Origin of the sequence: Serratia proteamaculans, assembly GCF_949794035.1 — a bacterium.
Taxonomy (GTDB): Bacteria; Pseudomonadota; Gammaproteobacteria; order Enterobacterales; family Enterobacteriaceae; genus Serratia; species Serratia proteamaculans.
Map to the genome: position 1 here is coordinate 2975811 of NZ_OX461105.1, position 461373 is coordinate 3437183.

The 461373-nt window shown below is 55.2% G+C and carries 433 protein-coding genes, 2 tRNA genes, 1 other RNA gene, 3 pseudogenes and 1 riboswitch (1 of these 440 cut by a window edge); of the genes and pseudogenes, 211 read left to right on the forward strand and 228 right to left on the reverse strand.

Features of this window, described 5'->3' with window-relative positions:
- Nucleotides 1-81: 81 nt before the first annotated feature.
- Entirely contained in the window at nt 82-405 is a 324-nt protein-coding gene (locus tag QOT07_RS13860; RefSeq protein ID WP_004945300.1) for an HI1450 family dsDNA-mimic protein, read from the forward strand.
- Between the two features lie 64 nt (nt 406-469).
- Here QOT07_RS13860 and QOT07_RS13865 read toward each other — a convergent pair whose 3' ends face one another.
- On the reverse strand, nt 470-1234 hold the full coding sequence (locus tag QOT07_RS13865) for a DeoR/GlpR family DNA-binding transcription regulator (RefSeq protein ID WP_283603357.1): 765 nt from the start codon (nt 1232-1234) through the stop codon (nt 470-472).
- Between the two features lie 300 nt (nt 1235-1534).
- Between QOT07_RS13865 and QOT07_RS13870 the strand changes: the two genes are divergently transcribed.
- From QOT07_RS13870 to QOT07_RS13880, 3 genes are all read left to right on the forward strand, one after another.
- Nucleotides 1535-2977: a glycerol kinase gene (locus tag QOT07_RS13870; RefSeq protein WP_283603358.1), complete on the forward strand. Its 1443-nt coding sequence runs from the start codon at nt 1535-1537 to the stop codon at nt 2975-2977.
- Nucleotides 2978-3000: 23 nt separating this feature from the next.
- Nucleotides 3001-4248, forward strand: coding sequence for an ethanolamine utilization protein EutH (gene eutH / locus QOT07_RS13875; protein ID WP_283603359.1), 1248 nt, complete (start codon nt 3001-3003; stop codon nt 4246-4248).
- Nucleotides 4249-4315: 67 nt separating this feature from the next.
- The gene (locus QOT07_RS13880; protein WP_283603360.1) at nt 4316-4672 is read left to right on the forward strand and encodes a DUF1937 family protein; all 357 of its coding nucleotides are present in this window, start codon (nt 4316-4318) and stop codon (nt 4670-4672) included.
- Nucleotides 4673-4742: 70 nt separating this feature from the next.
- Here the strand turns inward: QOT07_RS13880 and QOT07_RS13885 are convergent, their stop codons facing one another.
- From QOT07_RS13885 to QOT07_RS13925, 9 genes are all read right to left on the reverse strand, one after another.
- Entirely contained in the window at nt 4743-5960 is a 1218-nt protein-coding gene (locus QOT07_RS13885) for an FAD-dependent oxidoreductase (RefSeq protein ID WP_283603361.1), read from the reverse strand.
- Entirely contained in the window at nt 5957-7354 is a 1398-nt protein-coding gene (locus QOT07_RS13890; RefSeq protein ID WP_283604362.1) for an NAD(P)/FAD-dependent oxidoreductase, read from the reverse strand. Before QOT07_RS13890 ends, QOT07_RS13885 begins: the two co-directional genes overlap by 4 nt.
- Before the next feature lie 288 nt (nt 7355-7642).
- The gene (gene oppF, locus QOT07_RS13895; protein WP_099062841.1) at nt 7643-8644 is read right to left on the reverse strand and encodes a murein tripeptide/oligopeptide ABC transporter ATP binding protein OppF; all 1002 of its coding nucleotides are present in this window, start codon (nt 8642-8644) and stop codon (nt 7643-7645) included.
- On the reverse strand, nt 8641-9657 hold the full coding sequence (oppD, locus tag QOT07_RS13900; RefSeq protein ID WP_099062840.1) for an ABC transporter ATP-binding protein: 1017 nt from the start codon (nt 9655-9657) through the stop codon (nt 8641-8643). The genes oppF and oppD overlap by 4 nt, the downstream gene beginning before the upstream one ends.
- An 11-nt stretch (nt 9658-9668) precedes the next feature.
- Nucleotides 9669-10577, reverse strand: a complete 909-nt coding sequence (gene oppC / locus QOT07_RS13905; protein ID WP_099062839.1) for an oligopeptide ABC transporter permease OppC — start codon at nt 10575-10577, stop codon at nt 9669-9671.
- Nucleotides 10578-10591: 14 nt separating this feature from the next.
- Nucleotides 10592-11512, reverse strand: a complete 921-nt coding sequence (oppB, locus tag QOT07_RS13910; protein WP_112348479.1) for an oligopeptide ABC transporter permease OppB — start codon at nt 11510-11512, stop codon at nt 10592-10594.
- Between the two features lie 83 nt (nt 11513-11595).
- Complete coding sequence (gene oppA / locus QOT07_RS13915) at nt 11596-13233, reverse strand: oligopeptide ABC transporter substrate-binding protein OppA (RefSeq protein ID WP_283603362.1); 1638 nt, start codon at nt 13231-13233, stop codon at nt 11596-11598.
- 150 nt (nt 13234-13383) lie between these two features.
- Nucleotides 13384-15021: an ABC transporter substrate-binding protein gene (locus QOT07_RS13920; RefSeq protein ID WP_219016413.1), complete on the reverse strand. Its 1638-nt coding sequence runs from the start codon at nt 15019-15021 to the stop codon at nt 13384-13386.
- A 691-nt stretch (nt 15022-15712) separates the two neighbouring features.
- Nucleotides 15713-16357 (reverse strand): YchE family NAAT transporter, encoded by a 645-nt coding sequence (locus QOT07_RS13925; protein WP_085117083.1) that lies wholly within the window; start codon nt 16355-16357, stop codon nt 15713-15715.
- 524 nt (nt 16358-16881) lie between these two features.
- On the opposite strand from QOT07_RS13925, the gene adhE reads away from it, so the two are divergent.
- Nucleotides 16882-19554 (forward strand): bifunctional acetaldehyde-CoA/alcohol dehydrogenase, encoded by a 2673-nt coding sequence (gene adhE, locus QOT07_RS13930; RefSeq protein ID WP_099062835.1) that lies wholly within the window; start codon nt 16882-16884, stop codon nt 19552-19554.
- Between the two features lie 126 nt (nt 19555-19680).
- Here adhE and QOT07_RS13935 read toward each other — a convergent pair whose 3' ends face one another.
- Nucleotides 19681-20265, reverse strand: a complete 585-nt coding sequence (locus QOT07_RS13935) for a thymidine kinase (protein ID WP_085117085.1) — start codon at nt 20263-20265, stop codon at nt 19681-19683.
- 696 nt (nt 20266-20961) lie between these two features.
- On the opposite strand from QOT07_RS13935, the gene hns reads away from it, so the two are divergent.
- A complete protein-coding gene (hns, locus tag QOT07_RS13940) occupies nt 20962-21369 on the forward strand; it encodes a histone-like nucleoid-structuring protein H-NS (RefSeq protein ID WP_006321188.1) in 408 nt (135 codons plus the stop codon).
- Between the two features lie 217 nt (nt 21370-21586).
- On the opposite strand, the gene QOT07_RS13945 is transcribed toward hns, so the two are convergent.
- The 5 genes from QOT07_RS13945 to rssA all read right to left on the reverse strand — a co-directional run bounded on the left by QOT07_RS13945 (nt 21587) and on the right by rssA (nt 27137).
- Entirely contained in the window at nt 21587-22597 is a 1011-nt protein-coding gene (locus tag QOT07_RS13945) for an NAD-dependent epimerase (RefSeq protein WP_261426456.1), read from the reverse strand.
- 10 nt (nt 22598-22607) lie between these two features.
- Nucleotides 22608-23951 carry a UDP-glucose dehydrogenase family protein gene (locus tag QOT07_RS13950; RefSeq protein ID WP_099064215.1) on the reverse strand — a complete coding sequence of 448 codons (1344 nt, stop codon included), beginning with the start codon at nt 23949-23951 and terminating at the stop codon, nt 22608-22610.
- Nucleotides 23952-23994: 43 nt separating this feature from the next.
- Nucleotides 23995-24912 carry a UTP--glucose-1-phosphate uridylyltransferase GalU gene (gene galU, locus QOT07_RS13955; RefSeq protein WP_099064216.1) on the reverse strand — a complete coding sequence of 306 codons (918 nt, stop codon included), beginning with the start codon at nt 24910-24912 and terminating at the stop codon, nt 23995-23997.
- 200 nt (nt 24913-25112) lie between these two features.
- Nucleotides 25113-26126 (reverse strand): two-component system response regulator RssB, encoded by a 1014-nt coding sequence (rssB, locus tag QOT07_RS13960; protein WP_099064398.1) that lies wholly within the window; start codon nt 26124-26126, stop codon nt 25113-25115.
- 105 nt (nt 26127-26231) lie between these two features.
- Nucleotides 26232-27137, reverse strand: a complete 906-nt coding sequence (rssA, locus tag QOT07_RS13965) for a patatin-like phospholipase RssA (RefSeq protein WP_261417489.1) — start codon at nt 27135-27137, stop codon at nt 26232-26234.
- Between the two features lie 141 nt (nt 27138-27278).
- Between rssA and QOT07_RS13970 the strand changes: the two genes are divergently transcribed.
- From QOT07_RS13970 to QOT07_RS14005, 8 genes are all read left to right on the forward strand, one after another.
- Entirely contained in the window at nt 27279-27743 is a 465-nt protein-coding gene (locus QOT07_RS13970) for a YchJ family protein (protein WP_099064218.1), read from the forward strand.
- A gap of 122 nt (nt 27744-27865) precedes the next feature.
- Nucleotides 27866-28714 carry a formyltetrahydrofolate deformylase gene (gene purU, locus QOT07_RS13975; RefSeq protein ID WP_085117091.1) on the forward strand — a complete coding sequence of 283 codons (849 nt, stop codon included), beginning with the start codon at nt 27866-27868 and terminating at the stop codon, nt 28712-28714.
- A 158-nt stretch (nt 28715-28872) separates the two neighbouring features.
- Nucleotides 28873-28957: transfer RNA gene (locus QOT07_RS13980), tRNA-Tyr, on the forward strand.
- Nucleotides 28958-29151: 194 nt separating this feature from the next.
- Nucleotides 29152-29236 (forward strand) — tRNA-Tyr (locus QOT07_RS13985).
- Nucleotides 29237-29279: 43 nt separating this feature from the next.
- Nucleotides 29280-29406: non-coding RNA, RtT sRNA (locus QOT07_RS13990), on the forward strand.
- Between the two features lie 162 nt (nt 29407-29568).
- Nucleotides 29569-30141 (forward strand): LOG family protein, encoded by a 573-nt coding sequence (locus QOT07_RS13995; protein WP_085117092.1) that lies wholly within the window; start codon nt 29569-29571, stop codon nt 30139-30141.
- A 102-nt stretch (nt 30142-30243) separates the two neighbouring features.
- Nucleotides 30244-31050, forward strand: a complete 807-nt coding sequence (gene xthA / locus QOT07_RS14000) for an exodeoxyribonuclease III (protein ID WP_085117093.1) — start codon at nt 30244-30246, stop codon at nt 31048-31050.
- Nucleotides 31051-31095: 45 nt separating this feature from the next.
- Nucleotides 31096-31497, forward strand: coding sequence for a pyrimidine (deoxy)nucleoside triphosphate diphosphatase (locus QOT07_RS14005; RefSeq protein WP_099064219.1), 402 nt, complete (start codon nt 31096-31098; stop codon nt 31495-31497).
- Nucleotides 31498-31506: 9 nt separating this feature from the next.
- Here QOT07_RS14005 and QOT07_RS14010 read toward each other — a convergent pair whose 3' ends face one another.
- From QOT07_RS14010 to QOT07_RS14030, 5 genes are all read right to left on the reverse strand, one after another.
- Nucleotides 31507-31800 (reverse strand): DUF1496 domain-containing protein, encoded by a 294-nt coding sequence (locus QOT07_RS14010; RefSeq protein WP_283603363.1) that lies wholly within the window; start codon nt 31798-31800, stop codon nt 31507-31509.
- Complete coding sequence (locus QOT07_RS14015) at nt 31797-33722, reverse strand: DNA topoisomerase III (protein ID WP_261417493.1); 1926 nt, start codon at nt 33720-33722, stop codon at nt 31797-31799. Before QOT07_RS14015 ends, QOT07_RS14010 begins: the two co-directional genes overlap by 4 nt.
- A complete protein-coding gene (gene mnmH, locus QOT07_RS14020; RefSeq protein WP_283603364.1) occupies nt 33722-34840 on the reverse strand; it encodes a tRNA 2-selenouridine(34) synthase MnmH in 1119 nt (372 codons plus the stop codon). The genes QOT07_RS14015 and mnmH overlap by 1 nt, the downstream gene beginning before the upstream one ends.
- Nucleotides 34840-35883, reverse strand: a complete 1044-nt coding sequence (gene selD / locus QOT07_RS14025; protein WP_099064223.1) for a selenide, water dikinase SelD — start codon at nt 35881-35883, stop codon at nt 34840-34842. The genes mnmH and selD overlap by 1 nt, the downstream gene beginning before the upstream one ends.
- 154 nt (nt 35884-36037) lie before the next feature.
- Nucleotides 36038-36589 (reverse strand): NAD(P)H nitroreductase, encoded by a 552-nt coding sequence (locus QOT07_RS14030; RefSeq protein ID WP_085117099.1) that lies wholly within the window; start codon nt 36587-36589, stop codon nt 36038-36040.
- A gap of 160 nt (nt 36590-36749) precedes the next feature.
- On the opposite strand from QOT07_RS14030, the gene sppA reads away from it, so the two are divergent.
- The 4 genes from sppA (at nt 36750) to chiD (ending at nt 41887) form a co-directional block, all read left to right on the forward strand.
- On the forward strand, nt 36750-38606 hold the full coding sequence (sppA, locus tag QOT07_RS14035) for a signal peptide peptidase SppA (protein WP_012145447.1): 1857 nt from the start codon (nt 36750-36752) through the stop codon (nt 38604-38606).
- A 93-nt stretch (nt 38607-38699) separates the two neighbouring features.
- A complete protein-coding gene (gene ansA / locus QOT07_RS14040) occupies nt 38700-39716 on the forward strand; it encodes an asparaginase (protein ID WP_037419689.1) in 1017 nt (338 codons plus the stop codon).
- A 25-nt stretch (nt 39717-39741) separates the two neighbouring features.
- Nucleotides 39742-40374, forward strand: coding sequence for a bifunctional nicotinamidase/pyrazinamidase (gene pncA / locus QOT07_RS14045; RefSeq protein WP_283603365.1), 633 nt, complete (start codon nt 39742-39744; stop codon nt 40372-40374).
- A 232-nt stretch (nt 40375-40606) separates the two neighbouring features.
- Entirely contained in the window at nt 40607-41887 is a 1281-nt protein-coding gene (chiD, locus tag QOT07_RS14050) for a chitinase ChiD (protein WP_283603366.1), read from the forward strand.
- Between the two features lie 37 nt (nt 41888-41924).
- On the opposite strand, the gene QOT07_RS14055 is transcribed toward chiD, so the two are convergent.
- Both QOT07_RS14055 and msrB read right to left on the reverse strand, forming a co-directional pair.
- Entirely contained in the window at nt 41925-42197 is a 273-nt protein-coding gene (locus QOT07_RS14055) for a YeaC family protein (RefSeq protein WP_012145451.1), read from the reverse strand.
- 64 nt (nt 42198-42261) lie between these two features.
- Nucleotides 42262-42675, reverse strand: a complete 414-nt coding sequence (gene msrB, locus QOT07_RS14060) for a peptide-methionine (R)-S-oxide reductase MsrB (RefSeq protein WP_099064226.1) — start codon at nt 42673-42675, stop codon at nt 42262-42264.
- A 348-nt stretch (nt 42676-43023) separates the two neighbouring features.
- Between msrB and gapA the strand changes: the two genes are divergently transcribed.
- Complete coding sequence (gapA, locus tag QOT07_RS14065) at nt 43024-44019, forward strand: glyceraldehyde-3-phosphate dehydrogenase (protein WP_085117105.1); 996 nt, start codon at nt 43024-43026, stop codon at nt 44017-44019.
- A gap of 80 nt (nt 44020-44099) precedes the next feature.
- Nucleotides 44100-44975, forward strand: coding sequence for a D-hexose-6-phosphate mutarotase (locus QOT07_RS14070; protein ID WP_207979155.1), 876 nt, complete (start codon nt 44100-44102; stop codon nt 44973-44975).
- A 113-nt stretch (nt 44976-45088) separates the two neighbouring features.
- Here the strand turns inward: QOT07_RS14070 and QOT07_RS14075 are convergent, their stop codons facing one another.
- Nucleotides 45089-45853 carry a MipA/OmpV family protein gene (locus QOT07_RS14075; protein WP_275880970.1) on the reverse strand — a complete coding sequence of 255 codons (765 nt, stop codon included), beginning with the start codon at nt 45851-45853 and terminating at the stop codon, nt 45089-45091.
- Nucleotides 45854-46281: 428 nt separating this feature from the next.
- On the opposite strand from QOT07_RS14075, the gene yeaG reads away from it, so the two are divergent.
- From yeaG to QOT07_RS14090, 3 genes are all read left to right on the forward strand, one after another.
- A complete protein-coding gene (gene yeaG / locus QOT07_RS14080; protein ID WP_099064230.1) occupies nt 46282-48216 on the forward strand; it encodes a protein kinase YeaG in 1935 nt (644 codons plus the stop codon).
- A gap of 64 nt (nt 48217-48280) precedes the next feature.
- Complete coding sequence (locus tag QOT07_RS14085) at nt 48281-49549, forward strand: YeaH/YhbH family protein (protein ID WP_283603367.1); 1269 nt, start codon at nt 48281-48283, stop codon at nt 49547-49549.
- A gap of 850 nt (nt 49550-50399) precedes the next feature.
- Complete coding sequence (locus QOT07_RS14090; RefSeq protein WP_283603368.1) at nt 50400-50972, forward strand: type 1 glutamine amidotransferase family protein; 573 nt, start codon at nt 50400-50402, stop codon at nt 50970-50972.
- Between the two features lie 11 nt (nt 50973-50983).
- Here QOT07_RS14090 and QOT07_RS14095 read toward each other — a convergent pair whose 3' ends face one another.
- From QOT07_RS14095 to QOT07_RS14115, 5 genes are all read right to left on the reverse strand, one after another.
- Complete coding sequence (locus QOT07_RS14095; RefSeq protein WP_207979154.1) at nt 50984-51646, reverse strand: anti-sigma factor; 663 nt, start codon at nt 51644-51646, stop codon at nt 50984-50986.
- Nucleotides 51643-52197: an RNA polymerase sigma factor gene (locus tag QOT07_RS14100; RefSeq protein ID WP_207979153.1), complete on the reverse strand. Its 555-nt coding sequence runs from the start codon at nt 52195-52197 to the stop codon at nt 51643-51645. Before QOT07_RS14100 ends, QOT07_RS14095 begins: the two co-directional genes overlap by 4 nt.
- A 66-nt stretch (nt 52198-52263) precedes the next feature.
- Nucleotides 52264-52824, reverse strand: a complete 561-nt coding sequence (locus tag QOT07_RS14105; protein ID WP_099064235.1) for a fasciclin domain-containing protein — start codon at nt 52822-52824, stop codon at nt 52264-52266.
- A gap of 157 nt (nt 52825-52981) precedes the next feature.
- Nucleotides 52982-53671, reverse strand: a complete 690-nt coding sequence (locus QOT07_RS14110; protein WP_099064236.1) for an alpha/beta hydrolase — start codon at nt 53669-53671, stop codon at nt 52982-52984.
- A gap of 530 nt (nt 53672-54201) precedes the next feature.
- Nucleotides 54202-54360: a YqaE/Pmp3 family membrane protein gene (locus QOT07_RS14115; RefSeq protein ID WP_006322621.1), complete on the reverse strand. Its 159-nt coding sequence runs from the start codon at nt 54358-54360 to the stop codon at nt 54202-54204.
- Nucleotides 54361-54582: 222 nt separating this feature from the next.
- Between QOT07_RS14115 and QOT07_RS14120 the strand changes: the two genes are divergently transcribed.
- Nucleotides 54583-54759 (forward strand): GhoT/OrtT family toxin, encoded by a 177-nt coding sequence (locus QOT07_RS14120; protein ID WP_012145459.1) that lies wholly within the window; start codon nt 54583-54585, stop codon nt 54757-54759.
- A gap of 51 nt (nt 54760-54810) precedes the next feature.
- On the opposite strand, the gene QOT07_RS14125 is transcribed toward QOT07_RS14120, so the two are convergent.
- Nucleotides 54811-56928 carry a TonB-dependent siderophore receptor gene (locus QOT07_RS14125; RefSeq protein WP_283603369.1) on the reverse strand — a complete coding sequence of 706 codons (2118 nt, stop codon included), beginning with the start codon at nt 56926-56928 and terminating at the stop codon, nt 54811-54813.
- A 430-nt stretch (nt 56929-57358) separates the two neighbouring features.
- A complete protein-coding gene (locus tag QOT07_RS14130; RefSeq protein WP_283603370.1) occupies nt 57359-57652 on the reverse strand; it encodes a hypothetical protein in 294 nt (97 codons plus the stop codon).
- 171 nt (nt 57653-57823) lie between these two features.
- Here QOT07_RS14130 and QOT07_RS14135 point away from each other — a divergent pair, with 171 nt between their 5' ends.
- From QOT07_RS14135 to QOT07_RS14165, 7 genes are all read left to right on the forward strand, one after another.
- The gene (locus tag QOT07_RS14135; RefSeq protein ID WP_099064239.1) at nt 57824-58306 is read left to right on the forward strand and encodes a hypothetical protein; all 483 of its coding nucleotides are present in this window, start codon (nt 57824-57826) and stop codon (nt 58304-58306) included.
- Between the two features lie 317 nt (nt 58307-58623).
- Nucleotides 58624-59433 (forward strand): ATP-binding cassette domain-containing protein, encoded by an 810-nt coding sequence (locus QOT07_RS14140; protein WP_283603371.1) that lies wholly within the window; start codon nt 58624-58626, stop codon nt 59431-59433.
- 13 nt (nt 59434-59446) lie between these two features.
- Entirely contained in the window at nt 59447-60229 is a 783-nt protein-coding gene (locus tag QOT07_RS14145) for an ABC transporter ATP-binding protein (protein WP_430523277.1), read from the forward strand.
- Between the two features lie 18 nt (nt 60230-60247).
- Nucleotides 60248-61756, forward strand: coding sequence for an ABC transporter substrate-binding protein (locus QOT07_RS14150; protein WP_283603373.1), 1509 nt, complete (start codon nt 60248-60250; stop codon nt 61754-61756).
- Nucleotides 61756-63474 (forward strand): ABC transporter permease subunit, encoded by a 1719-nt coding sequence (locus QOT07_RS14155; RefSeq protein ID WP_283603374.1) that lies wholly within the window; start codon nt 61756-61758, stop codon nt 63472-63474. The genes QOT07_RS14150 and QOT07_RS14155 overlap by 1 nt, the downstream gene beginning before the upstream one ends.
- A 62-nt stretch (nt 63475-63536) precedes the next feature.
- On the forward strand, nt 63537-64097 hold the full coding sequence (locus tag QOT07_RS14160; protein WP_099064244.1) for a 3'-5' exonuclease: 561 nt from the start codon (nt 63537-63539) through the stop codon (nt 64095-64097).
- A 109-nt stretch (nt 64098-64206) separates the two neighbouring features.
- Nucleotides 64207-65400: a multidrug effflux MFS transporter gene (locus QOT07_RS14165; protein ID WP_099064245.1), complete on the forward strand. Its 1194-nt coding sequence runs from the start codon at nt 64207-64209 to the stop codon at nt 65398-65400.
- A gap of 3 nt (nt 65401-65403) precedes the next feature.
- On the opposite strand, the gene dadX is transcribed toward QOT07_RS14165, so the two are convergent.
- The 13 genes and pseudogenes from dadX to QOT07_RS14230 form a co-directional block, all read right to left on the reverse strand.
- Nucleotides 65404-66477, reverse strand: a complete 1074-nt coding sequence (dadX, locus tag QOT07_RS14170; RefSeq protein ID WP_283603375.1) for a catabolic alanine racemase DadX — start codon at nt 66475-66477, stop codon at nt 65404-65406.
- 72 nt (nt 66478-66549) lie between these two features.
- Complete coding sequence (locus QOT07_RS14175) at nt 66550-67854, reverse strand: D-amino acid dehydrogenase (protein ID WP_283603376.1); 1305 nt, start codon at nt 67852-67854, stop codon at nt 66550-66552.
- A 684-nt stretch (nt 67855-68538) separates the two neighbouring features.
- Nucleotides 68539-69945: a phage head spike fiber domain-containing protein gene (locus QOT07_RS14180; RefSeq protein WP_283603377.1), complete on the reverse strand. Its 1407-nt coding sequence runs from the start codon at nt 69943-69945 to the stop codon at nt 68539-68541.
- A gap of 2 nt (nt 69946-69947) precedes the next feature.
- Nucleotides 69948-72008, reverse strand: a complete 2061-nt coding sequence (locus QOT07_RS14185; RefSeq protein ID WP_283603378.1) for a right-handed parallel beta-helix repeat-containing protein — start codon at nt 72006-72008, stop codon at nt 69948-69950.
- 189 nt (nt 72009-72197) lie between these two features.
- Nucleotides 72198-72851, reverse strand: coding sequence for a tail fiber protein (locus tag QOT07_RS14190; RefSeq protein ID WP_283603379.1), 654 nt, complete (start codon nt 72849-72851; stop codon nt 72198-72200).
- Nucleotides 72844-73515 carry a DUF2612 domain-containing protein gene (locus QOT07_RS14195; protein WP_283603380.1) on the reverse strand — a complete coding sequence of 224 codons (672 nt, stop codon included), beginning with the start codon at nt 73513-73515 and terminating at the stop codon, nt 72844-72846. The genes QOT07_RS14190 and QOT07_RS14195 overlap by 8 nt, the downstream gene beginning before the upstream one ends.
- Nucleotides 73512-74705, reverse strand: coding sequence for a baseplate J/gp47 family protein (locus QOT07_RS14200; RefSeq protein WP_283604363.1), 1194 nt, complete (start codon nt 74703-74705; stop codon nt 73512-73514). The genes QOT07_RS14195 and QOT07_RS14200 overlap by 4 nt, the downstream gene beginning before the upstream one ends.
- Nucleotides 74702-75055 carry a contractile injection system sheath initiator gene (locus QOT07_RS14205; protein ID WP_283603381.1) on the reverse strand — a complete coding sequence of 118 codons (354 nt, stop codon included), beginning with the start codon at nt 75053-75055 and terminating at the stop codon, nt 74702-74704. The genes QOT07_RS14200 and QOT07_RS14205 overlap by 4 nt, the downstream gene beginning before the upstream one ends.
- On the reverse strand, nt 75055-75807 hold the full coding sequence (locus QOT07_RS14210) for a Gp138 family membrane-puncturing spike protein (RefSeq protein WP_430523278.1): 753 nt from the start codon (nt 75805-75807) through the stop codon (nt 75055-75057). The genes QOT07_RS14205 and QOT07_RS14210 overlap by 1 nt, the downstream gene beginning before the upstream one ends.
- Nucleotides 75808-75812: 5 nt before the next feature.
- Nucleotides 75813-75881, reverse strand: a pseudogene (locus QOT07_RS14215) (helix-turn-helix domain-containing protein); the annotation flags it as partial.
- A gap of 2 nt (nt 75882-75883) precedes the next feature.
- The gene (locus QOT07_RS14220; protein ID WP_283603382.1) at nt 75884-76102 is read right to left on the reverse strand and encodes a hypothetical protein; all 219 of its coding nucleotides are present in this window, start codon (nt 76100-76102) and stop codon (nt 75884-75886) included.
- A 26-nt stretch (nt 76103-76128) separates the two neighbouring features.
- Nucleotides 76129-76581: a toxin YdaT family protein gene (locus QOT07_RS14225; RefSeq protein WP_283603383.1), complete on the reverse strand. Its 453-nt coding sequence runs from the start codon at nt 76579-76581 to the stop codon at nt 76129-76131.
- 61 nt (nt 76582-76642) lie between these two features.
- The gene (locus tag QOT07_RS14230) at nt 76643-76876 is read right to left on the reverse strand and encodes a transcriptional regulator (protein ID WP_149573071.1); all 234 of its coding nucleotides are present in this window, start codon (nt 76874-76876) and stop codon (nt 76643-76645) included.
- 107 nt (nt 76877-76983) lie between these two features.
- Between QOT07_RS14230 and QOT07_RS14235 the strand changes: the two genes are divergently transcribed.
- The 10 genes from QOT07_RS14235 (at nt 76984) to QOT07_RS14280 (ending at nt 84561) form a co-directional block, all read left to right on the forward strand.
- Nucleotides 76984-77439, forward strand: coding sequence for a helix-turn-helix domain-containing protein (locus QOT07_RS14235; protein ID WP_283603384.1), 456 nt, complete (start codon nt 76984-76986; stop codon nt 77437-77439).
- Between the two features lie 477 nt (nt 77440-77916).
- Complete coding sequence (locus QOT07_RS14240; protein ID WP_283603385.1) at nt 77917-78231, forward strand: hypothetical protein; 315 nt, start codon at nt 77917-77919, stop codon at nt 78229-78231.
- A gap of 10 nt (nt 78232-78241) precedes the next feature.
- Entirely contained in the window at nt 78242-78520 is a 279-nt protein-coding gene (locus QOT07_RS14245; protein WP_283603386.1) for a hypothetical protein, read from the forward strand.
- Nucleotides 78521-78570: 50 nt separating this feature from the next.
- The gene (locus tag QOT07_RS14250) at nt 78571-80694 is read left to right on the forward strand and encodes a hypothetical protein (RefSeq protein ID WP_283603387.1); all 2124 of its coding nucleotides are present in this window, start codon (nt 78571-78573) and stop codon (nt 80692-80694) included.
- Complete coding sequence (locus QOT07_RS14255; protein ID WP_198642479.1) at nt 80691-81191, forward strand: siphovirus Gp157 family protein; 501 nt, start codon at nt 80691-80693, stop codon at nt 81189-81191. Before QOT07_RS14250 ends, QOT07_RS14255 begins: the two co-directional genes overlap by 4 nt.
- 41 nt (nt 81192-81232) lie before the next feature.
- Nucleotides 81233-81409: a hypothetical protein gene (locus QOT07_RS14260; RefSeq protein ID WP_283603388.1), complete on the forward strand. Its 177-nt coding sequence runs from the start codon at nt 81233-81235 to the stop codon at nt 81407-81409.
- Between the two features lie 49 nt (nt 81410-81458).
- A complete protein-coding gene (locus QOT07_RS14265) occupies nt 81459-81659 on the forward strand; it encodes a hypothetical protein (RefSeq protein ID WP_283603389.1) in 201 nt (66 codons plus the stop codon).
- Nucleotides 81625-81891 (forward strand): excisionase, encoded by a 267-nt coding sequence (locus tag QOT07_RS14270; protein WP_283603390.1) that lies wholly within the window; start codon nt 81625-81627, stop codon nt 81889-81891. The genes QOT07_RS14265 and QOT07_RS14270 overlap by 35 nt, the downstream gene beginning before the upstream one ends.
- Nucleotides 81833-82888, forward strand: a complete 1056-nt coding sequence (locus tag QOT07_RS14275) for a tyrosine-type recombinase/integrase (RefSeq protein ID WP_013813304.1) — start codon at nt 81833-81835, stop codon at nt 82886-82888. Before QOT07_RS14270 ends, QOT07_RS14275 begins: the two co-directional genes overlap by 59 nt.
- A 137-nt stretch (nt 82889-83025) precedes the next feature.
- The gene (locus QOT07_RS14280) at nt 83026-84561 is read left to right on the forward strand and encodes a SpoVR family protein (RefSeq protein WP_099064252.1); all 1536 of its coding nucleotides are present in this window, start codon (nt 83026-83028) and stop codon (nt 84559-84561) included.
- 60 nt (nt 84562-84621) lie between these two features.
- On the opposite strand, the gene fadR is transcribed toward QOT07_RS14280, so the two are convergent.
- Complete coding sequence (gene fadR, locus QOT07_RS14285) at nt 84622-85341, reverse strand: fatty acid metabolism transcriptional regulator FadR (RefSeq protein WP_099064253.1); 720 nt, start codon at nt 85339-85341, stop codon at nt 84622-84624.
- 242 nt (nt 85342-85583) lie between these two features.
- Between fadR and nhaB the strand changes: the two genes are divergently transcribed.
- Complete coding sequence (nhaB, locus tag QOT07_RS14290) at nt 85584-87155, forward strand: sodium/proton antiporter NhaB (RefSeq protein WP_283603391.1); 1572 nt, start codon at nt 85584-85586, stop codon at nt 87153-87155.
- 124 nt (nt 87156-87279) lie between these two features.
- Nucleotides 87280-87810, forward strand: coding sequence for a disulfide bond formation protein DsbB (dsbB, locus tag QOT07_RS14295; protein ID WP_085117123.1), 531 nt, complete (start codon nt 87280-87282; stop codon nt 87808-87810).
- A 506-nt stretch (nt 87811-88316) separates the two neighbouring features.
- Here dsbB and ycgN read toward each other — a convergent pair.
- A complete protein-coding gene (ycgN, locus tag QOT07_RS14300) occupies nt 88317-88763 on the reverse strand; it encodes a cysteine cluster protein YcgN (protein WP_012145475.1) in 447 nt (148 codons plus the stop codon).
- A 409-nt stretch (nt 88764-89172) separates the two neighbouring features.
- Between ycgN and QOT07_RS14305 the strand changes: the two genes are divergently transcribed.
- Nucleotides 89173-89421, forward strand: coding sequence for a CsbD family protein (locus tag QOT07_RS14305; protein WP_012145476.1), 249 nt, complete (start codon nt 89173-89175; stop codon nt 89419-89421).
- A 73-nt stretch (nt 89422-89494) separates the two neighbouring features.
- On the opposite strand, the gene QOT07_RS14310 is transcribed toward QOT07_RS14305, so the two are convergent.
- The 3 genes from QOT07_RS14310 to QOT07_RS14320 all read right to left on the reverse strand — a co-directional run bounded on the left by QOT07_RS14310 (nt 89495) and on the right by QOT07_RS14320 (nt 91611).
- On the reverse strand, nt 89495-90151 hold the full coding sequence (locus tag QOT07_RS14310; RefSeq protein ID WP_012145477.1) for a fumarylacetoacetate hydrolase family protein: 657 nt from the start codon (nt 90149-90151) through the stop codon (nt 89495-89497).
- An 83-nt stretch (nt 90152-90234) separates the two neighbouring features.
- Nucleotides 90235-91212 (reverse strand): lytic murein transglycosylase, encoded by a 978-nt coding sequence (locus QOT07_RS14315; RefSeq protein ID WP_369804764.1) that lies wholly within the window; start codon nt 91210-91212, stop codon nt 90235-90237.
- Between the two features lie 126 nt (nt 91213-91338).
- Nucleotides 91339-91611, reverse strand: a complete 273-nt coding sequence (locus QOT07_RS14320; RefSeq protein WP_099064256.1) for a YcgL domain-containing protein — start codon at nt 91609-91611, stop codon at nt 91339-91341.
- Nucleotides 91612-91747: 136 nt separating this feature from the next.
- Between QOT07_RS14320 and minC the strand changes: the two genes are divergently transcribed.
- Genes minC through minE form a run of 3 tightly spaced genes read left to right on the forward strand, consistent with a single transcriptional unit; the run spans nt 91748 to nt 93560 of the window.
- Nucleotides 91748-92449, forward strand: a complete 702-nt coding sequence (gene minC, locus QOT07_RS14325) for a septum site-determining protein MinC (RefSeq protein WP_099064257.1) — start codon at nt 91748-91750, stop codon at nt 92447-92449.
- Between the two features lie 25 nt (nt 92450-92474).
- The gene (minD, locus tag QOT07_RS14330; RefSeq protein ID WP_012145481.1) at nt 92475-93287 is read left to right on the forward strand and encodes a septum site-determining protein MinD; all 813 of its coding nucleotides are present in this window, start codon (nt 92475-92477) and stop codon (nt 93285-93287) included.
- A gap of 3 nt (nt 93288-93290) precedes the next feature.
- Nucleotides 93291-93560, forward strand: coding sequence for a cell division topological specificity factor MinE (gene minE / locus QOT07_RS14335; RefSeq protein ID WP_012145482.1), 270 nt, complete (start codon nt 93291-93293; stop codon nt 93558-93560).
- Nucleotides 93561-93797: 237 nt separating this feature from the next.
- Here minE and rnd read toward each other — a convergent pair whose 3' ends face one another.
- The 5 genes from rnd to yoaA form a co-directional block, all read right to left on the reverse strand.
- Nucleotides 93798-94919: a ribonuclease D gene (gene rnd, locus QOT07_RS14340; RefSeq protein ID WP_099064399.1), complete on the reverse strand. Its 1122-nt coding sequence runs from the start codon at nt 94917-94919 to the stop codon at nt 93798-93800.
- Between the two features lie 89 nt (nt 94920-95008).
- Nucleotides 95009-96697 carry a long-chain-fatty-acid--CoA ligase FadD gene (fadD, locus tag QOT07_RS14345; RefSeq protein ID WP_099064258.1) on the reverse strand — a complete coding sequence of 563 codons (1689 nt, stop codon included), beginning with the start codon at nt 96695-96697 and terminating at the stop codon, nt 95009-95011.
- A 207-nt stretch (nt 96698-96904) separates the two neighbouring features.
- Nucleotides 96905-97495: a Slp family lipoprotein gene (locus QOT07_RS14350; RefSeq protein WP_099064259.1), complete on the reverse strand. Its 591-nt coding sequence runs from the start codon at nt 97493-97495 to the stop codon at nt 96905-96907.
- A gap of 100 nt (nt 97496-97595) precedes the next feature.
- Nucleotides 97596-98297, reverse strand: a complete 702-nt coding sequence (gene tsaB / locus QOT07_RS14355; RefSeq protein ID WP_283603392.1) for a tRNA (adenosine(37)-N6)-threonylcarbamoyltransferase complex dimerization subunit type 1 TsaB — start codon at nt 98295-98297, stop codon at nt 97596-97598.
- A gap of 80 nt (nt 98298-98377) precedes the next feature.
- Nucleotides 98378-100282 carry a DNA repair helicase YoaA gene (gene yoaA / locus QOT07_RS14360; RefSeq protein WP_085117141.1) on the reverse strand — a complete coding sequence of 635 codons (1905 nt, stop codon included), beginning with the start codon at nt 100280-100282 and terminating at the stop codon, nt 98378-98380.
- A gap of 133 nt (nt 100283-100415) precedes the next feature.
- Between yoaA and QOT07_RS14365 the strand changes: the two genes are divergently transcribed.
- A complete protein-coding gene (locus QOT07_RS14365; protein WP_044551823.1) occupies nt 100416-100760 on the forward strand; it encodes a RidA family protein in 345 nt (114 codons plus the stop codon).
- Nucleotides 100761-100818: 58 nt separating this feature from the next.
- Here QOT07_RS14365 and mdtI read toward each other — a convergent pair whose 3' ends face one another.
- The 4 genes from mdtI to zwf all read right to left on the reverse strand — a co-directional run bounded on the left by mdtI (nt 100819) and on the right by zwf (nt 104338).
- On the reverse strand, nt 100819-101148 hold the full coding sequence (gene mdtI, locus QOT07_RS14370; protein ID WP_012145489.1) for a multidrug/spermidine efflux SMR transporter subunit MdtI: 330 nt from the start codon (nt 101146-101148) through the stop codon (nt 100819-100821).
- Nucleotides 101135-101503: a multidrug/spermidine efflux SMR transporter subunit MdtJ gene (mdtJ, locus tag QOT07_RS14375; protein ID WP_176979420.1), complete on the reverse strand. Its 369-nt coding sequence runs from the start codon at nt 101501-101503 to the stop codon at nt 101135-101137. Before mdtJ ends, mdtI begins: the two co-directional genes overlap by 14 nt.
- A gap of 565 nt (nt 101504-102068) precedes the next feature.
- Nucleotides 102069-102710 carry a bifunctional 4-hydroxy-2-oxoglutarate aldolase/2-dehydro-3-deoxy-phosphogluconate aldolase gene (locus tag QOT07_RS14380; protein WP_283603393.1) on the reverse strand — a complete coding sequence of 214 codons (642 nt, stop codon included), beginning with the start codon at nt 102708-102710 and terminating at the stop codon, nt 102069-102071.
- Nucleotides 102711-102862: 152 nt separating this feature from the next.
- Complete coding sequence (gene zwf / locus QOT07_RS14385; RefSeq protein ID WP_085117144.1) at nt 102863-104338, reverse strand: glucose-6-phosphate dehydrogenase; 1476 nt, start codon at nt 104336-104338, stop codon at nt 102863-102865.
- Between the two features lie 352 nt (nt 104339-104690).
- Here zwf and QOT07_RS14390 point away from each other — a divergent pair, with 352 nt between their 5' ends.
- The 3 genes from QOT07_RS14390 (at nt 104691) to QOT07_RS14400 (ending at nt 108184) form a co-directional block, all read left to right on the forward strand.
- Nucleotides 104691-105563, forward strand: a complete 873-nt coding sequence (locus tag QOT07_RS14390; RefSeq protein ID WP_099064402.1) for a MurR/RpiR family transcriptional regulator — start codon at nt 104691-104693, stop codon at nt 105561-105563.
- A gap of 188 nt (nt 105564-105751) precedes the next feature.
- Entirely contained in the window at nt 105752-107194 is a 1443-nt protein-coding gene (gene pyk / locus QOT07_RS14395; protein WP_085117145.1) for a pyruvate kinase, read from the forward strand.
- A 105-nt stretch (nt 107195-107299) separates the two neighbouring features.
- Nucleotides 107300-108184 carry a leucine-rich repeat domain-containing protein gene (locus QOT07_RS14400; RefSeq protein WP_283603394.1) on the forward strand — a complete coding sequence of 295 codons (885 nt, stop codon included), beginning with the start codon at nt 107300-107302 and terminating at the stop codon, nt 108182-108184.
- Nucleotides 108185-108250: 66 nt separating this feature from the next.
- Here QOT07_RS14400 and lpxM read toward each other — a convergent pair whose 3' ends face one another.
- The 3 genes from lpxM to znuA form a co-directional block, all read right to left on the reverse strand.
- A complete protein-coding gene (gene lpxM, locus QOT07_RS14405) occupies nt 108251-109219 on the reverse strand; it encodes a lauroyl-Kdo(2)-lipid IV(A) myristoyltransferase (RefSeq protein ID WP_012145495.1) in 969 nt (322 codons plus the stop codon).
- 149 nt (nt 109220-109368) lie between these two features.
- On the reverse strand, nt 109369-110691 hold the full coding sequence (gene mepM, locus QOT07_RS14410; RefSeq protein ID WP_099064263.1) for a murein DD-endopeptidase MepM: 1323 nt from the start codon (nt 110689-110691) through the stop codon (nt 109369-109371).
- A gap of 21 nt (nt 110692-110712) precedes the next feature.
- Nucleotides 110713-111678 carry a zinc ABC transporter substrate-binding protein ZnuA gene (znuA, locus tag QOT07_RS14415; protein WP_283603395.1) on the reverse strand — a complete coding sequence of 322 codons (966 nt, stop codon included), beginning with the start codon at nt 111676-111678 and terminating at the stop codon, nt 110713-110715.
- A 78-nt stretch (nt 111679-111756) separates the two neighbouring features.
- Here znuA and znuC point away from each other — a divergent pair, with 78 nt between their 5' ends.
- Both znuC and znuB read left to right on the forward strand, forming a co-directional pair.
- Nucleotides 111757-112515 (forward strand): zinc ABC transporter ATP-binding protein ZnuC, encoded by a 759-nt coding sequence (gene znuC / locus QOT07_RS14420; RefSeq protein WP_112348397.1) that lies wholly within the window; start codon nt 111757-111759, stop codon nt 112513-112515.
- Nucleotides 112512-113297: a zinc ABC transporter permease subunit ZnuB gene (znuB, locus tag QOT07_RS14425; RefSeq protein ID WP_099064266.1), complete on the forward strand. Its 786-nt coding sequence runs from the start codon at nt 112512-112514 to the stop codon at nt 113295-113297. Before znuC ends, znuB begins: the two co-directional genes overlap by 4 nt.
- A gap of 70 nt (nt 113298-113367) precedes the next feature.
- Here the strand turns inward: znuB and ruvB are convergent, their stop codons facing one another.
- The 7 genes from ruvB to QOT07_RS14460 form a co-directional block, all read right to left on the reverse strand.
- Nucleotides 113368-114372: a Holliday junction branch migration DNA helicase RuvB gene (gene ruvB / locus QOT07_RS14430; RefSeq protein WP_099064267.1), complete on the reverse strand. Its 1005-nt coding sequence runs from the start codon at nt 114370-114372 to the stop codon at nt 113368-113370.
- 20 nt (nt 114373-114392) lie between these two features.
- Nucleotides 114393-115004: a Holliday junction branch migration protein RuvA gene (ruvA, locus tag QOT07_RS14435; protein WP_099064268.1), complete on the reverse strand. Its 612-nt coding sequence runs from the start codon at nt 115002-115004 to the stop codon at nt 114393-114395.
- 112 nt (nt 115005-115116) lie between these two features.
- Nucleotides 115117-115638: a crossover junction endodeoxyribonuclease RuvC gene (ruvC, locus tag QOT07_RS14440; RefSeq protein WP_085117154.1), complete on the reverse strand. Its 522-nt coding sequence runs from the start codon at nt 115636-115638 to the stop codon at nt 115117-115119.
- A gap of 73 nt (nt 115639-115711) precedes the next feature.
- On the reverse strand, nt 115712-116455 hold the full coding sequence (locus QOT07_RS14445) for a YebC/PmpR family DNA-binding transcriptional regulator (RefSeq protein ID WP_283603396.1): 744 nt from the start codon (nt 116453-116455) through the stop codon (nt 115712-115714).
- Between the two features lie 19 nt (nt 116456-116474).
- Nucleotides 116475-116921: a dihydroneopterin triphosphate diphosphatase gene (gene nudB / locus QOT07_RS14450; protein ID WP_099064270.1), complete on the reverse strand. Its 447-nt coding sequence runs from the start codon at nt 116919-116921 to the stop codon at nt 116475-116477.
- Nucleotides 116921-118702 (reverse strand): aspartate--tRNA ligase, encoded by a 1782-nt coding sequence (gene aspS / locus QOT07_RS14455; protein ID WP_283603397.1) that lies wholly within the window; start codon nt 118700-118702, stop codon nt 116921-116923. The genes nudB and aspS overlap by 1 nt, the downstream gene beginning before the upstream one ends.
- Nucleotides 118703-118776: 74 nt before the next feature.
- A complete protein-coding gene (locus QOT07_RS14460) occupies nt 118777-119007 on the reverse strand; it encodes an FmdB family zinc ribbon protein (protein WP_332871787.1) in 231 nt (76 codons plus the stop codon).
- A gap of 202 nt (nt 119008-119209) precedes the next feature.
- Between QOT07_RS14460 and QOT07_RS14465 the strand changes: the two genes are divergently transcribed.
- The 6 genes from QOT07_RS14465 to QOT07_RS14490 all read left to right on the forward strand — a co-directional run bounded on the left by QOT07_RS14465 (nt 119210) and on the right by QOT07_RS14490 (nt 124555).
- Nucleotides 119210-119782 carry a hydrolase gene (locus QOT07_RS14465; protein WP_283603398.1) on the forward strand — a complete coding sequence of 191 codons (573 nt, stop codon included), beginning with the start codon at nt 119210-119212 and terminating at the stop codon, nt 119780-119782.
- Nucleotides 119783-119856: 74 nt separating this feature from the next.
- Entirely contained in the window at nt 119857-120672 is an 816-nt protein-coding gene (locus tag QOT07_RS14470; RefSeq protein WP_099064273.1) for a DUF72 domain-containing protein, read from the forward strand.
- 102 nt (nt 120673-120774) lie between these two features.
- Entirely contained in the window at nt 120775-121170 is a 396-nt protein-coding gene (locus tag QOT07_RS14475) for an MAPEG family protein (protein ID WP_099064274.1), read from the forward strand.
- A gap of 102 nt (nt 121171-121272) precedes the next feature.
- Nucleotides 121273-122016, forward strand: coding sequence for a carboxy-S-adenosyl-L-methionine synthase CmoA (gene cmoA / locus QOT07_RS14480; protein ID WP_099064275.1), 744 nt, complete (start codon nt 121273-121275; stop codon nt 122014-122016).
- Nucleotides 122013-122984 carry a tRNA 5-methoxyuridine(34)/uridine 5-oxyacetic acid(34) synthase CmoB gene (cmoB, locus tag QOT07_RS14485; protein WP_283603399.1) on the forward strand — a complete coding sequence of 324 codons (972 nt, stop codon included), beginning with the start codon at nt 122013-122015 and terminating at the stop codon, nt 122982-122984. The genes cmoA and cmoB overlap by 4 nt, the downstream gene beginning before the upstream one ends.
- Before the next feature lie 476 nt (nt 122985-123460).
- Nucleotides 123461-124555, forward strand: a complete 1095-nt coding sequence (locus tag QOT07_RS14490) for an acyltransferase family protein (protein ID WP_283603400.1) — start codon at nt 123461-123463, stop codon at nt 124553-124555.
- Nucleotides 124556-124731: 176 nt separating this feature from the next.
- Here the strand turns inward: QOT07_RS14490 and cutC are convergent, their stop codons facing one another.
- On the reverse strand, nt 124732-125490 hold the full coding sequence (gene cutC / locus QOT07_RS14495) for a copper homeostasis protein CutC (RefSeq protein WP_283603401.1): 759 nt from the start codon (nt 125488-125490) through the stop codon (nt 124732-124734).
- 101 nt (nt 125491-125591) lie between these two features.
- On the opposite strand from cutC, the pseudogene QOT07_RS14500 reads away from it, so the two are divergent.
- A pseudogene (locus QOT07_RS14500) lies at nt 125592-126747 on the forward strand (MalY/PatB family protein).
- Here QOT07_RS14500 and QOT07_RS14505 read toward each other — a convergent pair.
- The gene (locus tag QOT07_RS14505; RefSeq protein WP_283603402.1) at nt 126744-127307 is read right to left on the reverse strand and encodes a VOC family protein; all 564 of its coding nucleotides are present in this window, start codon (nt 127305-127307) and stop codon (nt 126744-126746) included. The pseudogene QOT07_RS14500 and the gene QOT07_RS14505 overlap by 4 nt on opposite strands.
- Before the next feature lie 898 nt (nt 127308-128205).
- On the opposite strand from QOT07_RS14505, the gene argS reads away from it, so the two are divergent.
- Nucleotides 128206-129936, forward strand: a complete 1731-nt coding sequence (gene argS / locus QOT07_RS14510; RefSeq protein WP_261426429.1) for an arginine--tRNA ligase — start codon at nt 128206-128208, stop codon at nt 129934-129936.
- 75 nt (nt 129937-130011) lie between these two features.
- Here the strand turns inward: argS and murJ are convergent, their stop codons facing one another.
- The 4 genes from murJ to rimJ form a co-directional block, all read right to left on the reverse strand.
- Entirely contained in the window at nt 130012-131547 is a 1536-nt protein-coding gene (gene murJ, locus QOT07_RS14515) for a murein biosynthesis integral membrane protein MurJ (RefSeq protein WP_261417553.1), read from the reverse strand.
- A 122-nt stretch (nt 131548-131669) separates the two neighbouring features.
- Complete coding sequence (locus QOT07_RS14520; RefSeq protein WP_283603403.1) at nt 131670-132590, reverse strand: Gfo/Idh/MocA family protein; 921 nt, start codon at nt 132588-132590, stop codon at nt 131670-131672.
- Nucleotides 132583-133227, reverse strand: a complete 645-nt coding sequence (locus QOT07_RS14525) for a YceH family protein (RefSeq protein ID WP_099064283.1) — start codon at nt 133225-133227, stop codon at nt 132583-132585. Before QOT07_RS14525 ends, QOT07_RS14520 begins: the two co-directional genes overlap by 8 nt.
- 9 nt (nt 133228-133236) lie before the next feature.
- A complete protein-coding gene (gene rimJ, locus QOT07_RS14530; RefSeq protein ID WP_085117187.1) occupies nt 133237-133821 on the reverse strand; it encodes a ribosomal protein S5-alanine N-acetyltransferase in 585 nt (194 codons plus the stop codon).
- A gap of 345 nt (nt 133822-134166) precedes the next feature.
- Between rimJ and mdtH the strand changes: the two genes are divergently transcribed.
- The 5 genes from mdtH to QOT07_RS14555 all read left to right on the forward strand — a co-directional run bounded on the left by mdtH (nt 134167) and on the right by QOT07_RS14555 (nt 138864).
- Nucleotides 134167-135372, forward strand: a complete 1206-nt coding sequence (mdtH, locus tag QOT07_RS14535) for a multidrug efflux MFS transporter MdtH (RefSeq protein WP_099064284.1) — start codon at nt 134167-134169, stop codon at nt 135370-135372.
- An 86-nt stretch (nt 135373-135458) separates the two neighbouring features.
- The gene (locus tag QOT07_RS14540; protein ID WP_085117173.1) at nt 135459-135707 is read left to right on the forward strand and encodes a hypothetical protein; all 249 of its coding nucleotides are present in this window, start codon (nt 135459-135461) and stop codon (nt 135705-135707) included.
- Nucleotides 135708-135836: 129 nt separating this feature from the next.
- A complete protein-coding gene (gene grxB / locus QOT07_RS14545; RefSeq protein ID WP_099064285.1) occupies nt 135837-136484 on the forward strand; it encodes a glutaredoxin 2 in 648 nt (215 codons plus the stop codon).
- Between the two features lie 29 nt (nt 136485-136513).
- Entirely contained in the window at nt 136514-138154 is a 1641-nt protein-coding gene (locus QOT07_RS14550; RefSeq protein ID WP_099064286.1) for an ABC1 kinase family protein, read from the forward strand.
- Nucleotides 138155-138300: 146 nt separating this feature from the next.
- Entirely contained in the window at nt 138301-138864 is a 564-nt protein-coding gene (locus QOT07_RS14555; RefSeq protein WP_099064287.1) for a lipoprotein, read from the forward strand.
- Nucleotides 138865-138958: 94 nt separating this feature from the next.
- On the opposite strand, the gene yebF is transcribed toward QOT07_RS14555, so the two are convergent.
- From yebF to dbpA, 4 genes are all read right to left on the reverse strand, one after another.
- A complete protein-coding gene (gene yebF, locus QOT07_RS14560) occupies nt 138959-139318 on the reverse strand; it encodes a protein YebF (RefSeq protein WP_099064288.1) in 360 nt (119 codons plus the stop codon).
- A 70-nt stretch (nt 139319-139388) separates the two neighbouring features.
- Nucleotides 139389-139697, reverse strand: coding sequence for a N(4)-acetylcytidine aminohydrolase (yqfB, locus tag QOT07_RS14565; protein WP_085117177.1), 309 nt, complete (start codon nt 139695-139697; stop codon nt 139389-139391).
- A gap of 39 nt (nt 139698-139736) precedes the next feature.
- Nucleotides 139737-140060 (reverse strand): YebG family protein, encoded by a 324-nt coding sequence (locus tag QOT07_RS14570; RefSeq protein ID WP_283603404.1) that lies wholly within the window; start codon nt 140058-140060, stop codon nt 139737-139739.
- An 88-nt stretch (nt 140061-140148) separates the two neighbouring features.
- On the reverse strand, nt 140149-141531 hold the full coding sequence (gene dbpA / locus QOT07_RS14575; protein WP_099064291.1) for an ATP-dependent RNA helicase DbpA: 1383 nt from the start codon (nt 141529-141531) through the stop codon (nt 140149-140151).
- A 242-nt stretch (nt 141532-141773) separates the two neighbouring features.
- On the opposite strand from dbpA, the gene purT reads away from it, so the two are divergent.
- Nucleotides 141774-142952: a formate-dependent phosphoribosylglycinamide formyltransferase gene (gene purT, locus QOT07_RS14580; RefSeq protein ID WP_099064292.1), complete on the forward strand. Its 1179-nt coding sequence runs from the start codon at nt 141774-141776 to the stop codon at nt 142950-142952.
- 33 nt (nt 142953-142985) lie between these two features.
- Here purT and QOT07_RS14585 read toward each other — a convergent pair whose 3' ends face one another.
- Together QOT07_RS14585 and QOT07_RS14590 are read right to left on the reverse strand one after the other, a co-directional pair.
- Entirely contained in the window at nt 142986-143231 is a 246-nt protein-coding gene (locus tag QOT07_RS14585; protein ID WP_085117181.1) for a YoaH family protein, read from the reverse strand.
- Between the two features lie 63 nt (nt 143232-143294).
- Nucleotides 143295-144302: a glycosyltransferase gene (locus QOT07_RS14590; RefSeq protein ID WP_283603405.1), complete on the reverse strand. Its 1008-nt coding sequence runs from the start codon at nt 144300-144302 to the stop codon at nt 143295-143297.
- Nucleotides 144303-144744: 442 nt separating this feature from the next.
- Between QOT07_RS14590 and pabB the strand changes: the two genes are divergently transcribed.
- The 4 genes from pabB to QOT07_RS14610 all read left to right on the forward strand — a co-directional run bounded on the left by pabB (nt 144745) and on the right by QOT07_RS14610 (nt 150400).
- The gene (gene pabB / locus QOT07_RS14595; protein ID WP_283603406.1) at nt 144745-146118 is read left to right on the forward strand and encodes an aminodeoxychorismate synthase component 1; all 1374 of its coding nucleotides are present in this window, start codon (nt 144745-144747) and stop codon (nt 146116-146118) included.
- Nucleotides 146115-146693, forward strand: a complete 579-nt coding sequence (locus QOT07_RS14600) for a CoA pyrophosphatase (protein ID WP_099064295.1) — start codon at nt 146115-146117, stop codon at nt 146691-146693. The genes pabB and QOT07_RS14600 overlap by 4 nt, the downstream gene beginning before the upstream one ends.
- Before the next feature lie 445 nt (nt 146694-147138).
- Nucleotides 147139-148503: an L-serine ammonia-lyase gene (gene sdaA / locus QOT07_RS14605; RefSeq protein WP_207979084.1), complete on the forward strand. Its 1365-nt coding sequence runs from the start codon at nt 147139-147141 to the stop codon at nt 148501-148503.
- A 280-nt stretch (nt 148504-148783) separates the two neighbouring features.
- The gene (locus tag QOT07_RS14610) at nt 148784-150400 is read left to right on the forward strand and encodes an EAL domain-containing protein (protein WP_283603407.1); all 1617 of its coding nucleotides are present in this window, start codon (nt 148784-148786) and stop codon (nt 150398-150400) included.
- A 17-nt stretch (nt 150401-150417) separates the two neighbouring features.
- On the opposite strand, the gene QOT07_RS14615 is transcribed toward QOT07_RS14610, so the two are convergent.
- Nucleotides 150418-151962, reverse strand: a complete 1545-nt coding sequence (locus tag QOT07_RS14615) for a TerC family protein (protein WP_112349727.1) — start codon at nt 151960-151962, stop codon at nt 150418-150420.
- Between the two features lie 575 nt (nt 151963-152537).
- Here QOT07_RS14615 and manX point away from each other — a divergent pair.
- From manX to mntP, 5 genes are all read left to right on the forward strand, one after another.
- Complete coding sequence (gene manX, locus QOT07_RS14620; RefSeq protein ID WP_283603408.1) at nt 152538-153509, forward strand: PTS mannose transporter subunit IIAB; 972 nt, start codon at nt 152538-152540, stop codon at nt 153507-153509.
- Between the two features lie 55 nt (nt 153510-153564).
- Entirely contained in the window at nt 153565-154365 is an 801-nt protein-coding gene (locus QOT07_RS14625) for a PTS mannose/fructose/sorbose transporter subunit IIC (RefSeq protein ID WP_085117191.1), read from the forward strand.
- A gap of 15 nt (nt 154366-154380) precedes the next feature.
- Nucleotides 154381-155223, forward strand: a complete 843-nt coding sequence (locus QOT07_RS14630) for a PTS mannose transporter subunit IID (protein WP_085117192.1) — start codon at nt 154381-154383, stop codon at nt 155221-155223.
- A 195-nt stretch (nt 155224-155418) separates the two neighbouring features.
- Nucleotides 155419-155877, forward strand: a complete 459-nt coding sequence (locus tag QOT07_RS14635) for a DUF986 family protein (RefSeq protein WP_085117193.1) — start codon at nt 155419-155421, stop codon at nt 155875-155877.
- Between the two features lie 221 nt (nt 155878-156098).
- A riboswitch (yybP-ykoY riboswitch) is annotated at nt 156099-156282 on the forward strand.
- An 11-nt stretch (nt 156283-156293) separates the two neighbouring features.
- Nucleotides 156294-156863, forward strand: a complete 570-nt coding sequence (gene mntP, locus QOT07_RS14640; RefSeq protein WP_085117194.1) for a manganese efflux pump MntP — start codon at nt 156294-156296, stop codon at nt 156861-156863.
- 66 nt (nt 156864-156929) lie between these two features.
- Here mntP and rlmA read toward each other — a convergent pair whose 3' ends face one another.
- Entirely contained in the window at nt 156930-157751 is an 822-nt protein-coding gene (gene rlmA, locus QOT07_RS14645) for a 23S rRNA (guanine(745)-N(1))-methyltransferase (protein ID WP_283603409.1), read from the reverse strand.
- Nucleotides 157752-157895: 144 nt separating this feature from the next.
- Here rlmA and pgeF point away from each other — a divergent pair, with 144 nt between their 5' ends.
- The gene (gene pgeF, locus QOT07_RS14650) at nt 157896-158612 is read left to right on the forward strand and encodes a peptidoglycan editing factor PgeF (RefSeq protein WP_219016443.1); all 717 of its coding nucleotides are present in this window, start codon (nt 157896-157898) and stop codon (nt 158610-158612) included.
- Between the two features lie 52 nt (nt 158613-158664).
- On the opposite strand, the gene cspE (QOT07_RS14655) is transcribed toward pgeF, so the two are convergent.
- The 3 genes from cspE (QOT07_RS14655) to QOT07_RS14665 all read right to left on the reverse strand — a co-directional run bounded on the left by cspE (QOT07_RS14655) (nt 158665) and on the right by QOT07_RS14665 (nt 160906).
- Entirely contained in the window at nt 158665-158874 is a 210-nt protein-coding gene (gene cspE, locus QOT07_RS14655) for a transcription antiterminator/RNA stability regulator CspE (protein ID WP_002221949.1), read from the reverse strand.
- A gap of 41 nt (nt 158875-158915) precedes the next feature.
- A complete protein-coding gene (locus QOT07_RS14660; protein WP_071593021.1) occupies nt 158916-159032 on the reverse strand; it encodes a DUF2627 domain-containing protein in 117 nt (38 codons plus the stop codon).
- 875 nt (nt 159033-159907) lie between these two features.
- Nucleotides 159908-160906: an MBL fold metallo-hydrolase gene (locus QOT07_RS14665; RefSeq protein WP_283603410.1), complete on the reverse strand. Its 999-nt coding sequence runs from the start codon at nt 160904-160906 to the stop codon at nt 159908-159910.
- 222 nt (nt 160907-161128) lie between these two features.
- Here QOT07_RS14665 and QOT07_RS14670 point away from each other — a divergent pair, with 222 nt between their 5' ends.
- Nucleotides 161129-161419, forward strand: coding sequence for a hypothetical protein (locus tag QOT07_RS14670; RefSeq protein ID WP_207979074.1), 291 nt, complete (start codon nt 161129-161131; stop codon nt 161417-161419).
- Nucleotides 161420-161458: 39 nt separating this feature from the next.
- Here QOT07_RS14670 and QOT07_RS14675 read toward each other — a convergent pair whose 3' ends face one another.
- From QOT07_RS14675 to mgrB, 5 genes are all read right to left on the reverse strand, one after another.
- Nucleotides 161459-162826, reverse strand: a complete 1368-nt coding sequence (locus tag QOT07_RS14675) for an amino acid permease (RefSeq protein WP_099064303.1) — start codon at nt 162824-162826, stop codon at nt 161459-161461.
- A 176-nt stretch (nt 162827-163002) separates the two neighbouring features.
- Nucleotides 163003-163239: a DUF4060 family protein gene (locus QOT07_RS14680; protein WP_012145549.1), complete on the reverse strand. Its 237-nt coding sequence runs from the start codon at nt 163237-163239 to the stop codon at nt 163003-163005.
- Nucleotides 163240-163306: 67 nt separating this feature from the next.
- Nucleotides 163307-163621, reverse strand: coding sequence for a phage protein NinX family protein (locus QOT07_RS14685; RefSeq protein ID WP_099064304.1), 315 nt, complete (start codon nt 163619-163621; stop codon nt 163307-163309).
- A 145-nt stretch (nt 163622-163766) separates the two neighbouring features.
- Nucleotides 163767-164039, reverse strand: a complete 273-nt coding sequence (locus tag QOT07_RS14690) for a YebO family protein (RefSeq protein ID WP_099064305.1) — start codon at nt 164037-164039, stop codon at nt 163767-163769.
- A gap of 99 nt (nt 164040-164138) precedes the next feature.
- A complete protein-coding gene (mgrB, locus tag QOT07_RS14695) occupies nt 164139-164282 on the reverse strand; it encodes a PhoP/PhoQ regulatory lipoprotein MgrB (RefSeq protein ID WP_099064404.1) in 144 nt (47 codons plus the stop codon).
- A gap of 178 nt (nt 164283-164460) precedes the next feature.
- Here mgrB and QOT07_RS14700 point away from each other — a divergent pair, with 178 nt between their 5' ends.
- Nucleotides 164461-164694, forward strand: a complete 234-nt coding sequence (locus QOT07_RS14700; protein ID WP_099064306.1) for a YobH family protein — start codon at nt 164461-164463, stop codon at nt 164692-164694.
- Between the two features lie 41 nt (nt 164695-164735).
- On the opposite strand, the gene QOT07_RS14705 is transcribed toward QOT07_RS14700, so the two are convergent.
- The gene (locus tag QOT07_RS14705; RefSeq protein ID WP_085117202.1) at nt 164736-164975 is read right to left on the reverse strand and encodes a DUF2766 family protein; all 240 of its coding nucleotides are present in this window, start codon (nt 164973-164975) and stop codon (nt 164736-164738) included.
- A 201-nt stretch (nt 164976-165176) separates the two neighbouring features.
- On the opposite strand from QOT07_RS14705, the gene QOT07_RS14710 reads away from it, so the two are divergent.
- Nucleotides 165177-165389, forward strand: coding sequence for a YccJ family protein (locus QOT07_RS14710; protein WP_012145555.1), 213 nt, complete (start codon nt 165177-165179; stop codon nt 165387-165389).
- A 457-nt stretch (nt 165390-165846) separates the two neighbouring features.
- Complete coding sequence (locus tag QOT07_RS14715) at nt 165847-166233, forward strand: helix-turn-helix domain-containing protein (protein WP_012145556.1); 387 nt, start codon at nt 165847-165849, stop codon at nt 166231-166233.
- A 28-nt stretch (nt 166234-166261) separates the two neighbouring features.
- On the opposite strand, the gene QOT07_RS14720 is transcribed toward QOT07_RS14715, so the two are convergent.
- The 5 genes from QOT07_RS14720 to lysM form a co-directional block, all read right to left on the reverse strand.
- Nucleotides 166262-166615 carry a DUF1304 domain-containing protein gene (locus tag QOT07_RS14720; RefSeq protein ID WP_099064307.1) on the reverse strand — a complete coding sequence of 118 codons (354 nt, stop codon included), beginning with the start codon at nt 166613-166615 and terminating at the stop codon, nt 166262-166264.
- Nucleotides 166616-167042: 427 nt separating this feature from the next.
- Nucleotides 167043-167984, reverse strand: a complete 942-nt coding sequence (locus QOT07_RS14725; RefSeq protein ID WP_283603411.1) for a pirin family protein — start codon at nt 167982-167984, stop codon at nt 167043-167045.
- Between the two features lie 97 nt (nt 167985-168081).
- Nucleotides 168082-168246, reverse strand: a complete 165-nt coding sequence (locus QOT07_RS14730; protein ID WP_020827317.1) for a hypothetical protein — start codon at nt 168244-168246, stop codon at nt 168082-168084.
- 23 nt (nt 168247-168269) lie between these two features.
- Nucleotides 168270-168410 carry a hypothetical protein gene (locus QOT07_RS14735; protein WP_165366775.1) on the reverse strand — a complete coding sequence of 47 codons (141 nt, stop codon included), beginning with the start codon at nt 168408-168410 and terminating at the stop codon, nt 168270-168272.
- A 287-nt stretch (nt 168411-168697) separates the two neighbouring features.
- Nucleotides 168698-169144 (reverse strand): peptidoglycan-binding protein LysM, encoded by a 447-nt coding sequence (gene lysM / locus QOT07_RS14740; RefSeq protein ID WP_112349719.1) that lies wholly within the window; start codon nt 169142-169144, stop codon nt 168698-168700.
- A gap of 226 nt (nt 169145-169370) precedes the next feature.
- On the opposite strand from lysM, the gene QOT07_RS14745 reads away from it, so the two are divergent.
- Complete coding sequence (locus tag QOT07_RS14745; protein WP_012145560.1) at nt 169371-169562, forward strand: YdfD/YebW family protein; 192 nt, start codon at nt 169371-169373, stop codon at nt 169560-169562.
- Between the two features lie 130 nt (nt 169563-169692).
- A complete protein-coding gene (locus QOT07_RS14750; protein WP_099064310.1) occupies nt 169693-169917 on the forward strand; it encodes a biofilm development regulator YmgB/AriR family protein in 225 nt (74 codons plus the stop codon).
- Between the two features lie 88 nt (nt 169918-170005).
- Here the strand turns inward: QOT07_RS14750 and QOT07_RS14755 are convergent, their stop codons facing one another.
- The 6 genes from QOT07_RS14755 to QOT07_RS14780 form a co-directional block, all read right to left on the reverse strand.
- Nucleotides 170006-171088 carry a porin gene (locus QOT07_RS14755; RefSeq protein WP_099064311.1) on the reverse strand — a complete coding sequence of 361 codons (1083 nt, stop codon included), beginning with the start codon at nt 171086-171088 and terminating at the stop codon, nt 170006-170008.
- Nucleotides 171089-171740: 652 nt separating this feature from the next.
- The gene (gene astE / locus QOT07_RS14760; RefSeq protein WP_207979068.1) at nt 171741-172724 is read right to left on the reverse strand and encodes a succinylglutamate desuccinylase; all 984 of its coding nucleotides are present in this window, start codon (nt 172722-172724) and stop codon (nt 171741-171743) included.
- 11 nt (nt 172725-172735) lie between these two features.
- Entirely contained in the window at nt 172736-174076 is a 1341-nt protein-coding gene (astB, locus tag QOT07_RS14765; protein WP_207979066.1) for an N-succinylarginine dihydrolase, read from the reverse strand.
- An 83-nt stretch (nt 174077-174159) separates the two neighbouring features.
- Complete coding sequence (gene astD / locus QOT07_RS14770) at nt 174160-175632, reverse strand: succinylglutamate-semialdehyde dehydrogenase (protein WP_099064314.1); 1473 nt, start codon at nt 175630-175632, stop codon at nt 174160-174162.
- Nucleotides 175632-176666, reverse strand: a complete 1035-nt coding sequence (astA, locus tag QOT07_RS14775) for an arginine N-succinyltransferase (RefSeq protein ID WP_099064315.1) — start codon at nt 176664-176666, stop codon at nt 175632-175634. The genes astD and astA overlap by 1 nt, the downstream gene beginning before the upstream one ends.
- 52 nt (nt 176667-176718) lie before the next feature.
- Entirely contained in the window at nt 176719-177933 is a 1215-nt protein-coding gene (locus QOT07_RS14780) for an aspartate aminotransferase family protein (RefSeq protein ID WP_085117212.1), read from the reverse strand.
- A gap of 692 nt (nt 177934-178625) precedes the next feature.
- Between QOT07_RS14780 and QOT07_RS14785 the strand changes: the two genes are divergently transcribed.
- The 6 genes from QOT07_RS14785 to QOT07_RS14810 all read left to right on the forward strand — a co-directional run bounded on the left by QOT07_RS14785 (nt 178626) and on the right by QOT07_RS14810 (nt 185373).
- Nucleotides 178626-179948, forward strand: coding sequence for an ABC transporter substrate-binding protein (locus QOT07_RS14785; protein ID WP_283603412.1), 1323 nt, complete (start codon nt 178626-178628; stop codon nt 179946-179948).
- Between the two features lie 60 nt (nt 179949-180008).
- A complete protein-coding gene (locus QOT07_RS14790; protein ID WP_099064317.1) occupies nt 180009-180950 on the forward strand; it encodes a carbohydrate ABC transporter permease in 942 nt (313 codons plus the stop codon).
- Nucleotides 180940-181773: a carbohydrate ABC transporter permease gene (locus QOT07_RS14795; RefSeq protein WP_099064318.1), complete on the forward strand. Its 834-nt coding sequence runs from the start codon at nt 180940-180942 to the stop codon at nt 181771-181773. Before QOT07_RS14790 ends, QOT07_RS14795 begins: the two co-directional genes overlap by 11 nt.
- Before the next feature lie 3 nt (nt 181774-181776).
- On the forward strand, nt 181777-183186 hold the full coding sequence (locus tag QOT07_RS14800) for a leucyl aminopeptidase family protein (protein ID WP_283603413.1): 1410 nt from the start codon (nt 181777-181779) through the stop codon (nt 183184-183186).
- Nucleotides 183186-184319 (forward strand): ABC transporter ATP-binding protein, encoded by a 1134-nt coding sequence (locus QOT07_RS14805; RefSeq protein ID WP_261426411.1) that lies wholly within the window; start codon nt 183186-183188, stop codon nt 184317-184319. Before QOT07_RS14800 ends, QOT07_RS14805 begins: the two co-directional genes overlap by 1 nt.
- Before the next feature lie 61 nt (nt 184320-184380).
- Nucleotides 184381-185373: a LacI family DNA-binding transcriptional regulator gene (locus QOT07_RS14810; RefSeq protein WP_232519111.1), complete on the forward strand. Its 993-nt coding sequence runs from the start codon at nt 184381-184383 to the stop codon at nt 185371-185373.
- Between the two features lie 9 nt (nt 185374-185382).
- Here QOT07_RS14810 and QOT07_RS14815 read toward each other — a convergent pair whose 3' ends face one another.
- On the reverse strand, nt 185383-186309 hold the full coding sequence (locus QOT07_RS14815; RefSeq protein WP_283603415.1) for a glycosylasparaginase: 927 nt from the start codon (nt 186307-186309) through the stop codon (nt 185383-185385).
- Between the two features lie 243 nt (nt 186310-186552).
- Between QOT07_RS14815 and QOT07_RS14820 the strand changes: the two are divergent.
- Nucleotides 186553-187527: pseudogene (locus QOT07_RS14820) on the forward strand (alpha/beta hydrolase).
- 1 nt (nt 187528) lies between these two features.
- Here the strand turns inward: QOT07_RS14820 and QOT07_RS14825 are convergent.
- The 6 genes from QOT07_RS14825 to QOT07_RS14850 form a co-directional block, all read right to left on the reverse strand.
- Nucleotides 187529-188497 carry an ABC transporter ATP-binding protein gene (locus QOT07_RS14825; RefSeq protein WP_283603416.1) on the reverse strand — a complete coding sequence of 323 codons (969 nt, stop codon included), beginning with the start codon at nt 188495-188497 and terminating at the stop codon, nt 187529-187531.
- Nucleotides 188487-189473, reverse strand: coding sequence for an ABC transporter ATP-binding protein (locus QOT07_RS14830; protein WP_099064324.1), 987 nt, complete (start codon nt 189471-189473; stop codon nt 188487-188489). The genes QOT07_RS14825 and QOT07_RS14830 overlap by 11 nt, the downstream gene beginning before the upstream one ends.
- On the reverse strand, nt 189470-190420 hold the full coding sequence (gene opp4C, locus QOT07_RS14835; RefSeq protein WP_283603417.1) for an oligopeptide ABC transporter permease: 951 nt from the start codon (nt 190418-190420) through the stop codon (nt 189470-189472). Before opp4C ends, QOT07_RS14830 begins: the two co-directional genes overlap by 4 nt.
- A 2-nt stretch (nt 190421-190422) precedes the next feature.
- Nucleotides 190423-191379, reverse strand: coding sequence for an ABC transporter permease (locus QOT07_RS14840; protein WP_283603418.1), 957 nt, complete (start codon nt 191377-191379; stop codon nt 190423-190425).
- Between the two features lie 48 nt (nt 191380-191427).
- Nucleotides 191428-193116, reverse strand: coding sequence for an ABC transporter substrate-binding protein (locus tag QOT07_RS14845; protein ID WP_283603419.1), 1689 nt, complete (start codon nt 193114-193116; stop codon nt 191428-191430).
- A 154-nt stretch (nt 193117-193270) separates the two neighbouring features.
- Nucleotides 193271-194689 carry an aminotransferase-like domain-containing protein gene (locus QOT07_RS14850; protein ID WP_219016457.1) on the reverse strand — a complete coding sequence of 473 codons (1419 nt, stop codon included), beginning with the start codon at nt 194687-194689 and terminating at the stop codon, nt 193271-193273.
- Between the two features lie 144 nt (nt 194690-194833).
- Between QOT07_RS14850 and QOT07_RS14855 the strand changes: the two genes are divergently transcribed.
- The 3 genes from QOT07_RS14855 to QOT07_RS14865 are packed head-to-tail and all read left to right on the forward strand — an operon-like array spanning nt 194834 to nt 197408.
- Nucleotides 194834-196234 (forward strand): cytochrome ubiquinol oxidase subunit I, encoded by a 1401-nt coding sequence (locus QOT07_RS14855; RefSeq protein WP_085117220.1) that lies wholly within the window; start codon nt 194834-194836, stop codon nt 196232-196234.
- Nucleotides 196235-196236: 2 nt separating this feature from the next.
- Nucleotides 196237-197244 carry a cytochrome d ubiquinol oxidase subunit II gene (cydB, locus tag QOT07_RS14860; protein ID WP_129934341.1) on the forward strand — a complete coding sequence of 336 codons (1008 nt, stop codon included), beginning with the start codon at nt 196237-196239 and terminating at the stop codon, nt 197242-197244.
- 14 nt (nt 197245-197258) lie between these two features.
- Nucleotides 197259-197408 carry a DUF2474 domain-containing protein gene (locus QOT07_RS14865; RefSeq protein ID WP_085117222.1) on the forward strand — a complete coding sequence of 50 codons (150 nt, stop codon included), beginning with the start codon at nt 197259-197261 and terminating at the stop codon, nt 197406-197408.
- A gap of 63 nt (nt 197409-197471) precedes the next feature.
- Here QOT07_RS14865 and QOT07_RS14870 read toward each other — a convergent pair whose 3' ends face one another.
- From QOT07_RS14870 to QOT07_RS14910, 9 genes are all read right to left on the reverse strand, one after another.
- Nucleotides 197472-198557, reverse strand: coding sequence for a fatty acid desaturase family protein (locus QOT07_RS14870; RefSeq protein WP_283603421.1), 1086 nt, complete (start codon nt 198555-198557; stop codon nt 197472-197474).
- Nucleotides 198554-199636 carry a fatty acid desaturase family protein gene (locus tag QOT07_RS14875; protein ID WP_283603422.1) on the reverse strand — a complete coding sequence of 361 codons (1083 nt, stop codon included), beginning with the start codon at nt 199634-199636 and terminating at the stop codon, nt 198554-198556. The genes QOT07_RS14870 and QOT07_RS14875 overlap by 4 nt, the downstream gene beginning before the upstream one ends.
- Nucleotides 199629-200762, reverse strand: coding sequence for a sterol desaturase family protein (locus QOT07_RS14880; protein WP_283603423.1), 1134 nt, complete (start codon nt 200760-200762; stop codon nt 199629-199631). Before QOT07_RS14880 ends, QOT07_RS14875 begins: the two co-directional genes overlap by 8 nt.
- Nucleotides 200759-201376, reverse strand: a complete 618-nt coding sequence (locus QOT07_RS14885) for a phosphatase PAP2 family protein (protein WP_283604368.1) — start codon at nt 201374-201376, stop codon at nt 200759-200761. The genes QOT07_RS14880 and QOT07_RS14885 overlap by 4 nt, the downstream gene beginning before the upstream one ends.
- Nucleotides 201376-202659 (reverse strand): F390 synthetase-related protein, encoded by a 1284-nt coding sequence (locus QOT07_RS14890; protein ID WP_283603424.1) that lies wholly within the window; start codon nt 202657-202659, stop codon nt 201376-201378. Before QOT07_RS14890 ends, QOT07_RS14885 begins: the two co-directional genes overlap by 1 nt.
- On the reverse strand, nt 202656-203462 hold the full coding sequence (locus QOT07_RS14895; RefSeq protein ID WP_283603425.1) for an MBL fold metallo-hydrolase: 807 nt from the start codon (nt 203460-203462) through the stop codon (nt 202656-202658). Before QOT07_RS14895 ends, QOT07_RS14890 begins: the two co-directional genes overlap by 4 nt.
- Nucleotides 203455-204471 carry an NAD-dependent epimerase/dehydratase family protein gene (locus tag QOT07_RS14900; RefSeq protein WP_283603426.1) on the reverse strand — a complete coding sequence of 339 codons (1017 nt, stop codon included), beginning with the start codon at nt 204469-204471 and terminating at the stop codon, nt 203455-203457. The genes QOT07_RS14895 and QOT07_RS14900 overlap by 8 nt, the downstream gene beginning before the upstream one ends.
- Nucleotides 204468-205475, reverse strand: coding sequence for a 3-oxoacyl-[acyl-carrier-protein] synthase III C-terminal domain-containing protein (locus QOT07_RS14905; RefSeq protein WP_261416503.1), 1008 nt, complete (start codon nt 205473-205475; stop codon nt 204468-204470). Before QOT07_RS14905 ends, QOT07_RS14900 begins: the two co-directional genes overlap by 4 nt.
- 252 nt (nt 205476-205727) lie before the next feature.
- On the reverse strand, nt 205728-205952 hold the full coding sequence (locus QOT07_RS14910) for a ribbon-helix-helix domain-containing protein (protein WP_099064339.1): 225 nt from the start codon (nt 205950-205952) through the stop codon (nt 205728-205730).
- A gap of 309 nt (nt 205953-206261) precedes the next feature.
- On the opposite strand from QOT07_RS14910, the gene QOT07_RS14915 reads away from it, so the two are divergent.
- The 7 genes from QOT07_RS14915 (at nt 206262) to QOT07_RS14945 (ending at nt 213529) form a co-directional block, all read left to right on the forward strand.
- On the forward strand, nt 206262-206858 hold the full coding sequence (locus QOT07_RS14915; protein WP_283603427.1) for a tyrosine-type DNA invertase: 597 nt from the start codon (nt 206262-206264) through the stop codon (nt 206856-206858).
- A 420-nt stretch (nt 206859-207278) separates the two neighbouring features.
- Nucleotides 207279-207827 (forward strand): fimbrial protein, encoded by a 549-nt coding sequence (locus tag QOT07_RS14920; RefSeq protein ID WP_283603428.1) that lies wholly within the window; start codon nt 207279-207281, stop codon nt 207825-207827.
- A 47-nt stretch (nt 207828-207874) separates the two neighbouring features.
- Nucleotides 207875-208549 carry a fimbrial biogenesis chaperone gene (locus QOT07_RS14925; protein WP_283603429.1) on the forward strand — a complete coding sequence of 225 codons (675 nt, stop codon included), beginning with the start codon at nt 207875-207877 and terminating at the stop codon, nt 208547-208549.
- 60 nt (nt 208550-208609) lie between these two features.
- Nucleotides 208610-211132 (forward strand): fimbria/pilus outer membrane usher protein, encoded by a 2523-nt coding sequence (locus tag QOT07_RS14930; RefSeq protein WP_283603430.1) that lies wholly within the window; start codon nt 208610-208612, stop codon nt 211130-211132.
- Nucleotides 211129-212115 (forward strand): fimbrial protein, encoded by a 987-nt coding sequence (locus QOT07_RS14935; protein WP_283603431.1) that lies wholly within the window; start codon nt 211129-211131, stop codon nt 212113-212115. The genes QOT07_RS14930 and QOT07_RS14935 overlap by 4 nt, the downstream gene beginning before the upstream one ends.
- A 13-nt stretch (nt 212116-212128) precedes the next feature.
- A complete protein-coding gene (locus QOT07_RS14940; protein WP_283603432.1) occupies nt 212129-212662 on the forward strand; it encodes a fimbrial protein in 534 nt (177 codons plus the stop codon).
- Nucleotides 212663-213010: 348 nt separating this feature from the next.
- Nucleotides 213011-213529, forward strand: a complete 519-nt coding sequence (locus QOT07_RS14945) for a LuxR C-terminal-related transcriptional regulator (protein ID WP_283603433.1) — start codon at nt 213011-213013, stop codon at nt 213527-213529.
- Between the two features lie 488 nt (nt 213530-214017).
- Here the strand turns inward: QOT07_RS14945 and narI are convergent, their stop codons facing one another.
- From narI to QOT07_RS15040, 19 genes are all read right to left on the reverse strand, one after another.
- Nucleotides 214018-214695 (reverse strand): respiratory nitrate reductase subunit gamma, encoded by a 678-nt coding sequence (gene narI / locus QOT07_RS14950; protein WP_207979018.1) that lies wholly within the window; start codon nt 214693-214695, stop codon nt 214018-214020.
- Between the two features lie 2 nt (nt 214696-214697).
- Nucleotides 214698-215420 carry a nitrate reductase molybdenum cofactor assembly chaperone gene (gene narJ, locus QOT07_RS14955; protein ID WP_099064347.1) on the reverse strand — a complete coding sequence of 241 codons (723 nt, stop codon included), beginning with the start codon at nt 215418-215420 and terminating at the stop codon, nt 214698-214700.
- The gene (gene narH, locus QOT07_RS14960) at nt 215417-216961 is read right to left on the reverse strand and encodes a nitrate reductase subunit beta (RefSeq protein ID WP_207979016.1); all 1545 of its coding nucleotides are present in this window, start codon (nt 216959-216961) and stop codon (nt 215417-215419) included. Before narH ends, narJ begins: the two co-directional genes overlap by 4 nt.
- Nucleotides 216958-220734, reverse strand: a complete 3777-nt coding sequence (locus QOT07_RS14965) for a nitrate reductase subunit alpha (protein ID WP_207979015.1) — start codon at nt 220732-220734, stop codon at nt 216958-216960. The genes narH and QOT07_RS14965 overlap by 4 nt, the downstream gene beginning before the upstream one ends.
- Nucleotides 220735-221049: 315 nt before the next feature.
- Entirely contained in the window at nt 221050-222303 is a 1254-nt protein-coding gene (locus QOT07_RS14970; RefSeq protein ID WP_261416513.1) for an EpsG family protein, read from the reverse strand.
- 47 nt (nt 222304-222350) lie between these two features.
- On the reverse strand, nt 222351-223253 hold the full coding sequence (locus QOT07_RS14975) for a glycosyltransferase family 2 protein (protein ID WP_283603435.1): 903 nt from the start codon (nt 223251-223253) through the stop codon (nt 222351-222353).
- Nucleotides 223254-223287: 34 nt separating this feature from the next.
- Complete coding sequence (locus QOT07_RS14980; RefSeq protein WP_283603436.1) at nt 223288-224274, reverse strand: glycosyltransferase family 2 protein; 987 nt, start codon at nt 224272-224274, stop codon at nt 223288-223290.
- A gap of 6 nt (nt 224275-224280) precedes the next feature.
- Complete coding sequence (locus QOT07_RS14985; protein ID WP_283603437.1) at nt 224281-226158, reverse strand: carbohydrate binding domain-containing protein; 1878 nt, start codon at nt 226156-226158, stop codon at nt 224281-224283.
- Nucleotides 226155-226898 carry a glycosyltransferase family 2 protein gene (locus QOT07_RS14990; RefSeq protein WP_099064353.1) on the reverse strand — a complete coding sequence of 248 codons (744 nt, stop codon included), beginning with the start codon at nt 226896-226898 and terminating at the stop codon, nt 226155-226157. Before QOT07_RS14990 ends, QOT07_RS14985 begins: the two co-directional genes overlap by 4 nt.
- 1 nt (nt 226899) lies before the next feature.
- Nucleotides 226900-227961 (reverse strand): glycosyltransferase family 4 protein, encoded by a 1062-nt coding sequence (locus tag QOT07_RS14995; RefSeq protein WP_283603438.1) that lies wholly within the window; start codon nt 227959-227961, stop codon nt 226900-226902.
- 1 nt (nt 227962) lies between these two features.
- A complete protein-coding gene (locus QOT07_RS15000) occupies nt 227963-228868 on the reverse strand; it encodes a glycosyltransferase family 2 protein (protein ID WP_099064355.1) in 906 nt (301 codons plus the stop codon).
- Nucleotides 228869-229009: 141 nt separating this feature from the next.
- Entirely contained in the window at nt 229010-229858 is an 849-nt protein-coding gene (locus QOT07_RS15005) for an ATP-grasp fold amidoligase family protein (RefSeq protein WP_099064356.1), read from the reverse strand.
- Entirely contained in the window at nt 229848-231137 is a 1290-nt protein-coding gene (locus tag QOT07_RS15010) for a flippase (RefSeq protein WP_283603439.1), read from the reverse strand. Before QOT07_RS15010 ends, QOT07_RS15005 begins: the two co-directional genes overlap by 11 nt.
- A gap of 4 nt (nt 231138-231141) precedes the next feature.
- Entirely contained in the window at nt 231142-233325 is a 2184-nt protein-coding gene (locus tag QOT07_RS15015) for a polysaccharide biosynthesis tyrosine autokinase (RefSeq protein WP_283603440.1), read from the reverse strand.
- 28 nt (nt 233326-233353) lie between these two features.
- Complete coding sequence (locus QOT07_RS15020) at nt 233354-234487, reverse strand: polysaccharide export protein (protein WP_099064359.1); 1134 nt, start codon at nt 234485-234487, stop codon at nt 233354-233356.
- Nucleotides 234488-234533: 46 nt separating this feature from the next.
- Nucleotides 234534-235583: a UDP-N-acetylglucosamine--undecaprenyl-phosphate N-acetylglucosaminephosphotransferase gene (gene wecA / locus QOT07_RS15025; protein WP_283603441.1), complete on the reverse strand. Its 1050-nt coding sequence runs from the start codon at nt 235581-235583 to the stop codon at nt 234534-234536.
- Nucleotides 235584-235763: 180 nt separating this feature from the next.
- The gene (locus QOT07_RS15030) at nt 235764-236720 is read right to left on the reverse strand and encodes an NAD-dependent epimerase/dehydratase family protein (RefSeq protein WP_099064361.1); all 957 of its coding nucleotides are present in this window, start codon (nt 236718-236720) and stop codon (nt 235764-235766) included.
- A 182-nt stretch (nt 236721-236902) separates the two neighbouring features.
- Nucleotides 236903-237802 (reverse strand): transcriptional regulator, encoded by a 900-nt coding sequence (locus QOT07_RS15035; protein WP_283603442.1) that lies wholly within the window; start codon nt 237800-237802, stop codon nt 236903-236905.
- A 777-nt stretch (nt 237803-238579) separates the two neighbouring features.
- On the reverse strand, nt 238580-239971 hold the full coding sequence (locus QOT07_RS15040; protein WP_219016490.1) for a NarK family nitrate/nitrite MFS transporter: 1392 nt from the start codon (nt 239969-239971) through the stop codon (nt 238580-238582).
- A gap of 362 nt (nt 239972-240333) precedes the next feature.
- Here QOT07_RS15040 and narX point away from each other — a divergent pair, with 362 nt between their 5' ends.
- Entirely contained in the window at nt 240334-242118 is a 1785-nt protein-coding gene (narX, locus tag QOT07_RS15045) for a nitrate/nitrite two-component system sensor histidine kinase NarX (protein WP_283603443.1), read from the forward strand.
- Between the two features lie 11 nt (nt 242119-242129).
- The gene (gene narL / locus QOT07_RS15050; RefSeq protein WP_112349676.1) at nt 242130-242780 is read left to right on the forward strand and encodes a two-component system response regulator NarL; all 651 of its coding nucleotides are present in this window, start codon (nt 242130-242132) and stop codon (nt 242778-242780) included.
- Here narL and QOT07_RS15055 read toward each other — a convergent pair.
- Nucleotides 242777-244279, reverse strand: a complete 1503-nt coding sequence (locus QOT07_RS15055) for a YchO/YchP family invasin (RefSeq protein WP_283603444.1) — start codon at nt 244277-244279, stop codon at nt 242777-242779. The two genes, narL and QOT07_RS15055, sit on opposite strands and share 4 nt — an antisense overlap.
- 526 nt (nt 244280-244805) lie before the next feature.
- Here QOT07_RS15055 and QOT07_RS15060 point away from each other — a divergent pair.
- On the forward strand, nt 244806-245507 hold the full coding sequence (locus QOT07_RS15060) for a prepilin peptidase (protein ID WP_283603445.1): 702 nt from the start codon (nt 244806-244808) through the stop codon (nt 245505-245507).
- Nucleotides 245508-245610: 103 nt separating this feature from the next.
- Nucleotides 245611-246177: a YbhB/YbcL family Raf kinase inhibitor-like protein gene (locus QOT07_RS15065; RefSeq protein WP_112349673.1), complete on the forward strand. Its 567-nt coding sequence runs from the start codon at nt 245611-245613 to the stop codon at nt 246175-246177.
- Between the two features lie 4 nt (nt 246178-246181).
- Here the strand turns inward: QOT07_RS15065 and cobA are convergent, their stop codons facing one another.
- From cobA to QOT07_RS15130, 13 genes are all read right to left on the reverse strand, one after another.
- Nucleotides 246182-246997 (reverse strand): uroporphyrinogen-III C-methyltransferase, encoded by an 816-nt coding sequence (gene cobA, locus QOT07_RS15070; protein WP_283603446.1) that lies wholly within the window; start codon nt 246995-246997, stop codon nt 246182-246184.
- Nucleotides 246998-247010: 13 nt separating this feature from the next.
- A complete protein-coding gene (locus QOT07_RS15075; RefSeq protein WP_283603447.1) occupies nt 247011-249662 on the reverse strand; it encodes a nitrate reductase in 2652 nt (883 codons plus the stop codon).
- Nucleotides 249659-253804 carry a nitrite reductase large subunit NirB gene (gene nirB / locus QOT07_RS15080; protein ID WP_430523292.1) on the reverse strand — a complete coding sequence of 1382 codons (4146 nt, stop codon included), beginning with the start codon at nt 253802-253804 and terminating at the stop codon, nt 249659-249661. The genes QOT07_RS15075 and nirB overlap by 4 nt, the downstream gene beginning before the upstream one ends.
- 10 nt (nt 253805-253814) lie before the next feature.
- Nucleotides 253815-254603: an ABC transporter ATP-binding protein gene (locus QOT07_RS15085; RefSeq protein WP_085117310.1), complete on the reverse strand. Its 789-nt coding sequence runs from the start codon at nt 254601-254603 to the stop codon at nt 253815-253817.
- A gap of 10 nt (nt 254604-254613) precedes the next feature.
- Nucleotides 254614-255510 carry a nitrate ABC transporter permease gene (gene ntrB / locus QOT07_RS15090; RefSeq protein ID WP_283603449.1) on the reverse strand — a complete coding sequence of 299 codons (897 nt, stop codon included), beginning with the start codon at nt 255508-255510 and terminating at the stop codon, nt 254614-254616.
- Nucleotides 255511-255518: 8 nt separating this feature from the next.
- Nucleotides 255519-256778, reverse strand: coding sequence for a CmpA/NrtA family ABC transporter substrate-binding protein (locus tag QOT07_RS15095; RefSeq protein ID WP_261426373.1), 1260 nt, complete (start codon nt 256776-256778; stop codon nt 255519-255521).
- Between the two features lie 291 nt (nt 256779-257069).
- The gene (locus QOT07_RS15100; RefSeq protein WP_283603450.1) at nt 257070-258350 is read right to left on the reverse strand and encodes a nitrate regulatory protein; all 1281 of its coding nucleotides are present in this window, start codon (nt 258348-258350) and stop codon (nt 257070-257072) included.
- Between the two features lie 57 nt (nt 258351-258407).
- Nucleotides 258408-259982: an ABC transporter substrate-binding protein gene (locus tag QOT07_RS15105; protein WP_283603451.1), complete on the reverse strand. Its 1575-nt coding sequence runs from the start codon at nt 259980-259982 to the stop codon at nt 258408-258410.
- Nucleotides 259983-260116: 134 nt separating this feature from the next.
- Complete coding sequence (locus tag QOT07_RS15110) at nt 260117-260788, reverse strand: ABC transporter ATP-binding protein (protein ID WP_099064374.1); 672 nt, start codon at nt 260786-260788, stop codon at nt 260117-260119.
- On the reverse strand, nt 260785-261621 hold the full coding sequence (locus QOT07_RS15115) for an ABC transporter ATP-binding protein (protein WP_283603452.1): 837 nt from the start codon (nt 261619-261621) through the stop codon (nt 260785-260787). Before QOT07_RS15115 ends, QOT07_RS15110 begins: the two co-directional genes overlap by 4 nt.
- Nucleotides 261611-262480 (reverse strand): ABC transporter permease, encoded by an 870-nt coding sequence (locus QOT07_RS15120; protein WP_219016502.1) that lies wholly within the window; start codon nt 262478-262480, stop codon nt 261611-261613. Before QOT07_RS15120 ends, QOT07_RS15115 begins: the two co-directional genes overlap by 11 nt.
- On the reverse strand, nt 262477-263529 hold the full coding sequence (locus QOT07_RS15125) for an ABC transporter permease (RefSeq protein WP_283603453.1): 1053 nt from the start codon (nt 263527-263529) through the stop codon (nt 262477-262479). Before QOT07_RS15125 ends, QOT07_RS15120 begins: the two co-directional genes overlap by 4 nt.
- Nucleotides 263529-265097 (reverse strand): ABC transporter substrate-binding protein, encoded by a 1569-nt coding sequence (locus QOT07_RS15130; RefSeq protein ID WP_283603454.1) that lies wholly within the window; start codon nt 265095-265097, stop codon nt 263529-263531. The genes QOT07_RS15125 and QOT07_RS15130 overlap by 1 nt, the downstream gene beginning before the upstream one ends.
- A gap of 284 nt (nt 265098-265381) precedes the next feature.
- Here QOT07_RS15130 and QOT07_RS15135 point away from each other — a divergent pair, with 284 nt between their 5' ends.
- Both QOT07_RS15135 and QOT07_RS15140 read left to right on the forward strand, forming a co-directional pair.
- Entirely contained in the window at nt 265382-265984 is a 603-nt protein-coding gene (locus QOT07_RS15135) for a hypothetical protein (RefSeq protein ID WP_283603455.1), read from the forward strand.
- 50 nt (nt 265985-266034) lie between these two features.
- Nucleotides 266035-266235 (forward strand): hypothetical protein, encoded by a 201-nt coding sequence (locus QOT07_RS15140; RefSeq protein ID WP_099064380.1) that lies wholly within the window; start codon nt 266035-266037, stop codon nt 266233-266235.
- Between the two features lie 56 nt (nt 266236-266291).
- On the opposite strand, the gene cbl is transcribed toward QOT07_RS15140, so the two are convergent.
- Complete coding sequence (gene cbl, locus QOT07_RS15145) at nt 266292-267245, reverse strand: HTH-type transcriptional regulator Cbl (RefSeq protein WP_012145640.1); 954 nt, start codon at nt 267243-267245, stop codon at nt 266292-266294.
- Nucleotides 267246-267543: 298 nt separating this feature from the next.
- Nucleotides 267544-268239, reverse strand: a complete 696-nt coding sequence (locus tag QOT07_RS15150) for a gamma-glutamylcyclotransferase (protein ID WP_207978984.1) — start codon at nt 268237-268239, stop codon at nt 267544-267546.
- 338 nt (nt 268240-268577) lie between these two features.
- On the opposite strand from QOT07_RS15150, the gene QOT07_RS15155 reads away from it, so the two are divergent.
- On the forward strand, nt 268578-269396 hold the full coding sequence (locus QOT07_RS15155; RefSeq protein ID WP_207978982.1) for a siderophore-interacting protein: 819 nt from the start codon (nt 268578-268580) through the stop codon (nt 269394-269396).
- Between the two features lie 314 nt (nt 269397-269710).
- Complete coding sequence (gene chaA, locus QOT07_RS15160; protein WP_099064384.1) at nt 269711-270811, forward strand: sodium-potassium/proton antiporter ChaA; 1101 nt, start codon at nt 269711-269713, stop codon at nt 270809-270811.
- 53 nt (nt 270812-270864) lie between these two features.
- Here chaA and lpxO read toward each other — a convergent pair whose 3' ends face one another.
- Nucleotides 270865-271767: a lipid A hydroxylase LpxO gene (gene lpxO / locus QOT07_RS15165; RefSeq protein WP_085117324.1), complete on the reverse strand. Its 903-nt coding sequence runs from the start codon at nt 271765-271767 to the stop codon at nt 270865-270867.
- A gap of 409 nt (nt 271768-272176) precedes the next feature.
- Between lpxO and QOT07_RS15170 the strand changes: the two genes are divergently transcribed.
- The 3 genes from QOT07_RS15170 to QOT07_RS15180 are packed head-to-tail and all read left to right on the forward strand — an operon-like array spanning nt 272177 to nt 275942.
- Nucleotides 272177-274510, forward strand: coding sequence for a molybdopterin-containing oxidoreductase family protein (locus QOT07_RS15170; protein ID WP_283603457.1), 2334 nt, complete (start codon nt 272177-272179; stop codon nt 274508-274510).
- Nucleotides 274511-274512: 2 nt separating this feature from the next.
- On the forward strand, nt 274513-275067 hold the full coding sequence (locus QOT07_RS15175; protein ID WP_207978980.1) for a 4Fe-4S dicluster domain-containing protein: 555 nt from the start codon (nt 274513-274515) through the stop codon (nt 275065-275067).
- Between the two features lie 5 nt (nt 275068-275072).
- Complete coding sequence (locus QOT07_RS15180; protein WP_283603460.1) at nt 275073-275942, forward strand: dimethyl sulfoxide reductase anchor subunit family protein; 870 nt, start codon at nt 275073-275075, stop codon at nt 275940-275942.
- Nucleotides 275943-276014: 72 nt separating this feature from the next.
- On the opposite strand, the gene phoH is transcribed toward QOT07_RS15180, so the two are convergent.
- From phoH to putP, 6 genes are all read right to left on the reverse strand, one after another.
- Nucleotides 276015-276800, reverse strand: coding sequence for a phosphate starvation-inducible protein PhoH (phoH, locus tag QOT07_RS15185; protein WP_085117328.1), 786 nt, complete (start codon nt 276798-276800; stop codon nt 276015-276017).
- A gap of 685 nt (nt 276801-277485) precedes the next feature.
- Entirely contained in the window at nt 277486-279633 is a 2148-nt protein-coding gene (pqqU, locus tag QOT07_RS15190) for a TonB-dependent receptor PqqU (protein ID WP_283603461.1), read from the reverse strand.
- Nucleotides 279634-279843: 210 nt separating this feature from the next.
- Nucleotides 279844-281142, reverse strand: a complete 1299-nt coding sequence (gene efeB / locus QOT07_RS15195) for an iron uptake transporter deferrochelatase/peroxidase subunit (RefSeq protein WP_261284870.1) — start codon at nt 281140-281142, stop codon at nt 279844-279846.
- Nucleotides 281143-281152: 10 nt separating this feature from the next.
- Nucleotides 281153-282289, reverse strand: a complete 1137-nt coding sequence (gene efeO, locus QOT07_RS15200) for an iron uptake system protein EfeO (RefSeq protein WP_099064394.1) — start codon at nt 282287-282289, stop codon at nt 281153-281155.
- A gap of 19 nt (nt 282290-282308) precedes the next feature.
- A complete protein-coding gene (gene efeU, locus QOT07_RS15205) occupies nt 282309-283154 on the reverse strand; it encodes an iron uptake transporter permease EfeU (RefSeq protein WP_283603462.1) in 846 nt (281 codons plus the stop codon).
- Nucleotides 283155-283619: 465 nt separating this feature from the next.
- Nucleotides 283620-285104 (reverse strand): sodium/proline symporter PutP, encoded by a 1485-nt coding sequence (gene putP, locus QOT07_RS15210; RefSeq protein WP_099064396.1) that lies wholly within the window; start codon nt 285102-285104, stop codon nt 283620-283622.
- Between the two features lie 545 nt (nt 285105-285649).
- Here putP and putA point away from each other — a divergent pair.
- Nucleotides 285650-289621, forward strand: coding sequence for a trifunctional transcriptional regulator/proline dehydrogenase/L-glutamate gamma-semialdehyde dehydrogenase (gene putA, locus QOT07_RS15215; protein ID WP_283603463.1), 3972 nt, complete (start codon nt 285650-285652; stop codon nt 289619-289621).
- Nucleotides 289622-289717: 96 nt separating this feature from the next.
- Here putA and tcyN read toward each other — a convergent pair whose 3' ends face one another.
- From tcyN to QOT07_RS15250, 7 genes are all read right to left on the reverse strand, one after another.
- Nucleotides 289718-290470, reverse strand: a complete 753-nt coding sequence (gene tcyN, locus QOT07_RS15220; protein ID WP_099064617.1) for an L-cystine ABC transporter ATP-binding protein TcyN — start codon at nt 290468-290470, stop codon at nt 289718-289720.
- Nucleotides 290471-290473: 3 nt separating this feature from the next.
- Nucleotides 290474-291136, reverse strand: coding sequence for a cystine ABC transporter permease (gene tcyL / locus QOT07_RS15225; RefSeq protein ID WP_037419074.1), 663 nt, complete (start codon nt 291134-291136; stop codon nt 290474-290476).
- Nucleotides 291136-291936 (reverse strand): cystine ABC transporter substrate-binding protein, encoded by an 801-nt coding sequence (gene tcyJ / locus QOT07_RS15230; RefSeq protein WP_099064618.1) that lies wholly within the window; start codon nt 291934-291936, stop codon nt 291136-291138. The genes tcyL and tcyJ overlap by 1 nt, the downstream gene beginning before the upstream one ends.
- Before the next feature lie 114 nt (nt 291937-292050).
- The gene (locus tag QOT07_RS15235; protein ID WP_283603466.1) at nt 292051-293043 is read right to left on the reverse strand and encodes a D-cysteine desulfhydrase; all 993 of its coding nucleotides are present in this window, start codon (nt 293041-293043) and stop codon (nt 292051-292053) included.
- A 127-nt stretch (nt 293044-293170) separates the two neighbouring features.
- Nucleotides 293171-293680, reverse strand: coding sequence for a flagella biosynthesis regulatory protein FliZ (gene fliZ / locus QOT07_RS15240; protein ID WP_099064620.1), 510 nt, complete (start codon nt 293678-293680; stop codon nt 293171-293173).
- A gap of 57 nt (nt 293681-293737) precedes the next feature.
- Nucleotides 293738-294460 (reverse strand): RNA polymerase sigma factor FliA, encoded by a 723-nt coding sequence (locus tag QOT07_RS15245; protein WP_219016513.1) that lies wholly within the window; start codon nt 294458-294460, stop codon nt 293738-293740.
- Nucleotides 294461-294793: 333 nt separating this feature from the next.
- Nucleotides 294794-296041: a FliC/FljB family flagellin gene (locus QOT07_RS15250; protein ID WP_283603467.1), complete on the reverse strand. Its 1248-nt coding sequence runs from the start codon at nt 296039-296041 to the stop codon at nt 294794-294796.
- A 281-nt stretch (nt 296042-296322) separates the two neighbouring features.
- Between QOT07_RS15250 and fliD the strand changes: the two genes are divergently transcribed.
- From fliD to QOT07_RS15275, 5 genes are all read left to right on the forward strand, one after another.
- On the forward strand, nt 296323-297720 hold the full coding sequence (fliD, locus tag QOT07_RS15255; RefSeq protein ID WP_283603468.1) for a flagellar filament capping protein FliD: 1398 nt from the start codon (nt 296323-296325) through the stop codon (nt 297718-297720).
- A gap of 26 nt (nt 297721-297746) precedes the next feature.
- Nucleotides 297747-298157 carry a flagellar export chaperone FliS gene (gene fliS, locus QOT07_RS15260; protein ID WP_085117266.1) on the forward strand — a complete coding sequence of 137 codons (411 nt, stop codon included), beginning with the start codon at nt 297747-297749 and terminating at the stop codon, nt 298155-298157.
- Nucleotides 298157-298525, forward strand: coding sequence for a flagella biosynthesis regulatory protein FliT (gene fliT / locus QOT07_RS15265; RefSeq protein ID WP_099064624.1), 369 nt, complete (start codon nt 298157-298159; stop codon nt 298523-298525). The genes fliS and fliT overlap by 1 nt, the downstream gene beginning before the upstream one ends.
- A gap of 345 nt (nt 298526-298870) precedes the next feature.
- Nucleotides 298871-299737 carry a helix-turn-helix transcriptional regulator gene (locus QOT07_RS15270; RefSeq protein ID WP_207978470.1) on the forward strand — a complete coding sequence of 289 codons (867 nt, stop codon included), beginning with the start codon at nt 298871-298873 and terminating at the stop codon, nt 299735-299737.
- Nucleotides 299738-300431: 694 nt separating this feature from the next.
- The gene (locus QOT07_RS15275) at nt 300432-300884 is read left to right on the forward strand and encodes a PaaI family thioesterase (protein ID WP_207978468.1); all 453 of its coding nucleotides are present in this window, start codon (nt 300432-300434) and stop codon (nt 300882-300884) included.
- 111 nt (nt 300885-300995) lie between these two features.
- Here QOT07_RS15275 and fliE read toward each other — a convergent pair whose 3' ends face one another.
- Nucleotides 300996-301310 (reverse strand): flagellar hook-basal body complex protein FliE, encoded by a 315-nt coding sequence (gene fliE, locus QOT07_RS15280; protein ID WP_129936672.1) that lies wholly within the window; start codon nt 301308-301310, stop codon nt 300996-300998.
- A gap of 314 nt (nt 301311-301624) precedes the next feature.
- On the opposite strand from fliE, the gene fliF reads away from it, so the two are divergent.
- From fliF to sra, 14 genes are all read left to right on the forward strand, one after another.
- Nucleotides 301625-303313: a flagellar basal-body MS-ring/collar protein FliF gene (gene fliF / locus QOT07_RS15285; RefSeq protein ID WP_261426353.1), complete on the forward strand. Its 1689-nt coding sequence runs from the start codon at nt 301625-301627 to the stop codon at nt 303311-303313.
- Nucleotides 303310-304302 carry a flagellar motor switch protein FliG gene (gene fliG, locus QOT07_RS15290; RefSeq protein ID WP_099064630.1) on the forward strand — a complete coding sequence of 331 codons (993 nt, stop codon included), beginning with the start codon at nt 303310-303312 and terminating at the stop codon, nt 304300-304302. The genes fliF and fliG overlap by 4 nt, the downstream gene beginning before the upstream one ends.
- Nucleotides 304295-304975 (forward strand): flagellar assembly protein FliH, encoded by a 681-nt coding sequence (gene fliH, locus QOT07_RS15295; RefSeq protein ID WP_283603469.1) that lies wholly within the window; start codon nt 304295-304297, stop codon nt 304973-304975. The genes fliG and fliH overlap by 8 nt, the downstream gene beginning before the upstream one ends.
- Nucleotides 304975-306336, forward strand: a complete 1362-nt coding sequence (fliI, locus tag QOT07_RS15300; protein ID WP_099064632.1) for a flagellar protein export ATPase FliI — start codon at nt 304975-304977, stop codon at nt 306334-306336. The genes fliH and fliI overlap by 1 nt, the downstream gene beginning before the upstream one ends.
- Nucleotides 306337-306358: 22 nt before the next feature.
- Nucleotides 306359-306805 carry a flagellar export protein FliJ gene (gene fliJ / locus QOT07_RS15305; RefSeq protein ID WP_099064633.1) on the forward strand — a complete coding sequence of 149 codons (447 nt, stop codon included), beginning with the start codon at nt 306359-306361 and terminating at the stop codon, nt 306803-306805.
- Nucleotides 306802-308028 (forward strand): flagellar hook-length control protein FliK, encoded by a 1227-nt coding sequence (locus QOT07_RS15310; protein ID WP_283603470.1) that lies wholly within the window; start codon nt 306802-306804, stop codon nt 308026-308028. The genes fliJ and QOT07_RS15310 overlap by 4 nt, the downstream gene beginning before the upstream one ends.
- Before the next feature lie 182 nt (nt 308029-308210).
- Nucleotides 308211-308693, forward strand: coding sequence for a flagellar basal body-associated protein FliL (gene fliL, locus QOT07_RS15315; protein ID WP_283603471.1), 483 nt, complete (start codon nt 308211-308213; stop codon nt 308691-308693).
- Between the two features lie 5 nt (nt 308694-308698).
- Nucleotides 308699-309700 (forward strand): flagellar motor switch protein FliM, encoded by a 1002-nt coding sequence (fliM, locus tag QOT07_RS15320; RefSeq protein ID WP_085117279.1) that lies wholly within the window; start codon nt 308699-308701, stop codon nt 309698-309700.
- Nucleotides 309697-310110, forward strand: a complete 414-nt coding sequence (gene fliN, locus QOT07_RS15325) for a flagellar motor switch protein FliN (protein WP_085117280.1) — start codon at nt 309697-309699, stop codon at nt 310108-310110. Before fliM ends, fliN begins: the two co-directional genes overlap by 4 nt.
- Nucleotides 310110-310514 (forward strand): flagellar biosynthetic protein FliO, encoded by a 405-nt coding sequence (gene fliO, locus QOT07_RS15330; RefSeq protein ID WP_099064636.1) that lies wholly within the window; start codon nt 310110-310112, stop codon nt 310512-310514. Before fliN ends, fliO begins: the two co-directional genes overlap by 1 nt.
- Entirely contained in the window at nt 310511-311347 is an 837-nt protein-coding gene (fliP, locus tag QOT07_RS15335) for a flagellar type III secretion system pore protein FliP (protein WP_232519121.1), read from the forward strand. The genes fliO and fliP overlap by 4 nt, the downstream gene beginning before the upstream one ends.
- 48 nt (nt 311348-311395) lie before the next feature.
- Nucleotides 311396-311665, forward strand: a complete 270-nt coding sequence (gene fliQ, locus QOT07_RS15340; RefSeq protein ID WP_037419012.1) for a flagellar biosynthesis protein FliQ — start codon at nt 311396-311398, stop codon at nt 311663-311665.
- A 2-nt stretch (nt 311666-311667) separates the two neighbouring features.
- On the forward strand, nt 311668-312450 hold the full coding sequence (gene fliR / locus QOT07_RS15345; protein WP_099064637.1) for a flagellar biosynthetic protein FliR: 783 nt from the start codon (nt 311668-311670) through the stop codon (nt 312448-312450).
- Between the two features lie 373 nt (nt 312451-312823).
- The gene (gene sra, locus QOT07_RS15350) at nt 312824-312955 is read left to right on the forward strand and encodes a stationary-phase-induced ribosome-associated protein (protein ID WP_099064638.1); all 132 of its coding nucleotides are present in this window, start codon (nt 312824-312826) and stop codon (nt 312953-312955) included.
- A gap of 544 nt (nt 312956-313499) precedes the next feature.
- On the opposite strand, the gene flgL is transcribed toward sra, so the two are convergent.
- The 11 genes from flgL to flgB form a co-directional block, all read right to left on the reverse strand.
- A complete protein-coding gene (gene flgL / locus QOT07_RS15355) occupies nt 313500-314459 on the reverse strand; it encodes a flagellar hook-associated protein FlgL (protein ID WP_112349631.1) in 960 nt (319 codons plus the stop codon).
- Nucleotides 314460-314517: 58 nt separating this feature from the next.
- Entirely contained in the window at nt 314518-316164 is a 1647-nt protein-coding gene (gene flgK / locus QOT07_RS15360) for a flagellar hook-associated protein FlgK (protein WP_283603474.1), read from the reverse strand.
- Between the two features lie 189 nt (nt 316165-316353).
- Nucleotides 316354-317295: a flagellar assembly peptidoglycan hydrolase FlgJ gene (flgJ, locus tag QOT07_RS15365; RefSeq protein WP_283603476.1), complete on the reverse strand. Its 942-nt coding sequence runs from the start codon at nt 317293-317295 to the stop codon at nt 316354-316356.
- Nucleotides 317295-318395, reverse strand: coding sequence for a flagellar basal body P-ring protein FlgI (locus QOT07_RS15370; protein ID WP_207978463.1), 1101 nt, complete (start codon nt 318393-318395; stop codon nt 317295-317297). Before QOT07_RS15370 ends, flgJ begins: the two co-directional genes overlap by 1 nt.
- 10 nt (nt 318396-318405) lie before the next feature.
- Nucleotides 318406-319107 carry a flagellar basal body L-ring protein FlgH gene (gene flgH, locus QOT07_RS15375; RefSeq protein ID WP_099064643.1) on the reverse strand — a complete coding sequence of 234 codons (702 nt, stop codon included), beginning with the start codon at nt 319105-319107 and terminating at the stop codon, nt 318406-318408.
- Between the two features lie 72 nt (nt 319108-319179).
- Complete coding sequence (flgG, locus tag QOT07_RS15380; RefSeq protein ID WP_020827517.1) at nt 319180-319962, reverse strand: flagellar basal-body rod protein FlgG; 783 nt, start codon at nt 319960-319962, stop codon at nt 319180-319182.
- Between the two features lie 18 nt (nt 319963-319980).
- Nucleotides 319981-320736 carry a flagellar basal body rod protein FlgF gene (locus QOT07_RS15385; RefSeq protein ID WP_207978462.1) on the reverse strand — a complete coding sequence of 252 codons (756 nt, stop codon included), beginning with the start codon at nt 320734-320736 and terminating at the stop codon, nt 319981-319983.
- Nucleotides 320737-320748: 12 nt separating this feature from the next.
- Complete coding sequence (flgE, locus tag QOT07_RS15390) at nt 320749-321972, reverse strand: flagellar hook protein FlgE (RefSeq protein ID WP_099064645.1); 1224 nt, start codon at nt 321970-321972, stop codon at nt 320749-320751.
- A 70-nt stretch (nt 321973-322042) separates the two neighbouring features.
- Nucleotides 322043-322720, reverse strand: a complete 678-nt coding sequence (gene flgD, locus QOT07_RS15395) for a flagellar hook assembly protein FlgD (protein WP_099064646.1) — start codon at nt 322718-322720, stop codon at nt 322043-322045.
- 12 nt (nt 322721-322732) lie between these two features.
- A complete protein-coding gene (gene flgC, locus QOT07_RS15400; protein ID WP_020827521.1) occupies nt 322733-323137 on the reverse strand; it encodes a flagellar basal body rod protein FlgC in 405 nt (134 codons plus the stop codon).
- 5 nt (nt 323138-323142) lie between these two features.
- Nucleotides 323143-323556, reverse strand: a complete 414-nt coding sequence (gene flgB, locus QOT07_RS15405) for a flagellar basal body rod protein FlgB (protein ID WP_261416553.1) — start codon at nt 323554-323556, stop codon at nt 323143-323145.
- A 160-nt stretch (nt 323557-323716) separates the two neighbouring features.
- Here flgB and flgA point away from each other — a divergent pair, with 160 nt between their 5' ends.
- The 5 genes from flgA to QOT07_RS15430 all read left to right on the forward strand — a co-directional run bounded on the left by flgA (nt 323717) and on the right by QOT07_RS15430 (nt 326449).
- The gene (gene flgA, locus QOT07_RS15410) at nt 323717-324379 is read left to right on the forward strand and encodes a flagellar basal body P-ring formation chaperone FlgA (protein ID WP_099064647.1); all 663 of its coding nucleotides are present in this window, start codon (nt 323717-323719) and stop codon (nt 324377-324379) included.
- A 359-nt stretch (nt 324380-324738) separates the two neighbouring features.
- Nucleotides 324739-325065, forward strand: coding sequence for a flagellar biosynthesis anti-sigma factor FlgM (gene flgM, locus QOT07_RS15415; protein WP_099064648.1), 327 nt, complete (start codon nt 324739-324741; stop codon nt 325063-325065).
- 47 nt (nt 325066-325112) lie between these two features.
- The gene (locus QOT07_RS15420; protein ID WP_099064649.1) at nt 325113-325547 is read left to right on the forward strand and encodes a flagella synthesis protein FlgN; all 435 of its coding nucleotides are present in this window, start codon (nt 325113-325115) and stop codon (nt 325545-325547) included.
- Nucleotides 325548-325779: 232 nt separating this feature from the next.
- Nucleotides 325780-326166 carry a type II toxin-antitoxin system RelE/ParE family toxin gene (locus tag QOT07_RS15425; RefSeq protein WP_283603477.1) on the forward strand — a complete coding sequence of 129 codons (387 nt, stop codon included), beginning with the start codon at nt 325780-325782 and terminating at the stop codon, nt 326164-326166.
- Nucleotides 326147-326449 carry a helix-turn-helix domain-containing protein gene (locus QOT07_RS15430; RefSeq protein WP_006321467.1) on the forward strand — a complete coding sequence of 101 codons (303 nt, stop codon included), beginning with the start codon at nt 326147-326149 and terminating at the stop codon, nt 326447-326449. The genes QOT07_RS15425 and QOT07_RS15430 overlap by 20 nt, the downstream gene beginning before the upstream one ends.
- Before the next feature lie 3 nt (nt 326450-326452).
- Here QOT07_RS15430 and QOT07_RS15435 read toward each other — a convergent pair whose 3' ends face one another.
- From QOT07_RS15435 to flhB, 3 genes are read right to left on the reverse strand one after another with little or no spacing between them, the layout of a single operon-like run.
- Entirely contained in the window at nt 326453-326857 is a 405-nt protein-coding gene (locus tag QOT07_RS15435) for a flagellar protein FlhE (RefSeq protein WP_099064651.1), read from the reverse strand.
- Nucleotides 326857-328935, reverse strand: a complete 2079-nt coding sequence (flhA, locus tag QOT07_RS15440) for a flagellar biosynthesis protein FlhA (protein ID WP_207978453.1) — start codon at nt 328933-328935, stop codon at nt 326857-326859. The genes QOT07_RS15435 and flhA overlap by 1 nt, the downstream gene beginning before the upstream one ends.
- Nucleotides 328928-330079 (reverse strand): flagellar biosynthesis protein FlhB, encoded by a 1152-nt coding sequence (flhB, locus tag QOT07_RS15445; RefSeq protein WP_283603478.1) that lies wholly within the window; start codon nt 330077-330079, stop codon nt 328928-328930. Before flhB ends, flhA begins: the two co-directional genes overlap by 8 nt.
- A gap of 417 nt (nt 330080-330496) precedes the next feature.
- Here flhB and QOT07_RS15450 point away from each other — a divergent pair, with 417 nt between their 5' ends.
- From QOT07_RS15450 to QOT07_RS15460, 3 genes are read left to right on the forward strand one after another with little or no spacing between them, the layout of a single operon-like run.
- Nucleotides 330497-332872 (forward strand): xanthine dehydrogenase family protein molybdopterin-binding subunit, encoded by a 2376-nt coding sequence (locus QOT07_RS15450; protein WP_283603479.1) that lies wholly within the window; start codon nt 330497-330499, stop codon nt 332870-332872.
- Nucleotides 332853-333680: an FAD binding domain-containing protein gene (locus tag QOT07_RS15455; protein WP_283603480.1), complete on the forward strand. Its 828-nt coding sequence runs from the start codon at nt 332853-332855 to the stop codon at nt 333678-333680. Before QOT07_RS15450 ends, QOT07_RS15455 begins: the two co-directional genes overlap by 20 nt.
- A complete protein-coding gene (locus QOT07_RS15460; protein ID WP_283603481.1) occupies nt 333677-334822 on the forward strand; it encodes a xanthine dehydrogenase family Fe-S subunit in 1146 nt (381 codons plus the stop codon). The genes QOT07_RS15455 and QOT07_RS15460 overlap by 4 nt, the downstream gene beginning before the upstream one ends.
- Nucleotides 334823-334871: 49 nt before the next feature.
- On the opposite strand, the gene cheZ is transcribed toward QOT07_RS15460, so the two are convergent.
- The 12 genes from cheZ to flhD all read right to left on the reverse strand — a co-directional run bounded on the left by cheZ (nt 334872) and on the right by flhD (nt 347052).
- Complete coding sequence (cheZ, locus tag QOT07_RS15465; protein ID WP_099064655.1) at nt 334872-335516, reverse strand: protein phosphatase CheZ; 645 nt, start codon at nt 335514-335516, stop codon at nt 334872-334874.
- Nucleotides 335517-335526: 10 nt separating this feature from the next.
- The gene (gene cheY / locus QOT07_RS15470) at nt 335527-335916 is read right to left on the reverse strand and encodes a chemotaxis response regulator CheY (RefSeq protein WP_099064656.1); all 390 of its coding nucleotides are present in this window, start codon (nt 335914-335916) and stop codon (nt 335527-335529) included.
- Between the two features lie 65 nt (nt 335917-335981).
- On the reverse strand, nt 335982-337031 hold the full coding sequence (locus QOT07_RS15475) for a protein-glutamate methylesterase/protein-glutamine glutaminase (RefSeq protein WP_099064657.1): 1050 nt from the start codon (nt 337029-337031) through the stop codon (nt 335982-335984).
- Nucleotides 337031-337903 (reverse strand): protein-glutamate O-methyltransferase CheR, encoded by an 873-nt coding sequence (gene cheR / locus QOT07_RS15480; RefSeq protein WP_026142427.1) that lies wholly within the window; start codon nt 337901-337903, stop codon nt 337031-337033. The genes QOT07_RS15475 and cheR overlap by 1 nt, the downstream gene beginning before the upstream one ends.
- 28 nt (nt 337904-337931) lie before the next feature.
- Nucleotides 337932-339557 carry a methyl-accepting chemotaxis protein gene (locus tag QOT07_RS15485; protein WP_219016534.1) on the reverse strand — a complete coding sequence of 542 codons (1626 nt, stop codon included), beginning with the start codon at nt 339555-339557 and terminating at the stop codon, nt 337932-337934.
- Nucleotides 339558-339641: 84 nt separating this feature from the next.
- Nucleotides 339642-341312 (reverse strand): methyl-accepting chemotaxis protein, encoded by a 1671-nt coding sequence (locus tag QOT07_RS15490; RefSeq protein WP_099064659.1) that lies wholly within the window; start codon nt 341310-341312, stop codon nt 339642-339644.
- A gap of 283 nt (nt 341313-341595) precedes the next feature.
- Nucleotides 341596-342096, reverse strand: coding sequence for a chemotaxis protein CheW (cheW, locus tag QOT07_RS15495; RefSeq protein ID WP_012145706.1), 501 nt, complete (start codon nt 342094-342096; stop codon nt 341596-341598).
- A gap of 32 nt (nt 342097-342128) precedes the next feature.
- The gene (cheA, locus tag QOT07_RS15500; RefSeq protein WP_207978442.1) at nt 342129-344102 is read right to left on the reverse strand and encodes a chemotaxis protein CheA; all 1974 of its coding nucleotides are present in this window, start codon (nt 344100-344102) and stop codon (nt 342129-342131) included.
- 4 nt (nt 344103-344106) lie between these two features.
- Nucleotides 344107-345072, reverse strand: coding sequence for a flagellar motor protein MotB (gene motB / locus QOT07_RS15505; protein WP_219016536.1), 966 nt, complete (start codon nt 345070-345072; stop codon nt 344107-344109).
- Nucleotides 345069-345959: a flagellar motor stator protein MotA gene (gene motA / locus QOT07_RS15510; protein ID WP_037418923.1), complete on the reverse strand. Its 891-nt coding sequence runs from the start codon at nt 345957-345959 to the stop codon at nt 345069-345071. The genes motB and motA overlap by 4 nt, the downstream gene beginning before the upstream one ends.
- 158 nt (nt 345960-346117) lie before the next feature.
- Nucleotides 346118-346702, reverse strand: coding sequence for a flagellar transcriptional regulator FlhC (flhC, locus tag QOT07_RS15515; RefSeq protein ID WP_157765463.1), 585 nt, complete (start codon nt 346700-346702; stop codon nt 346118-346120).
- Complete coding sequence (gene flhD, locus QOT07_RS15520; protein ID WP_017893242.1) at nt 346702-347052, reverse strand: flagellar transcriptional regulator FlhD; 351 nt, start codon at nt 347050-347052, stop codon at nt 346702-346704. Before flhD ends, flhC begins: the two co-directional genes overlap by 1 nt.
- Nucleotides 347053-348459: 1407 nt before the next feature.
- Between flhD and ydgT the strand changes: the two genes are divergently transcribed.
- The 3 genes from ydgT (at nt 348460) to QOT07_RS15535 (ending at nt 350355) form a co-directional block, all read left to right on the forward strand.
- Nucleotides 348460-348675 (forward strand): transcription modulator YdgT, encoded by a 216-nt coding sequence (gene ydgT, locus QOT07_RS15525; protein ID WP_012145712.1) that lies wholly within the window; start codon nt 348460-348462, stop codon nt 348673-348675.
- Between the two features lie 148 nt (nt 348676-348823).
- Complete coding sequence (gene uspC / locus QOT07_RS15530) at nt 348824-349243, forward strand: universal stress protein UspC (RefSeq protein WP_099064662.1); 420 nt, start codon at nt 348824-348826, stop codon at nt 349241-349243.
- A gap of 77 nt (nt 349244-349320) precedes the next feature.
- A complete protein-coding gene (locus tag QOT07_RS15535) occupies nt 349321-350355 on the forward strand; it encodes an NADP-dependent oxidoreductase (RefSeq protein WP_099064663.1) in 1035 nt (344 codons plus the stop codon).
- Between the two features lie 43 nt (nt 350356-350398).
- Here QOT07_RS15535 and pcp read toward each other — a convergent pair whose 3' ends face one another.
- A complete protein-coding gene (gene pcp / locus QOT07_RS15540) occupies nt 350399-351046 on the reverse strand; it encodes a pyroglutamyl-peptidase I (RefSeq protein WP_099064664.1) in 648 nt (215 codons plus the stop codon).
- A gap of 1489 nt (nt 351047-352535) precedes the next feature.
- Here pcp and tagV point away from each other — a divergent pair.
- From tagV to QOT07_RS15680, 28 genes are all read left to right on the forward strand, one after another.
- Nucleotides 352536-353036 (forward strand): type VI secretion system accessory protein TagV, encoded by a 501-nt coding sequence (tagV, locus tag QOT07_RS15545; RefSeq protein ID WP_099064811.1) that lies wholly within the window; start codon nt 352536-352538, stop codon nt 353034-353036.
- 26 nt (nt 353037-353062) lie between these two features.
- Nucleotides 353063-353593, forward strand: coding sequence for a type VI secretion system lipoprotein TssJ (tssJ, locus tag QOT07_RS15550; RefSeq protein WP_099064665.1), 531 nt, complete (start codon nt 353063-353065; stop codon nt 353591-353593).
- A 40-nt stretch (nt 353594-353633) separates the two neighbouring features.
- Nucleotides 353634-354980: a type VI secretion system baseplate subunit TssK gene (gene tssK / locus QOT07_RS15555; protein ID WP_099064666.1), complete on the forward strand. Its 1347-nt coding sequence runs from the start codon at nt 353634-353636 to the stop codon at nt 354978-354980.
- Nucleotides 354981-355001: 21 nt separating this feature from the next.
- The gene (locus QOT07_RS15560; RefSeq protein ID WP_283604369.1) at nt 355002-356204 is read left to right on the forward strand and encodes a DotU family type VI secretion system protein; all 1203 of its coding nucleotides are present in this window, start codon (nt 355002-355004) and stop codon (nt 356202-356204) included.
- Nucleotides 356204-359842, forward strand: coding sequence for a type VI secretion system membrane subunit TssM (tssM, locus tag QOT07_RS15565; protein ID WP_283603483.1), 3639 nt, complete (start codon nt 356204-356206; stop codon nt 359840-359842). The genes QOT07_RS15560 and tssM overlap by 1 nt, the downstream gene beginning before the upstream one ends.
- Before the next feature lie 18 nt (nt 359843-359860).
- Nucleotides 359861-360580: a type VI secretion system-associated protein TagF gene (gene tagF, locus QOT07_RS15570; protein WP_112349606.1), complete on the forward strand. Its 720-nt coding sequence runs from the start codon at nt 359861-359863 to the stop codon at nt 360578-360580.
- Nucleotides 360581-360603: 23 nt separating this feature from the next.
- A complete protein-coding gene (tssA, locus tag QOT07_RS15575) occupies nt 360604-361629 on the forward strand; it encodes a type VI secretion system protein TssA (RefSeq protein WP_219016541.1) in 1026 nt (341 codons plus the stop codon).
- 104 nt (nt 361630-361733) lie between these two features.
- Nucleotides 361734-362270, forward strand: coding sequence for a type VI secretion system contractile sheath small subunit (tssB, locus tag QOT07_RS15580; RefSeq protein ID WP_099064671.1), 537 nt, complete (start codon nt 361734-361736; stop codon nt 362268-362270).
- A 3-nt stretch (nt 362271-362273) separates the two neighbouring features.
- The gene (tssC, locus tag QOT07_RS15585) at nt 362274-363779 is read left to right on the forward strand and encodes a type VI secretion system contractile sheath large subunit (RefSeq protein WP_085117362.1); all 1506 of its coding nucleotides are present in this window, start codon (nt 362274-362276) and stop codon (nt 363777-363779) included.
- 139 nt (nt 363780-363918) lie between these two features.
- Nucleotides 363919-364359 carry a T6SS amidase immunity protein Tai4 family protein gene (locus QOT07_RS15590; RefSeq protein ID WP_283604370.1) on the forward strand — a complete coding sequence of 147 codons (441 nt, stop codon included), beginning with the start codon at nt 363919-363921 and terminating at the stop codon, nt 364357-364359.
- Nucleotides 364360-364555: 196 nt separating this feature from the next.
- Nucleotides 364556-365038 carry an Hcp family type VI secretion system effector gene (locus QOT07_RS15595; protein WP_012145727.1) on the forward strand — a complete coding sequence of 161 codons (483 nt, stop codon included), beginning with the start codon at nt 364556-364558 and terminating at the stop codon, nt 365036-365038.
- Between the two features lie 52 nt (nt 365039-365090).
- Complete coding sequence (locus tag QOT07_RS15600) at nt 365091-365570, forward strand: type VI secretion system amidase effector protein Tae4 (protein WP_135317060.1); 480 nt, start codon at nt 365091-365093, stop codon at nt 365568-365570.
- Nucleotides 365555-365929, forward strand: coding sequence for a T6SS amidase immunity protein Tai4 family protein (locus QOT07_RS15605; RefSeq protein WP_283603484.1), 375 nt, complete (start codon nt 365555-365557; stop codon nt 365927-365929). Before QOT07_RS15600 ends, QOT07_RS15605 begins: the two co-directional genes overlap by 16 nt.
- 277 nt (nt 365930-366206) lie before the next feature.
- Nucleotides 366207-367937 carry a type VI secretion system-associated FHA domain protein TagH gene (gene tagH, locus QOT07_RS15610; RefSeq protein WP_283603485.1) on the forward strand — a complete coding sequence of 577 codons (1731 nt, stop codon included), beginning with the start codon at nt 366207-366209 and terminating at the stop codon, nt 367935-367937.
- Nucleotides 367937-368710 (forward strand): PP2C family protein-serine/threonine phosphatase, encoded by a 774-nt coding sequence (locus tag QOT07_RS15615; RefSeq protein ID WP_099064677.1) that lies wholly within the window; start codon nt 367937-367939, stop codon nt 368708-368710. The genes tagH and QOT07_RS15615 overlap by 1 nt, the downstream gene beginning before the upstream one ends.
- Before the next feature lie 30 nt (nt 368711-368740).
- Nucleotides 368741-369727 (forward strand): type VI secretion system-associated protein, encoded by a 987-nt coding sequence (locus tag QOT07_RS15620; protein ID WP_283603486.1) that lies wholly within the window; start codon nt 368741-368743, stop codon nt 369725-369727.
- A 17-nt stretch (nt 369728-369744) separates the two neighbouring features.
- Nucleotides 369745-370560 (forward strand): type VI secretion system accessory protein TagJ, encoded by an 816-nt coding sequence (locus tag QOT07_RS15625; protein WP_283603487.1) that lies wholly within the window; start codon nt 369745-369747, stop codon nt 370558-370560.
- 2 nt (nt 370561-370562) lie between these two features.
- A complete protein-coding gene (locus QOT07_RS15630) occupies nt 370563-371138 on the forward strand; it encodes a type VI secretion system baseplate subunit TssE (protein WP_283603488.1) in 576 nt (191 codons plus the stop codon).
- A gap of 4 nt (nt 371139-371142) precedes the next feature.
- Complete coding sequence (gene tssF, locus QOT07_RS15635; protein WP_283603489.1) at nt 371143-373029, forward strand: type VI secretion system baseplate subunit TssF; 1887 nt, start codon at nt 371143-371145, stop codon at nt 373027-373029.
- Nucleotides 373026-374099, forward strand: coding sequence for a type VI secretion system baseplate subunit TssG (gene tssG / locus QOT07_RS15640; protein ID WP_283603490.1), 1074 nt, complete (start codon nt 373026-373028; stop codon nt 374097-374099). Before tssF ends, tssG begins: the two co-directional genes overlap by 4 nt.
- 56 nt (nt 374100-374155) lie before the next feature.
- Entirely contained in the window at nt 374156-376822 is a 2667-nt protein-coding gene (gene tssH, locus QOT07_RS15645) for a type VI secretion system ATPase TssH (protein WP_283603491.1), read from the forward strand.
- Nucleotides 376823-376870: 48 nt separating this feature from the next.
- Nucleotides 376871-378328 (forward strand): serine/threonine protein kinase, encoded by a 1458-nt coding sequence (locus QOT07_RS15650; RefSeq protein ID WP_283603492.1) that lies wholly within the window; start codon nt 376871-376873, stop codon nt 378326-378328.
- 210 nt (nt 378329-378538) lie between these two features.
- Nucleotides 378539-380467: a type VI secretion system Vgr family protein gene (locus QOT07_RS15655; RefSeq protein WP_099064685.1), complete on the forward strand. Its 1929-nt coding sequence runs from the start codon at nt 378539-378541 to the stop codon at nt 380465-380467.
- 41 nt (nt 380468-380508) lie between these two features.
- Nucleotides 380509-380949, forward strand: coding sequence for a DcrB-related protein (locus QOT07_RS15660; RefSeq protein ID WP_219016554.1), 441 nt, complete (start codon nt 380509-380511; stop codon nt 380947-380949).
- A gap of 2 nt (nt 380950-380951) precedes the next feature.
- Nucleotides 380952-385376, forward strand: a complete 4425-nt coding sequence (locus QOT07_RS15665) for an RHS repeat-associated core domain-containing protein (protein ID WP_283603493.1) — start codon at nt 380952-380954, stop codon at nt 385374-385376.
- 1 nt (nt 385377) lies between these two features.
- On the forward strand, nt 385378-385866 hold the full coding sequence (locus tag QOT07_RS15670; RefSeq protein WP_157765464.1) for a hypothetical protein: 489 nt from the start codon (nt 385378-385380) through the stop codon (nt 385864-385866).
- Nucleotides 385867-386371: 505 nt separating this feature from the next.
- Nucleotides 386372-386854 carry an Hcp family type VI secretion system effector gene (locus QOT07_RS15675; RefSeq protein WP_012145741.1) on the forward strand — a complete coding sequence of 161 codons (483 nt, stop codon included), beginning with the start codon at nt 386372-386374 and terminating at the stop codon, nt 386852-386854.
- A gap of 14 nt (nt 386855-386868) precedes the next feature.
- Nucleotides 386869-387780, forward strand: coding sequence for a hypothetical protein (locus QOT07_RS15680; RefSeq protein WP_207978386.1), 912 nt, complete (start codon nt 386869-386871; stop codon nt 387778-387780).
- Nucleotides 387781-387877: 97 nt separating this feature from the next.
- Here QOT07_RS15680 and sbmC read toward each other — a convergent pair whose 3' ends face one another.
- From sbmC to QOT07_RS15730, 10 genes are all read right to left on the reverse strand, one after another.
- Nucleotides 387878-388348: a DNA gyrase inhibitor SbmC gene (gene sbmC / locus QOT07_RS15685; protein ID WP_283603494.1), complete on the reverse strand. Its 471-nt coding sequence runs from the start codon at nt 388346-388348 to the stop codon at nt 387878-387880.
- Nucleotides 388349-388380: 32 nt separating this feature from the next.
- A complete protein-coding gene (kynA, locus tag QOT07_RS15690; protein WP_099064691.1) occupies nt 388381-389223 on the reverse strand; it encodes a tryptophan 2,3-dioxygenase in 843 nt (280 codons plus the stop codon).
- 199 nt (nt 389224-389422) lie between these two features.
- Nucleotides 389423-389938 (reverse strand): MaoC family dehydratase, encoded by a 516-nt coding sequence (locus QOT07_RS15695; RefSeq protein WP_283603495.1) that lies wholly within the window; start codon nt 389936-389938, stop codon nt 389423-389425.
- The gene (locus QOT07_RS15700; RefSeq protein WP_283603496.1) at nt 389932-390882 is read right to left on the reverse strand and encodes an ornithine cyclodeaminase family protein; all 951 of its coding nucleotides are present in this window, start codon (nt 390880-390882) and stop codon (nt 389932-389934) included. Before QOT07_RS15700 ends, QOT07_RS15695 begins: the two co-directional genes overlap by 7 nt.
- 2 nt (nt 390883-390884) lie before the next feature.
- On the reverse strand, nt 390885-391886 hold the full coding sequence (gene dmpG / locus QOT07_RS15705; RefSeq protein WP_283603497.1) for a 4-hydroxy-2-oxovalerate aldolase: 1002 nt from the start codon (nt 391884-391886) through the stop codon (nt 390885-390887).
- Entirely contained in the window at nt 391870-392757 is an 888-nt protein-coding gene (locus tag QOT07_RS15710) for an acetaldehyde dehydrogenase (acetylating) (protein ID WP_283603498.1), read from the reverse strand. The genes dmpG and QOT07_RS15710 overlap by 17 nt, the downstream gene beginning before the upstream one ends.
- On the reverse strand, nt 392754-393617 hold the full coding sequence (locus QOT07_RS15715; RefSeq protein WP_261416565.1) for an HpcH/HpaI aldolase/citrate lyase family protein: 864 nt from the start codon (nt 393615-393617) through the stop codon (nt 392754-392756). Before QOT07_RS15715 ends, QOT07_RS15710 begins: the two co-directional genes overlap by 4 nt.
- Nucleotides 393614-394837 carry an 8-amino-7-oxononanoate synthase family protein gene (locus QOT07_RS15720; protein ID WP_207978372.1) on the reverse strand — a complete coding sequence of 408 codons (1224 nt, stop codon included), beginning with the start codon at nt 394835-394837 and terminating at the stop codon, nt 393614-393616. The genes QOT07_RS15715 and QOT07_RS15720 overlap by 4 nt, the downstream gene beginning before the upstream one ends.
- Nucleotides 394837-395691 carry a cupin-like domain-containing protein gene (locus QOT07_RS15725; protein ID WP_198404485.1) on the reverse strand — a complete coding sequence of 285 codons (855 nt, stop codon included), beginning with the start codon at nt 395689-395691 and terminating at the stop codon, nt 394837-394839. Before QOT07_RS15725 ends, QOT07_RS15720 begins: the two co-directional genes overlap by 1 nt.
- 44 nt (nt 395692-395735) lie before the next feature.
- A complete protein-coding gene (locus QOT07_RS15730) occupies nt 395736-396962 on the reverse strand; it encodes an MFS transporter (protein ID WP_207978369.1) in 1227 nt (408 codons plus the stop codon).
- 607 nt (nt 396963-397569) lie between these two features.
- Here QOT07_RS15730 and QOT07_RS15735 point away from each other — a divergent pair.
- The 3 genes from QOT07_RS15735 to QOT07_RS15745 all read left to right on the forward strand — a co-directional run bounded on the left by QOT07_RS15735 (nt 397570) and on the right by QOT07_RS15745 (nt 399850).
- The gene (locus QOT07_RS15735; RefSeq protein WP_219016569.1) at nt 397570-398796 is read left to right on the forward strand and encodes a M24 family metallopeptidase; all 1227 of its coding nucleotides are present in this window, start codon (nt 397570-397572) and stop codon (nt 398794-398796) included.
- 224 nt (nt 398797-399020) lie between these two features.
- Nucleotides 399021-399386, forward strand: a complete 366-nt coding sequence (locus tag QOT07_RS15740; protein ID WP_283603500.1) for a hypothetical protein — start codon at nt 399021-399023, stop codon at nt 399384-399386.
- A gap of 263 nt (nt 399387-399649) precedes the next feature.
- Entirely contained in the window at nt 399650-399850 is a 201-nt protein-coding gene (locus QOT07_RS15745) for a hypothetical protein (protein ID WP_283603501.1), read from the forward strand.
- Between the two features lie 89 nt (nt 399851-399939).
- On the opposite strand, the gene norR is transcribed toward QOT07_RS15745, so the two are convergent.
- Entirely contained in the window at nt 399940-401463 is a 1524-nt protein-coding gene (gene norR / locus QOT07_RS15750) for a nitric oxide reductase transcriptional regulator NorR (protein WP_283603502.1), read from the reverse strand.
- Nucleotides 401464-401624: 161 nt separating this feature from the next.
- Here norR and norV point away from each other — a divergent pair, with 161 nt between their 5' ends.
- From norV to QOT07_RS15765, 3 genes are all read left to right on the forward strand, one after another.
- Nucleotides 401625-403154 (forward strand): anaerobic nitric oxide reductase flavorubredoxin, encoded by a 1530-nt coding sequence (norV, locus tag QOT07_RS15755; protein WP_283603504.1) that lies wholly within the window; start codon nt 401625-401627, stop codon nt 403152-403154.
- Nucleotides 403151-404299, forward strand: a complete 1149-nt coding sequence (norW, locus tag QOT07_RS15760; RefSeq protein ID WP_283603505.1) for an NADH:flavorubredoxin reductase NorW — start codon at nt 403151-403153, stop codon at nt 404297-404299. Before norV ends, norW begins: the two co-directional genes overlap by 4 nt.
- A gap of 122 nt (nt 404300-404421) precedes the next feature.
- On the forward strand, nt 404422-405372 hold the full coding sequence (locus QOT07_RS15765; protein ID WP_262260235.1) for a Dyp-type peroxidase: 951 nt from the start codon (nt 404422-404424) through the stop codon (nt 405370-405372).
- A 41-nt stretch (nt 405373-405413) separates the two neighbouring features.
- Here the strand turns inward: QOT07_RS15765 and QOT07_RS15770 are convergent, their stop codons facing one another.
- Nucleotides 405414-406247, reverse strand: a complete 834-nt coding sequence (locus QOT07_RS15770; protein WP_099064707.1) for an IclR family transcriptional regulator domain-containing protein — start codon at nt 406245-406247, stop codon at nt 405414-405416.
- A gap of 180 nt (nt 406248-406427) precedes the next feature.
- Between QOT07_RS15770 and QOT07_RS15775 the strand changes: the two genes are divergently transcribed.
- From QOT07_RS15775 to pcaD, 4 genes are read left to right on the forward strand one after another with little or no spacing between them, the layout of a single operon-like run.
- The gene (locus QOT07_RS15775) at nt 406428-407114 is read left to right on the forward strand and encodes a 3-oxoacid CoA-transferase subunit A (protein WP_283603506.1); all 687 of its coding nucleotides are present in this window, start codon (nt 406428-406430) and stop codon (nt 407112-407114) included.
- An 11-nt stretch (nt 407115-407125) separates the two neighbouring features.
- The gene (locus QOT07_RS15780; protein WP_085117387.1) at nt 407126-407806 is read left to right on the forward strand and encodes a 3-oxoacid CoA-transferase subunit B; all 681 of its coding nucleotides are present in this window, start codon (nt 407126-407128) and stop codon (nt 407804-407806) included.
- Entirely contained in the window at nt 407784-408986 is a 1203-nt protein-coding gene (gene pcaF / locus QOT07_RS15785) for a 3-oxoadipyl-CoA thiolase (RefSeq protein WP_283603507.1), read from the forward strand. The genes QOT07_RS15780 and pcaF (QOT07_RS15785) overlap by 23 nt, the downstream gene beginning before the upstream one ends.
- A gap of 14 nt (nt 408987-409000) precedes the next feature.
- A complete protein-coding gene (gene pcaD / locus QOT07_RS15790) occupies nt 409001-409771 on the forward strand; it encodes a 3-oxoadipate enol-lactonase (protein WP_283603508.1) in 771 nt (256 codons plus the stop codon).
- Here pcaD and arsC read toward each other — a convergent pair.
- The 3 genes from arsC to QOT07_RS15805 all read right to left on the reverse strand — a co-directional run bounded on the left by arsC (nt 409768) and on the right by QOT07_RS15805 (nt 411911).
- The gene (gene arsC, locus QOT07_RS15795; RefSeq protein ID WP_283603509.1) at nt 409768-410199 is read right to left on the reverse strand and encodes a glutaredoxin-dependent arsenate reductase; all 432 of its coding nucleotides are present in this window, start codon (nt 410197-410199) and stop codon (nt 409768-409770) included. The two genes, pcaD and arsC, sit on opposite strands and share 4 nt — an antisense overlap.
- 23 nt (nt 410200-410222) lie before the next feature.
- Nucleotides 410223-411506 carry an arsenic transporter gene (locus tag QOT07_RS15800; protein WP_099064713.1) on the reverse strand — a complete coding sequence of 428 codons (1284 nt, stop codon included), beginning with the start codon at nt 411504-411506 and terminating at the stop codon, nt 410223-410225.
- 69 nt (nt 411507-411575) lie between these two features.
- The gene (locus QOT07_RS15805) at nt 411576-411911 is read right to left on the reverse strand and encodes a metalloregulator ArsR/SmtB family transcription factor (protein WP_283603510.1); all 336 of its coding nucleotides are present in this window, start codon (nt 411909-411911) and stop codon (nt 411576-411578) included.
- Between the two features lie 152 nt (nt 411912-412063).
- On the opposite strand from QOT07_RS15805, the gene QOT07_RS15810 reads away from it, so the two are divergent.
- On the forward strand, nt 412064-413173 hold the full coding sequence (locus QOT07_RS15810; RefSeq protein ID WP_099064715.1) for a YbdK family carboxylate-amine ligase: 1110 nt from the start codon (nt 412064-412066) through the stop codon (nt 413171-413173).
- A gap of 96 nt (nt 413174-413269) precedes the next feature.
- Nucleotides 413270-413449 (forward strand): hypothetical protein, encoded by a 180-nt coding sequence (locus tag QOT07_RS15815; RefSeq protein ID WP_012145763.1) that lies wholly within the window; start codon nt 413270-413272, stop codon nt 413447-413449.
- 77 nt (nt 413450-413526) lie between these two features.
- Here the strand turns inward: QOT07_RS15815 and QOT07_RS15820 are convergent, their stop codons facing one another.
- Nucleotides 413527-414444, reverse strand: a complete 918-nt coding sequence (locus tag QOT07_RS15820; RefSeq protein ID WP_099064716.1) for a LysR family transcriptional regulator — start codon at nt 414442-414444, stop codon at nt 413527-413529.
- Nucleotides 414445-414550: 106 nt separating this feature from the next.
- On the opposite strand from QOT07_RS15820, the gene QOT07_RS15825 reads away from it, so the two are divergent.
- The 4 genes from QOT07_RS15825 (at nt 414551) to QOT07_RS15840 (ending at nt 416963) form a co-directional block, all read left to right on the forward strand.
- A complete protein-coding gene (locus QOT07_RS15825) occupies nt 414551-415006 on the forward strand; it encodes a DMT family transporter (protein ID WP_219016581.1) in 456 nt (151 codons plus the stop codon).
- Nucleotides 415007-415011: 5 nt separating this feature from the next.
- Nucleotides 415012-415476: a DMT family transporter gene (locus QOT07_RS15830; RefSeq protein WP_261416578.1), complete on the forward strand. Its 465-nt coding sequence runs from the start codon at nt 415012-415014 to the stop codon at nt 415474-415476.
- Nucleotides 415477-415591: 115 nt separating this feature from the next.
- On the forward strand, nt 415592-416188 hold the full coding sequence (locus QOT07_RS15835; protein ID WP_219016582.1) for a SatD family protein: 597 nt from the start codon (nt 415592-415594) through the stop codon (nt 416186-416188).
- A 1-nt stretch (nt 416189) separates the two neighbouring features.
- Entirely contained in the window at nt 416190-416963 is a 774-nt protein-coding gene (locus QOT07_RS15840; RefSeq protein ID WP_283603511.1) for a DUF3307 domain-containing protein, read from the forward strand.
- A gap of 31 nt (nt 416964-416994) precedes the next feature.
- Here the strand turns inward: QOT07_RS15840 and mgtA are convergent, their stop codons facing one another.
- Both mgtA and QOT07_RS15850 read right to left on the reverse strand, forming a co-directional pair.
- Nucleotides 416995-419694, reverse strand: a complete 2700-nt coding sequence (mgtA, locus tag QOT07_RS15845; RefSeq protein WP_283603512.1) for a magnesium-translocating P-type ATPase — start codon at nt 419692-419694, stop codon at nt 416995-416997.
- A gap of 198 nt (nt 419695-419892) precedes the next feature.
- On the reverse strand, nt 419893-420591 hold the full coding sequence (locus tag QOT07_RS15850; RefSeq protein WP_283603513.1) for an MgtC family protein: 699 nt from the start codon (nt 420589-420591) through the stop codon (nt 419893-419895).
- A gap of 515 nt (nt 420592-421106) precedes the next feature.
- On the opposite strand from QOT07_RS15850, the gene QOT07_RS15855 reads away from it, so the two are divergent.
- A complete protein-coding gene (locus QOT07_RS15855) occupies nt 421107-423290 on the forward strand; it encodes a glycoside hydrolase (RefSeq protein ID WP_283603514.1) in 2184 nt (727 codons plus the stop codon).
- A 63-nt stretch (nt 423291-423353) separates the two neighbouring features.
- Nucleotides 423354-424739, forward strand: coding sequence for a CoA transferase (locus tag QOT07_RS15860; RefSeq protein ID WP_283603515.1), 1386 nt, complete (start codon nt 423354-423356; stop codon nt 424737-424739).
- Nucleotides 424740-424741: 2 nt separating this feature from the next.
- Here the strand turns inward: QOT07_RS15860 and QOT07_RS15865 are convergent, their stop codons facing one another.
- The gene (locus tag QOT07_RS15865; protein ID WP_219016587.1) at nt 424742-425614 is read right to left on the reverse strand and encodes a LysR substrate-binding domain-containing protein; all 873 of its coding nucleotides are present in this window, start codon (nt 425612-425614) and stop codon (nt 424742-424744) included.
- A gap of 101 nt (nt 425615-425715) precedes the next feature.
- On the opposite strand from QOT07_RS15865, the gene QOT07_RS15870 reads away from it, so the two are divergent.
- Nucleotides 425716-427131, forward strand: coding sequence for a pyridoxal phosphate-dependent decarboxylase family protein (locus tag QOT07_RS15870; protein ID WP_283603516.1), 1416 nt, complete (start codon nt 425716-425718; stop codon nt 427129-427131).
- Between the two features lie 736 nt (nt 427132-427867).
- Nucleotides 427868-428497 (forward strand): transcriptional regulator RcsA, encoded by a 630-nt coding sequence (gene rcsA, locus QOT07_RS15875; protein WP_099064726.1) that lies wholly within the window; start codon nt 427868-427870, stop codon nt 428495-428497.
- A 237-nt stretch (nt 428498-428734) separates the two neighbouring features.
- Here rcsA and dsrB read toward each other — a convergent pair whose 3' ends face one another.
- The 3 genes from dsrB to QOT07_RS15890 all read right to left on the reverse strand — a co-directional run bounded on the left by dsrB (nt 428735) and on the right by QOT07_RS15890 (nt 430643).
- Nucleotides 428735-428935, reverse strand: coding sequence for a protein DsrB (dsrB, locus tag QOT07_RS15880; RefSeq protein ID WP_085117402.1), 201 nt, complete (start codon nt 428933-428935; stop codon nt 428735-428737).
- A 345-nt stretch (nt 428936-429280) separates the two neighbouring features.
- Nucleotides 429281-429493: a transcription antiterminator/RNA stability regulator CspE gene (cspE, locus tag QOT07_RS15885; RefSeq protein WP_004946278.1), complete on the reverse strand. Its 213-nt coding sequence runs from the start codon at nt 429491-429493 to the stop codon at nt 429281-429283.
- Nucleotides 429494-429776: 283 nt separating this feature from the next.
- Nucleotides 429777-430643: an ion transporter gene (locus tag QOT07_RS15890; RefSeq protein WP_283603517.1), complete on the reverse strand. Its 867-nt coding sequence runs from the start codon at nt 430641-430643 to the stop codon at nt 429777-429779.
- A gap of 153 nt (nt 430644-430796) precedes the next feature.
- Here QOT07_RS15890 and QOT07_RS15895 point away from each other — a divergent pair, with 153 nt between their 5' ends.
- The 3 genes from QOT07_RS15895 to QOT07_RS15905 all read left to right on the forward strand — a co-directional run bounded on the left by QOT07_RS15895 (nt 430797) and on the right by QOT07_RS15905 (nt 433068).
- Complete coding sequence (locus tag QOT07_RS15895) at nt 430797-431180, forward strand: hypothetical protein (protein WP_129938308.1); 384 nt, start codon at nt 430797-430799, stop codon at nt 431178-431180.
- 511 nt (nt 431181-431691) lie between these two features.
- Entirely contained in the window at nt 431692-431901 is a 210-nt protein-coding gene (locus tag QOT07_RS15900; RefSeq protein ID WP_012145776.1) for a hypothetical protein, read from the forward strand.
- Nucleotides 431902-432060: 159 nt separating this feature from the next.
- Nucleotides 432061-433068: an NAD(P)H-quinone oxidoreductase gene (locus tag QOT07_RS15905; protein WP_112349552.1), complete on the forward strand. Its 1008-nt coding sequence runs from the start codon at nt 432061-432063 to the stop codon at nt 433066-433068.
- A 39-nt stretch (nt 433069-433107) separates the two neighbouring features.
- Here the strand turns inward: QOT07_RS15905 and QOT07_RS15910 are convergent, their stop codons facing one another.
- Nucleotides 433108-434187 carry an endonuclease/exonuclease/phosphatase family protein gene (locus QOT07_RS15910; RefSeq protein ID WP_207978342.1) on the reverse strand — a complete coding sequence of 360 codons (1080 nt, stop codon included), beginning with the start codon at nt 434185-434187 and terminating at the stop codon, nt 433108-433110.
- 109 nt (nt 434188-434296) lie between these two features.
- Nucleotides 434297-435349: an SDR family oxidoreductase gene (locus tag QOT07_RS15915; protein WP_283603519.1), complete on the reverse strand. Its 1053-nt coding sequence runs from the start codon at nt 435347-435349 to the stop codon at nt 434297-434299.
- 115 nt (nt 435350-435464) lie between these two features.
- Between QOT07_RS15915 and QOT07_RS15920 the strand changes: the two genes are divergently transcribed.
- A complete protein-coding gene (locus tag QOT07_RS15920; protein ID WP_283603520.1) occupies nt 435465-436397 on the forward strand; it encodes a LysR family transcriptional regulator in 933 nt (310 codons plus the stop codon).
- 3 nt (nt 436398-436400) lie between these two features.
- Here QOT07_RS15920 and QOT07_RS15925 read toward each other — a convergent pair whose 3' ends face one another.
- The 4 genes from QOT07_RS15925 to QOT07_RS15940 form a co-directional block, all read right to left on the reverse strand.
- Nucleotides 436401-436787: a YidB family protein gene (locus QOT07_RS15925; protein ID WP_099064733.1), complete on the reverse strand. Its 387-nt coding sequence runs from the start codon at nt 436785-436787 to the stop codon at nt 436401-436403.
- 94 nt (nt 436788-436881) lie between these two features.
- The gene (locus tag QOT07_RS15930; RefSeq protein ID WP_099064734.1) at nt 436882-437130 is read right to left on the reverse strand and encodes a GlsB/YeaQ/YmgE family stress response membrane protein; all 249 of its coding nucleotides are present in this window, start codon (nt 437128-437130) and stop codon (nt 436882-436884) included.
- 516 nt (nt 437131-437646) lie between these two features.
- Entirely contained in the window at nt 437647-438549 is a 903-nt protein-coding gene (locus QOT07_RS15935) for a LysR family transcriptional regulator (protein WP_283603521.1), read from the reverse strand.
- Between the two features lie 53 nt (nt 438550-438602).
- Nucleotides 438603-439376, reverse strand: coding sequence for an SDR family oxidoreductase (locus QOT07_RS15940; protein ID WP_099064736.1), 774 nt, complete (start codon nt 439374-439376; stop codon nt 438603-438605).
- 269 nt (nt 439377-439645) lie between these two features.
- Here QOT07_RS15940 and QOT07_RS15945 point away from each other — a divergent pair, with 269 nt between their 5' ends.
- Nucleotides 439646-440062, forward strand: coding sequence for a VOC family protein (locus tag QOT07_RS15945; protein ID WP_099064737.1), 417 nt, complete (start codon nt 439646-439648; stop codon nt 440060-440062).
- 55 nt (nt 440063-440117) lie between these two features.
- On the opposite strand, the gene QOT07_RS15950 is transcribed toward QOT07_RS15945, so the two are convergent.
- Complete coding sequence (locus QOT07_RS15950; RefSeq protein ID WP_099064738.1) at nt 440118-440312, reverse strand: hypothetical protein; 195 nt, start codon at nt 440310-440312, stop codon at nt 440118-440120.
- Nucleotides 440313-440497: 185 nt separating this feature from the next.
- Between QOT07_RS15950 and QOT07_RS15955 the strand changes: the two genes are divergently transcribed.
- The gene (locus QOT07_RS15955; RefSeq protein ID WP_283603522.1) at nt 440498-442048 is read left to right on the forward strand and encodes a sensor domain-containing diguanylate cyclase; all 1551 of its coding nucleotides are present in this window, start codon (nt 440498-440500) and stop codon (nt 442046-442048) included.
- A 336-nt stretch (nt 442049-442384) separates the two neighbouring features.
- Nucleotides 442385-443287 (forward strand): Kdo hydroxylase KdoO, encoded by a 903-nt coding sequence (gene kdoO, locus QOT07_RS15960; RefSeq protein ID WP_207978328.1) that lies wholly within the window; start codon nt 442385-442387, stop codon nt 443285-443287.
- A gap of 40 nt (nt 443288-443327) precedes the next feature.
- On the opposite strand, the gene paaZ is transcribed toward kdoO, so the two are convergent.
- Nucleotides 443328-445400 (reverse strand): phenylacetic acid degradation bifunctional protein PaaZ, encoded by a 2073-nt coding sequence (paaZ, locus tag QOT07_RS15965; RefSeq protein ID WP_283603523.1) that lies wholly within the window; start codon nt 445398-445400, stop codon nt 443328-443330.
- Between the two features lie 317 nt (nt 445401-445717).
- Here paaZ and paaA point away from each other — a divergent pair, with 317 nt between their 5' ends.
- The 14 genes from paaA (at nt 445718) to pdxR (ending at nt 458820) form a co-directional block, all read left to right on the forward strand.
- On the forward strand, nt 445718-446656 hold the full coding sequence (paaA, locus tag QOT07_RS15970; RefSeq protein WP_232519124.1) for a 1,2-phenylacetyl-CoA epoxidase subunit PaaA: 939 nt from the start codon (nt 445718-445720) through the stop codon (nt 446654-446656).
- 12 nt (nt 446657-446668) lie between these two features.
- Nucleotides 446669-446956, forward strand: a complete 288-nt coding sequence (gene paaB, locus QOT07_RS15975; RefSeq protein WP_017893307.1) for a 1,2-phenylacetyl-CoA epoxidase subunit PaaB — start codon at nt 446669-446671, stop codon at nt 446954-446956.
- An 8-nt stretch (nt 446957-446964) separates the two neighbouring features.
- Complete coding sequence (gene paaC / locus QOT07_RS15980) at nt 446965-447723, forward strand: 1,2-phenylacetyl-CoA epoxidase subunit PaaC (RefSeq protein WP_283603524.1); 759 nt, start codon at nt 446965-446967, stop codon at nt 447721-447723.
- A 9-nt stretch (nt 447724-447732) separates the two neighbouring features.
- Nucleotides 447733-448230: a 1,2-phenylacetyl-CoA epoxidase subunit PaaD gene (gene paaD / locus QOT07_RS15985; RefSeq protein ID WP_283603525.1), complete on the forward strand. Its 498-nt coding sequence runs from the start codon at nt 447733-447735 to the stop codon at nt 448228-448230.
- Nucleotides 448231-448238: 8 nt separating this feature from the next.
- On the forward strand, nt 448239-449297 hold the full coding sequence (gene paaE / locus QOT07_RS15990) for a 1,2-phenylacetyl-CoA epoxidase subunit PaaE (RefSeq protein WP_283603526.1): 1059 nt from the start codon (nt 448239-448241) through the stop codon (nt 449295-449297).
- Nucleotides 449298-449306: 9 nt separating this feature from the next.
- On the forward strand, nt 449307-450080 hold the full coding sequence (gene paaF, locus QOT07_RS15995) for a 2,3-dehydroadipyl-CoA hydratase PaaF (protein WP_261256171.1): 774 nt from the start codon (nt 449307-449309) through the stop codon (nt 450078-450080).
- A 3-nt stretch (nt 450081-450083) separates the two neighbouring features.
- Nucleotides 450084-450875: a 2-(1,2-epoxy-1,2-dihydrophenyl)acetyl-CoA isomerase PaaG gene (gene paaG, locus QOT07_RS16000; protein WP_099064746.1), complete on the forward strand. Its 792-nt coding sequence runs from the start codon at nt 450084-450086 to the stop codon at nt 450873-450875.
- A gap of 2 nt (nt 450876-450877) precedes the next feature.
- The gene (locus QOT07_RS16005) at nt 450878-452398 is read left to right on the forward strand and encodes a 3-hydroxyacyl-CoA dehydrogenase (protein WP_283603527.1); all 1521 of its coding nucleotides are present in this window, start codon (nt 450878-450880) and stop codon (nt 452396-452398) included.
- Nucleotides 452395-452835: a hydroxyphenylacetyl-CoA thioesterase PaaI gene (gene paaI / locus QOT07_RS16010; RefSeq protein ID WP_085117423.1), complete on the forward strand. Its 441-nt coding sequence runs from the start codon at nt 452395-452397 to the stop codon at nt 452833-452835. Before QOT07_RS16005 ends, paaI begins: the two co-directional genes overlap by 4 nt.
- A complete protein-coding gene (gene pcaF / locus QOT07_RS16015) occupies nt 452832-454037 on the forward strand; it encodes a 3-oxoadipyl-CoA thiolase (RefSeq protein WP_283603528.1) in 1206 nt (401 codons plus the stop codon). Before paaI ends, pcaF (QOT07_RS16015) begins: the two co-directional genes overlap by 4 nt.
- Before the next feature lie 15 nt (nt 454038-454052).
- Nucleotides 454053-455360 carry a phenylacetate--CoA ligase PaaK gene (gene paaK / locus QOT07_RS16020; protein WP_112349539.1) on the forward strand — a complete coding sequence of 436 codons (1308 nt, stop codon included), beginning with the start codon at nt 454053-454055 and terminating at the stop codon, nt 455358-455360.
- 78 nt (nt 455361-455438) lie between these two features.
- Nucleotides 455439-456377 carry a phenylacetic acid degradation operon negative regulatory protein PaaX gene (gene paaX / locus QOT07_RS16025; RefSeq protein WP_129936802.1) on the forward strand — a complete coding sequence of 313 codons (939 nt, stop codon included), beginning with the start codon at nt 455439-455441 and terminating at the stop codon, nt 456375-456377.
- Between the two features lie 279 nt (nt 456378-456656).
- Nucleotides 456657-457253, forward strand: a complete 597-nt coding sequence (gene paaY / locus QOT07_RS16030) for a phenylacetic acid degradation protein PaaY (protein WP_283603529.1) — start codon at nt 456657-456659, stop codon at nt 457251-457253.
- A gap of 82 nt (nt 457254-457335) precedes the next feature.
- Nucleotides 457336-458820: a MocR-like pyridoxine biosynthesis transcription factor PdxR gene (gene pdxR, locus QOT07_RS16035; RefSeq protein ID WP_283603530.1), complete on the forward strand. Its 1485-nt coding sequence runs from the start codon at nt 457336-457338 to the stop codon at nt 458818-458820.
- Between the two features lie 122 nt (nt 458821-458942).
- On the opposite strand, the gene QOT07_RS16040 is transcribed toward pdxR, so the two are convergent.
- The 3 genes from QOT07_RS16040 to QOT07_RS16050 form a co-directional block, all read right to left on the reverse strand.
- Nucleotides 458943-459845 (reverse strand): DMT family transporter, encoded by a 903-nt coding sequence (locus QOT07_RS16040; RefSeq protein ID WP_283603531.1) that lies wholly within the window; start codon nt 459843-459845, stop codon nt 458943-458945.
- Nucleotides 459846-459939: 94 nt separating this feature from the next.
- Nucleotides 459940-461340, reverse strand: coding sequence for an amino acid permease (locus QOT07_RS16045; protein ID WP_283603532.1), 1401 nt, complete (start codon nt 461338-461340; stop codon nt 459940-459942).
- A gap of 16 nt (nt 461341-461356) precedes the next feature.
- Nucleotides 461357-461373, reverse strand: the 3' portion of a protein-coding gene (locus QOT07_RS16050) for an amino acid aminotransferase (RefSeq protein ID WP_099064755.1). It continues 1171 nt past the right edge of the window; only the last 17 of its 1188 coding nucleotides appear in the window; its start codon lies off the right edge, out of view — the gene reads right to left on this strand; it ends in the stop codon at nt 461357-461359.

The window sequence follows — 461373 nt, forward strand, 5'->3', positions numbered from 1 at the left end:
AGGATGAATGATCTGGTCGCCTAGCTACAACTTGAAATTCATAGGGTATAATGAGGAATCATTTGTTATCGGGATTTAATTATGGATTTGAATAACCGCCTTACTGAAGACGAAACGCTGGAACAGGCTTACGACATCTTTTTGGAGTTGGCCGGCGACAATCTGGATCCGGCGGATATTCTGCTGTTCAACCTGCAGTTTGAAGAACGCGGTGGCGCCGAACTGTATGACCCGGCGGAAGACTGGTCGGAGCATGTGGATTTTGACCTGAACCCGGACTTCTTCGCCGAAGTGGTGATTGGCCTGGCGGACAGCGATGGCGAACCGATCAATGACGTGTTTGCCCGCGTGCTGCTGTGCCGAGAGAAAGACCACAAGCTTTGCCACATTCTGTGGAAAGAGTAACAGCGCAAGCATCAATATAAACCATGCCTGTCATCGTGACTGGCATGGTTTTATACCCTTCCCGTCAGGCTACAATCACCTGGAGATTTGCCGGGAAAACCAGGTTCTTCAATTTTTTCTCCGGGTCGCTGGTCACCAGCCACGAGATCTCTTTTAACTCTGCCACCAGCCCTGTCGCATGGTTATTCAGTTTATGCCCATCGGCGAGGACAATGGTTTTGTTGCTATTTTTGATCATCTGACGGGCAATCGCCGCTTCGTTCAAATCTTGATCCATCACCCCCGCTTTCGGGCTCACCGCCCCCGCGCCGATAACAGCATAATCCGCATAGAAAGCACTGATTCCCTGCAATGCCACCGGCCCAATACATTCCATTTTTGACAGGCCAAATTGCCCGCCGATCAAAATCAGGTTGATCGTCGTATTGTCATGAAACAGGTTGGCAATAACGGGCGAATTGGTGATGACGGTAAGCTGGTTAATGTTAGTAATCTGCTTGGCAAACTCCAGCGTCGTGGTACCAAAGTCGATGAACATTGAGTCACCAGGCTTGATCAATTCGGCTGCTTTCACGGCGATGGCCTTTTTATCATCCTCAGCCAATCTGGCTCGCTGATTAAACTCCAGCTCAAACCCAAACTGAGCGATGACTGCCCCACCATGGATTTTCTTGATGTGTTTGAGTTCTTCAAGCTTATTGAGATCTCTGCGAATGGTCTCCTGCGAAACATTAAAGTCATCAGCCAGTTCATTAACAAACACTTGCCCGTTAGTTTTCAACTTTTCGAGAATGATATTTCTGCGTTCTAGTGCGTTTGAATAATCCATCTTCTGACCCATTTCGTTGCATTTAACATGATAAAAACTGTGGATTTAAGGGTTTTCATTGCTTAGTTGGCAATTGTTCACCAACTCAAACCATGAAGCAACAGCCTATTGAACTTTCACACACAAAAACACAGCAACAACCACATCATAACCACACTGTCATAAGTAAAAAACACGATATTGGTCACAATTAAATCGAATGTTGTGATTTTAATGTTGATTTAATGTGTTTTAATGATAATAAGTAATATAAACGGGCACAATGACAACATCTAAACCACAAGTAGACCTGAGGGCTTTATGCTGAACCAACGCTATGCAGCCATTGACCAAGGAACAACCGGAACACGCGTCGTGGTGTTCGGCGAGGATGGAAAACACTTTTCCCCCGCCGCCATTGCACATAAACAATTAACGCCCAATCCAGGTTGGGTTGAACACGATCCTATAGAGATCTTGCGTAATATCCGCTCCTGCCTTAGCCAATGCGGTGTGGTAGATGCGATTGGTTTGGCACATCAGGGTGAGAGCGTCGTCGCATGGGATGCACAAAGCGGCTTACCACTGTATAACGCCATTATTTGGCAAGACCAGCGTACTGAATCCACCCTCCGTCGTCTGCGCATTGACGGTGTGGAAGAAACCGTTCGGGCAAAAACCGGCTTGCCACTGGATACCTATTTCTCGGCCAGTAAACTGGGTTGGATCATGCGTAATGTGCCCGGCGCCCGCGAGCTTTCACGCCGCGGATATTTACGACTTGGCACTATGGACAGTTTTTTCATGTTCCATCTGTGCGGTACTCACGCCACGGATTACAACTCAGCTTCGCGAACTTCGCTGTTCAATATTCATACCCTGCAATGGGATGAAGAACTGTGCCGGATCTTTGGCGTCCCCATCAGCGCCTTGCCCGAAATTAGGGATAATATCGGCCATTTTGGAGACGTGACTTATTCCGGCAATACCACCCCACTGACCGCCTGCATCGTCGATCAGTTCGCCGGTACCTATGGCCATGGCTGCCTGCAACCCGGCCAGATGAAAATCACTTTCGGTACCGGCGCATTTTTGCAGTCAATTACCGGCACCGAGGTACCCGATGCGCAGAGTTCGGGCCTGTTACCCACGCTATGTTGGAAACTGCCGGGCGAACCTCCGCTCTATGGCCTGGATGGCGGCGTCTATAACGCAGCATCAGCCATCAATTGGGCCAAAAAGATCGGCTTGTACAGTGATATCGAGGAGTTCTCCGATTTCCCGGATGAACCCGCTATTGCTCGCGGATTGGCATTTGTCCCTGCGCTCTCCGGGTTGGGCTGCCCTTATTGGGATCGCTCCGCTGCAGGACTCTGGGCCGGACTGTCGCTGGAAACCGAACGTAAAGATATGCTGCAGTCCATTCTTGAAGGGATTGCCATGCGCTCGGCCGAAGTGATTTACGCCATGGACCAAATTCGCCCTATTGGCGACACCATCTCCGTGGACGGCGGCTTATCGGCAAACCTCTACTTTAAGCAGTTTCTTGCCAACCTGATCCAAAAACGCATCGTCACCCCGTCTAACCGAGAAATTACCGCTCAGGGCGTCGCTTTGCTGGCGCGTAAGGGTTTAGGTAATGCCCATCCGATGAACGTCAGAACACAACACATCACTACTGAACCCGCTGCGCGCGATCTGTCTCCTTATTTTGAGAAATATAAGGACATTATTTCCCGATCCCGCAACCTGCGTAGCGAATAAATAATAAGAAAATGGAGGCAATTATGTCTGAGATTGGCAACATCATCATCTATATCATTATGGCCGGAACCCTGCTCGGTGCCATGGCATCGGTGATCAAACCTGAAAGCGGTTTAGGCAAAGAATTCGTCAATGGCATTCACTCCATTGGCCCCGTGTTTCTGGCACAAGCCGGTATTATGGCGGCGATCCCGATCCTTTCTTACGCCATTACCTACACCGTCGGTCCCCTGTTCCAATCAATGGGCTCGGATGCATCCATTGCCGCCCTTTCCATTATCGCCGTTGATATAGGTGGCTATCAGTTGGCGGACGCCATCGCTGCTAACCGGGATCAATGGATTACCGCAATGTTGATTGGTTACACCTCTGGTGCCAGCATAGTTTATTTGATCCCGGTCGGTCTGGTGATGTTACAACAGAAAGACCACAAGTATCTGGCCCTGGGCGCCATGGCAGGCTTAATCAGCATCCCGTTTGGGGTCTTGATTTCATTGACGATCATCACATTCAATAATATTCCTGTAAGGGATATCATCTCAACGTCTTCACCCGCCAACCATTACTTGAGCATCGATTTTTTCAATGCCCTACAACTGCTTTCCCCCCTGTTTGTCTTTTGCATTCTGCTGGCCTTGGGACTGAAGTACCGAACCCTTTTGATGGTTAAATGCTTCCTGTTCTTTGGCAAAATTATGGATGCCTTTATTAAGATGGTGCTGGCCGCCTGCATTATTCAGCACTTCACAGGCGTCTTCAGCAAACTCTTTGGCGGCTGGGTATTTGATCCTCTCTTCGCCGACGAAAAAGAACTTTATCGGGCCATTGAGATTGCCGGCTATATTGGCATCATGTTGGCGGGCACCTTTCCGATTTGCTATCTGTTCCAAAAATATTGTCAGCGCCCAATGAAGTTTATTGGCCGTCAACTTCGGCTAACAGACGCCGGGGCCCTTGGCATGGTGATGGTGCTGGCCAATATCATCGCCGTTTATCACCTGTTCAAAGATATGCGCGCCCGTGACAAGGTACTATGCGTCGCCTTTGGTATCTGCGCTCAAGCCACGTTAGGCGACCATTTGGCCTTCACCGCTAACTTCCAGCCAACCCTTGTCCTTCCCATTATGGCCGGCAAATTCCTTGCCGGTGCCATTGCTGTTGCCATTGCGATCTTCATTTCCGTGCCGGAAGCTCAGCGTATGGAACAACGTGACATGGTCGAAGAGGAGGCTGCGCAAAACGATCTACCGGCAGTCCCCCAACCCCTTTAATCCCCTAATTGACTCCCTTGCTGTGCCTGTACAGGGCACAGCTTTCTTTTAAATCCATGAGGTCACCATGCGTAAGATATTCCTTGCCTGCCCCTACAGTCATGCCGACGAGAACGTGATACAGGAACGATTCCTTGCCTGCAATCGAGTTGCTGCCCACATTATCGAGGCTGGCCATGCGGCATTCAGTCAGGTGACAATGTCACACCCAATTAATCTACAGTTGCAGCACACCGATAAAGCAGGGATAGGCAAAATGTGGGCACCCGTTGACGCCCTGTTTTTAGATATGATGGAAGAATTGATTATTTTGGATCTTGCTGGCTGGGATAAGAGTGCAGGCATTAAGCGAGAGATTGAGTTCTACCAATCGCGTAATCAACGCGTAAGCCTGTGGTCAGAGGTTGAGCACGAATTTAAATAACCCATTGGAATCTTAAAAAATAAGCCTGCAAATTTGCAGGCTTATTCATTGGTACCGGAGGTAAGAACCGCTATCGAGCGATAACGGTTATTTGACTGCCTGGGACAACAGCTGAAATATCGATGTTCTTCAAAAGAATACGGCGTTCAGGTAAGCAACGGTGTTTCGCCCGATAAAGCTCATTTTGACCATCGCGTACGATAATCTCGCCGTTATGGTAACGGTTAACGCGCACGTTCAGCGTGACGTGCTCTGCAGCTTGTGGCGAGACAGAAAGTACGTTGGGTGCAGAAATACGGAATACGTCGTCCAGTTGAATGAAAATATTAAAACGTTGTGTGTCATCTTGGCATAATGCTTGTGCCACCTGCCGCCCTACGCGCAAGCCCTCCTGATAGCACTGATCCCCCATATCTGCCGGATGGGTCATATTGCCCACCACATAATAATCTCGATCAGAACAGCGGCCATGCTGATCAAACCACGGACGGCCACTATCAGGTTCATAAGCCAGGTGACTATTACGAATCAACGTATACTCACCGGTAAAACGCCCGGTAAAGATAATGCTGTCACAAGCCAGTTGCTGCGAGCTGCCGTCTGCGCCGGTAAATTCAATGCTTTCTACCCGTTCGCTACCGTTGATCTGCGTAATATGAGCCCCCAGGTGGAGCTTCACGCCCATAACGCGGGCATATAATGCCGCGAGACGAAAGGTCGTTGGTCGGGTGTTTTCATCAATCAGCGCCACTGCCTTGATACCCGCATTGCGTAGCGTCCAGATAGTGGAAAAACTGACTAATTCGGACCCTATGATCACCGGCTTAATGCCTGGTAGGAGTTTTTTCAGATAGATAAACTGTTGCAATGCCCCCGCGGTCAGTACCCCCTGAGGCCTGACGCCACTAACCAGCCTGGCATGGCGTGGCGTTTCGCGCACGCCTGTGGCAATAATCACACGTTTCGCCCGTAAGGTTTCAAGACCCCGATCGGATGAAATAGTCACTTTGCCACCCGGCTCGATACTCACCACCGTAGTGCTGGTCCTGATTTCACAATTTTTCTGCACCATACTCACTATTCGTGCAGCCCAAACGTGCCCTTTCATCGGTCGGTGGAAGGTCTGTATACCAAATGTCGGATGCCGGCAGTGACGCGGAACGCCTCCCGCCTCTTTTTCTCTTTCTAACAACAGGATGCGGCTTACTCCCTCATCCCATAGAGCCCGGGCGGCGGCCAAACCGGCCGGCCCTGCGCCAATAATAATGACGTCGTATACCTGACTCATTTTATCCTCCCGACGACCAGAGTATTATCCAGACGATCACCTACGATTTCAGCGACCTGATTACTACAGAAAAAACCGTTACAACGCCCCATCATGACGCGTGTACGGCGGCGCAACCCGCCGATACACTCCGGCGGTACAGCGGAATGGAAAGCGGCCTCCAATTCGCGCCGCGTGACTAATTCGCAATGACAAACGATGCCACCATTGCCCGAACAGGCATAATCACGCGGTTGGTACTCCGACAGCATCGGCATCACCGGCCACTGCACATCGGCAGGCGGTTGGATTGGAAACAGATCGCTGAAATGGTTGTGGTAAAGATCTTCCACATGAGCGGCAATGCCCAGCGCAGCAGTCAGCCCGGTTGATCGTATGCCACCTACGCTGATCCAATGTTCCTGAGGGTAGTGATAAATTCGATACTCTTTTTTTTCCGTTGCTGGACGAAGCCCGGCATAAGTAGCAGTGACAGTATACTGAGTCAGTGTCGGCAACATTTTGCTGCCTTTTTCAATCAACCCTTTGAGTACAGCTTCATCAACGTCGGCACGCTCACGGTCGGTTTGCTCTTCAGCCGTCGGACCTAAAATCATATTGCCGAAGATCGTCCGACACAGCAGAACACCTTTGGTGGTGGGTGTGGGAACCGGCAATATGATGGCATTGATATCCGCAGCGGCCGCTTTGTCGTACACCAAAAACTGCCCTTTACGTGGGCGGATCTCATAGTCTGGTGTTCGCCACAGGCCGTCGATTAAGTCGCCATGATTGCCTGCGCAGTTAATTACCAGCCTGGTACGTACCTTGCCAAGGCTTGTCTGCAATGACCATCCTTGAGCGTCCTGAGCTGCATCAGTAACTTCACAGTTGAAATGATAAGCGCCGCCGTGCATCACGGCCTGCGTGACATAGGCGAGTGGTGCGCTCCAGGGATCAATCACATATTCGCCGGGGACAAACACGCCACCCAGCGCACCCGCAGCCAATTTTGGCTCGCGCTGGTAAACTTCAGCCGCAGAAATTTGCACCACATCCATCACCCCATTTTCATGGGCTTGTTTTACGATCCCTGGGAGAGCGTCCAATTGTTCTTCACTCCAGGCCACCACAATAGCCGTGGTCTGCAACAGCGGGAGATTCATCTGTTCTTTGATCGCCAAATACTCTTTGTAACCTGCCTGCATGCATTGCAATTCGAGGCTTCCCGTTGGCGCATCAAAACCGGTATGCAAAATGGCACTGTTAGCCTTACTGGCGCCAGACAATATGTCGCCCCCCCGCTCCAGCAATAGCGTTTTCGCCCCCATAAGAGTGAAACGACGGAAAACGGCGCATCCCACCACACCGCCCCCAATAACTACCACATCAACATTTTCATTTAGCTGTGTCATATGCGTTATCTCACCACGAAACATGTGATAATAAAACCACACAAACCACACAATAACAACATCAATACCACACATTAAAAATCTAAAAAACAAATCACAACCTAGGGGTATAAATAATAAAATTTATAATTATCAACAACAAAAATTTAATTTTAGAGATGTCGACCTCGATTGTGAAAACGAGAAAAAATTGTGGCTTTTGTTGGTTTTAGCTTGTGTAGAGATGAAAAAAGGGTTCATGATAAACATGAACCTTTAATAGGCGACACAACGGCTCGAAACTGTCGGTTACAGCGGATCGACCTTCAGACAAGAAACCGCATGACGGAAGCTGCCTTCCAGCAACGGTCGGGTCTTGGCGCATTCCGGCCCGGCGATGGGACAGCGAGTACGGAACACACAGCCAGATGGCGGGTTGATCGGTGAAGGCAGTTCCCCTTCCAGCAACTGGATCTTTTTATCCTTCTCCTTGTCCGGATCCGGAACCGGCACCGCCGACATCAGAGCTTTGGTATAAGGATGCTGCGGGTTGTGATACACCTCGTCATAGGTGCCCAGTTCCACCGCATGGCCCAGATACATCACCAGCACGCGGTCAGAGATGTGTTTTACTACCGCCAGGTCATGAGCGATAAAGATCAGCGACAGCCCCATTTCACGCTGCAGTTGCTGCAGCAGGTTCACCACCTGTGCCTGGATCGACACATCCAGCGCCGAGACCGGTTCATCACAAATCACCAGTTTTGGCTCCAGGATCAGGGCGCGGGCGATACCGATACGCTGACACTGACCACCGGAAAACTCATGCGGATAGCGGTTGATCAGGTTTGGCAACAGGCCAACCTTCAGCATCATCGCTTTAACCTTGTCTTTCACTTCCTGACGCGGCATTTTTGGGTAATAGGTGCGCAGTGGTTCGGCGATGATTTCCCCGATGGTCATGCGTGGGTTCAGTGAGGCCAGCGGATCCTGGAAGATCATCTGAATATCGCTGCGGGTTTTGCGCCAGTCAACGTCGCTCATACCGAGCAAGTCTTTACCCAGCCAGGCAACGCGCCCGCTGGTCGCTTTCACCAGACCGATAATGGCGCGGGCAAAGGTCGATTTACCACAGCCCGACTCGCCCACCACGCCCAGAGTTTCCCCTTCGAACAGGCGCAACGTCACACCGTCAACGGCCTTCAGGGTTTTCGGCGGCTGCCAGAACCACTGTTTGTCATCATGAATGTCGAAGTGCACTTTCAAATCAGCCACTTCGAGCAGGACTTTCTTGTCGGTTACCGTACTCATACCAACGCCTCCACCGGTTTAAAGCAGGCACGTAGACGCCCTTCGCCAAACTGCTCCAACGGCGGAGCGCTTGCACATTGCGGCATCGCGTAAGAACAACGCGGCTGGAACGGGCAGCCTTTCGGCAGGCGTAGCAGATTCGGTGGGTTGCCAGGAATAGTCATCAGCGCCTCACCTTCGGCGTCCAAACGGGGTACCGCATTCAGCAAACCAATCGAGTAAGGGTGGCTAGGACGATAGAACACATCGCGTGCACTGCCATATTCCATGGTGCGTCCGGCGTACATCACCAGTACCTTGTTACAGATGCCGGCCACCACGCCCAGGTCGTGGGTGATCATAATGATGGCGGTGTTGAACTCGCGCTTAAGCTCGTTCAGTAGCGTCATGATCTGCGCCTGAACCGTCACATCCAGTGCGGTGGTAGGTTCATCGGCGATCAACAGCTTCGGCCGGCACAGCAACGCCATGGCAATCATCACGCGCTGGCGCATACCGCCGGAAAACTCATGCGGATACATGCGCATGCGCTTACGCGCTTCAGGCATTTTAACCGCATCAAGCATGCGCACCGATTCTTCAAAGGCTGCACTTTTACCCATGTTCTTGTGCTGCATCAGCACTTCCATCAACTGCTCACCAACGCGCATATAGGGGTTGAGTGAAGTCATCGGGTCCTGGAAAATCATCGAAATCTCTTCCGCCCGCAGCTTGTTGAGCTGTTTTTCCGGCAGGTTGAGGATTTCACGGCCGTTAAATTTAGCCGAGCCGCCAATGCGACCGTTGCTGGCTAACAGCCCCATCAGCGCAAAGGCGGTCTGGGATTTACCAGAACCTGATTCCCCCACGATACCCAGCGTTTCGCCGGCGCGCAGGTCAAAGTTCAGATCGTTCACTGCCGTCACGTCACCGTCCGGGGTGCCGAAGGTCACGCGCAGGTCTTTTACATCCAGCAACAGCGGCGATTTAGCGGCGGTGCTGGTTTGCAACTGCGGATTTTCAATGGTGCTCATGATTGCACTCCTTAACGATCTTTCGGGTCGAGGGCGTCACGCAGGCCATCGCCGATAAAGTTGAAACAAAACAGAGTGACAACCAGGAAACCCGCCGGGAACAGCAGCAACCACGGTGAAACTTCCATCGAGTTGGCGCCATCGCTCAGCAATGCACCCCAGCTGCTTAACGGTTCCTGAGTACCCAGCCCCAGGAAGCTGAGGAAGGATTCGAACAGGATCATGCTCGGCACCAGCAATGAAGCGTATACCACCACCACACCGAGCACGTTCGGCACGATATGGCGCAGCACGATATTGCGGCTCGACACCCCGCACACCAACGCCGCTTCGATAAATTCCTTACGCTTCAGGCTCAGGGTTTGTCCGCGCACAATACGCGCCATATCCAGCCAGGACACCATGCCGATCGCCACAAAGATCAACAGGATGTTTTGCCCGAAGAAGGTGACCAGCAAGATAACGAAGAACATGAACGGGAAGGAGTTGAGGATTTCCAACAGGCGCATCATTACCGAGTCGGTTTTACCGCCCAGGTAACCGGACATCGCGCCATACAGCGTCCCGACAATCACCGCCACCAGCGCGGCTGATACGCCAACCATCAGCGAGATACGTCCGCCAATCGCCACGCGCACCAGCAAGTCACGACCGGAGGAGTCGGTGCCAAAGTAATGGCCCGCGTCAAGGCTCGGCGCGGCCGACATCATCGCCCAATCGGTATCGTCATAGGCAAACTGTGACAGCCAGGGTGCCACAATCACAAACAGGGTAATCAGCACCAGCACAAACAGACTGCTGACTGCCGCACGGTTATGCACAAAGCGGCGACGGGCATCCTGCCACAGGCTGCGCCCTTCCACTTCGAGCTTTTCGCTGAAGTTCTCCAGAGCCTCGCTGTTCTTTTTCGTCAACATCATTTGCGTGCTCCAGCTTAATAACGAATTTTTGGATCGATAACGGCGTACAGCACGTCGACGATCGCGTTAAACAAAATAGTCAGGCCACCCACCAGAATGGTCAGGCTCAATACCAAGGAATAGTCACGGTTCAGCGCGCCGTTAACAAACAGCTGGCCGATACCCGGCAGACCATAAATGGTTTCGATCACCATGGAACCAGTGATAATGCCGACAAACGCCGGGCCCATATAAGAAAGCACCGGTAATAACGCAGGCTTGAGCGCATGGCGGAAAATAATGCGCCGCATCGGTAAGCCTTTGGCGCGGGCTGTGCGGATAAAGTTTGAGTGCAGCACTTCAATCATCGATCCACGCGTGATACGGGCGATACTGGCAATATAGGCCAGTGATAACGCCACCATCGGCAGGATGATGTATTTCGGCGCCCCTCCGTTCCAACCGCCACCCGGCAACCATTTCAGCGTGATGGCGAAAATCAACACCAGTAACGGCGCCACCACGAAACTGGGGATCACCACCCCGGTCATGGCAAAGCCCATCACCGTATAATCCCATTTGGTATTTTGATTCAGCGCAGCAACCACCCCGGCGCTAACCCCCAGGACGACCGCCAACAAAAATGCGGCAAGGCCAAGTTTGGCGGAGACCGGGAATGAAGAGGCCACCAGATCGTTTACCGAGTAATCTTTGTATTTGAATGACGGGCCGAAATCACCTTTCGACAGTTGCACCAGATAATGGCCGTACTGCTTCCAGATCGGATCGTTCAAATGGTATTTGGCCTCGATGTTGGCCATCACTTCCGGCGGCAATGCACGCTCGCCGGTAAATGGGCTGCCAGGAGCCAAACGCATCATAAAGAATGAGATGGTAATAAGGATAAATAGTGTCGGGATCGCTTCTAACAAGCGACGAAATATAAATTTAAGCATTGCCCTAACCCTGTGCTGCAGCCTGATAACGGCTTATTATTCTCAACATGGGCCGGCGGTTCACACCGCCGGCACTTACCTTATCAATGCTTGATGATGTACAGGTTTTTGTCGTACACGTTATCAAGTGGGTCTTTACCGGTGTAACCCCCAACATAAGGTTTCACCAGACGGGCATTCACATAGTAATAAACCGGAACGATGGCAGAGTCTTTATCCAGCTGCACTTCGGCTTTCTGATACAGCTCTGCACGTTCTTCTTTGGTTTTCGCCGTCAGCACATTCGCCATCAACTTATCGAACTCCGCACTCTTATAATGCGGGGTGTTACTGCTGCTGTCAGACAGCATCATGTTCAGGAACGAGCTTGGTTCGTTATAGTCGGCACACCAGCCGGCGCGCGCTACGTCATAGGTCCCCTGATGGCGGGTGTCCAGGAAGGTTTTCCACTCCTGATTCACCAGCTTCACGTCCACACCCAGATTTTTCTTCCAGATGGAGGCCGCAGCGATAGCCAGTTTTTTGTGCAGGTCGGAAGTGTTGTACAACAGTGAGAATGTCAGTGGTTTGCCTGGGCCATAACCCGCGTCAGCCAGCAGTTTTTTCGCTACTTCGTTGCGCTTTTCCTGCGTCCAGCCGAACCACTCTGGTGGCGTCAGTTTGGCGCCATCGGTGTAAGGAGGTGTGAAGCTGTAGGCTGGCAGATCACCCTGGTTTTTCACTTTATTGGTGATGATGTCGCGATCCAGACCCAGCTTCAGCGCTTCACGTACGCGCTGATCGGTAAATGGCGCTTTCTGGTTGTTGATCTCGTAGTAATAGGTACACAGGTAAGGATCAACATGAACTTCTTTCGGGATCTCTTTTTTCAATTTCTGGAACAGTTCAATCGGCATGTTGTTATAGGTCATGTCGATTTCGCCGGTGCGGTAGCGGTTTACGTCGGTCACTTCCGACGCAATTGGCAGGAACGTCACTTTATTAATGATGGTTTTTGCGTTATCCCAATATTCCGGGTTACGTTCCAGCACGATACGTTCGTTAACCACCCAGTCTTTCAGCTTGTAAGCACCGTTGCTGACGTAGTTCGCCGGCAGGGTCCACTTCTCGCCAAACTTCTCGACCGCATCTTTAAACACTGGTTTCATCGCGTAGTGCGGCGTCATTTCAACCAGATAAGGCACCGGCTCGGTCAGGGTAATCTGGAAGGTGTGATCGTCGATTGCTTTCACGCCCAGGGTGGATTTGTCTTTCTTGCCAGCGATAACGTCATCGACGTTTTCTACATGAGCGTATTGCAGATAGCTGGCGTAAGGGGATGCCGTTTTTGGATCCACCACGCGCTGCCAGCTATAAACGAAATCTTGCGCCGTTACCGGCTTGCCATTCGACCATTTTGCGTCTTTACGCAGATGGAAGGTCCACACTTTAAAATCTTTGTTATCCCAGCTTTCCGCCACGCCCGGAACGATAGCCCCATCCGGACCATTGTTGGCCAGGCCTTCCATCAGATCGCGGGTAACGTTATTTTCCGGCACACCTTCGATCTTGTGCGGATCCAGGGACTGCACTTCCGAACCGTTGTTTTTAACGATTTCTTGCTTGTCCGCCAGTTGCACGCCCGCCGGCACGTCAGCCGCAAAAGCACTTCCGGTTGCTGTGATGCCCAGCGCGGCAATGATGCCGGCCGCAAGGATGGTTTTTTTCGTGATGTTGGTCATGTGTATACTCCAGTTTTTATTATCACAGGCTCGTCGTGGAGCCTGCGTTGCCCGTGAGCGGACCTTGTTATACCGGCTACCGATGAACGAATACGGCAGGCGGTCTTCCCTGTATTACTCACCGTTGTTGGCGTGACGTAATACCCCTCGTTACTGCTTGATGATGTATAGATTTTTCACATCGGTGTAATCCAGCGGATCTTTACCGGTAAAGCCGCCCACTGACGGTCTGATCAGACGCGCGCTAATGCGGTAATACACCGGGACCAACGCTGAGTCTTTGTCCAACTGCGTCTCCGCCTGCTGATAAAGAGCAGCGCGGGCAGCTTCATCCGGCGCCTTCAGCGTGCTGGCCATCAGGGCGTCAAACGCCGGGCTCTTGTAAAAAATGGTGTTGATGCTGCTATTGGAGATCAGCAGGTTCAGGAAGGCACTTGGCTCATTATAATCACCACACCAGGTGGCCCGAGCCACGTCGTACTGCCCCTGATGGCGGCTTTCAAGTGAGGTTTTCCACTCCTGATTGCGCAGCGTGACATCCGCACCGAGGTTTTTCTTCCACATTGACGCCGCTGCGATCGCCTGCTGTTTATTTTGATCGGAGGTGTTGTACAGCAGCGTGAATTTAAGCGGTTTAGCCGCGCTGAAACCTGCCTCGGCCAACAATTTCTTCGCCTCGGTATTGCGCTGTTCCTGGCTCCATCCTGCCCATTCCGGCGCCGTGAACTTGGCACCTTCAGTAAAGGTCGGGGTAAAGCTGTAGGCCGGAATCTGTCCCTGGCCCATGATCTTGTTGGCGATAATGTCGCGGTCCAACGTCAGTTTTACTGCAGCGCGCACCCGGGCATCGGTAAATGGTGCACGCTGGTTGTTGATCTCGTAATAAAAAGTGCACAGATAAGGGTTAACGTGCAATTGCTCAGGGATTTCGCTCTTCATCTTCGCGAACAGGTTCGGCGGGATGGCGCTGTTAGTGATATCAATTTCACCGCTGCGGAAGCGGTTGACGTCACTGACCTCTGAAGAAATCGGCAAGAACGTTGCCTGATCGATTACCGTTTTCTTGTTATTCCAGTAGGTTGGGCTGCGTTCAAGCACAATACGCTCATTCACCACCCAATCTTTCAAGCGATAGGCCCCATTGCCGACATAGTTCGCAGGCAGCGTCCATTTGTCGCCAAACTTCTCAACCACCGAACGTTTTACCGGTTTCAGCGAGGTGTGGCTCAGCATGCTGATAAAATACGGCACTGGCTCGCTCAGGGAGACCTGCAGCGTTTTATCATCAATGGCTTTAACGCCGAGGGTCTGCGGACTTTGCTTGCCGGTCAGGATCGCGTCGGTATTTTCAATTTTGGCGTACTGCAGATAGCTGGCGTAAGGTGAGCCGATTTTCGGATCGGCCAGGCGCTGCCAACTGTAGACAAAATCCTGTGCGGTGACCGGTGAGCCATCACTCCATACCGCGTCGGGCCGCAGGTGGAAAGTCCAGGTCTTAAAATTCTGATTTTCCCAATTGGTCGCCGCGGCCGGCACCACATGCCCATTAGCGTCGGTACTGACCAACCCCTCCAGCAGGTTCAGAATGATATTGCTTTCCGGTATGCCTTCGACCTTATGCGGATCCAATGAAGCCACTTCCGAACCGTTGTTAATGACAATCTTCTGCTGTTGGGCTAATTGCACCCCGGCCGGAACATCAGCCGCCTGAGCAGAATAAACGGTGCTGAGACTCAGCAAACCGGCAATGAACATGGCCAATGGAGTGCGCTTTAAGGTTTGCTGCATGGTCGAGGCTCCTTTTCACCAACAAGCAATGCTTATCGATATTCGTGAAGTATTTATAAGAATTCTAAATAAACAGACACCAGCAAAAATCATTCCCACTTTGGCGACGCGATACCGTTAATTACGCGTAGAAAGTTGCTCGGAAATTAGCAGAAGGCAATTTCCATAGCCAATAATTTTTACAGAAATGTTAAGCAATTCTCTTTTATTGCTCCAAGAAGGTTCTGACCCACTGGTGAAGGGGGTACATGAAAATAACTTAAATCACTGATTTTAATGATTAAAATTAAAAAAATAACCGTCAGAGCCGTACGCAGCGAACCCACACACCAGATAAAGAAACATTCAGTTAACAAAGGCGCAGTTCAAAGAACAAACACCTGCTTATGTGCGGTTAATCACTAATAACACCTGGATGAAAGCGAGACAAGCCCTACAGAATGATGTGATTAAATTAACAGCGAATTTGATGTTCAGAAGGTAATAAAGGGCAATAACCGAGGGGGATAAGGGGTAAAAATAACGCTTAGAGCTTTTATTGAGCAACAGATTAAGATTTATGCCACATTATGGTGCAAGTGAATAAAATTCATTCACATTAAGCACTATATTAATGCGAGCCAATAATAGTTTTTATTTTTTAAAATTAATTTGAGCCGCGAATCATCCTATTCGCGACTCATTCGCCGGATTACAGCAAGCCGGGGAATATGGCCTTTATACCCGTCACGATAAACTCGATACCCAATGCCATCAGCAACAACCCCATGATACGGGTGATGACGTTAATGCCGGTTTGCCCCAATAGACGCACCAGCAGAGGCGCAGCACGGAACAACAACCAACAACAAAAGGCAAACAACGCGATGGCCAGGGTAAACCCCAACAGGTTCTGCCAGCTGTGGTAGCGAGAACTCCAGACTATGGTGGAACTGATGGCGCCCGGTCCAGCCATCAGCGGCAATGCCAACGGCACCACGCCGATGCTCTCACGGATCGCGCTCTCTGATTTTTCCTGTTTGTTCTGTTTGTCCTCGCCCAGCTTGCCGCTGATCATCGACATGGCAATACTGACCACCAGGATGCCGCCGGCAATACGGAACGAGTCAATAGAGATGCCGAACATGCGCAAAATCCCCTCCCCCAAAAACAGCGAGGTCCACAGGATAATGGCGACCGACAGGTTGGCGGTCAGGTTAGTTTTATTGCGCCCGGCCGCCGCCTGGTAGCTGGTCATGCTGATAAACACCGGCAAAATACCCACCGGGTTCACCAGTGCAAACAGGCCGACAAAAAATTTAATGAAGCCGGAAAAATCCAACAGAGATGGGCCCACAAATGACTCCGCTTTAGTAAAGCTAAAAGTGACAATGCCTTCGCGCGCTAATGTAATAGAATTGCCACGGGTAATCCATTGGTCATGGGCGGGATTTATATCTATTTATGCCCATACCGATAAGATAATTCTCCATTGTTAAAGCAATGTACGGTTTATGATTTTTTATGTTGAGAAAAGTGTCTGACATGGCAGTTATCAAGAATTATTCTCAACAACCATAGCTGAATGGTGTCAGCTTGCGGTTTTTATGATTTAAATCACAAAATCACTAACCAAGAGTAGTTAAGCTCTTAGTCGTAGTCAGGGAGTAGAACAGGTTAAGGAAAAAGTGGCATCTCTGTTCGGCCCGCTGTCTTCTCCTGCTGAAGCATCGGGTAAAGCTCTTTAAGCAAATCAGCGACATGTGACAAAAAATGGCGGAAAGCCCTTGTTTTTAAAGCAGCATTTTCCCCCGATCTGTCTATACTACTTGCTCGCACGGCTGATTTACTGAAAGAGTTTAACATTATCAGGAGAGCATTATGGCTGTAACAAATGTCGCTGAACTGAACGAGCTAGTTGCACGTGTCAAAAAAGCCCAGCGCGAATATGCCAACTTCACTCAAGAGCAAGTTGATAAAATTTTCCGCGCTGCTGCCCTCGCCGCTGCCGATGCCCGTATTCCTCTGGCCAAATTGGCCGTTGAAGAATCCGGGATGGGTATCGTTGAAGATAAAGTGATCAAGAACCACTTCGCATCAGAGTTTATCTACAACGCCTATAAAGATGAAAAAACCTGCGGCATTCTGGCCGAAGACCATACTTTCGGTACCATCACCATTGCAGAGCCTATTGGCCTGATTTGCGGTATCGTACCTACCACCAACCCGACTTCCACGGCCATTTTCAAAGCCTTAATCAGCCTGAAAACCCGTAACGGCATTATCTTCTCTCCGCACCCTCGTGCGAAAAACGCCACCAACAAGGCAGCGGATATCGTACTGCAAGCCGCGATTGCCGCCGGTGCGCCAAAAGACATCGTCGGCTGGATCGACCAACCTACCGTTGAGCTGTCTAACCAACTGATGCACCACCCTGACATCAACCTGATCCTCGCGACCGGCGGTCCAGGCATGGTGAAAGCCGCCTACAGCTCCGGCAAACCGGCTATCGGCGTTGGTGCAGGTAACACCCCTGTGGTGGTTGACGAAACCGCAGACATCAAACGCGTTGTCGCTTCAATCTTGATGTCCAAAACCTTCGACAACGGCGTAATTTGTGCCTCTGAACAGTCGGTCATCGTGGTTGATTCAATCTATGATGCAGTACGCGAACGTTTCGCTACCCATGGCGGCTACATGCTGCAGGGGAAAGAGCTGAAAGCCGTTCAGGACATTATCCTGAAAAACGGCGGCCTGAATGCGGCTATCGTTGGCCAGTCTGCACCGAAAATCGCCGAGATGGCTGGCATCAAAGTGCCGGCAAGCACCAAAGTGCTGATCGGTGAAGTGAAACTGGTTGATGAAACTGAACCTTTCGCTCACGAAAAACTGTCGCCTACGCTGGCTATGTATCGCGCCAAAGACTTTGCCGACGCCGTCAGCAAAGCGGAAAAACTGGTCGCCATGGGCGGTATCGGTCACACCTCTTGTCTGTACACCGACCAGGATAACCAGCCGGAACGCGTTGCCTTCTTCGGCGACAAGATGAAAACCGCGCGTATCCTGATCAACACCCCGGCTTCTCAGGGGGGCATCGGTGACCTTTACAACTTTAAACTCGCTCCGTCACTGACGCTGGGCTGCGGTTCCTGGGGTGGTAACTCCATCTCTGAAAACGTCGGTCCAAAACACCTGATCAACAAGAAAACTGTAGCGAAGCGAGCAGAAAACATGTTGTGGCATAAACTTCCGAAATCAATCTACTTCCGCCGTGGCTCACTGCCTATCGCGCTGGAAGAAGTAGCGACCGACGGGGCAAAACGCGCCTTCATTGTGACCGACCGCTACCTGTTCAATAACGGTTATGCAGACCAGATCACCTCCGTTCTGAAGTCTCACGGCATTGAAACAGAAGTCTTCTTTGAAGTTGAAGCGGACCCAACGCTGTCCATCGTGCGTAAAGGCGCTGAGCAGATGAACTCCTTCAAACCAGACGTGATCATCGCGCTGGGTGGGGGTTCACCGATGGATGCTGCGAAGATCATGTGGGTGCTGTACGAACATCCTGAAACTCATTTCGAAGACCTGGCGCTGCGCTTTATGGATATCCGTAAACGTATCTACAAGTTCCCGAAAATGGGCGTCAAAGCAAAAATGATTGCCGTGACCACCACCTCTGGTACTGGTTCAGAAGTAACACCGTTTGCGGTAGTGACCGACGACGTAACCGGCCAGAAATACCCACTGGCGGATTATGCGCTGACACCGGATATGGCGATCGTTGACGCCAACCTGGTGATGAACATGCCAAAATCCCTGTGCGCCTTCGGCGGCCTGGATGCGGTGACTCATGCGCTGGAAGCTTACGTTTCAGTACTGGCGAACGAATACTCTGATGGTCAGGCGCTGCAAGCGCTGAAACTGCTGAAAGAGTATCTGCCAGCCAGCTACAAAGAAGGTGCCAAGAACCCGGTAGCCCGTGAGCGCGTGCACAATGCCGCCACCATCGCCGGTATCGCATTCGCCAACGCCTTCCTGGGGGTTTGCCACTCAATGGCCCACAAACTGGGCTCTGAGTTCCACATCCCACACGGTCTGGCCAACGCCATGCTGATCTCCAACGTTATTCGCTATAACGCGAACGACAACCCAACCAAGCAAACGGCATTCAGTCAGTACGACCGCCCGCAGGCTCGTCGTCGGTATGCTGAAATCGCTGACCACCTCGGTTTGGGCGCTCCGGGCGACCGTACCGCTCAGAAAATCGAGAAGTTGCTGACCTGGCTGGACGAGATCAAAGCCGAACTGGGCATCCCGGCATCAATCCGTGAAGCCGGTGTGACGGAAGCCGATTTCCTGGCGAAAGTTGACAAGCTGTCTGAAGACGCCTTTGACGACCAATGTACCGGCGCCAACCCGCGTTATCCGCTGATTGCAGAACTGAAGCAAATTATGCTGGATACCTTCTACGGCCGTAAGTTTAGTGAAGCAGAAGATGAAGAAGTTTTGGTAGCCCCTGTTGCGGCCAAAACAGAAAAAAAGACCAAAAAGTAACGGTTCATTGAGCCAATAAAAAAACCGCCGAAAGGCGGTTTTTTTTATGCGGAAGGTTCAGCTCAATCTACCAGGTTGCACAATAGCGTTTAAACGCGCCACAGGGCTCGCTGTCGTGTTTAAACCTTACTCCAGTGCCTGTATGGCTTCCTTGTAATGCTTGCGACAAACGGAGACATAGCTCTCGTTACCGCCAATCACTACCTGCTCACCGGCATGCATCGCCTGCCCGCTCTCATCCAGCCGTAACACCATATTGGCCTTACGTCCGCAATGGCAGATAGTTTTCAACTCTACCAGTTTGTCCGCCCAGGCCAGCAAGTATTGGCTGCCAATGAACAGTTCACCCAGGAAGTCGGTACGCAAGCCATAACACAAAACCGGAATATCCAGTTGGTCGACGACATCGCATAATTGCTCAACCTGCTGCTTCGTCAGGAACTGGCTTTCATCCAACAACACGCAGTGTATCGGTTGCTGTTGATGTTCCTGTGCAATCATCGCGTAGAGCATCGACTCATTATTATAGAGCTGTGCCTGAGATGACAGGCCAATCCGCGAGCTCACCTTGCCCACGCCAAAACGGTGATCTATTTCGGCGGTAAACACCAGTGTACGCATACCACGTTCTTGATAGTTATATGAAGATTGCAACAACGCGGTAGATTTCCCTGCGTTCATTGCAGAGTAATAAAAATAAAGTTGAGCCATGGGCCCGCAACTCCAATGGTATAAGAAATATTCAAACGTTGATTCAGGCGTAAAGTGTACCATAACCTGTCGGCCTGCTCACGCCTCCGGGTTAATCAACATCCCGACAAAACGAATACCAAACTTTCAAGTGAAACATTCCGTTCTGTACGTGCCATGCCTTTACATCTATTTACAGGATAATTGTCGTCTGTCATCACATTTAATTACTGCTAATGATTAGCATCAGGCATTAATGGTTATAGCAACACAGGTCTGCCCCGTCCCCCGAGACACAGAGAAATTGAATCTATTAACGCCTGCCAGTGCGACACCAGAGTATTTAATGACATAAAACAGCTAAGGGTACAGTTCTTGACGTTATCTTTACTCGTATACCCCCATTGTTTACAGTGTTGGCATACTTAGGCGCGTGATTTAACCCACAGAATTCAGCGTAATATTGATATAAAACACAATTATAACTTAGCCATGAATGCCTTTCAGGCATAGTAAACATACCCTACTGTTGAAAATTTGACTTAAAAATGGAGGTTGTAATACTTATCGCCCCCACCTATATTACCCGTAGTGTTCCGGTTAGGTGTTTTAAAAGGTAAATTTGAGCGTTCCTTTCAATTTGTCTATTGCAGAAAAGAAAAGAGCACTCTATTATTATCCAGACGCCCCCCACCAATATAATTTGAGACTAGGACAATGAGCGAAGCATTAAAGATTTTGAACAACATCCGTACTCTACGCGCACAGGCAAGAGAATGTAGCCTGGAAACGCTGGAAGAAATGCTTGAAAAACTGGAAGTTGTTGTGAACGAACGTCGCGAAGAAGACAGCCAGGCTCAAGCAGAAGTTGAAGAACGCACCCGTAAACTGCAGCAATATCGTGAAATGCTGATTGCTGACGGTATTGATCCTAACGAACTGCTGCAAACTATGGCTGCTACTAAAGCCGCTGGTAAAGCTAAACGTGCAGCACGTCCGGCTAAATACCAATATAAAGATGAAAACGGCGAACTGAAAACCTGGACTGGCCAGGGCCGTACTCCAGCAGTGATTAAGAAAGCTATCGAAGAGCAAGGTAAATCTCTGGACGATTTCCTGCTGTAATAGCATTTCGATGCACGTTAAAAAGGCTCCCTTGGGAGCCTTTTTGTTATGCTTATTTCCTGGCTGGTTAGAACATAAGTTAAGCTTTAGGTAATTATCCTATGGCAGCCCCCCTCTCCCCATTGGTTTTTGTCTCCTGACTTACCGAACTGACCTGACTTTGTCTAAGCATAAAAAAAGGGGCCAAGGCCCCTTATAGCATTTACGTACTGCTCAATTACTGAGCTTTATAAAATGACTTATACCATTCAACAAAGCGTTTCACGCCTTCTTCAACGCTGGTTTCAGGCTTGAAGCCAATAACACGATAAAGCTCCACAGTATCAGCACTGGTATCTAACACGTCACCAGGCTGCATCGGCAGCATATTCTTACGAGCCTCAATCCCCAAGGCCTGTTCCAGTGCACTGATATATTCCATCAGCTTCACCGGACTGCTGTTGCCGATATTATAGACATGGTATGGCGCAGAACTGGTTGCTGGCGATCCCTGCTCAACTGTCCAGGCAGCATTGGCCTGAGGAATAACTGCTTGCAACCGCACAATAGACTCAGCAATATCGTCGATGTAGGTAAAGTCACGGCGCATCTCACCGTGGTTATATACATCGATGTTCTCGCCCGCCAAAATGGCCTTGGTAAATTTAAACAGTGCCATATCCGGGCGTCCCCATGGGCCATATACAGTAAAGAAACGCAGGCCGGTGGTGGGAATACCATATAAGTGGGAGTAGCTGTGCGACATCAGCTCATTGGCTTTCTTGGTTGCCGCATACAATGATACCGGGTGATCAACAGAATCTTCAGTCGCAAAGGGCAGTTTACGGTTCAGACCATATACCGAGCTGGAAGAAGCATATAACAAATGCTCAACCTTATTGTGTCGGCACCCTTCAAGCACGTTTAAATGCCCGATAAGATTCGAGTCAGCATACGCCAGCGGGTTGTCCAATGAATAACGCACCCCGGCTTGAGCCCCCAAATGAATGACCCGTTGGAACTGATGCTCGGCAAACAGCTGCGCCATACCCTCGCGATCGGCCAAATCCAGCTTAATAAACTGGAAGTCGGGTTTATCCGCCAGCAGATCAAGGCGAGCCATTTTCAGACCCACATCGTAGTAATCATTCAGGTTGTCGATACCAACAACCTGATGTCCAGCAGCCAGCAGACGCTCGGCAACGTGAAAACCGATAAAACCTGCGGCGCCCGTAACGAGGAATTTCATATATGTCCCCTTAAATAACCGGCTGAATGGACGCACCGCGACCAATGGCATAATAGGTAAAGCCGCGGCTTTCCAGACGCTCAGGGTCAAACAAGTTGCGGCCATCAAAGATCACCGGCTGCTTTAACGAGCCTTTAATCACGTCGAAATCAGGCGCGCGGAAATTCTGCCATTCGGTACAGATAACCAACGCGTCAGCCCCCTGCAGGGCCGCTTCTTTGGTACCCACCAGCTTCAGATCGTCGCGCTGGCCATAGATGCGCTGCACTTCGTTCATCGCTTCAGGGTCGTACGCCTGCACGGTAGCACCCGCTTCCCACAGCTGCTCCATCAGCACACGGCTGGAGGCTTCACGCATGTCGTCGGTATTAGGTTTGAAGGCCAGTCCCCACAACGCAAAGGTTTTGCCCTTCAGATCTTCACCAAAGTGATGCTTGATAAATTTGGTCAGCTTATATTTCTGCTGATAGTTAACCTGCTCTACCGCCTGCAACAGTTTTGGCTGGTAGCCAATATGCTCCGCGGTGCGGATCAGGGCCTGAACGTCTTTCGGGAAGCAGGAGCCGCCATAGCCGCAGCCTGGATAGATAAAGTGATAGCCGATACGGGAATCAGAACCGATACCCTGACGCACTTTCTCAATGTCTGCGCCAAGCATTTCGGCCAGATTAGACATTTCATTCATAAAGCTGATTTTGGTCGCCAGCATGCAGTTGGCAGCATACTTGGTCAGTTCAGCACTACGAATATCCATCATGATCATACGATCGTGGTTGCGGTTGAACGGCTCATACAGCTCGCGAATAGGCTCGATCACATCTTTGTTATCGGTACCGATGACGATGCGCTCAGGACGCATGCAGTCTGCTACCGCAGCGCCTTCTTTCAGGAATTCCGGGTTGGAAACCACATCGAAGGCAACCTTGCTACCGCGTTTCTGCAGCGTTTCTTCCATAACCTGACGGACTTTATCTGCGGTGCCGACCGGTACGGTAGATTTATCAATCACCACTTTGCGATCGGTCATATGTTCTGCGATGGTACGAGCCACGGCAGTCACATATTTCAAATCGGCAGAGCCATCTTCGTCCGGTGGTGTGCCCACGGCGATGAATTGAATGGTGCCATGCGCGACCCCGGCTTTTGCATCGGTGGTGAAATGCAGACGACCGGCTTCATAGTTTTGTTGCACCAACGGCGTCAGACCAGGCTCAAAAATAGGGATGTTCCCTTTCTTCAGGTTTTCGACTTTATGCTCGTCTATATCGATACACATAACGTCGTGACCGACTTCAGCCAGAACCGCAGCCTGCACCAGGCCAACATAGCCAATACCAAAAACTGTTACTTTCATGGGAAAATCCTAGTTTTTCAAATTAAGACGAAAGATAAATAAATTATTTCTTATCAGCGGCCAGTAACTGTTTCAACCACTGAGTAAACTCTTGGCCCAGCCCGGCATGTCGCATGCCATATTCGACAAACGCCTGCATATAACCGAGCTTATTGCCGCAGTCATGGCTGATCCCTTTCAGGTGATAAGCCTCTACTGTCTCTTGCTGCATCAGCATTTCAATGCTGTCGGTAAGCTGGATTTCACCACCGGCACCCGGAGGGGTTTTCGACAGCAGCGGCCAGATATCGGCGGAGAGCACATAGCGGCCAACAATGGCCAGATTAGATGGCGCTTCATCCGGCGAAGGTTTCTCGACTACGCTGACCATCGGGGCACTTTCGCCCGGCTGCAGATCATACCCTTTGCAATCGGCCACGCCGTAGTTGCCAACATCTTTATGTGGCACGGGCTCGACCATAATCTGGCTGATACCGGTTTGTTCATAGCGCTGCAGCATTTCGTGCAAATTATCTTTTTTCAGATCGGAGCTGTACTCATCGAGGATCACATCCGGCAAAATCACGGCCACCGGCTCATCACCCACCAGCGGGTAAGCACACATAATCGCGTGTCCCAACCCTTTAGCTACCCCTTGACGTACCTGCATCACGGTAACGCCCTTTGGACAGATAGACTGAACTTCATCCAGCAACTGACGCTTAACACGTTTTTCCAGCATCGCTTCCAGTTCAAAACTGGTATCGAAATGGTTTTCGATCGAATTCTTGGAGGAATGGGTTACCAACACAATCTCGTTAATCCCTGCTGCAATACATTCATTGACAACGTATTGGATCAAGGGCTTGTCAACCAGCGGCAGCATTTCTTTTGGAATGGCTTTTGTCGCCGGTAACATCCGTGTTCCCAAGCCTGCAACCGGGATCACAGCCTTTCTGACTTTACGATTTACAGCAGGCATTATTTCCTCTCTTAATAGCGCTCGGTTTATGAGCTTCATCCGCCATACAAAAAACCTCCGGAGTATACCAGTTTATGACTGACTGGCATTAGCCGCAGCACAAATAGAAAAACTTTAGGACAATTACCCAATGGGTTAACTGAGGTAAAAATAAGCACGTCAAATATCTAAATTTTACATGCTGTTTTAATCACGGTGGTTTATTCGGCGCTGAGCATCAAGCGCAGCCGGCCGCCAGAGCCCCAAACCTGGCACTGCCAGGCGGCACAGTGCTGGCTGATTTGATTCATGTAGGTCGCACCCAGCGTCCCAAGCGGCACGCCGTTGCTCAGTTGAATTTGATTATCGCCGGTATTTACATTGGCATGCAGGCCTGCGGAGACCAAAATCAGGTTTTTATATTCGGCGTGATAATAACCGACCAACAACGGGAATTGCCCTTCCAGTTTGCCCTGACGTAATAATTGATTAACTTGCTTTAACAATGCGGTCATTTGCGGCAACCGATGGCGCTGATTAGCTAAATGATCCTGCAGTAATCCATTAAATAAAGCCCGCAGTAGTAATGCCGCCAATACGCCATTATCCCCTGCGCGGGTCACATCCAGACAATAGAACGCCAGATCCTTATCCGATAACGCTGCAATATCCAGCACCAACCCCGGGTTCTCGCCGGTGGTTAATTGCCGGTAATTAATCCGGCAATGAGCGATGGTCTGCTGCACCGGAGGCTGTAACTGTTTGAGTAACTTCACCGCTTCGGAGGGATTTTTACTCAGTGCATCCCAGTCCTGGAACAGTTCCACTTCTTCGATAGCCGGTGAGGTAAACATATTGGGGTACAGACAGCCCAGCACCGCTTCACGCAGGCGATTGAGATCGGTCACCGGTTTTAACAACACGTCCTGGACGCCTAACCGCAACATTTTGGCGATATCCGCCATTTTGTCGGTCGCCGAGATCACCAATACCGGGGTTTGTACGCCTTGCAGGCGCAGATGTTCGACAAACTCGATCCCATCCATTTCCGGCATCGCCAGATCGCACAGGATTAAATCGGGATGAACATCATCCACCAAACTCAATGCCTGCAAACCGTTGGCCGCTTCACTGGTTTCCGCCCCCAACGATTTCAAATAGCCAACAAGCACGGAACGAAAAACCAGTTCGTCCTCAACGACCAAAATGCGCTTGTGAGTCAGTGGTAATGCCATCAGCCGAGCCTCTTCCCTTTCCATAGTGTAATAGTGGCTCAAAAAGACCGTTTATGCCTGCCTGAAATTTTCACCAGCGCAGAGCATGCCGTTAAGAACCGTAAATTATTTGTTTTTTATCAATGGCAATAGCATATCCAGCTGTTTTTCAACCGCCAGTCTACCCGCTTCTATCGCCTCGTCGGCACGATGGAAGTCTAACGTCGAGATCTGTGGACAATAGGGTTGGATCAGCACATCCGGCGGATCGCCGGCCATGCGATTGCGTTTCAGCCGATTTTCCAGCACCTGGATCGAGGTCCCCATGATCTCCATCGCCGTCGGCGTGAAATTCGGCTTTCTGGTGGTCATTTTGCTGATACGTTCCCTCAGTCGCCCTCGCCAGTTTCGGGCAGGGAGATCTTTTGGTGTCTCCATATCAGGAGTGCGTACCGAGAACAGATCCTGCTGCATCAGATGGGCATCATGTTGCAAGTCAACGGCAATAACGATGTCTGCCCCCAAAGCCCGGGTCAATGAGATAGGCACCGGATTCACCACCGCACCATCCACCAGCCAATAGCCGTCAAACCATACCGGCGCCAACAGACCAGGCATACTGCACGACGCACGCACCGCCTGATGAATATCCCCTTCCGTTAACCACAGTTCCCGTCCGGTGCTCAGATTAGTCGCCACCGCGCCAAACTTCAGTGAACATTCAGCGATATCATCAATTTTTAACAACTGCCCTACCGCATTGAACACCCGTTCCCCACGCAACAGTCCGCCGCGTTGCCAGGACAGGTCCATCAGACGGATCACATCCCAATAGCTGAATGAACGCACCCAGGTTTCCATCGCTGGCAGACGGTGGCTGGCAAAGGCAGCCCCCACCAAGGCACCCACCGAGCAGCCGGCTACTATATCGACGTCAACACCCAATTTCTTTAGCGCGTTAATCACCCCGATATGTGCCCACCCTTTGGCCGAACCAGCGCCCAATGCCAATCCGATCTTAATTTTCCGCATCGTTTCCGTCCTTTTTCGGTGAATGTTACGCCCCAGCTGTCAGCCTAGATTGTCACAGCCGAATATTGTTAGGTAACATATGCTCTAAATTTGTTTCGGCATCGGCCCGTTCATTTCGTTCCGGCCATTTTAGGAGTCACCTTGCCCGAATTATGCCCCTGCGGCAGCGGCCTGGAGTATAGCGCATGCTGCGAGCCCTACATCAACGGCACCCAAACGCCGTCGACCCCCGGTAAATTAATGCGTTCGCGTTTTAGCGCTTACGTAAAACACAATGTGGATTATCTGGTAGCCACCTGGCATCCGGACTGTCATGCCGCTGAATGGCGCAATGGGATCGTCGACAGCTTCAAGAATACCGAGTGGATCGGCCTGACGGTGGTGGAAGAAAAACAGGGATATGAAGCCGGAGAAGGTTTTGTCGAGTTCATCGCCCGCTTCGTCGACGGCAGTACCGGCGAGCACAAAGCGATGCACGAGCGTTCGCGCTTCCTTCTGCTTGACCAACGCTGGTATTATATTGACGGAACCAAACCCCAGCCTGGCAGAAACGCCATTTGCCCCTGCGGATCAGGGAAAAAATATAAAAAGTGCTGTGGGCGTTAGCCGACAGTCACAGGCACCATAGATTTCAGGCGTGGCCAATCGGGCACACTTGAAAACAAAGATGATAAAAACTCTCGCCTGCGAAGACAGGACGTTCAGTATCAGACAGGATCCTCACTCCCATGCCACACCAAAATGTACAAAGAAAAGTTTTGCGCACCATTTGTCCGGATGCAAAAGGTCTGATCGCCAAGATCACCAATATTTGTTACAAGCATGAACTCAACATTATTCAAAACAACGAGTTCGTTGATCACCGCACCGGCCGTTTCTTTATGCGTACCGAACTGGAAGGCATTTTCAACGACACCACACTACTGGCAGATCTCGACAGCGCGCTGCCGGTGGGTTCGGTTCGCGAACTGCATAACTCTGGCCGTCGTCGTATTGTCGTCCTGGTTACTAAAGAAGCACACTGCCTGGGCGACCTGTTGATGAAAAGCGCCTACGGTGGTCTGGATGTAGAAATCGCTGCGGTTATCGGTAACCACGACACCTTGCAAACGCTGGTAGAGCGTTTCGATATTCCGTTCCACCTGGTCAGCCATGAAGGCCTGACGCGCGACCAGCACGATCAGAAAATGATGGCCCAGATTGATCAGTATCAGCCGGACTATGTGGTGCTGGCCAAATATATGCGGGTGTTGACGCCAGCATTCGTCCAGCACTACCCGAATCAGGTGATCAACATCCATCACTCGTTCCTGCCGGCGTTTATCGGTGCCCGACCTTATCATCAGGCTTACGAACGCGGCGTGAAAATCATCGGCGCTACCGCCCACTACGTTAACGACAATTTGGATGAAGGCCCAATCATCATGCAGGACGTGATCCATGTCGATCACACCTATTCTGCTGACGATATGATGCGTGCCGGACGTGACGTTGAAAAGAATGCACTCAGCCGCGCGCTGTACCATGTGCTGGCGCAGCGGGTATTTGTTTACGGCAACCGGACGGTTATTCTGTAATTGCTCAATAAAGCGGTGCCTTTCGTTCAGGGATGCACCGCCACGAGTAAAAAACCGGCAAACGATTCATTTTCTGCATTTCAATACTTTACACGCCCGTTTCATTTGATATGATGCGCCCCGCTTACCGAGACAGATGTTTCGCAAGCAAGGCCAGTGGTGGGGTTCCCGAGCGGCCAAAGGGAGCAGACTGTAAATCTGCCGTCACAGACTTCGAAGGTTCGAATCCTTCCCCCACCACCATCTTCTCTCTGTTGATGAGAGCACAGCGAAAGCTGAAGCTGCATAAAACACGGAGGGGGAGGATGAGAAGCTTCGACAAGGCTCGAGCCGAGCGCAGCGAGACAACGCGCTTCAGCGCGGTAATCCTTCAGACGAAGCGCCACAGGAATCTAGCCGATCTCCTGTTAAATAATAAGTAAAACCATGAATACCATGGTGGGGTTCCCGAGCGGCCAAAGGGAGCAGACTGTAAATCTGCCGTCACAGACTTCGAAGGTTCGAATCCTTCCCCCACCACCATCCTTGTATATCCCCCAGTATTAAATCAAACCTGAAAGTACCACATCACTCCTTACCGGGAGGGACGAGAAGCTTCGACAAGGTTCGAGTCTCATGCAATGAGACAACGCGCTTCAGCGCGGCCCGAAGGGTGAGTCGCATAGCGACGAATAATCCTTCCCCCACCACCATCCTTGTACGCCCCCAATAACCCAATCAAACACCAAATCCTCTTTATCTCTCAGATCTCCCATTTATCAATTCCCCTAACCTTTTAGCGCATCCTCAACTTGAACTCCGGCCAACAATTCGCTATACCACTGACTTCTTTAATGCAGTAAGGAAGAAAGTGCATGCGTAACAATATCTGCGTTTTTTGTGGCGCCAGCGAAGGCGTTAATCCTGCTTATGCCGAGAATGCGCGGCAATTGGGTCAGACGCTGGCCACTCAGGGCCGACGCCTCATCTATGGCGGCGGTAAAAAAGGGTTAATGGGCATTGTGGCGGATGCAGTCCTTGCCGCCGGTGGTGAGGCCGTGGGCATCATTCCCGAGCGCCTGGTCGAAGCAGAAACCGCACACCGAGGTCTGACGGAGCTGGAAGTGGTCCCGGACATGCACACCCGTAAGGCGCGCATGGCGGCTCTGGCAGACGGTTTTATTGCTCTGCCTGGCGGTATAGGCACCCTAGAGGAACTGTTTGAAATCTGGACCTGGGGCCAGATCGGCTATCACAGCAAACCGGTGGGCCTGTTGGACGTAAACGGTTTTTATCGCCCGTTAAACAGTTTCCTGCAGCACGTGGCCGATCAGGGCTTTATGCGCCATGACTACCTCGGCACCATGCATATCAGCGATTCAGCGCAAACCTTGCTGCAACAATTCGACGACTATCAACCGAAGAATTACGACCGCTGGGCAAAATAATTTGGCTTGCCGCCGGCGGCCGTTGCCGCTGGCCTGCGTTACATTTCTGGCCAAACTCTGCTACTATCTCAACACATTTTTCTTGTGAAAACGGCACCGCTCATGAAGTTTGTCTCTTTTAATATCAATGGACTGCGTGCGCGTCCGCACCAACTGGCCGCCATCATCGAACAGCACCAGCCCGACGTCATCGGCCTGCAGGAAACGAAAGTTCACGATGACATGTTCCCACTGGAAGAAGTCAGCCAGCACGGTTATCACGTGTTCTACCATGGCCAAAAAGGCCACTATGGCGTGGCGCTGCTGACCAAAGAGAAGCCACTTGCCGTGCGCCGTGGTTTCCCGACCGATGATGAAGACGCGCAGCGCCGCATCATCATGGCCGATCTGGCGACACCACAAGGCACGCTGACGGTGATCAACGGCTACTTCCCGCAGGGTGAAAGCCGTGACCATCCGATCAAATTCCCAGCCAAGACGCGCTTCTACCAGGATTTGCAAAACTACCTGGAGCAGCAAATGTCGGTGGACTCACCGGTACTGGTGATGGGTGACGTAAATATCAGCCCAAGCGATTACGACATCGGTATCGGTGAAGAAAGCCGCAAGCGCTGGCTGCGTACCGGTAAGTGCTCCTTCCTGCCGGAAGAGCGCGAATGGATGGACCGCCTGATGAACTGGGGCCTGGTGGATACCTATCGCCATGCGAACCCGGAACGTAACGATGAATTCTCGTGGTTCGACTACCGTTCACGTGGGTTCGATGAAAACCGGGGCCTGCGTATCGACCTGTTGTTAGCCAGCACGCCATTGGCCGCACGCTGCACCGCGACTGGCATCGATTATCAGATCCGCGGGATGGAAAAACCTTCGGATCACGCCCCGGTCTGGGCAGAGTTCTCACTATAATTTATCCAACCCCGGCCACCGCCGGGGTTTTGCTATGTGGTACGCATGAAAATTATCGATGTCGTCGCCGCCATCATTGAAAAAAATGGCAAAATTCTTCTGGCACAACGTGATGCCGGCAGCGATCAGGCTGGGCTGTGGGAGTTTCCCGGCGGTAAGGTCGAGGCAGGCGAGAGCCAACCTCAGGCGCTGGCGCGTGAACTGGACGAAGAGTTAGGAATTGTCGCCAGTGTGGGGAGTTATGTCGCCAGCAATCAGTGGCAGCAAAGCGAACGCATTATTCGCTTGCATGCCTGGCGGGTGACAACCTTCAGCGGTGAATTACAAAACCGCTGCCATTCGGACTTTGTTTGGTTAGCGCCGGAGCAGGCGTTTGACTATCCCCTGGCCCCGGCGGACGTACCACTATTAACTGCCTATATCGCCACACAGCGGGCGAAGGTCTAAGTTACAGCGTCACTTCTTCAGACGCACCCAGATCAACGGGTTAGTCCCCACCACGTTGGGGTCGCGTATGCACTGCAACACTTCCCCTTCCACCTTGAGCACCGCCCCTTCAGAATAGTTTTGATCCTGATAGATACAGCAGCGAACGCAAGGTTGTGCCGTTGGCTGAGTGGCAGCATTTTTTGCCGTACCCCAGATTTCCGGCGACACTGGCACCACCACATCCACGTCACCACGATTGGCCATCGCCGTGGAACAAAACAGCAATGCGCCGCTGGCCAGCATCAGTAAGCCATAATTCATTCGCTCTTCTCCCGCGCCTTACCGGCGCTTTTCTTGCGTTTTTTCGCCCCGGTAGAAGGTGACGGCGGCAACCCGCGAAACGCCATACTCGCCCGGCTCTGCTTGGCCTGATAAATCAGCTCCTGCAAAGTGCCTACCAGAGGTTGCATAAAGTCCTGATAGCGACAGGATTTTTCACTGATTTGCGTCAGCGTGGCTTCCCAGTTGGCGGTCATATCAGGACGGGCGGCAATATCCGGTAGCGAATGGATCAACGCCCGACCGGTTTCACTGGAGTGAATGTAACGCCCTTTTTTATACAAAAACGCCCGCTTGAACAGCAATTCTATGATCCCTGCGCGCGTAGCCTCGGTCCCTAAACCATCGGTCGCTCGCAGGATTTTCTTTAGCGCTTTATCCTGAACAAAACGCGCAATCCCGGTCATGGCGGAAAGCAGGCTGGCATCGGTGAACGGCCGCGGCGGTTGTGTCTGACGCTCAACCACCTCTCCGCGCTCACACAATAGCTCGTCATCTTTTGCCACCACCGGCAACGGAGAACCTTCGTTTTCCTCATCCCGCTCTTTACTGCCCAACAGCGTTCGCCACCCGGCTTCCGCCAGAAAACGCGCCTTGGCAATAAACTTGCCTCCGGCGATATCCAGCTCAATCACGCACTTGCGGAACATGGCATCCGGGCAGAATTGCATCAGGTATTGTCGCGCAACCAAGCCGTAAACGTTCAGTTCGTCCTGGCTGAGGCTGACCTTACTGGCGCGGGCGGTCGGGATAATGGCGTGGTGGGCATCGACCTTTTTGTCGTCCCAGCAGCGGTTACGACGATCGCTGTCGATCACCGACTGCGGATAAAGATCCGGCTGATGAACACTGATGGCGTTCAACACCGAATGACGCCCGGCAAAGTGCTCTTCCGGCAGGTAACGACAGTCAGAACGCGGATAGGTAATCAATTTATGGGTTTCATACAGCCGCTGGCAGACGTCCAGTACCTGCTGCGCGCTCAGGTTAAAGCGTTTGGAAGCCTCAATCTGCAAAGTCGACAGTGAAAACGGCAAGGGGGCGGTATCTGATTCCCGTTTATCATTATAAGACGTGACCAGCGCCGGCTGGCCCTCGATACGTTTGAGCACGTGTTCTGCCAACGACCGGTGCAGCAGGCGCCCTTCTTCATCCTGATAAGGCTCACAGGAGTCACTGGGTTGCCACAGAGCGACAAAGCGCTCGTCTTTGGGCGTCACGATGTGTGCTTTAACTTCGAAGAAGTCCTTCGAGATGAAGTTTTCAATATCCTCGTCACGCCGTACCACCAACCCCAGCACCGGCGTCTGTACCCGCCCCACCGACAACACACCGTCATACCCGGCATTGCGTCCCAAAATGGTGTAAGCGCGGGTCATGTTGATGCCATACAACCAGTCTGCGCGCGAGCGCGCCAGAGCAGAGACACACAAGGGGATAAAGTCGCGATTATCACGCAGCCGTTCAATGGCGCGTTCTACCGCCTGCGGGTTGAGATCGTTGATCAGACAACGGCGGACGCTGTGGCGTTTTTCCGGCGACAACGCCAGGTAATCCAACACCTCGTCCACCAGCAATTGGCCTTCGCGATCCGGGTCACCGGCATGCACCACTTCATCGGCCTCGTGCAGCAGCTTTTTGATGGCATTAAGCTGCTTGCTGACCGACGGACGCGGCTGCAACTGCCACTTTTCAGGGATGATCGGCAGATCCGCCAGCGACCAGCGCGCATAACGGCTGTCGTAGGCATCCGGCTGCGCCTGTTCTAATAAGTGGCCCACACACCAGGTCACCACATCATTGTTACCGCAGGCGATAAATCCGTCGCCGCGACGATGCGGCTTGGGAAGGACGTCGGCAATGGCGCGCGCCAAACTCGGTTTTTCGGCAATAAACAGTCGCATTATTCACCGTTATTCTGGCTGTACGTCATCAGGAATTCTCTTACTTCAGCATAATACCCGCGGAACACAATCCGCTGGGATTTTTTTTCCAATTGGTAGTGATACATCGGATCGTAGTAGTGCTGCAACAACGGCACCAGCCACTCCTGATGCTCGTCACTATTTCCACTGGCCTGCTGGCACTGCAGTGCCCATTCCAGGCGTTGCGTCAGCTGTTGGAAACGTTCAAGCCCCAGGCGGCGGCGAATGGCAAACAGGCCGTGATGCAGATACTCATCGTACTTCTGCCAGCCAAGCTGCGCGCCATAAGCCTGTTCAAACTCAATACGCATCCGATCGATATATTCTTGCTGTAGCCGGGCCAGACGCACCTCAAAGGGATCGTCTATCACCGCTACCGGTGCCAACTGCATGCGGTTGAAGATCGCTAACGGCAGGTTGTTGCTGCCGATAATGCGCCCTTCGTCTTCCAGCACCCAACGGCGGCAGCCACCATGCTGTTTTTTCAGCAATAACACAGCCAGACGATTCTCAAAATCTATCTGAGCGCTTTGATCCACCAGCGTTCGGCCAAAAGATGAACCGCGGTGGTGTGCAGCACCTTCCAGATCGATGCCATCGGCCAGTTCATTGACCAGCAGAGTTTTACCACTGCCAGTATTGCCGCCGATCAACACCATCGGCAGTTCGGCGCTCTGCTCCAGCGTAGTGAGCAGGAAATTACGCAGTGCCTTGTAGCCGCCGGTGATGCGCGGGTAGGTCACGCCAGCCTCACGCAGCCACTGCTGCACCAGCTGTGAACGCAAACCGCCACGGAAACAATAAATATAGCCTTGCGGCCATTGGGCACATTGCGCCAGCCAGGCCGCCGTACGTTGCTCGCGCAGCCTGCCATTAACCAGGCTATGACCCAGCGCAATCGCCGCCTGCTGCCCCTGCTGTTTGTAACAGGTGCCGACGGCCTGCCGTTCATCGTCATTCATTAGCGGCAGATTCAGCGCATTGGCGAACGCACCCTGCTGAAACTCAACCGGTGCGCGCACATCAATCAGCGGGATATCCTGCAAAAAAATACGGCGGTAGTCCTGGGTGTCTTCCCGTTCCCTCGAGGCTGACACTAGACAACCTCGATCAGGGGTTTGGACGGCACGGCCGCATGCAGTTCACCGATAGCCTGGAGTTGAATGCCGTGGCGCTCGGCAATCGCCTGCACCTGCTGCTCCGCTTCAGGCAGTACTGCCAGCAGCAAGCCGCCGGAGGTCTGCGGATCGCACAGCAATTGGCGCTGCAGGTCGGTCATTTCACCAACCAGATGGCCGTAACTTTCAAAGTTGCGCCCGGTACCGCCGGGTACGCAGCCCTCGGCAATATAACGCTCGATGTCAGGCAGTTTAGGGACCTGATCAAACCATACCGTCGCCTGTAGCCCTGAGCCCTGGCAAACCTCGCTCAGGTGGCCCAGCAGGCCGAAACCGGTGACATCGGTCATCGCCGTCACGCCTTCGACTTCGGCAAAATCCGTGCCCGGTTTATTCAGTTGGCACATCACTTCGGTCGCCAGGCCTTCATGCTCTGGCAACAGTTTGCTTTTCTTTTCGGCGGTAGTTAATACGCCAATGCCCAACGGCTTGGTCAGGTACAATTTGGATCCGGCCTGCGCCGCGCTGTTTTTCTTCACCCGCTCGGTATTGACGATGCCAGTCACCGCCAGGCCAAAAATAGGCTCTGGCGCATCGATAGAATGGCCTCCCGCCAGGGCGATACCTGCCTGCTGGCAGGCATAGCGCCCGCCGTCGATCACCTGTTGCGCCACTTCCGGTGCCAGCTTGGCAATTGGCCAGCCGAGGATCGCAATCGCCATGATCGGTTTACCGCCCATGGCATAGACGTCGCTGATGGCGTTGGTGGCGGCGATGCGGCCGAAATCGAATGGGTTATCAACAATCGGCATAAAGAAGTCGGTGGTGCTGATGATGCCAACGCCGTTGCCGATGTCATACACCGCCGCATCGTCACGGGTTTCATTGCCCACCAGCAAGCGGGGATCGACAAACTTCTCCCGCTCGCTGTGCAGAATAGTTTCGAGAACTTTCGGTGAGATTTTACAACCGCAGCCGGCGCCATGGCTGTACTGGGTTAAACGGATCGCTGGCGATGTCATATACCACTCCCTTCGGTTAACGGCATTCAAGATAGCATAGGGTAGCGCTTGCCGAGGGGAATGGTAAGAGCGGGCTGTCGATAACCGAACAGCCTGCTCAGAAACAACACAGAATGGCGGGATTTAGCGCATTTTTCCGTCGCCGCGACAGGGATCAGAAATAGCTGACGAAAGGCGTGCTGTCTGGGGCGATCACTTTAGTAGACGCTTTTAGCTGCGGGGTGCCCAAATACAGGAAACCGACAATTTCGTCCTGCTCGCGGCAGCCAAAGGCTTCACGAACCAGAGGATGCTCGGTCCAGGCACCGGTGCGCCAGATGCCATTGAAGCCCTGCGCCAATGCGGCCATCTGCATCGCCTGTACCGCACAGCCGGCAGAAACCACCTGCTCCCAGCGAGGGACCTTGGTTTCTTCAGTGCAGTGTGCCACCACGGTGATGATCAACGGCGCACGGAATGGCGCTTTTGTCGCCTTTTCAATCGCTGCTTCGTCCATCTCGTCCTGCTTTGCAGCAGCTTGTAACAATTGGCTAAAACGCTCCAGACCCTGGTTTTCAATCATCACAAAACGCCATGGCTGCAACGCGCCATGATCGGGCGCTCGCAGGCCCGCATTGATGATATTCTGACGCGCCTCATCCGTAGGCGCAGGGGCCGCAAGGCGTGACGCAGAGCGGCGATTCAGTAAAAGATCCAGTGCATCCATCGTAAACTCCTGATAACAATTTTCATTACGATCACGTTAACATAGCTAAACGGTGAGTGACAGCCTCGGCATTAGCCTCTGTGACCCACGATTTAAAGCTGACATTTCCTCAGCCGCTCATTAGGATAGCGGAACATTCTCGACTCTTGCTGGAGAGCACATGCGCACATTGTGGCAAATCATTGCCGGCGTTTTCAGGTGGACATGGCGTCTGCTGAACTTTATCAGGGAACTGATCCTTAATTTGTTCCTGGTGTTGCTGATCCTGGTTGGGGTCGGTATTTATCTTTCATTCCAGAGTGCCACCACCCCTGCCGTCCCTACCCGCGGCGCGTTGCTGGTGGATCTGAGCGGCGTGGTAGTTGACCAGCCGTCGATGAACAACAAGGTACGCCAATGGGGCCGTGAACTGCTGGGCGCTTCCAGCAATCGCCTGCAGGAAAACTCCCTGTTTGACGTGGTTGACAGCATCCGCAAGGCCAAAGACGACAAAAACATTACCGGCATGGTATTGCAGTTAAATGACTTCGCCGGTGCCGACCAGCCTTCACTGCAATACATCGGTAAAGCGCTGCGTGAATTCCGTGACAGCGGCAAGCCGATCTTTGCCATCGGCGACAGCTATAACCAGACGCAATATTATCTGGCCAGCTACGCCAACAAGGTTTACCTGTCACCGCAGGGCGCGGTCGATCTGCACGGTTTTGCCACCAACAACCTTTACTACAAGTCGCTGTTGGAAAAACTCAAGGTCACCACCAACATCTTCCGCGTCGGGACATATAAATCCGCAGTGGAACCTTTGATCCGTGACGATATGTCACCGGCCGCCCGTGAAGCCGACAGCCGCTGGATTGGCGGGCTGTGGCAGAACTATCTGGATACCGTGGCGGCTAACCGTCAGATCACCGCACAGCAACTGTTCCCGGGTGCTGCAGGGGTGCTTAGCGGTATGCAGGCAGCCGGTGGTGATACCGCGAAGTATGCGCTGGATAACAAACTGGTCGATGAACTGGCGTCGCGCACCGTGATCGAGAACCAACTGATCAAGACTTTCGGTTGGGACAAGCAGGCGAATGATTTCAACGCGACCAGCATCTACGACTACCAGCCGAAACCGACGCCGGATCAGGGCGGCAAAATCGCCGTGATCTTCGCTAACGGCGCGATCATGGACGGTCCGCAAACGCCAGGCACCGTGGGTGGCGATACCACCGCGGCAGAACTGCGTCAGGCGCGACTGGATCCGGCCATCAAGGCGGTGATTTTCCGGGTCAACAGCCCAGGGGGCAGCGTCAGTGCCTCTGAAGTGATCCGCTCCGAGTTGGCTGCGGTACGTGCCGCCGGCAAACCTGTGGTGGTATCCATGGGCGGCATGGCTGCCTCGGGGGGCTATTGGGTCTCTACGCCGGCGGACTACATTATCGCCAGCCCGAGCACCCTCACCGGCTCCATCGGCATCTTCGGGGTGATCAATACCTACGAGCAGACGCTGGACAGCATTGGCGTGCATACCGACGGTGTGGCAACCTCACCGCTGGCGGATCTGGCCGTCACCAAGGCGCTGCCGCCAGAGTTCTCGCAGATGATGCAGTTGAACATCGAAAAAGGTTACCAGAACTTTATCGACCTGGTCGCCAAGTCGCGCAAAATGACACCGCAGCAGGTTGATCAGATTGCTCAGGGCCACGTGTGGTTGGGCAGCGATGCCAAGACCAATGGGTTGGTCGACCAGTTGGGTGACTTCGACGACGCAGTGAAGAAAGCCGCTGAGCTGGCGCAGTTGAAACAGTGGCAGCTTAACTGGTTTGTTGATACCCCAAGCCTGACCGACATGGTGCTCAGCCAGTTTGGTGTGTCAATTCACGCCATGCTACCTGCAGCCATCCAGTCCATGCTGCCTGCGCCGCTGGCGTCGGTGGCCATGGCGGTCAAAGAGCAGCCGGGTTTGTTCAATAACCTGAACGATCCGCAAAACCGCTACGCCATTTGTTTGACCTGCGGAGAAGTCCGCTAACAAATTAATCCTCAGCCCGGCACCCGCCGGGCTTTTTTTCTGCGCTTATCCCCCTATAATTCAGCCCATCTTATTTCTGTTAAAACAATCACTATGCAAAAGAAATCGATTTACGTCGCCTACACCGGCGGGACCATCGGCATGCAGCGCTCTGAGCACGGCTACATTCCGGTCTCCGGTCACCTGCAGCGTCAACTGGCCTTGATGCCTGAATTCCACCGGCCGGAAATGCCGGACTTCACCATTCATGAATATGCGCCGTTGATCGACTCCTCCGACATGACGCCGGAAGACTGGCAGCATATCGCCGACGATATCAAACTGAATTACGACCGCTATGACGGCTTTGTGATCCTGCACGGTACCGACACCATGGCGTTCACCGCCTCGGCGCTGTCATTCATGCTGGAAAACCTGGCCAAACCGGTGATTGTCACCGGTTCGCAAATTCCGCTGGCGGAACTGCGCTCCGATGGCCAGACCAACCTGCTGAACGCGCTTTATCTGGCGGCCAACCATCCGGTAAATGAGGTCAGCCTGTTCTTCAACAACAAGCTGTTCCGTGGCAACCGCACCACCAAGGCGCATGCTGACGGTTTTGACGCCTTTGCTTCCCCTAATCTGCCGCCGTTGCTGGAAGCCGGGATTCATATTCGCCGCCAGAACGGTATCGACAGCCCGGCCTGCAACGGCGAACTCAAAGTGCATGACATTACGCCACAACCGATCGGTGTAGTGACGATTTATCCAGGGATTTCTGGCGCGGTCGTGCGCAACTTCCTGCTGCAGCCGGTGAAAGCCTTGATCCTGCGCTCTTACGGTGTGGGCAACGCGCCACAAAAAGCGGAGCTGGTGGATGAATTGCGTGATGCCTCTGAACGCGGCATTGTGGTGGTCAACCTGACGCAGTGCATCTCCGGGCGGGTCAATATGGAAGGTTATGCCACCGGGAATGCGCTGGCCCATGCCGGCGTCATCAGCGGGTTTGATATGACGGTCGAAGCCGCATTGACCAAGCTGCATTACCTGCTGAGCCAACCGCTGACACCGGAACAAATCCGTAGCCAGATGCAGCAAGATCTGCGCGGTGAGCTGAGTATCAGCGGTTAACCCTGTTCCACACCACGGAGTGACGATGAAAACTGCCCTGTTGCTTATCGATTTGCAAAACGACTTTTGCCCCGGCGGCGCACTGGCGGTAACCGGCGGTGATGCCGTGATTACCGCAGCCAATCAGGCGATAGCGGCCTGCACCGCGCGCGGTGAGCCGGTGGTCGCTTGCCAGGATTGGCACCCCGCCAATCACCGTAGCTTTGCGGTAAACGCCAACGCGCAGGTCGGTACCCTGGGTGAACTCGAAGGCTTACCTCAGGTGTGGTGGCCGGTGCACTGCGTACAGGAAAGCCAGGGCGCTGAGTTTCATCCACAATTGCACCAGCGGGACATTATCGCGGTGTTCCGTAAAGGGCAAAATACGGATATCGACAGCTACAGCGCCTTCTTCGACAACGGTCACCGCTCACAAACCGAATTGGACACCTGGCTGAAAGCGCAGCAGGTTAGCCATCTGGCGATTATGGGGTTGGCGACCGACTACTGCGTAAAGTTCAGCGTGCTGGATGCGCTGGCGCTGGGGTACAAAACTACGGTGATTACCGACGGCTGCCGCGGCGTTAATTTACAACCTGACGACAGCCAGGAAGCCTTCCAGGCTATGCAACAGGCCGGGGCACAACTCGTTACCCTGTCACAATTTATCGCACGCTGATATCCCTGGGCGCGGGTTGCGCCCATTTCCCTTCCCTCGGTCCAAACCTCGACATCGCTCACATTCCAACCATTCTCCTGTGATTACATCTTGTTCGTCTGCGTCGCTTTTGCTGTTATGACCGCTGATGCATTGGCATCAGTAAGTTATACGCATCCGGGGCCCATTGAGCCCGGCTTTAGATTACCGCCTCAGGCGGTTTCGGTCGGCCTTGTCGACCAAAGGAGATTACATGGTATTAACCCGTAAACTGCTGCCTTTACTGGTAGCGGTGCAGCTTGGTATGGCCGGTGCCGGCATGGCCCACGCCGCTTCTTACCTGTCCGTCGGTTATTTCAACGGCGGCGGTGACGTTACCGCCGGCCCTGGCGGCGATATCAACAAGCTGGACGTCACTCAGATTACCCATCTCAATTACTCTTTCGGCCTGATTTACAACGACGAGAAACAGGAAACCAACCCGGCGCTAAAAGATCCGGTTCGCCTGCACCAAATCTATCTGTCGCCCAAGGTCATGGCTGACCTGCAACTGTTGCCGGTATTACGTAAACAGAACCCAGAACTGAAAGTGCTGCTGTCCGTCGGCGGCTGGGGCGCACGCGGGTTCTCCGGCGCGGCCGCCACACCGGAAAGCCGGGCGGTGTTTATCCGTTCGGTGCAGCAGGTAATTAAGCAATATCATCTGGACGGCATTGATCTCGACTGGGAATACCCGGTTAACGGCGCCTGGGGACTGGTCGAAAGCCAACCGGCGGATCGCGCCAACTTCACGCTGTTGCTGGCAGAGCTGCATAAAGCCCTGGATAAAGGCAAGTTGCTGACTATCGCCGTCGGCGCCAATGTGAAAAGCCCGCAGGAATGGGTCGATGTTAAAGGCATTGCGCCCTACCTCGATTACATCAACCTGATGACCTACGACATGGCGTACGGCACCCAATACTTCAACTCCAACCTGTATGACTCCAAACAGTGGCCGACCGTCGCCGCCGCCGATCGTTACAGCGCCAATTTTGTGGTGGAAAACTATCTGGCGGCCGGGTTGAAGCCGGCCCAGTTGAATCTGGGCATTGGTTTCTATGGCCGGGTGCCAAAACGGGCAACCGAAGCGGGCGTTGACTGGGATAAACCGGACGCGGCCAAAAACCCGGTCACCCAGCCCTACTTCACCGCACGCGAAACCGCCGTGTTCAAGGAGATGGGGCTGGATCTGACCAAGGACAGCTACTTCAAATACAACGATATCGTCAGCAAACTGCTGAACGATCCGCAACGGCGCTTCACCGCCCATTGGGACAGTGACGCACAAGTCCCCTACCTGACGATGAAATCCGCTGAGGGCAAGCCGCTGTTTGCCATTTCATATGAGAACCCGCGTTCGGTGGAACTCAAGGCTGACTACATCAAAAGCAAAGGGTTGGGCGGTGCGATGTTCTGGGAATATGGCGCAGACGACAATAACCGCTTGGCACATCAACTGGCGGAGTCACTGGGAATTAATGGCGGGAAACGATAAATCAGCGGGCGATGCGAGCATCGCCCTGCTGTCAGATTTACTGCGGCTTTAACTTGACCAGCGGTTCAGCAATGAACTGCTGTTTCAGCTCCTGCTTGCTCTTCATCACAATCTGGCCGTCGGTGCCGATACTCATATGCTGCGGGTCAGCATTGTGCAATGACTGCCACAACATCACCGCCTGCAGGCTATTTTCTTTCTGTTCCGGCGTTAGCGCTACACCGTCCGGCCACTTGCCCAACTCAACGGCCAGCACCAGTCGCTGATAGATTTCCGGCGTCATGGCGGCAATCAGATCTTTTACGTCCATCAGAGCATGTCCTCACTCGTGGAAGAATAATTAGCTGAATCGATTTTTCTCACTGAATAATCCGTCAGCCGGCCGTTTTGTCACCGTTCTCACCGTCGGTAAAGCTCAGCGACGCCGAGTTAACGCAAAAACGCTCGCCGGTTGGCTGCGGGCCATCGGGGAAAACATGCCCCAAGTGTGCGTCGCAATGGCCACAGCGGATCTCAACGCGATGCATATTATGCGTATTATCATCAAGATAACGAATAGCATCGTCGGAGACCGGCTGATAGAAGCTCGGCCAGCCGCAGCCGGAGTCATACTTGCTGTCGGAGTAGAACAGCGGATGGTTGCAGCACAGGCAATGGTACACGCCCTCGCGTTTGTTGTGCAGCAGTTTGCCGGAATACGGCGCCTCGGTACCACGTTCCTGAGTGACATAACGTTGGATTTCATTCAGTTCCGTGGCCGGATGGTCAGGGGTTGTCTCTTTAGCCATTTGTGCGTTTCTCTGAATGTGGATAATGTCAACGAAAACAATGAGTAATAATAACAAAAAATTAACAACACTGCAGCGCTTTTTGGCCTAAACTGTAGCCCATAAAGGTCACGCCATGACAATATGTGACACCGATCACATATCTTAAACAGGCTGACTTTATACTTAGCGGTTTGACCCCATATAACGGATGAGGCCGAACGCAAACGGAATGTGCAATAAGCACTCAAACCCGGCTTCCAGGTTTGATTTGCAGCAAGAATTGACACGATTCCGCTTGACGCTTGGTAAGGTTTTTGTAATTTTACAGGCAACCTTTTATTCACTAACAAATAGCTGGTGGAATATATGACTATCAAAGTAGGTATCAACGGTTTTGGCCGTATCGGTCGCATTGTTTTTCGTGCTGCTCAAGAACGTTCTGACATCGAGATCGTTGCAATCAACGACCTGTTAGACGCAGAGTACATGGCTTACATGCTGAAATATGACTCTACTCACGGCCGCTTCAACGGCACAGTAGAAGTTAAAGACGGCCACCTGGTTGTTAACGGCAAAACCATCCGTTGTACCTCAGAAAGAGATCCGGCTAACCTGAAGTGGAACGAAGTCAACGTTGACGTCGTTGCTGAAGCAACTGGCCTGTTCCTGACTGACGAAACTGCACGTAAACACATCGCTGCAGGCGCTAAGAAAGTTGTTCTGACTGGCCCATCCAAAGATGACACCCCTATGTTCGTTATGGGCGTGAACCACAAATCTTACGCTGGTCAGGAAATCGTTTCTAACGCTTCTTGTACCACCAACTGCTTGGCACCACTGGCTAAAGTTATCAACGACAACTTCGGTATCGTTGAAGCGCTGATGACCACTGTGCATGCAACTACCGCTACTCAGAAAACTGTTGATGGCCCGTCTCACAAAGACTGGCGCGGCGGCCGCGGCGCATCCCAGAACATCATCCCTTCTTCTACCGGCGCTGCTAAAGCAGTAGGTAAAGTTATCCCAGAACTGAACGGCAAACTGACCGGTATGGCGTTCCGCGTTCCAACTCCGAACGTGTCTGTGGTTGACCTGACTGCTCGTCTGGCAAAACCAGCTTCTTACAAAGAAATCTGTGCTGCTATCAAAGCCGCTTCTGAAGGCGAGCTGAAAGGCGTGCTGGGCTACACCGAAGACGAAGTGGTTTCTACCGATTTCAACGGCGAAACTCTGACTTCCGTATTCGATGCCAAAGCCGGTATCGCACTGAGCGACAGCTTCGTGAAACTGGTTGCCTGGTACGACAACGAAACTGGTTATTCCAACAAGGTTCTGGATCTGATCGCTCACATCTCCAAATAATGGATTGATGTTAAGCTGATGATGAGGGCGACATTTTTGTCGCCCTTTTTTTGTTTTTACGGCGAACAAAAGGCAACCCGATGAACGAAAAAATTTTCACCCTACCCGTTACCGAACAAATTACACCTTATATCAGTCAACGCCAGCTTGATGAGCTGCCGGTGGTAGTGGTTTCCCATCCTAAAGTACGTGCGGCCATCTCGCTGCAAGGCGCACACCTGTTGGCCTGGCAACCTGCCGGTGAAAAACCGGTTATTTGGCTGAGCAACAACACCCCATTTAAAACAGGCAATGCCATCCGTGGTGGCGTGCCGATTTGCTGGCCCTGGTTTGGCCCAGTGGCAAAACCTTCGCACGGTTTTGCCCGCAACCAAGCCTGGAGCCTGACGGCGCATGATGAAGACGATAACGGCGTTATTCTGACCTTTACACTGAAAGACAATGAGCAAACCCGCAGCCTGTGGCCACATGCCTTTACGCTGATTGCCCGTTTCAAACTGGGTGAAGAATGTGAAATAGAGCTGGAGTCTCACGGCGACTATCAGGCGACTGCCGCCCTGCACACCTACTTCCAGATTGGTGATATTGAGCAGGTCAAAGTGGCCGGCCTCGGCGAGCCTTACATTGATAAAGTGGCTGCGGGTGCACAAGCCAGCCAGGTGGGTGACGTGACCTTCGTCGGCCAGACTGACCGGGTTTATACCCAACCGGACGCATTCAGCCTGATCAAGGATGCATCGCTACAACGCACCATTGAGGTTCATCACCATCACATGAGTGATGTGATTGCCTGGAACCCGGGCGTAGAGCTGTCTTGCAGCATGGCGGATATGCCCAACGACGGTTATAAAACCATGGTTTGTGTAGAAACCGGTCGCATCAGTAAACCGCTGGTTGCTGCAGGTGAACAACCGGCTCGGTTGGCCGTGACCTTCCGGGTCCGTAACAACGCCTGAGCCCGTTATGGGAGGTGAAGCCTGCCACCCAACTACTGCACCACAGATGTGCAAAAGGGGCGCTAACGCCCCTTTATGATGCATGCATTGCACAATAATTGTGCGAGCCTCGATTAGAAGCTGTATTTCACACCCGTCATCAACAGCCCGGTGTAAGATTTATCCACCATAGGACTGTCTTTCACTTCGCTGGACAAACTGATGTAGCGCCCAACAAAGAAGGCATCCCAGTCCTTGTTGATCTTATAGTTGGCACTCAGCTCAGCGTACGGCGCCCAGCTATCACCTGGCGTGTAGCTGTCCAGGCCGCTGCGGCGAGATTCATTTTCACTCACGCCAAAGTAGTATTTGTTCTGGTTTTTGCTGCTCCACGAGACGCCTGCCCCCGGAACCAGTGTGAAATCGCCCAGCTCAAATTTATACAGGTAGGCAAAGTCCGCCACCATACCGTTACTGTAGTTCAGTGTATCGCCGGTAAAGGTGGTGCGCAGAATGCCCCACTCGGCAAAATGCGAATAGGCCAGACCGGCCATCAGGGTGCCACGACGCTTGTCCAACTGCTTCATGCGGTCGTCGTCACTGTCACCTGGGCGATAGCCCAACGGGGAGAAGTAGCCCATCAGGCTCAATTGATTTTGCTGATCTTTCCACAGGTAATAACCGGCGGTCAGCGTACGGAAGTAGAAGTCGTCACCTTCATAGTTAATGACGGGTACCGGATATACGCGGTCTTGATAGCCACGATACGGATCCGGGCTAACCAGCGCTGAAGCACCGAGTGACCAAGTTCCTGCCTGAGCACTTTGCGCACAAACCATTGCGGAAGCGATAATTGCTAGCGTTTTAAGTTTAAAAATCTTCACTGGTTCTTTTTCCATAAATAACAGAGTTAATAGCGTGCTTAGTTTATGTGAGAATTCCGTTGCGCGCTGAATCTTTACAATAGAAAACGACCAAGATCGAATAACTTAGATCGGAAATATGAATTAATCATGGCAGAACCATGACGTTTTTTGCCGCAAGCCGCGCCAGACAAGGCATTTGGCTATCCCTGTAATAACTGAGTCATTGATATGACTTAAAAAAAGCCTTTTACCAAGCAGGAAATTTTCTGGTATGCAAACTAAGCTTAAATCAGAAGGTGAATAAATCCTGAGCCAGTGGCAATACAGCGCAACTCGCGATAATAAGCGCACCAAGTTGGCATACGGGTTGCTGTACTCAGGGATAACTTCTTCTTTCGGGAGCCAAAAGACCAGCACCAGCTCCCTTTACCTGTGCTAATAACGAAAGGACGGGCATCGCCATGAACATATTTGACCACTATCGCCAGCGCTACGAAGCTGCCAAGGACGAAGAGTTCACACTGCAGGACTTTCTTACCATTTGCCGGCAAGATCGCAGTGCTTATGCCAATGCGGCCGAACGTCTGCTGATGGCTATCGGTGAACCAGTAATGGTCGACACTGCGCTCGAATCGCGCATGTCTCGCCTGTTCTCCAACCGCGTGATCGCACGCTATCCGGCATTCGAAGAGTTCTACGGCATGGAGGAAGCTATCGAGCAGATAGTCTCTTACCTGAAACACGCCGCTCAGGGGCTCGAAGAGAAAAAACAAATCCTTTATCTGTTGGGCCCGGTGGGCGGCGGTAAATCATCGCTGGCGGAACGCCTGAAAGCGCTGATGCAACTGGTGCCGATTTACACCCTGAGCGCCAACGGTGAACGCAGCCCGGTTAATGACCACCCGCTGTGCCTGTTCAACCCGCAGGAGGATGCCAATATTCTGGAGAAAGAATATAACATCCCGAATCGCTACCTCGGCACCATCATGTCGCCGTGGGCAGCCAAACGCCTGCATGAGTTTGGCGGCGACATCACCAAATTCAAAGTGGTAAAAGTGCGCCCTTCCATTCTGGAACAGATTGCCATCGCCAAAACCGAACCGGGCGATGAGAACAATCAGGATATCTCGGCGCTGGTCGGTAAGGTCGATATCCGTAAGCTGGAGAATCACGCGCAGAACGATCCGGATGCCTACGGCTATTCTGGTGCCCTGTGCCGCGCCAACCAGGGGATCATGGAGTTCGTGGAGATGTTCAAAGCGCCGATCAAGGTGCTGCATCCTCTGCTGACCGCCACCCAGGAAGGTAACTACAACGGGACCGAAGGGATCTCCGCCCTGCCGTTCAGCGGTATTATTCTGGCTCACTCCAACGAATCCGAATGGGTGACCTTCCGTAACAACAAAAACAACGAGGCTTTCCTCGACCGTGTTTACATCGTCAAGGTGCCTTACTGCCTGCGGGTGTCGGAAGAGATCAAAATCTACGACAAACTGCTGGATCACAGTGAACTGACCCATGCGCCATGTGCCCCGGGTACGCTGGAAACGCTGGCACGCTTTACCGTACTCTCTCGCATGAAAGAACCGGAAAACTCGAGCATTTACTCGAAAATGCGCGTCTATGACGGTGAAAGCCTGAAGGACACCGATCCTAAAGCCAAGTCGTATCAGGAATACCGCGACTATGCCGGGGTCGATGAAGGCATGAACGGCCTGTCCACCCGTTTCGCGTTTAAAATTTTGTCGCGGGTGTTTAACTTCGATCACGCAGAGGTTGCCGCTAACCCGGTACACCTGTTCTACGTGCTGGAACAGCAGATCGAACGCGAGCAATTCCCACAGGATCAGGCAGAGAAATACCTGGAACACCTGAAAGGCTACCTGATCCCGAAATACGCCGAGTTTATTGGCAAAGAGATCCAAACGGCTTACCTGGAGTCTTACTCGGAATACGGTCAGAACATTTTTGACCGCTACGTGACCTATGCAGATTTCTGGATCCAGGATCAAGAGTACCGTGATCCGGATACCGGTCAGCTGTTCGATCGCGAGGCCCTGAACGCCGAACTGGAGAAAATCGAGAAGCCTGCCGGCATCAGCAATCCGAAAGATTTCCGTAACGAAATAGTCAACTTCGTGCTGCGTGCCCGCGCTAATAATAGTGGCCGCAACCCTAACTGGACCAGCTATGAAAAGCTGCGTACCGTGATCGAGAAGAAAATGTTCTCGAACACCGAAGAGTTACTGCCGGTGATTTCGTTTAACGCTAAAACCTCAACGGATGAGCAGAAGAAACACGACGACTTCGTCGACCGCATGATGGAGAAAGGCTATACCCGCAAACAGGTTCGCCTGCTGTGTGAATGGTATCTGCGGGTCAGAAAGTCTTCATAACGTCTAATGAGAATTAGCGTCATGGAGATGGCGTAGAAAGTTGGCAACGTCGTTTGGGGGAAGTATGGCGTATTTTATTGACCGACGGCTTAATGGCAAAAACAAGAGCATGGTGAACCGCCAGCGCTTCTTGCGTCGTTACAAGTCGCAAATCAAACAGTCGATTGCCGAAGCCATCAACAAGCGTTCGGTCACCGACGTAGACAGCGGGGAGTCAGTCTCGATCCCCTCTGGCGATATCAACGAACCGATGTTTCATCAGGGTCGCGGTGGCACACGCCACCGCGTTCATCCAGGTAATGACCATTTTGTCCAGAATGACCGCGTCGAACGCCCACAGGGTGGCGGCGGCGGTGGCAGCGGCCAGGGTAACGCCAGTCAGGATGGTGAAGGCGAGGACGAGTTTGTCTTCCAGATCTCCAAGGACGAGTATCTTGACCTATTGTTTGAAGATTTGGCGCTGCCAAACCTGAAAAAGAACCAGTATAAGCAACTCACCGAGTACAAAACCCATAGGGCCGGCTACACCGCCAACGGCGTGCCGGCCAATATCAGCGTGGTACGTTCGTTGCAGAATTCACTGGCGCGACGTACCGCCATGACCGCCGGGAAACGGCGCGCCTTACATGAGTTGGAAGATGAACTCACCCAGATGGAAAACACCGAACCGGTGCAACTGCTGGAAGAGGAGCGGCTGCGTAAGGAAATTGCCGAGTTGCGCAAAAAAATCGAAAGAGTGCCCTTTATCGACACCTTTGATTTACGTTACAAGAACTATGAGCGTCGGCCCGAACCTTCCAGCCAGGCGGTGATGTTCTGCCTGATGGACGTTTCCGGCTCGATGGATCAGGCGACCAAAGACATGGCTAAACGTTTCTATATTCTGCTCTACCTGTTCCTGAGCAGAACCTATAAAAACGTCGATGTGGTGTACATCCGTCACCATACCCAGGCGAAGGAAGTGGATGAACAGGAGTTCTTCTACTCGCAGGAGACTGGCGGCACCATTGTTTCCAGCGCGCTGAAGCTGATGAATGAAGTGGTTGAAGAGCGTTATGACCCGGCACAGTGGAATATCTATGCCGCACAGGCGTCGGATGGCGACAACTGGGCCGATGACTCCCCGCTGTGTCACGAACTGCTGGCGAAGAAGCTGCTGCCGATGGTGCGTTATTACAGCTACATTGAGATCACTCGCCGCGCCCACCAAACGTTGTGGCGTGAGTACGAAGATTTACAGGCAAAATTCGAAAACTTTGCCATGCAGCATATCCGCGAACCGGACGATATCTACCCGGTATTCCGCGAGCTTTTTCATAAGCAAACAGCATAACTCGTACTATTAATCACGGCCGGTTAATCAGATTAATCGGCCGTTTTCTTTTAGAAGAATAATGAAAAACTCCACTGGAGAGATTTACTTCAGGTTTTATATAATCCCCCTCATTACAAACTCAACATCCTCCCCGTTTTACCCCTGAGATATAAAGCTAAGTTGTTGTTCATTTCATGGTTTTTTCAACCAGTCCGGTGATACCGTCGATAGCTAAGGTAATTCCTAATTACCTATCACGGACCCAATGCCCATTGCGCAAGTTAGGAAAAATCCTATTTAATGGGGGGCCAAATTGCCATCTCAGGTGAGTGCCATGGAATTACTGACCATCGCCATCATCGTCGTTTTGATTGCAGTTGTTGTATTTTCCTTTGTCATGTATTTGCGACAAAGAAGGGGAACTACTTTCAACACCAAGCGGAACCGACGATAGGACGCCTCCCCACAAGGAAGTGGTTCAATAACCTTTATCACATGACCACTTCATCCAGCTGGCTCCAACACCAGCCAGAATTAACCTCTGAGCAAAGACTTCTGATTTTTTATGAGGATATTCTGATACATGCGGCATTATAGATTATCGTCTTGTCGCTGAAATTCAGGTGCGCTACTGTCGTCATATGGATGGCACACAACACCGTAGAATCACAACAGCATCCAGCTTTCGATATCATCCCTTAATCCCGCCGCTGTGCGGGATTTTTTTGGTCTCAACCTTTTCACTGAACAGAATGCTAAATCGCGAACCCTACTGACAGAAACTGGCAGTGGTCGCCGTTAGACTGGGTATTCCTGCGGGAGAAAACCTCCACGCGCCATGAGCAAATGCACAGGGAAATACGCGCCAATGACACGAGTTATCACCATTCTTACCGAGAATTTCTCCGACTGGGAAACCGCGCTGATCAACTCCACCTGCCGTGGCTATTATGGCTTCGATACCCGTTTTGCCTCACCCAAGGGGAACCCTGTCATCTCCTCCGGCGGCATGCTGGTGACACCGCAGTTAGCGATCGAGGCCATCCAACTGGATGAAATCGACCTGTTGATCGTTTGTGGCGGCACCGCATGGCAGACAGAACAGGCCCCCAATATCACCGGGCTGGTTGCACAGGCCTATGAGAAGAACATCGTTCTCGCTGGCATTTGCGATGGAACCCGCGTATTGGCGCAAGCGGGTGTGCTGGATAACCTCCGTCATACCTCCAATTCGGCGGAAAACCTGTCGCAACTCAATTATCGTGGGGCTGCGTACTATCAGGATGTGCCTTACGCCGTAGCCGATCGGCGCGTGATCACCGCCCCCGGTAGCGCTCCGGTCAGCTTTATGGCCGAGATTTTAGCAACCTTAGGGGTGAGCGACGAGAATCTCAAAACTTATCTGGCAATGCATGCGGCCGAACATCGCAGGCCGGTTTAACACCATTGCCATTACAATGAGGCGAGCAGCCCGCTGTACAGTACCGGCCCCGTCGGTTGCCCGGTTGGCGAGCCGCCGGCCGGTTCCAGGCTAATGGCGATGGTCATCCCCCTGGACAACTGAACCGGATCCAGTGCGAGTCGCGTCACCCGTTGTGCCGCCACGATGCCCAGCGAAATCGGTTTTTCCCCGGCAGGGATCGCCCACAGTTGCAGGCTGTTAGCTACGGCGATAGGCGGCGCATTGACCGGTGTTAACTGCAGATGTCGTGTCTTTTTATCCAGCCCCACAATCCACTGTCCGCTGCCGGTCTGGCTGCCATTCAGCACCACGGCAGGAATAAACTCCGACGGAGGTTCGATAAAACGTGGTACCAACACCACAGCGGCTAAACCGGCGGCGAGAGCCCAGGCGAGATAATCCCAGCGCCACCGACGTTGGCCCACTACCGGTGGCAGGCTAAGTTGAATTTTCTTCCACACTCGCTCCGGTGGCATTATGGGTATCAACCCATCGTCGAGTGGAGCCAATAATCGCTGCCACTGTGCCACCAGGGCGGCCAGCTCCGGTTCGTGACGGATCCGCTGCTCCAGTCTGAATCTCGCCGGGCCACGCAGCGTACCTAGTGCATACTCCGCGGCCAGGGCTGAGTCATACTCCCCCCGGTTTTTCATAATCCCACGCAGTCTTTTAGATGATCGAGTGCTCGGCGGATCCAGCTTTTAACTGTGCCAAGCGGCTGTTGAAGATAGACAGAAACCTCACCGTGCGACATACCCTGATAGTAAGCCAGCACAATGCTTTGCCGTTGATCGATGGGCAAATGTTCTAAACACGCCGTCAGCTTTTGCCCCTCCTGCGAACGCTGCAGCTCCTCGACGGGCTCGGTGAGACTGGCGCCGTCAATATCTTCGAACTCCTCCTCACGTTCTGCCGCCCTGCCACCCGTACCGCGTAACCAGTCGATGGCACGATTGCGCACAATGTGCGTCAGCCAGGTCAGAGGGGAACTGAGCTGCGAGTCATAGCTGGCAGCCCGATTCCACACGCTGATAAAGCTCTCATGCAACACTTCTTCAGCCCAGGATTGTCGTCGTAGTATGCGCAAAGCAACGGCATACAAACGCGGTGACATCTGACGATACAGCTGTTCAAAGGCCTGACGGTCGCCACGGCCTATAGCCTTCATCATCGCCACATCATGTTCCGGTAAAGGTGTTGTCATGTCCCATCCTGATTCGGGTTGCGGATGACCGTTATTCAGGCCATCCGCACCAAGTATAGCCCTAATTTATTTAGGCATCAGGACGGTATCAATAACATCAATCACCCCATTTTTTTGGAACACATCATAGGTGCTTATATTAGCAATATTGCCCTTTCCATCTTTAAGCTGAATATTGTGTGGCCCGTTGCTCATGATCCACAGAGGTTGTCCGTTCACCGTTTTCAATTCAGCAGCCCCTTTACCCTCGTGGATTTTCTTTTCCAATTGCTTCATATCATATCTGCCCGCCACGACGTGATAAGTCAGCACACTGGTCAACAACGCCTTATTTTCCGGTTTCAATAAATTATCGACGGTGCCCGCGGGCAATTTGGCGAAGGCCGCATTAGTTGGTGCAAAAACGGTAAAGGGTCCCTTGCCTTGTAGGGTATCTACCAACCCTGCAGCCTTGACTGCTGCCACCAGAGTAGAGTGATCTTTGGAGTTAACAGCGTTCTCGACGATATTTTTACTTGGATACATGGCTGCCCCGCCGACCATGACTTGATCAGACATCATGGCAGCGGCTGACGCGCCGCTAAACAGGACCGATGCACATAAAACGCCAGTAATGAGCTTTTTCATGACCAATTCCTCGAAAGTAAGATAGGTGAAGTTTTGCCTCACATTCGGATATACGTACGAGGAGATGCTTTTGGATGCAGCGCAGGAAAAATAATTTTAGCCGCCCATCTCAGGGCATAAAAAAACCCCGCAGTTGCGGGGTCTGAACGATGGGCGTTTACGAGGCGTTAGCCGCATCATCAATAAAAGTGGCTATTTCCTGTGGGTGTGAAGCGAGCGAGGCATGGCTGGCATTCAGAGTGATCACTTTCTTAGCCTTCAATCGCGCCGACATATGCTGTTGATTTTCAGGCGCAATCATCCGGTCATTGCTGGAAATTTGATACCAGGAAGGTTTGTGCTTCCACGCAGGTTCAGTGATCTCATTACCGAAGGTGCTGGCCAGCGGTGCCTTCTGCGTTACCGCCATCACCAGTGCCGCATCGGCGGGAAGATCCTGACAGAAGCTTTCGTGAAATTTATCGGCTTTAATCCATAAATAGCCATCGCTGTCCGGCGCCAGGTTCGCCGCTGCGATCGGTGGATGTTGCTGAGTGATAGCACCAGGGCTTTCGCCGGCATCCGGCGCAAAGGCGGCGATAAACACCAGCCCGACCACATTGGGTTGATTGCCCATTTCGCTGATCACCGCGCCGCCATAAGAATGGCCGACCAGAAGAACAGGCCCTTCCTGCTGTGCCACCATCTTGCGCGTGCGCTCTGCGTCATCGGCCAACGATGTCAGCGGCATCTCTACGGCATGAATCGAGTGATATCCTTTATGTGACAGCTCGGTAATGACTTTACTCCAGTGCGCTGCACCGCCCCAAAATCCATGGACCAGGACTACAGTAGGTTTTACCTTCATGACAGATTCCCTCTTTTACCACGTGGAGGCGTTACGCCAGACCCGTTCACACAGCACTGCTATCCTTCCAGCGCCATCTGCATCAAGCCCAAAACGCCTTATATGCCCTGTTGTATATAGTTCACATCCGTGGTTTTCAGCAATAGCTATGAATAGTTAACCCGCGACCACATCCCTTCTGGCGTTCCATTCGGCCCGAGTGATTTCCCAGATCTCCGTCGGCATGCGGTCACGAATCAGCCACGCCATCACATTAAGACTAGGATTTATACCTATTACGATCTAAAATTCCATGAAAAAACAATGAGAAGTCATTCAAACAAAATCAAAAGGGAATTTTACGTGAAGGAAATGATCTCTATTCTTTTTATCGCAGGCCTGTTGGCGATGCTTTTTTCATGGCTGTTTGTCTATGGCCTCAATATTCATTAGGCCCTTCAGAGATTAAAAAACCCCGGCATGTCTCCACGCCAGGGTCGGCAGCATTGAGTTGAGGGAAAACCAGCAAGCTGGTGATATCACCCTATGCGCTACTGTTTGGTCTGGATCCAGAACGCATGGATCAGGCCGGGGAAGTAACCCAGCAAGGTCAGAATAATGTTGAGGATGAACGCGCCGCCAATCCCTTTATCCAGCAGTACACCCAAAGGGGGCAGGATGATGGTAAAAACGATTCTCCAAAAGCTCATAATAACGCCTCATTTTGCTTTATAAGCCTCCAATATATTACATACCCTTAACATTTTCAAATGACGCTCTCATCGAAAATTCTTATAGAACCTTTTAAGCCGGATATATCTACAGATACTGTGGTTTTACAGAGCGAATAAAAGAAAGAATTAATAAGCATTGATTATGTGGAATTGAGCCCTTAAAATTTACAGCTTAAAAATACAACTGGGATTGGTTTCATGTCGTCGCTGTGGGTTGCAACACAATACTTTTATTTAATTGGCCTGTTGGTTTCTATGATTTTTACCTACCTGGTCAGCCGGGATACCATCAAAATTCGTTTTATCAGTGCGTTAACGATTGGTCTGACCTGGCCTTTGAGCCTGCCGGTAGTGTTGATGTTCTCTTTGTTCTAACGCTGTAGAAACCGCCCCGCCAAAGAACGACGGGGCAGTCGTCAGCCTTCCTTAGAAATCGTACCCCACCGTCGCCACCACGGAGCGTTCCGCCCCCCAATAGCAATAACCGGTACCATAACAGGCCGCGACATATTTCCGGTCGGTCAGGTTGTTCACGTTTAACTGCACATAAGCACCTTTCAACGACGGATTAACGCTGTCCAGAGTCATCCGTACCGAAGCATCCAGCAGCGTCACGGAAGGAATGCGTAACGTATTTTCATTATCCGCCCATTGCTTGCCGATATAACGTACCCCAGCGCCAACATCTACGCCGTAGGCAGCGGCATATTTACCCCACAGTGTGGCCATTTGGTCCGGGGCCAGATACGGCGTATTACCGTTGTTGCCGTCAATCGCATCTTTGAACTTCACCTTGTTGTAGGTATAGCCTGCAATCAGATCGAAACGTTCGGTGATCTTGCTGCGAGCCTCAAGTTCAATTCCCTGAGAATGTACCTTGCCGGCGGGCAGATAATAACTTTGCTGCACCACACGGTTGGCTACATCATTCTGTGTCAGGTCATACAGCGCCACGCTGTAGATTGATGAACTGCCCGGTGGCTGGTATTTCAAGCCCACTTCGTATTGCTCACTGGTACTCGGCTTGAGCATATGACCGTTCTGATCGGACAGCGCCTCTGGCGTCACTGCCGTGCTGTAACTGGCGTAAGGTGAGAAACCGCTGTCAAAGCGGTACAGCAACGAGGCGCGGCCGCTAAAGTTATCGTCGCGGCGTTCATCGCTGGTGCCGGTATTAAGCACCGTATTTTTTGACTCTATACGGTCAAAGCGGCCAGACAGATTCAGATACCAGTTCTGCAGGCTGATTTCGTCCTGCAGATACACGCCGGTCTGCTGATAGTGACGTCTGGAGTCGGTATGCGTCAGATTGGTCAACCCCGCACCACCGGACACGCCGGTATAAGGATTCAGCTCAGAAGCTCCGGCAGACTCGTCCCACAGGTTATTACGAAAGCGCTGGTAATCCAGACCCAGCATCACCTGGTGCTCCAGCGGCCCGGTGGCAAAGTCAGCTTCCAGTTGGTTGTCGACGGCGAAAGCATCCAGTGAGGTCGCCGAGCCGCTGTAATAGCGGTTCAGCAACTGATGGTCCTGATCCCAGCCAATCTGATACACCTGCTGCAATTCAACGTTGGAATGGGTATAGCTGGCATTTTGTCGGAATGACCAAACGTCATTGAAGCTGTGCGAGAAGGCGTAGCTGTAGATCTGCTCCCAGCGTTTGAACACGTTACGGCTACTCTCGCCGTCAAAGAACCCGCGCCCCAGCTTGTCGCCTGAGCTGGAATAGAGGCTGCCATCTGCCGGAACTGCACTGTGATAACCGCCGGACGGATCCTTTTGCAAATAAGCTTTCAGCAACAGTGAGGTATTTTCATCCGGCTGCCACAGCAATGACGGCGAAATGGCATAGCGCTCTTCGCGCTGATGGTCATACATGGTGTCGCTGCTGCGCGTCATCCCGGTCAAACGATAAGCCCACTGGTCCGACAGTGGGCCGGTCACATCAAAAGCCGCGCCTTTGGTGTCGTTATTGCCCGCCGAGAGGTTAACCTGCCCTTGCGTGGCAAACTGCGGCCGCCTGGAGGTCAAGGCCACCAGCCCACCCGGAATGCTTTGCCCATACATCACCGAAGACGGCCCCTTGATGACGTCGATACGCTCCAGGAACCAGGGATCAACCTGCAAGGCATTATAGGTGCCGCCATCGCTTAACAGACGCAAGCCATCTAGGAAGGTGTTATTAACATCTCCGCCGTGGAAACCGCGCAATGCAATGGTGTCATAGCGCGTCGCACCGCCGGAGAAATTGGTGAAAACACCCGGGGTATATTTCAGTGCATCATTCACCGTCTGGGTGTTCTGATCGGTCATCTGTTGGCGTGTAACCACCGAAACGGACTGCGCCGTCAGGATCAGCGGCTGGTCGGTTTTAGTGGCTCCCTGACTGGTCGTGGCCTGATAACCCTGGGTCGCAGCCTCAGCCGTATCGGCGGGTTTGGCGGTGACCACCAGGGTATCTTCAGCTAACGAGGTCAGTGGCAGAAACATCGCGAACGCGCATAAAACACGCGACCGTTTGACAGAAAAAAACATTAGCATGCCGGTAATCCCTGGTAAGTATCATTAAACCGCACCCGACAGGGGCCCCGTCAGCAACGCTGGCTGACGAAGGGGCGAAGGAACTATCGGTATTGCGCATGTAAAGAAAAGGAAATATTAATGATAATTATTATCTTTATCGATAAGGAATTTCAAGTATGAGCAAACTTTTTATGAGCGGGCAAAGTAACTTGCCGCAGGGAAAGGACCGGGCTGAATGTGAAGTATTGATCTGAAAATCAATAACAAAAAAATGCCAGCGCTAGGCTGGCATACAAACTGGAAGCAATGTGAGCAATTTATTGCCAGTACAGGCAGCGCATAAGGAGACAACCCTTTAACCTTTACTGGTGCTTAAAAATGATAACGACTATCATTATCCTTCATAAGGCGCTTTCCATCTACCCCTTTCGGCAGTAGCCGGTGGTGTTCACCGAGACTTTCTGACGAACCAGGTGTAGAGACGCCCCGCTCCCAGCAGAATGAGCGCCAGCAGAATATTCGCTATAACCCACAAACTTAATGTGTATATAAAAGTTTGATAGAGAGGAATACCACGGGCAGCGCCGAACGGATTAAAATGCCAAAAGCGAATAATGCTAAAAGGGTTTAGATTTAACCAGTTGAAAACGATAGCCACCAGCACCGGCGGTAGGAAAAAATAGAGTCCCAGGGTGAGTATCAGCAGATACACTGCGGCGCGATCGTTTTTATAATCTTTCATATCAGTGAATTACCATCACAAATCAATTTAAAAACACCCTTAACATTGCGGTTTAAACAGACCTGACAAGTGCTGATTAGTTCCAGGTTTAGGGTAAAATAAAGCCTGTTTGGCGTTTAAATTTCATTTAGATTTTGGATGTTATAACGCTAGTCAGCTCAGGAGGCTCCAATGATACCGGACTATTGCCCAACCCCGCCCACGCCCAAAAAACTCAAAATCACCTATGGCTGGTATATATATACCATCTATGCACAGTTGATCTTTAATATCTATTTGGCGGTGTATAACGGTTGTGTCAGACGCCCGATTGAAGCGCCACTGATCTCCGTGTGCCACAGCGTTTTCATCGCGTTTATCCTTTATCATGTGCTGAAAAAACGCACGCATTTCGCCTGGCTGATGCTGGCCTATTACATTTTGATGAGGTTGTATTACGCCAATGTACTGCATATCGAGTTCAATGCGTGGAGTCGTGGGCTGGTATTTATTTTTCTGACACTGTTGCTTACCGGTACGGTGGCCGTAGGCCAACTGGCTACCCCACCGCTGCGCCAGGATTGGTTGGCGCGCTTAGGATGGCGACAGTGGACAACCCTGGCCGCGTTGTCCGGCTTACTGACACCTTTGATCACCACCGATTATCTGGGCTGACGGCCGGCATTTACTTTGGGATATGCGGCTCCGAGATATCGACCAGACGGCACACCTTGGTGTAGTTATTGGATTTCTCACAGATCTTATCAGTGACAAAAATACCAAGGTAGCCTAGTACCACCAGATACCCAGCCATGCACAAAATGAAGATAAGCGTTCTCACCGATTAGACCAACCTGACAACAGAACCCTGAGCATCATACCTTGCTTACCCCGTTTTAAACTATTTCTAAGTATTTCATAAATCCGCTGGTCATCTCAGTTACGTGAATGTTATGTTATTACATATCAAAACATTTTACATAGATGCATCAATGGAAAGCCAAACCCCACCGTTACTCGCCGTAGAACACCTGACGCTGTCGCTTGACGGTGAGGTCAAAATCCACAACCTGAATTTCACTCTGTATCCAGGCGAACGAGTGTGTCTGCTTGGCGCATCGGGCTCGGGCAAATCCCTAACTGCCGCGGCCATTTTGGGAACACTGCCCAACAACGCACAAGTCAGTGGCTCAATCCGAGTTCAGGGTCAAGAAATCAGCGGTCAACGTTTGCAACTGCGCAAACGACCTGCGTTGGCGGCTATTTTCCAGGATCCCTTCAGCAGTCTCAATCCCCTGACCCGCGTGGGCCAGCAGTTAATCCTGGCGTTACGCGGCCAGAGCAAGATGAAAACACAACAGGCGCAATGCTGTGCCGCCGAGCTGCTGGCCGCATTAGGCTTGCCGCCAGAGATCATCATGGCCCGCTATCCCGGCCAACTGTCAGGAGGCCAGTGTCAGCGGGTCTGCGCGGCACTGGCATTGGTGGGTGAGAAAAGCCTGCTGATCGCAGATGAACCCACCACCGCACTGGATATGGTCAGTCAACATCAACTGATCGCTATCCTGAAGCGTTACACCGAACGCCCCCACGCCCCGGCATTGCTGTTTATTACCCACGATCTCACCGTCGCCGCCAACCTGTGTCAGCGAGCCATTGTCCTGGTGGCGGGCGAAATTGCCGAGCAGGGGACGTTCGAACAGTTACTGCATCACCCTGTTCATCCCTATACCCAGCAGTTGGTTGCCACGGCACAGTGCCCAACCTTCGACCAGGCATCACCGTTAAGTCTGGCAGGTTAACGGGATGAATGGCATGTCAGTCAGCAGGACGCTGCCCTTTATCAGTCTGCAACAAGTCTGTCGGCAGTATTCAGCGCAGTCCGGCGGGCTGAAACCCACCGACCTGAATCTGTACGCGGAGGATCGCGTCGGGTTGGTGGGCTGCTCGGGTGCCGGTAAATCCACCCTGCTTAAACTGTTGCTGGCTCTCGAGGCAGCGGACGCCGGTCATATTCATTGCCAGGGTGCCGCAGTCCGCCCAGCCCCAGCGCACCGCTTGCGTTGGTACCGGCGATGGGTGCAGTACGTGCCGCAAGATGCCCATGCTTCACTCAACCCTCGTCACACGGTGGCCGAACTGATTATCGCCCCTCTGCGGCAACTTGCTCCTTCTCAGGATTTGGGTATCACCGCCGAACGGGCATTGCGGCAGGTTGAGCTGGAGGAGCGTCTGCTTTACCTGCGCCCAGGGCAGCTTTCCGGCGGGCAGGCACAACGGGTGGCGCTTGCGCGGGCTATTGCGCTGCAACCCCGTTTTTTAATCGCCGATGAACCAGTCAGCGGTTTGGACCTGCCGCTGCGTCAGCAGATCATCAGCCTGCTCGATCGGATTGCTCGTCAGCAAAATATGGGCATGCTGCTTGTCTCCCATGATATTTCGCTGGTCGCCGCTTTATGCCAACGCACATTGGTGATGGAGTGCGGTGCCATCGTGGAAGATCGCCCAACCGCTGAGCTGCTGAACAGTCCACGGCATGCCGCTACCCGCGATCTGATCGCCGCAATCCCATCGCTGCCCACCCTTTTCCAGCCCTGATATTCTGAGGAATACTTCATGTTGAACCCACGCTTTATTGGCCCCACCGGCTGCCTGCTTGCCGGCAGTTTGCTGCTTGGTGGCTGCTTTGACCCTGCACAACCGAAAGAAAGCACCAATGAAGAACGGCGCATCCGACTGGCCATGCTACAGCCGCCTCGTTCCGGGCTCACGCCGCTGAGCGATGACGCGTTTAAACTTTCTCGCTGGAGCAATGCTGAAACGTTAGTCGTGCTGAACGCCAACGGCGATGCTGAACCGGCATTGGCCACCGAATGGCAGCAAATCGATCAACACCGCTGGCGCTTTGTGTTGCGCCCGGGAGTCAGCTTCCATGACGGTAGCGTTATGACGGCGCAGAGTGTCGTACGTTCACTTTCGGCGGCAATGAACGCCGCACCAAAACCTCGCATCCTTGACGGCGTTGAATTATCCGTCAGCACAGAAGGTGATCACACCCTGCTTATCTCTACTGCGGTGCCCGATCCTTTGCTGCCGCAACGGCTGTCCAGCCCACAATTGGCCATCCTCGCCGAGCGGGCTTACGCTGCCAACGGCGTGGTTAATCCCTTGCAGGCCGGGACCGGTGCCTTTGTGCTGACAGAAATCAACGGAACCAGCAGCGTACGGCTAAACCGTTTTGACGGCTACTGGGGCGAAAAAGCCGCAGCGCCAGGCATCGACGTCAGCTTTGTGCCGGACAGCGCCGCCCGCGCTGCCGCGCTACGCACCGGCAGTGCCGATTTGGTTGAAGCGCTGCCCGTATCACAGCTGCCCTTGATTGCAGCAGAACTGATCCATGAAGTGCCGATGCCACGCACCAACACGCTGTATCTGAACACCCGGGTCGGGGTCTTCCGCGATCCGGCGGCGCGTGCTGCGGCAGCGGCGGCCATTCAGCGCCAACCCCTGGTGGATAACGTCTACGAGGGCCGTGCCGATGTCGCCAGCGGGCTACTGGGTCCGGCGCTGCCCTGGGCCGCCCCCTTGCAACAGCCACAACCCTTGTTGCCAGCCACTGCGGTAACAGGAAAAACCATCACCCTGGCCACCTTCAGCGATCGCGCCGAGTTACCGGAGGTCGCGGTTTATCTGGCGCAACAGCTCAGCGCCGCCGGTTTTGTGGTGAAACAGGAAGTGCGGGAATATGCACATATTGAAGCCGATGCGCTGGCGGGCAAATTCGACGCGTTTATTCTGTCACGCGCCACGGTGCTGGACTCCGGCGATCCGCTGGCCTACATGTACAGCGATTTCGCCTGCCAGGGTTCGTTCAATATCGCCCAACTGTGCGACCCGCAGGTGGACGAAGCCCTGACCTACGCCGCCGCGATCCCGGCCGGTGCCTCCCGGCGTCAGGCGATCATCGCAGCAGAAAATCGTATTCTGGCGACCCATGCAGCGATCCCCTTATTGCATGAGCGAGTGATCCAGGGGGAGGCCGCAGCCATGAAGAACGCCGAACGCGACCCGCGTGAACGCCTGCTGGTGACACCACGCAGCCGGATCGCCAGCGGACAGCCCTGATGACACTGGCACAGCGGCTATTACCATTGGCCTCACGCCTGTTTGCGCTGCTGGCAATGATCGCGCTGGTCGGTCTGATGCCCTGGCTGTCCGGTCGCGATCCGGCGCTCAGCCTGCTGCGGGCCCGTTCGGCTGAACAGGAGGCCACGCCAGAAGCCCTGAACGCCATTCGGCAGCGCTTTGGTCTGGACGACGGGCCATTGATATTGCTTGGCCGCTGGTTTAATCGGCTGTTGCACGGCGATGCCGGGAACTCCTGGATCTCCGGCCGTCCGGTGCTGGAGGGGATGTTACAGGCGACCGGGGTCTCTCTGACATTGATGGGCTACGCGTTGGCAATAGCGTTGCTGGTGGCATTGATGCTGGCGCTGCCCACCCTGTGGCGCGGCATACAGGGTGACCCTCGCCGTCCTGCCGGGGTTGTGGCGGTGGCACTGACTGCCCTGCCCGAGTTTTTGCTGGCGGCGCTGTTGCTGATTGTCGGTGCCGTCTGGCTAAAATGGTTCCCTCCCTACGGCTGGCAAAGCCTGAGACATGTCGTGCTGCCAGCCCTGGCGTTAGGCTTGCCGGCCGGGGGCCTGCTGGGTCTGTTATTCAGTGACGGCCTGGCCGCCACCTTCAGCGAACGCTGGCTGATCACCTGGAGCCTGGCCGGCATCTCCCGGCGGCAGCGTCTGCTGGCGGTGTTACGTCGCACACTCCCCGCCCTGTTGCCGCAAATCGGGTTGGTACTGGTGGGGCTTACCGGCGGAGCCATCGCCGTCGAGAAAGTGTTCGCCATTCCCGGCCTGGGCAGAGCAACATTGGGTGCCGCCATTGCGCAGGACCTGCCGGCACTGCAGTGCGGCATTCTGATCCTGTTATTGATTGCCTTCAGCGCCGGATTTCTGGCACAGGGTGCGCATTATCTGTTGCTGGGCCGGATAGCGGCAAGCTTGCCCAATTCGGCACCGCCGCAGCACAGCACTAAAATCAGTTACCTTTTCGCCGCCAGCGCCGCACTGTTGTTATGTCTGCTGGTGCTGAGCGGTATCATCCGCGATCCGCTCTCGTCACTGCATATCCGCCTGCAACCGCCCAGCCTGGATCTGCCCTTCGGCGCGGACGCCACCGGCCGCGATATTCTGGCACGCGTCGCTTACGGTGCGCTGAATACCAGCCTGCTGGCGCTGGCGGTCAGCTTCGCGTCGCTGTTCCTCGGGATCGTGTTCGGGCTGATGCCACGTCTGATGTGCGGGGTGATTGAACTGGCCAACGCTACACCGCCAATCGTCGCAGGCCTGTTAGTGGTCGCCATTAGCGGCCCTTCAGCCTACGGTGCCGCCTGCGCGGTAATATTGGTCAGTTGGGCTCCGCTAGCCGCCCATTGTGCTTCGTTGTTGGCGGAAGCCCGCACGCAGCCCTATATCCGCATGTTGCCGGTATTGGGCATCGGCCGATGGCGCACGCTGACCCACTACCTGCTGCCGGCGCTCTCGGCTCCCCTGCTGCGCCACGCCATGCTGCGTCTGCCGGGCATTGCATTGGCGTTGGCGGCACTGGGTTTTCTTGGTCTTGGGCCGCAGCCACCCAGTGCAGAATGGGGGCTGGTGCTGGCGGAAGGCATGCCTTATCTCGAACGGGCGCCCTGGGGAGTCCTGGCACCGGCGATCGCACTGATATTACTGGCAGTGCTCGCAGTAACGCTGGCAAATACTGCCGGTAACCGTCGGGGCTGACGGCGCATCCTCGCCCGGTTTGTAGTAACATTAGGCGATACTTCAACCTGCCGGGAGACCCCATGCACCACCTGATGTTAGATATTGAAACGCTGGATATAAAACCCAGCGCGGTGATCCTGGTGGTCGCTGCCGTGTTTTTCGATCCCAAAACCGGCCAGCTCGGGGCGGAGTTTGAAAATGCCGTCAGCAGCCAAAAAGATCAGCCCGGCAGAACCATCAGCCTGGACACCGTTGCCTGGTGGGCGAAACAATCAGACGAAGCGCGCAAACTGGCTTTCGGTGGCACAGAGAGTCTTAAACGCACGCTGACCAACCTGAGTCGGTTTATTCATATGAACAGTACCGACAAGGTCAAAGTCTGGGGTAACGGCAAGGAGTTCGATTGTACAATCCTCGAGCATGCCTTCCAGCAGCTTGACATGCCGTGTCCGTGGAAATTTTGGGATACGCAGGATGTGCGCACGGTGATCACCCTGGCCGAAATGCTGGGCTTTAACCCGAAGAAGGAACGGGCATTCGAAGGAACGCCTCATCGGGCATTGGATGACGCCAAACATCAGGCACGCTATGTGGCGGACACGGTATCGGCACTTTACTATCGCAAAGCCTCTGCACCCTGAATCGAACAAGACTGGCATCCCCCTGGCAGGCTTATGCTTTGCCTCTTTCCATTTAGCGCCAGAATCTCTACTCTAGCCCTCTTTGTCACTTGGATGTGCTGTTTTTGTTATGCAAAAATTTCTGTTTCTGCTTCTTAGCCTGGTGCTGCTCGGCCCGCTGGGTATCGATCTCTATCTGCCGACCATCCCCGCTATCGCTCTTGGCCTTAACAGCAGTGAAGCGCTGATCCAGTCCACCATTTCCCTGTTCATCCTGGTGCTGGGCCTTGGGCAGGTTATCGCCGGCCCGCTGGTGGATAACTACGGCCGTAAGCCGGTGGCTCTGGCCGGTATTGTGATCTACATGATTGGTGCAGCCATGGCGGCGCTGGCCACCACGCCAACCATGTTTGTGGCCTCTCGCCTGCTGCAGGGCGTGGCGGTCTGTTGCACTGCCGTAGTGGCATTCAGCGGCGTGCGCGATCGGATGAACGGCGACGATGCGGCCCGTGCCTTTGGTTTTCTCAACGGCACCTTGAATATTATTCCTGCACTGGCACCGCTGCTTGGCGGACTGCTGGCAGAAGCCTTTGGCTGGCGTGCGCCGTTCTGGTTCCTGGTGTGTTATGCCCTGGCCGTACTGGTACTGATCGCCCTGCGCCTGCCGGAAACCCGCCCGGCAGATACGGTGCGCGTCAAAGGATTGCCGGTGCGACAATATGCCCGCATCGCCCGCGATCGCCGCTTCCTGTCCTTTGCCGTGGTCAACTCCGGCGCCATGGGCATGGCGTTAACCTACGTCTCACTGGCGCCCAATGTGTTAATGGGCACCGCCGGGCTGACGCCGTTGCAATTCTCACTGGTGTTTGGTGCCAACGGCTTTTGGATCATGCTGGTGAGCTTTTTCGCCAACCGTATTATTCACAAGGTCGGACGTCCGGTCTGCCTGGCGACCGGCGGAATTTTGATGGGTGTCGGTTGTATCGGATTGCTGCTGGGCGTGTCCTTGCTGTCCGGCGCGGCACAAACCCATTGGCTGGCTTATATGTTGCCGGTGGCCTGCGCCTGCGCCGGGCTGGCCTTTGTGATGGGCCCGGCGACCAGCTACGCGCTGGAGCCGTATTCCAATGAGGCCGGGGTGGCCTCTGCGTTGGTCGGTTTTGTGCAGATGGCCGGCGGTGCAGGCCTGGGCTTATTGGCGATGGCACTGCCGTTGCAACCCAAGCTGTCGTTGGCGCTGGTGATGCTGGTGGGTTGCCTGCTGGCACTGCACGCACGGCAGCGCAGCAAGCAAATAAAAGGTCAGTTGAAGAAAATTGCCTGAGGCTTATGCCTCGGTGATGACCGGCACTCTGGCGGCCAGGGCCGTCAGTAATTCATAACCCAGCGTGCCTGCCGCGGCGGCAACATCGTCAACCGGCAGGCGTCGCCCCCACAGCTCCACTTCCGCCCCAATACCCACGTCTGGGCAAGGTGTCAGATCAACCACCAGCATATCCATCGAAACCGTGCCTAGCGTTCTCGTCAGCACCCCCTCCACCCAGACTGGCGTACCGGTCTGGGCATGGCGAGGATAACCGTCGGCATAACCACAGGCCACCACACCGATACGCTGCGCACCCTCGGCGCGGTAACGCCAGCCATAACCAACCTGGTCGCCGGGCTTCAGTGTTTGAATACCAATAATTTCGCTACTCAGCGTCATGGTCGGCTGCAGACCGCTACCGGCAATATCGCGCGATTGGCCGCTCGGTGAAGCCCCGTAAAGCACGATACCCGGCCGTACCCAACTACCATGAGTTTCTGGGTGCCACAGCGTGGCGGCCGAGTTGGCCAGACAGCGTGGCAAAGTGATGCCCGCTGCAGCCTGTTCAATGGTGGCCATTTGCGCCTCAACGCCCTGTGGGCCGTCAGCGGTGGCGAAATGACTCATCAGCGTCAGGCTGGCGATATTGCCGATCGTCTGAGCTTTTAACCACACAGCGTGCAAACGTTCCGGCGAAAACCCCAGACGGTTCATCCCGCTGTTCACTTTCAGGTAAACATTCAGCGGTGCAGAGAGTTTAGCTTCGGCGATCGCCGCCAGTTGCCAGTCACTGTGTACCGACGTAGTTAAACTATAGTGATCCAGCAGGGCAATATCCTGCGGTTTGAAAAATCCTTCCAACAGCAAAATCGGCCCTTGCCAGCCGGACTCGCGCAGCAAAATGGCTTCGGCGAGATCCAGCAAGGCAAAACCGTCAGTCTGCGCCAGACTGCGCCAGACGTGTTTAATACCGTGGCCATACGCGTTGGCCTTGACCACCGACCAGACTTTGGCGTTAGGGGCAAAACGACGAACCACCTGCAGGTTATTTTCAAAGGCGCCAAGGTGCAACGTGGCGGAAATCGGGCGAGGCATGGGCACTCCTACGGGCCGGCGAATACAGTCACGGGCCAACGCCCGTGACAATAACATGATAAATCAGGATGTTTAACGCGCGGGATGCACATCGTTCAAGGGGCCGGTGTAGAGGCTACGAAATCCGGCGCTGTAGCGCGCCACCCCCAGGTCGTCTGAAGGAATGGCCGGGGTGACACCGGAAATCAAATCGGATAGCAGTTGTCCAGAGCCACAAGCCATGGTCCAGCCCAAAGTGCCGTGTCCGGTATTCAGGAACAGATTTTTCAGCGAGGTCTTGCCGACAATCGGCGTACCGTCCGGCGTCATCGGGCGTAAACCGGTCCAGAAGGTCGCATCTTCCACCCGTCCACCGTTAGGGTAAAGATCGCGTACTACCATCTCCAGTGTCTCTCGCCGCTTTTGCTCCAGCTGAGTATTAAAACCAACAATTTCCGCCATGCCGCCGACGCGAATACGTTGATCGAACCGGGTAATGGCAATTTTATAAGTTTCATCCAGCACGGTTGAAAACGGTGCCGCAGACTCATCGGTGATTGGAATGGTTAACGAGTAGCCTTTCAACGGATAGACAGGGATCGACACCAGATCGCGCAACAGCGCGGTGGAATAAGAGCCAAAGGCCACCACGTAGCTGTCAGCTTTGAAGATTTCCCCGCCGCATTGTACGCCACTGATCTTGTCCCCTTCCACCAGCAGGCGATCAACGCTGCAGTTATACAGGAAAGTAACGCCCGCCTGCTGTGCCAGTTTGGCCAGTTGCTGGGTAAAGAGCTGGCAATCGCCAGTTTCGTCGTTAGGCAGTTGCAGCCCGCCAGTCAGCTTATGCGCCACCTGCGCCAGCGCAGGTTCAACGCTAGCCAACTGACTGGCTTCCAGCAGTTTGTAGGGCACACCGGCATCTTCCAATACCGCGATATCTTTGGCCGCACTTTCAAACTGTTGCTGGGTACGGAACAGTTGCAGCGTACCGCCCTGTCGGCCTTCGTACTGAATACCGGTTTCCTGACGCAACGCCTTGATACAGTCGCGGCTGTATTCCGCCAACCGCACCATCCGCCCTTTATTGGTCATGTAGTGTTCGGTATTGCAGTTTTTCAACATCTGCCACATCCAGCTCAACTGGAAGCTGCTGCCATCCAGACGAACCGCCAGCGGCGCATGGCGTTGGAACATCCATTTAACCGCCTTCAGCGGGACGCCAGGCGCAGCCCAGGGAGCCGCATAACCCGGAGAGATCTGTCCGGCATTCGCCGCGCTGGTTTCCATCGCCGGACCGGGTTGACGATCGATCACCGTCACCTCATGGCCCGCTTTCGCCAAATACCAGGCACTGGCAACCCCTACCACCCCACTACCTAAAATTACCACTCGCATCGCTGACTCCAGCTCAAGGCATCACAAAGCATAATCTTCTGCTCACAGGAAATTAACTCAGTGGAAAAATCCGTCCAACATCTTCGTCATTAAACGTGACAACATTCACAATTAATTTATCGTTCATGGCCGGGTCTTTTGCAATAGCTACCTATAAATAGCGATAAGATGTTGTGAAAGGCCAGTTTTAGAGCGAAACAGCGGCTAATATGATGTCAATGATAGCATTGCTATCGACAAGAAAAGCCACGGTACGCAACAAGGATTTAACAGAATATAAAAATGAAACAGCGCCATCAATGCAGAATATAAAACTACAAAAATCGCATTTATCTAAGATAACGTTTCGCAGACATAAGAACCTGCTTCAGCAGAAAAAACTCGCTGTAAATTCGGCCTGGCAACGCAATGGGAAGATCCTTGAGGCAGATCGTTGAATTTTTAAGCTTTATATCATTATTACCTCTGCGCAGATTGAGCTACGATTGATATAGCATCATAAAAATCATAAATTTGCTTTAAATTCAAATATATACAACAATATCGGTTCAAAAAAAATACTACAAAGCAAGACAAAACACAACATTACGCGCCATATTATTCAATGACTTGTAGAAGATAGTGACCTGCTTTTCATGCATTAAACACTCAAGTTAAATAACCGGGATCCATCCCGGCACTCAGTTATGCAAGATAAGAAATAGCACGCTCCATCTCTGCAGTGCTCAGCGCTGTAGGCCAGTAGACAACCCTCTTGGTATGACCGTTAAACCAGTTGTTTGGACCTATATATGATCTGCCAACACAAAGGCGATTAAGCGCATCAGGCATTGACGTAACAACGCGTGAGTACCAGTTGTACCCATCAAACAGTTTTAGCGTCATTGTTGATTTATCGTATGAAAAAATTGCGGCCTGCTCACTATCTCGGATCGGAGACAGACTATAAATTTCCAACGATTGTGAAACGCCAGCGGCATCTGACGTTGCCCACTGCGCCTGTCCATTATTATTAGTGGTCTCACGGTATGCTAGTCGTAAATGTGCTCCCGCCACAGAGTTATCCAACACGACTGCGCACGCTAATGAGTTATATTGCCCACTAATAGACTGAATGCTATGCGGATGAACGCATGTCATCAACACCGTTCCTGAGTTCGCAGAAATGAAATTTGCATTGGTCGGTGTAGTGCAAATCTCATCGGAACGCAGGGATTCAGCGCCATTTGTCGGAATGTATGATGATGCACCATCCCGGCGCTCGGCTTGAGCTCCCCAAATCCAGACTGATCCGACTGTTACAGGCACATAGGATGGCAACGCATTGGCGCTGCTATCGCTGTTTGTTAGCGCCAGCGTGAAGGCTGGGGATGCTGCTGATGTCGGTGTGATTGTTATTGCACATCGATACCAGCCGTTAGCATAGGGCTCCATTGTGGCTTGCAAAACCTGTGGCGAACCTTTACCTACTTTCCCATTATTCAGGTCGAAGTTAACAAACTGTGTTGTTGCAACGGCCCCCTGTGCAGCCAGCTGCAGCACGCTTCCGGTGTTCGCTTTCGCCCACACACTAAACGTATAGGGCTGGGAAACAACCGCCGCCGACGTAGTAATAGCAAGCAGCGTATGTGGTGACGCCGAACCGCTTGCAGCCTCGATCAGCTTTGTCGCCGTGGTATTACCATCGGGAGCTGCTACATCATTTGCGACCAGTGAAATCCCAGACTGAGTCCAGCTTGCTGCTTGTGTGAAATCTTGACTGTACGCCAGGCGATTATTAACCCCCGTCTCGGTGCGAATACCCAGGCACTTATGTGTAATCGGGTCATAGTCAATCGCTGGTTCATTCTCAGCCAGATATTCGATTAAACCACCCTCACCCACACGCGTGGCCGTACTCAGGCGAGTGAATGACAGTACATCAGTCAGCGTTGATGAGCGAAGCACCTGGCCGGATGCAAATTGCATTACGTGCCGTGAGCCGGAGAAATCAGCAAACAGGGCCGCGCCAGGTGGTAACGGCGCATTTGAACTGGGCAATGCGCTCTGAGAACCTTTAAAAGTCCCGTTACTTTTTAGTATCGTTGCCATGATTAAATTCCCGCATTGAAATTAGTGGTCACTCTTGTTTGCGTGCCAGTCAAGTTAAGTGAGTTCTGCGCATTGCCTACACAATGGTTAAAGGAAATATCAACGTCAGTCATCGTTTTTGTTGCATAAACAGGGTATTGTTGGGTTGGCGCTGGTTGCCCCTCGCTATTAAACTGCAAAACATCACGAAGTTTATTACCAGTTATAGTACACGCCTGCATCGGAACCTTGATATTTATGGCATCCCCCGCCGTAATTTTACCATTGGCCCATATTCTGTTGTTGGTAACATCAGTGTTAATAATAATATTTCCCGCTTCAAAGTGAATGCCATGACGGCCATTTTCATAGATATCATTACTGGTTATCAGAACACTACTCACTTTTACTTGAGAGTATGTGTAGCGGTGATTAATTCCGTCCTCACCATTACCTCTTATTTTATTTCCAATAAACTGATATTCCCCCAACAGTGGATCGGTTTTCTGACTGTATGAATAGATACCGTGTGACGCGTTATCGCAAATCATGTTGTTTGTCACCAATGCTCTGCGCCCCGGTTTGCCACCGTTATTTGTTCCAGGATACAACAGGTAACCATACTTATTGCTGACCATGTTATTAGAGGAAACAATTAGCCCCTCAATTCCACAATCGGAGATACCAGCAAAATTTCCTGAACAGAAATTATCTGTTGCCACACCGCCTTTAGCGGATCCCGATAATTGTGGCTCAAAGAAAATGCCAAAATTTTTGTTTGCGATACATTTATTCTTTGATACGAAAATAGGCTCAAACTCTTTCGCGCCAGTACCCAGGCCGATACCAGACGCGCCTAGAGGGCGAGACGTGATATCAGAATTCCAATCTCCCGTCCCTAATCGACCGCAATTATTGACAAGGCATCGTGTGATGGAGCAGTTGTCAGGAAAATCAAGCCCGATTCCAGACGCGCCAATGTTAGTCACTTCAAGTTTATCGAGGACTGCATTAGAGTAATACTGGAAAAACATCCCCTTTATATCTGGGATATAACCAGATATCGGGCTTAAAACCTGATTCTCACCGTCAATCGTGAAATCAGAGAAGAAAACATCATCCAAATATGCATTGGCATTACCGATATAGCGCATGGCAGCATTTGATTTGTAAGGTAGGAGTATTGTTCTTCCTAATCCCGCACCAATTATTGAAACATTTGATTTCGGCGTAATATGGCTTGATAAAGGGTAATTACCTTCTGGAAGATATACAACCCCTCCCCCCTGCCAGCTCATCCAGTTTACGGCTCTCTGAATTGAATTGAGCGCATTCTCTCCCGTTTTCGCATTAAATCCACAATGCCGAACGTCAAGAACCCGTCGGCTTTTTATGATGCTATCAATCTTTAACTTGTGCGAGTTGAGCATATCCTGAATAGAGGCTTGCATATCAGGTAAATGGAGGTGCCCATACTCATCGATGGATCCATATGCGGCATTATCAGCATCCGACAGAAGGTTAAGATAGGGGCCTTTGTTTTTATCAAGAGACTCCATTTTTTCCTGAACGCTACCATGTACACCAATAATATGAGTTCCTCCAAACTCATCACTCACAGTAATAGTGTTACCTACAGCATCAGAAGATAACTCAATACTATCATTTGTATCATGGCTGACATAGACAGCTAAATCATTAGCACCAAGTGATCCGGCAACTTCAAGTGCTACGCCATCTTTATTGACGTAAGTTTTGAAGCCATTCCCTACGCCTTGCCCCACACGGAAGCTTTTACCATTAGGTGTTCCAGCCAAACCGGCAATCGTGCCATCTGGGTCTTCTGGGGTTACATAGTATGTGTTAGCGTCAGCGATGTTCTGGACGTTTTTCGCCGCTTCTTTGGCATCTGCAGATGCGGCCTTAGCCTCGCGACTATATTTAAACGCAGCATCGGCCGATTGCGCAGCGCTATCAGCCGACAAGCTGCCTCTTGCTTCGTCTGTTGCCTGCTGAGTGCTGCGAGTACCTAGCACAATGTCGGTTCCGACGATGCCATCAACTGGCAGTCCTTCTGATGACATATATAATTCTCCGGTAAGTAATTTATATCAATAATAATAATGACTCTTGTTTTACCCAATGATGTTCATTAATTGGTTTAAACCCCATCGATTAATCTTTACCGTTTTTAAAAACAAGAAAACATCCAATCAGGATTCATGGTGTAGCCTACATAATTTAGTGAATTAAAGAAGTGCGAAAAATTAGAATTAAGCCGCCCTCACGATGTAGTTAAATGCAATATTACGGGGTCGAGTTTCACCACCTCCGGTAGATGAAACATTATAAGTACCTGAGTTGCCTCCTCGACCAAATATATTTACACCCGCACTACTGTTATCAGGAACCACGATATAGTCGTGCGTGTGCGCCTTAAATTCATCTGACTGACTTGATAATACCACTCGACCGGGATCCACACTTCTCCCACCGTCCCATCCTCTGATAAATTCTCCGCGTAAATCTGGTAATAACCCTGTTGGGTATGCGAGGGCAAGTCGAGGGTATTTTACTTTATCAAACGTAGAACCATTACATATCAGCCATCCAGTTGGCGGTGTTGAAGTAGGCCACGGCTGGGGAATGCCGACAGGCATAATATTCATCAACGCTTCTTGCAAATTTTCCTGCAGAGTTGTCAGGTCCCCATCATCAAGAACATCCCGTCCTGTTTTATCTGCAATAAACTGTCCAAGAACAGCGGCCATCGTAGAACCTTGGCGCCACACAGTGTTCAGCTGCTCAGACTTGGCAACGCCAGAAGAAAAGCCCGCCGTGCGCGCCGGCAATGCCTGATAGTCAGCATTAGGTACAACGTTGGCATTTGCTGCGGTACCGAAAGGTAAAAATTCGTTCTTAGCCATTTGATGTTCCTAATAGTGTTCCCCAGGCGCCCTTATCAAAGCCGGAGATAAATTCGTTATCGATATCGAAGCCGAACAGCGGCCCCGATTCGGTGGTGATGGTGTAATTCTTGATGCGGACGGTGGACGGTTTAATGTCCAAATAACCTAGTTCGATCACAGCTTTCATAACCGGCGTTATACGGTCACCGGTGATATAAACCGACATCGTCATATCAAAATTATCGACGGCGAAAATCTTGGTTTTTCCGTCTGGAAAAATTATCTGATAGACATCGCTAAGCGTCTCAGTAGTGCCGTCCCAGTGGTTGGCCGCAATTTTCGCGCGAATGATGGTTCGATAGGTGTCGTCGTCTAATTCAGTAAAACCACCAGCATCGTACCGACCCCGCCATACACCAGCATCAAAGCCCAGCTCGGCATCATCCAGAGAGAAGTAAACTCCGGTGATCGGCGTGGCTATCTTCCGCCCTATTCCCACCCACAGCCCGACAGCGTCCAGTTGCACACCGATGGCCGTGTCCAAGTCGAAATCACCTATCAGTTTTGTTGTGGCGTTCTGCACGTCGATCAGCGGCTGGGTGATGAGGGAGATATGGTCGTAATATTTGGGTTTGTGCTTGTGATAGGACGTGATGAGTTTTTGGTATTTCGTTTCACTCATGGGATCACCACCACTTCGATGTTTTCCGGCGCACAGGCGGCCACGGCGTTAAAATCGATAATGAGGTTTGTCGGCGCCAGGCTACCCGCTGAAATGCCGATCTGCAGGTCCGTGATATCAAACGTTGCACTGTCGGCCACACCGTTCAGGTTGGCAGGCAAGTACAAGCGAGTGAGATATACCGGATCGCCAATCTCGATTTCATTGATGTAGGCTGCTACGGCCGTTTTGATTTCCTCACCTACGCCGGAGGTGTAGCCCTGCAGTGCCTTAATTTCTACACGGGCAAAAATGTTAACGCTCGTAGGACGGTAGAAATGGATCGGATGAACGATGCCGTATTTGTCGGTAACGTCGATCGAAGTTGTGCCGTAAGTGCCACCGCCGGGGGTTTTCTTCGTCGCGATAGTTTTCGCGATTGCCGCAGCATCTCCACCGGCGACCACCAGCGAAATGCTATGCGGAGGCAACCCATTGGCATCTTCTACGCTGGTGTCGTTCTCATACCCCCGATACCGCTCAACGCCGCCCAGCGTCGCAACAGCGCCCATGATGCCATCGAGCACGGTCAGGGACGGAATAGCCACAGATTTAGCCTGCCGCTGACGCAACTCCGCATCGGTTTCCACTTTGCGCCCTGCGGTGGCCGCTGCCAGGTTGGTTACCGACTGCCAACCCCGCGTCGGCGTGCCGATCTCCGTGATAGTTCCCGCTGGCGCCACTACAGCACCGTCAATCTGGCAGGTTGCTGTCACGGTCACCGTGCCATCGATACCGATAACCACACTGGCCGGCAGTGACCAGGTGATACCGTTGCTGTCACGAACGGTACCATTGGTTATCGACACGCCGACCTGCCCAATAATGAGCACATCAGCCATTGAGCGTGACGCAGGTGTCACAGCAATGCCATTAATTTTGACGTTTGATGCCAGTCCGCGCCCCTGGGCAGTTGCCGGACTGAATGAGTTATAGACGGCGATCGCCATGTTATTGGCATCGTGAATACCCAGGGCATAGATAGCCAACATCTGGCCGTCTTTGCTGTCCGGATCCAGATAGACGTCATCACCATAAATCTGCTGAAAATAGCCGGTCAGCGTGTTGAGTATCGTCTGGTAATCAGGCGCGCTGATGCCGCTCGCAGTCACGGTGGCCGCAAGCCCTAATGTATCGAGATTTAGCATTATGCCTCGCTGGTTACAGTCGCTTCGCCGTACAGCGTGTTGATGGTCGCGGTGAATATCACGCGTCGCGTGTCTGGGTTATATTCGGTGGTAAAAGTTAGTATTTCGCTCACACCCTGGGTGCCGAGAATCCGCTCGCGAACCGCCATGTTATAGGCGGCTGATTTGTGCTTGCCGAGAATGGCCTCGCGGTACGGCGTCCCCTCTGTCACATCGAGAAACCACTCGCCCGCCCACAGTTCGAAACGTGTTTTGACAGCCTGTGCGACAGCCTCCGGGGTGTTGGTAAGAAAGGTGTTATCACCCTGGCCGAAAGTGTAATCGTCGCTGTCGCCCTCTTTTCGATATCGCATCAGCTCACCTCATCAGTATCGTCGTTGCCATGCTGAACCCCGCCGTGTTTGTGCTTGTCATCGATCTGTTTACCATTGGCGAATACCTTGCCGATAAACTCGACAGTGCCGGTTATCTTGGCTGCGGTTCCGCTAGCGATACTGCCGACCATGCCACCCATCCACGTTAGCAATCCCTTGACGGTGACAGCTTCAGAGAAGTCAGCCTGAGGGGTAATTACCTCAAGGCCACCCGGGGCAACGATTTTCATTTTTTTGGTGGTTGGATTGATTTCAAGATAGGTTGAACCGTCATCGCTACGGAACTGTGCTGAAGTGGTGCTGATATTTTTAATTCTGTTTGGCTGGGATATTTTGCCCACATAACATGTTGCGTCAGACAGGCTGTGCATACGATCGGATACGGGTTCCTGCACCCCGCCATTTTGCCAGAAAAAATCAATGCAACGGTCATGAAACCTGATTTCACACTCATCACCAAGATTAACCGGAAACGTAATAGTCACACCACCAGCGCTGGGAAACACCACAGGCACATCTACCAGCAGCGGTAAATTTGAGGAATTAGCCGTACCATCGCTGGTCGGTATATAGCCTTTCACCACAGGTTGAACGACACAGGTAACCGCGTCTGAGTCGAAAGATTGAATAATACCGGGGATTGATACGCGCATTCCTGCGCTGACAGCGTCCATCAGCGCCTGGTCAGATTGCGGCTTATCACCTATTAGAGATGAGAGAGATACTGGCATGAATACAACACCAATTTACGCAGTGGGTTGCCGACTTTCATTTTCATCGCCCGCACCATCAATTCCATGCTCATGATTAGCTCCCCAGCCCATCTGCAAGCTGGCGGCACGCGTCCTGGTACTGCTCCGGCGATAAGTTTTCATCACGCAGCGCGGCCTTGCCCTGCTCGTATTGTTCCCAGACTGCATGTGCAGCGGCCTGGCGATCTTCGAAAATCGGTCTGATATCTGCGGCGTCAGCAGGCATGCCATTCAGGCGCCAGCCGTTCCGATATGTGATGTGATCGGTTTGCATATTGGTCTTTCCTCGATACAGCGTTTTTACGCGGCGCTGGTCAGGCGCTGAGTTTCCTGCAGGGCGCTTAATGCGCCGGCTATTCGTTGTGGTGTGTCATAGGCACCAAGCAAAATTGCGATAATTGCCGCGGCAAATTCTCGAATGGCCACTGACAGTAGATACTGCGGCGTTGGGCCATCCAATCGTGCGCGCCGTTCTGCTGGCATGGCCGCGATCATCGCGTCGGCCAGTTCCTGCACCTTTGCCCGGGCGGCTTTCGAGTCGCTGCGCATATGACGAAATATCGCCTGCCTGTTGGTGTTAATCGCACGCCAATCAGCGGTACCGGCAGAATCTTCAATCGGGTAAAGCCGCACGCGGCCGCCGTCAGCTCCGATCTGGAACCACGCGCGGCTGATCTCGATGGCCACATGTTCCTGACCACTCTCAGCCGCCCAGGCCGTAATTTCATTTTTCAGTTTTTCGATGTGTTCCACTTCGCGTCTCCTGTCGCTCGAAAACCAATTTCACTTAATCAGATTTCGGTGGGGTTGGTTGTTAAGCTGCAGTCTGTTCGGGCAGACCGTCGCGAGCATTTGGATAAAGATCAGGCCGCAATTCATGCGGCGTAACTTTGAAACCTGTGGCTGCTGCCCATTTGATCACTACTTCACTACCAAGCTTGCAAGAACCAGCAACAACTCGGCTTACATAACCCTGTGATTTTTCAACAGCCTGAGCAAACTCTTGCTGCTTGATGCCGGTTTCATTGAGATAACTTTTTAAGTCCATCACCCTTCCTCGTGTTGATGTGATGAATCAATATTACCGCTACGAATATTAAAAGATCAAGCGTGGCGGTGATTGGATGATATTAATTCTGCGAATAAAATGGCTTTATGAAGAAAAAACCGCTCGATATCAAAGACCAAGAGACTGCAGAACGTCTGCGGAAAATTTGGGATGAGAAGAAGGTCACATTACGTCTTACGCAAGAAAAGGCGGCAGACGCGCTTGGTTTCGAAACGCAATCAACAATCAGCCAATACCTGACTGGGAAAAACCCTCTGGGTACCGATGCGATTCTAAAGTTTGCAGCCCTTCTTGGAGTTAAGCCGGAAGATATAAAACCAGAACTCAAAGAGATGATGAATTATGTTCGCAAGTCGGGTGAACATAGCGAAGACATTGCAGCGCCAGGCTGGCAAATACTTAAACCAGAGCAAGCAGAGCTAATAAGCTTGTACGAGAGATTGCCAGAGAGTGAAAAAACAAGACATATTAATGACTTAAAAGAAAAAGTATCTGGCTTCGATAAGTTATTCAAAGAGCTGTTAGCCGCAAGAAAACAATAAGTCCTCCTACCCTCAAGCCCGCATTACGCGGGTTTTTTATTTTTTATCACCCCAAAAATCAACAACATATTACCTTTGCGCATAATAATATTACCGCCACGCTTGACCAATTGTTATTCGCAGCGGTAATATTGAACATATCAACAGCGCACTAACCCTGCAGCAGTTGTTCAGAATGTTCCGCCAGCCGGGCGATACGCGGCAAAGAATTGAATGACCATTGCTGTGTGAGATTTGGCCCCGAACCTTGGGGCAATTTTTTACAGAGCAAATCGAGGAAAGACCAACGGCATGACCAGCCTGACAGCCGGGAAAGACCGGCAACCGCCAGACGTAAAAAAACCCACCGAAGTGGGTTCTTTTACCCCGGATGCCGACCAAAGCAACCGGGAATGATACAGGGGACCAACCCTGTATCGAGGAAAGACCAACAACCCAATGAGCTGTCGATCAGCTCCGATTATATCAGGAGTCGCTATGAAAGCACTACAGATACCCGTCACGCTATTTATCCATGCAAACACCTTCCCAAATGGCGAAGGCTTCACAGTCACTACCGCTGATATGTCGTCTTTCCGTGGTTACGTGCTGCTGGAAACTCGCCAAATCCATATCGATGTTAACCAGCCAGAACCGATCGACATCATCGGCAAGCAGGTTGAAGCGCTGCAGGTGGAAAAAGCCCGACTGGCTGACGCCACCTATAAGCGTATCGCCGAGATCGATGATCAGGCACAGCAGTTGCTCTGCATTGAGCACTGCCCTATCGACGCCCACGAAATCCCATTCTGAGGGCGCGATCATGGATATCGAAACTCACAACCTGAGCGCTGAGCTAGCGCTGTGGCAACGCCATGACGCAGCCGAACAACGTGACCAATTCGAAGCCGCTGCGACGCACGGTTACTCCGACGAGGCGATCGAGGTGTTCACCCATATCGACGTCACTGCCGCCGACACCCGCGACCGCCTGCTGATGGCCATAATGATGGCGACGCCTGACACTCTACGCCTGCGCCAGAATGAGCTGTACAGCTGGTATTGCGACAACGTGAAAACCGTCGCGAACGAGATATTTTAACCCACCCCGGCGCCTGACCAGCGCCGATTTTTACAGAGGAAAGACCAATAATGACCATTTATATTTCACTTTTTGAGCCGAAGAAAAAGGCTCAGGTAAACGGCGCTGTGGCGCTGGTTATCGCACTGGAGGCTCCAAGCAAACGAGCAGCCGAAAGCATCGCCTTAGGGAAGCTGTTCGAAGCCTATCCGGAAGGTGGTGACAACTTCTTCAACCCGAAGACCGTTGAAGATCAAACAGGCAACCCACGTCCGGCCGTTGGCCAGTTCGATGAACAGTTCGCTGCAGAGAACGTTTTCGACGGCAGCAAGTGGGCACCGAAAGAGCCTGAGCCAGAACTCCCGGCCGGGCCGGTAGATTTAATGTCACAGCCTGCCAACGTCCGTATCACCGCGGTGGTGATGTATGGCGACGGTGAGATCGATAACAGTCAGTTGTCGATGGCGGTCGATTTCATCAACGATGAAGAAACCCCCGACGATACCGGCATGCGTGCTGTGATCGATGGACTTATATCTGTAACGCAGGTCGGCGCTATGTATCCAAGTGCCGTTTATAGGTTGGTGTCTGCGCTGTTCCAACAAGCTGGCGATAAAATGCCGACGCAAAATGATGTTGCGACGTTTGCCCAGGCATGGGTAAGCAATCCCAATGAGCGTGACAAGGTCAAGCTGACCAGCACCAGCACCAGCACCAGCACCAGCACCAGCACCAGCACCAGCACCAGCACCGAAAATACCGGGGGCGTGCCGGATTACAACACCCTCAGCATGCATACAGCTTTATCGATCATGGGTGTTAATCCTGCTACAGCCAAGGCGACGGACGTGAAGAATGCAAAAGAGATCATCGCGTCACGTGATTATGCATGGCGTGCATGGGATAAGTCGCTACGGGTTATCGTCGGTATTCTGGGGGTTGATACCGACACACGCCACGCAATCATTTCCGAGGGGCTTAAAAATCTCGGGTTGGTAAAAAGTGACAGCGACGAAAAGCGTCTGCACTTTGTAAAAAGCCGTCTTGCCGGTCACCCAGCATGCACCGAGCTGGCGAACTATGGTCAGCAGACTGAGAAAAGCGTCGAAGTCGCAAACCTTGGCGGCGGCTGCTTCTCAGTCGAAGGTCTGATCGGCGACGAAACTCAGCAGGAACAGGTTACCGACGCAGCAGCTCAGCAGGCTAAACAACAACTAGATCAAATGGGGTACGGCGTATATGCCGAAGAGCCAGAGCAAAAATCTGAAATGCGCCAGCGTGCGGAAGAACTTGCAGTTGAAGCCACCGAGCTGGCGAAGCGGATAAAGGCCGACGATTTCCAGCAACGCGCAGCCCAAGTTGAGCAGACGATTGCTGAACAGCCAGCAGAAGATCGCGACAACCTGGGTATTTGGAACCGCGTTTATAAAACCGATGCCAAATTTACCAAGGCTTTCAGCAATAACGGTGGCGGTACCTCAATCAACGGTACCTACATGGTGATGCAGGCCACAAAGGTATTCGGGCCGCAGGGCATTAATTGGGGCGTTGAAATCATCGAGGAGCGTTTCGATAACGGCGCTCCGATCATGCAGTCCGTTAAACAAGAAGATGGCAATTTTGCCAAAGCAGTTATTCCTAACGGATCTGGCGGGTACCTGTGTGAAGTGAACCATGTGGCAAAAATCCGCCTTTGGTACAAGCACGACGGCAAGACTGGCGAGGTGTTAGCGTATGGCTGCACACCGTACATTTACCAGAGCAAACACGGTGCAATGAGTGACGGTGAAGCACCGAAGAAATCCCTCACTGATGCAACCAAAAAAGCCCTCTCACAACTTGGCTTCTCCGCCGATGTGTTCCTCGGCTTGTACGACGATCTGGCCTATCGCCAAGAGAACGAGGCAGAGTTCGCACTCAAAAACGCTGGCGAAAAAGCCGAGGGTGTTACCCGCCTACGCGAAGAGTTGGACGAGCATATGACCAAAGTTGCGGAAACCCTCAAAGGTGCGGTAACGGTCAATGAAGCAAACAAGGTTCACGCCTCAGTCGTCCGTGAAATTGAAGCATACCGTAAGGCTGCCGACGCCAAGGGTGATAAAGAACACGCCCAGTATCTGGCTGGCCGCCTGCGTCGCCTGACCGCACTGAAAGATGAGCGTATCGCCGCCCTGTCTGAGGAGAAAGCATCATGAGTACTACCGCCATTGCATTAGCCGCTGATTACGCCAAGTTTCAGGAACTGATTGAAACCTCCGATGACCTAACGCCGGAGATGATCGCCGACACGCTTGAGGGGATTGAGGGCGCGCTGGGAGATAAATTGGACGGGGCATTCACTTACGTGCGCAATTTGGAAGGCCTGGCAAAAACCGTTGATGAAGAGGTTAAGCGCCTGACAGAGCGCAAGCGATCCTTCGAAAATCGCGCAAAATCGATCCGAAAATACGTGCTGGCTTGCCTACTGGCCAGTGGGCAGGACTCGCTAAAAACCACAACCAACACTTTCACTGCGCGTAAAGGCGTGGCCAGTGTGGTGATCGACAATGCCGATCTGCTGCCGGATGAACTGGTGACCGTGCAAACACTGGTGGCACCGGACAAAAAGGCTATCAAGGAAGCAATTGAGAACGGTGTGGACGTCAAAGGTGCACACATCGAGATCGGCGAACGTTCGCTGCAGGTGCGGTAATCAACCGGCCCCGGCAACGGGGCTAATACTGAGGATTCACCATGCTGAGAATGTATCTGGCCAAAGGCGACGCCATTCACGTGACATTCCCGGATGGAACAGCCGGGATCATTGAGGCTGAAAGCCGTGGCGAATTGGCTTTTCACTTTCCGCAGAGTGTGCGGCTAACGCGAGAAAAGGAAGCGTTTAAAAAACCAATTCCGCCTAATCGGAAATAATACCCCGCCATCGTTAGCATTGCTGGAAACCACACAACGGGAAACAGCAATGCAACGATGGCAACCAGGCGCCCGCCTACTCTCTGATTTCGATATCAAGATCGGCCGGCTATCCGCCAGCGTCAGGAAAAAGACGCTCAGCGATGACGATATAATCCGGGCTTGTCGTGTGACCGACGACGCTATAGCCCAACTGATGAAACCGAGGAAAGACCATGCCCAACAAATTGACCCTGGGGGAGTGGAATAACCGGCTCCCGCGTCCGCGTAGCCATGAAACTGTGCGCCGATGGATACGGGCCGGGAAAATATACCCCGCCCCCGAACTGGATGGCCGCGAATACCTTTTTGATGAACGGGCGGTCAAAATTGACCCGCAGAATCAGCGTGCCCCGATCAACACGTTACTGTCGAGAATTACCAATGGCCCGGAACCGAAACCACGCAAGGCGAGACCTGCCACCAAACCTGTACGCTCGTAACGGCGGCTATTACTGCTACCGCGACCCACGAACGGGAAAAGAGTACGGGTTAGGCCGGATAAAGCGCGACGCGATAAACCAGGCGATTGAAGCCAACCTGCAACTGATGGACTCAGCATCTCGTTTGGTGGATAGGATCAACGGAAAGGCGTGTGTGACGTTCCATGATTGGCTGGCTCGTTATGATGAAATTATCACGGCTCGCGGTTTAAAAGAAAAAACCCTCGAAGACTACCGTAACAGGATCCGAGCCATAACCAACGGTTTCGCTAACGTTGAAATCAACGTCATCACCACAAAAGATATTGCGGAATTTATCAACGCATACGTTAAGCAAGGGAAAAACATGAGAGCTAAAGCATTACGCGCATCACTCGTAGATATTTTTAAGGAGGCCATCGCCGACGGGCATATTCAAACAAACCCTGTAGATGCCACGCGTAACCCAAAAGCAGAGGTGCAACGCGAACGCCTTAAGTTGGATGAGTATTTTAAGATCCGCGAAGCAGCCAACAAACAAGCACCATGGGTTGGTTTAAGCATGGACTTGGCATTGATCACTGGCCAACGCGTCAGCGATATCAGCAGCATGAAATGGTCAGATGTTCATGACGGAAAATTGTGGGTTGTTCAACAAAAAACAGCCTCAAGGCTGGCGATCCCAGTCAGCCTCGAACTTGAAGCCGCAGACTTAAAACTTGAGGACGTTCTGGCGTGCTGTAAAGCAGCATATGGGGATTGCGAAAACGTGCTGGCCAGCCACCTGCGCAGTGCCCTATCCCCCAGCACGATCTCGATGGGGTTCACTAAATCTCGCAAAGATTCAGGCCTGGACTGGGAACAACCACCATCATTTCATGAGTTGCGCAGCCTTTCGGCAAGACTATACTCGAAAGAGAAAGAGGGGAATTTTGCTCAGCGTTTGCTCGGCCATAAGTCCGCAGAAATGACGGCAAAATATCAAGATGATCGCGGTAATCACTGGGTTGATGTATAACTGATTTTGACTGAATTTCGACTTATTGTGACCTGTCGTTTTTATTTCACTGATTTAAAACGGTTTATTATTACATGAACTATGATTGATACAGGGTCTGCCGTTCGAGCAAGGTCCGTAATAACGAGGGTGCGCTGATGACTACTTCAACACATGATAAGGTCAAGGAAGATAAACGTCTGAGCGATGGACCGGACTGGACGTTCGAGTTGCTGCAGGTGTATCTGGAGCACATCGATCGCGTAGCCAAACATTACAGGCTCGACACCTACCCGCATCAGATCGAGGTCATTACCTCAGAGCAGATGATGGACGCTTATTCCAGCGTCGGCATGCCGATTAACTACACCCACTGGTCATTCGGTAAAAAATTCATTGAGACCGAGCAGCGCTATAAACATGGGCAGCAAGGCCTGGCCTATGAGATCGTGATCAACTCCAATCCCTGCATCGCCTACCTGATGGAAGAAAACACCATCACCATGCAGGCCTTGGTGATGGCGCATGCCTGCTACGGGCACAACTCCTTCTTCAAAAATAACTACCTGTTCCGCAGTTGGACCGACGCCAGTTCGATCGTCGATTACCTGCTGTTCGCCCGCCACTACATCAGCCAGTGCGAAGAGCGCTACGGCGTTGAAGAAGTGGAGAAGCTGCTCGACTCTTGTCATGCGTTGATGAACTACGGCGTAGATCGCTACAAACGACCACAGAAAATTTCACTGGTCGAAGAAAAAGCCCGCCAGAAAAGCCGTGAGGAGTACCTGCAAAGCCAGGTGAACACGCTGTGGAAGACCCTGCCACGGGTTGAACGTGAAGAAGCACCAGAACAGGCGCGCCGCTATCCAAGCGAACCGCAGGAAAACATCCTCTACTTTATGGAAAAGAATGCGCCGCTGCTGGAGCCCTGGCAGCGTGAAGTTTTGCGTATTGTGCGCAAAGTGAGCCAGTATTTTTATCCGCAAAAACAAACGCAGGTGATGAACGAAGGCTGGGCCACATTCTGGCACTACACCATCCTTAATCATCTGTACGACGAGGGCCGGGTAACCGAACGTTTTATGCTGGAGTTTTTGCACAGCCATACCAACGTGGTGTATCAACCGCCTTATAACAGCCCTTATTACAACGGCATTAATCCGTACGCTCTGGGCTTTGCCATGTTCCAGGACATCAAGCGTATCTGTCAGTCGCCAACCGAAGAAGATCGTTACTGGTTCCCGGATATTGCCGGTAAAGACTGGCTGGAAACACTGCACTTCGCCATGCGCGACTTCAAGGATGAAAGCTTTATCAGCCAGTTCCTGTCACCGAAAATCATGCGTGATTTCCGGCTATTCACCGTACTGGATGACGATCGCAATAATTACCTGGAAATTGCAGCGATCCATGATGAAGCCGGTTATCGGGCGATCCGTGAAGAGCTGTCGGCGCAATATAACCTGAGTGACCATGAGCCGAATATTCAGATCTGGAATGTGGACTTACGCGGGGATCGCTCGTTGACGTTGCGCTATATCCCGCAGGACCGTGCACCGCTGGACAAGAGCCGGCGTGAAGTGATGAAACACCTGCACCGCCTGTGGGGTTTCGACATTATTCTGGAGCAACTGAACGAAGATGGCAGCGTTGAGCTGCTGGAACGTTGCCCACCGCGACCGGCACCGCTGTAAGATCAGACCATAACAAAGGGGCGCCATTGGCGCCCCTTTTGCTTAATGCGGGTGATAGTGTTAGCGGCGGGCTTCGGTCAGATCGCTTGGCATAGTGCCTTGCATGCTCTGCCAGATGGCACCGCTATCTTTACCGTAGTTACGCACGCAATCCATTACCTGATCGTACGACTTCTCATGGCACAGCGTTGACAGCTTGCTATAGAAAGTCAGCGCCAGCTTGCGGGATTCAGGGTTTGAGAAGTAGTAGCGGCCAACGCGGGTATACAAGCCTTTCAGACCGTTGAAGATCAGACCGTAAATCGGGTTGCCGGAGGCAAACGCCAGACCACGGAAAATTTCGTAGTCCAACAGGTTGAAGGCGTCCGTCTGATCTTCCACCTGGGTGGCTTTCGCCAACACTTCCAGAGCGGCTTCAGGATGGTTACGCACCGCTGCGCGAATAAAGATCGCCGCAATATTGGTACGAACCGACAACAGGTTGTCGATCAATTGTGGGACGCTCTGATGATCGAGGCGTGCCACCGTCTCAAGGATATTGAGGCCGGAAGTTTCCCAGAAATTATTTACTTTGGTCGGTTTGCCATGCTGAATGGTTAGCCAGCCATCACGGGCCAGGCGTTGTAAAACCTCACGTAACGTGGTGCGCGTAACACCAATCAGTTCTGAAAGCTCACGCTCCGCGGGCAAAATAGTGCCAGGAGGGAAGCGATTATTCCAGATACTCTCGATAATGTATTCTTCCGCGAAACCGGCAGGACTCTGCGCCTTTATGACCATGTGTTTGACGTTCCGTAGCGACGATAATCAGTAATAGTAGTCGGCTGATCATACCAGATCGCTATTGCATGACCTAGCGTGAGCGAAAAACATTGAACGAAACTGTGCATAAAGTGGCAAAAAACCTGCAAAAACACCGCATAGAGAAATTTCTCGTCGTAAAGCAAGCCCGTATTGCATCTGCCCCGGCGGCATTGTTAGGCTAGTATGAGACAACTTATTTTCAGGACGTGTAATTCATAATGGAAACAACCTTACGCAGTGCCTTGGTAAAAAACTTCCTCGGGCAATCACCTGACTGGTACAAACTGGCCATTCTCATTTTCCTGGTGATCAATCCACTGGTTTTCTTCCTGGTCGATCCGTTCATTGCCGGTTGGCTGTTTGTGGTCGAATTTATCTTTACCCTGGCGATGGCGCTGAAATGCTACCCCCTGCTGCCGGGTGGCCTGCTGGCCATTGAGTCGGTACTGATTGGCATGACCAGCCCCGATCGGGTGGGCGAAGAAATTGCCCATAATCTGGAAGTGCTGCTGTTGCTGATCTTTATGGTAGCCGGCATCTACTTTATGAAGCAGTTGCTGCTGTTCGTGTTCACCAAGCTACTGCTCAACATTCGCTCAAAAATGCTGCTTTCTTTGGCATTCTGCTTTGCCGCGGCGCTGTTGTCAGCTTTCCTTGATGCGCTGACGGTGGTTGCAGTGGTGATCAGCGTCGCAACCGGATTTTATTCGATCTACCACAACGTGGCTTCAAACCGTTCTGACGGCAATACTGACGTCGGTGACGACAGCACACTGGTCAGTGACGATCACAAACAGACGCTCGAACAGTTCCGCGCCTTCCTGCGCAGCCTGTTGATGCACGCCGGGGTCGGTACCGCACTGGGCGGCGTAATGACCATGGTGGGCGAACCGCAGAACCTGATTATCGCCAAAAGTGCCGACTGGGGATTTGTCGACTTCTTCCTGCGTATGGCACCGGTTACCCTGCCGGTGTTTGTCTGCGGCCTGTTGGTTTGCCTGCTGCTTGAACGCTTCGGTATCTTTGGCTACGGGGCAAAACTGCCGGAACGTGTCCGTGAGGTGCTGACCGAGTTTGACCGTCAGGCCACCGCAGGACGCAGTAAACAAGAACAGGTCAGATTGGTGATTCAGGCGCTGATCGGCATTTGGTTAGTGGTAGCGCTGGCCTTTCATCTGGCGGAAGTAGGCCTGATTGGCCTGTCGGTGATCATCCTGGCCACTTCTTTGTGTGGCGTAACCGATGAGCACGCCATCGGCAAGGCATTCCAGGAAGCGCTGCCCTTTACTGCCCTGCTGACGGTATTTTTCACCGTGGTGGCGGTAATTATTGAGCAACACCTGTTCACGCCGATTATCCGGTTTGTTCTGCAGGCAGAACCCTCTTCACAACTGGCGCTGTTTTATCTGTTTAACGGCCTGCTGTCTTCGGTATCTGACAACGTGTTTGTCGGCACGGTCTATATCAATGAGGCACGTGCCGCATTTGAAAACGGTGCAATCTCCCTGAAGCAGTTCGAAATGCTGGCGGTCGCCATTAACACCGGGACCAATCTGCCGTCAGTTGCTACCCCGAATGGTCAGGCAGCCTTCTTGTTCCTGCTGACCTCCGCGCTGGCACCGCTGGTGCGTTTGTCTTACGGGCGAATGGTGTGGATGGCTTTACCCTATACTGTGGTATTAACGCTGGTCGGTCTGCTGTGCGTACAGTTTACTCTGGCACCGATGACTAACCTGTTAACGGAGTGGCATTGGCTGACACTACCAGCGATTGAAGCCGTTGCACATTAACCCGGTTAACCCGCCCCGCTGCCAGCGACTATTTTTGTGCTGAATCAGGCTCAGGTAGCTGGCAGCAGAGTTGAATTGGTTTACACTGCCAGTTCAATTGCTTACTGCATGGAAGAATAAATATATGTTGCAATTCTTTAACCGCTGCTCGCAGGGGCGCGGTGCTTGGCTGTTGATGGCCCTGACTGCGCTGGTGCTGGAATTAGTTGCTCTCTACTTTCAGCACGTAATGCTGCTGCAACCCTGTGTAATGTGCATTTATGAACGCTGCGCGCTGTTTGGCATTCTGGGCGCCTCGTTGCTCGGTGCCATCGCGCCGAAAACGCCACTGCGCTATGTCGCGATTCTGCTGTGGATTTACAGCGCCTGGGAAGGCCTGCAGCTGGCATGGAAACACACCATGATCCAACTGCATCCTTCGCCATTCAATACCTGCGATTTCTTCGTCAGCTTCCCGTCCTGGCTGCCGCTGGATAAATGGCTGCCGGCGGTGTTCCACGCATCCGGTGACTGTTCCGTGCGCCAATGGGAATTCCTGACGCTGGAAATGCCGCAGTGGTTGGTGGGTATCTTCACGGCTTATTTGATGTTCGCCATCATCGTGTTGATCGCACAATTTGTCCGACCGCGCCGCCGCGACCTGTTTGGTCGTTAAGTCTGAGCGAATAAAAAACGGCGCCTCAGGGCGCCGTTTTTTATTGAATTGCGGATACTATGCAGAGATATAGCGACATTAAGTGTGTGTAAGGTAATAAACGAGCACTATCAGCGCCCCAGCCACGGCAAACAGACGTATCATTTTCATTATTGTACTCTCGGAACTTAGCGTGAGAGCGGTCAAACTACCTAACCTTCTGTATAAAAAGAAGCATTCGGATGGGATTTGGTGCGTAATTTACATAACATTAAGTTGGAGGGGTAAAAAGCCTTATTCGCAGGAGTACAACCTCACTTTATCGACCGTAAATCGTAATACAGTGGAACGACTCATTTCCTCCTCACTCGCTTCATACAAAAAAACTCATCATAGTGATGCATTATTGCATCAATATTTTGATGAAGTTATGCCAAAAAATCCTTATAGTATCCGCAAGTTAATAGTAACGATTTCCCTGGTGTTGTTGTGTGTCTTGCCCCTCTTCTTTGCAGGGGCTTTTTTCTTTATCTCGCCCAGCTTGGTTTGTTCATTATGTGATCCTGCCAGTCCACCACTTCGCTTTCGCGTACCGCAATGTGGCGCACAGTAATACGTTCACCGTGCATCGCCGCCTTGGAGCCACTAACCAATGGGTGCCAGGAGAACAGGGGTTTGCCTTCGCCAATCAGGCGATATGCACAGGTCGGGGGCAACCAGTCAAACGTCGTGAGGTTCTCGCGCGTCAACTTGATACAATCTTCTTCCAACTCAAAGCGACGTTCATAGTTGCGGCACTGGCACGATTTAATATTCAGCTGGTCACAGGCTACGTTGGTGAAATAAATCTCGTCGGTATCTTCGTCGATCAGCTTATTCAGACAGCATTGCCCACAACCGTCGCACAGCGATTCCCACTCTTGTTCTGACATTTCAGCCAGCGTTTTTTGTTGCCAAAAAGGGGTTTGTGACATGTTCGCGTCCGGTATAGGTAAATGAATAGATAACCTGCGTACAGGTTTTGAGGGTGCACTATATAGATATCCCAGCCAAATGGAAAGACTGAAAACACAATATAATCATAGTGATAACAAAACAATCGCTTAAAAAAAATGCTATTTAAAACAACATCATTCAACATTCCGCGCCGTGACTATCCACCGCTTGTGCTTTGCTTCTTGCGGGGAGAAATAACGCGTTTATCGCTTAATTATACGTACAAATCACAGGTCTATCACCTTTTCGTTTTATCCCCAGATTATCGCCAACCGATACTTCAATTCACCGGTAAGATTCATCTTATAACGCACGATTTGCCGCCAGGCGCGGCATAATCCTGCTATGTTTAATGTTCGCCTTTAGAACCGAGATAAGGAGCCAAGTATGTTTGGAAAAGCAGAAGACAAGGTTAATGAAGCTGCCGGCGCCGTTGAGGAAGCCTTTGGTAAAGCAACGGACTCGCCGGATCACCAGGTTAAAGGCGCAGCCCGCAAGTATGCCTCTCAGGCCAGCTATGCAGCTCGCGATGCGGCTGATACGGTGCGGACCCAGGTTGAATCCAACCCGCTTGCCGGCGTGGCTATCGCGGCAGCGGTCGGGATCGTTTTCGGTTTCTTGTTGGGCCGTAAATAAGCCTATTACCCGATGACTACCGAAAAAGACAAAAGGCCCCTGCGGGCCTTTTTTTATGCGTCAAACCCAGGCTTTAAATCACGCGGGTGGTTAACGATTTACCATTGAGGGTAATTTTCAGCATGTCGCCGGAACTCATCGGGCCAACACCTTGTGGGGTCCCGGTAAGAATAATGTCGCCTGCACGCAGCGTGAAGAAACGGCTCATATAGCTGATCAACGGCAGGATCGGAGTGATCATATCGCGAGTATTGCCCTGCTGACGTACCTGGTCATTTACCGTCAGGGACAGCTCGGCATTTTGCGGATCGCCAAACTCTGCCACTGGAATAAAACCGGATATTGGGCAGGATCCGTCGAAACCCTTGGCTTTCTCCCAAGGCTGCCCCGCCTTCTTAAAGCCCGCCTGCAGTTCACGCAGCGTCAGATCAAGCGCAACACCGTATCCGGCGATGGCACGCGCCACGCGATCTTCATTCGCTTGTTTTAACGGCGTGCCGATCAGCACCGCCAGTTCCACTTCATGATGAACCGACCCGAACTCTTTTGGGATCGCCACCGGCTGACGGATATCGCACAGCGCCGTTTCAGGCTTGATAAATACGACCGGCTCTGCCGAGGTTGCACTGCCCATTTCCTTAATATGGTCGGCGTAGTTACTGCCGACGCAGACCACCTTATTCACCGGAAAATCAAGTAATGAACCCTGCCAGTCTCTATGTTGATACATACCGCTTCTCCCTACAATCATGTAGGGGCTTAGCATGCTAAGCCCGTTATCCCACGCATTGGTGGAGGTACCGTGACCCTATTTTATTGCCCGATACCGTCAGCCATCATACCCACAGCGATGGCAAAATAGTAAGAGCGATTCCAGTGCATGATAGTGCGAAAATTGTCATAAACCATGAACGCACGCCCCTGCATATCATCCGGCGTAATAACCCAACTGCGCAGGGTAGAATGCGGTAAGGCTGAACCATCCGCACGACGTATGCCACGCTTTTGCCATTCATTGACGCTGTGCGCCTGGCGATCTTTCAGTCCCAGACTCTCGCTGCTGAAACCGGCGGGCAGTTTAACTTCCCTGCCCCAGCCAACCCCCGGTTGCCAGCCTTCACTCGACAGATAATGGGCTGCGGAGGCAAACACATCGTCAACGTTATTCCAGATATCAATACGGCCATCACCGTCACCATCCGCCGCGTAGCTCAGGAACGACGTCGGCATAAACTGGCACTGGCCCATTGCCCCGGCCCAGGAGCCTTTTAGCTGTTCGCGGCTGACATGCCCTTGTTCGAGGATACGCAGCGCTGCCATCAATTGTTGACTGAAAAAAGCCTCACGACGCCCTTCAAACGCCAGGGTAGCAAGCGCAGATATGACATCTTCGCGGCCCTGGATCTTGCCGAAGGCGCTTTCCATCCCCCACAGCGCTACCACATAGCGTCCTGGAACACCGTAGCGAGCAGTAATACGCGTCAACTGCGGCTGATATTGTCGATAGAGGGAACGGCCCTGCGCGATCTTGGCCGCTGGCAATACGCGTTTAAGGTAATCATCCAGCGTGATTTTCTTTTCCGGCTGATTGCGGTCCGCCTTGATCACCCGATCAACAAAATGCACGTTGGCAAAAGCACTGTCGACGATAGCCGGGCTAATACCCTGCGCCAACGCCTGACGTTTCAGTTGCTCAACATAGGCCGGGAACTGCGCGGGATCGCGGCCGGTTTCAGCCAACGTACTCTGCACCGGCGCAGCAGTGGCACCCGGTGAAACAGTCTGCGCCATCACCTGCGGACCGGCACTCAGCATCAGCAGAACCACTGTCGTTGTCTTCGCTGATCCTCTCATCACGCAGCTCCTTTGTCGGTTTGGGGTTACTGATCCAGCGTAGCCCCTGCACGCCAACGACGGTTATTTTTTGTCGTCAGACAGGTGCTGGTTTAATAAATTTTCCAACGGCGGTGGTACCTGCAGATAAAACCCTTCGTCCTTCAGGGCCTCTTTCACTTTCTCAATATCTGCCGAGGCTAATTTTTCCCTTCCTTCAAGAGAAAGCACCATCGCCAATTGTGGCAAACCGAAACTTTTCATCAGATCTTCCGGCACTCGGGAGAAATCGTCTTTTTTTTCGACATAAAGATAAGTTTGATCGCGTTTAGGGCTTCTATAGATCACACAAAGCATGTTTTTAACTCTATTTAATTGGGGCAGCGTCTTGCCTGGATATAACTCTGACTATAACATGCTTATAGTACTTCGGAATATCGCACCCCGATTGGTATTCCGGGGATTTAAAGTTGCTGAGACTGAGTCAGGATAGATGTCACAATCGCCAATTGAGCTAAAAGGCAGCAGTTTTACCCTATCGGTTGTTCATTTGTATAATTCGGAACCCGAGGTAATACGTCAGGCGTTACTGGAAAAAGTCGAGCAAGCGCCCGCTTTTTTGAAAAACGCCCCTGTTGTTATCAACGTTGCAACGCTGAACGGCGATGCAAACTGGAAAGAACTTCAACAGGCTGTCGCGGCAGCAGGGCTGCGCGTTGTGGGTATCAGCGGTTGCAGAGATGAGCGGCAAAAACGCGCGATAGCCCGTGCCGGGTTACCGTTGCTGAACGAAGGTAAAGGCCAAAAGATGGCCGCCCCGGAAGCGGCGCCCGCGCCAGCCCCGGTGGTGGATCCCAACGCCCCCGCCAAGACGCGCATCATTAGTGCCCCTGTCCGTTCCGGCCAACAAATTTATGCCCGCAACAGCGATCTGATAGTGACCAGCAGTGTCAGCGCCGGCGCCGAATTAATTGCCGATGGCAATATTCACGTTTACGGCATGATGCGCGGTCGTGCGCTGGCCGGTGCTTCAGGTGATACGCAGTGCCAGATTTTTTGCACGCACCTGGGTGCTGAGCTAGTCTCTATCGCAGGGCAGTACTGGTTGAGCGACCAAATCCCGTCCGACTATGTCGGGCAGGCAGTACGACTCAGCCTGTTGGATAACGCTTTAACCATACAACCTTTAAATTAAGCCCTTTTGACAAGGAATCCATTTCATGGCACGCATTATTGTTGTTACATCGGGTAAAGGGGGCGTTGGCAAGACCACTTCAAGCGCGGCCATCGCTACCGGCTTAGCCCAAAAAGGTAAGAAAACCGTAGTAATCGATTTCGATATCGGTCTGCGTAATCTTGACCTGATCATGGGCTGTGAACGCCGGGTTGTTTACGATTTCGTTAACGTTATTCAGGGTGATGCCACGCTGAATCAGGCGTTAATCAAAGACAAGCGTACCGATAACCTGTTTATCTTGCCTGCTTCGCAAACGCGCGATAAAGATGCGCTGACCCGCGAAGGCGTTGAAAAGATCCTCAACGATTTGGGTGAGATGAATTTTGACTTTGTGGTCTGTGACTCTCCCGCAGGTATCGAAACCGGCGCGCTGATGGCCCTGTACTTCGCTGATGAAGCCATCATCACCACCAACCCGGAAGTCTCCTCAGTACGTGACTCTGACCGTATCCTGGGCATTTTGTCGTCCAAATCCCGTCGTGCTGAGCGAGGCGAATCGGCGATCAAGGAACACCTGCTGCTGACTCGCTATAACCCGGGTCGCGTTAGCCGTGGCGACATGCTGAGTATGGAAGACGTGCTGGAAATTCTGCGCATTCCACTGGTCGGCGTTATCCCGGAAGACCAGTCCGTGCTGCGGGCCTCCAACCAGGGTGAACCCGTGATCCTTGATGCTGAATCCGATGCCGGCAAGGCCTATGACGATACCGTTAGCCGCTTGTTAGGGGAAGAACGCCCCTTCCGCTTCATTGAAGAAGAGAAGAAGGGTTTCCTGAAACGCCTTTTTGGGGGATAAACCATGGCATTACTAGACTTCTTTCTGTCCCGCAAAAAGCAGACAGCCAATATAGCCAAGGAACGGCTGCAGATTATCGTCGCGGAGCGTCGTCGGGGGGACAGTGAACCCCCGTATCTGCCTGATTTGAAACGTGATATTCTGGCGGTAATTTGCAAATACATTCAAATCGACCCTGAAATGCTGCACGTGCAGTTTGAGCAGAAAGGGGATGATATTTCGGTACTTGAACTCAACGTGACATTACCGGAATCGGAAGAAGTAACTAAATGAGCGTGACGCATTAATTACCCCCTGTATATTTTCTACAGGGGGTAACTGTATGCATAACCAGTTATTGAGATAAAAAAGACCCACTAATCATTTTTACCCTTTGGGAATAATCTCAATTAATCTTGCGTCACGGTTGTTTAAAGTAAATGCTGGCGGTAAGTGTGTTTACTTAAATTATTTTTAATCAATATTCAGAGCAGTGTTTCCTTACCCTGCCCCGACTTTCTCGCAACCCGATTAATAATCCTTCAAAATATCCTGAAGCGGCGTCGCTAATAAATCACCGCGCCAACCGCTGACTAATTCTGGCAAGTTATCGCCCGCTTTCAATTTCCAATGCCAATTCAGCAACTGATTAATCTGCCGACGCGAGGCCAGCAATTCGCTGCTTAAGCCGCTTTGCTCGCTGACAATGACGATCGCCGCTTTGATTTCCTTGAACACTTTCTTATAACCCGGCTGGTCGATCAGGTTCGGTAACGGCTCCGGCAATGCCGATTCATCCAGCTCACTGGCTTCTGCCACCAGCGCCACCAACGTTTTGCCGTGATAACGGATTTCCGGGCCGCTCAACCCCAGCGAGTCCAACTCTCCCAGCGAGGTCGGCATATGACGCGCTACCTGCCAGAGATTCTCTTCACGCACCACAAAGTTCACCGCCAGGTCACGCTCACGCGCCTGGCGCAGTCGCCATTCCGCCAGCTTCTGCAAGCAGCCCAACTGGCGCGGACGCAGTTGCCAGGCGTTGGTGATTTCACGGTAGGCCAATTCCGGCGCCAGCGTCTCGCTACGGCGTTGGCACAACAGCAGGCATTCATTGCTGGCGGCCGCGGTCCAACCGGCCTCTTCCGTCTCCTGCACCAGCCGTTTGGCCATTGGCAGCAGATAGAACACGTCGGCAGCGGCGTAGACACACTGTTTTTCCGTTAATGGACGCGCCAACCAGTCGGTACGGGCTTCGCTTTTATCCAGCTCCACCTGCATATACTCCGCGACCAGGGTGGCAAAGCCACAGGACATAGGTCGACCGGTAAAGGCCGCCAGGATTTGGGTATCGACCAGTGGCGTCGGCAGGGTTTTGAAGGCATTGAGGAACACTTCCAGATCCTCACTGCCGGCGTGCAGGAACTTCACTATCTGTGTGTTGCTCAGCAACTCAATAAACGGTTGCCACTGCTTGATTGGCAAGGGGTCAATCAGGGAGAGTTGTTCACCGTCGTATAACTGAATCAGGCCTAACTGCGGATAGTAAGTGCGCGTTCTGACAAATTCGGTGTCCAGCGCAATCTGGGCATGCTTTTTCGCCTGCTCGCAGACCTGCTGCAATCCGGCATCGGTAGTGATCAACTGATAGTTCAAAACGTCATTCTCTTGGTCGCTTTCATGATTCAAACACAACAACGCCGGCATTCACCGGCGTTGTTGATCTGTAAGGCGTGGATGATAGCCTAGGCGGCATCGGCCGCCACAGGTTTTTTCTGCTCATCACGCAGTTCTCGTCGCAAAATTTTACCGACGTTAGACTTCGGCAATTCATCGCGAAACTCAACAATTTTAGGCACTTTATACCCGGTGAGCTGCCGACGGCAATGGGTCAACAGCTCTTCTTTGGTCAGCGAGGCGTCTTTCTTCACCACGCAGATCTTCACCGCTTCACCGGATACGTCACTCGGTACGCCGATCGCCGCACATTCCAGCACTTTCGGATGTTGACTGACCACGTCTTCGATCTCGTTCGGGTATACGTTAAACCCGGAAACCAGAATCATATCTTTCTTACGATCAACGACGCGAACAAAGCCCATCTCGTCCACTGTAACGATATCGCCGGTCGCGAGCCAGCCATCTTTCATTACTTCATCGGTGGCATCCGGCCGCTGCCAGTAGCCTAACATAACTTGCGGTCCTTTAACCCACAGTTCCCCCGGTTCGCCGACCGGCACATCATTGCCGTTATCATCCACCAGTCGTATGTCAGTGGATGAAACCGGCAGACCGATACTGCCGCTGTAGTGCGTCAAGTCGTGCGGGTTGCAGGTGACCAAGGGTGCGCATTCGGTCAGTCCATAGCCTTCCAAAAGGTGCTTTCCGGTGGTTTGCTCCCACTTGTCCGCCACCGCTTTCTGCACCGACATACCGCCACCGACCGAGAAACGCAGCGTCGAGAAGTCGAGTTGATGGAAGTCGGCATTATTCAGCAACGCATTAAACAAGGTATTCACCCCACTTATCGCGGTGAACGGATAGCGCCCCAGCTCTTTCACCAGCCCTGGAATATCACGCGGGTTGGTGATCAACAGATTACGGCCGCCTAATTCAATAAACAGCAGGCAGTTCACCGTTAATGCAAAGATGTGGTAGAGCGGCAATGCGGTGACAATCAGCTCCTGACCATCGCGGAACAGCGGCTCGTAGGCGGCTTTGGCCTGCGCCACGTTGGCCTGCATGTTACGGTGCGTCAGCATCGCGCCTTTGGCCACGCCGGTGGTGCCACCGGTATATTGCAGGAACGCCAGGTCGGAATTGATGATGTCGGGTTTAACGTACTGCTGCCGACGTCCGCGCTGCAGTGCACTGCGGAAAGAAATCGCTGCCGGCAGATGGTATTTCGGCACCAGCCGCTTAATGTATTTCACCACAAAGTTAACCAAGGTGCCTTTGGCGGCGGAGAGCTGATCGCCCATGCGCGTCAGGATCACGTGTTTTACCTGGGTGTTGAACACCACTTTTTCCAGCGTGTGGGCAAAGTTGGAGACAATCACGATAGCGCTGGCACCGCTGTCGTTCAGTTGGTGCTCCAGCTCTCGCGGCGTATACAGCGGATTAACGTTAACCACCACCATACCGGCTCGCAAAATGCCAAACAGTGCGATCGGATACTGCAACAGATTCGGCATCATCAGCGCAACACGATCGCCCTTCTGCAGGCCCAGCTCGTTTTGCAGGTAAGCGGCAAAAGCCCGACTGCGCTCTTCCAACTTGCGGTAAGTCATCACTTCGCCCATGTTCATGAAAGCCGGTTGATCCGCATAACGCTGAACCGCATTTTCAAACATTTCGACCAAAGATGAATAACGATCGGCGTCGATCTCTGCCGGAACATCCGCCGGGTAACGTTTTAACCAGACCTTATCCAAGGTATTACTCCTGAAATCATTATTCATTGTCATCGCAGCCCCTAAATATGCAGCCAAACCATAACAATATTTTAACTCAGCAGACCAGTTTGAGTTTTAAACAATATTCAGGTTGCGATGTACGTCACTAATTGGCGCCGTTTCCCTGCGCCAAAAGAAAAAGGCGGCCGGAGCCGCCCTAATAAAATAGTGAATGCCTAACTAACACTACTCGGTAACGATGGTTTGCACCTGTGCCGGGCCTGGATTGTACCAGCCATAACCCACGCCCCAACCTGGGCCCCAGGTACCGCCACGCCAACCCCATGGCCCCATCGGGGCCGGCGGCATCATCACCTGTTGGGTAAGGTGCCAGCGTTTATAGCCGGTAGCATTCATGGTGACAAACTTGTACGGCGTCATGCCAATCTTGCCGTCTCTCACGCCGGTGATCGGACCGACCACGGTAACCAACTGACCTTTGAAATCCACCGGCTCCAGGAAACCGTTAACCGAGGCTAACAAACGCCCCCGCGACGGTTCGCCCAAAATAGGCCGGGCGCCGGAGTCGAGCGGCACAGCGGCGATTTCCAACACCGTGCGCCCCTGCTCATTGGCAACATTCACCACGGTGCCACCAAAACGGGCCTCGGCCCCAACAAACAGGTTCGGCGCATTCTGCACCGAGGATAACTGCTGCACCGGTGTTTCCGTGCTGCCTTTAATGGCGTCAGGTACGGTTACGCAGCCCGACAGCACCAGCGCGCCACCGGCAATGGCCAGCAGCGACATTTTTTTATTTACAGTGCGGGTTAACATCGTCGCAATCTCCTGAAATAGCTGTAACTTTGACATCAATTCACAGAGCAAGTTGCAGTTCATTCATATCCCGATTGCTACCAAAGCACAATAGGTTGCGCTATTCACGCCCCGGCAATTTTTTCCAGGTGACTTCATTACGCAGGTAGGTTGGTTCGGCATTTTCAACCGCGACCGCCAGCCCCTGTTGCCAGGCATGCAACGCCAACGGCAGCATATCTTCCGCCTGCGGCAGCAGCATTTGACCATCACCCAGGCTTAACGAGGAACCGGTGACCAGATCCGGGTAGGTTTGCCAACCGGTACCCACATGCGCCCAATGCCCTTGCAGGCCTTGCGCACGTTCCAACGCTTGCGGTGGTGAAAGTACCGCTTCGCCTTCGCTTGCCAGCCAATGGCCGTCTTGCTGACGCTCAAACTGGCCCCAGTAAACCTCACCCATGCGCGCATCTATCGCCGCCAGCACCCGATCGGCCCCGGTGACGCGCCAGGCGCCTTGCGCCATAGTCTGCAACGTAGAGATACCCAGCAACGGCAAGCCGGCACCCAGCGCCAGCCCCTGCGCGATACCAATACCAATGCGCACGCCGGTAAAGCTGCCGGGCCCACGGCCGAAGGCCAGAGCATCGAGCTGATTAAGGGTGATACCGGATTCCGCCAGCACTTGCTGCACCATCGGTAAAATGCGTTGCGTATGCTCACGTGGGCACAGTTCAAACAGGGCGTGGATTTCGCCTTGATTCCAGATAGCAACGGAACAGGCTTCCGTCGCTGTATCGATCGCTAAAATTCGCGTGGACATGCCAACCTCAGGCGGGAAAAAAACAGGGTTTTTCATACAGGGCGCGCATTGTAGCACAGCCCTGAGGTCACGCCTATCCGCTAGCGCTCTGCCTGCAAGAAGGCAATCGCCTGGGCGATATCACGGGTGCGTGGCGTCGGCGGCAGGCTGTTGAGGAACACTTCGCCATACGGCCGCATCACCAAGCGGTTATCGCAGATCACCAGTACGCCGCGATCGTCGGTATCGCGGATCAGACGCCCAACGCCCTGTTTCAGGGTGATGACCGCATCCGGCAGTTGCACGTCGTTAAACGGATCGCCGCCGCGTAACCGACAATCTTCAATCCTCGCTTTCAACAGCGGATCTTCAGGCGAGGTAAACGGCAGTTTGTCGATGATCACGCACGACAAAGCATCGCCGCGCACGTCTACCCCTTCCCAGAAGCTGCTGGTCGCCACCAGCAACGCGTTACCGGACTCAACGAACTGCGCCAACAGTTGGCCCTTACTGGTTTCCCCCTGCAGCAGGACCGGCAAGGTCATGGTCGCACGGAACTCTTCCGCCAGTTCGCGCATCATCTGGTGTGAGGTACAGAGGAAGAAACAGCGGCCGTTATTGGCCTCAATCAGCGGGCGCAGCATACGCGCCAGTTGCCGAGCACCACCCGGCTGATTCGGTGACGGCAAAAAGCGCGGTACACACAGCAATGCCTGTTTGGCGTAGTCGAACGGGCTGGCCAGCAGCAAGGTTTTCGCCTTGTTCAGGCCAAGGCGCTCGGTAAAGTGCCCCATTTGTTCATTAACCGACAGGGTTGCCGAGGTGAAGATCCAACTGCCCGGTTTCTCGTCCAACAGTTCACGGAAACGATCGGCTACCGTCAGAGGTGTCAGCGCCAGGACAAAATGTCGTGAGTTGCACTCATACCAGTAGCTAAAGCCCGGTTCATTGACTTCTTTCAAACGTTTGAGACGCGCGCGATACAGCGTGGCACGCTCGAAGGCGGCGTCCAGCAGGGCCGAACGGCCCAGAGACAGTTTGACCACGTCGTAGCACAGCTCCAACGCGTCATCGAGCAGCAGTAAGGCACGTTGCACATTGGGTTGGCTTAGTACCTCGCGCAGGTTGCCACGAAACCCCGGCTCCCCCAGCATCAGGCGGAAGTCCTGCGTGCTTTGGCTGAGGCGGTCAGCGCTTTTTTGTAACTGAGCCGCGTCACGCACTTCGGTACGGTAGGCAATAGAAATGTCTTTGGCCAGATCCAGCAGTTGGCGGCTGGTCAGCTGTTTGCCGAAATACTGGCTGGCGATATCCGGGATCTGATGCGCTTCATCGAAGATCATCACATCGGCCTCGGGGATCAGTTCGGCAAAACCGCCCTCTTTCACCACCATGTCTGCCAGGAACAAATGGTGGTTTACCACCACCACGTCGGCATCCATGGCCCGGCGACGCGCCTTGACCACAAAGCAATCTTTATACAGAGGACAGTCGCTGCCCAGACAGTTATCGTTGGTGCTGGTCACCAGCGGCCAGACGAAGCTGTCTTCCGCCACGTCGCTGCAGCTACTGATGTCACCCTCTTTGGTCATTGATGACCACTTGCGCAGATGGACCAGATCGATCAGCGCCTGTCCTGCCAGCTCACCACCGGCCATCGACTGCTGTTCAAGACGTTCCAGACACAGATAGTTGGATCGCCCCTTCAACAACGCCATCTTGCCTTTGTACTTCAGCGCTTTGGCGACGGTGGGCAGATCGCGTGCATAAAGCTGATCCTGCAGCGCTTTTGAACCGGTGGAGATAATCACTTTGCGATCGGCCCGCAGTGCCGGTGCCAGGTAGGCGAAGGTTTTACCGGTGCCGGTGCCCGCTTCGACCACCAACTCCTGCTTGAAGTTAATGGCTTCGGTAACCGCCTCTGCCATCTGCCGCTGCGCTTCACGCGGTTTGAAACCCTTGATTGCCTGCGCCAGGGCGCCGTCTGTTGCGAAATCGTCTGTCACGCTATCTCTCTGCCGGTGTAATTCAGCGTTGATTATGCCAATCCTGCCGCGCGGCTACCACCGACTTTATCATCAAGCATTTCTACCGGGGGCTGTGATACCCTTAAGGTGATGATGATATGGAGATAACTGAATGAATATCGAACGAATTGATCCGGACCAGCGTTGGTCAGAAGCCGTGGTTCACAACGACACGGTTTATTACACCAGCGTGCCGGAAAATCTGGATGATGACGCCACTGCGCAGACCGCTAACGCGCTGGCGGCGATTGATGTGATCCTGGCCCGAGTGGGCTCCGATAAAAGCCGGGTGCTGGACGCCACTATTTTTCTGGCCGACGGTGCCGACTTTGCTGCAATGAATGCGGCCTGGGATGCCTGGGTGGTTGCCGGTAGCGCCCCAGTACGTTGCACTGTGCAAGCCAAACTGATGAACCCGAAGTACAAGGTTGAAATCAAAATTATTGCCGCGCTGTAAAGTAAAAAAACCGCAGACGATAACGCCTGCGGTTTTATTGGGTGTCATCGGCTGCTGATTAAGCCAGTTTGATGATCACCATTCCCGCCAGTAACAGCACCAGACCGATCCAGCCTTTGGCATTCAGCCGTTGACCGAACAGGATCCAGCCGGCTGCGATGGTCGCGGCAATACCGAAACCGCCCCACAATGCATAGGCAACCGACAGATCAATCCCCTTCACTGCCTGCGCCAGCGCACTGAACGCCCCCAGCACCGACAACAAAGACAACAGACCCAACCAAACCTTGCGGAAGCCGTCCGACATTTTCAGGAAAATGTTGGCAATAATCTCCAGCACGATCGCCAGCCCCAGAAACGCGATGTGGTACAACTCAAGCTGTTGCATGGTTGTCACCTCGCGGAGTGGCCTGTTTGCGTGGCTTGCGGGTACCAGATTTGACCAGCATGATACCGGCAATCAGGGTGACCAGACCCAACACTTTCAACGCCGAGATCGGCTCATCAAACCACATCACGCTGAACAGGGTAATAAACAGGATACCGATACCTTCCCACAGGGCATAAGCGACCCCCAGAGCAACGCGTTTAACTGCCAACGACAGCATCACATACGAGGCGGTGATCATCACATACATCACAATATGGCCGGTCATGCCGCCGCTGACGCTGGCGTATTTCATTGACAGGGTACCGATAATTTCGGTCACAATGGCCAAACCTAAAAAGATCCAATAAATCATGATTTCTCTCCCAAACGGCGAATAACGCACGCTAAGGCATATTTATCCCGATTTATCTCGTCAGACAGGCGCAACGAGGCGCTGACGACGCAGAGATCCCTGGGGATAAACTGACCCAAACGTAATAAAAATGTTTGCCCGGCTACGCGGAATGACGGAGGACTGAGCCTGTCACCAGCACCGGTTAAGGGAGAAAGACGCTATAGCTCGCTGCACCAGTGATGCTCACTGGCAAGGATGGCAGACAGGAAAAGCTGGCAAGTAGAGGTTCTGAGGGTAATTCCATTAGTTGTCATCATAAGTATTCTCTATTCTCAGCCGCACATAATCTTGTTACACGGAGTGCGATTTGCCCAATATCCTCATCAAGTAAAATTTTTAACTGAGATAGTTGTACCATAGCAATAATTATAAAGCAAACCGCTGTTTTCGCAAAAACGATAAAAAAACAGTTTAAAAATAAGAAAGTTAACTAATTTAAAAATAAAAAAAGACCCAACAAGTCGTTGAGCCTTCGTTTAAGTTGGACCGACCCAATAATCGGCGATCCCAGGCCCGGCGCGGGTTACGCCGTGGCGCCGTTAACTGCGGTTCGCGCCAGTTCAGTGATGCGGGCGTAGTCACCATTTTCCAGCGCATCGGCTGGCACCAACCAGGATCCACCGATACACAGCACGCTTTTCAGCGCCAGGTAATCACGGTAATTGTTCGGCGTAATACCGCCGGTCGGGCAGAAACGCACCTGCGGGAATGGGCCGCCGATCGCCTGTAGTGCCTTCACACCGCCGTTGGCTTCCGCCGGGAAGAACTTGAACTCCCGCAGGCCATGATCCATCCCCAGCATCAGCTCTGAAACGGTGCTGATGCCCGGAATCAATGGAATGGTACCTGCGGTAGCCGCTTTCAGCAGCGACGCTGTCAGGCCTGGGCTGATGGCGAATTGCGCACCGGCTTCGGTCACCGCCTGCAACTGCTGCGGGTTAAGCACCGTACCGGCACCGATAATCGCCTCCGGCACCTCAGTGGCGATAGCGCGGATCGCGTCTATGGCACAGGCGGTGCGCAAAGTGACTTCCAATACGCGCACGCCACCGGCTACCAGCGCCCTGGCCAACGGCACCGCATGTTCCAGCTTGTTAATCACAATCACCGGAACTACCGGGCCTGCGGTCAGGATCTGTTCTGCGCTGGTTTTCCAGTTTTTCATCGTTACTTCTCCATTACTTACGGGTTATCAATGGCACGCCCCTGCCACAGGGCTCCGCATCTAAACGCGGGCGTCCGGCCGTACCCCAAGTGATGTGGTGCCCCGGCACTGCAGGCAAAAAAATGCCGGCAGATAATCTGCCGGCCGGGTCATTATTCGAACTCGTTCCAGGAACGGCCATCGCGGGTGATCATCGCCACCGAGGCAACCGGGCCCCAGGTGCCGGACTGATACGGCTTCGGCGCTTCGTTATCCGCTTTCCACGCGTCCATGATGGAGTCCACCCACTTCCAGGCTTCTTCCACTTCATCCCGGCGCACAAACAATGCCTGGATGCCACGCATGGTCTCCAGCAACAGGCGCTCGTAGGCATCAGCCACGTGCTCCTGGTTGAAGGTCTCTGAGAAACTCAGATCCAGCTTGGTGGTTTGCAGACGGTGCTTGTGATCCAGCCCCGGGACCTTGTTCAACACCTGGATCTCGATGCCTTCATCCGGCTGCAGACGAATGGTCAATTTGTTCTGCGGCAACTGCTGGTAAGAATCGCTGAACAGGTTCAACGGCGGGTTCTTGAAGTAGACCACCACTTCAGAACATTTGGTCGGCAAACGCTTACCGGTACGCAGGTAGAACGGCACGCCGGCCCACTGCCAGTTGTCGATATCGACACGGATGGAGACGAAGGTTTCGGTATTGCTGCTTTTGTTCGCCCCTTCCTCTTCCAGGTAGCCCGGTACCTTTTTGCCCTGTACGAAGCCGGCGGTGTACTGGCCACGCACCGTGGTTTCACGCACATTGGTCTGATTGATGCGACGCAGTGAGCGCAGAACCTTCACTTTCTCATCACGAATGCGGTCAGTGCTCAAGTCCGCCGGGGGTGACATGGCGATCATGGTCAGAATCTGCAACAGGTGGTTCTGGATCATGTCGCGCATCTGGCCGGCCTGGTCAAAGTAGCCCCAGCGCCCTTCAATCCCCACCTCTTCCGCCACGGTGATCTGCACGGAGTCGATGGTGCGGTTGTCCCAGTTGGAGGCGAACAGTGAGTTGGCAAAACGCAGTGCCAACAGGTTCAACACCGTCTCTTTACCAAGATAGTGGTCAATACGGTAAACCTGGGTCTCGTTGAAGTATTCCGCAACCTGATCGTTAATCACGCGGGAAGACGCCAGATCGGTACCGAGCGGTTTTTCCATCACTACGCGCGCCGGATCGTGGTTCAGCTTGGCTTCACCCAAGCCTTTGCAGATCGCGCCGAAGGTGCTTGGCGGCATGGCAAAGTAGTTAATGGTGGTGCGATGTTTCTGGTCCAGCATTTTGCCCAGTTTGGCAAAGTTCTTGCTGTCGTTCACATCCAGGTTGCAGAAATCCAGGCGCGCGCTCAGCGTGGCCCAAAGTTCGTCATCCAGCTTTTCTTTCATAAAGGTGCCAAGCGCTTCCTTGACTACCTTGGTGTAGGCTTCTTTATCCCACTCGGCACGGCCGACGCCGATAATACGGGTATCCGGGTGGATATGACCGGCTTTCTCTAACTGGTACAGGGAAGGCAACAGCTTACGACGCGCCAAATCGCCTTTCGCGCCGAAAATAACCAGGTCACACGCCTGGGCTGTAGAGGTTACCGCCATGTTCATCTCCTCGTTGCAGGATATTTGTAATTTTCTTACATTACTAATGTACTCTCTTTAACTACGGCCAGTAAACCCGGATCAAAAGCAGAAAAAAAGCCCCAGAAATTGCAGTGTTAAGCGCTATCGGTGGTATATGCCGCGGACCAAACTAAAAACTGTAATTTTCTGTCTTTTTTGACGCCCTTTTACCATTATGAAAGTTAGACACAGGTCATGTTCTGATGAAAAAACTCTGCATACCCTCTGTCGACACTGCCAACGGTTACCAGCACGTAGTATATTTTCACTAAACCGGCATTGATTTCTCCTTTGATTGAAATCGACAAAACCCATGAGTGACTCTCGTTATATGAATACGCTGGAAAAAATCCAGAGCCATCTGGAGCTGTTGAGCAAATCTGAACGGAAAGTCGCTGAGGTGATCCTGGCCTCCCCGCAGACCGCCATTCACTCCAGTATCGCGACGCTGGCCCGCATGGCGGACGTGAGCGAGCCCACCGTCAACCGCTTTTGTCGCCGCCTCGATACCAAGGGTTTTCCCGATTTTAAACTGCATCTTGCCCAAAGCCTGGCCAACGGCACCCCGTACGTAAATCGTAACGTGGAGGAAGATGACAGCGTTGCTTCCTATACCGGTAAAATTTTCGAATCTGTAATGGCCAGTCTCGATACAGTAAAGGCAAATTTGGATATTGCAGCAATCAATCGTGCGGTTGACCTGCTCACCCAGGCAAAAAAAATCTCTTTCTTCGGTTTAGGCGCCTCGGCGGCCGTCGCCCACGACGCCATGAACAAATTTTTCCGCTTTAATATCCCGGTGGTCTATTTCGATGACATCGTCATGCAACGCATGGGATGCATGAACTCCAGCGAGGGAGATGTAGTGGTGTTAATCTCCCACACCGGCCGCACCAAAAACCTGGTGGAAATGGCACAGCTGGCGCGTGAAAACGACGCCACAGTCATTGCCATCACCTCACGTGATACCCCTCTGGCGCAAGAGGCAACCCTGGCATTGTTGCTCGATGTACCGGAAGATACCGACGTTTATATGCCGATGGTGTCACGAATTGCGCAATTAACGCTCATCGATGTTCTGGCCACCGGATTTACCTTGCGCAGAGGGGCCAAATTCAGAGATAACTTGAAGCGGGTCAAGGAAGCGTTGAAAGAATCGCGCTTTGATAAGGGGGTAGTCATCCCCAACAATTTCGACTCGTAACCGATGTGAAAAAACCTGTCGTTCAAAATAGTCTGAACGGCGGCATTAGAGGCAGTACCCTGTTAAAACGCTCATGCGGGTAACCCGAGTGAAATATCAGTGTAGTAAAATTACATTTCACTCCTGGTTTCGTTATCCGACGTTATCGCAACACCAATAATTTGCTTCACCAGTCAACGGAGTAATACATGTCCAGACGGCTCAGAAGAACCAAAATTGTTACCACCCTGGGTCCGGCTACTGACCGCGACAATAATCTGGAAAAGATCATTGCCGCCGGCGCTAACGTAGTTCGGCTCAACTTTTCCCACGGCACCGCAGAAGACCACCAGATCCGCGCTGACAAAGTGCGTGAAATTGCTGCCAAGTTGGGACGTCACGTCGCTATTCTGGGTGACCTGCAAGGGCCGAAAATTCGCGTTTCCACCTTTAAGGAAGGCAAAATCTTCCTTAACATCGGCGATAAATTCCTGCTTGATGCCAACATGTCCAAGGGCGAAGGCGATAAAGAAAAAGTCGGTATCGACTATAAAGGCCTGCCTGCCGACGTGGTGCCAGGCGACGTACTGCTGCTGGATGACGGCCGCGTACAGCTGAAGGTGCTCGAAGTTCAGGGCATGAAAGTGTTTACCGAAGTGACCGTTGGCGGCCCGCTGTCCAACAACAAAGGCATCAACAAGCTGGGTGGCGGCCTGTCCGCTGAAGCCCTGACCGAGAAAGACAAGGCCGATATTGTCACTGCGGCAAAAATCGGCGTCGACTACCTGGCAGTTTCCTTCCCGCGTACCGGCGAGGACCTGAACTACGCCCGCCGTCTGGCCCGCGATGCAGGCTGTAACGCCAAGATCGTGTCCAAGGTGGAACGTGCCGAAGCCGTTTGCAGCGACGAAGCTATGGATGACATCATCCTGGCCTCCGACGTAGTGATGGTAGCCCGTGGCGATTTGGGCGTCGAAATCGGCGATCCGGAGCTGGTCGGCATCCAGAAAAAACTGATCCGTCGCGCCCGTACGCTGAACCGCGCCGTGATTACCGCGACCCAGATGATGGAGTCGATGATCACCAACCCAATGCCGACCCGCGCCGAAGTTATGGACGTGGCGAACGCCGTGCTGGATGGGACTGACGCCGTGATGCTGTCTGCTGAAACTGCGGCAGGCCAATACCCGGCAGAAACCGTGGCGGCGATGGCACGCGTTTGTCTGGGTGCTGAGAAGATCCCAAGCATCAACGTCTCCAAACACCGTCTGGACGTGCAGTTCGACAACATTGAAGAAGCTATCGCCATGTCTTCAATGTACGCGGCTAACCATCTGAAAGGGGTTACCGCCCTGATCGCCATGACCGAATCCGGTCGCACTGCGCTGATGATGTCACGTATCAGCTCCGGCCTGCCGATCTTCGCCATGTCACGTCATGAGCACACGCTGAACCTGACCGCGCTGTACCGTGGCGTTACGCCGGTGTACTTCGACAGCCACGAAGACGGCGTCATCGCAGCCAATGACGCGGTTAACCGCCTGCGCGACAAGGGCTTCCTGGTGTCCGGCGATCTGGTGATCGTCACCCAGGGCGACGTGATGGAAACCGTAGGGACCACCAACACCAGCCGTATCCTGCGCGTCGAGTAACCCAGACTGCTGCCGGCCGTACCTCGGCCGGCATTTTTTCCCGCTCCGCCCTTCCCCCTGTTAAACTCATCTCCAGTCGCCACTACGGCAAATGGAGAGCCATCGATGCTTCATCAACACCCACAGCAAAACCACACTGAACAAGCGCTGGATCTCGACGGCCTGGGAATGGAGAATTTGGCAGAGGGAAGCCTGCGGGGTAACTCGCTGCTGAAAATCAGTCTGTACGACAATCGACTTCGCCAGTTCCCAATGCAAATCCTGCAGCATACCGATCTGCAGGTATTGAATATCTCCTGCAACCAGCTTAGTGAACTTCCGGTCGAAATAGGCCAACTGCGAGGGCTGGTAATGCTGGATTGCGGCCACAATAAGGCCAGCAGCGTACCGGCAAGCATCGGTGAACTACGTGAGCTGACCTATCTTTATCTGAGCGACAATACCTTTTGTGACCTGCCTGTCGAGCTGGGCCGGTTACACAAGCTGCGCTATCTGAACGTGACGGATAATCAGCTCAGTGAACTGCCAGCGGCCATTGTTCAACTCGGTGCCCTGCAGGAATTGCGGTTGTACAATAATCAACTTGTCAGTTTGCCAACCACTGTCGGGCAGTTGACCGCACTGCGGGAACTGCACCTGATGAAAAACCGCCTGACCACGCTACCGGATGAAATTGCCCTGTTGGCTGAGCTGGCCGTGCTGGATCTGGAAAATAATGCCATCAACCGGCTACCGGCTGCATTTTGCCACTTGCCCAGCCTGACTCACCTCAACCTGCGAACTAATCAGCTACAGCAGTTACCGGAGGATTTTGGCCAGCTAACGGCCCTGAGCACGCTTGACCTGCGCGCTAACCACCTGAGCAACCTACCGGACAGCATGACGGCATTGACGAACCTGCGACGGTTGGACCTGCGCTGGAACAACTTTGCCCAGATACCCGCCGTACTGGAGCCGCTGATGGCTCAGGGTTGCATGGTACATATCTAAGCGCAGCTAAAACAAAGGGCCAGACACCCTGAGATGACTGGCCCTTAACCCCAAGCAAAACCTCGCTTAGCGGTATAAATCATCACGTGAATAAGGCTCGATCTCGCCTTCTTTACGCGTTTTCAACAGCTTGAGGATCCAGGTGTACTGCTCCGGGTTCGGCCCCACCAGATTCTCCACCTCTTCATTCATCCGACGTGCAATAGTGTGGTCATCGGCCGTAGCCAAATCATCCATCGGCGGACGAATATAAACATCCAGCATGCTGGTCTTGCCATCATACACCGGGAACAATGGCACAATGGCCGCGCGGCAAACTTTCATCAGGCGTCCAACCGCCGGCAGCGTCGCCTTATAGGTGGCGAAGAAATCGACGAATTCACTGTGTTCAGCACCGTGATCCTGGTCGGGCAGATAATAACCCCAGTAACCCTGACGCACCGAACTGATAAACGGTTTGATGCCGTCATTGCGCGCATGCATCCGGCCACCAAATTTACGGCGCACCGTATTCCACAAATAATCGACTAACGGATTGCTCTGGTTGTGGAACATCGCCGCCATCGGCTGACCGCGAGCCGCCATCAGCATCGCCGGAACATCCACCGCCCAACCATGCGGCACCAGGAAAATCACGTTACGGCCTTCTTCACGGATTTTATCCAGCACCTCTTCACCATGCCAGCGAACGCGCTTGAGCACTTTCTCCGGTTTGGTGCAGGCCAGTTCGGCCATCAGGATCATCGATTGCGGCGCGGTGGCGAACATCTCATCAATGATGTGCTCACGCTCGTTTTCCGGCACTTCCGGCAGGCAGTACAGCAGATTGATACGCGCGCGGCGTCGGGCACCTTTGGCCACTTTGCCGGCCAGCTTGCCAACCGCACCAAGCACCGGATCGCGCAGGCGAGCAGGCACCAATGAAATGCCGGCCATCAGCCCGGTTCCCAGCCAAACGCCCCAGTAGCGTGGGTGGTAAAAGGCTTTTTGAAATTGTGGAATGAACTCTGAGTTCGATTTTTTTTCGTTTTGCATGCACAAGCTCTTAACTTAGCGGTTCGGCTAATCATAATTGCAAAGGTCGATTTTGCAATTAACCACGGCGAAGCACCAATATAAAACAACATCGGCCCGAAATCAGGCCGATGGAATCACTGGCGCAGTAACGCGCCCGAACAAAGGGATTAATCCAGTTGCAGTTGCGGAGTGACTTCCTTCACCTGCGCCAGATAATCACTGCGATCTTTACCGCTCAGCCCTTCAGAGCGTGGCAGTTTCGCCGTCAACGGGTTCACCGCCTGTTGGTTGGTCCACATTTCAAAGTGCAGATGCGGGCCGGTTGAGCGGCCGGTGTTGCCGGACAACGCGATACGGTCCCCACGTTTCACCTTCTGCCCTGGCTTAACCAGCAGCTTTTTCAGGTGCATATAACGCGTGGTGTATTGGCGGCCATGACGGATCGCCACATAGTTACCGGCAGCGCCGCTACGCTTGGCGATCAACACTTCACCGTCACCCACGGCCAACACCGGAGTACCGACCGGCATCGCAAAATCGACACCTTTGTGCGGCGCAATGCGCCCGGTGACCGGATTAACCCGACGCGGGTTGAAGTTGGAAGAAATGCGGAACTGCTTCATGGTTGGGAAACGCATAAAGCCTTTCGCCAGACCGGAACCCTGGCGATCGTAGAATTTACCGTCCTCGGCACGGATAGCATAGTAATCCTTGCCGCCGGTACGCATGCGCACACCCAGTAACTGGCTCTGAGCACTCTTGCCGTCAAAGTGTTCGCGGGACATTAATACCGAGAATTGATCGCCCTTGCGCAGTTTGCGGAAATCCAACTGCCACTGCAGCGCTTTGATCACCGAATTGATTTCTGCTCGGCTCAGGCCGGCACTGCTGGCGCTGCTGACAAAGCTGCCGTTCAAACGGCCGCTGATCACGTTGTTGCGCCATTCGCCCTGTTGAGATTCCTGGGTTTCTTTGAAGTTGTTGCCAGTACGATCGTAGGTGCGGGTCTCACGCCGGGAGACTTCCCAGGTCAAACGCTGCAGATCGCCGGCATCATTCACTGTCCATGACAGCTGCTGGCCGATTTTCAGATTACGCAGATCGCGGTTTTGCGATGCCAGCAGCGTGACGTCCGACATATCGATACCATATTGGGTCAGGATACTGCCCAGGGTATCGCCAGTGGAAACCACATATTCATGCACTCCATCCTCACCGGCGACCTTCTGGTCCAGCTCATCCTGTGGGATGTCATCATCGGGGGTGGCTTGGTCGAGATCGATCGGCTCACTGGCTTCGGGCAGCAAGGACCGTAACTGACTGGATTCTAATTCAATACTCTTAACGATGGGGTTATGTTCTGGGTGATAAACAAAAGGCCGCCAGACGGCAACGGCCAATGTAACCACTGTCAGCGACCCCAGCATGACGCGATGGGGCCGTGGCAGGTTGTTATACGCCAGAGCGATAGTTTTGACTATCTGCTGCACTCGATTTTATCCTCATAATCTTTACTTCAGGCAGCTCACGTACTGGTTTGACAGCTGAGTCAGGAAGTTCCCGTAGCTGTCTTTCCCCAGTGCGATGCCGGTGCCCAGCGGGTCCAGCGTTCCAGAACGCACTTTGGTCCCCTTGGCAACCGCATTGATTACGGCTGGCCTGAATTGTGGCTCAGCAAAAACGCAGACTGCTTTCTGCTCAACCAACTGTGTTCGAATTTGGTGTAAGCGCTGTGCTCCAGGCTGGATTTCGGGATTAACGGTGAAATGGCCCAATGGGCTCAACCCGAAATGTTTCTCAAAATAGCCGTAAGCATCATGAAAAACAAAATATCCCCTACCTTGCACAGGCTTAAGCATGTTACCAACATTTTTGTCAGTTTGCGTCAGCAGATTCTCGAACTGGCGCAGGTTTGCGTCTAATTTGTCCTTATTTTGTGGCATAAGTTCCAATAACCTGTCGTGAATCGCGATCGCGGTCACTTTTGCCACCTCCGGAGACAACCAAACGTGCATGTTATACTCGCCGTGATGGTGTCCATCGTCCCCGGCATGATCGGCATGATTATGCGCATCGGCTGCATGATCATGGTCGTGCTCATGGTCGTGTTCGTCGTCTTCACCCTTCATCAGCAGAGGTTTCACCCCACTCAATTCGCTGATGGCAAGTTGACGGTTAGCCGACACTGAGGTTAAGGGTTTGGTCAGAAAAGCCTCCATATCCGGCCCCACCCACACCACCAGATCGGCGGCGCGCAGACGCTGGATATCGGAAGGCCGCAGCGCGAAATCGTGTGGTGATGCACCCGCCGGCAACAGCACCTCGGTCGGCGTCACGCCGTCGGCTATTGCCGCAGCGATAAAACCGACCGGGCGAATCGAGGTCACCACCGCCGCAGAGGCGCTGCTCAGGGGCCCGGCCATCATCAATGCGGTTGCCAGCAGCGTGCGCTGCAGCCATTTATTTTTCTGTGCCATTCTCAGTTATCCCGTCGTTTTCATCAGCGAGGCGTGATATTATAACATTCGGTTAGTTCTGCAAAATGTAATCATGAGATGTCCACACTGACAACGCTAAAAAATATCTCCGTCTCCTTTGGTAGCCGCAAGGTGCTGTCGAATATTTCGCTCAGCCTTCAGCCGGGCCGTATTCTGACGCTGCTCGGCCCCAATGGCGCGGGCAAATCTACGCTGGTGCGAGTGGTGCTGGGCCTGGTTGCGCCCACCGAAGGAACACTGGTGCGTGAGCCTGGCCTGCGCATTGGTTACGTGCCGCAAAAACTGCACCTCGACGCCACTCTGCCGCTTACCGTCAGCCGCTTTATGCGCCTGAAGCCCGGCGTCAAAAAGGCCGATATTCTGCCTGCGTTGAAACGCGTGCAAGCGGCCCACCTGCTCGATCAACCCATGCAAAAACTCTCCGGCGGTGAAAACCAGCGCGTATTGCTGGCCCGTGCGCTGCTGAACAAGCCACAACTGCTGGTGCTGGATGAGCCCACCCAGGGGGTAGACGTCAACGGCCAACTGGCGCTGTACGATCTGATCGACCAACTGCGTAAAGAGTTGGGCTGTGCAGTATTGATGGTGTCCCATGACCTGCACCTGGTGATGGCGAAAACCGATGAAGTGCTGTGCCTCAACCAACACATCTGCTGTTCCGGCGCACCGGAAGTGGTCTCGATGCATCCTGAATTTATCGCCATGTTCGGTAACCGCGGTGCGGAACAGCTGGCGGTCTATCGTCACCACCATAATCACCGTCACGACCTGCAAGGACGAATTGTGTTGAAGAATACCGGGGGCCGTGAGGCATGATCGAACTGTTATTACCCGGCTGGCTGGCCGGCGTGTTGTTGGCCTGTGCCGCCGGTCCGCTCGGCTCATTTGTGGTCTGGCGTCGTATGTCCTATTTCGGCGATACCCTGGCGCACGCTTCATTGTTAGGCGTGGCGTTCGGCCTGCTACTGGACGTGAACCCCTTCTATGCGGTGATTGCCGTAACGCTGGTCCTGGCGCTGGTGTTGGTGTGGCTGGAGCGTCGCCCGCAGCTTTCCGTTGATACTTTGCTCGGCATTATGGCGCACAGCGCACTTTCATTGGGGCTGGTCGTAGTCGCACTGATGTCCAACGTGCGGGTCGATCTGATGGCCTATCTGTTTGGCGATTTGCTGTCAGTCACCCTCACCGATATCTGGATGATTGGCATTGGGGTCACAGCCGTGCTGCTGATCCTGTGGTGGCAGTGGCGTAATCTGCTGTCGATGACCGTCAGCCCTGAGCTGGCACACGTTGACGGCGTTAATCTGGTGCGCGCGCGTACCGTGTTGATGCTGGTGACCGCCCTGACCATTGGCCTGGCGATGAAATTCGTCGGTGCGCTGATCATCACTTCACTGTTGATTATTCCTGCGGCGACTGCACGTCGCTTCGCCCGTACGCCGGAACAAATGGCGGGATATGCGGTGTTGGTGGGCGTGCTGGCCGTAACCGGCGGGTTAACCTTCTCGGCCTTCTACGATACCCCGGCGGGCCCATCAGTAGTCTTAAGCGCCGCAGTGCTGTTTGTTTTGAGCTTATCCAAAAAGCAGCAGGCCTGATTTCAGGCTGCTACAGATGTACAAAGGGCCGCAACGCGGCCCTTTTTTGATGCTGACGGCTATCCAATACTTACTCTTCGCGCACCATGCCAAAGTGTTTATAGGCATGATTGGTAGCCATGCGTCCGCGCGGCGTGCGTTGGATAAAGCCTTGCTGGATCAGGAAGGGTTCGATAACGTCCTCGATAGTTTCCCGCTCCTCGCCTATCGCGGCGGCCAGGTTATCCAGACCCACCGGCCCGCCAGTGAACTTGTCGATAATCGCCAGTAGCAGCTTGCGGTCCATGTAGTCGAAACCTTCGGCATCAACGTTCAGCATATCCAGCGCCTGCATCGCCACTTCACCATTGATCACCCCATTGGCACGGACTTCGGCAAAGTCACGCACCCGACGCAGTAAGCGGTTGGCAATACGCGGAGTCCCACGTGCGCGGCGAGCCACTTGGTGGGCCCCCTCTTCCGACAGATCCAGTCCCAGGCAATTGGCGCTGCGTGAAACGATATGCTGCAAATCGGCGACCTGATAAAACTCCAGACGCTGCACAATGCCAAAGCGGTCACGCAGTGGCGAGGTCAGTGAGCCGGCGCGGGTGGTTGCGCCCACCAGCGTGAACGGCGGCAAATCGAGTTTGATCGAGCGTGCGGCCGGGCCTTCGCCGATCATGATATCCAGCTGATAATCTTCCATCGCCGGGTACAGCACTTCTTCTACTACCGGAGAGAGACGGTGGATTTCATCGATAAACAAAACGTCGTGAGGTTCGAGGTTGGTCAGCATCGCGGCCAGATCGCCCGCCTTTTCCAATACCGGCCCGGAAGTGGTGCGCAGGTTAACGCCCATTTCATTGGCGACGATGTTGGCCAGCGTGGTTTTACCCAACCCTGGTGGACCGAAGATCAGTAAATGGTCCAGCGCGTCGCCACGCTGCTTGGCCGCCTGAATAAAGATTTCCATCTGCTCGCGGACATGCGGCTGACCAACGTATTCTGTCAGCAGCTTCGGCCGAATGGCGCGATCAAGAAATTCTTCTTCATTGATCGGTTCGGCAGAAATCAGGCGATCGGCTTCAATCATTATCTACCCCTTATTGACGCTTACAGCGCGGCGCGTAACGCGTCACGGATCAGGGTTTCGCAATCGGCGCCCGGTTTGGCGATTTTGCTGACCATGCGGCTGGCTTCTTGCGGTTTGTAGCCCAGGGCCACCAGCGCAGAGGCCGCTTCGGCTTCCGCATCCATTTCGGCAGCTTGTGCTGCGGTGGGGAGAGTGATTTCACTGCTGTTGTTGAACAGATCGCCATTAAGCCCTTTGAAGCGGTCTTTCATTTCCACCACCAGACGCTCAGCGGTTTTCTTGCCAACCCCAGGCAATTTCACCAGCGTGGTGATCTCTTCACGCTCTACCGCACTGACAAACTGTTGCGCTGACATGCCGGACAAAATAGCCAGCGCCAGCTTTGGCCCTACGCCGTTGACTTTGATCAACTCGCGGAACAACGCACGCTCTTGTTTATCATTAAAGCCGTACAGCAGTTGTGCATCTTCGCGCACCACAAATTGGGTAAACACGATAGCCTCTTGCCCCAGTTCCGGCAGCTCATAAAAGCAGGTCATCGGCATATGCACTTCATAGCCCACGCCGTTTGCCTCCAGTAATACCAGTGGTGGCTGCTTTTCCAGAATATTTCCTCTGAGACGACCTATCATTTACCCTCCTGCAGAATTCATGAGCATGACCTGCTGCCATGCCGTGCTGGTAAAGCTTATAACATAAAAAAGGCTGGATGAATATCCAGCCCAAGTGATCACTGATTAAACCCTACTTTAAACGTCCCCGCGCCAGGCTCAATCGCCCTTCGCTCATCCGCAGCACGTTTTGGCTGAGATGGCAGTGGGTAATGGCGATGGCCAACGCATCGGCGGCGTCAGCCTGGGGATTGGCCGACAGTTTAAGCAAGGAGCGCACCATATGCTGCACCTGCGCTTTTTCCGCCGCGCCGGTACCGACCACCGTTTGCTTCACCTGGCGGGCCGCATATTCAAACACTTCCAGATCCTGGTTCACGGCAGCGACAATCGCCACGCCGCGTGCCTGCCCAAGTTTGAGCGCCGAATCCGGGTTCTTCGCCATAAACACCTGTTCGATGGCGAAAAAGTCCGGTTTAAACTGGGTGATGATTTCGCTAACGCCCGCATAAATCAGCTTCAAACGCGTCGGCATATCATCCACCACGGTGCGGATACAGCCGCTGGCAATATAGGTCAACTGGCGGCCCTGCTGGCGAATAAGGCCATAACCGGTGACGCGCGATCCGGGATCGATACCGAGAATGATCGTCATCCCTACACCCACCTTGCGTTAAGCATTAACTTCGCCAGGCGCTGCCACAAAGCAGCGCCGTACTTCAACCCGATTACAGCGTCGCTGCAACTTCGTCGGAGATCTCACCGTTGTGGTAAACCTCCTGCACATCGTCACAGTCTTCCAGCATGTCGATCAGGCGCAACAGCTTAGGCGCGGTTTCCTCATCCATATCGGCCTTGGTCGATGGGATCATGGAAACTTCTGCCGAGTCGGCGGTAAAACCGGCTGTGGTCAGCGCGTCTTTCACTTCGCCGAGGTTTTCCCAGGCGGTGAATACGTCGATCACACCGTCGTCGTAGCTGACGATATCTTCAGCACCGGCTTCCAGTGCCGCTTCCATCACCACGTCTTCATCCAGGCCCGGTGCGTAAGTGATTACGCCCTTCTTGGTGAACAGGTAAGCCACGGAGCCGTCGGTGCCGAGGTTACCGCCGCACTTGGTGAAGGCATGACGCACTTCGGCCACGGTACGGTTACGGTTGTCACTCAGGCATTCGATCATCACGGCAGTGCCGCCTGGACCGTAGCCTTCATAGATGATGGTTTCCATGTTGGAATCATCATCGCCACCCACGCCGCGCGCAATGGCACGGTTCAGGGTGTCACGCGTCATGTTGTTGGACAGCGCTTTGTCGATCGCCGCACGCAGACGCGGGTTAGCCCCCGGGTCGCCACCGCCCAGTTTCGCGGCAGTCACCAGCTCGCGAATAATTTTGGTGAAAATTTTACCGCGCTTGGAATCCTGCGCTGCTTTACGGTGCTTTGTGTTGGCCCACTTACTATGACCTGCCATAAAAAATCTCCGAAAAAAATTACTGGACTGAATTAATCACAAACTCTTCAATCGCCTGCTGATTGCTCCAGGACTTGGTCAACTTCACGGCTTGTGCCGCCTCAAGCCACTGGTAGGCGTGATGCTCGGTAATCACCGGATCGCGCTCTTCAGGCAAAGCCAGACAGAACCAGTGCTCTTTATTGCGCGTGGTTCCCGGGGCATAGCGATGTCGCAAATGGACAAAGAGTTCAAACTCCACACAGCGCTGGCAATCGAACAACGGCAGATTCTCTGCTTCGATATCGATGCCGACTTCTTCCATGACCTCACGCCGTGCGGCATGCGGCGGCGACTCATCCTCCTCCAGGCTGCCGGTCACCGACTGCCAGAATTCGGTATCATCGCGCCGCTGTAACATCAGCACCCGGCCACTGGAGATGGCATAAATCACTACCAGAATTGACTCGGGTCGCTTGTAGTTCATCACTCGCTCTCTTGTTCAGAGGCTTTCTTCACCACACAAATCCCCAACTCCTGCAACGACGCCGGGTTGGCGAAGCTCGGCGCTTCGGTCATCAGACAGGCCGCAGCGGTGGTTTTCGGGAAGGCGATGACGTCACGAATGTTGTCGGTACCGGTCAGCAGCATCACCAGACGGTCCAGGCCGAAAGCCAGGCCGGCGTGTGGTGGGGTACCGTACTTCAAGGCGTCCAACAGGAAGCCAAACTTCTCGCGCTGTTCGTGTTCGTTAATCCCAAGGATGCTGAACACCGTTTGCTGCATTTCGCTGCGGTGAATACGCACCGAACCGCCACCCACTTCGTAACCGTTGATGACCATGTCATAAGCGTTGGCAATGGCGGTGGTTGGCGCAGTTTTCAGCTCTTCCGGGCTCATGTCGCGCGGTGCGGTAAACGGATGGTGCATCGCCGCCAGACCGCCTTCGCCGTCTTCTTCGAACATCGGGAAGTCGATCACCCACAGCGGTGCCCAGCTGTCGAGTTTGGTCAGTTGCAAGTCACGACCCAGCTTCAGACGCAGCGCGCCCATCGCATCGGTCACAATCTTGAAGCTGTCGGCACCGAAGAACAGAATGTCGCCAGACTGCGCGTTGGTGCGCGCCAGGATCGCTTCCAGCACTTCCGCGCTGAGGAATTTGGCGATCGGGCTCTGTACGCCTTCCATGCCGGCGGCGCGGTCATTGACCTTCAGCCATGCCAGGCCTTTAGCGCCATAGATATTAACGAAAGCACCGTACTCGTCGATCAGCTTACGGGTCAGCTGTGCGCCGCCCGGAACGCAGATCGCGGCAACGCGGCCTTTGGCATCGTTAGCCGGGCCGGAGAACACTTTAAACTCTACGTCTTTCACCAGATCGGCAACGTCCACCAGTTCCAGCGGGTTACGCAGGTCGGGTTTGTCGGAGCCGTAACGGCGCATGGCTTCTTCGAAGGTCATGATCGGGAAATCGCCCAGCTCCACCTTCTTCACGTCCAGCCACAGTTCACGCGCCAGTTTCTCCATCACTTCACGCACCTGTTCGGCAGTCATGAAGGAGGTTTCCACGTCGATCTGGGTAAATTCAGGCTGACGGTCGGCACGCAAATCTTCGTCGCGGAAGCATTTGACGACCTGGTAGTAACGATCAAAACCGGACATCATCAGCAACTGCTTGAACAGCTGCGGTGACTGCGGCAACGCGTAGAATTTGCCTTTATGTACGCGGCTCGGTACCAGGTAGTCACGAGCGCCTTCAGGCGTGGCTTTGGTCAGCATCGGCGTTTCGATGTCGAGGAAGCCATGGCTATCCATAAAGCGGCGCACGAAGCTGGTGATCTTGGCGCGGGTTTTCAGACGGTCGGCCATTTCAGGGCGACGCAGATCCAGGTAGCGATATTTCAGGCGCGCTTCTTCGCTGTTGACCTGGTTGGAGTCCAGCGGCAATGGCTCGGAGCGGTTGATGATCTCCAGAGCATGGGCGAACACTTCCACTTCGCCGGTCGCCATATCTTTATTGATCTGGCTGTCCGGACGGGCACGCACGGTGCCGACGATCTGGATGCAGAATTCATTGCGCAGGTCGTATGCCTTATCGAACGCAACCTTTTGGTCCGGATCGAAGAACACCTGCACGATGCCTTCGCGGTCGCGCATATCAATAAAGATCAGGCCGCCCAGATCGCGACGACGGTTGACCCAACCACACAAAGTGACTTCCTGGCCCACGTGAGACAGATTCAACTGCCCGCAATATTCAGTACGCATACGCTATCCTTTTGGCTTAAGCCGATGCCGCGCGGGCTTTTGGCACCTGCCACACGGCTGTTTTCTGATGAACTCTATTTATTACCCGGTTTGGCGTCTGATGCATACCAACCGGTGCCCTTTAACTGGAAACCGGTGGAAGAAATCAGCTTGGTTAACGCGGGCTGCCCACACGCCGGACAATCTGTCAGCGGCGCATCGGAAAATTTTTGCAGTTTCTCTAATCGAAGGCTGCAAGCACCACATGCATATTCATAAATCGGCATAGGTCGTTGGAGTAAAGTGTGTTGAAAAAAGGCGATCATTATAAAGGAAATTCATGCGCCAGATAAGTGCGAACACAGCTTTGTTGCAGCACTAAATGACCTGTTTTTGTCCGAAATAACACATTGCTTAACAAATTTCTCATTAACCCGTGACGCTTTTTTCACGTAGCCTGAATCCACGCTTGTTTGGCGCGTCACTTCAGTTGCGCGTATTTCATCCACCCCGTAACGAGATCTTCCCATGTTAAAACTTGATGCTCAAACCACAGCTTTGGTATTGATTGATTTGCAAAAGGGTATTCTGCCTTACGCCGGCGGGCCTCACAGCGCCGAGAGCGTGGTGGCCAACGGAGCGCAACTGGCGGCACACTTTCGCTCACTGGGCGCACCGGTGATCCTGGTGCGCGTCGGTTGGTCAGAAACCTTTGCCGAAGCGCTGAAACAACCGGTGGATCAACCTTCCCCAGCCGGTGAGTTGCCTGCCAACTGGTGGGAATTCCCTGAATCGCTGGCGGTTAACGACGGCGACATTCTGGTGACCAAACGCCAATGGGGCGCATTTTACGGTACCGACCTTGATCTGCAACTGCGTCGTCGCGGCATTAAATCCGTCGTGCTGGGGGGGATTGCCACCAACATTGGCGTGGAATCAACCGCCCGCGCTGCCTGGGAGCACGGCTACGAGTTGCTGATCGCCGAAGACCTGTGCAGCGCACCTAACGCTGAAATGCACCAGTTCGCTTTCGACAACATCTTCCCGCGTCTGGCGCGCGTTCGCAGCACCCGCGAAATTCTTGCCGCCCTCAGCAAGTAACGTTAAGTTGTAAGGGCGCGGCATACTGCGCCCGCGTTTGACTGACAGGGAAAATTAAGGAAGATGCCAGCTTGATGTATATCGGACTCCCACAGTGGCAACACCCGGCCTGGAACCGTATCGGGCTGCGCGATCTGGCGGATTACAGCCGCTACTTTAACTGCGTGGAAGGCAATACCACCTTCTACGCGTTACCTAAACTGGAGATCGTTCAGCGCTGGCGCGACATGACCACTGATGATTTTCGCTTCTGTTTCAAATTCCCCGCCACCATCAGCCATAAGGCCGCACTACGCAACTGTGATGCCGATCTACAGGCGTTCTACCACTGTCTGAGCCCGGTGCATCAGCGCATCGGCCAGCTTTGGCTGCAACTGCCTGCCGCGTTTGGCCCGGCGGAATTACCGGCGATGTGGCAATTCTTTGATGCCTTGCCGAAAGAGTTCACCTACGGGGTGGAAGTTCGTCACCCGTCGTTTTTCGCCAAAGGTGAAGAGGAACGGCTGTTAAATCAGGGGTTGCATCAGCGCGGCATCAATCGGGTGATCCTCGACAGTCGCCCGGTGCATCACGCCGTCCCCAACAGTGCAGCGGTTCGTGATGCTCAGCAGAAAAAACCCAAACTGCCGGTGCATGCGCTGGTCACCGCCAACAATCCGCTGGTGCGTTTTATCGGTGGCGATGTGTTGCAAGATAACCTGCGCTGGTTTGATGCCTGGCAACAAAAACTGCCTGCCTGGCAATCACAGCATCAGCCTTTCCTGTTTATCCATACGCCAGATAACGGCGATTCCCCCCAGCAGGCACAGAAAATTTGGCAGCAACTGCGTCAGGCTATTCCGAATTTACCGCCCCCGCCAGACTGGCCCGAGCAGGATGCACTGTTTTGACCTATTAATCTGACCAATAACATCAGATTTTTCCTCGCGACAGTGAATGCAATGGCGGCTATGATGCTGGCTGCCAGTTTTGGTTAGGGAATGGAGTTAAAAATGGTAAGCGCGCTTTATGTCGTGCTCGGCGCACTGTTGTTGATCAAACTATCTTATGACGTGGTTAGGCTAAGGATGCAATACCGTGTCGCTTACGGAGACGGCGGCTTTTACGAGCTACAAACCGCCATCCGCGTTCACGGCAATGCCGTAGAATACATCCCTATCGCCGCCGTTTTGCTGGTGATCATGGAGATGAACGGCGCTGAAGTGTGGATGATCCATATTTGTGGCCTGATGTTGATGGCCGGCCGTCTGGTGCATTATTACGGTTTACGCAATCGTGAAGTCCGCTGGCGTCGTTCCGGCATGACTGCCACCTACCTTTCGTTGGTGTTAATGGTGCTGGCCAATATTTTCTATCTACCGTGGGATATTATTTTCAGCCTTCATTGATCCCCGCACGACCTCAGGCGGTTACGCCGCCTGCTTCCGCTGCTCTTTCTTGCCATTTTCTGTTAGCATATGCGCCTTCGAATTCTGAACTGATTTGCCGCCATGCCAAACCGCGATACTCTTTTTTCTGCCCCAATCGCCAAACTGGGCGACTGGACCTTCGACGAACGCGTCGCTGAAGTGTTCCCTGACATGATCCAGCGTTCCGTTCCCGGCTATTCCAATATCATTTCGATGATTGGCATGCTGGCCGAACGTTTCGTTCAGCCCGACAGCCAGGTCTATGACCTCGGATGTTCACTGGGCGCAGCAACGCTGTCGATGCGAAGGAATATCAAGGTGGCCGGGTGCAACATCATTGCCGTAGACAATTCCCCGGCGATGGTGGAACGCTGCCGCCGCCATATTGACGCCTTCCGCGCCGACACCCCGGTAGAAGTGATCGAGGCCGATATCCTCGATATCAACATCGAAAACGCCTCCATGGTGGTGCTTAACTTCACCCTGCAATTCCTCGAGCCGGCCGATCGCCTGCGCCTGCTGGAACAGGTTTACCGCGGGCTGCGTCCGGGTGGCGCGCTGGTGTTGTCGGAGAAATTCAGCTTTGAAGATACCGATGTCGGTGAGTTGCTGTTCAACATGCATCACGATTTCAAACGCGCCAACGGCTACAGCGAACTGGAAATCAGCCAAAAGCGCAGCATGCTGGAAAACGTCATGCTGACCGACTCCGTTGCCGCCCACAAGACCCGTCTGAAACAGGCCGGTTTTGAACATGCGGAAGTTTGGTTCCAGTGTTTTAACTTCGGTTCACTGATCGCCCTGAAATCAGGAGCTGCAGCATGATTGAGTTCGGTGATTTTTATCAGCGCATCGCGAAAAGCAACCTCAGCCACTGGCTGGATACTCTGCCCGCGCAGCTCAGCGCCTGGCAGCGAGAATCGCTGCACGGCAAGTTCAAACAGTGGTTTAACTCGGTTGAACACCTGCCGGCGCTGACGCCGACCCGCCTCGACCTGTTGGACGGCGTGCGTGCCGAAATGGACCCACCGCTGTCACCGGGCCAGTTGGAAGGTATCGAAAAAATGCTGCGCACCATGATGCCGTGGCGTAAAGGGCCGTTCTCTTTGTATGGCATCGATATCGACACTGAATGGCATTCCGACTGGAAATGGGATCGCGTTTTACCCCACATTTCACCGCTGGCCGGCCGTACTATTCTCGATGTCGGCTGCGGCAGTGGCTATCACCTGTGGCGCATGCTTGGCGCGGGTGCGCAGTTGGCGGTGGGCATCGACCCGATGCAGCTGTTCCTGTGTCAGTTCGAAGCGGTGCGTAAACTGCTGGGCGGCGATCAGCGCGCTCACCTGTTGCCACTCGGCATTGAACAACTGCCTGAACTGGCTGCCTTCGATACGGTATTTTCGATGGGCGTGCTGTATCACCGTCGCTCGCCGCTGGATCATCTGTACCAGTTGAAAAACCAGTTGGTTAACGAAGGCGAGTTGGTATTGGAAACCCTGGTGATAGAAGGCGACCGTAATCAGGTCCTGGTGCCAGGCGACCGCTATGCGCAAATGCGTAACGTCTACTTTATTCCGTCAGCCGAAGCGCTGAAATGCTGGCTGGAGAAGTGCGGGTTCGTCGACGTGAAGATTGCCGACATGTGTGTGACCAGCACCGAAGAACAGCGCCGCACCGACTGGATGACCAGTGAGTCACTGGCCGAGTTCCTCAACCCTAACGACCCTGGCAAAACCATCGAAGGTTACCCCGCCCCGCTGCGTGCCGTGCTGGTGGCCCGGAAGCCTTAAACGGATTCCTCGGGGTTTGGCATGCCAGACCCTGAGTCTCCCCTTCACGCAGTATGTTCCCCCCATCCCATGAATAATCCCCATCAAGTTCAAGCATAAACATCAATGTATTAAACAAAAATCCACCCTTATGTATTCCCCTCTATTACCATAGTAACCCTCCGGGTATTTTTGGCCAAATTCCGATTTTACTCATTACTTTATATTTTTATTGACGAAACCAAGAACCAAAACATAGTAACCAATTAAGAATTTTCCCAACACATTTTTGTTTAAAATGGATAATAATGCAGCACAAACTAACTCATTGATTGTGAATATTTTTAATTTAAATTTGAAAAAAAACGAATCCTGAACAATGCTATGTTGCATGGTTCATTTGACATAAGCGGTATAGACTTATTTTTATAATCAAAATTTATTTTTTACAATGCAAAAACAGTCAATTAAAAATATAGACTACAGGAATGAATGATATGAAAAGGCTCGAGCTACTAGATTATGGACGCCTGTTTGCCGCTTTAATGGTTGTCTTTTATCATTATACGTTTAACGGCATAAATAATGGGAAGGTTTATTCTATAGACTTAATTACAAACTTAGCTGATATAACAAAGTATGGGTATTTGGGTGTGGAGCTATTTTTCATGATCAGTGGCTATGTTATATTTCACTCAGCTAAAAATAGAACTGCCGCAAAGTTCGCGCTATCTCGGGTAACACGACTCTACCCAGCCTATTGGTTCGCTATTTTATTCACATCTCTCTTTGCTTATTTTCTTGGCGGAGATTCAATGTCCGTTAAGGTTAGTCAAATTCTTGTCAACTTCACTATGTTGCAATCATTATTTGGTGTTGAGAATGTTGATGGTGTTTATTGGACACTAATATTTGAACTTAAATTTTATCTTCTGATATTTGCAATGCTTTTACTTGGGCTAAATAAATATTTAGAAAAAATAATTATCGCATGGGGCGTTGTCATTGCTGCATCTTATTTTATTGGTATGGAGAATCGTGTATACCTCGGTGGATATTATGGTTTCTTTGTCTCTGGTGCGTTATTTGCTATGTTAAGAGAACGTTTTACAGTGCTCAGGTTCTTGGTGATTACATCCCTGTATGTAATAAGTACAATTTATATTATGAATCGAGTTGAAATACCAGGCCTAATTTCCAGCCCTGGTCACTCACCCTATATTATCACTATGGTGATCACCATTTTTTATCTCTTCTTCTTCTTCCAAAACACAATGTTATCTGAGCGATTGAAATTAAAGGGTTCTAAACTGGCAGGAGCATTAACATATCCAGTTTACTTAATTCATGCGCATTTCGGGTATATGATGATAAATAAGTTCGCAACAAATGATAACAAGATAATTGCCTACATAGCAATTATAACCACTGTTTTTATTATTGCTGCATTGATGCATTTTATTATAGAGAAAAAATTGTCATTTTTATGGAAGGCTCTATTCTCCACAACCATAGAAAAACCAGTAGCTCAAATTCAAATTTATGTTAATACATTCTTGGCAACTCTGAGTAGAAAAAGTAAAGTGGCTTGAAAATTTAAATAAACAGTTAAACTCATCGACCTTTTTTTGGTCGATGAGTTTTCATATTTACAGGTTAAATTTCCAGATCTGATGTATCCAGATGGTCGTCAAGAGTAAAAGGGACTACGCATTTTCAGCCTAATACTCCTTTATCTTTATCTTTATCTTGCGCAGTTCGCTATCTGTTAGGCGCTTTGCGCCAGCGGATCAACCAGCGCCAGCGAGTTTTTCATCGCCTCAACCATTTCACCATCCACGCAATAATGACTAAACTCATCAAACTCACTGTCTGAACACATGGTCACACCGGCTTTACGATAGCGCATGGTCGAAGGCACCGCATGACCGGATGAGCTGTGCAGTTCCTGAATGCCGATATCAACAAACTTATGCAGATTGCTCAGCCGCACACCGGCACCCGCCATAATCATCGGCCCCTCACTGGCCTGCAGCAGGTCACGTAGCAAGGGTAAACCCAACTCTGCGTTTTGCTGTTGGCCGGAGGTCAGTATCCGCACGACACCCAACTGAGTCAGTTGATCGAGCGCGACCATCGGGTTCTGGCACATGTCAAAAGCACGATGAAAAGTCACCGCCATATTGCCACTTAACCGCATCACTTCGCGCATGCGCGGCAGATCGATATGCCCTTCTTCATCCAGCATGCCAACCACCACACCGGCAAAACCCATGTCGCGGATCTGTGCAATATCATGCTTGATTACGTCGAAATCCACCGCACCGTAGCAAAAATCTCCGCCACGTGGGCGAATGATAGGATGCACCGGCACGCTGACTCTGTCGCGCGCCAGGCGTAATGAGCCGTAGCTGGGTGTCAAACCGCCCTCACTCGGGCTGGCACACAATTCTATGCGATCGGCACCTGCCCGCTCAGCCGTCAGCGCGCAATCGACGCTATAGCAGCAAACTTCCAGTTTAATCATTGTCACCCCCAGATGACGGCTAACCTGCGACGGCAATTGTTAATTTTTCCATTTATCTCGTAGGCTGATACAAAGGTATAAACCTATACAGGGTAGTAACTATGGCATTCAATTTTGATCAATGGGTAGACCGTAGTCACAGTGACAGCGTTAAGTGGGATAAATATCGTGACCGCGACATCATTCCACTCTGGGTCGCCGATACCGATTTCCCGTCACCGCCGGCTATCATCGACGCATTACAGCAGCGCGTAGCGCATGCAGTATTCGGCTACAGTCATCCCTCCCCTGAACTCATCGAGGTTTTTACCCGCCGCATGCTAGAGCGCTACGGCTGGCGTATCAACCCCGAATGGCTGATTTTCCTGCCTGGAATGGTTTGCGGTCTTAATTTATGCGTGCGCGCTTTTACCGCCGAAGGTGAAGGCACCCTGGCTCCGTCACCGATTTACCCCCCGTTTCGCAAGGCGGCAAAATTCGCCGGGCGCTCGCAGATGTCGGTGCCCTTAGCCCTGCATGCACCACCGTCGCTGGCTGTTGGACTTCAATGCCATCGCCGGTCAGCTCAATGGCAAAGAGAAATTACTGTTGTTGTGCAATCCGCAAAACCCGGGTGGAACCGTCTACCGCAAACAGGAGCTATTGCAGCAGCTAGCGTTTGCCCAGGCCCATGGGTTGATGGTCTGTTCGGATGAAATTCATTGCGACCTGTTGCTTGAACCTGGCTGCGAACACATCCCCTTTGCTACCTTGAATGAAGACGCTGCCCAGCGCAGCATCACGCTGATGTCGCCGTCGAAAACCTTCAACATTGCCGGGCTGGGCGCCTCGATGGCGATTATTCCCAACCCAGAGTTACGGCAAAAGCTGGTTCGTGCGCGCAGTGGCATCGTGCCGGAGGTCGACGTGCTGGCACTGGTTGCCGCACAGGCCGCCTACCAGCATGGACAAGCCTGGCTTGACGCGCTGTTGATATATCTGCGCGCCAACCGTGATTTGGTGACCGAACGTATTAATGCCATGCCCGGTCTGTTGCTACAGCCCATCGAAGCGACCTATCTGGCCTGGATCGACTGCAGCCAACTGGCGGTCGATAACCCACACGCCTTCTTTGAGCAGGCCGGAGTCGGTTTAAGTCCGGGGCTGGATTTTGGCAACCGACGCTTTGTCCGCTTAAATTTCGGTTGTCGGCGCGAGTTGTTGCTCCAGGCGCTGGATCGCATGACGCTGGCAACCCAGGCGCTGATGCCAAATTAGGCTTGTTCGCTGGCGACAATGTCCCGGATCGAATAAGGATGAAATTTAATGGTCACCGTACCGTCGGTGATCGCCAGGGTTGGGTTCGGCAAACGTTCGCCCTCGCCCTGCGGAGAGCTCTGTTTCAATTTAATCCCGGGTGCCAGCAGCGCCTCATCAGGCAAATGACTCAATGCCCGCGCATACAAGGTGGCCGGTTCGCCGCTCAACACCAGCTCCACATGTTCCCAGCCCTCGTGCGGATAACGTTTATCGCCGGGATAAGGCAGCTCCACGCAGTCGATCAGCCAGGGTCCAACCTCGAGTGGCTGCCGGAGATCAAACAAACAAATCGGCCGACCATTAATCATCGACTCTGACAACAGTGAGCCACACTGCTGCAACCCCTGCCGCCAGCGATCGGCCGTGGTGTTTTGGTGACAACGTACCGAAATATGATCGGCCGTAAACTGGGACAAATCCAAGTGTAGTTTTTCGGCAAACCGGCTCAACGCCAGTTCAAAGCGTGGCAGGTCCAGCGCTAAGTCATTCAGTTCGGCAATCGCCGGGAAGGTGGTCATAGGATCCTCGCAACTACAGAAAGCGGTTTTCAGGGGGGGTAATTTACACGCCTGAGGCGTAGCTATCCACTCGGCTGATGGGGAAAGTGGCCATTTCCTGGTTCAAATTTCCACGCCAGATTAAATCTGCCATTCATTTGTCATAAAAAGCACAAAAGAATAATTTCCTCGGCTTTTATTACACTTTGGCTTAGCCTTTCCTGGTTTTTAATTCATGAAAATAGTTGCAGCATAAGTTTATAGCTTTTTCTTATGACTGGCATGTTGAAGGTATTACTAACTTATTAAGTAAGTCAATTCACGCCATCCGTTACTTACAAAAGCTTAAGAAATAGTTAACCTCCTAACGAGAAAAATGGAGCCAGACTCAAACAAAAATACCAACAGACTGTTTTTACATCACTTTATTAATCACCACACCTGAGAATCTTCCTAAACAGAAGCGACGTAATTGCTTGAAAATATCAATTGAGCTACTTTAGTGAAAATTGAGTTAGAGATAATCACTTATGTTCCTTTTAATAGTTTCTTTGCTATTGGTAGTCATTGCTGCCTATGCGATATATCGCCACTTTAAATCGCGTCGCAATAACACGCTGGATGCTGGCCGTCGAAAGAAAAAACACTAACCTCGCTGATTCCATTTTATCCCATTCATGTCTTTTCTCGTATGCACCCCACATTGCCATCTGCATTTTTCACTCATAGCCGGCGGGCATTTATGAACCCCGACTTTCACCTAATCCTCCCGCGTCAACTGCTGACGTAACCCATCAGATCGGTTACAATTACAGGCTGTTTTGTGGTGGGCCGCCGTCTTGACGCGCAGCCAGAAAACCACCTTTGAATCCCGCAGGGGCATGGCACACGGCCCCTCGTTCGTCATTAAGGTAACCCGGTGAATATTCAGGTTCTTCTTTCAGATAAAGTCAGCCAGGCGCTGATTGCCGCAGGCGCACCCGCCGATTGCGAAGCCCAGGTCCGTCAGTCCGCAAAAGCGCAGTTTGGCGACTATCAGGCCAATGGCGTGATGTCCGTTGCCAAGAAACTTGGCATGCCACCGCGCCAGTTGGCGGAAAAAGTGGTGCAACTGCTTGATCTCGGCGACGTCGCCAGCAAAGTAGAAATCGCCGGTCCCGGCTTTATCAATATCTTCCTGAACAGTTCATGGGTCGCGCAGCAAGCCGATCGCGTGCTGAGCGCACCCAAACTGGATATTGCCCCGGTTAAACAACAAACCATCGTTATTGACTACTCTGCCCCTAACGTGGCGAAAGAAATGCACGTCGGCCACCTGCGTTCCACCATCATCGGTGACGCCGCCGCACGTACCCAGGAGTTCCTGGGCCATAAAGTGATCCGCGCCAACCACGTCGGCGACTGGGGTACCCAGTTCGGCATGTTGATCGCCTATCTGGAAAAAATGCAGAATGAAAACGCCAGCAATATGGACTTGTCCGATCTGGAACAGTTCTATCGTGAAGCGAAGAAGCACTACGATGAAGACGCCGATTTTGCCGAACGCGCTCGCGCCTATGTGGTGAAGCTGCAAGGCGGCGATCAATACTGCCTGAAGATGTGGCGCAAGCTGGTCGACATCACCATGGCGCAAAATCAGCTGACCTATAACCGTCTGAACGTCACCCTGACCGAAGACGACGTGATGGGTGAAAGCCTGTACAACGCGATGCTGCCAGGCATCGTTGCCGATCTCAAGGCTAAAGGCCTGGCGGTGGAAAGCGAAGGCGCTACCGTGGTCTTCCTCGACGAATACAAGAACAAAGACGGCGATCCAATGGGCGTCATCATCCAGAAAAAGGATGGCGGCTACCTGTACACCACCACCGATATCGCCTGTGCTAAATACCGTTATGAAACGCTGGGCGCCGATCGCGTGCTGTATTACATCGATTCGCGTCAGCACCAACACCTGATGCAGGCCTGGACCATCGTGCGCAAAGCCGGCTACATCCCGGACAGCCTGTCGCTGGAACACCACATGTTCGGCATGATGCTGGGTAAAGACGGCAAGCCGTTCAAAACCCGCTCAGGCGGTACGGTGAAACTGTCCGATCTACTGGACGAAGCCGTGGATCGCGCCGGTAAACTGATCGCCGAGAAAAACCCGGACATGCCGGTGGAAGAAATGCAAAGCCTGGCCAATGCCGTGGGTATCGGTGCGGTTAAATACGCCGACCTGTCAAAAAGCCGTACTACCGATTACATCTTCGATTGGGACAACATGCTGGCGTTTGAGGGCAATACCGCACCTTATATGCAGTATGCCTATACCCGTGTGGCCTCCGTATTTAAGCGCGCAGGGATTGACGAAAGCAATCTGACCCTGCCGTTGGTAATGACCGAAGAGCGTGAAATCACTCTGGCGACCCGTCTGCTGCAGTTTGAAGAAGTGATCACCACCGTGGCGCGCGAAGGCACTCCGCACGTAATGTGTAGCTACCTGTACGACCTCGCGGGTCTGTTCTCCGGCTTCTACGAACACTGCCAGATCCTGAATGCGGACAGTGAAGAAGCACGTCAGAGCCGCCTGAAGCTGGCGCTGCTGACCGCCAAAACGCTGAAAGCCGGTCTGGATACGCTGGGTATCGAAACCGTCGAACGTATGTAAGCCATCAAGGCTGAATACGAAAAAGGGTCGCCGAGAGGCGACCCTTTTTACTGTATTGGTGACAGGGATATCCGTTTATGCCACCCGACGGGCAAAGTCGCGAGGGCGGAAGCCCAAACCGCCCAGCACGCCAAAATAAGCCACCACGCCGGTGACCACCACCAGCGCCAGACGCAGCAAACGCTCCAGCATATTGCCCTGATCCCAGGCCGGCATCAGCCACATTATACCGACCAGTACCACCGACATCACGATCACTGCGATCACCAGCTTGGTCAGGAACATCGCCCAACCCGGTTGTGGGTGGAAAATCTTCTGCTTACGCAACTGCCAGTACAGCAGCGAGGCGTTAATACAGGCCCCGAGACCGATCGACAGCGAAAGCCCGGCATGTTTCAACGGCCCGATAAACATCAGGTTCATCACCTGAGTCAAAATCAACGTGATAATGGCAATTTTAACCGGCGTTTTAATGTCCTGGCGCGAATAGAACCCGGGTGCCAACACCTTGACCACGATCAGCCCCATCAGCCCGACCGAATAGGCCACCAGCGCGCGCTGAGTCATGGCAGCGTCAAAGGCGCTGAATTTGCCATACTGGAACAGCGAAACGGTCAACGGTTTGGCCAAAATACCCAGGGCAATCGCACTCGGCAGCGCCAACAGGAAGCACAGGCGCAGGCCCCAATCCATCAGGCGTGAATACTCGTCGTGGTTACCACTGGAGAAACTTTTCGCCAGTGACGGCAGCAGGATAGTGCCCAGAGCTACGCCCAGCACGCCGGAAGGGAACTCCATCAGACGGTCGGCATAGTACATCCAGGAAACCGAACCTGAAACCAGGAACGAGGCGAAAATGGTGTTGATAATCAGTGAAATCTGGCTAACCGAAACGCCAAAAATCGCCGGTCCCATCTGACGCATCACGCGCCATACGCCGGCATCGCCAAGCTTGATGCGCGGCAGCACCAACATGCCGATCTTCTTCAGGTGCGGAAGCTGGTAACCCAGTTGCAGTACCCCACCCACCACCACCGCCCAGGCCAGCGCCATCACCGGTGGATTGAAGTAAGGGGCGGCAAACAGCGCAAAACCGATCATGCTGACGTTCAACAACGTCGGCGCAAACGCCGGGATCGAAAAACGGTTCCAGGTATTGAGGATCGAGCCGACCAGCGAGGCCAGCGATATCAACAAAATATAGGGAAAGGTGACGCGCAACAGCGACGACGTCAGGGCAAACTTGTCCGGCGAATCGGCAAAGCCCGGAGCCGTAATGTAGATAACCCAGGGCGCGGCCAACATGCCCAACACCGTCACCAGCGCCAGTATCAGCGTCAACAGCCCGGATACATAGGAGATAAAGGTCCGCGTCGCCTCTTCACCCTGCTGGTTTTTATATTCAGCCAGGATCGGCACAAACGCCTGCGAAAATGCCCCCTCGGCAAAAATACGCCGCAGCAGATTGGGCAGTTTGAACGCCACGAAGAAGGCATCTGTTGCCATACCGGCGCCAAATACCCGCGCCACGATCGCGTCACGGGCAAAGCCCAGCACCCGCGAAAACATCGTCATAGAGCTGACGGCGGCCAATGATTTTAGTAGGTTCATGTGGTTTTTCTGATGTGCCCTGTAAATGTCGACGCCTGCATCAGCAGGCGTCAGTAAAACTATCGGCTAAGTTTACCCGTCCACGGCAGAATAGCTACTGCCATATGTTACATGGGGTTACCTTATAAACCGGCATCACGCAGCAGTTTTTCAATCACCCTTTGGGCGGAAATTGCCTGCTCGCCGGCGGTTTCCGGCACCGTCTGATTGCTGACAGCAGCAATGAAATGGCGGATCGCGCCGTCAAAGCCGCGCTGTGCCAACGTGGTTTGCCAGCCTGGCGCCGGTTGCTCCAGTACGCCTTGTGAGTCTTCCCGCAACCACTGGCGCATATCGTTCAACTGATAGACTGCACCATCGGTTACCGCCTGCACGCTTTCACGCTGACTGCCGGCCCGGCGATGCATACTGGTGGTGACCAGCGTTTCACCGCACGCAAAATGATGCTCGGCATAGATCAACTCACCGGCATCCGTAGCACGCAGGCTACCGCTGAGCAATGTCCCCGCATCGCCACCCAGCCACAGCGCGGTATCCACCACGTGCAGATAATCGTCCAGCAGGGTAAAACGCAGGCCGTTTGGCCCGACGCTGTCGGCGCGATGTTTGTCCATGCGAATCGACGCCGGTTGCTGCATCTGTTGCTTTAACTGACGATACAGTGGCGCAAAACGACGGTTAAACCCCACCATCAGCGTTTTGCCCTGTTTTTCCGCCAGCGCGATCAACTGTTCACCCTGCTCTACCGTCTCCGCCAGCGGCTTGTCGACATAAACGTGGACGCCCAGACGTAGCAACTCCTCGATCACCTGAAAATGACTGGCGGTGCTGCTGTGCACGAATACCGCATCACACTGCTGTGCCAGGCTGTCCAGCCGCGAAAAACAGGTCATGCGATAGCTGTCACAAACCGGCTGCGCCTTTTGCTGATTAGGCGAAAATCCGCCGACCAGCGTCCAGTCCACTGCCTGGCTGAGGATCGGCAAATAGGCTTTTTGCGCAATACCACCCAGCCCAACCACACCAATGCGTAATTTACTCATCCGTCCCCCGGGCCAATAGCGCCTGCAGTTGTTGCTTGAGCTGCGCCACTTCGTTTTCCAGTGCGCTCACTCGCTCGTTCAATTCGGCGTCATTGGCCGGGAGTGCTTCTGCCGGTGCCTCGTCAATTTGGCCACTGAACAGATGCATAAATCGGCTTTCGCGCTTACCCGGTTCCCGCGCCAACCGCACCACAAAGGGCCCATCCTCACGAGCACTCAGGTTCGCCAGCACCTGCTCCACTTCGGTAACGTCATTAAATTCATGCATGCGATTGGTACGGGTGCGCAGTTCACCGGGCGTTTGCGCGCCACGCAGCAGCAAGGTGGCAATCACTGCCAACTCGGCAGCAGACAGCTTTAGCTGACCAAACTCCGAATTGCAGAAGCGGTGCTCATACTTGACCACCCGATTGCCGAAGCCGCTCAAGGTGCGCAGAAAATGTTTCTTCAGCAGCAGGTCGAGAATTTGCTGAACTTCGCTTTCCGTCAGTTCCATCACCGGCTCGCGGTTGGTTTTCTGGTTGCAGGCAAGCTGAATGCCATTGAGGGAAAGGGGATACTGGTCCGGCGTGGTGACCTGCTTTTCCAACAGGCAGCCAATCACCCTGGCTTCTTTAGCGTTTAATTCATATTTCATTATTTGGCCTTAGCGTGGCGGTAGCCATTCTTTATTGGTTAATGCCGTCAGTACGTGATCCTGCCACTGCCCGTCGATCAGCAGATAGTCCTTGGCATAACCTTCACGTTCAAATCCCAGGCGGGTCAGCAACGCTCCGCTGCGCTGATTGTGCGGCATATAGTTGGCCATAATGCGGTGCATTCGCTGCTGACGCACCATATAACGGATAGCGGACTGCAGCGCTTCATACATCAGCCCTTGCCCCTGCCATTTTTCGGCCAGCGAATAGCCGAGGAAACAGGCATGGAACGAACCGCGCAGCACGTTGCTGAAGTTGGCCACGCCCTGCACTTCATGTTCTTCCGGATCGAGCAGGATAAAGTAGTAGGCGCTGCCCTGCTTTTGCATTTCGGTGATCATCCCCAGCCGCGCCTGCCAGCCGGAAGGATAACAATGGCTTTCATCCCGTACCGGCTCCCAGGGTTTGAGGAAGGCTCGGTTTTCGGCATAGTATTCGGCCAGCCGGTAGGCATCGCGTTCATGGACTAAACGGACAACCAGTCGGTCGGTGGTGAGGCGTACTTTTGGTGATGCAGAGCGATAGCCAAACATCATTTCCCCCGCGGTCAGAACGGTTCGATAAGAAGTATTTATTGGGCGCACGTCCGGATATTCATCCTGCGACGAACCTATCCTGAGCCATTATTTCTCAAACACCGGCGCAGAACCGCACTTACCCTCATTTAATATAACCGCAGCCTGCCCCGCAGGTAAAACTCCGGCCGCTCAGTAAATAAGCGATTAGTCATTTTACGGCTATTTTCGTGCTGTTTTGCTGTTCAGCCAACATATTGACGATAAAAAAATATTATCTACCTCGCCCCTATCGGCAACCCGGGATTGGGTACAAACTAGAGCGGTCGCACTCCTCCCCCCTTTAATTGCTCGTGGTGAAGCATGTCTCTGGTATCGCAAGCTCGGAGCTTGGGTAAATATTTTTTATTACTCGATAACCTGTTAGTGGTTTTAGGCTTTTTTGTGGTTTTCCCGCTCATTTCGATTCGCTTTGTCGATCAGCTTGGCTGGGCGGCAGTGGTGGTCGGTGCCGCACTGGGTTTGCGACAATTGATCCAGCAAGGATTGGGCATCTTCGGCGGGGCGATAGCCGATCGATTCGGCGCTAAACCGATGATTGTCACCGGTATGCTGATGCGTGCCGCCGGTTTCGCCACCATGGCAATGGCCGATCAACCCTGGCTACTGTGGTTCTCCTGTGCCCTTTCTGCCCTCGGCGGCACGCTGTTTGACCCACCTCGCACCGCCCTGGTGATTAAGCTCACCCGTCCACACGAGCGCGGCCGTTTCTATTCTCTGTTGATGATGCAGGACAGTGCCGGCGCGGTGATTGGCGCTCTGATCGGCAGTTGGCTGCTGCAATATGATTTCCACTTTGTCTGTTGGGTCGGTGCGGGTATTTTCGTGCTGGCGGCGGGCTGGAACGCGTGGCTGCTGCCGGCCTACCGTATTTCTACCGTTCGTACCCCAATGAAAGAAGGCATGATGCGCGTCTTGCGCGATCGGCGTTTCCTGACCTATGTATTGACCCTTACCGGCTACTACATGCTGTCGGTACAGGTGATGCTGATGCTGCCGATCGTGGTTAATGAAATCGCCGGTTCACCCGCGGCGGTAAAATGGATGTATGCCATTGAGGCCGCGCTGTCGCTGTCATTGCTCTACCCGTTGGCACGCTGGAGCGAAAAACGTTTCCGGCTGGAACAGCGGTTAATGGCAGGCCTGCTGCTGATGACCCTCAGCCTGATGCCGGTCGGGCTGGCGACCAGCCTGCAGAGCGTCTTCACCCTGATTTGCTGTTTCTATCTCGGCTCGATCATCGCCGAACCGGCGCGTGAAACCCTCAGCGCCTCGCTGGCCGATCCACGCGCACGCGGCAGTTATATGGGATTCAGCCGCCTGGGGCTGGCATTGGGCGGCGCATTGGGTTATACCGGCGGCGGTTGGATGTACGACACCGGCCATGCGATGAACATGCCGGAACTGCCGTGGATCCTGCTCGGTATCGTGGGCTTTATTACCCTGTTCGCACTTTATTGGCAGTTCAATCCGCGCAGTAGCGCACCGGCAATTGCTCCCGGGGGCTAAGGTTTTTCTCTAAGTTGCCAGAAAATCAGTCGAATTTCCCATAGCTGCTATCCTGATAGTAAAAACATAAACAGGAGAAGTTGGCGATGACTGATGAATCAAAATTACCGCAGCTGCTGGAACACATGGTACTGAACCTGCGGATGCTCTACGCACGCTCAACGTTGGTAGAAAAAGCGCTGGCCCATATCATCGCAGGGAATGCCGACCTGAAGAGTGACATCATCAAACAGTTGCAGATCGTTAACGCCACCAACGAGCGGGATAAAATCGATCTGGAAGAGGCGCGTATGCACCTGATAGAAGTGATCAATTCCGTACCAACCAAAAAATAACCCCTGCTTTAGTCCCGCGCAGATGCGCGGGTAATACAACGATAACGCACCTTCCAGCAAGAACTCTTCGCGACAGCCTCAGTATGCTGTGATAACTATTGCTGTTAAAACCTGACAACCGGAGCAAGCATGAAACTGTTTATCTACGATCATTGCCCATTCTGCGTTAAAGCCCGCATGATTTTTGGCCTGAAAAACCTGCCCGTCCGCCTGGTCACCCTGCTCAACGATGATGAGGCGACACCGGTCAGCATGATTGGCAAGAAAATGGCGCCCATTTTGCAAAAAGACGACGGCAGCTATCTGCCGGAAAGCATGGATATCGTGCATTACATCGATAACCTCGACGGCAAGCCGCTGCTGACCGGTAAAACCAACCCGGCAATCGCCGACTGGCTGCAACACGTTGGGAGCTACAGCCTCAATTTACTGCTGCCGCGCTTCGCCAACGCCGACTTTGAAGAGTTCGCCACCGACAGCGCCCGTCAGTATTTTACCGACAAGAAACAAGCCTCGATCGGTGACTTTTCCACGCACCTGGCCGACAGCGCCGATCTGATTGCCCAACTGGAGGCCGATCTTCAAACGCTTTCCGGGCTGATTGTTTCCCCTGAAGCCGTCAATGGCAGCCTGTCGGAGGACGATATTCACCTGTTCCCCCTGCTGCGTTCGCTGTCGATTGTTGCCGGACTGACACTGCCGGATAACGTTGAAGCCTATCGTAACCGTATGGCGCAGCGCAGTGATATTCCGCTGCTGTTCGATATGGAACAGTGATCTTCTCGCAATAAGGATATAGCGCGCAAATGTTGAAAATGGTGCTGGTCACCGCCCGCGATCGGGCACGGCTGAAAGAAATCTCCGCAGTGCTAATCCGCTACGGATTGCAGGACGTGATCCGCCTGCTGGGCCTGGGTACCTTGCTAAGTGGCGGTGAAGGCGGCAGTGAGTCGCAAGATAGCCAAACCTTGCCGCAACGCCTGCGCGCCGCGCTGGAAGCGCTGGGGCCAACCTTTGTCAAATTCGGCCAGATCCTGGCTACCCGCTCCGACCTGCTGGATCCCAGCTGGACCGACGAACTGGATCGCCTGCACAGCCAGGCGTCTACCCTGTCCTGGAGCGAATTGGCGCCGCAGATCACCGCAGATTTAGGTGCCTCGCCACACAGCCTGTTTGCCGAGTTTGACGAAACACCCCTGGCCGCCGCCTCGATGGCACAGATATACCGTGCCCGACTGCACAGCGGTGAAGCGGTGGTGATCAAAGTATTACGCCCCGGTCTGGCGAAAACCATTCACGCCGATTTGCGCCTGCTGGCCTATCTGGCGGAAACCGTGGAGCAGCAAAGTCCGGCGCTGGCCCGCTATCGCCCACGGCAGATGGTACGAGCGCTGGCGACGGCGCTTAATCACGAGCTGGACCTGACGCACGAAGGCAATAACTGTGAACGGGTAGCCCAGCAATTTGCCCAACAGCCCGACGTAGTGATACCGAAAATCTACTGGCAATGGTCGTCAAAACGTCTGCTGGTGCAGGAGTTTCTGCCCGGTATCGCGCCGGAAAACCCACAGCAATTGGCCACCGCCGGCTTTGATGGCCCGCTTCTCGCCCAGCGCGGCGCCCAGGCCTTTATGAAAATGGTGCTGGAACACCGTCTTTATCACGCCGACCCACACCCAGGTAACGTGATGGCGTTGGCCGATAATCGCGTCGGCTTTATCGATTTCGGCATGGTGGGCCAGCTTTCCGAACGGCGGCGTAATCAGTTGCTGCTGTTGCTGCAGTCCATCGCTGAACGAGAATCCGGCGGCATCGTCAATACCCTGATCGCCTGGTCGGACAGCGATCCTTTGGATCTGCTGGATCTGGAATTGGCGGCACAAAACTTTCTCGACAAGCAGGCCTCCGCTACCTTGACACTGGGCAAGGCGCTGACCGATCTTCTGGTGATGGCGCGTGAACATCAGCTAGCGCTGCCGCCGGATCTGGTCTTGCTATTCAAGGCGTTAATCACCGCAGATGGCGTATTGCACCGACTGGATCCCAACTTCGATATCATCGCTACCCTGAAACCGATGCTGCAACAGGTCATGCTACAGCGTTACACCCCTGAAGCGGTGCGTCGGCGTATGTTGGCGCTGGGCGGTGAAGCACTGGACGCAGGTGAAGAACTTCCGCAAACCCTGCGCCTGCTCATGCGCCGCCTTAAGCGCGGGCAAATCAGCGCCGATATCAACCTCAAGAACCTCGATCAGTTAAGCAAAGCGTTGGAACGGGCTGCCGTCACGCTGGCCATTGCCATTGTCACCGCCGCCTTCACGCTCGGCCTGGCCCCCTACCTGATGCAATCTTCGCTGCGGTTATGGGGCATTCCGCTGTTTCCGGCGCTGGGTGCGCTGGCTTGTCTGGGTGGCGTATTACTGTTGGTACTGCGGTTACGCCGCTAAACAGTTTCAGCGTTATCCGATAGGTCATGGCAGGTTTCACGCGCACTATCTGTGTTATCCGCCGATGAGCAGGATTTCTTTAGCCGTCGGTTACCCTTTATAATGAAAAATCAATTAGCTACACAGTTAGTATTTATGAGGCAAAAATGAAGAAGATTCTGATGGGTGTGGCAGCCCTGGCATTTGTTGGCGCAATGGTCGGTTGTAACCAACTGACCCAGTACACACTCAGCGAGCAGGAGGTCAACGACTACCTGCAAAAGCATAACGATTACCAGAAGCAGATCGGCGTGCCGGGATTGCTGGACGCCAATATCGTGCTGACGCAATTGCAGAGCCAAATTGGCCGCAGTGAACCGGGCAAGGTCACCCTTTCCGGCGATGCGAAAGTGAATATCACCTCGATCCTCGGCCCACAGACCGCGGACCTGAAGCTGACGCTGAAGGCACAGCCGGTCTATGACCGTGAGCAAGGCGCGGTATTCCTGAAGGACATGGAATTGACCGACTATAGCGTGCAGCCGGAGAAGATGCAGACGGTGATGAAAGCGCTAACGCCTTACCTGAATCAGTCGCTGAAATCCTACTTCGACCAAAAACCGGCCTACGTGCTGAACCCGGATAACAGTAAAACCGAAGCGATGGCGAAGAAACTGGCTAAAGGTCTGGAAGTGAAACCGGGTGAGTTGGTGATCCCGTTTACCGACTAAGAGCCGCAGTTTAAAACAAAAAGCCCGCTGATAAGGCGGGCTGAGTCTTTTCAATTGGGCAAGCTATGCGCAGCACCGCCTGAAAATCATGTGATTACTGTGGTTCGCTGTAGGTAATCTTACCGGCGTTACAGTCCAGGATCACGTTATAGGTTTTATCCTGTTTGGTACCGCGGACCGTCAAGGGAACTTGCCAAACAGCGTCCTTACCGGTAATGGCTTCCGGGCTAATCCAGGCTATCGGGGTGGCCGTGCCAAGCAGTTTTTTATCTGATTCCCAACGCGTGATACGGTTTTGCAGAAAATCGCGTTTCACCTGAGCGGCAACATCAGCCGGTTGCAACCCCTGGCATTGCGCCACTTTGGCGCTGCGTTGCTCCTGCGCCTGCACCGTGGTGGTTAAACCCGCCATAGCCAACAGCGCTACGGCCAAACTCAGTCCCGTTGTTTTCATATTCCCTCCAGTTGTGATTAACGCTATCCGCAGGCATTGGCCCTTGGCTCACAACTGGCCTGGCGACAGATCAGCGTTTGGCGAAGGTGATGACAAACAGCTCATCCAGCCCCGGATAGATTTCCTTGATCACCTGCTTCAGTTCGCTGAGTGACATGTTCTCCTGCCGGGCATGCAGTTCGGTTAACGCCTCCAGGCGCACCGGTGTGACTGACAGCACTTCAATCTGGCAGAAAAATACGTCGTCTTCATTGCGGCTAACGCGTAAAACCTCACCGGGTTGAAAGTGGGATTCACTGGCATCCCGAATGGTAATGGTTTTGCGCCCGGCCAAAATATCTTGCTCAAAGCGGCTGAAGAAAGTTATTTCACGGCTCATTCTAGATCCTTTTTCATCACATTGCCGCAACATAAGTCATTATGCTGCCTGCTTTTCTGACGCAGCTCCCTCTTTAGTGGTAGCGACAGGTTTTTCCGTTTTCACTTTGGCGGGTTTCTTCGGTGCTTCCGCCGGTGCAGCGCCGCGCAGAATTTGCCCCAGCACGTCTTTATTCTCCGCCAGGAAGAAGCTCAGCCCTTCACGCTGCTCATCATCCAGGGTCAGAGGTGACTGCTGCAGCCATTCACCGAGGCTATCCGCCAGATCCAGCATTTTGTCGTAAGCGTCGGCTTCTTTCTTGGTTGCGAAAGTCATCTTTTCCTCACCGTTTCTCACCACCACATATTTAACTTCAACTGCCATGTGTGCATTCCTCAAAGGTTAGAATACTGTATTTTTATACAGTATAAGGTGATATTACGCAGGGATGCAAGCGCACCCCTGACGCGACTTATTTCAACAACCGCACCTTGCAGTTCTTACCCTTGATTTTGCCCTGCTGAAGCTGTTGCAGTGCCTTGCGCGCGCTTTCCTTGCGGATCGCTACGTAGGCATGTACCGGGAACATGTCGATCTTGCCGACTTCTGCCGCCGTCAGCCCGGCATCGCCGGTCAATGCGCCAAGAATGTCGCCTGGACGGATTTTGGCCTTACGCCCACCGTCGATGCACAGGGTGACCATTTCGGCTTCCAGCGTGGTATTACCCGCGCCGCTCAGCTCAGATACCGGTGCCCACTTAACCTTGATCTGCAAATATTCTTCAATCGCATGCGCACGCGTCATTTCTTGCGGCGTACACAGACTGATCGCCTTGCCACTCAAGCCAGCACGGCCGGTACGACCGATACGGTGCACGTGGATTTCCGGATCAAATGCCAGCTCATAGTTGACGACCAGTTCCAGCTCTTTGATATCCAGACCGCGCGCAGCGACGTCGGTCGCCACCAACACCCGGCAACTGCGGTTGGCAAAGCGCACCAGCACCTGGTCACGATCGCGCTGTTCCAGATCGCCATGCAGCGCCAGCACGTTAATGCCGCGAGCTTCCAGCGCTTCATACACGCTCTGACAGTCACGCTTGGTGTTACAGAACACCACGCAGGAAGAAGGCTGGTAATGACGGATTGCCGACACCAGCACCGCAGGACGCTGATCGCGGGTGGTTTCATAGAAGCGTTGTTCGATGGTGGTTTGTTCTTCACCGTCGTCCACTTCCACATTTAACGGGCTACGCTGCACACGGGCGCTGATGCGTTCAATCCCGCTCGGATAGGTTGCCGAGAACAACAGCGTTTGACGCTGTGGCGGCGTATAGCTGATCACGTCATCGATGTCATCGGCGAACCCCATGTCCAACATGCGGTCGGCTTCGTCCAGCACCAGCACTTTCAGTTCATCCAGTACCAGCGTTTTCTTGCGCAGGTGTTCCTGAATGCGCCCCGGCGTCCCCACCACGATATGGGGGGCATGCACCAACGAATCGAGCTGTGGCCCCATAGGCTGGCCGCCGCACAGGGTCAAAATCTTGATGTTCTGGGTGAAGCGTGCCAGACGGCGCAGTTCTTTGCTCACCTGGTCAGCCAGCTCACGCGTCGGACACAGGATCAGCGCTTGCGCGGCCACCTGGGCGACGTTAATTTTGTCCAGCAAACCGATGCCGAACGCCGCCGTTTTACCGCTGCCGGTTTTTGCTTTGGCACGTACGTCCTGCCCATTCAGGATGGCGGGCAGTGCGGCGGCCTGCACCGGTGTCATTTCGGCATACCCCAGTTCGTTGAGGTTGGCCAACTGTTCGGCTGGCAGCGGCAGGGAAGAAAAAGATACTGTGCTCACGGCGATAACTCTTATATGGCAAATGGAATGGCGGCGCGCCCACGGCAGCACCGAATCAGCCGCAGATGATAACAGAGATAGGCTGGATTACGGATTTCACGCATAAAAAAAGCCGCTCCCAGCGCCTTTTCCCCCTCTCACCGACAGCACAATAGCCCCCGGCTGCACACGCAAACGTTTTCGTATATACTGCGAGGCCATTATCAGACCGCGTTACACGCCACAGATCCAGGTACCAGACTATGTTAACTATTGGAACCGCCCTGCGCCCGTCCGCCACCCGCGTTATGTTGCTCGGCTCCGGCGAGCTGGGTAAAGAAGTTGCTATCGAATGCCAGCGTTTGGGGCTCGAAGTGATTGCCGTCGATCGCTACGCCGACGCCCCCGCCATGCACGTGGCACATCGCAGTCACGTGATTAACATGCTGGACGGCAACGCGCTGAAAGCCGTGATTGAGCAGGAACGTCCTGACTACATCGTTCCGGAGATCGAGGCTATCGCCACCAGCATGCTGGTCGAGTTGGAACAGCAAGGACACCACGTAGTCCCCTGTGCCGAAGCAACCCGTCTGACCATGAACCGCGAAGGCATCCGTCGTCTGGCCGCAGAAACCCTCGGCTTGCCGACCTCCAGTTACCGCTTTGCCGACGGCGAACCTGCGTTTCGGCAGGCAGTCGATGAAATCGGCTACCCGTGCATTATCAAGCCGGTGATGAGCTCCTCCGGCAAAGGCCAAAGCCTGATCCGCAACCCGGAACAGCTGCAAGCCGCCTGGGATTATGCCCAACAGGGAGGGCGCGCCGGCGGTGGCCGGGTGATTGTCGAAGGCCTGGTGAAGTTCGATTTTGAAATCACCCTGTTGACCATCAGTGCGGTCGACGGTGTGCATTTCTGCGCACCGATCGGCCATCGTCAGGAAGATGGCGATTACCGCGAGTCATGGCAGCCACAGCAGATGAGCGAACTGGCGCTGAGCCGCGCGCAGGCGATTGCAGAAAATGTGGTGAAGGCGCTGGGGGGTTTTGGCCTGTTTGGCGTTGAGCTGTTTGTCTGTGGCGATGAGGTGATCTTCAGCGAAGTTTCACCGCGTCCACATGATACCGGCATGGTGACTCTGATTTCACAAGACCTGTCAGAATTCGCGCTGCACGTTCGCGCTTTCCTCGGTCTGCCGATTGGTGCCATTCGCCAGTTCGGCCCTTCAGCCTCTGCGGTGATCCTGCCACAGCTGACCAGCAGTGATCTGCGTTTCAGCGGTCTGGATCGCGCGTTGGTCGGCCACAATCAACTGCGTCTGTTCGGCAAGCCGGAAATTAACGGTCAACGTCGGATGGGCGTCGCGCTGGCTACGGCAGAAAATGTAGAGCTGGCGGTGGAGTCGGCCAAATTGGCCGCGGCGGCGGTGGTAATTGAAGGTTAACGCTTTGGGGCCGGCTTGCCGGCCCCAGCAACATCAATAGTTTTCGTCTTCTTCCGAGTCATCGTCAGCCTGATCGTCCGGCCGTTCCTGATACTCTTCTTCGTCGTCTTCATCATCAAACATGACGCTAACCTGGTCACCCTGATGTTTTTCGCGGATTTCCTGCGCGACGCGCGCGATGGCTTCACCACTGCTCATGCCTTGTTCCATCAACAGATGGATACGGTCCGCAGCTTCCTGCTGCTCTAGATGGCTCAGTGACGGCATACCTGCAAGCATGTGTTTCTCTCCGGCAAAATGGAGGCTGAGTATACGCCTTTAACCGGCAGAACCCTACGCCTGTTATTCAGTAGCCTGCAGTGAACGTGAGTCGCCGTGCCGCCACTGCTTCAGACGGTGCAGCCAGAGAATGACGTGCCAATCCTGTTTGAGCCCGCGTGCGTTGTCAACCATCGCCCGATCGATGCCATTTTGATAGAACTCATCGGTGATCTGGCACTGCGCCGCCAGTTCAGGTTCACGGCGAATGCTGTGGCAAATGCCCAATGCCTCGCGGGTGATCTGCCAGTGGAAAGCCGGGCGAATGTCGATTTTGTCGGCATAGCGCTGGTTAAGCGCCACCAGCATGGCCACGATTTTCATGTAATGACGCTGATACTCTACGTTTGCCTTACCCGTGCGGCGGCGATTACTGATCGATTGATCGTGCACCCGCTGGCGATACAGCGCTTTGCTGAGGTATTTCACCCGCTGCGCATTAAACATCACCTCTGTCGTCCAGGGAATATCCTGATGATGCAAACCCGGTTCGAAATACAACCGGCGCTGCTTAATAAAATCAAGGCGATACACCGCCAGCCAGACCACATGAATAAACTTTCTTGATTTTAGTGCACGTTCCAGCCATTGGACGCCGCTAATAACGCCGGTATCGCCCAATCGTTTTAGCGGAATAATCGGCTGCAGTTCATCTGCGTCGGTGAAATAACGCTCACCGTTACACTGCATAACATCCAATTGATTTTCCTCGGCCAATTCTACCAGCGTTGAATACATTTCAGGCGCCAATAAATCATCAGCATCGGGGAACGCCACATATTTACCCCTGGCGATCGCTAACCCGGCATTACGCGCATTGGACACGCCGGCATTAAACTGGTCGATGACGGTAATATGTGGGTGTTGCTTTGCATAGCGGTGAGCGATATCTCCAGAGCCGTCGGTAGAACCATCATTAACAATGATCACCTCCAGCCGCTGCTCATCTTGTGCCAGCAGCGATGCCAGAAACGGCTCAAACAATTTACCCACGTTGTGCAACGGGACAATGACACTCAGCATTAGGGGCATAGGCAGCTCTTCGCAAAGGTAACGAATGAATATTTCTATTTTTAAAAAATATCAGGGTGCAATTAAATTAAATAAGGCACAGGCCAACCGACAAAGTCGCAGGCACAAATGCGTCTTGTTACCATTTATATTTTAAGCTCTGTGCTCTCACAGATGACTGATAACAAGCAAAAACAATAACCGAAAGAAACTAATAGTGAATTTTAGTGTTTGAAATTCAAATCATCGAAATCAAGAATTATCTTAGCCATTCATTGATGTAGTTTTTAACATATTGGATTATAGCCAAAGTCGCAAAAAATGCTTCATTTGCAAAATTGTTTACTCGCGGTTTATATGAAGTGTGCTGTGTAGCGTGCAGCCAGAGCATGCGCCAACCGGTTGAATATGGCAGAATAGCCTGCAGAAACAGCCGCCCCGTCAGTCAGGTTTATTGAGGCCCATGAGCGCAACCGCACCGAATATCAAGTCTTTGCCCTACACCCGCACCGCCCTGCTGGAGCTGTTTGCCCCGCTGGCTTCACAGCCTTGGGCGATGTTGCTGCATTCCGGTTTTGCCGAACACTCGCATAACCGGTTTGATATTCTGGTCGCGGCGCCCTGTGCCACTCTGACCACGCGCGGCCCCTCAACCGAGATCCGCCGTGGTGAAGCCTGCTGGCAGTCGCCGGAAGATCCTTTCAGCCTGTTACAACAGCAGTTGGAACAACAGAACCTGCAGCCGGAGGCGGATACCAACCTACCGTTCCAGGGCGGGGCCCTCGGGCTGTTCGGTTACGATTTAGGCCGCCGGGTAGAGAAACTGCCGCAGCGGGCACTGGCGGATATCGCCTTGCCGGACATGGCAGTCGGCATTTATGACTGGGCGTTGATAGCCGATCACCACCAACAAAGGCTAACCCTGCTCAGCCATGCTGATGTAGAGCAGCGCTGGCAGTGGCTCCACAGTCAACAGCCCGCGCCCCGGTCAGCATTTTCCTTGACCAGCCCCTGGCAGGCCAACATGACGCGGCAGCAGTATGGTGATAAATTCCAGCGTATTCAGCATTACCTGCGCAGCGGGGATTGTTATCAAATCAATCTGGCGCAACGTTTTTCTGCCGACTATCAGGGCGATGAATGGCAAGCCTTTCAGCAATTGAGCGCCAGCAACCGCGCACCCTTCTCCGCCTTCCTGCGCCTGCCGGACAACGCCGTGCTCAGCGTTTCACCCGAGCGTTTTCTGTGGCTGGAGAATCAACAGATCCAAACCCGGCCCATCAAAGGCACCCTGCCGCGGTTGGCCGATGCTGAACAGGATGCACAGCAGGCGCAACGGTTGGCGAATTCCGCCAAAGACCGTGCGGAGAATCTGATGATTGTCGACCTGCTGCGCAATGATATCGGCCGCGTCGCCGAACCGGGCAGCGTGCAGGTTCCCGAACTGTTCGTGGTCGAACCTTTCCCGGCGGTACATCATCTGGTCAGCACCATTACCGCCACCCTGCCGCAGCACACTCCGGCGACCGAGCTGCTGCGCGCCTGTTTCCCTGGGGGGTCCATCACCGGTGCGCCCAAGGTGCGAGCGATGGAAATTATTGAAGAACTGGAACCCCAGCGACGTAATGCCTACTGCGGCAGCATCGGGTATATCAGCGCCTGCGGCACCATGGACACCAACATCACTATCCGCACCCTGATCACCGAAAACGGCCGTATTTATTGTTCCGCCGGTGGCGGCATCGTTGCCGACAGCCAGGAACAGGCGGAATACCAGGAAACCTTTGATAAAGTCGGCCGCATCCTGCCGCAACTGGGGGAGTTTATCGCCTCGTGAATCCACCGACTTATCCGGCCTCGCTGGCAGCCTTTATCAGCCGCTTTCAACTGCAACTGCCACAGGCAGCGCAGATCTCACATAACATTCGCCCGGCCGCGGTGCTGATCCCGATTATCTGTCGCCCCGAACCCACACTGTTACTGACGCGCCGTGCCGATTCGCTGCGCAAACACCCGGGCCAGGTGGCGTTTCCGGGCGGTAAAACCGACGCTGAAGACGGCTCGGCGATTATCACCGCCCTGCGCGAAGCTCAGGAGGAAGTGGCTATCCCCCCGCAGGCAGTGACCATTCTGGGTCAACTGGCCCCGCTCGACAGCAGCACCGGTTTTCAGGTGACCCCGGTGGTCGGTTTGATCTCACCCGATGTGCAATTTTTCGCCAATGAAGACGAAGTGGCCGACGTGTTTGAAATGCCGCTGCACGAAGCGCTGACACTTTCGCGCTATTACCCGCTGGATATTCAGCGTGCCGGCCATTCGCACCGCATTTATTTGTCCTGGTATCAGAGCCAATTTGTCTGGGGTTTGACTGCCGCCATCATTCGAAGACTGGCGCAGCAGGTCAGCATTTAGCGCCAATAATGTGACCCCCATCACAAGCCAAACGGTTACCTGCACCACAGGCGTGGGTAAAGCGATCGTCATCACTTCATTGGTTTGTTTTTTCAACTACCTTCCTGTCTATCAGAGTTTTAAAAAAACTGTAAACCCTCTCTTCAACCTTACGAAATACCTGTAAAATACCGTCGTCCGGAATAAACCACTATTTAAGCAAGGTTTAAGCCGGCCGCGTTCAGCAGTGGAAGCTGGCGCGATTGCCATTAACCGAGTTTAGGCAACGGAGGTTCCACGGCCGGCCGAATGCCTGAGGCAATCAGCAACAAAACTAACACCAAGGATTATTTTATTTCATGCGAAAAAGGCAGCCAAACCTGCGTGGCCCTTTTACAATATCGCTGTTCCCTGCTCGGTTTTTAACCGCCGCAGCCATAACAATATGCCTCTAAGGAGTTTTAGCGTGATTAGCGTTTTCGACATGTTTAAGATCGGCATCGGCCCGTCCAGCTCTCATACGGTTGGACCGATGAAAGCCGGCAAACAGTTTGTCGACGATCTGGTAAATCAAGGCCTGATGCCTTCTATCACGCGTGTTGCCGTAGATGTTTACGGCTCACTCTCATTGACCGGTAAAGGTCACCATACCGATATCGCTATCATCCTCGGCCTGGCGGGCAATATGCCAGATACCGTTGATATCGATAGCATCCCGGGTTTTATTCGCGATGTAGAACAACGTCAACGCCTGATGCTGGCCAACGGCCTGCAAGAGGTTGATTTCCCACGTGATGGCGGCATGGTTTTCCGCAGCGACAATTTGCCGCTGCACGAGAACGGCATGCAGATCCACGCCTTCGCCGGGGATAAACAAGTTTACAGCAAGACCTACTACTCACTCGGCGGCGGTTTTATCGTCGACGAAGAGAACTTCGGCAAGGCCGACGCGCACGAGTTGAGCGTTCCTTATCCGTTCAGTTTTGCTCGTGATATTCTCGCCCACTGCCGTGATACCGGGCTGTCCTTTTCCGGCCTGGTGATGCAGAACGAACTGGCGCTGCACAGCAAGCAGGATATCGAGACCTACTTCGGTAATATCTGGCAGACCATGCGCGCCTGTATCGATCGTGGCCTGAATACCGAAGGTGTGCTGCCGGGGCCACTGCGTGTACCACGCCGTGCTTCTGCGCTGCGTCGCCTGCTGGTGTCTTCCGACAAGCTGTCCAGCGACCCAATGAACGTGATTGACTGGGTCAATATGTTCGCGCTGGCGGTCAACGAAGAGAACGCCGCCGGTGGCCGTGTGGTTACCGCACCGACCAACGGCGCCTGCGGTATCGTTCCGGCCGTGTTGGCTTACTACGACCACTTTATCGAATCCGTCAGCCCGGATATCTACATCCGTTACTTTATGGCGGCGGGCGCAGTCGGTGCGTTGTACAAGATGAATGCCTCTATCTCCGGCGCCGAAGTGGGCTGTCAGGGGGAAGTGGGTGTAGCTTGCTCAATGGCGGCAGCCGGCCTGGCCGAACTGCTGGGCGGGAGTCCGGAGCAAGTTTGCATCGCGGCAGAGATCGGCATGGAGCACAACCTGGGGCTGACCTGTGACCCGGTTGCCGGCCAGGTTCAGGTGCCTTGTATCGAACGTAATGCCATTGCTTCCGTGAAAGCGATCAACTCGGCGCGTATGGCCTTGCGTCGCACCAGTGAGCCACGCGTGTCTCTGGATAAGGTGATCGAAACCATGTACGAAACCGGCAAAGACATGAACGCCAAATATCGCGAAACCTCTCGCGGTGGATTGGCGATCAAAGTGCAATGTGACTGACCCTCTAACCCCGCCTTAATGGCGGGGTTTTTCTTGCTATGACTCTGATTAATCAAATCATTAACGTCACTTTAGTGACAACGTCATACCACACCCACGAAGAATATTCCGTCTATCCTGCGGTTAACCTGCAATTTAGCCCTCTGTTTCACTAAATTTAAATAATTTACTGGGTTACCATCACTCTTGTATAACGACAGGCTAGAATTAGCCGAGGATCATGCAGGGCTGTTTGGCCTGACGGTGGTTCTGGGCTGGCTTACCGAACAAGGATTGAGCGATGTTGATGACCCAACTTGCCGTGACCAAATACCGCTATTACCGTTGGCTACTGGCCGGGGCGGTCGGGTTGGCTATTCTGCTGCTGTCACTGTATACCCGCTATTATCAGGAGCTTGGCTCCATTGAACAAAGCCGACAGGTGCTTGCCACCCGCACCGTCGCCAAGATTAATGATTTGCTGACGCCAGCCAAGCTGCAAGCCAAACGCAGTATGCCGATGTTGAGTCAATCCTGTGAAATCGCGATGCCGACGTTACGTTTTCGCGCCGCACAAAATCAGGCTTTACGGGCCATGCTATTGGTCAAAGACGGCATTATTTACTGTTCCAGCCTGTTTGGTGCCCGTACCTATGTTTTAGCCGCTATTTTGCCCGCAATAGCAAACGATGGCGCGACGTTGGCGCTGCGCCCTTCACTCTCGGTCGCCAAAGGCGTGCCAACCCTGATCATGTGGACCCCGGCCGAAGCGGATAACCGCAGCAACGGCGTGTTACACGTCTTCAATATTGAGTTATTGGCGAACTTCCTGCTGGAACCCCAGGAACCCTACGCACAACGGGTGGTGCTGAACGTCGGCGACTTCAGCCTGGAATATGGCCGCCGGGAAATTTTGCGTAGCGATACCCTGACAACCAACCTGCGCTTTACCGCAAAATCCACTCAGTATCCGTTCTCTATTTCGCTGTTCGGCCCTCAGGCCAGCATGCTGGCGTTGGCAGCGCTGCCACGCCATATCCCATTGTCGTTGTTGATCAGCCTGCTGGCGGCCTATGTGGTGTATCTGCTAACGGCAAACCGCATGAGCCTGTCGTACCATATTGGTCACGCCATTTCCCATCGCGAATTCCGCGTTTACTGTCAGCCAATCATCAATGCTGAAACCGGCCGCTGCGTCGGGGTTGAGATGCTGCTGCGCTGGAAGAACAAACGCCAGGGCTGGATCTCCCCCGACGTTTTTATTCCGCTGGCGGAGCAGCATGGCTTAATCATCGCCCTGACCCGTTACCTGATGACCACCGTGGTGGAAAACCTGCAGTTATTCCCGCCACGCCCGTCTTTTTATATCAGCATTAACGTCGCGGCTGAGCATTTCAACGGGGTGACCATTATCGATGACATCCGCCGCCTGTGGCTGCCGGCCCACCCCATGCCTTCGCTGATGCTGGAGTTGACCGAGCGCACCGCCCTGTCGGAAATTCAGTATGAGCAAATCAAAACGCTGAAGGAAATGGGTATCATGTTGGCGATCGACGATTTTGGCACCGGACACAGTTCACTCAGCTATCTGAAGAAACTCAGCCCAGACGTATTGAAGATCGACCGTGGCTTTACCGCGGCTATCGGCACCGATGCGATTAACGCTACCGTCACCGATACCATTATCACGCTGGCGCAACGCCTGAAATTAAGGCTGGTGGCCGAGGGCGTGGAAACCGCCGAGCAGGCGGATTATCTTCGCTCACGCGAGGTGAACGCGCTGCAGGGCTTCTATTTTGCCAAGCCGATGCCGATCAATGTATTCCCGCTGTGGTTACAGCAGTACGAATCAAGATTGCGGACGGTGAATCAGCGGGAGGAACGGCAGAAGGAGCAAGAAAGCAAGCCGGAGGCGTGATGCCCCCGGCCCCGGTGTTACTGGTGTTCCTCGTCGAGAGGTTCCACCTTGGTAATACGCACCAACTCAATGCGGTACTCGGACACGGCAACGACTTCGAAACGCAGTCGGTTAAGTTCTACCGTTTCGCCCACCGCCGGCATCTGACCGTAGTGGGACAGCAGGAACCCCGCCAGGGTGGCGAAATCCGCCGTCGGACTGACCAGATCCTCGCAGTTCAGCGCCTGTTCCAGTGAGTGCAGATCGGCTCCGCCCTTCACCAGCCAGCCGGCATCTTCCACCACGATATCGGGCGTTTCATCCTCGTCCGGGAATTCACCGGCAATCGCCTCCAGCACGTCCAGTGGCGTGACCAGCCCCTGCACTACGCCAAACTCGTTGGTCACCACCACCAGACGCCCCTTGGCACGGCGCAATACCGCCAGCAGGTTAATCACGTCCATGGTGTCCGGCACTACAATCGGTGGCGTGCGTGCGGCAAACTCGGCAATATCATCACCCCGTTCTACCGCCACCAGCAGATCCTTGGCACGAACCACACCGATAATTTCATCCAGCGAGTCACGGCAAACCGGGAACAGGCTGTGCGGCGTATCCAGCAGTTGCTCACGCACCTCTTCACGGGAACGATCGCAATCCACCCATGAAATCTCGGTGCGTGGCGTCATCACGCTACGCAGTGAACGTGAGGCCAGCGTTAACACGCCGCTGATCATATAACGTTCTTCTTCGGCGAAGGTTTCATCCACCGGCTGCGGTGCCGTTTCGTCCGTCTGCTGTGCCCGCTGTTGCCCCATCAGGCGCATGATCGCCTCTGCGGTGCGTTCACGCATCGGGCGATGAGCCTGATGCTTGATAAAGTTGCGGCGGGCGATTTGGTTAAACAGCTCAATCAGGATTGAGAAACCAATCGCGGCGTACAGGTAACCTTTAGGAATATGCAAGCCAAAACCTTCGGCGATCAGGCTCAGGCCGATCATCAGCAGGAAGCTCAGACACAGCACCACAATAGTAGGATGCGCATTCACGAAGTTAGTCAGCGGTTTTGAAGCCACCAGCATCACCACCATGGCGATGACAACGGCGGTCATCATGACCGGCAGGTCGTTCACCATGCCCACAGCGGTGATCACCGCGTCGAGTGAGAACACGGCGTCAAGGATCACAATCTGCACCACCACCGCCCAGAACTTGGCATAGCCGCGGTTGGCGCCATCCTGGTGCGTTTGCCCTTCCAACCGTTCGTGCAGCTCCATGGTGGCCTTGAACAACAGGAACACCCCGCCGAACAGCAGGATCAGGTCGCGACCGGAGAAGCTGAACTCCCCAACGCTAAACAGCGGTGTGGTCAGCGTCACCATCCAGGAAATAACCGACAACAGGCCCAGACGCATAAACAGCGCCAGCGACAGGCCAAGGATGCGCGCTTTATCACGCTGCTTCGGCGGCAACTTATCGGCCAGAATGGCGATAAACACCAGGTTGTCGATACCCAGTACAATTTCCAATACCACCAGTGTCAGTAACCCAGCCCAAATTGAGGGGTCCATTAAAAATTCCATATCAGACTCCGAAAAAAAGACGGGATGGCCGAGCGGTGCTCAGACGTGACAATGCCGACGCAGCAAGGGCGCGGACAGAAACAGCAAGATATCGGGATTGCAGTACCGGGGGATGGCCGAACGGCCGTGTGACTTGTACAACGCCAGCAGGTGGCGGGTGGAACCTTGAAAAACAGTAACTTCGGTGACAGTCCATAGGGTGGGCTGAGGCCCTTCACTCCTGAATATGAAAGAAGAAATACTCTAGCAGGAATTTTTTTGCCGGCAAAGAAGCTTTTTTACCTTCTGCATCGTCTTGTAACAGCTCTGGTGTTTAATTCCGCAAACACCGGGTTAGGACTTATCCGAGCGTTCAATAACAGAGCAACGTCACAAAATTTATTTTTTCACTCACTAAAATAAATGGCGCTGATGGGGTTCATTGCGCACAGGCGTTTGAAACTGCGCGGGAAATGTTAACGGCGGGTTTCCAAATTTCTACCATAATGTATCTGAACCACGCAGGTGACTGCCAGCAAGGAAATGAACTAAACAACGACACAATCCGTGCATGAAGTTCAATGAGGAGGTAGCGAGTGGCAATAGCTATTATCATCGGCACACACGGGACCGCAGCAGAACAATTGCTGAAAACGACGGAAATGCTATTGGGCGAACAGGACAACGTCGCTTTTATAGATTTCGTCCCCGGTGAAAATGCCGAAACGTTAATCGAGAAATACAACGGAAAAATCAGTGGACTCGACACCAGCGGTGGCGTCCTGTTCCTGGTCGATACCTGGGGCGGCAGCCCGTTCAATGCGGCCAGCCGCATTGCCGTCGATAAAGAAAACTATGAGGTCGTCACCGGGGTTAACATTCCGATGTTGGTGGAAACGTTCATGGCACGAGATGACAACCCTGGCTTCGACGATCTGGTCGCACTGGCGTTGGAAACCGGCCGTGAGGGCGTGAAAGCGCTGAAAAAACCAGCCGAAGAGAGTGTTAAGCCCGCGGCACCACAGAGTGCTCCTGCCGCAAAACCCGCTGCGTCTCAGGCACCGCTGGGCCCTAATGACCATATGAAAATCGGCCTGGCCCGCATCGATGACCGTTTGATTCACGGTCAGGTTGCGACCCGCTGGACCAAGGAAACCGACGTCACTCGCATCATCGTGATCAGTGACGAAGTTGCCGCCGATCACGTTCGCAAGACCTTACTGACTCAGGTTGCCCCGCCGGGCGTCACCGCACATGTGGTTGACGTGGCGAAAGCCATCCGCGTCTGGAACAACCCGAAATACGCCGGCGATCGCGTGATGTTTCTGTTCACCAACCCGACCGACGTCTGGCGTTTGGTGGAAGCTGGTGTGGATATCAAATCGGTGAATATCGGTGGCATGGCGTTCCGTCAGGGCAAAACCCAGGTGAACAACGCCGTTTCGGTTGATGAAAAAGATATCGAAGCGTTTAAGAAATTAAACGAGCGCGGTATTGAATTGGAAGTTCGTAAAGTCTCGTCCGACAGTCGGTTAAAAATGATGGACCTGATTAACAAACTCAATTAATGGCGACAGCCAATAATTACTTTACTCAGAGATCTTTGGTCATAGGAGAAGTGCAATGGAGATTACCACTCTTCAGATTGTACTGATATTTATCGTTGCCTGTATCGCCGGGATGGGTTCTGTCCTCGACGAGTTTCAGTTTCACCGTCCGCTGGTCGCCTGTACCCTGATCGGTTTTATTCTCGGTGACATGAAAAGCGGTATCATCATCGGCGGTACGCTGGAGATGATCGCACTGGGCTGGATGAACATCGGTGCGGCGGTAGCGCCAGATGCGGCGTTGGCGTCAATCATTTCCACCATTCTGGTTATTGCCGGTGGGCAAAGCGTCGGGGCCGGTATCGCCCTGGCCATACCGCTGGCAGCTGCTGGGCAAGTGCTGACCATCATCGTGCGTACCCTGACCGTGGCCTTCCAGCATGCGGCAGACAGCGCGGCGGAGCGCGGCAGTTTACGCGCCATTACCTGGTTGCATATCTCCGCCCTGCTGCTGCAGGCAATGCGTATCGCCATCCCGGCGGTTATCGTTGCGGTTTCGGTGGGCACCTCAGGCGTTCACGCGCTGCTTAACTCGATCCCGGAAGTCGTCACCAGCGGCCTTAACATCGCCGGTGGGATGATCGTGGTGGTTGGTTACGCCATGGTGATCAACATGATGCGTGCCGGCTACCTGATGCCATTCTTCTACCTCGGTTTCGTTACCGCTGCCTTCACCAACTTTAACCTGGTCGCCCTCGGCGTGATCGGCGTGGTGATGGCCGTGCTTTATATCCAGCTCAGCCCGAAATACAACAAGTCTCAGGTAGTCCAGGCTGGTCCGGCTAATGCCAACGACCTCGATAACGAACTCGACTAGGAATAGGTGAGAGAAATGGTTGATACAACAGCTCAAAAGAAACTCACGCCAGCCGATATTCGCGGTGTGTTTATGCGCTCGAATCTGTTCCAGGGTTCATGGAACTTTGAACGTATGCAGGCGCTGGGTTTTTGCTTCTCAATGGTGCCGGTGATCCGTCGCCTGTACCCGGAAAATAACGACGACCGCAAACAGGCGATCAAACGCCATCTGGAGTTCTTTAACACCCACCCTTACGTGGCGGCGCCGGTACTTGGCGTTACCATGGCGATGGAAGAACAGCGCGCTAACGGGGCACCGATCGACGATGCGGCTATCAACGGCATCAAGGTCGGTTTGATGGGGCCACTGGCCGGCGTCGGCGACCCGATTTTCTGGGGTACCGTACGGCCGGTATTCGCCGCACTCGGCGCCGGTATTGCCATGAGTGGCAGCCTGCTGGGTCCGCTCTTGTTCTTCGTTCTGTTCAACCTGGTGCGCCTGATGACCCGCTATTACGGCGTGGCCTACGGTTACCGCAAAGGGGTGGATATCGTTAATGATATGGGCGGCGGCTTCCTGCAAAAACTGACGGAAGGAGCGTCCATTCTCGGCCTGTTTGTCATGGGGGCACTGGTTAACAAGTGGACGCACGTGAATATCCCGCTGGTGGTGTCGAAGATCACCGACCAGACCGGGCATACCACAGTGACCACGGTGCAAACCATCCTCGACCAGTTGATGCCGGGTCTGGTGCCACTGCTGCTGACCTTCGGCTGTATGTGGCTACTGCGCAGAAAAGTGAATGCGCTGTGGATCATCATTGGCTTCTTTGCCATCGGTATCTTCGGTTACTGGATAGGTCTGCTGGGTCTGTAAGCGTTTTAATCGCCGGGGGGAAACCCCCGGTTTGAGTTTGATGTTTAGCCCAAGATACCCGGGCCTAGCGCACCGAGGGGCGCTCCGGCAACTAAAGTTGCTACGACCCCTTCGGCACGCTCTCCCTAATAACTGGCTCTACCAGCCGTCTGCCCGGGGGGAACCCCCCGGTTTTTTTATTTCTGGAGTTGAAAGATGTCGCTGACCGATGGCGTATTACTGATTTTCACCGCGCTGATGCTGGTGTATGCGATTTACGACGAGTTCGGTATGAACCTGCTGAAAGGCAAAACCTTGCTCAAGGTGCAGTTAAAACGCCGTAATCGGATTGATGGCCTGATTTTTATCGGCCTGATCGCCATTCTGCTCTATCGAAATGTCACCACTCAGGGTGCGTTAATAACCACCTATCTGCTTATTTCTTTAGCACTGATCGCCATTTATATTTCTTATATCCGCTGGCCCAAGATGTTGTTTAAAGCCCAGGGTTTCTTTTATGCCAACGCCTTTATTGAATATAACCGGATTAAAGCCATGAATTTATCCGAGGATGGCATCTTGGTGATAGATCTGGAGCAGCGTCGCTTGCTGATCCAGGTCACTCAATTAGACGATTTGGAAAAAATTTATCACTTTTTTGTAGAAAATCAGTGAGTAAGCAATAGCCTTAACTCTCCCATCGCCTCGCCCCGCGCTGTATGTGGATAATTATTCGCCAGCGCACGAGGCTACCTGATGATTATTTACGCAATATTGTTGCACTCGCCTACATTATATTCCTTTCTGTACATCCCATTAATGAAAACAATTATCAACGCCAAACAAATTTCCATCGGGAATAAGGGTTGTTGGTAACGGAATTAATATGGTATGGTTGCGCCGTCATTGGGGAGTAGCCGGTTTCTGGACAATAAAACGCCAGAAACGCCCGTATCAACATACTCGTTTTATACATTAAAACGTGGTGCGGGCAGCCAGGTAAGGTTGGCGAGACCATAGACACGTAACTCCGTCGTATGGTTGGGGGTGGGTTACGTGTATATGGAGCCGCCCGGCCGAGGTTACTTAACATGAACTTGTCAGCTACACTCATTCTCGCTTTTGGCATGTCTATGGATGCGTTCGCCGCATCGATCGGCAAAGGTGCCAGCCTGCATCAACCTCGTTTTCGTGAAGCGCTACGCACCGGACTTATCTTCGGGGTCGTTGAAGCCATTACGCCGATTATCGGTTGGGGCATCGGCTTGTTCGCCAGCCAATACATTATGGAATGGGATCACTGGGTCGCCTTCTCACTGTTGTTTATCCTCGGCATGCGCATGATCGTCGAAGGCGTCAGAAACCGGCCGGATGAAGTGGAAAAAGTGAAGCGTCACGGGTTCTGGCTGTTGGTCGCCACCGCCATTGCTACCAGCCTCGACGCTATGGCCATCGGTGTCGGTCTGGCCTTCCTGCAGGTGAATATCGTGCACACTGCCATGGCTATCGGCTGTGCCACCATGATTATGGCCACCCTGGGCATGATGATTGGCCGCTTTATCGGGCCATTGCTAGGCAAACGTGCGGAGATCCTCGGCGGCGTGGTGCTGATCGGTATCGGCTTCAATATCCTGCTGGAGCATTTGGGTTATCTCGCCTGATCCAGCTGAACGCAAAGAAAAACCTGCCAATGGCAGGTTTTTTTATTTGTGGCCCGTGATTCAGGCTTAATCAGGCTGACGGCGGTACAGCGCGATGACAAAATCGGTTTCGCAGGCGAAGGCCTCGCAGCCAATCAGGTGCTGCTGCACCTCTGGAGAGGCCCGCCAGGCAAACGGCGTCATCTGCAGCAGGTTGGCCGCCTGCTCACCCGGTAATGTCATCGGGTAGGCTAACGACTCAACGCGTTCACAGTCAAAACCGGCTAACTGCTCATCCTGTTCGACATGCAGTTGCACCTGCTGATAGACCTGTTCTTTCAATTGGTACAGGTGACGTGGGCCGGGCGATACCGTGACCACTACACCACCGGGTTTCACCACCCGAGCCAGCTCTTCAGCTTTGCAAGGCGCATAAATACGCAGTATCGCGTCCAGAGAGCCGTCGGCAAACGGCAGGCGGTGGCTCGACGCCACACAGAATGACACTGCCGGATAACGCTTGGCGGCATAGCGAATTGCCACCTTGGCAACATCCAGGCCATACACCGTAATATTCCGCTGCTGCGCCAATCGGGCCGCCACCTCTGCCGTGTAGTAGCCTTCACCACAGCCAATATCCAGTAATGCCAGTGCATCGGTCGCCAACGCCTGATCCAACAGCTCAGCCACCCGCTGTTGCAAGGGCTGATAGAAACCCGCATCCAGGAAAGCGCGCCGCGCCTGCATCATTTCCACACTATCTCCGGGCTGCTTTGAACGCTTGTGCTGTACCGGCAGCAGATTGACATAGCCTTCTTTGGCGCAGTCAAACTGATGGTTGGCGTCGCAACGCCATTGCAGATGAGATAAATGAAGCGGTTGATGACACAGAGGGCACTGATAAGACATGGCTTGGATTCCAGAGAGATACGGCGCGGCTAGTCTAAAGAAGGCGCTGGTGTGATGCAAGGTACATCCCGCCAGGGCCTAGCCAAGCGGGAAAAAAACTGGCTACACTGACGTTAAGTTTTCTGACGCAGGCAAAAACCTTATATGACCGATTATTCCCTACTGCTCAACGCCATACCGGCCATTCAGCACGGTTTCGGCAACAAAAGTGCGCTGCTGCCCGGCCACCTGCTGCCCTACCGCGTCACCCTGCCGGAGAAGAAACAGGTGCATGGCACTCGTATTGTTGACGTAACGCAGACGACGCAACGGTGCGGTGAAGCCGATGGCTTCTATACCACCCAGCCTGGTATTTTGCTCAGCGTGTTAACGGCAGACTGTCTGCCGGTGATTTTCAGCCGTAACGACGGTTCTGCCATTGCTGCCGTGCATGCCGGCTGGCGGGGCCTGCTGGACGGCATTCTGGAGCAACTGGCGGCGCGTATCAGCCGTGATGACTCAACCGCAAATTGGGTGGCTTCCATTGGCCCTGCGGCCGGCCCCTGCTGTTACGAGGTCAACGAGGAACTGGTCGCAAGGTTCAAGCAACAGTTACCCCTGCCCGCGGCCTTAATCAGTCCCCATTATCGCCACCTGGATCTAGCCGCCATCGCCGAATCCAAACTCCGCGAACTGGGGTTTTCCGCCGTTGACCATGCCGGAAGCTGCACCATCTGCACCCCCAATACCGACCCGCACCAGCCACAGCGTTTTAAATACACCAGCTACCGTCGCAACAGTCACCGGCGCGAGCAAGATCCTATGCATCCGGGTATTACCGGGCGAAATCAGTATGCGGGGATTATTATTACCGGTAGATAACAGAAACGAAAAAACCCGCACTAAGGCGGGTTTTTTGTACAGCTGACGCTGATTAGATTGCAGTAACGTTTACTGCAGATGGGCCTTTCTGGCCATCTTGGATTTCGAACTCAACGTTCTGGCCTTCAGCCAGGGTTTTGAAGCCGTTACCCTGGATTGCAGAGAAGTGTACGAACACGTCTTTGCTGCCATCAGCTGGAGTGATGAAACCGAAACCTTTAGATTCGTTGAACCACTTAACTTGACCTTTAATCTTTGCCATCTTGAGTATTTCCTTTGGATTGTTTAAACCGCCCGGAGGCGTTACATAGACAAACTAGAGTCGTTACTGCTTGAGGCACTAAGATAAGGATCGGCAGAGAAGCGGTATTCAACGCTAACGTTTTTACTCAGAACTTCTTTACTGAAAATGCCACACATATACAGAACTGTACCTCGTTTTACCCAGATGCGTTATCACATACTCTGTATTCGATGGCAAGCCATTTTTAATCACTGGTGGAGCTGTCGCACATATTTGAAACGGTCGAGAGCAACATAAGCTTAAATAGACTAAAAGATGTTGAAGCCTTAGCTATTTTCTGCTTAACAGTGATACCTCGCTACACTCCGCACCCTGACTGAATTTTAACAATTCTTTCATCCGATTGACCAATGTATGTTGCAACATATAACCCCAGGCAGACGCTTAGAACGTTAAAAAATTTGAATCTTTATGGAATTTCTTATACAACTTTTGAATATCGATGAACGGGCACATTTGATATCGGATGATCCGACCATCGGGTTGCCATCTGGATGGCCCGACGCTGGCACCGCCTTCCGTCCGCGACTTCCCTGCCCCCGGCAACGAAATAATACCCAGGCTCATTATTGCTCTCAATCAGGGTGGCCACAATTTGTGCAACCGGGATCTCATAACAAAAATCAAATAGCGTGCCACTTTAGGGTGCATAAGCATGCAAAATCAGAATTTACGCACTCTTGTCGTGCAGCAGCAGTGAAATACATTACTTATTACGGGGGTTAAATAACGGCAATAACCTTGAAGAGTGTGGGAATCTATAGCTAAATTAAATCTTAAAAAACGCGCAGGTATTTACTCGGTCAATAAGAATGTCTACCGGGCGTATTTATTTTCTCTTTTTCTCCACGTGGTATCCATTCAGGCCAACGCGTAACCTCAGGCATGGGATAACCGGGCCCCGCACTACGGAATGGCCACAGCCCGCATCGGCGCTGGCCTGCAGGCGGTGGCAACCTTCGCGACCGTCCTGCAGGCCCTGGATTAACGCTTAAGAGTTAGCCTCAAGCGCGATGCGCTCACCAATTTTGATTGGCCGAAACCGGTGCTGCTCTATTCCCGCAGCACTCAGAGCAAGATTTAATTGCTGCGGCGGTTCATCCAACGACTCGTCGGCCAACTCAAAAACCCCCCAATGGATCGGAATCACCCGCGGCGCATTTAATTGTTGATACAGCGTCACCGACTGCTGCGGATCCATATGCTGTTCCTGCATGAACCAGCGTGGTGCATAAGCGCCAATCGGCAACGCCGCCACGTCAAACGGCCCTAAACGGGTGCCAATGTCTGCCAGACTATCCGAATAGCCGCTGTCTCCGGAAAAATAGAAGCGTAGCGCCGGATGATGGATCACCCAACCGCACCAGAGAGAGCGATTGCGGTCCCACAGGGTGCGCATGCTCCAGTGACGCGCCGGCGTGCAATGGAATGTCAAATCGCCCACCTGCAGGCTATCCCACCAGTCCAGCTCTTCTACCCGCTGCAGGCGGTAACGTCGGAACCAATTCTTCAGCCCCAGCGGCACAATAAAGGTCGCCTGCGGGAATCGCCGCGCCAGTTGCCGAACGGTGCGTCGATCGAGATGGTCATAATGATTGTGTGAAATTAATACTATGTCCACCGTCGGCAACTGTTGAACCGTCAACGGCGGCGGTGTCTTGCGCTTCGGGCCATAAAAACTGAACGGCGATGCGCGTTCCGACAGTACCGGGTCAATCAGGACATAACGGCCATCGAGACGCAGCAGCATCGAGGCATGCCCCAGCCACCAGATACTGTTATCGCTGCCGCTGAGGTCGGCACGTTGCCACCAGCGCTGGGTAAACTGTGGATAGCCCATCTGCGGCGGTTTGGGCAACCCCAGCTGTTTGCGCTCATCCTGCCAGCGTTTTAAATCCCCCGCCTGACGTTGCGAAGGCTCCGGATTGCGAAACCCCTGCGGGGTATGGTGCGCTTTGCCGGCATCATAGTAACGATTGGTTATCTTCAAGTTGCTCTCCCGACCATTGCGGACATCCTGCACGGGCAGGTTCGACAGCATAACAAGATACGCGATCCGCACGCTTTGTGAACCGTGCTCACCTCAGGGGGACCTTTTCGGGTATTGTGTTGTCACAGTTCCTGTAAGAATGCCAGGGCCGACTAGAGCCTGTTAAGCATCTCTTAAGATCCTTGTGATTTACTTATTAGGACATTCAGAAAAGGAGAAGTTATGAGCCGTTCTACATCACGCAAATCACGTGTTCGACTGGGCCGTATCCGTAGCGCGATGCTGGCACAGATGCAGTATTGGAAAATGTATGCCGCGATGAAACTGCGTCGGGTGCGCGTACCGGCACCGCTGGTGCTGTTGGTTGGCGCGCTGGTGAGTTTCTTCATGCTGGGCATGCTGATGCTGAGCGTGGTCGCTATCGATGTCATCACCACCCTGTTCCTGCTGTGCAGGAAGCTGTTGGGATTAGGCCGCGCCGCCCCAGGCAATGCCTTTATGCCTCGCAGCTAAAGGATGAACCGGAGGCGCAGACAGCGCCTCCGTTATAGATTACCGCCGAACTTTAGCGCCTTTGCGGCGCGTCAGCATAAAGCCTGTCCACAACAGCAAGATCCACACCGGCATCAGCAATACCGAGATACGGATCCCCTCGCTGAAATACATGATCACCAGAATCAGGCTGAGGAACACCAGGCACAGGTAGTTGCCAAACGGGTACCACAACGCCTTGAAGATTGGGATCACACCCTGACGGTTTTTCGCCGCGCGGAACCGCAGATGCGCCAGACAAATCATCACCCAGTTAATCACCAGGGTAGAGACCACCAACGCCATCAGCAACTCAAAGGCCTTCCCCGGCATCACATAGTTGATCAGCACGCCGACCGAGGTCACCAGCGCCGACAGCGCGATCGACAATACCGGGACACCGCGCTTGTTCACCCGGGTCAACGCCTTGGGCGCATTCCCCTGCGTCGCCAGCCCGAACAGCATACGGCTGTTGGCATAGACCCCACTGTTGTAGACCGACAGCGCCGCAGTGAGCACCACCACATTGAGCAGGGTTGCCACCAGATTGCTGTTCAGCGCATGGAAAATCATCACGAACGGGCTGCCGCCTTCGACCACTTTGTCCCACGGATAGAGCGAAAGCAGTACCGTCAGCGAGCCGATGTAAAAAATCAGAATGCGGTACACCACCTGGTTGGTGGCCTTGGGGATACTACGGCGCGGATCGGCCGCTTCAGCGGCCGTAATGCCCACCATCTCCAGCCCACCGAATGAGAACATGATCACCGCCATCGCCATCACCAGCCCTTCAATGCCGTGTGGCATAAAGCCGCCCTGCTCCCACAGGTTGCCGATACTGGCTTGCGGACCGCCGTTGCCGCTGGCTAACAGCCAGGCACCGAAAACGATCATGCCGACAATCGCTACCACCTTGATGATGGCAAACCAGAACTCGGTTTCGCCGTACAGCCGCACGTTAACCAGGTTGATCAGATTGATCAGGACAAAGAATACTGCGGCGGAAACCCAGGTCGGGATGTCCGGCCACCAATACTGAATATAAATACCGACCGCAGTCAATTCGGCCATGCCGACCAAAATGAACATCGCCCAGTAGTTCCAGCCGGAAAGAAAACCGGCGAAATCACCCCAGTATTTATAGGCGAAGTGGCTGAACGACCCGGCGACCGGTTCTTCAACTACCATCTCCCCCAACTGACGCATGATCAGAAAAGCGATAAAACCGCCAATGGCATAACCCAGCAGCACCGAGGGGCCGGCCATTTTAATGGTCTGCGCAATGCCGAGAAACAGGCCGGTACCGATGGCGCCGCCCAGGGCGATGAGTTGTATGTGTCTGTTTTTTAAACCGCGTTTTAGCGGGGTATCCTGCTGCTGACCGCCCATCTTATCCTCATATGGCGTGGGATCCTGCCGCTTTTGCGCAAGATTTCGCCAATCAATAAATGTATCTGCGGGCGGCTTTTTAACACTTAACCCCGTGAGCATCAAGGAGTAGCGCCCCGGCAACGATGGCCAGGGCGCTATTTTATACTGGGAATAACCGTAGAAGGGGTGAGTTTTTAACCGGACAGGCCGCACAACTTGGTCAGATTGCGCGCGCCAATCATCAGCGTTGCGACGTAGGACTGGCGACGTGTTACCACCTCTACCGCCACGCGATCGTTTTGATATTTTATCAGATAGGTTGACGGCCAGCCCTGTCGGCGCTGACCAAAGCTTTCGGCGTGACGATCGATTGCCGCATGGGCAACCACCAGATGAGACAAGTTTTTATCACCTTTAATAATGCGCTTCATAAACAGGCTCCGCCAGAGACAAGTTCTGTTGTCATAAAAAGGGAAAGTCATCAGTAATTCTGGTGTTTCAACGGACCATTTCGTTAGTTTGCTGGCTCAGCAGGAAACAGATCATCGCGGCGCGCAGCGGGCTGCTGCAGTCCGCCTGCCACTCGCCAAGCTGAGTGCTCATGCGCGCTTGCCACTGCGTACTGTCGCTTTGAGCATCGGCATTCAGACTGATTTTATTGGCGCAGATAATCGGCCAGGCATCGGAGGGATTCTTGCAATAATCTTTACCTTTCACGCCGCCGTAAGGATACCATTTATCCGGGTTTTCTCCGGTGATCAACGCAATGCTGCGGTTCACCTCGGCGTCGCTTTCTTCATACCATTTAATCATCGGCTTTATCCATCTTTCGTAGAGTTGGCGCTACATTACGATGCTAATACGACAGATTTATGACAATGGGATGGGTTTTTATATTATCTACACTAATGTTTTTCGGCGCGATGCGGGTGGCAACGCCACCCGACAGGCATCTTGATTAACGCTCGGGGATAAAACCTTTGAAATCCAGCGTCGGGCTGAGATCGTCATCGTCCGTCACGCTATCGCCGCGCGCGCTATGCGCCAGGCTTTTCAATAATGCAGTTTGCTGACGCTGCTGCTCGGCAATTTCCTGCAGCAGGCGGATCTGCTCATTGGCACGCACACTGGCGCGATTCACCAGGAACCAGATCCACAATCCCACCAGCAGTGCCAGCACGGCGACAACCAGCGACACCAGGCTATTCGGACCAAAACCTAAATCGTACATGGACAACCCTATCTACTGCTAAAAACAGGCGGACATCTTAGCACTCCAGGCCCCGGCACGAACATCTTGATAGAAAATTGTTACGCACTGCCTCGCATCTCACCAGGGAATCAAGCGGGTAACGGAACAAACTCCCAACGCGAATGTGCCCCCCTCATCGCAATAGCTATCCAGCGCCAGCAGATAAAAGAACAGGCAGGCAGCGAGGAACGCCATTATCACGAGGATTTTTTTCCGTAACAAATTTAGCAGCCTCATTGTTATCTTGATAATTTGTTGGGCATGCTATCACAGCCAACTTAAACGAAGTTTAACCTGTCGTTTAGAAACCGGCTTGAGGGCTACTTTTCAGATTGTTACCATTGCCCCCTTCTCCGGAGCGTGGCTATATCGCAACGACGATAAATAACAAGGAGTCACAATGGGTAAGTTGGTGAAATGGGCAGTGCTGCTGGCAGTAGTGTATGGGGTGTTTTTGTTCTCGGGCTATGGCGTGTTGGTCGGCAGCAATAAAAACGTCGGTGGGCTGGGATTGCAGTGTAAGTACATGACGGCACGCAACCTGGTGATCGCCCAGTATCTGCATGGTGATAACGGCGTGATTGGCGTGGCCGATTGCCCGTTGTTCAAGAAAGTCGAAACGGTGGTGGATTAATCACCACCGCTCAGAACCGTCGCTCAGCGGCGGTTTCCCCATTAGCTGCGGGTAAACTTCATCTCAATCAATGCAATCGCTTTTTCAATCGCCCGCCGGGTCACGGGATCGGCACCGGCTGGGTGAGTGGTAAAATCGATGCTCTTCAACTGGCTTGCCATCTTGTCCCGCACCTCGGTGGGGGCGATAACGTCGATAACGTCCAGGATTTGTTTGATCACCAATTGGCAGGCCACCAGGTCGGAAGCCAATTCCTGATCGTTGCTCAGCATGTCGGACATAATTCCTTTCCTTCTTAATTCAGACGCCGCACAGAATAGCATGCCGCCTGAGGCTTTACCGCCTCCTGGTCGTTTGCCGCTGAATTTTCAACGATGTTGCGCATTGGCTGCCAAAACGCCCGGTTGAATTGACCTATACTTGAGCCTTGAGCGGCACGCTTTTCGGCGCAACCCTCAGCCACAACCCAACAGGAGAAAGTTATGGCAAACCACAATGTGAAATCCTGGGCTACCGTGCGTGAAACTTCGGTGGAGATCGCCGAGGCTATTTTTGAACTGGCAAAAAACGATGAGGTTCTGGCACAAAAAATCTGGGAAGAAGGCAGTGACGAAGCGTTGCAAATGGCCTTTGCCAAAACCAGCGCCGACCAACTGTACTGGGGTGAAGAAACCGTGGAACGGAAAAACGTTTAATCGGCTAATGCTCAGCAATAAAAAGCCCGGGTCACTCTGTGCCCAGGCTTTTTCGGTAGTCTGTCAAACCCCATTGGGGGTCATATTCTGCCCTGATATCACGGCTCTTCACCTCCCACACCTTCCGCATTATTCATTCTCATCACCGGTGTCACCATAAAAGCGGCTACACCTACAATTACAACCAGAGTAATAATCACTGTCATTAACATGCGATCACCCCATCAACGCTGAATTGTCACGGCTGGATCTGCTTGGGTTGTTATGTGTTGCGATCTGACCCACTTTACTATCGGCAGTAGCGGCCAATCTCAGATTAGCCGTTTTCCCTTCCGGCTGACAAGCCACCTGACGATGGTTTTTCCGAATAATTTCGCCTCGGTGTCGGTGGCTTTTTTGTCCGTGGCGGCAAGTTGTGTATACTTCAGCGCTATGTAGATCTCACACAGACGCACTGATGATACAAGAACATCACCTCTCATTAGTCTGCGCCCTCAGTAAATGGGTCGAAACTCACCTTGGAAGAGTGATCCATCTCGAAGAGCTGGCCGAATACTCCGGCTACTCTCTGTGGCACATGCAGAAGCTGTTCAAAGAAGCGACCGGGATTTCGCTGGGCAAATACATCCGTGAGCGCAGACTGGCCGGCGCGGTTTACCAGTTGCGTAGCAGTGACGCTTCTATTTTCGACATCGCCCTCGATTTTGGTTTTGGCTCACAGTCACATTTCACTTATATGTTCAGAAAGCGGTTCGATATCACGCCTTATGATTTTCGCCAGGATTTAAGCGTGGATTTGCACATCGCCCCGCCGCTGCACGTCATTCATCAGAAGACCGCCTGACCGCTTTCCCGCCGCCGTCATCGGCGGGCTAATGCGCCCAAAGGACCACCACCAGCCCCACTAACGCGGGCAGCGCCTGCACCCTGAGGATTTTACGGCTGGCCGTCAGCCCGCCAAACACGCCCGCCACCAGCACACAGCCGAGGAAGAACAGCTGCACCGTCGGATCGTTGCGCCAGACACCCCAGGCCAGTCCTGCCGCCAGAAAGCCGTTATACAGTCCCTGATTGGCTGCCAGCACCCGGGTTGCCGCAGCAAATTCTGCGGTGGTAGCAAACACTCGCCTGCCAGTAGGTTTCTGCCAAAGGAACATTTCCAGGATCAGGATATACAAATGGATCGCGGCAATTAACAACACGATTATATTAGAAAGAATTATCATTTTATTTTACGGGGTTAATCTGGGATTAGGTTTAACCAGTATAACCGCACTCAGAATATTGCGAATAATCCGGCATAAAAAAACCCGCCGTAGCGGGTTTATTGCATAATCATTCAGAGTTAGTTTAGTGCGACAACCAACATGGCTGCGATGGTGATCCAAAACGCCGCCGTTGCAATAACAACATGGGATAATCTTGCACGATAGAGTACTTGGCTCATAATGACCTCACAGGCTTCTGACTAGCGGTGGACAACATCACTTCTTGAGATTTATCTTAATCCACTGCTCCGACCTTTTATTTGCGCCAGATCACTATTTACCAGATAAACTATATTTACGCCCAAACATGGAATTTCGATCACATTAATTTAACGTTAATAGAGCGAAATGAATAAAACCATTAGTTTGTTATAGCCTGATGATATCAAACATCGCTCCAGGGCAGGCGTGGCGCGGTCATACGTTGACCATAATAGCCGCTAACTTCGGGAAAACGTGTATTCCCCTGTTCCCAGTCACGTTGCGCCTGAGTAATCTCCTGCTTGTTGTGACCGACAAAGTTCCACCAAATGAGAATCTCTTCGTTTAAAGGGAGTCCGCCGATTAATAATGCACGGCTGCCCTTCCTGGCATGTAACTCGATACGGTTAAGATTTTTACCTAAATAGGCAAACTCATCAGGTGAAAAATTTTCATCATTAACCTCAAATGCACCAATAAGGGGCAAGAAGCCTATTTCAAAGTCCTCTCGCAGAGGTAATTGCAAATAGCCATCGGCCTGCCATTCCAAATCAATGGCGATTAAAGGCGAAAGAGTGAACACCGGGGAACGATATTGTTCAAACTCGCCCACCAACAAAGTGTGCCTGACCCCGTCGCGTTGCCAGCACGGCAAATCAGGATAATGATCGAAGCGTGGTGCCATATTGGCATGTTCGGCAGGTAACGCGATCCACAATTGCGCGGCGTGTAAACGCCGCTGTTCGCCCGTTGACTGCTCGGTATGCGCGATACCCTGCCCTGCAGTCATCAGATTGACCTGCCCGGGACGAATCACCTGTTCACTGCCCAGGCTGTCACGGTGTAGCACTTCACCTTCAATCATCCAGGTAAAGGTTTGCAGGCCAATATGCGGATGCGGCCCGACGTCCATCCCCTGCGAGGAGCCACTGAATACCGACGGACCGGCATGGTCGAGAAAGCACCAGGCCCCCACGGTACGGCGTTCGCGGGTAGGCAAGGCACGATTGATCTCAATGCCGCCGACTTCGGCGTTGCGTACGGCAATGCGTTGGATCTGACGGATGCCGTCAACCACAGGACAATCACGGGAAGATGAAGAATGAGTTGGGCGGGAATTGCTCATGATAAAACGCCTCCAGAACGTCACACAGGTAAGTGAGTAACCGGACGCCAGCTTACCATGAGCCGGCGGCCAGAACGTAACCTGGGTGGTCTGAGCGCTAAGATGCCTTGATATAGCAGCCTTTGATATCGACTTCATCGCGAGCATGCTTCAGATCGGAGAAGTAAGTCACACCAAAGAGTATTGATACCACTAACAACACGGAAACCAGTAAGCCGATAACAGCCAGCAGCTTGGTTTCATCGTGGAGATTGTGCTCCATTTTATCCCCTGCATTGAAAGACGTCATGTCAGCCACAGCGTGACTGACAGCGTAAAGATGATCAGGGAGCAGGACGCTATCGCCAGCACAATGACAGCAAATTGCGCGTCTCCCAAAGTTTCACGGTAGTTTTTATCTTGTGAGGTATTACGTTGTTGTTTCACAGAATCTATCTTAACTCATCACGCGTTAACGTTTTTGTGAGGGGTGATTGATAAAAAGCCCGCCATTGCAGGTTTGTCAGATTCCGCGCCCAATGCCGCTCAGACCTCAAGAGTGGCAAGACGCTATCAACTTTCCTCGCCAGGGTCAATATTCTCCCCTGACTGATGCGGCGAAGAACAGGAAGCATTCTCAACTCTTATTAAAACGATAAAATAATTAGACCAACTTATAGCAAATGGCATAAAAAAGCCCGACCAGAGATCCGGCCAGGCAGAATGTGTCGCGGTTACTGTGGAATACGCAGTACCTGCCCCGGGTAGATTTTGTCCGGGCTGGACAACATTGGCTTGTTCGCTTCGAAAATCTTGTTGTACAGATTGGCATTACCATACACTTCTTTCGAAACGGCGCTCAGGGTATCGCCCTTCTTCACGGTATAGAAACGACTTTCTGCGGCGGCTTGTTCAACCGTCACCTTGTCTTCCACACCGCTGATGCCGGCGACGTTCCCTACGGCCACCAGGATCTTCTCTTTCAGTTCCTGGCTGACTGCGTCACCGGTCACCACGGCTTTACCGTCAACCACCTGCACATCAACCTTATCAATACCCGGCAGACCGGTCTTATTGAGGTGGTCCTTCAGTTTGGCGCTTTGATCTTCGGCAGTCGCATTGCCGGTCACTGTGTCCCACAGCTTTTCGCCCGCTTCTTTGACGAAGTTAAACAAACCCATATTCACTCCTTTCGATGGTTACAATGTTGCGTTGACTTAAGGCTTGTTAAGCTTAGCACTGCAAGAGGGATATTCAATTGGCCCTGCGGTTTTAAGCGGTTAGAGTAATCCGAAAGTGCCACATTTAGTTGCCAAACTGTCCAGTTGCACCTGCCCGGCATGAAACAATCGCCGACTTTACCTACAATAGGGGTATGGAAGGATTGGGTGAAGGACATGAGACGCAATGTACGCCTTGGTGATGTTTGTCTGTTATCTGGATGGCGGCTGTGCCGATATCGTGGTTGACGTACTGCGCGATGAACGCCAGTGTCTGATCAGCATGAAGGAACAGAACCTGCGCCATGCCGGTTGTTTTCCGTTTGAGGATTTTATCGACGGCTTCTGGTTGCCAGCCAACGAATATGCGCCGATGTAAACTATCGAACAAGTTTTCCGCTACTTTCCTCTGAGGAATTTCTGAATTCACCGGAAAACAGGTCTGCCTACAATGCTTTATGCCGCCAGTTTGCTAAATTGCTTCACCCGAACGATATGGAGACGGCGTGATGCCCGTATCTACCCTCTCAAACGAACATTATGAAACCCTGTTACGCGACGTCAGCCTGGTGGTCGGCGGCGCAGTGATCCAACTGATCAATCTCAATAAAAAAATTTCTGGCAATAATATTTTGGCCCATTTGGTTAACGAGATTGAGCATGAGACCAATCAGCAGCGCTTTGCCACCTTGCGCTCGGCGATTGAGGTGATGGGGCAAGCCCCGAAAGGATAGCGGCCCCAATAATAGAAAAGGCAGAGCTCGCGCTCTGCCTGATTACCTTTTGGTTCCCGACACAGGAAGAAGGTAATAGCGTTGAAACTTAGAAACGGTAGGTCAAGTTCACTGCCACGATATCGTCGGTGCTCAGTTTCAACTTGTTATCGTCGTTCAACTGGTTGATTTTGTAGTCAACATAGGTGTACATGTTTTTGTTGAAGTAGTAAGTCGCACCCACTTCCACGTATTTCACCAGATCGACATCACCAATCCCTTCGATATCCTTGCCTTTGGACTGCACGTAGGCCAGAGAAGGACGCAGACCGTTCTCAAACTGGTACTGAGCCACCATTTCGAAGTTCTGCGTTTTGTTGGCGAAGCCAGACACGCCATTGCCGCTGATTGGCGTCATGTTACGTGTATCGGCATACATGGCTGCCAGGTAAACCTGGTTGGCGTCATACTTGATTGCCGTGGTCCAGGCTGTTGCGCTGTCGCCTTTGCCGTAAGCCAATTCTTTTTGTGCACTGGTGCGGTTGGAGTCAGAGAACGCCGCCGCTACACCAATACCAGAACCACCGATGTCCTGATAATCCAGGGACATACCGTAACCGTCACCGTTTTGTTTGGTCACGCCACGGCCATCACCGTCGTTTTTACCCTGGTACTGCAACGCAACACTCAGACCTTCAACCAGGCCAAAGAAATCACGGTTACGGTAAGTTGCCAGGCCGTTGGAACGTGCGGTCATGTAGTTGTCGGTGTAGCTATAGGAGTCACCGCCGAATTCCGGCAGCATGTCGGTATAGGATTCCGGGTCGTACACAACGCCGTAGTTACGGCCGTAATCGAATGAACCGTAGTCAGCGAATTTCAGGCCGGCAAAGCCCAGACGGGTTTTAGTGCCCGCGGTACCCTGCGCTTCGTCGTGGTTGGCCTGAACGTTGTATTCCCACTGGCCATAACCGGTCAGTTGGTCATTGATTTGCGTTTCGCCTTTAAAACCGAAACGGACATAAGTCTTGTCGCCGTCTTCGGATTTATCATCGCTGAAAACATGTTTGGCCGCTACACGACCATACAGGTCGAGTTTATTGCCATCTTTATTATAAATTTCAGCCGCGTTGGCAAAGGAGGTCATTGCCCCGAGGGCAATAGCTAAGGCTAATACACTGCGTTTCATCATTTATTTTCCTAGATATTATAATTTTTAATTCCTGCCCATCACGCCCAATTTATGGTTTGGGCTGTGATCTTTATCATTTAGCGTTTTATGAGCGCCCCTAATAAAGGAGCCATGTGACATTAGCATCATGAATCGTAACTTCAAATAAAAAAGTTCATAAAACACCGTGGATAAAGCATGTTTATTTGTAACCAAATATTACAGAACCACAACCAATCAAACCATTGATTTTAATTATATTTTGGCACATAAGTTATAACCATATTGGTGCAATGCACTAACTTGGTGCAATTTAGTTTCTTTTTGTATGCTTTCCATTCGTTTCATAAATATCATGAAACTTAGCATGGTTATTAATAACGTTACTTATTTCACATTTTTATCTGAGTAAAGTCGCGCTGGTCATTTAGGACATTTACCCGTGTTTTAAGCCAAGCTTTTACCGCTTCGAATAATTAATCGAAGTCAAACCATCAAAAAGAGGTGTGGCGAAGATGAAAGGTAAAAAATAAAAAACATTGAACAGCGGAATATAAAGAAGGGGAAATAAGCGGAAGGGATAGCATGATATACCGCCGTTATTTAAGGTTGCAGCCAACATCACTACAACCTCAAACACGGCAAGTATAAAAACGTATTTAGGAAGAACGGTTCAATACAGCGTGCTGCGTGGCGCTTCGATCAGTACCATACCGGCACGCAACCCAAGTGCAACGCCAGGGTTAGGGAACAATATCCACTCACTGGCATGCTGTACCCGGTACTCTTCTCCCGGTTGCTCACACAACAGCGTGCCCTGCTTCAGCTCGGTAAAGTTGGCAGTATCATCACTGAGATGCAGCCTGAAGTCTTCACTACGCTTGATCAGCGAGCGCTCAACGCGGAATAGCCGCAAGGTATCCGCCGCTCGTTGCGGTAAAGGCTCATCACTCACCGCCGTCTGTAACGCACGGTTAATGGCGGCAAACTGCTGCAGATCGTTGCTGCCAAACGGCCTCGCCTTGCCCAGTTCCAGCGTGCAGCTGGCAGCGCCGGCATGCTCACTGGAGAAATGGCTGAAAGTGCCACCCGGCGCGCTGTGGATCACCAGGGCATCCAGATCGGCGGCATCCAGCAAGGCCAGCATCTCGGCACTGTAAGGCCGCGTCTGGAAAGGCAAAATACCAAAGCGCGGCAGGCGTGAATCACGGATCGCCGTATGCAGATCATAATGGAAACGGGCAGCGTCCTCATCGGCGAAAAACTCCGCGATCGCCTGCTCCAGTTGCTGTGCCCGCGCGGTTTCACCACTGTGGTCAAAATCACGATAACGGCCGCCAAACATCCGGTTCATATCACTGTGCAAATAACGCTTACCGGCACGCATCGCCGCCGGGTTGCCCAGCACCACCAGCAGCCTAACCGCTAAGGTTCGGCTACCGCTGAGCAGATCATTGACCAACTGATTCAGCAGCTCAATGGGGGCAGTTTCATTACCGTGGATACCCGCTGACAGCACTACCGCCTGGCGGTAATCCTGCCGTGGGGTGATCTCCAGCAGGCCTTCCCCCAGCCAGTGCCAGTGCAAATTCGCGTTCTCGCCCTGTTGCTCAACCGGGACCTGTCCCGCCAGCGTCAGGGCCAACAAATCAAACATGGTGGCTCCGCCTATTGTTGGAAAGGATAAACCGAGCCCAGCCCGAGGATGGTCGTCAGGGCATCCAGCGCATCACGCCCTTCGCGCAGCAGTTGTGGATCCGCCAAATCATTTTGCGTCAGACGATCGCGGTAATAGCGATCGACCCATTCATTCAGCGTGACGAACAGGCTATCGTTCATCATCACGCGCGGATTAACCGCCCGCAGCTCTTGCTCATTCAACGCCACACGCAGCCGCAAACAGGCCGGCCCGCCGCCATTACGCATGCTTTCACGCAGGTCAAATACTTTGATTTCATCGATTGGCCCGCCACCGGACACCATCTCACTCAGATAGCTCCAGACGCCGCTGTGTTGACGCGACTCTTCCGGCACCACGATCATCATCTTGCCATTAGGCTTGGTCAGGATCTGGCTGTTGAACAGATAGGTTGCCACCGCATCCGCTACGGACACCCGCGTCGTCGGCACTTCAATCGCCACCAGTTCGGTGTCCAGCGTCGCCATCTTGCGGCGCACTTCATCCAACGCCTGCTGCTGGCGATAAAAAGCCTGCTGATGATGGAACAGCACGTTCTGGTTGCTGACGGCAATCACGTCGTTATGGAACACGCCCTGATCGATCACCTCCGGGTTCTGCTGCACAAACACCGTATGCTGCTCGTCCAACTGATGCAGACGGGCAATCGCCTCCCCGGCCTCACGCGTCTGACGGGCCGGATAACGCGTTGGGGCAATTTCACCCCCAAACTCCTGACGGCCGTAGACAAACATCTGCACGCTGCGTTTACCGTAATCGCCGCCCAGTCGGTTGTGATTAGCCGCACCTTCGTCACCGAACAGCGCCACCTGCGGCAAGGCCTCATGATGGGCGAAATGGCGGGGATCGTTAAACATCGCTCGCAGTACGCCGGAAGTCGTCTCGGCCTCAATCGCGCGATGGAATTTATTGTTCAGATTGGCGGCGGTGAAATGCACCTTGCCATCAGCGCTGTCCGCCGAAGGTGACACCGTGGCCGCATTGGCGGTCCACATGCAAGAGGCCGAGCTGAGCGCAGACAGCAGACGTGGCGACTGCTGCATCGCCTGTGCCAAAACACTTTCATCGCTGCCGCTGAAACCCAATTTGCGCAGCATCGGCACGTGCGGGCGTTCTTGCGGCGGCAATACTCCCTGCTGGAAGCCGAGGTCAGCCAGCGCCTTCATCTTCAGCAGCCCCTGCTTGGCCGCCAGTTTCGGGTTCGATACGCTATTCTGGTGCTGGGTCGAGGCCTCATTCCCAAATGACAATCCGGCATAGTGATGCGTCAGGCCCACCAGACCATCGAAATTGACTTCATATCCTGACATGCTGTTCTCCTGATATTGTAGGGGCGCTGCATGCTGCGCCCCTACAGTAATAACGCTGCGGCTTGAAAGGCGACGGGTAAAACTTAATTAAATGACAGTCCCGGCGACAGACTGGCCGGCAGCGTCAGGCTTTCGCTCTCCAACGATGCCATTGGCCAGGCGCAGTAATCCGCTGCGTAGTAGGCACTTGGGCGATGGTTGCCAGAGGCCCCCACACCGCCGAACGGTGCCGCACTGGAAGCCCCGGTCAAAGGTTTGTTCCAGTTGACGATACCGGCACGCGCCTCCAACAGCAGGTGATCAAAACGCTCACGCTGCGGCGAAACCAGCCCGACCGACAGGCCATAGCGCGTCTGGTTGGCGATACGCACCGCTTCATCAAAATCGTTATAGCGAATGATGGTGGTCAGCGGGCCAAAGTATTCCTCGTCCGGCACATTCTGCACGCCGGTCACGTCAATAATGCCCGGGCTCAGCAACGCGCTGCCGCTCTCCAGACGTTGCATGGTCAGCAAGGCTTTGCCGCCCAGAGACAGCAGGTGATGTTGCGCCGCCAGCATTTTTTCTGCCGCCGCCGAAGAGATCACCCCGCCCATAAATGGCTGAGGTTCGGCGTCCCAGCGGCCAATGCGCAAGGCGCTCGCCACCTGCACCAAACGCTCAATAAAGGCATCGCCCTCGCTGCCGCGTTTCACCAGAATACGGCGCGAACAGGTACAGCGCTGACCGGCGGAAATAAAGGCCGACTGGATCGCCAGGTTGACCACCGCATCGCAGTCTTCAATCTGATCGACAATCAGCGCGTTATTGCCACCCATTTCCAGCGCCAGGATCTTCTCAGGCTGCCCCGCCAACTGACGATGCAGGTGATAACCGGTGCCGGCACTGCCGGTAAACAGCAGGCCGTCGATATCGGTACTGGCGGCCAGCGCCTCGCCGGTTTCACGTCCGCCCTGCACCATATTGATCACCCCGGCAGGCAAACCGGCCTGCTGCCACAGCTTCAGGGTTTCCTCGGCGGTTTGCGGCGTCAGCTCACTCGGCTTAAACACCACCGTGTTACCCGCCAACAGCGCCGGTACGATGTGCCCATTAGGCAAATGACCGGGGAAGTTATAAGGCCCAAACACCGCCAGTACGCCGTGCGGCCGGTGACGCAGCACCGAAGCGCCATCCGCCATCGCGGTCTGGCTTACGCCGGTACGCGCCTGATAAGCCTGCAGGGAAATCGCCACTTTGCCGATCATCGCCTGAACTTCGGTCAGCGTCTCCCAACGGGGTTTGCTGGTTTCACGGCTGATGGTCGCCGCCAAATGCGCCTTGTGCTCTTCCAACAGCGCGGCAAAACGCTTCACCAGTTGCTCACGTTGTTCAAACGGCGTGCGCGCCCAGGCCGGAAAAGCAGCACGAGCCGCTTCACAGGCGGCGGCGACATCACTGCCGTCGGCGGCGTTAGCCTGCCACAGCGGCTGATTGTCGACCGGATCGGTTTTGCTGAATTCAGCGCCATGGCCCTGCTGCCAGGTGCCATTAATAAACAGTGCAGGATGGGACATTACGCTTTCTCCTGTGCAATAAGGGGGATAACCCGCACCGGGCTGCCTTGCTCAACGCCCAGCGCCGCAGCGGTGGCCGCATTGATATGCAGACGGTCGTCATACAGATCGGCATTGACCAGCAGTGCGCGGTAATTTTGATAATGATCGTTAGCCACCAGATGAACCGGCGCATCGGCGCGCATCGGCGTTTCATCCAGTACCACTTTCACCAGGCGGCTTTGTTTGACCGCACGGATCTGGTCGATTTCCGCTTCCAGCGTCGGGCCACCGTCGAAGATATCGACATAGCCCTGATAACGCAGACCTTCCGACTCCAGTACCCGGCGCGCCGGTACCGTCTGCGGATGCACTTCGCCAATCACTTTTTGCGCGTCTTCGGCCAGGAAATCGACATACAGCGGGTGTTTCGGCATCAGTTCAGCGATAAACGCCTTCTGGCCGGTGCCGCTCAGGTAGTCCGCCTTGGCGAACTCGATGGAGAAGAAATGGTTGCCTACGCTCTCCCAGAACGGCGAACGGCCGTTCTCATCGGAGAAACCGCGCATTTCGGCAATCAGCCGGGCGGAGAAACGCTCACGGAAAGCGGCGATAAACAGGAAACGCACCTTCGACAGCAGCTTGCCGTTTTCGCCGTGGCGGTAGTCCGGATCGAGGAACAGCGTACAGAGTTCGGAATGGCCGGTGTGATCGTTGCTGAGGAACAGCGTCGGCACCGATTTATACACATTCAGCTGTTTGGACGCATGCACCTGGGTGCCAACGCGGAAGCTGTACCAGGGTTCCGTGAGCCCCACGGCCACTTCAATGGCACACACCCCGACCACCTGCTGGCGCTCGCTGTCTTCCAGAACAAACAGATAACACTGGTCACTTTGCGGAAGTTCGCCTTGCCAGGTTTTTAACGCCCGCTCAATGCGTGCCGACAAGGTATCTTCATCTTGCGGCAGGGAAGTGAGACCGATGCCGGACTTACCGGCCAGCGTCAATAAATCAGCCAAATCGCGACGCTCTATAGGGCGAATAATCATCATAATGCGAACCTCTTCTTAATCAGGCTGCGCCGGTGAAGGCGCAGCCCCTGTGTTAGCTGCAAATCCGCGCCACGGCTCGCGCGAATCGCGCCAGCCCCTCTTTCACATCCTGCTCAGGAATAATCAGTGAAGGGGTGAAGCGCACCACATCCGGCCCGGCGATCAGGGCAATCACGCCCTCTTCATTGGCCAGTTGGGTGATCTGTTTTGCCTTGCCGGCATAATCCTGGGTCAGTTGGCAGCCAATCAACAGGCCGCCACCGCGGATCTCAGAGAAAATCGGGTACTGCTGGTTAATCTTGTTCAAACCGTCGAGGAACCACTGGTGACGCTGTTTAACCCCTTCCAGCACTTCCGGCGTGTTGATGATCGAGAACACCGCACCTGCCACCGCCGTCGCCAGCGGGTTACCGCCGTAGGTGGTGCCGTGAGTGCCGACGCCCAGGGTTTTAGCCAGTTCGTCCGTGGTCAGCATGGCGCCGATGGGGAAGCCGCAACCCAGCGCTTTCGCGGTGGTCAGCACGTCCGGGACTACGCCGTATTGCGTATAGGCATACAGCTCGCCGGTACGGCCCATGCCGGTTTGTACTTCATCGAAAATCAGCACCGCATCGTGACGATCGCACAGCTCACGCAGACCCTGCAGGAAAGCGGGATCGGCCGGCAATACACCACCTTCGCCCTGAATCGGCTCGACGATCACCGCACAGGTGTGGTCGTTGATCACTTCGGCGGCGGCCGCCAGATCGTTGAACGGCGTGTGGGTGATGCCGCCCGGCAGCGGGGCAAAATCTTTGGAATACTTCGGCTGGCCGCCGGCAGAAACGGTAAACAGCGTGCGACCGTGGAAGGCGTTGTTGAACGCCACAATCTGGTTCTTGCTGCTGTTGCCCTTGTCCAGCGCGCGTTTGCGTGCCAGCTTCAGTGCCGCTTCGTTGGCTTCCGCCCCGGAGTTACAGAAAAACACTTTGTCGGCAAAGGTGGCGTCAATCAGCTGCTTTGCCAAACGCAGTACCGGCTCATTGGTGTAGCCATTGCCCAGATGCCACAATTTGCCCGCCTGTTCCACCAGCGCCGCCGTCACCACCGGGTGAGCGTGGCCCAGCGCGTTGACCGCGATACCGCCGGCGAAATCGATGTACGACTTACCCTGTTGATCCCAGACCTGCGAGCCTTCTCCCCGTACCAGAATAAAATCAGCGGGGGCGTAAACCGGGACCATCCAGTCGTCGAAAGACTGGCGGGTAACTGCGATTGGCTGTTCCATAATGACCTCATAACTTCAGCAAAGACTGAATTTTGACTGTAAGGGCCGCTCCTGCCCGGATGTTCCACCACAAAGCAACAAAAACCACGCCGTCGCTGCCACTTTTCGACCGGTGATAACTCTGCCTTTCACCGTCTATTCAGAAACAAATCTGTTACATCAAACGCGTTTTTCGCTATTTATGCCGGGTATCGGGTCCTGGAACGGGGAATAAATGTTAACGAGCAGTTAAAATACATGCCGTTTGATAAAGAGTGTAGAGCAGCTATCGTGCCAAACTGGGATTTTCGGCGATTTTTGCGTTTTTTTACGCTAAAACAACGGCTTACAATGCATACTTATTCAATAAATATGCATTGGTAATGAATAATTGAAAAAATAAGGCTAAAAATCATCGTTGGCTGCGAAATCCTATTCAATTACAAAAAACTTCAATAATTCTGATCGCGCTCGCAAAAATAATTTGGCCTGATTTGCGTCCGATCACACTTTTGCCCCACATCGGTGCAGAGAATGCACCACATACGGGCAAAGCCGCGTCAATTCAGGCTCTGCGCGACAAACAGCCGCCCCGAATCGGGCGCCTCCGTGGGCAACCTCCGCGCCAGATCTCATATTTGTTAACTTACCGAACAAATTGTTGACAGTCTGAGGACGCGATAATAGGTTAATTTCAATGGAACACGTGTTCCATGATGAAAAAACACACACCACATCGACTGCACAGCATCGGGGTTATCATGGCTCATTTCTGCTTGCGTACTAACCAGAGGATTACCGGGGCCGCACTGGCCGTGCTGTTGGGCCTGCCGGTTTCTGCCAGCGCCAACACCCGCATCACCTTCGCCAACTATTTGCCGAATGATTACATCAACAAGGTGATTAAAGACTTTGAGGCGGCGCATCCGGACATCCAGGTGCAGTCGATCAAATGCGGCTTCGCCGACTGCCACCAAAAGCTGACCACCGCACTGGCCGTTGGCCAGGGAGCCGCCGATATTTTCAGCGTCAGCACCATCAAGCTGGGTAGCTTTGCCAACTCCGGCGGGCTGAACAACCTGAGCGCCCCACCGTTCAGTATCGATAGCCAGGGTTGGCAGTTTGATCCCTCGATGATCAGCCTGGCGAAGGGCAACGACGGCAATATCTATGGCGTGCCTTACGACACTGGCCCGGTGATCATGATCTACCGTAACGACATGGTGCAGAAGGCAGGCGTGAAGATTGAAGACATCACCAAAAGCTGGGACAGCTTTATTGCCTTTGGGGAAAAACTGAAAAAAGAGCAAGGCGCTTACCTGCTCCCGGCCGCCACCAGCCTGATCAACCCGTTGGTGGTGGGCATGAACAGTGAACCGGGCAAGCCGGTGTACACCAAAGACGGCAAACCCAATCTCGACTCCCCGCAAATCAAACAGCTGATGACGGTGATCAAAACGCTGTATGACAAAGGGCTGGCTGCCTCGCTCGACGGCTCAACCAACTCGCAGGAATACATCAAGCTGTACCGTCAGGGGAAACTGTTCGCGGATATCGACGGCCCGTGGGACGAAGGCCGGATTGAGCAGGAGCTGGATCCGGACGGTGCCAAAGCCGGGCTGTGGCGCGTCACTGGCGTACCGGGCAATATCAAGGTCAATGCCGGCGGCACCACGCTGGTGATCCCGAAGCAGAGCAAAAACGCTCCGGCAGCCTGGCAGTTCATTCAGTACTTTATGCAGCGTGACGTGGTGATCGACGCCGCGAAAACCGCCGGTACCCTGCCAGCCCGTCTCGACGTGTATAACGCGCCCTACTTTGACACCCCGAGCAGTATTCTCGGCGGTCAGCATTCGATGCGCTACTACGCCAGCCTGGTGCCGGATCTGAAACCGGTCGCCTCATCGCCGGAGGACAACATCGCCAACGAAATCCTTAACGAAGCGGCGAAGAAAATCCTGGTGCAGCATCAGGACATCGACAGCACCCTGCGCGATGCCAACAAGCTGCTGGAACGTCGGATGCGTGCTTTGTAATCATCAGATACGGCGGTCAGTCGGCCGCCGACTTTATATTTCCGTCGGTTCGGGGAGTCTATGCGTAAGCGATTTTTCAAAGGGCTGCTGCACGATCACCGCACCGCCTACCTGCTGCTGCTGCCGTTTATGCTGCTGTTCGCGGTGTTCAACGCCTTCCCGATCTTCTTCTCGGCGTTTCTGTCATTTCAGTCGTGGAACCCGGTAAAAGGCCTCAGTTCGATGAAGTTTGTCGGGCTGGATAACTTTTACTATGCCTTCACCGACGATGCCTTCTGGGTGTCGCTGGTCAACACCATCAAAATTACGCTGGTGTCCGGTCTGTGCCAGCACCTGTTCGCCATCACTCTGGCCTACTCGCTGCTGCACATCATCGTGCGGGGCCGACGCTTTTTGAAGGCGGCGATCTTCCTGCCCTACATCACCTCTTCCGTCGCCGTCAGCCTGATAGTGTTCAACCTGTTCTCCCCGGTCGGCATGGTCAACGAACTGCTCAGCGGGCTGGCGACCCGGCTGCACCTTGGCGCGCTGGCGGCCGCCTTGCCGATCAACTTCTTTGACAGTGACTGGATCCGCTTCACCATCGCCAATCAGGTGACCTGGAAGTTTACCGGTATCAATACGGTGATCTACATGACTGGCCTGGCGTCGATCTCACCGGACCTGTACGAAGCGATTGAACTGGACGGTGCCGGCCGCTGGCAGAAATTCCGCTATATCGCCCTGCCGCTGTTGGCCCCCTTTATCTTCTTCGCCACGCTGATGACGTTGATCGGCAATATGCAGCTGTTCAATGAACCGATGATCCTGACGCAAGGGACCGGCGGCGTCGACAACAGCGGCCTGACGGTGTCGATGTACGTGTATAAAACCGGCTGGTCCTATCTGGATATGGGCACCGCTTCGGCAATCTCCTGGATCCTGTTCCTGTTGATAGCCGTGGTCAGCGCACTGGTATTTTGGGGCTTTGGCAACCGCGGGGGATTAAAAGATGAACGCTAACGGACGCCGTTTTGACACCGGCAAGCTGGTGATCTACCTGCTGGTCTCGCTGTTTGCTTCGCTGTCACTGTTCCCGTTCTACTGGTCGGCCTTGCTGGCAACGCAGGACACCCGCAGCATCATGGGCATGTCGCTGCGCTTTGGCAGCCACCTGCTGGAAAACTACCGAGGGCTGGAACAACAGGTCCCCTTCACCCGCTCGCTGATCAATACCCTGTATGTCACCGCCATGGCCACCCTGACCAGCGTGCTGGTGTCCGCCGCCGCGGGCTACGCCTTCAGCGTTTATCAGTTCAAGGGCAAGAAGGTGCTGTTCACCACCCTGATGCTGACCATGATGGTGCCCAGCGTGGTCAACCTGGTGCCCTATTTCTTCGTGATCAAAAGCGTCGGCCTGCTGGATCAGTTCGCCGCCGTCTGGCTACCGGCCGGGGTCAACATCTTCGGTATTTTCCTGGTACGCCAGTACGTCAGTTCCTCGCTGCCCAGCGAAATCCTCGACAGCGCGCGTATGGATGGCCTGAACGAACTGCAGATCTTCCTGCGTATCGGCCTGCCGCTGATGCGCCCGGCACTGCTGACGGTGGCGATCGTGGTGGTGGTCGATACCTGGAACAACTTTATGCTGCCGCTGGTGGCGTTACAGTCACCGGACAAACAAATTCTACAGTTGGTGCTGCGTAGCCTGAGCGGTGCCACCGCCACGCCGTGGAACCTGGTGATGACCGGCAGCTTCCTGGCGATCGTGCCGCTGCTGATCGCCTTTATCTTCTCTTCCAAACAAATGATGGAGAGCCTCACCCGTGGGGCGGTCAAAGGGTAACTTATGCAATCAATCGATATTTACCGCGATCACAGCACCGCTGAGCGCCAGCAAGTGATCCTGTTTGCCACCGCAGAGGACGCACTGCCTGCCACCTTGCAAAATGCCGGTCTGCAACGGGCAGTGGTCGGCACGCTTTATCCGCTCGGCGACAGTCGTTTTGCTCTCAATATCGGCACGCCGCTGACGCCCGCCGCGTTGCAGGACGCCGGGGCCATTATCGCAGCCGGGCAAAAAGATTTCGGCTTGCAGCAGCTACGCCTGACGCTAACGCCAGAGCTGCCGGCAGAGGCCGAGAGCTGGCGCTGGCTGCTGTTCGGCCTGCGCCTGGGGGCTTATCGTTATCAGCATCACGACAGTGCGAAGCTCACCGACCCCACCCTGCCGCTGAACAGCCAGGATGCGACCACCCAGGCGCTGTGCGACTGGGCCAATCTGCATGCCGAAGGGGTGATCATTGGCCGCGAGCTGATGAACAAACCGGCCAATATTCTCTACCCGGAAAGCTTTGTGGAAGCGGTAGCCCAACTGCCGTTCAGCCACCTGCGCCAGGAAGTGCTGGGGGATGAACAAATGGCAGCACTGGGCTTTGGCGGCCTGCTCGGGGTGGGCCAGGGCAGCGCCCGTGCATCGCAGTTGCTGATCCTCGATCACCATCCGGCCAACGCCCGCCACACGCTGGCGCTGGTCGGCAAAGGCGTCACCTTCGACAGCGGCGGCATCAGCATTAAAGGCGCGGCTCGCATGAGCACCATGAAGTTCGATATGGGCGGCGCGGCGGCGGCGGTGGGCGCGATGCGAATCATCGACGCGTTGCAATTACCAATCCGCGTCATTGGCCTGTGCGGGCTGGTGGAAAATATGCCCTCCTCACGCGCCCAGCGCCCCGGTGACGTCGTCACCATGCACAACGGCAAATCGGTAGAGATCATTTCGACCGACGCCGAAGGTCGCATGGTGCTGGCCGACGCGATCAGTTATGCCCAGCAACGCTTCCAGCCGGATTATCTGCTGGATATCGCCACCCTGACCGGCGGTGCAGGCGTAGCGCTGGGCAAGGAATATGCCGCCATGATGGGCAATGACGAGGCTTTTCTGGCGCAGGTCAGCCAGGCGGGCAAAGTCAGCGCAGAACCGGTCTGGCCGATGCCGCACGGCGGTTGGTATCGCGGCGTGCTGAAGTCTGAATTTGCCGACTACCGCCACGGTGGCGAAGATCCGCACGGCAGCCCGTGCGTGGCGGCGACCTTTATCAGCGAGTTCGTGCAACCGGGCCAACGCTGGGCACACCTGGACATCGCCGCCATGTCGACCGATATGCCGCACCGCAAGCTGTACGCCAACGGCGCATCCTCATTCGGCGTGCTGTTACTGGCACGGCTGAGTTCCCTGCTTGCCGAAACGGAGCACTGATGGCCTACGTAGAACTGCTTGATATCAACAAACGCTATGACAACGGCTATCAGGCCGCCAGCAACGTGAATCTGCAGGTGGAGAAAGGCGAGTTTGTGGTGCTGCTCGGCCCATCGGGCTGCGGTAAATCCACCACCCTGCGCATGATCGCCGGGCTGGAAACCCTGTCCTCCGGCGAATTGCGGATTGACGGCGAACGCATGAACGAGGTGCTGCCCAAATACCGTGATATCGCCATGGTGTTCCAGAGCTATGCACTGTACCCGCACATGACGGTGTACGAGAACATGGCGCTGTCGCTAAAAATCAAAGGGATGGCCAAGGCGGAGATCGCCAACCAGATTGCCGCGGTCGCCGAAATGCTGCACCTGAGCGAGTTCCTGCAGGTTAAACCCGGTCAGTTGTCCGGTGGCCAACGCCAGCGGGTGGCGCTCGGTCGGGCGATTGTCCGGCGACCCAAGGTGTTCCTGTTCGATGAGCCGCTGTCCAACCTCGATGCCAAACTGCGCAACCGCATGCGCCAGGAGCTGTCGGCGTTGCACAAGGCGATCGGCGCCACCATCATCTACGTCACCCACGATCAGGTGGAGGCGATGACCATGGCGGACAAAGTAGTGATCATGAACCAGGGCAAAGTGCAGCAAATCGGCACGCCGCTGGATCTTTATCACCGGCCGGTTAATCGTTTTGTCGCCGAGTTTATCGGCTCACCGCAGATGAACCTGTTTGAGGTCCAGGTCCAGGTTCAGGGCGAGCAGATTGTGCTGCAGGGCGATTCGGGATTGGTGTTGCCGCTGGCGGCGGCCGACTTCCCGGCGCTGAGCCCTCTGCACGGTGCCTGGCTGACGCTGGGCTGCCGTCCGGAGGCCTGTAGCATCAGCGCGCCACTGGCGGAGCCGCATCTCAGCGGAACGCTGGTATACAGCGAAAATCTGGGGGCAGAGAGCAATCTGTTCGTACAGGGTGACAACGGCGCGCAGTACATCGTGAAACAGCATACTCAATTGCAGCACTCGCAAGGGCAACCACTGGCGGTGACGCTGGATACCACCGCGTTGCACTTTTTTGATCCGCAAACGGGCGAACGGTTGGCGGCATGCGGGGAAACGGTGTTACCGACCGGCGTTCTGTGAGACCCTATCACCGCTGCGCGACCCTACCGCAGCGCCCTGTTTTCCGTTGAGTATTCGCCCCATGCCGATTAAAAAAGTCACCTCTCACGATGTCGCCCGCGTTGCCGGTGTGTCACGCACCGTGGTTTCCCGCGCCTTTTCCAATCAGGGCCGGGTGTCGCAGAAGAACCGTGAACTGGTGATGCGTGTCGCCAGCCAACTGGGCTACGCGCCGGACGCCATCGCCCAGAGCCTGCACACCGGAAAAACCGGCTTTGTCGCGGTGGTGGTTAACCACTTTCACGACCTGTCTGACCTTGAGTTTTTCGACCGTTTGGTGGAGCAGTTGCAAAACAGCAACCGACAGGCGGTGATGATCCGGCTGGAAGGTATCGCAGATCCGGCCGGCTACCTGAAGCAAACCATTTCCTATCACGTCGATTCTGCCGTGGTGTTCGCCGACAACATCAGCGCCCGCGCCGCGAAGGATCTGTTCCGCATTGCCACACCGATTATGCTCAACGGCCTGGCGGGTGACGCCCTGTGCGATGCGCTCAACGCCGACGAGGCCCCCAGCCTGCAACAACTGGCGGCGCTGATGGCGCAAAAGGGTCAGCGGCGGGTGGCGGTGCTTGGCGGGCGCAGCAGCGCCAAAGGGGAACAGCTACGCCAGCAGACCTTTTTAGCCCAGGCGGCACAGCAACAGTTGCAGATCGTGGCCCAGCTCAGCGGGGATTACAGCTACCAGAGTGGTTTCACGCTGGCACCGCAGCTGCTGGCGGCACAGCCGGCCCCGCAGGCGATCTTCTGCACCGCAGATTCCATGGCAATGGGGGTGATGGATTATATTCGTTTACATACGTCGTTGCGGATCCCGCAGGACGTCGCGGTCTACGGCTTTGACGATATCCCGATGGCCGCCTGGCCGAGCTATCAACTGACCTCGGTGCGGCGGGATATCAGCGCGATGATCGCCGCCATTGTGCAACTGATAGAATTACGCAGCAGCAGCCCGCAGGCCGCGCCGCAGCAGGTGACCATCCCCACCGAACTGGTGGTTCGCGCCTCCTGTTAACCCTGCTTTTCAGCGGGTGCTAATGATCTCGGCATCGCGTAATTCCGGTGCCGCCATGCCGCTTTGCCACAGCCAGTATTGGATCGGACCGGGGCAGTTGAGGCTCACCACCTTGTGGTTGCCGTGTTTATCGACGGCATGGATAGTCACCCCCTCGGTGTAACCGTCCTTCAGGTAGTTCAAATCATCTATCGCTTCATACACCGCCTGATCCAGCGTCATGCCCATCTTCATGTACAACACCACGGCACGGCTGGTACCGCAACGGATGGTCATTTCCCCGGTGTGGGTACAGGCGCAGGCCCCATAGCGGCTGTCGGCATAAGAGCCGCTGCCGATGATTGGACTGTCCCCCAAACGGCCCGGGTATTTCCATGCCCAACCCGAGGTAGAGGTGGCCGCACTCAGGGTACCCCCGCCATCCTGCGCCAAGAACACCGTGGTATCGCGCACTCGCTCGGGATCGGTGGCGTTGTTCGACAAGCCGGCCAGCGGAATATTCGGCCAGTCGCGGCGCTGTTCCGCACTCATCGCCTGCTCCAGCTTTTCCCACCACACGCGTTTGGAGTCGGCAATCAGGTTGTCGCCCGCCAGTGCGCCAATTTCGGCAGCAAAACGTGCCGCCCCGGCACCGACCAGGATCTCGTGGTTAAGATCTTCCATCACCCGGTAAGCCACCTCCACCGGATGCAGGAACCCTTGCAATGCCCCTACCGCACCGGTGCGCAAGCTGTCGCCGTCCATCACCGAGGCATCCAGCTCCATCTCGCCCAGGACGTTGGGCCAGCCGCCATAACCCACAGTGCGCACGCTCGGATCCAGCTCCACCAGCTTGATGCCGTCAACGATGGCGCGCAGGCCATTGTGCCCCTGCTGCAGCCGTTCGGCCGACAGACCGATCCCCGGATGTCCTTCAGAGTTTGCAATCACAATCATAGGATTTTGTTTCCCGCACGGCGTTGAGCGCCCAAAGAGAGGCACCGGTATTTCCGGTGTTCAGTGCCAATGGAACACGTGTTCCATTGGTGTTTAAAAAGTATCTTCGCCTCGCTGAAAAGTCAAACTCAGGCGGCAAAAAGCGTGGCTTGGCACGCCTTTTCTCAACGTGCTACCGGGCCAGCAAACGTGCGCCATTCAACTACACTGTGATCTCGACCGAAAAGCGCATGAGGAGCCATGATGTCCAAGAAAACTGTAGACCCAACCCAACCCGCCGCTCAGCACGATATCCGTACTTTTCTGGATGCGTTGAATGCCGGGGGCGGCAAGCCGATGGAACAGATGAAACCGAAAGAGGCGCGTAAGGTGCTGGAAGGCGCGCAACGTAGCGTCGAAGTGCCGCTGCACGAGGTCGAAATCAGCGAGAAAACCATTCATGTCGAGGGGCAGGACATCCTGCTGCACATCGTGCGACCGGCCAAGGTCAAGGAAGCACTGCCGGTATTTATGTTCTTCCACGGCGGCGGTTGGGTGCTGGGAGATTTCCCTACCCATGAACGGCTGGTGCGCGATCTGGTTTACAGTTCCGGAGCGGCGGCGGTGTTCGTTAACTAGACCCCGTCACCGGAAGCTCATTACCCCACCGCCATCAATCAGGCCTATGCCGCCACCGAGTGGGTGGCGGAATACGGCGAGAAAATCAACGTCGACGGCTCCCGGCTGGCGGTAGTCGGCAACAGCGTCGGCGGCAATATGGCGGCGGTGGTCAGCCTGATGGCCAAAGAGAAAGGCACCCCGGCACTGCGCACGCAGATCCTGCTGTGGCCGGTAACACACGCCAGCTTTGATACCGACTCTTACCACCAGTTCGCCGAAGGCCACTTCCTGACCCGCAACATGATGAAGTGGTTCTGGGACAACTACACCACCGATAAAGCCCAACGCAAAGAGATCTACGCCTCACCGCTCAATGCCACGCTGGAACAGTTAAAAGGCCTGCCACCGGCCCTGGTGCAGACCGCCGAGCTGGACGTGCTGCGCGACGAAGGCGAGGCCTATGCCCGGTTGCTGAATGCCGCCGGGGTAGAGGTCACTTCCACCCGCTATAACGGCCTGATCCACGATTATGGCCTGCTGAACCCCATTGCCCATGTGCCGGCGGTGCATTCCGCCATCCACCAGGCCGGACGGGCGCTCAAGCATTATCTGGCCTAGGTTAATCGGCATAATGGCAGGCCACCCGATGCCCCGCAGCCACTGTACGTAACACCGGAGCCTGCTCCCGGCACTGTGCGGTGACCTGCGGACAACGGGGATGAAAACGACAACCCTGCGGCGGTTGCGCCGGGTTTGGTAGTTCACCCCGCGCCATCGTCTGCGGTTGGCGTTGCGGATCCAGACTGGGCACCGCTGCCAGCAACGCCTGGGTATAAGGATGGCGCGGTTGGCGAAACAGGCTGTCGCGGTCTGCGCTCTCGACAATCTGGCCGAGATACATCACCGCCACGTCCTGACACAGGTGCTCCACCACCCCGAGATCGTGCGAAATAAACAGGAAGGTCACCCCCTGCTGCTCCTGAAGATCGGAAAACAGGTTGATGATCTGCGCCTGAATCGAGACGTCGAGCGCCGAAATCGGCTCGTCGGCGACGATAAATTCCGGCTGCAGGATCAGCGCGCGCGCAATTCCGATACGCTGGCGCTGGCCACCAGAAAACTCATGCGGAAAACGCCCATAATGCTGGGCCGACAGTCCGCAGATCTCCATGGTGTCGATCACCCGGTCACGCAATTCGCTTTTCTGCGCCAGCCCGTGTTGTAACAGGGCTTCACCAATCGCATCGCCAATACGCATCCTCGGGTTCAGCGAGCTGTAGGGATCCTGAAACACCAATTGCATCTTCGGGCGCATCTCACGCAGCCGACGCGGGCTGAGCGCATCCAGCGCCTGGCCGTTGAACAACACCTCACCGGCGGTTTTATCATGCAGCCCCAGCAGCGTGCGACCAACGGTGGTTTTCCCACTGCCGGACTCGCCCACCAGGCCGAAAATCGTGCCTTTTCGAATACCGAAACTGACATCATCTACCGCCCGCAATTGCCCGGTGGTCCGGCCGAACAGGCCTTCCCGCAGCGGAAAATGCTTCTTCAAGCCTTTGACTTCCACCAGCCACTCAGCCGACATGAATACGCCCTCCCGCATTCAGAAAACAGGCCGACTGACGCTGCAATGTGCCATACAACGGCGGAATGCCGTCGCGGCAGCGCGCACTGGCCTGAGCACAACGATCGGCAAACGCACAATGGTCCGGCAGCTTGGCCAGATCCGGCACCTGACCGGGGATCGAATACAGCCTGCGCCGCCGCTGCCCGGCCACCGGCCGCGAAGCCATCAGCCCCTGAGTGTAAGGGTGCTGGGGGTTAGCCAGTACCTCATGCGTCCCCCCCTGCTCGACTATCCGCCCGGCGTACATCACCACCAGTCGGTCGGCCATCTGAGCAATCACGCCAAGGTCGTGGGTAATCAACATCATCGCCATGTTATTTTTGCGGGTCTGCTCACGCAGCAGTGCCAGGATCTGCGCCTGCACGGTGACGTCCAGCGCGGTGGTCGGCTCATCGGCTATCAACAGCGCCGGGCGACAGCTGATGGCCATGGCAATCATAATGCGCTGTAACATGCCGCCGGAAAGCTGGTGCGGGTAGCTGGTCATCAACTGTTCCGCCCGCGCCAACCCAACCTCGGTAATCAGCGCCGTCGCCTCACGCCAGGCGACCTTCGGCGAAGTCCCACGATGGCGGATCAGCGGTTCCACCAACTGTTCGCCGATGGTCAGCACCGGGTTCAGCGCGCTCATCGGTTCCTGAAAAATCATCGCCAGCCGGTTGCCACGCAGATCGGCCATCTGCTGCGGCCGCAGCTTCAATAAATCCTGACCGTCGAAGTGGATTTCGCCGCCGTCAATTTGCGCCAGCGGCTGCGGCAATAGCCCCATCAGCGCCATGGCGGTGACGCTTTTACCGCAGCCGGACTCACCGACCACTCCCAGCGTCTGTCCGGCATGCAGTTCAAAACTCAGTTGCTGCACCGCCTGCACCCGACCCTGCTCACCATTGAAGGCCACCGACAGTTGATTAAAAGCCAGCAGGGGTCGGCTCATGGTTTTACTCCGTTCATTTTCGGATCGAGCGCGTCCCGCAGACCGTCACCCAGAATATTGATCGCCACCACGGTGATAAAAATCGCCAGGCCCGGCGGCATCCACAGCCAGGGACGACGCTGAAAGTCGATCAGGCTGTTGGCGGCATCCATCATGTTGCCCCACGACGGCGTAGGCGGCACCACACCCAGCCCCAGATAGCTGAGTGCCGACTCACTGAGAATGGCATTGGCAACGCCCATGGTGGCCACCACCACCAGGATCGGAATGGTGTTCGGCAGCAGATGGCCGAACAGGCGCCGCCGGGTGGACAGCCCCAGCACTTCGGTTGCCAGCATGAAGTCACGCTCACGCAGCGACAGGATCTGCCCCCGCACCAGCCGCGCCAGCGACGGCCAGCCCAGCAGGCTGAGCATAATCATCACCATATAGATGCGGTAATCCGGCGAGACGTCCAGCTCGGACAGCATCGCCCCCATAATGATCAGCAGCGGCAGACTGGGGATGGTCATCAACAGATCGGCAAAGCGCATGATCAGCTTGTCCACCATGCCGCCCAAATAGCCGGACAGCGCCCCCAGCAGGTAACCGAGCGTGACGGACAGCAGCATCGACACCAGGCCGATGGTCAGCGAGATGCGCCCCGCCAGCAACAGGCGGGTGTAAATATCGCGGCCAAGAAAATCCGTGCCGAGCCAGTGCGCCGCATTGGGGGCCTGATTGATGTTCAACGCATCCCCGGCATCGTCCTGCCAGGGCGACAGCATCGGCCCAAAGAGGCACAGCACCGCCAATATCAGCAGCAACAGCAGCGAGAGCATCGCCAACCGGTGACTCCGCAGCCGTTGCCAGGCCTGAGCGGTCGGGGGCGGCGACAGTTGCGCCAGCGCCGGAAGCTGCGCCTGCCGCCAGCGGCGACGGCGACCAAAAAACAGCGTTGCCAGCATGTTCACCTCAAACGAATTCGTGGGTCGGCATAGGCGTACAGAATGTCCGCCAGCAGATTGCCCAAAATGGTCAGCACCGCCAGAAACAGCGTGAAGCCCATCAGCACCGGATAGTCACGTGCGGCCAGCGAGTCAATGTGGATGTGCCCCGCCCCAGGCCAGTTGAAGATTTTTTCGGTGATCAGCGCGCCGGAAAACAGTGCCGGTAATTCAAAGCCCAGCAGCGTGATAATCGGCAACAGCGCATTGCGCAGCGCGTGTTTGACGACCACCGTTTTTTCTTTCAGGCCTTTGGCGCGTGCGGTGCGGATATAGTCCATGCGGATCACGTCCAGCATGCTGGCGCGGAAATAGCGTGTCAGGGTGCCGGCCTGCAGCATCACCAGCGCCAGCACCGGCAACAGCAGGTGTGCCGCCACTTCCGCTACCCAGGCCAGCCCGGTCGCTTCGCTGCCGGTACGCAACATGCCGCCCGCGGGCAGCCAGTGCAGGTCGACGGCGAACCATTTGATCAGCAGCAGGCAAAGGAAAAAGGTCGGAAATGACATGGCGCCGAACACCGCCACGGTGACCAGATGATCGAACAGCGAATAGGGTTTCATCGCCGAAGCCACGCCCACCGCCAGAGCAATGCCCCAGTACAACACCAGGGCGACCGAAGCCAGCAGGAACGAGTTCCAAATATACTGATTCAACAAGGTGCTGACCGGGATTTGGTACTGCAGCGAAAAACCGAGGTTGCCTTGCAGCAACTGGCCGAGCCAGTGCCAATAGCGGATCAGCAGCGGCTGGTCCAGCCCATACAGCGCCCGCAGCTCGGCGGCACGTTGCGGCGTCAGGTTGATGTTGCCGTCAATAAAGTCGCCGGGGGTCAGCGCGAAGATAAAGAAAATCAGCAGTGACGCCAGCAACAGCATTGGCAGGGTTTGCAGCAGGCGGCGCAGGATAAAGTTTCTCATGGTGTTTTCCATCACCGCCGCACGGGGGAGCGCGGCGGTGCCTTGCCGTTACTGGGCCAGTTTGACGTCCGGCAGGCTGCCGGTCAGGCCATTGTAGACATCCGGTTTAAAGCCGGTGACGCGGGCACTGCTGGCACTGAGCACTTTACGGTTGCCCAGCAGGATCACCGGCGGATCTTCGGCCAGCACCTGATACAGCTGGTGGTACAGAGGCTTGCGCTGCCCGATATCCAGCGTGGCGTTAGCCTGGCTAATCAGCTTGTCCGCCTGCTGATTGTTATAGCCGGTCTCACTCACCTGGCTGATGAAATCGCGCACCCCGTCATGCGGGTCATTCAGCCCGCTGGTGCTGAGCGACGCCAGGTCATAATTCCCTGCCTTGCGCTGTGCCAGCAACGCGTTGAAATCCAACACCTGTGGCTTTAACAGCACGCCAATCTGCTGGTAGTTGTCTTTGGCGATCGGCACCAGGGCGTCATTCAGCAGCTTTTTTGTCACCAGCAGCGTCAGTTCCAGTTTTTTACCGTCTTTTTGGCGAATGCCGTCGGCACCCGGTTTCCAGCCGGCCTGATCGAGCAATTGCTTCGCCTTGTTGACGTCATAAGCGTAAGGATTGATGCCTTGCGGATCATAGGCCCAGGAAACGGGAGAGATGGGCTGATTCGCCACCGTGCCGTATCCCTGATACACCACGGTGATCAATTTTTGGCGATCCAGCCCGTAGATCAACGCCTGACGTACGCGCGCATCCTGCAATGCCGGGCGCTTAAAGTTGAAATCCACCCGGCTGTAGTCGCTGGAGCTGTACAGGTTGATATTGGCGAAGCCCAACAGCTTCAACTGCTCGATATCGTCCGGCTTGGAGGTAAAGGCGTCGTAATCGGTTTCACCGGTCTGAAACAGCTGGAAGTTGGTGGTCGGGTTGGTCACGCGGTAAATAAAGCGGGCCACCGCCGGCGGGCCGAGGTAGAAGTTCGGGTTGGCGTGAAAACGGATCTCCTGCCCCGGTATGTATTTGTCGTAAATATAAGGGCCGTTGCCCAACGGCTTGCCGTTCAGCGCCCGCACGCTCTCCAGCTTGCCGCGTTGGTAATCCTTGCCGTAATAGGCCTTCGACAGCACCGGCCCGCCAATCAATAACAGGGTGGTGGCGCCCGGTTGGGTGGTGGTGATCTGAAGGGTGCGATCGTCAATCACCTTCAGCCCGCTGATAGCGGGGGCGGTGCCGTTTTTGTATTCCGCCCCACCCTGAATATGCGCTGGGGCAATGTCGGTGTCACCGTCATAGGCGGGGTCATGCAGCAGCGTCAGAGTAAAGGCGATGTCTTCCGCCTTGATAGGCGAACCGTCGCTGTAGACCAGATTAGGACGCAGCTTGATGGTATAAACCAGATTATCCGCGCTGACCTGCCAGGACTCCGCCAGGCGCGCTACCGGTTTGCCTTCACTGTCCAGGCCAATCAACCGGGTAAAGATCACGTCGGTGACGTTTTCGTCCCAACCGTTGGTAAACAGATAAGGGTTAAAATTGCCCTGCGGCTCGAGGATACCGGCCACTACGGTGTCTTTGCGCAGCTTGGCTGCCGCCGGCACCAAACTGGCATCGCTCGCCGGAGTGATCCCTTCCGCCAGCGTTTCCGCCTGAACACTGAATGAAAGGCCTATCGCACTGGCCAGCGCCAACGGCACCAGTCGTTTTTGCAACAGTCTGTTTATATTATTTTTTATTTTGCTCACCCACTGCCCCTTGTCTACCCGTTGATAAAATGTGACAAAATTTATCGAAGAGTAATGGGCAGCCGGAGGGCTGTCTAACAACGAAACCGGCATTCCATTGCCGAAAAAAGCATTATGAATTTTTCTATTGCGATACCCGGCCAAGCCGCATGACTCAGCCTGTCGGTTCGAGCTGCCGGATAAGTTTGGCTAAGGTTTTGATTGCCGCCTCGTGCTTGTCGCTCCAGTCAAAAGAGGCGTTCAGGCGGAAGCAGTGGTTGAAATGGTTGCCGGTGGTGAACATCCGGCCCGGCGCGATACTCACGCCCAATGCCAGCGCACGCTGATACAGTTCCATCGACGACAGCGCGGGATCCAGCTCCAGCCACAGGAAATAGCCGCCGTCGGGCTGGCTGACTTTAACGGTAGGCGGAAAATGGTGGGCGATCGCCTGACGCATCATGCTTTGGCGCTGCGCCAGCAAGCGACGCAAACGCCGCAGGTGGGTGTCGTAGCCGCCATGCAGCAGGTAGTCGGCAATCGCCAACTGGGTGGGTACGCTGGTCGATACGGTGCTCATCAGCTGCAACCGCTGGATCTGCTGCGCGTAGCGCCCCGCCGCCACCCAACCGACACGGAAGCCCGGTGCCAGGCATTTGGAGAATGACGAACAGTGCAGGATCTGCCCTTCGCTGTCCCACGCCTTGGCCGGCTGCGGCCGCTCGGCGCTGAAATACAACTCGCCGTAAACGTCGTCCTCAATCAAGGAAATCTGCCGCTCACGCAGTAAGTTCACCAGCCGCTGCTTGTTGTCGTCCGACAGGCTGGCCCCCAGCGGGTTCTGGAAGTGGGTCATCAGCCAACAGGCTTTGATCGGGTATTGCTCCAGCGCCTGCTCCAGTGCGCCCAGATCGATACCGTCCTGCGGATGCGTGGCAATCGCCACCGCCTTCAAGCGCAGCCGCTCCAGTGCCTGCAATGCGCCATAAAACGCCGGTGACTCGATCGCCACGTAGTCCCCCGGCTGGGTCACCGCCTGCAGGCTGAGGCTCAGAGACTCCATCGCCCCGGCGGTAATCACGATTTCGTCCGGCGCCACCTGCATGCCGCTCAGGGCATAACGCTGGGCAATATGGCGGCGCAGCGCTTCATTGCCGGGCGGCAGGTTGGCCAGTGAGCTGTGCGGCGTAAACTTGCGTGCCACGCTGCTCAGCGCCCGCGCCAGCTTCGGTTGGGCAAACAAGGTGGCGTCGGGAAACGCCGAACCAAAAGGCACAATCTCCGGATCCTGGCATGCCTGCAGCACATCAAAAATAAAGGTGTTGATATCCACCTGCTCGCTCAGTAACAGCTTCTCGCCGTGTACCGGCTGCGGCAACGGCTGCGGGCGCGCCGCCACGTAATAACCGGACTGCGGCCGCGCGACGATCCAGCCCTGACTCTCCAGCAATTGATACGACTGCACCACCGTCATCAGGCTCAGCCCGGCGCGTTTGCCACTTTCACGCAGCGACGGCAACTTGTCCCCCGCCCGCCATACCCGGTTCTGGATCTGTTCACGAATCTGTTGTGCAAGCTGCTCGTATCTGGTCATAGGCCCTAACTGTTATATGAAAAAGTGAAATAACTGTCACTATTATAGTTAATGTACTCCGTGCTTAACTTGGCGCCAAGCTTTCGAGAGAAAAATTACCGCTATACTGAAGAGGCCATTTTATGTACAACCCAAGGAGGCGCCATGCTGGGTCTTGATGCACTGGAACTTGCCAGAATACAGTTCGCCTTCACCGTTTCTTTCCATATCATTTTTCCGGCGATAACCATCGGCCTGGCCAGTTACCTGGCGGTGCTGGAAGGGTTGTGGCTGAAAACCCGTAACGAAACTTACCGCGATCTCTATCATTTCTGGTCAAAAATTTTCGCCGTCAACTTCGGCATGGGCGTGGTTTCCGGCCTGGTGATGGCCTATCAGTTCGGCACCAACTGGAGCTTCTTCTCCGAGTTTGCCGGCAGTATCACCGGCCCTTTACTGACCTATGAAGTGCTGACCGCCTTCTTCCTGGAAGCCGGTTTCTTGGGGGTGATGCTGTTCGGCTGGAACCGCGTCGGCCCTGGCCTGCACTTCTTCGCTACCTGCATGGTGGCGCTGGGTACGCTGATTTCCACCTTCTGGATCCTGGCGTCCAACAGCTGGATGCAAACGCCGCAGGGTCACGAAATCATTAACGGCCAGGTGGTGCCGGTCGACTGGCTGAAAGTGATTTTCAATCCGTCATTCCCGTACCGGCTGTTGCATATGTCCACTGCCGCCTTCCTGTCTTCGGCGTTCTTTGTCAGTGCCTCCGCCGCCTGGCACCTGTTGCGCGGGCGCGATACTCCGGCGATGCGCAAAATGCTGTCGATGGCGATGTGGATGGCGCTGATTGTCGCGCCGATACAGGCGATGATCGGCGATGCCCACGGCCTGAATACGCTGAAATATCAGCCGGCAAAAATTGCCGCCATCGAAGGTCACTGGGAAAATGCACCGGGTGAAGCCACCCCGCTGATCCTGTTCGGCTGGCCGGATATGCAACGCGAGGAAACTCGCTTCAAGCTGGAGGTGCCCTACCTGGGCAGCCTGATCCTGACCCACAGCCTGACCGAGCAGGTACCGGCGCTGAAATCCTTCCCGCCTGAGGACCGCCCTAACTCCACCGTGGTGTTCTGGTCGTTCCGCATTATGGTGGCACTGGGTATGTTGATGATCCTCGCCGGGGTCTGGAGCCTGTGGCTGCGTTGGCGCGGCGGCCTCTATCAGTCCCGCCCCTTCCTTTACTTCATCCTGTGGATGGGCCCTTCCGGGCTGCTGGCCCTGCTGGCGGGCTGGTTCACTACCGAAATTGGCCGCCAGCCGTGGGTGGTGTATGGCCTGCTGCGCACCAAGGATGCGGTCTCCGCACACGGTGACCTGCACATGAGCATCAGCCTGCTGGCGTTTATCATCGTCTACTGTTCGGTGTTCGGCGTGGGCTATTCCTACATGATGCGGTTGATCCGCAAAGGGCCGCAGCAACATGAAGGCCACGAAGATGACACCGAAGGCCGACCGGCGCGTCCGCTGTCTGCGGTGAAAGAAACTCTGGATGACAGGAGCTGAGCATGGGCATTGATCTTCCGCTGATTTGGTTTGTGATCATCGTCTTCAGCACCATGATGTACGTGGTAATGGACGGCTTTGATTTGGGTATCGGCATCCTGTTCCCCTGGGTTAAGGACAGCGGTGACCGTGATGTGATGATGAACACCGTCGCCCCGGTCTGGGACGGCAATGAAACCTGGCTGGTGCTGGGCGGTGCGGCGCTGTTTGGCGCCTTCCCGCTGGCTTACGCGGTGATCCTCGACGCGCTGGCTATTCCGTTGACGCTGATGCTGTTTGGGTTGATCTTCCGCGGCGTGGCCTTTGAGTTCCGCTTTAAGGCCACGGCGGAAAAACGCCACATTTGGGACAAGGCGTTTATCTGGGGCTCTCTCTTCGCCACCTTCAGCCAGGGCGTGGTGGTGGGTGCCATCATCAAGGGTTTCCCGGTCAACGGCCGCACCTATGCCGGTGGCGCCCTCGACTGGCTGACGCCGTTTGCGCTGTTTTGCGGGCTGGGGCTGGTGGTGACCTATGCGTTACTCGGCTGCACCTGGCTGGTGATGAAAACCGCCGGTGACCTGCAGGCCCGCATGTACCGGCTGGCAACGCCACTGTTGGCTACCCTGCTGCTGGTGTTGGCGGTGGTCAGTATCTGGACGCCGATTGCCCACCCGGAGATCGCCACCCGCTGGTTCTCGCTGCCGAATCTGTTTGTGCTGTTACCGGTGCCGATCCTGGTGCTGCTCAGCGCCTGGGGCATTCAGCATGGGGTGAAAAATGCGGCGCACTACTCACCGTTCCTGCTCACCCTGCTGCTGGTATTCCTCGGCCTGAGTGGGTTGGGCATCAGCATCTGGCCACTGCTGATCCCACCGTCTATCACCCTGTGGCAAGCCGCCGCGCCGCCGCAAAGCCTCGGCTTTATGCTGGTGGGCGCGCTGTTTATCATTCCGATAATTTTGGTTTATACCTTCTGGAGCTACTACGTGTTCCGCGGCAAGGTCAGCCATGAACATGGCTATCACTGATGAGGGAGCAAACTATGCAGGATAAAACCGCACCCGCACCGGCGCCCTGGTGGAAACGCGTCGGCTGGCTGGTGGTGATCTGGAGTGCCAGCGTGCTGGGGCTGTTCGCCGTCGCCTCGCTGTTCCGTCTGCTGATGAACGCCGCGGGCATGAGGTCGCATTAACCCAGGCGTTGTCTGGCAAAGAGAACATTAGCGTGGGCGGTATCATGCCCACGCTAATAATAACTACAAAGGTTTACGCCCCATCGCGCTGAGAAAGCGCTGTTGCAGACGCAGCAACTCCCCCAGTTCCAGCACCCGATAGTCGATACCAAAGCGCGGTGCCACTTCAGCAATAATACGGCTCAACGCCGGGTAATGCCGGTGACTCCAGTGCGGGAATAAATGGTGCGTCAGGTGCAGATTAGCGCCACCCAACCAATAGCCCAGCCAACGCGGCCGGGGGAACCAGTCAAAGGTAGTGGCGAACACATGGTGATACCAGCCGTGCGCTAACGGCCCCTGTTCCGGTGCCTGATAAAATTGCGCCTTGGCCCAGTGAGTGCCGATAATCAACATCACAAACAACAGTGAAGACAGCATCTGGCTCAGCAGGTAAACCAGCAGGATTTGCCCCACGCCAATCGCCGGAGGCAACAGATAGCACGGGATCGCCAGCGCCAGGATCAGGTGTGCCGCTTTGCCCGCCAGAAAAACACTCCAGCCACGCACACCCTGCTGCGCCATCCTCGCCCTGACCCGGGTCCGCCCCGCCCGATCCAACCAGTCGAACAGCCAGATGTAATACGGAAAGGTCATCGCCGCCACCAGCGGCCAATAAAAGCGCTGCGCGCGCATAAAGGGCCGCCAACGCTGAAACGGCGTTTGCCGCAGCACGCCATTGGCGTCGATATCGGGATCGTAATGCTCAATGTTGTTGTGCGCGTGGTGAAAAATAACGTGCCGTACCCGCCAGCAATCGGGATCTAATCCTAGCGGAATACTCACCAGGCAATTCAGCCAGCGATTGGCCCAGGGCTGCCTGAAAAATGCGTTGTGCGACGCGTCGTGCACCACATTCACCGTAAGAAACATACCGATAAAAATGAAACCGAAGTAGCAGGTAAAGAATGCCAAAAAACTCTGTTGTTGCAGACTCAGTCCGTAACAGAACGCACACAGCGCCAGCAAGAGCAGCACCTTCGCCAGCATGCCGCCGTCGGCAAAACGATGGTCGCGATTGTCGGCCAGATAGCCCTGTGCGGCCTGCATCAACGCACGATGCAGCCCGCTGTCATCCGGCTTGAAGGCCAATGGGCGCAATGGCTTCATGGCTGGCCCATCCGGCGTAAGAATTGCTGTTGCTGTGCCAGCAGCTCGCGGTAGCCGATACAGCGGTATTCCATGCCGTGCTGCGCCGCCAACTGCGCCACTATGGCGGCCAACGCCGGATAATGGCGATGATTCCAGCCGGGAAACAGATGGTGAGTCAGGTGATAATTCAACCCGCCGGTCAGGTGCTGTAACCCGCGTGGGGAGGTCTGCCAGTCACAGGCGGTCGCGAAATTATGCCGATACCAACCGTGTGGCATACTCCCGCCTTCCGGCACAGCGTAAAACTCGGCCTGCGCCCAATGGGTGCCCAGCAGCAAGAACACCACCAACAACGAGGCGCACATCTGGCTGACGGTGTAGGCCAGCAGCACCCACTGCCAGCCGATACCGTTCTGCTGGCACAGTACCAGCGGCAGAGCAAGTACCAGCACCAAATGACCGATTTTGCACAGGATAAACATCGCCCAACCGCGACGACCCGGTAAAATATTCTTTTCATGCAGCGGGGTTTTACCCAAACGATCCGACCAGTCAAATATCCAGGCGATGTAGGGCAAGGAGAGTGCAGCGATCAACGGCCAGTACAGGTGCTGATAGCGCATATGTTTACGCCAGCGCTGAAACGGCGTTTGGCGGAAGAAACCGTTCTCTTCGGTATCCAGATCGTAGTGCTCGACGTTGGCATAAACGTGGTGATATTCCACATGCCGCACCCGCCAATAATCCGGATCCACCCCCAACGGCAGCGTCACCAGCCGCCCCGCCAAGCGGTTGGCCCAGGGGGCGCGCAGAAAAGCATTATGCGAGGCATCGTGATTCACATTCACGTTGAGCAGCATACCCATCATAACAAACAGGAAATAGCAGCCGAAAAACGCCCACGGCTGATGCTGCATCAGGCCCAGCACATAAAAACCCACGCACAGTATCAGCAGCAGCGCCGCCTTGGCTAACCGCCAGCCGTCGGCATAACGATGATCCTCGGCCAAATAGGCATGAGCCGCCCGCTTGAGATCGCGATGAAATACCTGTTCGCCGTCGGCGGGAAACGTCAGTGGAGCCAGTGAGTCAGCCATAGGGTTCCTCCACCGATGCAGCCGCGCTCGTCCGGCCCCAGCCCAATGCCGCACAAACGCCGTGCAAGGCGGTTATGCCCATCGCAACCTGCCAGTAAGGCTGCGACCAGCCCAGATAAGCGATAAACAACAGCGGGAGACTCAGCGTCATCAACAACCAGACGACAATCGCCCAACGATGCCCTTCGGTCATGCCGCCCAGCGCCATCGACCCCAGCGCCAGCAACACCAGCAGCGCCATTTGCGGCCAGCTGATATCGCTGTAGCCATAGCCGTACTGGTAAACATAGCCAATCACCAGGGTAAACAGCAGCATCGCACCGCTGAACACGCTAAGCGCCGAGTAGCGAAAACCCCCACTGCTCGCCCTGGGCCGCCAGCGCAGACGGAAATAGCGCAGGAATGGCAGATTGCTGGCCCAAAACGGATTGGCGGACGGCTTATCGCCGCTGACGCCATACACAAATGGCGTTTGTGGCAGGCTCGGGCAAAAAGTACCGAACAGCTTGTCCCAAAAAATAAAGCTGCCGCCGAAGTTCTTGTTCGAATAGGCCATGTCTTTAACGTGATGCACCCGGTGATGCGCCGGCGTCACCAGAATCTGTTCCAGCCAGCCGAGTTTGGGGGTCAACGCATTATGGTTAAACAATTGGATGCTGTAATGCAGGATCGAGACCGTGACAAACACCGACAGCGGCACGCCCAGCAGTGCCAACAGAAGAAAGAACGGGATCGAGGTCAGCGACGAGTACCAGGAATTGCGCACCCCCAGCGATAAATTGAAATGCTCGCCCTGATGATGCACCACATGCACCGCCCACAGCACGCGCAGATAGTGGTGCAAGCGATGCAGCCAATAAAAGCCGAAGTCCCACGCCAGCAGGGCAAACAGCCACATCAGCACCGGCGGCCAGTCGCTCAGCAAATCCAGGCTGAGATGCGCCGCCACATAGCCGTAGCAGGTGATCTCCAGCCCGCGGAACAGCCACAGCATGATATGGCCAGAGTTCAGATTGAACACCAGATCGTGCCAGTTGACCAGTCGCCGCTGCGCATACTGCAGCACCAGCGCCTCACCAATGACGACAAACAGCATGAACACGATGGGCATCGCCAGTTCGCTCATCCTATCTCTCCTGTGACGGTGTCACGCCGCCAATTTTCTATGCGCTGCGCCAGCCAGCCGGCCAAAAACGCCAGCAATGCCCCACTGGCCAGATCGACCAGCAGATGGCGGCGCAGTTGCAAAATGGAAAAGGCAATCGCCAGCGCCCACAGCATCAACAGCGCGGTTCTCACTTTACGCTGTCGATCGCTCAGTGCCCACACCGCCAGCACCGTCAACGCCATATGTAGCGACGGCAGGCAGTTTTGCAACGAATCCACCTGGGTCAGCGCCGCCAGCAGTTTTGAACTCACACCGACCCCGCTGTCTTGCGGATAAGCCATAGTGGTCGGCCACCACAGATAGACCGCCCCGGCACCCAGCGCCGTCAGTTGCATCGCGGTACGCAACCATTTCACCCGTGGCATCGGTGCCAGCAGATAACCGAGCGGGATAATGATAAAGAAAGACAGGTACAGCCAAATGGCCGTCGGACTGAACGGGATCCAACGGTCAATCGCCGAAGGGGGGAGCAGCGTGCCCACGCCCTGCAGGCGATCGCTGCTGCTATAAATCACCCCAACGAATCCCCAGCCCAACAGCATTTGCCACAGCCGGTACGCCAGCGTTTTCATCATGGCGCCACCTGCCGAATAATCCGCCTTCTCTTGCGATCAAACTGCGGCATCACCGCCTGCACCCGCAGTTGCCACTCCAGGCCAGCGCTGGCAATACCCTGACGTTCAAACAAGGCTGACAGCTGCGCCTGACAATGAGCCAGTTCGGCTTCACTGCAATCGGCCATCAGTTGCAACTGCCGTTCCCCGGACTGCACCAGGCGGTAGTCGCTGGTCAGCGGCAGCGCATTGGCGATCGCCCGGCTACACAGATCGGCAAACACCACCTGCGGCTGGCCAAAGGCATCCGGCAACATCAGTTGGTCGTCGCGCCTTCCTTCTATGCGCGCAATCGCCATCGACGGCTGCCCACAAGGGCAAGGCTCCGTCTGCCTGACCAGCACGTCGTCCAGTCGGTAGCGGACGATCGGCTGGGTGCTGCGGGTAAAGTCGGTGATCAATGGCGTGAAGCGCTGCTCATCAATCCACTGAGGTTCAATATGCAAAAACTCTTCGTTCAGGTGCAGGGTGCCGTGCGCACAGGTGGCGGCCAGGAACCCTTCGGTAGCCTGATACACCTCACCCACCGTCGAAAACACCTGCGCCAGCAGTTGCCGGTCTTGCTCTTCCAATACCTCGGCCACTGAAATCACTTTTTTGACCTCGAGCCGAATCTGCTGAGCCAACACCGCCAGCGCCAATGCACGCAGCACCTGCGCCGGTGCGACGATAATCGTCGGTGCCTGTTGTTCCAGCCGCGAGAGCTGTTCGGCAAAGGGGGCAAAGAGATCGTAAAACTCCAGGCTCAGCCAGCGGTTGTTGACGCTGTGATACAGGTTGTTGTCCGCCCGTAGAAACAGCGCCACGCGTTCACCGGCAAACAGCCCCTCCGGCAACATTTTCGCCAGCATGCCACCGGCCCAAACGCTTTGCTCATGCGGACTGACGACAAAAATACCGCGCTGGCCGGAAGTGCCCGATGACAGACCCACACTGTATTTACCGATTTTCGGGCTGAAATCCCGCTGTTGCTCACTGCGTCGCGCGCAGGCCAGTAATTGATCGCGCTGCAACCCGGCGGTGTTCATTTGGTCGAATTGTTCCATCATCAGCGCCTTGTCCATCTGTGGCCAGGTGGCGATGGCTTGACGGTTGAAACGGCTGAAATAAGGGCTTTTGGTCAGCACACGACGAGCAAAACGCTTTAACCTTTTGGCCTGGTAAGCCTCCAGCGACTGACGATCGTCAAAGGTTAAGCGCCGGGCACGGAAGTAATGCCACAGCGTCATCAGCGGGATCATAAATCCCCCTCATGACACAGCAGAATATTCGCATTACCGCTCTCCCATAGCTGATTCAACCGTTCCAGCGTGTGGTAATAGGCGTTGGCATCGTCCATCACCAGATTGGCCAACCGTGAAGGGCCGCGCAACTGCTGATAACTGAGCGGCGACCAGGCCGCGTCGCTGGCCAATAGCGTCCAACCGTCATCGGTAAGAATAAAGGCGCCAATATGACCGGCAGCATGCCCCGGAAGATCGACCAGCAGGATCTGCCCTTCACTGCCCGGCAGCGCATAGCCACGTTCGAAAGGTGCCAGCAACGCGGGCAAGCTTACTTCTGGGAAACCTTCGATAAACTGCAGGCCACTCTCAAAATCTTCAGGGATCAGTCCGGGGATAAAAGCGCGCTTTAATGCCGCAAAGCCACGCAATGGCCGGGTTTGCCGCCAGCCTTCGCCGGAGCAGATAAAATCGAGATGTTTGAAATCGCGCAGCCCGGCAATATGGTCGGCGTGAAAGTGCGAAACAATCAGCGCCTGTATGTCATTAGCGGCGTAACCGGCGGCACGTAACTGTTGATTCAGCGACTCTCGGGGATCGAAATACACCGGCGTCATTTGCCGGTAAATGCGGAAAATGCCGGACTGTGTCTGCTGCTGGAAATACTGCGCATAGCCGGTATCCCACAGCCAACGGCGGTCCCCCACTTCCAGTAAATAGGCCCGAGCCGGGAATTTGCACACCCGGAAACCTGCGCCCCGTAGCGCCATGCAACCGATATGGGTGCAGTATCCCACTTCGAAAGCGGTAACTTTAGCCATGGGGCACATCTCCCTGTCGTTTAAGCCACTCTCCAGTAATGCGGATCCCCTCTTCCATCGAATAACGCGGCCGGTAGCCCAGTTGCTCCACGGCTCGGGTTTGGCTCAAGGTCATATCGAAATACACCGCTGCCACGCTGTAGCGCGTCAGCAGGGGTTCTTTGCCGGTGAAATGAGCCAGCAGCTCCAGCCCCCCGGCCAGCACCTGCAATAAGGGGTATGGCACGGCCTGCAGCCGGTAGCGCAGCCCCAACTGCCGGTGCAGCAGTGCATCCAGCATATCCGCCAGCCGCTGTGGTTGATGATTGGTGATGTTGTAAGCCGCACCGGAAGGCAGTGGCTGCTGACGGCTGGCCAGGTCCATCGCATGTACCACGTTCAGCACGAAGGTCAGATCCAGCAGCGCTTTACCACCGCCGGGCAGCCGTAGCACCCCGCTATCGCGATCCAGCTGTTGCAGCAGCCGCGGCACAATCACCCGGTCGTGCGGACCGAACAACCCTCTGGGGCGCAGAATAATATAGGTCGTTTGCGGGTAGCGCGGCACCAGCGCCTGCAGCCGTTGCTCCGCGGCATATTTGCTGGCGGCGTAATGATTGGCGAAACGCCGGGCGCGATACTCTTCATCGATATTCTGGTGCGGCTGAAAATCAAAATAGATCGCCGGCGTGGAGATATGAATAAAACGCCGGATGCCACAGTGCCCCGCCGCCTGCGCCAGCTTTTCTGTCGCGGCCACGTTGACCTGATAAAACTCGCGCTTGCTGCCCCAGGGTGAAGATTTTGCCGCACAGTGCCAGACCCAATCGCAACCGGCCATCAATTGACGACACTGTTCCTCCGTCGCCTGAGTCAGGTCTAACTGGGTGAACTCAGCCCCCAATCGACGCAGTTCCTGCCCGGCCCGGCTGTCACGCCCGGTGGCATGAACCTGATGGCCCGCCTCCAGCAGCCACTGCGCCGCGTTACGCCCCAGCCCACTGGTGGCTCCGGTGACCAGCACCCTCATGGCAGCAGCACCATACCGGCCAGCGACAGTCCGGCGGCGGTGCCGATCAGCATCACCGGTTTGCCGGGATTAAAACGCCCGCTAGTGACCGCAGCGTGCAGTGCCGTGGGGATAGAGGCCGCCACCTGATTGCCGTGATAACGATAGATATCCACCAAAACCTCGGCAGAAACGTGCAGCCGCTTGCGCATATGTTCGAGTGACAGGTGGCTCGCCTGATGCGGCACCACCGTGGCGATCTGCGCTAGCGTCAGGCCGCTGGCCGCCAACAGACGGGCCAGATAATCTTCGATCAACGCCGACGCCTGACGGAACAATTTTTTGCCCTGCATATGGAACAGAAAATCGCTGTTATTCATACCGGCGCGCGGGTTGCGCCGCGTACCACCGGCGCGGATCTCGCACAGCTCACTGCCTTCAGGGTAGGTTTCTACCAAACTCGCCAAAATACCGCTGGTGCCGTCGCCACGCTCGACGATGGCACAGGCCGCACCGTCGCCAAAAATCAGCGAGGACTCTTCGTGATCCCAGTCAATCCCGCGTGAAGCCAAATCGGCAGAGACAATGGCAATACGCCGGTAGGTACCGGCATTCAACAGCCCGGCGGCCACCTGCATGGCAGAGATAAAGCTGACGCAGCTGCTGTTGATGTCAAAACCGGCGGTGCCCGGTGCCAGACCGGCCACTTTAAGAATGTGTGCAGCGGTGCAAGGCAGCGCCTGCACTGAGATCGCTGACGCGGAAATCAGCAGATCGATTGATTGTGCCTCGAGGCGGCCACGGGTTATAGCATCCTGCAGTGCGGCGACCGCCAGTTCGGCCTGGCTGGCATCATCCGCAGCGTGAAAACGGTAACTGATGCCGGAACGTTTTTCGACGTAGCCAGGCGGCTTGCGCAGCAGGCTGTCCAGTGTGGAGGAGTCGACACGGTTAGGTGGCAACGCGGCCCCCGTAGCGATGACTTTCAGAGGCAGTAACGCGGGAGAACAAGATTGTGTTGTCATTATTATTGTGAACTAACCTGAATATCCATAAAGCGATCTCCCGGCGCACCCCAGCAGGCAGCGGCGAGTCATCCCCGGTTTTAAATCCCAAAGTGCCCGCAAACAGGGGCTATTGATTGTTTTTATGCACTGCAAACTGCCGGCAGCCGCCGACGAATAAATGTAACCCTACTGAGATAGCAAGTTTACGGCAAGGAAGCAAGAATGGGCAAATCGGCGGGAGTTATTTGGCGTGGCTATTGTTTTGGATGCTCATGGGAAAACCCCCACCACCTGACCTACCGCCTCCAGCACCTCACCGTTCTCCCGTACGATGCCAAGAGAAGAGCCGTCTTGTTTCACCCATTGCCTGTCGGCAATGCTAATTAACGCAAAAGCCAAGCGGATCACATCCGTTTTCTTCATTCCATGCCGCTTGGCAATATCGTTCAGATTATCATCAATTTCATTTGATAAACGAATCGGTAAACTACGCATATCCCACCTCCTGTGGCTGTCTGTTAGTGGGGTAAAGCTTACTTTAGCGGTAAGGATTGTTCAATTAGCGAACTGCGTAACGCTTCGCAAATTCAGCAGGTTGCGCGAATTAAATTCGCTGTTGCTGCTGCCGGGCATGAAAAGTAAAGGTATCGCAGACAACCGCTACAGGAGATCAGATTATCCTGCCCACAGACTGCCGCTCTTCTTCACCAAACCTGCACTATACTCCCTGTGCATCGTCAATGATTGACGGACTGCGCCCATGGTCGGCTTGTTGCCGGCCATTGTCTTTTTTGAGGATAAGCAATGCAAAAATCCCACTCTCACCGCAAGCACCTGACCCGCAACGAAGTCACCCGCCTGCTACAACAGGCCGCTGCCGGCCGCGCCCCCGAGCGCGACTGCTGCCTGATCTGGATGGGCTTTATCCACGGTTGCCGCGTCAGTGAACTTAACGGCCTGCGTCTGGCCGATCTGGATATGGAAAGCGGTTGTGTTTACATGAACCGGCTGAAAAATGGCCTTTCCACTATTCATCCGCTGGAAACAACCGAAAAGCAGCTCCTGACCCGTTGGCTGGAAAAACGTCAGTCGTGTCGCAATCTGGAGGATGAAGAGTGGTTGTTTCTGTCGCAAAAGGGCTACCGACTGTCGCGCCAGCGCATCTATCGCATGTTGCAGGCCTACGGCAAACAGGCCGGGCTGGCGGTGGCTGCACACCCACATATGCTGCGCCATGCCTGTGGCTATGCCCTGGCCGATAACGGGGCCGATACGCGCGTGATTCAGGACTATTTGGGGCACCGCAATATTCAGCATACCGTGCTGTATACCGCAGCTAATTCAGGACGATTTAAACATCTGTGGAAGGAGGAAAAAGCAGAAGAAAATGTTACCTTTTGAGTCAAACTGACACATAACTTAAGAATGTCCTGAAAAAAAGTCAACACTTGCGTGATGGTTATTTTGCATGGTGAAATAACTTATTAAATATCAGTAAATTGTGAGATCGTCTTTTTTCGCCAGACTCGTTTTCTGTATGAGCCTGTAGCCCTAATATTCTCGTATAATGACTTTTTCACTCTGAATTAAAAATAAACCCCAGTCATTATCTCCGTAAAAACACCATCCATGGTGTTTTACACCATTAAAAACACTTTTTTACCCAGCTAACAACACGACTCACTTAATGTGACATTTTGACTCAAAATGTTGCCTTTCTCGCCAAGTGAAACATGACGATCAAATTAAAAAAAAGGAAACCCTATCAATGGGTTAATGGAGATCTGTGCGTAGAATCGCACTAACCAAGGAACTGTTATCATGAAAAAAACTCTGTTCGCGGCCGCTCTGGCCACCACCGCGGCATTCTCGTTCTCTTCCGCCTTTGCTGCTGATGGCACCGTCAATTTTACTGGTTCCGTCACAGACACCGCCTGCGTCGTCGACATGGGGGGTTCAAACGTGTTGGCAGTACAAATGGGTAAAATCAGCAAAAATTCATTCACCGTTGCCGGTACCGTCGCAGCCGCCACTAAGTTTACTCTTCAGTTAAAATCTTGCCCTACGGCTACCAAGGCTACCGTTAAGTTCGATGGCATCGCAGCAAACGGTGATGACAAAGTTCTGGCGCTGACTACCGGCACCGGTGTGGCAACGGGCCTCGGCATACAGCTTAGCGACAAAACCGGTACGGCGCTGCCCCTGGCCACCAATTCCACCAGCTACACCCTGCTAAAAAGTGATCCAAACGCCACCCCACCTACCGACGTCAATGATCTTGTCTTCACCGCTCGATATATCTCCACCGCAGCGGCAGTGACGGCCGGTACCGCAAACTCTACGGCTACCTTCAGCATCAACTACAACTAACTTCCCTGCCAGGACGGCATTTGCCGTCCTTTTTTTGGAGACGACTCATGAAATATGGGCTTGCCGCCCTGTGCGGCGGTGTGATGATGCTCAGCAGTCTGGCACAGGCCGGCGTGGTGGTCGGAGCCACCCGTCTGGTGTATGACGGCGACAAGAAAGAATCCTCACTAAGCGTCAATAACCCAGACGGCCTGCCATATCTGATCCAGTCCTGGGTAGAACCGCAGGAGGGCAGCAGTGAGAAGGCCCCCCTCATCCTGACTCCACCGCTGTTCCGCCTCGACGCCGGCCGACAAAATGTACTGCGCGTAGTACGGGTCGGCGGTGCGCTGCCGGAGGATCGGGAGACGCTGTACTGGTTGAACGTTAAGTCCATTCCGTCGGCAGAAAGACGTGACAATACCCTACAAATTGCGATCAAAACCCGCCTTAAACTGATTTTCAGACCGACCGGCCTGAAAGGACTGCCCGAAGATGCCACAGGAAAACTGACATGGCACCGCAAGAGAGCACAACTGGAAGTCAAAAACCCCACCCCTTTCTATATGAATTTCCAGAGTGTGACGGTCAATGGCCGGGAAGTGAAAGACGCCACCTACGTAGCGCCACAGAGCACTGCCAGTTTTACCCTGCCAGCCTCGGCGGGCAATGCAATAACCTGGCGGATAATTAATGACTTTGGCGGCCCTGGTGTACTGCAGCGGGGCACTTTGCAGGAGTGAAGATAGTAGCCAATCTCGTTTTCCGGGTGGTTTACCGACCGACAACAAGGATGTAACGTAATGAAACAACTTCCACGGATGGGCCTCTCACCCACCCGGCTGGCGATCCTGATAGCTTTGCAACTGCTGGCTCAGAACGTGCAGGCACGGGACTATTTCAACCCGGCGCTGCTGGAGCTGGACGGGCCACAACAGGGCGTCACCAACCTGTCGACCTTCGAAGAGAATGGCAGCCAGTTACCCGGCGATTACCGGGTCGATGTGCTGATTAACGATCAGCAGGTCGATACCCGCACGGTCACCTTTGCCGCCGGGGCCGACGGTCAGGGCCTGCAACCCTGTATCAGCGTCGCTGAACTCGCCGCTTACGGTGTGCGCGTCGCCCAGTTCCCGGCCCTTGGCGCTCCCGATGCCGCCTGCGCTAACCTCGCCGCCATTCCCCAGGCCTCCGCCCGCCTGCTGTTCGACCGCCAGCAGCTTGCCCTCAGCATTCCCCAGGCCGCGCTGGCCCGCCAGCCGCGTGGCTATGTGTCGCCCGCACAGTGGGACGAGGGCATCACCGCCCTGCTGCTCAACTACAGCCTCAGCGGGGCCAATAACACCGCGCGCGGCGGCAACGGCAGTAACAGCAACAGCCAGTACGCCAACCTGCGCCCCGGCTTCAATGCCGGCCCCTGGCGGCTGCGCAACTACACCACCTGGAGCCGCAGCAGCGACGGCCAGGACCAATGGGATACCGTGTACACCTACGCCCAGCGCAACCTGATTGCCCTGCAAAGCCAACTGACCCTCGGCGACAGCAATGCCCCGGCCGAAGTGTTTGACGCCGTGCCCTTTCGTGGCGTGCAGATTGCCTCCGACGACGAGATGCTGCCCGACAGCCTGCGCGGCTACGCTCCGGTGGTGCGCGGTATCGCCCGTACCAATGCCCAGGTGGTGGTGCGTCAGAACGGTTATGAGATTTACCGGGCCTACGTCGCCCCCGGCGCCTTCGTGATTAACGACATGTACCCCACCGGCGGCAGCGGTGACCTGCAGGTCACCATCAAGGAGGCCGACGGCAGCGAACAGCATATCGTGGTGCCCTTTGCCTCTCTGCCGGTATTGCAGCGCGAAGGCCGGCTCAAGTACAGCCTGACCGGCGGCCAGTACCGCAGCTATGACCGCAACGTCGACAAAAGCACCCTGCTGCAGGGCACCGCCATTTACGGCCTGCCGTGGAACACCACGCTGTATGGCGGCATGCAGGCCGCTCAGCATTACCAGTCGGCGGCCCTCGGCGTCGGTAACAACCTCGGCGACTGGGGCGCCTTCTCCCTCGACGTGACCCAGTCGCGCGCCCAGCCCAAAAACAAGGCGCGCGCCACCGGCCAGTCCTGGCGGGTGCGCTACAGCAAGAACCTGGTGCAGACCGGCACCAACTTCGCCATCGCCGGGTATCGCTATTCCACCGCCGGGTTTTATTCCCTGTCCGAAGTGCTGGACGGCTGGCGCAGCGGCAGCGCCCCGCTGTGGATGAGCGAACGCCGCCGCAACCGCGCCGAACTGAGCATGAACCAGCAACTGTGGCAAGACGGCGGCAGCCTGTCGCTCAGTGCGGTGCGCGAAGATTACTGGAACAGCGACCGCAGCCTGGCTTCCTTCGGGCTGGGTTACAGCAACAGCTGGCGCGGCATCAGCTACGGCATCAACTGGGGCCACAACCGCAATACCCAGGGCACCACCCGCACCAACGACCAGCAAATCGCCTTTAACCTCAACGTGCCACTCAACCTGTGGGACAACAACAATGCCTGGGTCAACTACAGCCTCAACAACACCAAAGGCGGGACCACCAGCCATAACCTGGGGCTGAGCGGCGTGGCACTGAGTGACAACAGCCTGAGTTGGGGCCTGCAGCAAACCTACGGCACCCGCGGTCAGGGTTACAGCGGCAACGCCAACCTCGACTACCGCGGCACCTACGGCGAAGCCACCGCCGGCTACAGCTATGACAAAAATACCCAGCGGGTGAACTACGGGCTGAACGGCAGCGTTGTGGCGCACCAAAACGGCGTCACCCTCGGCCAGCCGCTGGGCGAGACCGCCGCGCTGGTTGCCGCACCGGGGGCAGACGGGGCCAGCATCAGCAACCAAACCGGGGTGCGTACCGACTTCAGGGGCTACGCGCTGGTGCCTTACCTGACGCCGTACCGGCGCACTGAAGTGGCACTGGGCCCGGACACCCTGCCGGACGATGTCGATCTGCCGCAAAGCAGCCTACGGGTCACTCCAACGCGCGGCGCGCTGGTGCGGGCCGACTTTACGCCAAGAGTGGGTGCACGGGTGCTGATGACACTGAAGCAGGTCAGCGGCCAACCGGTGCCGTTCGGGGCTACGGTAACCGATACCGACCCAGAGGCAACCCCCGGTGGCAGCATCGTCGGCGACGGCGGTCAGGTGTATCTGAGTGGCGTCTCGCCGCAGGGCAGCCTGCTGGTGAAATGGGGCAACGGCTCCGGCGAACAGTGCCGGGTCAATTATCAACTGCCACAAACGGCACAGTCAGGCGGGATCGGTCAGATGGACGGAGTATGTCGATGAAAGGAATTACAATGAAATCCAATACAACAATAAAAGCAAGGACATGTAGTTTATTACAAGGCGTATTAACACTATCTCTCCTTACCTATTCTCTTGGTAGTTCGGCCTCATGCACCCCAGTACCGGAAGGCAACGTCAATATAACATTGCCTGCGACAATAACAATCCAACGTGATGCAACTCCGGGTTCGACTCTTTGGGACAGCGGTTGGATAAAAGCAACAGGGAGCGACAGGCAACAATGCACTGGTTCTTACCTCATGGAATTAAAGCCTGCAGATCCTAACTTGCCACTGGCGCCAGGTTATTCCAATGTTTACACGACCAATGTTTCCGGTATCGGGGTTAAAATTTATGCGGGATATTACATTGCACCACAAACCGCTTCTTTCACCGTACCTTCTGGAACCGCATGGGCGTTTTACCCCACTGAAAATTATGCAATCATTTTCATTTATTTAGGTGGTTCCGTCTCAGGTTCAGTTTCGCTGAATTCACCACTGGCCAGTTTAATAAGAGACGGAACCACACTCGGAAAGATCAATATTACGGGCAACAGTAATTTCACAAAAGTCGCCTGCTCTCTCAACAGCACCAGCATCAACGTCCCGTTGGGTGACGTCTTTGCCACCAAATTCACCGGCATCGCCAGTACCGCCGGTGACAAAAGCTTCGATCTGGGCCTGAACTGCGATAAAGACGCCAGAATCAACGTTTCTTTAGCCGCTACGCAAAACAGCGACACCAGTGAAACCAGCGTGCTGGCCCTGACCAGCGCCGGGCAAACCGGCACCGCCAGCGGCGTCGGCGTGCAACTGCTGTATGGCGGCACTCCCCTGAAAATTAATAACAATATCTTGCTAAAAACCTCTGCTGGCGGTCAGGAGACCCTGCCGTTCACCGCCCGCTATTACCAGACATTGACCGATGTCGGCGTCGGGCTGGCCAACAGCAGCGCCACACTGAACATTACCTATCAGTAACCGGGAGTATCTGATGCCAATATTTAATTCAATCACTCACCGGGGGTTGCTACCGCTATTACTGCTGGTCAGCAGCGGTGCCCTGGCCGACAGTGCCACGGTGAACATCACCGGACGTATTCTGTCTTCCGCCTGCGAACCGGAGGTTAATCCACTGACCGTGCCGCTGGGCAATATTTCCCGTACCGCGCTGGGTGCGAAAGGGGCTACCGCCTCGGCCACTGCCTTTCAACTGCGTTTGAAAAACTGTCCGGCGGAAATCAGTCAGATAAAAGTGCAGTTTGACGGCACGCCAGCCAGTGGTGACAGCAATGCGCTGGCGCTGACCACTGCGCCAGGCGTCGCGACCGGCGTGGCAGTGCAGTTGCAGGATGCCAGCGGTACCCTACTGCCGCCGGGGCAGCCCTCCGCCCTGATGGCGATCAAAGGCGGCAGCGGCACGGTCAACAGCCTGGCGTTCAGTGCTCGTTACATCGCCACCTCCGACAGCGTGACGGCCGGCAGCGCCAATGCCAGCGCCACCTTTACTCTCTGGTACAGCAACTGACGATGCGCACGTTCTGCACGCAGCTACGCCACTTAGCCCGCTCCCTCAGGCTGCATCATTTTTCCTGGTGCCTGATGGGGCTCTGGCTATGGGGGCCGGTTCCCGCTGTCTGTCATCATCGCCCCCCTTGTCGGTTGTTTGTCGGACGTAATATTGATGGGGCTGGCGTCGTCGCCATCAACCGCTGCCTGTCACTATCCACACTTGAGCTCCCCAGCCTACGCACGCTTAAACGCTGCCTGCGCAAACAAGGCGTAACCCTGTCCGTTCGCCCTTCGCGACCTGCTCGTACTGACGCATTGTCGGGTCTGGAGACCCGTGAATCACAACGCACACAGGAGAAATACCATGTTACCTTACCAAATCCCCCATGCTTACTCCCCTTATCCCTCCCAGCCTGAACACGCAATCGCCTGTTCGTTACCTGCGCCATTGGCCGCTTGCCTGACTCCCAGAGAAACACAGATCCTGCAGGCTCTGATAGATGGCATGGATCTGTCGGCTATTGCCTGGAAACTGAGTCGCAATATCCGCACCGTCAGCAGCCACAAGCAGCGAGCAATGCGCAAACTAAGATTAAACAGTAATGCCGAATTGCATGCACTAGGGTCCCTGCTTAACCCACCGTTGCCGGAGAAGATCGCCGCCCGGCTGCGGCTATTGCCACCCCGAGAGGAGCAGGTACTGGACGCGATCCTCAATGGTTACAGCGTGACGGACATTGCACACCAACAGGGCAGAAGCGTGAAAACGATCAGTTATCAGAAGCGCCAATTGATGCAGAAGCTCGGGATCACCAATGAGGTAGAGTTGTTTGCACTGGCACCAGAGCGCGCACGGGCGTTATTGGCGAACCGAACAAAGTAATCGACATAGACTGACAATGTAAAAAACGGCAATCCTGGTCCAGCGTACGGCGGCGTAACCTGCCGCCAGATGCGCTTTAATCCGAGAAAAAAATGTAACGGTTTGGGCTTAATTGACACATAAATCTGAAAATGCCCCGCAACAGACACATATCCATAAAAACATGATGGGTATCATCCGTTAATATCTGCATTATCATTAACTTGAAATAAACCATGTCTTTTGTATAGTCCCACGGCTGTACTTCCTGGCACTCAGAATAGACTATTGACGTGTTGCTAAGCGCATGAGTAGCAAATGAAAACTGGTGCATTGCCCTGTAGAGCAAGGCTGCTCGCGGCGATTTTCGCTATAAAACGCAGCTTATTGATCAGCAAGCAGTATTATTCATTTAAAGTGACAGTTAGGCTCAATAGGACACTTTTTATCAGCCCATTCGGCGGGGTTAATTTTCACCGAATGGGCTTTAAAGCGAGATAGAAATACCCTCAGCGGCGGTTACGCACCAGTTGGTAGCGGCGGGTCAGGTATTCCACCGGCACACTCCAGATATGCACCAGGCGGCAGAATGGGAACAGCACGAACAACGTCATGCCCAACACCATATGCAGTTTAAAGATCGGCGCAACCCCCACCAGATGTTCTGACGCACCGGCATGGAAGGTCACCACCGCCTGTGCCCAACCCACCAGCTTCATCATCTCGCTGCCGTCCATATGTTGGGCGGAGAACGGAATGGTCAGCAGACCGAGGCACACCTGCACCACCAGCAAGGTCAGGATCATGATATCGGCAAAGCTGCTGGTCGCCCGCACCCGAGGGTTGGTCAGACGGCGTTTCAGCAACAGCGCACCGCCGATCAAGGTCATTACGCCGCAGGCCCCCCCGGCGATCATCGCCAGCTTCTGTTTCACATCAACCGGCAGGAAGGATTCATACATCCAGTGCGGCGTCAGCATGCCGAGGAAGTGCCCGGCAAAGATACCCAGAATGCCGATATGGAACAGGTTGGAGGCCAGGCGCATGCCCTTTTTATCCAGCATCTGGCTGGATCCGGCGCGCCAGGTATATTGCCCGTAATCGTAGCGCAGCCAACTGCCGATCAGGAAAATCGCGCCCGCCAGATAGGGGTAGATATCGAAAAAGAACTGATTTAAAAATTGCATGATTAGCGTCCTTTGGTTCCGGTTAGCGCATCCGTCAGGTCCAGGTATTGCGGTGCCACCGCGCCGGCAAAGCGCCGTTGGTGCGCCGCCTGCTGCGCCGAAGCGCAGCCCTGCTCGCCCAAAAACTTAACCTGTTCCTCTTCCCATACCGCGTCCAGCGCCTGCGGCGTGTCATCGCGGGCTTCTTTTGCTACCTGGGACTCCAGCGCCTGTGCCTGAACTTCGCTACCGGACAGCGCCAGCAGCAGATCAAACAGCACCGCATACGGGCTTTCCCGCTGCTGTAGCCGTGCACCCAGCAGTGCCAGGATCGGCGCGATATCCTGCAGCCCTCCGGCGGCCTGTTCCTTGCTGCGGCTGGCGAGATACTCCAGGTACAACGGCAGGAAGTCCGGCAGTTCGCGGCTGTCGATCTCCAGCCCGGCTTCGCGGTATTGCGCCATCAGATCGACCATCGCCTGGCCGCGATCGCGTGATTCACCGTGCACATGTTCAAACAGCAACAGCGAGGTGGCGCGGCCACGATCGAACAACTCGCAGTATTCAGCCTGCACATCCAGCAACGGGCGGGCGCAAAAACGGCGAATAAACAGGATCAGCTGCGCGCTGTGGTGCAAATCCAGTTCACTGGCCGGTTCCAGCGCTTCCACCAACGCCTGCTGATGGTCAAACAATGCCTGCTCCGGGTAGTCCAGCAGGCGGGCAATCACTTTCAGGCTGATCATGAGGCGTCCTCCTGACGAGGCGTTTTTTTCGTCACATCAATGGCGTCAATGCGGCGGCTGTTGAACAGGTTGAATTTACCGTCGCTGCCGTGGCAACCATCCCCGAAGCTGAAGCCGCAGCCTTTGCTTTCCGGGAAGGCCTCACGCGCCAGTTCACGGTGGCTGGACGGGATCACAAAGCGGTCTTCATAGTTGGCGATCGCCAAATAACGATACATCTCCTGCGCCTGTGCTTCGCTCAGCCCCACCTGTTCCAGTGCGCTGGTGTCCAGCACGCCGTCAACGGTTTCTGCCCGCTTGTAGTGGCGCATCGCCAGCATGCGCTTGAGCGCCAACAGCACCGGGGCGGTATCACCGGCGGTCAACAGGTTGGCCAGGTATTGCACCGGAATACGCAGGCTCTCCACGTCCGGCAGTACGCCGCTGTGCGCCAGCTCACCGGCATCGGCGGCGGATTGAATCGGTGACAGCGGCGGCACATACCACACCATCGGCAGCGTGCGGTATTCCGGGTGCAGCGGCAGTGCCAGCTTCCAGTCCATCGCCATTTTGTATACCGGCGACTGCTGGGCAGATTCGATCACCCCTTGTGGGATGCCATCCGCCAACGCCTGGGCAATCACCGCCGGATCATGCGGGTCGAGGAAAATATCCAGTTGACTCTGGTACAGATCTTTGTCGTTTTCGACCGCTGCCGCCTGCTCGATACGGTCGGCGTCATACAGCAGCACGCCAAGATAGCGGATACGGCCGACGCAGGTTTCCGAACACACCGTTGGCTGGCCGGATTCGATGCGCGGGTAGCAGAAGATGCATTTCTCGGACTTGCCGCTCTTCCAGTTGAAATAGATTTTCTTGTACGGGCAGCCGGTCAGGCACATGCGCCAGCCGCGGCATTTATCCTGATCGATCAGCACAATGCCGTCTTCGCCACGCTTGTAGATAGCCCCGCTCGGGCAGGTTGCGACGCAGGCCGGGTTGAGGCAGTGTTCGCACAGGCGCGGCAGGTACATCATGAAGGTGTTTTCGAACTGGCCGTACATCTCCTTTTGCATATTGTCGAAGTTTTTATCCTTCGAGCGCTTGGAGAATTCACCGCCGAGGATCTCTTCCCAGTTCGGACCATTTTCAATCTTCTTCATGCGCTGGCCGGTGATCAGCGAGCGCGGTCGGGCGATCGGCTGATGCTTGCCCTGCGGCGCGGTATGCAGGTTCTGATAGTCGTAGTCGAACGGCTCGTAGTAGTCGTCCAGCGCCGGGACGTCCGGGTTGGCGAAAATCTTCGACAGCAGGCCGACACGGCCGCCCATGCGCGGCTCCAGCTTGCCGTTGATTTTACGGATCCAGCCGCCCTTCCACTTTTCCTGATCTTCCCAGGCCTGCGGATAACCGACGCCGGGCTTGCTTTCCACGTTGTTGAACCAGGCGTACTCCATGCCTTCGCGGCTGGTCCAGACGTTCTTGCAGGTCACCGAACAGGTGTGGCAACCGATACATTTGTCCAGGTTCAGCACCATGCCGACTTGTGAACGAATTTTCATTTTGCTTTCTCCTGCTGGCTGCCCTGCGAGTCGTCGTTACCTTCACCGTCTAACCAGTCGATGCGGTTCATCTTGCGCACCACCACAAACTCGTCGCGGTTGGAGCCGACAGTGCCGTAATAGTTGAAACCATAAGCCAGTTGGGCGTAACCGCCGATCATATGGGTCGGTTTCGGGCAGACGCGGGTCACCGAGTTATGGATGCCGCCGCGCTGGCTGGTGATTTCCGAGCCGGGAATATTCACGATGCGTTCCTGCGCGTGGTACATCATGGTCATGCCGGCCGGAATACGCTGGCTAACCACCGCCCGCGCAGTGAGCGCGCCGTTGGCGTTAAAGGCTTCGATCCAGTCGTTGTCCTCAATCCCTAAGTCTTTGGCGTCGTCCTCACTCATCCAGACGATCGGCCCGCCGCGCGACAGGGTCAGCATCAGCAGGTTGTCACTGTAGGTGGAGTGAATACCCCACTTCTGGTGCGGCGTCAGGAAGTTCAGTGCCTTCTCTTTATTGCCGTTCGGCTTCTGGTTCAGCAACGGCTGCGCGGCCCGGGTGTCGATCGGTGGACGGTACACCAGCAGGCTCTCGCCAAAGGCACGCATCCACTCATGATCCTGATACAGCTGCTGGCGGCCGCTGATGGTGCGCCATGGGATCAGCTCATGGACGTTGGTATAGCAGGCGTTATACGACACATGTTCGTCTTCCAACCCTGACCAGGTTGGGCTGGAAATGATTTTGCGCGGCTGGGCCTGAATATCACGGAAGCGGATTTTTTCGTCTTCCTTGTTCAGCGCCAGATGGCGGTGATCGCGACCGGTCATCTTGCCCAGCGCGTCCCATGCCTTGACCGCAACCTGTCCGTTGGTTTCCGGTGCCAGCGCCAGGATCACCTCGGCGGCATCGATGGCGGTTTCAATCTTCGGTCGACCGGCGGCCGGGCCTTCCGTCTTGACGTAGTTGAGTTTTTTCAGGAAGTCGACTTCGGTCTGGGTGTTCCAGCTGATGCCTTTGCCGCCGTTGCCCAGCTTATCCAGCAGCGGCCCCAGCGAAGTGAAACGCTCATAGGTGGCTGGATAATCACGTTCTACCACCATGATGTGCGGCGCGGTTTTACCGGGGATCAGATCGCACTCGCCTTTTTTCCAGTCTTTGACGCCGTAAGGCTGTGCCAGCTCGGCGGCCGAATCATGCTGGATCGGCAGCGTCACCACGTCGGTCTCCTGGCCCAGATGCCCGACGCAAACTTCGGAGAAGGCTTTGGCGATGCCCTTGTAGATCTCCCAGTCGCTTTTCGAGTCCCAGGCCGGATCAACCGCCGCCGACAGCGGGTGAATAAACGGATGCATATCCGAGGTATTCATGTCGTCTTTTTCGTACCAGGTGGCGGTCGGCAGCACGATGTCGGAATAAAGACAGGTGCTGGACATGCGGAAATCAAGCGTCACCACCAGATCCAGCTTGCCTTCACCGCCGTTATCCAGCCATTCCACTTCCTCAGGTTTGGCACCGCCCTGTTGGCCCAGATCCTTGCCCTGAATGCCGTTTTCGGTACCCAGCAGGTATTTGAGCATGTACTCGTGGCCCTTGCCGGATGACCCCAGCAGGTTGGAGCGCCAGACGAACAGATTGCGCGGGAAGTTCTGCGGGTTGTCCGGCTGTTCGGCGGCGAAGTTCAGGGTGCCTTTTTTCAGCCCTTCAACGGTGAAGTCCAGCGGCGACTGACCGGCGGCTTTCGCCTGTGCCGCCAAATGCAGCGGGTTGGTACCCAACTGGGGAGCTGACGGCAGCCAGCCCATGCGCTCGGCGCGCACATTCAGGTCAATCAGGCTACCGCCAAAGCGGGTCTTGTCCGCCAATGGCGACAGCAGCTCTTCGGTGCCGACGGTTTCATAGCGCCACTGGCTGGAGTGGTTGTAGAAGAACGAGGTGCTGTTCATATGGCGCGGCGGACGCTGCCAGTCGAGGCCAAACGCCAGCGGCAACCAACCGGTCTGCGGGCGCAGCTTTTCCTGGCCGACGTAGTGCGCCCAGCCGCCACCGCTCTGGCCGACGCATCCGCAGAAGATCAGCATATTGATCAGGCCGCGGTAGGTCATGTCCATGTGATACCAGTGGTTGACACCGGCACCGACGATAATCATCGAACGGCCATGGGTTTTCTCGGCATTGTCGGCAAACTCACGGGCAATGCGGATAATGTTGTGGCGCGACACGCCGGTGATCTGCTCGGCCCAGGCCGGAGTATAGGCTTTGACGTCGTCGTAATCGGTGGCGCAGTTGACGTCATCCAGACCACGTTCGAGGCCGTAGTTAGCCAGGGTCAAATCGTAAACGCTGGTCACCAGCGCTTCGCTGCCGTCCGCCAGACGCAGGCGTTTTACCGGCAGCTTGTGCAGCAGGATCTCGTCCAGCGCCACGCTGTTGAAGTGTTCGCTCTCGGCACCGCCGCTTTTGATGCCGCCAAAGTAAGGGAAGCCCACTTCGGCCACCTCGTCGTGTGCGCCCAGCAGGCTGAGTTGCAACTCGACTTCCTGCTGATCTTCACCGGCGCGTTGTTCCAGGTTCCATTTGCCCTGCTCGCCCCAACGGAAACCGATCGACCCCTGTGGGGCCACCAGTTCGCCGCTGCGTTGATCAATGGCGACGGTTTTCCACTCGGGGTTATTTTCCTGCCCCAGGCCATCGACCAGATCGGCGGCACGCAGCAGGCGTCCGGCGGCGTAATGCCCCTCTTCGCGCGGCTCCAGCAGCACCAGCATTGGCATATCGGTGTAACGACGCACGTAGTCGCGGAAGTACCCCACCTCACGATCCAGGTGGAACTCTTTGAGCATCACGTGGCCCATCGCCAACGCCATGGCGCTGTCGGTGCCCTGTTTTGGGTTCAGCCATTGGTCACAGAGTTTGGCGACTTCGGCGTAGTCCGGCGTTACCGCCACGGTTTTGGTGCCTTTGTAGCGGACTTCGGTGAAGAAGTGGGCGTCCGGGGTACGCGTCTGCGGCACGTTGGAGCCCCAGGCGATAATGTAGGAAGAGTTGTACCAGTCGGCCGATTCCGGCACGTCTGTCTGCTCGCCCCAGGTCATTGGCGAGGCCGGTGGCAAGTCGCAATACCAGTCGTAGAAGCTCAGGCAGGTGCCGCCAATCAGCGACAGATAGCGAGCTCCGGCGGCGTAGGACACCATCGACATCGCCGGGATCGGTGAGAAGCCGATGATGCGATCGGGGCCGAAGGTTTTGGCGGTATAGACGTTAGAAGCGGCGATCAGTTCGTTCACTTCCTGCCAGCTGGAGCGGACAAAACCACCGCGTCCTCGTGCGACCTTGTAACTTTTGGATTTTTCCGCATCGCTGACGATCGAGCCCCAGGCATCGACCGGATCGCTGTGCAGCGCTTTGGCCTCGCGCCATAGTTTGATCAGGCGTTTGCGCATCAGCGGGTATTTCAGGCGGTTGGCGCTGTACAGATACCAGGAGTAGCTGGCGCCACGTGGACAGCCGCGCGGTTCATGGTTGGGTAGGTCTGGGCGGGTACGCGGGTAGTCGGTTTGCTGGGTTTCCCAGGTCACCAGGCCGTTTTTCACATAAATCTTCCAGCTACAGGAGCCGGTGCAGTTCACCCCATGGGTGGATCGCACAATCTTGTCGTGCTGCCAACGGCTGCGGTAGCCGTCTTCCCAGTCGCGGTTGGTGTTCAGCGTCTGGCCATGTTCGCCAGAAAAGGGTTCCGCCAACTGCTTAAAATAGCGGAATCGGTCTAGAAACTTGCTCATCCGGAATTCTCCTGAAGGCTTTCATTGTTATATGAAGTGACATTGCTCAATCTGCCGCCAGCCTACTGAGGCCAGAACTGTGGCAAATTGATTGCGATCAAGAGAACGGAGGGAGAAGAACGGCGGCAGCGGCGTGGCTACCCCTAAAGTATCATGGCAAGTATTGGGTTTAATGAATTGAAAATATTATAGAAATGATGAGTCAGATGTTCGAGGGGATATGCTGCGGGGTCAGTCGGGGTATTTGGGGGTAGGATACGGGCGGGTGCCCGCATCCTTGACGGCAATGTTGCTGTTATTGGTGGGAAAGACGCATTAGCCGAGATCCATCTCATGGCCGATCCACTCGCCGCTGTCGCGATTAATCACACGCAGATACTGCTCATATTCCTGTTCGCCGTAGAACAGGTTCAGCAACGGCGTTTTATAAAATGACTGCCACATTTGCCCCAGCATAATCGGTCGGCGCGGGACATAAATGTTCTCGATCAGGTTATAGCCGGTGGCCATCAGCATGAAGCACAGGAAGAAGTAGTTAAACCTGCCGCGGATAAACGAGCTCTGATGAGCAACGTAATAAAACAGCAGAAAAACCGACGCCACGCTGGCATAGCGGCTGGCCGCCTGTAACGAGCTGGAACACAGGAAAACAAACACCACCAGCCAGGCCGCGGTATTTTTGATGTCCCCCGTCTGGTTGCGCATTGGGTGAGCCAGCATGAAAACGCCGAGAAACAGCGCCGGGAACAGCACAATCAGGAAGTTAATCATCCCGTTGGCATTGCCGGAGGTCAGGTAATCACTGGCATACATGCCGGAGGTATAGACGTCGGAATAACTGTTGATGCCGGAAATCGTAATATGGGAAACGATAAACGGCAGCGCGAACTTGGCGGTCAGCAACGCAATGGCGCTAAACACCACCGTCAGCAGGCGGTTCAGGCGCATCACCCGGCTGCACAGAAATACCCCGACCAGCAACATGCTGGAAAAGTGGGTCAGCATGGCAAACAGCATCAGACCGGCGGCGAGCGGCCGATTTTGCTTATGGCAAAACAGCACTATCGCCAGCGTCATCACCGCCATCGAGAAACCAAAACGCAAGCCCATGCCGATGATAAACGGGTTGATCAAAAACAGCACCGCCAGATGCAACAACACAAACTGCCGGGCTGAAAACACCTTGCCGGAGTGCAGCATGACAATATTCAACGCGCTCAGGTAACAGTAAACCGACAGCGCGACGTACAGCCCCGGGATGACGAAGAACGGGATACCCAGCGTTTTGAAAATATAAAAGTTGGCGTACAGCACCACGTCCACCTTGCCCTGAATGACATCACCCAGGCTGGTGGCCGAGTTAATGGCATCGTAATTGGCAAAGTGACGATAGAGATCCGCCAGCGGCGGGATCTTGATAAAGAAGAAGAAAAAACACAGCGCAATCAGCAGATAGGCCACCGTGTTTTTCTTTCCCGCCCGCAGCGTGGCAATACTGTGCAGCAAGGCGAACAGCGGTACCGTCAGCAGCAGCACGCTGCCGATCAGCGTAGAACGTTCAAAGCGCATAATCATCCTCTGGAAAGGGTTGTTCTCTTATCTGTATTGCTGAAACGTCAGAACGGCACGCCACGGAAGAACACATTGCGGATGATATTTTTCATGTATACGCCGGCCATCAGGCCACTATTGACATAAACAATGCCCTTCAGCCCGTACACCACCCCGGCCAGGCGGTTCTTGCCGTCGGTAATGATGCGCGAGTTAATGCAGGTATGGCGCAGGCGCATGATGTTGCGCGCCCGGCCTGAGATCTGCGGCATCAGTCGCTGCTCGAACTGCATTTTATTGCGATAGCCAATCACACCTTTCGGGCTGGAAGTGATGCGTTCACCGTCGTGGTCGTTGTGCACCGCCAGCCGTTCATGCAGCGTGCCAATCTTCGCCCCAGCCGCCAACAGCCGGTACAGGAAGATATGGTCCTGGTAGCGTGGGGTATTGAAGAAACCACGCACCGCTATCGCCATGCTGCGTCGCAGCATAATCATCGGCGTGTAGGCCACACCGGCCAGCATAAAGTCTTCCAGCCCCTCGCAACGCGCCCGGTAATAATGCTCGGCGCTGATCTGGCCGTCCTTCAGGATATCCATATCGCACAGGCTGACGTCGTAATCCCCCTGCTGCATAAACGCCAACTGGCGGGCGATTTTCTGCGGATGGTAGTAGTCGTCATCATCCAGAAAAGCAATGTACTCGCCACGTGAACGCAGGATCCCGCTGTTACGCGCCTGCGCGCCACCGCCGTTATGCCGACGCGGATAATAGATAACCTGCCCCCGTTCGATATAGCCGGCCAGGCGTTGGCGGGTCGCCAGGCGTTGTGCATCGCCCTGCGGGTTGTCATCCACCACGATAATCTCCAGCGGGCGATGGGTTTGCGCCAGCACGCTGTCGATGGCGCGTGCCAGCAGTTCACTGCGGCCATAGGTGGGTATGATGACGCTGACGGTAATACTCATATATAGATTTGCCCCAATTAACATAGGTGCGCCGCTATCCGCGCAGGTTATACAGCCGGGCCATCAGGTAATAAGCCAGCGGGCTGCGGTAGAACAGTCGGTTCTTGCGGCTCAGCATTTTACGCTCTTCCGCCCGCAGGCCGGAGTAGCGGCGTTTCAGTTCACGGGTTTCGCGCAGCGCGTCACGCAGCCCGAAAAAGTCCAGTCCCACCAGCAAACGTGCCTTCAGCGTGGTGACGAACAGCACCGAGTAAAGCCCATGCCCCATCCCCTGGCGGCGTCCACTGTCGGCACCGTCGAGCGCATAATCCAGATCATCCAGATCGCGTCGTTTGGGTGCACGCGTGATGCCATTCGGGTTGGCGCGGTAGCCCACCAGCGGCGTGTCGCAAACCACGATACGTTGCGCTTTCAGATAGAGTTGCGGAATCAGCTGAATGTCTTCGAAATTGCGTCCCGCCGGGAAGCGTGCCTGATCGAACAGCGTTTTGCGGTAAATACGCGCCCAGGCGAACCACATGCTGCGGTTGAAGCTGTCCGCCAGCAGCGCCATATGAGCATCACGCTGCTGCGGCGCGGCATTGCCGGGCACGATAGCCATAGTGCCGTCCGACTGGATCTTGCCGTTGTTGATCGTCGAGAAGCGCTGGGCATTGAACGCCACTATGTCTGCCTGCGGGTTATCTGCCAGCAGGCGGCCTAAAATGCTGAAATACCCTGCCAGCAGCACGTCATCGGAATCGAGAAAACCGATATAGCGCCCTTCCGCATGGACAATGCCACTGTTACGCGCTTCGCTCAGCCCCTGGTTTTTCTGCCGCAGAATACTGACCCGCCGTTTGTGTTGCGGGTAACGACACAGCACCTCTTCGGCAAGTGCAATGGCACCATCCGGGCTGCCGTCATCCACGATGATCACTTCCGCCCAGTCCGGCAGCTGCTGCAGCACTGAGCACAGGCAGGCCTCAATATAAGCCTCGACCTTATACACCGGAATAATCAGGCTCAGAGTGGTATTCATGATCGGTTATCCTTGGTTTTCTTTTTGAAGTTGCACCCTGACCGCCCGGCTGCCCATCGACGGCAATTCAGCCTCGATCTGCCGCTGGCCTTGCGCCTGCCAGCCCGCCGGCAAGTCAAAGCGCGCCGACATGGGCCGGTAGTAAGGGTTGGCGATCAGCACCAGGCCCTGCTCGCCATTGATAAACAGCCTGGCCGGGATGGCGGTATTGTTGCCCTGTAACAAGGTGCTTTCGCCGGAAAGCAGGTAAGGGCTAAAGCTGACAATCTGCTGCGCCACGCTGGCCACCCCCTGCCAGATAGCATCGAACTCCTGCTGGCTAAAACCACCGCGTTGGCGCTTGTAGAACAAGTCGGTATAGGAATAAAACAGAATGCCTTTGGCCCCGCCAATCAGCCCCAGCCAGGCCTGATTGCGGATCTCCGCCTCCGTCGGTTGGCGTGGCTTGCGACCCGGCGCATAAGCGGCGTGATCCATAATCTGCATCACCAACCAGGCCCCTTTGACCTGCCGCGCCACCTGACTGGTGATGCGGCTGTACTCCAGGGTGCGCGTCAGGTCGGCGTCTCGGCCAACCGGGTAAGGATCGCTGGCCAGCACGTCCGAACTGTTGAAATAGGCGTTGAGCGTGCCGGTCTTGTCCAGCACCTGGAACGTCAGGTGATCCGGATCCAGGCGTTTTACCTGCAAATGCTTTTGCTCGATCTGCGGCACGTATTCCGGCCCCAGTTCGTCGTTGATATACCAGGCCAGCAGGTTCGGCTGGTGTTTGAACCTTTCCACATAGCTCGCCGTCAGTTGCGGATAGCTCATTTTGGTTTCCGGCGCGAACCGGGTACCGGCATACATGTCCTTGAGCGAGAAAATCACCTGCAAACCGTACTGCTGGGTTTTGCGGAAATAGTTATCGGGATCGCGGCCGGTGCCGTAGTTGTAATTGAGCAGCGTGTTAAAACCGGCATCGCGGATGCGCGCCAGATGCTCATCCGTCGCCATTTCACCGTACATGTAAATACCCAGCGGGAAGAAGCGTTTGCCCTGTTTCAGGGTATAGCCCTGGGCATCCAGCGCCACTTTAGGCTGCGCACGACCGACGCTGATCGGCATTTCGCTTCGCTGGCTGCGCTGTGAGGCAACATCCGTCACCTGCTGCTGCAGGCGATACTCCCCGGCAGCCAAATCGGCCGGCAACGGGAACTCCACCTGCTGTTTGCCACTAATACGGTAACGGCGGCTGTCGTGCTTCACGGCGGTGTTTTTGTCGTCGACCAGCGTGCTGTCCACCTGCACCTGTTGCGGATCCACCACTTCGATCAGGCTCGATGCCGCGCCGTTGGCACTGCGCATCTGGTATAACTCCGGCGCTACCGGCTGCTGACAGGCGTAGACGTCATCAAACCAGGCGCTGCCGGTGGTGCCCTGGCGCAGATAAACACCCAGCACCACCTTCACCGCCCGTGGCGGTACCCGAAAATCCCCGGTGACCGGCTGCCAGCCGCTGGTGCCCAGCAGGCCTTGCGGATAGCTACCGGCCAAAAAACGCCCCTGATCGTCATAGCTTTCGATAAATACCCCGGCGCCCTGATTATCCCCCTTGCCCTTCAGGTTCTCACCGCGCACCCAGCTGCCAAAAGCCAGTTGCTGACCGGGTTTAACCGCCAGCGTCTGCAGCATGTTGTGGTAGTTGGCGGGGTTGTGATTTTGATAGAACAGGCTGCTCTGGCCGCCATGACCACCGGCCACCACCTGCGCGGAAGCCAGTGACCAGCCCGCGCCGCCCTGCTCGAAACCGGGATCCTGCAGCAGGTTATTGCTGCAGGGGGCGGCATTGGCCAGCCCGGAGCCCACCAGCAGGCAGGCCGTGCTTAGCTTGCTGATTTTCATTGGCGTTTCATCACCGCGTTGTACAGGTAAGAGAAGAACAGATAGCAAGACTTCTGGTAGGAGAGCCCGAGATGGCGGCGATAAATCTGCCATTGCCAGTCGGCCGCCTGGATTTTATTGCCGGATAACGACTGCGCAGAAAGGCGGTAGAAGGCCAGCGGTTCGGGAATGCAATACGCCAGGTGGTTACGCGCTTTTTCCAGCACCGACAGCCACATCACGTAGTCCTCGTGCCCGACCTTGCTTTGGTACACCTTGCCGATCTGGCGCTGGTTGTACATGCCGGTCAGGTTGCCGATCCAGTTACTTTTCAGCATGTCCTGGTATGCGATGATCTCGCCGGAACCCCGGTAGTTTTTCACCCGCGCCGGGTCATCTTCGAAGGTGTAATAATGGGAGCACACCACGTCATAACGGGAAGTTTTCAGGATGCCAACCTGGCGCGCCAGCTTGTTCGGGTGCCAGACATCATCGCTGTCGCAGAACGCAATATAATCGCCGCGTGCCGCTTCAATCGCGATATTGCGGGTTTCGGCCACGCCCTGGTTGGTGTTGTTGCGAATGTAGGTCAGGCGATCGTGAATAAAAGGCTTCACCACCTCGGCGGTCTGATCGGTGGAAGCGTCGTCGATCACGTACAGGTGATAATCCTGATAGGTCTGGTTCAGCACCCCGAGGATCGACTGTTTGATAAAGCCCGCGGCGTTGTAAGCCGGCATGATAACTGAAACTTTTTCCATCTTAACCTCCAGCGATAAGCTGTTGCCATTGGGGATAAATACGCTCAGGGATGAACTGCTGTGCCCGTTCCAGCGAGTGCAGAGAGAAGCGCTGACGCAACTCGCCGTCCTCGATCAGCGCCAGCGTGCGTCGGCTGAAGGCCTCGATATCGCCCTCCGCCACCAGATAGCCATTACCCGCGTCATCGATCAATTCAGCGGGCCCGGTCTGACAGTCGAACGCCACCAGCGGCAGGCCGAAGCTCATGGCTTCAATCAATACCATCGGCAGCCCTTCGTAACGCGAAGTCATCAACAGCATCGCTGCCTGACGGTAGTGGCTGGCAATGTCTGCCGTTGCCGGCAGCAACTTCACCTGTTCACCCAGCCCGGCGGCGTCAATCTGCTGCTGTAACGTCGCGCGGTCCGGGCCGTCACCGACGATATGCAGTTGCCAGCCCGTCGTTTGCTGCGCCACCCGTTGCCAGGCGGCAATCAGACGATCAAAACCTTTCTGATGACACAGCCGACCGACCGCCAGCGCCACCGGCTGTTGCAACGTCGGCTGCGGTGCTTGCACCGGGAACGGGGAAACGTTCTCGATCACCCGACATTTACGTTCCGGTACCCAGCGGCTGATGGTGGCCAGATCTTTCCTGGTCAGCAGCACCGTACGGTCCCCCAACCGATAAACCAGCACCTTCAGCCATTTCATCGGCCAGGCGTATTGATGGAAGCTGACGTGTTCACTCAGCAACAGGCGGCTGCGCGGACAGAGTAAACGCAGGTACGGCACCATCAGCGACGAGAGTTTTCCCATCGAAACGGTGACGATCACGTCATAGCGACCACGCCGCAGAAACCACGCCAGGCGCCAGGGCCACAGCAGCGTTCTGCCGGGCATAAAGCGCAGGGTCACCGCGGGATCCAGCGGGTAAAACGCCCGGTCACCGCTGATCGACACCAGATCCACCTGATGGCCCAGACGCGTGGACAGCGCATTGGCCAGGCTGCTGGCGACCCGCTCGGTACCGCCCTTTTCGGCGATGTTCTCAATCACAATCGCTACTTTTCGTTGCTGCATGTCATCTCCGAAATCCCTCACGGGCGGTGCGCAACAGACGCCCCCCCAATGGAAACAGCCCCAGTCTGGCCAGGCAGTCGCCGTACAGTTTGATCGCCCTGAACTTGCTGCTCAGGGCATGGTGTTCGGTGCGCGACGAGTAATAGTTGAAGGCCTGCAGGTTCTCGCTGTACAGCGAGGCCAGCAGGTGTTTGCAGGCAAATCCGCTGATATAGCGGCCGCTGGTGTGCAGGTAGGCATCAATAAACTGTTCGCTGGCGTCGATGTTCATCCGGCAGCGATCCGTGTCAGCATCACCGCAGCGAATGAATACCCCGTGCCCTTCGTCAAAGGCCACCCTGGCCCCCAGATTGGTGGCATTGACTAAAAACCCCCAGTCCTGGTACTTGTAGAGGAATTCCGGGAATAAAAACCGTCGGTCCTCTTTTTTACGCAGGCTGATGGTGGAGGTGCGAATATCGCCCATATCGAGGAATAAAAAGTCGGCCCCTGCCGCCCCTTCCTTATAATCGAATCGGTAACTGCGAATGTTTTTGTCACTCACCGTGGCGTAATTACCAAAAATAATGTCCAGCCGGGTATCCTGATGGCGTTTCAGACGGCGGATAATATAGTTGGTACTGAAGGAGTCTTCCGGTTCAAGAAAGAAAACCACTTCCGCACGCGCCAGCCGAAAACCGGTATTACAGGAAACCGCAGTATTAGTACGTATTTTATTTTCATGCAGGCGCGCCCGACGATTGGCGGCCAATAAGCTGCGCATATTATCCAGCTCTGGTTTATCGGAAGCATTATCAACCACGATAATTTCATAATCAAAGCCGGAGCAGGCATTGGTCATCCGGACTAGCGTGGCGGCCAAACTGGCTGAGTTATTAAAAACGGGCATGACAATCGATAAGTCCATTTATTACCTCAACAATATATTATCATTTGGCATAACAACGTTATTGCCAACGGAATAGTTTGTTATCCCAGAATTTCCTTGTCCGGTTATTACCCCCCGTCCTGACGCGGTTAAAATTCGCGCAGCCTACCGGTTATTCAACTACTCCTGGAAATAACCTCCCCACTCCTGTTCAATGGTTTCTGGCATCAACCTTTGCAGGCCGGCCCCCGGGGTGAATGTCAGCTCGCCAAAATAGATACGTTGCTGCACCTGATAAAAATCGACACGAACATAGGAAAATTGCTCCGCAACCTGATGCGACAGCGCCAGCATTTGCTCCAACCGGCAGGGTTTGTCCATCGGCACTTCGCTGTTGGGCACCCCCAGGCGGATCTCGGTGCGGTTCCAGTCGGCATCAAAAAAGTCACGACGGTGATCGATAAAGCGCTGGTAATCGATCTGGATGAAAAACCGCACTTCACCACCGCGGTTAAAACAGTGGATCTTGATATCATTGGGTGTTTTGCCATCTTCCAGCAGCATTTTTTCCACCATCACACAGGGTGGAATATCCTTATAATGACGCTCGCGGTAGACCTGATAAAAATTCTGTCGCAGCCAGCTGTTGGTCAGCACTCTCAATTCATTGAAGCTGGTCTGGCTTTTATCAAACACCAGTTTGTTATAACCGCTGCCGTGATTGGCCTTAATAACAAATGCATCAGGCAGTGCCTCATACATCTCCTCAGTTAATTCATTACCCTGGGCATAAAGTTCAATCAGGTACTCTTCCCCCCACAAATTCTTGATGTACTCTCTAACCTGATATTTATCGGATAACTGAGTGTACATTGCCAGAGGATAGACTTTTCTGCGCATCAGTTTTTCGCTATACCCCACCGGCTTGGCCAGGTGCGGCACCTTGTGAAAAAACAAGGCGTATTTTAACTGATGATATAATGCGTCGGGTATATTACGGTAAAAACCCTTCACCAGATTATTTAGCATAAAGTTCTCGCACCTTCCCTATTAATTGAGGTAAACAACGGTAACAGGTGACCTGCAACCGGGTAATTTGTCCTCTCCTGAAGAAACCATTAAGTACAAAGAATGAAATAAACTCGGTGATCAGGGTGGAAATCGCAGCGCCCGCGATGCCGTAACGCGGTATCAACAGCAGATTCATCAGAACGTTGGCCAGGGCGGCCAGCGGCATTTTTATCGCGATAAACCGATAACCGCCAAACAGCACAATCGCCCGATAGGACACGGTACCCATCACCGAAAACAAAGAAGTCACCGAACACAGCGCCAGAATAGTGGCGGTTTCACGGTAGCTGTCACCAAACATCAGCGCCACTATCGGCCCGGGGAACAACGACAGCAGCAAAATGACCGGCATCGAAAGCAGCAGCACCACCAGATACAACAACTGAATGCGCCCTTCCTGCTCGACCTGGGTGCGGGCATTTGCCACCCCCGGCATCATCGAGGTAATCAGCGCGATCGGCACAAAGATCCACCCCTGACTCAGGGTGATGGCGGCGCTGTACAGCCCAACGCTGTGCTCGCCCAGATAGTTGCCGATCATGATCTGATCGATACGGGTATAGATGACAATCGACAGTCCGGAGACCGCCAACGGCAGCCCTACCTTTAGCAGGTAACGCCCGTAGCGTCGTTGATGTCGCCCGCTGATCGGCCGCAGCCCACTGCGCTCTCGGCGAAACAGCACCCAACGCACCGCGTAGGGGATCAGGCTGCTCAACACATAAGGCACGGCAAACCACTCCAGCGGCAACCTGGCATGCACCAGCGCCAGCCGAACCACGATCGACAATAACAGCGCCAGATTGTTGATCAGCGTGTTCAACTTCGATTTCAGCAGGGCGTCGTAATAGATTTTATAAACGTCCTGCACCGAGAAATAAGCGCTGATCAGCATCAACGCCATCATGATCTGGCTGGTGCGATCCTGCGTCAGCAGCGCCCAGGCCATCAGCGGTACGGCGATCAGCGCAAACAACTGTCGGCGCAGGCGCATTGAGGCCAGCATCAGCCGGATACCGCTGTGCCGTCGCCGGGCGACGCGGTTAAACAACACCGCATCGGCCCCCAATTGCACCAGCGGGACGGCAATGGCGATCACCGACAGCAGGTAGTTAATCAGCCCGTATTGCGCCGGTCCCAGGTAACGCGCCACGTACACCGAAACGAAAATGCCTGACAGGCTCAGCGATACCCGTTCCAACATCAACCACAGGGAGTTCATCAGCATCGCTTTCATGCGGCTACTGGACCTTTTCCTGATGGCTGGGGTAAGCAAAGGCGTAGTACCCGGCATCGGTGGCGGTTTTCTTCACCATGCCGTTGAGGATCACCCCTTTAATGGTCACCCCGTTCTGCTCGAAGCGGCGGATACTGGTCTCAATCTGCCTGACGGTATTGACCTCAAAGCGCACCACCATCAGTGCGGTCCCGGCATGATGGCCCACGATGGCGGCGTCGGTCACCGCCAGCACCGGCGGCGTGTCGATCAGCACCAGATCATAGTTCTGCCCCGCCCAACGCAGGAAGTCGGCAAAGCGCTGGTGCATCAGCAGTTCAGACGGATTCGGTGGTACCTGACCGCGTGGCACGAAGTCCAGATTGGCGATATCAGTTTTCTTCACCGCCTGGTCTGGGGCGATCAACCCCGACAGCATGTCTGAAAGACCGCCCTTGGCGCTGTTGTTCAACCAGCGGTGCAAAAAGCCTTTGCGCATGTCGGCGTCGATCAACAACACCCGCTGACCGGCCTGGGCGATCACCACCGCCAGGTTGGTGCTGGTAAAGCTTTTACCGCTGGCGGGACTGGCGCCGGAGACCATCAGAATGTTGTTTTTGGCCTCCATCATGGCGAAGTGCAAACTGGTGCGCAGACTGCGGATCGCCTCAACCGACAAGTCCTCCGGTTCCTCTTGCGCCAGGATCGGCAGTTTGCCGCTGCTGCTTTTGGTCAACAATTGCTGCTGAGTACGATTACGCTTTTGCTGCCAGGGGGATAACGGCACCGTGGCATACACGCTGATGCCGCGCTTTTCCAGCGTATCGGTGTCACTGATGCCACGGTGAAGCGCGGCACGCAACACCACCACCGAGGCTGACAGCACACCGCCCATCAACAGAGCGAAGAAAACGATCATCATTTTTTGCGGCTGAACGGGGCGCAGACCGGTTTCCGCCTCATCGATAATACGGATGTTGCCCACCGTGCCGGCCTTGCTGATGCTTAATTCCTGCTGCTTGTTCATCAGTTGCATGTAGACCTGCTGATCCACCTGCACGTCCCGGGTCAAACGCAGAATTTCCTGCTGGGTTTTTGGCAAGCTCTGTACCTGCTTGCCCAACCGCGCCTTTTCCGCTTCCAGCGTGGCGCGCTTTTCCAACAGTGCCCGGTAGGCCGGATGTACGCGGGTATAAAGCTTGGAGATTTCCGCCTCTTTGAAGGTCAGCTCATTCAACTGGCCTTCCAACTGCACCTGAGTGTCCAGCACCGATTTGGCTTCCAGTGACAAATCCACCGAATCGTTCTGCTGACGGAACTGGTTAAGCTGATTCTCGGCGTTATTAAGCGAACTCTGGGTACGCGGCAACTGTTCGTGCAGGAAAGCCAGCATGCGCTGTGCTTCCTCGGTTTTGCGATCCACGTTTTGCTGCAGGTAGTTATCGGTGATGCTCTTAAGCACCGCCTCCGCACGCTGCGGATCCTCCCCCGCCAGGCTGAAGGTCATGATGCCGCTTTCCTTGCCACCGGGGGCGACATCCAGCATGTTGCGCAGATCGTCCACCGCTTTCTGACGTGGCACGTTAACCACGCTGAAGGTGGTCCCCGGCAAGGCTTCGAGCGCGGTCACATTGATTGCCCAGCCGCCCTGCTGCACGACCTGCCCAACGCTGCCACTGAACAGGGTTTTACCATCATGGCTCAGGCTATAGCGCTGTTGATCTTCCGCCGTCAGGGTCAATTCCTGGCCCTGCATGACGGCCGGGACCTTCATGCCGGAGATGTTCAGTACCGGGGGCGTTTCGCCGCTCAGGCGAGCAATGCCCTTGCCAAACAGCGGGAAGTAATCCGGGCTGATACGCACCGTCAGGCCAAGATCGTCGACGGTTTTGCCAATCACGTAGCGCGATTTTGCCAGCGAAACCTCGTCCTGGGTCGCCGAGTTTTGCCCGATGGATCCGCCAATCGAACTGTCCAGCGTTTCACGCAGCAACGAGTCACCCGAAAGCTGTTTTTCCACCTGCACCAGTGCGGTAGCCTGATAGATTGGCGTTGCCATCAACGCATAAGCGCAGCCGAGAATGCCGGCCACGCCGGTCACCAGCAGAATGCGCCAGCGGTTGTCCCACAGCGGGCCAATCAGTCGCTCCCACTCCAGTTTGTCGTCCTGCTCAGCCATCACAATCGGCAATGCATTGTTCTTCATCATCGGTTTTCCTTTAGTCACCGTTACGGGTTTACCAGTTACGTACCCGCAACGTGGCCTCGCTGAGGTCGTTAAAGCTGGAAATGGTCGGTGCCAACTGGCTGATCAAACGGTTCCAGCGCGCGATCGGCGCCGCAGTGACGTACACCACATCGTAAGGTTCCAACTGGAATTCGGTGCCCATCGCCAACGCGGAGGCATCAGACAGGTCGAACTGATAGAGCGACGCCAGCCGCTGTGGCTGTTTGCCGCCGTTCGGGCGGATCACGAACACGCCGGTCGCGTCGGCGACCGTTTGGCTGATCCCTTCGGAGCTGCCCAACGCCTCGGTCAATGTCATCCCGCTGCGATCCATTTTCAGCGTCGACTGCTTGCCGACCTCACCCATAACGAACACTTTCAGTTCGTCGTTGCGCGGCACATACAGGATGTCGCCCGGCTCCAGCAGGTGGTTTTGGCTGATATCGCCACGTTGCATCAGTGCCTGCAGGGAAATCGGCTGCTCTTTGCCCTGATGCGTCAACACCACGTTGCGCCAGTCGGCGTTGTCCGTCAGACCGCCGGCGGCATTGACCGCATCAAGAATGGTCAGCGGCACGTTGGTCACGGCCTGCTGCCCTGAAGTTTTCACTTCACCGGTCACATAGACTTTTTGCGAGCGGAAGGCGGCGATGCTGACATCCACCTGCGGGCTTTCCACATAGGTGGCCAGTCGACCGGCAATCTGGTTACGCACTTCGCTGACGGTTTTTCCCACCACCTTCACCCGACCGATATACGGATAGAAGATTGAGCCGTCGGCATGTACCCAGTTGCCGGTGTCGCTGGCGCTGCGGTATTGTCCGGCCGGCGTGGTCAGTTCGGGATGATCCCAGACGGTGACGTTAAGCACATCGCCAACACCGATACGGTACTGATAGCTTTGCAGACGCTGGTCCAGTGCCAGGTTTGGTCGCGCTACCGGCTCAACCCGACGCATTTTTTGCAGCAGCATCGGCGTAACGCGGTACACCTGGACCTGTTTATTCAAATCAAAGTCTTCGTCCGGTTGAGTCACTGTCTCTTTGCCATGGGTCGGCAGGTGTGAACCCGGAAAGGCAGTGCAACCACTAAGCAAAACGCTGGACAGCACCAGTGGCATCAAATGAGGCAAATGAAGGTTCATAACGGTACCGTGAGAAAACGGGCCGCCGTTGCGGCCCGTTGGAGGATTAACGATCGGCGGTAGGGTTATCGGTAAAGATCCTTGCCTGACGAGGTTCGTGCAGCAGGGCAAAATAACCGAAGAAGCAAAATACGAAAGCCAACAGCATCAGGTGGTCCGGCAGCTGCAACACTTCGCTACAGATGCCCACACAGGCCAAAGTGACCGCCAACATGCAGCTCATGGCCAGCGCCTGGCGTGCATTGAGGCCACGACGCATCAGAATGTGATGCAGGTGATCGCGCCCGGCCTTGAACGGGCTCTGGCGACGCAACAAACGCCGTACCATCACTGTCACCATATCCATCAGCGGGATGGCGATTAACCACAGTGCGGTCACCGGTCGTATTATTGCGTCCTCTCCCTGAGTAGCGACAATCAACAACCACAGCACGCTGAAGCCAATAACCATGCTGCCTGCATCACCCATGAAAATCTTGTTACGCGCACCGAACACGCTGAGGTTAAACAACAGATACGCCGCCAGAGCCGCTATCAGGCTCAGACACCACAACGCCTGCGCGTCATGCCCGGCCAGACCGAACAGGATGGCCAATGCCAGAAAGGTGACACAGGACAGCGCGCCGAGCTGGCCGTCGATGCCGTCAACCATGTTATAGGCGTTGATCGCCCCCCATACCGCCAGCGGCGTAATCAGCAAGGCGGCATAACCCAGCAGTAACTCCTGGTGACCCCACAGATGCCCGAAGGAAGTAAGTTGCATCCCTGCTGCCAGCATCATCGCCAGCGCAATCCCTCCCTGCACAATGACGCGCGGCGCCACCGGCAGATCAAAACGGTCATCCAGCACTCCCAGCATCACCAACGCAGTGACGCACAACAAATAGGTAGTGCTGTGCGGCAGCCAGTCCGGTTGCCAGAAGGTCACCAGCGTCATGATCAGGTAAATGGCAATGCCGCCGACCAGCGGAACGTGTCCCTGATGACGCTTACGCGCATTGGGTTTATCCACTAATCCCACCGCTAACGCAGCACGCCGGGCAATAACCACCAGCATCAGCGCCAAAATAAATATCACACTCAGTTGATATAACATGATCCCTCCAGCGAATAAGCACGCTACCGCCCTTGAGTTACAGCTCCCAATGCGCTATTAACAGAAATAAAATTGACAGTGCCAGGATATAAGTCAGCATGAGTTAATCCTGTTAAATACAGATTTATCCGCTTGTCAGCGGTGAAAAATAAACAAACCTGATCTTAGAGAAAGTTATCTCTAGGAAAACTCGTGTTTAATTGTTCTTTCGATTGCCGAATCAAGTTCAACCGGCGCCACGAAATCACTTTGTACATTGCTTTTAAATTGTGTTCTGGCGCAGAATTTTTGCACCCGTATGCGGCTAATAGGGAATTTACGGCGACTTATTTTACTCACCAAATCCAATGCCGTTGCGCCACAGAGACCAAATAAATAGGGAATGCGAATAGTCTTATTACTTTTTCCTAATGAAGAAGAAATAACATCGACCAGTTGATTCATGGTGAAGTCAGGTTTATCAACATAATTACTGACCTGATAAGTTGCCTGCTGATCCAGCGCGTGCTCCAGTCTGGCGGCAATATTTTCCACGTAAGCCATGGACTTCATATTATTGCCGCTGCCAATCATCACAAAACGACCGCTGGCGATTTGCCGGAACAGGTTATAGACGTTGCCACGATTATTTTCACCAAACACTACCGTCGGGCGGATGATGGTTAATTTGTTGCTGCCCTCGGCTTTGCGCCAGGCTTCGTAGACATACTCGGCCTCCAGCTTGGATTTGCCGTAATGGTTAAAGGGTTCGAAAAGCCCTTCTTCACCGGTTTCCTGGGTCACGAAACCGTAGACCGCCACCGATGAGGTAAAGATGATTTGCTTGATATTCAATGCCGAGGCCGTCATGCAAACATTGCGCGCGCCTTCAACATTAACCTGATAATACAGTGAGACAGGATCGACATTATCCTGATGCTCGGCCGCAAGATTAATCACGGCGTCACAATCCGCCAGTGACTGCCGCAGGGTCTCGGGCTGGGTTACATCGCCAAATTGATAAAGCTCAGGAAAATGCTCACTTGGCTTTTTATCCACGATGGTCAACACCAGGTCGTTACGCGCACTCAGACGTTTAACCAAACGCGTCCCGATAAAGCCGGAACCCCCGATGATAGCTACTTTACGCTTATCCATAATTTGTCACTCAACCCGGTTACCCATTATTCCCTACCGCACCATTGAGGCAGGACGCTAATTGGCGTTAGAACATGGAAACCAGACTGGACAAAACAGACCGAGCTTTCAAATAACAAATAATGAAATAAAAATATTGGCCGAATGTAAAATTATCGATAAAGGTGAAATATTATCTTGTGCTAATTTTTAACATCGTAAGCAACCTGATATTCCATGGTTTTATTCGGCAGTATAAGATTAATCTTACCCGTTCCCTGCGCATCTGAAGTTTCGTATTTCACTGGCTGTTTCAACTTTCCCTGTTTGGGATCGACACACTCTATGGTCGCTTGGTCCAGGCTTTCACCCTGATACAGACAAAGCAAGGTTTGTGGCCCGTTGCTCCGGGAGTTGTTCAGCGTCAGGGTAAGTACCACGCGGGTATTGTTTTGAATATCATTGATAATGGGTGGGCGCGTTTGATTCCCCAGCACATATGAGAAATGTGAAATTATCAGCAAAGACACGAATACCGACAGATATTTTACAACTCTGACGGCAGGAACTGAGAAAAAACCTGCCGGCATCGGAATTTTTTTTCTTATTGACGTATTTTTAAGCGTTCCTGACGTGACAGACGGAGTAACTGGAGCCATATCCCTCTCGGGTTGCTCTATTTCTTCAGTAAGAATTTCATCATCTTTATTGTCATTTTCAGAAAGTTCCGCTTGAATATCTTTATTAGCATCCTCTTCAGCATTCCATATTTCGTCAGCGACGTATTCATCTTCTTCAGAAATAAAGTGAAAAACAGCCTTATTCTCAACCTTATAACCCAGGCGAGGAATAGTTCTGATAAGTGTATGCTCTGTATCACCGATTTTTTGGCGAATTGATTTAATTGTTTGATTTATCGTTGAATCTGAACAATAAGTTCCTTTCCATATGTTTTCTATAATTTCCGTACGACTAACCGGTTCAGGTGATCTGGCGACAAGAAGTGAAAGTATCTGATACTCCTTCCAACGTAGACGAAACTTTTCCCTGGACGGTGTCAGAACATCTAGATTCCTAATCTTTATTCTTTTATCAAGATTCACTTTTAATTTCCTTAGCGTGCCTGTCCTGCACACTTTGTATAGAAATATGAAAAAATGTTCAAGAAATTAAATGTAAACTCAACAGGTTGCATTCAATAGATATTAACTTTTATAAAAATTCGCTGATTTCATTTTTTACATTACCTCTCAAATGGAGGTTCTGATTCTTTGAATGTCTCTATTTCCCTGTTGGCATCATGGTTTCTTATCATGTTTACCGGCAATAAAATACAGCCAACTCGCTGTTTTAAAACACAAAATACAAATATGTTATAATATTGTTATTTAAGTGAAATTGTGAAATTTCATACTCACTGCCAAGGACACCCTCTGTTTTTCCGTCTAATCCGATTGCCAGATAGCCTACAAAAAGCCTGCAAAAACAGAATGAGAGTTATCTGATTTAATCCTTCGCAGAACATCAGGTTGAAATATAGCACCAAATACAAAGGCCTATTGTCGTCCTGATGAGATGAATCCCTAATAACAAAAAAAACCAAAAATTCATTACCGCACTATGCGCCATACACAGTGCTTTATTTTCGTAAGGAATTCGACTGGATAATGAAAAAATAACGCACAGAAAAAAATTTAGTCATCAACAGTGAAAACTCACGGTTTGAGAGAGATACCTATAAACAAAGGGAAAAACAGTACGCGATAATAAGAATATTACCTAAAGAGGTGGGAATTTCACTGAGGGATTAAAATTTCATCGGGGACAAAGAGAAATGAGTCCCTCCCCTGTTGGGGAGGAACCGGTGCTACTCGAAGGTTTTACTGTTTCTTGCGGCCATAAACTACCCAGGTGACCACCACACACAGCACGTAGAACACCAGGAAGATTTTCATCGCTCCCGCCGGTGAGCCGGTCAAGGCCAGAGAGGTGCCAAAGGCTTTCGGAATAAAGAAGCCGCCGGCAGCACCAATTGCCGAGATAAAGCCCAGGGCTGCCGCAGAGTCGGTCACCGCTTCGCGCTGAGCGCTTTCGTCACTGCCCCCGCTGGCCTTAACCCGGTCAACGGTGATTTTACGAAAGATCACGGCAATCATCTGGAAGGTAGAACCGCTGCCTAACCCGGCAGTGAGGAACAGCAGCATAAAGACGCTATAAAACGCAACAAACGACCCTGTATGCCCCGCCCCCGGTAAAGTCAGGAACAGCAAGGCAGCGAACACCGCCATCAGCACAAAGTTAATCAGCGTGACGCGAATGCCGCCGAAGCGATCGGACAGTGCGCCGCCGACCGGCCGTGCCAGAGCGCCAAGGAACGGGCCGAAGAAGGCATAATGCAGGATCACCACGTCCGGGAACTGGGTTTTAGACAACATGGCGAAACCGGCGGAAAAACCGATAAAGGAACCAAAGGTGGCGAGATACAGCAGGCTTAGCACCCACAGGTGACCGCGTTTGAGTACCGGCAGTTGCTGACGCAGCGACGCTTTGGAGGCCGCCAGATCGTTCATGCCAAACCAGGCCGCAAACGTACCGATCAACAGGAACGGCACCCAGATCCATGCGGCATTCTCCAGCCACAGTGAGCTGCCATCCGCCTGTGTCTGAGCGGTGCCACCAAAGGCACCAAAGATAGCGACAGAGATGGCCAGCGGAGCCACCAACTGCATCACGCTAACCCCCAGGTTGCCCAAACCGCCATTCAAACCCAGCGCGCCGCCCTGCCTGGCCTTCGGAAAGAAGAAGCTGATATTGGCCATACTGGAAGCAAAGTTGGCACCGGCGAAGCCACACAGCAGGGAGATAATCACAAACACGCTATAAGGGGTAGTGGCGTCTTGTACCGCAAACCCCAACCACAGACAGGGTACCAACAGAAAGCAGGTACTGATGGCAGTCCAGCGACGGCCACCGAACAGCGGGATCACAAAGGAATAAGGCACGCGCAGGATAGCGCCAGAAACGGAAGGTAATGCAGTGAGCAGGAACAGCTGATCGGTGGTGAAATTGAAGCCAACCTTATTCAAATTGACCGCGACCGCGCTAAATAACATCCAGACGCAGAAAGCCAATAACAGACAAGGAATGGAAATCCACAGGTTGCGGTTGGCAATGCGTTGGCCACGCTGTTGCCAGAATGCGGCATCCTCAGGTTGCCAGTCCTGAATAACCGCGCCTGTTTGTTTTGATAATGACGTTGCAGATTGCGACATAAAAACCTCAGACACAGGATGATAACTCCGCCCACCCTAGGCGGCGCACCCCATGGCAAAGTTGATGTAAATCAACCCGGATGCAGGTAGCCAACGGCCTAAAAAGGCTCGCCATCCCTTTGTGAGTAACCCGAGGCTTCTTATAAAAGCAAAATAAATCAATCGATTGAAAAATACGCCATGCCTCAGCAACTCGCCAACATCGCGGCGTGGAAACTAGGGGGTACTTCGTTAGAGGTATGGGGTTATGCCCCGGTATGATAAAAAATGGCGCTGAATTGTTGCCACACCGGCTGGTGCCACCTGCTTTTGTCCTCTGGTTACCCGCCGTTGTCTTGCTCTGCGCCGGGGATCCCAAATTTATGAAACGCCTGTTGGCTCCGCTTTCCATCGTTAATCAGGTGGCCGTATTGATGTTGCTGTTGGGCATTCTTGGCGTGGCCGGCATGAGTATTTCCGCCTGGATGTCACAAAGTATTCAAGGTAACGCGCATGCCATCAACAAAGCCGGGTCGCTGCGGATGCAAAGTTACCGCCTGCTGGCGCAGGTGCCGTTGGATGTCCACAGCGAAGAATTGGTCCGCGAGTTGGATCAGGATGCCAACAGCCCTGATCTGCAACACTCGGTGACGCAAGAGCAACTGACCGAACAATTTCAGGCACTGTGCCGCTACTGGCAATCGACTTTGTTGCCAAGGTTGCGCGAAGCCCAGCAACCGGCTGACGCCGCGCCGCAGGTGGCACATTTCGTTTCCCAGTTGGATACCCTGGTCTCCGATATCGACCACCATACCGAACGCCGACTGCTGACGGTAACACTGGTGCAGGGGGTGTTTATCGCACTGACGCTGCTGCTGTTGGTGGGCACCATTTGTTATCTGCGCCGGCGCCTGCTGCATCCCTGGCGGCAATTGGTGGCGATGGCACTGTCGGCGGGCCGCGGCGATTTCAGTCGCCGTTTTGCCCAGCGTGGGCATCAGGATGAAATGGCCTCGCTCGGCGGCGCATTAAACACCATGTCCGACGAACTTGCCGCCATGTACAGCGGGCTGGAGCAACGGGTGGCGGAAAAAACCGCCGACCTGCAGCAAAAGAATCAGGTGCTGAGCTTTTTATATCGCGCCAGTCGTCAGTTGCATGCCAATGAACCTTTGTGCAGCCGCCTGACGCCAATACTCAATCAGTTGCAAACCCTGACGCCGCTGCGTGCCATCCAGGTGCGCCTGTACGAAAACAACAGTCAGGAGCAGTTTGTGCAACTGAGCGGCAACCAGCCGCTGCGGCCGGAGTATTGCAATAATCCGGTGTGCAGCGCCTGCCTGAACGACGAGGGCCAACAACAGGCCGATCACCCTTCTTTGAGCTGGAGTCTGAGCGACAAGCTGGGTGATTACGGGGTGATCGTCGCGCAACATGCGCCACAGCAGCCGCTGAATGACGATCATCAACAACTGATGAGTACCCTGGTCGAACAGTTGACCAGCGTGCTGGCGATTGAACGCCAGGTCGATCATCAACAACAGTTGATGTTGATGGAGGAACGGGCAGCAATAGCGCGCGAGCTGCATGACTCCATCGCTCAGTCACTGTCGTGCCTGAAAATGCAAACCAGTTGCCTGCAAATGCAGGGTGCCGAGCTGTCGCCCGCCAACCTGGCGCTGGTGCAACAGATGCGTGAAGAGCTGAACATTGCCTACCGTCAACTGCGGGAGCTGTTGACCACCTTCCGCCTGCGGTTGACGGAGCCGGGGCTACTGGCGGCGCTACAATCGACGGTGCAGGAGTTTAGCCAACGGCTCGGGATCACCATCAACCTAGACTACCAGTTAACGCCGCGTACGGTCCCCGCTTATCAGGCCATCCACCTGTTGCAGATCGCCCGTGAGGCGTTAAGCAACATCAACAAACATGCTCAGGCCAGTCAGGTGAGCATTCAGGTGGTCAATCAACGTGGCGAGGTCACCCTGAGCGTCTGCGATAACGGCTGCGGGTTGCCGGAAGAGACCGATCGTCCCGATCACTACGGCCTGATCATTATGCGCGATCGCGCCAAAAGCCTGCACGGCCGCTGCGAAATTTTGCCCCGCAGCGGCGGCGGCACTGAAGTCCGGGTGGTATTTAAACCGGACAACCACGCCATCGACTAATGGGAGAAACCATGACCACCGAAACTGCCGCCACTATTTTACTGATTGACGACCACCCGATGCTGCGCAATGGCGTAAAGCAGCTTATCGGCATGGACCCACGCCTGCAGGTGATTGCTGAAGCCGGTAACGGCGAACAGGGGGTCGCGTTGGCCGAAGAACACGATCCGGATCTGATCCTGCTCGATCTGAACATGCCTGGCATCAACGGGCTGGAGACACTGGATCGCCTGCGCCAGACCGCCCTTTCCGGACGTATCGTGGTGTTTAGCGTGTCGAACCATGAAGATGATGTCGTCAGCGCGCTAAAACGCGGTGCCGATGGTTATCTGCTGAAAGATATGGAGCCCGAGGAGCTGCTGAAGGCACTGCATCAGGCAGCGGCCGGGCAGATGGTGTTAAGCGAGGCCCTGACGCCGATCCTGGCCGCCAGCCTGCGTGAGAACCGCCCCAGCGCCGAACGCGATATCCAACAGCTCACACCGCGTGAGCGCGATATTCTCAAGCTGATCGCTCAAGGCCTGCCCAACAAGATGATCGCCCGCAAGCTGACCATCACCGAAAGCACCGTCAAGGTGCACGTCAAACACCTGTTGAAAAAAATGAAGCTGAAATCCCGCGTTGAGGCCGCCGTCTGGGTGCTGCAAGGGAAGAACGGTTAATCCGCCCCGTTCAACGGCCCGGTTTCAGCCGGGATGGGCGGTGTTTGCAGTGTTTTTGCCGGTGGCAACCCAGGATCAATGCTGGAAGACGCGGTCAGCGGCGGCGTCACCTGCAGCTGGATCCAGTTAGAGGTCACCAGTTGCTGCTTGTCATCCTCCAGCGTCACCGACAGACGGTAGCTGTTGGCAGCGTCCGGCGAGTTATCCCACTGCGGCACAATCAGGCTCCAGCCGTGTGGATCGTTGCTGTTTTGCGACGGCGTCAGGCTCAGCGCCTGGGTATCGCCCTGCCAACTGACACGGGTGATTTTGTTGGTGGTTTTAATCTCCAGCACCAACGGCAAGGTTTCCCCGGGTTGCAGGCGCCAGGGTTGCGTGGCCAGGAACACTTGCAGCGTTTTACGCTGTTTGAACGCCATCACCGGCACATTTTTCCGTTCGATGTTGTCATAGCGGCTGCCGCGCAGCGACTTGGCCTGAGCGACATACTCCGGCGATATCTGCTTCACCAGCGGCACGCCAAGTCGATAACTTAACGCCAGCTCGACCTGATCCTGACTGACTCCGCCTTCCCCCATCTTGTGCAGCGCTTTCACCGTCACTAGCGGGACCGGGGTATAATTCACCCCCAGTTGCATGGCACGCGGATCATTTTGCTTTTTGCCGGAGCCAAACAGATCGACGTTTTCTCCCCAGTACTGTTCATAGCTGAGCGAGCCGCCAATCTGACGGTAAAACGGCAGGTAGCCCTGAGTGGTGATGTCATAGCCGCTCGCCGGACGGCTGAGGAATTGAGCGTTATCGGCCTGTTGTGCCAAAGCCGATAACGGATAGTAGTAGTTGGCGGAAAAACGCAGGAAATCCCCCCAGGCTTCGGCCCCCAGACTGGCGCGCTGGTGATGGCGTTCAAAGTCGCTGTCGAGCACGGTGTTATATCCCAGCAGCCAATCACCGGCGACCCAGCGTTGGCCGAGGCCAACGTTGCCCAACGAGCCGTCCGTTTGTTGCAATAGCCCGAGTTGGCTGTAGGTCAGCAAACCGTTAACGTCATGCAGCGGGCTGAATAACTGGCCGCTGCTGCCGCTAAAATCCCCTTGGTCGGACATCACCAGCGACAGTTTGGCGTTACCCAGTGGCGAAAGCAGCTCCTGCGCCTGCTGTTGCAACACGTTGCCGGCTTGCCCCACCGCATAGCTCTCGGCCCGGGTGCGCACCTGCTGACCCGAGACGTTATTCAGGTTGCGTTCACCTAACTGTTTAGCCATGGTGGCCCACTCTTTCTCACGCTCGGCATCGTTCGACGCGCTGCCGCCCAGTTCGGGCAGCGTGTCGCCCGGTTGATGAGCCACAGATTCGGGTGCGGGTGGAGATTCGGCATAGGCGGGCAACGCGCCAACCAGCCACGCCAACCCCATCGCCGGTAAACAGGCGGCGGGTGAGAAGAACAAATCAACGACCTTTTTCAATCGGTAACGCGCTTTATCGATAACGTCTGTCATTACACCGTCGCCGCCCCTTCATCCAGAGGGTTGGCAAATAAACCTTTTTTGCTGCCATCACTCCAGACGGCAGACAACCCAAACTTTGCACAGTCTGCTACCCGGTATTTCACCCTAACGGGCGCCCGACGGCCAAACTGCATCATGAACCCTAAAGTCTAGTGGGTTCCTCATCAGAAACAATCAGATAAACCTCATTTGAGCAGGTGACAACGTCACATAAGCCCCAATTATTTCAGTCGATGATGTGGCGACCAAGAGCACGCTGAAATCCCCGCCCCTGAATAGCAAAAATTCACTTAATTTCATCGAAAATTTTGCCAAAAAAAACCGCACATTAGCATTTATAAGAAAACTAATTAATTGATTACTCGTAGCAATTCGCAATTTCAGTGTATTTCATCTGGCATGAAACAACGCTTTGCGGCCCCCTGCGCAATATCGATAATCGGTGAGTCATGGGTTCCCCATGAAACCCGTTTTGCCGCTATTTTGAACGCTAATTTCAGCTCGGCAAGGACGCAATGTGTTCGATAACCTCCCACTCGATCTCTGGTATCGCGGCCTGTTTATCCCGGCCATGTTACTGCCGGCAGCGATCGCCCTGCGGCTGATGAATTCCCTGCCGCAAAGTCTGTCACAACACCCGCCGCCGGGGGCACGTACAGTCATGTTGATTGCCGTTGGTGCCGGATTGGCGGCCCTGCCTTTCACTATCCCACTGCTACAACGGTTGCTGTTGCTGCCAGTGGCGGCGATATTGTTGGCGCTGGCGCTCATCGACCGGCAACACCGGTTATTGCCGGATCGCCTGACGCAGCCGCTGCTCTGGGCCGGGCTATGGGTCAATCAGCAGGGTTGTTTTACTTCACTGACCGACGCCGTGACCGGGGCCAGCGTCGGTTATCTGTCGCTTTGGTTACTCAATGCGGCCTATCGCTATAAACGGAAAACGGACGGTATAGGTCAGGGCGACTTTAAGCTATTGGCGGCACTGGGTGCCTGGACCGGTTGGGCCGCTCTGCCCGTGTTGGTCACCGGTGCCGCGGCAGTCGGACTGTGCACAACGGCAATCGCCTGTTTACTGCGCAAGCCCGGCAGGCAGGATACGCTGCCGTTTGGCCTTTATCTGGCGCTTTCCGGCTGGCTGGTTCTGTTGATGGCGGCCGATATTGGCATTTCACCCTTCAGCGAAGAAATCACGCTATTTCATCTAATTTCACCCTGACAGCCAGCCGTTTTCCGCTGTTATAGCCGGCTGTTGGCATAGCTGTTATGGCGAGCCGCCCCCGGCGCTACTATGATGGGTTTTATCAAACACAGGAGGTTGTATGGTCGGTCGTGGTTTATCTGCACTCGCGCTTAGCGCGGCTTTGGCTACCGGTTCGCTGTCTTTCGCGGCACAGGCCGCCGGCACCTTTACCCTCAGCTCATCGGCATTTCAGGATGGCGGCACGCTGGCACAGAAATATGCCGGAGCCACACCGGGCAACGCCAGTTGCACCGGCAATAACGTTTCGCCACCGCTAAGCTGGGCCAACCCACCGGCAGACACCAAAAGCTTCGCCCTGCTGCTGTCCGATCCCGAAGGCCGCGCAGGTCTGGGAGTCAGTCATCTGGTGGCCTATGGCATTCCTGCCAGCGCCAGCGGCTTCGCCGAGGGCGATCTCACCCAAGGCAAAGGCTTTATCGGTGGAAAAAACTCACCGGGTACCGCGGTTTATCATGGCCCCTGCCCACCGGCGGGTTCAGGGCAGCACCACTATACCTTTGTGTTGATCGCCACCGATCTGCCGCCGCATGCGCTCGGCCCGGGGCTCACCCGTGAACAGCTATTGGAGAAATTACAGGGCCATGCCAAGGGCGGTGCGGGCATTATCGGTCGCTTCGGCCAATAGCGACTCAGGCGGTCAACGCCTCTGTCGGCATCTCGGCGACAATAGCCGGCGCGCGGTACAGGCTGACCACCTCACCAATCACCAGCAGGCTGGGTGAAACCGGCCGCTGACGGGCAATTAACGTCGGTAATTCTGACAGGGTACCGGTCAATACCCGCTGCTGAGGCAATGTACCGCGTTCAATAATGGCCAACGGCGTCTGTGCCGCCATGCCATGGCGCATCAGTTGCGCGGCGATGGTTTCACTTAATGTCAGTCCCATATAAAACACCAGTGTCTGACCCGCAGTGACCAGGCCGTGCCAGTCCAGACTCACCTCACCGTTACGGCAATGGCCGGTGACAAAACGCACCGATTGAGCGTAATCGCGGTGGGTCAGCGGGATACCACTCGCCGCCGCACAACCGCTGGCGGCAGTGATCCCCGGAACCACATGACAGACCACGCCATGGCGCTGCAATTCAACCATCTCCTCCCCGCCGCGACCAAAAATAAACGGATCTCCCCCCTTCAGGCGTACCACTCGATTACCGGACAGGGCTAATTCGACCAGCAGGTGATCGATCTGCTTTTGCGACAGCGTGTGGCAGCCCATGGACTTACCTACGTCGATGCGCAGCGCCTCCTGCGGCAGCAAGGCCATTACCGCCGGGGAAACCAGACGATCGAACACCACCACCTCCGCCTGGCGGATCACCCGTAATGCCTTTAACGTCAGCAACTCCGCATCCCCCGGCCCGGCGCCCACCAGCCACACTTCACCGTTGCGTACCGGCTGGCGATGATCGCCGGCCAACATCAGTTTCTCAATCGCGCTCATCTCACCACCTCTGCTAGGCCACCCGTTGGGATGCATGCTGTTGAATCAGTTTTTTTAGTTCCGGCAGGCAGGAACCGCAGTTGGTGCCGCATTGCAGACGGGCACCCAATGCCTCTGCGCTGTGGCAACCCTGCTGGATGGCCGCAATGATGCGGTTCTCGCCCACGCCGAAACAACTGCAAATCGTGGTGCCTGCCGCTAACTGCCCCGGCGCACCGCGCCCTGCCAGCAGCGCCAGCCGTTGTGGCCCACCGCTGGGGGCCAGCTCAAAGGCACTGAGGATCGCCGGACGATCCAACTGCGGGGCCTGCTGGCGAACATAAAACGCCAGTTGCACCTCGCCCTGTCGCCAGCCAATCAGGTGCAGACCGCGCTGGGCCAACTGTGCCGTTTGCAGCGTCATGCCATCCAGCGAGAAATGCCGCTGTAGCCAGGCCTGCCAGTCTTCAACCGGCCGCTGCCCGGCCATAATGTAGTGAGTCAGCCCGTCCTGCGCGACCCGGCTCCAGTAAATTCCCCTGGGGGCGGCGACGTCGGCACGGATAAAAATCTCCGCCTGCCAGCTCACCGGCCAATGGCTGACCCGTACCGGCGCATGTTTGCTTTCCGGCTGGCCGGAGTCGGCATCCACCACCGGCGGGATCAGGCTGTCTACCCGGCCCTGAGCGGTAAATTGACCGTTCCAGTGCATCGGTACGAACACACTGCCGCGCCGCTGTCCCGGGTTGCACTGCGCCCGTGCCAGCATCCAGCCGTGGGGCGAACTGAGTCGTACCAGACTGCTGTCGGCGATCCCCAGTTCGGCAGCATCCTGCGGGTGTATTTCGCAAAAAGGTTCGCTCAAATGACGCATCAACCGTGCCGCTTTGCCGGTGCGCGTCATGGTGTGCCACTGATCGCGGATACGACCGGTGTTCAGCACCAGTGGATAACGTGGCGAAACCGCACTCTGCGGCAGGCGTGGCGTCACCGGCAGTAGTCGCGCCTTGCCATCAGGATGGAAAAAACGCCCATCGGCAAACATGCGCCGACACCCCGCAGGATGCCGCGCATTCACCGGCCACTGCACCGGGGCCATCTGCAACCATTGCTGTCTATTCAGACCCGCCAGTTGGCCGATGTCGAACCCGCGCGTTCCGTTATTTTCAAATTCGGACAGGGCCGCGTGTTCGCTGAAAATTTCCGAAGGATGTTGGTAACTAAACGCCGCACCATGACCCATTCGTTGCGCAACCTGACTGAGGATCCACCAGTCGGCCCGGGCTTGCCCAGGTGCCGGCAGAAAGGCACGCTGGCGCGAAATGCAGCGCTCGGAGTTGGTCACGCTGCCCTGCTTCTCCCCCCAGGCCAGCGCCGGCAGACGAATATGCGCCAGTTCGGCGGTATCGGTCATGGCCATCACTTCGGACACCACCACCAACGGACACTGTTTTAGCGCCTGGCGCACCGTATCGGCATCCGGCAGCGAGACCACCGGGTTAGTGCCCATAATCCACACCGCTTTTACCTGCCCGGCGGCGATCGCCTGGAACAGATCCACCGCATTCAGCCCTGGTTGCCGGGCGATGCGGGGCGATTGCCAAAAACGCTGAACCCGGTCGATATCCTCGGGGTTGAACCCCATATGCGCCGCCAGTTGATTGGCTAGCCCACCGACCTCCCGCCCGCCCATGGCATTGGGTTGGCCGGTAATCGAAAACGGGCCGCTGCCTGCCCGACCAATACGTCCCCCCGCCAGGTGCAGATTGATAATCGCATTGCATTTATCCGCACCGCTGGCCGACTGGTTAATGCCCATCGAATAGAGCGTGACCCAGTTGTGGGACGCGGTCAGCAACTGGAAAAACGTCAGCACCGCACTCAGCGGCAGCCCGCAAAACTCCGCCACCCGCTGCGGCGTCCACTCTGCCGCCGCGGCCAACGTGGCCTCTGCGCCACTGGCATGCTGTTGCAAAAAGGCGGTATCCAGCCCTTGCTGTTCGGCCAGCCAGTGCAGCCCACCGGTAAACAACGCCGCGTCACTGCCGGGCCGCAGCGGCAGATGCAAATCGGCAATATCGCAGGTTGCCGTCTCACGCGGGTCGATCACTACCACCCGCATCTGCGGACGCTGCTGACGGGCTTTCACCAGCCGTTGATAGACCACCGGATGCGCCCAGGCGGTGTTGGACCCGGTAAGTATCACCAGATCCGCCTGTTCGATATCTTCATAACAGCAAGGCACCACATCGCCGCCGAATGCCCGCTTGTAGCCAACCACCGCCGACGCCATACACAGCCGCGAGTTGGTGTCGATATTGGCCGCACCGATAAATCCCTTCATCAGTTTGTTAGCCACATAATAGTCTTCGGTCAGCAGTTGGCCGGAGGCATAAAACGCCACTGCCTGCGGGCCATGTTGTTCAATAATCTGATTAAAACGCTGCGCCACCTGGCCGAGTGCCTGATCCCAGGCGACCGGCTGGCCATCGACCTGCGGCTGCAATAAGCGGCCAGTCAGATCCAGTGTTTCACCCAGTGCGCTGCCTTTGACGCACAGTCGCCCCTGGTTGGCCGGGTGCGCTACATCGCCGCTGACCGTCAGTTCACCATTGCTCTGCTGCTCAATGGCTACGCCACAGCCCACGCCGCAATACGGGCAGGTGGTGCAATGCGTGGCGGTCATGACGTCACTTCCGCCGTTTCCGGCAGTTCAGCCTGCACCGCCAGCGGTGTACTGCGCACCCACACGCGGCCCTCCTCGACCCGCACCGGCCAGACGGTGACAGCACGCTCTGCATTATCCACACAGATACCGTCACTCAGGCGGAAACGCTGCTTGTACAACGGGGAAATCACCACCGGTTCGCCCGCTACGTCCCCCAGCAACCCACGCGCCAGCACGTTGGCGTCGCTGTCCGGTTCCTGGTTAGCCAACGCATAAACGCCGCTGTCCGGCAGATGGAACAGCGCAATTTGCCGCTGCCCCAGCCGGGCAGCCATGCCGACATTGGCCGGGATCTCCGCCAGCGCACAGACATCCAGCCACTGTTCCCCGACAGCCTTCGCCGGTTGTACCTCGATCACCTGGCCCCGCTCCACACCCATCGCCGGGCGGCGTTGTCCGCGTTCCGCCTGCCAGACGATCGCCTCATCCGGCTGTTCGCTGTTAACAAACGGACGGAACAGTTTCAGGCGATCCGGACTGGCGAGCGTGGTCTGCCATTCACATTGGTAGTGGCTGACTACCCTTGCCATCTCTGCGTCCAATTCGACGCCGATGCCCAGACTGTCTTGCAAAACCACTTCACGCAGGTAGTCCAGCCCACCTTCCAGGTTGTCCATCCAGGTGCTGGTGCGCTGTAGGCGATCGGCGGTGCGGATGTAGAACATCAGGAAGCGATCGACCGTGCGGATCAACGTGGCGGTATCGAGGTCACTGGCAAACAGGTCCGCATGGCGCGGTTTCATGCCGCCGTTACCGCACAGGTACAGGTTCCAGCCTTTCTCGGTGGCGATCACCCCAACGTCTTTGCTCTGCGCTTCTGCGCACTCTCGCGTGCAGCCGGAGACCGCCATCTTGATTTTGTGCGGTGAACGCAGCCCCTTGTAACGGTGCTCCAGTTCGATAGCCAACGAGGTAGAATCCTGCACGCCATAGCGGCACCAGCTGGAGCCAACGCAAGATTTCACCGTGCGCAGCGACTTGCCGTAGGCATGCCCGGTTTCAAATCCGGCGTCGACCAATTGCTGCCAAATCTCCGGCAATTGCTCCAGCCGGGCGCCAAACAGGTCAATCCGCTGACCACCGGTAATCTTGGTGTAGAGCTGATAGCGCTGGGCAATTTGGCCGATGGCGATCAGCCCCGCCGGGGTGATTTCACCGGCCGGTACCCGTGGGACCACCGAATAGGTTCCGTCTTTCTGGATATTGGCGAAAAAACGATCGTTAGTGTCCTGCAGCGGCAGGTGCTGCGGTTTGAGCAGATATTCGTTCCAGCACGAAGCCAGGATCGACCCCACCAGCGGTTTGCACACCTCACAACCACGCCCATGACCGTGTCGAGATAGCAGTTCGTCAAAGGTGCGGATGTTGCCGACGCGTACCAGGTGATACAGCTCCTGACGTGAATAGGCGAAATGCTCGCAAACGTCTTTTTTCACTACCACACCGCGTTGCTGCAGTTCGTGCTCCATCAGCTGTTTGACCAATGCCGCGCAGCCGCCACAGCCGGTGCCCGCTTTGGTGCAGGCCTTGACCGCCGCCAAATCGCCGCAGCCTTGTTCCACCGCGGCGCTGATATCACCTTTGCTGACGTTATGACAGGAGCAGATCTGCGCCGTGGCCGGCAAGGCCGAGACCCCCAAGGCTTTCGGTGCTGATCCGGCCGTCGCAGGTAAAATCAGACTCTCCGGCATCGCGGGCAGCGGCATATCGTTGAGCATCATCTGCTGCAGCGTGCTGTATTCAGCACTGTCACCCACCAGTACCGCGCCCAATAACCGCTTGCCTTCGGCGTCGATCACCAGCTTTTTATACACCTGTGCCGGGCCGTCGACCCAGCTGTAACTTTGGCTGTCGGGAGTATGGCCATGAGCATCACCGAGCGACGCCACTTCCACGCCCAACAGTTTGAGTTTGGTGCTCATATCTGCACCACAAAACACCGTTTCCTGCCCGGCCAGTCGATCGGCTAGGGTACGCGCCATCTGGTAGCCGGGAGCCACCAGCCCGAAGATTTGTCCGTTCCACAAGGCGCACTCGCCAATGGCATAAATCGCCTCATCGTTGGTGCGACACTGGCTGTCGATCACGATGCCGCCGCGTGCCCCCACCTCCAGTCCGGCCTCGCGGGCAAGCTGGTCTCGTGGGCGAATACCGGCAGAAAACAGAATTAAATCAGCTTCTAAGCGCTCACCATCGGCAAAGTTCATACAGTGACGGTGTAACGAACCCTCGGTAATCGCCTGAGTTTGCTTACCGGTATGCACGCTGACACCGAGCGCCTCGATTTTTTTGCGCAGCATGGTCGCGCCACCGTCGTCCAGTTGCACCCCCATCAGCCGTGGCGCAAACTCCACGACATGGGTGTTCAGCCCAAGCTGGCGCAAGGCATTGGCGGCCTCCAGCCCCAGCAGGCCGCCACCGACCACCACCCCGACGCGGGCGGTTTTGGCGCAATCGGCTATCGCGGCCAGATCGTCGAGCGTGCGGTAAACCAGACAGCCCGGGCGATCGTTACCCGGGATCGGCGGTACAAACGGATAAGAGCCGGTCGCCAGCACCAATTGGTCATAGGCCGTTTCTCGCCCCTCGGCATCGATCACACATTTGCGCTGGCGATCGATAGCGCACACCGCCTGCCCTAACCGCAGCTCTATGCCGCTACGGTCGAAAAAGCCCGCCTCTACCATCGACAGCGAATCCGCACTGCGGCCGGAGAAAAACTCGGACAGATGCACCCGGTCGTAGGCCGCCACCGGCTCTTCGCCAAACACCACAATGTGATACTGCAAGTGCAGTTCGCGAGCGACCAGTTGTTCCAACAAGTGATGACCGACCATGCCGTGACCGGCGACCAACAAAACGGGCTTGTGCATATCAGAATTCCTCTCATCAGACGCCGCTGGCGTCCCGGGTTCGCTACTGCCAAACAGCAAGGTATCCGGCTGTGAAACCGGCAGGCCAAGCTGCTGCAGATAAAAAGGGCTGTCCTGAGCGTCGCCATACAGCACCACGCCCTGTAATTTGCCGTCGCGCACCAGCAGGCGGCGGTAGTGCTGTGCCTGAGGATCTTCGGCGTGATGGATCTCGGTTTGTCCGTCGGCAACCATTTCGCCGGCGCTGAATACTTCAACGCCACTGACCTTCAGGCGGGTATGCAACGGCGCTGGCCGGTAACCCGCCACCGGCTCCCCGCTCAGCCGCTGCGCCAACAGTCCGGCCTGTTGCCAGCAGGGTGCCACCAGGCCAAAAGTGGTTTCACCAAACTGGGCACACTCACCAATGGCAAACACTGCCGGATCGTCCGTTTGCATCCGGTCGTCGATCATAATGCCGCGCTCGCAGACCAGTCCGGCGGCCTGCGCCAGGCTAATTTCGGGCCGCACTCCGATGGCGATCACTGCCAGTTCGCAGGCCAATAACTCGCCGTGACTCAGGGTGACCGTGCTGATCCGTTCGGTTCCCTGAAAGCGGCTGACTTCGCAGTTCAACCGGCATTCAATACCGCGCTGCAACAGGTTATGTTGCAACATCCGCCCAGCTCGAGCGTCCAACTGCCGTTCCATCAAATGCTCGCCCCGGTGCACCACGGTGACGTTCATACCGCGCTGCGCCAGTGCCGCCGCCGCCTCAATCCCCAGGACACCACCGCCCACCACCAGCGCCGGTTGGGCTGGCCGGCAGCGGCCGAGCATCGCTTCAACATCGTCCAGGGTGCGAAAGCCATAAATGCCGTCCAATCCCCCACCCGGCAGTACGGGTCGCAGCGGGCGCGAACCGGTGGCAAATACCAGCAGGTCATAAGGCAGTTGATGCCGCGCGGTGATCACCCGCTTTTGTTGCCGGTCCACCGCCAGCGCCGGTTCCCCGGCCAGCAGCTGCACCCCTTGCTGTCGATACCAGTCATAGTCGTGCAGCAAGGTATCGCTGAACGCTTTGTCCCCCGCCAGTACCGGCGACAGCAGAATACGGTTGTAGTTGCCGCGCGGCTCTTCGCCAATCACCGTGATGGCATAGCGCTCTGGCGCCAGCCGACACAGGGTTTCCACCAGCCGCATACCGGCCATGCCGTTACCAATCACCACCAGTTTGGGTTTGTCCATCATCCGGCTCTCATGCCGCTTTCGCGTGCTTCTCATACAGGAACTTCAGCACCTGCCGACGGTAATGGTGATATTCCGGGTCATCCGCCAGCGCCACCCGTGAACGCGGACGCGGCAGCGCCACCGGCAGAATTTCACCGACGGTGGCCGACGGGCCGTTGGTCATCATCAGCACCCGATCGGACAGCAGCACCGCTTCGTCGACGTCGTGGGTAATCAGCACTATGGTGGTGTGCAGCCGCTGCTGGATTTCCATCACCGCATCCTGCAGATGTGCGCGGGTCAGCGCGTCCAGAGCGCCGAAGGGTTCATCCATCAGTAGAACTTTGGGTTTCATCGCCAATGCGCGAGCGATACCAACCCGTTGTTTCATGCCGCCAGAAATTTCATGTGGCCGTTTGTCGAGCGCATGGCTCATGTGCACCAGCGCCAGGTTGTGTTCGATCCAGTCGCGCATTTCGCTGCGCGTCATCTCGTGGCGGAAAACCTGATGCACCGCCAGCGCCACATTCTCGTAAGTGGTCAGCCACGGCAGCAGTGAATGGTTCTGGAACACCACGCCGCGCTCCGGGCCCGGCCCGGTGATTTGCCGGTTGTCGCACAGCAACACACCGTCGCTGGGCAGCGTGAGCCCGGCGATCAAATTCAGCAGCGTTGATTTGCCGCAGCCGGAGTGGCCGATCAGGCTGAGGGTTTCCCCGGCCTGAATATCAAAGCTCACCCGATCCAGCGCGATAAACTCCCCCTGCGGGGTGGCAAAGCGCTGGCTGACGTTCTGGACCTGAATAATCGGTTTCATGGCGCGCTCCTTAGCGGTTCTGATAGCTAAAACGTTTTGCCAGTAACATCAGTCCCTGCTCGAGCAGCAGCCCGACCACGCCGATCACGATGATGGCGATAATGATGTTTTCGACGTTGAGGTTGTTCCACTCATTCCAGATCCAAAAACCGATGCCGACGCCGCCGGTCAGCATTTCCGCCGCGACGATCACCAGCCAGGCGATGCCGATCGACAGGCGCACGCCGGTCAGTACGTAGGGCAGCACCGCCGGAAACAGGATCTTGCGCATCACTGTCCACTCCGACAGCTTGAGCACCCGCGCCACGTTGAGGTAATCCTGCGGAATACGCGTGACGCCCTCGGCGGTGTTAAGGATCATCGGCCAGATTGAACAGATGAAAATGGTCCAGGTTGACGCCGGTTCCGCACGCTGGAACAGCAGCAGGCCAATCGGCAGCCAGGCCAGCGGGCTGACCGGGCGCAGCAAAGAAATGATCGGGTTGAGCATGTTGGCCAGAAACGCAAAGCGCCCCAGCAGGAAACCGGCCGGGATGCCGACCAGCGCCGCCAGGCCAAAACCGGTCGCCACGCGCTGCAGCGAGGCCAGTACGTTCCAGCCAATGCCCTGATCGTTCGGCCCGGCCGAATAAAACGGGTCGGCAAACAGCACCAGCGCCGCCTGCCAGGTCGCCCATGGCGTTGGGAACCCCTTGCTGTTAAGCGCCGCTATCTGCCAGACCACCAGGGTCAGCACCAGCCCCAGCACCGCGGGCACGCCCCGGCGGAAGGCCTGTTGCAGCAGCAAGCCCCAACGAGGTTTGCGCTGCGGCTGCGGCTTGTGCGGGCGTTTTAGCGGCACGATTTCCGCACTGACTTCTACACCGGGTGACGCAGGAATATCGATCCGTTCAGCGAGATTTTTCATCGGTTACCTCAGCGCTTTAAAGAGAAACTGTTGGCGTATTCCGCCGGATTACTGCCGTCCCAGCGTTTGCCGTCCAACAGCGTGCTGGTGCGCATATCGCCGGTAGGCAAATCCACTCCGCCTACCGCGCTGGCCGCCTGCTTATAGATTTCGGTTCGGTTGATTTTCTTCGCGACGGCCAGGTAGTCCGGTTCGGCGTTCAACAGGCCCCAGCGGCGATGCTGGGTCAGGAACCACATGCCATCGGACAGGTAGGGGTAGCTCACTTCGCCATCGTGGAAAAAGCGCATCGCATGCGCGTCCTGCCATGACTTGCCCAGACCGTCCTGGTACTGGCCGAGCATGCGGCCGGTGATGATCTCTGGTTTGGTATTGATATAGGCGCGCCCCGCCACCACCTGGGCGGTTTCCTGGCGGTTGGCGTCCGAACTGTCGATCCAGCGCGCGGCGTCCAGTACCGCCGCGGTCAGCGCACGGGCGCTGTTGGGGTTGGCCGCGACCCAGTTGCCGGTGGTGCCCAGCACCTTTTCCGGGTGATCGGGCCAAATTTCCTGGCTGGTGACGGCGGTAAAACCAATGTCCTCGGCAATCGCACGTTGGTTCCACGGCTCACCCACGCAAAATCCGCTCATGTTGCCGATTTTCATGTTCATCACCATCTGCGGCGGCGGCACCACTACGTTGCGCACGTCATCAAACGGGTGAATACCGGCGTTGGCCAGCCAGTAGTACAGCCACATGGCGTGGGTACCGGTCGGGAAGGTTTGGGCGAAGGTGTAAGTGCCCTTGGCGCTGGCATCGACGGTTTTTTTCAAGCTGGCCGCATCGGTGACACCGGCCTGTTTTAACTGGTTGGAGAGTGTGATCGCCTGTCCGTTGTTGTTGAGCGTCATCAACACCGCCATATCCTGCTGCGGCCCGGCAACACCCAGCTGCAGGCCATACACCATGCCGTACAGCACATGGGCCGCATCCAGTTCCCCGGACAACAGCTTGTCGCGCACCGCCGCCCAACTGGCCTCCTTGCTGGGGATAATTTTGATGCCGTACTTCTGATCGAACTGTTTCACCGCCGCCATTACCACCGAAGCGCAGTCGGTAAGTGGAATAAAGCCCACGCGGATCTCTTTTTTCTCCGGTGCGTCAGAGCCTGCCGCCCAGGCGGCGTTCATCAGGCCGGGCAACATCATGCTGCCGCCCAGCGCCGCGCTACCGGCCAAAAAGCGGCGGCGCGTCAGGCTAAGCCCGGGGAGTTTGGTGTGCGTCATCGGCAAGTCCTTCAATCAGGCGATAAAATAAAAAAGGCGTCCCATCAGCACATTCCACCGTTGGGGTGAACATGCTGAAAGGACGCCTTTATCCAAAATCTTGTTGGCAACCGACCGCCATTGGCCAGGTTACGTTTTAGTAATGCAACCTACGTGCCAGCTCTGCATACCCGTCATACTTGAAGCTGCCTCTGTGTTGGCCGCACGCGCCCGCATGATTCAGGGCAAATGTATTCGTCCCTTTTGCACGATCGCAAAGCAGTAACTGCACTGACTGTGTGCATATACCCCTTAGGGAGTATTGCCGGTGGATGGCAGAATATCCGCGACCGCCAGCATGGCGTTGGCGATATCAATAAGCCGCTGGTTCTGGTTCATCGCCATCTTCAGCAGCAAACGATGGGCCGCCTCCTCGCTCAAGCCGCGATGCTGGATCAGCAGGCCTTTGGCGCGTTCAATCTGTTTGCGTTCATTCAGCGTTGCCCGCGCCGTCGCCAGTTCCTCCGATAACACCTGTAGCCGTTGCGACTGCTGCTGAATCAATTCCAGCATCGAGCGGCCCAACCGCGGATGGATACCGTCCCCCGCCAGCGCCGATGCATCCCCCAAGGGTGCCGCCACGAAAACCGCGTAACTTTCTTGCATCGGCTGCGGCGCGTAATCGGCGCAGTCCACCGCCAGCGCGCGCTGGGCCTGCGCCAGACTGTGGCGGCAACTGGTCATCAGTGCCTCCTCCAGCCGGTCTTCAATATGTTTCATCAGATCGATACGCGCACTGGTGATCTCGAACCAGCGCAGGCTGGTGTCGGCTTTATCATTCAGTTGCAATTGGGTACAGGCAATACGCCGCAGGCGTTCAAACTCGCGGTCATCCTGCTGCTGCATGTGCCGCCACTGGGCCAGAGAAGCTTCATCGGCAAACTCGCTGAAGGTAGCAAAGCAACGCTCCTGCCCTTCGATCAGCATCAGTAACTGTTGGTGTGCCGGTTCGCCAAAACGCATGGCGGCAAAACCGGCCGAACCGATTGCCCGTTCCTGCCCGGCCAGCTCCTTGCCCTGCATAAAGCTGAACATGGCGATCAACGCACGTGCCGTGATGGGTTCTGCACAGGCATCCGCCGCTTCAAATACCAGCGCCAGCAGGCTGTGAATGATGTCATTAAAGGTGCCCATGGCCGCAGGCTGCAGAACTTGCCTTTGCTGCACCTGGCGGCGCAATTCAGGCAAGGCGGTAAGATGATGCAGCGCGCCGGCAATGCGGCTGAACAGACGACTGGCGCTGGCCAGGGGCGCAGTGCTGTCATCCAACTGCATCAACTGCCGCTGCACCGCCAGCTCAGCCTGCTCCACTTCCTGCGCCCGCCCGGCCAACCGCTCGCCAAACAACGCTCCCTGTGAACACAGGTAAATATTGACGGTACCGCGTTCCCGCTGGAGCACGTGGATCAGTTGGCTGACCCGGCCAACCAACTGCCCCATCTGCAACAGTTGTTGCAATACGGTGATTTCACAACGTTTGGAGGCCAGCAAAAAATCGCCGGCACTGGGCGGGAAAGTGTGGTTACGGCTCATGACAGGATCCCCGGTGGGCTAAATAAACCGATCCTGCAAAAGCCGTGCCGTGCTGGGTTACTTACTCACGCGATCCAGATACAGCATGCTGTTGGCGATATCCACCTTGGCGTCTTTAACGTTGTCACGCAGTGCCACCAGCGTTTGTCCCTGCAATGCCACGACGTAAGGAGAGCTGGTCTGCAATTCACGCTGTAAGCTGGCGTAGTGCGCGGCGCGCTTTGCCCCGTCACCTTCCGCCGCCGCTGCGCGGGTTTCCGCACTCAGCGCCGGGATAGTCCACTGGGTGCGCCAGGCCAGGGTTTTCGGCCCGTCGGGCACATTGTAGGCAAAGGCGCTGGCGTTGGTGTTCGGATCCAGATAGTCCGCTCCCCAATAGGTGAAAATGGCCTGGAAATCGCGGCTGCGCATCTTGCCCCACAGGTCGCTTTCTACCACCGGATGAATATCCAGTTGCAAACCGGCCTTGGCAAAGCTGGCCTGCAGCGCCTGGGCGATATCGGTATACGGCGGCTGGTTGATGACGATCAGATCAATGCGCGTGCCTTCGGCAATACCGGCGTCATGCAAAATCTGTTTGGCCTTGGCCACGTCGAGCTTGAACGGTTGGTTGTCGATCGCCCCGTCCAGCCCCAGCGGCAGAAACGCCTGATGGACGCGGTACTGGCCCTTGAGCAGGTTGTCGGCAATGGATTGGTAGTCCACCAGCCAGCGCGCCGCCTGCCACAATGCCGGGTTACTCAACGCAGGGACCTGCTTGCTCCCGGTGTTGAAACCGAGGTAATAGACTTTGGACGAGTCCTGCTGCTCTATCCTGACACCCGGCTCTTTACGCAGCGAATTGAACTGATCAGCACCCAAATCGTAAGCCACGTCGGCGTCCCCTTTCAGCAGTAACAGGCGGCGGGTTCCGGCATCGCTGACGTTCTTCAGCAGCACCGTTTTCAACTTCGCCTGCGGTTGGGCATAGTCGTTACGACTGAACAGCAGCGCCTCATGCGGGACATAGTTGCTGACGCGATAAGGCCCGGCACCGGCGGAATTCGAACGCAGCCAGGCGTTACCGAAATCCCCCTGTTGACTGTGCTCAGTCAGCAGTTTTTCATCGACGATCGAGGCGACCGGCGCGGTCAACAGCCGCAATGCCAGCCCACTGCCGATATTGGCCGACCAGCTTAACTGCACCTGATTATCGCCCAGCTTCTTCAATTGGCCCTCGACGTTTTCCGGCGTCCAGCCGAACTCACCAAGAATAAACGACGGCGCCTTGTTCAGTTTCACCGCCCGCACCAGCGAGAAGATCACATCTTCCGGCCGTACCGGATTGCCGGAAGCAAAGCGCTGGTCAGCCTTCAGGGTAAAAATCAGGCTGCGACCATCCGCCCCCGCCTGCCAGCCGCTGGCCAGCTCCGGGGCCAGTTTTTCCGGCGTGCTGCGATCCGGCGTCAGTAACCGCTGATACAGGTTGACCAGGTTGGCCGAGCTGACGGTTTCAAAGCTTTCGGCCGGATCCAGACTGATGATGCCTTCCAGCGAACTGACCACCACCAGCGTGTCTTTCGGGGTGGCCGCCTGCGTGCCAAAGCTCGTCGCCAGGGCGCTGAACAATAAGGTGGGGATTAGCCGTTTCATCGATGCACTCTCCAGGATCACGCGGATGCGTTATTTTTTGAGTGTAGAGGCAGCGGCTTAGCAGAAGAACGACTAAAAATTGCTTTATTTATTACGCAGATGAATATACCCACCGGGTTAGCGGCGGGCAATTTTCAGTTCACCAAACGGCCGTGCGCCATCGCCACCGAGCGATCGCACATGTGGTCGATCACATCAGCGTCGTGGCTGACCAGGATCATTGTCAGGTCACCCGCCTGTTTCAGCTCGTTGAGCAGGTTGAGGATCTCCGCCTGCACCGACATGTCCAGCGCCGAGGTGGGTTCGTCCAGCAACAGCAGTTTGGGTTTTAACAGCAGTGCTCGTACTATCGCCACTCGCTGACGCTGGCCACCGGAAAGCTGGTGCGGGTAACGATCCAACAGCCGCGGATCCAACCCCACCTGACGAAAACCGGCGCTGATTTTTTGCTCGATGCCGCTCTCTTTCAGTAATTTCAGCGGCTCCGCCAGGGTGCGCAACAACCGGTGTTTGGGGTGCAGCGAGGCATAGGGATCCTGAAATACCATCTGCACCTCACGTCGCAGCGTGCCGGTGAACGGACGCCCCGGCTGCAGATCGCGGCCCAGCAGGTTGAAACCGCCGCTCCAGCTTTCATTCAGCCCGGCCAACACCCACAGCAGCGAGGATTTACCGCAGCCGGAAGGGCCGACCAGCCCGAAACATTCACCCGGTTCGATATGCAGATTAACCTCATGCACTACGGTGCGCACGTCATAGCCCTGCCGATGGCTGACGCTGAGATTGTCCAGAGTAATCAGGCTCATTTCAGTGACTCCAGCAGCGCACGATCCAACACCGGCAAGGGTTTACCCCGGGTCTCTCGGCTTGGCCGACACGACCACAGCGTGCGGGTGTAAGGATGGGTGGCAGAGGCCAGGCGATCGGCGGGCAACTGATCCAGCAGTTCGCCTTTGTACATCACCAGCACCCGCTCACAATAGTGCGCCACCTGCTGCAGATCGTGGCTGATCAAAATCAGGCCCATATTGCGTTGTTCAACCAGAGTTTCGATCAGTTGCAGGACCTGATCGCGCATCTGGTGATCCAGCGCGGACGTGGGTTCGTCGGCAATCAACAATTGCGGGTCGTTAATCAGCGCAATCGCCAGCATCACCCGTTGCCCCATGCCGCCAGACAACTGGTGCGGGTAACGTTGACGCAGCGATTGCGGATCGGGCAGCCCTACCGCCGCCAGCATATCCAGCACCTTCTCCCGCCGTTCTGCCCGGCCCAGGCGGGTGTGCAGCAACAGCGGCTCTTCCACCTGACGGCCAATCGGCTGGGTCGGGTTCAGCGCATGCTTGGGATCCTGCATCACCATAGCCACTTTGTTGCCGCGCAGGCGGTTCCACTGGCGTTCATTCAGCCGTGCCAGATCATCGTCACCCAGCGTTAAACGCTGCGCCTGCAACTGTAACGGCGGTGGCAGCAACCCCATCAAGGCACGCGCGGTCAAGGATTTACCGGAGCCGGATTCCCCCACCAGCGCCAACCGTTCCTGCCCCATGCTGAAGGAAATGTCTTTGACCAGCGGCTGGGAACCCGGCAATGCCACCGACAGCCGTTCGACGGTCAATAAATTGTTATCAATGCCCATGACGAGGATCCATTTTATCGCGCAGGCCATCGCCCAGCAGGTTAAAGGCCAGGCTGGCGAACAGGATCGCCCCACCCGGTACTGCGGCGACCCACCACTGGTCAAATATCACTTTGCTGCCTTCGGCCACCATGGAGCCCCATTCGGCGGTCGGTGGTGCCACGCCCATGCCGAGAAAGCCCAAACCGGCGGCGGACAGGATGATGCCACCGAGGCTCAGCGCGGCACGCACCACGGCACTCGGCAGGCACAGCGGCAAAATATGCCCGGCCATCAGCCGCAGGCCACCAATGCCTTGCATGCGCGCTGCGGCCAGATAGTCACTGCGGCGCAACGCCAGGGTTTCTGCCCGCGCCTGTCGGGCAAAAGAAGGCCAACTGGTTAACGCCAGCGCCAACGCGCCGTTCATCAACCCCGGCCCCAGCACCGCAACAAACGCCAGTGCGATCACCAGGCTGGGCAACGACAGAAAAATATCGGTCACGCGCATCAGAATACGCTCGACCCAGCCACCGAGATAACCGGCGCTAATGCCCACCAGCAGGCCAATCGGGATGGTCAGCAGCAAGATCAATGACACCAGGATCAGCGTTGGGCGAGCGCCGTAAATCACCCGTGACAGCAGATCGCGGCCAAAGCCGTCGGTGCCCAGCCAATGGCCGGAAGCAGGCGGCAGCAGGCGCAACTCGATATGCTGCAGATTGGGATCGAAAGGTGCCAGCCACGGGGCCAGCAGTGCCGTCAGGATCAGGATCGCCACCAGCGTCGCGCCAATCGTCAGCGTGGTCAGCCTGCCGCGTGGGCGATAAGCGGCTGCCGGTTCGCCCTGGGGTTCATGTTCAGAAAGATATTGGCTCATCGGGTTCGCGGGTCCACTAAATAGGTCAGCGCATCGGCCAGCGCGTTAAGCACCACAAAACAGGTGCCAATCAGCAAGGTGGCGCCGAGAATGGCCGGCGTATCGGCGGCAAACAGTGCGGTGGTCAGATAACGTCCCACCCCCGGCCAGGCGAATACCGTTTCAGTCAGCACCGCGCCCTCCAGCAGGCTGGCGTAGGACAGCGACAGTACGGTGATCAACGTGCCCAACACGTTGGGGAATACGTGACGCACCAGAATACGCGTGCGGCTGGCCCCTTTGGAACGCGCCAGGGTAACGTACTCTTTATTGCACTCTTCCAGCATCGCCGCACGCAGCAAGCGGGTGATACCCGCCATCGACAGCAGCGCCAGTGCCACCACCGGCAACCACAGGTGGCTGATGGCGTTGTAGAACATCTCACGATCGCCGGACAGCCAACTGTCGATCAGGATAAATCCGCTGCGCGGTTCCATGCTGTACAGATAGATATCATCCAGCCGCCCCGGCCCCGCCGACCAATGCAGCGTGGCGTAAAACAGCAGCAGCCCCAATAGGCTGAGCCAGAAGATCGGTACCGAATAGCCGATCAGCGACAGCAGACGCGCCGCATTATCCAACCAGCCACCCGGTTTGATCACCGCCAGAAACGCCAGGGTAATGCCGCCGACCGCTCCGAGGATAATCGCGCAGGTCGCCAGCTCCACCGTGGCCGGGAAGGTGCGCAGCAGATCGCTCAGCACCGGCTGCGAGGTAATCCGCGAGATGCCCATATCCCCTTGCGCCAGATGCACCAGATAACGCCAGAACTGCACCGGCAAGGGCTGATCCAACCCCAGATCGTGGCGCACCTGGGCATAGGTGGCTTCGCTGGCGTGATCGCCGGCTATCTGCAGCGTGGGATCGATCGGTGCCAGATGCGAGAGCATAAAGGTGAATAACAGCAGCCCAAGCAGCGTCAGCGCCAATGACAGCAGGCCGTTAAACAGCCTGCGGCCCCAGCGCCAACTGCGCCGGGCTAACCCGGCGGAAGAAGTACGACTGATCATTACTTGCTGACCTTGCTGTAGAACACCATGTCAGGGTTGATGCCCTGCTCGTAGCCTTTCAGGTTGTCGCGTACCGCAATCAGGCTGCGCGCCTGTAGACCAATCACAAACGGCGAGCTTTTCTGGACGGCTTGCTGCAACTGTTGGTAATCCGCGACCCGTTTGGCGGTGTCATTTTCCGCCGTGGCCGCCAGCGTCAGTTTGTTCAATGCCGGTATCTGCCAGTTGGCACGCCAGGCCAGCGTTTTACTGCCGTCTTCCGGGTTATAGGCGAAGGCAGCGGCGTTGGTGTTCGGGTCAAAATAGTCCGGCCCCCAGGAGGTCAGGACCGCATCATAGTTGAGAGATTTGACCTTGGTGGAGACCTGCGCACTGAGGCCCGGCACCAGATCCACCTTCACCCCGCCCTGAGCAAAGCTGGCCTGCAATGCCTGTGCGATGTCCAGGTATGGCGGCTGGTTGTTGACCTCCAGCTTAAAGCTGACGTCTTTCAGACCGGCCTTGGCCAAAATTTCTTTAGCCTTGGCCGGGTTAAAGCTGTAAGGCTTGTCCTTCAACGCCCCCAGGTAACCCTCTGGCAGGAATGCCTGATGGTTCTGGAACTGGCCTTTCAGCAGGTCATCGGCAATACCTTTATAGTCGAACAGCCAGCGCGCCGCTTCCCAGAAGGCCGGGTTACCCAGCGCCGGGGACGCCTTGGCGTTGAACTGCAGGAAATAGAGTGAGGCGTACGGAATGGCCAGCGGCTTGACGCCCGGCTTGCCTTTCAGCGCGGCCATCTGGTCTGCCCCAAGGTTGCGCGCAATGTCGGCGTCGCCCTGCTCGATCAGCAGACGGCGGGCGGCCGGATCCGGCACGTTTTTGATCAGGATGGTTTTCAGCGTTGGCGCCCCCTCTGGCGAACCGGGGTTGGCGTCAAGCACCACCACTTCATGCGGCACATAGGTGCGGATTTTATACGGGCCGCTACCGGCGGAATGGCTGTTCAGCCACTGGTGGCCAAAGTCATCACCCTGCTGATGCGCCAACGCTTCTTTGGCATCGACAATGGAGGACACCGGTGCCGAAAGCAGGCTAAGTACGAACGCCGGGCTGACGTTTTCGCTCCAGCTGATTTTGACCCGCTGGTCATCCACCTTACTCAGGTATTGGTCGACATTTTTTGCGTTCCAGCCCAGTTGGGTGAGGATAAACGACGGCTCAAGATTCAGCTTCACCACCCGCGACAACGAGAAGATCACGTCTTCCGGGCGCAGTGGATTGCCGCTGGAGAATTTGGCGTCTGGCCGCAGAGTAAAAGTCAGGCTGCGGTTATCACTGCCCGCCTGCCATTCACTGGCCAACGTGGGTTTAAGTTCGATCGGATTTTTTGGATCTGACTGGATCAGGCGTTGGTACAGGCTGTTGAATGACTGCACCGTGGTTAATTCAAAGCCCTGGGCCGGATCAAAGCTGACCACGTCATCGATGGATTGGGCAATCACCAAAGTATTGGCCGGAGTTACCGCCTGCGCGTTGAAACTGGCCGCCACGGCCAAAAATGCCAAAGAGGGAACGAACGCTTTCATCAAAAACTCTCCAAGCGGATGGAATTTATAGTAATTTCGCGAGTGTATGTGAGAGCCATCGGCAGGCGAAGGTACTTAAATAACTATAGATATTCTTTTTATGTCTATAGCTGAGATTTTGATTATTAAGCAGGCGGACTTTTGCGAGTGGGTGCGCAGTTGCTGGGGTAACCCTGAGCACCAATGACATCTTTTGCGTGGCGCTGCGCAATGGAGAAAACAACGTTTTGTGCAGTTCCTTACCAGCAATTAGTGTGCGGCTAATTGCTACAGGGAGCTATCAAATGGAAGCAAACTCGCCAACGGAGGGCGTTAAAAATGCATATCAACGGGTGGTACAACAGACGCTTGAAGATATGAACAGCGTATTGGTTGAATCGGGTCTTTTCATCAGCCAACTGGCCGAACAAGATCGTCGCTGGCAAAAAGGCAGAAAAAACGGCCATACGCTTAACTGGCGTTCACTGTTGAAATTTTATGACAGTACTGCGCTCAAGACAGCGAGCTTTGTTTTTGTTTTCAGATGGATTGCGGCCCCACTGACTCGTGCAGGCTTTTGCCTGTGTCACTACCACAGAGTGGATAACATCATCGAATTGATCGCATTAGAGAGCTTTACAGACCGCGCGGCTAAACATCCACTAAACGGCAAAATGCTGGAATATTGTCTTCGCACCCTCTATTTCTATGGTGTGAATTTACGCACGCAAGGGCTGATATCTACATCGCTCCCCGACATACTGATCAGCAACGTCCTCAACAATCGACTGCTCAAGCTTTATACCAGTCAGGCATCATTCACCGTTATACCCGGCACTATGAACTGCACAACGGAATTCATCTCATTGAGAAAATACCTAAGCCGCTTTAAAAAAATTCAGCGTTAAGTCCTTGCGTGATATGGTGTGTACAAATAACGTTCAAAAAGGAGAGCAACATGAAGGACAGGGACCTGAACGACCCAACGCTAACTATTCAAGAAGAAAAAGAAATCATGATCGAAATTTTGCAGCAACATCTTCGCTGGCAAATGGCGAATCCACCGCCTCCTGAAGAAGTCCCCATATTAGAACTCATAGGCCCAGTGCAAAAAAGCAAACGCCGTATGGTCAGAAAACTGTTGAGAAAACAGCTTTAACTTTCTCTATCGCCGGGCACCATGCCCGGCCTGCTTGCCAGCCACCTTCCCTCCGATTAAATCTGGTAATCGATCACCGTATCCAGCTGTGAGGAGAACACTTTGTCTTTGATTTCGGTCAGCGACAGCGTTGGGTTACAGAGCTGGATAAATCGCCATGCATAGTTACGTTGTAACTGACTGCGTTTCAAACCTAACCACACGGTATTGGGTTCGAACAGGTGTTCGGCGTTAAGGCTAACCAACCCGTGGTCGCGTTCCTTCTCGTAGGACATATCCGCCAGCACGCCCACCCCCAACCCCAGCTCAACATAGGTTTTAATCACGTCAGAATCCTGCGCACTTAAGGCAATATCCGGCGTTAACCCGGCAGCTTTGAAAGCGCTATCCAGCCGTGACCGGCCGGTAATGCCCTGCCGGTAGGTAATCAGGGGCAAAGTACTGAGCATTTCCAGCGTTACCTGTGGCTGACGGGTCAACTCATGCCCTTCCGGCACCAGTATGGTGTGGTGCCAACGGTAATAAGGAAACGCCGCCAGAGACTCGTCGCTCATCAACCGCTCACTGGCAATGCCGATATCGGCCTCACCGGAAGCCAGCATGCCGACGATTTCTTCGGGGCTGCCCTGATTCAGTACCACCCTCACCCGCGGATACAGCGCGCGAAACTCTTTAATCACCCCTGGCAGGCTGTAGCGTGCCTGGGTATGGGTAGTGGCGATATGCAACTGACCGGCGTCGTTGCTGCTGAATACGTCCGCCAGGCGGCGGATATTATTGGCATCATTCAGGATGCGTTCCGCCACCACCAGTAGCTCTTTGCCCGGCTCGGTCATGCCTAATAAACGCTTGCCGCGGCGGATAAATATCTCAATGCCCAGCTCTTCTTCCAGTTCCCGAATATGACGACTGACACCCGACTGCGAGGTAAATAAAGTGTTGGCCACCTCGGTCAGGTTGTAGTTGCAGCGCGCAGATTCCCGAATAATTTTTAATTGTTGAAAGTTCATCCACTCCCCCCGGTCGAACAATATTGTTAACACAGTGATACGGAGTCTGGCGTGAGGGGACAAATAAGAAATAACCTTTAGTTATGCATTTTCATGCTAAGTGAATTTTTCACCGCTGTGAATTAACTGTTTCTTAGCCTTAAAATAACCAATTCCTTTAATATTAATGAGATAAATAACCACTTGTAAATTGTGGATTAAATACTCAGGCAGAATAAAGTTATTAAATATAGGTATTAGATATATGAAACGAAAAAAGGCTCAGCATGCTGAGCCTCATTAAAACGCAGTGCGGGGATCAGGCCGTTGCCTCTCCACCGACAGGACCGGAGGTATTCTGCTGCAACCACTGCTGCACATAGCACACCAAATCGCCAATGCAGTCGTCCTTCATACCCTGGTTTCTCAGCTCGGTATCCAGTGAGAACAGGTACTGAGCGTTGGTACCCAGTGGCCCACTGGCACTGGCGATCAAGGGTGCGATCACCTGGTGGCTGGTATCTTCTTCAAACAGCGGATGCTGCGGGTTCATCACAAACACCAACGCGGTCACCACTTGGCCATCGGCCAAGGTGAGATCGCACCAGGTCGGCAAATAACAGCCGGTCAGCATCTCACGTTTCCACAGCAGTTCCAGCTCTTCACGCAGCTTGGCTTCCGGCAGGCGGAACGCCAGCCCGGTGGTACTTCCGCCCTCTTTCAGCGCTAACATACGCCCAGGCTGATGCAAGGTGCCGCGCCCGGCGGTCAGCCGCAAACAGAAAGCGCGGTGCCAGCCCTGCAACGTGGCCGGTCTCACCTCTTCGGATTCAAATACCGGGTTCCACATCAGTGACCCGTAGCCGAAAACCCACACCGGGCTGTTATCCGGCCGACGGGATAAAGTACAATCCAGTGAGGCCGCACGCTGCTCTGATGTCAGTAACAGCGACTCCTCAATGGTGCCGAATGCTGTTTTGCAATCCGCATTTTGCAGAAAATCTCGCGTTAACACCTTAACAACCTCCCGGGAATAAGATCGCTCCTACTCCCTAGCCACTGTTCAACTTTATTATTGAGTACGGAATTTTATTAATTCTATAACCCTTTCCGCGATAATAATGACCTTATTCTTTTCTCGGGGAGCAATCAAGTTTCATACGATGTTTAAAGTGAAAAAGTATTTGTACTCAGCAGCAATAATATCGAAGGGTAAAATATCTCAGTTAAGCATTAAGCGATCGCCATCCTGCTTCGTCGCGGTGACCGGGCCCGTCTGCCACGATCAGCAAACAATTCTCATTATCAAATGGCGTGATATACTCAGCGCCAAACGAACATAAGGAGAACCCCGTGACTACCGAAGCCCCACGCTCACGCGCACCCTACCTGATTGCAGTCAGTGCCATTCGCGATATTACCCCGCACCTGCGTCGTATCACCTTCACCGCGCCGGACCTGCGCTATTACCCGGCAAATGCTGCTGCCGCGCACATCAAGGTTTTCCTGCCGCTGGCAGGCCAGACACAGCCGGATCTGCCGACGCTGACCGAAAATGGCCCACGCTGGGCAGCCGATGCGGTACGCCCCATTGTTCGCACCTACTCCATCCGTGCGGTACGTCCGGAACTGGCGGAAGTCGACATTGAATTCGCCATTCATGACCACAGCGGCCCGGCGGTTGACTTTGCCCGCGCGGCGAAAGCCGGCGATAAAATTGGCATCAGCAATCCCGGTGGCCCGAAACCTATGCTGCCAGAGGCTGACTTCTACTGCCTGGCCGGCGATCCTTCTTCTTTACCCGCTTTGGCGGCGTTGCTGGAAACACTACCGGCACGCAGCGAAGGTCATGCCTTTATCCGGGTTGATAGCGCAGCCGATGTGATCGACCTGAAAAAACCTGCGGGTTTTGAACTGAGCTGGATTATTGGCGGCACCGAGAAAACGGCAGAGCTGGTCACGCAGTTTTGTGCATTGCCGCAGCCGCAGGCCGAGACCCAGTACTGGCTGGCCGGTGAAGATCGTCTGGTGGTAGAACTGCGCCGCTACCTGCGCCGCGATCGTCAATGTGAGCGTAATCGCCTTTATGCCGTGCCTTACTGGCGTGAGGGGCTAAATGAAGAGGGTTACCATAATAAGCGGCATGAAATCATGGATAATATTGATGACTGATAGGAATTTTTCCCTTTATTAACCAAGGAATAGATTCGCAAACTGCAATTTATATGCCGTTAATGAAGAAAACAAATCTCACTGCGTAAAAGTAAGTAAAGAAAACCGCATCCAGTGCGGTTTTTTTGTTAACCTAGTCACATATTGCAAGCATTTGCTTTTGCAAGTAAAACAACATCACATCATTCCCCGGCACGCGCCACTGGGTGTATCCTATTATTATTAAATAAAAATGCATTCTGGATGCGCAGAGTTGCCTTTAACGGCAGTCAGCGAAGACGGGACCACGCTGTTTGAGAAGGAGTACCATCGAAATGAAGTCGCAAAACGATCCTGGCCGATCCAAATCCCGCCACACCGAGTATTCCCTGCTGCTGCCCATTGCCGCCCTGGTGGTGCTGAATTTGTGGGGCAATACCAGCAACTTTCCGTTGATCGTCGGTATTAACATCGTTGCCCTGATCGGTATTCTCAGCAGTGCATTCAGCGTAGTACGCCACGCCGACGTCTTGGCTCACCGCCTGGGTGAACCCTATGGCTCGCTGATCCTCAGCCTGTCGGTGGTGATCCTGGAAGTCAGCCTGATCTCCGCATTGATGGCCACCGGTGATGCCGCTCCGGCGTTGATGCGCGATACCCTTTACTCGATCATTATGATTGTCAGCGCCGGGTTGGTGGGTGTTGCACTGCTGCTTGGCGGACGTAAATTCGCCACCCAGTACGTTAACCTCGGCGGTATAAAACAGTATCTGATGGCGATTTTCCCGCTGGCGGTGATTGTGTTGGTGTTCCCGAGTGCGCTGCCGGGCGGTAACTTCACTACCGGTCAGGCGCTGCTGGTTTCGGTGATTTCTGCCGCCATGTACGGCGTGTTCCTGGTGATCCAGACCAAAACCCACCAGAGCCTGTTCGTCTATGAGCACGAAGATGACGATGGTGACCCGCACCATGGCAAGCCTTCCTCGCACAGCAGTGCCTGGCATGCCGGTTGGTTGGTGGTACATCTGATTGCAGTGATCGCGGTGACCAAGTTCAACGCCAATCCGCTGGAAGGTTTGTTGACCAAGGTGAATGCCCCGGCGCAATTTACCGGTTTCCTGGTCGCCCTGCTGATCCTGTCGCCTGAAGGTCTGGGGGCACTGCGAGCGGTATTGAATAATCAGGTACAGCGCGCCATGAACCTGTTTTTCGGTTCGGTGCTGGCGACCATTTCCCTGACGGTACCGGCGGTCACCGTCATCGCCACGCTGACCGGTCAGACGTTGATCTTCGGTTTGCAGACGCCGCATATCGTGGTGATGCTGACGGTGTTGTTGCTGTGCCAGCTTTCGTTCTCCACCGGCAGGACCAACGTGCTGAACGGTACGGCGCACCTGGCGCTGTTCGCCGCCTATATGATGACCATCTTTGCCTGATTACCCGAAGGGCGCCCCGTGGCGCCCTTCGTCTTTATACATAGCGCAAAAGCTTATACCGCGAAAAAAATGCCCGCCGCGATACCGCCAAACAAAATCCATTTAATGATGTAATACCCGGTACGGTTCCACGCCTTCAGCCGTTTCCCCACTTTGCGCACCGCATAAATATACTTGAACAGCTTGTTAACCCCCCCGGTACGATCGCCCTCTTCATTGGGTGCAGTGGCCGCACTCATCAAATTGCGTCCCAGCCAGTGGTTGATACCCTGTGCCCAGCGGAAACGCATCGGCCGTTCAATGTCACAGAACAGAATCAGCCGGTTCTGCCCGCTCTGGTTCTCGGCAAAATGCAGATAGGTCTCATCAAACATTACCCCTTCGCCATCGCGCCAACTGTAGCGCTCGCCGTCCACTTCAATAAAACAGCGGTCGTCATTCGGGGTAATCAGCCCCAGGTGATAACGCAGCGAACCGGCGTAAGGATCGCGGTGGCGTGGCAGGCGGCTGCCGTCCGGCAGTTCGGCAAACATCGCCGCCTTGACTGAAGGCAGGCTGCGCAACAGCGCGGTAGTCTGCGGACACAGACTCATCGCCGACGGGTGGCTGTCTTCATACCATTTTAAATAAAAACGTTTCCAGCCGGTTTTGAAGAACGAATTGAACCCGGCATCGTTAAACTGATCCGAGGCTTTAATTTGCTGGATCGCCATCAACTGCTGCCCTTCATCACGGATAGTTTGCCAATTATCCCGCAGTACCTTCAACTCGGGGAATTGCTCCGGTTGCAAATAAGGCGTGGTCGGCACGCGTGAGAACAGATACATAAAAACGTTCAGTGGCGCGGTAAAGGTCGAGTGATCAGAAAGCTGCCGCCAGAAGGTGTAACGCACCCTGCCACGGTAATGGACATACACAACGCACAAAATAAATAGCAATAAAATAATGTATTTCATGATTGAACCGCTTTGAAGATCCCAATGCCCAGTACGCCACTCCGGCATACTCCCCAGATATTCCCTTTTGGCGGATGCACCGCTACGCCCTGCTGGAACCCCACTAATCATTAACGCTAACTCAACGAAAATCTATACAAAAAACCACAATAGTTTACACAAAAGCTAAACGAGCGAGGATTGGACTCCGACCAGTCGAGGCTGAGCAACCCGCTAAAAGCAATAATCGACAATTACTTTTTGGTTTCTTCTATTAACGGCACGAGTAAGTTACGGTAAAACAATAAATTAATAATTTGATTTCGATCAGTACGCCATAATTCACCCATGATTAACTCATGGTGTTATTTAAATTAAATGGCAACAACGCGAACAATAATAAAAACAAATAATACGTGCGGGAAATATCATGAAAAATATATCAGAAATCAGAATGAATCGCAGAACCTTGTTAAAAGGGCTGGGGGTCATAGGATTGGCCAGCATCTCACCCTGCGTTTTTTCCATGGCGCTGGACAAGGGTAAACCCTTGTCCCGAGTGCGGCTTAAACTAACCGACTATCAAACCTTTAGATCAACCTGTGCCATGGAGTGTTTACACTGCAATTTAACGGCTTATGTCTATCAGGGTGAGCTGAAGAAAATAGAAGCCAGCAAAGATTTTAACGTCAAGTGCTGCCTGCGCGGAATAAGTCGGACCAAATGGGTGTATCACCCACTGCGGGTTAAAACACCCTTGCTTCGGGTCGGAGAAAAAGGCGAAGGGAAATTCAAACCGATATCCTGGGATGAGGCGCTGGATCTGATTGAGCTAAATATCCGCAACACCCTTGCCAGCCACGGAAATAAAGGCCTGTTGATTTCGACCCATGCCGGCAACATGGATTCTATTAAAAATGATATGGCCAAGAGCTTCTTTGATTACCTCGGCGGCGCCACCAAACGCACCGGCTCCTTGTGTTGCTCTGCCGTGACCGCCGCCATGATCCCGATGCTTGGCCTGCGCTACGCGGATATGCGCGACACGCTTGCCGACAGCCGATACATCCTGTGCTGGGGCAATAATCCAGCCGTGACCATGCAAGCCTATTTTAAAGAATATATTAAGGCGCAAAAACAGGGGGCGCGCCTGGTGGTGATCGACCCGAGATTTAACGAAACGGCGGCCAAAGCCGATGAATGGATCCCGATTATTCCTGGCACCGACACCGCGTTGGCACTGGGGATGATAAAAATCATTATGGATGAGCAGCGCTATGATGCTGACTTCCTGCGCCAACACACCGGGGCGGTTTATCTGGTGGATGCCGAGCAACAACAGCTTAGGGAAGATCCGCAGGATAAAGAAAGCTATCTGGTCTACGACAACCTAAGCCAAAAGCTGGTTCGCCATGATACACCCGCCATTGTTGCGGCACTGACACAGGCAGAACTGCCTGCAGATGCCGGTTATACCACGGTGTTTGAACTGATCCGCCAGGAGGCCGCCCCCTGGAACACGGAGAAAGTAGCGGCAGAAACCGATGTTCCGGCAGCCACCCTGCTGCGGTTGGCGCGAGAGTATGCCAGCAACAAACCTTCGATGATCGTACAGAATATGTCCGGCGCTCAGCGTACCGAGTTTGGCACCTATGTGGCCGCCAGTCAGTTCTATCTGGCGCTGTTGACCGGCAATATGGGCAAAGCCGGTGGGGGTGTCTGCGATGCGGGCGGCGCAAAACAGATGATGAAGTTCAATCCGCCGGTACCACCCGCACCTAACGTGCAAAAAATCCCACCGATACCCGTTTCTAAAACCGGAGAATGGATCGTCAACGATCGCCCTCACCCGATTAACTTCTGGTGGATTATGACTCTGGGCGCCCTGACCCAACTGCCTAACACCAATATGGTGAAAAAGGCCCTGAAGAAAGTGCCGTTTGTGGTGGTGGCCGATAATCTGATGAGTTCCACCGCCCTGTATGCAGACCTGGTGTTGCCGGTGACCACCATTTTTGAAGATCTCAGCCTGATGGCCGGCGTCCGCAGCCACTATGTCCAACTGATGGAAAAAGCGGTGGAGCCAGTCGGTGAGGCCAAACCGGATTACTGGATTTTTGCCCGGCTAGCCGAACGTTTCGGCTTTGGCGAAGTGTTTAATCAACCGATTGAACACTATATCGAAAACTGTCTGGCCGGTACCGGCATCACCATTGAACAACTGCGCCACGGGCCGATCAAACCGGCGGAGGTGCCGTGGATCCCGTTCAGGGACGGTATCTTCCGCACACCCACTAAAAAAGCCCACTTCTTTATTGAAGCCTGGCAGAAGAAAGACTTCCCACCGATTGTGACCTATATGCAGGTTAAAGAGTCGCCGAAAGGGTCGCCGGAGCTGGCAAGAAAATACCCATTAATGGCCGTGCAGCGCAAGCTGGCCCGGAGTATTCACTCCAGCCACGGGATGAATGAATGGATCCTCGAAGTTCAGCGTAATCAGCCTAATATCATGATCCATCCGGAAGATGCCGCCAGTCGCAATATCCACAATGGCGCATGGGCCATTGCTTTCAATCATCGGGGAGAGCACCGGGCATTGGCGGTAGTGACCCGTCAAATCAAACGCGGCGTGGTGTGCCTGGACAATGGCTGGTGGGAACAGCAAGGGGGCAGCAGCAGCCACGTGACTAACGATCATGCCGAAGTCCTGGGCTCCGGCCATTGTTGTAACAGCACCCTGGTTGACGTTAGGGCGGAGGCATAATCATGGTCAGACAATATGGATTTTTAGTGGATATGCGCGGCTGTTACGGCTGCAAAACCTGCTCGATGGCCTGTAAATCCGAAAATGCAACCCCGGCGGGCGTGCTCTGGCGTCAGGTCAGGGAATTTAGCTTTGACGATCCGAACGCGATGGCGTTTATCACGATGTCCTGTAATCACTGTGACGATCCGCAATGCATGAAAGTGTGCCCGGCAGATACCTACAGTAAACGCCCGGACGGCATCGTGGTGCAGGATCACGACAAATGCATTGGTTGCCGGATGTGCATTATGGCTTGTCCTTATAATGCGCCGGTTTTTGATCCGGTCGAAGGGAAAACCAGTAAGTGCAATCTGTGTGCTGAGCGGCTGGATGAAGGATTGCAACCACGCTGTGTCGAGTCCTGTCCGGCCGGGGTACTGCAGTTTGGTGATATTGATCTGCTGCGGCAAGAATACCGGGCTGACTTAACCCGTATCGAAACCCGCTACTCACTGCCAAGCCACCAAATCAGCCACCCCAATATCGTGATTATTCCCGCCGGGGATAAGGAATAGAGGCCATGTCTGAATATGAGCTCCCTTTAGTCTTTTTTACCGTATTTTGTCAGTGGGCGGTGGGCGCAATTGTGGCCATCACAGTATTAATCGTCGCCCAACCAAGATGGCTGACGGAAGAAAAACGCTTTAATGCTCTGCGCAAAATGGCGGTGGCTATTTTGGCGGTCAATATTATCGGCTCGCTGCTGTCGCTATTGCATTTGGGTTCACCAACCGGGGCCTATCGCGCCATTCTGGGGATCGGTCATTCCTGGCTAAGTCGAGAGGTCGTCGCCTTCTTTCTGCTCAATGCGGTGGTATTTAGCTGGGCAGCCATCCTGTTTCGCTTTAATCGTAGCCAGGCTTTGATCCGCGGCGTTAGCCTGCTGGCCTCAGTCGCCGGGCTGGCGGCCATTCTGGTTTCGGCGCAGGTTTATTACCAGATGAGTAGCCACCCGCTATGGCACTCTCCCATCACCCATCTCAGTTTTATTGCCACAGCGCTGCTGTTGGGGTTTACCACTCTTGGCTTAAGGATCAGCGTTTTCAATGCGTCGCTGGATAAGCATCAGCGACAGCTCCCCACCCAGCTGCCGGGAGGCATTTTGCTGGCGGTGGCACTGATGTTGGCGGTGATCCTGGGGTACAGCGCAGGTTTCAGTGAACAAGGCAAAATGTTGGCCAGTGCCATCGCCATCTTTGGCTCAGGCTGGATGAGTTGGCTGATTTTTGCCGGGCTGATTATCGCCACCGGACTGGCGATCTATCTTTATCGCCGACCGGTGTTGTCAGGAGGAACCGCCAGCATGCTGATGCTGGCGCTGCTCTCCGCCTCGCTGGGTGGCCGAATGCTGTTTTACTCTGGCGTGATGAGCCAATATCCTTGGTTTTGAGATGATGAGTCAGAACCCATTTCCGGGGCAAGAAAAAGGCCGCCGAGGCGGCCTTAGGTTAGCAGGCAGGTTTTAACTGTAGGCGTTGAGCGTACGCTGGCACAGGGCGGAGCGGACGCAGTCTTGTTTATCAAAGCGGATGATGCCGATCATTTCATCCTCCTCGAAGCGTTCCATCGCATCGCTGAGGCCGGACTTCACACCGCGCGGCAAATCGCATTGGGTTACGTCACCATTAACGATTACCGTTACGTTCTCACCCAAACGGGTCAGGAACATCTTCATCTGGCTGGCGGTCACGTTCTGGGCTTCATCCAGGATAACTACCGCATTTTCGAAGGTACGCCCGCGCATGTAGGCGAAAGGCGCGATCTCTACCTTGCCGATTTCCGGACGCAGGCAGTATTGCATAAAGGACGATCCCAAGCGGCGCACCAGAATGTCATACACCGGACGGAAATAAGGGGCGAACTTCTCAGAAATATCCCCTGGTAAGAAACCGAGGTCTTCATCCGCCTGAAGAACCGGGCGAGTAACAATAATCCGATCCACTTCTTTATGTATAAGGGCTTCTGCCGCTTTCGCAGCGCTGATGAAAGTTTTGCCGCAGCCGGCTTCACCGGTGGCAAAAATCAACTGCTTCTTATCTATGGCGATTAAGTAATGACCCTGAGCTTCGGTTCTAGCCTCGATGGTAGAGCTATCGCGCTTGTCTCGCGCCATGCCAATAGACTCAACACCACCCATTTGTACCAGCGAGGTAACGGACTCTTCTTCAAGCTGGCGATGACTACGAGCGTCACGACGAATAACGCGTTTCGCTTCACGACGTGCTTTGATCACTGCTTTTTGTCTCATAGTGGCACCTTACAGTTTGTTTCACCTACCGCGGCGGTCTGGACCGCGCGATTATGTTTCACACACAGATTAGGTTTTGGCTCCCTTTTGAGCCAACAATAGCCAAGAGTAAAAGTGAATACGCGGCGAGCGTTTCGGCACACCGATTTTTCACGGGAGAACGCGATTGCGTAATTAAACCTAGAGTAAAAAGTGACAAGAATTTGGAATGACGAGAGTGTGGAGTGGCCAGGAAAAGAGAGTCGGAGAGAGAACCCTCGTTACAACGAGAAATCAGGAAAGGTCTGTTATTTGTTCTTTCTAGCCCAACCAAGGACTTTACCATTAGCGATCCCCGCAGTGTTATTTACAGCTTCGAGCTGTGCACCTTGTGAAAACTACCGCCAGATGATTACAGTATAATGACATTCAAACCTCGCGCGTTGCTAAAATGTAAAAAAATTTAATCTTTTTTGTTTTTAGCCGCGGCCAGAACACTATATCACGCTGATTACGTCATTCAATAAATTTTTTATATTGATAATTATCAAATAGTTATGATTATAATCCGCAAATGACATTTTAGTTTCCTGATTAAATTTCGCACACTTCATAACCGCCCCGTCAGCAGAAATTTATTAATAAAAAAGGCGGGATAGCTCCCGCCCTGTTGCTGAGTGATCACGCCGATAAACTCATCCGGCGGTTACTCGAAGGTATAAGAAACGCTCAATCCGCCGCCCCAGTTTCTACCCGGTGCCGGTTCGTAGTAACGGCCATTGCCTTCATTGACGATCACCGAACCGACATATTGACGGTCAAACAGGTTATCTACCCGGCCAAAAACGTTAAGCATCCAGTTGCCCAGCGGATAACGGTAGCCGGTATTTAAGCCGACGGTGGTATAAGCCGGAGCCTGTTCGCTGTTGGCGTCATTAACCTCGATATCGCTCATATAGCGTACCTCGGCACCGGCATACCACCCTTCCGGCGGTGACCAGGCCAACGAGGCATAACCCATATTACGCGCAATGCCCGGCATCCGGTTGCCACTCGGTACCCTGTTGGCCACCGAACACTGGCTATCACCACAAACATCGTCGCGATAACGCGCATCCAGCAACGTCCAGGCTAACTGTACCCGCCAGTCATAAGCGAACTGCTGATCCAGCGCCAACTCAAGCCCACGTCTGCGGGTCTGTCCAGCGTTTTTGTAGCTACTGCGTCCGTTGCTGCTTTCATCAACCACAATTTCGTTGCTGGTGTCGGTCTGGAACACTGCGGCGGTCAGCAACCCATTGCCAATACGGGTTTTACTGCCAAATTCTACCGTATCGCTGGTTGAAGGATTCAGGCCGAAGTTGAGCCCGGACTGATTGCCGGAACGGTAGGACAGTTCATTAATGGTCGGGGTCTCAAAGCCACGGCCGGCGGAAAGATACAGGTTCCAGCCGCTCATCACCGCATAGTTAAGGGAACCGGCCGGTAACCACTTATGATAACTGGCGTTACCGCTGTCATCGCCATTAGCGCCGGTGATGTAGTGATCGTTGGAGTCAAAATTGACGGTGCTGTAACGCATACCGACATCCAGCGTCAGTTGCTGGGTTAACTGCCACGAAGTTTGCAGATAAGGGTCGAGGTTCCACATCAGGTTGCGTTCATTACGGCGCAGCGCCCCCTCGGTGCCAAGCTCGGTTACACCGTTGACCTGAGTAAAGTTTTCATACCCTTTACGCTGCTCGGTCATGGTTTCATAATCCAACCCGCCGGTCAGGGTGTAAGGCACGCCCAGCTCACCACGGTGCGTCCAGCGAGTATCAATTCCCTGATAGTGGCGCGTCAGGTCAATCACCCCGCCCGGATGCTGCGCACTGCGCTGCTGCACCGCGACCGGGATCGACTGGTACTGGGTGGTTTCGCGCTCACCGGCGTACATCATGATGCTCAGGTCATCATTGGCACCCATCTGGCGCTCATAATGCAGCCCGGCCTGGGTCTGTGACGTGGTTTTGCGTGTGTTGTACTGATCGGCTCGTGGTGCCTGGCGCGGATTATCGTGCCATTCGGCAGAAGTCAGGCCGCCTGGATCATTGGCGTCGATATCAACACTGTTGAACAACAGCGTCAGCGTGCTGACATCATCGATGCGCACGCCTAATTTGGCATTACCAAGGTTTTTCTGCGCGCCGCTGTGATCGCGGAACCCCTGGGTGGTGAAACGGGTACCGGAAATCGTGTAGTTAACATCGCCGGCTTGGGTGCCGTCGCCGGTTGCCCCGGTGGCTTTAACACCATAGCGCCAGGTGCCGTAGCTGCCGAAATACGAGCTGGCCTCCAGGCGAGTCGGCTGTTGGCCGGTTTCGGTTTCCACATTCACCATGCCGCCGGAGGCATTCCCGTAAAGGGCGGAAAACGGTCCGCGCAGCACTTCCACCTTCTCGACCGAGTTAAGGTCGATATTCGAGGTCTGCCCCTGGCCGTCCGGCATGGTGGCCGGAATACCGTCGACATAAATACGCACGCCGCGCACGCCATACATAGAACGGGCACCAAAACCACGCACCGACAACTGTAAATCCTGCGCATAGTTCTGTCGGTTCTGAATTTGCAGACCCGGCACGCTACCCAGGCTTTCCGACAGATTGATCTGCGGTCGTGCCTCACGGATTTGATCACCCGTGACAACGCTGACGGCCGCCGGGGTTGAAAGTTCAGAAAGACCGCTGCGCTTGGCGGTGACCACCATGGTCTGTTCGCTGTCCTTGTCCTGCGCAAAGCTGGCAGAAACAGGCAGTAGGGCTGGAATAACCAGCGCCGAAACTGCCAACCGGTTTTTATGAGTGCTTTTCATCTGGAGAATGCCGTTAAAGGGATCGGAAGGTATGAACCATTTGGAACGTTATGGCCGACATGTTAATGCTTTTAACAAAAAATGAAAATAGTTACCTAATTAAAGCCCGTTCCCCCAATTGCGCAAGGACAGGGTTGATTTCAATAAACGGTGGTGCACGGCAGAGATCAGAAAAATGAGGCGGGGAAACCCCGCCTTGTAACAGGTGACTTAGGCTTTCAACAGGCCACTGCCCAGGTAATCGTTAGCGTCTTTTACCCCCGGCAACGCAAAGAAGTAACCACCGCCGATCGGCTTGACGTACTCTTCCAGCGCCTCGCCGTTCAGACGTTTTTGCACCGTCAGGAAGCCTTTTTCCAAATCGGCCTGATAACAGACAAACAGCAACCCCATTTCCAGTTGACCGGAATTGGACACGCCAATCGAATAGCTGTAACCCCGCCGCAACAGCAAATTGCTCTGAGTTTGCGGCGTGCGCGGGTTTGCCAGGCGAATATGCGCATCCATCGGGATCAGCTTGCCTTCGGGATCTTGCGCGTAGTCCGGCTCGTCATGCTCATGCTTCATGCCAAGCGGCGCACCGCTGTGCTTGTCGCGACCGAAGATGGTTTGCTGTTCCTGTAACGGCGTGCGATCCCAAAACTCCACGTGAAAGCGGATAATACGTGCAGCCTGATAGCTGCCGCCCACCGCCCATGCGGGTTCTCCGGCGTTATCCGCCACCCACACCACCTGATCCATCAGCGGTTTATCGCTGGTTTTCGGGTTGGCGGTGCCGTCTTTAAAGCCCAGCAGGTTGATCGGTGTTTCTTTGCCTTTGCTACGTGCGGCGTGGGCAGAAATAAACCCTTCCCGCTTCCAGCGCACGCTGAGCAGATCCGGCGAATGCTTGATAATGTCGCGCAGCGCGTGGATCACCGTTTCATTGGTATTGGCGCAAATCTGCAATACCAAATCCCCGTGGCACAGGCTGGCGTCCAGCGAGTCGTTAGGGAAGCGCGTCATTTTTTGCAAACGCAGCGGTTTTTGTGCCTGTAACCCGAAGCGTTCGTCAAACAACGAAGTGCCGACCGACACGGTGATGGTCAGGTTATCCGGATAAATCTCCGGCCCCATGATGCCCGAATCGAGCGGTGGCAGCTTGGGATCCACCTCCGGTGCCCTGCCGCCGGTCGTCAGGAAGGCAATGCGGGTGGTCAGCAGCCGGAACAGCCGCTCCAAATCCTGCTTGTTGCTGGCCAGCACGTCAAACGCCACCAGCATCATCGCAGCCTGCTGTGGGGTGAGGATCCCGGCCTGATGCGCGCCATAGAACGGCTGCTTCTGCCACCGTTCATCCTGCGGCACCGCCAGCGGTTCTGCCACTTTATCTGCCGCCTGAGTCAGGCGGCTGCCGCCCAACGCCAACACGCCCAGCCCCAAGCCTTGCAGCAAACGGCGGCGCGACGGTGACGCCGCGTCCTGCGGCTGTGGATGCGGCCCGTTTGCCGGGCCGATCTTGTTACTCATTATGCTTGCCTCAATCCAGACCCAGAACGCCACGCAGTTGTGACAGGTCTTCCGCCAGAGTGGTGATTGGCCCTTTCATGGCATTGCGATCGGCATCGGTCAGCTTCTCATAAGACTCATAGCCATCTTTGGTTTTGTACTTCGCCAGAATGGTATCAACGGTTTTAAAGTTGGCGTCGATCTTGTCCAGCAACGGCTTGTTGGCCTTCACCAGCAGCGGACGCAGCAGGTTAACGATTTTCTGCGCGCCGTCGACGTTAGCCTGGAAGTCCCACAGATCGGTGCGGCTATAACGGTCTTCTTCACCGCTGATTTTGCTCGCCGCCACTTCTTCGATCAAACCGGCCGCCCCGCCCACCACTTTGCTTGGCGGGAAGGTCAGGTCAGTGACGCGTTTTTGCAGCTCGACGGTGTCGTTGTACAGTTGATCGGCGTATTTGCTCATGTCTTTGGTGGTGTTATCGGCAAACAGCGCTTTCTCCAGGCGGTGGAAACCGGTGAACTTCGGATCTTCCGCTTTCTTCTCGTAATCGTCTTCACGGGCGTCGATGCTGCCGTCCAGATCGGAGAACAGTTCGGCAATCGGTTCAATACGCTCGTAGTGCTGGCGTGTCGGCGCATAGAGTTTGCGCGCCTGTTCCACGTTGCCGGCTTTGATCGCGTCGGTGAACAGCTTGGTCTGCTTGACCAGCCCTTCCACTTCTTTGGTAACATAAACCTTGTATTCGGCAATCGGCCCAACCAAATCCATCGCGTTCGGTTTGCCGTCGGTGGCGGCACCCGCAGCCGCAGTCACGGTCAGCTTGCCTTTCGGATTGCTGAGCAGCCCGCAGGTCATGTCGTATTCACCCGCTTCCAGATTGGCGGTCATCTTCTGGGTAAAGCCCGGCGCGATGTTCTCACGCTCTTCTACCACCATCACCCCTTTGAGGATTTCCCATTCAACGTTTTTCTGGCTGGTGTTGTGCACCACAAACTGGGTTTTACCGGCCGGTACCGTCAGCTGCATCGGCTCACACTGCTTGTCGTTAACGGTAATCTTCACCTGCGGCACATCCGCCGCCTGGGCATTGATGCTCAGCGCGAACGCCGGGAGTGCCAGTAATGCTGCGTGCAACGCCTTGCGGCGGAATAATGGAGTCGACATACAAGATTCCCTATTAAAATTAATGATTGATTTTACGTTGCGCCGAAACCGCTGCCGGTTCCGCACGCTGCGGTAGGAAAAAGAAAATCAGCGCCGGAATCAGATACAGGAAATAGACCGCCACTTCGCTCACCGTTGGCGTTTCCTGGTAGCCGAAGATGCCTTCGAGCAGAGTGCCAAACAGCGAATGGGTCGACAGATGGTTACTGAGATCGAACGCGATATCCTGGAAATGGTTCCACAGTCCGGCCTCGTGGAAGGCGCGGATCGCCCCGGCAGCCAGACCGGCGGCAACGAACAGAATAAACAGGCTGGTCCATTTGAAGAATTTGGCCAGGTGCAGCTTCACGCCGCCCCAATAGATAGCCATACCCAGCACGATGGCGGCCACCAGACCGAGCACTGCACCGATCGGGGCTTCAATACCCACATCTTGCTGGAAGGCGGCCAGCAGGAAAAACACCGACTCCAGCCCTTCACGCGCCACGGCAAAAAACACCATCGCCACCAGTGCCCAGCCCTGGCCTTTGCCGGAGTTGAGCGCGTTGTCGATAGCGCCTTCCAGATGTACCTTGACCGACCTGGACACCTTACGCATCCAGAACACCATATAGGTGAGGATCAGTACCGCCACCACCGCAACAATGCCTTCGAACAGCTCTTGCTGTTTCTGCGGGAATTCACCGGTGGTTTCATTGATGAAAATGCCGAGCGCCAGGCACAGAGCAGCGGCAACAATCACCCCTATCCATACCACGCCTAGCCATTGACCCCGCTGGGTGCGTTTCAGGTAGCTGGCGATCAGGCTGACGATCAACGCCGCCTCCAGCCCCTCACGGAACATGATAAGGAAGGGAACAAACATAAATAATAACCCCTAAAAAGGCATCTGCTGCGAAGCGTCCGCACGCCGGAAATGGCGGCAACGCCAATGTAAAGAAAAGTAAAACACAACGATAGTGATTATCATTCTGGCTGGAAGAAATACAAGGGCCGCAAGGGTGATTTTTTCTAATCAAATGTCGCCAGGTGTTTCAGGCAGATGACAGAAAACGGCGGAATGAAAAATGATAAAGGGCGCATTAAGCGCCCCCAGACTACGGATAAAGCCAGTTATTAGGGAGAGCGTGCCGAAGGGGTCGTAGTAGCTTTAGCTGCCGACCAATTTGCCGGGAGCAAATTGGAACGACGTCCAGTCGGCCCGGAGGGTGGGACACATGGACGTGTCCTATAATGGCCCCTCGGTGCGCTAGGCCCGAGTATCTCGGACTAATAAACAACTTTATAAAGGGCGTATTAAGCGCCCTTTGAGACTCGTGCTGCGCGAGGATTAAACGGTTTTGAACTCGGCTTCTGCCTGATCAAAACGTTCGGTGATAGTCGCCGAAGGCTGACGACCCATCAGGCTCACCGTCACGATGGCGATACAAGCAAACAGGAAGCCCGGGATGATTTCATACAGATCCAGCCAGGCAAAGTGTTTCCAGACGATCACCGTCACCGCCCCGACCAGCATGCCGGCCAATGCGCCGTTACGGGTCATGCGTGACCACATTACCGAGATCAACACCACCGGACCAAAGGCCGCACCGAAGCCGGCCCAGGCGTAGCTCACCAGACCCAGCACGCGGTTTTCCGGGTTTGCCGCCAGCGCGATGGCGATCAGCGCCACCACCAGCACCATAAAGCGCCCGACCCACACCAGCTCACGCTGGCTGGCACCTTTACGCAGGAAGGCTTTGTACAAGTCTTCGGTAATCGCGCTTGAACACACCAACAGCTGGCAGCTCAGGGTACTCATCACCGCCGCCAAAATGGCCGACAGCAGAATGCCCGCAACCCAAGGGTTGAACAGAATCATCGCCAGTTCGATAAACACGCGTTCACCGTTCTGCGACACATTGCCCGCCTGATCCGGGTTGTTGGAGAAGTAGGCAATACCGAAGAAACCGACGGCAATGGTCCCCGCCAGACACAGGATCATCCAGGTCATGCTGATGCGGCGTGCGCTGCGAATGGTGCGGTGAGAGTCCGCCGCCATAAAGCGCGCCAGAATGTGTGGCTGACCGAAGTAGCCCAACCCCCAACCCAGCAGTGAGAGGATCGCCACAAAGTTCAGGCCTTTCAGCATATCGATATTGGCCGGGTTCTTCGCCTCAATCACCAGCATCGAGGTGTCAATGCCACCCACGGCCATAATCACCATTACCGGCGTCAGGATCAGCGCGAAAATCATCAGACTGGCCTGCACGGTATCGGTCCAGCTCACCGCCAGGAATCCACCGATAAAGGTATAGAGGATAGTAGCGGCGGCACCGGCCCACAGCGCGGTTTCGTAGCTCATCCCAAAGGTACTTTCGAACAGACGCGCACCGGCCACAATGCCGGAAGCACAATAGATAGTGAAGAACACCAGAATAACGATGGCAGAAATCACCCGCAGCAGCTTACTTTTGTCTTCAAAGCGGCTGGTGAAGTAATCCGGCAGCGTCAGGGCATTATTGTTGGCTTCGGTATGCACACGCAGCCGCCCCGCCACCAGCTTCCAGTTAAGGTAAGCACCGATCGTCAAGCCAATGGCAATCCAGCTTTCGGAGATGCCGGACAGAAAGATGGCGCCCGGCAGGCCCATCAGCAACCAGCCGCTCATATCCGATGCGCCGGCAGAGAGCGCGGTCACCACGCTGCCCAGGCTACGGCCGCCCAGAATGTAGTCGTCAAAGTTATTGGTTGCCCGGTAGGCAAGTAAGCCGATTAACACCATCCCGAAGATATACACCAGGAAGGTCACCAGCATTGGTGTGCTCATTGTCATGAAATTCTCCACTCTCATTATTATTTCGCGCTGTATTGCGATAGTTACTGCTTGCCCATCCGCCGGAACGTGGCGAAATTGCAGGTACCCCGCAGGTGAAAATAGTTTCCGCCCGCAATTGTCTGGCCGACGGCTATCCTAGATGACCCTTTCATTATCCAACAAGATATTTAACAACAAAGTTACACAAAGTTTACCCTGCGTCACATTTAACCGCCCTCAGGGTTACACCTTTCACCCCCAAACGGAGTTGCACCTAATATAATTCTGATGTTACCCCTGATATCACTGGGGACAACGTACTTAAACTCCGTCTTCATCTCTCCCTGCCCAGAGGCTGAGCAAGAAGCATGCCGGTTATTGATGTTAAAAAATCGATGGAACTCACACTTCGCTCATCAGCCTGATTTAACACGGTTGCACAAAGTTGCAACATGCTGGATATTGTCTGCATTCATCACAGCACTCAACGCACGAACCTATCCCCGCAGCCTCTCTGGCCCGCAGTTTGTGTATAGGTTCTTAAACACAGGAGTTGGATTGGCATGGGCACTACCACCATGGGCGTAAAGCTCGACGAGGCAACTCGCGATCGCATTAAAAGCGCAGCACAAAGTATCGATCGCACGCCGCACTGGCTGATCAAACAGGCCATTTTCAATTATCTCGAGCGTCTCGAGAACGGTTCCGAACTGCCTGAAATTCCTGCTGTTGCCGCTGCCGGCCAGACCGAAGCGGACGACATTATGCCGCAAGTGCAGGAAGAGTCCCACCAGCCATTCCTTGAATTTGCTGAACAAATCCTGCCGCAGTCGGTTAACCGCGCCGCCATCACCGCAGCCTATCGTCGTCCTGAGACCGAAGCGGTTCCGATGATGCTCGAACAGGCACGCTTACCGGCCGATCTTGCCAAAGCCACCCATAAGATGGCTTACAACATCGCCGAGAAGCTGCGTAACCAAAAAAGTGCAAACGGCCGCGCCGGTATGGTGCAAGGTCTGCTGCAGGAATTCTCACTCTCCTCACAGGAAGGCGTGGCGCTGATGTGCCTGGCGGAAGCCCTGCTGCGTATTCCGGACAAACCAACCCGTGACGCGCTGATCCGCGACAAAATCAGCAATGGCAACTGGCATTCCCACCTCGGCCGCAGCCCATCGATGTTCGTGAACGCCGCCACCTGGGGCCTGCTGTTCACCGGCAAGCTGGTTTCAACCCATAACGAAGCCAACCTGTCGCGCTCGCTGAACCGCATTATCGGCAAGAGCGGTGAACCACTGATCCGTAAAGGCGTAGACATGGCGATGCGCCTGATGGGCGAGCAGTTCGTCACCGGCGAAACCATCGCCGAAGCGCTGGCCAATGCCCGCAAGCTGGAAGACAAAGGCTTCCGCTACTCTTACGACATGCTGGGTGAAGCCGCCCTGACCGAAGCCGACGCTCAGGCCTATCTGGTGTCCTACCAGCAGGCCATTCACGCGATCGGCAAAGCGTCTAACGGTCGCGGCATCTATGAAGGCCCGGGTATTTCGATCAAGCTCTCCGCCCTGCATCCGCGCTATAGCCGTGCGCAGTACGAACGCGTCATGGAAGAGCTTTACCCCCGCCTGCTGTCATTGACCCTGCAAGCGCGTCAATATGATATCGGCATCAATATCGACGCCGAAGAAGCCGACCGCCTGGAGATCTCACTCGATCTGCTGGAGAAACTGTGCTTTGAGCCACAGCTGGCCGGCTGGAACGGCATTGGCTTCGTGATCCAGGCCTATCAGAAACGCTGTCCGTTCGCCATCGACGCCGTGATCGACATGGCGCAGCGCAGCCGCCGTCGCCTGATGATCCGTCTGGTGAAAGGCGCTTACTGGGACAGCGAGATCAAACGAGCCCAAATGGACGGGCTGGAAGGCTATCCGGTTTACACCCGCAAGGTTTACACCGACGTCTCCTACCTGGCCTGCGCCCGCAAACTGCTGGCGGTGCCCAATCTGATTTATCCGCAGTTCGCCACCCATAACGCCCACACCCTGAGCGCGATTTACCATATGGCAGGCAACAACTACTACCCAGGTCAGTATGAGTTCCAATGCCTGCACGGCATGGGCGAACCGCTGTATGAGCAAGTGGTGGGTAAAGTGGCCGACGGCAAATTAAACCGCCCTTGCCGCATTTATGCCCCGGTCGGTACCCATGAAACGCTGCTGGCATACCTGGTGCGCCGCCTGCTGGAAAATGGAGCCAACACCTCGTTCGTTAACCGCATTGCCGACGCCACGTTGCCGCTCGACGAACTGGTGGCCGATCCGGTCACCGCAGTTGAAGCTATGGCCGCCAGCGAAGGGCAAATTGGCCTGCCGCATCCGCGTATTCCGCTGCCGCGCGAGCTGTATGGCGAGAAACGCACCAACTCCAGCGGTCTGGACTTGTCCAACGAACAGCGTCTGGCTTCTCTGTCCAGCGCATTGCTGAGCAGCGCTACTCAGCCATGGCGTGCCGAGCCGATTATCGACGCCGAGCTGGATCAGGGCGTGGAACAACCGGTGATTAACCCTGCCGAACCGGGCGATATCGTCGGTTACGTGCGTGAAGCCACCGAAGGGGAAGTCAGCCGGGCGCTCGACGCCGCTGCCGCTGCCGGTCCAATCTGGTTCGCCACCCCGCCATCCGAACGCGCCGCCATTCTTGAACGCGCCGCAGAACTGATGGAAGGCCAGTTGCAAAGCCTGTTGGGTATTCTGGTACGCGAAGCAGGTAAAACCTTTAACAACGCCATCTCCGAAGTGCGTGAGGCGGTCGATTTCCTGCATTACTACGCCGGTCAGGTGCGCGATGACTTCGCCAATGACAGCCACCGCCCGCTGGGCCCGGTAGTTTGTATCAGCCCGTGGAACTTCCCACTGGCGATCTTCACCGGCCAGATTGCCGCGGCACTGGCGGCAGGCAACAGCGTGTTGGCCAAACCGGCCGAGCAAACTCCGCTGATCGCCGCACAGGCAGTACGCATTCTGCTGGAGGCCGGTATTCCCCAGGGCGTGCTGCAACTGCTGCCAGGCCAGGGTGAAAGCGTCGGCTCGGTGCTGGTCAATGACGCCCGCGTCCGTGGCGTGATGTTCACCGGCTCCACCGACGTTGCCGGTATTTTGCAACGCAGCATCGCCGGTCGTTTGGATCCGCAAGGTCGCCCAACGCCGCTGATCGCCGAAACCGGGGGCCTGAACGCGATGATCGTCGATTCTTCCGCCCTGACCGAACAGGTGGTAACCGACGTGGTCGCCTCTGCCTTCGACAGCGCCGGTCAACGTTGTTCTGCCCTGCGTATCCTGTGTATTCAGGAAGACGTGGCGGACCATACGCTGCAAATGCTGCGCGGTGCGATGGCCGAGTGCCGTATGGGTAACCCGGAACGCCTGTCTACAGACATCGGGCCGGTGATCGACGCCGAAGCCAAAACCGGTATCGAACGCCATATCCAGGCAATGCGTGCCAAGGGCCGCAAGGTCTATCAGGCGGCGAAAGGCAATGCACAGGATGAGAAAGAGTGGTCACGCGGGACCTTTATCAAGCCAACGCTGATTGAACTGGACAGCTTCGACGAGCTGCAAAAAGAGATCTTCGGCCCGGTACTGCACGTGGTGCGCTTCCAGCGCTCCAACCTGGAGTCATTGGTCGATCAGATCAACGCCGCCGGTTACGGTCTGACGCTGGGTATTCACACCCGTATTGATGAGACCATCGCCCGCGTCACCGAACGTGCCAAGGTGGGTAACCTGTACGTGAACCGCAACATGGTAGGTGCCGTGGTCGGCGTGCAGCCGTTTGGCGGCGAAGGTCTCTCCGGCACCGGTCCGAAAGCCGGTGGCCCGCTGTACCTGTACCGCTTGCTGGCTAACCGTCCGGATGACGCAGTGCTGCGCACCCTGAGCCGTCAGGACGATGAACGCCCGCTGGAAGCCACCGCGCGCCCACAGCTGCTCAAGGCCCATCAGGCGCTGGAGCAGTGGGCGATTGCCGAAAAACAGACAGAGCTGGTGACGCTGGCACAACGCTACGCCGAGCTGGGTCAGGGCGGCACCCTGCGCCCTCTGCCAGGCCCAACCGGCGAGCGCAACACCTATGCCCTGCTGCCGCGTGAGCGCGTACTGTGCCTGGCCGATAACGAAGCCGATGCCCTGACTCAGTTGGCTGCGGTACTGGCGGTGGGCAGCAGCGTGTTGTGGCCGGAAGCCGAGCTGCAACGCGCCCTGTATCGTCGCCTGCCGGCGGCGGTTCAGGCCAGCATCAGCCTCAGCAAAGACTGGCAGCAGGACAAGGTAGAGTTTGACGCCGCCATTTACCACGGCGATGCCGATCAGTTACGTACTCTGTGCGAGCAAATCGCCCAGCGCAGCGGCGCGATCGTTTCAGTACAAGGCTTTGCCCACGGCGAAACCAATATCCTGTTGGAGCGCCTGCTGATCGAACGCTCGCTGAGTGTCAACACCGCCGCCGCCGGCGGTAACGCCAGCCTGATGACGATTGGTTAACGACCTCAGTTAATCAGCCCAAGGGCGCAGCGTAATGGCTGTGCCCTTTTTTCTTGGCCAACATCCGGTGGGCCGAACATGTTCGGCCTCTACAGGTTACTGATTGAGAAATTTATCGAGGAATTGCTGGGTGCGCTGGTGTTGAGGATTGGCGAACAGCTCTTTCGCCGGACCCTGCTCAACGATACGGCCGTGATCCATGAAAATGGCGCGGTCGGCTACGTCACGGGCAAAGCTCATTTCGTGTGTCACGATCACCATGGTGCGCTTTTCTTCCGCCAGCGAACGGATGGTGTTGAGCACTTCGCCCACCAGTTCTGGATCGAGTGCAGAAGTCGGTTCATCGAACAGGATCACTTCCGGTTGCATCGCCAGCGCGCGGGCTATCGCCACCCGCTGCTGTTGCCCACCGGAAAGACGACGTGGATAAGCTGACTCTTTGCCGTTCAACCCTACCTTCGCCAACAATGTCCGCGCACGCTGTTCTGCGCTGGCTTTCGACTCGCCTTTAACGATGACCGGCCCTTCAATAATATTCTCCAGCACCGAACGGTGCGGGAACAGATTGAAGCTCTGGAACACAAAGCCCACTTGCTGGCGCAACGCACGCACCTGATTTTTCTGTTTGCTCAGCGGTTTGGAACTGTCGATCTGAATATCACCAACGCGGATCGTACCGGAATCCGGCACCTCCAGCAGGTTGATACAGCGCAGCAAGGTGGTTTTACCCGAGCCGCTGGGCCCGATAATCGCCACCACTTCACCCGCACTGACCTCCAGGTCGATCCCATGCAGCACCGTTTGACCTTTGAACTGCTTGGTCAGCTGTTTCACTTCAATGGCACTCATGCGTTACTCCTGATCCTGGCGGTTGACGTGCGCTTCCAGACGATTTTGCAGCGCAGAAAGCAAAGTCGCCATCACCCAGTAAATCAGCGAGGCCGCCAGATACATGGTGAACACTTCCAGCGTACGCGAGGTAATCAACTGTGCCTGACGGAACAGCTCCGGTACCTGAATGGTCGCCGCCAGCGAGGTGTCTTTCACCAGGCCGATAAAGCTGTTGCCCAACGGAGGTAATGCAGTACGCGCCGCCTGCGGCAGGATCACCCGACGCAGCGTCTGCCAACGAGTCATACCGATGCTGGCCGCGGCTTCCCACTGCCCTTTTTCGATCGACGAAATCGCCGCACGCAGGGTTTCCGAGGTATAGGCTGCCGTATTCAGCGACAGGCCAATCAGCGCCGCCGGGAAGGGATCAAACTCGATACCGAACTGCGGCAGACCGTAGTAAATCATGAACAGCTGGGCAATCAGCGGCGTGCCACGGAACAACGACACGTAGAAGCGCGACAACCACGACAGTGGCCATAATGGCGAAAGGCGCATCAGCGCCAGCAGAAAACCGAGCAATAAACCGAGCGCCATGCCCCCCAGACTGAGCTGGAGAGTGAGTATCGCGCCCCTCAATAAAAATGGCGCTGAATCCAGCGCCAGTTGGATACTTTCGTGCATTATTTAGTTACGTCCGCGCCAAACCATTTGTCAGAGATCTTCGCCAGCGAGCCGTCTTTTTGCATTTCGGCAATCGCCTGGTTGATCGCAGCCAGCAGTTCCGGGTTGTTTTTACGCACCGCTACGCCAGACTCCTGACGAGAGAACGCCGGGCCGGCTACCGCCAGCGTATCGCCGGTTTTCTTCACCAGATCCAACGCCGCCAAACGGTCAACCAGAATGGCATTGATACGGCCTACGCGCAGATCCTGGTATTTGGTCGGGTCATCATCATAGGTGCGCACGTCAACGCCCTGCACATTGTCACGCAGCCACTGTTCGTAGTTGGTGCCCAGGCCGACGCCGACTTTCTTGCCTTTCAGATCTTCCGGCTTGGTGATGGTGCCTTCATTGCCCTTCTTCACCAGCGCCTGAATACCGGAGACGGTGTAAGGCGTGGAGAAATCATATTTCTTCTGACGCTCCGGGGAAATGGTCACCTGGTTGATCACCACGTCGATACGTTTTGAATCCAGCGAGGCCAGCATGCCGTCCCACTTGGTCGGGTTCAGTTTGGCTTTCACGCCAAGATGCTGCGCCAGCGCGTTGGCGAAGTCCACTTCAAAACCCGTCAGCTTGCCGTCTTCACCCTGGAAGCTGAACGGCGGGTAAGTGCCTTCCAGCCCAACAACCAGAGTACCGTGATGCTTCACCTGCTCCAGCAGGTTATCGGCGGCATAGGTTTGCGTGCTCAACCCCGCCGTCAGCGCAACGCCCATCACACCCAGCAGCAGTTGACGACGAACTTTAGAAAACATCATAAACACCCCATCTGTTATTTATCTTTTTTGATATCAGCACTTTAACAGTGTGACCGCCTGCTTGAAGGAATATAACCTTATAAATATAGTTCAAAATGGAATAACAAACTTTGCTCACACCTGCGGATGGTAGGCGAAGAGCGCCGGCGCACCGCCGGTATGGATAAACAAAATCGGGCCGTCATCACGGAAACGTTGCTGGGCTACACCGTCGATCAAACCCGCCATCGCCTTGCCGCTATACACCGGATCCAGCAACACCCCTTCCTGCTGCGCCAGCAGCTGTATGGCCGCCAGCCCTTCTTCATTCGGCATGCCGTACTGCGGTGCAAAATAATCATCCCACAGGGTGATGGGCGCCAGTTCATCGATGCCCAACGAACAGGCCAGCGCTTTTTGGATCAGTTCCACCTTGGGCAGTTGGTCGATGACTTTGCGTGAAACGGTCACACCGATCAGCTCAGTCTCTGGCAACAGTTGCTGCAAACCGACCGCCAGCCCGGCATGGGTTCCTGCACTGCCGGACGCCACCACCACGGAGCTGAACGCGACATTGCTGAGGCGACTCTGTTCGGCAATTTCCAGCGCACACTGTATATAACCCAACGCACCCAATGCGTTAGAGCCGCCGACCGGCACCACATAAGGGCGGAAACCCTGTGCCTCCAGGCGCGTCGCCAAATCGGCCAACTGCTGCTGTGGGTCATGCAGCGCTTCGCACATCTCCACCTGCGCGTTGAACAACCCAAGCAGCAGGCGGTTGCCGTTGGTCAGGTAATTCTCTTCCTGGGTGTCGATTGGGTTTTCCAGCAATGCTACGCAGTGCAGGCCCAGTTTGGCCGCCACCGCCGCCGTTTGGCGCACGTGATTGGATTGGATTGCCCCGGCAGTGACCAGCGTATCGGCCCCCTGACGCAGGGCTTCGGCAGCCAGAAACTCCAGCTTTCTCAGTTTATTACCGCCCATCGCCATCGGCGTGACGTCGTCACGTTTGATGTAAATTTCACGGCCAAGGTAGTCTGAGAGGCGAGACAGTTTTTCGAGCGGTGTGGCAGAGCCGACTAAATCGAGGCGCGGGAACTGCGCCAATTTTTGTTGCAGATTCACAACTTCCCCCAGGGAATAAGGTATCAACAGCTAAAGGATAGATTTAGCAGATGTGAACCTAATAATCACTCTTTATTAGTGATGGGGGGAAGACGAAAACCCCGGCTGGTGCGCCGGGGAGAGCGGATCAGTAGCTTTTTTGCCAGGCGAGATACTGGTCGTATTTACGCAGGGCAATGCGGTAATTGTTGTGCGCCGCAGAAGGCAACTCTTCAATGATGCGTTGATGGCTGGCATTACTGGCGAACTTGTCGGCCGGATAGTTGCGCTCTACCAGCATTTCATCCAGCCGGCGCAGGCGCACCACATATTCGCGGATGGTGCTGTGGCTCATTTCGGTCTGCTCAAACAGATACTGCTTGAAGGCCATAATGTCGAAATAGCTCGGATGGCTGTTGCAGGAAATTTCACTGCAAAAGCGGCACAGCGCGGTCAGCTCATTCTGTACATTCAGCCAGACGTGATCGTCGATCGGCTGGTCCATACGCGCAATGGCGTCTTTGTTGATGATCTTGCCACGAAACACCAGCGCCATGCGATCCAATATCTTGCCGCACTGGGAACAATGAGTCTGGCTGTGTTTGTAATCTTTCAAATAACGGCTCAGCGGCCGCTTTTTCAACAGTATTGCTGGCATTAGGCAGTCCGGTTATCGCAAGGGTGATCGGATTGAAGGATCAGGGTTGAATACATGTCAGTTCTCGTTCGCCAGACGGGCACGCAGGCGTTTGATCGCCTGGCTATGCAGTTGGCTGACACGCGATTCCCCCACGTCCAGCACGGCGCCGATCTCTTTCAGATTCAACTCTTCCTGGTAATACAGCGTCAGCACCATTTTTTCGCGTTCCGGCAATGCCTCAATGGCGTCTATCACCCGTTGGCGCAGATTGCCCTCCAGCAGATGATGTAACGGATTGGCCTCTTCGTGCCCTTCCAGCAGCGGCTCCGCGCTTTCACCATGCTCTTCCCGCCATTCGTCATAGGAGAAAAGATGGCTGTTATTGGTGTCCAACAGAATTTGACGGTACTCATCCAGTGACAGGTTTAGCGTCTGCGCCACTTCCACTTCGCTGGCCGGACGGCCTAGCTGTTGTTCCAACTGACGCATCACCTGCGCCACTTCACGCGCATGGCGACGAACGCTGCGCGGCACCCAATCGCGGCTACGCAGCTCATCGAGCATGGCGCCACGGATGCGTTGCACCGCATAGGTGGTAAAGGCAGTTCCCTGCAGGGCGTCGTAACGCTCGACGGCGTTCAACAGCCCTATCCCCCCGGCCTGCAGCAGATCGTCAAGCTCCACGCTGGCGGGTAACCTGACCTGCAGGCGCAACGCCTCGTGGCGCACTAACGGAACGTAGCGCAACCAAAGAGAATTTTTGTCCATCACGCCTTCGGCGGTATACAAATCGCTCACTATGTCTAAAACCTGCGGATAAGAGAGTCAGCGCTATTATCCGTAGGGGGCAAAATGCCAATCGGCTGAACAGTCGTACAAAACAGGCCTTATTTGCGCCATGCAATACCTGCACAGCGCGCGACCATAAAAAAAACCCCGCCGAAGCGGGGTCAGAATGCTGACAAAGTCCTTTGTGGTTAAAAGTACTGTTTGAGTGCCAATAGAAACAAAGGATTATGCCTTCTGGTTTACCCAAACATCCGAAAACCACGTTTTTCGGGTGTTTGTCACCATATAAAAACCCCGCCGAAGCGGGGTTCTTTTTGCGACAGGTTAATCGGGGAGAGTCGATTAACGCAGCAGGGACAACACGTTCTGAGTAGACTGGTTAGCCTGTGCCAGAACAGAGGTGCCAGCCTGTTGCAGGATGTTGGCACGGCTCATGTTGGACACTTCGGTCGCGTAGTCAGCATCCTGAATACGGGACTGGGAAGCAGACAGGTTGTTCACAGTGCTGTTCAGGTTGTTGATAACAGAATCGAAACGGTTCTGTACCGCACCCAGGGAAGAACGCAGACCGTCAACCTGAGCCAATGCTTTGTCCAGAGTTGCCAGTGGGTCGGCAGTCTTAGGCTCAGTGCTCAGCTCTTCGCCACGGGTAACCTTGCCATCGTTAGCAACCGCAGCTTTAAAGAATTTGCCGCCGTCTTCGATCACATAAGATTTACCGCCATCGTAAGCTTTCAGGTTGTCGGTATCTGCTGTATCGCCGGATACTGCAACTTTTTCCTGGATGCTGCTAACGGCAGGTGCCGCAGTCAGACTGGTTTTCAGCGTTGCATCAGCAACTTTAGTGGTATCAATAGTGGTAACTTTACCATCATTGCCAATGGTTGCCTTATAGAAGTCACCGGTAGTATCCGCTGCATAAATGTCGCCAGTTTTATCGTCTTTGACGTATTTAGCCGGGTCATCGGTACCCGCTTTCTTACCGTTAGTGTCAATAGCAACGCTTTTGCCGGTAGGGGCTTCGGTCACAACAGCGCCAACTTTAGTTTTATCAATACCGCCGCTAACGCTGAAGGTTTCCAGACCCAGTTGTTTAGCATCGATTTTTTGCAGGTCGATATCGATGGTTTCGCCATCGTTAGCGCCGACCTGGATGGTCAGCTTCTGGTCGCTGCTCAGCACTTTCACGCCGTTGAAGTCAGTTTGTTCAGAGATGCGGTTGATCTCAGACAGACGCTGGGTGATTTCGTCCTGGATGGATTTCAGGTCGCTGGAAGAGTTAGAACCGTTCTGAGACTGCACGGTCAGACGACGGATATTCTGCAGGTTGTCGTTGACTTCGTTCAGTGCGCCTTCAGTGGTCTGTGACAGAGAGATACCGTCGTTAGCGTTACGAGAAGCCTGAGTCAGACCCTTGATGTTAGCGGTGAAACGGTTAGAGATGGCCTGACCCGCGGCATCATCCTTGGCGCTGTTGATACGCAGACCAGAAGACAGACGCTCGATCGCAGTACCCAAAGAAGACTGAGATTTGTTCAGGTTGTTCTGCGCCATCAGCGACAGGCTGTTGGTATTAATTACTTGTGCCATTGTATGCTTTCCTTACGAATCAGTTGCGATCTTCGCAATGTGGTTAAAAGGTTCGGGCTACTTTGCCCACGGCGTCAACCACCGTCCCATCAGGTATCGGCCCTCCCCCTGCAACCTTTAGAAATTTTTTGTTTTTTTTTCTTTTCACCGCAATGGCAGAAATAACGCGGTTTTTCCTTCTTCTATTGCGTCATCACTTTTTTAATTTTTCGGTAAACTTTTTCTCCGCTGGGCCGATAAACGCGTAAAGCGAATAAAGTCATGATTAAGGAGAATTACCAATGGCATCGATCAGTTCATTAGGCATCGGCTCAGGACTCGACCTCAACGGCTTGCTGGACAAGCTGAGCAAAGCGGAACAGCAGCGTCTGACGCCGTACACCACCCAGCAAACCAGCTACAACGCCCAGTTGACCGCTTACGGCACCCTGAAAGGCTCACTGGAAAAGTTCGATAACTTAAGTAAAGAGCTGGCAAAACCGACGTTTTTCAACAACACCACCGCCAGCAAACACGATCAGTTCGCCATCACCACTACGGACAAAGCCGTGGCAGGCAACTACATCGTTAAGGTGATCGCGCTGGCTCAGCCGCAAACGCTGACCACCCAAACTCCGATTGCCGATCAGACAGCAAAATTGGGCACACCTGGCAACAGCGACCGCTCAATCACTATCACCGCCGGCAATCCGCAAAAAGACGTGAAGATCCCACTGAGCGACGACCAAACCTCATTGGTGGAAATGCGCGATGCGATAAACAACGCCAAGGCCGGTGTCAACGCCAGTATCATGCGTGTCGGGGACAACGACTACCAGTTGGCACTCAGCTCCACCACCACCGGGGAGAAAAACACCGTCTCGGTGCAGGTCAACAATGACGATAAGCTGGGCGCTATCCTCAACTACGACAACAAGGCCAAAAGCGGTGCGATGAAGCAAACCGTGGCCGGTCAGGATGCCGAGATCGAGGTTAACGGCACGCCAATTAAACGCAGCACCAACTCGATTGCCGATGCGTTGCAGGGCGTCACTATCGATCTGAAAACCACCACCAAAGCTGATGCACCACAAAACCTGGTGATCAGCACCGATAAAACCGGCACCGCCGACAAAATTAAAAGCTGGGTAGATAACTATAACTCGCTGCTGGACACCTTTAACTCGCTGAGCAAATTTACTCCGGTCAAAACCGGCGAAGCGCAGAATGCCAAAAACGGCGCGTTGCTGGGCGATAACACCCTGCGTGGCATTCAGTCGTCGATCAAAAGCGCACTCAGCGCCGCACAAGACAACCCGGAGCTGAAGGGTCTCGGCAATCTGGGGATCTCGACCAACACCAAAACCGGCAAGCTGGAGATCGACAGTACCAAACTGAACAAAGCCATCGATGAAAAGCCGGCACAAGTCGCCAACTTCTTCGCCGGTAACGGTAAAGACACCGGCATGGCCACCGAGATCCATAACGAGATCCAGAACTACATCAAGGCCGGCGGCATCATCGAGAACTCGACCAAAAGCATCAATACAAACCTCGACCGCCTGAACAGCCAGATCACCACAGTGACAGCCAGCATTCAAAACACCATAGATCGCTATAAACAACAATTCGTTCAACTGGATACCATGATGTCCAAGTTGGGCAGTACAGGTAATTATTTAACCCAACAGTTCAAATAGAACTTTTTAACCAGGTAATAAATCGCATGTATAACCGAAGCGGAACTCAAGCCTACGCCCAGGTCAGTCTGGAAAGCGGCGTAATGAGCGCCAGCCCGCATCAGTTAATCGTGATGCTTTTCGACGGGGCGCTTAGCGCCCTGTTACGCGCACGCATTCTGATGAAACAGGGAGATATCGCCGGCAAGGGGCTGGCACTGTCAAAGGCCATCAATATTATCGATAACGGCCTGAAAAGCGGTCTCGATCCCCAGCAGGGCGGCGAAATGGCCGATAATCTGGCGGCGCTGTATGACTATATGAAGCGCCGCCTGATGCAGGCCAACCTGCATAATGACGAAGCGGCGATCGACGAAGTGGTCAAACTGCTGGAAAATATTGCCGATGCCTGGCGCCAGATTGGCCCCAATTATCACCCCTCTCAGGACGCCGTATAATGGAACGTCAACAGCAACTGCTAGCCGCGTATCAACAAATATATAGCCTGAGCAGCCAGATGATCGCCCTGGCGCAAACCGAAAGATGGGAAGATCTGATCGAATTGGAGCTGGCTTACGTGACGGCGGTGGAAAGCACCGCCGCCTTCACCGGTCAGGCCGGCCCGTCCATGGCGCTGCAGGAGTTGTTGCGCAATAAGCTGCAACAGATCCTGGACAATGAAACCGAGCTCAAACGCCTGCTGCAACAACGCATGGACCAATTGAAAGAATTGATCGGCCAGTCAACGCGACAGAACGTGGTTAACAACACCTATGGACAGTTTCACGACCGCGCCCTGCTGTTGGGAGAGCCGCAAATCAGATAAACGCTTAACAATAATGGTAATGGCGGAATAAATAGCAGCATGCACTATTATTCTCCGGTTAAGTCAGGATATTAATCCATGGCATTTGAATTATATACATTCAACATATTGATCACTCTGGGCCCGTAGGGCGAATATATTGCCCCGACTAACACGGGCGCAGCATGTAACGCCCCTACGAGACGGATAAATATTACGCCGACACGGACGTTTTCTGTTCAGCAGGAAATTGATTTTTGATAGATAAAACACGTCGTTGTGTTTCACAACGCATGGAAAAATGTTGCTCCAACGCCAATCAAAGCGTAAAGATATTCTCAGATAATGGCTGCGAAATGAATATCGATGGAACGTACAATTAATCTTTGTCCTGGAATTGGTGCCTCGGCGCACATCATTCAGCATACTGAATTATTATTCCCTTCAGTCTATTTTGAACACCCCCATCTGTATTTGGTACAGCAAGGCCACAAACGCGTGCGTTGGCAACAGCGTGAAGTGGTGGCTCAGAGCGGGGAGTTGTTGATTATCGACGGAGGGCAAACCGTGGACATTATTAACGAGCCCTCAGAGGAAGGGGTATTCAGTTGCCAGTTGCTGACCTGCGATCCGTTACTGTTTGCGGCACAACCGACCCAGGCGGAAACCCTGGCCCCTACGGCCTTCGACCCGGTATTGGCACTACGCAACCTGCCCTGCGCCCTCATGCACAGTTTTGAAACCACCAGCCTGGCGCTGGCGCTTAAACACCGTTTCCCTACTGTCATTATTCGCCACAAAATGCTGGAAATCTTGCTGTGGTTGAAGCAGTTCAATATCAACTTCGTGCATAACGAGGTTAGAAATTTAACCCAACGGGTGCGACGTTGTCTGGCAACCGATCCGCACAACATCTGGACGGCGGCCGAGGTCGCGGACACCTTGTCGATGAGCGAGGTCATGTTACGTCGCAAGCTGTCGGCGGAAAACACCTCCTTGCGTAATCTGATGATCGACGTGCGCATGAACAGTGCACTGACCTTGTTACAGTCCACTGACTGGCCAATATCCGCCATCGCCCAGCACGTCGGTTATGAAAGCTCTTCGCGGTTCGCCGAACGCTTTCGCAAACGCTTCGGCTTTGCCCCCACCGCCATTCGCGGGCATCAACGAGCCATGGAACCCAGCACCATTCGTCCCGACCATTTCAGCTTGATGGAAGCGCGGGACTGATGACCACGGGCGTAAGTTAAATCATTGAACAATGGAATCGTGGTTTATGCAGGTCGGGTTAGCGGAAAACCGCGGGGTGAGATAGCATCGGCGAGCGTTAACGCAATCAGGAGGGATAAGCCATGCTCAACGAAAAACTGCTGTTTTCCCTGGCCGTCTTGCTGCTTGGCATCTGGCTGCTGGGCCTGACGTACGAAGAAGACGTCATGCGGATACTGGCGGGAAAATAAATCAGCAAGGCCACAACCTGTGGCCCGTATTTTTAACTTTGTTTAATTAAAACGATTATTAATACGACCAAAACGGCCAGAATTAAAATACTCAACAGCCGCCATCTTTGTTCACTTTTGCTGCTCATTGTCTTTCCCGGTAATCAAAACATCCTTAACCCGGAAATTATAGCTCGGTAACAAGTGCCGCAATGTGAGTTGAACCGGGGTTTCTGTCCTCATGCTCTGGCGATTGGTCGCCCATTTGTCGTTTCTGATCTCGGAAAGTAATAGCAAGGGCCAAATAGCGACAATCACGGCTGAACACTGAAACGAAATTTACCAGAACCCAGAGCAATACAGCTATTCGCAGATTCAGGGGATGGTTGCAGTGATGAATAAACCGCCAACTAAGCACTTAAAGACAACCCATCAGGTCAGACCTCTACTATATAAGTATTCAATAGTTCACCAGAGGAAAAACGATGGATCCGACAAAAATGACCGGGCTGGAACTCTTACTTGCTGCAGAAGCAGGAAAACTTCCCCGAGCCTCAATTGCTGAAACCGTACCAATGAAAGCAGTTTCAATTGAAGAAGGATATGTGAAGATCGTTGCAAGAGCAGACCAGAGGCACCTCAATCCACTTGGTGGGGTTCACGGGGGATTTGCCGCAACAGTATTAGACTCGGTTACTGGTTGTGCCGTGCATAGTACCCTGGAGGCCGGGGTTGGCTATGGCACCGTTGACCTACAAGTTAAAATGCTTCGGCCCGTTCCAAAAGATACAGATCTTATTGCAGAAGGCCGAATTGTACACATATCAAAAAATCTTGGAGTGTCAGAAGGAAGTTTGAAAAGCGGCGATGGGAAACTATTAGCCACAGCGACCGCAACCTGCTTCATTATCAGGCCTGGCCTAAAAGACAATCAGTAACAGAGGCTCACAGCCAACCAAACCCTCGCTAGGCGGGGGTTCCCTGTCAAACCAGAAATACACCCCAGGTAATCGTTAATATTTATCAATAATTTCAAAAATCTTAGTCAATCACACCGCCATATTCATCACTTCCTGGTAAGCGGAAACCAGCTTATTACGCACCTGCACACCCATCTGCAGCGAGATTGATGATTTTTGCAGATCGACCATCACATCATTCAGGCTGATGCCGGGGACGCCGACCTCAAAATCCTGCGCCTGCTTGCGTGCGGTCTGCTGGGTATCGCTGATCTTGCCGATCGCCGCTTTCAGTTCGCTGGCAAAACTGACGCCTGGCGCACCAGCGCCTTGTCCGAGCTGCCCTGCCTGAATCGCCGTGGCTTGCAACTGTTGCAACACCCCTTCAATACCCTGAATTGCCATCGTGACCTCAATAAAAACGCGGCTACCTGCCGTTGTGGCGGCAGGCACTACTTTGATGCTGCACACCCTAACACAGCATTTTTATCCTAAAGCGGCTAATTAACTGCAAAAAACCCGGCTTATCGGGCCATCGAAATAGTGAGTAAGGGGAAATAATGGCATGCCCAGAAATGGGAGCGCCGCTATTTAGAAGAAATGTGTATCAGGGAGTCTGTTTTGTCACACAACGCTAACCACATCGTTCATCAGCCTGGCAGGGAGCTACGCCGTGGCCCGCACCGGATCCTGAGCGTCATTGAAGGACACTGGCTAAAATGAGTGCTTCAATCTCCGCCACCGAAAACCGCGATAATGGTCTGCAAGCCCTGTGGGACCGTCTGCGCGCCAACCCGAAAATCCCACTGCTGATCGCCGCTTCCGCCGCCATCGCCATTGTGGTTGCGCTGCTGTTATGGGCAAAAAGCCCAGATTACCGCGTACTGTACAGCAACATTAACGATCGCGACGGGGGTGCCATCGTCACCCAACTGACGCAGATGAACATCCCCTACCGCTTTGCCGAAAACGGCGCGGCGCTGCTGATCCCGGCCGATAAAGTACATGAAACCCGCCTGCGACTGGCGCAGCTGGGTCTGCCGAAAGGTGGCGCAGTGGGTTTCGAACTGCTGGATCAGGAAAAATTCGGTATCAGCCAGTTCAGTGAGCAAATCAACTATCAGCGCGCGCTGGAAGGCGAACTGTCACGCACCATCGAATCCCTGGGGCCGGTACAAAACGCCCGCGTGCATCTGGCTCTGCCAAAACCCTCGCTGTTTGTCCGCGAACAAAAATCCCCTTCCGCCTCCGTGACCCTGACGCTGCAAGCCGGCCGCGCGTTGGATGACGGTCAGATCAACGCCATCGTTTATATGGTTTCGAGCAGCGTTGCCGGTTTACCGCCGGGCAACGTCACGGTGGTCGATCAGTCCGGCCGCCTGTTGACCCAGTCTGACGGCACCGGGCGTGATCTGAACGCGGCACAGTTGAAGTACGCCGGTGAAGTGGAAAATCGCTATCAGCGTCGCATCGAAGCAATCCTGGCGCCGATGGTCGGTAACGGCAACGTCCGTGCGCAGGTCACCGCACAGATCGACTTCGCCACCCGCGAGCAAACTGACGAAGAATACCAGCCGAACCAACAGCCCAATAAGGCCGCCGTACGCTCCAGACAGCTGAGCCAAAGCGACCAAATTGGCGGACCACTGGTCGGTGGCGTGCCGGGCGCACTGTCCAACCAGCCTAGCGCACCGGCTGCCGCGCCGATTGAAACCGCCAAACCGGCTGCCGGCACCAACGCCGACGCCGCCAAACCGAATGCCACGGCAACCCGCAGTGCGGCGTCAGGGCCACAGAATACGCGCAGCGATGAAACCACCAACTATGAGGTCGATCGCACCATTCGCCATACCCAGCAGAAGGCCGGGACGGTACAGCGGCTGTCGGTGGCGGTGGTGGTCAACTATCGCGGCACCGATAAAGAAGGCAAACCGCTGCCGATGAGCAAAGAGCAGTTGGCGCAGATCGAATCGCTGGTACGTGAGTCCATGGGCTTCTCCAGCAGCCGTGGCGATACCCTCAACGTGGTCAACACACCGTTTACCGATAACGAAATCACCGGCGGTGAACTGCCGTTCTGGCAAAGCCAAAGCTTTATCGATCGCCTGTTGGATGCCGGTCGCTATCTGCTGGTCCTGCTGGTGGCCTGGTTGCTGTGGCGCAAACTGGTGCGGCCGCAGTTGCAAAACCGTCAGGCGGTACAGAAAGCCGCCCTCGCCAGCGCCAATGCGCCAATGGCCAAACCGGCCGACAGCAATAAACAGAGTAATGAGGAGCTGGCGCAGCACCGCAAATCGCAGCAGCGCGTCAGTGCAGAAGTCCAGAGCCAGCGGATCCGCGAACTGGCTGAAAAAGACCCACGCGTGGTCGCTCTGGTAATCCGCCAATGGATGAGTAACGAATTATGAGTCTGACCGGTACCGAAAAAAGCGCCATCCTGCTGATGACGCTGGGTGAAGATCGCGCTGCCGAGGTGTTCAAACACCTTTCCTCGCGTGAAGTTCAGCAGTTGAGCGGCACCATGGCCAGCATGAGCCAGGTCTCGCACAAGCAACTGCAAGAAATACTGCGCGAGTTTGAAGACGATGCCGAACAGTACGCAGCACTGAGCGTCAATGCCAGCGACTACCTGCGTTCGGTATTGATCAAGGCGTTGGGCGAAGAGCGTGCCTCCAGCCTGCTGGAGGATATTCTCGAATCTCGCGAAACCACCACCGGCATGGAAACGCTCAACTTTATGGAGCCGATGAGCGCCGCGGATCTGATCCGCGACGAACACCCGCAGATCATCGCCACCATTCTGGTCCACCTGAAGCGTGGCCAGGCGGCAGATATTCTGGCGCTGTTCGACGAACGCCTGCGCAACGACGTCATGCTACGTATTGCCACTTTCGGTGGCGTGCAGCCGGCAGCGTTGGCGGAACTGACCGAAGTGCTGAACAACCTGCTCGACGGCCAGAACCTCAAGCGCAGCAAAATGGGCGGGGTACGCACCGCGGCCGAGATCATCAACCTGATGAAAACGCAGCAGGAAGAGGCGGTTATCGACGCCATGCGCGAATACGACGGCGAGCTGGCACAGAAGATCATCGACGAAATGTTCCTGTTCGAAAACCTGGTGGAAGTCGACGACCGCAGCATCCAGCGCCTGTTGCAGGAAGTGGAAGGCGAATCCTTGCTGGTGGCGCTCAAAGGCGCGGAACAGCCGCTGCGCGAGAAGTTCCTCAAGAACATGTCGCAACGCGCGGCCGATATTCTGCGCGACGATCTGGCCAACCGTGGCCCGGTGCGCATGTCGCAGGTAGAGAACGAACAGAAAGCCATCCTGCTGGTGGTGCGTCGTTTGGCAGAGAGCGGCGAAATGATTATCGGCGGTGGCGAGGACACCTATGTCTGATCGCATTAACACCCTGCCCTGGCAGCCCTGGTCGCTCAATGACCTGAACGAACCGAAACCGGAACTCGCCCCCCTGCCGTTACCGGTAGTGGAAACTTACGGCGTTCCCCTGGACGACAGCGTCGTTCAGGAACAGCAACTGGCCCAGTTACGCCTGCAGGCAGAGCAGCAAGGCCAGCAGTTGGGCTACGCCGACGGCCAGCAAAAAGGCTACGACGCCGGGTTCCAGGCCGGAATGGAGGAAGGCCGCCAACAGGGTTTGCTGGAGGCGCAGCAACAGCAGCAACTGGTGACTGAATTCCAGCACACGCTGGATGCTCTCGACAGCGTGATCGCCTCGCGCCTGATGCAACTGGCGTTGACCGCCGCCAAACAGGTGCTTGGTCAGCCGCCGGTGTGTGATGGCACCGCGCTGCTGGCGCAGATCCAACAGTTGATCCAACAGGAGCCGATGTTCAGCGGCAAGCCGCAGTTGCGCGTACATCCGGATGATTATCATCGGATAGAGCAGCAGTTGGGTGCCACGCTAAGCCTGCACGGCTGGCGGCTGCTGGCGGACGGTCAGTTACACCCTGGCGGCTGTAAGGTCAGTGCTGATGAGGGCGATCTCGACGCCAGTCTGGCGACCCGCTGGCACGAACTCTGCCGTCTGGCAGCTCCGGGAGAGGTGTAATGACTCAGCGCCTCGGCCGCTGGCTGACCTCACTGGATACGCTGGAAAAACGTATTACTCTGGCCCCGACGGTTCGTCGCTACGGCCGCCTGACGCGCGCAACCGGGCTGGTGCTGGAAGCCACCGGGTTGCAACTGCCCATCGGTGCCACCTGCCTGATCGAGCGCCACGACGGCGGTGAAGTGCAGGAAGTCGAGAGCGAAGTGGTCGGTTTTAACGGCCAGCGACTGTTCCTGATGCCGTTGGAAGAAGTGGAAGGCATTGTGCCCGGCGCCCGGGTTTATGCCCGCGTCTCGCCGGAAGGACAGAGCGCCAGCAAACAGCTGCCGCTTGGCCCGGCACTACTGGGCCGGGTGCTGGACGGCAGTGCCAAGCCGCTCGACGGCCTGCCTGCACCGGAAACCGGCTACCGTGCGCCGCTGATCACCGCCCCGTTCAACCCGCTGCAACGTACACCGATCGAACAGGTACTGGACGTCGGTGTACGCACCATCAATGGCCTGCTGACCGTCGGTCGTGGCCAGCGCATGGGGCTGTTCGCCGGTTCTGGCGTCGGTAAAAGCGTGCTGCTGGGCATGATGGCACGTTACACCCAGGCCGACGTGATCGTCGTCGGGCTGATCGGTGAACGCGGCCGCGAAGTTAAAGACTTTATCGAAAACATCCTCGGCCCTGAAGGCCGGGCACGCTCGGTGGTGATCGCCGCACCGGCGGACGTCTCACCGCTGCTGCGGATGCAGGGGGCGGCCTATGCCACCCGTATCGCCGAGGACTTCCGCGATCGCGGCCAGCACGTGTTGCTGATTATGGATTCACTGACCCGCTACGCGATGGCCCAGCGTGAGATCGCCCTGGCCATCGGCGAGCCACCGGCCACCAAAGGTTACCCGCCTTCGGTGTTCGCCAAACTGCCGGCACTGGTGGAACGCGCGGGCAACGGCATCAGCGGTGGCGGTTCGATTACCGCCTTTTATACCGTGCTGACCGAGGGTGATGACCAGCAGGATCCGATCGCCGATTCGGCGCGTGCCATTCTCGATGGCCACGTAGTGCTGTCGCGGCGATTGGCGGAAGCCGGTCACTACCCGGCCATCGACATTGAAGCGTCGATCAGCCGCGCCATGACGTCGTTGATCGACGAAGAGCACTACCGTCGGGTACGCAATTTCAAACAAATGCTGGCCAGCTATCAACGCAACCGCGATTTGATCAGCGTCGGTGCCTACGTCTCAGGCAGCGATCCACTGCTGGACAAGGCGATGGCGCTGTACCCGCAGATGGAAGCCTATCTGCAACAGGGCATTTTCGAGCGCAGCGGTTACGACGACGCCTGCCAACAGTTACAGCAATTGATCGTTTAACGTCACCAAAGGCGCAAATCCGATGAAACCACAGTCACCCCTGATTACCCTGCGCGATTTGGCGCAGGATGCGGTGGAACAGGCGACGCAGCAGTTGGGCCAGGTGCGCAAGGCGCAGCAGGCGGCTGAGCAGCAGCTTTCCATGCTGCTCAATTATCAGGATGAGTACCGCCAGAAGCTGAATAATCAACTGAGTGGCGGTATGGAGTCATCCAACTGGCAGAACTACCAGCAGTTTATCGGCACGCTGGAGCAGGCCATCACCCAGCACCGCCAGCAACTGACGCAGTGGGGACAAAAGGTCGACCACGCGATGAAGCACTGGCAGGACAAACAGCAGCGGCTGAACGCCTTCGAAACCCTGCATACCCGAGCCCAAAGCGCGGAGCTGCAGTTGGAGAATAAACGGGATCAAAAGCTGATGGATGAGTTCGCTCAACGCAGTGCACAAAGGAATACTCACCAATGAACCTCAACGTTTTGCCCGCAATGTCGCCCGCGGGCGATAGCGGATTACTGCCGGACGCAGCATTGCCGCTGGATGAGTCGTCCCTTTCGTCCGCCTTTGCACAACTGCTCGGTGCCCGCGTGCTGCCTGCCGATAAGGCTGCGGGCAAGCTGTCACCGATGACCTTGAGCGCAGACCAGGAGTCAGCGCCGCTGAGCCGCAACCAGCTCACCCAGCTACTGGCCGCCTTCGGCGAACGCGATGGGCTGTTAGCGCCGTCGCTGTTAAGCAACGGTCAGCCCGCCGCCGTAGCTCCCGGCGAAGAACCGCAGAAAAATCAACCGCCAGAGGAGACGGCTCTGCGCCCTGCCGGTGAGATCGACGCCGCCACGTTGCAGGCGCTGTTCGCCATGCTGCCCATTGCCGTCACGCCGGTGATGCCAGGTTCTTCCGGAGCCACTGAACTGACCGTTGAAGGCGAGCAGAATGCCACGCAACCGGCAGCGGTGCTGAGCGCCGCTCTGGGCCGATCTTCGGATGCTTCCGGCAGCCCGCTGGCAGACACGCAGAAAAACCCGACAACGGTGAGCCAAGATCCGCTCAACATGGAAAGTCGCGCCGACACGCCACAACAGACCGCGGCAACCCATGACAAGCCGGATGTCGCTGCATTGAAATTCGGCACCGATACGCCACCGCAAACGCCGGTCAATCACCTGGTGGCCCCGCCGGTATCCAGCCCGACCCTGGCCGCCACCCCAGCCGCCTCGCTGGTCACCGCCCCACCCACGCCACAGTTGAATGCCCAGCTCGGCAGCCCCGAGTGGCAGCAGGCGCTGAATCAGCAGGTATTGATGTTCCATCGCAACGGCCAGCAAAGTGCCGAGCTGCGTTTGCATCCGCAGGAACTGGGGGCGTTGCAGATCACCCTCAAGCTGGATGACAACCAGGCACAGCTGCACATTGCCTCGGCCCACGGTCAGGTGCGTGCCGCCGTGGAAGCCGCCATGCCGCAACTGCGCCATGCACTGGCGGAAAGCGGTATCAATCTGGGGCACAGCAGCGTGGGCGGTGAGTCAATGCCACAGGGGCAACAGGCGCAACAGCAGAACGGCGAGCAACAGGGCCGGCCGAATTATCGTGAGAGCCACGGTGGCAGCGAACCGGCCACAGAGGCGCTCAGCGCCCCTCTGGCATTGCAGGCCATGGCTCGCGGCATCAGCGGCGTTGATATTTTCGCCTGAGTGGCCGCAAACGCCCAAGCTGGCACGTTTTTCCCCGTCTATTCTGGCTATTGTGAGCCGGAATAGGCGCGATAATACCGTTACATGTCATGCGTGTGGCTTTTGCGCGCGCTATGTACCCGCCGGGTTTCAGGCTACGGCTTGCAGGACGTCGGGTATAACAACAGGAATTTGATTTAGCTATGTCTCAAAATACCCTACCGGCAGCACCAAAACGCTCCCTTCTGGTCATCGTGCTGGTGTTGATAGCCGTGCTCGCCTGCGGTGCGGCCGGTTACAGCTGGTGGCAGCTCAAGCAGCACCAGAACGGTACGCAACCCGCAGAAAAACCTCAGCCGCCGGCCGTGCCGGTGTTTATGCCGCTGGACACCTTTACCGTCAATCTGATGACGCCGGATAACAACCCCGATCGCGTGTTGTATATCGGCCTGACGTTACGCTTGCCGGACGAAAATACCCGCCGCCAACTGAACGATTTTCTGCCGGAAGTGCGCAGCCGTCTGCTGATGCTGCTGTCCCGTCAGGAAGCGGGTCAGTTGAGCAGTGAACAAGGGAAACAGCAACTGGTGGCGCAGATTAAGGACGTGCTTAGCCCGCCGCTGGTTAAGGGACAACCGAAGCAGGTGGTCAGCGACGTGCTGTTCACCGCCTTCATATTGCGGTAATCACTATGGGCGACAGCATTCTTTCACAGGCAGAGATCGACGCCTTGCTCAACGGCGACAGCGCGGGGGATGAACCCGTAGCGGTCGCCAGTAACGAGAGCGAGGTCAAGCCGTACGATCCGACCACCCAGCGCCGCGTGGTGCGCGAGCGACTGCACGCGCTGGAAATCATCAATGAGCGTTTTGCCCGGCAGTTCCGCATGGGGTTGTTCAACCTGTTGCGCCGCAGTCCGGACATTACCGTTGGCCCGATCAAGATCCAGCCGTATCACGAATTTGCCCGCAACCTGCCGGTGCCCACCAACCTCAACCTGGTGCACCTGAACCCGCTGCGCGGTACCGCGCTGTTCGTGTTCGCACCGAGCCTGGTGTTTATCGCCGTCGATAACCTGTTTGGCGGCGACGGTCGCTTTCCGACCAAAGTGGAAGGCCGCGAATTCACGCCTACTGAGCAACGGGTGATCAAGCGCATGCTGCGCCTGGCGCTGGACGCCTATGGCGACGCCTGGAGCGCGATTTACAAGATCAACGTGGAATACGTGCGCGCCGAAATGCAGGTGAAGTTCACCAATATCACCACCTCGCCGAACGACATTGTAGTCACTACTCCATTCCAGGTAGAGATCGGCGCGTTGAGCGGTGAATTCAACATCTGTATCCCGTTTGCCATGATCGAACCGCTGCGTGAACTGCTGACCAACCCGCCGCTGGAAAACTCACGGCAGGAGGACAGCCACTGGCGCGAAACGCTGGTGAAGCAGGTGCAGCATTCCGAACTGGAGCTGATTGCCAACTTCGTCGATATCCCGATGCGACTGTCAAAAATCCTGAAGCTGCAGCCGGGTGATGTATTACCGATTGATAAACCGGATCGCCTGATCGCCCACGTGGACGGCGTACCGGTTCTGACCAGCCAATACGGCACGTTAAACGGGCAGTACGCCCTGCGTGTTGAACATTTGATTAACCCTATTTTGAATGCTCTGAGTGAGGAACAGCCCAAATGAGTGATCCTAAGCAACCGTCTGGCGAAGGAAAGGAATCCGTGGACGACCTGTGGGCTGATGCGTTTAACGAGCAGCAATCTACCGAAAAAACCTCTGCCAGCGACGCGGTGTTCAAATCGCTGGAACCGCAGGATGCCAGCGGCAGCCTGCAGGACATCGATCTGATCCTGGACATTCCGGTCAAACTGACCGTCGAACTGGGCCGCACCAAAATGACCATCAAGGAGCTGCTGCGCCTGTCGCAGGGATCTGTCGTGGCTCTGGACGGGCTGGCGGGTGAACCCCTGGATATCATGATCAACGGTTATCTGATTGCCCAGGGCGAAGTGGTGGTGGTGGCCGACAAGTTCGGTGTACGTATCACCGACATCATTACCCCTTCCGAACGCATGCGTCGCCTGAGCCGCTGATGAACCCAAGCACCGCCGCGCCCAGCCAGGGCACCTTACAACCTGCCGCGCCGGCACTGCCGGCCGGTTCGGTTCTGACGCAGGTCAGCACTGCGCTCGGTGGCATCCTGCTGCTGATCCTGCTGGCCGGCTGGCTGTTCCGCCGACTGGGGTTTGCCCCACAGGCGCGCAACAACAAACTGTTAAACCTGCGTGCCAGCTGCCAGGTCGGGCAACGCGAGCGCGTGGTGGTGATCGAGGTGGATAACACCTTGCTGGTGCTGGGTGTCACCGCCCAGCAAATCACCCCGCTGCATACCCTGCCCGCCCCTGCGGCGGACAGCACAGCAGCCGAGGCCACCGCGCCGGCGGATTTTCGCCAACTGATGCAAAAAGTTCTGAAACGTCCGGAAAAATCGGCATGACTCGCACTCAACAATCGGCATCCCCGACGATGACTCCCCTCGGCTCGGATTGGCAGAAAACCGCCGCCTTCCCCCTCTCTTGTTGGGAGAGGGCCGGGGTGAGGGGAAAACAACTTCTGGCTGCTGCGCTGCTGCTGATAAGCCCCGCGGCTTTCGCGCAACTGCCCGGTTTGATCAGCCAGCCGTTAGCCAACGGTGGCCAAAGCTGGTCGCTGCCGGTACAAACGCTGGTGCTGCTGACCTCGCTCAGCTTCCTGCCTGCCATGCTGCTGATGATGACCAGTTTCACTCGTATCATCATCGTGCTCGGGCTGCTGCGCAACGCACTCGGCACCCCGTCCGCGCCGCCCAATCAGGTGATGCTGGGTCTGGCGCTGTTCCTGACCTTTTTCATCATGTCACCGGTGTTCGACAAGGTTTATCAGGACGCCTATCTGCCGTTCAGCCAGGATAAAATCAGCCTGGACGTGGCGATGGATAAAGGTTCGCAGCCGCTGCGCGAGTTTATGCTGCGCCAAACGCGGGAAACCGATCTGGCCCTGTATGCCAAGCTCGCCAACCTGCCGCCGCTGGCAGGACCGGAGGCGGTGCCGATGCGCATTTTGCTGCCGGCTTACGTCACCAGCGAGCTGAAAACCGCGTTCCAAATCGGTTTCACGGTATTTATTCCGTTCCTGATTATCGATCTGGTGGTGGCCAGCGTGCTGATGGCGCTGGGGATGATGATGGTGCCACCGGCGACCATCTCACTGCCGTTCAAACTGATGCTGTTTGTGTTGGTCGATGGCTGGCAGTTACTGCTTGGCTCGCTGGCACAGAGTTTCTATTCCTAGTTTTTATTGGTAATTCGCGGCGGGCACCCCGCCACTGAGGGATTCACGATGACACCCGAATCGGTCATGGCGCTGGGCACCGAAGCGATGAAAGTGGCGCTGGCGCTGGCGGCCCCGATGTTACTCGCCGCGCTGGTCAGCGGTCTGGTGGTCAGCCTGCTGCAGGCCGCCACCCAGATCAACGAAATGACCCTGTCGTTCATCCCCAAAATTCTGGCGGTGGTGGCCACCATCGTGATTGCCGGGCCGTGGATGCTGAACCTGCTGCTGGACTATATGCGCACGCTGTTCACTAACCTGCCAAATCTGATTGGTTAACCATGCTCACATTTGACAGCGCCCAGTTCGGCGTCTGGCTCAGCCAATATTTCTGGCCGCTGCTGCGCATTCTGGCGTTGATCAGCACCGCGCCGGTGTTCAGCGAAAAGCAGATCAGCAAGAAGGTGAAAATTGGCCTGGGTGGTCTGATCGTTGTCCTGGTGGCCCCCGGTCTGCCCATCAGCTCTGTCCCTATTTTCTCCGCTGCCGGCCTGTGGCTGGCGGCTCAGCAAATCCTGATCGGCGTGGCACTGGGCCTGACCATGCAGTTTGCCTTCGCGGCAATCCGCTTGGCAGGCGAAGTGATTGGCATGCAGATGGGCCTGTCATTCGCCACCTTCTTTGACCCCAGCGGTGGGCCAAACACTCCGGTGCTGGCACGGTTGCTCAACCTGCTGGCGATGCTGCTGTTCCTCAGTTTTAACGGCCACCTGTGGTTGATTTCGCTGCTGGTAGACAGCTTCCATACCCTGCCTATTCAGGCCGAACCGCTGAATGGTAACGGTTTTCTGGCATTGACCCAGGCTGGCTCGCTGATATTTATCAACGGCATGATGCTGGCGCTGCCGCTGATTTGCCTGTTACTGACGCTGAACATGGCGCTCGGTCTGCTCAACCGTATGACGCCGCAACTGTCGGTATTCGTCATCGGCTTCCCGGTCACCATGACCATCGGCATTATGACCATTGGCATGATGATGCCGATGCTGGCGCCGTTTTGTGAGCACCTGTTTGGCGAGTTCTTCGACAGGCTGGCCGATGTCCTCGGCAGCATGACGCCCTAGCGTAACCCTGATCAATGCGGCTTAACGGCCGCACCTCGCCGGACAAACGGGCAGTAAAACCCCTTTCTCGCTATAAAAAGTTGAAAAAAACCTATTAACACTATTTGGCTTCGATTAATTTTATCGACTTGAATAATAAATTACCCACCTTAGAATGGCCTTGTTAAATAAAAAGCCATCAGTAAAACTGTCAGTATTTAGTCGTAGAAATTAAATGCAGGAGGGGATTTAAATATAAAGCAACACACAGGGAAGTGAATTTAAAACTCCATCCGTTATCCGCAAGGATAAAGATATTCTTTCACCGGGGTCAGCCGGCGGGACGGTTATATTTATAATTTGCGGAATTAACCCTACTCTCAGGAGCACAGAAATGAAAGCTAAAACCAACCGCAGAGCACGCAGAGCCTTAGGTATGGCGCACTGGGCAACCAACCGAATTCAAATTGCATTATCCCCTTCGCCGAACGGTGAAAAATGGGCTATGGTGAAAAAGAAGAAATAACGACGATGTTATAAACAAATTCAAAATATAACCTCTACTGTTATTTAGCCAACCCTCCTGAATATTCAGACGTTTCCCTACGTTAAATCAGGCGGATATCGGCAGGTTTCACTTTGCCTCAGCCGAAAAAAAGGCACGTCACTCAAACCTTCGTGGGGGAAAGAGTGACGTGCCAAACAAGTGCGCCCGGTTTCAAGAATTCCCTACCCCTGTTTACAGCGATAAAGTCCTCTAAGCACACCCAAAGAGCGATCCGCCATAACTTCACAGCGGATGTTTATTATTGCCTATGGATTTCAAGTTGGCCGCTCCAGCGCGTCCATACGCTCGCGGCATTCGTACATCCCTGTACAGCACAGCCAGGCGCCAAGCTTGCTTATCCCCAGGAGCTTACTTAAGTAAGTAACTGGGGTGACAAATCTGCCGGGAGCAGATTTGAACGCTGCTCGCTGCGGCCCCGAAGGGGTGTGGCCCATGGACGGGCCACATAACGAAGTGCAGGTAACAACGCTGCAGCTTGAAAGACGACGGGTATTGACGGGTATCAGCGATTCATCTGGAACAACGACATACCCTGCATATCACCGAAGGTTTTATATGACGCCTGCAGCGCGGCCTGCTGCATAAAGTAAGCAGAGATCGACTCGGCCAAATCCGCATCTGTCAGCGCGCTCATCTGCACTTGATTGGTCATGTCGCGCTCTTTGCCGATGCTGTCCAACTGGTCCATTTCCTGCAATTGGCTGCCCAATTCAGCACGCACACTGAGCACCTTGTTGTAGGAGTTGTCCATGCCGCGGTTAGCCTTGGCCAATGCATCTGTCACCTGTTGCTTGGTGGCGTCGTCCGCATCCTGCTGCGGGGTTTTCAGCGCTTTCAATGCAATGTCGATGCTCTCAAACACGTTAGCCACCGGCGCACTGCCGTCCGGCTCGGGTTTCGGGTTGCTGGTCAACGACATGAATACCCCCTTGCCGGTATGACCAATGGTCATGGTCCGGTTGGCGTCCACCTTCTGTTCGACGACCTTGTCACCGCCTTTATAGCTCACGGTTCCACCTTCATCGACAAACGGCGGCTTGTCGTTCACATAGCCGCCGAACATGTAGCGGCCGTTACCGTCAGTGCTGTTAGCCAGATTGAGCAGCTGATCTTTCAGCCCCTGCAGTTGGGTCGCCAGCGAGTCGCGGTCGTTATCGCTTTTGGTGCCACCCGCGTTGACGATCAGCGCCTTAATATCGGAAATGGTCGATGTTGCACCGCTCAAAACGGTTTCCTCCATCGAGACGTTCTGCCGGGCAAAGGTGCGCGCGAGCGTATACTGATTGTTCTCAGCCTGCGACTGCGACAGCATCACCGCCTGCGACGCCGCCAGCGGATCGTCGGAAGGATTGATCACTCGCTTGCCCGTCGACAACTGCTCTGCGGCCTTCATAAACAGTGACTGGTTGCCGGTGATGCCGGACATGTTTTGTTGGTACATCATGCTGGTGCTCATACGCATGCTGTAGGTTCCTCACGGTGAGCGACCGGCGCCCACAGGACGCCGGTCAGCAATTAAATCAACGGATATTCAACAAGGTATCAAACAGCGAGCTGGCGGTTTCAACCACCTTCGCGTTAGCCATGTAATATTGTTGGAAACGCAACAGCTCACCGTACTCTTCGTCCAGGTTGACGCCAGAGATCGACTGCTGCTGGTTGGTCAGCTGTACGACGATGTTGCTCTGCGAAGTGGTGGCCACTTTGGCAGCAGCGGTCTGATTGCCGATGCTACTGACCATACCGGCGTAGGCACCGCTGAAGGTGGCTTTGCCGTCCACCAGCTTCTGGGTTTGCAGATCGATCAACTTTTTGGCATTTTCGTTATCACCACGGCCGCTGTCATCTTTGCCGGCTGCGGCGATATGTGACGTGTCGGTGATAGCCACCTTCAGGCTGCCCGCCACATCGCTGAGCGGTTTCACGGTAAAGCTGTCTTTGGCCTTGGCGTTACCGTCGATGCTGACCTGCAGACCGTCGAAGCTCAACGTCTGCTTACCGTCAGCATCGGTACCCGCAGTGGCGTTAACCTTAACGTTGTCCGGCAGGCGGCTCACCTGCCAGTTGCTGCCGTCAAACTCGACGCGGTAATCGTTGGCCTTCACCTTGCTGGTATCGGTGTAAGAGACCGACAACAAGGCGTCACCGGTATTACGGGTGTTATCCACCACGCGACCGCCGCCGAAACTGAAGAAGTCTGTCCCTGCGTCACCGTTCAGATCGAAACCTGCACGGTGCTGCTGGTTAAAGTTGTCTGCCAACGCCAGCGCAATTTGCCCCAGTTGGTTGCGAGCGCCGTCCAGCGTCTCACTGCGGAACTTGAACACCCCACTCAGGCTGCCGCTGTTGATCTGGCTCTCAGGGACTTCGTTGGCACCGTTGCCGCGGTCGTAACCCAGGGTCGAGCGGGAAGGATCGCTGCTGGAAGGTACCGCCGACACCTGGTAGGTCGTACTGCCCTGCACCAAGGTCAGGCCGTTGGCGAATGAGACCGTATAGGCGTCGCCATCCTGCTGGGTCACCTGCACACCCACCACTTTATTCAGGTCAGTCACCAGTTGATCGCGCTGATCCAACAAAGCATTCGGCTCGCCGCCACTGCCGCGCAGACGGGTAATCTCGTCATTCAGACGGGCAATTTGCTGGCTGTAGCTGTTGATTTGCTGCGCGCTGTCACCGATCTGCTGGTTGACACCACTGTCCATATCACGCAGATATTTGTCAGTGTTGTTGAACTGGTTAACCAGGCCGTTGGCCTTGCCTAACACCGTCTGACGCGCCGAATCGTCGCCAGAGTTACTTACCAGATTCTGCAGGTTGGTGAAGAAGTCTTGCATGTTGGTCGACAAGGTATTGGTTTTGCTCGCCAACAGGTTATCGATCTGAGAGATTTTCTCGTAATAGGCACCCTGCGCTTCGGCGCTGCCCTGCGCACTGCGCAATTGGTTGGTAATGAACTGGTTATACTCGCGGTTAACGCTGGTGACGGTGACACCGTTACCGATAAAGCCGTTCATGGTACTCAAGCCACCGTTTTGCGCCAGGATCGCCGTCTGGCGGTTATAGCCGGTCACGTTGTAGTTAGAGATGTTGTTACTGACAGTGCTGAGCGCCACCTGAGCCGCATTCAGCCCGCTCATCGCGGTATTGATTAAGCTATTGGACATAAAAGTTCCTTTTGCTGCGGCGCCGCTGGCCCACAGAAGTCAATTAATCTGCTGAGAGGGTTCACTCAGCCTGTCTTGGTTATCGGCAAAAAGCGGGGAAACTTGAGGAAAAAAACGGGTTCAGCATGCTGAACCCCTACATTTAAATACGGCCTATTGCGTAGGGGTGCTGCATGCTGCGCCCAGCGGCTAAAACAGATCCTTCAGGTCATGGGTATAGGCTTTAACCACCTGCTCGCCGGCGTTTTTCATCTGCTGGATCACATTGACCAGTTTATTGGTATATTGCGGATCGGTGGCGTAACCGGCCTGCTGCAGTGCATGCGCCGCCTGCTCCGGACTGCGGGCATTGGCCACCTCGGCGTAGCGTGGGTTATTGGTCAACAGCTTGACGTAGTCGGCCATCGCCTCGACGTAAGAGCCATACACCCGGAACTGGGCCTTGATCTTCTTCGCCGTCCCCTGCTCAAACTCGGTGGTGGTGATCTCGGTGACCGGCCCCTTCCAACTGCCACCGGCCTTGATGCCGAACAGGTTGTAGCTCGGCGTGCCGTTGGCGGTCGGGATCTCGCGTTGACCCCACCCGGATTCCAGCGCCGCCTGTGCCACAATCAACTGATGGGGTATGCCGCTCTGTTGGCTGGCAACCCGTGCCGGGATAGACAAGCGGGCGACAAAGTTGCCGTTATTGAGCGACAGCGGCAGCGTGGCCGGTGCTTTCGGTACCGCGCGACGGATCATTTGTTCCAGCGCCTGATTCGGCAGCGTTTGCAGCACCTCGTTGTCCAGCGCCATCGGCGACATGCCCGCGGTCTCGCTCGACACCGCGTTGGCATTACTCATCTGCTTGACCATCATGTCGGCCAGCCCCAGTCCCTTCTGCGACATTTGCTGGGCGATCTGCTGGTCGTACATCGAGGTATAAAGCCGCGACTGCTCGCTGCTCAGCACTCCATCCTTCGGTAGCGCGGCACGCATGCTTTTCAGCATCATCTGCACGAACATGCCTTCAACCTGCTGGGCCACCTGTTTCAGGTTACCCTGCGGATCGCTCGCCGCGTCACGCTTCAGCCCGTTGAGTGCCTGCGCATCGTAAGCCGCACCCGACATTGCCATCAGATCGCCAGCCATCAAATGATTTCCAGCTTGGCGCGCAGACAACCAGCGCTTTGCATCGCCTGCAGGATCGACATCAGATCGATCGGCGTAGCCCCCAACGCGTTAAGCGCGCGGATCACATTGTTCAGATTGGCGCTGGCGTTAACCTTCTGCAACGAACCGCCCTGCTGCTGCACCGAAATCTGGGTATTCGGCGTCACCACGGTCTGCCCGCCGCCAAATGGCGTCGTCGGCTGGCTGACGGTATTTTGCCGATCGACCACCACCGACAGGTTGCCTTGTGCCACCGCGCAGGAATCCAGGATCACGTCTCGGTTCATCACCACCGAACCGGTACGGGAATTGATGATCACCTTGGCGTCTATCGGCCCGACGCTGACGTTAATGTTCTGGATCTCCGCCAGGAAACGTACCTGCGAACTCTTGCCTTGCGGCACCAACACCTGAATGGTACGGGCGTCCAGCGGTGAAGCGGTGCCGCCGCCTCGCTGGCGGTTGATGGCGTCGCTGATCTGCTGTGCCAGCGTGAAGTCTTCATCGTTCAACTGCAGGTTAATCACCCCACCGGCACCGAAGGTGGTTGGCAGTTCGCGTTCAATGGTAGCGCCGTTACTGATGCGCCCCCCCGCCAGTTGGTTGACCTGCACGCTGCTGCCTCCAGCCGACGCTCCCGCGCCGCCCACCAGCACGTTGCCCTGTGCCAGCGCGTAAACCTGGTTATCCACCCCTTTCAGCGGGGTCATCAGCAAGGTGCCACCACGCAGACTTTTGGCGTTCCCCATTGAGGACACCACCACGTCAATATTTTGCCCGGTGCGTGAAAACGGCGGCAGCTTGGCGGTGACCATGACCGCAGCTACGTTTTTCAACTGCATATTGGTACCTGGCGGTACGGTGATACCCAGTTGCGACAACATATTACTCAGGCTCTGGGTGGTGAACGGCGTCTGCATGGTCTGGTCACCGGAACCATCCAGCCCCACCACCAGCCCGTAACCGATCAGCGCGTTATCACGCACGCCCTGTACCGTGACCAGATCGCGAATGCGCTCCGCCGTCGCCGGTAAACACACCAGCCCAATCCACAGCGTAAGCAGTAATTTTTTCAGCATCGGTCAATCCTTAGAACGGTGAAACATTTAAGAAGAAGCGTTGTAACCAACCCATGGTCTGCGCCTCGTTGATATAGCCGTTGCCGACATATTCAATACGCGCGTCCGCCACCTGGGTGGAGGCGACCGAGTTACTGCCGCTGATGGTGCGCGGGTTGACCACCCCAGAGAAACGGATGAACTCGGTCCCCTGATTGATGGCGATCTGTTTTTCGCCCACCACGTGCAGATTGCCGTTAACCAGCACCTGATTGACCGTGACGGTAATAGTGCCGTTGAAGGTATTGTTGGCGTTGGCCCCGCCCTTGCCGCCGAAGGTGCTGTCGCCGGACATCTCCATATCCGCGCGCGCATTGCCTAACAGGCCATCGAGATAGCGCGGCGCGGTGGCAACACCAAACTTGCTGGCACCGTTGCGGCTGGCGTTGGCCGAGGAGCTTTTGCTGGCGCTGACGTTTTCCTGCAACGCGATGGTCAAGGTATCGCCGATATTGCGTGGACGTCGGTCTTCAAACAGAGGCTGATAGCCGTAGTTCATCGGCTGTACCGTCTGGAAAATCGAGCCGTTCGGCACCGGAGCGCCCGCCGGAGCCGGTTGCGCCGTGGTCGTGCCGTCCACCAGAGGTTTATGCGGAATATATGCGCAGCCGCCCAGCGTCAGCATCACCATCGCCGTCAACCAGCGTTTGCCTTGCGGCGGCACGTTTGCCATCAGAGTTGTGGTTACCACGGGTATCGCCTTTGTTGCACAAAATAGGGTTACGGGCGCAGCCGCGCCCGTCAATTACAGTTGCGTCAGCTTTTGCAGCATCTGATCGGAGGTCGATACCGCTTTGCTGTTGATCTCATAAGCCCGTTGGGTCTGGATCATATTCACCAGCTCTTCCGCCACGTTGACGTTAGAGGTTTCCACGTAGCCCTGATACAGCAGGCCGGCGCCGTTTAAGCCTGGCGTGCTCTCGTTCGGCGCGCCGGAACTCTCGGTTTCCTGATACAGATTCTCGCCCATGCTTTCCAGGCCGCTGTCATTGATAAAGGTGGTCAGCGTCAGTTGCCCCACCTGCTGGGCGGCGGTTTGCCCCTGTAAGGTGGCGCTGACGATACCGTCACGGCCTACGGTGATGCTCAGGGCATTGGCCGGAATAGTGATCGCCGGTTGCACCTGGAAGCCGCTGGCGGTCACCAGTTGGCCGTTCTGATCTCGCTGGAACGAGCCGTCGCGGGTATAAGCCAGGGTGCCGTCCGGCATCATCACCTGGAAAAAGCCCTGCCCCTTGATGGCGATGTCTTTGCTGTTGTTGGTCTGCGACAGATTGCCCTGGCTGTGCAGGCGCTCGGTCGCCACCGGACGAACACCGGTACCGATCTGCAGACCGGAAGGTAACGTGGTCTGTTCAGAGGACTGCGCCCCCGGCTGACGCATGGTCTGGTACAGCAGGTCTTCAAACACCGCGCGCTGGCGTTTGAAACCGTTGGTGCTGACGTTGGCCAGGTTGTTGGCAATCACGTCCATGTTGGTCTGCTGCGCGTCCAGACCGGTTTTAGCAATCCATAAAGATGGGATCATGGGTTATTTCCTTGCGGCTTAACTCATTGATAACAAAGAGTTGGCGCGTTGTTCATTTTCATCCACGCTGTGGATGACCTTCATCTGCATTTCAAAGCGACGGGCGTTGGCGATCATGTCGACCATGGTTTCCATCGGCTTGACGTTGCTGCCTTCCAGCACCCCCGGCATCACCTGCACCAGTGGATCATTGGGCAACTGATTGCCCCGCTGCTGTTGAGTTTCCGGCGTCAAACGGAACAGGCCATCGTCACCGCGCATCACTTCCCGCGCATCAGCCTTCACCAGTTTCAACCGGCCGATCTGCGCGATGCTGTTTGGCGGATCGCCCGCATTCAGCGCCGAGATGGTGCCATCGGCAGCGATAGTGATTTCCGCCGACGGCGGTACCTCAATCGGCCCACCGTCACCCATCAACGGCCTGCCCTGCACCGTCAGTTGCCCGTTGGGTGAGATCTGAATGTTGCCGTTGCGGGTATAGCCTTCGCTGCCGTCCGGCAGGCTGACCGCCAGAAAACCGTCCTGTTGCAGCGCCACGTCCAGCGGGCGCGCGGTGTAGTTCAGCGCTCCCTGGCTCATGTCAGCCCCCGGCGTTGAGGCGGTAACCAGCGTGCGCGTCGGCAGGCTTGGCCCGTCTACCGGCACGGCACGCAGCGCCGACAGCTGGGCGCGAAAGCCCGGCGTCGAGGCGTTAGCCAGATTGTTGGCAGTGACCGACTGCTGTTCCAGCGTCTGTCGCGCCGCGCCCATCGCGGTATAAATCGCGTGATCCATAAATCAATCCTATTAGCGCAGGCTGACCAGCGTCTGCAGAATGGAGTCCTGGGTTTTGATGGTCTGGGCGTTCGACTGGTAGTTACGTTGGGCGACAATCATATTCACCAGTTCCTGGCTCAGATCGACGTTGGACGCTTCCAGCGCGCCGCTGGTCAACTTGCCCAGACCGCCGCCGCCCGCAATACCCACGCGTGGCTGACCCGATGCGCCGGTTTCCTGCCAGACGTTATCGCCCTGCGAGGACAAACCTTCCGGGTTGGAGAAGTTAGCCATGACGATCTGACCCAGCACCTGAGTCTGCTGGTTGGAATAGATGCCCACCACCGTACCGTCGTTGTTAATCTGGAAATTGGTGTACTCACCAGCGCCATAGCCATCCTGTGATACCTTGCTGACCGAGTCGGCACTGACGCTCTGCTGCATGCTCTTGGCAAAGCTCAGAGTCAGGTTTTGCGCCGGAGCCCCGTCTTTGGCGGACATCGGGATCAGCATGCTGAACTCAGCGGCGGTACCTTGTTTACTGGTGGTGCTGGTCAGGTTGCCGCTGGTATCGAAGGTCATGGTGCCGGCATCGACCGGTGCAGCAGAGCCATCCTGGGTATAGACCTGCCACTGGTTGTCGTCGGTCTTCACAAAATAGGCATTGATGTTGTGCGAGTTGCCTAACGAGTCGTATGCGGTGATGGTGTTGACGTAGTTATAAGAATCCTGCTTGGCCGGATCGAAGGTCTTGTTGTCCGGCACCTTATGAGTGGATTTCAGATTGGCGACCATGGTGCCGGAGGTCGAAGCCTTGGCGTTCATCATGCCTTCAGGGATACTCAGCGGCACCGGGTTAGCCCCTTGCTGAATGGTCGGTGGCGTACCGGCCGCCGGATAACCGGTCAGTTGCAGGCCCTGCATGTTGGTCAGGTTGCGGTTTTCATCCAGTTTGAACTGGCCGTTACGGCTGTAGAAAATACCACCGTCCTGATCCTGCATACGGAAGAAACCGTTGCCGGAAATCGCCACGTCCAGCGCACGGCTGGTGCCGGTGGTGGTGCCACCCTTAAAATTCTGGGTAATGCCGGCCACCTTGACGCCCAACCCCACCTGCGAGCCGGCAAACATGTCGGCAAAAGAAACGGTGCCAGATTTAAAACCGGAAGTGGCGGAGTTAGCGATGTTGTTACCGATCACGTCCAGGTTGGTTGCTGCCGCGTTCAAGCCGCTTACTGCCTGAGAAAAGGCCATGTCATTCTCCGAATATTGTTTAGGCTATCGTCCGATAACGCCCAATGAATGAGTGAAATAAAAAATCGAATTAAAGTATCTGCCGGACCTCATCCAGCGTGGTGCTGCCCGCCAGACCCAGATCCAGCTTCGCGCCATTCGCTTCGCGGATAACGCCGTTAACCATGCCAAAATGCAGGCTGCGCGCCACCAGTTGCTCACCGTTGCCCTTGGCGTTGACGGTAAAGCTGTAGGCACCGTCGGGTGCAGCGGTACCGTCCGTCATCGTGCCGTCCCAGCTAAACGAATGCACACCGGCGGTCAGGCCGTCGAGTTCGATAGTGCGCACCGCTTTGCCGGTCTCGTCAGTAATGGTGACGGTCACCGAGTCGGCCGCACGCTCCAGTTCCAGACCAAACGGCGTGGTACTGACCTTGCCGTCTTTGCTGCCGGCCAGAATGTTGCTGCCGGGTACCATCACACCGTGGCCGATCAGCGCACTGGCTTGCAGCGACTGATTGCTGTTGATCTGGCCGGAAATCGACCCCAGCGTGGTATTGAGTTTCTCGATGCCTTGAACGGTGTTGATCTGCGCCAATTGGCTGGTCAGTTCATTGTTCTGCATCGGGTTGGTCGGATCCTGGTTCTTCAACTGCGCCACCAGCAGCGTCAGGAAGTTATTGTTCAGATCCTGACTGTTGGTGGTTTTGCTGTTGGCACCGATGACGGTGTTATCCAGCGTTTCATTGGTGGTTGCGGCAATAGCCATGGCAAACTCCGGTTATTGACCCAGCGTCAGGGTTTTCATCATCATCGACTTGGTGGTGTTGAGCACCTCAACGTTGGCCTGATAGCTGCGGGAAGCGGAAATGGTATTGACCATTTCACCCACCACATCCACGTTCGGCATACGCACATAGCCTTTGCCGTCCGCCAGTGGGTTGCCCGGCTGGTAAACCAGACGCTCCGGTGCCGGGTCGTCGACCACCTGGGCTACACGGACACCGCCGGTGGGCTGCCCAGCGGCTGCGGCAACTTCAAACACCACCTGTTTGGCCCGATAAGGCTGCCCATCCGGGCCGGTGACGCTGTCGGCGTTGGCCATGTTGCTGGCACTGACGTTCATGCGTTGCGACTGGGCAGACAGCGCCGAGCCAGAGATATCAAAAATATTCAGTAGCGACATGCGCCTTATCCTTGTTGTAACACTGACATCATCCCTTTGATCTGACCGTTGATCAGCGTCAGATCGGTCTGATATTTCAGGCTGTTATCGGCGAAGTTGGTACGTTCGCGATCCATGTCCACCGTATTGCCGTCCATCGAGGGTTGATCCGGAACGCGGAACAGCAAGTCGAGCTGTGGCGGCTGCATGCTCTGCGCCGGAATGTGGCGGGCCGACGTCATATTCAGCGCAATGCCACTGCCGCTGACACGGCCCTGTTCCAGTACCTTGTTCAGTTGGCCGGCGAAATCGATGTCCCGCGCCTGATAGCCCGGGGTGTCTGCGTTGGCGATGTTGGCGGCCAAAATTTCCTGCCGCTGGGCGCGCAGGTTCAGCGCCTCTTGACCAAAGCGCAGAGCAGCGTCCAGTTTGTCGATCATGCTCCCTCCGCGAGGTTAGAATTTGGAGCCGACAGCATAAACGCCCCTTCCGCCAGCCGATCGCGGGAATAAGGGCAAAATGCGTCGCTATTTATCTGCTTAGCCTGAACGCAGTCCGGGTACACTTACGCGCACCCTGATGGTTCTTGAGGAAGCGAAGATGAAAGGTAAAATACTGCTGCTGGTCACCCTGCTGTGCAGCCTGAACGCACGGGCCGAGGATCTGACGGCGCAGATCGATCGCTTCATCAACAGCCAGTTCAGCGGCAGTCCGGTACAGGTTAAAGTGCTGGTGCGCACGCCCGCGGCCCAATGGCCACAGTGCGAATTTCCGCAGTTGTCACTCGCGCCAAATGCCCGCCGTTGGGGCAATATCAGCGTCTCGGCACGTTGCGGTCAGGAGCGGCGTTTTATCCAGACGCAGGTTCAGGTGATCGGCAAATACCTGGTGTCGGCACGCGGTATCAGTGCAGGCAGTAAGTTGACAGAGGCGGACATCAGGCTGAAAACCGGTCGACTCGACACTCTGGCCCCCCGCACGCTGACCGAAGCCGGCAAGGCGCTGGGTGCCGTCAGCCTGCGTAATATCAGCCCCGGCCAGCCGCTGACCTTCGCCATGTTGCGCCGTGCCTGGGTGATCAAGGCCGGTCAGGCGGTGCAGGTCAGCGCACAGGGGGACGGATTTAACATCAGCGGTTCAGGCAAGGCGATGAACAACGCCGCCACCGAAGATAGCGTCAGAGTACGCATGGCCTCCGGGCAAATTGTTAGCGGCATTGTCGGTGACGACGGTGCAATTCGCATCATGCTACATACCCTATAGCTTTCAAGTTGCAGCTAGGCGCCCAGCTCGCTCATCCCCAGGCATTGTAGGGGCGCCGCATGCTGCGCCCGCATTAATCGGGGCGAATTTATTCGCCCCCTACAGTAACTGGGGTGAGCGACAAATCTGTCGGGAACAGATTTGAACGCTGCTTGCAGCGGCCCTGAAAGGGCAAGGACCATGGATGGGCCTTGTAAGCAGGTAACAACGCTGCGGCTTGAAAGATGACGGGTATAAAAAGGTAAAGGTTTATCAAACCTTGCCGATAATAAAGTCATAAGCAGTATTTTATTGGCCGCCAGGGCCACAAATAGTATCAGCCATTGCCCGCGCGGCGACGGCATCGATGGAGATTGACCATGAGTATCGATCGCACCCAGCGGCTGCAACCCGTTCCAACGGTGCAACCGCGTGAGACGCCGGCTGAAAATCAACTTCAGCCACGCAAGGCCGCCCAGACGGAAAGCACCGTCAGTGGCACCCAGGTAAAGTTGAGCGATGCGCAAGCGCGCCTGATGCAGCCAGGGACGCAGGATATTGATATGAACCGGGTGGACGCCATCAAACAGGCGATCCGCAACGGCGAACTGAAAATGGATGCCGGTAAAATTGCCGATGCCCTGCTGCAAGACGCGCAAAGCGATGCCCAGTGGATGTCAAACGGCAACCCGACACCAAAGGTTTAACCGCCGGGTTAAACACCAGGGAACTCTTTGAAAGGTGATTTATCGTAATGGAAAATCTGGCGCAACTGATCAATAAGCTGCTGGAAACGCTGCAAGCGTTGGATACCGTGCTGGCGGAAGAGCATCATTTGCTGTGCTCAGGCCAATTACCGGGCGTGGCGCTGCAACGTGCCACCGACGCAAAAAGCCAGCTGCTGGCCACGGTAAACTATCTGGAACAGCAGCGGCTGAAACTGGAAAGTGCACAAGGGCAACAGGCACCCTACTCTGCACATCCACGTCTGGCGGAAGCCTGGCAACGGGTGCAGTCGCTCAGCCAACGGCTGCGGGAAAAAAACCAGCATAACGGTATGCTGCTCAATCAGCAGATCGATCACAACGCCCAGGCGCTGGCGATCCTGAGCAAGCAAAACAAATCGCTGTACGGCCCCGATGGCCAGTCGCGCAACGCCAGCCTGCTCGGACGAAAAATCGGCGTTTAATTAATGGCACTTCACCCGGTCAGCTCCGCGTTCAACCGGGTGCATTGCTTCCCAATGCGAGATAACTCGCACTTCCGTTGCCATTCTATCTAACCCTCTGATTTTATTTTCGTAACACTACACATACCTGGTATTTCCATCTGTTCTGTTCCATCCCATTCCCCCACCCTGTGTTGTTTTTTAAACCACTTGATCTATACCCGTAAAGGGGATAGTTTCACAGGGAGTGTGAATGACCGATATTTACCTCACCAAAACATTTCAGGCATTCGCTGGCCACGAACGCATTAGCGATGCCACGGTAATCAAAGCTGCGCGAGAAATACAAAACCAACTGTACGATGCCAATTTGGGCAGTTGCGTTTATAAGAAACGAGTCGCCCGGGCGGGTGGCGGTAAACGCGGTGGCTACCGGGTACTTATTGCCTTTCGAGATGAAGACCGGTTTTTTTTCATGAGAGGATTTGCCAAAAATGAAATGGACAACATTGCCAGTGATGAATTGGTCGGGTTAAAGCGCCTTGCTGCGCTCTATCTGGACTATTCCCCTTTCAGGCTTTATCAGTTGGTTAATGACAAGAGGTTGAGGAGACTGACCTATGAGCAAGATCCTTGCTGAGATCCACCAGGAAGTGCAGGAGCTGTATCAGGCAGGATTTGTCGATGCCGGCACCATGCGCACCTTCGACATGCTGTGTTTACGCCCGGTCAAACAATATACCCCAGCGGACATCCGCGCCCTGCGCGAGCGCGAGAACGTCAGCCAGCCGGTGTTTGCCTTGCATCTGAACGTCAGCAAAAAGGCGGTGCAAAAATGGGAACGCGGCGAAGCCGTTCCCAACTCCGCCGCGATGAAGCTGCTTTCGTTGGTCGACCGCAACGGTCTGGCGATCCTGGCTTAACCGTTACTGGTAATTAACAATCACCTGATTGCTGATCACCCGCAGCGGCGGATTCAAACTGCCGCGCGCCTGCACGTAATAAACAAAACGCAGTTCGGCATTTGCCGGTTCGCCTTGCAGCCCAATGCTGCTGCCACTGCCGCCCCCCAGTGTAATACAGCGGGTCAGGGTACAGAGTTGCACCTGCATGCCGGCCGGTTCGGCAGCCAATAAGCGGTAACGCCAACTTACGCTGGTGATACGCGCATTCGCATCCGGTAATTCATTTGGCGCACGCAGCCGGGGTGATTCACCCCGTTCCCCACCGTATTCCAGCGTAGCACCGACGCTGTCGGCCACCCAGGAACCCGATGCCGCCTGCAAGCTCAGCGGCGCCAACAGGCAGATTAACGCCATGCGGTATTTCATTATGCGGCCCCAATGGTCGCGGTCATGCGGATTTGACGGTCGTCGTTGATTTCCAGATTCGACAGCACCACCAGTTGCGGCAGGCCGCGGCGCAAGAAACGCGCCAGCAACGCACGTAGCGCGTGGTTCACCAGCAGTACCGGTGGCGCACTGAGCATTTCCTGCCGCTGCAATGCCTGTTTGGCTTGATCCAGCAAGCGATCCGCCAGCCCCGGCTCCAGACCGCCACCGCCCTGCAGGGCTTGCAATAACAAGCGTTCCAGCTGGGTATCCAGGCCTATCACCTGGATTTCGCCGTTGCCCGGGAACCACTGCTGGGTGATCGCCCGCCCAAGTGCCACCCGCACTACGGTGGTCAACTCATAGGGATCGGTCTGGGACGGAGCATGCTCCGCCAACGTCTCGATAATGGTGCGCATGTCGCGGATCGAAACCCGCTCAGTCAGCAGATTCTGCAATACTTTATGCAGCGTGGTCAGCGTCACCACACCCGGCACGAAATCTTCGGTCAGTTTTGGCATGTCTTGCGCGACACGATCCAATAACTGCTGTGTTTCCTGTCGGCCAAACAGCTCGCTGGCAAACTGGCCAATCAGATGATTAAGATGGGTCGCCACCACGGTACTGGCTTCTACTACGGTAAAGCCCTGGATCTGTGCCTGCTCACGCAGTGCGCTGTCAATCCATACCGCTTCCAGCCCAAAGGCCGGATCGGTGGTTTTATCCCCTGCCAATTCACCCACTGCGTTACCCGGATTGATCGCCAGCCAACGTCCCGGTTGCGCTTCACCGCTGCCGATCTCTACCCCTTTCATCAGGATACGGTAGCTGGCCGGCGGCAGTTCCAGGTTGTCGCGGATATGCACCACCGGCGGCAGGTAACCCATCTCCTGCGCAAACTTTTTACGGATGCCGCGAATACGGCCGAGCAGCTCACCGTTCTGCTGGAAATCCACCATCGGGATTAGCCGGTAACCGACTTCCATCCCCAGGGGATCCTCCAACTGCACGTCAGACCAACTGGCTTCCACCGCCTGCGGATTATCCTGCGCTATCGGCACTTCCTGTTCTTTTGGCGCTTGCTGTTCACGCCCGCGCAGCCACCAGGCCAGGGCCAACAGACCGGCGGTAAACAGCAGGAAGACCAGGTTCGGCATCCCCGGCACCATGCCCAGCAGGCCGAGTACCGCGGCACTCAACAGCATGACTCGCGGATTCTTGAACAGTTGGCTAACCATCTGCTCGCCAACGTCCTGATCGGTCGCCACGCGGGTCACGATAACACCGGCGGCGGTCGAAATGACCAACGCCGGGATCTGCGCCACCAGGCCGTCACCGATAGTCAGCAAGGTATAGGTTTCCGCCGCTGCGCCCAGTTCCATGCCGTGCTGGATCACCCCGACCAACAGGCCACCGACCACGTTCAACATCATAATCATCAGGCCGGCGACGGCGTCACCACGGACGAACTTACTGGCACCGTCCATCGAACCGTAGAAGTCCGCTTCCTGCGTCACTTCGGAACGGCGTTTTTTCGCCTCTTCTTCACCGATCAGACCGGCGTTGAGATCGGCGTCGATCGCCATCTGCTTGCCCGGCATGCCGTCGAGTACAAAGCGTGCGCCCACTTCAGCGATACGCCCGGCCCCCTTGGTGATAACCATAAAGTTGATCAGCACCAAAATGATAAACACCACAATACCGATGGCAAAGTTACCGCCCACCAGGAAGTGACCAAAGGCCTCCACCACGCGACCGGCAGCGGCGGAACCGGTGTGTCCTTCCATCAGGATGATGCGCGTCGAAGCTACGTTGAGCGACAGACGCAGCAAGGTCGAGAACAGCAAGATGGTGGGAAACGCCGCGAATTCCAGCGTGCGCTGGGTAAACATGGCTACCAGCAGCACCATGATCGACAAGGCAATATTGAAGGTGAACAACAGATCGAGGATGAATGCCGGCAAGGGCAACACCATCATCGACAGGATCATCAGGATCAGTATCGGCCCGGCCAATACTTGCCACTGCGTATCTTTAAAACTGCCCGGCAAACGAAGCAAGGCGGCCAAATTAGCCATTAGTGTCACTTTCTCCAGCAAAATCCAGTGCTTCCGGCACCGGTAAACGTTCAGGTTTTTTCGGGATCAGCCCCCCTTCGCGCCGCCAGCGTCTTAGCTGGTAAACCCAGGCCAGAACTTCGGCCACGGCGGCATACAGGGTGGCGGGAATATGTTGTCCAATCTCGCTGTGTCGGTACAGCGCGCGCGCCAGCGGCGGCGCTTCCAGCATCGGGATGCGGTGCTCCATACCCAGCTCACGGATACGCAATGCAATTTCACCGGCCCCCTTGGCCAGGACCTTCGGTGCGCTCATTTTTTTGTCGTTGTACTGCAGTGCGACGGCGTAGTGCGTCGGGTTGGTCACGATAACGTCAGCCTTCGGCACGTCGGCCATCATCCGCCGCCGGGACATGGCGCGCTGCTGCTGACGGATGCGCCCTTTGACGTGCGGGTCGCCCTCCTGATCCTTGAACTCGTCACGGATGTCCTGCTTGGTCATTTTCAGTTTTTTGAAGTGGCTCCACAGCTGATAAAACACGTCAAACGCCACCATCGGCGTCAGCGCCAGTACCACCAGCAAGCCACAGAAGATGATCATCTGCAGTGCATTGCCGAGCGCATCGAGCGGCTGTTGCGTCACCAGGTGCAGCATCGCCGCCCAGTTGTGCCACAGGTACAGGCCGGTGACCCAACCCACCAGCGTCGCTTTCAGGATGCCCTTAAGCAATTCCGCCAGCACCTGGCTGGAAAATATCCGTTTCAACCCGGACAGCGGATTCATGCGCTTTAAATCAAACTTGAGCGATTTGCCGCTCAACAGCAGGCCACCGAGCAGCATCGGTGCGGTGATCGCCACCAGCGTCAACCCCGCCATAACCGGCAACAGCGCCCAAACCGCCTGCTGCAATAAGGTCGCCAATTGGCGCAGCATCTGTTTGTCGTTGCTGACCATGCTGTGATCGAAGTTCAGACCCTGCGTCAGCATCATAGCCAAGCGTTGCGCCATATTGCCGCCGGCCAGCCAGATGATCGACAGCCCGGCCACCAGCATCAACACCGACGTCAACTCGCGCGAACGCGGGATCTGGCCCTCTTCGCGGGCCTTTTCCACCCTGTGGGGTGTGGGAGCCTCGCTCTTTTCCAGATCGCTGTCTTCAGCCACGAGCGAGTTTCCTGTGCCGGGAGGGAATAAAATTGCCGTCAGCATGCCAAAAAAATGCTGATTTCATTGATGGAACAGCGAGGAAAAAGGCGGGTTATTTGCGGGATGGTTCAATGAAGCGAGGTGGCGCTACAGCCAATGTTGCAGACGCAGGCCGTCAACGCGTTCAAACTCACGCAGATTATTGGCGGATTCGCTGCACTCATTGCTGGCGTGAATCGCACGTTACGTCTGCAGGACACGACGGCGCAGCAGTAGTATGAAAAAGCACCTCTCCGTCGGTTTTATAACCAAGCCAGACTGGCCGCAGCACGGTGCAATAACCGTATCTTCAGTTAGAACACGGCTCGAAAGTCTGTCGAATAGGGAAAGGATCGCCTTCACGCAGCACAGGATTTTTATTCAATAAGGAGCAGTATGAACAGAAACGGAATTGGTGCCAGAGCAAAGCGGGTAGAGGATCAACGCTTGCTGATGGGAAAGGGAAAGTTTGTCGGAGATGTTCGGATCGCCGGAATGTTAGAGGTGGCATTTCTACGCAGCCCAGTGGCCCACGCTCACATTCGCTCGATCATTAAACCCCCAGGGAAAGAAGCCCAGGTCTTTATCTGTAACGATCTCGAGGGTGTTAAACCGATTCAGGCCAACTCAAGTTTGCCGAGCTCCCGTGAATCAGAACAGTGGGTGCTTGCACGCGATAAGGTGCGTTTTGTCGGTGAAATTATGGCCATGTGCATTGGTAAAAATCGTGCAGCAGCCGAGGACTTGGTCGAACAAATTGAGACAGACCTTGAAGAATTACCGGTTATCAATGGCATTGATGCGGCAATCAGCACTACCGATACCAGGATTCATGATGATTGGGAGGACAACTTTTTTCTCAATTTCGAGGTTGGCAGTGATATCTCGCACCTGGACTCTGAAGCCGAGGTCATCATTGAACGTGAGTACAAACTGGCACGTCAGGTGATGAATCCCATGGAGGGAAAAGGTGTCGTCGCGTATTGGGATGAGAAAGAAAACCAGTTGATTGTTTATACCTCAACCCAGGTACCACATCTCATCCGCACCGGCTTGGCCCAGTGCCTGGGCATACCTCAGGGAAAACTCCGCGTCATTGCGCCAGATGTCGGCGGCGGTTTTGGTTATAAATGCGTGCTTCAACCAGAAGAAGTGGCGGTGGCCTGGCTGGCACTGAAGACCGGCGGAGCCTATCGCTGGCTTGAAGACCGCCGTGAACATTTGGTGGCGGGAGCCAATACCCGCGAGCACCACTACAAAGTGAAGGCGTATGCCGATAAACGCGGACGTCTGTTGGGGCTGGATGCCACTGTGGCCGTGGATTCCGGAGCCTATTCCGTTTGGCCCTTCACCGTTGGGCTCGAAGCGGCGCAAGCGGGCGGTAATCTGCCGGGACCTTATCAACTGGCGCATTACCATTGTCGGGTGCTGGCTCCCGCCACCAACAAACCCGCATTTTGCCCTTATCGCGGGGTAGCTCGCCCGGGGGTTTGCTTTGCCATAGAGCGGACCATCGATGAAATCGCCCGCGTGGTAGGCCGTGAGGCCTGGGAAGTACGCATTGAGAACTTGATTCCTGCCGAGGCGATGCCTTACACCAACGTTATTGGGAAATATTACGATAGCGGAGATTATTCGGCTTCGCTGCGGCGGGCGGTGGAGATGATTGATCTCACAGCCGTACGTCAACGCCAGGCTGAAGCCGTCAACGATACAAAAAGAATTGGGCTGGGCTTTGCAACCTTTAACGAACAATCGGCTCACGGCACTCAGGTTTTCGCGGCTTGGGGATTACCGCTGGTGCCCGGTTACGAAGCCGCCACGGTGAGGCTTACCGCAGACGGGGGGCTGGAAGTTCATGCCGGTATCAACGGCATCGGCCAGGGAATACAAACCACTCTGACGCAGGTAGCCAGCCAGATCACAGGGATTGCTTTTGACCAGATCAAAGTGGTGTTGGGCGATACCGGCAATACCCCCTTCTCAACCGGTGCTTACGCCTCCAGAGGGATGGTAATGGCCGGTGGCGCGGTTTCGCGGGCCTGCACCCAGCTGAACGACAAGCTTAAACGACTGGCTGCAGGACTGATGGGCTGTGCTGCCGATGAAGTCACGATTGCCGAAGGTTATGCCCGGGGGCCGGTCAGCAACCTGTCGCTAGCACAGTTGGGGGCTGTCTGGTATGTGCATCCGGACCGTTTACCGGTGGGCGCGGAGATTGAAGGGGTCGAGGCGACGGGGTATTACAAACCCAAGGTCGATACCGGCGTTTTCTCCTATGCGACCCATGCGGCCTTGGTGGAGGTGGATACCGAGACCGGACAGGTGGTGATCCTGGACTATGTGGTGGTTGAAGATTGCGGCCAGATGGTGAACCCGATGATTGTCGAAGGCCAAACCATTGGGGGGGTTGCGCAAGGGATTGGGACCGCCCTGTATGAAGAGGTGCGATACAACGGCAAAGGGCAGCCACTGAGTTCAACATTGGCAGATTATCTGTTACCCGGGCCTAACGAAGTGCCGAACATTCGCATTGAGCATTTGGAACATCTGTCCCCTTTTACCGACCATGGCATTAAAGGCATAGGTGAAGGCGGGGCCATCGCCCCTGCGGCATCCATCATCAATGCCATCAACGATGCGCTGGCGGACATCGGGGTGCAGCTTAATGAAACGCCAGCCTCCCCCGAACGTATTCTGACTGCGTTGCACCTTGCCCGTAACCTGGCTAACCAGACTCCGGAGGCTGACCATGAAACCCGTACAGTTTGAATATCACGCCCCCGAGGCCTTAGAACAGGCCTGGGCATTTTTTACGCCAGACTCGACGACCAAATGGTTAGGCGGCGGTCAATCCCTGGGGCCGATGCTAAACCTTCGTCTGGCTCGTCCCGATGCCTTGGTGCAATTGGCTGGAATAGCGGCACTCACGCAGGTGGAAACCACCGAGCATGCTATTTGTTATGGTGCCATGTTACGTCATGCTGATTTCGAAGATGGCCGAGTGCCTGATGCAACTGGAGGGATGCTGCAAGAAATCGCCTCCGGCATCGCTTATCGGGCAATACGCAATCGCGGAACCTTGGGCGGCAGTCTGGCACATGCGGATCCTGCTGCCGACTGGGTTAACACGATGATTGCGCTCAATGTACAGATTAATGTTTCAGGCAGCCAAGGCCCACGCAGCATTGCTGCAACCGACTTTATGTTGGCCGCGTTTACGACTGCACTGATGCCGGGTGAGCTTATTGTCTCGATCCAGATCCCAAAGTTACTCAGTGGAGCCCGTTGGGGATATTACAAATTCTGCCGCAAAACTGGCGAGTTTTCGCAAGCCACGGCAACGGTAGTGGTAGACCCTCAACGTGGCTATGCTCGTGTCGTTTTAGGCGCATTGGATGGCGCACCCTTGCTGCTTGAAGACCTTGCAGAGTTACTGGCGCAACAAGGGGTTGATGCCGCAATGGATCAGGCCGGTAATATCGTCAATCAATACGTCGGCACGATGCCCGAGTATCGACGTCAGCTGTATGTGACGGCGGTAAACCGAGCCCTGATGCAAATCAAGGGGGTATTATGAATACATTTGATAACCGCCTGAGCCCGGTGAGTTTATCTGTGAACGGTCAGCCGATCTCGGCCCTGGTTGAGGATCGAACCACCCTGGCCGACCTGCTACGTGAGGAACTCCATCTGACCGGAACGCATCTTGGCTGTGAGCAAGGCGTTTGCGGTGCCTGCACTCTGGAGATCAACGATCGTCCGGTCCGTTCGTGCATTACCCTGGCCAAAAGCTGTGACGGCGCGGTAATACGCACAATAGAAGGCTATAACGAAGATCCTGTTATGTTGGCGCTGCGTGACGCTTTCAGTGAAAACCATGCCTTGCAGTGCGGCTTTTGCACCCCGGGGGTTTTAGCATCGGCCCGGGAGGTTGTGGTGCTCGGTCTGGCGAACGATGAGCAAAGCATCCGCACCGCCATGAGCGGCAATCTGTGCCGCTGCACCGGCTACATGGGCATTATCAAAGCAGTCAGCAGCGTACTGGCTAACCGCGCTTCCCTGGTTACAGCGACCGATCCGGTCAGAGTCACATCAGGTCCCGTTCGTCAGTATATCGGTGCACTGCCAAAGTTTGAGCGTCGTCTTGGCCAGGTTGAACAACCGGGGCAAATCATTCCAGAGGATGATGGCGATAAAATTACCGAACGGATCACGCTGGAGAGTCCGTTGGATGAGGTATGGGCCTTGATCCGCAATGCCGAACAGATGATCGGCTGTGTGCCGGGTGCCCGGCTACTGGAGCAAAATGGTGATGACCTGAAAATACTGATGGAAGCTTCTTTTGGTGCGATCAGTGCCTCATTCAAAGGAGAAGGCCACTTTACCTTTAATGACGCCACGCACCAGGGGCGCTTTACCGGCCAGGGCAAAGATGCACGCAGTGGTTCAGGTGCCAGCGGTACCCTGAACTTCCAACTTGAAGCCGAAGGCGATACTTGCATCCTCAATCTGGTTGCGACCTACGAGGTCAGCGGTGCATTGTCGCAATTTAGCCGGGGAGGTCTGGTGAAAAGTTTTGCCAGAGCGATAACTCGGATGTTTGGTGAAAACTTATCGAAAGCGCTAAAAGGCGAGTCTGTTGATAATGCCAAAGGCGCGAAACTGAGCCTGTTCAAGCTGGTCTGGATGGTGTTAAAGGGCTGGTTTAAACGCGAATAAAATCTACAGGTATCATAGTGTAGGGGCGCAGCCTGCTGCGCCCCCGTCATCAGAAACCCAGGCTGTCGAGCAGGTCGTCGACCTGTGCCTGATTGGCGATCACACCGGCGCCGTTCTGGTCGAGCTGCGGACCGTTGAGCAGGCTGTCACTCGGCTTTTTCTCTTTCGCCGGCTGTTCAGGAATATTTTCCATCAGCACCATCAGCAGCTGCTTTTCAATCTCCTGCACCACGTCCATCATGCGTTTGATCACCTGACCAGTCAGATCCTGGAAATCCTGCGCCATCATGATTTCCAGCAACTGGGCGTTGGTAAATGCCGTATGCTCCGGCACCTGCTCCAGGTACTGACGGGTATCGGTCACCAGTTCGCGCGCGTCATCCAGTTCGATCGGATCGGCGAACCAGTCGTCCCAGCGGCCTTTTAACGCCCTGGCCTCTGATTCCAGCTCCGCCTGGCGCGGTTGCGCGGCCTCCACACAGTTCAACGCCCGTTCCGCTGCCTGCGCCGTCATGGTGACTACGTAATCCAGACGATCGCGCGCATCCGGGATTGCCTCTGCCGCCTGGGCGATCGCCTGATCAAGCCCCAGTTCACGCATGCTGTCACGTAACATGCGCGTCAGTTGGCCAATGCGAGAGATAATCTCCCCCGCGGTTGCCGCATCGCTGGCAGGCATTGGAATGTCTCTCATCGCCCTCTCCTTACATGCCCAGTTTTTCAAAGATCTTATTGAGCTTTTCTTCCAGCGTTGCCGCCGTAAAAGGTTTCACCACGTAACCGCTGGCACCGGCCTGCGCCGCCGCGATAATGTTTTCTTTCTTGGCTTCCGCCGTCACCATCAGTACCGGCATGGTCGCCAGCGCGCCGTCGGCACGGATGGTTTGCAACAGCTCCAGGCCATCCATGTTCGGCATGTTCCAGTCGGAAACCACGAAGTCGAAGTCACCGGCACGAAGTTTGTTCAACGCATCCGCGCCGTCTTCGGCTTCTTCTACGTTGTTGAATCCCAACTCTTTCAGCAAGTTTCTGACGATACGACGCATGGTGGAAAAATCATCCACCACCAGAAACTTAAGGCTCTTGTCTGCCATTTTTACTCCCAAGGTTTAACCGTTAAAGATGCAAAACAACTGCCGCCGTCGGCGGCAACATAAAATCAAATACGTAATGCCTGGCCACCGGCAATTTGCGCCAGCATCCGTTGGCTCATGCGTTCCAGCTCCACCACTTCATTGACGCCACCGGTGGCGATCGCCTCACGCGGCATACCGAACACCACACAGCTGGCTTCGTTTTGCGCCAGGGTATAGGCACCGGCGCGGTGCATTTCCAGCATGCCCGCAGCACCGTCATTGCCCATGCCGGTCAGGATCACCCCCACCGCATTACGCCCGGCGTACTGCGCGACCGAGCGAAACAGCACGTCCACCGACGGCCGATGGCGGTTGACCGGTGGGCCGTCATGTAGCTTCACCTGATAGTTAGCCCCGCTGCGTGACAGTTCCAGGTGACGATCGCCCGGTGCGATATAGGCATGACCCGGCAGCACGCGTTCGCCGTCTTCGGCCTCTTTCACCGTGATTTGGCACAGCTTGTTCAGCCGTTCGGCAAACGAACGGGTAAAGCCCGGGGGCATATGCTGGGTAATCAACAACGCCGGGCTGGTGGCCGGCAACGGTTGCAGTACCTGACGGATCGCTTCGGTACCGCCGGTAGAGGCCCCGATGGCAATCAGCTTTTCACTGCTCAGCAGCGGCGTATGGCTGAGGATCGCCGGAGCCGGGCTGTTGGACCGTTGGGGTAACCGCGCCTTGGCTGCCGTACGGATTTTCTCGGCAATCAGCTCGCTGTAGGCCAGCATGCCTTCGCGAATGCCCAACTGCGGTTTGGTGACAAAATCCACCGCTCCCAGCTCCAGTGCACGCAGCGTAATTTCCGAACCCTTACCGGTCAGCGACGACACCATCACCACCGGCATTGGCCGCAGACGCATCAGTTTTTCCAGGAAGTCGAGGCCATCCATACGAGGCATTTCGACATCCAGCGTCAGCACCTGCGGGTTAAACTTTTTGATCAGATCGCGTGCCACCAGCGGATCCGGTGCGCTCGCCACCATCTCCATATCAGGATGGCTGTTGACAATTTCGGTCATCAACTGGCGCATCAGGGCCGAATCGTCGACGCACAATACTCTGATTTTATTCATTACCTCTCCTTGGTCAGGCCATACACGGTCTGCCCACGCAAGTAGAAATCCCGGCTGATCTGGCTGAAGTTCTCGGAGTGACCGGCAAACATCAGCCCCCCCGGTTTAAGCAAGGGCACGAAGCGCCGCAGGATGCGCTCCTGTGTCGCCTTATCGAAGTAGATCATCACGTTGCGGCAGAAAATGGCGTCAAATTGCCCCGGCAGCGCCCATTCCGGCGCCAGCAGGTTAAGCGACTGAAAATTCACCCGCCCCGCCAGTTCCGGTCGCACCCGCACCAACCCCTGATGCGGCCCGGTGCCGCGCAGGAAATAGCGTTGCATCTGCGTCGGCGTCAGGGTGCGCAGATCTTCCTGGCGATACACCCCCGCCTCGGCTTTTTCCAGCACCTGGGTATCGATGTCGCTGGCCCACACCTGGCAGCCGGTGGCGCGTTGCCCCAACACTTCACTCAGGGTGATAGCGATCGAGTAAGGTTCTTCCCCGGTCGAGGCCGCCGTGCTCCACACGCAATAGCCGTTTGGTCGTGAGCGTGCATGCTCCGCCAGGATCGGAAAGTGATGCGCCTCACGGAAAAAGGCCGTCAGGTTGGTGGTCAATGCGTTAATAAACGCCTGCCATTCGGCGCTGTTCGGATCGCTTTCCAACAGCGCCAGATAATCGCCAAAGTCGTTCAGGCCAAGCAGCCGCAGGCGTCGTACCAGGCGGTTGTAAACCATCTCGCGCTTGTGCTCCGCCAGCACGATGCCGGCGCGCTGGTAAATCAGTTGGCTGATACGACGAAAATGCACGTCCAGCAACGGCAGGCGCTGCACCATCTGCGTCAGCAATGTCGCAGGGTCTCGGTTTGGGGTCGACGGTGCCGGCTTCATACCATGTCACTCAGAAAAAACGGGCTGCTTATGCGGTTTGACAATCTGGGGCTTCCTTTACCACGGGTGAAACTGCGTCTTGAGGGTGAGTCGGTGCGGTGAAGTTATCGTCCGCCAGGCGGAATACCGACACCGCATCGGCCAGGGTGATCGCCTGTTCCTCCAGTGCGGTGGCCGCCGAGGCGGCTTCCTCCACCAGTGCGGCGTTCTGTTGGGTGACCTGATCCATCTGGGTCACGGCCTGCGTCACCTGTTCGATGCCGCGGCTCTGTTCATCCGACGCCGAGGCGATTTCGCCCATGATGTCGGTTACCCGGGTGACCGAACGCACGATGTCCTGCATGGTGGCACCGGAGTTTTCCACCAGCACCGAACCTTGCTTGACGCGACTGACCGACTCGTCGATCAACCCTTTGATTTCTTTCGCCGCCTGCGCGCTGCGTTGCGCCAGGTTGCGCACTTCGCCGGCCACCACCGCAAAACCTCGGCCCTGCTCGCCGGCACGCGCCGCTTCAACCGCCGCGTTCAACGCCAGGATATTGGTCTGGAAGGCAATCCCGTCGATCACGCTGGTAATGGCACCAATCTTCTGCGAACTATTGGCAATATCGTGCATGGTAGTCACCACGTCCCCCGCCAGCTCGCCGCCCTTGGCCGCGGTGGTCGAGGCGTCTCGTGCCAGTTGTGAAGCCTGGCGCGCATTATCGGCATTCTGTTTCACCGTGGCGGTCAACTGCTCCATGCTGGCAGCCGTTTCTTCCAGCGAGGCCGCCTGCTGCTCGGTACGGGAAGAGAGATCGTTGTTGCCTTCGGATATTTCCTGCAGGCCGATCAGGATCGATTCCGCCCCATCGCGCACGGCGCCCACAGTGCCGATCAGCGACTGCTGCATGCCTTGCAGGCTGGCGAACAATAGGCTGATTTCATTACGGCCATACACCTGGATCGGCGTGGCCAGATCGCCGGCGGCAATGCGGTCAAAATGACTGCGCATGATATTCAGCGGCCGTACCAACATGTTACGCAGCCACCAGGTGGCGCTGCCGGTGACCACGATCAGCATCAGTACCGCACCGGCTACCAGCCAGCCCGACAGGGTGAAGGAACGCTGATTCGCCGTATTGGCGTCGCTGACGTTAGCGCTCACCAGTTGCAGATACTGGACAAAATCGGCTTCAAACAGGTCCTGGGTTTTCTGCGTCGGCTGGTCCATAAACGCCTGCAGATTATCGTTCTCCAGGAAGCCAATCAGCTCACGCAGGGTATTGCGCAGCCGGTCATAGCTGGCCTTGGTGGTTGCAGTCAGTTGTTGTTCCTGTTCACTGTTACGCGGTACCGCCAGGAACTGGTTGAAATAGAGATCGGCTTTTTGCAGTGAACTGCGCGCATTACCCATCAGCGCATTGACCTGATCCTGCGGCAGTTTGAGCGCCGCACGGGTACCGGCGCGATTGAGCGTATTACGCGCCTGTAGCAGCGATACCCAGCTCAGGCTGAGGGCATCGCGCTGCTGGCTGCCGAGGGTGATCAAATTCAGATTGTGGTGATCGGAGCGGAAAGCGGTGTACGACAAGCCGCTGGTGGCCAACTGCATAACACAAAAAGTCATCAACAACAGAAACAGACTGGTAGAGACGCGGATTCGGTTAAACACTGTGAACCTCCTTGCAGCCGGCCGATGGCCAGCTCACGACGGGGAATCGGCCTCCCCCCGAACAGGAAGGAGGCCTAATGCCGGTTAGAACGTTTCCCAGTTATCCTGCGGATCGCTGGCGTTCATTTTTTTATGATTGAGTACCGGTGTTACTGTTGCCTTGCTGCTGGCGGGCATTTTGAATTCATCCTGGCCTGCCGCTTTTAAACGGAATACCGCCACGGACTGGGTCAGCATGCTGGCCTGCTCTTCCAGCGCCGCCGCTGCAGAAGCAGACTCTTCCACCAGTGAGGCGTTCTGCTGGGTAACGCGGTCCATTTCTGCTACCGCCTGACCAACCTGATCGATGCCACGGCTCTGTTCGTCGGACGCCGAGGCAATTTCCCCCATGATGTCGGTGACACGAGTAACCGCATTGACGATATCGCCCATGGTTTCCCCGGCGCTTTCCACCAGTACCGAGCCCATATCAACGCGGTTGACGGAATCTTCGATCAGCCCTTTGATTTCCTTCGCCGCCTGCGCACTGCGCTGGGCCAGGTTACGTACTTCACCGGCCACCACCGCAAAACCACGGCCCTGTTCACCGGCGCGTGCCGCTTCTACCGCGGCGTTCAATGCCAGGATGTTGGTCTGGAAAGCAATACCGTCGATCACACCGGTAATGTCGGCAATTTTCTGTGAACTACCGGCAATGTCATGCATGGTTTGCACCACATTGGCCACCACCTTGCCGCCTTTCTGCGCGGTTTCGGAGGCGCTCAACGCCAACTGGCTGGCCTGGCGGGCATTTTCGGCGTTCTGTTTCACCGTGGCGGTCAACTGCTCCATGCTGGCAGCGGTTTCCTCCAGTGAGGCGGCCTGCTGTTCGGTACGAGAAGAGAGGTCGTTATTGCCGGCGGCAATTTCGGAGGCACCGCTATAGATCGCGTCGGCGCCCTGACGGACCCCACTGACGGTGTCGATCAGTTCGTTCTGCATATGTTTGAGGCTGGCGGCCAATACGCCCATTTCATTGCGGCTGTTCACTGCAATCTGCTGGGTCAGATCGCCGGCGGCAATCATTTTGATGTGTTCGATCATGCGGTTCAGCGGACGCACCAGGATGTGGTGAATGCCGCTCCACACCAACATGATCACCGCCAGAACCACCAGTAACACTACCGCCAGCGTCCAGAGTGCGAAGTTGAAGGAGTTGTTGCTGTCTTCTACTGCGCTCTGATAAAGCTTGTCGTTTTGCGCCAGGTAGGTGTTGTAGATATCTTCGAACGCGTCCTGATAGCTTTGCGTCGGCTGGTCAAAGAAGGCGTTGATCTTGCCCTCACCCAGCAATACGGTCAGTTCGGTTAAAGCGCCGTGCAGGATGCCGTATTGCTGCTTGAGCTTTTCGGCTGACTGCGCGTCCTGGCGGGCATTGAGAGGGATTTTGTCATAGGCGGCGTAGTGTTGTTCTGCCACCACCAGGTTGCTTTTGGCTCGCGCCAGCAGCTCGGCCACAGTGGCACCGCTGCCAATGTTATTGGTGTCCATCATGTGACGAATACCGGCACGGTTGAGCGTGTTGCGGGCCTGCAGCAGGTTGACCCAGCTTTCGTTCAGCTCGGATTGTTGCTGGCGAATGGTCTGCAATACGGTGAAGTTTTCTTTGTCATTCTTCAGTGAGGAGAAGAACAGCCCGCCTGATACCAACTGCAAGGCGCCAAATAACACCAGCACCAGTAACAGGCTGGTGACCACCTTCATACGATTAAACATGTTTTCCCTTGTTAAACGCCCGCGCGGACAGGCCCTGATTACGTTGATTGACAGAGTTATCGGCGCGGTTGGGAAGAACTTTATGCGGGGAGGTAACTATTTTTATGTAGGGTTTTGATGCAAAGGTTGCCTTTGAGACTGAGATACCCGGGCCTAGCGCACCGAGGGGCACTCCGGCGGACAAGCCGCTACGACCCCTTCGGCACGCTCTCCCTAATAACGGACATTGTTAGCCGCCTGAGAGGCACCATATATCGAGCCTCTGGGTAACCATTCAGACAGATCAGGCGCTTTTGGCCACACTGTCGACCAGCGACATCTCTTCACTGCTCAGCAATTTTTCGATATCAACCAGGATCAGCATGCGATCGCCCAGCGAGCCCAGGCCGGTCAGGTATTCGGTCGCCAGCGTCACGGCAAATTCCGGCGCCGGACGGATCTGCTCGGTGGTCAGCGACAGCACGTCGGACACGCCGTCAACCACGATACCCACCACCCGTTGGCCAAAGTTCAGCACGATCACCACGGTGTTTTCATCGTAGGATACGTCCTGCTGAGCGAACTTCACCCGCAGATCGATAATCGGCACAATCACGCCGCGCAGGTTGGTGACGCCCTTGATAAAGGCCGGAGTATTGGCGATACGCGTAACCTGATCGTAGCCGCGGATCTCCTGCACCTTGAGGATATCAATGCCATACTCCTCATTGCCCAAGGTAAAAATCAGGAATTCTTGCCCTACCGTTTCGCCAGCCAGTTTGCTGACGGTTGCCAGTCCTGCCATGTCATTCACCCTTCAAATCAATAGATTAATTGTTATGCGGCTGCGTCGGTCTGACGCTGTTCACGGTTCAGCGTTTGCAGCGCCGAGACATCGACAATCAGCGCCACGCTGCCGTCACCGAGAATAGTGGCCGCGGAAATGCCCGGCACTTTGCGATAGTTGCTTTCCAAATTCTTCACCACCACCTGATGCTGGCCGATCAATTGATCCACCAGCAACGCATAGCGACGACCGGCGCTTTGCAGGATCACCACAATGCCCTGGGTGGCGTCAGTTTTGGCACCTGCAACCTCAAACACCCGGAACAGCTCCACCAGCGGCAGATATTCGCCGCGCACCTGCAACACCCGTTCACCACCGGCTAACGGATGCAGGTCTTCGGCCTGCGGCTGCAGGGATTCCATCACGGCGTTGAGCGGCAGGATAAACACTTCGTCGTTTACCTTGACCGACATACCGTCGAGGATCGCCAGCGTCAACGGCAGCAGGATGCGGATCGCGGTGCCCTTGCCAGCCTGAGAGTGGATTTCTACATGCCCTCCCATCTCCTGAATATTGCGCTTCACCACGTCCATGCCAACACCGCGACCGGATACGTCGGTCACCTGCTCGGCGGTGGAAAAACCCGGGGCAAAGATCAGCATACCGACGTCTTCATCGCTCATGCTGTCACTGACTGGCAGCCCCTGCGAGGCCGCCTTGGCGAGAATTTTCTCGCGGTTCAGGCCGGCACCGTCGTCGGTCACCTCGATACAGATATTGCCGCCCTGATGCTCCGCCGACAGGATCAGATTACCCACCGCCGACTTACCAGCGGCGATGCGCGTGTCGGGATCTTCAATGCCGTGGTCCAGGCTGTTGCGCACCAGGTGGGTCAAGGGATCGATAATGCGTTCGATCAGGCTCTTGTCCAGTTCGGTAGAACTGCCCTGCAACTGCAGCTCTACCTGTTTATTCAGCTTGCCGGCCAGATCGCGCACCAACCGCGGGAAGCGGCTGAACACGTACTCCATCGGCATCATGCGGATCGACATCACCGACTCTTGCAGATCGCGCGCGTTGCGCTCCAACTGACTCATGCTGTTCAGCAGGTCACCGTGATTGACCGGATCCAGGTCGCCCGAACGCTGCGCCAGCATCGACTGGGTGATCACCAGTTCGCCGACCAGGTTGATCAGTTGGTCCACTTTCTCTACTGCTACGCGGATACTGGTGGATTCACTGGCCTTGGCCCGCGGCTTCGGCGCTTCGGTCACCGCAGGGGCGGGTTTGGCGACCGGCAGTGCTACAGCAACCGGCATTGCCGGCTCAGGGGGCACAACTGGCGTCTCGACCTGCGGCGGCGTGGTGAAACTGATTTGCTCCGGCTCCAGCACAAAACAGAGCACTGCGCTGATGTCATCTTCGCTGGCGGAGGTCAGCAGCGTCACTTCCAGGCTGCTTTCGGTCTGATGCGGGTTTTTCACCTCGCCCAGATTCCCCAGCTCTTCCAGCATCAGCGGCACTTCGTTCGGCTTCAGGCCACACAGGCAAACCCGCATCCCACCTTCAATCGCCGCAGGCGTGGCGGCGGCATGTTCCGTGACCGGATGCGCTACAGAGGCATCCTGTTGCTGTGCGTCCAACGCAAGCTGGCGCAGCGCCTGACAGATGTATTCAAAGCTGTCGGCGTCAGGCTTTTGCGACGTTTTATAGGCGTCCAGTTGCTCCTGCATAATGTCTTTGGTTTCCAGAAACAGGTTGATAATCTCGGTGCTGAGGCTCATTTCCTGACGCCGTGCACCGTCCAGCAAGTTCTCCAGCAGGTGGGTGGTTTCCTGCAGCACCGAAAAGCCAAAGGTGGCCGCACCGCCCTTGATTGAGTGCGCTGCGCGAAAAATGGCGTTCAGCGGCTCAATGTCCGGAGCCAACGGATCCAGCTCCAGCAGGTGTTGCTCCATGTCGGCCAGCAACTCGTCTGCTTCATCAAAAAAGGTCTGATAAAACGCACTAATATCCATGCTCACGGGATCACCTCTGCTGTGAGTCGCTGTTAATCGGTGTAGGGACAGCCACCGGCTGCTCCGGTGCAATGAGGGTGGCCGGGGCCGTCGCCGATGGGGCCAGCGACTTCAGATCGACCGGCCGGGCGACATCCATCGCGTTGCTTTCGCCATTTTCGTGTTCAATGCCCTGCTGGGTTTGTTTGTTCAGCACCAGTACGGTAATGCGACGGTTGATGGCATCGTCGGCACCGTGCTGTTTCAGACTCATGGTGGCGGCCATGCCCACCACCCGCAGCACTTTTCCTTCCGACAGACCACCGGCGATCAGTTCGCGCCGTGAAGCATTGGCACGATCGGCCGAAAGCTCCCAGTTGCTGTAACCGCGCTCGCCGCTGGCGTAAGGAATATCGTCGGTATGGCCAGACAGGCTGATTTTATTCGGCAGGTCATTGAGGATCGGAGCGATTGCCCGCAGGATATCTCGCATATAGCTTTCAACCTGCGCGCTGCCGGTTTTAAACATCGGGCGGTTTTGACTGTCGATGATCTGGATGCGTAAACCTTCATCCATCATGTTGATCAGCAGATGCGGGCGCAGCGCTTTCAGACGCGGATCGGACTCAATCAGCTCATCCAATTTTTCCCGCAATTTGTTCAACCGCAGCTCCTCGTCACGCTTTTCCAGCGTATCGATCTGCCTTTTCACCAGTCCGTCCTGCTGGGTAGGATCATCCCCACCGCCGGGGATCGGGCTGCTTTCCGAACTGCTTTTGTCGCCGTTTGTCAGCGCCACTTTCAGCGGCGTACGGAAGTATTCGGCGATTTGCGTCAGTTCCTGCGGACTGGCGATCGCCAGCAGCCACATCACCAGGAAGAATGCCATCATCGCCGTCATAAAGTCGGCATAGGCAATCTTCCAGGAGCCGCCGTGGTGGCTGGCCTGATGCGACTTGCGTTTTCTGACCAGAATAACCGGATGATTCTGCTTCATGCCTGTTCTTCTTCCGTCGCCTGCTGTGCCGGCGCTTTCACCCGGCGCACATGTTCTTCCAGCTCGACGAAGGACGGACGCTCGGTGGTGTACAGCGTTTTACGGCCGAATTCGACCGCAATCTGCGGCGCATAGCCGTTCAGACTGGACAGTAAAGTGACCTTGATGCACTGCATCATTTTGACGTTTTCGGCGCTTTTCTGCCGCAACAGGGTCGCCAGCGGCGAGATAAAACCGTAGGCCAGCAAAATGCCAAGGAAGGTACCGACCATCGCGTTGGCGATCAACGCCCCCAGCTCGGCCGCCGGGCGATCGGCCGAGGCCAGCGCATGCACTACCCCCATCACCGCCGCAACAATACCGAAGGCCGGCAACGAATCACCGACCATCGCCAGGCTGCCTGCCGGCACCTCGCTTTCCTGTTCAAAGGTTTCGATCTCTTCGTCCATCAACGCTTCGATCTCAAACGCATTCATGTTGCCGCTCACCATCAGCCGTAAGTAATCGGTAATAAACTCTACGAGGGTGTTATCGGCAAGAATGCGCGGATAATTAGAGAAAATTTCACTTTCCTGCGGATTATCAATATCGAACTCGAGAGACAGCATGCCCTGCTGGCGGGACTTGGCCAGCAGCCGATACAGCAGCGCCATCAGATCCATGTATAAATCTTTGCTGTATTTTGAACGGCGCATCAGCTTGGGAATGGCGCGCAGGGTGGATTTTATCGCCTTACCGTTGTTGCCCACGATAAAAGCGCCGATACCCGCGCCGCCGATAATCAAAAATTCTGCCGGCTGATAAAGCGCACCCAGATGGCCCCCCACAATCAGGTAGCCCCCAAAGACCGCCCCCAATACCACGAGATAACCCAAAATAACTAACACACGCATTCCTTAAATTAACAATGTGGATGGAAGGTGGGCTAAGCGCGCGTTTGAGACGCACCGACGCAGCAGGCTGGGCTGCGCCGATGGGTTCGGCATGCCGAACCCTGCGTTTCACAAATCGGTTTAGGTCTGGATAAACCGGCGCTGCCGCCGGCTCAAATCGCGCGTTTAACCTGCTCGTCCAGCAGTTGAGGAATAATATCGGCCAGTTGCGGCGAAAGTTTACGTCTTTTTACTGCGCGGGATGGGGGTTGGCATAAACTGCAAACAAAACTGTTCAACGGCTGGTGCGCATGGGTGATAAAAGTACCGCCGCAGCAGTTGCAGGCAGAAAGCTGCAGCATACCGCTATCGACGAAACGCACCAGCGTCCAGGCCCGGGTTAAAGCCAGCAACGGTGGCTCGCCCGGCGCGTGCGGACACTGCTCCAGATACAGGCGATAGGCTTTAATCACCGCTTCAACGCCCGTACAGTGCCCACTCTTCATCAGGAAGCTATAGGCGTTATAAAACATCGATGAATGGATGTTCTGTTCCCAGGTCATAAACCAGTCGGTCGAGAACGGTAACATCCCTTTGGGTGGCGGACTGCCGCGCAACTCCTTATACAACTTAATCAACCGCCCACGGCTGAGCTGAGTTTCACTTTCCAGCATCTGCAAACGGGCGCCCAACGTGATCAGCTCCATGGCCAGCTGAATGTCCTTGGCTTCCTGAACAATACTTTTCTCTGCCATCATCAAGCTCTTTTCTTCGTCGCACTACCGTCTTTAGCCGACAGCTCTTGCAGTAAGTGGCTTGATAGCAAAATGCCGGTATGGATTTGCTGCAGATCGTCCACGCGCGACTCTTTTGTCAGGCGTTCAATCGTATGGTGATCGTTAAAACGGAATTGACAGACCAATTGGTTGGTCTCAGCCAGTTTGACCATTTGCGGTAACGTGAGTTGAGCGAGTGCATCAGCCATGGTCTCGTCGATACCCAGACGGAACATTGCCGATGCTTTTTCATCATTAATCAGACGCTGTGCTAAAAGTAAATATGACAAATTGATGTCATAAATATGCTTAAGTAATTCAGACGTACCCATATTCCCCATCCCGACAGACTATGTTTAAAAACATACGCTGGGTGATAATTTTTATCGCCCGTGACCTGGGTTTGTTCCCTAAGTTGGCAAATGAAGCCCTAAATAACGACCGTTATAAATTTTTCAACATCACTAAATTCGGACCGTCATTCAGTATTTGATACGTGCGTAAACCAACGTGTATGGATGTACAGCATTTTGCTCCAGCAGTGTTTAATCACCGTGAAACTATTTTTACAAAATTAATAAGATTATTCCTAATGCAGCGCAACTCTACCCCCGAACCATTAGCACACACAATGTAAGTAAGAGGCAATTTTAAATACAATGTGATCTATATCACAAAAATAAAAAATATTTAAGCCAAATATCCGCTTTACCGTCTGTTTTTCAATCTGGTTTTAGGGCAAAAAATAGCCATAAGTAAAAAAACGTCTTAAAAACAATGTATATAAGCCAAAAAAATATCCTTTTTAGATCAATTCGAACAAAAGCATTACCAAACTAAAATAACAGAACAAAAATCTGCTCGTAGCCGATAAAGACAGTATAAATAACCGTTTAATAAGCCATAAACTATCCGCATTGAAAAGTAACGCATGTAAACTATAAGGTTATGGGGTTTCGGATTTGACTTAAAACTCGAGTGATAGGTTGTTTTATTTTTCAGCTAATGATCGCTTTCGGTTAACAAAGTCTCGCTTAAGTTGTGAACAAGACAGTAGTCGTAACCATATGTTTCACGATAAGGAGAATGAAGCGTCTGGTTTCGGATTTTTCTTGAGCGAATTATCCCAAGACGATTTATCGGCAGTATTAATTAAAACTTTAATAATTTTTTATCGCCCGACGAAAAATCATTTAAATCTCATATAATGTTTATTGGCCAATAAACCTCGGTGTCATTTCCCGTCACGCTTATAAATTAAAACGTAGTTTCGTTTTATTTTATACCTTGGTTTCATCTATACCCGATGGATTTCAAGTTACCGCCTGACAGCCTGCTCGCACATCTTGAGGACGAGCAGGTACATTTCATCACCGATTCGCACTAATTGGTTGAAAAAAGCACCAGCGGGTGTTCCGCTCTCGAGAATCACGCGGCACTGCATGTTGCATGTGCGCTCATCGCAAGCAATGCCCTGCCGATCTGATCACCTGGACTTTCCAAACCTGAGACTTTCCCTATTTTGGGTGCCAATCAGCAGGTTGGCATTGCCGACAACGCACGGCCATATTATTATTCTCGACGCAGGATCAACTTGCGCACAGCCATTTATTACCGTATCGAAATTTATTTATTTGAAATTAATTTTTCAGGTCACACATCACACTTTTGCTGCTGTCATGATGACAGGGTGATGTTTCTTCGTCCGGCGACAACTCTTAACAGGCTATATTTTAATCATGACTGATACCCTGGATTACCTGATGACATTCCGTAAATGCACCAGTTTGGACAGCGTGGAAAAAGTGTACGACAAGCTCAACTATTCCATTGATAATGATATTGAAATCAGCAACATGTACCGAGCCGCCGATCACCGCCGCGCCGAACTGGTTGCCGGTAAATTGTTCGATTTGGGCAAAGTGCCGAAAACGCTGTGGGCACAAGTGCTATAATTTTTTATTACACGCGCGTACCCATTTATCTTTTATTGCTAAATAACGGCAATAGTCTGTGATTTATTGACGCGCGTGATACAAAACACATTTATTAGTTTCGCCAGGCTCTACCCTTTCCCCCAAGAACAGGAAACAGGAGTAGAAGATGGGATATCAAAACGTTTTGGTTACCGTCGCCGTGGCGGCAGACAGTCACCGCCTGGTTGAAAAAGCCGTCTCCATCGTGCGCCCTTACAACGGCAAAATCACCCTGTTGAGCATGATCGCCAATCCAGAAATGTACAATAACTTCGCCGGGCCGATGTTGGGCGATCTGCGCGCGTTGATGGAAGAGGAAACGTTGCTGTTTATGGAAGAGTTACGCCTGCGGGCCGATTACCCGATAGCCGATACGTTGATCGTCCACGGCGAGTTGGGTGACAGCCTTAACTATGCCAGCCATCAGCAAACCTTTGATTTGGTGATCTGTGGTAATCACAGTGACAGCATGATGAACAAGGTTTCCTGCTCTGCAGCGCGCTTTATCAATACCAGCCATATCGACGTGCTGATCATTCCTCTTTGAGGCTGAGCACATTAGGCCATTTCCCCTTGCCAAGGATTGTCTAGACTTAGGGCCCGTGTCCGCTTAAGGAGTCTACGATGTCCCAGTCTACGCAACAAAACCGCCGTTTTCTGTTAGCCTCACGTCCGCACGGTGAACCTACCGCAGACAATTTCCGTCTGGAAACAACGACGATACCGCAACCCACTGCCGGCCAGCTGCTGTTACGCACCGTTTACCTGTCACTTGATCCTTACATGCGCGGCCGAATGAGCGATGCTCCTTCTTATGCCCCACCGGTAGAGATCGGTGAAGTGATGGTTGGCGGCACGGTATCCCGGGTTGTCACATCGCAGCATCCTGACTTCAAACCCGGTGACTGGGTGTTGGGTTACGACGGCTGGCAGGATTACGCGCTGTCTGACGGCAGCGGCTTACGTAACCTAGGCCCGGATCAAAAACACCCTTCCCGCCTGCTCGGCGTCTTGGGCATGCCGGGCTTCACCGCTTATATGGGCCTGCTGGATATCGGTCAGCCGAAACCCGGTGAAACCCTGGTGGTGGCGGCCGCCAGCGGTGCCGTCGGTTCCGTCGTCGGACAGGTCGCCAAACTGAAAGGTTGCCGCGTGGTCGGCGTGGCCGGCGGTAAAGAGAAATGCCGCTATGTAGTAGAAGAGCTGGGCTTCGATGCCTGCGTTGATCACCGGGCGCCTGATTTTGCCGAACAGCTGGCCGCCGCCTGTCCGCAGGGCATCGACATTTATTATGAAAACGTCGGTGGTGCCGTGTTTGATGCGGTGATCCCACTGCTTAATACCCAGGCTCGTATTCCGGTGTGCGGCATTATCGCCCATTACAACGCCACCGACTTGCCTGCCGGCCCGGATCGCCTGCCGATGCTGCAGGGGCTGATCTTGCGCAAGCGCATCCGCATGCAAGGCTTTATTATTTTCGACGACTATGCAGAAGGTTTTGGCGAATTCCTGCAGCAGATGGGCGAATGGGTTGGTCAGGGAAAAATCAAATTCCGCGAAGATCTGGTCGACGGGCTGGAAAATGCACCACAGGCGTTCATCGGCCTGCTGCAAGGCAAGAACTTCGGCAAACTGGTGATCCGCGTTAGCGACGAGTAATGTTTCAGGGCGCAGTCATTGTGAACTGCGCCCTGTTATTAACTCAATGCAGTGCCCCGCCGGAAATCGTTAAGTCCTCCCCGACTGTCAAGCTGGTATGCACAATACTGCGCACCGCCTCAATCATCGTCGCTAACGCCATGCTCGGTTTGCCCGGATGATTGACCGCCAGCTCATGGCTGTACGGAATGTGGATAAACCCGCCTTTGATTGCCAGATTATGGCTGGCGATATGATGACTCAGCCCATAAAACAGCTGGTTGCAGTTGTAGGTGCCCGCCGTATGCGATACCGCGGCCGGAATGCCTGACTGATGCAAGTGATGCACGATCGCCTTCACCGGCAGCGTAGAGAAGTAACCCACCGGACCGCCCACCACCACAGGTACGTCTATCGGTTGTTTACCGGCGTTATCGGGAATACGGGCGTCGATCAGGTTGACGGCCACGCGCTCAATAGAGATTTCCCCACGCCCACCGGCCAGGCCCAGGCAGATCACCACCCGCGGCCGCAACTCTTCGATCGCTGCAATAAGTTGCTGGTTGGATAAACCCAGCACGCAGGCCAATTCGCGCACCACAACTTCCGCACCGGCTATCTGTTCCCCGGCCAGCGCCTGGGCAATCTGCCATGAGGGGTTGATCGTGTCGCCGTCAAACGGCTCAATGCCGGTCACCAATACCCTGTCCATCGTCACACCTTATGTTGTTATTGAATCAGCGTGCTCCCAGCCTAAACAACGCGGTATGATTCTGGAAATAGATTATTTGTATATAGAGTATTCATACAATAAATTTATCCAGTGCTGCCCGGCAATTTGCCGATCCCTCAAAAATTCAGTTTCTGCCGCTACCGGGTGAATTGGCCGTACCGGCCTTTCCGATCGAAATGGTTGCCGGACGACAGATAAAGCACGACCCTGCTTTGGCGTGGTTATGCGACACCCTACACCAACTCAATCTCAATCCTTTTCGCCGTTAATTCACCCCTACTAAAGCATTAGCCATTCGGTCAATCGACCCGCGTCCGCCCCCGCCCTGAGCGACTTTCCGCCCAACCAAATAGGAATCCTCCTAAATAACATTCCTTTTATTTATATATGCGATCATCTTTACCCTGCGAATGGTAAGTACATAAAACGACCTGTCACTTTATTTGCGTTAAAAAATAGTCGTTATTTAAGTACATTGGCTTAAGTGTTACATAAATATTTCATGGTATTACCAATGATCCAAAAAATATCCACGTAAAAACAATTACTACATAAATACATGTTTTGTATGGTTTAAATTTAAATTGTGAGTGAGATAACGAATTGGACATTGATCCAGAAGGTTATTTTGCAAATTTGTAAGGCTATTGTAGACTGCGAAAACTCTGTTTATATGTAAACTTTGTTAAGTTTTTCGTCAGTCCATGTCTCAATTCGTGACAGATACGTCATCGGGATCCTGCGTTAATTCTCGTGCGGTAGCTATGTCTCAATCGAGAGATTGTGCGAATTATCTTATCATTCCGCATCCCCCTCGGGCTGCCGTCAACCGCGGTTTAAACGCCTTTCCGGTGAGTGTCACTCGCTGGGCTTTTTGAGTTTACAGTTGAGTTATTGAGCCAAAAAAACCTGACCGTCACCATCAAACAACCAGGTTAAAACAGCCAGCAGCACAAAGATTGTGAAGTAGCCTGATATCTATTAAACCGAAAAACGGGATTGTTTTTGAGCGATGCGGCCTGGCTGTTCGCTGATATCTACGGGAAGCCTTACACACAATGAAAGCCGTAAAACCAATGCGCCCAAGCGCAGTTTATCGTCCTTGCCACGGGCAGGGAAAACATCATCCGGATGTCTCCGTTTTGGCGCTAGCCGACATCGGGGTATCCCCGCGTCTGCACCCTAAACCCGAACTGTGGCAACTGCCCCATAAAGTGTTACCGCTCGGCCACTGGGTTAATCATCAGCCCTTCACTCCCCCCACGACGAAAAAGGCATCCCGACGGATACCTTTGCCCCATGGCTGAAAGGTTCGCCGGCTACGGTGGTTTACTCGCCTCAGCCGGCAAAACACCTCTGATACGCATCCTGACCTGCCAGCTAAAAATAATGTCGCTTGCGCCTCCAGTCGGCGCTTTTATTACACAGCCGCTTCATTTCTGCCCATAAAAAGCTCAAAGAGGATATTGTGAAAACACGGATTACCTTAACGCTGTTGACCGCCCTGACGCTTGCCGGCTGCTCCACCCCGCCACCACCACCACCGGTACTCGATAACAACGCCCTGATCAGCAGCGAAGTGGACGGTGTAAAACTGCAGCACCGCGTCGCCATCACAGCTCCCCAACAGTTCAAACCCATAGGCAAGGAATACCGCAGTCTGTACGCCGCCAGCATCATGAGCAGCCCCGGCTACAACGGCACTCCGGTCGGTAGCCTGGACAATGCCGCCGCTTTCTATGCGTTGGGTGAAGTAGAAAACCACTGGCTGGCAATCTCCGAAGTCGACGGAGGCGACCTGATGGGGTACATCCAGACCAACGCCGGTGTACCGGCAACGCGTTACAAATCGACGCTGCGTAAAGATTTACCGCGCCGTACCCGTACCGCCCCGCAGGACTGCGTAAAAGTCGGCGGTGACAGCAAGGCCTGTAAAAGCGCCGGCTCTGCCACCTGGATCCTTCAGTAGTTCCCCCCAGGTTGACGAGACTTAACATGATAACCACATCCATCACCTCCCGCCGGTGCGGGCTATTGTTCCTGATATTGGGCGCACTGACGCTCAGCGGCTGCATGTCCTCTGCCAAGAGTGTGCCCTCTCGCTACAGCCTGGTCTTTGACGCCGACCGCCAGGTCAATGCCGTAGCCGGTCAACGTCCTGCACCGATTAAAATTCGCGTGCTGCTGCTGCGCTCTGATGCGGAATTTATGGAGGCCGACTTCTTTAGCCTGCAGAGCGATGCGAAAAGCGTGCTGGGAGCCAGCCTGCTGGACAGTGACCAGTTCTTCCTGACTCCGGGCCAGATGGGCAAAAAGCTCAGCGGCCAAAGCACGCTGGAAACCCGATATATCGGCATCATCGCCGAATATCAAAACCTCGATGGCAAAGCCTGGCGCATTTCCTTACCGCTGCCGGAACCGACCGAGACCAATTTTTACAAAGTATGGCAATTCTCGCCGGATGAGCTGGAAGCCCACATCGTCGCAGGCATTAGTGGCCTGCGTACCCTGAAAGATCCCGACTGACCCACCGCTGTGCTGAAGCGAAGTAACCAAAGGTGTGATGATGAAAGATGCTCATAAGGTAGTCTGGACTGAAGGGATGTTTTTACGCCCTCACCATTTCCAGCAGGCGGAAAACTATCTCGAAAGCTACATGCGCAATTGGGGCCAGGCCCACCAGGGTTGTTTTTGGGGTTTCCTCAATCTGGATTTGGATCAGACCCTGCTGCGTCAGGGCAAAATTGCCCTCAACGCTGCCAGCGGCATCATGCCGGACGGCACGCCGTTTCGTTTCTCCGGCGCCCAACAGGCACCCGCCCCGCTGACCATTGCCGAAAACAAGACCGGCGAAAACGTGGTATTGGCCCTGCCGACCTATCGCGCGGGCCGCGAAGACGTGATTTTTCAGGAAGCGCCGGACGCGCTGGCACGCTATCTGGCCTATGAAAACGAAGTCGACGACCTGAACGCCGTCTCGGTCGGCAGCGCAGCACTGCAGTTTGGTCAATTGCGCCTGCGCCTGATGCTGGAAAGCGACCTTAACGCTGAATGGACGGCACTAGGTGTCACCCGGGTGCTGGAAAAACGCGGCGATGCCAGCCTGCGTCTCGATCAGGTGCAAATCCCGCCGATGCTGAACTGTCAGGGAAGCCCGGTGCTGAAAAACTTTATCAACGATTTGCAGGGCCTGTTACAACAGCGCAGCCAACAGATGAGCCAGCGCCTGCTGCAACCGGGACGCGGCGGCAGTTCCGAAATGGTCGACTTCATGCTGCTGCAACTGATTAACCGCCATCTCGGCCAGGTGAGCCACGCTTACCATCTTGATCATCTGCACCCGGAACGCCTGTTCGCCGACTGGCTGCAATTCGCCACCGAACTCGCCAGCTTCTCGGCACAGCGCACGCCGGAAGCCCGACTACCGGTGTATGACCATGACAACCTGGCACTGTGTTTTGGCAAGTTAATGCTGTTACTGCGTCAGGGACTGTCGGTGGTGCTGGAAGACAACGCCATCCAATTGACCCTGGTCGAGCGTTCGCATGGCCTGAACATCGCCACCGTTCAAGACACCAAAATGATGCGCGACTTCGGTTTCGTGCTGGCGGTACGTGCCGACGTGGCCGCCGAAGTGCTGCTGACCCACTTCCCGGCGCAGATGAAGATAGCCCCGGTCACGCGTATCCGTGATCTGGTTCAATTGCAACTGCCGGGCATTGGGCTGCGTACCATGCCGGCCGCGCCACGTCAGATCCCCTATCACGCGGGTTACACCTATTTCGAACTGGAAAAAGGCAGCGACCTGTGGAAACAGATGGAAAAATCCAGCGCCTTCGCCCTGCACCTGGCCGGCGATTTCCCAGGACTGGATATGGAATTTTGGGCGATTCGCAGCCATACGGACCGGTAACTTATGACTCAGGAAAATAGCATGACGCCGACGGGCAACCCGCTGGTAGAGGCCGCCAACCCGTTGCTGAACGCCATCTCGCAAATCCGTCAGTCGGCCACCCACGCCAACCCGGCGCAACTGCGCCAGCAACTGATTGATAAAGTACGTCACTTTGAACTCCACGGGCAGCGCGCCAACCTGCCGTATGAAGTGATTATCGGCGCACGTTATTGCCTGTGCACCGCGCTGGATGAAGCCGCCGCGCTGACCCCCTGGGGCAGCAGTAGCGTCTGGTCCGGCAGCGGATTGCTGGTGACTTTTCACAACGAAACCTGGGGTGGAGAAAAATTCTTCCAACTGCTGGCCAAGCTGTCGCAAAGTCCGCGCGAACATATCCAACTGCTGGAGCTGATTAACTTTTGCCTGCTGCTGGGGTTTGAAGGCCGCTACCGGGTGATGGAGAACGGTCGTTCGCAGTTGGAGACCATGAAGCAGCGCCTGCTGCAACTGATCCGCTCGGTGCGTGGCGGTTATGCCCCACCGCTGTCCCCCAACGCACTGGACTTGCCGGTGCAGCAAAAGCTGTGGCGCCCACTGGTACCGCTCTGGGCCTGCGTGGCGCTGACCGGTTTCCTGGCGTCGTTGCTGTTTATCGCCCTCAACTGGCGTCTGGGCGACAGTACCAGCCCGGTATTGGCCGCCATTTATCAGACCAATCTGCCTCAGGTTGCCATCGGCAACCCGGCACCGGCGGCGCCCCCGACGCTGAGTCTGAAAAGCTTCCTGCGTAAAGAAATTGCCGAAGGCCTGGTGGTGGTGCGTGACGAAGCACAGCAAAGCGTGGTGATCCTGAAGGGTGACGGCCTGTTCGACTCCGCCGCCACCACGGTACGCGGCAACTATATTCCGGTGATTGACCGCGTTGCCGCCGCCATGAACGGCGTCAGCGGCAAGATCCTGGTCACCGGCTACAGCGATAATCTGCCGATCCGCAGCGCGCGCTTCGCTTCCAACTGGGAACTTTCACTGGCCCGCGCCGAGGCGGTCAGCGCCCGGCTGCAGAAACACCTCGATAACCCGCAACGGGTGAAGGCGGAGGGCCGTGGTGAAAGCAACCCGGTCGCACCGAACAATAGCAAAGTGAACCGGGCGCTGAATCGTCGGGTAGAAATTACGCTGTTGGTTGCGCCAGAAAATACCCAGGCGGAAATCAACGGCTTGCCGCAAGGAAACGGAAAGTAATGCTCAGTACGTTATTCTCCATCATCACCAGTCGCCTGTTATGGGGCTTTGCCGGTATTACCGCGCTGGCGTTCATCATCTGGATGATCGGCCCGTTGGTGGCTATCGGCGATTATCGCCCGCTGGAACCGGAACTCAACCGCCAGTTAGCCATCGGCGCTCTCTATCTGATCTGGTTTCTGTGCCGCATTATTCCGCGTATCTACAATGCCTGGCTCAACCGTAGGTTGCTGAGCAACCTGCGTGCCAGCGAGGAAATCCCGGCAGAAAACGGCAAGCCGGTAGCCAAACAGGATGAACTGCTGGCCCAGCGTTTTGATGAAGCGGCGCAATTGCTGAAAAAAGCCCGCTTCGCACCGGGCCAGGGCAACAGCAAGCACCGCTGGATGACTCACTTCAGCCGTCAATATCTTTACCAGCTCCCCTGGTATGTGATCATCGGTGCACCGGGCGCAGGGAAAACCACCGCGCTGGTCAACTCCGGTCTCCATTTCCCGCTGGCAGATCGCTTCGGCAAATCTGCCCTACGGGGTGTCGGAGGAACACGCAACTGTGATTGGTGGTTCACCAATGACGCCGTGTTGCTTGATACTGCCGGTCGCTATACCACACAGGAAAGCCAGCGAGAAGAAGATGCCGACGAGTGGAAAAGCTTCGTCAGCCTGCTGAAAAAATACCGTACCCGTCAACCAATCAACGGCGTGATGGTGACCATCAGCATCGCCGATCTGTTGAGTGACAGCAGCGATGCCCGTGCCGCGCAGGCCAGCGCGCTGCGTAAACGCCTGATTGAGTTGCATGAGCAGTTGGGGATCCATTTCCCGGTTTACGTATTGGTGACCAAGACCGACCTGCTCAATGGTTTTATGGCCTATTTCAACGGCTTTGATAAGGCGCAACGCGACCAAATTTGGGGATTCACTTTCCCCTATGAGGCTTCGCGTCAGCCGGATTTCAACCTGAACGCCACCTTCGAACAACAATACACCTTGCTGCAGCAACGGCTGGATGCCGCGTTGCCTGAGACTTTGCTGGTTGAACATGACGCCCGCCAACGCGCCGAAACCTATCTGTTTCCGCAGGAATTCGCCGCTCTGCGTCCGTTGCTGAGCCAGTATCTGGATCAGGTGTTTGCCACCTCCAGTTTTGAGACTCGTTTTACGCCGCGCGGCATTTACTTCACCAGCGGCACCCAGGAAGGTCTGCCTTTCGATCGGGTGATGGGCGAACTGAACCGTTACCTGCAATTGCCGACCGCAAACAGCCAACAGCATGCCAACCCGGCCTGGGACAATGTGAACCCGACCGCGCCCATCCCGGCGACCAAGGGCCAAAGCTTTTTCCTGAAAGACACGCTGGAATCGGTAATTTTCCAGGAGTCCGGACTGGCAGGCAGCAACCGCTGGTGGGAATACCGCAACCGCGCCCTGCATTGGGCAGGCTATATCGCGCTGGCGGCTTGCCTGGCGATCCTGGCGATTTTCTGGTTCACCAGTTACAGCAACAACAAGGCCTATCTGGCCGAAGTTGCCGCCAAAGTGCCCGGCGTGGAACGTCAGGGATTGGGTTTGACGCAGTTGGGTAACGGCGACATGTTATCGCTGCTGCCGTTCCTCAACAGCGTGCTGCATTTGCCGGATAGTCAAAACTTCTCGCTGGAAGATCCCCCGTTCACTTATCGCATGGGGCTGTATCGTGGCGATCAGGTCAGCGACGCCAGCGACTCGCTGTATCAGAAAGCACTAAAGGAGTTGCTGCTGCCGCAGGTGGCGCAGCAGATCGCCACTACGCTGCGTAACGACAACCACGGCGATGCCGACTTCAGCTACGAAGCGTTGAAGGCCTATCAGATGTTGTATCTGCCGAAACAGTACGACGGTAAATTCCTGCGCGCCTGGGTAATGCTCAACCTGCAGCGCAACCTGCCGCAGGGCAGTACGCAAAAACAGTTGCAGCAGATTGAGTGGCACCTGAGCCAACTGCTCGACGTGCAGATCCAGGCTTCGCCTTATGCCAAAGATGAACCTTTGGTCGAGCAAGCACAGGCCGCGCTGAACCGTACTCCCCTGTCGCAACGGGTGTACGGCCGCCTCAAGCGCCTGCTGTTGAAACAGACCGAAATCAAACCGGTCAGCCTGGTTGACCTGGCCGGCCCGCAGACCGAACTGGCTTTTTCGCGCAAAAGCGGCAAGCCGGTGACCGACGGTGTACCGGGCCTGTTTACCTCGCAAGGCTACTGGAAAACCTTCAACGACAATATTGATCCGGTGACCGATACCCTGCGTCAGGAAGATGTTTGGGTGCTGAACAGCAAAACGCCGGATCAGAAAAACGCCGATCTGATCAAAACCATTCGCCAACTGTATATGCAGGACTTTATCAGCGCCTGGGATGAACTGTTGGGTGATATTCAATTGGCCAATATTGGCAGCCTGAGCCAGCGCATCAGCAGCGCACGTTTGTTATCCGGCAACCCTTCGCCAATGCGGAACCTGCTGGTCAACGTCAGCAAGAATGTCACCCTGCGCGATGAGAAAAGCGACGCTGATTCCCGCTCATTGCTGGATAAAACCGAGGATCGGCTGAGCCAGAACGCCAACCACCAACTGGAAGCCCTGTTCACCAACCGCCCTGCCAACGCCGACGGCGACGTCTCTGCCCAGCCGGAACAACTGGTGATGGCGCACTTTGCCGCGTTACTGGAACTGGCGCAAAGTCAGGGGGAAGGCAACAAAGCGATCCCGTTCGACAGCGTGCTCAAACAGGTTGATGAGCTATACAGCTACCTGACTGCGGTCCAGGGCGCGGCCAACAGCGGCATGTCGGCCCCGCCGAGCGATATCATCTCTCGCCTGCAGGCCGAATCCGGACGTCTGCCGGTGCCGTTCAAACAGATGCTGCTGTCGCTGGCAATCGGTGCCAGCAGTGACACCCAGCGCAAGGAGATGGAAAACGTCAAGAAACGCATCAGTGTCGAAGTCGGCAGCTTCTGCCGTCAGGCGATCGCCGGACGCTACCCTCTGGCCGCCCGGGCTCGGCAGGAAGTGACGCCGGACGACCTGGCACGTATGTTTGCGCCCAATAGCGGACTGATGGACAGCTTCTTCCGTGACAACTTGCAGGGCAAGGTCGATACCACCCGCGCCAACTGGCGTTTTACCCCTGGCGTCGACGGCAAGACGCTGCCAGGTGGCGAAGGCATCCTGCGTTCATTCCAGCAGGCGCAACGTATTCGTGATGCCTTCTTCGCCAACGGTACCGCCGCGCCGTCTTACCGCGTGACCGTACGACCGGTGCGGATGGATAACGACATCCTCAACCTGACGCTGGATATCGACGGGCAGTTGTTCAAATACAGCCACGGTCCGCAGGTTCCTCTGGTGGTCAGTTGGCCGGGTACCCGCAACACCAATCAGGTGCACCTGCAACTGGCGCTGGCCAACGGCTCCACCGCCAGCCTGGTGACCAGCGGCCCCTGGGCGCTGAACCGTTTGGTGGATACGGCGCAGTCCTCCGCCGGCAGTAGCAGCCTCGGCCGTCAGGCAACCTTTAATCTGGATGGCCACCGCGTCACGTTGGAGTTCACGGCCAACAGTATCCGCAATCCGTTCCAGTTGCCGGCATTCTCCTGCCCGTAGCCCCGAAAGGACAAGATGATGAGCAATGACCCGAGCCCGACCACAAGCATTGGCTGGTATGGCAAGATCCCTTCCGCCGGTGACTTCCTGCAGCGTCGCCTGCCCGACCTGGTGGTCAACAATTGGGCCCACTGGTTTCACAACGGTTTGGTGAACCTGCAACGCAATCCACCAGGGCCGAACGGGCACCCTTTCAGCAACGCCCCGGTATGGAACTTCGTCATTCCGGCCACGCTCGGCAGCCAGTATGTCCAAATGGGCTGCCTGCTGCCCGCCCGTGATCGGGTGGGACGCCATTACCCGATCTGTGCTCTGCGCCTGTTCTGCCAGGAAGACTGGCGAATGCAGCAATTGAACATGGCGGCAGAATGGTACAACCAGCTCGGGCATCGGTTACTGAATGGCGTGCGCAATGGTTTTTCTGCCGAGCAACTCGACCGTTCGTTGCTGGAGATCCCTGTTCTTGCCAGCCCACCCGTTGAGACAGATTCCGAGATCCTGTCGATCATCGGTTTCCAGCATCCGGACGTGCCCGGCCTCGGCTGGCAACAGGCGGCCGACTGCTTCGATCCAGCGCAGTACACCAGTTTCTGGTGGACCAATCAGGCCGATGGGCATCCGCTCTATACCCATGTGCACAGCGGCAACCTTACCGTGCAACTGTTCTCTCTGCTGTTTGAACCCAATGGCTGGGCACGCCCCGGTCGTGGCGGTCACTATCCGCAGATGTTTGATTAACCTCGCCTGTTGAAGGAAATTTTATGGCTATCGACACCCTGTTAGCCCCGGTTGACGCAGAAAATCCCTGCGGCGAAAACCTGGAGTACGACACCGATTTTCTGGCGATGGAGCAGGCTGCCACCGGTAAGAGTGAGCAGCAGTTCGGCAGCACCATTATCCCGGCAGAAGCACCGGACTGGGTGCAGGTGGAGCGACTCGCGACCACGTTGCTGGCGCGCACCAAAGATTTACGGGTGATGCTGTGCCTGACCCGCGCCTGGACGCAACTGCGCGGGCTACAGGGTTACGCCGACGGCCTGATGCTGATCCATCAGGCGCTGGATCGCTACTGGGATACATTGTTGCCACTGCTGGAATTCGACGGCGAGGCCGACCCGCTGTTTCGCATCAACGTGCTGGCCGATCTCGGTGATAAAGCCACGCTGACCGCCAGCGTGCGCGCCGCGCCGCTGCTGAAAGGGGCCGCTGGTGAAATCTCACTGCGTGATGCCGGGGCACTGCTCGACGGCAGCAAGCTGGAGTGTCCTAATTTCCCCGGCGGCCGAGCGCGCCTGCAGGACGAACTGTCGCAACCGGACCGCCCGGAAGCGCAGTTGGTGGTGCACATCGCCGAAACCCTCGGTGCTATCCGCGCGACGGTCATCCGCCATTTGGGGGAAAGCGCCCTGCCGGAAATGCACAACCTGACCAAAATCTTTGCCCTGGTCGCTCAGTTCGGTCAGGGCATCGCCCCGGTTACCGAAACGGCCGAACAGCCAGATGACGTTGCCGCCCAACCCACAAACGCAGCCACAGCGCCATCGGGTGCCACGCTCAACTGGCGCAGTGCACAGATTCAGTCGCGCGATGACGCCCAACTGATGCTGGACAAGGTAAAAAGCTATTTTCGTCTTCATGAGCCAAGCCACCCGGCACCGCTGATGATCGACCGGGTACAACGGCTGATTGCACTGGACTTTATGCAAATTATCCGCGATTTGGCGCCCGATGGTCTTAACCAACTGGAGACCATTCTCGGTCGTCCCGATAACGAGGAGAACAACTAGCCGCCGATCCCTTTGTTCTCTTAACGATAGTCATACCTGCATTTGAACCTGACTCTCCAAGCCGGAAGAGGCGCGTTCCCAATCGCCATAAGATGGAGTAAATCATGCCAAACTCGAAATCCCGCAGCGGGCAGAAATTTATCGCCCGCAACCGCGCACCGCGCGTACAGATTGAATACGATGTCGAAATTTATGGCGCAGAGCGCAAAATCCAGTTGCCGTTCGTGATGGGCGTAATGGCCGATCTGGTGGGGAAATCGGTTGATCCGCAACCGAGCGTTGATGAGCGCAAATTCCTGGAGATCGACATCGATAACTTCGATGAACGCATGAAATCGCTAAAACCGCGCGTGGCTTATCAGGTCGACAACACCCTGACCGGCGAAGGCAAGCTGAACATCGACCTGACTTTCGAAAGCATGGAAGACTTCTCCCCTGCCGCGATCGCCCGCAAGGTTGACGCGCTGGACAACCTGCTGGATGCCCGTACTCAGCTTTCCAACCTGCTGTCTTATATGGACGGTAAAAACGGTGCCGAAGAGCTGATCTCGAAGATCTTGCAAAACCCGGCGTTGCTGCAATCCCTGACCGATGCGCCGAAACCGGCTGCAGAAGACGACAACAATCAGCGTGAGGATTAATTGATGAGCAACTCGCCTCAGCAACAAAAAGCGCTGCAGACCACCGAAAGCTTCTCCAGTGATGAATTCAGTGCGCTGCTGAACAAAGAATTTCGGCCTAAGACCGATCAGGCCAAGGAAGCGGTTGAAAATGCGGTAAAAACCCTGGCGCAGCAGGCGCTGGAAAATACCGTTACCGTCTCCTCTGACGCCTACCGCACCATTCAGGCGCTGATCGCCGAAATCGACGAAAAACTGTCGCAACAGGTTAACCAAATTATCCACCACGCCGAATTCCAGAAGCTGGAAGGCGCCTGGCACGGCCTGCACTATCTGGTCAACAACTCCGAAACCGACGAAATGCTGAAAATCCGCTTTATGAGCATTTCCAAGCAGGAGCTGGGCCGCACGCTGAAACGCCATAAAGGCGTGGGTTGGGACCAGAGCCCCATCTTCAAGAAGGTGTACGAGGAAGAGTACGGCCAGTTCGGTGGCGAGCCGTTCGGTTGTCTGGTGGGAGATTACTACTTCGATCACAGCCCGCAGGACGTAGAGCTGTTGGGTGAGATGGCGAAAATCAGTGCCGCCTCCCACTGCCCGTTCATCGCCGGTACCGCACCGAGCGTGATGCAGATGGAGTCCTGGCAGGAGCTATCCAATCCGCGTGATCTGACCAAGATTTTCCAAAATACCGAATACGCCGCCTGGCGCAGCCTGCGTGAATCGGAAGATGCCCGCTATCTGGGCCTGGTGATGCCACGCTTCCTGGCGCGCCTGCCCTATGGCATTCGTACCAATCCGGTTGACGAGTTCGACTTCGAGGAAGAAACCGACGGTGCCAACCACGGTAACTACACCTGGACCAACGCCGCCTATGCCATGGCCGCCAACATCAACCGCTCGTTCAAAGAGTTTGGCTGGTGTACTGCGATCCGTGGGGTGGAATCCGGCGGTGCGGTAGAGAATCTGCCGTGCCACACCTTCCCGAGCGACGACGGCGGCGTGGATATGAAGTGCCCAACCGAAATCGCCATCAGCGATCGCCGCGAGGCCGAACTGGCCAAGAACGGCTTCATGCCGCTGGTGCACCGGAAAAACTCCGACTTTGCCGCCTTTATCGGTGCCCAGTCGTTGCAGAAGCCGGCGGAATACTATGACGCCGATGCCTCAGCCAACGCTCAGCTCTCCGCCCGCTTACCGTATCTGTTCGCCTGCTGCCGCTTCGCGCATTACCTGAAGTGCATCGTCCGCGACAAGATCGGTTCTTTCCGCGAGCGTGACGATATGGAACGCTGGTTAAATGACTGGATCATGAACTACGTGGATGGCGATCCGGCCAACTCCTCGCAGGAAACCAAGTCGCGTAAACCGCTGGCCGCGGCGGAAGTGCAGGTGGAGGAGATAGAAGACAACCCGGGCTACTACAGCGCCAAGTTCTTCCTGCGCCCACATTACCAATTGGAAGGCTTGACCGTCTCCCTGCGTCTGGTATCGAAGCTGCCTTCACTGAAGCAGAACGACGCATCCTGATGTGTTGAAAGTCAGGCCGTGGAAACACGGCCTGATAAAAATAACATGGAGGTAGGATATGGGAGCAAGACCACGATTTCTCGCGGCGTGGACCGCAGCCAAAAACAGATGCATGGCTCAATCCACTTTTGGCGTTGACATGAATACGCTAATTAAACCAGGTCTGCTTTCAACACTCCTCGGTGTTTCATTGCAGTCGCAAGCCACGGATATCCAAGACCCAGTAGCATTTATCAAACAAATGCCTTATTTCCAGGTGGTTAAAGAGCTGGCACTAACTCGCTGTCTGGCGCAGGTTTCCGAATCAGACAAAACCTTCTCTCTTGATGCGGCCAGAACCGCCAATGCGATGAGAGAATGGATGCCGTTTGATATCGAATCCGGTGATGAGAAAGTGAATACTCTCATCGATAAGTTCAAATCCAGAGTGAACGCGTCTCACAGCGAGACTAAAAACAGCAGTACAGGGGTAACCTTAAACTGCCTGCGGCTTTATCACAGCCCCGAGCTGGATAAATTATCTCGTGAAGTCATTGTTGGTGATCCTAATCACTCGTGGAATCAGGATAACCCGCAGTAATCAGTATTGGGCCATTGTCTTTTTTAATGATGGCTTGGTAATTAATACCGAAAGCATGCGGTATTTAATGAGGTGCATGGCACAAGGATATTAAATGGTAGTGCATTACCAAACTTTCAATTCCTGCTGCTATTACCTGAATTTTTCAACGTAACGTTAATACTACTGTTAACCCTTAATAAAGAGTGAAGAAACTATGGCTATTGATATGTTCCTGAAAGTTGAAGGTGCCAGCGGTGAATCTAAAGATTCAAATCACAAAGGCTGGACCGACATTACTTCTTTCTCCTGGGGCGCTTCTCAACCAGGCAACATGAGCGTGGGTGGTGGCGGCGGTGCCGGTAAGGTTTGCTTTAACGATCTGCATGTCAATGCGCTGGTCGACAAATCAACCCCGGCGCTGCTGAAACACTGCTCCAGCGGTAAACACCTGACCAAGATTGAACTGTCAGTCTGTAAAGCCGGTGGCAGCCAGGTTGAATACGTCAAAATCACCCTGGACGACGTACTGGTCACTGCCGTGCAATACACCGGTGCCGGCGGTGAAGACACTGTAGGCGTGACTTACTCGTTCCAGGCGTCGAAAGTGAAACAGCAGTACTGGGAGCAGAGCGATAAAGGCGGCAAAGGCGCAGAAAGCAGCGCAGGTTGGAATATCAAGGAAAACCGCGAAGCTTAATCTTTCCATAAAGATGCCCCTGATTATGGGGCATCTCCTAACATAGGACGTTATGATGAATCGCCCCTCTTTCCAACAAGCCTGGCAACGTTTTAATGAAATAAATCTGGATATTGTTGAGGTCGGTAAAAAAATTGGCGGGAATGTTGGCGTCAATATTGAACTAGGCATTAATGACCCATTACAAGGTTTCACCAATGCCTGCGCTATACGTATGAGTTACACACTTAACTATTCAGGTTTCAAAGTTGAACGTGGTTCCTGGAAAACCGTCTCAGGGAAAGATAAGAACTGGTACATATATCGAGTCAGGGACGTTATTAATTTCTTGTCTTATAAATTTGGCAAACCTGATAGAACTATCAAAAACCCAACACCAAGTGATTTTTCAAATAATAGAGGCATATTAGTATTCACTGTGCCGGGGTGGAATGATGCCAGTGGACATGCAACACTGTGGAACGGAACCATCTGCTCAGATCATTGCTATTTCCCAAAGGCAAGCGAGGCTTCAATATGGCTGTTAAAATAAAACTAATTGGCATTATTTCCATTTTTGCATTCACATGCTTTCATACTGCCAATGCTAAAGAAAAATACTCCTCTGAAGATTATTTGAAAAACTACGCACTTAGCGTCTGTATTGCCGAAGGCTATTCAGCTGCAGAGGTGAAAAATGACGCCGCGGCCGCCGCTCGAGGTTATACCGAGTTTGGTAATTACTCCCTTGAAGCGCACACCGCAGTTCGTAATCTCGCCAAACAGTTTTTAGCACGTCAATACGACAGCATGTCTGGCGAACCGATGACGATGGCAAAATGTATCGACCTTTACCATAGCCAGGAACTAAAACAAATAATCAGCAAGTACAAAGATAAAGATGACAACTAGGTTTTATAACTGACCTCAAATCCCAATTGACCTTTAAATATTTGCAAAAAACCACAGCATAAACCGGCTTACCAAAATAGCCGCTAATTTTGGTAAGCCAAACACCGAAATAATAACTAACTGCAATATGCCCGTCATACTTTAAGCTGCATTTGTGTTGGCTGCGCCCGCTCACCCCAGTCACTTACCTGAGTAAGCTCCCGGGGATTTACGGCCTTGCCGCCTTAATGCAACTCAAATTATTTAGGGTATACATCCTAATCAGCAGGAATGCCTTATGCGATTTTCTATTGTGAAAAATAAAAGTGGCCAGGTTGCGCCACAGAGTAGCTGCGACTTTTTGCCGCCCGGCGGCACCATTGGCCGTAGCGTGGACAACAACCTGGTGCTGCCGGACGAAGAGCGCGCCATCTCCCGGCTGCAGGCGATCGTACATATTTCTGCTGACGGTGAATGCCGCGTGACCAACCGCGGTAACGTCACCCGTGTGCTGCTGAACGATATCCCGCTGGAGCGCGGCCGTCAGGTCGAACTGCAGGATGGGGACATTCTCGGCATCGACGATTACCAGATCCAGGTCACCTCCTTACAGCAAGCGGCTGCACCGCAGGCTCAGCCGGCAGTTAAAACCGCCGACACCGCGCCAGTGACTACGCCGGTCGCCAAAGAAAAATCGGCTGCCCCCATCCCGAATGAGATCTGGGACAGCCTGGTAGAAGAGTTCACGCCAGCCGCAGCGGTGAATCCGCGCCCGGCTCCCATCATTAATCAGGACAGCCATCCGCTGCTGGAAACCCCAGAACCTGAGATGAACCCGGCCGATCCGCTGGCGCAATTGGCAGGCGGCGTCGAACTACGTCAACTGCAGTCGCAGCAAACCGATCCGGCAATGTTGTTCAACACCGACACCACCTTCGAACGCGATCCAATTTTGGCCGATACCACCCCGAGTGCACTGTTGGCCGAACAGCGTCCGACCACCAGCCAAGCTGCGCCGATCAAACCCGCTGAGCTGAAAAAAAATGAGCAGGAGCTCGATCCGTTGGCGTTGTTTGGCGGTTCTTCCACTCCCGCATCGCCGGAAGCATTAAACAGCAACGATCCCCTCGGTCTGCTGATGGGCAGTGCCGTCCCTCTGACACAGCCGGAGTTACCCCAGCCACCGTTGCAACAGCCGGCAATGGTAGCTCGCGAGGAAACACCTCAACCCAAAGCCGCGCCGCAGCCGGTCGCACAGCCAACGCCGCTACCGCAACCAGAGCCACAATATTCCCCCCCGGTTCAGCCAACCACCGCTCAGCCGCGTCCGCGTCCGGCCAACCGCCTGGGTATCGATCCGATCGCCTATCAGTCCGCACGCACTCAACATGGTTCAGTAACTAGCGGCGAACGGTTGGAAGGCCCACTGTTGGCGGCACTCCTGCAAGGGGTCGGTCTGGATGATCTACAGCCACAGCCGCACTTTGATGAGCAACAGCTCCGTCAGGCCGGTCGGTTGCTGAGCCTGTTTTCTCAGGGCACTGTCGCTCTGCTGTCTTCACGCTCGATCCTTAAGCGTGGCGTGAAGGCCGAGATGACCATGATCCTCGATGAGGCCAATAACCCATTCAAACTGCTGCCTTCGGGCAAGACGGTGTTGATGCAGATGTTCGGCAGCAAAATGCCGGGGTTTATGCCGCCAGAACAGGCGGTACGTGACGCGCTGATCGACCTGCAGGCACACCAGCTAGGCATGATCGCCGGTATTCGCGCCATCATCGCCGCCATGTTGCAGTCGTTCAACCCGGATCGTCTCGAAGAAGAAGCGCGTAAGGAAGGCGCGGCCCCTCGCCTGTCGCTGCCCGCCAGCCGCAAGGCGGCCCTGTGGGATTACTTCGTAAAAAGCTATCAGCAGACCTCTGGCGAAATCGAGGACGACTTCCACACCCTGTTCGGCGAAGCCTTCCTGCACGCCTATGACGTTGAAGTGAATCAATATAAAGACTCACAGACCCAACCGGATGCGTAATGAATATCACTATAGCCTCTACCTCCAATCAGGGCGGCCGCGCCTCTAATCAGGATCAGACCGGCGAAGTGGTCGGCAACCGCGCAGCCTGTTTCGTGGTTTGTGACGGCATCGCCGGTTTTCCCGGCGGGGACATCGCCGCCAAGCTGGCACACGACACCATCCTGCAAAACTTCGACGGTGAAAAGCACCTGAACGCCCAGAGCATTCGCCAACACATTTCCAGTGCCAATGCCGCCATCCACCAGCAGCAGCGACAGGCGCATGAGTACAGCAAGATGGGCACCACGCTGGTCAGCCTGTTTATCGATCGTGATTACCAACTGGCCTATTGGGCGCACGCCGGTGACAGTCGTCTGTACCTGTTCCGCCGCGGTTATTTGTATTCGGTCACCACCGACCACAGCCTGATCCAGCAAATGCAGGACGCCGGCTACCAGACCAGCGGCATCAACAGCAATTTGCTGTATTTCGCTCTGGGCCTGAATGAAGAGCGCGACGCCACCTACAGCGACGTGTTGCAACTGGAAGATGGCGACGTCTTTCTGCTGTGCACCGACGGCTTTTGGCACAGTTTTACCCAGTCGGAACTGGAACAATCGCTGCATATGGTCAACTCCCCCAGCGAGTGGATTGCCCTGATGGAGCAAGCATGGAAGAAAAATAATAACAGCGATAACTACAGCGCTATCGCCGTCTGGATTGGCTCACCGCAGGAAACCACCCTGCTGCATTCGCTGGCGGATGCAGAGCGGTTCTTGTCCCGCGACTGAGTCAGGTACACATTTACAGCAAGGTTCCCTATGAAATACTGGATGCCCGGATTTATCGCCCTGATGGCGATACCGGCCGCGCAGGCGGCGAATTATCGCTTGGTCTACTCCCCCAGCCAGAAGCTGGAGGTGTTTATCGACGACGTCAAAAATAGCCAACCGGCCAGTTGGTGCAGCAAAACCATCCCGCTGCGCATCGTTTCGGCGCAGAGCAAAGATCCCGCCGTGCTGGATGACTTCCTGCCCCGCGTCGGCAATCTGCTGGCCAAGCAATGCGCCAAGGCCAGCCAACTGCCCTGGACGCTGACCGACAAGCGCGGTGAAAAACTGGCGTCTGGCGAAGCCAGCAAGGCACGGGGCTGGAAGCCGGTGCAAAAACAGCAGGCCGTCGAGCCGATGACTCCCCCAGCGCCGGTGATCCCGGCTGCCGTGGCAATCACCTCTCCGCAGGCAGACAGTGCACCGGTACCCCAATTTGACCTGCCGCAGGGCTGTCATTTCCGCACCTACTGGAACGAAGAAACCAACGGCAGCGCGCTGTTCATCCCGAGCGGCGACGCACTGCGCTGTGGTGAGGACGGCGGGTTAAACGGCAATAGCAGCGTGACACTGCAGCAAAATGGCAAAACCGCTTCGCCGGCACTGTCGTTCTACCAGGGCTACCCGCTGGTGAAGATCAACGTCGGCGATCACCCCTTGAGCGTGGTCAGTGCCAACGTGCAGCGGCTGGTGCTCGGCGCCAACCCGCAGGCTCCGGGCAGTTTCCTGCTGCTACCTTTCGCACCGCAGCTGCACGCCTGGTCGTTTAATGGCGAAGTGATCGTCGAAATGCCCCGTGAACAAGCCGCAGATACCAACAAAATCAAACAACGCATTGAACAGGTGCAACGTGCCTGGCAGCCGCTGCTGACCAACCCGGCCACGCCGCTGAGTTTCAAACTGGTGGAAAAGCTGGCCGGCGATCGGGTCGATCCTGCCAGTGGCAGCTACCTGTCGGTTAACGACGCCACTCACTGATTATTAAGGAAAGCCCCGTGAAATCATTAGCAAACATGTTGCAAGGCGGCTCGGTCAGCGCGGCTATCGGCACAGTGGAAAGTGAAATTAAAGCGCGACCGGCGGATGCCGATCTGCGTGCGGCGCTGGTGCAACTGCTGTGTATCAGCGGTAACTGGCAGCGCGCCAACGCGCAACTGAAATCCTGGCAGGCTCTGAAGCCGATCGCCCAGCCGACCACTTTGCTGTTAATGCAATCGATCAATGCGGAACAGCAGCGTCAGGCCGTGTTCGCCGGCGAGGCAGCCCCCGCGCTACTGCAACAAAATCAGCCCTGGCTGCAACAGATGATCCAGGCGTTACGTCACGATGTCTTGGGTGAAACTGAACAGGCGCAGGCATTGCGCGATAGCGCGCTGGAAGCGGCACCGGCCAGTGCCGGACAATTGACCCTGGATGAACAGCAACAGCCGGTGGCGTTTGACTGGCTGACCGACGGTGACGGCCGCCTCGGCCCGGTGTGCGAACTGGCATTGAACGGCACCTATTACTGGCTGCCTTTTGCCGATATCGCGGAAATTCAGTTCCAGGCACCGCAAAGCGCCATTGATCTGGTCTGGAGCCATGCACTGGTACGGCTGAACGACGGTCGTGAACAGGTTTGCCAACTGCCTGCTCGCTATCCGCTGGCCGCAGACAGCGACGATGCCCTGTTGCTCGGCAAACGCACCGAGTGGCTCGCGCTGGGCGAGGGTCCGCACTACGCCGGACTGGGCCTGAAAACCTGGCTGAGCGAGAACGATGGGTTCCCGCTGCACAGCCTGCGCCACCTGAGTTTTAACGCGAGCGCCTAATCATGAACAGCAAGCGGCCAACCCAACATGATGATGGCGATCTGCGCCGTCAGGGCTATCGCGCCCGTCAGGACAGCGAGCGCCTGACGTCACGCGACAAAATGCAGCCGGTGCTGCTCGACATGCTGACCGACGACCAACCGCTGAAAAAACAGGAAGCGCAGGTGCGCAATCTGGTCTCGCACAGCGAACTGCGTCGCCGGGTGCTGCGTGACCTGCAGTGGCTGTTTAACTGCGTGAACAGCGAATCCAGTCTCGATTTGAGCGACTTCCCGCAGGTGCGGCGATCCACCCTGAACTATGGCATCGCCTCGCTGGCCGGCAAGCGCATGTCGGATATCGAATGGCAGGATATTCAGCAGGCGCTGACCGAGTCCATCCTCAATTTCGAACCACGCATCCTGCCCGATGGCCTGCAGGTGCGCTGCATTTCGGACACCGGCTCGCTGGAACTGCACAACGTGTTATCGATTGAAATCAAGGGCCGCCTGTGGTGCGTGCCCTATCCGCTGGAGTTTCTGTTCCGTACCGACGTGGACCTGGAAAACGGTCACTTCGATCTGAAAGACATAGGGTAAGCCGATGGACAGTAAACTTTTAGATTATTACAACCGCGAGCTGGCCTATCTGCGCGAGATGGGCGCGGAATTCGCCGAGCAGTATCCGAAAGTGGCGGGCCGCCTCGGCATGCGTGGCATCGACGTGGCGGATCCTTATATCGAGCGTCTGATGGAGGGCTTCGCCTTTCTCACTTCGCGCGTGCAACTGAAGATGGACGCGGAGTTTCCACGTTTCTCCCAACGCCTGCTGGAGATTATCTACCCCAATTACCTGTCGCCGACGCCGTCGATGGCGATTGCCGAGCTGCAACCGGACAGCAACAAAGGCGACATCAGCAACGGCTTTGTGGTGCCGCGCGGCACCATGATGGACAGCCAGTCGCTGAAAAAGAGCGGCATCACCTGCAGCTATACCACCGCGCACGACGTCACGCTGCAGCCTGTGCGGCTGAAAAGCGTCGAGCTGGGCGGCATTCCGGCTGATATCCCGTTGGCCAGCCTGGGGTTGCAGCACAACGGCTGTGTCAGCGCGTTGCGTATCCGGCTGGAATGTTATGACAGCGTCACGCTGAACAACCTGCAGTTAGACCAGTTGATGTTCTACCTCGCTGGCCCGGATTTGCAGGCGCAGCAACTGCTGGAACTGCTGATGCAGCACAGCGTCGGGCTGATTTGCCAGACGGTGGAAGCGCAACCGCAGCGGAGAGTGCTGGCGCTGGATGGGTTACGCCAGGAAGGCTTTGCCGCCGATCAGGCACTGCTACCGAACGATCTGCGCAACTTTGAAGGCTATCGCCTGCTGCAAGAATATTTTGCCTTCCCGGCGCGCTTCCAGTTCTTCAGCGTCAACGGTATACGCCCGCTGTTGCAAAGCGTACGTGAAGGCAAAAAAACGCTGCGGCAGTTTGAGATCCTGGTGTTGCTTGACCGCCAGGATGCGGCGCTGGAACGGGTGATCGACGTCAGTCATTTGGCGCTGCACTGCACGCCGGTGATTAATCTGTTCCCCAAAGTCGCCGAACGCATCACTGTCAGCGAAAAAAGCCATGAATATCATCTGGTGGTCGATAATATTCGCCCACTTGATTATGAGGTGTTCTCTGTTCAACGGCTCGGCGGCAGCGCCAGCGAAAAACGCTATGAGCAGGAGTTTCGACCGTTTTACAGCACCCTGAGCGCGGATGACGGCAACTATGGCGCTTACTTTTCACTGCGCCGCGAACAGCGCACGCTGTCCGAACACGCCCGTCGCTACGGCACCCGCACCGGCTATGTCGGTTCGGAAGTGTTCGTTTCGCTGGTGGATGAACGGCAGTCACCCTGGCATAGCGACCTGAAATACCTCACCGCCGACGTGCTGTGTACCAGCCGCGATTTGCCGCTAATGCTGTTGCAACAGGATCAGGGCAATTTCGTGATGCCGGACTCGATCCCGATTAAACAGGTGTCGCTGAAAAAAGGCCCGACACCGCCGCGCCCGGCTCTGGCCGAAGGCATGATCACCTGGCGGCTGATCAGCCAGCTGCAACTGAACTACCTCAGCATGATGGACGGTGACCCGGAACAAGGTGCTGCCAGCCTGCGCCAGTTGCTCGGGCTGTACGGTAACCTGAGCGAACCGGCAATCACCAAGCAGATCCAGGGCGTGCGCCACTGTAACCTGCGCCCGGTTTACCGCCGCGTACCCGAGCCAGGCCCGATCGTATTCGCACGCGGCATCGCCATCGATCTGACCGTTGACGAGCAGTCGTTCTCCGGCAGCAGCCCCTACCTGTTGGGCAGCGTGCTGGAGCGGTTGTTCTCCCGACTGGTGGCGATAAACACCTTTACCGAAATGACGCTTTCCAGCCAACAACGCGGCGAGATCGCCCACTGGCAGGCGCGCATGGGCAAAAGGACGCTGATTTGAGCCCGCATCTCGCCGGGGCGGAACTGACGGCACCGCCACAGATTAATGCCTTGCACCGCCTGCCGGAGGATTTCTGGCAGCGGCTGAGCAATGCGCCTTATAAACACGATTTATTTCAGTTGCTGCGTCGCCTCGATGCTCAGGGCGGGCAAGCTTACCTGCTGGGCCGCGCCCCATTGCCACACCATGAAATGCTGCGGTTGGGGCAAGAACCTTCGCTGTCGTTCGCCCCGTCGACGCTGGCACAGGTCAGCCCACGGCCGCAAAGTCCGTTACACGACGTTTCGATTTTCAGCTTTGGCCTGTTTGGTCCCAATGGGCCGCTGCCGCTGCACCTGACCGAATACGTGCGTGAACGGGTCCATCACCATCAGGACACCACCCTGCTGGCCTTTGCCAACCTGTTTCACCACCGGCTAACGCTATTGTTTTACCGCGCCTGGGCCGATGCACAACCCACGGTATCGCTGGATCGTCAGGATGACCGGCGTTTCGACCAATACCTTTCCAGCCTGATTGGCATCGGCCAACCGGCGCAACAACAACGCGACAGTATCAATGCCCACGCCAAGCATTTTATGGCCGGTCATCTGATTCGCCACAGCCGCGATCCGGAAGGATTAAGCAAAATCTTGCAGCAGTACTTCAAGGTACCGGTGCGCATCGTGGAAAACGTACCGCACTGGCTGCGGGTAGAACCACGCGAACAGGCTCGCCTCATGGCGGGTCGCGGTGCCCCCCGGCTGGGAGAATCCTCGTTCCTTGGCATTGCAGTACGCGATATTCAACACAAGTTCCGCATCGAATTGGGGCCAATGTCACAACAAAACTATGAGCGTTTTCTGCCCGGTGCCGAACTGTGCCGTCAGTTGCGTGATTGGGTGCGCCAATATCTGGGCATCGAGTTTGTTTGGGAACTGCGGCTGATTCTGGCGAAAGATCAGCTCAGCGGCACCCAACTCGGCGGTACTCAGCGCCTGGGATTAAGCAGTTGGTTGGAAGACGCCCGCCACCAACGCGACCTTGACGATCTGATCTTCAGCCCCGAACCGCTGGAAAACCCGTTCTGACTTTATTCTGGCCGGAGCCATACAGCGCTCCGCCACTCTGAGACCTGAGGAAAACCATGTCTGAAATCAGCCGCTCGGTATTATTTGGCAAACTGGATAGCCTGTTATTCACCTCTCTGGAAAGTGCGACGGCGTTTTGCAAGCTGCGCGGTAACCCTTACGTTGAGCTGGTGCACTGGCTGCATCAACTGATGCAGGCACCGGATGCGGACCTGCAACAGGTGATCCGCCACTTTGCACTGGATGAGGCGCAACTGGCGCGCGATATCGTCGAGGCGCTGGACCGTCTGCCGCGGGGTGCCAGCGCGATTTCCGATCTGTCCGAGCATATCGACAGCGCCGTAGAGCGTGCCTGGGTTTATGGTTCGCTGAAGTTCGGTGCCACACAGATCCGCGGCGGCCATCTGCTGCTTGGCATCCTGAAAACCTACAGCCTGCGCCACCTGCTGAAGGCCATCTCCGCACAGTTTGAACACATCAACGCCGATTTGCTGATGGAGCAATTTGCCACCATCACCGCCCACTCGGCAGAAAACAACCTGACGCCGAGCGCCCAGGCCGAGACTACCCCGACGGCGGCGCAAAGCGGCGGCAGCGTGCTGGCGCAATATGCTCAGGATTTGACCGCCAGGGCGCGCAACGGCGAGATTGACCCGGTGACCGGGCGTGACGAAGAAATCCGCCAGATTGTCGATATTCTGATGCGTCGCCGCCAGAACAACCCGCTGCTGACCGGTGAGGCCGGAGTCGGCAAAACCGCCGTGGTCGAAGGGCTGGCGCTGCGTATTGTGGCCGGTGACGTCCCGCCGCAGTTGCGCGATGTTCAGCTTTATCTACTGGATATCGGCATGTTGCAGGCCGGAGCCGGGGTTAAGGGCGAGTTCGAAAAACGTCTGCAGACGGTGATTGATGAAGTTCAATCCAGCCCGACCCCCATCATTTTGTTTATCGACGAAATCCATACGCTGATCGGTGCCGGTGGCGCACAGGGCACCGGTGATGCCGCCAACCTGTTGAAACCGGCGCTGGCACGCGGCCAGTTGCGCACCGTTGGTGCCACCACCTGGTCGGAATACAAAAAATACATTGAGAAAGACCCGGCGCTGACCCGCCGTTTCCAGGTAGTGCAGGTGCATGAGCCGAGCGAAGACAAGGCGTTGTTGATGCTGCGCAGCACCGTCAGCCCGCTGGAGCAACACCACCGCGTGCTGCTGCTGGATGAGGCGGTCGACGCCGCCGTGCGTCTGTCGCATCGTTACATTCCGACCCGCCAGTTACCGGACAAGGCCGTAGCGCTGCTGGACACCGCTTGTGCACGCGTCGCGGTCAGTCAACATGCGGAACCCGCACAGGTGGAAGACTGCCGCCACCGCATTGAAGCATTACAGATTGAATTGGAGATCGCCCAGCGCGAAACCAAGGTCGGCATCGGCAATCCGCAGCGCCCGCAGGATATCGAAGCTCAGTTGGCGCTGTTGCAACAGCAACTGGAACAGCTCACTACCCGCTGGCAGGATGAGCTGGCGCTGATCCAACAGATCATCGATCTGCGTGCCGAACTGCACGGGGAAGACGCTGTAGCTGAGCCAACTGACGAGGCCACAACAGATGAATCACCAACCGTCCCCACTGCCGAAGAACTGCGCGCCCGGTTGGCGCAATTGCAGCAACAACTGAGCGAGTTGCAGGGTGAGGCTCCGCTGATTTTCGCCGCTGTCGATGCCAACGTGGTAGCCGCAGTGGTATCCGACTGGACAGGTATCCCACTGGGTCGCATGGTCAAAAATGAGATTGACGCGGTACTGCAACTGGCGGATACGCTCAACCAACGGGTTATCGGCCAGCGACATGCGTTGGATCTGATCGCCCGCCGGGTACGTACCTCTCGGGCACGGCTGGACGATCCGAACAAGCCGGTCGGGGTCTTCCTGTTGGCAGGCCCTTCCGGCGTCGGGAAGACCGAAACCGCGCTGGCGCTGGCGGAAACGCTGTACGGCGGCGAGCAGAACGTGATTACCATCAACATGAGCGAATTCCAGGAGTCGCATACCGTTTCAACGCTGAAAGGCGCCCCGCCAGGCTATGTCGGCTACGGCGAGGGGGGTGTGCTGACCGAAGCGGTGCGCCGTCGCCCCTACAGCGTGGTACTGCTGGACGAAATAGAAAAAGCCCATCCGGATGTACACGAGATCTTCTTCCAGGTGTTCGATAAAGGCTGGATGGAAGACGGCGAAGGCCGCCACATCGATTTCCGTAACACCATCATTATTCTGACCTCTAACGTCGGTACCGATCTGATCGCCGGACTGTGCAGCGATGCGGATCTGATGCCGGAACCGGAGGCGCTGAGCGGTGCCCTGCGCGAACCGCTGCTGTCGGTGTTCCCGGCGGCGCTGCTTGGCCGCCTGCTGGTGGTGCCTTACTACCCGCTGACCGACGCCACGCTGGGCAACATCGTGCGGCTGCAACTGGGACGGGTACAACGCCGGCTGGCGGAAAACCACGATATCGTCTGCACCTTCGACGACGCGGTGATCGAGCAAATCGTCAGCCGCTGTACCGAAGTGGAGTCCGGCGGCCGTATGGTCGACGCCATTCTGACCAACAATCTGCTGCCGCAGATCAGCCACACCTTACTGACCGGCAGCGCCAACGATCAGCGCTATCGCCAACTGCATATCGCGCTACAGCAAAACGAATTTATTTGTCAATTTCAGGCATAACGCCGCGGCCGCCGGCACGGCGGCCATTGTTCACAGAGAGTCATCATTATGTCGGGAACCGGGGTAATCAAACCGAATTCAAACAGCCTGCCGATCGGCTATCGGTTTAATGAGTTCGAGATCAAGGAAGCTATCGGCGAAGGCGGTTTCGGCATCGTCTATCGCGCCTACGATCATCAACTGGAACGCACCATCGCCATCAAAGAGTACATGCCGACCTCGCTGGCCATGCGTAATGACGATCTGAGCATCGGCTTGCGCGGTGAGCGTTTCAGCAAAACCTTCCAGGCCGGATTAAACAGCTTTATTCAGGAAGCCCGTCTGCTGGCCCGTTTCTCACACCCAGGGCTGCTGCACGTGCTGCGCTTCTGGGAAGAGAACGGTACCGCCTACATGGGCACCCAGTTTTACAGCGGCACCACCCTGAAGAACCTGCAGGCCCAACAGCCGGAGAAAATCGACGAGCCCTGGATCCGCAGGCTGCTGCCGCCGCTGTTCAGCGCCATCAACACCATCCATCAGGAAGGTTATCTGCACCGAGACATTTCACTGGATAACATTCAGATCCAGGAAAACCAGTTGCCGGTGCTGCTGGACTTTGGTTCGGCGCGCAAAGAGATCGGCAACCTGTCAGACGAAACGGAAATCATGCTGAAGCCGGGCTACGCGCCGATTGAGCAATACACCGAGAACAGCGACGGTGAACAGGGCCCCTGGACCGACATTTACGCTCTGGGTGCCGTGCTGCATACGTTGATCGTCGGCTCACCGCCGCCGGTCAGCGTGGTGCGCAGCATCGAGGACAGCTATCAACCGCTGACCGAGCGCCGCCCGACGGGCTATTCACAGGAGCTGCTGCGCACTATCGATCACGCGCTGGCATTGAAACCGGAAGATCGGCCGCAAACCATCGACGAGATGGCGGAACTGTTGCACCTGCCGATTGCCGATGAAAACGAAATCATCAGCACCCCGGCCGCCGCCCCGGAAAACCTGCTGGTGGCCACCAATCCGGCAGCCGGCGCCGCAGCGGCAGGCACCGTCACCGCACATAGCATGAAGCTCACACGTCCAATGATGGCAGGCGCTGGCGTAGTGGCTCTGTTGGTGGTTGGCATCATCGCCTGGCTGAGCGGCGGCGACAGTACCCCAACGCCGATAGCCGCCAATACCCCGGACAATCCACCGGCGGATCAGCCCTTGGTGCCGCAACAGAGCGCGTCGCAGACGGCGGCCAATCCGTCGCCCGAGCAGCCGCCTGCGGCCCAAACCGCCCCGGTGCCTCAGCCGGTGGCGCTGGTGTATTTCAAACTGCAACCCGGCGAACAGGTCAGCCTGGACGGCAAACCCCAGCAGGTGAACGCGGGCAATAACGGTTTCGCCAGCCTGAATCTGGCACCGGGCAGCTATCAGTTGGAAATCCGCCATAACGACCAGTTGCGTCGCCAGCAGCTTAGCATCGATAACGCCGGCACCTGGCTGGTCAACCCGGCCGTCGCCGGTTAACCCCGACGTCTCCAGCCCGCCACGGCGGGCCACACCATTTTCATGAGATTGACGCTGTAAATCCCCAAAATAACTGGCGGTGCGACCAGGCGGCAAACGACCCCATCCCCAGGAGCATAGACAACTATGTGACTGGGGTGAGGGAGAGCAGCCAACACAGTCACAATGACAGATATGAAGGTGATTTCGTCATTCACAGAGGACGTTCTCATGCTGGACCGCATTATTGCGCACACGCCACTGGGCCCGGAGCCATTGTTGTTCCGTTCGCTGGAAGGGACCGAAGCCCTTTCTACCCCCTTTGATTTCAGCATCGAACTGCTGAGCAAAAATGCCCGCCTCGACCGCAAGGCTTTGCTCGGCCAACCCCTGACGCTGGAGATCCCCACCCAGGGGTTTCTCAGTACCCCCCGCTACCTGAACGGCAAGATCACTTCGATCGCCGTCGGCAGCGAGGAGATCGGCGGCACCCGTTATGCAGTGTATAACCTGCACGTGCAGCCAGACCTGTGGCCGATGACCAAGGACCGCAACTTCCGCATCTTCCAGGAACAGACGGTACCGCAGATCGTCAAGACCCTGCTGACTGAACATAATGTTCAGCTGGAAGACCAGCTCACAGGCGACTACCGCCTGTGGGGCTACTGCGTGCAGTACAACGAGAGCAGCTTCAACTTCATCAGCAGACTGATGGAGCTGGAAGGCATCTATTACTATTTCAAACATGAGATGGGCAAGCACACCCTGGTACTGGGCGATGCGCCCCACCATCATCAGCCCTATCCCGGCTACGAGATGATCCCTTACCATCTGACACCCTCCGGTGGCAGTACCAGCGAAGAAGGTATCAGCCAGTGGACCTTGTCCGATCACGTGACGCCGGGCATTTACAGTCTCGATGATTACGACTTCCGTAAACCCAACGCCTGGCTGTTTCAGGCACGTCAGAACCCCGCTTCACCGACGCCGGGTCAGATTGACGTTTACGACTGGCCGGGCCGCTACACCGAGCATCAGCAGGGGGAGTTCTACGCCCGTATCCGTCAGGAAACCTGGCAGGCCGAGCATCAGCAGATTGAAGGCACCGCCACCGCGCTGGGTATCGCCCCCGGCAGCACCTTCACGCTGTATAACGCGCCGCATGCGGACGACAACCGGGAATACCTGACGCTGCAAGCCAAATATCACCTGAAGGAAAACCGCTACGCCAGCGGCGACGATCAGCACAGCGAACACCGCATCGATTTCACCGTACTGCCGGCCGATATTCCCTGGCACCCGGCGCAGCAGGCCAGTTGGCCGAAAACCCACGGCCCGCAGACCGCAAAAGTGGTCGGCCCGGCAGGCGAGTCAATCTGGACCGACAAATACGGCCGCATCAAGGTGAAATTCCACTGGGATCGCTTCGGACCCAAAGACGATGGCAGCTCCTGCTGGGTGCGCGTTTCCAGTGCCTGGGCCGGACAGGGTTACGGCGGGGTGCAGATCCCACGCGTCAACGACGAAGTGGTGGTGGACTTTATCAACGGTGACCCGGACCGCCCGATCGTGACCGGTCGCGTGTATAACGACGCCAGCATGCCGCCCTGGGCACTGCCCGCCGCCGCGACCCAAATGGGCTTTATGAGCCGCACCAAGGACGGCACCGCTGACAACGCCAACGCCCTGCGCTTCGAAGATAAAGCCGGTTCGGAACAGGTGTGGATCCAGGCGGAACGCAATATGGATACCCAGGTAAAGAACGACGAGAGCCATAGCATTGACAAGAACCATACTCACCTGGTCGGCGGTAACCAGATGAAACGGGTGGTGCTCAACCAGGCGACCGGGGTTAAAGGCGACGCTTCGTCGCTGACCGGCAAAACGCGCGCCGACAATGTGGTAGACGCCTTCACCCTCGGATCCGGGGAGTCACTGCGGCTGGAATGCGGGGAAAGTGTCATTGAGCTGCGGGCCAATGGCCAGATCAACATCACCGGCACCAGCTTTAACATCACGGTCAAAAACGACGGCGAGATCAACACCGGCGGCAAGCTGCAACTCAATCAACCGGGCGGTGCCGCGCGCACTGCCGCCCCAGGGCCGGATCACAAAACGGCAATCCAGGGTGCCGTCGACCAGTTGTTCCCAAAATCCTGACCGCTGAATTTTTCGGTCCTCAATATCTTTAGAGAATACCCATGAATTATCTTTTCCAGGAAGGTCATTTCACCCTGCCCGCCGGCCCTTGGCAGGACTGCACCGTCAATATCCTCAAAAACCCGCAGACCGGCGCTTCGCTGGTGATCACCCGTGGCGCGATCCCGCAGGACAGCACGCTGGAAGACGAGTTTGACAAACAGTGGCAGGCGCTGCTGCCGCAGATCACGGATTTGCAGCAGTCGCCGCGCCAGCGCATCAGCGCCGGGCCCAACAACCTCATCCGGGCTATCGAGGTCACCAGCAATTTTATTCGCGCCGGACACCACCACCATCAGCATCAGTTAGCGGCCCAATCCGAGGGAAGCCAGACGCTGCTGATCGTGACTTATTCCTCAATGAAATCTTTCACCGCTGAGGATGACCATGAATGGCAGCAGGTGAAAGCCTCGCTGGCATTGACCGGACAGGATGACCGATAACCATGAGCGATATTTGGGCGGCAAGAAAGGATGACGAACTGATCCATACCAGCCCGCTGGCGGACATCGCCAGCGCCGTTGCCGAGGTCGCGGTTTACTCACTGGCGACAGCCGCCGTTGCGGCCGCAGCGGCAGCGGCAGCCCCGGCACTGGCGGGTGTGGCTGTGCTGGGGGCTGCGGCGACGGCGGCTTCCGGCTGTGTCGGTGCCGGTCTGATCGTCGGTTTCACCGCCAGCCTGACCGGCGTCGGCGAGCATATCAGCAACGGCTGCGACACCGTGGCCAACTGGCTGTTTCCTCCCGTGGTCTCCGGCGTGATCCTCACGGGATCTGCCAACGTTTTCACCAACGCCAAACCGGCAGCACGTGCCGCCGGTCGGTTGCTCACCGCTGATGAGATCAAGGCCCTGCCCGCGCCGCAACCGCCACAAAGTTTTTGGGATTACGGTTCTGAGCTGCTGGCCGCTGGCGGTAATATCATCTCGCAGTTGTGGCAGCCCAGCGTCGCCGGTCCCAGCCTGCCCAGCCAGGCGCTGGAAGAAGACAAGATCGCCTGCGACAAGCACCCCAGCCCGCAATACCTGGCGGAAGGTTCCGGCAAGGTATTCATTAACGGTCAACCGGCCGTGCGCAGTAACGACCGTTCAACCTGTGAAGCCAAGGTCTCGACCGACGTTTCAAAGAACGTGCTGATCGGCGGTGACGCGGTTGTGGTACGGGATATCAAGAGCGGCAAACTGCCGGGTATCGGCCTGGCGCTGACCGTGCTGCCCTTGTTGCTAGGCAACCCAGCCAAGTTGGTTAAAAACCTGCCCTGCATGATTGGCGGCGGCCTGGCCGCAGCGGGTGCCAATGCGTTAGGAGAAGCGATCCACGCCGCATTTAATCCAGTGCACGCTGCCACCGGTGCCAAGGTACTGAACGGCGAAGAGGATATCGATCTGCTGCTGTCGGCACGCTTCCCTTTGGTCTGGCAGCGTAACTACAACAGTCGCAACCGCTATCAGGGCCTGTTCGGTCACGGCTGGCGCACGCCGTTTGAAACCTGGGTCGATCTGGCTGACGACGGTAAAGGCAACGTCGAATGTTGTCTGCATGATGAAACTGGCCGCGAACTGCGCTTCCCTCTGCCCGAGGTGAATAAACCCAGCTTCAGCGCCGGTGAAGGGCTGATGTTCCGCAGCGGTGAAGAAGGCCAACTGGTCATCGCCGATACCGACGGCAGCGTGTGGCGGCTGTTTGTCCCGCTACCACAGGATCCCTCTCGCCTGCGGTTAATGTCGCTCAGCGACGAATATGATAATGCGCTGCTGTTGAGCTACGACGAACAGCAACGCCTGAGCCAGATCAGCGACAGTGCCAACGCCATGACGCTGCAACTGGAATACGCTGACGAACGCTTTGCGGACCGCGTTACGGCACTGCGCCATAACGATGAGACGCGAGTACGTTATTGCTATAACGACACCGGCGATCTCCACCAGGTGGTTGACGCCGGTGACCTGATTACTCGTGAGTTCCATTATAACGACCAGTCTCTGTTGACCCGTCATCAACAGGCCGGTGGCCCCTATTTCGAGTATCGCTGGGCGATGTTTGACGACTGGCGAGTGGTGGAACACCGCGATGAAGCCGGTAGCGGCTGCACCATTGATTACGACCTGGCTGCAGGCCTGACCACCGTCACCGAATACGATGGTCTGCAACACAGCCACCGCTGGAACGCCCAGCAATTAATTACCGAATACATCGATGAGCGCGGCGAAATCTGGCGTTACCAGTGGAACGACGAAGATATGCTGGTCGCCACCCAGGATCCGCTGGGTCATGGCTGGCAATTTCGCTATGACGAGGCCGGTAATCTGGTCGAAGAAGAAGACCCGCTCGGCCACATCCGCCTGACTCAATGGCTGCCACAGCGTGCGCTGCCGGTCAGTATCAAAGCGCCAAACGGTGCCGCACAGTATTTTTATTACGATCAACGCCACGCGCTGGTAGCCGACGTCGACGCACTCGGTCACACCCAGCGCTATTTGCGCGATGACTACGGCCAGGTCGTGCAGTCGGTCGACGCCAACGGCGGCATCAGCCATTTCGCCTATGATGAACACGGCCAGTTGATCCGCGCCCGCGATTGCTCCGGCAAACAGACCACCTACCGCTACCTGCCACATGGCTGGTTAACCGAAGTCACCGACGCCGCCGGTGAGAGCACCCACTATCATTACGACAAAGCCGGCCGCCTGACACAGTTGCAACGTGCCGAAGGTTGGCAGGAGAAACTGGGCTGGAACGCGCAGGGTCAGTTGATTCATTACCAGGGTGCCGATGGCCGCCTGACGCATTATCGTTACGACAGCGTCGGCCGCCTGCTGGCGACCCGCAACCCGCTCGATGGCGAAGTGCTGCGCAGCTACGATACTCGTGGTCGGCTGACCGCCCTGCGCAATGAGAACGGCGAGAGCTACGGCTTTCAGTGGACAGCAGCCAATTTGCTGCAGGAAGAAACCGGGCTGGACGGTATCAGCACCCGCTATCGTTATGACGAATGCCGTCGGGTTATTGAACGCACCTTTGCGGCCAATACGCCGGCCGCTTTTTCACACTACTTCAGCCATGACGCCGCCGGACAACTGTCGAACAAACAGACACCGGACGGGGAAACCCGCTATCGCTACAACCCGGTCGGCCAGTTACTGCACGCCGCCTTCTATCGCGGCGATGTGTGGCGGGATTACCAGCCGACAGCGGAAAGCGAAGTCAGCTTCAGCTATGACCTGCTGGGTCAGGTGCTCAGTGAGCAAAGCACCCAGGGCACGCTGAACTATGATTACGACCCGATGGGCAACCGCACGCAGATTGCCCTGCCCGACGGCCGCACCCTGCGCTCGCTGTATTACGGCAGCGGCCACCTGCTGCAGGTGGCGCTGGATGACGTCACCATTAGCGAATTCGAACGCGACAACCTGCACCGTGAACTGAGCCGCACTCAGGGCCGACTGACCAGCCGGCTGCACTATGATCGGCTCGGACGCAAAGATCGCCGGGAAATTTTTAACGATAACCGCCAACGCCCTGCCCCGGCCAGCAGCTCGCGGCAGTGGTTCTACGACTATCAGAACAACCTGACGCGCGAAGAACAGAACGCCAACCCGTTCGCCTATCAGCGCTATCACTACGATGCCGCAGGCCGCCTGCTAAGCCAGGACGGCACCTTACCGGACACTGAGCGCTACCGCTACGACCCGGCCTCCAACCTGTTGGATGAAGGTCAGTTCCGCCAACAGCATAACCGTGTGATGCACTATCAAGGCATCGATTACCGCTACGACACCTTTGGCCGCACGGTGGAAAAGCGCAAGGGCAACTCACGCTGGCAGTACCGCTACGACGCCGAGCACCGCCTTTGCGAAGTGGTACGCTATAGCCTGCACCGTAGCGAACCCTTGCAGCATGTGCAGTTCCGTTACGATCCGCTCGGGCGACGCACGCAGAAACAGGTGTGGCTGCAAAGCCAGGATCTGCGCCAAACGACCGGCAAGCACCAGACCACCACCTTCCTGTGGGAAGGCTTCCGATTGCTGCAGGAAACGCGCGACGGTATGCCGCTCACCTATGTGTATGCCGATCAGGGGAGTTACGAGCCGCTGGCACGTATCGACGGCGGGCCGCAGGCGCAGGTGTTTTACTTCCACACCGCGCCCAACGGCGAGCCGGAAAGCCTGACCGACCGCGATGGCACTCTATGCTGGCAAGGTCACAGCAGCGCCTGGGGCAAAACAAAGTATGAGGAAAATCAGCAGCATCTGGATTACTCCCAAAACCTGCGCCTGCAGGGTCAATACCTGGATCGCGAAACCGGATTGCACTACAATCTGTTCCGTTATTACGACCCAGATATCGGCAGATTTACCCAGCACGACCCGATTGGGTTGGCGGGCGGGATAAACCTTTATCAGTATGCGCCGAATCCTTTGGGGTGGGTGGATCCTTGGGGATGGAAACCGCGATGTGCTCCAACCAAAGACAACGATCATAATCAGGCTGCTTTTGGTCGACAGTGGCAAGGGCGTGGTATCTATAAAGGACGGGATTCATGGTCAAACACAATGCTAAAAGAAGGTGATATTGTTTATGGTGGCGCTCCTGGGCAGTCAGGTTTCTACTTTGATAAGGCCACATTAAATGCCGCAGGTGGAAGTCGACAGAAACTCTGGGAGAGTTTGCAAGTGCTTCCACATGAAAAATTTGGCTTTAGATCAAAAATACAAGCATATAGAGTTAAAAGAGAAGCAGTAGCTGGAACAGGTAAAGCGCTATCACAGGATCAATCGAGATTTGGTAAGGGGGGAGGAACTCAATATTTTCTCTCGAATTATAAAACTGTACTTGAACCGATTGGAAAACCTTTTGAACTTGGACTTTAAGATGCAAATAAATACCCATAATGGTGAGTTAGAACTAAACAAAATAACTGTAAGTCCGACCACAACTAAAGAAGAGTTAATGATAAAGCCTGTATCTTTTGAAGGGTGGCCAGAGAAATCAGATGGCAGTACAACTTCATACAGAACCATAATAAATTCAAGCAATAAAAAACTAGGTAAAATATATTTAATAATTGATTTTTCCGAACCATTTTCAAAAAATGCTTTACTTTGTAGTTGGCGTTTTGCTCCGGAGAAATTAATGATGGGAGAACAAAGTAAACCTGAGGGTAAAGTTACCAAAAGTCTTCGAGCATGGTTTAAAAGTGAAACCTCAATACAGTTGCCCGTTAGTGGGCCTTGGGGACACATTGACGCTGCCTATGACCCTCATAATTTAACCGGAACCATAGTATGTAACTATCGAAGCAGCTTTCGTGATGAAGGAGAATGGCAACGTTATTGCAGAAGAAACAAAATAACTTACTGAATTAACGGGGACTATCTCTTCGATTGGGTTTTAATCCAAAGTGTCTTTTTGGTTTTAGATCGAAGTCGTACGCTGTACCGTAAAGATCCCCTGCCGCCTATACAGATCCGATATAATCCTTTCAGGCTGATGGGATTAACACGCTTCAATATATGCCAAAGCGACCTGCGTTGATAAATATAGACAAAGGCACATTATAAAAATAGATAACCACTCTATCTAATCAATAATAGTTTGATAAAAAGCATTCGTTAACTCACCCCTAAATTTAAAAACCTGTGGTAGTGCTACTTCTCTGCACTGCACAACCAAACTCACCCTAAAAACCAAAGGAGAGATACCCACCCATAGCCGTTGCAATCACCATTGATATTTAGTTCAAGTTTAATTCTGGGCGTATTAGCAAATGCTGTAACTGCCCAGAAGTATCACCTCACTTATTGGCCTTGATGGATATAAATCCGCTTCGCCAATGCAAATTAATCAATTTCATATAGGTATCAAAATGGCAATTGACTCATTTCTGAAGGTTGACGGGGTTACTGGCGAATCTAATGATTCTAATCACAAAAATTGGACTGATATTCTGTCATTCAACTGGGGGGCGACCCAGTCTGGCAATATGGCCGTAGGCGGTGGCGGCGGGACAGGGAAAGTAAACTTCAAGGATTTGGAGGTGCAGGCACTTATCGATAAATCCACACCGGCCATTCTGAAGTTTTGCTCCAGCGGTAAACATGTAACCAAAGTTGAACTTTCTATCTGCAAGGCCGGGGGTACCCAGGTCGAATATACCAGGATCGTGCTGGAAGATGTCCTGGTCAGTATGGCGGACTTTACCGGTGTTGGGCACACCGACAATATCCTGGTTAAATATCGCTTCCAGGCTTCCAAGGTCAACCTGCATTACTGGGAGCAAAGCGCCAGCGGCACCAAAGGTGCAGAAACCAAAGCCGGTTGGGATATTAAACAGAATAAAGAGATTTAAACGAGGGCAGCACTATGGCAGACCCAACGCTGGCGATAGACAATCTGCTCAACGATCTCTCGGTATACAATGCTGCCGAGCTGCGGATAATTATCGCCTTTGTTAATGAGCTGGATAATACAGCGCTCAACCAGTATGAGAATGACTCCGAACGGGCAATCATGTCCAGTTTCGAACGATTGCGCCAGAGCAGTGATGCTCAGCGCAATGGTGAAGAAGATGACACCGACGTGATGGAAATGGGGCTATTAAATCATGGCAACAATACCACTCTGCGAGAGCGCTCTGGTTTCTTCCAAAAATATAAAACCTCGCTGCGGGGTTATGGAGGCAACGTCTATAACGACAGGCAAAAGAGTAACTATGATTATGCCGCCAAGGCAGTAGGTGCCGTGGGGGCATTATCGGGCGCGGGGGCTACCTATGCGGCGATCGCCGCCGCTCAGGCAGCAGACACGCTGATGACCAATATCTATGTCCGGTATGCCATGACGACGATCGGCGCGACCGGTATCGTCAGTGCCGGCCTGTTGATGCTCAGAAACACCTTGTCTGAGCGTCAGCAGACGGATAATAAAGACTTGCTGGAAGCAACCAAAAGAACGGCCAAGGCGAGGATCAAGCTGATTGAGTTCGTTAACGAAACGCGGATAAAAATAATCAAGGATGAAGAAAAATGCCGCAGTAATGCCGAGCTGTATATGGGCAGACGTTATACGGACCAGGCCAGGGGCAATGCGGATCCAAATCTGGATCGCATTGAAACTCTGTTATTTACCACCCTGAATGAACGATCCGCGCCGTTACAAGCGAAAATCCTGTTAACCAGTGAGCAGCAGTATGTCTCGGTAATCAGTGATAGCGGCACGACGAACATCTCAAAGGCGCATATGAAGTTAATGTATGAAATCGCCAGTACCTTCTAGCAGATAATAAATATAGGGAACTGAGCTCGGTATTCGCCGGGTTCAGCCCCTTTTCTCTCCCTGACGCCTCAATATTTCCCTTCCCCGCACCGCAAACTCAACCTTTCTTCACCGTCTGGTAAATATCCAGGTCAAAGTAGCCGTCTGCCTCACAGTCGTTAAGGTAGTGCTCATAGCACACGCCCTCTACCGGCTGGTAACCGCTGGCCGGCAGTTCCCGCTGATAAAAATCGCCCCATACCCGCTCGAAATCCCCGTCGCTGACACGAACGTTGTAAATCGCATATTGCCCGGCGGGCAGCGTTTGCAGTACCACCCCTTCACTGGCCGACGTCGGCAATACGAAATCATCCGCCACGGTAAACACCACGTCGGCCCGCAGTCGCTCGGGGGCGACTTCAGCCGGGTCGTCCCAGTACAGCACCAACCATTTCCCTAATGGAACCTGGTGTTGCTGCTGCCAGGCCATCAGCCGTTGGCAGCCCTGAGGGATGGTTTGCGGATAAGGGCCAACGACCCGCAAGCCCACCACGGTTTCTGCCGCTTTATCTTCAATTCTTATCGCCATCACGACCCCCTCGCACTGTTACGGGATAAAGCTTAGGCACCAATCTCGGTGCGCACATCCAGCAGTTCCGGGAAGAAAGTCAGCTCGAGCGCCTTTTTCAGGAAACTGACGCCGCTGGAGCCGCCGGTGCCGGTTTTAAAGCCGATAATCCGCTCCACCGTCTTCATATGGCGGAAACGCCACAGGTGGAAGCTTTCTTCTATATCCACCAGCTTCTCGGCCATTTCATAGGCTTCCCAATACTTTTGTGGATGATCGTAGATCTCTTTAAATGCCGGCAACAGGTTCGGGTTACGCTGGTAAGGCTGCGTCCAGTCACGTTCGATACACTCCTGCGGAATAGGCAGGCCGTGGCGTGACAGGTAAAGCAGATATTCATCGTACAGGCTCGGTGCTTCAAGGATCGCCTTCAGCGCAGCGTGTTTTTCCGCATCGTTGCTGAACACCGCCAGCATGGCGGCATTCTTGTTGCCCAGCAAAAATTCGATTGAGCGGTACTGATGGGATTGGAAACCCGATGAATTGCCCAGCACATCGCGGAATTCAACGTACTCCGACGGCGTCAGGGTTTCCAACACGGCCCACTGTTCAAACAGCAGCCGCTGGATCTGTTTGACCCTGGCCAGAATTTTGAAGCAGTGGCTGAGTTTATCCTGCTGCACCAGTGCCCGCGCCGCCTGCAGCTCGTGCAACATTAACTTCATCCACAGTTCAGAGGTCTGGTGCTGCACCACAAACAGCATCTCATCATGATGCTGTGGGTTCGACAACGGATGTTGGCAGTCCAGCAGTTGATCCAGGCACAGGTAGTCACCGTAGCTCATGCGTTTGGAAAAATCGGTGACAATCGCGCTTTCTATTTCCCGTTTGTTCATCTGTTCTCTCCGCTGCGCCCACGACCGGAAGCGGTGTGTAGCGTGCTGCAAACAGAAAACATAGTACAGAACCCCCAGGCCTGAAGGACTATCAGCCAGAGTTGCCACGCAGATCTCAGGCTGGGTGGCAGCACATTCAATTCAATGGTTTTTTCTGCTCATCCCCGCTGCGGTTATCAACGGGAATGAGTCGCCCTGTCTAATCCCGCGCAGATGATGATTGGGCGGCAATATACTCCCGGCGCAGAACCATAAAGGATCTTTCGAAGGTGATCACCGTTTCACCCGTGGATTTGATACCCAGGGTTTCAACCGTGATAATGCCTTTATTCGGTTGGGATTTTGAAGGGCGTTTTGCCAGGATTTTGCTGGTGGCATAGAGCGTGTCACCGACAAAAAGCGGATCTTTCAAACGCACTTTTTCCCACCCCAGATTAGCGACGGCCCTGGCCGACAGGGCTTGTACGGTCATTCCGCTGACCAGCGCCAGGGTAATGCTGCTGTTCACCAATACGCGACCATATTCAACCTGGGCACCATAGGCCTGATCGAAATGCAAAGGATGCTGGTTCATCGTCAGCAAGGTTAGCCAGGTATTGTCGGCCTCGGATAACGTGCGCCCCGGCCAGTGTTTGATGCTCATTCCCGGCTCGAAGTCCTCGTAATCCCCACCGTGTTCTTCAACATACTCGTTTTCGCCAACTCGTCTTAGCATGACCTTTTCTCCCTGGATGGATACAGTGCAATCGCCGCTGCCGTGTCTTCAATCGCCAGCCCCACGCTGCGAAACAACGTTGTCTGCCCTTCTCTTGCCGCAACCTCGCCAAGAATGACGGCGCCGAGTTCATTTAGATCTTCAGGTTGAATGTAGCCCTGCGTGAGGGCGATGCGCACTTCTCCTGCGTCTTCCTGAGCGGCAGCGGCGGTTTCCACCACCACAAACGCCGTTTTCAGCAAGCTGGGTTCAACCTCAATAGCCTCTTCGTGGGTCCCACCAATAATGTTCAGATGCGCCCCCGACGCTATCCAACCGGCCTCGATCAGCGGCTCACAAGCGCTGGTGGATGTGGTCGTACAAATAATCTCCGCCCCCTGCACCGCCTCGAATGCGCTATTGCATAGAGTGACTCTGGCTTGCGTCACCGAGCGTGCCCAGCGTGCAAACTCTTCGGTTCTGGTCGGTGTGCGGGAAAAAATCCGCACCCTGCGGATCGGGCGGACGGCAAGCATCGCCAACAGCACGGCCCGGGCCTGCACTCCTGCGCCCAAAATGGCCAGATCCCCGGCATTTGCATTGGCACACAGCTGGGTCGCCAAGCCGGCAACCGCGCCGGTTCGTACTGCGGTTAAGCTCGCACCATCAAGTAATGCCAGCATCTGGCCACTATCGACGTCGGTCAGCACCACCACCCCGTGGATCAACGGAAGGCCATGTTCGGCGTTCCCCGGCGTGAGGGTGGTAATTTTGACACTGGCAACGCCGCGCTTCATCCAGCTTGCCGGGCTGATCAACATTTCAGAACGACCGTGGTTCAGCAAGGTTCGCGGCGGAGATTGTTCTTTACCGCTGCGTAAGTCCTGGAACACTTCACTCAGGGTCGCCATCACCTGCCGAAGTCGGTCCTCACCCGCCATTTCGGCAGCGTTTATCATTTGCATCGTCACAAAATTGCCCTCTTCAGCTCGGCGACAACCTCAACGATCAGGTCTTCTTGGCCGGCAATAACCTGTCGTCTTCCCAGTTCGAAGAACACGTCGCGCGCATCCACCCCGGCGCTGCCAGCATGATTCAGTACCGGGTTTTTGAAGCCGGAAAATACGCCGGCCAGCCCGCTGACGATGCCCAAAGAGTCAATCATCGGCGGAACCACCATTAACTCCCGGGCGGCAAGATCGGCGGCATCCAGAAAATGATAGAGATCGATGCCGGTGTTATACCCCAGGCGTTCCAATACCGGGATCAGCACTTCCAGTTGGGTATTACCCGCCCCCGCACCAAAGCCGCGAGCACAACCATCAATAATGCCGGCCCCCGCCTGGGCGGCCGCCACCGAGTTCGCCACCGCCATACCCAAATTGTTATGCGCGTGGAAAATCAGCGGCACCTCTACCTGCATGCGCATCGCAGCAATACGTGCAGTGACATCCTGCGGCAAAAGACTGCCGGCCGAATCCATGATGCCGACCGCCTGAGCCCCATAACCCACCAATAACTCAGCCTGTTCGGCTAACTCGGCAGGGGTGGCCATATGACTCATCATCAGCACCGCATGCGCCTCCACGCCCTGTTCACGCAGCCAGCCCAGGTGGCGTTCAGCCAGCGTAGCCTCGGTACAATGCGTGCCGATACGCACCACATCAGTGCCGCAGGCCAGGGCTTTCGACAGGTCAGCGCTGGTGCCCCAACCGGGGAGCATAAACACCCCCATCTTGCTGTTTTGCAAAGACTCTCGCACCGTAGTCAGCATGGCTTCGTCACTCAGTGCCGCGCGGCCCACCTGATAGGAGGAAGCCCCCAGCCCGTTACCGTGGCCGACTTCAACAATCGCCACGCCGGTTTTGTCTGCCGCGGTGGCGTAGCTTCGCAACTGCGCCGCAGTAAGTTGGTGTTTTACTGCATGTTGCCCATCGCGCAGGGTTGAGTCGTTAATGAGAATAGTCATTGGCCACCTCCGCTTTATTTCGAGAGTGCGCATACTGTTCGGCAACCAGAATGGCCGCGGAATTGATCAGGTCCAGGTTACCCGCGTATTCAGGCATCACCTTACTGCTGGCGGTCACCTCCAGAGAGACAGACACTCGCCCTTCGGTGACCTTGATCGCCGTTAATCGATAACCCGCCGAAAATTCCCGCACTGCCGCCGCCGCCGCGGTGACCACCGGGGTTATCTGTTCTGCCGTCACGCCGGGGATATCGGCAAAAATAGTGACCCTGAACATGGCAGGCGGGGTTGCCGGGCTGATATTGAGGATCGCCTTGGTGTTTGCCACGCCAGTGAAAGCGCTGAGCGCAATCTGCGTAGTCTCTACGTATTCATCGATGTTGATACGCGTTGCTCGCCCCAAAATATTGCTGGCGACGGTCGCCACCACCTCGATGTCGTTAATTTGGAAATGCCGGCTAAGGGCATGCAGGATGGGGATCGACGCCTGCCCGCCACAGCTGATCAAACTGACGTTGCGATCGGCCAGCGCTTCGGTGCCGGTCACCGTAGGAACTATCATTTTGCCCAGGTGGCTGGGGGTCAGGTCGATCAGCAACGTACCCAGTGGGCGAAGCAGCTCCCAGTGTTTGACGTGCGACATCGCATTAGTGGCATCGAATACCACATCGAACGGCTTGGGTGCGGCCAGAATAGCGTCAATCCCTCCAGCACTGGTCGGGCAGCCCAGCTTGGCCGCGATTTCAAGACCGGCGGAATCCTTGTTACGCCCTGCCAGCAGCCCACAATGCAGCCAGGATGAACGATGGATTTTATTGACCAGATCCATGCCGATGGCTCCGGTCCCGATGACGGCAACGGAGAGAGTCATGAGTTCCCCCGGTTGAAACGTTCCGCCCAGGCTTTGCCTAGTTGCAACGTGGTGTGGGCCATACGCGCAAAAGGTGGCCCCACCATGTGTCCGTCCAGTAAGGCAATGCCTCCGGCGGCGGCCTTGACCGCGTCGGTGATCCGGGATGCGGCCAATAGCGCGCCCTCATTGGGTCGCAATGCTGAATTGATCGGCTCAAGTTCGCTGGGGTGGACGGTAGCTTTACCGTGGAAACCCAGGTCCTTGATGTTCTGAATTTCGCTGGCCAGTACCTCCGGCTCGGAAAGCCGGTAGTTGGCGGTATCAATACAGCCAATACCGTGTCTGGCACTGGCCAAAACCATCGCCTGACGCGCCGCCAGCATTCCGGACCAGGTGATTGGCACGCCAAGCGTAGCCGCCAAATCCGCAGAGCCAAAAACCAGGCCATCGGCTACGGCCGCGACATCATCGAGGTCGGTAATGGCTTCAACCGTCTCTATCGTCAGGTAAATTTCCGGATACTTGCCCGCTGAGGCAAAAGTCTCACGCAGAAAAATCACCTCGGCAGGTGACCTGACCATCGACATAACGATAAAACCCGGCGTGGCAACGCCGGTGCTTAGCATCACCAAATCATGCAAAGCATCAATCGTACCGAGTGCGTTTATGCGCACAGCTATATTCGCCGACGGAGGGGCACTATCAAGGGCGGTGCGGCAGATGATCCGCCCTTCCGCTTTCAATGGGCCCGGGACCGAGTCTTCCAAATCGATCAGATGAACATCGGCGTCATAAGTCAGCGCCTTGACCACCCGGTTAAGTGATAAGGCCGGGGTATACAGAATGCTACGTGGAATAGCGCGTGTGATATCCGTCATTGGGGAGCCCTTACTTCAGCGAGTATCTTGCACAAACGGCGAATCTGATCTTCTGTTTGCCCGGCACGCATCATCACCCGCAGGCCTGCGGTGCCTTTCGCAACGATCGGGAAGAATACCGGCGAGACATAAAAACCGGCCTCTATCACCTTGCGACCTTCGCTGATCACCGTTTCATCGCTCATCGGCACCAGACGGATCGGGTAGCTGTTGCCGCTCTGCTCTGTCGGAACCAGTGAGTCGAACAGGGCAATGTTGTCGTACAGCTTCTTCTGCAACATCGGCAATTCAGCCGTGCGGTGAATTTCGGCCGAAGCCAGGCTGGCACCGATGGCCGCCGTGTTCAGATTTTGCGAATAGTTGAGCCCACCGCCAAAGCGCTCGACCAGGCGCAACATCGGCTGTGAATAGCCGTTGAGCAGTATGGCCGCCCCGCTGGTGCCGAAAGCCTTGTTGAGCGTGACCACCATAACGGTGTTCTCATTCAGTGCCGGGCTGTGTGAACGAACATAACCGACTCCACGTTCGCCATAGGCGGAAATAGAATGTGAATCATCGTAGAACACCATCAGGCCGTATTTGTCCTGCAGTTCGGCCAACTCTTTAACCGGCGCATAGCCGCCCAGGCTATCGCTGCCGTCAACCACGTAGCAGACCCGTTCATATTTCTTACAACAGTCCTTGATGAACTCCAGATCGTGGTAATTGCAGGTGACGACCTCGGTTTCATCGGCGCAGGCGGGTTTGGCTGCGGCCAACGACACATGAGCGTGCTTATCGAAAATCATTAACGGGCGAGCACCGTTGCCCAAATGTCCGGAGGCGATCAGCGGCAGCAGCCCGCCACTGATGCTGCTGGCCGACACGCCACTGAGAACATCGGCCTGGAACAGTTCACCAAGCGATTCCTCCAACTCCTTCAGTACCGGCAGTTGAACCCGGCTACGGGCGATGCAATGATCCAGCACGCCATAGCGACGTACCGCGTCGATGGCCCCTTCTACCACCTTGGGATGGGAGTCCAGGTTCAGGTAGGAGCAGCAGCTAAAATTGACAAATTGATGACCACTCGGGGTGGACAGGAGATCGTTTTCAAGTCCGGCGACGATCCCTGCGAGTCCGTTCTGCTCTGACATATCCCAGAAGGGATTACCAATACCGATAGCTTTGTCGTTGTTGCGATAGTGGTTGGTTGGCATGATCTTCTTACGGCTGGTCATCAAATTCCTTCCTTCTTGGCAGGTTCGGGTTGATAGTTATAAATACCTTTGAACTTACGGTAGGCGGCCGTGTAGAGCGCGGAATACAAAACATAAGGCCTGCGCAGGATTTTCAGATCCCACAGCCAAAAATTAACGTTGATATTCAGGTCGTCTAACGACTCGGCCTGGTGCCACCATCCCAGCGGCAGATACAGCATTTCACCGGGCTCCAGAATAAAATCGCGACGCTGCGGGGATTTCGCTGCCAGCCGTGGGAAACGCTGTGGGTCAATATTGTTAAAATCGAAGGCCTGCGATTTGTCGCCAAACCCCTTTAAGATAGAACGCGGGTAATAATCGCGTCGGCCGGGTGGGTAAAGGATGAATCGTTTTCTTCCCTGCAGGGCGATATTAAAGTTCTCGAGTTCATCGAAGTGGCTTTGGGTAAATACACCGTGGTAACTTATCCATAAATTGGCCGCGTTCAGACCACGACGGGAAGCCAGTAGCGAAAATGCATCGAAGCCGAGAAGAGTATTGATGTCTTCTGGCCGGTGCATAATATTGGAAACCACGCGATACCAGGTGCTGTTGTCTTGCTGGTATTCTTTATTTTCCAGAAAGCCACGCAGTTGAATCTTCATGGTCTGCCATCGTTCGGTATTTTCCTTATTACTGGCTTCCCGGAACAAGGTGACATTGTCATCACCTAACCGTTGAGCAATAAGGTCATTAGCGCTACGGCTGGTATCAAGCGGCAGATCGGTAATAATCACAGGAACGTCGGCCCGGAAAACAGCCTCAACCCCCAGCGCGACAAATTCATTAAAGGTAATACGTGGTACGGGAATACCCGTGGTTAACTGATTCACGATGGCCGTTTTCCTGTCTCGGTAATAATAATGAGAGAACCCGCTTAAATCGGGCTGGGTATTGATTTCTTACTGAGTAGTGACTGGCTGAACAGACTGGCTAATAAGGCGAGCATGCCAGCGGCCAAAGCGATCCAGGCGACCTGAGCAGCCCCGGTTTGATCTGAAAGTTGTCCGCCGACCGACACTCCCAGGGAAAACCCCAGCCAACCCGCACTGGAAAGCCAGGAGAAGCCTTCTGACAGGCAGCCTTTGGGCGTTAACGATTCCAGCAGGTTACTGCAGGTGATTAATAACGGCGCCACCGATAAACCGGCAATAAAAGCGGAGAACCCCATGACGATCGGGGAACTGGTGAACACCAGGGGAACAGTACCGGCACACAGCGTGGCAGAGGTGAGTAACAGCAGCCGTGGCTGCGGTATAGACCAGTTCATGGCACCATAGCAGAGCCCTCCCACCAGGCTGCCCGCGGCACAAATAGACAACAACACGCCAGCCAGCGTGGGATTGCCTGCCTCTTTGGCAAAGGCGATCATCATCACATCGATCGAGCCAAGAAATATCCCCACCGCTGCATAGGAGATCATCAGGCTACGAACCCAGGCCATGCTAATGGCTCTGCGGTTTTTTTCATCGACCCTTTGCACAACAACCGGTTCTGAACGCCGATGCAGCACCAGCGCCATCGAACCACTGAAGGTGAATACGGCGCATAAAACCAACCCCGCAGCGGGGTGTAATACCGTGGCTAAAACAATGGCGACCAGCGGCCCCAACAAGAAAATAATCTCATCGAGTACGGTTTCTAAAGCATAAGCGGTTCGCAGAGCCTCATCGGTGACCATTGCCGCCCAACGGGTGCGAATAAAGCCATCTACCGGCACTGACGAGCAACCAATACCCATAGCGGCGGCCATGATTGCCCATAAGTGGGCATTAAGAAAGACCAGGGCAATCAGTAAAGCTATGGCCATAACGTGACAACAACAGGTAACAATAAGCACTTTGCGTTGGCTGAATCGGTCGGCAAAGCCCCCGAGTATCGGGCTGGCCAAAGCCTGGGTAATCATTAAGGTTCCGGCGACGGTACCCGCGATCCACAGCGAATTGGTAGTAGCCGATAACAACATAATGCAACTTATAGAACGCATCGCCACCGGAAAGCGAACTAATAGCCCAAACAAAGAAAGCACGGCATGCCCGGGACCAGACAGTAATCGGGTATAGGAACCAAAACTGAATTTAGACTCAACGGCATTTGTTTCCATAAAGTACTCTCAATAATAAAATCGCTTATGCCCAAGCAACTGAATATATCAACAACAATATATCCCCTCACTTATCAGGTTAGGTTTTCGAAATAGAGAAAATAATTTTAAATTTTATTTATGCGTGACGGCGCGAGTGTCTAATAACACGCTAATAAATTAAAATCGTCCGTTTAAAACTTGGTTATTTATGCATCGTTAGCATTGAAATTATCGTGATGAACAATGATTCATTCACTACTGTGTAAAAGTAAAAATTCCTTATAAATTTATTTAATACGATGGGCATTAACAATTAGCAACGCTAATCATTATTTACAAGAGCGTTTTTGCATCGCATTGATGCGTTATTGCATTATCAAGTAAATAGAATCAGTTACAGATAGATTAAGGGGTAAATGTAATTTTTGGTTCGCCCCCAGCGCCTTTTACAGCAGAATCTGTCGGGTAAAACGAGGACACAACATCGCCGAAGGTAAAACTGTGCTGTAATCGGCATCTTTCTTATCTATTGGAGCCAAGTTTTGTCGCTGCGGTTTATTTATGATGAAGGTTTGGCGCGCTGGGACATTGGCCCTGACATTGAACATTATGCGAGGAGAAAAACATGGCTACAGGCATTGGCGGTTGCACGGCGCAACAGGCCCTGGAACAACTGCAACCGTTAACGGATAATCCGCCTGCAATCGCCGCCGGAGAGTATCGGCAACGTATTCAACACGCACAGCGCCTGATGCGCGAAAACGGCATTGACGCCTGCTATGTCAATGCGGGCAGCAACCTACTGTATTTTACCGGAACTCCATGGTCACCGAGCGAACGCATGGTCGGCGCAGTGATCCCGGCCGAAGGTGAAATCGCCTATATCGCCCCCTGGTTCGAGATCGGCACCTTCAAAGACGCACAGGTGATTGAGGCCGAAATCTTTAGCTGGCATGAGGAAGAAGACCCCTATCGACTGTTCTTCAGCGTGCTGGCTTCTCGCGGGCTGACAGGTGCTGGCCGCCAGCACAAAGTGGCGATTTGCGAAACCGCTTCGGTCACGCTGTTCCTCGGTCTGCAACAGTATGCAGGGGACAATAAACTGGTCAGTGCCCTGCCCATCACCGGTGGCTGCCGCAGCCGAAAATCGGCGACGGAAATCGCGCTGATGCAAACCGCCAATAACATTACCTTGCGGGTACAACAGGCTGCGGCCAGTATCTTGCACCCAGGGATCACCGCCGACCAGCTGATCGACTTCGTCGATAAAGCCCACCGTAAAATGGGCACCAGTGGCTCTTATTTCTGTATTGCGTTATTCGGCTCCGATAGCGCGTTTCCGCATGGCGTGAAGCAACCCAAACCGCTGCAAAACAACGATATCGTGCTGCTGGATACCGGTTGCCGCTACAAGGGTTACCTGTCCGATATCACCCGTACCTATGTGTATGGCGAACCCAACGAACGGCAACGCTTCGCCTGGCAGGCGGAACATGACGCACAGGCGGCTGCCTTTGCCGTTATCGCACCGGGTGTACCCTGCCATAAAGTGGATGACGCGGCGCGCGATGTGCTGGTTTCTCATGGCTTCGGACCGGATTATCAGTTGCCGGGCCTGCCACATCGCACCGGACACGGTATCGGGTTGGACATTCACGAAGCGCCGTATCTGATCCGCAAACAGCAGCAACAGCTCGATGTTGGTATGTGCGCCAGCATCGAACCTATGCTGTGCCTGCCGGGTGAGTTTGGTATCCGCCTTGAAGACCATTTTTACGTCACTGAAGACGGCGCTCGCTGGTTTACCACGCCGGCAAAATCCCTTGATGATCCATTTGATTTAGCTGGCTGATCATCCCCCGGGCGGCGTTGCCGCTCGGATTTAAATATAATATTAATATCGACCATGTTTAATAAAATCATTTAATTATACAATTTAGTGCAATCACTAATTAATTAAAAATTTTTTATCTGTCAGATAAAATAACTCTTGATATAAAAATAGTTGTGAGTTAAAAACTAACCGTCCCATTCAAAGATGAATATAACAATAAATTATACATTCAAATGGAGTTGATGATGAAAACAATTGATGTAGCCTTGTTAGACTCGATCGCCGGTGGCCGTGGCAATAATGGCGGCGACCGTGTAGATAATGGCGGCAGAAACAGAGGCAGAACCAGCAACACCAGTGGCAAGGCTGATAATGGTGGTTATTATAAGAAACAGAGTCAGGAGACAACAAACTGTAGTGCTGGCATTATCGGCGGCATGATTGCAGGAGCTGCTGGCGGACCGCTTGGTCTCGGATTAGGACTTATTGGTGGATCACTTGCTGGTGGGTGCTTCACGAACAAAGGTTCTAATGGTGATAATAATAGCAATACCGGAAATAAAAGCTCTAATTGTAATGGTTCAATTGGTGGCTCGTGCCGTATCTAGACTAAAAATCATAGGCGGTAGTTTATTATTACCGCTCTATATATTAGAGCCGCATTATATATGACAAAGAAAATTAGGCCGTTACTTATACTTTTAGCTATAGTTTCCAGCAGCCCTTTTCTTAGCGGTGCTGGAGTGCTTAATCCTGGTTCAGGCTTGGCCGCGCCGGCAGGTATGTCTCAATTAGTCATTATCATTGCCACCTTCTCTTTTTTCATTTCGTTATTTTTTAAATTATTCGATATTTTTACAAAGTCTTCAGCATGAAAAGAACATACTGGACAATATCAGTTTTAATTGGGATGGTTTTATCCTCTATTTTATTAGCGGGTGCAGGCATCGGCGTTGATTATCTTTACACTGCGCCAGAAAAAATATCAAAACTTATCGTTGCCATGTTCTTTTCACTTTCCATTATTGTTTTTATATACAAAATCATCTGTGTGATTTTCAAAAAAACATAGATAAAACCGCCCCACATATGAGAATATACGCGGGCAGTTTATTTTTATGCTGAATAAATAAATTAATAGATGTCATCACAAAGGCACACTTATTTAATATTCAATCGCTTGGCCAATCGATGCAAGTTACCGCTGTCCAGGTTCAATTTACGTGCGGTCGCCGCCCAGTTCATCTCACATTGCGCCAAGGTTTTCTCAATCACGCTGCGCTGGAAATGTTGCGTCATCGTCGCGAGATCCGCCTCAATAGCTGTCTCTGGCAGTGCTTCATCGCTGATCCCGGTCGGCAAAGAGCCGGCCTTTATAGTGAAATGCGCCGGCAACAGTTGTAGCTCGCTGCTGTTTTGCTCCGCGCGAGCTAAAATCGCCGCCCGATAGATGACATGTTCCAGTTCGCGAATATTCCCCGGCCATGAATACTGCTCGAGCGTGAATAATGCTTCTGCGCAAAGCGTTAACTGCACCAAACCCAGCTTGATGCGGCAACGTTCGCAAAAGTATCCCGCCAGCAGGGCAATGTCGCTGGCTCGCTCGCGCAACGGTGGCACGAACAGCGGAAACACGCTCAGCCGATGGTATAAATCCAGCCGGAATGCCCCATCAACCGCCGCCTGTTTGAGATTACGATTAGTGGCCGCTAAAATTCGTACATTAACGCGCTTGACCCGATCATCCCCCACTCGCTGGAGATCGCCGTATTGGATCACCCGCAACAGCTTGGCCTGCAGCGACAGTGAAAGCTCACCAATCTCATCGAGAAACAGAGTGCCATTGTCCGCCATTTCAAATTTGCCGGCGCGGTGCTGAATGGCACCGGTAAATGCCCCTTTGACGTGGCCGAACAGTTCGCTTTCCGCCACGCTTTCCGGCAGAGCGGCGCAGTTAAGGTAGACCAGCGGGTTGGCAGCCCGCGCCGATCCCTGATGGATCGCCCGCACCACCAGCTCTTTACCTACCCCGGTCTCTCCGGTGATCAAAACGTTGAGTTCGGAACCGGCAACGATGCTGATTTCCTGCTTAAGTTGCTGCATAACCGGCGAAAGTCCGATGATCTCATCATTTTCTCTAGGCGTGCTTACCCCTTGCGATGCCAGCGGAGACAACGCCTGCCTCTCCAAGGCTTCAACCAATAACGCATTGTTTAGCGCCCCCGCCGCTAATGCACTGATTAACCGTAGTTCTTCATCGCTGAAGCGATCAAATTGCAGCGGGTCCAGACTGTCAAAAGTCAACGCACCGATTAAATCCTGTTCGGCAAACAAGGGCAGTCCAATGCAGGCATGAACCTTAAGTTGGTCATGGCCGGGGATCAAACCATCGTAGGGGTCCGGTAAATCGCTATCCGCGGGGAAACGCACCACGTCACCGGCGCGGGCAATCGCTTCCAGGCGCGGATGGGCATCCAGCGCAAAGCGTCGCCCCAGAACATCCTGAACCAAACCGTCAATCGCCAATGGGCGGAACTGCTGCCCTTCAAAGCGCAGTAAGGCCGAAGCATCACAGCGCAGCAGGCGGCGCAAACTGTTGATCAGGCGTTGAAAGCGGTCGCCTTGTGTCAGGCCGCTTTGTAATTCGATAGCGATGGTGGCAAGGGACTGTATGGAGAGGGTCATAATGTCATTCCGACACTTAATTGTCATATGGACAATGTTACGCCTATGTCAGAATGACATCAATAAATAATTATCACATAAAAAACAACAATATAAAAACTGGCACGCTGTTTGCTAATTACAAGTATCGAAACCCAGTAAACGACAATAAGGTAATGAGCATGGCAATTCAGGTGAAAAATAATATCCAGTGGGTCGGTCAACGTGACTGGGAAGTGCGTAATTTTCATGGGACAGAATACAAAACCTTGAAGGGCAGCAGCTATAACAGCTATCTGATCCGTGAAGAGAAAACCGTGTTGATCGACACGGTGGACCATAAGTTTAGCCGTGAGTTTGTACAGAATCTGTCAGCGGAAATTGATCTCAAAACGCTGGATTACATCATCATCAATCACGCAGAAGAAGATCACGCCGGGGCGCTGACCGAGTTGATGGCGCAAATCCCGGGAACGCCTATCTACTGTACCGAAAATGGCATTGATTCAATCAACGGTCACCATCATCACCCAGAGTGGAACTTCCACGTAGTCCACACCGGTGACAGCCTGGATATCGGTAATGGTAAACAGCTGATCTTCGTTGAAACGCCGATGCTGCACTGGCCGGACAGTATGATGACCTACATGACTGGCGATGCCGTGCTGTTCAGTAATGACGCCTTTGGCCAGCATTACTGCGATGAGCATCTGTTTAATGATGAGGTTGATCAAAATGAATTGTTTGAACAATGTCAGCGTTACTACGCCAATATCCTGACCCCGTTCAGCCGGCTGGTGACACCAAAAATCAACGAGATCCTCGGTTTCAACCTGCCGGTAGACATGATTGCCACCTCACACGGCGTGGTATGGCGCGATAATCCGACGCAAATTGTGCAGCGCTATTTAGAGTGGGCGGCGGATTATCAGGAAGATCGCATCACCATTTTTTACGACACCATGTCCAACAACACCCGCATGATGGCGGACGCTATTGCACAGGGCATCAACGAAGTTGATCCGCGGGTGGCGGTGAAGATTTTTAACGTGGCGCGTCATGACAAAAACGAAATCCTGACTAACGTGTTCCGTTCCAAAGGCGTATTGGTGGGTTCGTCGACCATGAATAATGTGATGATGCCAAAAGTTGCCGGGCTGTTGGAAGAGATCACCGGGCTGCGTTTTCGCAATAAGAAAGCCTCGGCCTTCGGCAGCTACGGCTGGAACGGTGGCGCGGTAGACCGTATTCAAACCCGTTTGATGGACTGTGGTTTTGAAACCACGCTGGCATTGAAAGCCAAATGGCGTCCCGATGGCGATATGCTGGCAGTCTGCCGTCAACATGGTCGGGATATCGCTCGTCAATGGGCTTTAACCTCCTTGCCTTTGACGACGGCAGCCCCAGCGCCTGCAGCTGCCGTCGCTCAGCCACAGCCACAACCACAGCCACAGCCACAACCACAACCACAACCACAACCACAGTCTGAAGTACCCTGCGCCAATGTCGATACCGATACCAACGCCGATGCCGATCTCGGGCCGCGCATGCAATGCAGCGTCTGCCTGTGGATCTACGATCCAACGTTGGGCGAACCCATGCAAGATGTGGCCCCCGGAACCTGCTGGCAAGATGTGCCGGATGATTTCCTGTGCCCGGAATGCGCAATGGGCAAAGACGTGTTCGATCCCCTCGCTTCGGAGGCAAAATGAACCCTGGCATTCTGATCGTTGGCTCCGGCTTTGCCGCCCGACAGCTGGTAAAAAATCTGCGCAGGCTCAATAGCGAGGTTCCGATCCGCCTGATTGCCGCCGACAGCTGTGATGAATATAACAAACCTGAGCTGAGCCATGTGATCAGCCAGAATCAAACTGCAGATGCCTTAACGCGGCAAACCTGCGGCAGCTTTGCCGAACAGTTCCAACTGACGTTACACCCAAACACGCGGATCACGGATATTGATACTCAGCATAAAAGGGTGTGCAGCGGCGAGCAAAGCTGGCAGTACGACAAACTGGTTTTGGCGGTCGGTGCTTCGGCTATCGTACCGCCGGTGACCGGCAATGAACTGATGCTGACGCTCAACAGCCAGCAGGAATATCGCGACGGCGAATTGACACTGCTTCAGGCGCAGCGAGTGCTGATCCTGGGCGGCGGCCTGATCGGGTGTGAATTGGCGATGGACATGTGCCGGGCCGGTAAACAGGTCACCCTGGTGGACAGATCCGGCAGCCTGCTGTCGGCACTGATGCCGATTGAAGCCAGCAGCCGTTTGCACCATTGTCTGCAACAGATGGGTGTCGAAGTGCTGCTCAACCAGCAACTGAGCGCCTTGATACAACAAGACGGTGGCATACAGGCAACGCTGGGGAATGGACGTCAATTATCGGTTGATGCGGCGATCGCGTCGGTCGGACTGCGCCCGAACGTTGGGCTGGCGCGCCAGGCTAATCTGCAGGTGGATCGCGGCATCCGGGTGAATAATCGCTTACAGACCTCGCAGATCGATGTGTACGCCCTCGGCGATTGCGCAGAGATTGATGGCCAACTGCTGCCATTCCTCCAGCCGATACAGTTTAGCGCCATGGCCCTGGCGAAAAATCTGCTGGGTGCCGAGGAAGGCGTGAAGCTGCCGGCCATGCTGGTCAAGGTGAAAACCCCCAGCCTGCCGCTGCACCTGGCAGGGGAAACCCATCGTCAGGATTTGAGCTGGAACATTGTCGCCGAACAACAGGGCATGATTGCCAAAGGTTTTGATCGGCAACAACAGTTGCGCGCGTTTATCGTTAGCGAAGACCATATGAAACTGGCCTTCGGCTTACTGAAAGAATTAAACGCCCTGACAGCAGAAAGTTGATGATGACCCACCTGCACACTCTGAGCATTTAACGATGCCCTACGCCAACTGGGGTTAATCAGTTGGCGTAGCCCTTAAAATAGATTAGTTTTAAGCTCTGACTTACTCCGGCACTGGATGCTATGACTATCAATTCCCCCCTACCACAAGCTGTTTCCAGCCCTGTTACGCGCCACGCTATTTTCCTGGTTGCTACCTTGTCACCCGCCCCTGCACAGCTCGCAACGGTGCGTGGCTGGTGCGCTGATATCAGCGGTGTGATCCGTTCCGTCGGCAAAAGAGCCCCGGCAGGAAACTTGTCCTGCGTCTGCGGATTTGGCTCAATGGCCTGGGATCGGTTATTCGGCCAACCCCGTCCGGCACAACTTCATCCCTTTGGCGCAATAGGCTCCGGCGACCGCGTGGCTGTCTCAACCCCCGGCGACATCCTGTTGCATATCCGCGCCGACGAGATGGATCTGTGCTTCGAACTGGCCACCCAGTTAATGAACAAGCTCGGCGACGCCGTGACGGTGATTGAGGAAGTGCACGGCTTCCGTTACTTCGACCAGCGCGCGATGATTGGCTTTGTCGACGGCACCGAAAACCCGGAGGGAAATGACGCAGTCAACTACACGGTGATCGGTGATGAAGATGGCGCGTTTTCCGGCGGCAGTTACGTGCTGGTGCAGAAATATCTGCATGATATGAAAGGCTGGAATGCCCTGCCCGTCGAAACGCAGGAGGGCATTATTGGCCGCCACAAGCAATCCAATATTGAACTGGATGAAGACGTGAAACCTTCGTCATCCCACAGTTCGTTGACCACGCTGGTGGATGAGCATGGCGATGAAGTCAAAATCCTGCGCGACAACATGCCATTTGGCAAACCCGGCATGGGCGAGTTTGGCACCTACTTTATTGGTTACGCGCGCGCTCCCCAACCGATCGAGCAAATGCTGGAAAACATGTTCATTGGTCGACCGGCCGGCAATTACGATCGCCTGCTGGATTTCAGCCGTGCGGTCACCGGTAGCCTGTTCTTTGCCCCTTCGGCGACTTTGCTGGAAGAACTGGCCGATCGTAATACCTGAGACTTGCACATAACTCTTGCACGATAACTCTTGCACGATAACTACAGCAGCAGCGCCAACTCCATCGCCGTGCGCTGCAGCCGTGGCAGCACCCGTTCGCGCAATTCCGCCGCCGAAATTTGCGAGGCATTGACGCCCACGTTCATCGCCGCCACCACACCGCCCTTGCGTGAATGCATCGGCACCGCGATGGAACGCAGGCCAATTTCCAACTGTTGATCGTTGATGGCGTACCCTTGCCGCCGCACCTTGGCCAGTTGTTCACGCAATTGATCGGCACTGGTCACGGTGAATTCGGTCAGCGGTGCGAAACTCACCCGTGACAGATAATCGTCCAACTGTTCTTCATCCAGCGCACTGAGCAACACCAACCCCATAGAGGTGGCGTAGGCCGGCAGACGACTGCCGCGTCCCAGATCAATCGTCATGATACGCTTCACCGAGGCGCGGGCGATATACAGGATGTTGTCACCGTCCAGCGTCGCCACCGAGCAGGATTCGTTCAGCAGCTTACTGAGATAATCCAGCGAGTTCTGCGCCGCTTTCGCCAGCTCGGAAGAAGAAAGATAGGCATGTCCAATAGTCAGCACTCGCGGCAGCAGCCGGTAATGGCGGCCGTCAGGGCAATGCACAAACCCCAGCGCACGCAGGGTGTACAGGCAGCGACGCACTGCCGCACGCGGAATACCGGTAATTTGGCTGATTTCAGAAACCGACATTTGAGAATACTGTGGCTGGAAGGCCTGTAGCACCTCCAGTCCTCTGGCCAACGACGCCATAAAATTGGGGTCGCCCTTATACTGATCGTTGCTTAAATCCCCGATCTCCTGCAGCCGACGCAACTCCCCAGCACCAAACTCAGATACATCACCCATCCTGACCTCCGACTCACATAGAGTTATCTGCATCACAGAATTAACAGCCAAATGATTAACGCTTCGATAATCGCACAACATGCTGATATTCGCACTTGCTGCTTGAATTTTCATCCCATAAATTGATTCAAGACCCATTACTGCAGCGCTGACAGCTTCGCAGCGTGCCGAGGAGAGCAAATGATCGATAAGAGTGTGGCATCCGCAGACGCCGCCGTCGCTGATATCCCTGACGGCGCGACCATTATGGTCGGCGGCTTTGGCCCCGCCGGTCAGCCCTATGCCCTGCTGGACGCCCTGATCCGCCACCGGCCCCGCGGGTTAACGCTGATCAGCAACAACGCGGGCAACGGGGATTTTGGGTTAGCGGCGCTGCTGAAGGCCGGTTGTGTGAGCAAAGTCGTCTGTTCCTTCCCGCGCCAGTCGGACTCCTGGGTATTTGACGATTTGTACCGCCGTTGCGAACTGGAGTTGGAGCTGATCCCGCAGGGTAATCTGGCGGCACGGATCCAGGCCGCCGGTTCCGGTCTTGGCGGTTTTTACACCCCAACCGGCTACGGCACCGAACTGGCACAAAGCAAAGAGACTCGCGAGATCGACGGCAAACACTATGTGTTCGAGCTGCCGCTAAAAGCTGACTTCGCACTGATCAAGGCCGACAAAGGCGATCGCTGGGGCAACCTGTTGTACAACAAAACCGGGCGTAACTTCGGGCCGATCATGGCTATGGCGGCCGCCTGCACCCTTGCCGAGGTTAATCTTATGGTGCCGCTGGGGGAGCTGGATCCTGAAAATATCATTACGCCGGGGATCTTCGTGCAACGTCTGGTGACCGCGCCCGATCACTCAGCGCCACTGTCGGCTTAAGGAACGCACCTATGACCAAACTCACTCATCAGCAGTTGGCCGAGCGCATTGCGCGCGACATTCCGGAAGGTGCCTACGTCAATCTGGGTATCGGTATTCCAACCCAGATCGCCAACTACCTGCCGGCGGATAAAGAGATCTTCCTGCACAGCGAGAACGGCATTCTCGGCATGGGCCCGGCACCGGCGGCCGGCCAGGAAGATCCCGAACTGATCAACGCCGGTAAACAGCCGGTGACCCTGCTAAAAGGCGGCTGCTTTTTCCACCACGGCGACTCCTTTGCCATGATGCGCGGCGGCCACCTGGATATCTGCGTGCTCGGCGCTTATCAGGTCTCCGAACGCGGTGACCTGGCTAACTGGAGCACCGGCGCACCGGGGGCGATCCCGGCGGTTGGCGGCGCGATGGATTTGGCAATCGGCGCCCGTCAGGTGTTTGTGATGACCGAACACCTGACCAAAAAAGGCGAATGTAAAATTGTCCGCCATTGCACTTACCCCCTGACCGGCGTCGGCTGTATTGATCGTATTTACAGCGATCTGGCGGTGATGGACGTCACCCCACAGGGCCTGGTGGTGCGCGAAATATTCGGCGGGTTGACCCCACAGCAATTACAGGAAGTCACCCCGGTCGAACTGACCTTTGTCCTTCAACACGGAGAACAGCCGCATGAATCCCGCCTACCTTTGTGATGCCGTCCGCACGCCTTTTGGCCGACTGAACGGCAGCCTGGCCAGTGTCCGCGCCGACGATCTGGCCGCCCTGCCGCTGAAAGCGCTGCAGGCGCGACATCCGCAACTTGACTGGGCGGCGGTGGATGACGTGTTGTTCGGCTGCGCCAACCAGGCTGGGGAAGACAACCGCAACGTGGCACGCATGGCGCTGCTGCTGGCCGGGCTGCCGGTGCAGATCCCCGGTTGCACCCTCAACCGCCTGTGCGGCTCCAGTCTGGACGCAGTGGCGATGGCGGCCCGGGCGATAAAAACCGGCGAAAGCGAGCTGATGATCGCCGGCGGTGTCGAGAGTATGTCTCGGGCACCCTTCGTGATGGGCAAGGCGGAAAGCGCCTTTAGTCGAATGATGAAACTGGAAGACACCACCATGGGCTGGCGGTTTATCAACCCACAGATGAAAGCGCTGTATGGCGTGGAGTCTATGCCGCAAACCGCCGAAAACGTCGCCCTAAAGTTCAGTATTAACCGTCAGGATCAGGATGCCTTTGCCCTGCGCAGCCAGCAGCGCACCGCCGCCGCGCAGGAAAGCGGTTTTTTCGCCGACCAGCTAATTGAGGTCAGCATTGCCCAGAAGAAAGGCGACCCGTTGCGGTTCTGTCAGGACGAACACCCGCGTGCCACCACGCTGGAAGCCCTGGCGAAACTGAAGCCGGTGGTGGATCCGCAGGGCACGGTGACGGCCGGTAATGCCTCCGGGCTGAACGACGGGGCTTGCGCACTGCTGCTGGCCGGCGAACTCGGGGTGACTCGCCACGGGCTGCAACCGATGGCACGCATTGTCGCCAGCGCCGTTACCGGGATCGAACCCTCAATCATGGGCTTTGCCCCGGCGGAAGCGGTGCGCAAGGTGTTGAAGATTGCCGGGCTGAGCCTCGACCAAATGGACGTCATCGAGCTTAACGAAGCCTTTGCGGCACAGGCGCTGGCGGTGACCCGTGACCTGGGATTGCGTGACGACGCCGCTCAGGTGAATCCCAATGGCGGCGCCATTGCCCTCGGTCATCCACTGGGCGCATCCGGTGGCAGGCTGGTGATGAACGCCGCCTGGCAATTGCAGAAAACGCGTGGCCGCTACGGCTTATGCACCATGTGTATTGGCGTCGGCCAGGGTATTGCACTGATTATCGAACGGGTGTGAAACGGGGAAAGAACATGGATATCGATTATCGCCTTGATGGCCGCGCCGGGGCACCCTTGTTGGTGCTGTCCAACTCGCTCGGTACCACCTTCGACATGTGGCTGGCACAGTTGCCGGTGCTGAGCGAACACTTTCATCTATTGCGCTATAACCAGCGCGGACACGGTGCTACGCCGCTGCCAGCGACCCCGCTGCGGCTTGAAGATCTGGGCCAGGATGTGATCGCCCTGCTCGACCATCTGGACGCGCCAAGCGCTCATTTTTGCGGTATTTCGATGGGCGGCCTGACCGGGTTGTGGCTCAACCGCTACCATCCGCAGCGCATCAAGCGGTTGGTGGTCGCCAATACCGCCGCGCGCATCGGCAGTGCCGAAGGCTGGCAACAGCGCGCCCAACAGGTGCGCAACTCAGGGCTGACACCGATCGCCGCAGCGTCCCCCGCTCGCTGGTTCAGCGAAGCCTTTTTGCGGCAATACCCTGAACAGGTTGCCCCACTGGTCGCCGGGCTGGCAGCGGGCAGCGCCGAAGGTTACGCCGCCTGCTGCAATGCGCTGGCGGTGGCCGATCTCCGCGCCGAAGTGGCGTCCATGACGCGGCCAATGCGAGTGATCGCCGGTGAGCAAGATCCGGTGACGACGGTGGCGGACGCCGAATTTCTGGTCGCCAACGCGCCGCGAGCCGAACTGTTACGGCTACCGGCTTCGCACATTTCCAACATTGCCTGCCCGGAGCTCTTCAACCGCAGCGTTGTCGCGTTCCTGACGGGAAAACACATAAAGGATTAATCCGCCGTAATCCGCCGCCCCTGCGCATCAATCACCGCTTCGCCATCTTCTTTACTGAACGGGCCCTGCTGCGCATCCGGAAGAATATCCAGCACCACTTCTGATGGGCGACACAGCCGGGTTCCCAGCGGTGTCACCACTATCGGCCGATTAATCAAAATCGGTTGCTGCAGCATAAAGTCGATCAGTTGATCGTCGCTCCAGCCCCTATCCGCCAGCCCCAGAGTTTCGTAAGGCTCGACATTTTTGCGCAGCAACGCACGAACAGAGATCCCCATGTCGGCAATCAGCCTGACCAGTTGTTCGCTACTGGGCGGAGTCTCCAGATATAAAATCACCTCCGGCTCCACCCCGCTATTGCGGATCAGCGCCAACGTATTGCGCGACGTGCCGCAAGCCGGGTTGTGGTAAATCTTGAAGTTGCTCATGACGGTTCTCTCTTGAGTTAAGCCTAAAGCGACAGGCGCAACGCCAGGGCGCTCAGCGCGACCAGCAGCACCGGGATCGTCATCACGATGCCCACGCGGAAATAATATCCCCAGGTGATGACAATGTTTTTCTGTGACAGCACATGCAGCCATAACAATGTGGCCAGACTGCCGATTGGGGTAATTTTCGGCCCCAGATCGCTGCCTATCACATTGGCATAAATCATCGCCTGCTTGATCACGCCCTCGGCGTTGCTGCCGTCAATTGACAAGGCCCCTACCAGCACCGTCGGCATGTTGTTCATAATAGAAGACAGAAATGCACTCAGGAAACCGGTACCCAGCGTGGCCGCCCATATTCCCCGATCGGCCAGATCGTTGAGCACACCGGCCAGCATGGCGGTTAACCCCGCGTTACGCAGACCGTAGACCACCAGATACATCCCCAGTGAGAAAATCACGATCTGCCAGGGGGCACCTCGCAGCACTTTACCGGTGTCGATGGCCTGGCCTCTTTTCGCCACCACCAACAGGATCAACGCGCCAACGGCGGCGACCAGGCTGACCGGCACGCCGAGCGGTTCCAGGCCAAAGAACCCCACCAGCAGCAATACCAATACGCCCCAACCGGCTTTAAAGGTCGGCAAGTCACGGATTGCCTCACGAGGCGGTCGCAGCAACGTCAGGTCATAACTCTGCGGAATATCTTTACGGAAGAACAGATGCAGCACCCCCAGCGTGGCGACGATGGCGGCTATGTTCACCGGCACCATCACCGCCGCATACTCGGTGAACCCCAGTTGGAAGAAATCCGCAGAAACGATATTTACCAGGTTGGACACCACCAGCGGCAGGCTGGCGGTATCGGCAATAAACCCCGCCGCCATCACGAATGCCAGGGTGGCTCCCGGGCTGAACCCCAGCGCCAACAGCATCGCAATCACAATCGGCGTCAGGATCAGCGCCGCGCCGTCATTGGCGAACAACGCCGCCACCGTAGCCCCTAACAGCACAATATAGGTGAACAGCCAGCGTCCTTTACCCTTGCCCCAGCGCGCAATGTGCAGCGCCGCCCACTCAAAGAAACCGGACTCATCCAGCAGCAGGCTAATCACAATCACGGCAATAAAGGTGGCGGTAGCGTTCCAGACTATCTGCCAGACCAGTGGAATATCATTGATGTGAACCACCCCGGTCAGCAACGCCAGCACCGCCCCAAGGGATGCACTCCAGCCAATGCCCAGGCCTTTAGGTTGCCAGATCACCAAAATGAGAGTCAGGATAAAAATTGCCCCGGCCAGCACCATCACAACTCCTTAGCGGCTCACGCCAAACACATATGAAATTTCGAATATATATGGTTAAATTTTTTATCGTTAACGACAGATAATCCCATTACCGGCAGCCCGTTGCGCCAGCTCGTTCACCTGTTGCTGTTGACTAAGGTAAGCCTGTTCAATAATTGCCGCCGCCCAGGCCGGCATATGTGGCGACAGCCGGTAGTAGATCCACTTGCCGTCACGCCGATCAAGCAGCAAGCCGCTTTCACGTAACATGGCAAGATGACGGGAAATTTTAGGTTGTGACTCGGCCAACGCCCCGGACAACTCACAAACGCACAGCTCCCCCGCCTGGCGCAACAGAAGCACCAGCGTCAGACGAGTCTCTTCCGACAAATTTTTAAACAGTTGCAGTGGTGTCAGTGAGGTCATGCACGCGCTCCTTGAGTCAAGACCGTCATCATAATTCGTCTGCAGAGAATGTCAAAAAAACATATTCGAATTATCGAATATAACCAGGCAAGCAGCAAAGTCTCGATGGAGGATTATAATTACCGCAACGCTGTTTCTCTGAGGGATGAACTATGCCGTTAGCATTCAAACGCTCGCAAAGACTCTCCATTGGCACAGAAATAGAACTGCAGTTGGTTGATATTGAGAGCTATGATCTCACCGACAAGGCCGATCAGGTGGTAACGGATCTTGGCGACAATAAACGCATCAAGCATGAATTGACCAAATCAATGGTGGAACTGAACAGCTCGGTGCACACCAATATTGACCTGTTGCACGACGAACTGCGGGAACTGACCGCCAGCATCCGCCTTAGTGCACAAAACTTCGGTTGTGACGTTTGTGGCGGTGGCCGCCATCTGAGCAATGACTGGAGAAAACAGGTCATTACCGATGCCCAGCGCTATCAGCAATTAGCCAGCCGCTTCGGCTATCTGTCCAAGCTGGCCTGCGTGTTTGGTCAACATATTCATATCGGGGTCAATGACGGCGATGAAGCCATGTATCTGTGCCACGCTTTAACCCCCTACTTTCCCCATTTTATTGCCCTCAGCGCCTCTTCTCCGCTCTACCAGGGGGTAGACACACTGTTTGCCAGTTCGCGTTTCAGCGCGCAAAACTCCTTTCCCAACTATGGCTGTCTGGAGCAGATCTACAATTGGGAACAGTTCAATGTCTATTATGAACGGCTGAGTGCCGCCGGCGTGATCGACAGCATCAAGGATATTTATTGGGATGCTCGACCCAAGCCGGAACTGGGAACGGTGGAGATCCGTATCTGCGATACGCCACTGCATATCTCCCACGCCGTGCTGCTGGTAGGTTACTGCCGCCTGCTGGCCGGCTTTTTGTTGTCGCACCGCACTGAAATAGCCCCGGAATATTACGCCTTTACCAACTACAACAAAATCAATGCCTATCGCAACGGTTTTGACGCCGACTACGTCGACGCCACCACGTTGAAGCGCAGCAGCCTGACCTCACATATGCTGACCACACTGGCAGCGCTACGCACTGACGCTAACGATCTGGAAACACAAAGCTTGCTGGACAAGATTGAGCGCCATGTCAGGCTCGGGGTGAACGACTCGGAACGAATTCGGCAGATGCTGGATAACGGCCTGTCGCAAAAGCAGATAATTCAACGACTGTGCGACGAGCTATTGCAACCGGCGAGTTAAGTTTTAGCTATCGATTCCATACGCCAAAGCGTCTGTTCATTATGTGCTCTTTGGTTACAATCGTTAGCACTGAAATCCACCGTTACGAGGGCTACTATGTACAACTTCTCACGTTATCAGGCAAAAGAACTGGCGCTGGCTTATATGAGCGGCAAAAAACACGACCTGTCACCGCAGGAATTTCTGCAGCAGTTGAAAAGCAGCGAAAAATCGTTCGACTATTTGTTGAAGCACGGCAGCGAACAGCCGCGCGAAGTGTTGGTACAAAGCTTCTGAAGCACGCAATACCGCCCGCTTCACCGGTGGCGAGCCATCTGGCCCGCGTATTCCCGGCTTAACGGCGAGGGATTTCATCACCGACGCGGTAGGTCCCAATAAGGTCGTTCTCCACCAAGCTGAGCCAGCAGGAAATCGACGAAGGCCAATACTTTAGCCGGCAGGTATTTTCGCTGCGGGTACACCGCATAAATAGCATGCTCCGGCAGCCTATAGGCCGACAACACTTCAACCAACCGCCCCTGCGCAATATCATCCCCGACAATGAAGGTCGGCATCTGGCAAATTCCCAGACCGCCAAGCAGTGCTGCGCGCAAAGCCTCGCTGTTATTCACCTGGTAATTCCCTCGCGGCTGAAAACGCACCGCGCCCATCGGCCCCTCAAACTGCCATTCACTGCCACCACGGAAATAGCTGTAAAATAAACAGTTATGCTGGGCCAATTGTTCCAGATCTGCCGGTGTTCCACAGCGCGCCAAATATGACGGTGCCGCGCACAATACGCTGTGACAGGGCGCGATACGCCGGGCGATCAAGCTTGAATCGGCAAGCCGACCGATGCGGATCGCCAGGTCATAACCCCCTTCGACCAAATCGACCAATTGATCATCCATCATCATATTGATCTCCACCTCCGGGTAAGCCGCCAGAAAATGGGCGATCAACGGGGCCACATGCAAACGGCCAAACACCATCGGCACACTGATCCGCAGACTGCCCTGCGGCTGTCCCTGTAGACGGGTGACCGCATCTTCCCCCTCTTGCGCCACCACACAGGCATTACGGGCGTAGCCAAAATACTGTTCACCCGCTTCGGTCAGACTCAGGCTGCGGGTCGTGCGCTGTAACAACTGCACGCCAAGCGAGCTTTCCAACTGGGAAATTCGTTTGCTTACCGCTGATTTTGTAATGCCCAACCGTCGGGCGGCAGCTGAAAAACTTTCGCATTCCACTACTGCCACAAACACCGGGATCGCTGCAAAGTTATCATTCATCTATCGTCAACTTTTACTCAACAATGAGTTTCTATTTTAGTGGATTATGTTTAAAAAAAAAACAATATAGCCTGTTCGCCCATCTAAACATAAAACGGACACCAAGATGCGCGAACATTTTTCCCATCCCCTGCTGGCATTGGTCGCCGGCGCATTGCTGGCCCTGATGATCAGCATCAACAGCGTGCTGGCCAGCTATAATTCTCCGCTGCTTGCTTCATGGGTCGCCCATGGCGTCGGTGCAATCACCGCCTGGCTACTCTTGCTGTTACTGAGTCGCCGTGCCCCGGGGTCTTCTTCGACATCGGCCGCGGTTCCCCGTTGGGCCTATTTTGGCGGCATTCCCGGTGCCCTGACGGTGGTGTTGGCGGCTATCACCGTTAACAGCCCACTGGCACTTTCCGGCAGTCTGGCACTGATGCTCACCGGCCAGGTTTTATTTGGCATGTTGTCCGACAGCTGCGGCTGGTTTGGCGTGCTGAAACGCCGTCTAAGTGCCAACGACATTATTGCTACGCTGCTGATCCTCTCCGGCTGCGCCCTGCTCATCTTCCTGAGATAATCCCCATGATCACTTTGATACTCCTCGCATTGTTCAATGGCGTTTGCATCAGCATCAGCCGCGCGGTCAACGGCCGTCTGGCGTTGGATCGCGGCGCTTTCTCGGCCTCACTCTGCAACCACATCGTCGGTTTTCTGTTCCTCAGCCTGCTGCTGGCAATGGTCGGCGGCTTCAATGGTGACTCCTTTGGCCAGGCTCCCTGGGGAGCCTATCTTGGCGGGCTTATCGGCGCGCTGTTTGTCGCCCTGAACAGCTATGTGCTGCCGCGTCTCGGTACCCTGCGCGCTGCACTGTTGATTATCAGTGGCCAGATGTTGGCAGGGGTCGTTATCGACCGCCTGCGCGACAGTAATGGGTCTGCCGGGTTGCAGATACTCGGCGTGGGCCTGATCTTGCTGGGTGTCTATTTGGCCAGGATGGAAAAACCCCTGATGACGCTGATACATGAGCGCATTAAATTACTGGGCTAATTTCGCCTCTGGAGACGAATAACTATTAAATTCGCATTGAGATACGAATAATTGACATATTCGTATTTAGATGCGAACTTTACGGATAATTCATCGCTTTAGAGCAGAAAAAGGCATGGCAGCACAAGTCAGCGTAATCACCGGCGATTTGGTTAACTCCCGTCGGTTAGACACCACTCACTACATCAGCGAGTTAAATGCCCTGCTTGGCCAACTGCAACAGGCTAAGCTTATTCAGGCGTTCGAGATTTTCCGCGGTGATGCCTTTCAGGCCGTGGCGGAACCGCAATCCGGTTTGCTGCTGGCGGTATATATCCGCATTGCGCTCAAAGCCATGGACTCGCCACACTGGGATGCCCGCATCGCCGTAGGTCTGGGCACTGCGCAGGCAGATACCGCCGGCTATGGCAGCGCCTTTGTGAATTCAGGTCAGGCGTTGGACGGCCTGATGAAAAATTGCCGGCTGGCTCTGAAAAATGATAATGACCAGACAAATGCCATTGTCAGCGATCTGTTGCCAATGTTAGATCATGTGGTTAGCCGTCTCTCGCAGACCGAAGCGCAGATCGTCCAGGCGCGCATCTTCGCCACCACCAGCCAGGAGGTGGCGGAAAAATTGCAGAAGGCCGCCTCCACGGTCTCCGCAACGCTCAAACGCGCGGCCTACGAGGAAATCATGCGATTTATTAACGCGATTAACAGGATTACCTGATATGGATTTGAGCTACGCGCCGTTGCTGGTCTGGTTGCTGATCGTCCACTTGCTTGCCGATTTTCCGCTACAGTCGCCTCGTTGGGTCGAGGATAAGATCCGTCACCGCGCTGGTTCCCGCTTTCTGCTCGTACACGCCTTGCTGCACGGCATACTGGCTGCCTGCGCCGTGGCTGGTTTTGCCCTGTGGCATGGCGGTCTGTCCGCTTCTCAGGTGTTAGCCACCCTGCCGGTTATCGCCATCAGCCACTGGCTGATCGATCTGCTGAAAGTCACTCTATTGACGCGCCTCAGCCAGGCCAGTGGTTTTCTGCTCGATCAAGGCCTGCATCTGACGGTGATTGTTCTGCTGTGGCTGTCTTTCACGCCGAACGCTCACGGCCTGCTTAGCGCACTGGCGGCCGCCGTCACCGGCTGGCAATCAGGGCTGGTACTGTTGGCTTATTTATTGATTTATATGCCGATGGGCATTCTGATTGGCCAATTACTGGCGCACTGGACGCCACAGATGTCGCCCTCGGCCAAAGCGGATAACGATTCACTGTTACGCGCGGGCAAACAAATAGGTTATCTGGAAAGGACGCTGATCCTGACTTTCGTGCTGATCGGGCAGATACCCGCGGTCGGTTTTTTGCTGGCGGCCAAGTCGATCTTTCGCTTTGGCGACTTGCGGCAGAGTGATGACAAAATGCGTACCGAGTATGTGCTGCTCGGTACGCTGTTTTCTTTTACGCTGACCATCATGCTCGGTCTGCTGGTGAAAAAATTACTCTAGGGGCGAAGTTATCCGCCCTTTTCCGCAATAATTACAACCACTCGCCGAAGCGACGGATATAGAAACGCTTCATCAACTGAGCCACTACGCAGTAGCTGACCAACGTGCCGGCCAGCCATGGGAAGTATTCCCACGGCAGCGGCTGCAGCCCAACCAAAGCGCCAAGCGGTGAGAACGGCAGATAGATACCCAGTGCCATCACCAATATCGTGGTCAGCAGAACCGGCAATGCGGCGGTGCTCTGAATGAACGGGATCTTCTGGGTACGCAACATATGTACCACCAGCGTTTGCGACAGTAACCCCTCAATAAACCACCCTGACTGGAACAAAGCCTGATGCTCTACGCTGTTGGCGGCAAACACGAACCACATCAGCGCATAGGTAGTGATATCGAAGATGGACGAGGTCGGCCCAATCCACAGCATAAAGCGGCCAATGTTTTTCGCATCCCACTTGCGCGGTTTACGCAGGAACTCTTTGTCCATCTTGTCCCATGGCAGCGACAGCTGGGAAATATCGTACATCAGGTTCTGGATCAGCAGGTGGATCGCCAGCATCGGCAGGAACGGAATAAATGCGCTGGCGACCAACACCGAAAACACGTTGCCGAAGTTGGAGCTGGCAGTCATGTTCAGGTATTTGATGATATTGCCGAAGGTCTCACGTCCCTTGATCACCCCCTCTTCCAGCACCATCAGATTTTTTTCCAGCAAAATGATGTCTGCCGACTCCTTGGCGATATCGGTACCGGTATCCACGGAAATACCCACGTCGGCATCGCGCAGCGCCGGTGCATCGTTAATACCGTCGCCGAGGAAACCGACGGTATGGCCATTCGCCTGCAACATCTTCAACACGCGCGACTTCTGCAACGGTGTCAGTTTGGTAAACACCGTGCGCTGTTCCACCTCACGTGCCAGCGTAACGTCGTCCATCTCGGCAATTTGCGGACCGGAAAGCGGCTCGCCGGGCTCCAGCCCAACATCACGGCAAATTTTGCAGGTGATCACCGGGTTATCGCCGGTCAACACCTTCACTGCCACGCCGTTTTCCTGCAGGGCGGCTATCGCTTCTTGCGCACTTTCTTTCGGTGGATCGAGGAACGTCAGTACGCCCTGGATCACCATATCGCGCTCATCGGCTACGCTCAGTGGCAAGGCGTTTTTCTGTTCCCCCAGTTCGCGGGTCGCCAACACCAACACGCGGAAACCATCCTCATTGTACTGGGCGGCCAGCGCTTGCAGCGCCTCACGCCGGGCCGGATCCAGCGGGACAATCTGCTGCCCTTCACGCATATGGGTAGCGATTTCCAGCATTTCCTCCACCGCCCCTTTGCAAATCAGGCGCTGTTGGTGGTTTTCATCTGCCACCACAATTGACAGACGGCGACGTACAAAATCAAAGGGGAGCTCATCAACCTTGCTGAAGCGGCCCAAAGCTTCAATACCCGGCTTGCCGCGCCCAAAGCGGATCACCGCCTGATCCATCAGGTTTTTCATCCCGCTCTGGTGGAAGCTGTTCAACCAGGCCAGATGCAATACCTCATTATCTCTGACGCCGCTGACGTCCAGATGGTGTTCGAGGATGATGCGATCCTGAGTCAAGGTGCCGGTTTTATCGGTACACAGCACGTCCATCGCGCCAAAGTTCTGAATGGCATTCAGCCGTTTGACCACCACTTTGCGCCGTGACATGGCAATAGCGCCCTTCGCCAGGTTAGAACTGACGATCATCGGCAGCATCTCTGGCGTCAGCCCGACAGCAACCGCCAGGGCAAACAGCGCCGCTTCGCTCCAGTCACCTTTGGTAAACCCGTTGATCAGCAAGACGATGGGCACCATCACCAACATAAAGCGGATCAGCAGCCAACTGACGCTGTTCACCCCGCGATCAAACGCGGTTTGCGAACGGGAACCGACAATCGACTTTGCCAGCGAACCAAAATAGGTGTGGCCACCGGTCGCCACAACTACCGCGGTGGCCGTCCCGCTGGCGACGTTGGTGCCCATCAGGCAGATGTTCGACAATTCCAGCAGCGCATGCTCACTGGAGACTTCGTCCTCGCTCGATTTTTGGCTGACGTTGCCCATCGCATCGTATTTCTCGATCGGGATCGCCTCCCCGGTGAGGATCGCCTGACTGATAAACAAATCGCGTGAGGCCAGCAAACGCACGTCCGCCGGTATCATATCGCCGGCAGAGAGCTTAATAATATCGCCCGGCACCAACTCGCGGATCGGTACTTCCAGCGTCAACGGCTGCGCGCTGTAGCTGCTGCGCCGCAGGACCGTGGCGGTGGTGCGCACCATGGATTTCAGCGTTTCAGCCGCTTTGTTGGTTCGGTATTCCTGCCAAAAACGCAGTAACCCACTGAGTGACACCATCAACAGTATGATGATCACGCCGGTAAGTTCAGTTTCTTCACCACGCTGAGCGGGCAACCAGTAGTCGGTAAAGAAACTGATCGCAGCCAGCACCATCAGCACAAAGATAAACGGGTTATTAAATGCAGCGATTAGCTGCACCAGCGCGTGTGGCGCTTTCTCATGAGCGACCTGATTAACACCAAACTGCTCCAGACGTTCGACCGCATCGTCCTGAGTTAAGCCATTGCGGTTACATTTTAAATTGGCCAGCGTTTGATCAACGCTGTTTTTCGCCTCTTGGGCGATGGCATAAGACGTCGCTTTTTTATCACGACGACGTACGGTTTCGTTAATATAAGTCATAACGCTATTCTCTTATTTTACTCTGCGCACAGGGTTACCCCGCCCGATTAACAGGTGAATAAGCACAGAGTGGAATTTATTTTATTGGCGTAATTAACGCGCTTTATTTACGCGCCAGATACGCTGAGTCATTAAGCTTTCGGGGTCACCGTCCATGACGCCTCCTTATCACTGAATACAGTGAATATTAATCAATACTTAAACGGGTAATTCAGAAACGATACGCCAGCGTACCGCGCTAACGCTCTTTTCCAGACTGACGCGGCAGACAATGCCCTCTATTTCCTTTTGGACTGAGGGGTTTGCAGTTATTTCTGCACAAACCTCGAGTTGACCCGGAATGGAAATATCTGCACTGCGCAGGGATTGTAATCTTAATGCCACGCCATTCAGCGCCTGCAATATCAGGGTTCGTACCAGTATTTCATCCTGCTCGCCGCAGGTAACCTGAATGCGGTAGCAAACCTCCAGATCGGTTGCCTGTTGCTGGGGTTGCAGATTGATGCGCTGCGCCGCTTCACGCAGCAGGATATTCGCGCACAGGATCACCAGCGTCGCCAACACTGCATTCCAATACTCACCCAGGCCGCACAGCACGCCAATTGCCGCCGAGCACCACAACGTAGCGGCGGTATTCAAACCGCGAATATTCAGCCCTTCACGCATGATGACCCCGGCCCCCAAAAAGCCGATACCGGAGACAATTTGTGCGGCAACCCGCCCGGCGCTGGAAGGATCGGTAGACATGGAACTGAGAATAAACACCGCCGCACCGGTGGCCACCAACGCATTGGTTCGCAGGCCGGCCATACGCTGGCGCCACTGCCGTTCAGCGCCAATAACTGCGCCCAGGCTCATCGCCAGTAATAAATTTAAAACAAAAGGAGTCATAGCCATGACTTTCCCCTTAAATAACTGCAGGAGATAAAATCATGTGCTTTTTAGCACACGCGAAATCGCGCTGATAATAGATCAGCGGTTGAGCGTATCAGTGCCTGGAGGGAATAGGCTGTGGCTGAAAATGGCCATAATAGCGTCCAAATAAATTCACCCGATGCCATTAGGCAGCAGGGACAACAATAAGATTCGGGTTTGCACAGCTCGGAATAACTTGAGAGGGGTGCTGCCCGCCGTTTTCGGCAAGCAACAAATCAGAAGAGGATTGGTCAGCTTGCCTTGTTTATATCACTGCAACTAAAACTGTCCAATTGTGTTTCCTCACTGAAATTTTGGCTGAGTATAGTGACGTGGGGTGATGATGTAAAGGCGAATTTATTAAACGGAAATTAAACTCAGTAATTCCGTATATTTGAAGCGGCACACGATTATAGATATTTAGCATTGGGCAGTCCGTTAATTACCGATAAAATGAAATCTCAGCAGGACAATCATCCCTAAGGACAACCTATTAGATGAACACGCTTCGCCTCTCCTTCAGCCTCGCCCTGCTTGCCGGTTTCCCTGCTCAGGCCCTGCTTTTACAGCAGGGAGAAGCCCGTTTCAACATTGATCCTGCCACGTTACAGGTAACCACCGATAACATCCTGGCCAACCAGGCGCAGAGCAAGCAAGCCGTGGCGGGTCTGCAGAGCACGCTCACCCAGGCAAGCTGGCAATGGCCCAATAGTGACATGCAGATCACCGCCAGGCTGGAAGGCGGCGATCTACGCCTGAGTTTCAGCAGCAGCCGGGCGCAAACGCTGGACTGGTTCACCCTGCCGCCACAGACGGCCACTCTGCTGTTACCGATTGGCGAAGGCAGCCGCATTCCATTAGATAACACCGTCTGGCAGCACTACCTGGTAAAAGAGATGACGCCGCTGGACACCAACTGGGATCTGAAACTGCCGCTGTGGAGCCAACAACAACAGGGCAAGGTATACAGCTGGTTATTGCTTACCCCATTCAGTAATCAGGTCAGCTTCGCCAGCGCCAAAGATCGCCTCACTATGCGCAGCAGCCATCAGTTCAACCGTTTTAATCAACAGCAGGCCTTCGAGGTCTTGCTGCACGTGGGAGATACCCCGCTGTCCGGGGCTCGCCGTTATCGCGAATATTTGCAGCAAAGCGGTCAGTTCAGCAGCCTGCGCGATAAAATCCGTATCGCGCCAGAGGGTGAGAAACTGATTGGTGCCACGCATATTTATCTGTGGGGCGACAAGCTGTTGGCACCGGCCGACGTGAAGAATTGGCCGGGGCTGCTTGCCTGGCTGGTATCGCCAACCGGCGAGGTCCTGTGGCAAAAAATGGACGCCGATAGCCAGAAAACCGTGCAAAAACTGGCAGGAAAAATACCAGAATCCTGGCAACAGCAAGCACTCGTTGACGCGATTAATCAGGCATTGGTGGCGCTGACGCCGCTCAAGGCGACACCGGATGATGCCGATTTCCTGCAGGCACAACGCCAACAGGCCACTCACGTCAGGGAATGGGCACAGCGACAGCTTGGCAATTACCTCGCACCGGCGGATAGCTGGGGTCAGGGGTTGGCAAAACCGCTGGTCGAGGCGCTGCACCAGGCCGGCCTGCCCCGTCTGTGGTTGGGTACCGACAACTGGACCGCCGAGTTCCTGCACCCACAGGCTGTAGAAAGTGCCAAAAAATCGGGGTATCTGATCGCCAGCTACGACTCTTATGACACCGCTATTCCACGTGGGGTCAATGACAGCTGGCTGACGGCCCAACTGCCGACGACGCTGCGTGAGGAATGCGCCATCGTGCGCGCTGACGGCAGTAAAAAACCCGGTTTCGGCAAGCAGGGCTACTACCTGAATCCGGGTTGCGTGCTGCCTTATTCTCAGCAACGCATGCGCGAACTGGTGCAGTTAGCCGGGCTAAACAGCCTGTTCCTTGACGTTGATGGCACCGGGATGGTCTCCGACGACTATCAACCCGGGCACCCAACCGGTGCAGCGCAGATGGCACAGGCCCGCAATGCTCGTCTGGCCTGGTTCAGCAATACGCTTAAACTGCCACTCGGCTCTGAGGATGGCAATGCGGTAACCGCACGCCACATCATGTTTGCCCATGGCATGGAAACCTGGGGTTTTGGCTGGGGTGATAAGCAGATGCATCAGGATAAATCCTCGCCTTATTATCTGGGTGCCTGGTGGCCCAACGCCCAGCCAGCCTTCTTCTTCAGCCCGGCCAAGGTAAAAGAACCTTATCGCACCGTGGAGTTCGATCCGCGTTATCGCCTGCCCATGTATCAGGCGGTGTTTCACGACGCGGTAATCAGCAGCCACCACTGGAATTACGATAATCTGAAATTCAGCGACGTTAAAACCACCCGCAGCCTGTTAAGCCAACTGTACAACACCGCACCGATGTTCCATCTCAGCCGCGCTACTCTTCAGGCACGTTTGCCACACATTAAACAGGCTGATGCCGCCTTCCGTCCGTTGCATCAGGCTCTATGGGATAAGGCGCTGACCGATTTCCGTTGGCGAGATCAGGCTGGATGGGTGCAGCAAACCACGTTCAGCGATGGCTCAATCCTGACGGCCAACTTTGGCCAACAAGCATTCGACGGCATCGCTGCCCATAGCCTGCGTGCCAAACTGGCGGACGGTCGCATCCTCAACATCACGCCATAGCAACTCCAGTCGGGGTGAACTAGGCTAGACACAGTCTCCCCGACCGGCAACCTGGAGTTGATGATGGATAGCCTTACTCAAACACTGCTGACAGAGATCGGGCAAAGCCTCGGCCACAGCGCAATCCCTGCGATCCCGTTGACCATCAGCGGTGAAGGCGCTCTGAACAGCGCATTCCCGGTCACCGAACTGGCAACCGCCTGCTGGAGTGCTGCCGGGCTGGCCTGTGCCCAACTGCTGCAACAAAATCAGGGCGGTGTGCCGCAGGTGTTTGTCGATAGTCGATTGGCATCGCTGTGGTTTGGCTGGACATTGCGACCACTGGGGTGGCCATTACCAGCCGCCTGGGACGCGCTGGCGGGTGACTACGCTACCCGTGACGGCTGGATCCGTCTGCATACCAATGCCCCCCATCACCGCAAAGCCGTAGAACAGGTACTGGGCCCGCATCAGGATAAAAACCTACTGGCGCAAAAGGTGCAGACGTGGAAAAAAGGCCAACTGGAGCAGGCAGTCATAGAGGCCGGCGGCTGTGCGGCAGAAATGCGTTCAGTCGAAGCATGGCGGCAACATATTCAGGGCAAGAGCGTTGCGCTGGAGCCACTGATCCATCAGCTGCAGCAAGCGGAAGCGCCCCCCGCCGGCTGGACACTCCCCCCAGCCAGACCGCTGCACGGCGTCCGCGTGCTGGATCTGACGCGAATTATCGCCGGACCGGTAGCCACCCGTTTTCTTGCCGGGCTGGGTGCCGACGTATTACGTATTGATCCTTACGGTTGGGATGAACCCGGCGTCGAACATGAAGTGATCCTCGGCAAGCGCTGTGCGCGCTTGAACCTGGCGAATGCTCACGATCGCCACACCTTTGAACATTTACTGAAAAACGCCGACGTTATCGTTCACGGCTACCGCGCCGGCGCGCTGGAAAAGTTGGGTTATGGTGCTGAGCAGCGACGCGCGCTGTCGCCGGGATTGATCGACGTTTGCCTGAACGCCTATGGCTGGAGCGGCCCGTGGCGAGGACGGCGCGGTTTCGACAGCCTGGTACAAATGAGCTGCGGCCTGGCAGAGTCGGGTATGGCATGGAAAAATGCCGCCATTCCGGTGCCGCTGCCGGTACAGGCACTGGATCATGCCACCGGCTATCTGATGGCGACGGCGGTTCTGCACGGTCTACGCCAACGCCTGCAACAGGGTACCGGCTACAGCGCCCGGCTGTCTCTGGCACGAACGGCACAACTGTTGTCCGATCATCCCTATCCGCAACACTATCCGTTGACCCCGCTGGCGGCGGTCACTCCTGCAGATGAAAACCTGGAAACCGAACAGACCCACTGGGGCCCAGCACAGCGCCTGCTCCCACCACTGCAGTTAACCGGCACTGCACTGCTTTGGGCACTGCCCGCAGCCCACCTTGGCAGCTCGCAGCCCGAATGGCTACGCCGCTGATCTCAGGCTAATTGGCGCTGCAACCAGTGTAATAGCGCCTCCACCGCCGGCGTCAACCCGGCGGTCTGCGGCCAAACCAGATAAAAATCCACCTGATCCAGATGCCGTGGCTGAGCCAGTGCCACCAATCGGCCTTCTGCCAACGCATCGCTCACCAACAGCTTTTTCACCAACGCGATGCCAAACCCCTGTTCGGCGGCGCGGATCAATAATCCCGCGTCATTGAACAGTGCCAATGGCCTAGCCTTATCTCGTTGCTGATGCGCCGGGAACCAACTGCGCCAAGGCGTAACATCGTGTTCCAGCAGCGGCACATCTGACGCCCCACTGTTGAAAGCCACCTGCCACTGATGAGCCAACGCCGGAGTCGCCACCGGCACCACCTCCCCGGAGGCAATACGCTGTGCCTGCATATCGGTCCATTGACCATTGCCAAGACGAATGGCCGCGTCGAACCCTTTACGTACCAAATCCTGCACCGCCAGCGATGCATCAATATCCAGCGCAATATCGGCGCAGGCCGCGTGAAAAGACGGCAAGCGCGGCATCAACCAGTAATGCGCGAAAGAGGGCAGTACGCTGATGCGCAGTGCCTGGCTTTGTGCAATTCGCCTGACCCGGTTAACGCCCTGCTGCAACGCCTGCAGAGCCGGCTCTGCAACCGCCAACAACTCACGACCGGCAGTATTCAGACGCAATCCACGGCCCTGCCGTTCAAACAACGGACAGCCGATCGCCTGTTCCAACTGCTGGATCTGCTGGCTGACGGCGCCATGGGTAAGATGCACCTGCTGGGCGGTAGCGCGCAGATTTTCCAACCGGGCGGCAATCACAAAGGTTGGCAGGATGTGCAGTGGAATACGTTCATTGAACATTGGTTAGCCCTGCTATCCAAAAGGGGTATTTTTCATCGATTTTCGTTGCAAAGCAAATGATCTAGGGTGTCACCCTTAGCCTTTGATAACCGGAGTCACCCATGCACCCACGTTTACAGCAGGATCTTGACCAGTTTCCACAGATACTCGAACGTACCCGCCATTTGGCCGAGGGCTTTCTTGCCGGACTGCAACAGCGCCCGGTTTGCCCTCCCCTGGCTTCACAGCAACTGCAGCCGGGTGATGACAGGTTGGCCGATGAGGGTGACGGTGCGCTGGCAGCACTGGACGATTTCTGGCTGCGCTATTCTGAGGGGCTCTCTGCCAGCGCCGGGCCACGCTATTTTGGCTTTGTTACCGGCGGCTCAACCCCGGCCGCATTGGCGGCAGACTGGCTGGTTAGCGCTATCGACCAAAACAGTCAGTTGAGTCACGATACGGTTGCCGCGGCAATCGAACTGGCAACCATTACGCAGCTAAAAAATTTGCTGGGTTTGCCGGAGGTGTACAACGGCAGTTTTGTCAGCGGGGCCACCATGGCCAACTTTGTCGGCATGGCCATCGGTCGCCAGTGGCTGGGCCAGCAACGCGGTATTGATGTCGCTGAACAGGGAGTGACGGCATTGGGTCCGGTACAGGTGCTGTCAGCAAACGCACACTCCAGCAGCGTAAAGGCGCTCAGCATGCTCGGCATTGGCCGTGACGCCTTGAAAATTATCGACAGCCTGCCGGATAGTGAAGCTATTGACCCTGTCGCGTTGGAAAGACATCTTGCCGCCAACATCGGCGCTCCCACCCTGGTGCTGGCCAGCGCCGGAACGGTGAACACTGTAACCTTCGACGACCTGCCGCACCTGCTGGCGCTGCGCGAACGCTACCCGTTCTGGTTACACGTTGATGCGGCCTTTGGCGGCGTGGCGGCCTGCTCACCGCGCTATGCTCCCCGGTTAAGCGGCTGGGAGCAGGCGGACTCGATTACCGTCGATGCGCATAAATGGTTGAATGTGCCCTACGACAGCGCGATCCAATTCAGCCGTCATCTGGCGTTACAGATGCAGGTCTTTCAAAACCATTCGGCTTATCTGGAAGCGCCGACGCTGCGGCCAGACAACTATCTCCACCTGACGCCGGAAAACTCACGGCGTTTCCGCGCCCTGCCGTTGTGGATGGCGCTGAAAGCCTACGGCCGCAGTGGCATGCAGGACATGGTTGAGCGCAATGTTCAATTGGCGCAACTGCTGGGTGCAGCGCTGGCGGCCAGCGAGGGTTTCCGCCTGCTGGCACCGGCCAATCTGAACGTGGTGTGCTTTGCACTGAAGAACATTGAGGGAGATGCCGTTGCTGCACGCGATCGCTTTATCGCCCATCTCGATCGACACGGCGTGGTACGCTGTACCCCTACCCTTTATAACGGGCAACCGGGGATCCGGGCTGCGCTGGTCAATTGGATGACACAAGAAAGCGATATTCACCTGGCGTTGGAATCGATGCAGCACTGCCTTGCAGAACCACACTGACAGGAAAAGTTAAGAGCGCCTTTAGACACGCCGCTCTGTTTTTTTACTGCCAGCAAATGTAAACCTTTTATCACCACCAAGAGTAGACAACTTTTCGTGGTGACTAAATAGTTCAGAAAAACCAATTAATCACTCGCTGACATTTTTCACATCTGTGAGTACAGCACGATTAGTTACATCAACTCGTTGTTATATGACCGGTTTTTGCAACAAAAAAACGAACTAATGTTAACTTAATGTGATTATTGATTATCACAAGTGATAAGGAATGAAAGAATTATCATTATCAGAACCAAACGAATAAAGCATAAATTAATGATAATATTATAAAAAATAAAATCATTCATACTGTTCAACATTCAAACTGATGACGAAACAGGCTAAAAAATGTTAAAAAAACAACACATGAATTTTTTTTAAGAATTTTCCTAGCAATCAAAAATTTCGTTTCGTGACATGATGAACAGATTCGACGGTAAAGATACCAGCAGGCGCGCGGCTCAAGCACCAATTGACGTTACAGCCCCGAAACCTCTGCGGTAGCGGATTATTCTGACTTAAGCTAAACTTATAGGTTCACATTGCTAATTAGTTTAGAAAGAAAATATCGTTGAGTACCGCCGTATTTATTGATAGAACATTCCTATACGTGATTTTTTTGTACTTTTTTGCCTTTTAGGCTTCAGGCTTTTTCTTTTTGTTACCGCGGTAAAACGGATTTAAGTGGGGGTGAGATATGCCAACGATCATTATGGATTCATGCAGCTATACCAGATTAGGTTTAACAGACTACCTGACAACACATGGAGTAAAAAAACGCCAGATTAATGCTATTAATGATATCGACGATCTACATGAAAAATGCAGCAAGTTGAAGCCTAGTCTGGTATTTATTAATGAAGACTGTTTTATACACGAAGCGAACGCGACGGAACGTATAAAAGGGGTGATTTCGCTGCACCCTGACACTTTATTCTTCATCTTTATGGCTATTACCAACGTACATTTTGACGATTATTTATATGTTCGTAAAAATGTCATCATCTCGTCGAAATCAATCAAACCAGAGACTATGAATCAACTACTTAGTCACTATCTGGAGAGAAAAGTACCCCGCACTGAAAAAACTTCTTTTGATCAGACACCCGTTACGCTGAGCCAAACCGAGTCCAACATGTTACGTATGTGGATGTCGGGTCAGGGCACCATCCAGATATCCGACCAGATGCAAATTAAAGCGAAAACGGTCTCTTCCCATAAGGGAAATATCAAAAGAAAAATTAAAACGCACAACAAGCAGATTATTTACCATGTTGTCCGTTTAACCGACACGCTGACCAGTGGGATATTTGTCAATAGCCGCTAGATGGACTGCTTTGTCGTGTACTCTGCTAAACGTTGGTTTTAAATGTCGTTCAGCCCATAGTGCTGGATATCACACATTTAAATAACCTAAATACCTGCTCGCGACGAAATTCTCGGCCGCGACGGGTATTCCCGCAGTAAAAAATGGATTATTCCTACCGCTACGGAATAATTTCCTGCCGTAAACCTTGCGAATTAAATTAATGTACTGGAGAGGTATTGCCGTTTCCCCCCAAGGTTACTTGGGTACCGCCTGCCGTAGCTCAACAAAGGTACCGTCACGGCTGTCTATCTCGTTAAAGAACCAGACACCGGCTGGATAGTCTGGCAAGGACACCAGGTACATGATCCCCTCATTAAACTCTTCCACCGCCAGGATCACTCCTTCGCGTCGCTGCTCACCGTCAGTTTTTACCGTTACCAGATCGTTAGCTTTCATGCCTTGCCCCATCATTTATCATTGATGTCAGTGTATTACACAATGAGGTGAGAAAAATACCGTGCACCACCAGTTAATCCGCTGATCACCTGCATAGCGCCTTCCTACAAGCGTAGCAGGCCATCCGGCATGCGGCTTTTTCACTTTCTTAACGTTTTGTCGGCAGAATCTTAAGCGCGCAACGGGTAGTCTGTTGCCTGGTGCTTCCCCCCAGAGAAGTACCTGCAAATGAAGAAGTAACAAGGAACTTTTGCCCGCAGACTTGCGGGCTTTTTTTGCCTGTGGCGAATGACAGACACAAAAAAACCCGCCTTGGCGGGTTTTTATTAATCAGCGAGAGGCCGATTAGATAGCGGTAACGTTAGCCGCTGACGGACCTTTAGCACCGTTCTCGATAGAGAACTGTACGTTCTGGCCTTCAGCCAGGGTCTTGAAGCCTTGATCCTGGATAGCAGAGAAGTGTACGAACACATCTTTGCTGCCGTCTGCTGGAGTGATGAAACCGAAACCTTTAGACTCGTTGAACCACTTCACTTGACCTTTGATCATGTTAGACATGTTAATTCCTACAATATTAAATTTACGCCACCATGGGCAAGAAATAGCCGGTCATCAGTTACTTATGGAGGCACTAGAAAGGAAATTCGTCAGTGAAGTGCTATCTAGGATAACGCTTTAAATTTGAACTACTTTACTCAAAATGTCGTGCATAAATAGGTCTGTACCACAGGCCGAGAAGCATTAACTCACGATGGGACTTTAATAGCAACTCTTTTTATAAGCCCCTCGGTGGAAACGGGACCAAACGCGCAGGATTTAAACCACTTAGCTCGATTTTTAATCATTTCTGGCTATGTTTCCCCGTTAACGGAGGGAGCAGGCTGCCGCAAAATTTACAAAATGCAGAATCCGTCTCGTGGCCACCTCGTTGACATTGCTCACAATTTCGCCTTTCGCGGTTGCGTTGCAACTCCTGTGACATATAAGCCGTCAGAATGCCGGTCGGTACCGCAATGATTGAGTAACCCAACAGGATCAGTACCGAGGTCAATAACCGCCCCAACGGGGTATGAGGAACAATATCACCGTATCCCACGGTGGTCAGTGTCACTACCGCCCAATAGACGGAGGCCGCCAGGCTGGTAAAGCCCCCACTCCCGCCCTCAACCGCATACATCAGGCCGCCAAAGACACACAGCACCACGGCGACAAAACCAAAAAACATCGCCAGCTTATGACGCGCCAACTTGATGCTGCGCCAGATCATGCCCATCTCACTCATGTAACGCAGCAGCTTCAACACCCGTAATACCCGCAGTATTCGCACGACTCGCAGTAGCATGACGAATTCTACCGTCATATGCGGGTACAGCCAGATGATATACATCGGTAACACCGTCAATAAATCGACAACGCCGAAAAAACTGCGGGCATAGTGCTGATCGGATGGGGTGCTCCAGAATCGGAGCAAATATTCGCACGTGAAAATAACGGTAAAAATAATCTCGGTGCAAAAGAAAAGATAAATGGCTTGCTGGCCCGGAGCGTACAAAGCGCTACCGCCCGGCTCGAGGAACAACAGCACCACACTGAGTAACGCGGTACTGACCCAAAAAGCCTCCATCCTGCGACCGCTGCGGGAATGGTTGTCGAACAGCAGTCGATAGCTGCGTTGGCGTAGGCTCAACGCCGCAGTGTCAGTGGTCATAGTTCGATGTCTTATAAAGAGAAGTTACTGATAGAGTAGACCTGAACATTGACGCCGCCAACTCCCGCGCCAGCGATGAATAAGCACAAATGATAGTAATTCTCGTCTGGCTGATTTATAGTTGCGCTGCGTAACTATAAAGGGAGATTGACCATGCTGAGATGGCATACGCTGGCAGCGTCCTGCTGCACCGCTCTGTTGATACTGAGCACCCCAGCCCAGGCGCTGGACTTGTCCTACACCGCACCGGAGCCCAGCATCAAACCGGCACCCGCACCGCAAACCGCCCTTGGCCCAGAAAAAAAAGCCGCCAAGCCGCCGGTGGTGTGGTCAGAAACCGAAGACAAAACCGGTTTTCGCGTTGATATGGAATGTGATCATCCCGGCTGCAGCCGTCCGCGCGCCAAGCCGTATTCGTCCCTTAATTACGGCCCGAATCTTGGCCCGGTGAAAAAAACCGATCGCCGCCGCCAGTCAGATCCCTACTCCACCGATCAGGAGCCTGATTACAACGTGAGCATGGGTTATCAGTGGTAGCGGCGCTTTAAGAGTTATCCCTATAGCTGCCGCCGCGTGCAATTCATACAATGGCGACCTGTTCACCACTCCTCCTGGTGCTGAACACAACAAGCTGTGTTGCAATATTTTATGCGCCTCTCTATAGGCGCTTTTTTTATCTCTGAATTTCAGTCACCTGGCCTCTTACAGAATGGTCTCATTGCGGCATAACGTGATAACTGTCACAAATAGCCGCTCCTTAGCCATGCTTTATCGGAGGGTTGTCAGATGGCGACTGAATATCTACTTTTGCTGGCCGCATTAGCCGGCATTTCAGGGTTCGCGTTGTATAAGCACTTTAAATCACAGAAGAAAAGCACCCTATTGCGTCCACACGATCGTTAACGCAAGCGTTACTGGAGCATGGCATCGGCGCTATGCTCCAGGCCACAAGTCCACGCTCTGTCATTTTTTTATCACAAAATTGTCACAATACAGCCATATCATGGTCGACGATTATCCGCTCTGGCTCAATACCAAGGATTTCGTTATGACTACCATTAGAGCAACAAACCACCAGGAAGCAGAAAAGCTGATCCGCTACGGCACGGCTAAGAAAATCGAACTGGCTTATGACATCGACAGCGACGACTTTTTCCAGCTTGCCAGCCTGTGGTGTGATCGCGGTGCCAAAATCTCCAAAGGGAAAGAACATTTTATCGTCTCGCTAAAAGGTTTTCGCATCCCGCCCAACGATTAATCCCATGCCGCCCCTGCGGCGGCGCCCCACTTCCCCGTGTTGAAACCGCCCAATGATCCACATTCTCCCCTCAGCATTTCTGTAAGATAAATTATGAATTACAGCAGGCGGTTACCTACACTGGTTACTGCGCCTGAACGCCAACTGAGGAGAACCACCATGTCAGCCAACCCAGCGCTGCCCAGCACCATGAAAGTCATCGAAATCAGCCAGCCTGGCGAACCCGAGGTTCTGGTTAGTAGCCAAAGGCCACTGCCGACCCTGCAACAGGGAGAAATTCTGGTGAAAGTTGCCGCTGCCGGCGTTAACCGTCCTGACGTGCTGCAACGCCGGGGTCAGTACGCGCCACCACCCGGCGCATCGGATATTCCTGGTCTGGAGATCGCCGGTGTGGTGGTCGCCACCGGCGTAGGCGTGCAAAATTATGCCATCGGCGACAAGGTGTGTGCCCTGATTGCCGGCGGCGGTTATGCCGAATACTGCAAGGTCCATGAAAGCAACGCACTGCCGGTCCCCGAGGGCTTTAGCCTGATTGAAGCGGCGGCAATCCCGGAAACCTTCTTTACCGTCTGGGTCAATGTGTTCCAACGCGGGCATCTGAAGGCCGGTGAAACCGTATTGATCCACGGCGGCACCTCCGGCATTGGCACCGTGGCAACCCTGCTGGCTAAAGCCTTCTGCGCCCGGGTGATCACCACCGTCGGCTCCGAAGAAAAACGCCAGGCCAGCCTGGCATTGGGTGCCGATGTGTCGATTAACTACCGCAACGAAGATTTTGTTGAGCAGACCCAACGCGCCACTAACGGCAAGGGCGCCGACGTGATTGTCGATCTGATTGCCGGTGACTACGTGGCGAAGAACTATCAGGCAGCAGCGATGGACGGCCGCATTGTGCAAATCGGCACCCAGAACGGCGTGGTGAAGGAATTGAACCTGATGCCGCTGCTGATCAAACGCCTGACCCACACCGGCTCCACCCTGCGCGCGCGTAGCGTGGAAGATAAGGCGCAAATTGCCGCCGATTTGCTGCAGAAGGTTTGGCCGCTGCTGGAACGCGGAACGTTAAAACCCCAGATCTTCAAAACCTTCCCGCTGGAACAGGCGGCCGAAGCCCATGCATTGATGGAGTCCAGCCAGCATATTGGCAAAATCATGCTGACTGTCTAAACCCGAATACCCCGCAGCCTGCACTGCGGGGTTATGGTTTCAGGCACCTGGCGTGTGCACGTCTTCCGGAGATGAGTCGGTATTGGCCAGCTTCTCCTGCGCCAGCGCTTCGTCCTCGCGGTCTTTCTCCAGGCTTTCCTGCTGTGCCCCCTGCCTTGGTGAATAGACCAACTCCACCATTATCGGGAAGTGATCCGAACCTACGTGGGTTAAACGACGCAGCGAACCGAGAACAAAGTCATCGCTGTGAAACACGTGATCCAGTGGCCAACGCAGGAACGGGTAGCCGGCATGAAAGGTGCTGAACATGCCGCGCCCGCGACGCGGATCCAACAGGCCGCTGACTTTCAGAAACAGCCGGGTGGTGGTCGACCAGGCCACATCATTCAGATCGCCGGTCACAATCACCGGAACCTCCGATTTGGCCACGCTTTTCCCCACCATCACCAGTTCGGCGTCGCGGTCTTCCGATTCTTCATTTTCGGTCGGGCTCGGCGGCATCGGATGCACACAGTGCAGACGTACCTGTGGCCCTTGCGGCAAATGCACCATCATGTGCATCGACGGGATCTGCTCATCCACCAGATACTGTATTTGCGCATCGCTGAGTTTCAGCCGTGAATAGACATGCATGCCGTACAGGTTATCCAGCGGACATTTCAAACTGTGGGGATAGTCCTGCTCCAGCGCCGACAGTTGCTGCTCCCACCAACCATCGGTTTCTACCGCCACCAGCACGTCCGGTCGTTCGGTCGCCACCAGTGCCAGCAGTTTATCCGCCTGGCGATTGGGCGTTAATACGTTGGATACCAGAATGCGGATGCGCGGCTTCTTCTGATAGCCGGTAAAACCCAGCACCTGAGGTTTGCTCAGCCGGGTATAGGGGTAAATCCACGCGGCCTGATAAACCACACAGGCCAGGTTTACCGCCATCATGCCCCACACCCAGGGTGACAACGGCACAAACAGCAGGTTAAGCAATAACACCAATAACGAAAGCGCCAGTATTTGCAGGCGGGGAAAGTCCCACACCCGGATCCACCAGGCTGCATGCTTTGAAAGTGGCGCAATGGTCACCAGCGCCAGCAAAAGCGTCAGTATGGCGGTAATCCCTGTCACGGTTAATTCCTCATCATCGATCCGGGCCTGTCGGGGTGACGGCCTCCTGACTGCCGCGTTTGGCGGCAGCCAAAGATTGCCATAAAAAACGCCCGTCCCGCCAGCCGACTTAAGGAATAATCTTGCGACGGCGGAATTCGTCAAACAGCGCGAACAGCATCGCCTCGGTTTCGACAAATTGATGGAAGCCAAAGCGGCGCGCCTTACTGCCATCGGCAAACATGTCGTAATCCCACGAGAAAACAAAGTCGGCAAAGCGCCAGCTCGCTACCGCACGGTAATCCGCTTCGACCAACTCATGCTGTTGCGCCATGGCCTGCCACAGCTCATTTTTATCCTCCATCACCGATGCCAGCGGCATCGGCAACGGCGGTGCGACCTCCAGATCAAAATAGCCGGCAATTTTCGGCCACAGCTCGCTCCAGCGGAACAGGTCACCGTTATTGATATTAAACGCCTGATTAGCGGCCGCAGGCTCAGTCGCCGCCCACAGCGTAGCGCGCGCCAGCAGCCCGGCGTCGGTCATTTCCAGCAGGCTGTGGTAAGCCCCGGGTTTGCCGGGAAAACGTAACGGCAGCCCCAGCGCCTTGCTGATAGAGGCATAAACCGCCAGGGTCAGCGCCAGGTTCATCGGGTTGCCCAGCGAGAAGCCGCCGACCACGCTGGGACGGATCGCGCTCCAGTGCCAGTTTTTCCCTTGCTGGCGCTGTTCAAGATAGCTTTGCTGCGCCAGGTTGAACTCCGGCGGCATGTGCCCGGCATCACTCTCCCGCGCCGGAGTTTTGAACGGCCCCAAATGAGCGCCATACACTTTATAGCCCTGCATCAGGCTGATGTGCTCCAACCCTTGTGCTACCGGTTCCAGCGCTTCCACCACATGGCTCAGCATCGCCAGATTAGGCGCCACCAGTCCCGCCCAGTCCGGGGCGTCCTGATAGGCAGCGTAGAAAATGTGGCTGACCTGAGTCAGCGAACGCAAGGCATCGCGTGTGGCTTGTGCATTCAGCAGGTCGACCGCCAGATAACGCACCTGCGGCCGGTCAACGCCTCCGCGCCGGGACAAACCCACCACCTGCCAACCTTGTTGCTCCAGTTCTTCAATCAGCTTGCCGCCAATAACGCCGTTAGCACCGACCACCAGCGCCAGTTTATTGTTTTGCATGTTGTGTCTCCGGTTTCGTATCGCTTGAGACTTTCACTTTGATTGATTAACAAATCTTGTGGTAGAGGGCATTTACCACTAACACTTATAAGATAAATCTATAGATGGAGTACCGATGGACAAGCTGAGCGCGATGAATACCTTCGTCCGGGTCGCGGAACTGGGCAGCCTCTCGGCCGTCGCCCGCGATCTGGGCCTGACCCAGCCTGCCGTCAGCCAGCAGATTGCCGGTTTGGAGCAGCAACTGGGCGTACAGTTACTGTTTCGCAGTACCCGTGCGGTGACACTGACCGACGCCGGCGCGGGCTATTACCGGCAGGTCAAACCGATTCTGGCGGCGGTGGGTGAAGCGGAAGAAGCGCTACACGGCCAAAACCTGCGGCTGCAAGGGTCGTTACGCATCCATGCACCAACGGGCTTCGGCCAACAGCACCTGACGCCACTGGCAATTGCCTTTCAGCAACAGCATCCAGAGCTGAATATCGAACTGTTGTTGGACGATCGTCGGGCGGATGTGATTGCGGAAGGCATCGATGTGGCGATCCGCTTTGGTGAATTGAGTTCACCGGGGATGGTGGCGCGGCGGCTGGGAGAGTTACAGCGTATTCTGGTGGCCTCACCGGCCTACCTGGCGGCACAGGGCGAACCGCAAAGCCTGAAGGAACTGGCAGCCCATCCACATATCCGCTACAGCGGCCTGAGCGACGGGGACACGCTGACGTTAATCGGCCCTGATGGTGCCGAGGTGGTGGCGTTGCGCCCGGTATTCCGCGCTAACAATACGTTTTCACTGCTGGCGGCGATTGAATCAGGGCTGGGTATTGGCGGCGCACAGCGGCCGCTGATCGGTCGACAATTGGCGAGTGGCGCACTGGTCCCCATCTTGCCGGCCTGGCGTTATCCGCCGATGGCGCTGCATGCGGTTTATCCCGCTGCACGGTTTATTCCCGGCAAAGTGCGGGCCTGGGTAGATTATTTGCAGGGGGCATTGGGGAACATTGAAGGTGTGACGCTAAATTATGCCCCCGACAGGGTGCCGGGGGCATAAATCTTATTTGAACAGTTTGCCGACCATATCGCCCAGTTCGTTACTGTTCTGCTGCACTTCACCATTTGGCGAGGCGGCGTCAGCGACCGTTGGCAGGAACTGCGCAATGGTGGCGGATGCCTGAGCCGGATCGATACCCAGCTTTTCGGCCAGTTGGTTAATGGCATCGCTGCCCAGCGCCTGCTGCACGTGATCGCCGCTGATCTGCTGGTTTTCACCGTTACCCAGCCATGAACCGACCACATCGCCGAATTGTCCCTGACGGAATTTGTCCAGGATCGCCTGCAGGCCGCCCTGTTGCTCAACCCATTGCATGATGGCGACGTAATCGATGCCTTTACCGTTGGCGCCGCCCAGAATGTTGCCCAATACGCTATCAAACAGACCCATGATCTTCCCCTTCCAGCCGTCGGCTCAGGCCGCTCGACCCTTGTGATTTAACGAAAAAAGGGCCGCCGCAGCGACCCTGTTGATCAGTATCTGATTAGTTTCTGATCTTTCTGTAGACAAAAAGCACCACCAGGGCACCGATGACTGCGACAACAAAGCTGCCCAGATTGAAGCCATCAACACGACCCATACCGAAGAAGGTACTGATATAGCCGCCGACAACTGCACCGATGACGCCCAGGATGACGGTCACGATAAAGCCACCGCCGTCTTTGCCCGGCATGATCCATTTAGCCAAGATACCGGCGATTAACCCAAAAATGATCCAGGAAATGATGCCCATTTTTACTCTCCCTATTACTTTTTGCCTAAAAGAAACCCTATCACCAGGCCCATGATGGCACCTGCTCCCACCCTGACGATACTTTCACAACTCTATTGCCCTATGCCGAGCATTACCGGCAGCGCGATACAGGGGTGAATCTTGAGAAACACGCATCTTCACACTGTTACTATAGTCAAATATCAGCAGTTTACCCATTTCCGTCCGTCTGAATTTTAGGGTAAAAAAATCGACCGAATTCATCCCACTGTCATTTCTGCACGCTATAACAAAGGGAATCATCCCGCAGGAGACAGACCATGACCAATACGCCGTTTCTGCTGATACTGGCCACGCTTTACGCCCTGGCTGCCGTCTGGGATGGCTCTGCCACCCTGCTGCTGATGTAATGTTACACACCCTTTGTCACTTTTTTGACGATTTTAATTGTGTCTTGTTTTTACAGAAGATTAATTACCTGAAAGCCAACAACAAATTCCCCTGTGCTTGGATAAAAATCCCATTGGCCGTCAGAGGTTAGATCTCACAAAAGGGTTTGATTAATTGTTTAAACCACTCGGCAAAAGCGGTTAAACGTGCGGAACGCTGGCGACGATGGGGGTAAAGTAGCGCAATGCTCATCGAGGGCGGCCGAGCCTGCGGCAAGATCTCACACAGGCTGCCGTTATCCAGGTAATGCTGAACATCAAAACGCGGTATCTGCATCATTCCCAACCCCGCCAGGCAACAGCCGATATAATTTTCTGCATTGTTCACCGTCACCCGACTGCGCAGCGTTTTTTCAACGCACTGTTCATTCTGCTGCCATTGCCAGCTATCCGCCCCTGTCAGAGTCGGCTGCGCGTAGCCCACGACCCAATGATCGTCCAACTGATCAGGGTGTGCAGGCGTTCCGTAACGTTGCAGATAATCCGGGCTGGCGCAGTTGATCATGCTCAGGCGACCCAGCGGCTGGCTGACCAGGCTGCTGTCGCTGAGACTACCGACACGCACCACGCAGTCGATCCCTTCCTGGATCAGATCGATCGAACGGTCGCTGGCGCTGAGAAACAGTTGAATTTCGGGGTACTGCAGAAAAAAGTCCGGTAACGCCGGTACAATCATTCGCCGGGCAATACGGCTGGGGACATCGACCGTCAAACGGCCATCGATCGGGCCATTGTGCCGATGAAACAAAGTGTCCAATGTTTGCACGTCTAACAGCAGGTCACGCGCTTTTTCGAGCAACAGCTCACCATCGCTGGTCAGTTGTACCCGGCGAGTGGTGCGATGAAACAGGCGGGCACCCATTTCGTGTTCCAGTTGCTGTATCGCCGCCGAAACCGTGGTTTTTGGCATCATCAGAATTTGCGAAGCGCGGATAAAACTGCCCACCTCGGCAACCTGGATAAACACCCGTAATCTCCCTATTTTATCCACCGGCAGTGCATCCTGTTAAACAGGCTGCGGCACCGGCCGCAGCAGAATTGATATTAACGGGTAGTATAGCCACCGTTGGCAAACAGCGTCTGCCCGGTGATCCACCAGCCGTCGGTGACCAAAAACTTGACGATCGGCGCGATGTCTTCAATGTCGGTCAGGCCGGTTTTCGAGAACTTGCTCAGCGCAGCGGCTGTACTGTGATACGCCACGGCCTCTTTGCTTTCCTGACCGTAGAAGAACGGGGTGTCCATGGGGCCGGGGCCGATGGCATTCACGCTGATGCCGCGTTCGCCAAACTCCTTGGATGCCGCACGGGTAAAGTGCTCCACCGGTGCCTTGCTCCCTGGATAGACCGCATAGAACGGCGTATAAGCCGCCAGCAGTGAACTGACGATCGACACAATTCGGCCGTTATCGGCCAGATGCTTGCCCGCCTGCTGAATAAAGAAGAAAGCCGCCTTGGAATTGATGTCGAAACTGCTGTCGTAATCCGCTTCGGTCACCTCGGCAATCGGTTTTTTGATCACCAGACCGGCGGTATTGACGGCAATATCCACTTTGCCAAATGCCTTGATCGCTTCCTCAAACAGGTGTGCCACGTTAGCCGGTTGGGTCAGATCGCCCTGCACCAGGATCGCCTTGGCGCCCGCCGCGTTAACCGCCTTCAGCGTTTCCTCCGCTGCCGCCCGGGTCGCATCACTGTTGTAATGCACAACCACCGCCGCAGCCCCGCCGGCCGCCAGATCGCGTGCCACCAGGCCACCCAGGTTCTTGGCACCGCCAGCGATCAACACCACTTTTCCATTCAAAGATTGCTTGCTCATTACAGTGACTCCATTAGTGAAGGTTGCAACGAGTATAGGAACCCTGACCGCTCAGATAATCTGTCCAAATCGGGATGAACCATCCCGCTTTTTCGGCCAATAGGCCTGAGGAGGTAATAAATCTCCATAGCGTGATCGAACAGCCGCGCATTCAGCATAATTCGCACTACACTTGTAAGTTTCCAACGGTAATAGTCGCAAATCGAAACTATTGCTCCCTGCCCGCCGGCCGCTAAACGCCCAGACGGGCCATAACAGAGGTCAATGTCATGGTGATTCAACCCTATTTGTTCTTTAGCGGTAACTGTGAACAGGCGGTGAACTTTTACGTGCAGCAGCTAGGTGCGACGCTTGAAATGATGATGCGTTACAAAGAGATGCCCGAGGAAGCCAAACAGGGCAACCCGCAGGATGTCAATCCGGAGTCCATCATGCATGCCCGGTTGCTGATCGGTGAAACGGCGCTGATGGCCTCGGATGGCTGCCCACAAGATGGCGCCGACGCATCACACAAAGGATTTGCCCTGTCACTCAACCCGACGACCGTGGAGCAAGGCCGCGAACTGTTTGAAAAACTGTCGCAGGGCGGCCAGGTGACCATGCCTTACCAGTCCACCTTCTGGGCCAAAGGTTTTGGCATGCTGACCGACCAGTTTGGCGTCAACTGGATGGTTAACGTTGAGTAGCCCGTCATCCCGCTGCGGTGTGCGCCGCCAATAGCGAACATCGCAGCAGCAATCCTCAGTTATAGCGATACCAGTCATAGGCCGCCATGGCGAACAGCACAAACAACGCCGTCAACAGCACCAATCCCAAACGCCAATAAGGCGACTTACGCTGCCGCCAGGCAAAGGCGATCATTAACGCCAGCACTCCCAGGGTCAGCGGGTAATAAACCACCAGCGTCAACAAAGTAATAATGATGTAGTCAGACATGCAAGCGATCCCTGTATTCTCTCCGCCGGTTTAGCGCGAAGGATATAATCGGAGCCAATATATTCTTCCCCTGCCCTCAACAACTTATTCATTTTCACCGTTTAAGGTGTAGTGGTCCAGGTGATTAAAGAATAAGATGTAGGATTGTTCTTAGCGCGATTTGAATATTTTACAGCAAGGGTGACATGACACAGCAGCAACCGCAGGATGCCGAACGGCCACGCAACGGTAAAAATTCCCCGTTATTATTTCAGGCCGGCGTGTTCGTCGTCATCGTTGCCGTCACGCTGGTGCTGTTTAACGCCTGGCAGATTTGGAATGCCTATCAACGCGACTTGCAAAGCGCCGAACTGGAATCCGCCAATCTGGCCCGCGCGTTAGCGCAGCATGCCGACGATACCTTTATGCAGACAGACAGCACGCTGTCTGACCTGAGCGAACGTATTCAAATTGACGGCCTGGCTCAACACCCCCTGCTGCGACTGCAGAAAGTGATGCAAACACAGGTGGGCAATCAGCCCCAGTTGCATGGCCTGTTTGTTTACGACGCCCGTGGCAATTGGATCGTCACCTCATCGGGCCGGTTCGTACAAAACGCCAATAACGCCGACCGCGAGTATTTTAAATATCACCTCGATCACAACAGTAACGCGATCTATATCGGCAAGGTGGTACGCAGCCGCTCTACCGGCGATTTGATCATTCCGGTATCACGCCGTATCAACAACCCGGACGGCAGCTTTGCCGGAGTGATCCTGGCCACGCTGTATGTCGATTATTTCCGCCAGTTCTACGATACCTTTGCGCTGAACAGTGACGCTTCACTCAACCTGTTACTGGCTGACGGCACCATTCTCTACCGTCGCCCTTACTCCCTTAACGCCATCGGCAAGAATATCGCCGAGGGCGTGCTGTTCCATGAGATTCTGCCGCACTCCGAATTCGGCAATGCCACTATCACCTCCCGTTACGACAAGGTAGAGCGGATTTATGGCTATTCGCGGGTCAACCGCTATCCGCTGGTGATCGCCGCCGGGTTATCGAAGCAAGATGCGCTATCCGACTGGCGTAATGATTCCAGCGTGTTTGCCCTCGGCGGTGCCACCCTGCTGGCCATTCTGCTGGCGATGGGGCTGGTGCTGATGCGTCAAATTAACCACAGCGTGCGCACCGAAGCCGAACTGATGCGCACTCGCGATCAGCTCACCAGCATCAATCGGACGCTGGAGGAGCTGGCATTGCTGGACGGCCTGACTGGCCTTGCCAACCGCCGCCAGTTTGATATCGCCCTGAAGAATGAGCTGATGCGCGCTTCTCGCAACTACCGCAGCGTGGCGCTGCTGATGTTGGATATCGACTGTTTCAAGCAATATAACGACATCTACGGCCACGTCGCCGGTGACCAGTGTCTGCAACAGATCGGGCAAATGCTCAAGGGAATGGCCAGCCGCAGTAATGATATTATGGCCCGTTACGGCGGAGAGGAAATGGCCATTATATTGCCGGATACCGACGTTCAGGGGGCACTGATTTTCGCCGAGCGCGTCATCGAAGCGGTGCGCGATTTGAAAATCCCGCATCAGGGCAACCCGCATGGTATCGTCACCATCAGCATAGGTATCTATGCCAAGGTGCCACATATGTATAACGACACGCCAATGAGCTTTATCAATCAGGCGGACAGCGCCCTGTATCAAGCCAAGGCCCAGGGTAAAAACCGTATTTATACCGCTTAATCTGCCGGGGCCGTCTCTGACCAGGGCGGCCCAGGATAAACGCCAGATAATCGACAAAAATAAAACCAACCCACTGATTAAAAACATAAAAACTAATTTATATCTTTAATTGATTACCGATGAAAATTAATTGATTTCAGCCCAGTCTATTTTACCCATTCGTGCCATTACCCTGCTGTTTAATGTCTGTTTACTTTTTGGTGCATTTTAATAATGCTAGCATCACGCCATCCAGCTTATTAATAGCATTTATTTTAATTCCAAATTCATTCCTGCTGGATATAAATCATTTCAAATAAAAACAATTAAAATATTACCCATTCGCAAGGAGATATTATGCGCGCGGATAACCTTACGCCAGAGCAGGCGTTGATGATCTTGCCACAGCAGCAGTGGGACAGTGCTCCCACTCCCCTTTCCCTCACCGCCGTCGAGGCGCTGGAGCAAGGGAAAATCCTGTTTTTGCCCGAGTTAAACTTTCCATTATTAGACGATGAAATAACGTTATTGGATCCCGCACTGGTAGATATAAAACGTAAAAACATCAGCTATTGGCCGGAGACTCACAAATTATCCGGCGTAGCCATAGCCGCGCAACGGCCACAGGTGCAGGCACTGCTGGAACGTTATTATCAGGCCAGTCGGCAGTTGATCGCCGGGCTGTTGCCTCACTATCAGCAAACCTTGCATACGCCGGCCAACAGCCTGCGCCTGCACCCGGTATCGGCCTGGCGTGCGACCAGCTCATGGCGTAAAGACGACAGTCGTCTGCACGTCGACGCTTTCCCTTCGCGCCCCAACCTGGGTGAACGTATCCTGCGTATTTTCACCAACATCAATCCCCACGGTGAACACCGCCAATGGCGTATCGGCGAACCCTTTCCCCAATTGGCACAACGCTTTATGCCGCGGCTGCCGCGCTATTCGCCATTGAACAGCTGGCTGCAACATAAAGTCGGTATCACCAAGCGCCGCCGCAGCCATTACGATCACCTGATGCTGCAACTGCATGATGCGATGAAGGCTGACCAGAACTACCAGCAGCAAAGCTCGCAGTTGGCGCTCGACCTGCCACCGGGCAGCAGTTGGATTTGTTTTTCCGATCAAACCCCGCATGCGGCGATGGCCGGCCAGTTTATGCTGGAACAAACCTTCCTGCTGCCGGTCGACGCCATGAAAAACCCACAGCAATCACCGCTGAAGATGCTGGAAACCTTGCTGCAGCAACCCTTGCTTTAATCCGCTTCCAACAGCAGGGTTTCCCCCTGCTGTTGCCCTCTCAGCTTGCCGCCTCAAAATCCCCTTGCTGGCGCGCCACCAGGGTCAGAATACTGTACAACGCCACCGCCTGCTGATGCTGGTTGAGCACCTGAACGTCCCACACCACCACGCCGTGCGGACGATCTTCAGCGTTTTTTTGCGGCTTGCGGATTTTCTTCTTGCAGGTCAACCGTACCTGAATGGTATCGCCAATTTTCACCGGTTCGATAAAACGCAGATTTTCCATGCCGTAGTTGGCGATCACCGGCCCCACACCCGGATCGACAAACAGCCCGGCAGCGGCAGAAACCACAAAGTAGCCGTGCGCCACCCGCTCGCCAAACAGTGACTCGGCAGCACCGATCTTATCCATATGGGCATAGAAATGATCACCGCTCAGGCAGGCAAAGTTAACAATGTCGGCTTCGGTCACGGTGCGGCGTGCGGTGAGCAGGCTATCCCCCAGCCGCAGCTGTTCAAAGTATTTGCGGAACGGATGAACCGGGTCCTCAACTACCGTAGCCCCACGCACCCACTCACGGCCGATCGCCGCCAGCATCGCCGGACTGCCCTGGATCGCCGTGCGTTGCATATAGTGTTTTACCGCCCGCAGCCCGCCCAGCTCCTCGCCGCCACCGGCCCGCCCTGGTCCGCCGTGCACCAGCATCGGCAGAGGTGAACCGTGGCCGGTAGATTCCGCCGCCGCCTGTTGATCCAGGATCAGCATGCGGCCGTGGGCACAGGCGGTGGCGCGGATAAACTGCGTTGCCAGCGCTTCATCGGCGGTCACCAAAGACCCTGCCAGGCTGCCCTGTCCGAGCAATGCCAGTTCAATCGCCTGTTCGGTATGCTGATAAGGCATCAGGGTCGCCACCGGCCCGAACGCCTCGGTTCCATGCACCGCCTGATGAGTAAAGGGATCGGCGCAGTACAACAGCGTGACCGGGTAAAATGCCCCCCTGGCGGCCTCTTCGCCCAACACCGCCAGTTTATCCGCCACTGCACCACACAGTGGCTCACAGCCGTTATGCAGCAGGAAATCAACCTTCTGCTGTACGTCATCGCGCTGTTCGTGGCTGACCAGCGCCCCCATGCGCACCTGCTCCAGTTTAGGATCACCCACCGTAACGCCGGCCAACCGCTGCAACAGCGCCTGCTGCACTTCAGCGACCCGCTTCGCCGGCACGATAATCCGCCGGATAGCGGTACATTTTTGCCCGGCCTTGGCAGTCATCTCGCGGCACACTTCTTTGATAAACAGCGCAAATTCCGGCATCTGCGGCGTAACGTCTTCCCCCAGCACACAGCAGTTGAGCGAATCGGCCTCCATGGTGAAGGCAATGGATTTTTCCAGCAGGCGCGGATGGGCACGTAGCCGCTGACCGGTCTGTGCCGAGCCGGTAAAGGTCACCGCGTCCTGATAATCGAGATGGTCAAACATATCGCCGATGCCACCGCACACCAGTTGCAACGCGCCTTCCGGCACCAGGCCACTGTCGATAATCAGCCTGACCATCGCCTGGGTTAACTGCGCGGTAGCGGTTGCCGGCTTGATGATCGCCGGCATACCTGCCAGCCAGGTCGGTGCCAGCTTTTCCAGCATCCCCCAGCAGGGGAAGTTGAAGGCATTGATATGCAGCGCCACGCCTGGGCGTGAAGTCAGTACATGCCGGGCGGCGAACTGCGCCTGTTTGGACAGCGGGATCAGTTCATCTTCCGGCCACAGGGTATCGTCCGGCAGTTCACGCCCCGCCAGACCGGCATAGGCAAACAGCGTGGCAATACCGCCTTCTATATCCACCCAGCCGTCACTGCGGGTCGCGCCGGTCTGATACGAAATCTCATACAGCGCTTCTTTATGCGCCAACAGGTGTTTGGCTACCGCTTTCATCATTTGCGCGCGCTGCTGGAAGGTCATTTGTGCCAGCGCCCGGCCACCCTTGCTACGCGCATACGCCAGGCTGGCAGCCAGCGGCAACCCGTCGGAACAAACCTGATACAGCGCTTCGCCGGTAACGGCATGATGGATTTCACGGGCGGCTCCCTGGCCGAACACCCAACCGCCAGAAAGATAACTGTGTAACTGCTGCATGGCTCCTCCGGAATTCATAAATTTACACCACAAGGATTAATTACGTATCAGGTATTGTCCAGTTTTCTCTTGGATGAAATTTAACAAAAATAGAACACTAGCGGGTTTTAGCGCGCTAAGCCGGTCATTCTCTGCCGCTTTTTAATTTTAAATACTGATAAATAACAATCAAGTAACCAAAACACCTGTGAGTGCCATCGCAAAACCACATAAATGTCGTTTGATCTTTTTGTTATCAGTTTGTAGCCTTATGGTTAGTTAACGTGATTCACATTTTTATGTTTAATGTGAAAAATACGAATCACCAAGAGGCAAGCATGACAACTGACGCGCAATATCAGCAACACTTCGACGACAAGATTGCGGCGGATACCTCCATCGAGGCCAAAGACTGGATGCCGGAGGCCTACCGCCAAAACCTGATCCGCCAGATTGGCCAGCATGCCCATTCCGAAGTGGTTGGCATGTTACCGGAGGCCAACTGGCTGACGAGGGCGCCGACCCTGCGCCGCAAAGCGGTGTTACTGGCCAAGGTTCAAGACGAAGCCGGGCACGGCCTGTATCTGTACAGTGCCGCCGAAACCCTGGGCTGCTCGCGCCAGGACATCTACCAGAAAATGCTCGACGGCAAGATGAAATACTCTTCGATCTTCAATTACCCAACGCTCAACTGGGCGGATATCGGGGTGATTGGCTGGCTGGTAGACGGCGCAGCGATCGTCAACCAGGTCGCGCTGTGCCGCGCTTCTTACGGCCCCTATGCGCGGGCGATGGTGAAAATTTGCAAGGAAGAGAGCTTCCACCAGCGTCAGGGTTACGAGGCCGTGATGGCGATGGCCAACGGCAGTAAACAACAGCAAGCCATGCTGCAGGACGCGATTAACCGCTTCTGGTGGCCGGTGCTGATGATGTTCGGCCCAAGCGACACCGATTCACCGCACAGCGCGCAAAGCATGGCGTGGAAGATCAAACGCCACAGCAACGACGAGCTGCGGCAGAAGTTTGTCGACAACACCGTGCCGCAGCTGGAAGCCCTGGGCATGACGGCCCCGGATGCGGATTTGGCATGGGACGAAGCCGCCGGCCATTACCGCTTCGGCGAAATCGACTGGAGTGAACTGCACGAGGTGATCAAAGGCCGGGGGCAATGCAACCACGAGCGGCTGCAGGCCAAACGTCGCGCCTGGGACGAAGGTGCCTGGGTACGCGAAGGCGCCCTGGCTCACGCGTCGAAAAACACCTCAACCGCCGCCTAAAAGGAACCGATGATGACACACGTAGAATGGCCGCTGTATGAAGTGTTTATCCGCAGCAAACAAGGACTGGCGCACCGTCACGTCGGTAGCCTGCACGCCGCCGATGACCAGATGGCGCTGGAGAATGCCCGCGACGCCTATACCCGCCGCAACGAAGGCTGCTCAATCTGGGTGGTGCAGTCCAGCCATCTGATCGCCTCGCAGCCGGAAGACCGCGAAGCCTTCTTTGATCCGTCCGATGACAAGATCTACCGTCATCCGACGTTCTACACCATTCCCGACGGCATCAAGAACATGTAGAGGCGGCCATGACCCTTACCGATCCGCGAATTACTTATATTTTACGTCAGGGCGATACGCCACTGATCCTCGCTCAGCGACTGTGCGCCTGGTGCGGCCACGCGCCGGAGCTGGAGATTGACCTGGCGCTGGCGAATATTGGCCTGGATCTGCTCGGCCAGGCACGCAACTTTCTCGGTTATGCCGCCGAATTGGCCGGCCCGCAATACAGCGAAGATCGCCTGGCCTTCGGCCGTGACGAACGTGAGTTTCACAACCTGCTGTTGGCTGAACAGCCCAACGGTGGTTTCAACGACACGCTGGTGCGCCAGTTCCTGATGGATGCCTACCACGTGCAACTGCATCAGGCACTGAGCCACAGCCGCGATGCGCAACTGGCCGCCATTGCCGCCAAGTCACTCAAAGAGGCGCATTACCACCTGCGCTTCAGCCGTGGTTGGATGATCCGCCTCGGTGACGGCAGCCCGCTCAGTCAGCAAAAAATTCAGCAATCGCTGAACAATCTGTGGCGCTTTACCGCCGAGCTGTTTCACGCCGATGAGCTGGAGCTGCAACTGGCAGAACAGGGCATTGCCGCCGATCCGCGCCAGCTTGAAGCGCCGTGGCTGGCACTGGTGAGCGACACCTTGCGACAGGCCAACCTGCAACTGCCGGCCGAACAGGCCTTCCGTCACGGTGGCAAACAGGGGCGGCACAGCGAGCACCTCGGCCCACTGCTGGCGGAGATGCAGTTTCTGCAACGCGCCTATCCCAACGCTAACTGGTAGGAGGCCGTGATGAACATTACCCGGCTGCAGGCCGCCGAAATCCCGCAAATCTGGCACTGTCTGCAACAGATTAGCGATCCGGAACTGCCGGTACTGTCGATTACCGATCTGGGCATGGTGCGCGACGTCGAAGCCGAAGGGCACGGCTGGCATATTACCTTTACGCCGACCTACTCCGGCTGCCCCGCCACCGAGTTCCTGCTCGAAGCGATCGAACAACGGCTGGCCGAGGCCGGTTTCAGTCCGGTGAAAGTCACCATCCAACTCAGCCCCGCCTGGACCACCGACTGGATGAATGCGGCTGCGCGTGAGCGACTGCGGGAATACGGCGTCGCACCGCCTCAGGGCCATACCTGTGACAAACCGCTGGCGCACGGCCCGGTGCCCTGCCCGCGTTGCGGCAGCACTCACAGCGAGAAAATCAGCGAATTCGGCTCTACCGCCTGCAAGGCGCTGTACCGCTGCTGCGATTGCCGTGAACCCTTTGACTACTTCAAATGCATTTAGGAAAAACCATGACGGTCTTCCATCGCCTGAACGTCGCCGCCATCGAGCGCGAAACGCCGGACGCCGTAGCCATCACTCTGCGGGTGCCCGAAGAACTGAAAAGTCACTATTGCTATACGCCCGGCCAGCATCTGACGTTGAAGGCGCGGGTCGACGGCGAAGAGCTGCGCCGCTGCTACTCCATTTGCAGCTCGCCGCAGGAAGGGTTGCTGCAGATCGGCGTTAAAGCCATTCATCAGGGCCGCTTCTCCTCGTTCGTTAATCGCCTGCTGAAAGTCGGTGACGCACTGGAGGTGATGGTGCCGCAGGGACGTTTCGGCTATCAGCCACAGGCAGAAAACTGCGGTAACTATCTGGCGATTGCCGCCGGCTCGGGCATTACGCCGATGCTGTCGATCATCAAAGCCACGCTGCAACTCGAACCCCTCAGCAGTTTCACGCTGATTTACGGCAACCGCAGCAGCCGTTCGGTGATGTTCAAAGAGGCGCTGTGCGATCTGAAGAACCGCTACCCGCAACGCTTTCAGCCACTGTACATGTTCAGCCAGGAGAGCCTCGACAGCCCGCTGCTCAGCGGCCGTATCGACCGTGAGCACCTGCTGGCGATCGGCGACACCCTGCTGGATTACCGTGACTATGACCACACCTTTATCTGCGGGCCGGAAAGCATGATGGACGACGCCCAGAGCGTACTTGAACAGGCCGGCGTACCTGCCGGGCACATTCACAGCGAACGCTTTAACACCAGTGGCATGGTTGCCCGCCCGGTCAATGACGCCAGCCGCAATGCTACCCAGGTGGAAATTCTGCTGGACGGCCGCCGCTTGAATATCGAAGTGAGTGCGCAGGATGACAGCATTCTGGATGCGGCGCTGCGCCAGGGTGCCGATCTGCCCTACGCCTGCAAAGGCGGCGTGTGCGCCACCTGTAAATGCCGATTGAAGGCCGGTCAGGTGGATATGGCCGTCAACTACAGCCTGGAGCCGGATCAGTTGGCCGCCGGGTACGTATTAAGCTGCCAGTCGTGGCCACGCGGCGACGGCGTGGTCCTGGACTTTGACGTATAGGAACCGACCATGGAAACCCCGTTGATCCTGCAACAACGCCAACAGCGCGTGATGACCCTGACGTTACAGCGTCCAGAGGCCCGCAACGCCCTGAATACCCCCTGCCTGGAACAGCTGGTTTATTGGCTGGAACAGGCTGATGCCGATGTCAGCGTGGGCGCTGTGGTGATTGCCGGTGCGCCCCGCTTCTTTGCCGCCGGTGCCGATCTGCATGAGCTGCAAAAACAAGATCTGCCTGCCGCGCTGACGGATCGCCGCCCACTGCTGTGGCAGCGGCTGGCCCAGTTCAGCAAACCGCTGCTGGCGGCGGTAAACGGCTATGCGCTGGGCGCCGGCTGCGAACTGGCGCTGGCCTGCGACATCATTATCTGCGGTGAAAGCGCCCGTTTTGGCCTGCCGGAAATCACCCTCGGCCTGATGCCGGGGGCCGGGGGCACCCAGCGCCTGATCCGCTGCGTCGGCAAGTCGCGCGCCAGCCAGATGGTTCTGACCGGTGAAGCTATCAACGCCAGCTGTGCACTACAAAGCGGCCTGGTCAGCGAAGTCTGTGTCGATGCGCTGACGCTGGAACGCACGCAACAGATTGCCGAACGTATCAGCCTGCAGGCGCCGCTGGCATTACGCGCCGCCAAACAGGCATTGAAACAGGCTGAAGAAACCGGCCTTAGCCAGGGGCTGGCCATTGAGCGCCAGCAGTTTGTCACCCTGGCCGCCACCGACGATCGCCGTGAAGGCATCGCCGCCTTCTTCGAAAAACGTACGCCAAACTATCAGGGGCGCTGATTTATGGATAACGCATTGATTCTCACCCATCTGGAAGCCGGGGTGCTGACCCTGACCCTCAACCGGCCGGACCGGCTCAACAGCTTTAACGACGAGATGCACCGCCAGCTTAGCGAAGCGCTGACCCTCGCCGAGCGCGACGACAGCGTGCGCTGTCTGCTGATCACCGGTGCCGGACGCGGGTTTTGCGCCGGGCAGGATCTGAACGATCGCAACGTCAGCGTTGAACAACAGGCACCGGATCTGGGCCTGTCGGTAGAACGCTTCTACAACCCGCTGATCCGCCGTCTGACCGCCCTGCCGAAGCCGGTGGTGTGCGCGGTCAACGGCGTGGCGGCGGGGGCCGGGGCCGCCCTGGCACTGGCCTGCGATATCGTGATCGCCGCCGACAATGCCAACTTTATCCAGTCATTCTGCCGTCTGGGGTTGGTGCCGGACTCCGGAGGCAGTTGGTTCCTGCCGCGCCTGGCGGGCCACGCCCGCGCCATGGGCATGGCGATGCTGGGGGATAAAATCAGCGCACAACAGGCGCTGGCCTGGGGGATGATCTGGCAGGTGGTGCCTGCGGATGAACTGGCCGCCACCAGCCAAACGCTGGCGCAGCATCTGGCGACCCAACCGACTTACGGGCTGGGGCTGATTAAAAAAGCCCTCTACAGTTCGGCCAGCAACACCCTCGATCAGCAGCTCGATTTAGAACGCGATCTGCAGCGTCTCGGCGGCCGCAGCGATGATTACCGTGAAGGGGTCAGCGCCTTCTTCGCCAAGCGCCCTCCTTCTTTCAGCGGGAAATGACCATGAGCCAGCCGAACTTCAATGCCAGGGTCGCGGTGATAGGTGCCGGTACCATGGGCATCGGCATCGCCCAGGTGGCCGCCGCAGCCGGGCATCCCGTGCAGTTGTTTGATATCAACGCCTCCGCTGCCCGGCAGGCGCTCAACGCGCTCGCCCAGCGACTGCGTCAACGGGTGGCTGCCGGTAAGGCCGATGCCGCGACCACCGAAGCCTTGCTGGCACGCATTCAGCCGGTAGATTCGCTTAACCCGCTGGCCGACAGTGCGCTGGTGATAGAGGCGGTAGCGGAAAAGCTGGCGATCAAACAAAGCCTGTTCCGCGATCTGGAAGCCCTGTGCTCGCCCGCCACGCTGTTTGCCAGCAACACCTCGTCGCTGTCGATAACCGCGATCGCCGGTGCGTTGCAGCATCCACAGCGGCTGGCCGGGCTGCACTTCTTCAACCCGGCACCGCTGATGAAGCTGGTAGAGATCGTCAGCGGGCTGGACACCAGTGCCGAAACCCTCGCCACGCTGCAAACGCTAACCCGGCAATGGGGCAAACAAAGCGTGCTGTGCCGCTCCACGCCGGGGTTTATCGTCAATCGGGTAGCGCGGCCGTTTTACGCCGAAACCCTGCGCGCACTGGAAGAACAGGTCGCCGACGCCGCCACGCTGGATGCGGTGATGCGCGACGCGGGCGGCTTCGCCATGGGGCCGCTGCAACTGACCGATATGATTGGTCAGGACATCAATTACGCCGTGACCGAATCGGTGTTTCAGGCTTTCTTCCAGGATCCCCGCTTTACCCCGTCGCTGGTGCAGCAGGAACTGGTGGCGGCCGGGCGTCTTGGTCGCAAAAGCGGCCGGGGGTTTTATCGCTATGGCGATCAGCAAACGCCGGTCGCTGCGGTGCTGCCCCCTTCCACGGCAGCATTAGCGCGCAGCGTCACGCTGCATGGGGATCCGCAGGGTATGGCCGTGCTGAGCGAGTTACTGGCCGGAAATGCGGAGTCGATCAAACAATCTGGCCAGACCAGTGCCTTTGCCCGGATCGATGAAGTTACATTGATGTTAACGAATGGTAAAACAGCCAGCCAAGTCGCCGATGAAACCGGAACCCCCGTGGTGCTGTTTGATCTGTCCGCCAACTACTCGCAGGCCTCCACCGTCGCTATCAGCTGCGCGGCGCAAAACGATGCCCGGCACAACGCCAGCGTGGTTCGCCTGCTGCAATCTCTCGACAAGAAGGTGATCCTCTTGCCGGACTATCCCGGCCTGTTGGTGATGCGCACCCTCGCCATGCTGGCCAATGAAGCGCTCGACGTGGTGAACAAGGGCGTCGCCAGTGCCGAGGATACCGACCAGGCCATGCGCTGCGGCGTCAACTACCCACGCGGTCCGTTGGAATGGGCCGCCGCCCTGGGCTGGCGACAAATCCTGACCACGCTGGAAAATCTGCAACACCACTACGGCGAGCCCCGCTACCGCCCAATGCCGCTGTTGCGCCATTACGCATCCCTCTCTTCAGGAGCCCAACAATGAACGCCAATACGCCCCACGCGCTGGCACAACGCTGCGCCGAACAGATGTTCCAGCAGGATACCTGCGCCCAGGCGATGGGTATGCGGGTGGATGCGGTCGATGCCGGTTTCGCCCAGGTCAGCATGACCGTCGGCCCGCAGATGCTCAACGGCCACCAGACCTGCCACGGCGGCCAACTGTTCAGCCTGGCGGACACCGCCTTCGCCTATGCCTGCAACAGCCAGGGGCTGGCGGCGGTGGCGTCCGGCTGCAATATCGAGTTTATCCGCCCGGCGCTGGCCGGCGATCGTCTGACCGCCAGTGCGGAAGTCCGTCATCAGGGCAAAACCACCGGGCTGTACGACGTGGAAATCGTCAATCAATTGGGCAAAACCGTCGCCTGGTTTCGCGGGCGTGCGCATCGCCTCGGCCATGCCATTTTAGGGGAACAACCATGAGTCAGGCGTTTATCTGCGATGGCGTCCGTACGCCGATCGGCCGTTACGGTGGCGCATTGGCCCACGTGCGGGCCGATGATTTGGCCGCGCTGCCGCTGCGTGCCCTGGTAGCACGCCACCCTCAGGTGGACTGGTCGTTGGTGGATGACGTGATCCTCGGCTGCGCCAATCAGGCCGGGGAAGATAACCGTAATCTGGCGCGCATGGCGGCATTGCTGGCAGGCCTGCCGGTGAACGTTTCCGGCACCACCGTCAACCGTCTGTGCGGTTCAGGGTTGGACGCGCTGGCCATGGCGGCACGCAGCATCAAGGCCGGGGAAGCCGGGTTGGTGCTGGCCGGCGGTGCGGAATCCATGACCCGCGCCCCAATGGTGATGGGTAAGGCCGACACGGCCTTCAGTCGCCAGGCGCAGCTGTATGACACCACCCTGGGTTGGCGCTTTATCAACCCGCTGATGCAGACGCAGTACGGCACCGACTCAATGCCGGAAACCGCCGAAAACGTGGCGGCACAGTTCAATATCAGTCGCGCCGATCAAGATGCTTTCGCGTTGCGCAGCCAGCAGCGCGCGGCCCGGGCTCAGGAGTTGGGTTTACTGGCGCAGGAGATCGTGCCGGTCAGCCTCAGCGGTAAAAAAGGCGCGGTGACGCTGTTCAGTCAAGACGAACACCCGCGTGCAGATACCCGACTGGAACAGCTACAAGCGCTGAAAACGCCGTTCCGCCAACCCGGAACCGTGACCGCCGGTAACGCTTCCGGCTTGAACGACGGTGCCGCGGCGCTGATCGTCGCCTCCGAGGCGATGGCCGCCAGCCAGGGCTTAACGCCACGTGCACGCATCGTCGCCACCGCCACCTGCGGTGTCGAACCCGGTTTGATGGGCATCGGGCCGCTGCCGGCCACCCGCAAGGTGCTGGAATTGGCTGGGCTGAAACTGGCGCAAATGGACGTGATCGAACTTAATGAGGCGTTTGCCGCCCAGGCGCTGGCGGTACTACGCCAGCTTGGCCTGCCGGATGACGCCCCGCAGGTGAATCCTAACGGCGGCGCCATTGCCCTGGGCCATCCGTTGGGGATGAGCGGTGCACGTCTGGCGCTGGCCGCCCTGTTTGAACTGGAACGGCGTTCCGGCCGCTACGCGCTTTGCACCATGTGCATCGGCGTCGGCCAAGGCATCGCCATGATCATTGAGCGAGTCTGACCCCCGAGGCTAATTATGACCACAAATCCACAGCCACTCGACGCCATTGAGTTCGCCTCGCGTGATGAGATTGAAGCGCTGCAGCTGGAACGTCTGAAATGGACGCTGCACCATGCCTATAACAATGTGCCGATGTACAAACGCAAGTTCGATCAGGCGGGCGTGCATCCCGACGATCTCAAACAACTGAGCGACCTGAGCCGCTTCCCCTACACCACCAAGCAGGACTTGCGCGACAACTACCCGTTCGACACCTTTGCGGTGCCAATGGAACAGGTAGTGCGCATTCACGCTTCGTCGGGCACCACCGGCCGACCAACGGTGGTCGGTTATACCCAGCGGGATATCGATAACTGGGCCGATATCGTCGCCCGCAGCCTGCGCGCCGCCGGTGCCACCGCCAAAGACAAGGTGCACGTGGCCTACGGCTATGGCCTGTTTACCGGTGGGCTAGGCGCTCACTATGGCGCGGAACGACTCGGGGCCACAGTGATCCCGATGTCCGGCGGCCAAACCGAAAGGCAGGCGCAGCTGATCCTGGATTTCAAACCTGACGTGATCATGGTGACGCCGTCCTACTGTTTAACGCTGATCGACGAACTGGAACGCAAAATGGGCGGCGATGCCCGTGGCTGCTCATTGCGTCTGGGGGTATTTGGCGCAGAACCCTGGACTGAAGCGCTGCGGCACGAAATTGAAAGCCGCATGGGCATCAAGGCGCTGGATATTTATGGCCTGTCAGAAGTGATGGGGCCAGGGGTAGCGATGGAATGTGCCGAAAGCGGTGGCGGCCCGACCATCTGGGAAGACCACTTCCTGCCGGAAATCATCTGCCCGGAGACCGGCCTTGCCCTGCCGGACGGCCAGCACGGTGAACTGGTGTTCACCACCCTGACCAAAGAGGCGCTGCCGGTGATCCGTTATCGCACCCGCGATCTCACCCGTCTGCTGCCCGGCGATGCCCGCCAGATGCGCCGCATGGGGAAAATCACCGGCCGCTCTGATGACATGCTGATCATCCGTGGCGTCAATGTGTTCCCGTCGCAGGTGGAAGAACAAATCATGCAGTTCGAACAGCTGTCACCGCACTACCAGCTGCAGGTCAGCCGCAGCGGACACCTGGATACCCTGGCGGTACGCGTTGAATTGAAAGAGGCGGCGCTCAGCCTCAGCCACCAGCAGCGCTGTGAGATTTGCCACCAGCTGCGCCACCATATCAAGTCGATTATCGGCGTCAGCACTGACGTCAGCATTGCCAACTGCGGTGATATTCCCCGTTCGGAAGGCAAGGCCCAGCGGGTGGTCGATCTGCGACCACGCTGATCCCGCCGGCGTCACGGATGACGCCACAATAATTTGTGGTAATGTTGTGTCTCATCGTCGGCTAACCCATGGAAAAATATGGAACATAAACTGGATGAGTTTATCCGCCATGCTATAGACGCGCAGCCGATCAGCGGCACCTCACTGATTATCTCCCTGTACGGCGATGCGCTTAGCCATCGCGGCGGCGAGGTGTGGCTCGGCAGCCTGAGCGCGCTGCTGGAAGCACTGGGTTTTGGTGACCGCTTTGTGCGCACTTCGGTATTTCGCCTGCAAAAAGAGGGCTGGCTGGCAGTCGAAAAAATCGGCCGCCGCAGCTTCTATCGGGTGACCGATCAGGGCATGCGCCAATTCCGCCACGCCGAGTCGAAAATCTACCTTAGCGAGCCACCGGCCTGGGACGGTAAATGGGATCTGCTGTTGCTGGAAAGCGCGGAAAAAAGCGAGCGGGCACGGCTGAAAAAAGAGCTGGGCTGGCTGGGCTTCGGCCAAATCGCCAATAACCTGATGGCGGCCCCCACCCATGCACAAACCGACGTCACCGCCCTGCTCGGCGAGCTTAACGCCAGCGAACAGGTGATCTACTTTCGCGCCGACTACCCTTACAACCGTTCCGAGCAAACCCTGCAACAGCTGGTGGCCAACTGCTGGGCTCTGGGTGACGTGGCCGCCGATTATCATGAGTTTATCGTCTCTTTCCGCCCGCTAATGACACTGCTGCGCGAAACCGACGATGCGCTGCTGACACCCCAGCGCTGTTTCCAGATTAAGCTATTATTGATCCACTTCTTCCGCCGCGTGGTGCTGAAAGATCCCCTGCTGCCGGATGCTTTATTGCCCGTCCAGTGGGAGGGGCAGATCGCCCGCAACCTGTGCATCAATATTTATCAGCGGGTGGACCGTGCCGCGACCGAGTATGTCAGCACGCTGGCAGAAACCACTATCGGCGCTCTGCCCGCCCCGGCGGCCGGTTATTACCGACGCTTTGGCGGCTTGCCGCGCGATCCTTCACTGTAGGTTGTGTCCCACAATAGGACGTGGCACCGTCGCAGACCCAAAAGCCCGTAATCAAGGCGGAGGGTGCAGGGCATAGTGGGCCTATGTTCAAGCCTGACAACGCAGAGTACGGGCTTTTGGGGCGCGACCCGAAGGGCTGGGGCCATTTGAACGCGCATCTGTGTTACGAGCCGCTTATTTGGCCCACCAAACCTCACGACCCGCGCCTTGCTGCGCGCTCAAATGACCGCCAGCGGCGCTCACGTACTATTATGGGAAACAACCTTAGGAGCTTTTGCTATGCCCGTGTATCAGATTGACGGCCTGACGCCAGTGATAGACCCCAGCAGCTATGTGCACCCGACCGCGGTGCTGATTGGCGATGTGATCGTCGGCAAACGGGTGTATATCGGCCCCAATGCCAGCCTGCGCGGCGACTTTGGCCGACTGGTGATCGGCGATGGTGCCAATATTCAGGACAACTGCGTGATGCACGGCTTTCCGCAGCAGGACACCGTAGTGGAACAGGACGGGCATATCGGCCACGGCGCGATCCTGCACGGCTGCCGCATCCGCCGTAATGCCATGGTCGGTATGAACGCGGTGATCATGGACGGTGCGGAGATCGGTGAAAACACCATCGTGGGTGCCATGGCGTTCGTCAAAGCCGCCGCGGTGATTGAAGCCAACAAGCTGGTAATCGGTAGCCCTGCGCGGGTGTTGCGCGACCTGACTGAGCAGGAGCTGGCGTGGAAAGTGGCCGGTACGCGTGAATATCATGACCTGGTGCTGCGCTGTCGCTCCTCACTGCGGGAAGTGGCTCCACTGACCGAAATCGAACCGGGCCGTCAGCGGTTGAGTTTTGGCGACCACCTGATCCCAAAAAGTCAGCTTTAAACCGGGTAAAAAAGCGCCGTTTCAAGCCAAAGTGGTTTACAGTGAATGCCCTGTTTAACTTCTTTTATCTGGACCGGAATTCATGCCCAGAACGGCTAAAACGGTGGAAGTCCCCGCCATCGGCGAGCTTGATCGCCAAGCGGGGCAGTTGAGTCTGCAACTTGCCCAGGCACTGCGGGCCGCGATCAATAAAGGCGAACTGAAGCCCGGCGATCCCTTGCCTTCAACCCGCGTGCTGGCGGGTGCGTTGCGGCTGGCCAGAGGCACGGTGCTGGCCGCCTTCGAACAACTGACGGCGGAAGGTTTTCTGGAAGCGCAGCCCGGTTCGGGTACCCGTGTCGCCCTGTCACTTCACCGCCAGCCGCCTGTACCGGCCAACAGCGCTGAAATTTGTGACATGCCGCTTTCCAGCCAGGCGCAGGCATTGACGCAATTTGCCAGCCAACTACGGCCACTGCCGCCGGTCCCCTTTACCGTCTCGGTGCCAATCAATGATACCGCGCCCGATGATGTCTGGCGTCGCCTCGGCAACCGTGTCCGCGCGCGCGGGCCCGGTGCCCCCGCCGGTTATGGCGAGCCGCTGGGTGCGTTGCCGCTACGCAAGGCCGTCTGTGAATATGTCCGCAAGTCCCGTTCGGTGCTCTGTACGCCGGAACAGGTGATGATCACTTCCGGCACTCAACAAGGGTTGTATCTGGCCACGCAAATCCTGCTGGATGCCGGTGACACCGCCTGGGTGGAAGATCCGGCTTATCACGGTATTACCGCCATCTTCAATAGCGTATTCCGCGACCGGCTAATGGCCAGAGTCCCGGTCGATGCCGAAGGGATAGACGTGGTGGCAGGCAGCAAAATCGCGCCACAGGCCAAGGCCGTTTTTGTCACCCCTTCTCACCAATACCCGCTGTGCATGCCGATGAGCATGTCGCGCCGGCTCGAACTACTGGCCTGGGCCAAGCAGCAGCGGGCCTGGATTGTCGAAGACGATTACGACAGTGAAATGCGTTACTCCGGCCATCCGTTTCCCTCTTTGCAGGGGCTGGATCCGGCCAGAGTTGTCTATCTGGGTACCTTCAGCAAGATCCTTTTCCCTTCATTGCGCCTGGGTTATGCCATCCTGCCCAAACCCTTGGTGGATGCCTTCTGCGGTGCGCGAGTGCTGATGGATCGCCACCCACCCAGCGCCGATCAGCACGTGCTGGCCAGTTTTATGGCGCAGGGGCATCTGGATCGCCATATCCGCCGCATGCGCAGCGTGTATGCGGAAAAACGGCGGGTATTAACCGAAGCCATCAATGCCCATGTTTCTGCCGAGCTGGCCGCCCTGCACCCCAGCGATCAGGGCATGCATCTGGTGTTGTGGTTGAAGGCGGGGCTGGATGACCAACAGGTCGTTCGCCGTGCCGCCGAAGCCGGGGTGGCGGTTAGCGCACTGTCGCCGATGTATGCCGTCGGCAGCGGGAAAAGCGGCTTGATACTCGGACTGGGCGGCTACGATGAGTTGCAAATCCATCAAGCCACTCAACGGCTGAATCAGGTGCTGGTGACGTTAGCCGAGGCAGAGTAAAGCGGCGAGATTGAGATACCCGGGGCGACCCGGGGGTGGGGCGTCCCTGCGGGAACCCCATCCTCCGGTTTCCCCTAATATCGTGTTTAAGTGAAGGGGTCTCAGGCATTATCTTGCCCGGTTTAACGTGAAAAACGCTTCGCGCCGTACACGCAGACCAGCACCCCGGCCATGACCGCCAGCATCGAGGGTTGGATGGTTTCATGCAATACCAGCCCGGCCAACGCCAAGCCAAAAAAGGGCTGCAGCAATTGCAGTTGCCCCACCGCAGCAATGCCGCCCAGCGCCAAACCGCGATACCAGAAGATAAAGCCAATCCACATGCTGAACAGCGAAATATAGCCCAGAGAAAGCCAGGCCCCGACGCTGACCTGCGGCCAATCCGCAGGCGCTGCCCCAATGGCCACCACGGCCGTCAGCGGTAAGGCCACTACCAGCGCCCAGGAGATCACCTGCCAGCCACCGAGTTTACGCGTCAGCATTGCGCCTTCCGCGTAACCCAGACCGCAAAGCAGTACCGCAGCCACCATCAGCAGGTCACCGGCCCAGGAAGCGCCCGCCCCCTGACTCAGTGCGAAAGCCCCCACCAGCAGGCTGCCCAACACCGAGAACAACCAGAACGCCGCTTTAGGCCTTTCCCCCCCGCGCAGCACGCCAAAACAGGCGGTCGCCAAGGGCAACAGCCCGATATACACCAGTGCATGCGCCGAAGTGGTGTGCTGCAAAGCCAATGCCGTCAGCAAAGGAAAGCCGATCACCACCCCGATAGCGACCAACACCAGGGGCGCGATGTCATGACGCCGTGGCCGGCGTTGACGCATCAACCCCAACGCGCAGAGAGCCAATAAGGCTGCCAGCACCGCCCGCATCGCGGTCAGGAACAGCGGATCAAACTCCTGCACTGCCAGGCGCGTGGCGGGCAAAGAACCGCTAAAAATCAACATACCCAAAAAGCCGTTGACCCAACCCTGCGTCGAATGACGGCTACCGCCGATAACCTGGTTTTTTTCTGTTTCACTGCTCATGGCAACACCACTCTACATCGGCAAAAGATCCTTTATTCTCCGGTTAAAGTGGTTTGCTGCCAGAGCCAGATAATCACATTTTTATCGAACCACTTTACTCTACCCCCGAAGTCTCCATCGCGGCGGGTACCGGCTGATGGCGGCTATAGAAGAAGTAGATCGCCACCAGCAGCAGGGTAAACGGAATACCAAACCACAGCGTCATCTTGAAAAACTCGGTGAACGCCGTCGAGATCAACAATGCCGCCATCAAACTGGCACCGGCCAACGTGGTGTACGGGAACCCCCACATGCGGAATTTCAGGTGGGTTTGACGGTGCTGACGGCGGAAAAACAGGTGGGTGACAAAAATCATCAGCCAGGTGAAACAGGCGCCGTACACCGAGATCGACATCATGGCAGCAAAGGATTTCTCCGGATAAACCAGGCTCAGTACGATCGACACCACAATGCCAATGCACGACATCGCCAGCGCACTCACCGGGATGCCGCGTTTACTGACCCGCCCCAACGCAGCCGGTGCTTGCCCGGCGCGAGACAGCGAGAACATCATGCGGGTGGTGATATACAACTGGCTGTTCATCGCCGACAACGCGGCCACCAGCACGATAAAGTTGAAGATACCGGCGGCGGCGGGCAGGTGGATCACGTTCATCGCCATCAGGAACGGGCTTTCGCCGGTACCGGACTGCCGCCAGGGAACGATCGCCAGCATCAGCGCAATCGACAGCATGTAGAAAATAAACAGCCGTAAAATGGTGCCCTTGAAGGCGGTTTTGACCGCAATCACCGGGTTTTTGGCTTCACCGGCGGCCACCGCGATCATCTCAATGCTCAGGTAGCTGAAAATCGACACGATCACCGCGAACCACATGCCCTTGACGCCAAACGGGAAGAAGCCACCGTTGGCAGTAAAGTTGTGAATACCGAAGGCCGGGTTAGCAGAAAACAGCAGAATACCGATACCAATGGCGATAAAGGCCGCGATGGCGACCACCTTGATAGTCGACAACGCATACTCCACCTGGCCGAAGGACTTGACGCCAATCACGTTGATGAAAATCACCGCAGCGGAGAACAGCAGCACCCACGGCCAAATCGGCGTGGTCGGGAACCAGAACTGCATATACATACCGATGGCGGTCACCTCGGTGCCCACCGCCAATACTACGCAGGACCAGTAGGAGTAACGCACCAGAAAACCGAACAGCGGACTGATGTAAAACTCGGCATAGTCACCGAAAGAGCCCGGCGTTGGGTGCTCGGAAGTCATCTCCGCCAGGCATCCCATCAGCAACAGCGCCACCACGCCGCCGATAAAATAGCTCAACAATACGCTGGGACCGGCCATCTGAATGGCATAGGCACTGCCGAGAAACAGTCCGGTCCCAATCGCCCCGCCGATTGCCAGCATCGTCATCTGCCCGGCGGTAAGCTGTTTCTTCAACCCACCCTGCCGCCGCGCAATTTCTTCAAAACCTTTCATCTGTTTCATGGCAGTCCTACCTTATTCACGCAGTACGGGTGA

Bases quoted from the DNA above. Each gene is read 5' to 3' on its own strand.
- rimJ (WP_085117187.1), bottom strand. From the start codon at position 133,821: ATGTTTGGCTATCGCTCTGCATCACCAAAAGTACGCCTCACCACCGAC.
- kynA (WP_099064691.1), bottom strand. From the start codon at position 389,223: ATGAACAAACGGGAAATAGAAAGCGCGATTGTCACCGATTTTTCCAAA.
- msrB (WP_099064226.1), bottom strand. From the start codon at position 42,675: ATGGCTAAAGAGACAACCCCTGACCATCCGGCCACGGAACTGAATGAA.
- cspE (WP_002221949.1), bottom strand. From the start codon at position 158,874: ATGGCAAAGATTAAAGGTCAAGTTAAGTGGTTCAACGAATCTAAAGGT.
- cheR (WP_026142427.1), bottom strand. From the start codon at position 337,903: ATGAAGCCGGCACCGTCGACCCCAAACCGAGACCCTGCGACATTGCTG.
- QOT07_RS15740 (WP_283603500.1), top strand. From the start codon at position 399,021: ATGATGAAAACAATTGATGTAGCCTTGTTAGACTCGATCGCCGGTGGC.
- efeO (WP_099064394.1), bottom strand. From the start codon at position 282,289: ATGTCGACTCCATTATTCCGCCGCAAGGCGTTGCACGCAGCATTACTG.
- QOT07_RS14520 (WP_283603403.1), bottom strand. From the start codon at position 132,590: ATGAGTAAATTACGCATTGGTGTGGTTGGGCTGGGTGGTATTGCGCAA.
- QOT07_RS14130 (WP_283603370.1), bottom strand. From the start codon at position 57,652: ATGAAAGATTATAAAAACGATCGCGCCGCAGTGTATCTGCTGATACTC.
- oppF (WP_099062841.1), bottom strand. From the start codon at position 8,644: ATGAGTACGGTAACCGACAAGAAAGTCCTGCTCGAAGTGGCTGATTTG.
- QOT07_RS14100 (WP_207979153.1), bottom strand. From the start codon at position 52,197: ATGACAACACCTTTACCGGAACATGATGTGGCGATGATGAAGGCTATA.
- mdtJ (WP_176979420.1), bottom strand. From the start codon at position 101,503: ATGATTTATTGGATCTTTTTAGGTTTGGCCATTGTGACCGAAATTATC.
- wecA (WP_283603441.1), bottom strand. From the start codon at position 235,583: ATGTTATATCAACTGAGTGTGATATTTATTTTGGCGCTGATGCTGGTG.
- QOT07_RS14540 (WP_085117173.1), top strand. From the start codon at position 135,459: ATGACTGATGAATCAAAATTACCGCAGCTGCTGGAACACATGGTACTG.
- QOT07_RS14615 (WP_112349727.1), bottom strand. From the start codon at position 151,962: ATGGAATTTTTAATGGACCCCTCAATTTGGGCTGGGTTACTGACACTG.
- QOT07_RS14690 (WP_099064305.1), bottom strand. From the start codon at position 164,039: ATGTACGATTTAGGTTTTGGTCCGAATAGCCTGGTGTCGCTGGTTGTC.
- tcyN (WP_099064617.1), bottom strand. From the start codon at position 290,470: ATGAGTGCCATTGAAGTGAAACAGCTGACCAAGCAGTTCAAAGGTCAA.
- QOT07_RS15870 (WP_283603516.1), top strand. From the start codon at position 425,716: ATGCACCCACGTTTACAGCAGGATCTTGACCAGTTTCCACAGATACTC.
- efeB (WP_261284870.1), bottom strand. From the start codon at position 281,142: ATGAGTAACAAGATCGGCCCGGCAAACGGGCCGCATCCACAGCCGCAG.
- QOT07_RS15720 (WP_207978372.1), bottom strand. From the start codon at position 394,837: ATGACCAGCCGTAAGAAGATCATGCCAACCAACCACTATCGCAACAAC.
- QOT07_RS15950 (WP_099064738.1), bottom strand. From the start codon at position 440,312: ATGTCTGACTACATCATTATTACTTTGTTGACGCTGGTGGTTTATTAC.
- znuB (WP_099064266.1), top strand. From the start codon at position 112,512: ATGATCGAACTGTTATTACCCGGCTGGCTGGCCGGCGTGTTGTTGGCC.
- QOT07_RS14245 (WP_283603386.1), top strand. From the start codon at position 78,242: ATGGATATCGAAACTCACAACCTGAGCGCTGAGCTAGCGCTGTGGCAA.
- QOT07_RS15835 (WP_219016582.1), top strand. From the start codon at position 415,592: ATGGCAGCACAAGTCAGCGTAATCACCGGCGATTTGGTTAACTCCCGT.
- QOT07_RS15815 (WP_012145763.1), top strand. From the start codon at position 413,270: ATGTACAACTTCTCACGTTATCAGGCAAAAGAACTGGCGCTGGCTTAT.
- dsbB (WP_085117123.1), top strand. From the start codon at position 87,280: ATGTTGCAATTCTTTAACCGCTGCTCGCAGGGGCGCGGTGCTTGGCTG.
- QOT07_RS14785 (WP_283603412.1), top strand. From the start codon at position 178,626: ATGATGAAAAAACACACACCACATCGACTGCACAGCATCGGGGTTATC.
- QOT07_RS15895 (WP_129938308.1), top strand. From the start codon at position 430,797: ATGCTGAGATGGCATACGCTGGCAGCGTCCTGCTGCACCGCTCTGTTG.
- QOT07_RS14380 (WP_283603393.1), bottom strand. From the start codon at position 102,710: ATGAAAAACTGGAAAACCAGCGCAGAACAGATCCTGACCGCAGGCCCG.
- fliS (WP_085117266.1), top strand. From the start codon at position 297,747: ATGTATAACCGAAGCGGAACTCAAGCCTACGCCCAGGTCAGTCTGGAA.
- cheZ (WP_099064655.1), bottom strand. From the start codon at position 335,516: ATGAGAGACATTCCAATGCCTGCCAGCGATGCGGCAACCGCGGGGGAG.
- QOT07_RS15170 (WP_283603457.1), top strand. From the start codon at position 272,177: ATGAAAAATATATCAGAAATCAGAATGAATCGCAGAACCTTGTTAAAA.
- QOT07_RS15560 (WP_283604369.1), top strand. From the start codon at position 355,002: ATGACGCCGACGGGCAACCCGCTGGTAGAGGCCGCCAACCCGTTGCTG.
- cheW (WP_012145706.1), bottom strand. From the start codon at position 342,096: ATGGCAGGACTGGCAACCGTCAGCAAACTGGCTGGCGAAACGGTAGGG.
- fliJ (WP_099064633.1), top strand. From the start codon at position 306,359: ATGAAACCACAGTCACCCCTGATTACCCTGCGCGATTTGGCGCAGGAT.
- QOT07_RS15065 (WP_112349673.1), top strand. From the start codon at position 245,611: ATGGTCGGTCGTGGTTTATCTGCACTCGCGCTTAGCGCGGCTTTGGCT.
- QOT07_RS14870 (WP_283603421.1), bottom strand. From the start codon at position 198,557: ATGAAGCCATTGCGCCCATTGGCCTTCAAGCCGGATGACAGCGGGCTG.
- QOT07_RS14840 (WP_283603418.1), bottom strand. From the start codon at position 191,379: ATGAGAAACTTTATCCTGCGCCGCCTGCTGCAAACCCTGCCAATGCTG.
- tssM (WP_283603483.1), top strand. From the start codon at position 356,204: ATGCTCAGTACGTTATTCTCCATCATCACCAGTCGCCTGTTATGGGGC.
- QOT07_RS14710 (WP_012145555.1), top strand. From the start codon at position 165,177: ATGGCAAACCACAATGTGAAATCCTGGGCTACCGTGCGTGAAACTTCG.
- cheY (WP_099064656.1), bottom strand. From the start codon at position 335,916: ATGGCAGACAAGAGCCTTAAGTTTCTGGTGGTGGATGATTTTTCCACC.
- fliH (WP_283603469.1), top strand. From the start codon at position 304,295: ATGTCTGATCGCATTAACACCCTGCCCTGGCAGCCCTGGTCGCTCAAT.
- QOT07_RS14390 (WP_099064402.1), top strand. From the start codon at position 104,691: ATGAATACGCTGGAAAAAATCCAGAGCCATCTGGAGCTGTTGAGCAAA.
- astB (WP_207979066.1), bottom strand. From the start codon at position 174,076: ATGTCAGGATATGAAGTCAATTTCGATGGTCTGGTGGGCCTGACGCAT.
- QOT07_RS14805 (WP_261426411.1), top strand. From the start codon at position 183,186: ATGGCCTACGTAGAACTGCTTGATATCAACAAACGCTATGACAACGGC.
- QOT07_RS13880 (WP_283603360.1), top strand. From the start codon at position 4,316: ATGCGTAAGATATTCCTTGCCTGCCCCTACAGTCATGCCGACGAGAAC.
- QOT07_RS15745 (WP_283603501.1), top strand. From the start codon at position 399,650: ATGAAAAGAACATACTGGACAATATCAGTTTTAATTGGGATGGTTTTA.
- QOT07_RS16045 (WP_283603532.1), bottom strand. From the start codon at position 461,340: ATGAAACAGATGAAAGGTTTTGAAGAAATTGCGCGGCGGCAGGGTGGG.
- fliP (WP_232519121.1), top strand. From the start codon at position 310,511: ATGACTCGCACTCAACAATCGGCATCCCCGACGATGACTCCCCTCGGC.
- paaZ (WP_283603523.1), bottom strand. From the start codon at position 445,400: ATGCAGCAGTTACACAGTTATCTTTCTGGCGGTTGGGTGTTCGGCCAG.
- mdtH (WP_099064284.1), top strand. From the start codon at position 134,167: ATGTCTCTGGTATCGCAAGCTCGGAGCTTGGGTAAATATTTTTTATTA.
- QOT07_RS14195 (WP_283603380.1), bottom strand. From the start codon at position 73,515: ATGAGTGAAACGAAATACCAAAAACTCATCACGTCCTATCACAAGCAC.
- cydB (WP_129934341.1), top strand. From the start codon at position 196,237: ATGGGCATTGATCTTCCGCTGATTTGGTTTGTGATCATCGTCTTCAGC.
- QOT07_RS14940 (WP_283603432.1), top strand. From the start codon at position 212,129: ATGCCAATATTTAATTCAATCACTCACCGGGGGTTGCTACCGCTATTA.
- QOT07_RS14925 (WP_283603429.1), top strand. From the start codon at position 207,875: ATGAAATATGGGCTTGCCGCCCTGTGCGGCGGTGTGATGATGCTCAGC.
- QOT07_RS14125 (WP_283603369.1), bottom strand. From the start codon at position 56,928: ATGCTAATGTTTTTTTCTGTCAAACGGTCGCGTGTTTTATGCGCGTTC.
- QOT07_RS15425 (WP_283603477.1), top strand. From the start codon at position 325,780: ATGACCGATATTTACCTCACCAAAACATTTCAGGCATTCGCTGGCCAC.
- QOT07_RS15460 (WP_283603481.1), top strand. From the start codon at position 333,677: ATGAATACATTTGATAACCGCCTGAGCCCGGTGAGTTTATCTGTGAAC.
- QOT07_RS14475 (WP_099064274.1), top strand. From the start codon at position 120,775: ATGGTAAGCGCGCTTTATGTCGTGCTCGGCGCACTGTTGTTGATCAAA.
- tssH (WP_283603491.1), top strand. From the start codon at position 374,156: ATGTCTGAAATCAGCCGCTCGGTATTATTTGGCAAACTGGATAGCCTG.
- yebF (WP_099064288.1), bottom strand. From the start codon at position 139,318: ATGAAAACAACGGGACTGAGTTTGGCCGTAGCGCTGTTGGCTATGGCG.
- paaF (WP_261256171.1), top strand. From the start codon at position 449,307: ATGGAAACCCCGTTGATCCTGCAACAACGCCAACAGCGCGTGATGACC.
- QOT07_RS14180 (WP_283603377.1), bottom strand. From the start codon at position 69,945: ATGGCAACGATACTAAAAAGTAACGGGACTTTTAAAGGTTCTCAGAGC.
- oppC (WP_099062839.1), bottom strand. From the start codon at position 10,577: ATGATGTTGACGAAAAAGAACAGCGAGGCTCTGGAGAACTTCAGCGAA.
- fliQ (WP_037419012.1), top strand. From the start codon at position 311,396: ATGACACCCGAATCGGTCATGGCGCTGGGCACCGAAGCGATGAAAGTG.
- pcaF (WP_283603507.1), top strand. From the start codon at position 407,784: ATGAATCCCGCCTACCTTTGTGATGCCGTCCGCACGCCTTTTGGCCGA.
- oppD (WP_099062840.1), bottom strand. From the start codon at position 9,657: ATGAGCACCATTGAAAATCCGCAGTTGCAAACCAGCACCGCCGCTAAA.
- fliG (WP_099064630.1), top strand. From the start codon at position 303,310: ATGAGTCTGACCGGTACCGAAAAAAGCGCCATCCTGCTGATGACGCTG.
- QOT07_RS14990 (WP_099064353.1), bottom strand. From the start codon at position 226,898: ATGGAAAAAGTTTCAGTTATCATGCCGGCTTACAACGCCGCGGGCTTT.
- norW (WP_283603505.1), top strand. From the start codon at position 403,151: ATGAACCCTGGCATTCTGATCGTTGGCTCCGGCTTTGCCGCCCGACAG.
- lpxM (WP_012145495.1), bottom strand. From the start codon at position 109,219: ATGCAAAACGAAAAAAAATCGAACTCAGAGTTCATTCCACAATTTCAA.
- selD (WP_099064223.1), bottom strand. From the start codon at position 35,883: ATGACATCGCCAGCGATCCGTTTAACCCAGTACAGCCATGGCGCCGGC.
- hns (WP_006321188.1), top strand. From the start codon at position 20,962: ATGAGCGAAGCATTAAAGATTTTGAACAACATCCGTACTCTACGCGCA.
- QOT07_RS14210 (WP_430523278.1), bottom strand. From the start codon at position 75,807: ATGCCAGTATCTCTCTCATCTCTAATAGGTGATAAGCCGCAATCTGAC.
- QOT07_RS14075 (WP_275880970.1), bottom strand. From the start codon at position 45,853: ATGGAAAAAGAACCAGTGAAGATTTTTAAACTTAAAACGCTAGCAATT.
- pyk (WP_085117145.1), top strand. From the start codon at position 105,752: ATGTCCAGACGGCTCAGAAGAACCAAAATTGTTACCACCCTGGGTCCG.
- cmoB (WP_283603399.1), top strand. From the start codon at position 122,013: ATGATTGAGTTCGGTGATTTTTATCAGCGCATCGCGAAAAGCAACCTC.
- QOT07_RS14460 (WP_332871787.1), bottom strand. From the start codon at position 119,007: ATGATCGCCTTTTTTCAACACACTTTACTCCAACGACCTATGCCGATT.
- QOT07_RS15820 (WP_099064716.1), bottom strand. From the start codon at position 414,444: ATGAATGATAACTTTGCAGCGATCCCGGTGTTTGTGGCAGTAGTGGAA.
- QOT07_RS15840 (WP_283603511.1), top strand. From the start codon at position 416,190: ATGGATTTGAGCTACGCGCCGTTGCTGGTCTGGTTGCTGATCGTCCAC.
- QOT07_RS15810 (WP_099064715.1), top strand. From the start codon at position 412,064: ATGCCGTTAGCATTCAAACGCTCGCAAAGACTCTCCATTGGCACAGAA.
- rcsA (WP_099064726.1), top strand. From the start codon at position 427,868: ATGCCAACGATCATTATGGATTCATGCAGCTATACCAGATTAGGTTTA.
- QOT07_RS14905 (WP_261416503.1), bottom strand. From the start codon at position 205,475: ATGACAACACAATCTTGTTCTCCCGCGTTACTGCCTCTGAAAGTCATC.
- tagH (WP_283603485.1), top strand. From the start codon at position 366,207: ATGCGATTTTCTATTGTGAAAAATAAAAGTGGCCAGGTTGCGCCACAG.
- xthA (WP_085117093.1), top strand. From the start codon at position 30,244: ATGAAGTTTGTCTCTTTTAATATCAATGGACTGCGTGCGCGTCCGCAC.
- flhD (WP_017893242.1), bottom strand. From the start codon at position 347,052: ATGGGTACGTCTGAATTACTTAAGCATATTTATGACATCAATTTGTCA.
- QOT07_RS14630 (WP_085117192.1), top strand. From the start codon at position 154,381: ATGGTTGATACAACAGCTCAAAAGAAACTCACGCCAGCCGATATTCGC.
- yqfB (WP_085117177.1), bottom strand. From the start codon at position 139,697: ATGAGCCGTGAAATAACTTTCTTCAGCCGCTTTGAGCAAGATATTTTG.
- QOT07_RS14105 (WP_099064235.1), bottom strand. From the start codon at position 52,824: ATGAAAAAGCTCATTACTGGCGTTTTATGTGCATCGGTCCTGTTTAGC.
- QOT07_RS14915 (WP_283603427.1), top strand. From the start codon at position 206,262: ATGCAAAAATCCCACTCTCACCGCAAGCACCTGACCCGCAACGAAGTC.
- QOT07_RS15020 (WP_099064359.1), bottom strand. From the start codon at position 234,487: ATGAACCTTCATTTGCCTCATTTGATGCCACTGGTGCTGTCCAGCGTT.
- QOT07_RS14850 (WP_219016457.1), bottom strand. From the start codon at position 194,689: ATGACCAGATACGAGCAGCTTGCACAACAGATTCGTGAACAGATCCAG.
- paaI (WP_085117423.1), top strand. From the start codon at position 452,395: ATGAACGCCAATACGCCCCACGCGCTGGCACAACGCTGCGCCGAACAG.
- QOT07_RS14675 (WP_099064303.1), bottom strand. From the start codon at position 162,826: ATGGGCGGTCAGCAGCAGGATACCCCGCTAAAACGCGGTTTAAAAAAC.
- narI (WP_207979018.1), bottom strand. From the start codon at position 214,695: ATGCAATTTTTAAATCAGTTCTTTTTCGATATCTACCCCTATCTGGCG.
- flhA (WP_207978453.1), bottom strand. From the start codon at position 328,935: ATGGCTAATTTGGCCGCCTTGCTTCGTTTGCCGGGCAGTTTTAAAGAT.
- QOT07_RS15855 (WP_283603514.1), top strand. From the start codon at position 421,107: ATGAACACGCTTCGCCTCTCCTTCAGCCTCGCCCTGCTTGCCGGTTTC.
- QOT07_RS15850 (WP_283603513.1), bottom strand. From the start codon at position 420,591: ATGGCTATGACTCCTTTTGTTTTAAATTTATTACTGGCGATGAGCCTG.
- QOT07_RS15860 (WP_283603515.1), top strand. From the start codon at position 423,354: ATGGATAGCCTTACTCAAACACTGCTGACAGAGATCGGGCAAAGCCTC.
- QOT07_RS15250 (WP_283603467.1), bottom strand. From the start codon at position 296,041: ATGGCACAAGTAATTAATACCAACAGCCTGTCGCTGATGGCGCAGAAC.
- QOT07_RS15600 (WP_135317060.1), top strand. From the start codon at position 365,091: ATGATGAATCGCCCCTCTTTCCAACAAGCCTGGCAACGTTTTAATGAA.
- QOT07_RS14730 (WP_020827317.1), bottom strand. From the start codon at position 168,246: ATGGAGCACAATCTCCACGATGAAACCAAGCTGCTGGCTGTTATCGGC.
- QOT07_RS14190 (WP_283603379.1), bottom strand. From the start codon at position 72,851: ATGGCTAAGAACGAATTTTTACCTTTCGGTACCGCAGCAAATGCCAAC.
- QOT07_RS15680 (WP_207978386.1), top strand. From the start codon at position 386,869: ATGGCAGACCCAACGCTGGCGATAGACAATCTGCTCAACGATCTCTCG.
- norR (WP_283603502.1), bottom strand. From the start codon at position 401,463: ATGACCCTCTCCATACAGTCCCTTGCCACCATCGCTATCGAATTACAA.
- QOT07_RS14720 (WP_099064307.1), bottom strand. From the start codon at position 166,615: ATGATAATTCTTTCTAATATAATCGTGTTGTTAATTGCCGCGATCCAT.
- znuA (WP_283603395.1), bottom strand. From the start codon at position 111,678: ATGGCACAGAAAAATAAATGGCTGCAGCGCACGCTGCTGGCAACCGCA.
- QOT07_RS14160 (WP_099064244.1), top strand. From the start codon at position 63,537: ATGCACCACCTGATGTTAGATATTGAAACGCTGGATATAAAACCCAGC.
- paaY (WP_283603529.1), top strand. From the start codon at position 456,657: ATGCCCGTGTATCAGATTGACGGCCTGACGCCAGTGATAGACCCCAGC.
- QOT07_RS14265 (WP_283603389.1), top strand. From the start codon at position 81,459: ATGCAACGATGGCAACCAGGCGCCCGCCTACTCTCTGATTTCGATATC.
- QOT07_RS15920 (WP_283603520.1), top strand. From the start codon at position 435,465: ATGGACAAGCTGAGCGCGATGAATACCTTCGTCCGGGTCGCGGAACTG.
- minC (WP_099064257.1), top strand. From the start codon at position 91,748: ATGTCACAATCGCCAATTGAGCTAAAAGGCAGCAGTTTTACCCTATCG.
- sbmC (WP_283603494.1), bottom strand. From the start codon at position 388,348: ATGGCGATAAGAATTGAAGATAAAGCGGCAGAAACCGTGGTGGGCTTG.
- QOT07_RS16040 (WP_283603531.1), bottom strand. From the start codon at position 459,845: ATGAGCAGTGAAACAGAAAAAAACCAGGTTATCGGCGGTAGCCGTCAT.
- fliD (WP_283603468.1), top strand. From the start codon at position 296,323: ATGGCATCGATCAGTTCATTAGGCATCGGCTCAGGACTCGACCTCAAC.
- QOT07_RS15805 (WP_283603510.1), bottom strand. From the start codon at position 411,911: ATGACCTCACTGACACCACTGCAACTGTTTAAAAATTTGTCGGAAGAG.
- QOT07_RS15800 (WP_099064713.1), bottom strand. From the start codon at position 411,506: ATGGTGCTGGCCGGGGCAATTTTTATCCTGACTCTCATTTTGGTGATC.
- narJ (WP_099064347.1), bottom strand. From the start codon at position 215,420: ATGATCAGCCTGAAAGTGATTGCCCGCCTGCTGGACTACCCGGAGCAG.
- QOT07_RS15125 (WP_283603453.1), bottom strand. From the start codon at position 263,529: ATGATCAGTCGTACTTCTTCCGCCGGGTTAGCCCGGCGCAGTTGGCGC.
- paaG (WP_099064746.1), top strand. From the start codon at position 450,084: ATGGATAACGCATTGATTCTCACCCATCTGGAAGCCGGGGTGCTGACC.
- QOT07_RS14625 (WP_085117191.1), top strand. From the start codon at position 153,565: ATGGAGATTACCACTCTTCAGATTGTACTGATATTTATCGTTGCCTGT.
- dadX (WP_283603375.1), bottom strand. From the start codon at position 66,477: ATGCCTCGCCCGATTTCCGCCACGTTGCACCTTGGCGCCTTTGAAAAT.
- QOT07_RS14350 (WP_099064259.1), bottom strand. From the start codon at position 97,495: ATGTTAACCCGCACTGTAAATAAAAAAATGTCGCTGCTGGCCATTGCC.
- QOT07_RS14585 (WP_085117181.1), bottom strand. From the start codon at position 143,231: ATGCTTGCAGGTATGCCGTCACTGAGCCATCTAGAGCAGCAGGAAGCT.
- fadR (WP_099064253.1), bottom strand. From the start codon at position 85,341: ATGGTCATAAAGGCGCAGAGTCCTGCCGGTTTCGCGGAAGAATACATT.
- QOT07_RS14085 (WP_283603367.1), top strand. From the start codon at position 48,281: ATGGCGTATTTTATTGACCGACGGCTTAATGGCAAAAACAAGAGCATG.
- flgG (WP_020827517.1), bottom strand. From the start codon at position 319,962: ATGATCCCATCTTTATGGATTGCTAAAACCGGTCTGGACGCGCAGCAG.
- QOT07_RS14975 (WP_283603435.1), bottom strand. From the start codon at position 223,253: ATGAGTATTACCGTCAGCGTCATCATACCCACCTATGGCCGCAGTGAA.
- tssF (WP_283603489.1), top strand. From the start codon at position 371,143: ATGGACAGTAAACTTTTAGATTATTACAACCGCGAGCTGGCCTATCTG.
- pcaD (WP_283603508.1), top strand. From the start codon at position 409,001: ATGGATATCGATTATCGCCTTGATGGCCGCGCCGGGGCACCCTTGTTG.
- QOT07_RS15695 (WP_283603495.1), bottom strand. From the start codon at position 389,938: ATGCTAAGACGAGTTGGCGAAAACGAGTATGTTGAAGAACACGGTGGG.
- QOT07_RS15890 (WP_283603517.1), bottom strand. From the start codon at position 430,643: ATGACCACTGACACTGCGGCGTTGAGCCTACGCCAACGCAGCTATCGA.
- QOT07_RS14505 (WP_283603402.1), bottom strand. From the start codon at position 127,307: ATGACCACCTTCCCGGCGATTGCCGAACTGAATGACTTAGCGCTGGAC.
- pqqU (WP_283603461.1), bottom strand. From the start codon at position 279,633: ATGAAAAGCACTCATAAAAACCGGTTGGCAGTTTCGGCGCTGGTTATT.
- QOT07_RS14635 (WP_085117193.1), top strand. From the start codon at position 155,419: ATGTCGCTGACCGATGGCGTATTACTGATTTTCACCGCGCTGATGCTG.
- paaB (WP_017893307.1), top strand. From the start codon at position 446,669: ATGACACACGTAGAATGGCCGCTGTATGAAGTGTTTATCCGCAGCAAA.
- lysM (WP_112349719.1), bottom strand. From the start codon at position 169,144: ATGGGTTTGTTTAACTTCGTCAAAGAAGCGGGCGAAAAGCTGTGGGAC.
- cmoA (WP_099064275.1), top strand. From the start codon at position 121,273: ATGCCAAACCGCGATACTCTTTTTTCTGCCCCAATCGCCAAACTGGGC.
- QOT07_RS15535 (WP_099064663.1), top strand. From the start codon at position 349,321: ATGTCCCAGTCTACGCAACAAAACCGCCGTTTTCTGTTAGCCTCACGT.
- flgE (WP_099064645.1), bottom strand. From the start codon at position 321,972: ATGGCCTTTTCTCAGGCAGTAAGCGGCTTGAACGCGGCAGCAACCAAC.
- chiD (WP_283603366.1), top strand. From the start codon at position 40,607: ATGGTATTAACCCGTAAACTGCTGCCTTTACTGGTAGCGGTGCAGCTT.
- tagF (WP_112349606.1), top strand. From the start codon at position 359,861: ATGAGCAATGACCCGAGCCCGACCACAAGCATTGGCTGGTATGGCAAG.
- QOT07_RS14280 (WP_099064252.1), top strand. From the start codon at position 83,026: ATGACTACTTCAACACATGATAAGGTCAAGGAAGATAAACGTCTGAGC.
- cutC (WP_283603401.1), bottom strand. From the start codon at position 125,490: ATGATTAAACTGGAAGTTTGCTGCTATAGCGTCGATTGCGCGCTGACG.
- QOT07_RS15770 (WP_099064707.1), bottom strand. From the start codon at position 406,247: ATGGGTGATGTATCTGAGTTTGGTGCTGGGGAGTTGCGTCGGCTGCAG.
- QOT07_RS15710 (WP_283603498.1), bottom strand. From the start codon at position 392,757: ATGACTCTCTCCGTTGCCGTCATCGGGACCGGAGCCATCGGCATGGAT.
- QOT07_RS14110 (WP_099064236.1), bottom strand. From the start codon at position 53,671: ATGAAGGTAAAACCTACTGTAGTCCTGGTCCATGGATTTTGGGGCGGT.
- motB (WP_219016536.1), bottom strand. From the start codon at position 345,072: ATGAAGCAGAATCATCCGGTTATTCTGGTCAGAAAACGCAAGTCGCAT.
- QOT07_RS14745 (WP_012145560.1), top strand. From the start codon at position 169,371: ATGTACGCCTTGGTGATGTTTGTCTGTTATCTGGATGGCGGCTGTGCC.
- minD (WP_012145481.1), top strand. From the start codon at position 92,475: ATGGCACGCATTATTGTTGTTACATCGGGTAAAGGGGGCGTTGGCAAG.
- phoH (WP_085117328.1), bottom strand. From the start codon at position 276,800: ATGAGACAAAAAGCAGTGATCAAAGCACGTCGTGAAGCGAAACGCGTT.
- paaE (WP_283603526.1), top strand. From the start codon at position 448,239: ATGACGGTCTTCCATCGCCTGAACGTCGCCGCCATCGAGCGCGAAACG.
- flgH (WP_099064643.1), bottom strand. From the start codon at position 319,107: ATGGCAAACGTGCCGCCGCAAGGCAAACGCTGGTTGACGGCGATGGTG.
- dsrB (WP_085117402.1), bottom strand. From the start codon at position 428,935: ATGAAAGCTAACGATCTGGTAACGGTAAAAACTGACGGTGAGCAGCGA.
- QOT07_RS14725 (WP_283603411.1), bottom strand. From the start codon at position 167,984: ATGAGCAATTCCCGCCCAACTCATTCTTCATCTTCCCGTGATTGTCCT.
- QOT07_RS14880 (WP_283603423.1), bottom strand. From the start codon at position 200,762: ATGAGCGAACTGGCGATGCCCATCGTGTTCATGCTGTTTGTCGTCATT.
- QOT07_RS14445 (WP_283603396.1), bottom strand. From the start codon at position 116,455: ATGGCAGGTCATAGTAAGTGGGCCAACACAAAGCACCGTAAAGCAGCG.
- QOT07_RS14175 (WP_283603376.1), bottom strand. From the start codon at position 67,854: ATGCGAGTGGTAATTTTAGGTAGTGGGGTGGTAGGGGTTGCCAGTGCC.
- efeU (WP_283603462.1), bottom strand. From the start codon at position 283,154: ATGTTTGTTCCCTTCCTTATCATGTTCCGTGAGGGGCTGGAGGCGGCG.
- QOT07_RS14855 (WP_085117220.1), top strand. From the start codon at position 194,834: ATGCTGGGTCTTGATGCACTGGAACTTGCCAGAATACAGTTCGCCTTC.
- QOT07_RS15310 (WP_283603470.1), top strand. From the start codon at position 306,802: ATGAACCTCAACGTTTTGCCCGCAATGTCGCCCGCGGGCGATAGCGGA.
- fliZ (WP_099064620.1), bottom strand. From the start codon at position 293,680: ATGCCAGCAATACTGTTGAAAAAGCGGCCGCTGAGCCGTTATTTGAAA.
- cspE (WP_004946278.1), bottom strand. From the start codon at position 429,493: ATGTCTAACATGATCAAAGGTCAAGTGAAGTGGTTCAACGAGTCTAAA.
- QOT07_RS15940 (WP_099064736.1), bottom strand. From the start codon at position 439,376: ATGAGCAAGCAATCTTTGAATGGAAAAGTGGTGTTGATCGCTGGCGGT.
- QOT07_RS15620 (WP_283603486.1), top strand. From the start codon at position 368,741: ATGAAATACTGGATGCCCGGATTTATCGCCCTGATGGCGATACCGGCC.
- ycgN (WP_012145475.1), bottom strand. From the start codon at position 88,763: ATGTCACAAACCCCTTTTTGGCAACAAAAAACGCTGGCTGAAATGTCA.
- tssA (WP_219016541.1), top strand. From the start codon at position 360,604: ATGGCTATCGACACCCTGTTAGCCCCGGTTGACGCAGAAAATCCCTGC.
- QOT07_RS14825 (WP_283603416.1), bottom strand. From the start codon at position 188,497: ATGTCGGCTGAGTGGCTGGTGGAAGTCAAAGGCTTGAAGAAGCATTTT.
- astE (WP_207979068.1), bottom strand. From the start codon at position 172,724: ATGTTTGATTTGTTGGCCCTGACGCTGGCGGGACAGGTCCCGGTTGAG.
- QOT07_RS15005 (WP_099064356.1), bottom strand. From the start codon at position 229,858: ATGCTAAATAATCTGGTGAAGGGTTTTTACCGTAATATACCCGACGCA.
- QOT07_RS15925 (WP_099064733.1), bottom strand. From the start codon at position 436,787: ATGGGTCTGTTTGATAGCGTATTGGGCAACATTCTGGGCGGCGCCAAC.
- tssK (WP_099064666.1), top strand. From the start codon at position 353,634: ATGAAAGATGCTCATAAGGTAGTCTGGACTGAAGGGATGTTTTTACGC.
- eutH (WP_283603359.1), top strand. From the start codon at position 3,001: ATGTCTGAGATTGGCAACATCATCATCTATATCATTATGGCCGGAACC.
- purU (WP_085117091.1), top strand. From the start codon at position 27,866: ATGCCACACCAAAATGTACAAAGAAAAGTTTTGCGCACCATTTGTCCG.
- QOT07_RS14270 (WP_283603390.1), top strand. From the start codon at position 81,625: ATGCCCAACAAATTGACCCTGGGGGAGTGGAATAACCGGCTCCCGCGT.
- QOT07_RS15615 (WP_099064677.1), top strand. From the start codon at position 367,937: ATGAATATCACTATAGCCTCTACCTCCAATCAGGGCGGCCGCGCCTCT.
- QOT07_RS14970 (WP_261416513.1), bottom strand. From the start codon at position 222,303: ATGCGCTTTGAACGTTCTACGCTGATCGGCAGCGTGCTGCTGCTGACG.
- grxB (WP_099064285.1), top strand. From the start codon at position 135,837: ATGAAACTGTTTATCTACGATCATTGCCCATTCTGCGTTAAAGCCCGC.
- QOT07_RS14810 (WP_232519111.1), top strand. From the start codon at position 184,381: ATGCCGATTAAAAAAGTCACCTCTCACGATGTCGCCCGCGTTGCCGGT.
- QOT07_RS14670 (WP_207979074.1), top strand. From the start codon at position 161,129: ATGAGCCGTTCTACATCACGCAAATCACGTGTTCGACTGGGCCGTATC.
- QOT07_RS15655 (WP_099064685.1), top strand. From the start codon at position 378,539: ATGCTGGACCGCATTATTGCGCACACGCCACTGGGCCCGGAGCCATTG.
- pcaF (WP_283603528.1), top strand. From the start codon at position 452,832: ATGAGTCAGGCGTTTATCTGCGATGGCGTCCGTACGCCGATCGGCCGT.
- QOT07_RS15665 (WP_283603493.1), top strand. From the start codon at position 380,952: ATGAGCGATATTTGGGCGGCAAGAAAGGATGACGAACTGATCCATACC.
- QOT07_RS15915 (WP_283603519.1), bottom strand. From the start codon at position 435,349: ATGCAAAACAATAAACTGGCGCTGGTGGTCGGTGCTAACGGCGTTATT.
- QOT07_RS14865 (WP_085117222.1), top strand. From the start codon at position 197,259: ATGCAGGATAAAACCGCACCCGCACCGGCGCCCTGGTGGAAACGCGTC.
- QOT07_RS14700 (WP_099064306.1), top strand. From the start codon at position 164,461: ATGGGTAAGTTGGTGAAATGGGCAGTGCTGCTGGCAGTAGTGTATGGG.
- QOT07_RS14055 (WP_012145451.1), bottom strand. From the start codon at position 42,197: ATGGACGTAAAAGATCTGATTGCCGCCATGACGCCGGAAATCTATCAG.
- QOT07_RS13870 (WP_283603358.1), top strand. From the start codon at position 1,535: ATGCTGAACCAACGCTATGCAGCCATTGACCAAGGAACAACCGGAACA.
- QOT07_RS14135 (WP_099064239.1), top strand. From the start codon at position 57,824: ATGATACCGGACTATTGCCCAACCCCGCCCACGCCCAAAAAACTCAAA.
- QOT07_RS15140 (WP_099064380.1), top strand. From the start codon at position 266,035: ATGAAGGACAGGGACCTGAACGACCCAACGCTAACTATTCAAGAAGAA.
- QOT07_RS14930 (WP_283603430.1), top strand. From the start codon at position 208,610: ATGAAACAACTTCCACGGATGGGCCTCTCACCCACCCGGCTGGCGATC.
- minE (WP_012145482.1), top strand. From the start codon at position 93,291: ATGGCATTACTAGACTTCTTTCTGTCCCGCAAAAAGCAGACAGCCAAT.
- QOT07_RS14980 (WP_283603436.1), bottom strand. From the start codon at position 224,274: ATGAATACCACTCTGAGCCTGATTATTCCGGTGTATAAGGTCGAGGCT.
- tcyJ (WP_099064618.1), bottom strand. From the start codon at position 291,936: ATGATGTTTTCTAAAGTTCGTCGTCAACTGCTGCTGGGTGTGATGGGC.
- QOT07_RS14830 (WP_099064324.1), bottom strand. From the start codon at position 189,473: ATGAGCCGACCCCTGCTGGCTTTTAATCAACTGTCGGTGGCCTTCAAT.
- pabB (WP_283603406.1), top strand. From the start codon at position 144,745: ATGAGCGCAACCGCACCGAATATCAAGTCTTTGCCCTACACCCGCACC.
- zwf (WP_085117144.1), bottom strand. From the start codon at position 104,338: ATGGCGGTAACCTCTACAGCCCAGGCGTGTGACCTGGTTATTTTCGGC.
- QOT07_RS13945 (WP_261426456.1), bottom strand. From the start codon at position 22,597: ATGAAATTCCTCGTTACGGGCGCCGCAGGTTTTATCGGTTTTCACGTT.
- QOT07_RS14705 (WP_085117202.1), bottom strand. From the start codon at position 164,975: ATGTCCGACATGCTGAGCAACGATCAGGAATTGGCTTCCGACCTGGTG.
- QOT07_RS14465 (WP_283603398.1), top strand. From the start codon at position 119,210: ATGTTAAAACTTGATGCTCAAACCACAGCTTTGGTATTGATTGATTTG.
- QOT07_RS14250 (WP_283603387.1), top strand. From the start codon at position 78,571: ATGACCATTTATATTTCACTTTTTGAGCCGAAGAAAAAGGCTCAGGTA.
- putP (WP_099064396.1), bottom strand. From the start codon at position 285,104: ATGACAATGAGCACACCAATGCTGGTGACCTTCCTGGTGTATATCTTC.
- QOT07_RS14140 (WP_283603371.1), top strand. From the start codon at position 58,624: ATGGAAAGCCAAACCCCACCGTTACTCGCCGTAGAACACCTGACGCTG.
- nhaB (WP_283603391.1), top strand. From the start codon at position 85,584: ATGGAAACAACCTTACGCAGTGCCTTGGTAAAAAACTTCCTCGGGCAA.
- adhE (WP_099062835.1), top strand. From the start codon at position 16,882: ATGGCTGTAACAAATGTCGCTGAACTGAACGAGCTAGTTGCACGTGTC.
- QOT07_RS14230 (WP_149573071.1), bottom strand. From the start codon at position 76,876: ATGGACTTAAAAAGTTATCTCAATGAAACCGGCATCAAGCAGCAAGAG.
- QOT07_RS14400 (WP_283603394.1), top strand. From the start codon at position 107,300: ATGCTTCATCAACACCCACAGCAAAACCACACTGAACAAGCGCTGGAT.
- pcp (WP_099064664.1), bottom strand. From the start codon at position 351,046: ATGGACAGGGTATTGGTGACCGGCATTGAGCCGTTTGACGGCGACACG.
- nudB (WP_099064270.1), bottom strand. From the start codon at position 116,921: ATGAACTACAAGCGACCCGAGTCAATTCTGGTAGTGATTTATGCCATC.
- QOT07_RS14005 (WP_099064219.1), top strand. From the start codon at position 31,096: ATGAAAATTATCGATGTCGTCGCCGCCATCATTGAAAAAAATGGCAAA.
- QOT07_RS15780 (WP_085117387.1), top strand. From the start codon at position 407,126: ATGACCAAACTCACTCATCAGCAGTTGGCCGAGCGCATTGCGCGCGAC.
- QOT07_RS13995 (WP_085117092.1), top strand. From the start codon at position 29,569: ATGCGTAACAATATCTGCGTTTTTTGTGGCGCCAGCGAAGGCGTTAAT.
- QOT07_RS14010 (WP_283603363.1), bottom strand. From the start codon at position 31,800: ATGAATTATGGCTTACTGATGCTGGCCAGCGGCGCATTGCTGTTTTGT.
- QOT07_RS15700 (WP_283603496.1), bottom strand. From the start codon at position 390,882: ATGCAAATGATAAACGCTGCCGAAATGGCGGGTGAGGACCGACTTCGG.
- paaC (WP_283603524.1), top strand. From the start codon at position 446,965: ATGACCCTTACCGATCCGCGAATTACTTATATTTTACGTCAGGGCGAT.
- QOT07_RS15115 (WP_283603452.1), bottom strand. From the start codon at position 261,621: ATGGGCATTGATAACAATTTATTGACCGTCGAACGGCTGTCGGTGGCA.
- mgtA (WP_283603512.1), bottom strand. From the start codon at position 419,694: ATGACTTATATTAACGAAACCGTACGTCGTCGTGATAAAAAAGCGACG.
- rssA (WP_261417489.1), bottom strand. From the start codon at position 27,137: ATGCGGAAAATTAAGATCGGATTGGCATTGGGCGCTGGTTCGGCCAAA.
- QOT07_RS14610 (WP_283603407.1), top strand. From the start codon at position 148,784: ATGTTGATGACCCAACTTGCCGTGACCAAATACCGCTATTACCGTTGG.
- QOT07_RS14305 (WP_012145476.1), top strand. From the start codon at position 89,173: ATGTTTGGAAAAGCAGAAGACAAGGTTAATGAAGCTGCCGGCGCCGTT.
- flgJ (WP_283603476.1), bottom strand. From the start codon at position 317,295: ATGGCTGGCGATCTGATGGCAATGTCGGGTGCGGCTTACGATGCGCAG.
- QOT07_RS15905 (WP_112349552.1), top strand. From the start codon at position 432,061: ATGTCAGCCAACCCAGCGCTGCCCAGCACCATGAAAGTCATCGAAATC.
- QOT07_RS16005 (WP_283603527.1), top strand. From the start codon at position 450,878: ATGAGCCAGCCGAACTTCAATGCCAGGGTCGCGGTGATAGGTGCCGGT.
- flgK (WP_283603474.1), bottom strand. From the start codon at position 316,164: ATGTCCAATAGCTTAATCAATACCGCGATGAGCGGGCTGAATGCGGCT.
- QOT07_RS15385 (WP_207978462.1), bottom strand. From the start codon at position 320,736: ATGGATCACGCGATTTATACCGCGATGGGCGCGGCGCGACAGACGCTG.
- oppB (WP_112348479.1), bottom strand. From the start codon at position 11,512: ATGCTTAAATTTATATTTCGTCGCTTGTTAGAAGCGATCCCGACACTA.
- fliI (WP_099064632.1), top strand. From the start codon at position 304,975: ATGACTCAGCGCCTCGGCCGCTGGCTGACCTCACTGGATACGCTGGAA.
- QOT07_RS15590 (WP_283604370.1), top strand. From the start codon at position 363,919: ATGAATACGCTAATTAAACCAGGTCTGCTTTCAACACTCCTCGGTGTT.
- ruvB (WP_099064267.1), bottom strand. From the start codon at position 114,372: ATGATTGAAGCCGATCGCCTGATTTCTGCCGAACCGATCAATGAAGAA.
- putA (WP_283603463.1), top strand. From the start codon at position 285,650: ATGGGCACTACCACCATGGGCGTAAAGCTCGACGAGGCAACTCGCGAT.
- QOT07_RS15275 (WP_207978468.1), top strand. From the start codon at position 300,432: ATGGATCCGACAAAAATGACCGGGCTGGAACTCTTACTTGCTGCAGAA.
- QOT07_RS14815 (WP_283603415.1), bottom strand. From the start codon at position 186,309: ATGATTGTGATTGCAAACTCTGAAGGACATCCGGGGATCGGTCTGTCG.
- QOT07_RS15430 (WP_006321467.1), top strand. From the start codon at position 326,147: ATGAGCAAGATCCTTGCTGAGATCCACCAGGAAGTGCAGGAGCTGTAT.
- ydgT (WP_012145712.1), top strand. From the start codon at position 348,460: ATGACTGATACCCTGGATTACCTGATGACATTCCGTAAATGCACCAGT.
- chaA (WP_099064384.1), top strand. From the start codon at position 269,711: ATGAAGTCGCAAAACGATCCTGGCCGATCCAAATCCCGCCACACCGAG.
- narL (WP_112349676.1), top strand. From the start codon at position 242,130: ATGACCACCGAAACTGCCGCCACTATTTTACTGATTGACGACCACCCG.
- QOT07_RS15715 (WP_261416565.1), bottom strand. From the start codon at position 393,617: ATGACGGATATCACACGCGCTATTCCACGTAGCATTCTGTATACCCCG.
- oppA (WP_283603362.1), bottom strand. From the start codon at position 13,233: ATGACCAACATCACGAAAAAAACCATCCTTGCGGCCGGCATCATTGCC.
- QOT07_RS15930 (WP_099064734.1), bottom strand. From the start codon at position 437,130: ATGGGCATCATTTCCTGGATCATTTTTGGGTTAATCGCCGGTATCTTG.
- QOT07_RS15735 (WP_219016569.1), top strand. From the start codon at position 397,570: ATGGCTACAGGCATTGGCGGTTGCACGGCGCAACAGGCCCTGGAACAA.
- QOT07_RS15110 (WP_099064374.1), bottom strand. From the start codon at position 260,788: ATGAGCCTGATTACTCTGGACAATCTCAGCGTCAGCCATCGGCAGGGC.
- flgM (WP_099064648.1), top strand. From the start codon at position 324,739: ATGAGTATCGATCGCACCCAGCGGCTGCAACCCGTTCCAACGGTGCAA.
- paaX (WP_129936802.1), top strand. From the start codon at position 455,439: ATGGAACATAAACTGGATGAGTTTATCCGCCATGCTATAGACGCGCAG.
- QOT07_RS13865 (WP_283603357.1), bottom strand. From the start codon at position 1,234: ATGGATTATTCAAACGCACTAGAACGCAGAAATATCATTCTCGAAAAG.
- QOT07_RS15040 (WP_219016490.1), bottom strand. From the start codon at position 239,971: ATGTCGCAATCTGCAACGTCATTATCAAAACAAACAGGCGCGGTTATT.
- mntP (WP_085117194.1), top strand. From the start codon at position 156,294: ATGAACTTGTCAGCTACACTCATTCTCGCTTTTGGCATGTCTATGGAT.
- QOT07_RS15095 (WP_261426373.1), bottom strand. From the start codon at position 256,778: ATGACGCACACCAAACTCCCCGGGCTTAGCCTGACGCGCCGCCGCTTT.
- narX (WP_283603443.1), top strand. From the start codon at position 240,334: ATGAAACGCCTGTTGGCTCCGCTTTCCATCGTTAATCAGGTGGCCGTA.
- flgC (WP_020827521.1), bottom strand. From the start codon at position 323,137: ATGTCGCTACTGAATATTTTTGATATCTCTGGCTCGGCGCTGTCTGCC.
- flgA (WP_099064647.1), top strand. From the start codon at position 323,717: ATGAAAGGTAAAATACTGCTGCTGGTCACCCTGCTGTGCAGCCTGAAC.
- QOT07_RS15630 (WP_283603488.1), top strand. From the start codon at position 370,563: ATGAACAGCAAGCGGCCAACCCAACATGATGATGGCGATCTGCGCCGT.
- QOT07_RS15900 (WP_012145776.1), top strand. From the start codon at position 431,692: ATGACTACCATTAGAGCAACAAACCACCAGGAAGCAGAAAAGCTGATC.
- astA (WP_099064315.1), bottom strand. From the start codon at position 176,666: ATGATGATTATTCGCCCTATAGAGCGTCGCGATTTGGCTGATTTATTG.
- rlmA (WP_283603409.1), bottom strand. From the start codon at position 157,751: ATGTCTTATCAGTGCCCTCTGTGTCATCAACCGCTTCATTTATCTCAT.
- QOT07_RS14780 (WP_085117212.1), bottom strand. From the start codon at position 177,933: ATGGAACAGCCAATCGCAGTTACCCGCCAGTCTTTCGACGACTGGATG.
- QOT07_RS14755 (WP_099064311.1), bottom strand. From the start codon at position 171,088: ATGATGAAACGCAGTGTATTAGCCTTAGCTATTGCCCTCGGGGCAATG.
- flhC (WP_157765463.1), bottom strand. From the start codon at position 346,702: ATGATGGCAGAGAAAAGTATTGTTCAGGAAGCCAAGGACATTCAGCTG.
- pgeF (WP_219016443.1), top strand. From the start codon at position 157,896: ATGACCGATTATTCCCTACTGCTCAACGCCATACCGGCCATTCAGCAC.
- pdxR (WP_283603530.1), top strand. From the start codon at position 457,336: ATGCCCAGAACGGCTAAAACGGTGGAAGTCCCCGCCATCGGCGAGCTT.
- QOT07_RS13860 (WP_004945300.1), top strand. From the start codon at position 82: ATGGATTTGAATAACCGCCTTACTGAAGACGAAACGCTGGAACAGGCT.
- QOT07_RS14750 (WP_099064310.1), top strand. From the start codon at position 169,693: ATGCCCGTATCTACCCTCTCAAACGAACATTATGAAACCCTGTTACGC.
- QOT07_RS15945 (WP_099064737.1), top strand. From the start codon at position 439,646: ATGGTGATTCAACCCTATTTGTTCTTTAGCGGTAACTGTGAACAGGCG.
- fliO (WP_099064636.1), top strand. From the start codon at position 310,110: ATGAACCCAAGCACCGCCGCGCCCAGCCAGGGCACCTTACAACCTGCC.
- QOT07_RS14890 (WP_283603424.1), bottom strand. From the start codon at position 202,659: ATGATCCCGCTGATGACGCTGTGGCATTACTTCCGTGCCCGGCGCTTA.
- QOT07_RS14470 (WP_099064273.1), top strand. From the start codon at position 119,857: ATGTATATCGGACTCCCACAGTGGCAACACCCGGCCTGGAACCGTATC.
- cbl (WP_012145640.1), bottom strand. From the start codon at position 267,245: ATGAACTTTCAACAATTAAAAATTATTCGGGAATCTGCGCGCTGCAAC.
- QOT07_RS14115 (WP_006322621.1), bottom strand. From the start codon at position 54,360: ATGAGCTTTTGGAGAATCGTTTTTACCATCATCCTGCCCCCTTTGGGT.
- purT (WP_099064292.1), top strand. From the start codon at position 141,774: ATGTTAACTATTGGAACCGCCCTGCGCCCGTCCGCCACCCGCGTTATG.
- QOT07_RS13885 (WP_283603361.1), bottom strand. From the start codon at position 5,960: ATGAGTCAGGTATACGACGTCATTATTATTGGCGCAGGGCCGGCCGGT.
- QOT07_RS15030 (WP_099064361.1), bottom strand. From the start codon at position 236,720: ATGGATAAGCGTAAAGTAGCTATCATCGGGGGTTCCGGCTTTATCGGG.
- fliR (WP_099064637.1), top strand. From the start codon at position 311,668: ATGCTCACATTTGACAGCGCCCAGTTCGGCGTCTGGCTCAGCCAATAT.
- mdtI (WP_012145489.1), bottom strand. From the start codon at position 101,148: ATGCAACAGCTTGAGTTGTACCACATCGCGTTTCTGGGGCTGGCGATC.
- QOT07_RS15100 (WP_283603450.1), bottom strand. From the start codon at position 258,350: ATGAGCCGTAACCACACTTTCCCGCCCAGTGCCGGCGATTTTTTGCTG.
- QOT07_RS15865 (WP_219016587.1), bottom strand. From the start codon at position 425,614: ATGTTCAATGAACGTATTCCACTGCACATCCTGCCAACCTTTGTGATT.
- QOT07_RS14885 (WP_283604368.1), bottom strand. From the start codon at position 201,376: ATGAAAACGCTGGCGTACCGGCTGTGGCAAATGCTGTTGGGCTGGGGA.
- QOT07_RS14310 (WP_012145477.1), bottom strand. From the start codon at position 90,151: ATGTATCAACATAGAGACTGGCAGGGTTCATTACTTGATTTTCCGGTG.
- QOT07_RS14550 (WP_099064286.1), top strand. From the start codon at position 136,514: ATGTTGAAAATGGTGCTGGTCACCGCCCGCGATCGGGCACGGCTGAAA.
- QOT07_RS14875 (WP_283603422.1), bottom strand. From the start codon at position 199,636: ATGGCTGACTCACTGGCTCCACTGACGTTTCCCGCCGACGGCGAACAG.
- flgL (WP_112349631.1), bottom strand. From the start codon at position 314,459: ATGCGTATGAGCACCAGCATGATGTACCAACAAAACATGTCCGGCATC.
- opp4C (WP_283603417.1), bottom strand. From the start codon at position 190,420: ATGCTGGCAACGCTGTTTTTTGGTCGCCGTCGCCGCTGGCGGCAGGCG.
- arsC (WP_283603509.1), bottom strand. From the start codon at position 410,199: ATGAGCAACTTCAAGATTTACCACAACCCGGCTTGCGGCACGTCGCGC.
- QOT07_RS15830 (WP_261416578.1), top strand. From the start codon at position 415,012: ATGATCACTTTGATACTCCTCGCATTGTTCAATGGCGTTTGCATCAGC.
- QOT07_RS14525 (WP_099064283.1), bottom strand. From the start codon at position 133,227: ATGAAATATGAATTAAACGCTAAAGAAGCCAGGGTGATTGGCTGCCTG.
- fliM (WP_085117279.1), top strand. From the start codon at position 308,699: ATGGGCGACAGCATTCTTTCACAGGCAGAGATCGACGCCTTGCTCAAC.
- QOT07_RS14790 (WP_099064317.1), top strand. From the start codon at position 180,009: ATGCGTAAGCGATTTTTCAAAGGGCTGCTGCACGATCACCGCACCGCC.
- QOT07_RS14685 (WP_099064304.1), bottom strand. From the start codon at position 163,621: ATGATTAAATGGTATGAAGAAAGCGACGCCGAGGTGAACCGCAGCATT.
- QOT07_RS15180 (WP_283603460.1), top strand. From the start codon at position 275,073: ATGTCTGAATATGAGCTCCCTTTAGTCTTTTTTACCGTATTTTGTCAG.
- QOT07_RS15670 (WP_157765464.1), top strand. From the start codon at position 385,378: ATGCAAATAAATACCCATAATGGTGAGTTAGAACTAAACAAAATAACT.
- fliT (WP_099064624.1), top strand. From the start codon at position 298,157: ATGGAACGTCAACAGCAACTGCTAGCCGCGTATCAACAAATATATAGC.
- QOT07_RS15660 (WP_219016554.1), top strand. From the start codon at position 380,509: ATGAATTATCTTTTCCAGGAAGGTCATTTCACCCTGCCCGCCGGCCCT.
- QOT07_RS14800 (WP_283603413.1), top strand. From the start codon at position 181,777: ATGCAATCAATCGATATTTACCGCGATCACAGCACCGCTGAGCGCCAG.
- QOT07_RS14895 (WP_283603425.1), bottom strand. From the start codon at position 203,462: ATGGCTAAAGTTACCGCTTTCGAAGTGGGATACTGCACCCATATCGGT.
- fliN (WP_085117280.1), top strand. From the start codon at position 309,697: ATGAGTGATCCTAAGCAACCGTCTGGCGAAGGAAAGGAATCCGTGGAC.
- QOT07_RS13890 (WP_283604362.1), bottom strand. From the start codon at position 7,354: ATGACACAGCTAAATGAAAATGTTGATGTGGTAGTTATTGGGGGCGGT.
- tcyL (WP_037419074.1), bottom strand. From the start codon at position 291,136: ATGCACGAAAGTATCCAACTGGCGCTGGATTCAGCGCCATTTTTATTG.
- fliE (WP_129936672.1), bottom strand. From the start codon at position 301,310: ATGGCAATTCAGGGTATTGAAGGGGTGTTGCAACAGTTGCAAGCCACG.
- QOT07_RS15015 (WP_283603440.1), bottom strand. From the start codon at position 233,325: ATGATGAAGAACAATGCATTGCCGATTGTGATGGCTGAGCAGGACGAC.
- QOT07_RS14235 (WP_283603384.1), top strand. From the start codon at position 76,984: ATGAAGAAAAAACCGCTCGATATCAAAGACCAAGAGACTGCAGAACGT.
- QOT07_RS14910 (WP_099064339.1), bottom strand. From the start codon at position 205,952: ATGCGTAGTTTACCGATTCGTTTATCAAATGAAATTGATGATAATCTG.
- QOT07_RS15055 (WP_283603444.1), bottom strand. From the start codon at position 244,279: ATGACAGACGTTATCGATAAAGCGCGTTACCGATTGAAAAAGGTCGTT.
- QOT07_RS15120 (WP_219016502.1), bottom strand. From the start codon at position 262,480: ATGAGCCAATATCTTTCTGAACATGAACCCCAGGGCGAACCGGCAGCC.
- galU (WP_099064216.1), bottom strand. From the start codon at position 24,912: ATGCCTGCTGTAAATCGTAAAGTCAGAAAGGCTGTGATCCCGGTTGCA.
- QOT07_RS15435 (WP_099064651.1), bottom strand. From the start codon at position 326,857: ATGAAATACCGCATGGCGTTAATCTGCCTGTTGGCGCCGCTGAGCTTG.
- QOT07_RS14155 (WP_283603374.1), top strand. From the start codon at position 61,756: ATGACACTGGCACAGCGGCTATTACCATTGGCCTCACGCCTGTTTGCG.
- astD (WP_099064314.1), bottom strand. From the start codon at position 175,632: ATGTCCCATCCTGCACTGTTTATTAATGGCACCTGGCAGCAGGGCCAT.
- QOT07_RS14490 (WP_283603400.1), top strand. From the start codon at position 123,461: ATGAAAAGGCTCGAGCTACTAGATTATGGACGCCTGTTTGCCGCTTTA.
- QOT07_RS15010 (WP_283603439.1), bottom strand. From the start codon at position 231,137: ATGAAAGCGATGCTGATGAACTCCCTGTGGTTGATGTTGGAACGGGTA.
- QOT07_RS14030 (WP_085117099.1), bottom strand. From the start codon at position 36,589: ATGGATGCACTGGATCTTTTACTGAATCGCCGCTCTGCGTCACGCCTT.
- QOT07_RS15765 (WP_262260235.1), top strand. From the start codon at position 404,422: ATGACTATCAATTCCCCCCTACCACAAGCTGTTTCCAGCCCTGTTACG.
- QOT07_RS14945 (WP_283603433.1), top strand. From the start codon at position 213,011: ATGTTACCTTACCAAATCCCCCATGCTTACTCCCCTTATCCCTCCCAG.
- QOT07_RS15450 (WP_283603479.1), top strand. From the start codon at position 330,497: ATGAACAGAAACGGAATTGGTGCCAGAGCAAAGCGGGTAGAGGATCAA.
- QOT07_RS14260 (WP_283603388.1), top strand. From the start codon at position 81,233: ATGCTGAGAATGTATCTGGCCAAAGGCGACGCCATTCACGTGACATTC.
- QOT07_RS14555 (WP_099064287.1), top strand. From the start codon at position 138,301: ATGAAGAAGATTCTGATGGGTGTGGCAGCCCTGGCATTTGTTGGCGCA.
- narH (WP_207979016.1), bottom strand. From the start codon at position 216,961: ATGAAAATTCGTTCACAAGTCGGCATGGTGCTGAACCTGGACAAATGT.
- QOT07_RS14365 (WP_044551823.1), top strand. From the start codon at position 100,416: ATGAATATCGAACGAATTGATCCGGACCAGCGTTGGTCAGAAGCCGTG.
- QOT07_RS14205 (WP_283603381.1), bottom strand. From the start codon at position 75,055: ATGCGATATCGAAAAGAGGGCGACAGCGACGATTACACTTTCGGCCAG.
- QOT07_RS15075 (WP_283603447.1), bottom strand. From the start codon at position 249,662: ATGACCGCCACGCATTGCACCACCTGCCCGTATTGCGGCGTGGGCTGT.
- ruvC (WP_085117154.1), bottom strand. From the start codon at position 115,638: ATGACGATCATTCTCGGTATCGATCCCGGATCGCGCGTCACCGGTTAT.
- QOT07_RS15085 (WP_085117310.1), bottom strand. From the start codon at position 254,603: ATGAAACCGATTATTCAGGTCCAGAACGTCAGCCAGCGCTTTGCCACC.
- QOT07_RS14795 (WP_099064318.1), top strand. From the start codon at position 180,940: ATGAACGCTAACGGACGCCGTTTTGACACCGGCAAGCTGGTGATCTAC.
- QOT07_RS14995 (WP_283603438.1), bottom strand. From the start codon at position 227,961: ATGCAGCAACGAAAAGTAGCGATTGTGATTGAGAACATCGCCGAAAAG.
- rssB (WP_099064398.1), bottom strand. From the start codon at position 26,126: ATGGCATTACCACTGACTCACAAGCGCATTTTGGTCGTTGAGGACGAA.
- QOT07_RS14240 (WP_283603385.1), top strand. From the start codon at position 77,917: ATGAAAGCACTACAGATACCCGTCACGCTATTTATCCATGCAAACACC.
- QOT07_RS14185 (WP_283603378.1), bottom strand. From the start codon at position 72,008: ATGTCATCAGAAGGACTGCCAGTTGATGGCATCGTCGGAACCGACATT.
- znuC (WP_112348397.1), top strand. From the start codon at position 111,757: ATGTCCACACTGACAACGCTAAAAAATATCTCCGTCTCCTTTGGTAGC.
- QOT07_RS15650 (WP_283603492.1), top strand. From the start codon at position 376,871: ATGTCGGGAACCGGGGTAATCAAACCGAATTCAAACAGCCTGCCGATC.
- QOT07_RS14935 (WP_283603431.1), top strand. From the start codon at position 211,129: ATGAAAGGAATTACAATGAAATCCAATACAACAATAAAAGCAAGGACA.
- QOT07_RS14120 (WP_012145459.1), top strand. From the start codon at position 54,583: ATGTCGTCGCTGTGGGTTGCAACACAATACTTTTATTTAATTGGCCTG.
- paaK (WP_112349539.1), top strand. From the start codon at position 454,053: ATGACCACAAATCCACAGCCACTCGACGCCATTGAGTTCGCCTCGCGT.
- QOT07_RS15105 (WP_283603451.1), bottom strand. From the start codon at position 259,982: ATGAAACGGCTAATCCCCACCTTATTGTTCAGCGCCCTGGCGACGAGC.
- QOT07_RS15475 (WP_099064657.1), bottom strand. From the start codon at position 337,031: ATGAATAAAATCAGAGTATTGTGCGTCGACGATTCGGCCCTGATGCGC.
- QOT07_RS15270 (WP_207978470.1), top strand. From the start codon at position 298,871: ATGGAACGTACAATTAATCTTTGTCCTGGAATTGGTGCCTCGGCGCAC.
- QOT07_RS14220 (WP_283603382.1), bottom strand. From the start codon at position 76,102: ATGCAAACCGATCACATCACATATCGGAACGGCTGGCGCCTGAATGGC.
- QOT07_RS14070 (WP_207979155.1), top strand. From the start codon at position 44,100: ATGAACGAAAAAATTTTCACCCTACCCGTTACCGAACAAATTACACCT.
- aspS (WP_283603397.1), bottom strand. From the start codon at position 118,702: ATGCGTACTGAATATTGCGGGCAGTTGAATCTGTCTCACGTGGGCCAG.
- QOT07_RS13935 (WP_085117085.1), bottom strand. From the start codon at position 20,265: ATGGCTCAACTTTATTTTTATTACTCTGCAATGAACGCAGGGAAATCT.
- QOT07_RS15370 (WP_207978463.1), bottom strand. From the start codon at position 318,395: ATGCTGAAAAAATTACTGCTTACGCTGTGGATTGGGCTGGTGTGTTTA.
- QOT07_RS15825 (WP_219016581.1), top strand. From the start codon at position 414,551: ATGCGCGAACATTTTTCCCATCCCCTGCTGGCATTGGTCGCCGGCGCA.
- QOT07_RS14590 (WP_283603405.1), bottom strand. From the start codon at position 144,302: ATGCCCCTAATGCTGAGTGTCATTGTCCCGTTGCACAACGTGGGTAAA.
- QOT07_RS14015 (WP_261417493.1), bottom strand. From the start codon at position 33,722: ATGCGACTGTTTATTGCCGAAAAACCGAGTTTGGCGCGCGCCATTGCC.
- norV (WP_283603504.1), top strand. From the start codon at position 401,625: ATGGCAATTCAGGTGAAAAATAATATCCAGTGGGTCGGTCAACGTGAC.
- QOT07_RS14165 (WP_099064245.1), top strand. From the start codon at position 64,207: ATGCAAAAATTTCTGTTTCTGCTTCTTAGCCTGGTGCTGCTCGGCCCG.
- yeaG (WP_099064230.1), top strand. From the start codon at position 46,282: ATGAACATATTTGACCACTATCGCCAGCGCTACGAAGCTGCCAAGGAC.
- fliL (WP_283603471.1), top strand. From the start codon at position 308,211: ATGTCTCAAAATACCCTACCGGCAGCACCAAAACGCTCCCTTCTGGTC.
- QOT07_RS13920 (WP_219016413.1), bottom strand. From the start codon at position 15,021: ATGCAGCAAACCTTAAAGCGCACTCCATTGGCCATGTTCATTGCCGGT.
- QOT07_RS14320 (WP_099064256.1), bottom strand. From the start codon at position 91,611: ATGCTTTGTGTGATCTATAGAAGCCCTAAACGCGATCAAACTTATCTT.
- QOT07_RS14715 (WP_012145556.1), top strand. From the start codon at position 165,847: ATGATACAAGAACATCACCTCTCATTAGTCTGCGCCCTCAGTAAATGG.
- QOT07_RS15730 (WP_207978369.1), bottom strand. From the start codon at position 396,962: ATGGAAACAAATGCCGTTGAGTCTAAATTCAGTTTTGGTTCCTATACC.
- uspC (WP_099064662.1), top strand. From the start codon at position 348,824: ATGGGATATCAAAACGTTTTGGTTACCGTCGCCGTGGCGGCAGACAGT.
- dmpG (WP_283603497.1), bottom strand. From the start codon at position 391,886: ATGACTATTCTCATTAACGACTCAACCCTGCGCGATGGGCAACATGCA.
- sppA (WP_012145447.1), top strand. From the start codon at position 36,750: ATGCGCACATTGTGGCAAATCATTGCCGGCGTTTTCAGGTGGACATGG.
- ansA (WP_037419689.1), top strand. From the start codon at position 38,700: ATGCAAAAGAAATCGATTTACGTCGCCTACACCGGCGGGACCATCGGC.
- QOT07_RS14680 (WP_012145549.1), bottom strand. From the start codon at position 163,239: ATGAAGCGCATTATTAAAGGTGATAAAAACTTGTCTCATCTGGTGGTT.
- QOT07_RS14275 (WP_013813304.1), top strand. From the start codon at position 81,833: ATGGCCCGGAACCGAAACCACGCAAGGCGAGACCTGCCACCAAACCTG.
- QOT07_RS13950 (WP_099064215.1), bottom strand. From the start codon at position 23,951: ATGAAAGTAACAGTTTTTGGTATTGGCTATGTTGGCCTGGTGCAGGCT.
- QOT07_RS15775 (WP_283603506.1), top strand. From the start codon at position 406,428: ATGATCGATAAGAGTGTGGCATCCGCAGACGCCGCCGTCGCTGATATC.
- QOT07_RS14920 (WP_283603428.1), top strand. From the start codon at position 207,279: ATGAAAAAAACTCTGTTCGCGGCCGCTCTGGCCACCACCGCGGCATTC.
- QOT07_RS14985 (WP_283603437.1), bottom strand. From the start codon at position 226,158: ATGAAAATCAGCAAGCTAAGCACGGCCTGCCTGCTGGTGGGCTCCGGG.
- QOT07_RS14965 (WP_207979015.1), bottom strand. From the start codon at position 220,734: ATGAGCAAGTTTCTAGACCGATTCCGCTATTTTAAGCAGTTGGCGGAA.
- QOT07_RS15175 (WP_207978980.1), top strand. From the start codon at position 274,513: ATGGTCAGACAATATGGATTTTTAGTGGATATGCGCGGCTGTTACGGC.
- QOT07_RS15605 (WP_283603484.1), top strand. From the start codon at position 365,555: ATGGCTGTTAAAATAAAACTAATTGGCATTATTTCCATTTTTGCATTC.
- kdoO (WP_207978328.1), top strand. From the start codon at position 442,385: ATGCGCGCGGATAACCTTACGCCAGAGCAGGCGTTGATGATCTTGCCA.
- QOT07_RS14145 (WP_430523277.1), top strand. From the start codon at position 59,447: ATGTCAGTCAGCAGGACGCTGCCCTTTATCAGTCTGCAACAAGTCTGT.
- QOT07_RS15135 (WP_283603455.1), top strand. From the start codon at position 265,382: ATGGAAGCAAACTCGCCAACGGAGGGCGTTAAAAATGCATATCAACGG.
- tssB (WP_099064671.1), top strand. From the start codon at position 361,734: ATGCCAAACTCGAAATCCCGCAGCGGGCAGAAATTTATCGCCCGCAAC.
- QOT07_RS14095 (WP_207979154.1), bottom strand. From the start codon at position 51,646: ATGAAAAACCGGGGGGAGTATGACTCAGCCCTGGCCGCGGAGTATGCA.
- sra (WP_099064638.1), top strand. From the start codon at position 312,824: ATGAAAGCTAAAACCAACCGCAGAGCACGCAGAGCCTTAGGTATGGCG.
- tsaB (WP_283603392.1), bottom strand. From the start codon at position 98,297: ATGTCCACGCGAATTTTAGCGATCGATACAGCGACGGAAGCCTGTTCC.
- paaD (WP_283603525.1), top strand. From the start codon at position 447,733: ATGAACATTACCCGGCTGCAGGCCGCCGAAATCCCGCAAATCTGGCAC.
- tssC (WP_085117362.1), top strand. From the start codon at position 362,274: ATGAGCAACTCGCCTCAGCAACAAAAAGCGCTGCAGACCACCGAAAGC.
- QOT07_RS14150 (WP_283603373.1), top strand. From the start codon at position 60,248: ATGTTGAACCCACGCTTTATTGGCCCCACCGGCTGCCTGCTTGCCGGC.
- murJ (WP_261417553.1), bottom strand. From the start codon at position 131,547: ATGAACCTACTAAAATCATTGGCCGCCGTCAGCTCTATGACGATGTTT.
- QOT07_RS15595 (WP_012145727.1), top strand. From the start codon at position 364,556: ATGGCTATTGATATGTTCCTGAAAGTTGAAGGTGCCAGCGGTGAATCT.
- QOT07_RS14255 (WP_198642479.1), top strand. From the start codon at position 80,691: ATGAGTACTACCGCCATTGCATTAGCCGCTGATTACGCCAAGTTTCAG.
- fliF (WP_261426353.1), top strand. From the start codon at position 301,625: ATGAGTGCTTCAATCTCCGCCACCGAAAACCGCGATAATGGTCTGCAA.
- QOT07_RS15490 (WP_099064659.1), bottom strand. From the start codon at position 341,312: ATGTTTAATCGTATGAAGGTGGTCACCAGCCTGTTACTGGTGCTGGTG.
- QOT07_RS15130 (WP_283603454.1), bottom strand. From the start codon at position 265,097: ATGAAAGCGTTCGTTCCCTCTTTGGCATTTTTGGCCGTGGCGGCCAGT.
- ntrB (WP_283603449.1), bottom strand. From the start codon at position 255,510: ATGAAAAATCTCGCTGAACGGATCGATATTCCTGCGTCACCCGGTGTA.
- QOT07_RS14315 (WP_369804764.1), bottom strand. From the start codon at position 91,212: ATGGCGCAGACTGTTTCACCGGGTGCCACTGCTGCGCCGGTGCAGAGT.
- QOT07_RS15955 (WP_283603522.1), top strand. From the start codon at position 440,498: ATGACACAGCAGCAACCGCAGGATGCCGAACGGCCACGCAACGGTAAA.
- pncA (WP_283603365.1), top strand. From the start codon at position 39,742: ATGAAAACTGCCCTGTTGCTTATCGATTTGCAAAACGACTTTTGCCCC.
- tssJ (WP_099064665.1), top strand. From the start codon at position 353,063: ATGATAACCACATCCATCACCTCCCGCCGGTGCGGGCTATTGTTCCTG.
- flgD (WP_099064646.1), bottom strand. From the start codon at position 322,720: ATGGCTATTGCCGCAACCACCAATGAAACGCTGGATAACACCGTCATC.
- nirB (WP_430523292.1), bottom strand. From the start codon at position 253,804: ATGGACAAACCCAAACTGGTGGTGATTGGTAACGGCATGGCCGGTATG.
- QOT07_RS14570 (WP_283603404.1), bottom strand. From the start codon at position 140,060: ATGGCAGTTGAAGTTAAATATGTGGTGGTGAGAAACGGTGAGGAAAAG.
- ruvA (WP_099064268.1), bottom strand. From the start codon at position 115,004: ATGATAGGTCGTCTCAGAGGAAATATTCTGGAAAAGCAGCCACCACTG.
- QOT07_RS15675 (WP_012145741.1), top strand. From the start codon at position 386,372: ATGGCAATTGACTCATTTCTGAAGGTTGACGGGGTTACTGGCGAATCT.
- flgB (WP_261416553.1), bottom strand. From the start codon at position 323,556: ATGATCGACAAACTGGACGCTGCTCTGCGCTTTGGTCAAGAGGCGCTG.
- QOT07_RS14900 (WP_283603426.1), bottom strand. From the start codon at position 204,471: ATGAGGGTGCTGGTCACCGGAGCCACCAGTGGGCTGGGGCGTAACGCG.
- QOT07_RS14660 (WP_071593021.1), bottom strand. From the start codon at position 159,032: ATGTGTGGCATTTTCAGTAAAGAAGTTCTGAGTAAAAACGTTAGCGTT.
- gapA (WP_085117105.1), top strand. From the start codon at position 43,024: ATGACTATCAAAGTAGGTATCAACGGTTTTGGCCGTATCGGTCGCATT.
- cobA (WP_283603446.1), bottom strand. From the start codon at position 246,997: ATGAGCGCGATTGAGAAACTGATGTTGGCCGGCGATCATCGCCAGCCG.
- QOT07_RS15455 (WP_283603480.1), top strand. From the start codon at position 332,853: ATGAAACCCGTACAGTTTGAATATCACGCCCCCGAGGCCTTAGAACAG.
- paaA (WP_232519124.1), top strand. From the start codon at position 445,718: ATGACAACTGACGCGCAATATCAGCAACACTTCGACGACAAGATTGCG.
- lpxO (WP_085117324.1), bottom strand. From the start codon at position 271,767: ATGAAATACATTATTTTATTGCTATTTATTTTGTGCGTTGTGTATGTC.
- QOT07_RS14090 (WP_283603368.1), top strand. From the start codon at position 50,400: ATGACACGAGTTATCACCATTCTTACCGAGAATTTCTCCGACTGGGAA.
- QOT07_RS15000 (WP_099064355.1), bottom strand. From the start codon at position 228,868: ATGGACTTATCGATTGTCATGCCCGTTTTTAATAACTCAGCCAGTTTG.
- QOT07_RS15420 (WP_099064649.1), top strand. From the start codon at position 325,113: ATGGAAAATCTGGCGCAACTGATCAATAAGCTGCTGGAAACGCTGCAA.